Origin of the sequence: Kordia zhangzhouensis (genome assembly GCF_001005305.1) — a bacterium.
Lineage (GTDB): Bacteria > Bacteroidota > Bacteroidia > Flavobacteriales > Flavobacteriaceae > Kordia > Kordia zhangzhouensis.
In genome coordinates this window covers 57672-519044 of record NZ_LBMH01000004.1, presented here as the reverse complement: position 1 = coordinate 519044, position 461373 = coordinate 57672, and the positions used below count along the sequence as shown (strand labels likewise).

At 34.0% G+C, this 461373-nt stretch carries 345 protein-coding genes and 4 tRNA genes (1 of these 349 cut by a window edge); 172 read left to right on the top strand and 177 right to left on the bottom strand.

Annotation, left to right across the window (positions count from 1 at the left end; genetic code table 11):
• Window positions 1–47: 47 nt before the first annotated feature.
• From AA088_RS08510 to AA088_RS08480, 7 genes are read right to left on the bottom strand one after another with little or no spacing between them, the layout of a single operon-like run.
• The gene (locus AA088_RS08510; protein WP_046744521.1) at window positions 48–1571 is read right to left on the bottom strand and encodes a carbon-nitrogen hydrolase family protein; all 1524 of its coding nucleotides are present in this window, start codon (window positions 1569–1571) and stop codon (window positions 48–50) included.
• A 42-nt stretch (window positions 1572–1613) separates the two neighbouring features.
• On the bottom strand, window positions 1614–2030 hold the full coding sequence (locus AA088_RS08505; protein ID WP_046744520.1) for a VOC family protein: 417 nt from the start codon (window positions 2028–2030) through the stop codon (window positions 1614–1616).
• Window positions 1996–2454 (bottom strand): NUDIX hydrolase, encoded by a 459-nt coding sequence (locus AA088_RS08500; protein WP_162199677.1) that lies wholly within the window; start codon window positions 2452–2454, stop codon window positions 1996–1998. The genes AA088_RS08505 and AA088_RS08500 overlap by 35 nt, the downstream gene beginning before the upstream one ends.
• Before the next feature lie 15 nt (window positions 2455–2469).
• Window positions 2470–2784: a hypothetical protein gene (locus tag AA088_RS08495; protein WP_046744518.1), complete on the bottom strand. Its 315-nt coding sequence runs from the start codon at window positions 2782–2784 to the stop codon at window positions 2470–2472.
• A 32-nt stretch (window positions 2785–2816) separates the two neighbouring features.
• On the bottom strand, window positions 2817–3791 hold the full coding sequence (locus AA088_RS08490) for a deoxyhypusine synthase family protein (RefSeq protein WP_046744517.1): 975 nt from the start codon (window positions 3789–3791) through the stop codon (window positions 2817–2819).
• Window positions 3781–4725: an agmatinase gene (gene speB, locus AA088_RS08485; RefSeq protein ID WP_046744516.1), complete on the bottom strand. Its 945-nt coding sequence runs from the start codon at window positions 4723–4725 to the stop codon at window positions 3781–3783. Before speB ends, AA088_RS08490 begins: the two co-directional genes overlap by 11 nt.
• Before the next feature lie 54 nt (window positions 4726–4779).
• On the bottom strand, window positions 4780–6240 hold the full coding sequence (locus tag AA088_RS08480) for an arginine decarboxylase (RefSeq protein WP_046744515.1): 1461 nt from the start codon (window positions 6238–6240) through the stop codon (window positions 4780–4782).
• A 528-nt stretch (window positions 6241–6768) separates the two neighbouring features.
• Between AA088_RS08480 and AA088_RS08475 the strand changes: the two genes are divergently transcribed.
• The 6 genes from AA088_RS08475 (at window position 6769) to AA088_RS08450 (ending at window position 11298) form a co-directional block, all read left to right on the top strand.
• Window positions 6769–6999 (top strand): hypothetical protein, encoded by a 231-nt coding sequence (locus AA088_RS08475; RefSeq protein WP_046744514.1) that lies wholly within the window; start codon window positions 6769–6771, stop codon window positions 6997–6999.
• Between the two features lie 174 nt (window positions 7000–7173).
• On the top strand, window positions 7174–7425 hold the full coding sequence (locus tag AA088_RS08470; RefSeq protein WP_046744513.1) for a hypothetical protein: 252 nt from the start codon (window positions 7174–7176) through the stop codon (window positions 7423–7425).
• Between the two features lie 155 nt (window positions 7426–7580).
• The gene (locus AA088_RS08465; protein ID WP_046744512.1) at window positions 7581–8477 is read left to right on the top strand and encodes a MerR family transcriptional regulator; all 897 of its coding nucleotides are present in this window, start codon (window positions 7581–7583) and stop codon (window positions 8475–8477) included.
• 45 nt (window positions 8478–8522) lie between these two features.
• Window positions 8523–10007: a phytoene desaturase family protein gene (locus AA088_RS08460; protein ID WP_046744511.1), complete on the top strand. Its 1485-nt coding sequence runs from the start codon at window positions 8523–8525 to the stop codon at window positions 10005–10007.
• Window positions 9991–10830, top strand: coding sequence for a phytoene/squalene synthase family protein (locus AA088_RS08455; protein ID WP_046744510.1), 840 nt, complete (start codon window positions 9991–9993; stop codon window positions 10828–10830). The genes AA088_RS08460 and AA088_RS08455 overlap by 17 nt, the downstream gene beginning before the upstream one ends.
• 15 nt (window positions 10831–10845) lie before the next feature.
• Window positions 10846–11298 (top strand): sterol desaturase family protein, encoded by a 453-nt coding sequence (locus AA088_RS08450; protein ID WP_046744509.1) that lies wholly within the window; start codon window positions 10846–10848, stop codon window positions 11296–11298.
• Here the strand turns inward: AA088_RS08450 and AA088_RS08445 are convergent, their stop codons facing one another.
• The 7 genes from AA088_RS08445 to AA088_RS08415 form a co-directional block, all read right to left on the bottom strand.
• Window positions 11299–11877, bottom strand: coding sequence for a TlpA family protein disulfide reductase (locus AA088_RS08445; protein ID WP_046744508.1), 579 nt, complete (start codon window positions 11875–11877; stop codon window positions 11299–11301).
• A gap of 122 nt (window positions 11878–11999) precedes the next feature.
• The gene (locus AA088_RS08440) at window positions 12000–12893 is read right to left on the bottom strand and encodes an anti-sigma factor (RefSeq protein ID WP_046744507.1); all 894 of its coding nucleotides are present in this window, start codon (window positions 12891–12893) and stop codon (window positions 12000–12002) included.
• Between the two features lie 299 nt (window positions 12894–13192).
• The gene (locus AA088_RS08435) at window positions 13193–13855 is read right to left on the bottom strand and encodes a Crp/Fnr family transcriptional regulator (protein ID WP_046744506.1); all 663 of its coding nucleotides are present in this window, start codon (window positions 13853–13855) and stop codon (window positions 13193–13195) included.
• Between the two features lie 143 nt (window positions 13856–13998).
• Window positions 13999–15405 (bottom strand): dihydrolipoyl dehydrogenase, encoded by a 1407-nt coding sequence (gene lpdA, locus AA088_RS08430; RefSeq protein WP_046744505.1) that lies wholly within the window; start codon window positions 15403–15405, stop codon window positions 13999–14001.
• 176 nt (window positions 15406–15581) lie between these two features.
• Complete coding sequence (locus tag AA088_RS17615) at window positions 15582–18218, bottom strand: T9SS type A sorting domain-containing protein (RefSeq protein WP_052752828.1); 2637 nt, start codon at window positions 18216–18218, stop codon at window positions 15582–15584.
• Window positions 18219–18400: 182 nt separating this feature from the next.
• Window positions 18401–19030 (bottom strand): CPBP family intramembrane glutamic endopeptidase, encoded by a 630-nt coding sequence (locus AA088_RS08420; protein ID WP_046744602.1) that lies wholly within the window; start codon window positions 19028–19030, stop codon window positions 18401–18403.
• Window positions 19031–19074: 44 nt separating this feature from the next.
• Window positions 19075–19536, bottom strand: coding sequence for an Lrp/AsnC family transcriptional regulator (locus AA088_RS08415; RefSeq protein WP_046744504.1), 462 nt, complete (start codon window positions 19534–19536; stop codon window positions 19075–19077).
• Window positions 19537–19694: 158 nt separating this feature from the next.
• On the opposite strand from AA088_RS08415, the gene AA088_RS08410 reads away from it, so the two are divergent.
• Both AA088_RS08410 and AA088_RS08405 read left to right on the top strand, forming a co-directional pair.
• On the top strand, window positions 19695–20909 hold the full coding sequence (locus AA088_RS08410; RefSeq protein ID WP_046744503.1) for an aminotransferase class I/II-fold pyridoxal phosphate-dependent enzyme: 1215 nt from the start codon (window positions 19695–19697) through the stop codon (window positions 20907–20909).
• A gap of 198 nt (window positions 20910–21107) precedes the next feature.
• Window positions 21108–21359, top strand: a complete 252-nt coding sequence (locus tag AA088_RS08405; protein WP_046744502.1) for a hypothetical protein — start codon at window positions 21108–21110, stop codon at window positions 21357–21359.
• Here the strand turns inward: AA088_RS08405 and AA088_RS08400 are convergent.
• Complete coding sequence (locus AA088_RS08400; RefSeq protein WP_046744501.1) at window positions 21356–22387, bottom strand: metal-dependent hydrolase; 1032 nt, start codon at window positions 22385–22387, stop codon at window positions 21356–21358. The genes AA088_RS08405 and AA088_RS08400 overlap by 4 nt on opposite strands.
• Window positions 22388–22486: 99 nt before the next feature.
• Here AA088_RS08400 and nhaC point away from each other — a divergent pair, with 99 nt between their 5' ends.
• The 4 genes from nhaC (at window position 22487) to AA088_RS08380 (ending at window position 25421) form a co-directional block, all read left to right on the top strand.
• Window positions 22487–23980: a Na+/H+ antiporter NhaC gene (gene nhaC / locus AA088_RS08395; RefSeq protein ID WP_046744500.1), complete on the top strand. Its 1494-nt coding sequence runs from the start codon at window positions 22487–22489 to the stop codon at window positions 23978–23980.
• A gap of 202 nt (window positions 23981–24182) precedes the next feature.
• A complete protein-coding gene (locus AA088_RS08390) occupies window positions 24183–24827 on the top strand; it encodes a peroxiredoxin (protein WP_046744499.1) in 645 nt (214 codons plus the stop codon).
• A 9-nt stretch (window positions 24828–24836) separates the two neighbouring features.
• Window positions 24837–25145, top strand: a complete 309-nt coding sequence (locus AA088_RS08385) for a thioredoxin family protein (protein ID WP_046744498.1) — start codon at window positions 24837–24839, stop codon at window positions 25143–25145.
• Between the two features lie 18 nt (window positions 25146–25163).
• Complete coding sequence (locus tag AA088_RS08380; protein ID WP_046744497.1) at window positions 25164–25421, top strand: DUF6952 family protein; 258 nt, start codon at window positions 25164–25166, stop codon at window positions 25419–25421.
• Between the two features lie 65 nt (window positions 25422–25486).
• Here AA088_RS08380 and katG read toward each other — a convergent pair whose 3' ends face one another.
• Window positions 25487–27718, bottom strand: a complete 2232-nt coding sequence (gene katG / locus AA088_RS08375) for a catalase/peroxidase HPI (RefSeq protein WP_046744496.1) — start codon at window positions 27716–27718, stop codon at window positions 25487–25489.
• 224 nt (window positions 27719–27942) lie between these two features.
• On the opposite strand from katG, the gene tpx reads away from it, so the two are divergent.
• The 7 genes from tpx (at window position 27943) to ribB (ending at window position 35634) form a co-directional block, all read left to right on the top strand.
• Window positions 27943–28449 carry a thiol peroxidase gene (gene tpx / locus AA088_RS08370; RefSeq protein ID WP_046744601.1) on the top strand — a complete coding sequence of 169 codons (507 nt, stop codon included), beginning with the start codon at window positions 27943–27945 and terminating at the stop codon, window positions 28447–28449.
• The gene (locus AA088_RS08365; protein WP_046744495.1) at window positions 28442–28804 is read left to right on the top strand and encodes a diacylglycerol kinase family protein; all 363 of its coding nucleotides are present in this window, start codon (window positions 28442–28444) and stop codon (window positions 28802–28804) included. The genes tpx and AA088_RS08365 overlap by 8 nt, the downstream gene beginning before the upstream one ends.
• Before the next feature lie 95 nt (window positions 28805–28899).
• Entirely contained in the window at window positions 28900–29079 is a 180-nt protein-coding gene (locus AA088_RS08360) for a hypothetical protein (protein WP_046744494.1), read from the top strand.
• A gap of 188 nt (window positions 29080–29267) precedes the next feature.
• On the top strand, window positions 29268–31733 hold the full coding sequence (locus AA088_RS08355; RefSeq protein ID WP_046744493.1) for a DNA translocase FtsK: 2466 nt from the start codon (window positions 29268–29270) through the stop codon (window positions 31731–31733).
• 5 nt (window positions 31734–31738) lie between these two features.
• Complete coding sequence (locus tag AA088_RS08350; protein WP_046744600.1) at window positions 31739–32380, top strand: LolA family protein; 642 nt, start codon at window positions 31739–31741, stop codon at window positions 32378–32380.
• A 5-nt stretch (window positions 32381–32385) separates the two neighbouring features.
• Window positions 32386–34395, top strand: coding sequence for an LptF/LptG family permease (locus AA088_RS08345; RefSeq protein ID WP_082106627.1), 2010 nt, complete (start codon window positions 32386–32388; stop codon window positions 34393–34395).
• Between the two features lie 90 nt (window positions 34396–34485).
• Window positions 34486–35634, top strand: a complete 1149-nt coding sequence (ribB, locus tag AA088_RS08340; RefSeq protein WP_046744491.1) for a 3,4-dihydroxy-2-butanone-4-phosphate synthase — start codon at window positions 34486–34488, stop codon at window positions 35632–35634.
• Between the two features lie 84 nt (window positions 35635–35718).
• Here the strand turns inward: ribB and AA088_RS08335 are convergent, their stop codons facing one another.
• The 4 genes from AA088_RS08335 to AA088_RS08320 all read right to left on the bottom strand — a co-directional run bounded on the left by AA088_RS08335 (window position 35719) and on the right by AA088_RS08320 (window position 39653).
• The gene (locus AA088_RS08335; RefSeq protein ID WP_046744490.1) at window positions 35719–37026 is read right to left on the bottom strand and encodes an NAD(P)/FAD-dependent oxidoreductase; all 1308 of its coding nucleotides are present in this window, start codon (window positions 37024–37026) and stop codon (window positions 35719–35721) included.
• Between the two features lie 165 nt (window positions 37027–37191).
• Window positions 37192–38388, bottom strand: coding sequence for a DegT/DnrJ/EryC1/StrS family aminotransferase (locus tag AA088_RS08330; RefSeq protein ID WP_046744489.1), 1197 nt, complete (start codon window positions 38386–38388; stop codon window positions 37192–37194).
• Between the two features lie 109 nt (window positions 38389–38497).
• Window positions 38498–38953 carry a thioredoxin family protein gene (locus tag AA088_RS08325; protein WP_046744488.1) on the bottom strand — a complete coding sequence of 152 codons (456 nt, stop codon included), beginning with the start codon at window positions 38951–38953 and terminating at the stop codon, window positions 38498–38500.
• A gap of 70 nt (window positions 38954–39023) precedes the next feature.
• Complete coding sequence (locus AA088_RS08320) at window positions 39024–39653, bottom strand: NAD(P)H-dependent oxidoreductase (RefSeq protein ID WP_046744487.1); 630 nt, start codon at window positions 39651–39653, stop codon at window positions 39024–39026.
• 168 nt (window positions 39654–39821) lie between these two features.
• Between AA088_RS08320 and AA088_RS08315 the strand changes: the two genes are divergently transcribed.
• Window positions 39822–40214 (top strand): acyl-CoA thioesterase, encoded by a 393-nt coding sequence (locus tag AA088_RS08315; protein ID WP_046744486.1) that lies wholly within the window; start codon window positions 39822–39824, stop codon window positions 40212–40214.
• A 49-nt stretch (window positions 40215–40263) separates the two neighbouring features.
• Here the strand turns inward: AA088_RS08315 and AA088_RS08310 are convergent.
• A tRNA-Ser gene (locus AA088_RS08310) sits at window positions 40264–40348 on the bottom strand.
• A gap of 212 nt (window positions 40349–40560) precedes the next feature.
• On the opposite strand from AA088_RS08310, the gene AA088_RS18275 reads away from it, so the two are divergent.
• A complete protein-coding gene (locus AA088_RS18275) occupies window positions 40561–40722 on the top strand; it encodes a hypothetical protein (RefSeq protein ID WP_157547112.1) in 162 nt (53 codons plus the stop codon).
• 30 nt (window positions 40723–40752) lie between these two features.
• On the top strand, window positions 40753–40980 hold the full coding sequence (locus AA088_RS08305; protein ID WP_046744485.1) for a hypothetical protein: 228 nt from the start codon (window positions 40753–40755) through the stop codon (window positions 40978–40980).
• Between the two features lie 93 nt (window positions 40981–41073).
• On the opposite strand, the gene AA088_RS08300 is transcribed toward AA088_RS08305, so the two are convergent.
• The 3 genes from AA088_RS08300 to AA088_RS08290 all read right to left on the bottom strand — a co-directional run bounded on the left by AA088_RS08300 (window position 41074) and on the right by AA088_RS08290 (window position 44013).
• Window positions 41074–42627, bottom strand: coding sequence for a M28 family peptidase (locus AA088_RS08300; protein WP_046744484.1), 1554 nt, complete (start codon window positions 42625–42627; stop codon window positions 41074–41076).
• 222 nt (window positions 42628–42849) lie between these two features.
• Window positions 42850–43206: a hypothetical protein gene (locus AA088_RS18270; RefSeq protein WP_157547111.1), complete on the bottom strand. Its 357-nt coding sequence runs from the start codon at window positions 43204–43206 to the stop codon at window positions 42850–42852.
• 27 nt (window positions 43207–43233) lie between these two features.
• On the bottom strand, window positions 43234–44013 hold the full coding sequence (locus AA088_RS08290; RefSeq protein WP_046744482.1) for a DUF3108 domain-containing protein: 780 nt from the start codon (window positions 44011–44013) through the stop codon (window positions 43234–43236).
• Between the two features lie 134 nt (window positions 44014–44147).
• Here AA088_RS08290 and AA088_RS08285 point away from each other — a divergent pair, with 134 nt between their 5' ends.
• Entirely contained in the window at window positions 44148–44705 is a 558-nt protein-coding gene (locus AA088_RS08285; protein WP_046744481.1) for a hypothetical protein, read from the top strand.
• A 17-nt stretch (window positions 44706–44722) separates the two neighbouring features.
• On the opposite strand, the gene AA088_RS08280 is transcribed toward AA088_RS08285, so the two are convergent.
• The 7 genes from AA088_RS08280 to AA088_RS08250 all read right to left on the bottom strand — a co-directional run bounded on the left by AA088_RS08280 (window position 44723) and on the right by AA088_RS08250 (window position 53429).
• Complete coding sequence (locus AA088_RS08280; protein ID WP_046744480.1) at window positions 44723–45097, bottom strand: DUF423 domain-containing protein; 375 nt, start codon at window positions 45095–45097, stop codon at window positions 44723–44725.
• 19 nt (window positions 45098–45116) lie between these two features.
• The gene (locus AA088_RS08275) at window positions 45117–45521 is read right to left on the bottom strand and encodes a heavy-metal-associated domain-containing protein (RefSeq protein ID WP_046744479.1); all 405 of its coding nucleotides are present in this window, start codon (window positions 45519–45521) and stop codon (window positions 45117–45119) included.
• Window positions 45522–45572: 51 nt separating this feature from the next.
• The gene (locus AA088_RS08270) at window positions 45573–47270 is read right to left on the bottom strand and encodes an efflux RND transporter periplasmic adaptor subunit (RefSeq protein ID WP_046744478.1); all 1698 of its coding nucleotides are present in this window, start codon (window positions 47268–47270) and stop codon (window positions 45573–45575) included.
• A gap of 18 nt (window positions 47271–47288) precedes the next feature.
• Window positions 47289–48014, bottom strand: a complete 726-nt coding sequence (locus AA088_RS08265; protein WP_046744477.1) for a heavy-metal-associated domain-containing protein — start codon at window positions 48012–48014, stop codon at window positions 47289–47291.
• A 6-nt stretch (window positions 48015–48020) separates the two neighbouring features.
• Window positions 48021–49241: a TolC family protein gene (locus tag AA088_RS08260; RefSeq protein WP_046744476.1), complete on the bottom strand. Its 1221-nt coding sequence runs from the start codon at window positions 49239–49241 to the stop codon at window positions 48021–48023.
• Window positions 49231–52923 (bottom strand): efflux RND transporter permease subunit, encoded by a 3693-nt coding sequence (locus AA088_RS08255; protein WP_046744475.1) that lies wholly within the window; start codon window positions 52921–52923, stop codon window positions 49231–49233. The genes AA088_RS08260 and AA088_RS08255 overlap by 11 nt, the downstream gene beginning before the upstream one ends.
• A gap of 95 nt (window positions 52924–53018) precedes the next feature.
• Window positions 53019–53429 carry an HYC_CC_PP family protein gene (locus AA088_RS08250; RefSeq protein ID WP_046744474.1) on the bottom strand — a complete coding sequence of 137 codons (411 nt, stop codon included), beginning with the start codon at window positions 53427–53429 and terminating at the stop codon, window positions 53019–53021.
• A 209-nt stretch (window positions 53430–53638) separates the two neighbouring features.
• Between AA088_RS08250 and AA088_RS08245 the strand changes: the two genes are divergently transcribed.
• On the top strand, window positions 53639–54778 hold the full coding sequence (locus AA088_RS08245; protein ID WP_046744473.1) for a beta-1,3-glucanase family protein: 1140 nt from the start codon (window positions 53639–53641) through the stop codon (window positions 54776–54778).
• 69 nt (window positions 54779–54847) lie between these two features.
• Here the strand turns inward: AA088_RS08245 and AA088_RS18265 are convergent, their stop codons facing one another.
• Window positions 54848–54991 (bottom strand): hypothetical protein, encoded by a 144-nt coding sequence (locus AA088_RS18265; RefSeq protein ID WP_157547110.1) that lies wholly within the window; start codon window positions 54989–54991, stop codon window positions 54848–54850.
• 123 nt (window positions 54992–55114) lie between these two features.
• Window positions 55115–55570 (bottom strand): pyridoxamine 5'-phosphate oxidase family protein, encoded by a 456-nt coding sequence (locus AA088_RS08240; RefSeq protein WP_046744472.1) that lies wholly within the window; start codon window positions 55568–55570, stop codon window positions 55115–55117.
• A 187-nt stretch (window positions 55571–55757) separates the two neighbouring features.
• Between AA088_RS08240 and AA088_RS08235 the strand changes: the two genes are divergently transcribed.
• From AA088_RS08235 to AA088_RS08195, 9 genes are all read left to right on the top strand, one after another.
• Window positions 55758–56981: a PAS domain-containing sensor histidine kinase gene (locus tag AA088_RS08235; protein ID WP_046744471.1), complete on the top strand. Its 1224-nt coding sequence runs from the start codon at window positions 55758–55760 to the stop codon at window positions 56979–56981.
• Window positions 56978–58036, top strand: a complete 1059-nt coding sequence (locus AA088_RS08230; protein ID WP_046744470.1) for a response regulator — start codon at window positions 56978–56980, stop codon at window positions 58034–58036. Before AA088_RS08235 ends, AA088_RS08230 begins: the two co-directional genes overlap by 4 nt.
• A gap of 87 nt (window positions 58037–58123) precedes the next feature.
• Window positions 58124–58906, top strand: a complete 783-nt coding sequence (locus tag AA088_RS08225) for a universal stress protein (RefSeq protein WP_046744469.1) — start codon at window positions 58124–58126, stop codon at window positions 58904–58906.
• Between the two features lie 91 nt (window positions 58907–58997).
• Window positions 58998–59825: a universal stress protein gene (locus tag AA088_RS08220; protein WP_046744468.1), complete on the top strand. Its 828-nt coding sequence runs from the start codon at window positions 58998–59000 to the stop codon at window positions 59823–59825.
• Window positions 59826–59896: 71 nt separating this feature from the next.
• On the top strand, window positions 59897–60745 hold the full coding sequence (locus AA088_RS08215) for a universal stress protein (protein ID WP_046744467.1): 849 nt from the start codon (window positions 59897–59899) through the stop codon (window positions 60743–60745).
• 12 nt (window positions 60746–60757) lie between these two features.
• Window positions 60758–61165 (top strand): hypothetical protein, encoded by a 408-nt coding sequence (locus AA088_RS08210; RefSeq protein ID WP_046744466.1) that lies wholly within the window; start codon window positions 60758–60760, stop codon window positions 61163–61165.
• A 27-nt stretch (window positions 61166–61192) separates the two neighbouring features.
• Window positions 61193–61645, top strand: a complete 453-nt coding sequence (locus AA088_RS08205) for a hypothetical protein (RefSeq protein ID WP_046744465.1) — start codon at window positions 61193–61195, stop codon at window positions 61643–61645.
• A 10-nt stretch (window positions 61646–61655) separates the two neighbouring features.
• Window positions 61656–62330 carry a hypothetical protein gene (locus AA088_RS08200; RefSeq protein WP_046744599.1) on the top strand — a complete coding sequence of 225 codons (675 nt, stop codon included), beginning with the start codon at window positions 61656–61658 and terminating at the stop codon, window positions 62328–62330.
• A 6-nt stretch (window positions 62331–62336) separates the two neighbouring features.
• Window positions 62337–62981, top strand: coding sequence for a hypothetical protein (locus tag AA088_RS08195; RefSeq protein ID WP_157547109.1), 645 nt, complete (start codon window positions 62337–62339; stop codon window positions 62979–62981).
• 141 nt (window positions 62982–63122) lie between these two features.
• On the opposite strand, the gene AA088_RS08190 is transcribed toward AA088_RS08195, so the two are convergent.
• The 32 genes from AA088_RS08190 to AA088_RS17605 all read right to left on the bottom strand — a co-directional run bounded on the left by AA088_RS08190 (window position 63123) and on the right by AA088_RS17605 (window position 143197).
• Window positions 63123–63815: a 4'-phosphopantetheinyl transferase family protein gene (locus AA088_RS08190; RefSeq protein WP_046744598.1), complete on the bottom strand. Its 693-nt coding sequence runs from the start codon at window positions 63813–63815 to the stop codon at window positions 63123–63125.
• Window positions 63816–63822: 7 nt separating this feature from the next.
• Window positions 63823–65217, bottom strand: coding sequence for a hypothetical protein (locus AA088_RS08185; RefSeq protein ID WP_046744463.1), 1395 nt, complete (start codon window positions 65215–65217; stop codon window positions 63823–63825).
• Window positions 65218–65270: 53 nt separating this feature from the next.
• Window positions 65271–66221: a CmcI family methyltransferase gene (locus AA088_RS17990; protein WP_052752826.1), complete on the bottom strand. Its 951-nt coding sequence runs from the start codon at window positions 66219–66221 to the stop codon at window positions 65271–65273.
• A 32-nt stretch (window positions 66222–66253) separates the two neighbouring features.
• On the bottom strand, window positions 66254–67630 hold the full coding sequence (locus AA088_RS08175; protein WP_046744462.1) for a hypothetical protein: 1377 nt from the start codon (window positions 67628–67630) through the stop codon (window positions 66254–66256).
• A gap of 35 nt (window positions 67631–67665) precedes the next feature.
• Window positions 67666–69618, bottom strand: a complete 1953-nt coding sequence (locus tag AA088_RS08170; RefSeq protein ID WP_046744461.1) for an alpha/beta fold hydrolase — start codon at window positions 69616–69618, stop codon at window positions 67666–67668.
• Between the two features lie 30 nt (window positions 69619–69648).
• The gene (locus tag AA088_RS08165; RefSeq protein WP_046744460.1) at window positions 69649–74085 is read right to left on the bottom strand and encodes a non-ribosomal peptide synthetase; all 4437 of its coding nucleotides are present in this window, start codon (window positions 74083–74085) and stop codon (window positions 69649–69651) included.
• A 466-nt stretch (window positions 74086–74551) separates the two neighbouring features.
• Window positions 74552–74686, bottom strand: coding sequence for a hypothetical protein (locus AA088_RS18775; protein ID WP_262494931.1), 135 nt, complete (start codon window positions 74684–74686; stop codon window positions 74552–74554).
• 102 nt (window positions 74687–74788) lie between these two features.
• The gene (locus AA088_RS18260; RefSeq protein WP_157547108.1) at window positions 74789–74971 is read right to left on the bottom strand and encodes a hypothetical protein; all 183 of its coding nucleotides are present in this window, start codon (window positions 74969–74971) and stop codon (window positions 74789–74791) included.
• Between the two features lie 32 nt (window positions 74972–75003).
• A complete protein-coding gene (locus AA088_RS18255; protein ID WP_157547107.1) occupies window positions 75004–75156 on the bottom strand; it encodes a hypothetical protein in 153 nt (50 codons plus the stop codon).
• Between the two features lie 91 nt (window positions 75157–75247).
• Entirely contained in the window at window positions 75248–75424 is a 177-nt protein-coding gene (locus tag AA088_RS18250) for a hypothetical protein (protein ID WP_157547106.1), read from the bottom strand.
• A gap of 31 nt (window positions 75425–75455) precedes the next feature.
• Complete coding sequence (locus tag AA088_RS18245; protein WP_157547105.1) at window positions 75456–75608, bottom strand: hypothetical protein; 153 nt, start codon at window positions 75606–75608, stop codon at window positions 75456–75458.
• A gap of 26 nt (window positions 75609–75634) precedes the next feature.
• A complete protein-coding gene (locus AA088_RS18240; protein ID WP_156168499.1) occupies window positions 75635–75796 on the bottom strand; it encodes a hypothetical protein in 162 nt (53 codons plus the stop codon).
• A 148-nt stretch (window positions 75797–75944) separates the two neighbouring features.
• Window positions 75945–76712 (bottom strand): GIN domain-containing protein, encoded by a 768-nt coding sequence (locus AA088_RS08160; RefSeq protein WP_046744459.1) that lies wholly within the window; start codon window positions 76710–76712, stop codon window positions 75945–75947.
• Window positions 76713–76732: 20 nt separating this feature from the next.
• On the bottom strand, window positions 76733–78364 hold the full coding sequence (locus AA088_RS08155) for a cyclic peptide export ABC transporter (protein ID WP_046744458.1): 1632 nt from the start codon (window positions 78362–78364) through the stop codon (window positions 76733–76735).
• Between the two features lie 35 nt (window positions 78365–78399).
• A complete protein-coding gene (locus AA088_RS08150; protein ID WP_046744457.1) occupies window positions 78400–78777 on the bottom strand; it encodes a hypothetical protein in 378 nt (125 codons plus the stop codon).
• 150 nt (window positions 78778–78927) lie between these two features.
• Window positions 78928–79668, bottom strand: a complete 741-nt coding sequence (locus tag AA088_RS08145) for a thioesterase II family protein (protein ID WP_046744456.1) — start codon at window positions 79666–79668, stop codon at window positions 78928–78930.
• Window positions 79669–79698: 30 nt separating this feature from the next.
• On the bottom strand, window positions 79699–82095 hold the full coding sequence (locus AA088_RS08140) for an outer membrane beta-barrel family protein (protein ID WP_046744455.1): 2397 nt from the start codon (window positions 82093–82095) through the stop codon (window positions 79699–79701).
• Between the two features lie 89 nt (window positions 82096–82184).
• Window positions 82185–86768 carry a non-ribosomal peptide synthetase gene (locus tag AA088_RS08135; protein WP_046744454.1) on the bottom strand — a complete coding sequence of 1528 codons (4584 nt, stop codon included), beginning with the start codon at window positions 86766–86768 and terminating at the stop codon, window positions 82185–82187.
• Between the two features lie 19 nt (window positions 86769–86787).
• Entirely contained in the window at window positions 86788–97932 is an 11145-nt protein-coding gene (locus tag AA088_RS08130; protein WP_046744453.1) for a non-ribosomal peptide synthetase, read from the bottom strand.
• Entirely contained in the window at window positions 97916–101005 is a 3090-nt protein-coding gene (locus tag AA088_RS08125; RefSeq protein WP_046744452.1) for a non-ribosomal peptide synthetase, read from the bottom strand. The genes AA088_RS08130 and AA088_RS08125 overlap by 17 nt, the downstream gene beginning before the upstream one ends.
• A 50-nt stretch (window positions 101006–101055) precedes the next feature.
• Window positions 101056–102018, bottom strand: coding sequence for a TauD/TfdA family dioxygenase (locus AA088_RS08120; protein WP_162199676.1), 963 nt, complete (start codon window positions 102016–102018; stop codon window positions 101056–101058).
• 26 nt (window positions 102019–102044) lie between these two features.
• Window positions 102045–106010 (bottom strand): non-ribosomal peptide synthetase, encoded by a 3966-nt coding sequence (locus tag AA088_RS08115; protein ID WP_046744450.1) that lies wholly within the window; start codon window positions 106008–106010, stop codon window positions 102045–102047.
• A gap of 1 nt (window position 106011) precedes the next feature.
• A complete protein-coding gene (locus AA088_RS08110) occupies window positions 106012–107370 on the bottom strand; it encodes an aminotransferase family protein (protein ID WP_046744449.1) in 1359 nt (452 codons plus the stop codon).
• Window positions 107371–107482: 112 nt separating this feature from the next.
• The gene (locus AA088_RS08105; protein ID WP_046744448.1) at window positions 107483–112213 is read right to left on the bottom strand and encodes a non-ribosomal peptide synthetase; all 4731 of its coding nucleotides are present in this window, start codon (window positions 112211–112213) and stop codon (window positions 107483–107485) included.
• Complete coding sequence (locus AA088_RS08100; protein ID WP_046744447.1) at window positions 112210–120096, bottom strand: non-ribosomal peptide synthetase; 7887 nt, start codon at window positions 120094–120096, stop codon at window positions 112210–112212. The genes AA088_RS08105 and AA088_RS08100 overlap by 4 nt, the downstream gene beginning before the upstream one ends.
• A gap of 4 nt (window positions 120097–120100) precedes the next feature.
• A complete protein-coding gene (locus tag AA088_RS08095) occupies window positions 120101–124513 on the bottom strand; it encodes a type I polyketide synthase (protein WP_046744446.1) in 4413 nt (1470 codons plus the stop codon).
• Window positions 124514–124604: 91 nt separating this feature from the next.
• Window positions 124605–131129, bottom strand: a complete 6525-nt coding sequence (locus AA088_RS08090) for a non-ribosomal peptide synthetase (RefSeq protein WP_046744445.1) — start codon at window positions 131127–131129, stop codon at window positions 124605–124607.
• Between the two features lie 30 nt (window positions 131130–131159).
• Entirely contained in the window at window positions 131160–132758 is a 1599-nt protein-coding gene (locus tag AA088_RS08085) for an MBL fold metallo-hydrolase (RefSeq protein ID WP_046744444.1), read from the bottom strand.
• Between the two features lie 132 nt (window positions 132759–132890).
• A complete protein-coding gene (locus tag AA088_RS08080) occupies window positions 132891–136208 on the bottom strand; it encodes a non-ribosomal peptide synthetase (RefSeq protein WP_156168496.1) in 3318 nt (1105 codons plus the stop codon).
• Window positions 136209–136248: 40 nt separating this feature from the next.
• Window positions 136249–141813 carry a non-ribosomal peptide synthetase gene (locus tag AA088_RS08075; protein WP_046744442.1) on the bottom strand — a complete coding sequence of 1855 codons (5565 nt, stop codon included), beginning with the start codon at window positions 141811–141813 and terminating at the stop codon, window positions 136249–136251.
• 13 nt (window positions 141814–141826) lie between these two features.
• Window positions 141827–142348, bottom strand: coding sequence for a UpxY family transcription antiterminator (locus AA088_RS08070; RefSeq protein ID WP_046744441.1), 522 nt, complete (start codon window positions 142346–142348; stop codon window positions 141827–141829).
• 162 nt (window positions 142349–142510) lie between these two features.
• Window positions 142511–143197, bottom strand: coding sequence for a hypothetical protein (locus AA088_RS17605; protein WP_052752825.1), 687 nt, complete (start codon window positions 143195–143197; stop codon window positions 142511–142513).
• A gap of 694 nt (window positions 143198–143891) precedes the next feature.
• On the opposite strand from AA088_RS17605, the gene AA088_RS08060 reads away from it, so the two are divergent.
• Window positions 143892–144650 (top strand): response regulator transcription factor, encoded by a 759-nt coding sequence (locus AA088_RS08060; RefSeq protein WP_046744440.1) that lies wholly within the window; start codon window positions 143892–143894, stop codon window positions 144648–144650.
• On the opposite strand, the gene AA088_RS08055 is transcribed toward AA088_RS08060, so the two are convergent.
• The 31 genes from AA088_RS08055 to AA088_RS07905 form a co-directional block, all read right to left on the bottom strand.
• On the bottom strand, window positions 144647–145405 hold the full coding sequence (locus AA088_RS08055; protein WP_046744439.1) for a ThiF family adenylyltransferase: 759 nt from the start codon (window positions 145403–145405) through the stop codon (window positions 144647–144649). The two genes, AA088_RS08060 and AA088_RS08055, sit on opposite strands and share 4 nt — an antisense overlap.
• Before the next feature lie 355 nt (window positions 145406–145760).
• Window positions 145761–146402: a 4'-phosphopantetheinyl transferase family protein gene (locus tag AA088_RS08050; protein WP_046744438.1), complete on the bottom strand. Its 642-nt coding sequence runs from the start codon at window positions 146400–146402 to the stop codon at window positions 145761–145763.
• A 19-nt stretch (window positions 146403–146421) separates the two neighbouring features.
• A complete protein-coding gene (locus AA088_RS08045) occupies window positions 146422–147324 on the bottom strand; it encodes an alkaline phosphatase family protein (protein WP_046744437.1) in 903 nt (300 codons plus the stop codon).
• Window positions 147325–147334: 10 nt separating this feature from the next.
• Window positions 147335–148459: an ACP S-malonyltransferase gene (gene fabD, locus AA088_RS08040; RefSeq protein ID WP_046744436.1), complete on the bottom strand. Its 1125-nt coding sequence runs from the start codon at window positions 148457–148459 to the stop codon at window positions 147335–147337.
• A 23-nt stretch (window positions 148460–148482) separates the two neighbouring features.
• Window positions 148483–149760 carry a beta-ketoacyl synthase N-terminal-like domain-containing protein gene (locus AA088_RS08035; RefSeq protein ID WP_046744435.1) on the bottom strand — a complete coding sequence of 426 codons (1278 nt, stop codon included), beginning with the start codon at window positions 149758–149760 and terminating at the stop codon, window positions 148483–148485.
• 21 nt (window positions 149761–149781) lie between these two features.
• Complete coding sequence (locus AA088_RS08030; RefSeq protein ID WP_046744434.1) at window positions 149782–150027, bottom strand: acyl carrier protein; 246 nt, start codon at window positions 150025–150027, stop codon at window positions 149782–149784.
• 47 nt (window positions 150028–150074) lie between these two features.
• Window positions 150075–150782, bottom strand: a complete 708-nt coding sequence (locus tag AA088_RS08025) for an MBL fold metallo-hydrolase (RefSeq protein WP_046744433.1) — start codon at window positions 150780–150782, stop codon at window positions 150075–150077.
• An 18-nt stretch (window positions 150783–150800) separates the two neighbouring features.
• A complete protein-coding gene (locus tag AA088_RS08020) occupies window positions 150801–151760 on the bottom strand; it encodes an acyltransferase domain-containing protein (protein WP_046744432.1) in 960 nt (319 codons plus the stop codon).
• Between the two features lie 23 nt (window positions 151761–151783).
• On the bottom strand, window positions 151784–152530 hold the full coding sequence (locus AA088_RS08015; RefSeq protein ID WP_046744595.1) for a polyketide synthase: 747 nt from the start codon (window positions 152528–152530) through the stop codon (window positions 151784–151786).
• Between the two features lie 11 nt (window positions 152531–152541).
• Window positions 152542–153312 carry an enoyl-CoA hydratase/isomerase gene (locus AA088_RS08010; RefSeq protein WP_046744431.1) on the bottom strand — a complete coding sequence of 257 codons (771 nt, stop codon included), beginning with the start codon at window positions 153310–153312 and terminating at the stop codon, window positions 152542–152544.
• Window positions 153300–154559 (bottom strand): hydroxymethylglutaryl-CoA synthase family protein, encoded by a 1260-nt coding sequence (locus AA088_RS08005; protein WP_046744430.1) that lies wholly within the window; start codon window positions 154557–154559, stop codon window positions 153300–153302. The genes AA088_RS08010 and AA088_RS08005 overlap by 13 nt, the downstream gene beginning before the upstream one ends.
• A gap of 75 nt (window positions 154560–154634) precedes the next feature.
• A complete protein-coding gene (locus tag AA088_RS08000) occupies window positions 154635–158678 on the bottom strand; it encodes an SDR family NAD(P)-dependent oxidoreductase (RefSeq protein ID WP_046744429.1) in 4044 nt (1347 codons plus the stop codon).
• Between the two features lie 38 nt (window positions 158679–158716).
• The gene (locus tag AA088_RS07995; protein ID WP_046744594.1) at window positions 158717–165679 is read right to left on the bottom strand and encodes an SDR family NAD(P)-dependent oxidoreductase; all 6963 of its coding nucleotides are present in this window, start codon (window positions 165677–165679) and stop codon (window positions 158717–158719) included.
• A gap of 46 nt (window positions 165680–165725) precedes the next feature.
• Window positions 165726–171803, bottom strand: a complete 6078-nt coding sequence (locus AA088_RS07990) for an SDR family NAD(P)-dependent oxidoreductase (protein ID WP_052752824.1) — start codon at window positions 171801–171803, stop codon at window positions 165726–165728.
• A 71-nt stretch (window positions 171804–171874) separates the two neighbouring features.
• Window positions 171875–181741: an SDR family NAD(P)-dependent oxidoreductase gene (locus AA088_RS07985; RefSeq protein WP_082106625.1), complete on the bottom strand. Its 9867-nt coding sequence runs from the start codon at window positions 181739–181741 to the stop codon at window positions 171875–171877.
• 7 nt (window positions 181742–181748) lie between these two features.
• Complete coding sequence (locus AA088_RS18235) at window positions 181749–205865, bottom strand: SDR family NAD(P)-dependent oxidoreductase (protein ID WP_046744427.1); 24117 nt, start codon at window positions 205863–205865, stop codon at window positions 181749–181751.
• A gap of 328 nt (window positions 205866–206193) precedes the next feature.
• The gene (locus AA088_RS07975) at window positions 206194–206922 is read right to left on the bottom strand and encodes an START domain-containing protein (RefSeq protein ID WP_046744426.1); all 729 of its coding nucleotides are present in this window, start codon (window positions 206920–206922) and stop codon (window positions 206194–206196) included.
• Window positions 206923–207038: 116 nt separating this feature from the next.
• Window positions 207039–208301: a GMC family oxidoreductase N-terminal domain-containing protein gene (locus AA088_RS07970; RefSeq protein WP_046744425.1), complete on the bottom strand. Its 1263-nt coding sequence runs from the start codon at window positions 208299–208301 to the stop codon at window positions 207039–207041.
• 92 nt (window positions 208302–208393) lie between these two features.
• A complete protein-coding gene (locus AA088_RS07965) occupies window positions 208394–209302 on the bottom strand; it encodes an outer membrane lipoprotein-sorting protein (RefSeq protein WP_046744424.1) in 909 nt (302 codons plus the stop codon).
• Complete coding sequence (locus AA088_RS07960; protein ID WP_082106623.1) at window positions 209289–211883, bottom strand: efflux RND transporter permease subunit; 2595 nt, start codon at window positions 211881–211883, stop codon at window positions 209289–209291. The genes AA088_RS07965 and AA088_RS07960 overlap by 14 nt, the downstream gene beginning before the upstream one ends.
• A 95-nt stretch (window positions 211884–211978) precedes the next feature.
• Window positions 211979–212905, bottom strand: coding sequence for an NAD(P)-dependent alcohol dehydrogenase (locus AA088_RS07955; RefSeq protein ID WP_046744422.1), 927 nt, complete (start codon window positions 212903–212905; stop codon window positions 211979–211981).
• Window positions 212906–212952: 47 nt separating this feature from the next.
• Window positions 212953–216708 carry a beta-ketoacyl synthase N-terminal-like domain-containing protein gene (locus tag AA088_RS07950; protein ID WP_046744421.1) on the bottom strand — a complete coding sequence of 1252 codons (3756 nt, stop codon included), beginning with the start codon at window positions 216706–216708 and terminating at the stop codon, window positions 212953–212955.
• Between the two features lie 18 nt (window positions 216709–216726).
• Window positions 216727–218475 (bottom strand): aspartate aminotransferase family protein, encoded by a 1749-nt coding sequence (locus AA088_RS07945; RefSeq protein ID WP_162199675.1) that lies wholly within the window; start codon window positions 218473–218475, stop codon window positions 216727–216729.
• An 83-nt stretch (window positions 218476–218558) separates the two neighbouring features.
• Entirely contained in the window at window positions 218559–219989 is a 1431-nt protein-coding gene (locus tag AA088_RS07940) for a DUF1302 family protein (RefSeq protein ID WP_046744420.1), read from the bottom strand.
• Window positions 219990–220032: 43 nt separating this feature from the next.
• Window positions 220033–230583: an SDR family NAD(P)-dependent oxidoreductase gene (locus tag AA088_RS07935; RefSeq protein ID WP_046744419.1), complete on the bottom strand. Its 10551-nt coding sequence runs from the start codon at window positions 230581–230583 to the stop codon at window positions 220033–220035.
• Window positions 230584–230742: 159 nt separating this feature from the next.
• On the bottom strand, window positions 230743–231309 hold the full coding sequence (locus AA088_RS07930) for a UpxY family transcription antiterminator (protein WP_046744418.1): 567 nt from the start codon (window positions 231307–231309) through the stop codon (window positions 230743–230745).
• Between the two features lie 692 nt (window positions 231310–232001).
• Window positions 232002–233591, bottom strand: a complete 1590-nt coding sequence (locus AA088_RS07925) for a solute:sodium symporter family transporter (protein WP_046744417.1) — start codon at window positions 233589–233591, stop codon at window positions 232002–232004.
• Window positions 233592–233724: 133 nt separating this feature from the next.
• A complete protein-coding gene (locus AA088_RS07920) occupies window positions 233725–234858 on the bottom strand; it encodes a glycerate kinase (RefSeq protein WP_046744591.1) in 1134 nt (377 codons plus the stop codon).
• A 184-nt stretch (window positions 234859–235042) separates the two neighbouring features.
• Window positions 235043–236695, bottom strand: a complete 1653-nt coding sequence (locus AA088_RS07915) for a sodium:solute symporter family transporter (RefSeq protein ID WP_046744416.1) — start codon at window positions 236693–236695, stop codon at window positions 235043–235045.
• A 12-nt stretch (window positions 236696–236707) separates the two neighbouring features.
• The gene (locus tag AA088_RS07910; protein WP_046744415.1) at window positions 236708–238006 is read right to left on the bottom strand and encodes an amylo-alpha-1,6-glucosidase; all 1299 of its coding nucleotides are present in this window, start codon (window positions 238004–238006) and stop codon (window positions 236708–236710) included.
• Window positions 238007–238149: 143 nt separating this feature from the next.
• The gene (locus AA088_RS07905) at window positions 238150–240744 is read right to left on the bottom strand and encodes a TonB-dependent receptor (protein ID WP_052752822.1); all 2595 of its coding nucleotides are present in this window, start codon (window positions 240742–240744) and stop codon (window positions 238150–238152) included.
• Between the two features lie 169 nt (window positions 240745–240913).
• Between AA088_RS07905 and AA088_RS07900 the strand changes: the two genes are divergently transcribed.
• Entirely contained in the window at window positions 240914–241933 is a 1020-nt protein-coding gene (locus tag AA088_RS07900) for a LacI family DNA-binding transcriptional regulator (RefSeq protein WP_046744414.1), read from the top strand.
• A 149-nt stretch (window positions 241934–242082) separates the two neighbouring features.
• Here the strand turns inward: AA088_RS07900 and AA088_RS07895 are convergent, their stop codons facing one another.
• The 6 genes from AA088_RS07895 to AA088_RS07870 all read right to left on the bottom strand — a co-directional run bounded on the left by AA088_RS07895 (window position 242083) and on the right by AA088_RS07870 (window position 251571).
• A complete protein-coding gene (locus AA088_RS07895; protein WP_082106621.1) occupies window positions 242083–244599 on the bottom strand; it encodes a T9SS type A sorting domain-containing protein in 2517 nt (838 codons plus the stop codon).
• Window positions 244600–245079: 480 nt separating this feature from the next.
• Window positions 245080–246018, bottom strand: a complete 939-nt coding sequence (locus AA088_RS07890) for a carbohydrate kinase family protein (protein ID WP_046744589.1) — start codon at window positions 246016–246018, stop codon at window positions 245080–245082.
• The gene (locus tag AA088_RS07885) at window positions 246018–247193 is read right to left on the bottom strand and encodes a glycoside hydrolase 100 family protein (RefSeq protein WP_046744588.1); all 1176 of its coding nucleotides are present in this window, start codon (window positions 247191–247193) and stop codon (window positions 246018–246020) included. Before AA088_RS07885 ends, AA088_RS07890 begins: the two co-directional genes overlap by 1 nt.
• Window positions 247190–248506: an MFS transporter gene (locus tag AA088_RS07880; RefSeq protein WP_046744412.1), complete on the bottom strand. Its 1317-nt coding sequence runs from the start codon at window positions 248504–248506 to the stop codon at window positions 247190–247192. The genes AA088_RS07885 and AA088_RS07880 overlap by 4 nt, the downstream gene beginning before the upstream one ends.
• A gap of 1 nt (window position 248507) precedes the next feature.
• Window positions 248508–248861, bottom strand: a complete 354-nt coding sequence (locus tag AA088_RS07875; RefSeq protein ID WP_206539840.1) for a glutaredoxin family protein — start codon at window positions 248859–248861, stop codon at window positions 248508–248510.
• A gap of 91 nt (window positions 248862–248952) precedes the next feature.
• Entirely contained in the window at window positions 248953–251571 is a 2619-nt protein-coding gene (locus tag AA088_RS07870; RefSeq protein WP_052752821.1) for a TonB-dependent receptor, read from the bottom strand.
• A 158-nt stretch (window positions 251572–251729) separates the two neighbouring features.
• Here AA088_RS07870 and AA088_RS07865 point away from each other — a divergent pair, with 158 nt between their 5' ends.
• Window positions 251730–252749, top strand: a complete 1020-nt coding sequence (locus AA088_RS07865; protein ID WP_046744410.1) for a LacI family DNA-binding transcriptional regulator — start codon at window positions 251730–251732, stop codon at window positions 252747–252749.
• 132 nt (window positions 252750–252881) lie between these two features.
• Here the strand turns inward: AA088_RS07865 and AA088_RS07860 are convergent.
• The 5 genes from AA088_RS07860 to AA088_RS07840 all read right to left on the bottom strand — a co-directional run bounded on the left by AA088_RS07860 (window position 252882) and on the right by AA088_RS07840 (window position 257533).
• Window positions 252882–252957 (bottom strand) — tRNA-His (locus AA088_RS07860).
• A 325-nt stretch (window positions 252958–253282) separates the two neighbouring features.
• A complete protein-coding gene (gene bshB1, locus AA088_RS07855) occupies window positions 253283–253999 on the bottom strand; it encodes a bacillithiol biosynthesis deacetylase BshB1 (RefSeq protein ID WP_046744409.1) in 717 nt (238 codons plus the stop codon).
• Between the two features lie 145 nt (window positions 254000–254144).
• Window positions 254145–254681: a hypothetical protein gene (locus AA088_RS07850; RefSeq protein WP_046744408.1), complete on the bottom strand. Its 537-nt coding sequence runs from the start codon at window positions 254679–254681 to the stop codon at window positions 254145–254147.
• Window positions 254682–254783: 102 nt separating this feature from the next.
• Window positions 254784–255941 (bottom strand): trans-sulfuration enzyme family protein, encoded by a 1158-nt coding sequence (locus AA088_RS07845; protein WP_046744407.1) that lies wholly within the window; start codon window positions 255939–255941, stop codon window positions 254784–254786.
• Between the two features lie 182 nt (window positions 255942–256123).
• Window positions 256124–257533: an MATE family efflux transporter gene (locus tag AA088_RS07840; RefSeq protein ID WP_046744406.1), complete on the bottom strand. Its 1410-nt coding sequence runs from the start codon at window positions 257531–257533 to the stop codon at window positions 256124–256126.
• 285 nt (window positions 257534–257818) lie between these two features.
• Here AA088_RS07840 and AA088_RS07835 point away from each other — a divergent pair, with 285 nt between their 5' ends.
• A complete protein-coding gene (locus AA088_RS07835; RefSeq protein ID WP_156168493.1) occupies window positions 257819–258232 on the top strand; it encodes an FEKKY domain-containing protein in 414 nt (137 codons plus the stop codon).
• 15 nt (window positions 258233–258247) lie between these two features.
• Here the strand turns inward: AA088_RS07835 and AA088_RS07830 are convergent, their stop codons facing one another.
• On the bottom strand, window positions 258248–258859 hold the full coding sequence (locus AA088_RS07830; RefSeq protein WP_082106617.1) for a glutathione peroxidase: 612 nt from the start codon (window positions 258857–258859) through the stop codon (window positions 258248–258250).
• A 71-nt stretch (window positions 258860–258930) separates the two neighbouring features.
• Here AA088_RS07830 and AA088_RS07825 point away from each other — a divergent pair, with 71 nt between their 5' ends.
• Complete coding sequence (locus AA088_RS07825) at window positions 258931–259515, top strand: CHAP domain-containing protein (RefSeq protein WP_046744404.1); 585 nt, start codon at window positions 258931–258933, stop codon at window positions 259513–259515.
• A gap of 4 nt (window positions 259516–259519) precedes the next feature.
• Here the strand turns inward: AA088_RS07825 and AA088_RS07820 are convergent, their stop codons facing one another.
• Complete coding sequence (locus AA088_RS07820; protein ID WP_046744403.1) at window positions 259520–260344, bottom strand: hypothetical protein; 825 nt, start codon at window positions 260342–260344, stop codon at window positions 259520–259522.
• A 136-nt stretch (window positions 260345–260480) separates the two neighbouring features.
• Between AA088_RS07820 and AA088_RS07815 the strand changes: the two genes are divergently transcribed.
• From AA088_RS07815 to AA088_RS17600, 3 genes are all read left to right on the top strand, one after another.
• Window positions 260481–262850, top strand: coding sequence for an outer membrane beta-barrel protein (locus AA088_RS07815; RefSeq protein WP_046744585.1), 2370 nt, complete (start codon window positions 260481–260483; stop codon window positions 262848–262850).
• Between the two features lie 119 nt (window positions 262851–262969).
• On the top strand, window positions 262970–263983 hold the full coding sequence (locus AA088_RS07810) for a sensor histidine kinase (protein ID WP_046744402.1): 1014 nt from the start codon (window positions 262970–262972) through the stop codon (window positions 263981–263983).
• Window positions 263984–263993: 10 nt separating this feature from the next.
• Window positions 263994–264758 carry a LytR/AlgR family response regulator transcription factor gene (locus AA088_RS17600; RefSeq protein ID WP_052752820.1) on the top strand — a complete coding sequence of 255 codons (765 nt, stop codon included), beginning with the start codon at window positions 263994–263996 and terminating at the stop codon, window positions 264756–264758.
• A gap of 102 nt (window positions 264759–264860) precedes the next feature.
• Here AA088_RS17600 and ccsA read toward each other — a convergent pair whose 3' ends face one another.
• From ccsA to AA088_RS07790, 3 genes are all read right to left on the bottom strand, one after another.
• Window positions 264861–268163, bottom strand: coding sequence for a cytochrome c biogenesis protein CcsA (ccsA, locus tag AA088_RS07800; protein ID WP_046744401.1), 3303 nt, complete (start codon window positions 268161–268163; stop codon window positions 264861–264863).
• A gap of 119 nt (window positions 268164–268282) precedes the next feature.
• Complete coding sequence (locus tag AA088_RS07795; protein ID WP_046744400.1) at window positions 268283–268678, bottom strand: group III truncated hemoglobin; 396 nt, start codon at window positions 268676–268678, stop codon at window positions 268283–268285.
• Between the two features lie 125 nt (window positions 268679–268803).
• Window positions 268804–269088: a hypothetical protein gene (locus tag AA088_RS07790; protein ID WP_046744399.1), complete on the bottom strand. Its 285-nt coding sequence runs from the start codon at window positions 269086–269088 to the stop codon at window positions 268804–268806.
• Window positions 269089–269272: 184 nt separating this feature from the next.
• Here AA088_RS07790 and AA088_RS07785 point away from each other — a divergent pair, with 184 nt between their 5' ends.
• The 5 genes from AA088_RS07785 (at window position 269273) to AA088_RS07765 (ending at window position 272930) form a co-directional block, all read left to right on the top strand.
• Window positions 269273–270037, top strand: coding sequence for a Rossmann-like and DUF2520 domain-containing protein (locus AA088_RS07785; RefSeq protein WP_046744398.1), 765 nt, complete (start codon window positions 269273–269275; stop codon window positions 270035–270037).
• Window positions 270018–270548 (top strand): KdsC family phosphatase, encoded by a 531-nt coding sequence (locus AA088_RS07780; RefSeq protein ID WP_046744397.1) that lies wholly within the window; start codon window positions 270018–270020, stop codon window positions 270546–270548. The genes AA088_RS07785 and AA088_RS07780 overlap by 20 nt, the downstream gene beginning before the upstream one ends.
• Before the next feature lie 12 nt (window positions 270549–270560).
• A complete protein-coding gene (locus tag AA088_RS07775) occupies window positions 270561–271502 on the top strand; it encodes a geranylgeranylglycerol-phosphate geranylgeranyltransferase (RefSeq protein WP_082106613.1) in 942 nt (313 codons plus the stop codon).
• A 6-nt stretch (window positions 271503–271508) separates the two neighbouring features.
• Complete coding sequence (locus tag AA088_RS07770; protein ID WP_046744395.1) at window positions 271509–272102, top strand: Maf family nucleotide pyrophosphatase; 594 nt, start codon at window positions 271509–271511, stop codon at window positions 272100–272102.
• Between the two features lie 63 nt (window positions 272103–272165).
• The gene (locus AA088_RS07765; RefSeq protein WP_046744394.1) at window positions 272166–272930 is read left to right on the top strand and encodes a DUF6090 family protein; all 765 of its coding nucleotides are present in this window, start codon (window positions 272166–272168) and stop codon (window positions 272928–272930) included.
• Window position 272931: 1 nt separating this feature from the next.
• On the opposite strand, the gene AA088_RS07760 is transcribed toward AA088_RS07765, so the two are convergent.
• The gene (locus AA088_RS07760; protein ID WP_046744393.1) at window positions 272932–273672 is read right to left on the bottom strand and encodes a tetratricopeptide repeat protein; all 741 of its coding nucleotides are present in this window, start codon (window positions 273670–273672) and stop codon (window positions 272932–272934) included.
• Window positions 273669–274211, bottom strand: a complete 543-nt coding sequence (locus AA088_RS07755; RefSeq protein WP_046744392.1) for an RNA polymerase sigma factor — start codon at window positions 274209–274211, stop codon at window positions 273669–273671. Before AA088_RS07755 ends, AA088_RS07760 begins: the two co-directional genes overlap by 4 nt.
• Before the next feature lie 173 nt (window positions 274212–274384).
• Here AA088_RS07755 and AA088_RS07750 point away from each other — a divergent pair, with 173 nt between their 5' ends.
• The 7 genes from AA088_RS07750 (at window position 274385) to AA088_RS07720 (ending at window position 281539) form a co-directional block, all read left to right on the top strand.
• A complete protein-coding gene (locus AA088_RS07750; protein WP_046744391.1) occupies window positions 274385–275161 on the top strand; it encodes a DUF4412 domain-containing protein in 777 nt (258 codons plus the stop codon).
• Window positions 275162–275171: 10 nt separating this feature from the next.
• On the top strand, window positions 275172–275723 hold the full coding sequence (locus AA088_RS07745) for a hypothetical protein (protein ID WP_156168490.1): 552 nt from the start codon (window positions 275172–275174) through the stop codon (window positions 275721–275723).
• Window positions 275724–275731: 8 nt separating this feature from the next.
• Complete coding sequence (locus AA088_RS07740; RefSeq protein ID WP_052752819.1) at window positions 275732–277393, top strand: T9SS type A sorting domain-containing protein; 1662 nt, start codon at window positions 275732–275734, stop codon at window positions 277391–277393.
• Between the two features lie 6 nt (window positions 277394–277399).
• A complete protein-coding gene (locus AA088_RS07735) occupies window positions 277400–279577 on the top strand; it encodes a hypothetical protein (RefSeq protein WP_046744389.1) in 2178 nt (725 codons plus the stop codon).
• A 4-nt stretch (window positions 279578–279581) separates the two neighbouring features.
• The gene (locus AA088_RS07730; protein WP_082106611.1) at window positions 279582–280043 is read left to right on the top strand and encodes a T9SS type A sorting domain-containing protein; all 462 of its coding nucleotides are present in this window, start codon (window positions 279582–279584) and stop codon (window positions 280041–280043) included.
• 191 nt (window positions 280044–280234) lie between these two features.
• Window positions 280235–280540, top strand: coding sequence for a hypothetical protein (locus AA088_RS07725; RefSeq protein ID WP_156168486.1), 306 nt, complete (start codon window positions 280235–280237; stop codon window positions 280538–280540).
• A 57-nt stretch (window positions 280541–280597) separates the two neighbouring features.
• On the top strand, window positions 280598–281539 hold the full coding sequence (locus AA088_RS07720; RefSeq protein ID WP_046744386.1) for a hypothetical protein: 942 nt from the start codon (window positions 280598–280600) through the stop codon (window positions 281537–281539).
• Between the two features lie 237 nt (window positions 281540–281776).
• On the opposite strand, the gene AA088_RS07715 is transcribed toward AA088_RS07720, so the two are convergent.
• Complete coding sequence (locus tag AA088_RS07715; protein WP_046744385.1) at window positions 281777–283651, bottom strand: M1 family metallopeptidase; 1875 nt, start codon at window positions 283649–283651, stop codon at window positions 281777–281779.
• A gap of 160 nt (window positions 283652–283811) precedes the next feature.
• Between AA088_RS07715 and AA088_RS07710 the strand changes: the two genes are divergently transcribed.
• From AA088_RS07710 to AA088_RS07690, 5 genes are all read left to right on the top strand, one after another.
• Window positions 283812–284009 (top strand): hypothetical protein, encoded by a 198-nt coding sequence (locus AA088_RS07710; RefSeq protein ID WP_046744384.1) that lies wholly within the window; start codon window positions 283812–283814, stop codon window positions 284007–284009.
• A 24-nt stretch (window positions 284010–284033) separates the two neighbouring features.
• A complete protein-coding gene (locus AA088_RS07705; protein WP_156168483.1) occupies window positions 284034–284297 on the top strand; it encodes a hypothetical protein in 264 nt (87 codons plus the stop codon).
• A gap of 158 nt (window positions 284298–284455) precedes the next feature.
• Window positions 284456–286987 (top strand): PIG-L family deacetylase, encoded by a 2532-nt coding sequence (locus AA088_RS07700; protein WP_046744382.1) that lies wholly within the window; start codon window positions 284456–284458, stop codon window positions 286985–286987.
• 118 nt (window positions 286988–287105) lie between these two features.
• Window positions 287106–288917 carry a sodium:solute symporter gene (locus tag AA088_RS07695; RefSeq protein WP_046744381.1) on the top strand — a complete coding sequence of 604 codons (1812 nt, stop codon included), beginning with the start codon at window positions 287106–287108 and terminating at the stop codon, window positions 288915–288917.
• A gap of 87 nt (window positions 288918–289004) precedes the next feature.
• Window positions 289005–291293 (top strand): leucine-rich repeat domain-containing protein, encoded by a 2289-nt coding sequence (locus AA088_RS07690; protein ID WP_156168480.1) that lies wholly within the window; start codon window positions 289005–289007, stop codon window positions 291291–291293.
• A 76-nt stretch (window positions 291294–291369) separates the two neighbouring features.
• Here AA088_RS07690 and AA088_RS07685 read toward each other — a convergent pair whose 3' ends face one another.
• Together AA088_RS07685 and AA088_RS07680 are read right to left on the bottom strand one after the other, a co-directional pair.
• Window positions 291370–292746 (bottom strand): vanadium-dependent haloperoxidase, encoded by a 1377-nt coding sequence (locus tag AA088_RS07685; protein WP_046744379.1) that lies wholly within the window; start codon window positions 292744–292746, stop codon window positions 291370–291372.
• A 149-nt stretch (window positions 292747–292895) separates the two neighbouring features.
• The gene (locus tag AA088_RS07680; protein WP_046744378.1) at window positions 292896–293738 is read right to left on the bottom strand and encodes a DUF2911 domain-containing protein; all 843 of its coding nucleotides are present in this window, start codon (window positions 293736–293738) and stop codon (window positions 292896–292898) included.
• Between the two features lie 120 nt (window positions 293739–293858).
• On the opposite strand from AA088_RS07680, the gene AA088_RS07675 reads away from it, so the two are divergent.
• The 15 genes from AA088_RS07675 (at window position 293859) to AA088_RS17595 (ending at window position 305602) form a co-directional block, all read left to right on the top strand.
• Window positions 293859–294518 carry an MIP/aquaporin family protein gene (locus AA088_RS07675; protein WP_046744377.1) on the top strand — a complete coding sequence of 220 codons (660 nt, stop codon included), beginning with the start codon at window positions 293859–293861 and terminating at the stop codon, window positions 294516–294518.
• A gap of 143 nt (window positions 294519–294661) precedes the next feature.
• On the top strand, window positions 294662–295321 hold the full coding sequence (locus AA088_RS07670; RefSeq protein WP_046744376.1) for a TetR family transcriptional regulator C-terminal domain-containing protein: 660 nt from the start codon (window positions 294662–294664) through the stop codon (window positions 295319–295321).
• Window positions 295321–296631: an ABC1 kinase family protein gene (locus AA088_RS07665; RefSeq protein ID WP_046744375.1), complete on the top strand. Its 1311-nt coding sequence runs from the start codon at window positions 295321–295323 to the stop codon at window positions 296629–296631. The genes AA088_RS07670 and AA088_RS07665 overlap by 1 nt, the downstream gene beginning before the upstream one ends.
• Window positions 296631–297245: a flavin reductase family protein gene (locus AA088_RS07660; RefSeq protein WP_046744374.1), complete on the top strand. Its 615-nt coding sequence runs from the start codon at window positions 296631–296633 to the stop codon at window positions 297243–297245. The genes AA088_RS07665 and AA088_RS07660 overlap by 1 nt, the downstream gene beginning before the upstream one ends.
• A gap of 6 nt (window positions 297246–297251) precedes the next feature.
• Window positions 297252–298676, top strand: a complete 1425-nt coding sequence (locus AA088_RS07655) for an SDR family oxidoreductase (protein ID WP_046744373.1) — start codon at window positions 297252–297254, stop codon at window positions 298674–298676.
• Between the two features lie 61 nt (window positions 298677–298737).
• A complete protein-coding gene (locus AA088_RS07650) occupies window positions 298738–299244 on the top strand; it encodes a hypothetical protein (protein WP_241483395.1) in 507 nt (168 codons plus the stop codon).
• On the top strand, window positions 299241–299519 hold the full coding sequence (locus tag AA088_RS07645) for a TIGR03643 family protein (RefSeq protein ID WP_046744372.1): 279 nt from the start codon (window positions 299241–299243) through the stop codon (window positions 299517–299519). The genes AA088_RS07650 and AA088_RS07645 overlap by 4 nt, the downstream gene beginning before the upstream one ends.
• Before the next feature lie 101 nt (window positions 299520–299620).
• Window positions 299621–300322: a GTP cyclohydrolase I FolE gene (gene folE / locus AA088_RS07640; RefSeq protein WP_046744371.1), complete on the top strand. Its 702-nt coding sequence runs from the start codon at window positions 299621–299623 to the stop codon at window positions 300320–300322.
• A 4-nt stretch (window positions 300323–300326) separates the two neighbouring features.
• A complete protein-coding gene (locus AA088_RS07635; protein WP_046744370.1) occupies window positions 300327–300530 on the top strand; it encodes a hypothetical protein in 204 nt (67 codons plus the stop codon).
• A gap of 90 nt (window positions 300531–300620) precedes the next feature.
• Window positions 300621–301304, top strand: coding sequence for an SDR family NAD(P)-dependent oxidoreductase (locus AA088_RS07630; RefSeq protein ID WP_046744369.1), 684 nt, complete (start codon window positions 300621–300623; stop codon window positions 301302–301304).
• Between the two features lie 3 nt (window positions 301305–301307).
• Window positions 301308–301769, top strand: a complete 462-nt coding sequence (locus AA088_RS07625; protein WP_046744368.1) for a TspO/MBR family protein — start codon at window positions 301308–301310, stop codon at window positions 301767–301769.
• A gap of 6 nt (window positions 301770–301775) precedes the next feature.
• A complete protein-coding gene (locus AA088_RS07620) occupies window positions 301776–302264 on the top strand; it encodes an SRPBCC family protein (protein WP_046744367.1) in 489 nt (162 codons plus the stop codon).
• Window positions 302254–303555, top strand: coding sequence for a cryptochrome/photolyase family protein (locus AA088_RS07615; RefSeq protein ID WP_046744366.1), 1302 nt, complete (start codon window positions 302254–302256; stop codon window positions 303553–303555). Before AA088_RS07620 ends, AA088_RS07615 begins: the two co-directional genes overlap by 11 nt.
• A 141-nt stretch (window positions 303556–303696) precedes the next feature.
• The gene (locus AA088_RS07610; protein ID WP_046744365.1) at window positions 303697–304659 is read left to right on the top strand and encodes a fasciclin domain-containing protein; all 963 of its coding nucleotides are present in this window, start codon (window positions 303697–303699) and stop codon (window positions 304657–304659) included.
• Window positions 304660–304768: 109 nt separating this feature from the next.
• Entirely contained in the window at window positions 304769–305602 is an 834-nt protein-coding gene (locus AA088_RS17595) for an OmpA family protein (RefSeq protein WP_052752818.1), read from the top strand.
• A 61-nt stretch (window positions 305603–305663) separates the two neighbouring features.
• Here AA088_RS17595 and murA read toward each other — a convergent pair whose 3' ends face one another.
• The 3 genes from murA to AA088_RS07590 form a co-directional block, all read right to left on the bottom strand.
• The gene (murA, locus tag AA088_RS07600; protein WP_046744364.1) at window positions 305664–306971 is read right to left on the bottom strand and encodes a UDP-N-acetylglucosamine 1-carboxyvinyltransferase; all 1308 of its coding nucleotides are present in this window, start codon (window positions 306969–306971) and stop codon (window positions 305664–305666) included.
• Window positions 306972–306990: 19 nt separating this feature from the next.
• On the bottom strand, window positions 306991–307632 hold the full coding sequence (locus AA088_RS07595; RefSeq protein WP_046744363.1) for a DUF4290 domain-containing protein: 642 nt from the start codon (window positions 307630–307632) through the stop codon (window positions 306991–306993).
• A 102-nt stretch (window positions 307633–307734) separates the two neighbouring features.
• Window positions 307735–308025: a DUF493 family protein gene (locus AA088_RS07590; RefSeq protein WP_046744580.1), complete on the bottom strand. Its 291-nt coding sequence runs from the start codon at window positions 308023–308025 to the stop codon at window positions 307735–307737.
• Between the two features lie 97 nt (window positions 308026–308122).
• Here AA088_RS07590 and AA088_RS07585 point away from each other — a divergent pair, with 97 nt between their 5' ends.
• The 5 genes from AA088_RS07585 (at window position 308123) to AA088_RS07565 (ending at window position 312676) form a co-directional block, all read left to right on the top strand.
• Window positions 308123–308662, top strand: coding sequence for an AAA family ATPase (locus AA088_RS07585; protein ID WP_046744362.1), 540 nt, complete (start codon window positions 308123–308125; stop codon window positions 308660–308662).
• The gene (locus AA088_RS07580; protein WP_046744361.1) at window positions 308662–310560 is read left to right on the top strand and encodes a RecQ family ATP-dependent DNA helicase; all 1899 of its coding nucleotides are present in this window, start codon (window positions 308662–308664) and stop codon (window positions 310558–310560) included. The genes AA088_RS07585 and AA088_RS07580 overlap by 1 nt, the downstream gene beginning before the upstream one ends.
• 3 nt (window positions 310561–310563) lie before the next feature.
• Window positions 310564–311511 carry a methionyl-tRNA formyltransferase gene (gene fmt / locus AA088_RS07575; RefSeq protein ID WP_046744360.1) on the top strand — a complete coding sequence of 316 codons (948 nt, stop codon included), beginning with the start codon at window positions 310564–310566 and terminating at the stop codon, window positions 311509–311511.
• A gap of 183 nt (window positions 311512–311694) precedes the next feature.
• A complete protein-coding gene (locus AA088_RS07570; RefSeq protein WP_046744359.1) occupies window positions 311695–311967 on the top strand; it encodes an HU family DNA-binding protein in 273 nt (90 codons plus the stop codon).
• 139 nt (window positions 311968–312106) lie between these two features.
• Window positions 312107–312676 carry a YqgE/AlgH family protein gene (locus tag AA088_RS07565; RefSeq protein ID WP_046744358.1) on the top strand — a complete coding sequence of 190 codons (570 nt, stop codon included), beginning with the start codon at window positions 312107–312109 and terminating at the stop codon, window positions 312674–312676.
• Window position 312677: 1 nt separating this feature from the next.
• On the opposite strand, the gene AA088_RS07560 is transcribed toward AA088_RS07565, so the two are convergent.
• Window positions 312678–313514: an aminotransferase class IV gene (locus tag AA088_RS07560; RefSeq protein WP_046744357.1), complete on the bottom strand. Its 837-nt coding sequence runs from the start codon at window positions 313512–313514 to the stop codon at window positions 312678–312680.
• 54 nt (window positions 313515–313568) lie between these two features.
• On the bottom strand, window positions 313569–313955 hold the full coding sequence (locus AA088_RS07555) for an START-like domain-containing protein (RefSeq protein ID WP_046744356.1): 387 nt from the start codon (window positions 313953–313955) through the stop codon (window positions 313569–313571).
• A 129-nt stretch (window positions 313956–314084) separates the two neighbouring features.
• Between AA088_RS07555 and AA088_RS07550 the strand changes: the two genes are divergently transcribed.
• From AA088_RS07550 to AA088_RS07520, 7 genes are all read left to right on the top strand, one after another.
• Window positions 314085–314158: transfer RNA gene (locus tag AA088_RS07550), tRNA-Met, on the top strand.
• Window positions 314159–314462: 304 nt separating this feature from the next.
• On the top strand, window positions 314463–314876 hold the full coding sequence (locus AA088_RS07545; RefSeq protein WP_206539839.1) for a hypothetical protein: 414 nt from the start codon (window positions 314463–314465) through the stop codon (window positions 314874–314876).
• A 44-nt stretch (window positions 314877–314920) separates the two neighbouring features.
• Window positions 314921–315721, top strand: coding sequence for an RNA polymerase sigma factor (locus tag AA088_RS07540; protein WP_052752817.1), 801 nt, complete (start codon window positions 314921–314923; stop codon window positions 315719–315721).
• A 192-nt stretch (window positions 315722–315913) separates the two neighbouring features.
• Window positions 315914–317137 (top strand): DUF3089 domain-containing protein, encoded by a 1224-nt coding sequence (locus AA088_RS07535; RefSeq protein ID WP_046744355.1) that lies wholly within the window; start codon window positions 315914–315916, stop codon window positions 317135–317137.
• 236 nt (window positions 317138–317373) lie between these two features.
• A complete protein-coding gene (locus AA088_RS07530) occupies window positions 317374–317577 on the top strand; it encodes a hypothetical protein (protein WP_046744354.1) in 204 nt (67 codons plus the stop codon).
• A 3-nt stretch (window positions 317578–317580) separates the two neighbouring features.
• A complete protein-coding gene (locus AA088_RS07525) occupies window positions 317581–320487 on the top strand; it encodes a PEP/pyruvate-binding domain-containing protein (RefSeq protein WP_046744353.1) in 2907 nt (968 codons plus the stop codon).
• 1 nt (window position 320488) lies between these two features.
• Window positions 320489–321814, top strand: coding sequence for a serine hydrolase (locus AA088_RS07520; protein WP_046744352.1), 1326 nt, complete (start codon window positions 320489–320491; stop codon window positions 321812–321814).
• Between the two features lie 122 nt (window positions 321815–321936).
• Here the strand turns inward: AA088_RS07520 and AA088_RS07515 are convergent, their stop codons facing one another.
• The 17 genes from AA088_RS07515 to AA088_RS07440 all read right to left on the bottom strand — a co-directional run bounded on the left by AA088_RS07515 (window position 321937) and on the right by AA088_RS07440 (window position 338105).
• On the bottom strand, window positions 321937–324765 hold the full coding sequence (locus tag AA088_RS07515; RefSeq protein WP_046744351.1) for an Npt1/Npt2 family nucleotide transporter: 2829 nt from the start codon (window positions 324763–324765) through the stop codon (window positions 321937–321939).
• A gap of 22 nt (window positions 324766–324787) precedes the next feature.
• A complete protein-coding gene (locus tag AA088_RS07510) occupies window positions 324788–325654 on the bottom strand; it encodes a serine hydrolase (protein WP_241483394.1) in 867 nt (288 codons plus the stop codon).
• A gap of 177 nt (window positions 325655–325831) precedes the next feature.
• Complete coding sequence (locus AA088_RS07505; protein WP_046744350.1) at window positions 325832–326860, bottom strand: AraC family transcriptional regulator; 1029 nt, start codon at window positions 326858–326860, stop codon at window positions 325832–325834.
• A 187-nt stretch (window positions 326861–327047) separates the two neighbouring features.
• On the bottom strand, window positions 327048–327287 hold the full coding sequence (locus AA088_RS07500; RefSeq protein WP_046744349.1) for a hypothetical protein: 240 nt from the start codon (window positions 327285–327287) through the stop codon (window positions 327048–327050).
• Between the two features lie 22 nt (window positions 327288–327309).
• On the bottom strand, window positions 327310–327657 hold the full coding sequence (locus tag AA088_RS07495) for a hypothetical protein (RefSeq protein WP_046744348.1): 348 nt from the start codon (window positions 327655–327657) through the stop codon (window positions 327310–327312).
• Window positions 327647–328045, bottom strand: coding sequence for a hypothetical protein (locus tag AA088_RS07490; protein ID WP_046744347.1), 399 nt, complete (start codon window positions 328043–328045; stop codon window positions 327647–327649). The genes AA088_RS07495 and AA088_RS07490 overlap by 11 nt, the downstream gene beginning before the upstream one ends.
• A gap of 25 nt (window positions 328046–328070) precedes the next feature.
• On the bottom strand, window positions 328071–328367 hold the full coding sequence (locus AA088_RS07485) for a YtxH domain-containing protein (protein ID WP_046744346.1): 297 nt from the start codon (window positions 328365–328367) through the stop codon (window positions 328071–328073).
• 51 nt (window positions 328368–328418) lie between these two features.
• Complete coding sequence (locus tag AA088_RS18230) at window positions 328419–328571, bottom strand: lmo0937 family membrane protein (RefSeq protein WP_156168478.1); 153 nt, start codon at window positions 328569–328571, stop codon at window positions 328419–328421.
• A gap of 27 nt (window positions 328572–328598) precedes the next feature.
• On the bottom strand, window positions 328599–329177 hold the full coding sequence (locus AA088_RS07480; RefSeq protein WP_156168476.1) for a hypothetical protein: 579 nt from the start codon (window positions 329175–329177) through the stop codon (window positions 328599–328601).
• 189 nt (window positions 329178–329366) lie between these two features.
• Window positions 329367–331160, bottom strand: coding sequence for a sensor histidine kinase (locus AA088_RS07475; protein WP_046744344.1), 1794 nt, complete (start codon window positions 331158–331160; stop codon window positions 329367–329369).
• Between the two features lie 3 nt (window positions 331161–331163).
• Window positions 331164–331610, bottom strand: coding sequence for a response regulator (locus AA088_RS07470; RefSeq protein WP_046744343.1), 447 nt, complete (start codon window positions 331608–331610; stop codon window positions 331164–331166).
• Between the two features lie 9 nt (window positions 331611–331619).
• Complete coding sequence (locus tag AA088_RS07465) at window positions 331620–332177, bottom strand: helix-turn-helix domain-containing protein (RefSeq protein WP_046744342.1); 558 nt, start codon at window positions 332175–332177, stop codon at window positions 331620–331622.
• Between the two features lie 77 nt (window positions 332178–332254).
• On the bottom strand, window positions 332255–333373 hold the full coding sequence (locus AA088_RS07460; RefSeq protein ID WP_046744341.1) for an AI-2E family transporter: 1119 nt from the start codon (window positions 333371–333373) through the stop codon (window positions 332255–332257).
• A 138-nt stretch (window positions 333374–333511) separates the two neighbouring features.
• Window positions 333512–334888, bottom strand: coding sequence for a hypothetical protein (locus AA088_RS07455; RefSeq protein ID WP_046744340.1), 1377 nt, complete (start codon window positions 334886–334888; stop codon window positions 333512–333514).
• A 2-nt stretch (window positions 334889–334890) separates the two neighbouring features.
• Window positions 334891–335118, bottom strand: a complete 228-nt coding sequence (locus AA088_RS07450) for a hypothetical protein (protein ID WP_046744339.1) — start codon at window positions 335116–335118, stop codon at window positions 334891–334893.
• A gap of 112 nt (window positions 335119–335230) precedes the next feature.
• Complete coding sequence (locus AA088_RS07445) at window positions 335231–336379, bottom strand: glycosyl hydrolase family 8 (protein WP_052752816.1); 1149 nt, start codon at window positions 336377–336379, stop codon at window positions 335231–335233.
• 94 nt (window positions 336380–336473) lie between these two features.
• A complete protein-coding gene (locus tag AA088_RS07440) occupies window positions 336474–338105 on the bottom strand; it encodes an ABC-F family ATP-binding cassette domain-containing protein (protein WP_046744338.1) in 1632 nt (543 codons plus the stop codon).
• Between the two features lie 103 nt (window positions 338106–338208).
• Here AA088_RS07440 and AA088_RS07435 point away from each other — a divergent pair, with 103 nt between their 5' ends.
• From AA088_RS07435 to AA088_RS07420, 4 genes are all read left to right on the top strand, one after another.
• Window positions 338209–338667: a hypothetical protein gene (locus AA088_RS07435; RefSeq protein WP_046744337.1), complete on the top strand. Its 459-nt coding sequence runs from the start codon at window positions 338209–338211 to the stop codon at window positions 338665–338667.
• Window positions 338668–338730: 63 nt separating this feature from the next.
• Window positions 338731–339681: a hypothetical protein gene (locus AA088_RS07430; protein ID WP_046744336.1), complete on the top strand. Its 951-nt coding sequence runs from the start codon at window positions 338731–338733 to the stop codon at window positions 339679–339681.
• Between the two features lie 107 nt (window positions 339682–339788).
• Window positions 339789–340376 carry a Crp/Fnr family transcriptional regulator gene (locus AA088_RS07425; protein ID WP_241483393.1) on the top strand — a complete coding sequence of 196 codons (588 nt, stop codon included), beginning with the start codon at window positions 339789–339791 and terminating at the stop codon, window positions 340374–340376.
• A gap of 157 nt (window positions 340377–340533) precedes the next feature.
• Window positions 340534–341214 carry a type 1 glutamine amidotransferase domain-containing protein gene (locus AA088_RS07420; protein ID WP_046744574.1) on the top strand — a complete coding sequence of 227 codons (681 nt, stop codon included), beginning with the start codon at window positions 340534–340536 and terminating at the stop codon, window positions 341212–341214.
• 78 nt (window positions 341215–341292) lie between these two features.
• Here AA088_RS07420 and AA088_RS18630 read toward each other — a convergent pair whose 3' ends face one another.
• Both AA088_RS18630 and AA088_RS07410 read right to left on the bottom strand, forming a co-directional pair.
• The gene (locus AA088_RS18630; RefSeq protein ID WP_046744335.1) at window positions 341293–341457 is read right to left on the bottom strand and encodes a hypothetical protein; all 165 of its coding nucleotides are present in this window, start codon (window positions 341455–341457) and stop codon (window positions 341293–341295) included.
• A gap of 90 nt (window positions 341458–341547) precedes the next feature.
• Window positions 341548–342894: a metallophosphoesterase gene (locus AA088_RS07410; RefSeq protein ID WP_082106607.1), complete on the bottom strand. Its 1347-nt coding sequence runs from the start codon at window positions 342892–342894 to the stop codon at window positions 341548–341550.
• A 205-nt stretch (window positions 342895–343099) separates the two neighbouring features.
• Between AA088_RS07410 and fumC the strand changes: the two genes are divergently transcribed.
• Window positions 343100–344497, top strand: a complete 1398-nt coding sequence (gene fumC / locus AA088_RS07405) for a class II fumarate hydratase (protein ID WP_046744333.1) — start codon at window positions 343100–343102, stop codon at window positions 344495–344497.
• A gap of 87 nt (window positions 344498–344584) precedes the next feature.
• Here the strand turns inward: fumC and AA088_RS07400 are convergent, their stop codons facing one another.
• Entirely contained in the window at window positions 344585–345691 is a 1107-nt protein-coding gene (locus AA088_RS07400) for a bestrophin family protein (protein ID WP_046744332.1), read from the bottom strand.
• A gap of 254 nt (window positions 345692–345945) precedes the next feature.
• Here AA088_RS07400 and purL point away from each other — a divergent pair, with 254 nt between their 5' ends.
• The 18 genes from purL to AA088_RS07310 all read left to right on the top strand — a co-directional run bounded on the left by purL (window position 345946) and on the right by AA088_RS07310 (window position 370860).
• Window positions 345946–349641 carry a phosphoribosylformylglycinamidine synthase gene (gene purL, locus AA088_RS07395; RefSeq protein ID WP_046744331.1) on the top strand — a complete coding sequence of 1232 codons (3696 nt, stop codon included), beginning with the start codon at window positions 345946–345948 and terminating at the stop codon, window positions 349639–349641.
• Window positions 349642–349828: 187 nt separating this feature from the next.
• Window positions 349829–351604, top strand: a complete 1776-nt coding sequence (locus tag AA088_RS07390) for an AMP-dependent synthetase/ligase (RefSeq protein ID WP_046744330.1) — start codon at window positions 349829–349831, stop codon at window positions 351602–351604.
• Between the two features lie 203 nt (window positions 351605–351807).
• Window positions 351808–352269, top strand: a complete 462-nt coding sequence (locus AA088_RS07385) for a MarR family winged helix-turn-helix transcriptional regulator (RefSeq protein ID WP_046744329.1) — start codon at window positions 351808–351810, stop codon at window positions 352267–352269.
• Window positions 352270–352351: 82 nt separating this feature from the next.
• Window positions 352352–354757, top strand: coding sequence for a 3-hydroxyacyl-CoA dehydrogenase/enoyl-CoA hydratase family protein (locus tag AA088_RS07380; protein ID WP_046744328.1), 2406 nt, complete (start codon window positions 352352–352354; stop codon window positions 354755–354757).
• Between the two features lie 104 nt (window positions 354758–354861).
• Window positions 354862–355209, top strand: coding sequence for a four helix bundle protein (locus tag AA088_RS07375; protein ID WP_046744327.1), 348 nt, complete (start codon window positions 354862–354864; stop codon window positions 355207–355209).
• 46 nt (window positions 355210–355255) lie between these two features.
• A complete protein-coding gene (locus AA088_RS07370) occupies window positions 355256–356449 on the top strand; it encodes an acetyl-CoA C-acyltransferase (protein ID WP_046744326.1) in 1194 nt (397 codons plus the stop codon).
• Window positions 356450–356563: 114 nt separating this feature from the next.
• Window positions 356564–358378, top strand: coding sequence for an acyl-CoA dehydrogenase family protein (locus AA088_RS07365; RefSeq protein ID WP_046744325.1), 1815 nt, complete (start codon window positions 356564–356566; stop codon window positions 358376–358378).
• 607 nt (window positions 358379–358985) lie between these two features.
• The gene (locus AA088_RS17590; RefSeq protein WP_052752815.1) at window positions 358986–359663 is read left to right on the top strand and encodes an abortive infection family protein; all 678 of its coding nucleotides are present in this window, start codon (window positions 358986–358988) and stop codon (window positions 359661–359663) included.
• A 256-nt stretch (window positions 359664–359919) separates the two neighbouring features.
• Complete coding sequence (locus AA088_RS07355; protein ID WP_046744324.1) at window positions 359920–361182, top strand: FUSC family protein; 1263 nt, start codon at window positions 359920–359922, stop codon at window positions 361180–361182.
• A 162-nt stretch (window positions 361183–361344) separates the two neighbouring features.
• Complete coding sequence (locus AA088_RS07350) at window positions 361345–362289, top strand: DUF4365 domain-containing protein (RefSeq protein WP_046744323.1); 945 nt, start codon at window positions 361345–361347, stop codon at window positions 362287–362289.
• 164 nt (window positions 362290–362453) lie between these two features.
• Entirely contained in the window at window positions 362454–362858 is a 405-nt protein-coding gene (locus AA088_RS07345; protein ID WP_046744322.1) for a hypothetical protein, read from the top strand.
• 8 nt (window positions 362859–362866) lie between these two features.
• Window positions 362867–364342 (top strand): patatin-like phospholipase family protein, encoded by a 1476-nt coding sequence (locus AA088_RS07340; RefSeq protein WP_046744321.1) that lies wholly within the window; start codon window positions 362867–362869, stop codon window positions 364340–364342.
• A 90-nt stretch (window positions 364343–364432) separates the two neighbouring features.
• A complete protein-coding gene (locus tag AA088_RS07335) occupies window positions 364433–365323 on the top strand; it encodes a radical SAM protein (protein WP_046744320.1) in 891 nt (296 codons plus the stop codon).
• On the top strand, window positions 365320–365679 hold the full coding sequence (locus tag AA088_RS07330; RefSeq protein ID WP_046744319.1) for a DUF6375 family protein: 360 nt from the start codon (window positions 365320–365322) through the stop codon (window positions 365677–365679). The genes AA088_RS07335 and AA088_RS07330 overlap by 4 nt, the downstream gene beginning before the upstream one ends.
• A gap of 159 nt (window positions 365680–365838) precedes the next feature.
• Window positions 365839–366888: a nuclease-related domain-containing protein gene (locus AA088_RS07325; protein ID WP_046744318.1), complete on the top strand. Its 1050-nt coding sequence runs from the start codon at window positions 365839–365841 to the stop codon at window positions 366886–366888.
• A gap of 85 nt (window positions 366889–366973) precedes the next feature.
• Entirely contained in the window at window positions 366974–368218 is a 1245-nt protein-coding gene (locus tag AA088_RS07320; protein ID WP_046744317.1) for a class I SAM-dependent rRNA methyltransferase, read from the top strand.
• A 66-nt stretch (window positions 368219–368284) separates the two neighbouring features.
• On the top strand, window positions 368285–368758 hold the full coding sequence (locus AA088_RS07315) for a hypothetical protein (RefSeq protein WP_156168474.1): 474 nt from the start codon (window positions 368285–368287) through the stop codon (window positions 368756–368758).
• Between the two features lie 122 nt (window positions 368759–368880).
• Window positions 368881–370860 (top strand): heavy metal translocating P-type ATPase, encoded by a 1980-nt coding sequence (locus tag AA088_RS07310; protein WP_046744315.1) that lies wholly within the window; start codon window positions 368881–368883, stop codon window positions 370858–370860.
• A gap of 7 nt (window positions 370861–370867) precedes the next feature.
• On the opposite strand, the gene AA088_RS07305 is transcribed toward AA088_RS07310, so the two are convergent.
• Complete coding sequence (locus tag AA088_RS07305) at window positions 370868–371191, bottom strand: DoxX family protein (RefSeq protein ID WP_241483392.1); 324 nt, start codon at window positions 371189–371191, stop codon at window positions 370868–370870.
• A 178-nt stretch (window positions 371192–371369) separates the two neighbouring features.
• On the opposite strand from AA088_RS07305, the gene AA088_RS07300 reads away from it, so the two are divergent.
• The 4 genes from AA088_RS07300 to AA088_RS07280 all read left to right on the top strand — a co-directional run bounded on the left by AA088_RS07300 (window position 371370) and on the right by AA088_RS07280 (window position 375237).
• Entirely contained in the window at window positions 371370–371840 is a 471-nt protein-coding gene (locus tag AA088_RS07300; protein WP_052752814.1) for a hypothetical protein, read from the top strand.
• 130 nt (window positions 371841–371970) lie between these two features.
• A complete protein-coding gene (locus AA088_RS18715) occupies window positions 371971–373236 on the top strand; it encodes a DUF6265 family protein (protein WP_241483391.1) in 1266 nt (421 codons plus the stop codon).
• A gap of 30 nt (window positions 373237–373266) precedes the next feature.
• Complete coding sequence (locus AA088_RS07285; protein ID WP_046744313.1) at window positions 373267–374604, top strand: M28 family metallopeptidase; 1338 nt, start codon at window positions 373267–373269, stop codon at window positions 374602–374604.
• A 63-nt stretch (window positions 374605–374667) separates the two neighbouring features.
• Window positions 374668–375237: a YdeI/OmpD-associated family protein gene (locus tag AA088_RS07280; RefSeq protein ID WP_046744312.1), complete on the top strand. Its 570-nt coding sequence runs from the start codon at window positions 374668–374670 to the stop codon at window positions 375235–375237.
• Between the two features lie 153 nt (window positions 375238–375390).
• Here AA088_RS07280 and AA088_RS07275 read toward each other — a convergent pair whose 3' ends face one another.
• From AA088_RS07275 to AA088_RS07265, 3 genes are read right to left on the bottom strand one after another with little or no spacing between them, the layout of a single operon-like run.
• Window positions 375391–376443, bottom strand: a complete 1053-nt coding sequence (locus AA088_RS07275) for a hypothetical protein (protein ID WP_046744311.1) — start codon at window positions 376441–376443, stop codon at window positions 375391–375393.
• Between the two features lie 14 nt (window positions 376444–376457).
• The gene (locus AA088_RS17585) at window positions 376458–377411 is read right to left on the bottom strand and encodes a CHAT domain-containing protein (RefSeq protein ID WP_052752813.1); all 954 of its coding nucleotides are present in this window, start codon (window positions 377409–377411) and stop codon (window positions 376458–376460) included.
• 16 nt (window positions 377412–377427) lie between these two features.
• Window positions 377428–378363 (bottom strand): DNA/RNA non-specific endonuclease, encoded by a 936-nt coding sequence (locus tag AA088_RS07265; RefSeq protein ID WP_046744310.1) that lies wholly within the window; start codon window positions 378361–378363, stop codon window positions 377428–377430.
• 447 nt (window positions 378364–378810) lie between these two features.
• Between AA088_RS07265 and AA088_RS07260 the strand changes: the two genes are divergently transcribed.
• From AA088_RS07260 to AA088_RS07240, 5 genes are all read left to right on the top strand, one after another.
• Window positions 378811–382044 carry a WD40/YVTN/BNR-like repeat-containing protein gene (locus AA088_RS07260; protein WP_046744309.1) on the top strand — a complete coding sequence of 1078 codons (3234 nt, stop codon included), beginning with the start codon at window positions 378811–378813 and terminating at the stop codon, window positions 382042–382044.
• 4 nt (window positions 382045–382048) lie between these two features.
• Complete coding sequence (locus AA088_RS07255; protein WP_046744308.1) at window positions 382049–383965, top strand: S9 family peptidase; 1917 nt, start codon at window positions 382049–382051, stop codon at window positions 383963–383965.
• A gap of 83 nt (window positions 383966–384048) precedes the next feature.
• Window positions 384049–384633, top strand: a complete 585-nt coding sequence (locus AA088_RS07250) for a superoxide dismutase family protein (RefSeq protein WP_046744307.1) — start codon at window positions 384049–384051, stop codon at window positions 384631–384633.
• Between the two features lie 77 nt (window positions 384634–384710).
• Window positions 384711–385886, top strand: coding sequence for an LETM1-related biofilm-associated protein (locus AA088_RS07245; protein ID WP_046744306.1), 1176 nt, complete (start codon window positions 384711–384713; stop codon window positions 385884–385886).
• Between the two features lie 116 nt (window positions 385887–386002).
• Window positions 386003–386668, top strand: coding sequence for an outer membrane beta-barrel protein (locus AA088_RS07240; protein WP_052752812.1), 666 nt, complete (start codon window positions 386003–386005; stop codon window positions 386666–386668).
• 54 nt (window positions 386669–386722) lie between these two features.
• Here AA088_RS07240 and AA088_RS07235 read toward each other — a convergent pair whose 3' ends face one another.
• From AA088_RS07235 to AA088_RS07215, 5 genes are all read right to left on the bottom strand, one after another.
• On the bottom strand, window positions 386723–387478 hold the full coding sequence (locus tag AA088_RS07235; protein ID WP_046744305.1) for a LytR/AlgR family response regulator transcription factor: 756 nt from the start codon (window positions 387476–387478) through the stop codon (window positions 386723–386725).
• Between the two features lie 81 nt (window positions 387479–387559).
• Window positions 387560–387919 carry a 2TM domain-containing protein gene (locus tag AA088_RS07230; RefSeq protein WP_046744304.1) on the bottom strand — a complete coding sequence of 120 codons (360 nt, stop codon included), beginning with the start codon at window positions 387917–387919 and terminating at the stop codon, window positions 387560–387562.
• A gap of 47 nt (window positions 387920–387966) precedes the next feature.
• On the bottom strand, window positions 387967–389325 hold the full coding sequence (locus AA088_RS07225; protein WP_046744303.1) for a 2TM domain-containing protein: 1359 nt from the start codon (window positions 389323–389325) through the stop codon (window positions 387967–387969).
• Between the two features lie 56 nt (window positions 389326–389381).
• Complete coding sequence (locus AA088_RS07220; protein WP_046744302.1) at window positions 389382–390008, bottom strand: tetratricopeptide repeat protein; 627 nt, start codon at window positions 390006–390008, stop codon at window positions 389382–389384.
• 336 nt (window positions 390009–390344) lie between these two features.
• On the bottom strand, window positions 390345–391655 hold the full coding sequence (locus AA088_RS07215) for a phosphatidylserine decarboxylase (RefSeq protein WP_046744301.1): 1311 nt from the start codon (window positions 391653–391655) through the stop codon (window positions 390345–390347).
• A gap of 118 nt (window positions 391656–391773) precedes the next feature.
• On the opposite strand from AA088_RS07215, the gene AA088_RS07210 reads away from it, so the two are divergent.
• The 3 genes from AA088_RS07210 to AA088_RS07200 are packed head-to-tail and all read left to right on the top strand — an operon-like array spanning window position 391774 to window position 393458.
• The gene (locus AA088_RS07210) at window positions 391774–392295 is read left to right on the top strand and encodes a GNAT family N-acetyltransferase (RefSeq protein WP_046744300.1); all 522 of its coding nucleotides are present in this window, start codon (window positions 391774–391776) and stop codon (window positions 392293–392295) included.
• Between the two features lie 44 nt (window positions 392296–392339).
• The gene (locus AA088_RS07205) at window positions 392340–392936 is read left to right on the top strand and encodes a hypothetical protein (protein WP_046744299.1); all 597 of its coding nucleotides are present in this window, start codon (window positions 392340–392342) and stop codon (window positions 392934–392936) included.
• A gap of 36 nt (window positions 392937–392972) precedes the next feature.
• Window positions 392973–393458, top strand: a complete 486-nt coding sequence (locus AA088_RS07200) for a DUF1572 domain-containing protein (RefSeq protein WP_206539838.1) — start codon at window positions 392973–392975, stop codon at window positions 393456–393458.
• Between the two features lie 6 nt (window positions 393459–393464).
• Here AA088_RS07200 and AA088_RS07195 read toward each other — a convergent pair whose 3' ends face one another.
• Window positions 393465–395618, bottom strand: coding sequence for a TonB-dependent receptor (locus AA088_RS07195; RefSeq protein WP_046744298.1), 2154 nt, complete (start codon window positions 395616–395618; stop codon window positions 393465–393467).
• Between the two features lie 181 nt (window positions 395619–395799).
• On the opposite strand from AA088_RS07195, the gene AA088_RS07190 reads away from it, so the two are divergent.
• The 4 genes from AA088_RS07190 to AA088_RS07175 are packed head-to-tail and all read left to right on the top strand — an operon-like array spanning window position 395800 to window position 398010.
• Entirely contained in the window at window positions 395800–396057 is a 258-nt protein-coding gene (locus tag AA088_RS07190) for a DUF6576 domain-containing protein (protein WP_046744297.1), read from the top strand.
• Window positions 396057–396605, top strand: coding sequence for a metal-dependent hydrolase (locus AA088_RS07185; protein ID WP_046744296.1), 549 nt, complete (start codon window positions 396057–396059; stop codon window positions 396603–396605). The genes AA088_RS07190 and AA088_RS07185 overlap by 1 nt, the downstream gene beginning before the upstream one ends.
• The gene (locus AA088_RS07180; RefSeq protein ID WP_046744295.1) at window positions 396602–397267 is read left to right on the top strand and encodes a lysoplasmalogenase; all 666 of its coding nucleotides are present in this window, start codon (window positions 396602–396604) and stop codon (window positions 397265–397267) included. The genes AA088_RS07185 and AA088_RS07180 overlap by 4 nt, the downstream gene beginning before the upstream one ends.
• Window positions 397268–397320: 53 nt before the next feature.
• Window positions 397321–398010, top strand: coding sequence for a lysoplasmalogenase (locus AA088_RS07175; protein ID WP_046744294.1), 690 nt, complete (start codon window positions 397321–397323; stop codon window positions 398008–398010).
• 2 nt (window positions 398011–398012) lie between these two features.
• Here the strand turns inward: AA088_RS07175 and AA088_RS07170 are convergent, their stop codons facing one another.
• A complete protein-coding gene (locus tag AA088_RS07170) occupies window positions 398013–399296 on the bottom strand; it encodes an NAD(P)/FAD-dependent oxidoreductase (protein ID WP_046744293.1) in 1284 nt (427 codons plus the stop codon).
• 107 nt (window positions 399297–399403) lie between these two features.
• Here AA088_RS07170 and AA088_RS07165 point away from each other — a divergent pair, with 107 nt between their 5' ends.
• The 3 genes from AA088_RS07165 to AA088_RS07155 are packed head-to-tail and all read left to right on the top strand — an operon-like array spanning window position 399404 to window position 400814.
• A complete protein-coding gene (locus AA088_RS07165) occupies window positions 399404–399898 on the top strand; it encodes an RNA polymerase sigma factor (protein WP_046744292.1) in 495 nt (164 codons plus the stop codon).
• A gap of 3 nt (window positions 399899–399901) precedes the next feature.
• Window positions 399902–400528, top strand: coding sequence for a hypothetical protein (locus AA088_RS07160; RefSeq protein WP_046744291.1), 627 nt, complete (start codon window positions 399902–399904; stop codon window positions 400526–400528).
• A 28-nt stretch (window positions 400529–400556) separates the two neighbouring features.
• Window positions 400557–400814, top strand: coding sequence for a hypothetical protein (locus AA088_RS07155; protein ID WP_046744290.1), 258 nt, complete (start codon window positions 400557–400559; stop codon window positions 400812–400814).
• A 48-nt stretch (window positions 400815–400862) separates the two neighbouring features.
• Here AA088_RS07155 and AA088_RS07150 read toward each other — a convergent pair whose 3' ends face one another.
• Entirely contained in the window at window positions 400863–401666 is an 804-nt protein-coding gene (locus AA088_RS07150) for a lysophospholipid acyltransferase family protein (RefSeq protein ID WP_046744289.1), read from the bottom strand.
• 38 nt (window positions 401667–401704) lie between these two features.
• Window positions 401705–402352 (bottom strand): NUDIX hydrolase, encoded by a 648-nt coding sequence (locus tag AA088_RS07145; RefSeq protein ID WP_046744288.1) that lies wholly within the window; start codon window positions 402350–402352, stop codon window positions 401705–401707.
• Window positions 402353–402354: 2 nt separating this feature from the next.
• On the opposite strand from AA088_RS07145, the gene AA088_RS07140 reads away from it, so the two are divergent.
• Both AA088_RS07140 and AA088_RS07135 read left to right on the top strand, forming a co-directional pair.
• A complete protein-coding gene (locus AA088_RS07140) occupies window positions 402355–403065 on the top strand; it encodes a peptidylprolyl isomerase (protein ID WP_046744287.1) in 711 nt (236 codons plus the stop codon).
• Between the two features lie 95 nt (window positions 403066–403160).
• The gene (locus tag AA088_RS07135) at window positions 403161–404366 is read left to right on the top strand and encodes a porin family protein (protein WP_046744286.1); all 1206 of its coding nucleotides are present in this window, start codon (window positions 403161–403163) and stop codon (window positions 404364–404366) included.
• Between the two features lie 57 nt (window positions 404367–404423).
• Here AA088_RS07135 and AA088_RS07130 read toward each other — a convergent pair whose 3' ends face one another.
• Window positions 404424–405023 carry a trimeric intracellular cation channel family protein gene (locus tag AA088_RS07130; protein WP_046744567.1) on the bottom strand — a complete coding sequence of 200 codons (600 nt, stop codon included), beginning with the start codon at window positions 405021–405023 and terminating at the stop codon, window positions 404424–404426.
• Between the two features lie 2 nt (window positions 405024–405025).
• Window positions 405026–405766 (bottom strand): RDD family protein, encoded by a 741-nt coding sequence (locus AA088_RS07125; protein WP_046744285.1) that lies wholly within the window; start codon window positions 405764–405766, stop codon window positions 405026–405028.
• 24 nt (window positions 405767–405790) lie between these two features.
• Here AA088_RS07125 and AA088_RS07120 point away from each other — a divergent pair, with 24 nt between their 5' ends.
• The 12 genes from AA088_RS07120 to AA088_RS07065 all read left to right on the top strand — a co-directional run bounded on the left by AA088_RS07120 (window position 405791) and on the right by AA088_RS07065 (window position 415371).
• Window positions 405791–406768, top strand: coding sequence for a stage II sporulation protein M (locus tag AA088_RS07120; protein ID WP_046744284.1), 978 nt, complete (start codon window positions 405791–405793; stop codon window positions 406766–406768).
• A complete protein-coding gene (locus AA088_RS07115; protein ID WP_046744283.1) occupies window positions 406752–407702 on the top strand; it encodes a hypothetical protein in 951 nt (316 codons plus the stop codon). The genes AA088_RS07120 and AA088_RS07115 overlap by 17 nt, the downstream gene beginning before the upstream one ends.
• Window positions 407703–407704: 2 nt before the next feature.
• Entirely contained in the window at window positions 407705–408466 is a 762-nt protein-coding gene (locus AA088_RS07110) for a DUF4129 domain-containing protein (RefSeq protein ID WP_156168470.1), read from the top strand.
• On the top strand, window positions 408463–409668 hold the full coding sequence (locus tag AA088_RS07105; RefSeq protein ID WP_046744282.1) for a DUF4350 domain-containing protein: 1206 nt from the start codon (window positions 408463–408465) through the stop codon (window positions 409666–409668). Before AA088_RS07110 ends, AA088_RS07105 begins: the two co-directional genes overlap by 4 nt.
• Before the next feature lie 25 nt (window positions 409669–409693).
• Window positions 409694–410719: an AAA family ATPase gene (locus AA088_RS07100; protein ID WP_046744281.1), complete on the top strand. Its 1026-nt coding sequence runs from the start codon at window positions 409694–409696 to the stop codon at window positions 410717–410719.
• 77 nt (window positions 410720–410796) lie between these two features.
• On the top strand, window positions 410797–412077 hold the full coding sequence (locus AA088_RS07095) for a DUF58 domain-containing protein (protein WP_046744280.1): 1281 nt from the start codon (window positions 410797–410799) through the stop codon (window positions 412075–412077).
• Window positions 412064–412288 carry a hypothetical protein gene (locus tag AA088_RS07090; RefSeq protein ID WP_046744279.1) on the top strand — a complete coding sequence of 75 codons (225 nt, stop codon included), beginning with the start codon at window positions 412064–412066 and terminating at the stop codon, window positions 412286–412288. Before AA088_RS07095 ends, AA088_RS07090 begins: the two co-directional genes overlap by 14 nt.
• A gap of 63 nt (window positions 412289–412351) precedes the next feature.
• Window positions 412352–412930, top strand: coding sequence for a hypothetical protein (locus tag AA088_RS07085; RefSeq protein WP_046744278.1), 579 nt, complete (start codon window positions 412352–412354; stop codon window positions 412928–412930).
• A gap of 58 nt (window positions 412931–412988) precedes the next feature.
• Window positions 412989–413216 (top strand): hypothetical protein, encoded by a 228-nt coding sequence (locus AA088_RS07080; protein ID WP_046744277.1) that lies wholly within the window; start codon window positions 412989–412991, stop codon window positions 413214–413216.
• 211 nt (window positions 413217–413427) lie between these two features.
• Window positions 413428–413919 carry a hypothetical protein gene (locus AA088_RS07075; RefSeq protein ID WP_046744276.1) on the top strand — a complete coding sequence of 164 codons (492 nt, stop codon included), beginning with the start codon at window positions 413428–413430 and terminating at the stop codon, window positions 413917–413919.
• A 72-nt stretch (window positions 413920–413991) separates the two neighbouring features.
• Entirely contained in the window at window positions 413992–414450 is a 459-nt protein-coding gene (locus AA088_RS07070) for a hypothetical protein (protein WP_046744275.1), read from the top strand.
• A 501-nt stretch (window positions 414451–414951) separates the two neighbouring features.
• Entirely contained in the window at window positions 414952–415371 is a 420-nt protein-coding gene (locus tag AA088_RS07065; RefSeq protein ID WP_046744274.1) for a DUF2141 domain-containing protein, read from the top strand.
• 105 nt (window positions 415372–415476) lie between these two features.
• Here the strand turns inward: AA088_RS07065 and AA088_RS07060 are convergent, their stop codons facing one another.
• The gene (locus tag AA088_RS07060) at window positions 415477–415950 is read right to left on the bottom strand and encodes a Dps family protein (protein ID WP_046744565.1); all 474 of its coding nucleotides are present in this window, start codon (window positions 415948–415950) and stop codon (window positions 415477–415479) included.
• Between the two features lie 103 nt (window positions 415951–416053).
• Between AA088_RS07060 and AA088_RS07055 the strand changes: the two genes are divergently transcribed.
• A complete protein-coding gene (locus AA088_RS07055) occupies window positions 416054–416992 on the top strand; it encodes a LysR family transcriptional regulator (protein WP_046744273.1) in 939 nt (312 codons plus the stop codon).
• 36 nt (window positions 416993–417028) lie between these two features.
• On the opposite strand, the gene AA088_RS07050 is transcribed toward AA088_RS07055, so the two are convergent.
• The 3 genes from AA088_RS07050 to AA088_RS07040 all read right to left on the bottom strand — a co-directional run bounded on the left by AA088_RS07050 (window position 417029) and on the right by AA088_RS07040 (window position 418717).
• Window positions 417029–417226, bottom strand: a complete 198-nt coding sequence (locus tag AA088_RS07050) for a hypothetical protein (protein ID WP_046744272.1) — start codon at window positions 417224–417226, stop codon at window positions 417029–417031.
• Between the two features lie 174 nt (window positions 417227–417400).
• On the bottom strand, window positions 417401–418192 hold the full coding sequence (locus AA088_RS07045; protein WP_046744271.1) for a TIGR00266 family protein: 792 nt from the start codon (window positions 418190–418192) through the stop codon (window positions 417401–417403).
• A 57-nt stretch (window positions 418193–418249) separates the two neighbouring features.
• A complete protein-coding gene (locus AA088_RS07040; RefSeq protein WP_046744270.1) occupies window positions 418250–418717 on the bottom strand; it encodes a DUF4442 domain-containing protein in 468 nt (155 codons plus the stop codon).
• A gap of 268 nt (window positions 418718–418985) precedes the next feature.
• On the opposite strand from AA088_RS07040, the gene AA088_RS07035 reads away from it, so the two are divergent.
• The 4 genes from AA088_RS07035 to AA088_RS07020 all read left to right on the top strand — a co-directional run bounded on the left by AA088_RS07035 (window position 418986) and on the right by AA088_RS07020 (window position 422498).
• On the top strand, window positions 418986–419450 hold the full coding sequence (locus tag AA088_RS07035; protein ID WP_046744269.1) for a DUF4870 domain-containing protein: 465 nt from the start codon (window positions 418986–418988) through the stop codon (window positions 419448–419450).
• 90 nt (window positions 419451–419540) lie between these two features.
• On the top strand, window positions 419541–419885 hold the full coding sequence (locus AA088_RS07030; RefSeq protein WP_046744268.1) for a PadR family transcriptional regulator: 345 nt from the start codon (window positions 419541–419543) through the stop codon (window positions 419883–419885).
• The gene (locus AA088_RS07025; RefSeq protein WP_046744267.1) at window positions 419878–421602 is read left to right on the top strand and encodes a PspC domain-containing protein; all 1725 of its coding nucleotides are present in this window, start codon (window positions 419878–419880) and stop codon (window positions 421600–421602) included. The genes AA088_RS07030 and AA088_RS07025 overlap by 8 nt, the downstream gene beginning before the upstream one ends.
• A gap of 173 nt (window positions 421603–421775) precedes the next feature.
• Window positions 421776–422498 (top strand): head GIN domain-containing protein, encoded by a 723-nt coding sequence (locus AA088_RS07020; protein WP_046744564.1) that lies wholly within the window; start codon window positions 421776–421778, stop codon window positions 422496–422498.
• Between the two features lie 124 nt (window positions 422499–422622).
• Here AA088_RS07020 and trxB read toward each other — a convergent pair whose 3' ends face one another.
• The 4 genes from trxB to AA088_RS07000 all read right to left on the bottom strand — a co-directional run bounded on the left by trxB (window position 422623) and on the right by AA088_RS07000 (window position 425436).
• On the bottom strand, window positions 422623–423594 hold the full coding sequence (trxB, locus tag AA088_RS07015; RefSeq protein ID WP_046744266.1) for a thioredoxin-disulfide reductase: 972 nt from the start codon (window positions 423592–423594) through the stop codon (window positions 422623–422625).
• A 154-nt stretch (window positions 423595–423748) separates the two neighbouring features.
• Entirely contained in the window at window positions 423749–424015 is a 267-nt protein-coding gene (locus AA088_RS07010; RefSeq protein WP_046744265.1) for a hypothetical protein, read from the bottom strand.
• 12 nt (window positions 424016–424027) lie between these two features.
• Window positions 424028–424627, bottom strand: a complete 600-nt coding sequence (locus AA088_RS07005; RefSeq protein WP_046744264.1) for a hypothetical protein — start codon at window positions 424625–424627, stop codon at window positions 424028–424030.
• A gap of 11 nt (window positions 424628–424638) precedes the next feature.
• Complete coding sequence (locus tag AA088_RS07000) at window positions 424639–425436, bottom strand: hypothetical protein (RefSeq protein WP_046744263.1); 798 nt, start codon at window positions 425434–425436, stop codon at window positions 424639–424641.
• A 328-nt stretch (window positions 425437–425764) separates the two neighbouring features.
• Between AA088_RS07000 and AA088_RS06995 the strand changes: the two genes are divergently transcribed.
• From AA088_RS06995 to AA088_RS06980, 4 genes are all read left to right on the top strand, one after another.
• Window positions 425765–426520: an SDR family NAD(P)-dependent oxidoreductase gene (locus tag AA088_RS06995; protein ID WP_046744563.1), complete on the top strand. Its 756-nt coding sequence runs from the start codon at window positions 425765–425767 to the stop codon at window positions 426518–426520.
• Between the two features lie 58 nt (window positions 426521–426578).
• A complete protein-coding gene (locus AA088_RS06990; RefSeq protein ID WP_046744262.1) occupies window positions 426579–427160 on the top strand; it encodes a TetR/AcrR family transcriptional regulator in 582 nt (193 codons plus the stop codon).
• A gap of 154 nt (window positions 427161–427314) precedes the next feature.
• A complete protein-coding gene (locus tag AA088_RS06985) occupies window positions 427315–428367 on the top strand; it encodes a helix-turn-helix domain-containing protein (protein WP_046744261.1) in 1053 nt (350 codons plus the stop codon).
• A 111-nt stretch (window positions 428368–428478) separates the two neighbouring features.
• The gene (locus AA088_RS06980) at window positions 428479–430008 is read left to right on the top strand and encodes an ankyrin repeat domain-containing protein (RefSeq protein ID WP_046744260.1); all 1530 of its coding nucleotides are present in this window, start codon (window positions 428479–428481) and stop codon (window positions 430006–430008) included.
• Between the two features lie 32 nt (window positions 430009–430040).
• Here the strand turns inward: AA088_RS06980 and AA088_RS06975 are convergent.
• Window positions 430041–430115 (bottom strand) — tRNA-Pro (locus AA088_RS06975).
• Window positions 430116–430237: 122 nt separating this feature from the next.
• Here AA088_RS06975 and udk point away from each other — a divergent pair.
• Genes udk through scpA form a run of 5 tightly spaced genes read left to right on the top strand, consistent with a single transcriptional unit; the run spans window position 430238 to window position 435316 of the window.
• A complete protein-coding gene (gene udk / locus AA088_RS06970; protein ID WP_046744259.1) occupies window positions 430238–430846 on the top strand; it encodes a uridine kinase in 609 nt (202 codons plus the stop codon).
• 51 nt (window positions 430847–430897) lie between these two features.
• On the top strand, window positions 430898–431206 hold the full coding sequence (locus AA088_RS06965) for an FtsB family cell division protein (RefSeq protein ID WP_046744258.1): 309 nt from the start codon (window positions 430898–430900) through the stop codon (window positions 431204–431206).
• Complete coding sequence (locus AA088_RS06960) at window positions 431199–432560, top strand: methylmalonyl-CoA mutase subunit beta (protein WP_046744257.1); 1362 nt, start codon at window positions 431199–431201, stop codon at window positions 432558–432560. Before AA088_RS06965 ends, AA088_RS06960 begins: the two co-directional genes overlap by 8 nt.
• The gene (locus AA088_RS06955; RefSeq protein ID WP_046744256.1) at window positions 432553–433182 is read left to right on the top strand and encodes a hypothetical protein; all 630 of its coding nucleotides are present in this window, start codon (window positions 432553–432555) and stop codon (window positions 433180–433182) included. Before AA088_RS06960 ends, AA088_RS06955 begins: the two co-directional genes overlap by 8 nt.
• Before the next feature lies 1 nt (window position 433183).
• Window positions 433184–435316, top strand: a complete 2133-nt coding sequence (scpA, locus tag AA088_RS06950; protein WP_046744255.1) for a methylmalonyl-CoA mutase — start codon at window positions 433184–433186, stop codon at window positions 435314–435316.
• 108 nt (window positions 435317–435424) lie between these two features.
• Here the strand turns inward: scpA and AA088_RS06945 are convergent, their stop codons facing one another.
• Both AA088_RS06945 and AA088_RS06940 read right to left on the bottom strand, forming a co-directional pair.
• Window positions 435425–435973: a hypothetical protein gene (locus AA088_RS06945; RefSeq protein WP_046744254.1), complete on the bottom strand. Its 549-nt coding sequence runs from the start codon at window positions 435971–435973 to the stop codon at window positions 435425–435427.
• Between the two features lie 408 nt (window positions 435974–436381).
• Window positions 436382–436939 carry a 1-acyl-sn-glycerol-3-phosphate acyltransferase gene (locus tag AA088_RS06940; protein ID WP_046744253.1) on the bottom strand — a complete coding sequence of 186 codons (558 nt, stop codon included), beginning with the start codon at window positions 436937–436939 and terminating at the stop codon, window positions 436382–436384.
• Window positions 436940–437119: 180 nt separating this feature from the next.
• Here AA088_RS06940 and AA088_RS06935 point away from each other — a divergent pair, with 180 nt between their 5' ends.
• Both AA088_RS06935 and AA088_RS06930 read left to right on the top strand, forming a co-directional pair.
• The gene (locus AA088_RS06935; protein ID WP_046744252.1) at window positions 437120–437482 is read left to right on the top strand and encodes a hypothetical protein; all 363 of its coding nucleotides are present in this window, start codon (window positions 437120–437122) and stop codon (window positions 437480–437482) included.
• Window positions 437483–437535: 53 nt separating this feature from the next.
• Window positions 437536–438756 carry a porin family protein gene (locus AA088_RS06930; protein WP_046744251.1) on the top strand — a complete coding sequence of 407 codons (1221 nt, stop codon included), beginning with the start codon at window positions 437536–437538 and terminating at the stop codon, window positions 438754–438756.
• Window positions 438757–439196: 440 nt separating this feature from the next.
• Here the strand turns inward: AA088_RS06930 and AA088_RS06925 are convergent, their stop codons facing one another.
• The 5 genes from AA088_RS06925 to AA088_RS06905 all read right to left on the bottom strand — a co-directional run bounded on the left by AA088_RS06925 (window position 439197) and on the right by AA088_RS06905 (window position 444260).
• Window positions 439197–440279 (bottom strand): iron-containing alcohol dehydrogenase family protein, encoded by a 1083-nt coding sequence (locus AA088_RS06925; protein ID WP_046744250.1) that lies wholly within the window; start codon window positions 440277–440279, stop codon window positions 439197–439199.
• 92 nt (window positions 440280–440371) lie between these two features.
• On the bottom strand, window positions 440372–441073 hold the full coding sequence (locus tag AA088_RS06920; RefSeq protein ID WP_046744249.1) for an HAD family hydrolase: 702 nt from the start codon (window positions 441071–441073) through the stop codon (window positions 440372–440374).
• Window positions 441064–441777 (bottom strand): 3-deoxy-manno-octulosonate cytidylyltransferase, encoded by a 714-nt coding sequence (gene kdsB, locus AA088_RS06915; protein WP_174442403.1) that lies wholly within the window; start codon window positions 441775–441777, stop codon window positions 441064–441066. The genes AA088_RS06920 and kdsB overlap by 10 nt, the downstream gene beginning before the upstream one ends.
• A gap of 66 nt (window positions 441778–441843) precedes the next feature.
• On the bottom strand, window positions 441844–442737 hold the full coding sequence (locus tag AA088_RS06910) for an MATE family efflux transporter (RefSeq protein ID WP_046744247.1): 894 nt from the start codon (window positions 442735–442737) through the stop codon (window positions 441844–441846).
• A gap of 98 nt (window positions 442738–442835) precedes the next feature.
• Window positions 442836–444260 (bottom strand): ATP-dependent DNA helicase, encoded by a 1425-nt coding sequence (locus tag AA088_RS06905; RefSeq protein ID WP_046744562.1) that lies wholly within the window; start codon window positions 444258–444260, stop codon window positions 442836–442838.
• 191 nt (window positions 444261–444451) lie between these two features.
• On the opposite strand from AA088_RS06905, the gene AA088_RS06900 reads away from it, so the two are divergent.
• From AA088_RS06900 to AA088_RS06890, 3 genes are read left to right on the top strand one after another with little or no spacing between them, the layout of a single operon-like run.
• Window positions 444452–445318, top strand: coding sequence for a hypothetical protein (locus AA088_RS06900; RefSeq protein ID WP_082106599.1), 867 nt, complete (start codon window positions 444452–444454; stop codon window positions 445316–445318).
• Window positions 445299–446132, top strand: a complete 834-nt coding sequence (locus AA088_RS06895; RefSeq protein WP_046744246.1) for a DUF3822 family protein — start codon at window positions 445299–445301, stop codon at window positions 446130–446132. Before AA088_RS06900 ends, AA088_RS06895 begins: the two co-directional genes overlap by 20 nt.
• Window positions 446133–446693, top strand: coding sequence for an RsmD family RNA methyltransferase (locus tag AA088_RS06890; RefSeq protein WP_046744245.1), 561 nt, complete (start codon window positions 446133–446135; stop codon window positions 446691–446693).
• A 112-nt stretch (window positions 446694–446805) separates the two neighbouring features.
• On the opposite strand, the gene ribH is transcribed toward AA088_RS06890, so the two are convergent.
• Both ribH and AA088_RS06880 read right to left on the bottom strand, forming a co-directional pair.
• The gene (ribH, locus tag AA088_RS06885) at window positions 446806–447291 is read right to left on the bottom strand and encodes a 6,7-dimethyl-8-ribityllumazine synthase (RefSeq protein ID WP_046744244.1); all 486 of its coding nucleotides are present in this window, start codon (window positions 447289–447291) and stop codon (window positions 446806–446808) included.
• 5 nt (window positions 447292–447296) lie between these two features.
• Window positions 447297–448109, bottom strand: a complete 813-nt coding sequence (locus AA088_RS06880; protein WP_046744560.1) for a tetratricopeptide repeat protein — start codon at window positions 448107–448109, stop codon at window positions 447297–447299.
• A 111-nt stretch (window positions 448110–448220) separates the two neighbouring features.
• Here AA088_RS06880 and recF point away from each other — a divergent pair, with 111 nt between their 5' ends.
• A complete protein-coding gene (gene recF / locus AA088_RS06875) occupies window positions 448221–449300 on the top strand; it encodes a DNA replication/repair protein RecF (RefSeq protein ID WP_046744559.1) in 1080 nt (359 codons plus the stop codon).
• A 6-nt stretch (window positions 449301–449306) separates the two neighbouring features.
• Window positions 449307–449603: a DUF721 domain-containing protein gene (locus AA088_RS06870; RefSeq protein WP_046744243.1), complete on the top strand. Its 297-nt coding sequence runs from the start codon at window positions 449307–449309 to the stop codon at window positions 449601–449603.
• A 153-nt stretch (window positions 449604–449756) separates the two neighbouring features.
• Here the strand turns inward: AA088_RS06870 and AA088_RS06865 are convergent, their stop codons facing one another.
• A complete protein-coding gene (locus AA088_RS06865; protein ID WP_046744242.1) occupies window positions 449757–450176 on the bottom strand; it encodes a nucleoside-diphosphate kinase in 420 nt (139 codons plus the stop codon).
• A gap of 176 nt (window positions 450177–450352) precedes the next feature.
• Here AA088_RS06865 and AA088_RS06860 point away from each other — a divergent pair, with 176 nt between their 5' ends.
• From AA088_RS06860 to AA088_RS06835, 6 genes are all read left to right on the top strand, one after another.
• Entirely contained in the window at window positions 450353–451366 is a 1014-nt protein-coding gene (locus AA088_RS06860; protein WP_046744241.1) for a DHH family phosphoesterase, read from the top strand.
• 4 nt (window positions 451367–451370) lie between these two features.
• The gene (gene gldI, locus AA088_RS06855; protein WP_046744240.1) at window positions 451371–451934 is read left to right on the top strand and encodes a gliding motility-associated peptidyl-prolyl isomerase GldI; all 564 of its coding nucleotides are present in this window, start codon (window positions 451371–451373) and stop codon (window positions 451932–451934) included.
• 2 nt (window positions 451935–451936) lie between these two features.
• On the top strand, window positions 451937–453145 hold the full coding sequence (locus AA088_RS06850; RefSeq protein ID WP_082106595.1) for a peptidylprolyl isomerase: 1209 nt from the start codon (window positions 451937–451939) through the stop codon (window positions 453143–453145).
• A gap of 204 nt (window positions 453146–453349) precedes the next feature.
• Window positions 453350–453580, top strand: a complete 231-nt coding sequence (locus tag AA088_RS06845; protein WP_046744239.1) for a hypothetical protein — start codon at window positions 453350–453352, stop codon at window positions 453578–453580.
• Between the two features lie 105 nt (window positions 453581–453685).
• A complete protein-coding gene (locus AA088_RS06840) occupies window positions 453686–453877 on the top strand; it encodes a hypothetical protein (RefSeq protein ID WP_046744238.1) in 192 nt (63 codons plus the stop codon).
• Between the two features lie 185 nt (window positions 453878–454062).
• Window positions 454063–454287: a hypothetical protein gene (locus AA088_RS06835; RefSeq protein ID WP_046744237.1), complete on the top strand. Its 225-nt coding sequence runs from the start codon at window positions 454063–454065 to the stop codon at window positions 454285–454287.
• Window positions 454288–454324: 37 nt separating this feature from the next.
• Here AA088_RS06835 and AA088_RS06830 read toward each other — a convergent pair whose 3' ends face one another.
• On the bottom strand, window positions 454325–455788 hold the full coding sequence (locus AA088_RS06830; RefSeq protein WP_046744236.1) for an aminoacyl-histidine dipeptidase: 1464 nt from the start codon (window positions 455786–455788) through the stop codon (window positions 454325–454327).
• Window positions 455789–455983: 195 nt separating this feature from the next.
• Here AA088_RS06830 and AA088_RS06825 point away from each other — a divergent pair, with 195 nt between their 5' ends.
• From AA088_RS06825 to AA088_RS06810, 4 genes are all read left to right on the top strand, one after another.
• Window positions 455984–457057, top strand: a complete 1074-nt coding sequence (locus tag AA088_RS06825; protein WP_046744235.1) for a DUF3810 domain-containing protein — start codon at window positions 455984–455986, stop codon at window positions 457055–457057.
• A 117-nt stretch (window positions 457058–457174) separates the two neighbouring features.
• Window positions 457175–457870, top strand: a complete 696-nt coding sequence (locus tag AA088_RS06820) for a hypothetical protein (RefSeq protein ID WP_156168468.1) — start codon at window positions 457175–457177, stop codon at window positions 457868–457870.
• A 90-nt stretch (window positions 457871–457960) separates the two neighbouring features.
• Window positions 457961–460930, top strand: a complete 2970-nt coding sequence (locus AA088_RS06815) for an amidohydrolase family protein (protein WP_046744234.1) — start codon at window positions 457961–457963, stop codon at window positions 460928–460930.
• 11 nt (window positions 460931–460941) lie between these two features.
• Window positions 460942–461373, top strand: partial view of an amidohydrolase family protein gene (locus AA088_RS06810; RefSeq protein ID WP_046744233.1) — the 5' end (the start) only. The gene runs 870 nt beyond the window's last position; the window shows 432 of its 1302 coding nt (coding positions 1–432); the start codon lies at window positions 460942–460944; its stop codon lies beyond the right edge, outside the window.

The window sequence follows — 461373 nt, the reverse complement described above, 5'->3', positions numbered from 1 at the left end:
TTTTAATAAAAGTAATTTATACTAGAATTACAAAATTGCACGGTTTTTTATTTTCGTCGCACCTCGAATATGTCTTTTCTGCGATCTCTTAAGTTGCGAACTGCTCCAAATTGATTTAGTTCTCGTAACAAGTCAATATCTACATCCGCTATAAGAATCATTTCTGTATTTGGCGTCGCTTCTGCTTTGATACCATTGGTTGGAAATGAAAAATCACATGGTGTAAATACGGTAGATTGCGCAAATTGAATATCCATGTTTTGTACTTTTGGTAAGTTTCCAACACTTCCTGCAATAGCTACATAACATTCGTTTTCTATAGCTCTTGCACGTGCACAATTTCGAACGCGTGCATACCCATTTTGCGTATCTGTGAGAAATGGCACAAATAAGATATCCATTCCTTCATCGGCTAACAAGCGACTCAATTCAGGAAATTCTGAATCATAACAAATTAGTATTCCTATTTTTCCACAATCGGTATCAAACGTGCGCAACGAATGTCCTCCTTGCATTCCCCAAACTTTAGCTTCATCAGGAGTAACATGTATTTTTTCATAACGTTCTACACTACCATCACGCTTGCATAAATACCCTACATTATAAAGTTTTCCGTTTCGCATTTCTGGCATACTTCCAGAAATGATGTTTATATTGTAAGAAATCGAGAATTCAGAAAATTTTTCGACAATGGCATCTGTGTGTTTTGCTAGTTCACGAATGGCTTCTGGTGTAGACATATGATTATTTACCGCCATTAATGGAGCATTGAAAAATTCAGGAAAAACAGCAAAGTCTGAACGATATCCAGCTACTGCATCAATAAAAAATTCTGCTTGCTGTAATAGTTCTTCTAAATCTCTGTAGGGACGCATTTGCCATTGAATTAACCCTAAGCGAACTACTTTTTTGAGTGTGGTCGCTTTTTTGGTGGGTTTTTCATAGTAAATATTGTCCCATTCCATCAAAACAGCAAATTCATTAGAGTCCTTATCACCTTTTAAATATCCTTTTAAGATTTTTGCAGGGTGAAAATCATTTGATATTTGAAAGTTTAATACGGGATCGTTTATTTCCTTCTGCTTTACTTTTTCTATGTATTGTTTGGGACTTAATGTGTCTGCATAATTATGATAGTTTGGAATACGACCTCCAAATACAATCCCTTTTAAATTTAGCTTCTCACATAGTTCTTTTCGGTAATCATACAATCGTCTTCCCAAACGCAATCCTCTAAATTCTGGTTTGATGAAAACATCTATTCCGTATAAAATATCTCCTTGATTAGTATGTGCGTCAAACGATTTTTTGATGATATCTCCATATGTGTGAAATTCTTCAAAAGATTCGTAATCTACAATTATTGATAATGCACAACCTGCCAACTGTCCATTAATCTTAATTACAATTTGCCCCTCTGGGAATTTTGAAATCAATGTTGCTATTTGTGAGGCTTCCCAATACGATCCAGGCATAGAGGCATATGCTTGAATCATTGCTGCTTTTAATTCTTGATAGTCATTTAAACTCAAGAATGTAAGTTCGATATTTTCGATGTTTTTTGCGTTCATTCTAAAAAATTACACTTGCTGTAATTAATTGAAAAAAAAGTACTATTCATTCGTAAAAACTTCTCCTGCTTCTTTAAAGCTTTTAAATTCGACAATATATCCATCTGGATCAGTCACAAAAAAAGAAATATGTTCTCCTGCTTTATTTTCTAAAAAAGTAACTTCGGTAGTAACTTCTAGATTCATAGAAAATAATTTTGTGTACAATTTTCCCCAGGTTTCGGCATCGACAATGATTCCAAAATGAAAGGAAGGTAATATTTGACCACTCAAACGATAATTTTTGAAGTCAAAATTGAACGAACCAGCATTGGTAAACGTTAGTTGATTTCCATAAAAATTTATATCAAGCCATGTATCTGTGAAACGTCCTTGACTTGCGCCTAGTGTATCTACATAGAATTTTTTAGTTTTTTCAATGTCATCACATGGCAATGCGAGGTGGAATGCTGCTTTCATCTCGATATAGTTTTCGTTTCTTCTTTAGTTTACTTTTAAAAAATTTCTTTACTGCTTTTTTGTCTTCTTTATCTAAAAAAGCAATAGCATCTTTCCAATGTGTCCAATACACATCTTTGAACTTTTCAGGTTCTAATACTTTGAACACATTAGTATCAATTGTCAAAGCAAAATGATGTTTTAACACCGTCGTTGCATGTAAAATTCTTGCAGAAGAAATGACATGTGACAACTTGTGCTTGTTTACCATCAATCCTATTTCTTCAAGTGTTTCTCGTTTTAGGCTTTCTTCAAAAGATTCTTTCCGTTTTTTTACACCACCAGGAAATGTTAACTTTTTAGTTTCTCCTACTTTTTCGATAACTAAAAGTTGCTCGCCATTTACAGCTAATAGGCGTGTTTTGTGAATAATCTTTACTTTCAATTTTTGAAACGCCATTTAGAAATCATCATCATCTTCTTCTATCGGGTCTTGAATTGCATCTGGATCGTTGTCGTCAAAATCTTCATAATCATCTTCGTCATAATTTTCCATAGTCATTTCAAGTTTCACGCTGACTTTTACCAAATATTTTGTGTCTCCTGAAACTACTTCTACCGCTTCTACAGATTCTCCTTTGGCATTTTTAAATTTTACGATATGATTTTCATCGTAACCAAATGGATATTTTTCCACTAGGAGTGCCAAAATTTCTGGTGTTAACTTTTTAAAGTCAACGATTACACGTTTTAAGTTGTCTGATTTAGCTTTCACTTTTACTGTGTTTTTATGTGTTTTTAGTAAGATTATAGGTTTAATAAATATGCAAAAATTAAGGGTGCTACAATAGTTGCATCACTTTCAATAATAAATTTTGGTGTATCGATGTCTAATTTTCCCCATGTTATTTTTTCATTAGGAACTGCACCAGAGTATGACCCATAACTTGTAGTTGAGTCACTAATTTGACAGAAGTAATTCCAAAAAGGAGTATCTGTACGTTCCATATCTTGGTAAAGCATTGGTACAACACAGATTGGGAAATCACCAGCAATTCCTCCACCAATTTGGAAGAAACCAATTCCGTTTTCAGAATTTTCAGTATACCAGTCTGCTAAAAACGTCATATACTCTATTCCTGATTTCATAGTACTCGCTTTCAATTCTCCTTTCATCACATAGCTTGCAAAAATGTTCCCCATTGTACTATCTTCCCATCCAGGACATACAATTGGTAAGTTTTTTTCTGCAGCAGCGTACATCCAAGAATCTTTTAAGTCAATTTCATAATATTCTTCCAATACGCCCGAGAGCAACATTTTGTACATATATTCGTGTGGCAAATAGCGTTCGCCATTAGCTTCGGCATCTTTCCATATTTTATAGATATGGCTTTGTAATCGTCGGAATGCTTCTTCTTCTGGAATACAGGTATCCGTTACACGATTGAGTCCTTTTTCTAATAAATCCCATTCATCTTGTGGAGTCAAATCACGATAGTTTGGCACTCGTTTGTAATGTGAATGCGCTACTAGATTCATGATATCTTCTTCCAAATTGGCGCCAGTACAAGAAATGATTTGAACTTTGTCTTGACGAATCATTTCGGCAAATATTTTTCCTAATTCTGCCGTGCTCATAGCACCAGCAAGCGATACTAGCATTTTTGACCCTTGTGCTAAGTTCGCCTCATAAGCTTTCGCTGCGTCTACAACAGACGCAGCATTAAAATGTAAATAATATTTTTCTATAAATTGCGTAACCGCACCTTTAGTCTTCATCTTCTTCTTCGTATTTTAAACGATTGATTTTGTTTTCGTTAGCTTTAGAATATAAGTTTTCATTTTCGTCATCTTCATTTTGCTCAAAGAATTTATAGCTTAACATTTTATAGTATAATTTTGCCGCTAAAAAGTCTGATGATTTGTCATTTGAGTTAGGACATAATTCTACTATATCAAATCCGACAACATTTTTTTCTTCAAATACACGTTTTAAAAACTCCAGTGTTTCATACCAAAATAATCCTCCAGGCTCTGGAGTTCCTGTTGATGGCATGATAGATGAATCAAACGCATCCAAATCAAAAGTAATATATACAGTGTCTGTCATTGCTTCAATAGCATTGTCCATCCAATAATCATCATTGACCATATCGTGAGCAAAAAAGACATTATCTTCATTCATTATAGTGCGCTCAATTGCGTCCATGCTTCGAATACCAACTTGTACTAAGTTTGTATTTTGATTTGCTTCATACAGTGCACATGCGTGATTGTACTTTGATCCTTCATATTCTTTACGCAAATCTGCATGAGCATCTAATTGTAAAACTGTTAAGTTGTCAAAACACTCATTAAATGCACGCATTGCTCCAATAGAGATAGAGTGTTCGCCTCCAAATAGCGTTACAAATTTGTTGCGTTTTATATTTGTTTTAGTAACATCATGAACGGCTTTGACCATTGCTTCTGGTGAAGCATCTTCAGTAATAGTATCTGCCAAGTAAATTCCTTGCTTGTAAACTTCGCTATCGGTTTCGATATCGTATAACTCCATATTTTCAGAAGCGTGTAAAAATGCTTCAGGACCTTTATCTGCTCCTTTTCCCCAAGTACTAGTTCCATCATATGTAACAGGAATTAATACAATCTTTGATTTTTCAAAGCTAGCATACGCTTCAGGAATGCCAGCATACGTTTTTGTGGTTTTCATTGTAATTAAATTGTAATACTACTTTTTTTACGTTGTAATAATGTATTGGTTATATTAATTGAATGTTTTTTCAATATTAATTTCTTCATTTGCTTTTTTTAAAGCATTGTTTATTTCATAATCATATCCTAACAAGGATAGTAATTTTTCAGAAGTTTGTTGCTCCGAAAATACTTCTGTCTCAATTTCACCTGCTTCATTACGATTAATCAGTACATGTTTTGGCTGCGGAATTAAACAGTGTTGCAAACCTCCAAATCCACCAATAGTTTCTTGATATGCGCCTGTATTGAAAAAACCTATATATAGTGGTTTTTCTTTGCTAAATCTTGGCAAATAAATAGCATTCATATGTTGTTCACTATTGTAATAATCGTCGCTATCACAAGTTAATCCTCCAAGTAAAACTCGTTCGTATTCTTTTTGCCATCCATTAATTGGCAACATAATAAATCGCTTGTTAATTGCCCACGTATCAGGCATTGTTGTAATGAATGATGAGTTAATCATATTCCACTTTTCACGATCATTTTGCTGTTTTTGATACAAAACTTCATAGATTGCTCCTCCACTTTCACCGACTGTGTAGCTTCCAAATTCAGTAAAGATATTAGGAACAGACACTCCAGCTTCTTCACAGGTTTGTTGGATTTGTAGAATGATTTCTTCAATCATGTATTCATAATCGTACTCGAACGCCAATGAGTTTTTAATTGGAAAACCTCCTCCAATATTCAAACTATCTAACGACGGACATACTTTTTTTAGATTTACATACACTCTCATACATTTTAGCAATTCGTTCCAGTAATAGGCTGTATCACGAATTCCTGTATTGATAAAGAAGTGTAGCATTTTAAGCGTAACTTTTGGATTGTCCTTAATTTCTTTGTTATAAAAAGGAACTATATTCTTGTAACCAATTCCCAAACGTGACGTATAAAATTCAAACTTTGGTTCTTCTTCGGAAGCAATTCGAATTCCTATATTATAGTTTCCTTTAATTTCTTCACTTAAGAGACTGATTTCTTCATAATTATCTATGATTGGAATACAGTTTTTATGTCCCTTATTAATTAAACGTCCTATATTTTTTACATATTGATCACGTTTAAAGCCGTTGCTAATTACAAAAGTATTGTCTGTAATTTTGCCTTGTGCCTTTAAATTTTCAACAATATCAATATCAAAAGCAGAAGACGTTTCAATATGAATATCATTTGTCAATGCTTCATTTAGTACATGATTAAAGTGAGAACTTTTGGTACAATAGCAATAATGGTATTTTCCGGCATATTTGTGTTTTTCAATAGCAGTATTGAACCAATTTTTAGCATTGGTAATGTTTTCCGAAATCTTTGGCAGATACGTAAATTTAAGTGGTGTACCATATTGTGCTATCAACTTGGAAAGGTCAATACCATGAAATTGTAATTTGTTGTTTTCATCGAGCGTAAATTCTTGTTGAGGAAAATCAAAAGTTTGCTCAATGAGATCAATGTACTTGGTTTTCATTTAGAAAATAAAATGTAATGAGTTAGATTAAAAATAAATAAAAAAAAGGTGCTATGTATATAATAGCATTATATAATATAAAAATCTTTCTCAGATACGAAAAGTTTCCACCGTAATTGGTGTAAAAGTGCGTTGAAGTAAGCACTTGAAAGTATGTTCAATTTCAGAAGTCAGCCTGATAATCCGGCGTCTGATACGTGAGACTGTTTTTGGAGTAGACTTCTTTATTCTCCTGAACCCGAATCTGAAAAAAGTTTTCATTTATGTAGGCAATGCGTTCGATTAGTGAACTCATTTACAAAACAAACATAGTAAAAAAATGAATTAAAAAACTTTTTTTTGTTTTTTTTTCCATAAATAAATTAATTTTCTAACAATCAAACACTTACATACTTACATTCATTACTTCTTTAATTAAAAACTGTGTTTTTTTTTAGTTTTAGCTAATTACAATAACTACGGTTTTAACTTACTTGTATCACACTGATTTTTACTAACTTATCACAATAACCTTATACCTAAATAATCATGAAAAAAAGTAAATTTAAAAAACTAAAACTCAACAAAAGTTCTATTTCTAAATTAGAACAAGCAAAAATTGGAGGTGGTCCTGCTCAAACTTGCGAAAGTCCCTGTATTGGTGGAACAGATTGTTGTGTAGCTACGCCACCTTGTTTTTCTCATAATGGAGCTGCTTCGTGTGGTTGGATATGTGCTTTTGGACCTCACTACACCTATACTTGGTCTAGTCCTGCATAGATTTTTTAAAAGTTCTATATAAAAATTTCTCTGATTAGAGCTGACTAATTATATAGCTAAAAGCTATGAAAAAGTAGTAAATAGGTCGTCATTTATAAAAGACGACCTGTTTTCGTTTTATGTGCAGCATAATCCATGTACTTTTAAAAAAGAAATCATATAAAATATTTAATTATGAAAAAAAGAAAGCTAACCAATTTACACCTTGCAAAGCAAGTTATTTCATCTTTAGAACAACGCATTTTAGGAGGTGAAGATAAAACAGATCCTTTTACAGTAACTTGTGCTCGTCCAGTAAGTGACTGTACGGTAGCACTCACTGTACAACCAGAAGTTTGCAATACATTACCAAGACCTCTTAGCAATTGTACGGTTGCCTATTCTGTACAAGTTTGGTGCAATCAATCTATGGATGTTAAATGCTAACCTTTTTAGTAAAATTTTATAAAAAAAGTCATCGTTTTTTGATGACTTTTTCTATTTAAAATGATTCTTATTAGAGACAATAATAAAAAAAATATAGTGTATATTTCTTTGAAAAGCTTATTTTTGTTTAAGTTATAAAGAAAAAGATTAGACGAATGGATTGCGTTAAGACTAAATTTAGCATTAAAGATTTAGAGAACCTTTCTGGAGTGAAGGCACACACAATACGTATATGGGAGAAACGATATAACTTATTAGCTCCCGACAGAACTGATACAAATATACGTACCTACGATATAAAAAGTCTACAGAAGTTACTAAATATTACACTTTTATACAAAAACGGTTATAAAATATCTAAAATTGCTGAAATTCCTGAAGATCAAATTCATATTCTAGTTCGGGAAATCGCTACAGAAAAAAATATTCACAATCAAGCATTGAATTCTTTTAAGCTTTCAATGTTAAATTTTGATTACAGTCTATTTTACAGTACCTATAACAAATTACTGTCAGAAAAGTCATTTCGAGAAGTTTTTTACGAAACTTTTATCCCATTATTGAATGAATTGGGCGTTTTATGGCATACACAAACCATCAATCCTGCGCATGAGCATTTTATATCAAGCTTAATCAAACAAAAAATCATATTAAATACCGAACGTATTCAGTCTTTAGAAAAAACAAATACTTCCAAAACTTTTGTTTTATACTTGCCTGACAATGAAATTCACGAAATTGGGTTGCTTTATCTTAATTATGAATTGCTATTAAAAGGGTATCACACTATCTATCTTGGGCAAACAATCCCTATTGAAAGCTTGACGAATGTTCATAATTTCTTTTCAGAATTGCATTTTATTTCTTATTTTACAGTAGCACCTACAACAGATAAAATTGAAGATTATTTGCAAGAATTTGATGAATTAATCGGTTTTGATTCCAATCATTTATGGTTACTCGGTTACCAAGCCAAATATGTTAAGAATAAGAAAAATTATAAAAATCTTAAGGTGTTTAAGTCAATTATCGATTTAGTTAAAGAAATCTAAAAACCTTTTTATTTTTGTTTAACTTTTTATTACATTTGTTAAACAATGAAATTAAAAACTATCATCATAGGTTCAGGATTTTCATCCCTATCTGCCGCTTGTTATCTTGCAAAAGCCGGCTATAACGTTACTGTTTTAGAAAAAAATACTACTGTTGGCGGAAGAGCTAGACAATTAAAAAGAGAAGGGTTTACTTTTGATCTTGGCCCTTCATGGTATTGGATGCCTGATGTTTTTGAACGCTTTTTTAGTGATTTTAATACCCATCCTTCCGATTTTTATCGTTTAGAAAAATTAAATCCTGCATACGAAGTATATTTTGGTAAAAACGATTCAATCCGTATTGAAGATACTCTTGAAAAAATATGCATTGCTTTTGAAAAAGAAGAAAGAGGTAGTAGCCAAAAATTGCGAAAGTTTATTGCTAATGCTGAAGATAATTATAATGTAGCTATTAAGGATTTAGTATACAAGCCTGGTGTTTCTCCTCTAGAGTTGGTGAATATGAAAACACTAAAAAAGTTAGGGCAGTTTTTTAGCAATATCAAACGAGATGTTCGAAGAGAATTTAAAAACGACCGATTGGTTAAAATTTTAGAATTCCCAGTACTCTTTTTAGGAGCAAAGCCTAGCGATACGCCTTCCTTTTATAGCTTCATGAATTATGCTGATTTTGGGTTAGGCACTTGGCATCCAGATGGAGGTATGTACAGTATTATTCAAGCCATGGAAACCTTAGCAAAACGTTTAGGAGTTCGCATATGTACCCATGAAAATGTTACCAAAATACATGTAGAAGAAAAGAAAGCGTCTAAAGTTATTACTGAAAATAACGAATACGAGGCAGATATTGTGCTTTCTGGAGCAGATTATCACCACTCAGAAACATTGATTGATAAAAAGTACAGACAGTATTCCGAAAATTATTGGAAAAAGAAGACTTTTGCTCCTTCTTCTTTACTTTTTTACGTCGGATTTGACAAAAAACTTGAAAATGTATCGCATCACACACTTTTTTTTGATGTAGATTTTGATGCGCACGCACAGGTAATTTATGATCAAGCTTCTTGGCCAAAAGAACCATTATTTTATGCTAATTTTCCATCTATGACAGATGCTTCTGTTGCTCCTAAAGGAAAAGAAGCTGGTTTCTTTTTGATTCCAATTGCGCCTGGTTTGGAAGATACTCCTCAACTTCGCGAGCAGTATTTTGACATTATTATGAATAGATTTCAAGAAATTACGCAACAAAATATCGCAAATCATATTATCTTTAAAGAATCCTTCTGTGTAAATGATTTTGTAAAAGAGTACAATTCATATAAAGGAAATGCATACGGAATGGCAAATACGCTCTTACAAACTGCATTTTTACGACCTAATTTGAAAAGTAAAAAAGTGTCAAACTTATATTTTACTGGACAATTAACCGTTCCTGGTCCTGGAGTGCCTCCAGCGTTGATTTCAGGGAAATTGGTAGCCGAATTAATCACCAAACATCAACCGAACACTCATGAAAGCACTATTTGATTCTGTTTCATACAAGTGTAGTACGATTGTTACCAAATCATACAGCACATCTTTTGCATTGGCCACAAAAATGTTGTCTCCTTCTATACGACAAGACATTTATAATATTTATGGATTTGTTCGTTTTGCCGACGAAATTGTCGATTCTTTTCATGACTACGATAAAGAATATTTATTGTATAAATTTCAAGAGGATCTTGACTGTGCTTTAAAAAATAAAATTAGCTTGAATCCTATATTGAATGCCTTCCAATACACTGTTCATAAATATGATATTCAAAAGGATTTGATTGATGCTTTTATGAAAAGTATGCGTCAAGATTTAGATAAAAAAGTGTATTTGACACATGAAGAGTATAAAGAATATATTTATGGCTCTGCAGATGTTGTTGGCTTGATGTGCTTAAAAGTATTTGTAAAAGGAAATGTTGAAAAATATGAAGAATTAAAATCGTCAGCAATGTCATTAGGCTCTGCTTTTCAGAAAGTGAATTTTCTACGTGATTTAAAAGCTGATTTTGAAGAATTGGACCGTACTTATTTTCCTGATGCAGATTTAAAAAACTTAGACGAAGCTTCCAAACAAAAAATTATTACAGAAATTGAACACGACTTTTCACTTGGATTAAAAGGCATTTCAAAACTTCCTATTGAAGCTAAATTTGGTGTATTTACAGCATATAAATATTATTATAAACTATTAAAAAAACTCAAAAAAACGCCTTCTAAAAAAATAAAAAATGCACGAATTCGTGTGCCAAACTATCAAAAAATGGCACTCTTAGCAGGATCGTATGTAAATTATCGTTTAAATTTGATATAAAATTAAAAACAAACCATGACAACCTTACTCTGGATTACTCTATTTTTAGGAACTTTCTGTATGATGGAATTTATGGCTTGGGCTACACACAAATACGTTATGCATGGATTTTTATGGTCGCTCCATAAAGATCACCATCACAAAGATCATGATTCTTGGTTTGAAAGAAACGATGCTTTCTTTATTTTTTATGCTATTGTAAGTATTGGCTGTTTCTTGTTGTGGAAATATGATATTTTCTGGGCCGGATTACCAATCGGAGTTGGAATTTTTGCTTATGGCCTTGCCTATTTTATGGTGCATGACATTTTTATCCACCAACGTTTTAAAATGTTTCGCAATGCCAATAATTGGTATGCCAGAGGAATCAGAAGAGCACATAAAATTCATCACAAACATTTAGGTAAAGACGATGGCGAATGTTTTGGCATGTTATGGGTTCCGATGAAGTATTTTAAGCACAAGTAACTACTCTGCCAACGAAAAAGCAATCAACTCATCAATTTGTTTGCGTACATTTTGACTGTTCCAATTGCTAGACCCGATTTCTTTCATCACTATATTACCTTGATCATCTATTAAAAATGTAGCTGGTATGCTTCGAGAATATAATTCTTTTGGAACTTCACTTTTAGCATAATAAACAGGCAAGTTATATCCATTTTCTTTTAAGAAAGAACTCACTTTTTGAGGTTGGTCATTTGCTACGAATAAAAACTTAATCCTTTTTCCGTAATCTGCATACAACTCTTGCAAACTTGGCATTTCTGCAATACACGGCGGACACCAAGTTGCCCAAAAGTTAACTAGAACAACCTCTCCTTCCATTTGCTGAAAGTTTATCTGTTTTCCTTCATTATCTACCAAATTCCAATTAAAGTTGCTTATAGACTCTCTTTTTGCGATTTCAATTGTAGACGGATTAACAAACCATAATTTTGCTTGATTGAGTTTTACTTTCACATACGTTCCTACAGGCGTAAAAAGTAGTAGCACGAGTACCAACACAAAAAGTAAATTGCTCCATTGTATTCGAATATATTTCATATACATAATTAGAACGGAAAGATACAAATTTGTCAAAAAAAGAACATCTCTAATTCTTACTAAAAAAACACGCTACTACAACTAGCAACGTGTTTTCAACTAACGATCCTTAATCATAAAGATTATCGCACTATTGTACCAGTTGGGAATGATGAAGCATTGAGTGCAAAGTTGTTTGTTGCTGGTGCGGTATCATTTCCTGCAGTTCCTACTAGGGGCTTTAGTAAGAATGGAGCTGGACTGTTGTCAGGGTTTGGTTCAACCGAAATTACAACCGTGCGTCCACGAACATCCAATGGAAATGTAAATCCTGTTGGCGCATTGAGGAAAAAGTCTTCTCCTGGAATTGGCGGTCCTGCATTATTTTCAGTTCCACTAAACCCGTTAGAATCGTCCATCATTTCAAACGCTGTAAATGTTCCTGTTGTCAATGGACCAACTCCATCTACCACAACCCAACCTTCATATTTCCAACCATCGGCTAAAGGAGGCAAGTTCAAACCTGATGTTGGCGGCATTCCTGGCGTACCAAACCAAACACCATATTGATCGTTTCCGTTATTTCCTGTTCCTGGAATTTCATCAGTAGGTGTTCTCAAAAAGAATACTCCAGAAGCATTATCAAAGTTTCCACTACTTGTTACAGGCCCTAAACCTACTGTAGCAGTGTTTCCTGAAAAATCTCCCGCTAATAATTTTGTTGCTGCTGGTGCTGGATCTGGGTCTACTGCGGGTTCGATAGATAGTACAAAAGTTGTCGCTGCAGCTAATTGATCAGCATTGACTGCAAATGAAGTTCTTGATAAGTTTCCTGCATCATTTACCGTAAACGTTCCTGTTGATACTGGACTTCCATTTACAATAATCCAACCTTCATATACAAAGTCAGCTCCTAGGTTTTCTAATCCATTCAGATTTACATTTAAGTTAGCCAATGCAGGAGTAGCATCGTCATCATTACTACATGAGATTGCGAAGAATCCTAACGCCAATCCCAAAAACATTTTTTTTATCATTGCGAATATTTTTTATGATTATGATACAAATGTATTGCTCTAAAATCACGCAAAATGTTAGCTAGCTAACACTTCTAAAAAATATATGCAATTTTTTAAAAAGAACACAACTCAGTTAAGAGTAATTACAGATAAATAAGAAAAACAATTAACTACTAATCAATAGTTTAATCTTATTTATATAAATTAAAAATTTAAAACAAAAATAAACCCGAAAACTGCCATGATGTCATGCTGTTTTCGGGTTTGTTTTTTATATAAATTCTAGTAAAATTACCTTTCGCTAAAGCTCTTCTTTTTTAATTCATAAAACGAATTTCTTTTCGGTTAAAATCGATAACTTTTGCTTCTTTTAATTCATTCATCAAGATGTTTAATGTAGGTCTAGAAGTTCCTATTAAACTAGCAATGTCTTTTTGTGTGTAAGGATGTTTTACAACATGCTCACCTGTTTGTGGACATTCATACCCATATTCATCACACAACTCTCTTAAAAATTCTAGCAAACGTGTTTTGGTATCTTTAAACAATAAGAGTTGTAATCTACGTTCTAGTTTTTTGATACGAAATCCTATGAATTTGTATATTTTTAATGAAAATGTTTGATTGTCTCTCATCAAGTCATACATAGTGTCAACACTTATAGGACATATAGAAGTTGAATTGTCTACAGATTGTGCAAATTCATTTCGCTTTTCTTCTCCTAAAATAGCTTTTTCTCCAAATAATTCTCCTTTAGATAGAATTGATTTTACAACTTCTTCTCCATCATCCGTATAGTACCCTAGTTTTACTTTTCCTTTATCTATTAGGTATACTTTATTCGCAGAATCTTCTTCAAAGTAGATGTAATCCTGTTTTTTATAAGAATTGAACTCGTGCGCTTTTTTATAGTTCTTGAATTTGTGTGGACACAAGATATGGAAGAGATTGACATCATTAAAATACCAAAGCGAATTCATAATTTATATCATTACTTTTTTTAGAAACTGTATCGAAACTATATTTTTTGAAGTCGCATAAAGAAGTGTGTCCTTACAGTAAAGCATAAAAAAAGCTGTTTAAAAAATAAACAGCTTTTTAATATTATGTATCGTATAATGTTTTATACGTGCAGTGCTCTATCATCTGTTGCCGCCAAAGCCGCTTCTTTGATTGCTTCCGCAAATGTAGGGTGTGCATGCGACATACGTGCAATATCTTCCGCCGAAGCTCTGTATTCCATTGCTACTACCGCTTCTGCTATAAGATCTGCAGCTCTCGCCCCAATCATATGTACTCCTAAGATTTCATCTGTAGCTTCATCAGCTAAAATTTTAATAAATCCGTCCAAATCCATACTTGCTCGGCTTCTACCTAACGCACGCATAGGAAATTGCCCTGATTTGTAAGCTACTCCAGCTTCTTTTAGTTGTTCTTCTGTTTTTCCAACAGCGGCAACTTCTGGCCAAGTATATACTACTCCAGGTATTAAATTGTAATCTATATGAGGTTTTTGTCCTGCGATGATTTCTGCCACCATAGAACCTTCTTCTGAAGCTTTGTGAGCTAACATAGCTCCTTTTACAACATCTCCAATAGCATAAATATTTGGGATATTGGTTTGTAAATGATTGTTTACTTCTACGCGACCACGATCGTCTATTTTTACACCCGCAACTTCAGCATTTAATCCATCAGTATATGGACGACGCCCGACAGAAACTAAACAATAATCTCCTCTAAATTCAACTTCTTCTCCTTTTTTATTATCTGCTTTCACCACAACCTCATCACCAACACGTTCAACTGATTTTACTTTGTGAGAAGTATTGATTTTAAATTTTTGCTTTTTCAATACTTTCGTCAACTCTTTAGACAATCCAGCATCCATTCCTGCAATAATTCGATCCATATACTCGATAACCGTTACTTCTGCTCCTAAACGACGGTATACTTGTCCAAGTTCCAAACCGATTACGCCACCACCAATTACCAACATGTGTTTTGGCACTTCTTTTAGTTTTAATGCTTCCGTAGAAGTAATAATACGTTCTTTATCTAAGGTAATAAATGGCAAATTAGATGGCTTGCTTCCTGTTGCAATGATGATATTTTTTGCTTCAATTTCCTCGTTCGTTCCATCATTTTTAGCAATAGTAACATGTGTTGCATCTTTAAAGCTTCCAAGCCCTTCATACACCTCAATATTGTTCTTTTTCATCAAGAAATCAATTCCTCCTGTCGTTTGATCAACAACTGCTTGTTTACGCGCAATCATTTTTTCAAGATTAACTTTTACATCTCCTGAAATTTCAATTCCGTGCTCTTCAAAATGTTTGATTGCATCTTCGTAATGATGTGAAGAATCTAGTAATGCTTTTGACGGAATACATCCTACATTTAAGCAAGTTCCTCCTAATGTACTGTATTTTTCAATGATTGTAGTTTTCATCCCTAGTTGTGCGCAACGAATTGCAGCAACATATCCTCCAGGACCTGAGCCAATTACGGCTACATCGTATGAATTCATATTCTTGTATTTTGAACTTTTTGATTTGTCAATACTACAAAAGTACAACTATTTTAGGGTTCGACAATGCTTTTGTAGTTTCTATCACATTTTCTTAATAAAAGCTTTTAAAATTATATTTTAAATAAAAAAAGACGACATTAAATGCCGTCTTTCCTGTAAAAACTAGGTAATTATTAATTGAGTATGATTCGCTTTGTCGTCACTTTTTGATTTGTTATAAGCTTTAGAATATAGACATTTGGACGTAAATTCCTTAAGTCTACAGGAATCTCTTTCCCTTGAGTAAAAGCTTTTTCATAAACAATTTCTCCAGTATTGATATCTAACACCTGAATCGTTCCTCTTTCAACTATATTTTCCTGTATTTGCACTGTAAATTGCCCATTACTTGGATTTGGAATTAATGAAATTAGGTCGTTTGTTACCGATCTTTCAAAAGGTTCTCCTCTATCTTCATTACCACGTCCATTGAATTCAACATAATAATGACATTCGCTTCCATATTCTTCTTCTGGATTTTCAGAGAAATTTTGAGAAAAGGCAAAATGGTAGTTTGTTTGTTGTTGCACTCCTTCATTCATTCTAAACTCTACACTTAATGGGTAGTATTCACCAGAAGGAATCTCAACTTGTAATAATTGTGCTCTTCTCGGATCTGTGATTACAACTTCTCTTTGTTCTTGATTACGAATTTCAATTCCTTCCGAACGACCTCCGCTACCAAGCCAACGCTCCCATAGTTCTGGACTTAACTGAAATCTAATCTCTCCTAATTCTTGAAATGGAATTTCTGGATTTCCTACTAATGTGAAATTGATATCAAATAACGCATGTTCAAATGTATGATTTCCAACTAAAATACCTCCAAAACCTGTAGAATAACTTCCTCCTAAATTTACCAAACTTGCATTTCTAGTTACAATGTTATTATTATTTCTCACATTTGGCCCAATTGGAGCTCCAGGTCCTGGATTTTCGTTTGCCATAGGATCATTTGGATCAACTATTCTTCCTAAAAAACAAATCATTGCTCCGTTACTTAAACCAAAAATTGCTGGGTCATTTGGTTGCCACTTTGCATCAATTATATATTCTTGACCTGGTGCTAATGGTGGAATTCGGAAACCTTGTCCTGCCACATATGTGTTTGACGCATTAAAACCTGTATATGGATTTGTTAGTTCGCCACCTGCAGGATTTGAATTAATCTGTGTTGTTCCATCCCACGATTCTGGCCAAGTTTCTCCTGTTGATCCAAGTGTCCAATATAATTTTGCATAACTTGTAGATGAAGTTGTAAGACTAACGTTGTGTACTCTGAAGCGCATTACATTGTAATTAGAACCTACATATCCAGGATCTTCATGAGTTAAATTTAATCCTGAGTTTGTTCTTCGGTTCCAAATATCAGGGCTTTGCCAAATACTTTGTCCTGAATTATTAGGCTCTTCTCCACCATCGCGCGAACTGTCGAATCCTGCCAAATCATATCCCGAATCACAACCCATAGTTTTTAATACTTCCACGCCCTTATTTCCACTATCAAGCCAGTTACTAAGTCGTGTCGAATTGGTTCCTCCACCAGTCCATGAACCTGAAAATTTCCCATAATTATTATTGTCTACCAAACTTCCTCCAGAAGAGGTACATCCTATATTTAAGTCTCCATTCATTAATTGTCCTACTATTTGGTGGTTTTGATTGAATAATGGAGAGCCACTTGATCCAGGTTCTACCAAACCGTCATCCCATTGGTTGATTAACCAAGTATTAGTAGTAGATGCTGGATTACTATCAAACGAAATTTTCTTAATATCGCCCCGCGGATGATGGATTCCTGTTACATCAGTAGGTAATGTTCCACTTTTATCCCATCCTGCATAAGTAGCGTTATAAGACGCAGGAATTGAAGAATTGATTTCTACCAGACAAAAGTCAGTAGTAGCATTTCTAGCTCGCAAGGTAGAACCTGACAAAGACTGGGAAGAAGGCGAACTACTCGGATTGGCGCAGGTAGCACTCTGCCAGTTAAATCTAAATACCCAAGCTCCAGGGTTGTTATTATAACAATGGTTTGCAGTAAGCACGTATGGTTTTCTGTCTTGATTGGTATTATTTATTACCGAACCTGAACAAGAACCTCCACCAACAATGATTAACATGCTGGCATCTATTTCACAAGTCCAAGGAGCCCCTACAGAACAGTTTACATTATTATGACACCAACGACCTGCAGCATCTCCAAATCCATAAGGTGTACGGTATCCATGTATAACTTGATTAAGTTCTAAAACACCTTGCCCAATTACTTCTTTTGGTTCTTGATATTCAATGGTTATAAAATCCCCTTGAAGTAATTCGGTTGCAAAAATTCCGTCCTTACTATTGTTTTGGTCTGTAAATGCTCCAAGCGCATGCCCTTCTTTATTGTAAATAAATAGTTTTGCTCCTTTTGGCACTTTGTATTTATTAAATATTAAATTAATACTTAAAGCATTGGGCGACACGATTGATACACTCCAAATACGATCTCCATTAGCAAGTGTTTGCCAGATTCCATCATTGAACCCAATCTCAACTGGAATTTCAACTCCAAAACGAAAAGGCTTAGCTTCTCCCTTTGTAAGTTCATCTTCCCTTTTGTACGATTCAACATCTACCAAAGGCATATCTATCACTGGAATTTTTTCCATTATCGATACATCTTTTCCTTGCTGTGTTAACGCAAAAGGCGTTCCTCCTTCACTAAGTTGCGCACTAAGTTGCCAACATAGCAAAACTAGAAGGTAGGTAAGTAATTTTGTTTTCATGGTTTTGTTGTTTTGGTTATAGATGTTACCACTTTGATAACTAACTAAATATAAACTAATTACTACATGAAAAGCGAGGTTATTAGCATACTTATTTAGGGTTAATTACCTATAAATGAAAAGGCTAAACCTTACTTTTTACAAAAAAAAGTACCGTATTTTATTATGTTTTGGCTTGTAGATTATTCGTTTGGGAATCCTAACATTTCTCCCATTCCAACCGTAAACAACCAGCTTCCATAAATAGCATGTTCTATAGTAACTAATACTGTAGAACGTGTTTTTTGAAATGTTATAGCAAATAAAATCCCTCCTAAAAACGTAAGGATAAGTACCAATGTGTTTTTAAAAAATACATGAGCCAGGCTAAACAGTATTGCGTTTGCTAAAAGAAATAACTGTTTCTGTTTAATTAGTGTATTGTATCGTAAAAAGAAGAATGTTCGATAGATTAACTCTTGTGGATAAACAGAAAATAAACTGTATAAAAAAACTATACATATCCACCAAAGCAGTTTTGTTCTCACAATGACAAACAGTTTAGTAGCATCCGTAAAGTACACATATAGCGACGTCAATACCATGATGATGCCTAATAGAATGAACGTATTTCGCCAAAATTCTTTCCAAGGAAGTGATTTTCCAATAGAAAATTGTTGTTTTTCTATTTTGAGTAGTATCCACACAACATATACAAATCCCAAAAGAACAAATAGTATTTTAAGATATAATGCATAGTTAAATACCAAACTAATAGGTAATAAGATAAAAAGTAGCAATAATTCTGTGAACTTATATATAACACTTTGCATTTTACTTTTTACAATAAAGATACGAAAGGAAAACATACATAGAACTACATCGAAATTGCCGTTGTATGTTTTACTTCGCCTATTACAAAAATACTATGAGTATTTCCTATATTAGGTATTGCAGTAAGTTTGGTAATCATAAAATCGCGATAGGCTTCCATATCGTTTACAACAACTTTAAGAATGTAATCATAATCACCGCTCACATGATAACATTCTAACACTTCCTCTAGTTTAAGAATTTCTTTTTCAAATTTCATGACAAAATCTTTTGAATGTTGTGTGAGTCGTACGTGACAGTGCGCTAGGAAATTTTTAGCGATTCGTTTTTTATCAAGTATAGCCACATAGTTTTTTATAATTCCTTCTTTTTCTAATTTTTTTATACGTTCATATACTGCCGTAACCGAAAGGTGCAACTTATTAGCGAGTTCTTTTGTTGTTTGCTTGCTATCTTTTTGAAGAAACATCAACAATGTTTTGTCTGTTTGATCGAGCTTGGACATGGAAAAAAATCTACAATTTAACATTTTGAATTATAAAACTATGTAAAATATTCATCAATAAACACATATAATAGTTTTATTTTCTATAAATAACAGTATTAGTTGTTCTAAAATCATTTTTTAAAGAATTTTGATGATACTTTAAAAGATGATAAATTATGAAATTTAATCCCGCAAATACTATTCAAGATTTACAATATTTTGGTGAGTTCGGAGGTGTAAACCCTTCTATTTCAGATTCATCAACCTACACATTTCTTTCTGCAAAAACCATGTTTGATACATTTGAAGGAAATGCTGACGGATGCTATTTATATTCTAGACATTCTTCTCCAAGTAATTTATACTTAGGCGAAGCGCTTGCTGCTATGGAAGGTACAGAAACTGCTAATGTTTCAGCTTCTGGAATGGGTGCCATCACACCTGTTTTATTACAATTATGTAAAAGTGGCGATCATATAGTTTCAAGTAGAACAATTTATGGTGGGACATATGCTTTTTTGAAAAACTTTACTCCTCGTTTTCATATTGAAACAACTTTTGTTGATATAACTAAATTAGATGCAGTTGAAGCAGCCATTACTCCAAATACAAAAGTATTATACTGTGAGTCCGTAAGTAATCCTTTACTTGAAGTCGCTGATATTGAAAGCTTGTCAAAAATTGCTAAAAAACATGGACTCAAATTAGTGGTAGATAATACATTTTCGCCATTATCAATTGCCCCTGCCAAACTAGGAGCTGATATTGTGATACATAGTTTAACAAAATTCATCAATGGCTCAAGTGATACTGTTGGCGGAGTAGTATGTGGAACACAAGATTTTATTAATCAATTGCGCAATGTGAATGATGGAGCTAGTATGTTACTTGGATCAACAATGGACAGTCTACGTTCTGCTTCTGTTTTAAAGAACTTACGAACCCTACATATCCGTATGAAACAACATAGCCATAATGCTATGTATTTAGCCAAAAAATTTGAGGCTGACGGACTCAAAACAGTATACCCTGGGTTAGAATCGCATCCTTCACATGAATTATTTAAAAACATGATGAATTTTGAATATGGTTTTGGTGGTATGCTTACTATTGATGTTGGAGATATTGATACAGCAAATCAATTGATGGAATTAATGCAAGAACGCAACTTAGGATACTTAGCTGTTAGTTTAGGTTTTTATAAAACACTTTTTAGCGCACCAGGCACGTCTACTTCTTCTGAAATTCCAGAGGATGAACAACTTGAAATGGGGCTAACGGATGGCTTAATACGTTTTTCTATTGGATTGGATAATGACATTCAACGTACGTATCAAATTATGCGTCAATGTATGGAAGATTTAAAAATACTTGAGCCTGCAATGGTATAATTTGCAATGTTTAGTTTAATTGTAAAAGGAGCTTGTACTAAGCTCCTTTTTTGTTTTTCAGTCATATAGAATAGAAAACCCCTAAGGAGAATACGGAATAACAATAAAATTAAGACCAATTACGGTTTTCCGTAAAGCCTTCCATTACATTTTCAGTATTATTGAACCCCATAAAACCTAAACCATTACATAGACTGTATGAGCAAACATGTTTATATATTAAGAGAGCGGAAAGAAAATGGAGAACTCCACCTATTTGCAGCAAACAAAACAGACGAAAACGAATGTAGATCACAGCAAAAATCTATTTGCGGACAGATGGATATTGAAGAAAACTCACGCACAATATTTGCTTGTCAACCAGAGGACAGAGCCCGAACACAATGTGCTAAAGTAGGTAGAAAAATGTGTGTAAATTGTGTTAGTCACTTGTATATGGATTCTATTTAAATTCCTTTAATACGTTCCCAAAAAACAGCTAGCACTTTTTTCATATCATTTCCGTTTTCAAACTTTGGTTCAAAAGGTTTCATATTGAGTTTTCCTTTTTCATTAAATAATTGGAAACTAAATACTGGCTGCTTACCATTTCCAAGATCGACCAATGGATATCTAAGATCATTGTATAAATAGGTGCCTTTTTCTTGTAAAGATAAGTTATAATAGTCATCACTAAACCATGCAAGTTTTGCCAAATTAGGATTCGTTTTAGGAATCAATTCATGATTTTTTTCTAACGTTTTCCATTCAATAAATACATCTTTGGTGTCAAATAACGAATAAAAACCTATATGATATGCATTTTCTGTTTCTGCAATACCATACCATAAAATATTATTGAACATGGATGGCTCTGTACTGTATCGAGTATACACAATTTTTTCGGCATTCAATGAACGTGTAAAGACAGAATTTATATATAATTTATTACCAACAGTAAATAACATATACATACTACTAATTCCCAAACCAAGAAACAACCATTTTTTTCGTTTGGTATCTTTTCTATGATAAAACATTAAAATAATTAAGCACAACAAAAAAGGAATTGTGTATAAAGGATCTACTACAGCAATGTTACTAAAAGCAACACGATAATCGCTAAACGGTAAAAAGAGTTGCGTTCCGTAACCTGTAAAACAATCTAAAATAGGATGCGTAAATATCGATAGAAAAAACAGCCAAGTCCAATCTTTTTGGATAGTCGTATCTTTTCGTTTTCCTTTATCGTACAATTTATACACGAGCAATCCCAACAAAAGCGAAGCAATAATGGCAAAGGTAATGGAATGCATAAAACCTCTATGAAACAGCATCGCGTCAATATTATTATCATAAATCCAATCGCCAACAAACACATCCAAGTCAGGAATAGTTCCGCCAATAGCACCAAACAATAATGCTTTGTTTCCTATTTTTTTGCCCATTGCGATTTCGCCACAGGCAGCGCCAAGCACAATTTGTGTAAGTGAATCCATATACAATTGATAATAATTATGTAAAGGTACGCAACCAAATTGATTTGCATAGAAGTTAACAAAATCGTAACATTACGCTGGGAAACTAACCACAAAATTATGCAAGAAGAAAATAATATTTCCGAAACTAAAATCGGTAATCAAAAAATCATCAATAATAAAGAATTAAGCATTTGGGAAGCGTTGATTCCTGTAATTGCGCTAGTAGGAATGCTTTTTTACAATGTAAAATTTGCCTTTGGAGATGACGCTTTAAGTGGAAGTAATCAATTTGTGCTTCTCCTTGGAGCTGCAGTAGCTGCAATTGTAGGTTTTTACAATAAAGTTTCATACAAACGAATGATTGAAGAAGTTTCCGAAAATGTAAAATCTACCACAGGTGCATTGCTGATTTTACTTTTTGTAGGTTCGCTTGCAGGAACATGGCTTATTAGTGGTATCATTCCGTCCATGATTTATTATGGTTTACAAATCTTAAATCCAACGATATTTTTACCTGCCTGCGTCATCATTTGTGCAATCATTTCTGTTGCCACTGGAAGTAGCTGGACAACCTCTGCTACCGTTGGTATTGCGTTGATTGGAATTGGAAATGCCTTGGGAATTCACACAGGAATGACAGCTGGAGCCGTTATCTCAGGCGCATATTTTGGAGATAAAATGTCTCCCTTAAGTGATACAACAAACTTAGCTCCTGCAATGGCTGGTGGCGAATTGTTTTCACATATTAAATACATGACATACACAACAATTCCTACAATTATTGTTACCCTAATTATTTTTGTCATCATTAGTTTATCAATTGATGTAACAGGAAATACAGATACGAGCGCAATGCTCGCTGCGATTAAAAGTTCATTCAATATATCTCCTTGGCTATTTTTAGTGCCAGTCGTAGTTATATTCTTGATTATCAAAAAAACACCGCCTTTAGTTGCTTTATTAATCGGAACATTGCTTGGCGGAATTTTTGCAGTAATTTTTCAACCTGAAATTGTTACGAAAATTGGCGGAGGTGAAAGCCTAACCTTCAACAATGCATACAAAGGTATTATGAATGCGATGACTGTTGACACTGCTGTAGAAACCACTAATGCAGACTTAAACGATTTATTTAGTTCAGGCGGAATGAATGGTATGTTGGGTACAATTTGGTTGATTATTTGCGCAATGGTTTTTGGAGGTGTGATGGACGCAATTGGCGCATTATCAAGAATTAGTAGATCTGTTTTAAATTTATTTGATTCTATTTTTGGATTATTTGCCAGTACCGTAATTAGTTGTTTAGGATTGAATGTATTGGCTTCTGATCAATATTTAGCAATTGTAATTCCTGGGAGAATGTATAAAAAAGCGTTTGAAGATAAAGGTTTAGCTCCTGAAAATTTAAGTAGAACTCTAGAAGATTCAGGAACCGTTACTTCGGTTTTAGTTCCTTGGAATACTTGCGGAGCGTATCAATCAAGTGTGTTGGGTGTTGATACTTTATCATACATGGGATATGCCTTTTTCAATTATTTAAGTCCTTTTACAACATTGATTTTTGCGGCATTTAAAATTAAAATCAAACAACTTACGAGCAAAACAGCTTAGTTTTCAATTACATACAAAATCTTTAAAATATGCAATCTATGATTGCATATTTTTTTGCTATAATTCAATCTTATTTTCTAAAAAATACGAGATAAGAATTATCTATTATTCAATAAAAAATTAAAATTTTCTTCACAAAAAACTATCTATGACTTAGCTATATTTGCGACCGAAATAAATAATTCATAAAAACAATATAATTATGGCATTTGTAGGAAAAAAATTTCCGAATTTAAGTGTAGACGCAATGAATGAAATGGGCGATACTTTTAAAGTAAACGTTCTAGAAGAAGCTCAAAAAAACAATAAAAAAGTATTGCTTTTTTGGTATCCAAAAGACTTTACTTTTGTTTGTCCAACAGAATTACATGCTTTCCAAGCTGCTTTAGCTGAGTTTGAAAAAAGAAATACAATCGTTATTGGTGCTTCTTGTGATACTCCTGAAGTTCACTTTGCATGGTTAAATACAGCAAAAGATAACGGAGGAATTGAAGGAGTAACCTATCCTCTATTAGCAGATAGCAACCGTAACTTATCTAGCATCTTAGGAATTTTAGATATAACTAACGAAGTATATGATGAAGAAACCGGAACAGTTCAAGTAGAAGGTGACAATGTTACTTACAGAGCTACTTATTTAATTGATGAGGAAGGAACTGTTTTCCATGAAGGAATCAATCATATGCCTGTTGGTAGAAACGTAAATGAATACCTTCGTTTGATTGATGCGTATACACACGTTCAAGAAAAAGGAGAAGTTTGTCCAGCTAATTGGGAAGAAGGAAAAGACGCAATGAACGCAAATAGAAATGGTGTTGCTGAATATTTAGCAGCACATGTAAATTAATTTTTTACCATGGTTCAAGAATTAAATCAAGACAATTTAACAGAACTTGTAAAAGAAAATGAAACAGTTGTTGTGCAATATTCTGCCACTTGGTGTGGAAATTGTCGCATCATGAAACCAAAAGTAAAAAAGTTAGCAAGTGAGTTAACAAATGTAACTTTTGTGATTGCTGATGCTGAAAAATTTCCAGAGTCAAGAAAATTAGCAACTGTAGATAACTTGCCAACGTTTGCTACTTTCAAAAATGGTTCTTTTGTAAACCAAGTGCAAACAAACAAATTCGATGTATTAAAAGAATTAGTGGAAGAAGTTATTTAATTAATAAAAAGAAAAAATATGAAATTACCTGTAATAAAACATTTAACACAGTTTATCGCCGACAATGACGAAGATTATGTAGTAGAAACTATTGAAACTTTAGAAGCTTTAACAGAAGTTCCTTCTTTGAAAGATGAAGAACTTGATGTTATTGGTGAACTCATCTCTAATATGTACGGAGCTATTGAGGTACATAAGATGGAAAAAGATGGCACACCAAGAAAAGAAGCTCTTAATAGTTTTATGGGACGCGTTATGGGTTCTATTGATAGGTAATTGTTTTTTTTTAACTTTATAAAAAAAGGTCACTTAAATTAAGTGACCTTTTTTAGTTAGTAAAATTATCTGAGATCAAATCTATCAAGATCCATTACTTTGGCCCAAGCAGCAACAAAGTCACGCACAAACTTTTCTTGCGCATCGTTACTTCCGTACACTTCTGCAATAGCTCTTAGCTCTGTATTAGAACCAAAAATAAGATCAGCTCGTGTTCCTGTGAATTTAAGTTCGCCCGTTCTTCGGTTTCTTCCTTCAAAATAACGATCATCCTCAGAAGTAGCTTTCCAAGTATATGTCATATCTAATAAGTTTTTAAAGAAATCATTTGTCAAACTTCCTACGCGATCTGTAAACACTCCGTGTTTTGACCCGTCATAATTAGCTCCTAAAACACGTAAACCTCCTACTAATACAGTCATTTCAGGAACTGTTAAAGTTAATAAGTTAGCTTTATCCACTAATAAGTCTTCTGCTGCAATATCCAAATCAGATTTTATATAATTTCTAAATCCGTCTGCTAAAGGCTTTAAATAATTGAAACCTTCTATATCAGTTTGTTCTTGTGAAGCATCGCCTCTTCCTTGACTAAAAGGAACTGTTATCTCATGTCCTGCATTTTTTGCTGCTTTTTCAACACCAACATTTCCTGCTAAAACAATAAGGTCTGCTATAGAAACTTCGCCATTAAAATCATTTTGAATGCCTTCCAATACATTCAATACTTTTGCCAACTCTGCAGGATTATTTACTTCCCAGCTTTTTTGTGGTTCCAAACGTAAGCGACCACCATTTGCTCCTCCACGCATATCAGAACCTCTATAGGTTGAAGCTGATGCCCACGCTGTAGTAACCAATTGTGAAATGGACAACCCAGTGCTAGAAATCATATGTTTTAAAGTATCAATATCAGCATTACTCAAAGTATAATTTACTTTTGGAATTGGATCTTGCCATAATAATTGTTCTTGTGGTACTTCAGGACCTAAATAACGATCCATTGGTCCCATATCTCTATGAGTTAGTTTATACCACGCACGAGCAAACGCATCTTCAAACGCTTTAGGATTTTCATGAAAATGTTTTGAAATCTTTAAATATTCTGGATCTGTTTTTAGAGCGATATCAGCAGTTGTCATCATCAACGCTTGTTTTCCATTAGGATCTCCTGCCTTTGGCGCCATTCTCGCATTTGATGCTGCTGTTGGCGTCCATTGATGCGCTCCAGCAGGACTCTTAGTTAATTCCCAATCATAATTTAATAATACATCAAAATAATCATGATCCCAACGAGTAGGGTTAGGCGTCCAAGCTCCTTCAATTCCACTGGTAATAGTATCATCTAAAACACCTGTTCCAAAAGAGTTTTTCCATCCCATACTCATTTCTTCTATCGGAGCACCATGAGGCTCTGCTCCTACATATTTATTAGGGTCGGCGGCACCGTGTGCTTTTCCGAATGTATGTCCTCCAGCAACTAATGCTACTGTTTCTTCATCATTCATCGCCATTCTCCCAAAAGTTTCTCTGACATCGGCTGCAGATCCCATCGGGTCAGGATTTCCATTAGGTCCTTCTGGGTTCACATAAATCCAACCCATCATCACTGCTGCAAGTGGATTTTCCAAATCTCCTTCTTTGTAACGATCATCGTTTGCTCCCCATTCAGTTTCACTTCCCCAGTATACATCTTGTTCTGGTTCCCAAACATCTTCACGACCTCCTGCAAATCCAAAGGTTTTAAACCCCATAGATTCTAAGGCACAATTTCCTGCAAGAATCATTAAATCTGCCCACGATATTTTATTTCCATACTTTTGTTTGATTGGCCATAATAACAATCTAGCTTTATCTAAATTTCCATTATCAGGCCAACTATTTAACGGTGCAAATCGTTGTGTTCCTGAACCTGCTCCTCCACGACCATCTCCTACTCTATACGTTCCTGCACTATGCCATGCCATACGAATCATAAATCCACCATAATGTCCATAATCAGCAGGCCACCAATCTTGAGATTCTGTCATTAAGTTAATTACATCTTGTTTTAAAGCTGCAAAGTCTAAACTATTAAAAGCTTCTGCATAATTAAAATCTTCTCCCATAGGATTAGACTTGGCTGTATGTTGCCTTAGAATATTCAATTTTAATTCGTTAGGCCACCAATCGCGGTTTTTCACTCCACTTCCAGCAGTTTTTTTAATAGTACCATTAAAAAATGGGCATTTTGCAGTACTTTCGTTAAGGTCAAAGTTTTTACCTCCTTGAGTACTATTTGAATGAGAATTGTTTTCCATTTCTATATCTTTTTAGTTTTGGATTTCTTAGTTGTACTAAAATTACTTATTAATTTGCGATTTTCAAGGTTAACAAATTGATTGTTACTATTTGATAATAGTTTTTGATTATAAAAACTACCACAAAGTATAATTTAAAATTATTTCATAAAATTTCGCAAACTATATTTTAATAGATATCATTATTGCTTAATTTTACTGAACAAACCAAAAAAAAACAAAAAATGGCAACAGTTACTTTACACGGAACAGCTTTTAAGACCACTGGAAATTTACCTAATATTGGTGAAAAAGCTCCTGATTTTACATTAACTACGACAGATTTAAACACGAAAAAACTAAGCGATTATAAAGGTTCAAAAGTAATAATGAATATTTTCCCTAGCATTGATACGGGTGTATGTGCAACTTCTGTAAGAACTTTCAATGAAGAAGCAAGTGAGTTAGACAATACAAAAGTACTATGTATTTCTCGCGACTTACCTTTTGCACAGTCTCGTTTTTGTGCTGCTGAAGGATTAAAAAATGTAGAAACTTTATCTGATTTTAAAGATGGTAGTTTTGGAAATACGTATGGCGTTGCTATGACAGAAGGTCCGATGGAAACTTTACACTCACGTGCAATTGTTGTTCTTGATGAAAATGGAACGGTAACGTATACTGAACACATCACCGAAATTGCAGAAGAACCTAATTATAAAGCTGCTTTAGAAGCATTAATGGATGATTAAATTCATAACAGGCAGGATACGAGCTATAGGATATGCGTTTAAAGGCGCATATCTACTCATTACTACCGAAGCCAGTGCTAAAGCTCAATTTTTTATTGCCATTTTAGTAACATTTGCTGGTTTCTATTTTGAAATTTCCGTTACGGAATGGTTACTACAAACACTAACTATTGGATTGATTATTGGTTTGGAAGGAATGAATACTGCTGTAGAAAAAATTGCTGATTTTATTCATCCAGAACACCATAAAAAGATTGGCATCATTAAAGATATTGCTGCCGGAGCAGTTTTCATTTTTGCGATTGCAGCCATTATTATTGGTCTTATTATTTACTTGCCCAAAATCATACAATAAAGTACTGTAAAATCTGTAGTTTTTAAAAAAAAGCAAACAATTACATTCATTTTTTTCTTACCTTGTTGTAATTATTAACAACAAAATCAGTAATCATGAAAAAAAGAGCATTAAAAAACTTAGCACTGAACAAAAAATGCATTTCCACCCTTGAAAATAAAGTAGTTGGTGGAGCTATTAAAACTATTGACGGTTGTGCTAACACAGGTTGTGTAGGTCCTGTACAACATACTTGTGGTATTATTAATTGCAATTTAACAAAAGAAGAAAGTTAGTCATAAACAAAGCGGGAAAGATTTCCCGCTTTTTCTTTTTATAGGCATCATAATACCTAATCAACTTCTCCATTTTATCCTTTAAAACAAGGAAAGTATTTTTAGCTAAATCTTTTCGGGGAAAGATTATTTTAAATATCTTGCGGATTAAGCGTAATTTGTATTTTTGCATAAATAGCAATTCCTGAATGGCAAAGAAAAAAACCGTAAAGAAGACTAAAAAAACTCCGAGAGTCCCTAAATTCAAAAAGCCTGACTTTACATTAACTAGACAACATCGTATTGTGTTGGGTAGCTTATTGATGCTTCTTTCTATTGCCTTATTTATAGCGTTTATTTCTTTTTTCTTTACATGGGAGGTTGATCAAAGCGAAGTAGGTCAATTGTCTCGTGACACAGAAACTAAAAATTGGATGCAAATTTTTGGCGCAAACATAAGTCATTTCTTTATATATCAAGGATTTGGAATTGCTTCGCTCCTATTTACAGGATTATTATTCCTTTCTGGACTTCATTTATTTTTGGATACTCAAAAAAACATGTTCCCACAATGGTTTTGGGGAAGCATTATCGTCATCTGGGTTTCTATATTTCTTGGTTTCTTTTTTAGCTCATTTCCCTTACTAGGAGGAACTATAGGTTTTGAGTTGAATTCCTTTCTACATGATTATATTGGAAAAATTGGCATTGGTTTAGTATTGCTTTTTGGATTTATTATTTATGCAGTTGTTCGTTTAAAACTAACTCCAGAAAATGTCGCAGAATATTTCAATAAAAAAGCAAAAGCAGTAAAAGAAGATTTTAATACAGAGGAAACTATTATTGAATCTTCTCTTGATTCTACTGATATTTCTACAGATCCTATTTCTTCTTCTGAAGAATCCCATGAAGAAAACGAAACATCTGAAATAGAAATCAAGACTCAGAAATCTGAATTTGAGCTTTCTGTTGAAAATTTACAACCTACAATTAAAAATTATTCAGACCGAACAATTTCAGAAGATGAAGTTTCTGATATTCCAGACACTTCTTTTGAAGTAGAAATTGCCAAAGATGAAGATGAAACAGAAATTCAAGTAGAAAAAATTATTGAAGAAAAAACCGTTACCGAAAATCTTTCAGACAAATTAGTCCGTGAACATGGAGAGTTTGATCCGCGATTGGAACTCGGCAATTTTCGATTCCCAACTATTGAATTGCTCAAAGATTATACTAATGGAAGTTCGATTACGATTAATCAAGAAGAACTTGAAGAAAATAAAAATCAAATCGTTACGACTCTACGAAATTATAAAATCGAAATTGCTAGCATCAAAGCGACTGTTGGCCCAACAGTTACACTTTATGAAATTATCCCTGAAGCGGGTGTTCGGATTTCAAAAATTAAAAACTTAGAAGATGACATTGCTCTTTCGCTTGCCGCATTAGGCATTCGTATTATCGCTCCTATGCCAGGAAAAGGAACAATCGGTATTGAAGTTCCTAACAAAAAACCGGCAATTGTTTCTATGCGATCGGCAATTGCTTCCAAAAAATTTCAAGAGGCTGAAATGCAATTACCTATTGCGTTTGGAAAAACCATTAGTAACGAAACTTTGGTGGTTGATCTTGCTAAAATGCCTCACTTGTTAATGGCAGGAGCTACAGGACAAGGAAAATCGGTAGGACTAAATTGTATCTTAACCTCAATTTTATACAAGAAGCATCCTTCAGAAGTAAAATTTGTATTGGTAGATCCTAAAAAAGTAGAATTGACTCTTTTTAATAAAATTGAACGTCACTATTTGGCAAAACTACCTGATTCTGAAGATGCAATTATTACTGATAACTCCAAAGTAATCAACACGTTGAACTCACTTTGTATTGAGATGGATCAACGATATGACATGCTTAAAGAAGCAATGTGTCGTAACATTGTTGAATACAATGCAAAGTTTAGAGCTCGTAAATTGAATCCTAACGACGGGCACAAATTTTTGCCATATATTGTCTTAGTGGTAGATGAATTTGCAGATTTGATTATGACTGCTGGAAAAGAAGTAGAAACTCCTATTGCTCGTTTGGCTCAATTAGCACGTGCCATTGGAATTCACTTGATTATTGCCACTCAAAGACCTTCTGTAAATGTAATTACAGGAATGATTAAAGCCAACTTCCCTGCCAGAGTTGCCTTCCGAGTAATGTCTAAAATTGACTCTAGAACAATTTTAGACAATTCAGGAGCCGATCAATTGATTGGTCGTGGAGATATGCTCTACACACAAGGAAATGACTTAATTCGTATTCAATGTGCGTTTGTAGACACTCCAGAAGTTGAAAAAATTACGGATTATATCGGCGCGCAAAAAGCATATCCTGAAGCATTTATTCTGCCAGAATATGTTGGTGAAGAAAGTGGCACAAGTCTTGATATAGATATAGAGGATCGAGATAAACTTTTCCGGCAAGCTGCTGAAGTTATTGTCACAGCACAACAAGGATCGGCATCTTTATTACAACGAAAGTTAAAATTAGGATATAACCGCGCAGGTCGCATTATAGATCAATTAGAAGCTGCAGGAATTGTAGGTCCATTTGAAGGAAGTAAAGCACGCCAAGTGCTTATTCCAGATATTATAGCTTTAGATCAATTATTAGATAACGAAAAACAATGAGTACAATGAAAAAATTAGTTTTAGTGTTGGTATTAGGTGTATTTGCCATTTTTGCAGCAAATGCTCAAAATGCAGATAAGGCAAAAAAACTATTAGATGAAGTTTCTGCAAAAGTAAATAGCTACGACAACATTCAAATTGAATTTAAATATCAATTAAATAATAAAGAAGCAAATACTAAGCAAGAATCTAAAGGAAATGTAACCTTAGAAGGAGACAAATATTTATTGAACTTTTTAGGTTTCACGAAAATATACGATACTAAAAAAGTATATACAATTGTCCCTGCAAATGAAGAAGTGACTATTGCTGATGCTGATGAAGATGAAACTGCATTGTCACCATCAGACATGCTTACATTTTACAAAAAAGGATACTCCTATGCTTGGGATATTTTACAAAATGTACGTGGTAGAAAAATTCAATATGTAAAGTTGACTCCAACCAGTGAGTCTTCAGACATTAAAAGTGTACTATTAGGTATTGATATAAAAACAAAGCACATCTACAATCTTATAGAAACAGGAAAAAATGGTACAATCACGACCTTAACTGTTAATTCTTTTAAAACGAATCAGCCTTTATCAAAAAGCTTATTTATATTTGACGAATCGAAATACGAGGACTATTATATAGATAAAAATTAGGTTGCTTGAAAATACTTGACAGATACATACTTAAGAGTTATCTCTTTACTTTTTTAACGGTTTTTGTAATATTTATGTGCATATTTATATTACAGACCGTTTGGCTTTTTATAGGAGAATTGGCTGGAAAAGGATTGGATGCAGGAATTATTTTTAAATTTCTTTTATATACCACTCCAAAACTAATTCCGCTAGTATTACCATTAAGTATTTTGGTTTCTTCAATTATGACTTTTGGGCGTTTTGCCGAAAGTTATGAGTTTGCAGCTATGAAATCTACTGGAATTTCATTGCAACGTGCCATGCGAAGCTTAATCGTTTTCATTGTTTTGCTCGGAATTGGCACCTTTTTCTTTAATAACAATGTGATTCCGTGGGCTGAATTCAAACAATTTAATCTTCGTAAAAATTTAGCGAAGAAAAAACCTGCATTAGCTATTGGCGAAGGCGTTTTTAATGATATTGGAAATATCAACATTAAAGTTGACAAAAAATATGGTGAGAACGATCAATTGCTAGACAAAGTGATTATTCATCAAAAGTCAAACGATAAAAAGAATCGTATTGTAATGAAATCAAAAAAGGGAGAACTGAAAAGTAGTCCTGACTCTGATATCTTACAAATGGTTTTATTTGATGGAAATCGTTATGAAGATGTAAAATCAAGTGACCCACAAGATTATCTTCGCATGCAACACGCCAAAGTGTCGTTTGAAAAATACATTATGAATGTTGACTTGCGGGAAGTAAATAAGGTTGATTTTAACGACGAGAGCAACGGAACTTACAAAATGTTCAACGTCAGGCAGCTAATTGACACTACTGCCGTTTATGAACGCATGTATACACAAGATAAAGTTGGCTTTGGTGAAAACATGTACAAGCGAACAGGTATCGTAATCATAGAAAGAGATTCTACTCACAAATTTTCCAAAGATTCTGTTGCGGGAAAAGAAAGCATATTGGATATTCTTTCTCTTCAAAATAAAAAACGTGCATTAGACATTTCAATAACCAACATAAAAGGACGACGCACTACACTTGAAAACACTCAAATTCGTTTCAAACGAATGGAAAAAAAGATCAATCACCACAAAATATTTATGCATGACAAATTTGCGGTAGCTATTGCGTGTATTATTCTATTTTTTGTGGGGGCACCTTTAGGAGCTATCATTCGCAAAGGTGGTATTGGATTACCAATGGTTGTCGCTATATGCTTATTCTTAGTGTATCACTTTATTGGAATTTTTGGAAAAAACAGTGCTGAAGATGGCAGTATTCCACCATGGCTTGGCACATGGCTTTCTACTATGATTATGCTCCCTTTGAGTATTTATTTCACACGCAGAGCTACTTCCGATCAAGGGTTATTTAGCTTTGACGGATTCTTCATTACCCTTAAAAATTTATTTGTAAAACCTAGGAATGAAGATGAGTTCGCTTCTACATATGAAAAAGCTGAAATTACAGCAACAGATCGTGAAAGTAGAGAAAAATTCAGTTCTCTCAGCGAGCAACAACTAATTGATGTTGTTCGTAATTATCAAAAATATAATTACACAGAAGGAGAACGTTCTCTTTTAGTAGAAATGCTAGCAGAAAGAGGTGTTAACGAAGAACGTTTGCATATTTTAGGCGCATTTGATGATAAAAAATATCAAACCGCTAAAAAAGATTATGCAGCCTATACTACTTCTTCAAAAGTAGCTTTCTATTACTACATCCCTTTTTTAATTACAGGACTTGCCCTACCTATCTTAAATAATAATATGAAAATGGAATCTTGGATGAAGATAGGGCTCATAACAATGGTAGTACTATTTAGCGCTTTATTTTTATATCACTACATTCGCACCCAAATTTTTTATAAAAATATTACAGACGTTACGGCAAATCAACACACAAATAAGCTTTTTGGTTCTTTATTAGTTATTTTAGGAATTCCAATCTATTTTATAATTTATTTCTTGCAAAAGAACCGTATCAAACAAGAGATTAAACGCATTTTATAAGCGATTCTAGTTACATGTCAATTTGACCTTCATTCATGAATCTTTTTTACATAAGAATCCTTATTTTTGCACTCAAATTGTTCAGACAACATGACTCCAACAACAAAAGTGAAAACGCAAACGCAATTAGATAGTATTCACGAAGCTATTGAAGATATTCGCCAAGGAAAAGTAATTATTGTAGTAGATGATGAAAATCGTGAAAATGAAGGTGATTTTTTAGCTGCTGCTGAAAAAGTTACTCCTGAAATGATCAACTTCATGGCCACTCATGGACGCGGATTAATCTGTGCTCCATTGACTGAAAACCGTTGTAAAGAGCTTCAATTAGGCATGATGGTAAGTAACAATACCGATCCTATGGAAACAGCGTTTACTATTTCTGTAGACTTAAAAGGAAGCGGAGTTACAACAGGAATTTCTGCTTCCGATCGTTCTAAAACCATTCAAGCACTAATTAACAAAAACACAAGACCTTTTGACTTGGCGCGACCAGGACATATTTTCCCATTAAAAGCTAAAGAAGGCGGTGTACTTCGTAGAACAGGTCATACCGAAGCGGCGATTGATTTTGCACGGTTGGCTGGTTTAGAACCTGCAGGTGTTATTGTTGAAATCATGAATGAAGATGGTACGATGGCTCGTTTGCCACAATTACTTGAAGTTGCTAAAAATTTTGACTTAAAAATCGTTTCAATTGAAGATTTGGTGGCTTATCGAATGGAACATGATTCACTAATTGAAAAGAAAGAAGATTTTAACGTACAAACACGTTTTGGAGAATTTCGTATGCGTGCTTATTTACAAACAACAAACAATCAAGTACATATTGCCCTCACAAAAGGAAGCTGGGCAAATAATGAACCCGTAGTAACACGAATCAATTCTACTTTAGTAAATGATGATATTCTTGGAACGTTGACTAATAATGCAGATAAAAAATTAGACGATATGTTCCGTTTAATCAATGATGAAGGAAAAGGGGCAATAGTTTTTATTAATCAAGATAATAGTTCGTTGAACCTTTTGCACCGTATCAAAGAACTAAAAGTTTTGCAAAGTGAAGGCGAATACAAAGCGCCAAAAATTAAAATGGATTCCAAGGATTTTGGAATTGGGGCACAAATCTTACATGATATCAATATTAGCAAAATTCGTTTGGTAACAAATTCTCACCAAGAAAAGCGTGTAGGTATGATAGGCTACGGATTAGAAATTGTAGAGTATGTTACCTACTAAATTTATAACAATAAAAAACTTGCAGTAAAACCGCAAGTTTTTTTGTTGTGCTCATTACCAAACCTATTACACAACTACGTTAAACTAAACATCTTTTCCTTTTAGCATTTTATTCCAATATAAATAAGGAAGCATATATTTTTTGAGCATCCAAAGTCGCCAATGTTCTTTTGAGCTGTCTTGAATGAACAACTGTTTTAATTTAGGGTCGGGAGTGAATTTTTTATCATAATCAAATTCTGCAAGGACCATTTTACCATAATCAGTTACTAATGGACATGAAGAATAGCCATTGTACGATTTTGTTCCAATTTCATCAAATTCTAACATTCTCCCAATATTATCAACGACTACAGGCACTTGTTTTCGTATGGCAGCTCCTGTTTTGGCAGTTGGTAAAGCGGCAACATCACCCAATCCAAAAATATTAGGGTATTTTTTATGCTGCATGGTATGGATATCAACATCTAACCATTTGTCTGCATTGACCAAATTTGATTCTTGTATAAACTTTGGTGCAACTGACGGTGGTGCAGTATGCAACATATCAAAATGAATCCCATAACGGTCTCCTTCTATTGTTACTTGTACGTTTTTGTAATTATGTTGAAAATTTTCATCAAGATCATCTCGGTCATTCTCTTCAGACATCACTACACAACCACTTGCCTTTACATCTTTGGTGAGTTCGTACCATGCAATTTGTTTTTCAGCATCAACCGCCACTAACTTATGAAAGAATCGCAAGTTGATGTCTTTTCTATCCACTACTTCCATTAATGTTTTGGCAATTTCTTTTACCCCAAAAATGACACTTCCTGCAGTAGCAAAAACTACATTTGTATTGGTTCGTACACCATTTTTCCTCCAGTAACTTTCAGCTAAATACATAATTTTTTGAGGCGCACCACCACATTTTATAGGTGTTGCGGGTTGCGTGAATAAAGCTGTTCCTCCTTTAAAATTCTTGACAACATTCCACGTATGGTTGGGATTGGTATAATTACTACACACAACGCCTTTGTCCATTGCTTCCCCTAAGCCTGGCACCAAACTAAAGTCATACGCTAATCCAGGAGCTACTACAAGATAATCATATTTTATAGCACCATTTGATGCCGTTTGCACAGTGTTCATATCTGCATCAAATCCAGTAGCTTTGTCTTTTATCCAAGTAACTCCATCTGGTATTACTGAAGCCATTGGTTTAGCGGTTTTATTGAATGAATAAGTTCCCGCTCCAACCAGTGTCCATGCAGGCTGATAATAATGTGTATCTGCCGGCTCAATGATTGCAATGCTATTAGATTTCTTTTGTTTTAAGAGTTGAGCAGCAGTCATAATTCCTGCAGTTCCACCACCTATAATGAGAATTTGATAATGTTTTGACATGTTTTTAGCTGATTTTAATATGCTAAAAATAAAGGTTTTACAACATAAGAATGTAACTCATGTTACATAGTAAAATTCTTTTATGTCAAAATTGAATCGAATTGGATGATTAAAAAAATCAGAAGTTTTTTAACATCATGCCAAATCACTAAAAATATAGAATTATTAATTTACATTTGTCAAAATCACATCTCGCATTTTCTGTGCTCTAGTATTTACCTCTTCTTCTGTCCATGATAATTTAATTAGACATGAAATGTTTCTCGCAATATAATGATCGGATTGATCAAATGTTTGAGTTTGCAGGTATTGCATGCCTTTTTTTACTTCTTCTGTAATTGGATATAGAGATTTTAGTTCTTTCAAATGCGCCCATTTGCGAACATAATGCCAATTATTGTCATAATAATGAAAGCATGCATCAACTCCATTTTCTTTAAATCCTAGCATTATATTACGTGCTGTTTCTAGGTTTGGCATGAAAAAGTTTAAAAAGGCATAACTTTCTTCTCCTCCTTCGGGTACAGTTCTAAATGTAACTTGTGGAATATCTTCTAATGCATTACGCAAGATTGTATAATGCTTTTTTTGGATTGCTAAAAATTCAGGCAATCGTCGTACTTGTGCCAATCCAACAGCTGCGTTTAGTTCAGAAATACGAAAGTTGTATCCTAAGAAAGGATGAGTTTCAGCTCCTCTGTCATTCCCCATATGATCGTGACCGTGATCGATGTAGTGATCTGCATTCAGTGCATAGTTACTGTTATTCGTAATGATTGCGCCACCTTCACCACAAGTCATCGTTTTTACAAAGTCAAATGAAAAACAACCTACATCACCTATTGTACCCAAAGCTTTTCCTTTGTAGGTTCCTCCAATGGCTTGACAAGCATCTTCTATTAATAATAATTTATGCTCATCACAGAGAGTTTTCAATGCATCAAGATTTGCCATACTGCCACACATGTGAACTGGCATTACAGCTTTTGTTTTTGGTGTAATGGCTTTTTTAACCGCTTCAGGATCTAACGTAAGTGTGTCATCAATATCTACAAGAATAGGAATAGCTCCTAACATCATTATTGCTTCAAAACTTGCCACAAAAGTAAACGTTGGCATGATAACCTCATCACCGGCTCCTACTCCAGCAATCGCCAATGCTACCGAAACAGCTGCAGTTCCGCTAGATACTAATTGTGCATGCTTTACATTTAATTGTTTTTGCAACGCATGCTCAAGTTCCTTAGCTTTCCAATGGCCATTACGCATTCCGTCAAATCCATAACGCATTAGCACGCCACTGGCTAGTACATCATTTACTTCTTTTCGTTCTGCTTCACTAAAAAGTTCAAATCCAGGCATAATTTATTCGTGTCTTTTGATGATTAAAGTTGAGTAGTTATATAAAAACAACACCTCTTTCCTTCTTACAAAAGTATAGAAAAGAGGTGTATCGTTTATGTGAATCGTATTAATAGTTTTTTAATATTTTTTCAAGAAACTTATAATGTCTTGAAGGATCTCGTAACATGTTATAAGAGGTAATATTATCAATTTTTTTTCCTTTATAATCAACAGCTACAATGTTGGGGAATTTATTTTGTGTATTGTATTTTTTTCCGAGTGCAACATTTTCTGCAAATTGCTCTTGGGTTATGATGTCTTGTCTTCTTGGAAAATCAGCCATTACCAATACAAAATCTTTTGATTTTTCCTTGAATTTTTCAGTATAGAAGAAATCTTCTTTCAACATTTTACAAGGAGGACACCAATCACTCCCCGTAAAGTAGATTAGAATTGGCTTGTTTGTTTTTTTAGAAACTTTCTTGGCTTCTTCAAAATCTGTTAGCCAATTGAGCGTTATTTCTTCTTGCGCAATTGCTGAAAGTCCTATACAAAAAACGGCTAAAAAAAGTAGTTTTCTCATCTGTATACACTATTAGGTACTTAACAAATATATAAGTTTCTACTTTTAAAACAATAATCCTGCCAAAATATTACAATTCCAATACACTTTGTGAGGTAGTTTTTCGTACTTTCTTAAAATTAGCAAACATATCGTCTTCCGCTCGGTAACCAACTGGCAATACCAATACAGAAGAAAGTCCATGGGCAGACAAATTTAAAATTTCGTCATATTTTTCTGGTGTAAACCCTTCCATTGGACAAGCATCTATTTGTTCAGCACCACAAACAGTAAGAAGGTTTCCTAAGGCTATATAAGCTTGCTTTGTTGCCCAATTTTTCAACTCTTCATCACTTTTTTTTGAAAATGTTTCAATCATAAAGTCCTTAAATGGAGTCAATATTTCATCTGGAGTATCACGAATGTCTTTAACACGAGTAAAATAGGCTTCTATCGTTTCCTTATTGATTGTCGTATCGACACAAAGAACTAACAAATGAGAAGCATCAACTACTTGTCGCTGATTCCATGAATGTTTTAATAATTGTTCTTGAAGTTCTTTGTTTTTTATAACTACCAAACGTATCGGCTGCAATCCATATGAGGTAGCTGTCAAATTGAATGCCTCTTTTAAAACTTCAATCTTTTCTGTGCTTAAAAAACGGGCTGCATCAAATTTTTTCGTAGCATATCTCCATTTGAGAGCGTCTAATATTTGCATATAGTGTATCTTTGAGATGTTATACTTTATAAGTCAAAAGTACGGAATACGAAAGAAGAAATAATCCTCTTTTGTATAAATTAAATTAATGGCTTGTAAAGTATATTCTATGAAAAACTTCAATCATTTACGATACTATTTATTTATTAAAATTTTCAATTTCCTTTTATGAATACTCAATTACAAACTCGCATAAAAAATTCAGAAACACATATATTTAAAGCTGTTTTTCCTAATACAACCAATCACTACGACACCTTATTTGGTGGAACTGCTTTGCATATGATGGATGAAGCTTCTTTTATTTGTGCAACTAGATTTAGCAGAAAAAAAGTCGTTACTGTTTCTACAGACAAGATTGATTTTACTGAACCTATTCCACAAGGGACATTAGTAGAACTTATTGCTAAAGTTGTAAAAGTAGGCACAACAAGTTGTGTGGTTCAAGTAGATATTTATATGGAAAATATGTATGAGGAAGGGCGAAAAAAAGCTGTAACTGGCTTTTTCACGTTTGTTGCTATTGATGATTCTAAAACACCAATTAAAATTATTGATTAAAAATACTGAAAACAAAAAAGCTTCATCGTACGATGAAGCTTTTTTTTAGCGGAGAAAGAGGGATTCGAACCCCCGGACCTGTTACAGTCAACAGTTTTCAAGACTGCCGCATTCGACCACTCTGCCATTTCTCCAAGTGTCTCCTCAAGGTATTTCCCTGATTGCGGATGCAAATATAGAAACCTTTTTTTATTCTTAAAACAAATTTTACGGTTTTTTTACGACTTTTTTAAGTATCAACAGTAACCTATTGTTTTTGTTGCATTTATAGTATACTTATTTTTTACGGTAAAACCGTACTCTGATCAACTTGTTTCTTTTTAACTTATTTTTTAAATAAATCATTATGAAAAAAAGAAAAATCGACACGCTAATACTTAATAAAAGAGCCATTTCTTCATTCTCTTATGAAAAAATTTCTGGAGGAAATGATACACAGCGTACAGATTGTACTATTTGTTGCTGGATTGATAAAACCTATCCATGTGGTACTTATATGAGTTGTTAATTACTTTATAAAAATCAAAATCTTATAATCATGAAAAAAAAGAGTTTAAAAAGCTTAAGCGTAAAAAAATCAACAATTTCTAATTTGAATAAAGATGAAATCCTAGCAGGATTGGCAATTAGAACGTATTATACAATTTGTGGAACAGGTCCATTGACTATTTATGGATGCCCGACCAACGGATTGGATTGTACTTATAATTCAAGAGAGCGTTGTAAAACTAATGAAGTTGACGGGAATACACTTCCTATTTGCTAAAAAAGCAACCGCTATTAAAAACTAAAAGCGAATCATAATGATTCGCTTTTTTATTTCTACAGAATTTTAATAATTGATATCTTAAAATTCAATCTATTTTGCTACTTTATCAACTGCAATTCGTTGATCTCTATTCGCAAGTTCCCATGCCGTATAGAAAATTAATCGTGTTCTATTTGTAAGCAAATCATAATTGATTTTATCTGGAGTATCTGATGGTCTGTGATAGTCATCATGCGTACCATTAAAATAAAAGATGACAGGGACATTGTTTTTAGCAAAATTGTAATGGTCAGAGCGATAATAATAACGATTAGGATCATTTTCATCATTATAAGTGTAATCTAACTCAATATTGCTGTATTTTTTATTTACCTCTTCAGAGATATTGTGTAATTCGCTACTTAATTTATCCGAACCAATTAAATATACATAATTACGATTGCCTTCTGTTCGTTTAGGATCAATTCGCCCAATCATATCAATATTCAAATCTGCAACTGTGTTCTCTAGAGGAAAAATTGGATTGTCTGTATAGTATTTAGATCCCAATAAGCCTTTCTCTTCTCCAGTTACATGCAAAAATACAACGGAACGTTTAGGACCATTCCCTTCTTCTTGTGCTTTTTTAAAAGCCTCTGCAATTTCTAAAATTGCAACAGTTCCTGAGCCATCATCATCTGCTCCGTTATATATTTCACCATTTTTTATTCCTTCATGATCTAAATGTGCAGAGATAACCACGTATTCTTCTGGTTTTTCAGAACCTTTAATAATTGCCACCACATTTTCAGAATCTACATCATTACTTTTGTCTTTGTTGACTAAAGTTGCATTAACATTTAAGATTCTACTCTCTGCTGTATCTTTAATTGTTGGTAGAATTGCAGTTGCAAGTTTATCATTAATCATATAATAGAAAAAACTTTCACTCTCATCTGCTTTTAACGATATTCTGCTGCTTTTTTTAACAAATTCATATTGCATTTTAAAACGCGGATAGTATTCATCTACATAAAAAAGAATCCCTTTTACATTGTTTTCTTTAGCCGCTGTTAATTTAGCTCCAAATTCTTGACGGATATTTCCTGACCACATACTATTTTCCTCGCTTCCTGTAATCACATAATTTCCTTCTGCATTTTTAGGCTCCCCGACTTTTATTAAAACGATTTTCCCATCTACATCTTTCCCTTGATAATCTGAATATTTTTCATCATCAATCCCATAACCAAGATATACAATCTCATCAATGCTTGTTGTTCCGTTTGTATTGGAAGTAAATGTTACAAAATCTTCAGCAAATGTAAATTCTGTCTCATTTATTGTTAGTTCAGAATGTAAATTGCTTCCTTTTTGTAATGGTACTTTTTGAAAATAGTCTCCATCTTTTTGAGCTGCAGGAATTTGCAAATTTTTATATTCATCTCTAAGATAAGCAACCGCTTTTTTCTGCCCGGCATCTCCTGTGTTTCTGCCTTCAAATTCATCAGAAGCATACGTATATAAGTGTGTTTTAAGTTCTGCTTCTGTAATTGTATTTCCATAAGGAATAGGATCGTAATTAGCCGCTTTGGATTGAGCTGTGTTTTGTTTTGTGCCGCAAGCAGCAAGCGTTAAAAGGGATAAAAGTACAATTTTCTTCATTTGTGGTTGAGTATTTTTATTTGCCTATTTAGTACAGGATATGGTATAATGTATGGTCGTTACGATATCGTGAATTTTCTAAGCGAAACAAAGGTATTGAAATAGCATTCGTATTTTTGTTATAGAATTCTTAAAAAATATAAAATATGTCAATTTATGCGCATAAAAAAGTCTGCTAAATGGTTTTAACAGACTTCTTTAATTTTTCTATAGCAAAAAAGATTATATGCCTTTGAGTTCTTCATCAATGCCTTCTATCTCCTTTTCAAGTTCTTCAATTTCTTTGATGTCTTTTTGCTCTTGTTCCTGTTTTTCTTCAACCGTTTGCTTAACATCTTCTGCCACTTTATTTTCTCCAAATAAATTCATGGTGGTAATGGCTCCTGCCAAAAAAGAAAGCGCAATGATAAGTTTTGGCACACTCTCTCTTAGTCCATTTCTTTTAGATATTGTTAAAGCGACAACTCCTAAAATTAGTCCTGCAACTACAGGAATAAAAGCAAAGCTGTCTAAAAAGAAGGATAGTAAAAAGCCTAATACAGCAGCTATACTTCCTAAAATGATACTTGTGGTTCTCATGTTATGTTTTTTTGATTACGTTTTTAGTTAATTGGCTAATCCTCTAGCATTGGTCAATTGTAAAATTCCACTCCCTACAGGAATGGTAAAACGTGCCAAAACTGGCACTTTGTTTCCATCGGCAGTAAGCCAAAGTGTTCCAGACTTTAAGAAGTCTCCTGAAGTAAGAATTTCAAGTTTGTAGCATTCTTTTTGCCCTAAATTTCCGGCTTCAATTGTTTCTTTACCAACATATTTTACAGTGATAGGAGTTTCTTGTCTGTCAAAAATGATAGAGAAGGTTTTTGAATCACCTACTCGTGCATTCTCAATAGGAAGATTACGCAAGTTATACATGGTAGATACGACATCCATAGCACCATTACTAAATGTGAAGTTTTTATTAACTACCCAATCTGTTCCGTTTGCTCTACGCTTGGTTTGTGTACTTTTTATTATTCTTTTACTTTGATTGTACACATATTTCATTTTTTTCTCATAGTTCCCTTCTTGAATATCTCTACGATATAACACAGGTAATAAAGAGGTTTTACTTACGTAAGACTCATACATATCACGAATTTTAAAGAAAAAATCGAATTTTCTATACGTGTTTGCTCTACACTTAAAATGTAATAATGTGCTTGAAGAAGTTTCTACTTCAGAAGTTTCCATGCTTACTTGTGCAAGTTCTGTCATAAATCCCGACATTTTGTATGAAGCCGTATAGGTAAGTTTTTCACCATCCTTAAACGCTACTCGTTGCTGTGCATTGGCAGTGAAGTGAAACATGTAAGCTACGACTAGTACACATACAATCTTTCTCATAATATCTATTGTTTAATTATTGATTCTTTATTCTTAACGTACAATTAAGCACTTATTGTGCCAAACTATATTTAAATGATAAAGCTTTTTAACCACTTTTTGTAGCTTTGACAAAAATACATTAATATCAATTGGTGAAGAAACTAATATTTCATAAACGCAACTTTTTTAAAAATACGTATTGTATTTTTGATGCTGTTGACGCTTCCTTATTACCTAAAAAAACTCCTGATTATACAAGTCGCTCTGGCAGTCAATACTTTTATACAAACGAAGGTGTATTTCGCATATCCTCACATTGGGGACGTGCAGCTACCTGTCGTTGGCGATTACGTGTAAACATAGAAAGTGCAGAGTACGGGCAGAAAATAGGTTTTGCCAAATGGGCTCAATTTTATACAGACAATGACGTTGAACCTCTGTATTTTATTGATAAAAATCCCTATTCTGAAGCGTACGAATACTTTCATAAAGACGAACCTTTTTTTGAGGAACGTTTCATTCTTCGAACTGCCCCCGAAACACGGAAAATATTACGTCAAATAAAGACTTTATCTACAGAAACAAGTTGGGCAAAATATGTTATTCATAATGATATTGAAGATTTACGGAGCTACTTGATTAATGGGCTCATTACTTCAAAGAAACCTCTTCATGAGTTAAAAAACAGTTACGAAACTTTTCTTGAGTAAAGTATGTAAATATTCGATTAACTAAAAGAAATTCCTAATAATATCCACGCTACCACAAGTAACAAACCTCCTAAAGGTGTGATTGGACCTAAAAAGCGTAGTTTTTTTCCTTTTACACTACTGATACATAATCCATAAATACTAAACGAAAACAAAAAAGTTCCGATAATAAAACACCAAGCAACACTTTTTTGCACGTCTGTTACAAAAGAAAGTTCAAATCCTAAAATAAGCAGTACTATTGCGTGATACAATTGATATTTGACTCCTGTTTCAAAACTTTTTTGTAAATCGTCTGAAAAGATTTTTTTGAGAGCATGTGCTCCAAAAGCACCTACTATAATTCCCGATGCGCCATAAAAAGTAGCTGCAATAAGTACTATTGTTTTCATGACGCAAAGGTAATTAAATCTATAACTCTTGGTTCATTTCCATAGAATTATCATACTGACAGCATTTTGGCAATTTTTTATAAGCTTCTTTGTCACCAGTAGCTTTTTCTGTATCGTACCCTGCTGCTGCAATAGCTTTATGAATTGTTTCTTCATTTACTACGTTTTCATCATATGCTACTTCAATGCTTTTTTTCTTTACGTCCCAAGTTGCTGTAGAAACTCCATTTAGACTTGTAGCGGCTTTTTCAATTGTTGTTTTGCACATACCACAGTTTCCACGTACTCCAAAATTTGCCATCGACAATTCTTTTGATTGTGTAGTAGCTATTGTCGTTGTTTTTTCTTCTTTTTTAGCTTCTCCGTTACAGCTTACAAAAGTAACAGAAGCTATTAGTAATGCGCTTACGATTATTTTTTTCATCGGTTTACATTTTTAAAAATTAATACTTATTTGTTTTGAATTTATTTGTTTTTACTCTAATACTTTGCTGACATTTCCACAAGTTAACATCGCCTCTCCAAAATACGGGTTTCTAATTTCCGCTTCAGTACTCAACCAATATGCTCCTTTGTCATTATTCGCCATAGGGCAGAATTGAACAAAAAATGTCTGCGGATATTTTTCAAACTGTTGCACCAACGCGATGAGATGTGCTGAGATTATTTCAAAGCTTTTGCGTTGTTGCTCTAAAGATGTGCTCTCATTAATACTTTTTGAACTTTTATGCATGGTAAGCCAGTATTCTTCAATTTTTTTTCGGTGCTGTGCCTGCATATTTTCTAAAGCTTTTTGAAGTTTTACATTTTTTTGGAATGCTAAAGAAGTTTCACTTGCTACCAAAGCGTCTTTTAATTCAAAATATGCACTTATTACTGGTTGTAGTGCTTTTTCAACGTTTGTATCTATTTGAATACTATGCGCAAGTGTATTACGTGTTTTATCTGTTGTATTCATCATAGATTTTTTCCCTTGTAATTGTGCCGCAGCATCTACAGTAAAGGTTCCATTTACTACAATTTCGTCAGAAGCTGATACACCAGAAACTACTTCATAACTATCATTCATAATTGCTCCCAATACTACTTCTCTGGCTTCAAATACAGGTAAGGTTGGAGATGTTTTTACATAGACTAACGAACGTTTTCCTGTCCATAAAACAGCCGATTTAGGAATGATTAATACATCTGTTTGCTTTACTTCTTTCGCTAAAACACCTGTAACAAACATACCTGGCTTGAGTTTGTCATTCTTGTTATTTAATACCACTTTTACATCGACTGTACGAGTTTTTGCGTTTAATACTGGATCTATAAAAGTGATTTTTGCAGGTATTTCTTCATTAGGAAACGCATTGACTGTAATCGTAATTTTATCACCTGTTTGTAACTGAGTTAGCTGGTCTTCATACGCATCAAAGCTTGCCCAAACTGTTTGCAAATTAGACACTTTAAATAAGGCTGCTCCTTCCTTTACATGATTTCCTTCTTCAACCATTTTTTCGGTCACAACTCCTGAAACGTTTGCATAAATTGGAAACTGTGTAATAACTTGTTGCGAATTTTCTATTTGCTGAATTTGTGCTTCGCTAAGCTTCCATAACTTTAGCTTGTTGCGAACTGCTTTGTACAATTCTGGCTGTGAAGTTTTCATGCGTGCTGCCGTTAGTAACTCTTGTTGAGTAGTTACTAATTCTGGCGCATAGATGAGTGCCAGTTTTTGTCCGTAGTGCACTTCTTCTCCCGTAAAATTTACAAACAGTTTTTCAATTCGTCCTCCAAAATGAGCCGTTTGTATTGCATTTGTTTTTTCGTTGGCTTCAATTGTACCTGTTAATTTTAACGAAGAATGATTCTTCGCTTCTTCAGAAACTTTAATCGTTTCTATATTAGCTAAAGCCATAGCATTTTCTGTCATTTTAAATTCATTAGCAGCTAATGCTTCTCCATTTTCTTGAGCAGGAATTAAATCCATCCCACAAATAGGACAATCGCCTGGTTCAGGTTGCATAATTTGAGGGTGCATGGAACATGTCCACATTTTCGGTTTTTTAGTTGTTTCTGTAACCTGTTCATGCACATGCGCTTCTTGTTGGCCTCCAAATAGCAACCAACCTATGAGAATACCTATGATAAGTATTCCTATATAAAAAAATATATTAGTTTTTTTCATTTTTTACTCTTTTTCGATTTATATATAGGTTGTAATCATCCAAATTGCCATAATCAACATGATACTGTTTTCAATAAATGTTGCTTTGGTCATTGGTAGTTTGAGTGCTGTACCTAAACAGGCACATTGTATAGCTTTTTTACTAAATAAAGCACGGGTAACGCCTATAGTGGTAATTCCTAAGATGACAATGGTAAGAATAAGAGCCATCAAAAGTTCAAATCGGAATAAAAACAGGAGCCCTAATCCTACTTCTATAAATGGATATACCCAACCATATATTGGAACTCGCTTTGCTAGCGGATCATACATTTGAAATGATTCTGGAAATCCTTTGTAATCTAAGAATTTGAAAAAACTGAAAACTATATAAAAAAGCCCCATGAAATCTAACATAAAGTCAGCCATTGTTCCATTTTTTAATTGTAATAAGATGCTAGCTGTTGTGATATAAAAGAAGATTAGGAATAGAGGAAATAGTTGTTTCAATTCACTTTCTTCTTTTTGATCTGTTGCAACCGATTCAAAAATAGTAGCGGATGTTTTGGGTTGAATGGTGTATTTTTCTGGCAACGCTTTTTGTAAAACACTGATGTCAAGTTTGTTTTCAGACTCCACAATTGCTTCTGAAGTTTCCAAATTTACACTCGCATGCTTTACTTGCGCAAGCGCGTTTAAAGTATCTTCTACACTGGTTCGGCAACCATTACAGGTCATCCCAGTTACTGTATATGTTTGTTTCATTTGATCTTAGTTTTTTAATAAAAATTCGACAATTGCAACATTTGAAAAGTATGCGTGTATGTCCTTTTCCTTTTGCATTTCATACTCTAACTTTAATTGATCGATTGCTAACAATTGTTCAAAATCCATTTTTGCGGTTTGATATGCTGCAAGAATTACCTCTTTGGCTTGATTTGCTTGTGCTATATTTTCTTCTTGCGTTTTTATGCTTTCTTGTGCATTTTTTAGTGTATTTTTTGCATTTTCTAACGCAATCAATAATTGATTTTTAACGGTTGTTTTATTTTGTTGAACAGCTTCTTGCTGAAGTCGCAATTGTTGTTGCTTTGACACATGTTTCTTTGAAAACAACGGAATGGACAGTGTAACCATTGGCATGAGAACATCTTTTCCATTATCTGGCATAGAAATACCCGAACGTTCAGCAACCAATACATAATCCAATCCTACACCTAAGGATGGATTTCCTTCTTTTCGAGCAACAATTTCAGACTGTTGTAAGGCAGTTTCCATATATTCCAATTGTTGCAATTTCGGATTATTATTAATTGTTTCTTGAGATTCAAGAATCACTGTATTTTTTATAGCTAATGAATCTAAAATTACTACTTCTGCTTCTACTGGTTTATTTAATAACAAATTAAATGTTGTTTTTTTAGTGCGTATGCTTTCCTGTATAGTTTGCAATTGCTGTACTAAAGAGTTTTTTTTCATTTTTATCCTTAATACATCTACCATCGTACTGCGATTGTTTTCTAGTTCATTCAATGCGAGTTTTTCATACGTATCTAAAATATCCACATGTGTTTTGGTTATACTTTGTTTTTCTTGTAAAAGATATAATTCGTAGTAAGCTAATTTCACATCTAATGCAAGTTGACGCTTTACAAATTCTACTTCACTCTCTTTAGCATTCGCTAACGATAGTGCATTTTCTTTTCGAGCTTTTAGTATTCCAAACCAAGGAATTTGCTGACTCGCCGAGAAACGCATTCGTTGCGGACCAACTCTAGTTTCTACAGCTTGAGCAAATACGCCAACACCTAGTTGAGTATTAGGAAGACTTCCTACTTCATTTACCTTTTCAATAGCACTTTCGTATTGTAATTGTTTGGCTAGAATTTCCGAACTATTTTGTTCTGCTTCTTGCAAATAATTTTCTAAGGTTTGTCCATTGATTATTGAAAACCAACAGATGCTTACTATGTAAATAATATTATGCTTCATTTGCTTTTCTTTTGAGTTGAATTTCTTGATTCCAACAATATAAAACTGGTACTACAAAGAGTGTGATTAAAGCAATAAGCATTCCCCCAAAGCTTGGAATTGCCATTGGAATCATGATATCACTTCCTCGTCCTGTTGAGGTTAAAATTGGCAATAATGCCAGCAAAGTCGTAGCTGTGGTCATTAAACAAGGACGAATTCTTTTTTTACCAGCTTCTATCACAGCATTTTGAATTGCTTCCTTGTTTTTAGGACGTGTTTTGTTAAAATTCTGAGTAAGATAAGTTGCCATTATCACACCATCATCTGTAGCGATACCAAAAAGAGCAATAAAACCTACCCAAACGGCCACACTTAGATTGACTGTCTCTATTTGAAATAGTTCTCTAAGGTTACTTCCAAAAATGGAAAAATTAAGAAACCACGATTGTCCATATAACCAAATCATGATAAAACCACCTGCAAAAGCTACCGCTATTCCTACAAATATAAAGAGAGAAGTTGCTATGGATTTGAATTGAAAATATAGAATCAGAAATATAATTAAGAATACAATTGGAACGATGATTGACAATGTTTTTTCTGCTCGTACTTGTTGCTCATAAGTTCCTGAAAATTCATAGCTGATTCCTTTTGGCACAACTAAACTACCATCAGCGACACGTTTTTGTAATAGGTTTTGTAATTTTTCTACTAAGGTGACTTCTGCTATATCAGATTGTTTGTTAAACAATACATAACTTACTAGAAACGTATCTTCACTTTTAATCATTTGTGGCCCTTTTTCATAGGAAATATCAACCACTTCTTTAAGTAAGATTTCGGCGCCATTGGCTAGTGGAATATATATATTTTCAAGATCACTTGGATGACCACGCAAGGCTCTTGGGTATCGAACTCGCACATTGTATCGTTCACGACCTTCAATAGTTTGTGACACCACTTTTCCTCCAATGGCTACTTCCAAGGTTTCTTGTACAGCTTTGACCGACAATCCGTAGCGAGCAATTTTTTCACGATTTATTGACATGATTAAATACGGCTTACCAATCAAACGTTCTGCAAAAACAGTTTCTTTTTTTACTTCAGGAACTCCTTGTAGTATGCTTTCTAATTGTAAGCCAAATGCTTCGATTTGAGCAAGATCTTGACCTTTTACTTTAATTCCCATTGGAGAACGCATTCCTGTTTGCAACATAATCAGCCTTGTTTCAATGGGTTGTAATTTTGGCGCAGAGGTTACACTAGGAAGTTTTGTTTTTTGAACTATTTCATTCCAAATATCATCAGGCGATTGAATATGAGAACGCCAATTTCTATACAATGCTCCATTTTCGTCAGGAATTAATTGGTTTGCATCAATCAATTTATCTTCCATAGAAATTTTAGAACCATCTTTTAATACAAATAAACCATCATCTGTTACTTGAAAACGTTTTGGATTACCGCTTTCATCCAAAATATATTCTGATTTGTAATGAATTACATTTTCATACATAGACAACGGTGCAGGATCTAGCGCACTTTCTACACGTCCCGCTTTTCCAACAACCGTTTCAATTTCTGGAATACTAGCTACCGCCATGTCAAGCTTTTGTAGGACTTCTTTATTTTGCTCAATACCCGCATGTGGTAATGACGTTGGCATCAATAAGAAAGAACCTTCATTGAGTGCTGGCATGAATTCTTTTCCTGTTTGTCTCCAAATTTGAATTCCTGTTATGAGAATAAGCAAAGGAATACATAGAAAAAGAATTTTATTTTGTAATGCCCAACGGAGTAATTGCTCGTAAAACTTTATGAACAGTGCAAAGGTTCCTAACACAACAACACATGTGATACTTACAAATATAAAATTCATTGTCATATTATTGGTGTATCCCAATGGTCTCCAGTACACTGTTAAGAGTATAATTAATGTAGCAACAGCTATTATGATATGACCTCGTGTTTTTTGCGCTTGAGAAATTGTTTGTAGGTGGTATAAAAGAGAGATTATACTAAAAATGATTAATACAATCCCTAGATAAATTCCATAAAAAACAGCTAGCAAACCAACGAAAACCAGTATGCTGTACACAATCAAGTTTGTTTGTCTTTTGCTACTTTTCCAGCCAAATAACCACGCGGCTAGCGCAGGAAGTATAAAAAGTGTTACTACAATAGCCGAAGCCAAAGCCATTGTTTTTGTATACGCTAATGGACTAAATAATTTCCCTTCGGCACCAATTAGCATAAATACAGGAATAAAACTTACAATTGTTGTTAATACTGCGGTTAGGATTGCCCCTGAAACTTCTGAAGTTGCATTATATACAATGGTATTGATTGATAGGTTCTCTGTATCTTCTTCTATATGCCGTGTGATATTTTCTATTAGAACAATTCCCATATCGACCATTGTTCCGATTGCGATAGCTATTCCAGAAAGAGCTACAATATTAGCATCTACCTTACCTAATTTCATTGCGATAAAAACCAATAAAACTGCTACAGGTAAAATACTAGCTATAAGAAAAGAGGCTCTAAGGTTTAGAACCATCACTACAATAATAAGTAAAGTAATCAAAATTTCAAGTGACAGTGCTTCTTCTAACGTGTGGATTGTTTCTTGTATGAGTTCTGTACGGTCATAAAAAGGAACAATCGTTAATTGTGATGTACGTCCATCTTGTAACGTTTTTGAAGGAAGTCCACTAGCAATTGTCTGTATTTGTTCTTTTACATTACTAATTACTTGCATCGGATTGGCTCCATAACGAGCTACTACAACTCCTCCCACAACTTCTGCCCCTTCTTTATCTAATATCCCACGACGTTCTGCAGGGCCGAGTGTTACATTAGCAACATCTTTTACTAATACAGGAGTGAAATTTTCAGAAACAATTGAAGTATTTTCTATATCTGAAATTGATTTTACATATCCCAATCCACGTACTACATATTCAGCACGATTAATCTCGATTGTCTTCGCTCCTATTTCTTGATTGGTATTACGAATAGCTTGTACTACTTGAGAAAGCGTCAAATTATACTTTTGTAAAATATCTGGTTGAACATCTATTTGATATTCTTGTACATATCCACCAATGGAAGACACTTCAGAAACATCTGAAGCTCCTGACAACGCTGGTTTGACGTAATAATCTTGAATACTTCGTAATTCTTGTAAATCCCAACCACCTATTACTTGACCATTTTCGTCTCTTCCTTCTAGAGTGTACCAAAATATTTGTCCTAATCCAGTAGCGTCAGGACCTAGCGTTGGCTGCACATTTTCAGGTAATAATGTACTAGGTAAAGCATTTAGTTTTTCTAATATCCTGCTTCTACTCCAGTAAAAATCAATAGCATCATCAAAAATGATATAAATACTGGAAAAACCAAACATGGACGAGCTTCGTACCGTTTTCACTCCTGGAATTCCCATGAGTGTAGTTGTTAGAGGATATGTAATTTGATCTTCAATGTCTTTAGGAGATTGCCCTTTCCACTCTGTAAAGACGATTTGTTGATTTTCTCCAATATCTGGAATAGCATCAACTGCTATTGAACTTTTAGGAAAAGTTCCTAGATTCCAATCAAAAGGGGCATAACTCAGTCCAAAACCTATAATCGTAGCGAGTAATAATACGGAAACTAGTTTGTGTTGTATAAAAAATTGAATGCTTTTATTGAGCATAATTGTTGATATATTTAATGAATGATTTAAATAAAGCTTACAGCGATATGTTTCCTAATGAAAAATTCACAGGAAATCAATTCAAAAAATATATATCAAATGAGGTATGTTTCGTCTAAAACATGAATATCCTTTATCAAAGGCGGTGGCGCATATGGTTTGTATACTGCCTTTTCTTGATCTTCTTTAGGAAGAATATAAATAAAACTATATACAAATGCTTTGATGAACTGTTGTGTAGAAATCAGTTTTTCTTTAGAAGAAGAAAGCTCATCTTGTCCCTGCACAAAAGAAGTTATATCATCACAACATGGCACTTGTTCGAACATGGTTTTATCATGATCGGCTGTAGTCATTTCCATACCGCAGGTGTCTGCTTGTACACCAATTGCATAACTAATCGATTCTCCTCCACAAATATGTTCATTAATTGTAAATGAACATGTAGAGAATAGCACCAAAAGTGCTAACAATAATGACATTGTATGTTTTAATCGATTTTTCATGCAATACAAATGTACAAAAAGTTTGCTCTCAATCTCACTTTGAAAGCCTTACAACTAAATATTTATGATTTTTATAACAATTTTCGCCACTTCTATTAACGTATTTCCACTAAGTATTTTTGCGTGATTTTTAAAGACACGTAATTCAACTGTTAGAACCAATTGTTCAATACTCTATTTTTATGATTCATTAAAAACCCTTCTTAATCATGAGTATACAAGTAAGCATTACTAATAATAGCGGAATTAAATCAAGTGAAGTATATTGGATTTGTTTTGGATTGAATGGTAATCCACAAACAAGTTCTCCAGATTGGTCTTATGTAGATGTAGATAATAAAGGCAACGCTTCTTTAAAAAAATTTACTAAAGGACAAGATTGTGCTTCTCTTTTTAAAACTGTAGATGAGTTAAATTCATTTAAAGGATTGCCTGAAATGTGGTCTGGGCAATTTTTGTTTTCATTTAAAAAACTCCCAAATGTATTTAATATTGTAAAAGGAGCGCAAAACGGACTCGGTGTACAAACACCTCCATATACACCTGGCACTGCAGATGCTGACACGTTATTTGTCGTAGTTGAATTTACCAATATTGGTTCTGAAATTTTTGCCGACTGTACTATTGTTGATTATTTCTCTGCTCCGGTTTCCATTGAAGTTATAGGAAAGTCTGATAGCAAAACGAATGGAATTATGAAATCCACAAGCACAAGAGATTCTATTTTTAATGCCATTGATGCTTTAGGAAAACCATGGAGTAACTTAATCATGAAAGATAGTAATGGAAATAATATTCGTGTTCTAGGTCCGCAACATGGGGTACAAACCACAAATCCCAACTTATTAGCTAACACAATTTATGACTCCTATGTAAATGCTTGTTGGAAAAACTTTAAAACCAATACACTTACCGTACATTGCCCAAAATTTGGAACATATACAGGAAAAGTAAATGCAAATGATGAATTTGTTTTTTCTCAAACGGACAAAGCAGATGTTACAATTCAAAAACCTGGTCCTGGAAAAGCTTTTGATATTTTTGGTTGTGTTGGTACACTTGCTGCGCCAAATGACACTCCATTAGGTGAAATTGCTGCAATATTAGGAGCAGCATTAAATAGAACCACTTTAAGCACTAAGGCAAATGATACACAACCTAATTGTGATCGATCTTCTTTTTATCAAGTGGTAGATGGTGTAACTAATGAATATGCTAAAGCTGTTGTTGACAATTACGAGTCAGGAATTTATGCATTTCCATTTGCAGATGTATGTAGTAAAAATAATCCGTTGATTGATATTACGAATCCTACCAATTTTAATATTACCTTATCTAGCTGGAGCTAGATTCAATTATTTACAATTTACTAATTAAAAAAGCGAACTTGTTTTAGTTCGCTTTTTGTTTTTATACACTTATCTTGGATCGTGACAAGAAATACACAGCGTTACACAATTGGTATGTAATTGTGTATGTCCGCCTCCTTTTATAGAAATTTCTTGTACTTTAGAAATCAATTGTTTGCGAAGTTTCAGCGATTGTAAATTTTGTTTTTTCATGATCTTGAAGATTTTTTGGTTATGTTTTCAAAATACTCAATCTCGCTGAAAATCTATTACGGAATTACCCGCTTTGAAGTACTATAAGAACCATTCTTGAGATACGGGAATCTTTGAGTCAAGTTAGTTTCTTCGCATTCTTCCAGTAACTTCTTCTACGTGAATTAAAAAAACAACTGGAAGATCATCTTTATAAATTTTACTAGAAAATTCGTTTATAAAATCTAGTTTTCGTTGCTCTTTTTGTATAATCAAATCTTTAACACCTAGTGAAAAATCATGCAAATACGCTTTGGCTTCACTTCCATTCAACTCATGAAATTTTCCATGCACTACGACACAATTCCAATGATTAACAGACGTAATCTCTGATACTTCCATAGCAACTTCGTTTTTTTTGCGCATAGCTGTAACTTTATGCCCTTCCGCAGAATATCCAATAATTATATTCCGTTCTTTATCAAAATAATACGTAATAGGCGCTATATAAGGTTCGTCTTTGTAAACATATGCTAAATGCCCTATATAGTTTCGTTCTAAAACTTGTGTGTTTTCTGTACTATCTAATGTTTTGATCATGATATACTAATTTACTTGATGCACACAAGGTAGGTACTGATAAGACAAAAAAACATGACATTCATCAGTTCTAAAACATCTACAAACAAATTCTTAAAAAAGTGTTTTAAATACTCGCTGCTTGACACGTGAAACAGTGATATTTTTTGTAGTTTTATTGCGCCGCATACATAACCGTGATTTTAGAATGTTTCCAAAAGACATAGATATTTTTAATATACTTTTAAATGCTGTTTCCGAAGGTGTTATTATTGTAAATGAACAACAACAAATTGTTGATGCTAATATTTCTGCAGCCAATATGTTTGGCTATGAAAGAGAAGAATTATTAGAAAAACCACTGAATCTTCTTATTCCTAAAAAATATAAAGGAGAACATCATGCGCATGTGTCTGGTTTTATGGAGAAACAAGAAAGCCGTCAAATGGGACACGGTCGTGACTTACATGGTGCGCGAAAAGATGGAAGTACGTTTCCTGTAGAAGCGGGATTGAATCCATTTTCCGTTAAGGAAAATAACTATGTAATGGCTCTTGTAATTGATATTACCATCCGAAAACAACAAGAAGCAAAAATCCAAGAACTTTACGAAGACTTAGAAAAAAAAGTTGTGTTGCGTACTAAAGAGTTAAGTATAACAATTGCAGAACTTGAAGCTGAGAACAAATTAAGAATTCAAGCTGAAAAAGATGCTAAAGCCGCACTTAAAAAAGAACAAGAACTCAATGAATTAAAAACAAAATTTTTATCGTTAGTTTCTCATGAATTCAAAACACCTCTAAGTAGTATTTTAACTTCATCTATGTTGCTTGGAAAATATAAACTCACAGAACAACAAGCCAAACGTGATCGACACATTAAAATCATTTCTGATAAAGTTCATTATTTGAACAACATTCTAAACGATTTCTTATCTGTTGAAAAACTCGAAAAAGGAAAAGTTAATTATAAATTAAGCACGTTCAAAGTGAGTAAGGTTATCAATGAAGTTGTATATAATGCCAATATGCTACTTAAAGACGGGCAGTATATCAATTATCCGGACGATATTGATGGATATTCATTGTATCAAGATGAAAAGATTATTGAATTAGCGCTCTCAAACATTGTCAATAATGCCATAAAATATTCTTCAGAAAATACACAGATAGATATTTTTATTACGCAAAATGACACAATAACAACTTTTCGCATTAAGGATAACGGAATTGGAATCCCGGAAAAAGAGCAAAAAAATATTTTTAATCGCTATTTTAGAGCCGAAAATGCCTTACTGGTACAAGGAACTGGTATTGGACTAAATATTGTGAAGAGTCATTTAGAAAACCTACACGGAAGTATTTCTTTTGAAAGTATAGAAAATGAAGGAACTACTTTTACCATACAAATACCCAATAAAGCCACGATATGAAAAAAGTATTATTGATAGAAGATGATACCATTTTACGAGAGAATACAGCAGAATTATTAGAGTTATCTGACTATGAAGTAGTGACTGCCTCTAATGGCCGATTGGGCGTAAATGCTGCTATTGAACATTCGCCAGACATTATTGTTTGTGATATCATGATGCCTGAACTTGATGGCTATGGTGTGTTGGAAAACCTATCAAAAAACAATCAAACAAAGTATATTCCTTTTATATTTTTATCTGCCAAAACAGAACGTCAAGATGTACGAAAAGGAATGGATTTAGGAGCTGATGATTATATTACCAAACCTTTTGAAGAAGAAGAATTAATCAGTGCCATTGAAAGTCGTATCGCAAAAGCTGCTATTTTAAAAGACGAGCGCGAAGCGAATCAACAGCAACTTACCGAAGATGATGAAGAAAATGAATTGCGAACACTGAATGATTTAAAAAACTTTTTTGATGATAACGGAACTGTTTTTTCATATTCTAAAGATGCTATTATTTATGAAGAAGGACATCCTGCCAACTATATTTATTTAATTGTAAAAGGTGTGGTAAAATGCAACAAGTTGGATGAACAAGGAAAAGAGCTAACAACTGCTTTGCATAAAGAAGATGATTTGTTCGGGTATACTTCGTTTACACAAAATATTCCGTATCAAGAAACGGCAACTGCCATTCAAACCACAGAAGTAGTCGCTCTTTCCAAAAGTGAGTTAACAGCAGTATTGAATAAAAATCACAAAGTAACACTCGAATTGATTCAGTTGCTCACTGACAATATTTCTGGTATTAAAGAACAATTATTACAAATGGCTTATAGTTCGGTGCATCGAAAAACAGCCAACACCATTTTGAAGTTTGCCGAAAAACTTAATCGCAAACCTGAAGATCCAATTAAAATTTCAAGACATGATCTCGCAAGTGTCGCTGGAATTGCTACAGAAACACTTATCAGAACACTTTCTCGATTTAAAAAAGAAGGTATTATTGAAATAGAAGGTAGAAATATCAAAATTGTCGATTACCAACAGTTACAAGAAATGTACTAATTCTAAAGGAGCAACTAGCTAATATGACAAATATCATGTTTTTTATTTGTCATTCATTTTAGATTTGCCTCTATAAGGTATCTCTAGATGAAAAATATATTGTTGCCAACCGATTTCTCTGAAAACTCATGGAACGCCATTGAGTTCGCCATTCGTTTCCTAGAAAATACGAGGTGTCATTTTTATATTTTACATGTCAATACTACTGATGATTGCTCAACTATTAAAGATAAATTTCAACAACTCACTGCTCGTATTTCTCAAACTTTTCCTAAAAATATACTTCATAAGTACATCACACTTACAAACAACTCTTCTTGCATACAAGCTGTACGCCACGAAGTAGAAGATAAGGAAATTGATATGATGATTATTGGTGCCAAAGGCATCTCTGATTCGCAAGCGCATATTGTAGGCAATTTTGCAGAAAATATAATCACAAAAGTGAAATGTAATGTACTTATTATTCCTGAAAATGTAACTTATAAAACCTTTAATGAGGTTGCTTTCCCAACTGATTTTACATTATCGACAGACATTCGTACCCTATCTCCTATTACAACACTTTTACATGACATTACTGCATTACGTGTTTTGTATATTAACAAAGTTTCGCATCAGTTAAACCATCAGCAACAAGCAAACAAAGCATTACTTGAAGATTTTTTAGATAATTACGAGTATAGTTTTCATTTTTTAACTCATCACAATACCGAAAACGCTGTAGAAGATTTTGTTCAAAATAAAGATATTGACCTGATGATTATGGCGGCAAAAAATTTAAATTATTTTAAGAAAATCTTATTCCATTCTAACGTTGCCAACATCAATTACCACACAAAGATTCCTTTCTTAATTATGCATGAATAATTGCTGTAATTAACTCATTTCTAACTGATAAATATCATAGTTTAGTGTCTTTTCTGTCTGTATTTTTAAAATGTAATTAAAAACAGAACACATGACACACATACTTCTTCCAACCGACTTTTCAGAGAATGCTAAAAGTGCTATTTTGTATACACTTGCTTTGTATAGTGAGCAAGAATGTACTTTTTACATTTTAAATTCAAATCAATTAAAAGCTTCAAGAATTTCAAGTTTTTCGAATAAATTGTTGACCACAATGCGAGATAATTCGCTTAGAGATCTTCAAAAATTAAAAGAAGAACTGGAAACCCTAAACGAAAATAGCAAGCATACTTTTGAAACAATTTTAAGCTTAGAAGATTTAGATGATGCAATTGATACAGTTTTAGAAAAATATACTATTGACCTTGTTGTAATGGGAACTAAAGGAGCTACAGGCGCTAAAGAAGTTCTTTTTGGAAGCAACACCACAAAAATGTTTACCAAAGTAAGAAGCTGTCCTGTGCTAGCCATTCCGAATAATTATGAGTTTGTGGTACCTACACAAATTGCTTTTCCAAGTGATTTTAATCGTTTGTGCGACGCTAAAGAATTGCAATATTTAAAAAACTTAGCTGATCTTCACAATTCTAAAATCCGAATTATCCATATCAACGAGGAAAAGAAATTGAGCGAAACGCAAGAGCAAAATATGTCCATATTGCAGCAATATTTAAAAGATTATGACCATTCATTCCATTGGGTTCCAAATTATGCTGACAAGGAAACTGCTATTCATGATTTTATTGAAGAACTCGAAATTGAAATGCTTGCTATGGTTAATTATTCCCACAACTTTATGGAACGCATTTTTAGAGAGCCTGTTATTAAAAAGATTGGATTTCATATAAAAGTTCCTTTTCTAGTAATTCCTGAATAAGCTGATAAATATCATAGTAATTTTATCGTAACTAACTTATTTTTAACACATAAACTTAAAAACCTACTACCATGAAACGTAAAATATTAATCCCCACAGACTTTTCTAAAAATGCTTGGTTTGCCCTCAAATATGCAACACGTTTATACGCAGATGAAGCTTGTGATTTTTATCTATTGAATGTTTTTTCTGCTTCCCAAAACCTAGTAGGTAGTTTGTTTACCATGGTAAAAGGAAGTGAACCATACGAAACAGCCAAGGCAACTTCAGAGAAAAAACTTAACGAGGTAATTGACCTCGTATGTGCTAGTGACACCGAAAATTCGAATCACACATTTCATCCCATAGCCATGTTTAACGACACTATTGAAGCGGTAAAAGAGGTAGTAGATAAAAAAGACATTGAGATTGTTGTGATGGGAACAAAAGGAGAAACCAATAGTCCTGATGCAGTGTATGGAAGCACCGCCATTTATGCTATGGAAAAAGTACGTAATTGTCCTGTATTGGCTGTTCCTGAAAATGCTCCAAGTGAACTCCCTAAAGAAATTGTGTTTCCTACGGACTATCAAACTAGTTTTAAACGAAAAGAATTGGTATATCTCACAGATATCGCAAAAAAATGTGACGCCAATATTGCTGTATTACATGTTTCAAATCATACTCTCAACAAAGAACAACAAGAACAGCAACAACTTCTTAAAGAAATATTTCAAGAAAACGCGTACTCATTACATCAATTACACTCAAGTGCTGTTAATGATTCTATTGGAATTTTTATAGAAAGTAGAAATAGTGATATGATTGCTTTTATCAATACAAAACATTCTTTTTTTGGAAGTGTTTTTACAAATCCGTTAGTAAAAGAAGTGACATTCCTTAATGTGCCTGTACTGGCTTTGCATGATTTACGAAATTAAAAACTTACTCTCATGAAAAAAACAGGTATTTGGCTCGATATGGACAAAGCATGGATTGTTACCCTTGAAAATAATCAAGAAACATTACAAACCATTACTTCAAATGTTGAGCATTTTCATCCAAAAGGTGGTTCTGGAACACGCTTAAAAGGCGGACCACAAGATGTAGTTCAAGATCGAACATTCTTAGAACGAGAAAAACAGCAATTAAAAAAATATTTTACAGAAATAACTTCAGAGATTAAAGATACAGATGCTTTGGTCATTTTTGGTCCAGCTGAAACCAACGAAAAACTAAGCAAAGAATTACAATTACATCATAAAGAGATTAGCGCAAAAATCAGAGCTATTCGCAAAGCTGATAGTATGACAACAAACCAGGCAAAAGCTTGGGTACGAGATTTTTTTAAATCTGAATAAATAAAAATATTCCTCAATCAACAAATTATGAAAACAACACAATCATCTCCAAAATATATTGAATGGATCAGTGCCGAAGATATGCATACTGATTCTACAGAATGGGCTTCACAGCTAGAATTTGCTAAGGATGAACATTTATTTTTTGAACATGTAATTACTACATACACGAGTCAATTACTCGCATTTAAAGATTTTTCAAGTGATAAAGAACTTGTCGATACAATTAACAGGTCTTTTAAAAAAAATCTTCAATTACTTGCCGAAGTAACTGCGCACCAAACTGCACTGCAAATTATGGTTGACGGTATTGATCAACCAAAAGATGAAAAAAAATATAAAGAAACTCATCGAAAATTAGCTGTTGAAGTTGTTGGATTTTTACATGAGTATCACGCTTTAAAAACTCAATTATTTGCAATCATTACAACTATTCGCAAAGAAGAGAAACAACGCTTTTTATTTGACAAAAAACATTAAACCTACCCAAATGAAACGACTTTTTTTATTACTTCCGTTATTATTTCTGTATTCCGCTTGTACTACTACACAACTTATTGATCATTGGAAAAATCCTGACATTGACTATTACGAACCGCAAAAAGTACTTATTGTAGGACTGACTTCAAATATTGAAGCGCGGCAAAAGTTTGAAACACAACTTAAAAAAGAGTTTGAAGCTCGTGGAAGTGTAGCCATGACCAGTTTATCATTATTTGACCCATCGCTGCATCCAGAAAAAATGACAAAAGAAGAACTACAACAAATTGAGAAAAAATTGGTAGATGACGGTTTTGATACAATCTTTTTTACAAAAATTATTGGAGTTGAAGATAAAATCCAATACAAAGAAAACTATCATGAGTACGACGAGACCTACCGAAAATTTGCGGATGAGTATTTAATGTATCAAGATGTTTTTTACAATCCTTCGTACTACGAATCATATACCATTTATCATTGTGAGACTTCTATGTATTGTATTTGTCCTACAAAAGAAAGAGAATTATTATGGAAAGGCTATATTGATGTGGTTGACCCTACTTCGATTAATGAATCGGTAACGGATTACATAAATTTAGCAATTGCTGTGTTAGAACATGAGCAATTAATTTTACCAAAGACAAACCAAATAAAAAAAGAGAAAGACGAATTGGTTAATTAAAATTTCATGAAAAACCTATACCTATTATTGCTCACTATACTAGCAACTAGCTGTTCTTCCATACAACTTCACGAAACCTGGAAAAATCCAGATATTACTGATTTTAATCCTAAAAATGTATTGGTTATTGGAGTAACGCCTGATTTAAAAGCGAGAAGTAATTTTGAATTTGCATTGGTTCGAGAACTAAATGCACGAAATATTAATGCCATACAAAGTAGTGTTGTATTTGAAAAACTGTTTCAAGATCCTACAAAGACGGAAGCCGAAATTGAAGCACAAATTAACAAACTACTTACCAATGGTTTTGAAACTATATTTGTATCAGCAATTAAAGGAGTTTCTAAAAATGAGTCGCGCTCTGGTGCTTCTCCTAAATTTGACTATAAATTGCAGCGCTTTTTAGGAGGTTATTTAGCATCACGTGATGATTATTTTAATCAAAATGATTATAGTAAGTATGAGATTTTTTATGTAGAAACATCTATATACGAAGTAAAAGAAGATCAAGAAAAACACTTAATATGGTTTGCTTCTCATGATATTATAGATCCGAATGACATGAATAAAACAACGGATGAGTTCATTCAAAACATCATCAAGTCTTTAGAAAAAGAGCGTTTGGTTGCTAAAAAAAATAAGAAAAAGTAGAATTTGTAGATATAAAAAAAGTCTCTCAAAAAATGAGAGACTTTCAAATAATAAAAAACTGAGTACAAACTAACAATCTGAGATTTTAAAAACTAAAATTGTTTTTCTTTCTTCCAAAAAACACATAAAGTGTTCTTGTATTTACACCATTGCCACTTTCATCTCTGACGAAATATGTACTTGATTAAGCACTACTTTTTCGTCAAATTGAGGTTGTGTAGCAATGTTTTTTTGCTTTTTTAAAGCGATATAGCAAGTATATTCAGAGTCTAAGAATACCTCTTTCAATACATATGCACTATTTTCAATATTCGCAATTTCTTCTTTGACTTCGAAACTTTTTAACGGAATTGATAAACCTCTTCCATCAGCTTTGATGACTGCTTCTTTTTTTGTCCAATACTTATAAAAAGCATTTTCTTTTTTAGGAGCAGATATTACTTGCTGCCATTCAAAAGGAGTCATATACTCTTTAAAATCATCAATATTGACAGGTGCATTTCCTTCTACATCAATTCCCATATCTGCGCCATCAGATATTACACAAATAGCCATATTTTTTGAATGCGAAATATTGAATTTCAAGTTATTATTCTTAAAGTAAGGCTTTCTATGTGATGTGTATGCTATTTCCATAGAGTCAGCATATTGTGGAAACTTAGTTTTTATACCATGATCCAATAATAAGCGTCCTAATAAGGATAATTGTGCGTCTTTCCAATTGCGAAAACGTAATATTTTTTCACGATAACTTGGTGGTAATACCGGTAAATATTTACACAACAAAGCATTATGATCTTTTTCTGATGTGTATGCGTAAAATATATGTATCATGACTTTTCTATTTTTTAATTTCGTATACAATAGCTTCTACCGCTCCCGTTGCCGAATTGATGACACCAACGTCATTGGCAACTTCAGAGAGTCGTACCCAAACACCTCCATAATGAGGTCCAAATCCAAATGCGCCCCAAATCAATTTATGGTCTGTCCATTCTTGTTGTCCATTAGGCGCTAAAAAATTGATTGATTCGTTGTATTCTTGTGCAATAAAATCAGCCGCAGTTAATGCAATTTTGATGGCTTCTTCCCATTCTTCTTCAGAAGAAAATTTTCCAATAAAAACATCTTTTCCTTGATAGCCTTGAGCTGCTTTTATTACCAACTTGTCTTTATACTTTCGCAGTATGTTTACAATTGATGAGGTTTCTCCTGCATAGCTTACATTTTTGGGTGTTATCTCAGATGACCAAGGAATGTGTTGTAAAATCAATTCATTATCTTCTGCTGAAAAAGCCTGTTGTTCTGCCAATTCTCGCAATAGTCCTAAATTTCTTTTATCTCCGTATATTCCAGTTGCCAAATGATCAGGAAAGTAAACTTGATCCATAATAAATGCTCGAAAAACATCGGCAGGAACTTGCTCATCTTCTTCAACTTTAAACGCTACGACTCCATGCATTACTTCATCTTTATGGTATAGTTTGCTATTTTTAAGTGTTAATGATGCAAATTTTCCCGTATGTGCTTGTCCTTTGAGCCCTCTAGCCGCAAATTCCTTTTTCAATAAACCGCCAAAAAAGTCAATTACATCTTGTTTGATTTTTTCACTTTCAATATGTCCTACACCTACAAAAACATTTATCATTTCATCTGTTGGTTGAACTTGAGCTAAAATTTTGTCAACCAAGAATTTCATATAAATGGCTTGCGAGTTGCGTGACTCGTACGTAGTAGCTGTTACAGGATCTGTTAACTGTGGATGAAAACTTCGAATAATCTTTTCAAAGCTTTGTACTTGCCAACCACCAATTGATGAGCCTACATTGACCTCTAAAATTTTAAAATCATCTTTTGAATATGTTAAATCGAGTCGGCAACCAGTTTCTACATTTTTTTGATGACAAATCATAGCAAATTGCGTGACCATTTCGTTTCCTTTAAAGTAGAAATCGGCAATTCGTTTTTCATCATTTTTAAAATATAATTCAGGGATTGCTTTGATTAATTGGGGAATTCTAACACATAATTGCGCTAGTGTTTCCTGCATTTTTTCTGATATTACTACAGGCCAAGTACTTACCGGATATGCATAATTTTGCATAATTGCTGGTAGTTTATATTGAGTTGGCTCAATTAGCGTCGGAATTTCTTTGATACGATTGCTTTCAAATTGTGCTTCTTTATTTGATAGAATCGAATTTTTTATTGCTGGTTCAAATTGTATTGGTTCCATGATGTTTTTAAATAACTCGTGTGTTGTTGTTTTTTATTTTTTGTGAGAAGTATTTACTTCATCTTACGAAATATTGAATCGTAAGAACAAGTCATATTATGACCAAAGAAGTCACAATATTGCGCATCAACTAGATAGCTTTTATTTGTATCTTTTAAGAAGCGATTGATCTCTTTTTGCTTGTTTTCACTATCTTCTACAATTAGATAATCTCCTTCTTGTAATAAGGGATGAAAATGTTGCAAGACGCCATAAACGTTCACATGTGCATCTTCTATGAGCAACCAAGGTTTTGGCATTTTTTCTAAAATCGCTACTTTCATTATTTGATCTATATGATTACAATCGCCTTGCAAAAAGGTTACATTGTCATATCTAATTTTGGGTGCTATAATGTCAAATGAAATAATTTTGCTTTCTATTCCGTAAGAAGCCATTAGATCTGCCATCCAAACTGCACTTCCTCCAGTTCCCGAACCAATTTCGATGATTGTTTTCGGTTTCAGCTCCCACATGAGCATCTGATAGATGGCTAGATCATAAACGGTCTTAAATAAAATTGTGTCTTTCCATTGCAAACAGTCAAAATAGCCCTGACTCATTGAGAAGGTTGTATCTCTAGCTGATTTTTTGAGAAAATCAATATCTAAACTACTCTGAATCATTTCGTTTGGTTGAACTCGAAGGTCGTACAAAACGTATCTTCCATAGTACCAATTTACCATTTGAGAGATAAACATTTCAATACCTTGTCGAGATGCAAAATGTTCTACGGACAGTATGATATCTTCTAAATCTTTCTCCCAAGGAATGGATTCAATATTCATTGAAAAAAGCGTCAATCCATCTTTTATCACATGATCGTAAAATGTAGGTACATTTCCCTGTGTTTGAAGCTTTTGTGCCCATGCACTTGAAAACTGCTCATAAATTTTACGTAGCATTGTTCCATCTAGCTTTTCCATTACCTTTTCATGCTGTATGTTCATATCTAATGTGTCCATAGTTCGTTATTTTAATGTTGCTAATAGTTTTTTTAGATCATGAGTACATGTGCTTTCGCTTTTGGATGTGACTCATATACGATCGCTTCTACTGCACCAGTGGCTGAGTTAATAACTCCTGAAGTGTTTTTTAAGGCAGACATGCGTACCCAAACGCCTCCATATGTTTTTCCAAATCCGAACGATCCCCATATTAATTTGTGTGGTGACCACTGATTGGTATTATCTGGTGCTAGTAAGTTTATAGAATCACTAAATTCTTGCGCAACAAATTTTTGATGTGCTAATGCTTTTGTGATTGCTTTATCCCATGCTTCATCCGATAGATATCTTCCTATAAAAACATCGTCGCCTTGCATTCCATTAGCTACTTTTATGACAAAGTCATCTTTTCGATATTTAAGCAATGGTACTAATGGTTCTCTTTTTCCTTGATAGGTTACTTCTGTATCTGTTATAATCTCTGTCCAAGGAATGTGATTCAGAATCAGTTTGTTTTCTTCTTCGCTAAATGCTTTTGCTTGTGCCAATTTTCTAAGTATGCCAAGATTTCTTTTGTCTCCCAAGAACATGGTTCCTAAATGATCAGGAAAATATACTTGGTCCATTAATAATGCTCTAAAAAGATCGGGAGACATACTACTAAGTGAATGGTCAAGAATTAGCACAGAATGTATTACAGTGTCTTTATAGTACAATGCATTGTCTTTGTATGTTAATGAAGCAATAGTATCTATATATACTGATCCTTTTTTCCCTTTATTGTTTAATTCTTTTGCTAGTAATTCATTAAAAAACTTCTTTTGAGCTTGTTTGCTTGCTTCATTTTCGTCAGCTCTTCCCGCTAAAAATACATTTACTTGATTTCCCACATTTCCAATTTGTTGTAGTAGGAACTTCATGTAAATATCTTGTGTTTGTTTTGCTTTGAAATTTACTTGCGGTGTTCCCGATAATTCAGAGTGAACATTTTCAATCAGAGGTTCAAAATGTTGGAATTCCATTCCTCCTATAGAAGAGCCTGCATTGACTTCAAGTACTTTAAAACCTTCGGTTGTGTAGCTCAAATCCAATCGGCAACTGATTGGTGTTTGTTTTTGAACACAAAGCATATAAAATTCTGCCATCTGAACATTTCCATCAAAATAGAAATCGGCAATGCGTTTGGCATCATTCTCAAAATATAGTGATGGAATTTTGTTCAGTAATCTTGGAATTTCAACACTCACTTGTTGCAATTCATTGGTAAGTTTTTCTGGTAGTATAATTGGCCAAGAGGATATTGGATATTTGAAATCTCTAAAAAATTCAGATACTAATTCACTATTCGTATTTAAAGCGTATGGAAGTTCTTTTTTTTCAGCGTTTACAAAACTATCATAATGATCAAATAAAATGGTATTTTTCATGGCATTTGGCTGTTGTTAATGTTTACATACGTTTTTTAAAGAGAAATCATTCCCCAGTAAAAGAAATAAGTTGCTATCAGCATATTTGAGAAAAGAACAGAAAATAGGATGCTTCTATCTTTTAGTTTTTTCATACTGATAAAAAAGTACAATGTTGAAATGGCTAGTATGACTACAAAAACCAACATAATGGTAAATAAAAAGTCATATCGTTCAGGTAGTCCAAAAGCAAGAGCAAATGAGTTGCTTCCCGACATGTCCATAATGGCATATAATAATCCGCCAAATGTTATGATTCCTAAAGTAGAAGTAATGACATTCAAAATACGAATCACTTTGTCTGATAGTTTCATTTGACGTTGCTTCATCAATCGTATGCTATGTGCTATGATGAAAGAGATCATGAGTCCAACTGCCAATGCTAGCGGAAGCCATAACATTGGATCCCATTGGCTAAACATAGTTCCCATGTTGGCAACACCTTTGTTTGAAGTGATCCCTTGTACCATAGTTAAACTTGCATCACTTTCAAACATATCAGCTTTTGGTGCTTTTGAAGGATCTTTGATAAAGTTTGCAACAACTTGATCTCCTATGTTTGATAAACTCGGTACGTGTCCATATGCATTAGCTTTTACTTCATATCCATTGGCAAACTTACTTACCGTTGCTTTTCCATTGGATGCTGGTGTAATTGGATCATATGCCCCTGCAAAAACCAATACTGGATAGGCTGCTTCTTTTAAGTTTGAAAGGTCATGTGAACTATATAATGAGTCAACTTTTCCCGTATTCCATTTGTCACATACTGAGAAATCTGATTTGTAAAAAGCCAATCCATTTGCTAGTTTGCCATACTTTGCCACATCTTTTTTGTAAGCGTCTAAACTATTGTTGGGTAATGTTTCCGTACAACTTACACAGTAGTACATTCCATAATCCATAGACAACATACTTGAGAATGATGGTATTAAGTTTCCTAATACTGTTTCATTTCTGTTTTTAAACTCATAGATTAATAATGGCAATACTTCTACAAATTTTTTGTTGTATAACGCTTGTTGAATGGCAATCTTAAAATCTTCTGCATTAAAAGTAAATTGTCCGCTTGCCAATATTTCTTTAGAAACCGGTACTGTTAAAGGTTGTTTTTCTAAATCAGCGATAACTTCATAATACGTTTTTTCAATATCTGGGTATGCTTTGTTACAAGCTTCATCATTTTCGCATGCGCTGAATACTTTGGATAAGCTTTGCATGTAATTGCTTGTATTTTCTGCATAATAAGTTTTGATATCTGATATTGAAGAGTCTAGAATCAATGAATTGATATCTTCAGGAAACATACTTGCATATACTTGTGACATGTATGTACCATAAGAAACGCCATATACATTCCACTTTTGGTAAGGTAATGATTGTTTTAACGCATGAATATCCTTGGCAATAGAGGTGCTATTATAGGCTTCAATATCAATTCCTCGATTGATAAGATCTTCTTTGCATTCTAATACTGCTGCTATTTTTTGTTGTTCATCTTCTGCAGGTGATTGATCTTTTGAGAGAATTTGAAAGAATTCTTCTCCCAGGTTTTTACATAATCTAGGTTTAGATAATCCTGTTCCACGTAAATCAAAAAGCACGATATCATTTGTTTCTCGCAAAGGATGATCTAACCATGACCACAAATTTTCTACACTTTTATCGCCTGGTCCTCCTTGAATAAATACAACAGCGTCTGCTTCTTTTTTTCCTGATTTATTTTTCAAGATTGATACCGCAAGTTGAATTTTTCGTTTTTTAGGAGCATCCCAATTTTCAGGAATGGTTAATACTGCCCAAGTTATATCTTCCTTTTCTAATGACTTCACACCTTCATAGAAAGAGTCTGTGGTTTCAAATGTTACGTCTTGTGCATGCGTAAGCGTAAAGAATGTAGTCATTACAAAAGCACAAAGTATACTGATGATTGTTTTTTTAGTATTCATGATTTTTTATTATTTCAGATGAGTTGTTTGTTAAAAATTAAAGTCAATGTCTACTACTTCTTGTTGTTCGAATTCGAGACTGATGTCGTATTCATGAATTGAAGCGTGCACATTTGTTAGAATTTGTTGTAATAGTTTTTCAAATTTTAGCATTAAAATCTCGATGGTTTCTCTATGATATTTACTGGTGTCATAGAGTACACATCCTTGAATTGCTTCAGTATCAACAGAGAAATCAATAAGCATTGGCAACCTGTTAAATTCTGCAATAGCAGGTTTAGATACTAATTTTAAATCTTCTGTTATGTTGATTTCTTTGTAGTTGAATGTTTGATTTTGCAACACCATAATAGCCTCAAAGCGCAGTGTATTTAATACTTCTTCAGGTACGTCTTGATGTGAATCTACATTCATTAAGTTTTCATGCATTTGCTGTAAGAAACTTGCATACGATGTTTCTGGTTGAATGTGTGTGCGTAGCGGAAGTGTTTTTACAAACATCCCCAAATGTTTGTTTAACTCTGAGAATGTCCTTCCTGAATTGATGGTTCCCACACACAAATCATCTTGTCCATACATTTTATAGAGCAACGTATTGTACGTTCCCATAAGCAAGGTATGTAAAGTCACTTTGTTTTGAACAGCTAGTGTATTTAATGCATCCATGAACTCTCGATCCCACCGAAAGTGGTAAAATTCCCCTTTGTAGTGCGCTTCTGCATATTCTGTATCGTATGGAACTAATTGTTTCCATTGATAATCACTTATATATTCGCTCCAGAATTTTTTATTGATTGCTAAATTGTCTTGCTCTTTTTGGTTTTGCCACACAACAAAGTCTTTAAACTGGAAACTTAACGTTTCTTCTTGGTATGTTTCCCCTGCCAAAATGGTACGATAACGATTTGTTGTTTCTTGAATCATTAATTCTAAAGACCAGCCGTCCATAATGACATGATGTGTTGAAAAAACCAATCTATCTGCCTGACCTTCAATATTGAAAATGGCTATTTTGATTAGTAAATCGTTTGCTAAATCAAATTCTTTGTTTGTATATTTTTTAAGAGTTTCTTCATAGTTTGTTAATGTTGTTTGTACTTCATCAACTTTAAACTGAACATTTTCAAACGCTTTTACTTTTTGATATGCATGTCCGTCATGTTCCACAAAGTTGGTTCGTAATATTTCAAACTTCTTTACCAACCCTTTAAAAGCTGTTTCCATGATATGTTTGTCAATTTTCCCTTGTACTTCATATGCTGAAAACATGTTGTAAGCTATAGACTTTTCTGCTTGCAGTGATGCTAACCAGATAGCGTATTGTGGAAATGTAACCGGATAAAATTCTTGTGTTTCTACCGGAACAATCATCTGTCGTTCATCACATTCTTTACTATCTAGTTGATGTGCTATTGAACGAACATCTGGACGATCAAACATATCTCTTAGCGTTAAACGGCAACCAAATTCATTTTCTATGAGTCCAATCAATCGAACTGCATTAAGCGAATGTCCACCTAACATGAAGAAGCTACTATCAATACTGAAGTCATCATTTATTTTTAGTATTTGTTTAAAAAATTGATAAATTTTCTCTTCAGTTGCTGTCATAGCTTTGTTATCACTTTGTAAAGAGCTTGCTACTTCCAATGATTTTTCAGCCAAAGCTTTACGATTCACTTTTTTATTAGGTGTCAGTGGAAAATCGTCTACAGGAACAATTGCATTAGGAATCATGTATGCAGGAAGCTGATTGCGCAATGCATTTGTAATTGTTTTTGCGTCAAATTCTGCGGAAGCGTCCATCATTACATAACCAACTAACATTGCTTCTTCCTGGATGCTCTTTTTAACAACTACTGCATCTTTTATTCCACTGATAGCATTCAGTTTAGTTTCTATATCACCCAATTCAATGCGGAAACCACGAATTTTTACTTGAAAATCATTTCGTCCTAGGAACTCTATTTCACCTTCTTTTGTCCACTTTCCAAGATCTCCTGTGTTGTATAATCGTGTGTTTGGATTGAATGGATTTTTTATAAAACGTTCTGCAGTTAACTCTTCATTTTTATAATATCCTTTTGCCAATCCATCGCCACCTATATAAATGGCTCCTGCCGCTCCTATAGGTTGCATTTGCATTGCTTCATCAAGAATAAAGAATTCTGTATTGTATATTGGTGTTCCTATATTGGTAGCTTCTGCTGGATTTTGAATGTGTTTAACACTAGACCAAATAGTTGTTTCTGTTGGCCCATACATATTCCACAAACTATCGCACGTGTGTAATAACTTTTCGGCTAAAGCGGTTCCTAACACATCGCCTCCACATAAAATTTTTAACCTTTTATCTCCTGTCCAACCATCATTGAACAACATTTGATAAAAGCTTGGAGTTGCTTGTAGTATTGTAGGCTGCACTTCCTGTATTGCCTTAGCAATTTCTGTTGGATTGCTTAGTGTTTCGTTATTTGCCACATATAAGGTTGCTCCTGCCATTAATGGTGCAAACAATTCCAGAATAGAAATGTCAAATGAAATCGTTGTTACCGAAAATAATGTATCTGTTTGTTTGATTTCTGGACGGTCAATCATACTCGACAAGAAATTGAATAATGATTTGTGCCCTATTTCAACACCTTTAGGATTTCCTGTTGATCCTGATGTGTAAATAATATATGCGCTATCTTCTGGTGTAACTTCTTGAAGTACTTCGCCAGTATTTTTTGCTGTCAATACTTCTTTTGCATCTATAAACGTTGCTCTTGAATTTAATACTCCTTTATATTTTACATCTCCAATAATTCCATGCACTCCGCTATGCTCTATAATATATTCTAATCGTTCTTTTGGAAAAGAAGGATCTAATGGAATGTAAGCACTTCCTGCTTTCATAACTCCTAGTAATACAGCTACCATATCTGCGGAACGATCCATCATGATTGCGATTGGAGTATTGTCTATCGCTATTTGCTGTTTTTGCAGTGCTTGTGCAATTGCATTGGATGTAATTTCTAAGGCATCGTATGTATAAGTCTTCTCGCCATCTTTAACAGCTATTTTATTGGTATAATCTTCCGAATTGTCTGCAAATACATCTAAAAATGTTTTACTTTTTGGTAAAGCAATTTTGGTATCATTAAACGCTGCTAAAGTTTCTTTTTCTTCTTTTGAAAGATACGTGTATGCTGTTAACTTTTTTGTTGGATTGGCAACTATGCTTGTAAGTAGTGTTTCTATGTGATGTACTACTTGCGTAATTTCTTCTTCAGAAAAATAGTTTGTGTTGTAATCAAAATCTATTCGGACATCTTCAGTTTCGTCAAATTCTCTGATATATAGAGCCAAGGCAACACGTTCTGCTCCATGCGTCATTGGGATTACTTCCGTATGCGTATTTGCAAAATGGTCTGCATAATTTTGCTTTTCATACGAAAGGGTAATGTTGAACAAACCTTCTTTTTCATGAAATAGTTCTAATTCTTGTACCAGTTTACCTAAAGGAAAACGTTGATATCGATAATCTTGGCGTAATTGCTGACGAATTTGTTGTACTAGAGTTTCAAAAGAATCTTCAAAGTTTACTTGCATACGTAATGCTGAAATTCCCATGAACAATCCTACCGTTTTCTTGAATTTTGCCGATGATCTATTTAGTACAGGTAACCCAATTACGATATCATTGTTTTGATGTTTTCGTGCAAAGTATACATTCAATGCTGCTAAAATAGTATGTAATGTGGTGGCTTTACATGTTTTGGATACTTCGTTTAAAGTATTGTAAAAAGAACGTGTAAGCACTAAGGTTTTTCGATTGCTCTTGTTTGTTCGAGCTTTCGGATTTTTTCTTTGGAAAAGCGTATTGGGCAAGCTTTTAAATTTATCTGTCCAATATGCTTTATCGTTTTCAAACGCTTCTGATGTTTGGTATGCTTCGTCATCTTTTACAAATTCTTCATAGGTAAATGGGTAGTCAGAAGTAATTTTTCCAAATTCTATCAGTTCGTTATAATTTTTTACCAAACGTTGAAACATTACCGAGGTTCCCCAACCATCTGTAATGATATGATGATATTTGGAATATAAATGATACGAAGTTTCGGTTACTTTGATTAAAACAAATTTGAACAAAACTTTTTCAGAAGTAATATCAAATGCTTCTTTAAAATCGGCTTGCATGAAATTTGCAGCAGCTTTCTCTGGTTGTGGATCCGAAGAAAAATCTACATATTCTAAAGCCGTATTATATGAAGGAAGAATTTCTATTGCTGTGGATAATAGATCTCCTTTTAGAATACTTCTGTAGGCATCATGTTGGTTAATTAGTGCAATGTATGCTTGATTGAGAATATCGTAATTTACCTGTCCGTCAATACGAATATCTGCACCAATATTATATATAGGTTCGTTAGGATATACTAATTGTTCAAAATAGATATCCTGTTGTGGAAGTGTTAGTTTCATAATGCTTTTGTGTTTAAAGACTCTAAGAATTGAGTCTAATTCAGTTGAACATTCCTCAGAAATTACTGCATCTTTTCTGCTTGCTGAAGTATTTGTTGTTTCATAGCTTTTAACGCTATTGAACTCCAACTTCTAATGGTATTCCCTTGTAATTGAGTAAGATCAGCAACAGTAGTTTTACTGAGATGTATATTTGTTGCTATATTATTTTTCATAAGTATTTAGTAACGTATATGTTGTATTGTAGTAGAAAACGCTTCTAAAAAAAGGTTTAAAAAAGGAATGGGTTTAGGATTCTTTATCTTTCATCTCACATTCAAGGCTATAACAAATAGTTGATTCTTGTAAACCAGCTTCTGGAAAATGTGTATGACTCACTCCTCCTATTTTTATAGTCAAACCAGAAATATTTACTTTTCTAATAATTAATTTATGGAATGACTTTTTTTATGATTTCTATTTTTACTTAGTTTTCAAAATTATGTTTGGTTCCTGTAAAGCATGAAAATTCCCAGCTTCGTGCCTTTACTATAAGTTGCGGTTGAAAGTTTGCAATAGTTTGACTTTTAAATGCAAACACTTTACATGACTTGCTTTTCATAATGGTTAATTTTAATGGTTAGTTAAAAAGAGAAATAATTGATTGGAAAACGTTCTCAGAAATGAATTCTGAGAACGCAAAATGAGTAACTATTAAGTTTTTTTATATTTTTTGATCTTGCTGATTTGTTATTTTATCATCAGGGCAAGTTATTTTAGTTTCACAAAGATCAGAATGGCAGTAGCAGTTTGAAACACTACTTTTCAACATCCCTCCATTAACAGTTTTTAAATTTGAGATGGTCGCCTTTTTGAATACCAATTGTTTTAAAGTCCTTTTTTTCATGGTTTCTTTTTTTATATGTTATTGTTTTTTTATTAATACGTATCACATGCAGACATGCTCATGCATGTGGTATTATCTGCTGATTGCCCAGCTCGTAGCGGTTCTTGTAATCCACCTTTACTATTTTTTAAATTGGTAATGGTTACTTTTTTGAAATTGAATTTGTTGAATGATTTTGTTTTCATAACTGTTAAAGTTTTAATGGGTTTGTATTGTGTGTGTTTCTAAAAAGCAGTTTAGTCTTTTTGAGAAAAGAGTACTTTTATGAAATATTTATTACTGTTCTTTACATGCATGGCAATATGTAGCATCAGATAAACATTGCGTTAGATTTGCAGATATATTTGAAGCTACAATTCCTCCAGTAATGGTTTTTTGATTTAATCTTGATACTACATTTTTTTGTAAGTGTAAAGACTTGTTGTTTTGGTTTCTGTTATTGCTTTTTTTCATGTTTTGTGTTTTTTAAATGGTTATACTGTACTTATTCATGTGGTGGTGGACAGAAACCATACCTGCTTGGACAATACATGGTTTCACACATCGTGATTGATTGTGATCCTTCGCCTCCACCTTGCATCTTTTTTAATTGAGAAACGGTTGCTTTTTTTAAAGCAAGTTTTTTTATTGATTTCATTTTGCCTGTTTTTAATGATTTTACACTTATTTCTTTGCGGTTGAGCAATTGTCTGTTTGACAATTGGTATGACACCCTGTTAGGGCCTGATCACTTTGTGTGGCTCTTAATCCGCCAGTAATTTGTTGCATATTTAATGCTGAAATGACTTGCTTTGTGAAAACCATTTTACGAGTTGTTTTTTTCATATGTTACTATTTTTAGATGTTACATATAGACATAGGAATCCCACCTATCTGAGCATGAAAAACAATAAATGCTTTTATGTCAGATAGTTGTGATATTCCGAAATGTTAAGTGGTAACTAGTTTTGGTAATAAAGTTGCGATAGAAGAATTACATGCGCTCAATACGTGAATTGCCCATCACGATTCCTTTAGACACTTTAGCATCTCCTTTATAAAGGATATGCGTATCGCCCATGCTTGTAACCCTAAGTTTTTTGGAAACATTGAGTTTCATTTTACTATTTCCTAATGATTTTACTTCGGTGATTTCGCTTTGCACACCTTCTAAGTTCAATTGATCTTCGCCAAAAGCAGTGATACTTTGATAAGGAACAACTCCTGAACTGACTTCTAAATAATTTTTACCAAATGAAGTAATGTTGAAATTTTCAATTATAGCTTCTTTGATGTGAATTTTTGTTTTTCCAATCAATTTTAAGTTTACATCTTGTGCAGCTATAGTATCTAGGAATGTAAATTCTTCTTCTCCAACTAAAGCTAGTTTCTTTAAACTTTTATAGGTAATCACCACTTTTGCAATGGTACCATTATAAATTGATTGATCTTCCCAGTTTACAGATTGATCATCATCCAAACTTACTTCTGCTTCTGCTTTGTGTAAGTACACTTTTAATACATTGTCAGCTACTTCCACATGCATTTTTTCTGAAGAAATAGTTAGCGCTTCCACGCTTACCGATTCTTGTTCGCCTTGTTTAAAAACAGCCTGAATGTATGGGCTTACCACTACTTTGTCAAAATGATCCACTTTTATTGTTTGAGAAGCTGTAGGCGAATCATTTTTAAAACTAAAAAATAGTATAGAAGGTGCTGTTTTTGAGACTTTATTGAGTGTGTGTGTTTTGTTTTTTTTCATGATTTAATAGTGTTAATGGTTTATATCCAAAGAGTTTCTGTAAGTTCTTGTTTACTCATCACTTTTACATCCTTCACTACTTTACCATAATCAAACTTAATGATTCGGTCTGCACTGTGGAAATATGCATCATCATGAGTTACGGCAACTACTGTTTTACCAGCTTCTCTAAACTTTGGAATAAGTTCTTCGTAGAAGAATTTTCTAAAGTGAGGATCTTGATCTGCTGCCCATTCATCTAAAATCAATAAAGGTTTGTCTTCTAACATTGCAAAGATGAGCGATACACGTTTGCTTTGCCCTTTAGAGAAGTTTCTTCGTACAGATTCTTCTTTATCATCAACAATAACTTTGTCTAGTTGCATGATTTTAAGCCATTCGTTATAAATAGCATTCTCTTCAAGTTTATAGTTATCGTAATTGTGAGTAAAGATGTGATTGTCTGTAAAAACTGCTGATATGAGATTTTGTAATTTTCCTTTTATATTGTCAGAGTCACCATTTAAACAAATTTCTCCTTTCGATGGACTGTAAATTCCAGTAAGCGTGTTGATAAAAGTACTTTTTCCTGAACCATTTCCTCCAACAATAAATACGACTTCTCCTTTTTTGATTTCCAAATTAATTGGTCCTAAGGCAAATGAGTCTGCGTTTGGATCTTCATTGTAGTTAAAATGTACATTGTGAAAGCTTAACGATTCAAAAGTATTTTCTTCGTTCACTTCAAGTTGGTCATAATTATCTAACAATTTAAAATCTCTCAAAAAGTTTTTAATACGAATATTTGCCACCATAAAGCGCGTGTACATTTGTTGTAAGTTGATGAGGTTGTTAATTGGTCCTGAAATGAACATAACAATTACTACATACGAAATCACATCAGCTCTAGGTAATAAGTTAAATGCCGGCAATAAGAATAAAATTACTGCTATTACAAAATATAATCCGTATTGACTTATTAAATTGATTGACAAAAAGATATAGTTAATTTTAAAATCCAAGTCTTTTGCTTTGTCACGGTTAGGAGCTAAAAATTTGTTCATTAAGTTTTCTCGTCTGAAAAAACTAATTTTCAACTCTTTAAACCCATCCATTACATCTCCTACATACTGATAGTAATGCTCATTATACTCGCGTAAAGTTGCTACTTGTTTTGACATAGAGTTTACGACTAAGAAATAACAACCAGCTACGACTAAGATTAAACCGATTACGATTAATGCAGAAGCTGCTGAAAGTGTAAACATGTATACCAAACACAGTACTAACATTAATACAGAATTTACGGTATGTGTTACGGTATATGGCAATGTTGAAAAAGTTCGTAAGTCTTCTACAGCAGTTAAGAAACGTTTGGGTCCGAATTTTTCCAAACTTAGCATTGGAGCTTTTAAAATTTGATTAAAGATTTTTTTCTCATTACTGTAAAGGATGTCAAAAGAGAATTTATTAAGCCATTTTTGAAACACGATATTCAATAAGTACGTGTACACAACCAAGGCCATAAAGACAATACCCATGTATCCTTTGAGAAATGCTGGATTTCCTGAAAGTACATTATTTATAATATATACAATGCTAAAGCTCAATACAGTGTTTGGCAACGCGTAAAGAACGATATAAATAATGTTTTTTGGTTTAATGTTAAACATGTTTTCTAGTTTTTAAAATTGTTCTCGTTTTTTATTTATAGGTAATTTGGAATTGCTGATTTGATCTTATTCTTTTCACTATTTAAAAAGTCAATAAGTCTTTCTACGTGGCTTTCTGAAGTGATAACTCCTAATTCATCTTGAAGGTTTTCAAAAAGATGAACAATACGATCTCTCAATCTGTTTTTCTCACTCAAATCACTCACTTTTTTAGAGACTTCTTCAAATAAGAAGCTTAAACTTCCTAGTGTATATTTAAAGCGCATTGATAAAGATTCTGAAAGTCTCGTATTATCAATAATTACTAACTCTAATTCTTCGTCGTAACACACATTGGTTTTAGTCTCTAATAAATACACATGTGCATTCTTGATTGTGTAAATAGCTTGTGGAATGGTTTTAATATGATTCATAATAGTAACTTTTTTGTTTTGGTTAATGGATAAGTTTCAACACTTTATCTGTAGGATATACACTAGATAAATAGCAGGTCTGTTCCCATCTAATGAAAGATGCGAATGGTATCGATTTTAATACGTACTTCTTGTTTGTTTTTGTGTGGATTAGAGTATGCTTACTCTAGTATGAGCAAGAATGATCTCTGAAAGTTTCTTTGCGTGCTCATGAATAAAAAAATGATTGCCTTTTTCGATTGAATACTGAATTTTTTCTGTAGTAAATCGTTGCCAGTTAGTCACTTGATGTGCTGTTTTTTCTTCTGTCCCCATCAAGGCATGAATGGGTATATTGATTAAAATATCCTTCTCTACGAAATCAGTTCCTTTTTCAAGAATTTCAAAGTCTGCTCTGAGAATGGGTTCAAAAAAATCAAAAATCTCTTTATTATTTAGTACTTCTTCTGGTGCGCCGCCTAGTTCTATTAACTCATTCTTAAAATCGGGCGTACTCATCAAGTAGCGTGTTTTTTTAGGAATTTCATTTCCTTCATTATCGACAGGCAATGTGCCAGGACCCGAATTTCCTGAAACAATCAATGCTTCTGGTGTATCTCCTTTTTGCTGCATTTCGTACGCTACTGATATTCCTAGAGTAGCTCCCATGCTGTGTCCGTAAATTATGTATGGCTGACTGTTTCGTAAGGTTCGTATTTGCTGACAATAATCTTGTATTGCAGCTTCTTTGTCTTTTACAAGTGTTTCTCCAAATCTTTTTCCTCTGCCAGGTAGCTCAAGTGGAATGAATTCCACTTCATATTGCAGATACTCTTTCAAAAAATCGAAAGAGTATCTGCTTCCTCCAGCAAAGTGCAATAGAAACAATTGTACTTTGCGTTTTTGCATCATACCTATTAATTAATTATGAAAAAAAATTGTTTATTGCTGACTTCTACCTTTTTCTTCTTCGTTTCCGAAACCTGGTTTTCTAACATTGATTTCGTCATTTCCGAAGTTATAAGTTAAAGAGAAACGTACAAATCGGCTACTGCTGTTTTCATTATATACTTGTCTAATATTGTTTACTACCGACGTATAATCTCTCAAGAAGTTTGTATTGAATACATCATTAAAAAGAACAGATGCATTTAATTTTTTGTTTAAGAAATTTTGTCGGAATGAAATGTTTAATCCGTGTGTTTGACCAAATTCATACAATCCTCTTTTGTGCTTAGAGCTAAATACGTAGTCAATTTGCATTTTAGTACGTTCTCCCAATGAGAAACTGTTGTTTGATGTTGCATAAAACTGTAACCCATTTTGTGGTTGCGCTGCAATAGAGTTGTCAAAATCACTTTTAGATCCTAATAAGTATACTGAATTTTGACTTTGCCACCACGATGTAATGTTGGTTGAATAACTTTCTCCAATTCCATAGAAATATTCGTCATAGTAATTTTGACGCGTAATGATTTGATTATTGGCAGCTTCATCCGCAGTAAATACAACTCCATAGCCATCAGATAAAATGTTTAAGAAAGCGTATGTTCTCCATTTTCTTTTATACGTATAGCTGAATTCAAAATTATCAGTGAATGAAGGTTGTAAAAAAGGATTCCCTTCAGAATAACTCGTACTATTAATATATGTTCTAAATGGATTCAAATCTGAAAAGCTTGGACGATTGATTCGTTTTCCGTAGTTAAAGTAAAAGGTGTTTTTTTCGTCTTTTACATAACTTAGATAGAATGTTGGGAAAAATTTTGAATAATCATTGTCATTTGTCTGATTTAGCGTTCTAGAAAATCCTGTGGTTTGAGTAGCTTCAAATCGTAATCCGACTTGCATGCTCCATTTTTCACTTAAATTTTTTGCTGCACTAAAATACAATGCTTGGTTATTTTCCTCATATTCAAATACATTCGATTGATTGGTATCGAATATGGGTGTTCCCGAAGTTTCGTCGTAAAACTCAATATCACTATCTGTTTTGATGGTACTATATTTTACCCCATATGATAAGTTGGCAAACTTTGTAGGATGCTCCATATCGGCACGAACACTTACGTTATTGATTTCTTGGTTTGAAATATTTCGAGCCGCTTGGTCAATTCCTGTAAACATTTGCGAAGCTGAAAAATTTTCTGCAACAAATCGGTTGTCTGTACTTGAATCGTAGTTGAAATAATCCACATCAAAAAACAATCTCTTACCAAGAGTATCTAAACTTGATTCCAAGTGTGCGTTTAATGAATGGCTTGCGCGACTTAAATCTGCGTTTCCGTTATTCACTACAAAAGATTCTACATTGTTACTATTGTCAAAAACGGTTGTAATGTTTTGATATTTTCTGTCAGGATCACTTGCACTTCCTTGGTATTGCACACCAACAGTTACACGGTCTGAAATATCATAATCTAACGTTACTCGTCCGCTAACATCATCTTTGTCTTGTTTTTCATCTCCTTTTAGCTTCCATGGACCGTCATCAAAAAAGATGTCTAAGTCTGCTTTGTTACGCATAGCTCCTACTACCCCATTGGCACTTAAAGTAAATCTAAATTTGTTCTTATTATAGAAAAAATTGTTTCGCAATGTGTAAAAGTTAAATGTGTTCTGATCATAACTTAGAGTCGATGAATTTCTCCAAGAATCTCTTTTTCCTTTTTTTAGAATGATATTAATCAATCCTCCTTCACCAGCTGCATCATATTTTGCAGGTGGATTGGTAATTACTTCGATACTTTTGATATCATCTGCCGAAATTGAATTTAGATAATTTACTAATTCAGCTCCTGATAATTCAATTAATCGATCATCAACCATGACACGAGAAGAACCTTTTCCTAACATACTAATATTGTTGTTTTGGATAATGATTCCTGGCGCAACACTTAATGCATTGATGGCATTTCCTCCACTTGTTGAGATGTTGTTTTCAACATTTAGTACCAAACGATCGGGTTTGTAATCGATAAGTTTTTTCTTAGCTACCACGACTACAGTTGCTAGTTTATCAGACTCTAACGTGATTTCGCCCAACGACATGTTTTCTTGTAAGTCAATTTCTTTTGTCCAGTCTTTACTTCCTATAAAACTGACAACGACCACATAGCTTCCCTTTTCTACACTAATTTTGAAAGCGCCATTTTCATCAGAAATTGTTCCAGTAACTAACGTTCCCGAACTATCCTTCAAAACTACGTTCGCAAAAGGCAATGGCCCAGTATCATCTTTTATACTACCTGTTAGTTCTACTTGAGCAAGTAGCGCAAAAGGAAGCATGATAAAGAGCAAAACCCAGTTTATTTTAGTATTAAAAAATATTTTTTTCATGATAATTGTTGTTTGTACGATGTTTAAATTGCCGCCGAAAATAAGTATTATTTTCTTACTTTTCTATCGAGTTATTGATTGCTTTATGATTAAAATTTTAGTATGTGTGCTGGTGTAAGCAAGTCTTCATTTATCTTTCTTGAGATACTTTCAGTGCTTATGAGTTCAACTTGAACACCATTTAGTTTTGCTTTACAGATCATGTCAAAATTTAGTTTTCTATTCATAGTAATTGATTTAGTTTGTATAAATTCATTCTCTAATCTGGTAAATGTACCGGGTAATTGCTGAAAGTTGACTACACTTTTAGGTAGTATATTCATGTCAATTTTGCTTAGATTCAAGAAATCTTCTCGTATAATCTCGTACGGAACTTCTTGATGCTGTCTCGCATTGATATACGTTAATTGCTTGTCTTGACATCGCTTTATAAAAGATAGTTTTGTGCTTGCTTTTACAGGCAGCGGCAATACATTGTTGATTACTCCTAAAACCTTAGTTGCATCAAATTCTTGATTGCTTGTATCACGACCATTGACTAACATGAGTTGCAAAGGAATTTTATGACTAAAAAGTTGTTCCATCACATATTCATGGTATGCCATAAATACTACAGATATTGATACGTTTATTCGCTTTGCAAATTGTTGAATTGCTTCATATTCTTTGCCTATTATACTGTACGTTTGTGATACATATGATGTGGCTTTTTCCGTTGCTTCTACACTTGCTGTTGACAAATGTTCTTTTAAAAAAGTAGTCCAAAAGTTTCTTGATTTTTGTCCTTCTTCACTTTTTAGAAAATGCTGTTGCCATAACGCATAGTGAACACTCGAATAGATTTCTTCTTTTTTAGTGATTACACGTTTGGAAATGTATGTTTGCAATATTTCATGAATAGTTAATGCTGAATGCAAATCAACCAAAACATGACTTATTGCCAAGCAAAACCAAGTTTGATCACTCGTACTGTCTTTTAAGATTTGCAAACGAATTGAAGGTTCATGTAAAATGTCAAATTTTTGAGTTGACATTTCTTCTTGCCAAGTTTCTAGTGTTTCATTAGTGATATTGGCTTCTTTATAGATTGTTTCTACCTGTACATCAGCATGAGTTCTTTGTTGTTGATAGATTGCTCCTTCTTTTTCAATAAAATCAATATTGAGTTCTGGAAAATGGCGCAAAAAAGCTTGTATTTCTTGTGATAGAATTTCATCAACTCCTTGTGGCAACACAAACGGACCAACAATGGCCTGCGATGCTGGATAATTCAACATGTGTTTCTGATTTTCAGAAATGGCTACAAATTCGTTTTCTTTTCCTGTAAATGCCGTAACACTGCAAAATGTATCTGTTTTCGTGTTCGCTTTTGAAATACCTATTTCCGCTAATTTTTGTGCAATTTCTTCAATATCTGTTGCTTTTAAAATTTGTTCAGGGCGAATTTGATAGCCTATTTTTTTGAGCTCATGTAACAGCTGTATTAATTTGATTGAATCACCTCCAAGATCATAAAAACCATCTTTTATACTTATTTTTTCTACATTCAATACTTGTTGTAGAATAGTTACTAGTTGTATTTCCGTTTCCGTTTGTGGTGCTACAAACAAGTTTCCTGTTTGAAGTTCAACTGTAGTCGGATGCGGTAATGCTTTTTTATCAATCTTTCCGTTAGGTGTTAATGGCAATTCATCTAGTACAATAAAATATGACGGAATCATATATTCTTGCAGTTGAGCTTTTAAATATCTACGTAAACTTGGCAGATGAAAACCTTTTTTAGTTTCCAAATATGCTATGAGTAATGTTTCTCCTTCTTGCATTTCTTTGGCTTGGACAACAGCTCGTCGTACACTTTCATATTTTTGTAGCGTACTTTCAATTTCGCCCATTTCAATTCGATATCCTCGAATACTGATTTGATGATCTTTTCTTCCAAGAATCTCCAAGTTTCCATCAGGAAGCCATCTTCCTAAATCGCCAGTTTTATATAATCGTTCCTGTGAGTTGAATGGATTTTTAACAAAGCTTTTAGCCGTTAATTCAGGTTGATTCAAATAGCCTGGGCTTACTCCTAGTCCTGAAGTACACAATTCTCCAACTACTCCTATTGGACAAAGTTCCTGATTTTTATCTAATACGTACATTTTCGTATTTCGAATTGGTTTCCCAATCAGAATTTTTCCTTGCGCTATTTTCGAATTCATTTCATAGTACGTTGTTACATCAGAACATTCAGATTGTCCGTAAGTATTCACAAGTTCTATAGTAGGATGAATGTCAAAAAATTTGTTCACATAGCTTACTGTCAATTTTTCTCCTGTAAGGATGATTTTTCTAAATGCTTTTAATTTTTCTTCTTCCTGAATGGCAAATAAGGCATTCAGTTGCGAAGGAATTACTTCTAGCACTTCAACTTTATTCTGAATAGCAGTATCAATCAATGAAGGAATATTTTGCAATTCATCCATTGTTGAAAGAATTACTTTTCCTCCAAGAAATAACGGTGTCCATAATTGCCAAATTCCGCCAACAAAATACATTTTAGAAGTATGGCAAATAACGGTGTCTGCATGAAGATTTAATAAATCAATCTTACTGTAAATATGATTGACAATTCCTTTGTGTTGTAACATACATCCTTTAGGAACTCCTGTTGATCCCGAAGTATATACTATATACGCTAAGTCTTCTATATTATACGTTTCTGCTAAATTTTCTTTACTGTAGGTTTCTTTCTCACGATTGAATTTTTCTAATTCTTTTTCAGTGATTACATACGTTGTGTTTTGCGTGATGTGCGCTAATTTTTCAATTGGAATATTGACATTAATCGGTGCACAACAAGCTCTTGTTTTTAATACTCCTAACAAGTAAATCATATAATCTGCCGATCGTTCTAAACGAATTCCTGCAATACTCCCTACTGAACTTTGATATTGTTGTTGTAAAAATCTGGCAAATTGATTGCTTTGTTCGTTAAGCTCGTTATATGTGTATTTTGTGTTTTCAAATTCTATCGCTATTGCATGAGGAGTTTTTTGTACTTGCGCTTCAAACGATGTGACTAATGTTCCTAATGAATCTGACTTTTGAGTTGCATTGAATGTTTCTAGTAAAGTGTTCTTTTCTTGTTCAGATACATAATTCAGTGTAGAAATTGAAACCTCAGGCATTTCCAGCGCGGTTGAAAGCAACTCTTTGAAGTGTTTTATAAAGTTTGTAATGGATACATCATCATATACATCTGTATTGTAATTTACCTCCATTGATAAACAATCAGCTACTTCTTGGAATGTAAACAATAAATCGTATTTACAAAATCCTGTTCCAAGCTCTCTAATTTCAGAAGCATTTTCAATAGTTTCAACATTGGTATTCTCTGCAAAGTTTTGCAGTAATAACATCACATCAAATATTGGGTTTCGACTATTGTCCCTTTTCAACTTCAGTTCTTCAACTAGTTGATCAAATGGATACTCTTGATGTTTGTACGCTTCAAATGTTGTGTTGCGAACTTTTGTAAATAACGAACTTAGCGTATCATTGTCTGCTACTTTGTTTCGAAGTGCAATTGTATTTAAATAAAAACCTATTTGATTTTCAAGTTGCAAATGATCTCTTCCCGCAGAAGGACTTCCAATGATAAAATCATCTTGTGAAGTGTATCTAAAAAACATAGCATTCATTGCTGTAATCAAAGCCATAAATAGACTTCCTTCGTGTTGATTGCTAAAACTTTTTAAAGCGGTTGTCGTGGTTGCATCTATATAAGTAGCTACTGTTTTTCCATTCGTAGTTTTAAGTAACGGTCTTTTTTGTTGCGATGGTAAGTCCAACACTGGTAACTCTCCAGCAAATTGCTTTTTCCAATAAGCTGCATGTGCTTTTTGAGCCTCACTTTGCAATCGATTTTGTTGCCAAAAAGCAAAATCCTTGTATTGAATTTCGAGTGGTTCAAGCATAGAAGCGGTGTTGGTTTGCAATGCTTCATAAAAATGAATAACATCATTTGTCAACACATTCATTGACCATCCATCACTAATAATGTGATGCATATTGTAATAAAAGATGCTTTTGCTCTCTGAAACCTTTAGCATTGCTACTCTCAATAATGGTCCATTAGCAAGATCAAAAGGAAGCGCAGCATCATTATTGATATATTGCGCTGCCTTTTGTTCTGCATTTTCTTCGAATGAAAAATCTTTATGAGTTACTTGAAAGTTCAATGCTTCCATACTACATACAAACTGTCGTACTTCTCCTTGTTCATTTTTCTTAAAAACAGTTCGTAAGATCTCATGGCGTTCGATTGTTTGAAAAATAGCCTTCGTAAAATTTTCAAGATGTACATCTTCATAAAATTCACGATGTTGCGGCATATTATACGCAACTGATTCTTCTTCAAACTGACTCAAAATCCACAGACGTCTTTGTGCTGATGATAGTGGATAATCCGCCTGCTTCTCTACAGGTTGAATACGCTCAAAAGTACTCGCACTACTCGCTTTGTGTTCTTTAATGAAATCAATTAGCGCTTGCTTATGAGATTTAATATCTTCAATAAGCGTAGCCGTAAGAGTTCCTTTCGGAGCCTTTACGTCTAAGCGTTCATCGACCACATCAATTTTGACATTGAGTGTTTTTAATGTTTGCAATATTGTTTGAACCATGATGATCGTTTTGGTTGTTTTAGAATGAAAAACTTTCTATGTTTTCTTCGTTTTCCATAAATTGGTTGTTCACCCAAAGAACGTTTTCTAGTTTTTCTTTGAGTGCTTCAATAGTAGGCGTATCGTACAATCCGGCAATTTCAAAGTTGACTTGGTATTCTTTTTGAATTCGTGAAATCAACTGAATTGCTTTCAAACTATTTCCTCCTATTTCGAAGAAAGAATCTTTAATGCCAATACGCTCCTTTTTAAGAATTTCTTGCCATAAGGCTACCAGTTTATGTTCCATTTCGTCTCTCGGTGCTACATATTCTACAGCAGAAAGATCAGTACCTTTGATCTCTGAGAGTTGTTTTTTATCAATTTTACCATTGATTGTTAATGGCATCGTTTCTAATTGAACAAAACCATCTGGAATCATATATGCTGGCAATTTCCCTTGTAACTCAGCTCTTAACTCAGATAGAATTTCTTCTGCGGAAGAGGTAAAATATACAACCAATTGCTTGCTGCCATCTTCGTCGTTAACGACCATAGCAGCTGCCTCATTGATGGATGCTCTTTCTAACAGTCGATATTCTATTTCGCCCAATTCGATTCGGTGACCACGTATTTTGACCTGATCATCTTTTCGCCCGTGGAATTCCAGTAAACCATTAGGTAACCATTTTCCAAGATCTCCTGTTTTATAAAGCAATTCTCCTTCCTTGAAAGGGTTCGGAATGAATTTTTCGTTGGTCAGTTCTGGACGATTTAGATATCCTTTTGCCAATCCTGCTCCACCTATACAAATTTCTCCAATGCTTCCAAGTGGTTGTAAACGATTCAAGTCGTTCAGTAAGTAAATAGATGCGTTTGCAATTGGTTTTCCAATTGATATGTTTCCGCTTTCTAGTTCTTCTACTGAAGTAATTCGGTGCGTTGAACCACAAATACTTACTTCTGTAGGTCCGTACGCATTTACATATTCACCAGTTCCTAAGGCCAAGAATTCTTTTGCATCTTCATAGATTGGTGCTTCTCCCGCAGTAATTAAAGTTTTTAATCCCTGTAATCGCTGTATGTTCATTAGTGTTACATACGCAGGCGGAAGTGTTGCAATGTCTATGTTTTGTTCGTTGATATACGTTTCTAGTGCTGTTGGATCTTTACGTAAGGTATCGTTAATTATAAATAATGTTGATCCAGATAGCAACGCCATAAAGCTTTCCCAGATAGAAGCATCAAACGAGAATGAAGCAAATTGTAATACATTTCGTTGCTCATGTAAATTGAAAGCTTCTACTTGTGCTAAGATTGTATTAAGAATTTTTCCATCTTGAATGACTACTCCTTTTGGCTTCCCTGTTGAACCAGACGTATAAATGATGTATGCTGTGTCATCTGCATGACGCACATGATTCATTTTTTGTTCAGAATAATCAGAACGCTGTTTCATGAATTTTGCGACCAAGTCTTCAGTAATGGTCAAGCGACTGTTACTGTCTTGTTGCATATATTCTACTCTATCCGCAGGATATTCTACATCAATAGGCAAATAGGCAGCTCCCGTTTTTAAGGTTGCTAAAATGGCTATTGGCATCCATTCGCTGCGTTCAAGTTGAATTCCTACGATATCGCCTTTGGCAACGTTATATTGTTGCGACAAGAACTGTGCAAATCCATTTGAAACTTTGTCTAATTGTTCATACGTTATTGATTTTTCTTGAAAAACAACCGCTCTACTGTTTGGCGTTTTTTGTACTTGCGCATCAAAAGTGCTTGTAATTGTAGCTTCTTGATTAAATGCTAGCTGTTTGCCATTAGCATTTTTCATCAATTCGGTACGTTCTTTTTCAGAGAAAATAGCATACGCATTTACATTTTCTTCTCCTCGCTCTAAATAGTTTGCCAAGAAATTTTCGTAATACGTTACAATGTCTTCTAGGCTGTGACCTGATTTAAACGCACGACTTTGAGTCAGTGTTATAGAGATATTTTTAGCAGAACGTTCTGCCGTAAAATCTAAATGTGTATTGGTTCTTTCATAGTTATCAAAAGCAAAATCAGTGACTTCTCGTTTGGATTGTTGCGTTTTAAATTCTTCATTTTCATGCAATTCTTCCAATACATGGAAGTTAATATAGTTGAATAAGATATCAAAGAATGGATTTCCTTGCGAACTTTCTCCTACTAAATCTGCAATTGCATTTAAAGAAAAACGATCTTTTCCTTTGAGTTGATCTAACTGATCATTGATAGTTTGCACATATTCTAACCATGTTTTATCAACCGTGTTTGCTATATCATATCGGAATGGTACCGAGTTTAAGAAACAACCTAGTAGTTTGTCGCCATCTTCTACAAACGGACGTCTATGTGCTACCAAACCAATTGTTGTATCGGTTTCATTTGCTAATAGAGATAATACATATATATATGCACTAAAGAATAATCCTTTTGGAGTGATTTGATCGCGTTCACATTTTTGAAGAATTTGCGTAGTAAATTCTTCTGAATATGTTTTTGATAATTGACGGTCAAAGTGCGTATTTGTCAAAATTTCCAATCGCTTATAACCCGCCATTGTATTTTTCCAAAACGTACTATTTTCTTCTTTGCGTTGCTCTAACAAATCTGATAGTACACTGTCACGAATGCTACATTGTAGTGATTCTGGTTGATAACCATTGTACTTTCCTAGTTTTTCATAAATCTCAAAGAGTTCTACTTTTAAGTTACTTTGTCCCCAACCATCAATCATTGCATGATGAAATTGTAATACGAATATGATATCAGATGGTGCAATTTGAAAAACATTTACTCTCCATACAGGTGCTTGCGTTGTGTCAAACGGACGTTGCGTTCGCTCTTCCACTAGGAAATTATCAATAAAGCTTTCTTTTTCTTCCTTTGATAGATGACTGATGTCTTCATATCCGATATGCACAGGTACTCTTTTATGAATAATTTGAACCTGATAATCGTATTCGTATAAATGATACGAAGTACGCAAGGTTTCATGTTTTTGTACCATAAGTTGCATTGCTCGCGTTAATAACGGAATGTCAACAGTACCTAATTGAAATAAGAATTGATCATGATATACTCCTAATTCGTCTTTTTCTTTACTTAATTGACTTGTAAGCACCATTCCTAACTGTACATCACTGATTGGATATACATTTTCTACGTTTTCTGGTGTTGGATGTTCTGCTAATACAGCTGCTGCAATTTTTGCTATTTCAGCTTCAACTGCTATTTTATCTGTATTTTCTCCTTGCTCTACATTTTCATTTTCAGCAATAAATGCTGCCACACCTTCAATTGTAGGGTTTTCGTAGAATGTTGCTACAGGCAATTCAATATTGAATGTTTTATTGATTACACTGATACAACGAATCATTTTGATGGAATCTCCTCCTAGATTGAAATAATCATCTCGAACACTAATTGTATCTACGTCAAAGTGCTCTTCCCAAATTTTAGCTACCGCTTCTTCAATCTCGTTTTGTGGCGCTACATATTCAGCACCTCCATCAAGTTTGATATCTTTTAGACTTAGTAATTGTTCTTTGTCAATTTTACCATTCACTGTTAGTGGCATACGATCTACAGGAACAAAGTGTGCTGGAATCATGTATCCTGGCAAACGTTCCGAAAGGAATTTACGGATATGCATTGCCGTTTCTTCTTTTCCATTGAACACTAAGTATGCTGCTAATTGTTTGTCGCCATTTTCTAAACTATGTACTAATACTACCGCTTCTTGTATGGTTTCTTTGCTTAGTAATTGTTGCTCAATTTCGCCTAATTCGATTCGATACCCACGAATTTTTACTTGGTCATCTTTTCGTCCTAAATAAGCTAAGTTTCCATCTGCGTTCCATGTGCCAACATCTCCTGTTTTATATAATCTTTCGCCTGTTTTAAATGGATGAGGAATGAATTTTTCTGCGGTTAATTCTGAACGATTTATGTAACCTTTTGCTAATCCTGCTCCTCCTACACAAATCTCCCCTGAAACACCATTAGCTACCAATTGATGATTTCTGTTCAACACATAGATTTCTGTGTTCTGAATTGGTTTTCCAATGCTTATCGTTTCTTCAGAAGTTACTTCAAAAATCATACATCCTACTGTTGCTTCCGTTGGACCGTATTCATTATAAATTTTAATGTCTGGATTAATATTTCGTAATGTACGTACATGATGTGGTAATAGAGCATCACCTCCAACAATGGCTACTTGAACTGTACTTTTTTGAATGTCTAACTCTTTTAGTAGCGTAATGTGTGCTGGCGTTAGTTTGATACAAGTTGCTTCACTTTTGAAATAGTTTGTTAATGTTTGCGATATATCTCCTTGATCATAAATATGTAACGTTCCTCCATTTAAAATTGGCAAAAACACACTAGTAACAGTTAGGTCAAACGATAATGATGTATACAAACCAAAGTCATAGTTTGCTAATTTGTTGCTAGTTAAGTATGCTTTGGTTGCCCACTCTAGATAGTTTGCCAATGCCCCATGTGGAATCATTACTCCTTTTGGCTTTCCAGTAGAACCTGAAGTATAAATCATATACGCTAACGTATCTGCTGTTACCTCTGTAAATTCAAAGTCCTTAGAAAACTCATCTGCTTCAAAATCGATATCAACTGTAAGCATATTACCCTCATAGTCAAACATATCAAACATATAGTTAGACTCAGTAATTAGCAAGCGTAAGTTTGCATCACTTAAAATATGTTCTTCTCTTGAAGAACCATATGCGGGATCAATTGGTACGTAGGCTGCACCTGTTTTTAAGATTCCCAAGATTGAAATCAACATCCAGTTGCTACGATCTAATTTGATACCAACAGCATCTCCTTTTTTGATTCCATGCACATTTACGAGGCAGTTTGCCAATTGATTGGATTGCTCATCTAACTCTTGATAAGTTAGTTGTTCGTCTCTGAATACTGTTGCAATCTGTTCTGGCGTTTTAGCAACTTGCGCTTTGAATGCATCTAACGTAAGTTGTAATACCTCTACAGGTGTCGCATTGTTAACCGTTTTTTGTAAAAATGTAGTTTCTGCTTCACTTAAATATTCTAAATCTGCAATTGTATTGCTTCGAACAATTGTTTCTAATAATGTATCAAAATGACCTTTAATCATAGTGATAATATCAGTAGAGAGTATGTTAGAATTGTATTCAAATTCTACATTCATCCCTGTTTCAGCAACATGTCCAATAGAAATTGTCAATACATAGTTGTTCTGTTGTTTCGTTTCTAAGTTATTGATACTAACATCAGATTCTGCTTCTTCAATAGCGTCTAACGGATAATTTTCAAAGACTAATAAACTATCAAATAATTCTCTAGCAGCATCACTTTGCTTTTGAATATCAACTAATGAAGAAAAACCATATTCTTCTCTTGAGATTGCATAATTTTGCTGAATATCTGTTAACCAGGAAATTACATTAGTATTTTCTTTTACAGATGTACATAAAGGAATTGTATTGATATATAAACCTAAACGTTGTTCAATATTTTTGATTTCGGTAGGTCTACCAGAGATTACCGTACCAAATACAACTGTTTCATTGTTTGTATATTGAGAAAGTAGGTACGCCCAAATTCCCTGAACAATAGTATTGACTGTTAAGCGATTTTTCTTTGCAAATGCTTCTAATGCTACTACATAATCTTTTCCTTTTGATAAAACACTACTAGTGTTTCCGAAAGTTTTATTTAGATTTTTAGTTGTATCAGTAAAAGGAAGCAAGCTCGGTGTGGTTAACTCACTCAACTGTTCTTTCCAGTAACGCACAACTTCTGCGTTATTTTTAGTAGTAATGTACGAGATATAGTCTTTATAATTGTCTGTTTCTCTTGCTACTAATGATTTTCCTTCTGTTAATGCTTTGTAATTTTCTAAGTATTCTCCAAAGATTACTGGCGATGACCAACCATCTGAAATGATGTGATGTGTTGAATATATCAACTTGATACTTTGTTCCGCTTGTTTGATTAAAGTAAGTCTAAATAACGGAGCTTTGTCCATTTCAAATGCGGTATTCGCATCTTCTTGAATGTATGCTGTTACAGCTGTTGCAATTTCATTAGCTGGTTTTGCAGAAAAATCTAATACCGTTAAAGGCAAATCTACATTTTTATGAACACATTGTACAGGTATGTTAAGTCCTTCTAAGTGAAAAGACGTACGAAGTACACTGTGATTTTCAATAATGTTTTCCCATGCTTTACGGAAATATTCTATATTAAATTCTCCTGTTAAATCAAAGCTAATTTGGTTGATATAAGCGTTCGATTGCTTGTTATACATACTGTAAAACAAGATTCCTTCTTGCATAGGACTTAATTGATAGATGTCTTCAATTTCCTGATTGCTCATCGTTGATTTGAATGCATTCAAATCTTTGAAAGAAACCAATCCATTCAATCCATAATCTGCAGGAGTTTTGATTGTTTCCGTTTGTGTTTTACAAAATGCAACAATAGTTTCTAGTGCTTCTTTGTAATTTTCTGCTAGAGTTTCAATGGTCGTTTTTGTAAAACGATTTGCATCAAAATCCCAACGCAAGCTTAAAGTTCCGTTTGTAACGACTCCATTTATGGTTATTTTTCCATTGTACGCATTTGCAGGGTGAATGTCTTCTCCTTTGCCTTCATTTGTAAAATTGAATATCGATGTAGTTTCAGAACTTCCTTGATCTGCCTGACCGAGATAGTTAAAAATTACTTGTTCTATATCTTTTCGCAAACTTTCTTTGATTGCTTCATCTTCTGCTAAATAACGTAACGCGCCATAACCAATACCTTTATTTGGAATACCTTTTAGGTTTTCTTTGGCTTGTACAATGGTTGCTGCTACGTCTCCTTCTATATTTTGAAGAAGTACTGGATATAAAGAGGTAAACCAACCTATTGTTTCAGTTAAGTCAACATCTTCAAAAAGTTCTTCTCTACCATGACCTTCTAAACCAATTACAACATTATTATTTTTTGTCCATTGAGCAAATGACATCGCCAATGCTGCTATTAGTATGTCATTTATCTCAGTAGAAAATGCTTGGTTACTTTCTCTTAATAGACTATTTGTAAGCTCTTTTGAAAATTCAATTGTATGTGAATCTACTTCTTGATAGGTTGTTTTTCCATCAAAGTCAGTGTCTTGAGGTAATGCTTCAACCCTATCTACAATCGATTTCCAGTACGAAGCTTCTTCTTGTAAGACTTCACTGTTTGCAAAGCTTGTTAATCGTTCTTGCCATTGTCTGAATGAAGTTGTTTTTTGATCTACTAAAACAGTTTCTCCTTTGCTTACTTTTTGCAAGTTATTGCTTAAATCTTCTGCTAAAATTCTCCAAGAAACACCATCAATTACTAAGTGATGCGCTACAATAAATAGACGATCGTATGTTTCACTTTCTGGAGTTTGTATGAATACAAATTTTACAACATTTCCTTCTGTTATACTAAGTTTTTCTTGGTATGACGCACAGATAGATGTTACTTCTTCTGAAACATTGTTTGTTGAAATAACCGTTTCTATTGCAACCGTTGGAATTGTTGTTTGATAAGTACCCAAATATTGATCTGCTTCCCAATCAAAACGCATTCGTAGCGCATCGTGTTTTTGATATACACCTACAACAGCTTCTGTAAGTTGTGTATGCGTAATTTGTTTTGGAAGCGTTACTAATAACGACTGATTGTATTGGTCTTGAACTGTATATTCTTTTTCAAAGAAGTATTGTTGTATTGGCACTAATCCAACTGTACCTTCTAAGATACCTTGTTCAGAACTAATTGTTTTTTCGTCTTGAATGTTAGCTGCTAATTCTTCAATAGTTTGAAACTCAAATACATCTTTTACCTTCAGGGAAACCCCCATTTTTTTGGCTCTACTGATAAATTGAATTGCAATAATAGAGTCTCCTCCTAAAGCAAAGAAATTGTCATAAACACCTACTTTTTCAACACCTAATACTTCTTGCCAAATACTTGCAATAATTTCCTCTTGCTCGTTGCGTGGCGCAACATAATTGGTTGTTTCAACATCTGTGATTGCAGGTTTTGGTAATGCCTTACGATTTACTTTTCCGTTGATTGTTAAAGGAATTGTTTCCAACTGCATAAAATCAGCAGGAATCATGTATTCTGGCAATCGTTTTTTCAGTTGTTGTTTGATGGTTTCTTTTTCAATAGTCGTTTCAGAAACCACATATCCAAATAAACGTTTTTTACCAAATGTTTCATCTACAACAACCACTGCTTGTTTGATGGTTTCTACTTGTTCTAATGCATTTGTAACTTCTCCTAATTCAATACGGAATCCGTGAATTTTTACTTGATCATCTTTTCTTCCTAAGAAATCAATTGTACCATTTGGTAACCAACGAACTAAGTCGCCCGTTTTATATACTTTTCCTTCGCCGAAAGGGTTGTTAATGAATTTTTCGTTGGTCAACTCTGGCTTGTTGGCATATCCTTTTGCTACTTGAATTCCAGCAATTAACAATTCACCAACAACTCCAACCGGTTGTTTTTGCAAATCTTCATTTACTATATATAATTGCGTATTGGCTACTGGTTTCCCAATGCTTACACCTTCTTTTACGGTATCAATCGTTGTTAAATCAATTGATGTTACATCAATCGCTGCTTCCGTTGGCCCATATAGATTGTACAGTTTGGTAGTAAGTAGCGTTTGCTTTGTTTTTTCTACTACTGTAGATGATAAAGCTTCTCCACTACATACTATGTGCTGTAAACTTTGTAATTTTTCAGCTTCTGCTACTTCCATAAATACATGTAGCATGGAAGGTACAAAGTGAATTAGTGTTACTTGTTCACTTGCTATGATTTCTTGTAGATATGATGGATCTAAGTGTCCTTCTGGACGTGCAATGATTAATGAACATCCTACAATAAAAGGCATGGTTAATTCCCAAACAGATACATCAAAAACATACGGTGTTTTTTGGAATAGTACTGAATTTGCAGTGATATTTAATTCATCACGCATCCAAAATAAACGGTTTGTAAGTCCTGCATGTGCATTTAATACTCCTTTTGGCTTTCCTGTTGTTCCTGATGTATAGATACAATATGCCAATTGTTCTGAAGAGATAGCTACATCAACAGCAGTTGTTGGATACGATTCGTAATTAAATGTATCTAAATCAATTACTTCAACATTTGCAAAAAATGACGTATACGCAGTGTTTACAAATACAAATGACGCATTGGTATCTTCTAAAATATACTCTATTCTTTCTTGCGGATACGTAGGGTCAACAGGCACATATGCGTTTCCTGATTTTAGAATTCCAAAAATTCCAATCAACATTTCAAATGAACGTTCAACACAGATTGGAATTAGTGTGTTTTGTACATTTTTTGATGTGATATAGTGTGCTATTTGATTAGATCGTTCATCAAGCTCCTGGTAAGAAAGTTGTTTTCCTTCAAATACCAACGCCGTTTTGTTAGGGTTTGCTGTTACTTGTTGAGCAAATAATGCTACTACCGTTGTTGCGTCTTCGTATACTACTTTCGTATCGTTAAAGCTAGCTAATACCCTTTCTTCTTCTTGTGGAAGAATTGGTAATTCAGTTACTTTTTGTTGAGGAGTATTGGCTACGGCTTCTAGTAACGTTTTAAAATGCTTTATGAAGTTTTGAATGGTATCATTTTCATATACATCTTCATTGTAAATTACGGCAATGTATATGTGACCGTCTACTTCCTTAAAGTTAAGTTCTAAATCGAATTTACTTTGTGCAGCACCATAGTCAAAAATCGTATCAATCTCATTTTCATTTACTTGAAGATTTACTGTGCTGTTATCAAAGTTATGCATGGTTACCATTACATCAAAAATGGCACTTCTACTTACATCTCTTTTTAAGTTTAAATCTTGAATAAGTTGATTAAACGGATAATTTTGATGTGAATATGCATTTAGTGTGTTCTTTTTAACCGCAGCAAAAACCTCAGCAAATGACTGGCTAGCAATTACTTGATTTCGCAACGCTAACGTATTTACATAAAACCCTATTTGATTTTCCAAATCTGTATGATCTCTTCCTGCAACTGGCGTTCCTATAATGAAATCATTTTGATTGGTGTATCTATAAAAAAGCACATTTAGTGCAGATACCAATCCCATAAATAAGCTTCCATTTTGTGCTTGGCAATACGCTTTTAATTTTGAAGCTACTTCTTTATTAATATAAGTCGCTAAGTTTTTACCATTTGTAGTTTGAACTGTAGGACGTTTTTTGTTTGTTGGCAAATCCAACGTAGGTAATTCACCCGATAATTGTTCTAACCAATATGATTTAGCCGCTTGAGATGTAGCACTCTCTAATTGAGCCAATTGCCATACAGCATAATCTTTGTATTGAATTCGTAATGATGGTAATACCACTTCTTGTCCACTTTCAATAGCGTTGTATGCCATTATAATGTTTTTGGCTAATACATCCATTGATACACCATCACTGATAATGTGATGCATGTTATAATAGAACACGAATTGATCGTCTGCCGTTTGTAACATTGAAGCACGCAATAATGGCCCATTCTCAAAATCAAACGGTTTCACTGCATCTTCTTGGATGTAAGTCGCTACATTTTCTTGAATTTTTGCGCTATCAATGTTTCTGAAATCTACATGAGAAATGGCAAAGTTTACTTCTTCTGGAGTTAAAATCCATTGTCTAGCTTCTTCATTTTCATCTTCTCTAAAAACTGTGCGTAAAATTTCATGATGTGCAATCGTTGCCTTGATTGCTTTTTCAAAGTTTTCAAGGTGATAAGTTCCATCAAGCGTTGTTTGTCCCGCCATATTGTATGCTACTGCACCTTCATCTACTTTGTGCAATATCCATAATCTTTTTTGAGCAGACGATAACGGATATGAGACACTTTCTGCCACTTTTTCAATAGATTGGTGGGTTTCAGCATCTTGTTGTTCCAAGTATGCAATCAACGCTTCTTTGTTGTCTTTGATTTCTGAAAGTAAATCTTCTGGTAATTTTTTACCATCAAATTTTACTTTCAAGCTCCCGTCGACTACGGAAAGGTGAATGTTATTCGCGATTAATTTTTTTAATAATGTATACATGGTTGGTACTGCTTTATAAGGTGATTTCACTTTCAAATTCTTTATCAGAATTCATTTCTTCTTTGATATTTCGCAACATAATCGAAGCGTCAATTTGCTTAGCAATGTCTGAGATTGTTGCAGATTCAAAGAAGTCTTTTAGCTGTAGTTTTACTTCAAATTGTTGATGAATGTGATTGATTACATTCATCGCTTTTAAACTATTTCCTCCTATAAAGAAGAAATTATCATTTACTCCAATGCGCTCTCTTTTGAGTGTTTCTTCCCAAAGATTCGCAAGTTTATGTTCGGTTTCTGTGCTTGGTGCTTTGTATTCTACGCCACTTGATAAGCTCATACCATACGGTTCTGGTAATGCTTTTCTGTCTACTTTTCCATTGACTGTTAGTGGGAATGTTACTAATTGTACATAGTGTTCAGGAAGCATGTATTCTGGAACTTTTGTAGATAGAAATTCTTGAATCATTCCTGCATTTAATGTTTCTTTAGAGCGCACATAGGCTACCAATTCTTTTTCGGTAGCTTCTTCATTTTCACGTACAACTACTACTGCTTCTTCAATTGCTGGATGTGTAGCTAAATATTTTTCAATTTCACCAAGTTCGATTCGGTACCCACGAATTTTTACTTGATCATCTTTTCTTCCTAAAAATTCAATTTCTCCAGTGGCTGTCCAACGGCCAAGATCGCCTGTTTTATAATAGTTTCCTTTTTTCCCTGCAAGCTCGGCTACAAATTTCTCTGCTGTAAGGTCTTCTCTATTTAGGTATCCTTTACTGATTCCTTTTCCTGAGATAATGATTTCTCCAGTTGCTCCTATTTCACAAGCTTTATTGTCACTATTTACAATAGCTACAGACATGTTTGCAATTGGTTTTCCGATATAGATTTTTTCGTCTACTTTGGCAATTTTAGTAATACATCCTACCGTTCCTTCTGTAGGGCCATATTCATTGAATAACGTTATGTTTTCACTAATTGATTTGACTGTTTGTACTTGATGTGATGTTAACTGCTCACCTCCGCAAATGATAATTTTAACTGCTGTTGTTTCTATGTCTAACTCTGCCAATAACGATAAATGTGCAGGTGTCAATTTGAGCGTATCGATTGCTGGGTTTTCAAAACTCTTTTTAAGCAATTCGACTACATGTCCTTCTTCTTTTTCAATTGTGAGCATTTTTCCTCTTGTCAAACTGGTAAAAATTGCTGTAACACTTAGGTCAAATGATACTGCCGTTAAAAATCCCCAATTTCCTAAAGATTCATCTGTGAAGTAGTATTGATTTGCCCACAACACATAATTGAGTAGGTTTTCATGCGTAATCAAACATCCTTTTGGATTGCCAGTTGAACCACTTGTATAAATACAATACGCTACATCTGAATTTTGCGCAACTGTTTCAAATGTTGTGGATTGAGCTGCAAAGTTTTCTTCTTTTGAAGGATTCAGTACTTGAATTTGAGCTGTTGCTTCAATTTCTTCATCAGTAAGAAGTAGTTTACAAGCTGTATCTTCAATAATGAATTGAATACGTTCTTGCGGATATTCTTTACTAATTGGAACATAATACGCTCCTGCTTTAAGTACACTTAATATGCTAATGATAAACGATTCAGAACGTTCCAACAGAATACAAACGGCATCGCCTTTATTGATTTTATATTCGTTTACGATACAGTTGGCTAACTTGTTTACTTTTTCCTGTAGTTGTTTGTATGTTAATTGTTTTCCATCATATACAATTGCGGTTTCTTCAGGATTTTTTGATGTTTGTATATCAATCAATTCTGTAATTGCTTGATAGGTTTCAAATGTATTTGATGTAGCATTTGCAGTATCAATGATTGATTGTTCAATGGCACTCAATTCACGGGTTGTTTCAAAGCCTTCCGTTATTGTTGAGAACTGTTTTTTTAATTGTGCTTCTATCACATTAATATCGGCTTCTCCATAATACCCTGCATCGTAGTAAAGATCAATTGCAATTGAATTTGCATAAACAATACAACTTAGTTTTACCCTAAATGTGTTTTGAACCGAGTATACATCTGCTGTAGCGCTATTTAAATCTTCTGCAGAAATACATTCAAACGAGTAATTAAAGCATTGTTGAGCATCATCTTTTTTAATTGTATAGTAATCGGACCAATTATTTACTTGTGTTACTTCACGGTTAACAGCTTCAATATCTTTATTTGTAATAATAGATGCTGTATCTAGCACTACAGGTAAGGTTTTGTTGACTAATCCTAAAGTTCCTTGTAGTTCATCATATATACGTCCATTTTGCACATAACCTATGGTTAGTTTTTCATTAGTAAACGTGCTTAAGAATGCTAGGTATTGATATAACAACCCACTAGAAAGTGTACTGTTTTTAGCGTTACAATTTGCTTCTATTTTCTTTTTGGCTTCTGCATTTAACACTGTTATTTGCTTACGCTTTGGTGCAAATGAACTAAGTGTTGCTTTTTGAAAAGGAATAACCGTTTTACTTTTTTCATCGGTGTAGGTTTTCCAAAAAGCTTTGGCATCATCTTCAGGGTTTTTGATTAAATCATTTTGCCATGCTGCATAATTAATATACGGAATAATGTCACTTTCATCCGTTGTATTTGGCGTAGCTTCTAAAAGCGCATTCATTCTTTTGGCCAAAAATAATAACGTATAGGTATCACCCCATAAACTGTATAAACGGATATGAGCCTTTTGTACAAAACCTCCTTGCACTGTAAAGCAAAAACGAATTGCTGCATTTTCAGATGGATCAAATGGTCTTGACAAATATGCATCAACTGTTTTTTGTGCATCTTGGGCATTGCCATCAACTTCTATGTAATCTAAAAATGTTGCATCGTACTGATATTGAACAGGATAATAGTACTGATAGTTGTTATGTGATCTGAATGTGAATATTTCATGTGTTCCTATAATGGTTTGAATACTTTTTACTACTTCTGATAGTGTTTTGTTTGCAGTAACGCTTACTACTAGTTGATTGTAAAATGCATCTAGTTGGTCTTTACCAACATTCCATAATTTTTTCTGGTTATCAGAAAATTCATATCCATCTATATTTTCTGTGACATTTGAAGCCATAATGTAAGTTTTAGTAGTTATTTGTTTTTTGAATGAATGCGAATACTTTTTTAGGACATCGAAACGATGATTTTTCGTTCTCCTTTGTATGAGTTTCTTCCGTGAGAAGCTAACATATTGTCTAAGAACAGTACATCTCCTTTTTCCCAAGGAAACATGATAGTTGCTTTTTCGTATGCGTATTTGATTTCTTCTATTTCCGCTTTTGAAATTGGCGTTCCATCACCAAAGAATGTATTGTTAGGTAGTTGATCATCAGATTCTACTGCATTGAGAATAGATTCAGGCAACATATACTTGTTAAAGAATAAGCTATGATTAAACCATGCCAATTCTCCAGTAACTGGATGTTCCCAAATGGCTTTTTTTGTCCACGTAAGCACTAATTCGTTGTCACTTACCCAAGTATAATTCATTCCATTTTTAATGCATTCAGCTTCTACAGTAGCTTTGTCTTCCGTTTGAAACACTTCTTGCCAACCTAATCCCATGAAACTGTTTAAGTAACGTCTGTATTGCACGCCTTTTTCTGTAAATTTCTGTTTCAACTCATCACTCATGTGATTGAGAATTAACCGATTGTCTGCTATTGGTGTTTGTCCATTTTCTTCAGCAGGAATTATGCAACAAAACACAATACGACTTGGATGAGTTGGTGCATACGAGCTTTCACTGTGCATGTTGATGATTTCATCTTGTGGATAGGTGGTAGAAACATATACATTGTTGGTAATTTCAAATCGTGGAGACGATCTAAACGCATAATCCAATAATTCGTTTGGAAATTTATCCATCAAACTTTGAAATTTCTCTACCGTATCAATTTGGAAACCTCTACATAGAATTCCTCCGTATTTTAAGAGCTTTTGCTCAAAATCAGTTCGGTTGTCAACCATCCATTGTTCAAGAATTACATCACTTCCGTTGGATTCTAACACTAATGGAAAATTCAATCCATTATCTAGAAAAGAGGTTTTCACCACTTCGGCGCTCATAGTTTGTACAGCGCTCATGTTCTTTAATTTTAACAATTGATTTTTCATATCGTGTTGGCTTTTATACTTTTTAGTTTTAAAAGATTGTTCTTTTTGAATTGTTTAATCGACTCTGCTTGATAGCTAATATTTTGTATACTTTCTGTAGGTTTTGAGAGTACTTCTGAGAGTAATTGATCGTAGTTTTTGAGTAAACGTTTCATCATTTCAATCTCAAATAATTCACTATCGTAATTAATCTCCAAGTACAATTGGTCGCCTACTTCCATAGCATTGATTAATAAGTCAATTTTTGCTTTTACGTAGCCTAAATCCATTACTGTATTCCCAATAGATTCATTGGTTGGTTTTTCTCTTTCTTCGATGTTATGGAAAGAAAACATGATATCGTACAACGGATTTCGATTGCGCTCTGTTTGCACGCCTACTGCATCAACAATTGCATCAAAAGGATACATTTGATGATCATAACTTTCAAGCGTATTCTTTTTTACATTTTCGAAAACTGTTTTGAAATCATCATTTGGATCGAGAGTATTTCGAAGCGCTAGTGTATTCATATAGAACCCAATTTGATTTTTCAAGTTCTGATGTTCTCTTCCTACAACTGGTGTTCCTATGATGATATCTGTTACATTCGTGTATTTATGAATTAATATATTCCATGCGGCTAGCATTCCCATGAATAGACTTCCTCCATTTGCATCACAAAATGTTTTAAGTGCTTCCGATCGTTCTGCTGAAAGGTAAATTCCGAGCGCATGACCTTCGTATGTACGTGTTAATGGGCGGTTTTTCTGTTCAGGAAATGTGATGGTTGTTAGTTTTCCAGAAAATTTTTGTGTCCAATATGATTGGTGTTTTTTAAATTTCCCACTAGTAATTTGTTGTTGTTCCCAACTCACATACTCTTTATATTGAATTGGTAGTTCTGGTACTGTTTCAGTCGTTTCTCCTTGAAATAGTTTGTAATAATGTAATACATCATCTACCAATACTTTTGTAGACCAACCATCTCCAATGATATGATGAATATTGTAATAAAACACATAGGAATCATCTGATGTTTGAATTAATGTGGCTCTGAATAGTGGTCCATTTTCAAGATCAAATGTTTGATGTGTATCATGCGAAATATAGTCATCAACAGCTCCATGAACATCTTTTATTTCTCTAAAATCTAATCGTGTGATTGTAAAGTTTAATGCTTCGGGAGCCAGTATAACCTGTCTAAGTTCTCCTTTTTCATTGATTGTAAATACTGTTCGTAATGTTTCATGTCTATCAATTGTAGCAAAGATTGCTTTTTCAAGATTTACTACATTGTAATTTCCATCCAGATATACTTTATAAGGCATATTATAAGCGGAAGAAGCGTTTGGTATTTGACTTACAATCCATAAACGTTTTTGTCCGTTAGAAACTGGGTAACTGTCTGCTTTTGGTATTGGTTTAATTTCTACATAAGTGTCATTTTCAGCGCTGTCAATCAGTTGTGCATGAGCACTTAGTGTTGGATTTTCAAAGAATTCTTTAATCTTAATATTTACAGAGAATTCTTTATGATACTCGTTCTTTAAACGCATCAACTTTAAACTATGCCCTCCAAGTTCAAAAAAGTGATCGTTTAGTCCAACTGTTTCTACATTTAGAATTTCTTGCCAAATCACCGCAATCTTTTTCTCTACTTCAGTTTCTGGTGCTACATAGCTTGCAACGTCTCTTTGTAAATATTGTAAAGGGTCTGGTAATGCTTTTTTATTGATTTTTCCATTGGTGGTCAATGGGAAATTTGTCATATGCACAATAGCAGATGGCAACATATACTTTGGCAATTTTTGTAAGATTGTTTGTTCTATAATAGATTTTTCAATCACTTTATCAGCCAAGTAATACAGTGCTATGAATTGTTTGTCTGTATGTGCTACTGCTTTTGCATTTTTGATTCCTTCTATTCCTGCTGTGATATTTTCAATTGCATCAAGTTCAATTCTGTGTCCAGAAATTTTGACTTGATTGTCATTTCTGCCCACAAATTCCATGGTACCATCTGGCATAAAGCGCCCAAGATCACCTGTTTTGTATACTCGTTCGCAATTGGTAACTCCTTTGATTGGTCCTTTTAAATATGCTTTTTTGGTGCGTTCAGGATCATTAAAATAACCACGTCCTACACAGATTCCTGCCAATAAAATTTCTCCTTGTACTCCAATTGGAACTTTCTTAAAGTTTTCATCAACAATGTGAACTTCAAAATTTTGAATTGGATAGGTCATTACTGGAACGGAGTAACTATCAGGCACTTCTTTCATGATATAGTGTGATGTATCATCTGACACTTCAGTAGCTCCATATGTATTTACAATTGGAATTTTAGGATATAATTGTAACCAACGCTCTACCATTGATTTAGTCAATGTTTCTGCATTGAGAATTAAAATCGTTAACGCCAACTGGCAATTTTTATCTTGTTGTTCAATGTGGTATAACATTTCCAACAAATAGGAAGGCACTAATTCAAGAATTGTAATTTGATCTTCTTCTAGTTTGGCCACAAATTCTTTAATATCGATAATCGTTTCATTATCATAGATTACGCCTGTTGCTCCTATGACAAGCGGTGCGAATAATTGCCAAATGGAAATATCAAAAGTATGTGGTGCATTTTGCGCAACAATACTGTCTTTATGAATATTCATTTCAGTCAACTTTGCCCCAATATGATTTAACATTCCCACATGTTCAATCATCACTCCTTTTGGCTTTCCTGTTGAACCACTTGTATAAATTACATAGGCTAAATCATTATCGTTAATTGATATTGGTAAAGATGTTGTAGCGTATGTTTCAATAATCGAAGTATCTTTTTTCAAATGAATAACAGGTACGTGCTCTGCAACTCTTTTTAGTTGCTGTACTACTGTTTCATCATCTGTAATGATTGCTTTGAATTGTGAATTTTCAATGATTTGTAATAAGTTATCATCTGGAAGTTCTGTTCCTACTGGCACATATGCACTTCCCGCTTTCCATACACCTAAAATTGCTTTAACCATATTGATGGAACGTGGCATCATTACTCCAAAGAGCATGTCTTTTTTAGCTTCGTATCTTTCTACTAAAAATCTAGCTATTTGATTGGATTTTGCTACAAGATTTCCATAAGTAATGGTTTCATTATTGTGTTGTACAGCTACTTTATTCCCATACAAGGTTGCTTGCTCGTCTATACATTCAAGTGTATTTTTTTCTAATGAGAAGTAAGTACGAGGCAGATTAATTTCCTGTAAAATGGCTTGTTCTGTAGAGCTACTGCTTTGCAATTGAGCAAGCGGCTCATAAGTTTTACTCAATACTTCATTTACTAATGTATTGAAGTTTTCTCCAAATAACTCCAGAACTCTTGGAGCATACATTTCTCCGTTTAGTTGAATCTTCAAATACGGATTTTTCTCTGTCAAAACGATTTGAAAAAGCGTATGTACGTGCGCCTCGAGTTCTGTTGCTACTTCTTTGGAATTAACCACAAAACCAAATTGAGAGAGGTTATTCAGTGTACTTTTATCTTCAATTAACGAGTCAATTTCATCCCAAGAAAGTGCATTTGATAGTTGTTGCACAATCTTTGCTTTTTGAGATGAGAACACTTGTTTGAAGTTTTCTTCTGAATTTATTACAGGTTTGATAAAGAAAATCTTATTGCTGTCTTTAAATTGTGGAAATTGACTTAAAGGAGAAAGGAAAAAAGGGACTTCTTTATAATCAATTAATAACTTACTAATAACATTCAAAAAATAGTTATATACTAAGACTTCTGAATGATTGCACAGTTCTTTAACTTTTGCAACGTTTTCACTGTTTAGTTCAATTTTTAAACATGTGTTGCCCTTTTCCTCCTTTAGTTGAATTCCTCCAAAGAAAGAAGACGCATTAAGCGCTGCAATTTCTTGCATATTGTTTAACCAAAACTCTTCTGTTCTAGCCTGCTTTAAAATTCCCTCTCTGTCCATTTTATGCTGTTAATTTTTTAGATTCAGAAACCACTTCTTTCAAGCAGTCTCTCATTACATCTACGATTTCGTCTATTTGTTCTTCATTGATAGTGAGTGGTGGCGTTACCAAAATATGATCGCCATCTACTCCATTTACAGATCCGCTTCCAGGGTATAAAACCACTCCTTTTTGAATTGCTTTTTCACCAATTACTTTAGATAGTTTCATACTTGCTGGGAATGGTGTTTTTGTTATTCTGTCTTGAACGAGTTCTATTCCACATTGCAATCCTACACCGCGTACATCACCTACTATGTCAAACTCGTATAATGATTTTAGTTTTTCCATGAATAATGTACCCATGCGTTTTGATCGAGCAACCAGTTGTTCGCGTTCCATGATTTCTAAGACTTTACTTCCTACTCGTGCTCCCATTGGGTTACAAGCAAATGTATGTCCGCCTAAGAAAGCCGTTTTGGTGTCTACGAGTGGTTGCACCACTTTGTCAGAAGCAATTACAGCTGATAATGGGAAATACCCTCCGCTAATTCCTTTTCCTGCTGCTATAATATCTGGTGTAATCCCGAAGTTGTTGATTCCAAAGTTTTCTCCAGTTCTTCCAAAACCAGAAAGAATTTCATCAGAGATGTACAGAATTCCGTATTTTTCACAGATATACTTGATTCCTTTAAAATAGTTTGGTGGCGGTGGTACTGCTCCCATTGCAGCAGCAATAACTGGTTCTGCAATAAAGGCAGCAACCGTTTCTGGCCCTGTTTTTATGATTGTATTTTCAAACTCTTCTAATAGTTCTTGTACATATTCCGCTTCGTTTAAGTGCGCTGGTCGACGGTAACTGTATGCTGGTGAAATGTGTGGGAAGTTGTGCAACCATTGCTCATATAATCCGCGACGCATTTTCATTCCGCCTACATCTAGTGTAAATACTGAGTTTCCGTGATAAGTATTCCAACGAGAAATGATTTTATAGCGGGTATTATCACCTCGTAATTGATGATATTGTAAGGCTAGTTTGATTGCATTTTCTACAGCTTCTGTTCCACTCATTACAGTCCACGCTTTGGTGAATCCTTCTGGAGCAAAATCTGTCAATTCTTTTAAATAACTTTCTACTACATCGCTATTAAAAGCATGTGTTGGTAATACGGTTACTTTTGATATTTGATCAGCCATAATCTCCACCATTTCTTCTCTACCATGACCAATATTGGACACAGAAGAAGAACCTGAAGAACCGTCTAAATATCGCTTACCTTTGTCGTCATAAAGGTAAATCCCTTTTCCATGTGTAATTTTCGGATATGTTTTCGTCATATCAGGACACACAGCCATCGAATGAATTAATGGTTTAATCATAATGATAAAGCTTTTGTTATTAATTATTAGTTTGTGATTCTTTCTTTTTAGGAAAAGAGAATCCGTGTCATTAGCATAATGACAGTATCAATTTTTAGTAAGTTTTGTTTTTTTAGAAATTTTCTTCTAATGAGGTAAGCAACATGTCCGAAAGATCTATGGTAGGTTCTAAAGTTTCTTCCATTGTTACTTCTGCTAACGTTGTTGTTTGATAATCAGTTGATGATGAGGTTAGCTTTTCAATTATTGTTAAGAATCTATCTTTAAATAGTTCAATGTGTGATTCGTCATATACGGTGTTGTTATATGTTAGTACACACGTAATTTTTTGATCGTTTTCAAAGAACTCTAACGAAAGATCAAATTGACATGGTACATTGTACGTATACTCTGTTTCATTGTAAACTACTTCCGCTTCTGACGTGGCTGAAGTTGTATTTTTACTATGATATTCTACCAATACATTGAACAACCCCGAATAAGAAGCATCATACATATAATTGGCATCTTCAATCACTTTTTCCAACGGATACCATGAATTTGAATTGATAGTTAATACCGTATTTTTTATTTGTTCATAGTATTCTTTGAGTGTATAGCAAGCTTCTGCTTTGGCTACAACTGGCAAATTGTTGATATAGAAACCTATTTGATTACTTAGCTCTTCATGAGTTCGAGTTGAAAATGAAGAACCCACCATAATATTTTGGTTTCCTAAGTATTGATACAGCAATGTATTAACTGCAAATACAAACGAAATATACATACTCCCTTCTTCCGTTTCTGTAATGTTTCGTAAACCATTTGTCAGTTCTCTTGAAATATCAAACTGAATGATGTTTCCATTTGGTTGGAATGTTTCTGGTCTTCTTTTTTCAAATGGAAATTTCACTTTAGGAACTTCATTTTGAAATGCTTGTTTCCAGAATTCTGATACCTCTTTAACAGCATCTGATTCAAACATTTTCAACTGCCATGCTACGTAATCTTTGTATTGAATGCGCAATGGAGCTTCATCAATTTGTTTTCCTTCTTCAATTTGTTCGTAATAATTTGAAATTTCATCTCCTAATATTTCCATAGATGCACCATCATTTATCAAGTGATGCATACAGTAGTATAGAATGAACTTGTTTTCGGCTAATTGCAAGAATCCAACACGAACCAACGGACCATTTTGTATGTCGAAAGGCGTATAAAATTGTTCTTTCAAGTATGTTTCTACGTCTAGTTGTTTGTTTTCTTCTAGTCGTAAATCTTTATAATCAATTTTAAATTTGAATTCTTCTATTGGAATAATCCACTGTTTTACATCACCTTGCTGTTCTTCTTTAAAAATAGTACGCAAGGCTTCATGTTTTTCTAGTACGGACCAAACTGCTTTTTGGAACGTTTCCATGTTCATTTCTCCTTCAAATTCCAACGTGGTTGGCATATTGTAGGCAATAGATGTTTTGTCATCTTGCGAAAGCAACCAAATTCGTTTTTGCTCAAATGATATTGGATAACTTTCTTGCGTTGCTATTTTTTCTATTTGAACAAATTGTTCTTTTTTGGACGATTTGATTAATGATGTATGTGAAGCAATGGTGGAATGACTAAAAATGTCTTTTAGTGATACTTTTACTCCAAATACTTTTTTGTACATATTGACCAAACGAATAGATTTTAAGCTATTTGCTCCCAATAAGAAAAAGTCATCTAGAACACCGATTTTGTCAACTTGCAATATTTCCTGCCATATTCGTACCAACGTTTCTTCCATTTCGTTTCTTGGTGCAATGTATTCTGCTCCATTAGAAATTTGTAAGTTTTCTGGATCAGGAAGATTTTTCCTGTCTACTTTTCCTGTTGCTGTTAATGGAAGTTCTTCTAGTTGCACATAATAGGCAGGCAGCATATAGCTTGGCAATTTTTTACTAAGTTCATTGCGTAATTCTTCAGAGGTAAACTCTGTTGAAGCCGTAAAATATGCTACCAGTTCTTTTTCGGAAGCTTCATTTTCTTTGACAACTACAACATTTGATGAAATAGCTTCTATTTGACTTAAAACGTGTTCAATTTCACCAAGTTCAATACGATATCCTCTTACTTTAACTTGATTGTCTTTTCTACCAATGAATTCAATGGTACCATTGCTATTCCATTTTCCAAGGTCTCCTGTTTTGTATAATTTTTTTCCTGGTTGAAATGGATTGTCTACAAATTTTTCAGCAGTAATTTCAGGAAGATTCAAATAACCTCTAGCCAATACATCTCCACTTATACATATTTCACCAATAATCTCTGCAGGTGTCATATGCATAAATTCGTCTAAAATATAAACTGCATAATTAGGCAACGGTTTTCCGATAGGCATGTTTCCTCGCCTGTTTACCAAATCATCTGTGTAAAATGATTCTATAGCTGTTACTGTGGTTTCTGTAGGACCATATTCGTTGTAAAACTTTACTTTATCACTTGCCCAAGATCTAGCTAGTTCTAGTGAACAATTGTCTCCTCCAGAAATAACTCGCTTAAGTGCTGAGTAATTTTTTCTAGGAATTAACTTTAAAAAGCTTGGAACACTATGAATATGAGTTATTTTATTTCTTTCAATATAAGCTGATAAAGCCTCTGTATCAAGCAACAATGCTTTGCTAGCTATTGTAAGTTTTGCTCCGCTGAGTAAAGCAATGAAAATTTGTTCTACAGAAGCATCAAAAGTTATACTTGATGATTGCAATATGTTTTCCTCGGTAGTAATTCCAAATTCTTGAATTTGTGCAAACGCTAGGTTAATGACCGTTTTATGCTCAATCATCACACCTTTTGGCGTTCCTGTACTTCCAGAAGTATAAATAATGTACGCTAAGTTATTTGCTTGTACTTGCGATACTACTTTTGACGTTGCATACTGCTGTTTTTCAAACGCTGCAAGCAACGATTCGTCTATAATTGCTTTGCATTGAGTATCATTTTTGATGTACTCGATACGTTCTTGTGGATAATCAGGTTGTACCGGAACATATGCTGCTCCCGTTTTTAGCACCGCTAATATGGAAATAATCATCCATTCGCTTCGTTCTTGCTGTATAGAAATAAAATCTTCTGTTTCAATTTCAAATCTATCTAGTAAGAAATGTGCTAACTGATTTGATTTTTCATCTAATTCTTTATAGGTAAGCTGGCGATTTTCAAATACCAAAGCAATGTTGTTGGGTGTTTTCTTGGCTTGTGCCTGAAAAGCATCTACAATGGTTTGATTTGTTGGATATACTGCTTTGTTATTATTAAATTCTTCTGCTAGTATAACTTTTTCTTCTTGAGATAGGTACTCTGCATCAGAGATTGGTAAGGCTGATTGTGTTAATAATGCCTGCAACAATTGTTTGTAGTGTTGCATCATACGTTCAATCATCTCTTTTTCATAAATATCAGAATTGTATTCTAAGTCAAAGAGAATCGTACCATCCATTTCTTCAAAAGTAACCGAAAGATCAAATTTTGCTCTGGTTTGACCAATTTCCAAAACTTTGTCCAACTGCTCGTCGGTAAAGTCCATCTTTATCTGACTTTCTCCATTGTTTTGAAGTACAACCATTACATCAAAAATAGCTCCTCGACTGACATCTTTTTTAATTTTTAAATCGTCAACCAATCGATCAAAAGGATACATTTGATGGTTATAGGCTTCTAATGTATTTTGTTGTACTCGTTGGTGAAACTCGTTAAAACTTTCCGAAGGATTTACCTGGTTTCGCAAAGCCAAAGTGTTTACATAAAAACCAATTTGATCTTGTAAATTTTTATGTTCTCTTCCTGCTACAGGGCTTCCAATAATTATATCTTTTTGATTTGTGTATTTATAAATCAATACTTTGAAAGCTGCTAACAAACTTACAAATAGGCTTCCTCCATTTTTCTGGGCATATTCTTTAACAAGTTTGGTTGTTTTTCGATTAATGAATGTATTAAGTAATAGTCCATTATACGTTTGCACTTTTGGTCTGAGCTTTGTTGTTGGAATATCCAATACTGGTAATTTTCCAGATAAGCTTTGACACCAAAAATCTTTATGCTTGTTATAGTTTGCCGTTTCTAGTTGTTCTAATTGCCACGAAGCATAATCTTTGTATTGAATTGCTAACGAATCTAATGTTGGTGTTTGACCACTTGTAAACGCTTCATAATATGCTAAAATATCACGTTTAATGATTTCCATTGACCAACCATCACTAATGATATGATGCATGTTGTAATAAAACACATATTCTTGCGTATTCGTTTGAATAAGAGTTGCTCGTAACAACGGCCCATTTTCTAAATCAAATTCAACAAAAGAATCATTTGCAATGTATGTTTCAACTGCTTTTGCTTGGTTGGTTTCACTTCTAAAATCTACATATTGAATATCAAAATGGATATCTTCTCTATTTACTACCCATTGTTTGATTTCTCCTTCTGCATCTTCTTTAAAAACCGTACGCAATATTTCGTGACGATCAATGACTGCTACAACTGCTTTTTTGAAGTTTGCAATGTCATAGTTTCCACTCAACGTTACACTTAAGGGAATGTTGTACACTGACGATCCGCCATCAAATTGACTCAACACCCATAATCTGCGTTGTGCATCAGAGATTGGGTAGCTATTGTCTTCCGTTTGAATCGTAGGGATCGAATCTTCTGTAGCAGCACCCAAGCTATGGTCTTGAAGGTATGCAATGATTTCTTCTTTCTTTGCTTTTACCGATTGTAAAATTTCAGGACTGATATCTCCCTCAAAGGAAAGCTTGAGTTTTCCTTCCTTTAAGTGGAGATATATGCCTTGCTCAGAAAGATTTTTTATAAAATCGATCATATTTCTATTTCTTTTAATTCTTTAGAAGTAATTGCTTCTTGTTGTTTTTTGGCAATGTCAATTTGTGCTGCCAATTGTTCAATAGTAGGATACACAAAGATATTCTTGATGGTTACTTCTAATCCGAATACTGTACTGATATCATGGCTCATTTTGATAGCCTTGATACTATGTCCACCAACATCAAAGAAATTGTCTTTAATACCTACTTTATCAAGCTGCAATAAGTTTTTCCAAATAGTAACTAATTGTTTTTCTGTTTCTGTAGAAGCTTCTACATATTCTGTGCGAATCATGTCTGCTTCTTTCAGGTCTGGTAATGATTTGTAATCTACTTTTCCATTAGCATTCAGAGGCATTTCAGTTACTTCTACAAAATGATTAGGAATCATGTAAGCTGGAAGTATTTCTTTAAGTGTATTTTTAAGTACTTCTTTGTCTATGCTCTCATTTTCTGGAAGCACGTACGCCACAATCGCCTTGTCTTTTTCAGCTGTTTTTACAGTAACTGCTACTTGTGTAATTGTATCGAATGTTTCCAATGCTTTTTCAATCTCTCCGAGTTCAATTCGGTGTCCTCTGATTTTAACTTGGTTATCATTTCTACCCATGTAGAGAATGTTTCCATCAGAAAGCCACATTCCTAAATCTCCTGATTTGTAGATACGCTCTCCTTTTTTGTATGGATTTTCGATGAATTTCTCTGCAGTTTTTTCTGGATCATTCAGATATCCTTTTGCCAAACCATCTCCACCTAAGTAAATTTCTCCAACTACGCCAACAGGCTGTAGCTGTTGGTAATCATCCAAAATATACGCTGTACTATTGCTAATAGGCGTTCCTATTGGGATAATATCTGTAACTTCACTAATGTCATAGGTCAATGAGAAAGTTGTATTCTCAGTAGGACCATATCCATTAATGATTTGTAATGCTGGATATTTTGCTCTTAGTTTCTGAATATGTTTTGGAGATAGCTTTTCTCCTCCAAGTAATACTGTTTCTAGTCCGTTGAAAATTTCTATTTGATCATCAATCAGTTGATTTCCCCAACCAGCAGTAAACCACATTACATTGACACCTCTAGTGCTAATTTCTTTTTGCAATGCATCGGTTTGTAATAGTACTTCTTGATCGCAAAGAATAAGCTCTCCTCCATTGAGTAACATTCCCCAATATTCAAAGGTGGTTGCATCAAACGAAAAAGCTCCAGTAGAGATTAATTTGTCAGATGCTTCAAAATTGAAATAGTTGGTTGATTGTACCAAACGTACCACACTTCTGTGTGGAATCATTACTGCTTTTGGCGTTCCTGTAGAACCTGATGTATACATGATATAAGCAACATCATCGGCAGTTGTATGGATTGGTACTTGTATTTCCTCGCTTAGTGATTCTGCATTTAAAAATTCAACAACAACAGCTTCATTTACAGCTACTTTGAAATTACTATCCTTTTGTACAAAAGCAAGTCGTTCTTCAGGATACGAAGGATCTAATGGTAAGTATGTAGCTCCAGCTTTTAACGTTCCTAAAATAACTACTGGTAAGTTTTCACTTCTTTCTAACAGAATTGCAACTACATCTCCTTTGTCAACTTGATAGGTACTTTGCAAGAAGTTTGCAAATTGATTGGACTTTCTCTCTAGTGCTTCATACGTAAGCTGTTTGTCTTGATAAGAAACCGCAATATTAGTTGGTACTACTTTTGCTTGTTCTGTAAACAATGTATTTACCGTAGTATTTGATGGGTATAAGGTTTTAGAATCGTTAAATACTTCTAGAACTACCGTTTCTTCTTCTTTTGTAAGGTAATTGATATTGGTTAATGATTGTGTAGCATTTTCACAAAAAGCTGTTACTGTGTTGGTAAAGTGATTAGCTAATTTTTTAATCAATGCTGTATCGTATTTGGTAGCATTGAATTCAAAATTCACACTTAAAGCTTCTTGCTCAGGTACTACAACTATTTCAAAATCATAATTACTTTGCTCTGATACATCCATTGCTTCTACTTCTAACTGAATTGCAGCCGAGGTAGAACTTTCCAATTCTTCTTTGATTGTATCTTGTAATGGATAGTTTTCAAATACAAGAATATGGTTGATAAAGTTTTCAATTGATGTTTGACGCGCCAATATTTCTGAAAGTCCCACATAATGATGTGCGTTTCCTTCGGCAGCAGCTACTTGAAGCTGTTTTAATAAGGTTTCTGGTGTATCATTTTCAGTGTATTGTACACGAACAGGAATGGTATTGATAAACAATCCAATCATGTTTTCCACTCCAATCAAATCTGTTGGTCTTCCTGAAACAATAGTTCCAAAAATAACATCTTTTGTATTGTTATAGCGTGATAATAAATATCCCCAAACTCCTTGTATAAAGGTGTTTTGCGTAATTTCTAGTTCGCTACAAATTTGTTTTATCTTCTGGAATGTATCGTCTTTAAGTGTTACAATTTCAGCAGTTTTCGCAAACTCTGTTTCGTCTTGTTGTAAACGTTCAAATGGTACTTTTGCAATGTCTGAATAGCCCGCTGTATAGGTATCCCAGTAACTTAATGATTTTTCTTTGTCAACATTTTCTAACCATTTAATGTAATCAGAGTATGGTAATGGTTTTGCCAATGAAACCGATTGGTTGTTTATGATTCCATTTAACAATTGATAGAATTCATTAATCAACATACTTACGCACCAACCATCCATTAAGATGTGATGGAAACTCCAAATAAACTCATAGGTATTATCAGCAAGTTGTAATAATGTTAGGCGCATTTGTGAAGGATTACTAAGATCGAATCCTTTACGAGTATCAGCTTCTTTTGCTTGCTTAACGTATGTTTCTATTTCTTGCGCAGTTGTTGTTTCAAACGATTCAAACTCAAAGACGCCTGTTACTTTTTTATGAACAATTTGTAATAAGGTGTCTCCGTATTTTTCTGTAAAACTTGTGCGAAGAATAGTGTGTCTATCTACCAATTCTTGGTATGCTTTTGCAACTGCTTCAACAGGTAATACATTGGTTTTTAACCTATACGTTAATTGTTCAAAATACTGAGTTGTTGAACTATCAGCTTTCCAGTGATAGTACATTCCTTGTTGTAAAGGCGAAAGTTCGTAAACATCTTCTAAGGTATTTTCACGATTCAATTCTGAAAGGATTTCTCTTGATAATCCTTTGTACGTAACATCAGAAGGCGTTAGGTAGCTTGTATTTTCTTTAGACAATTCATAGATAATTTCAGATAGTTTTGTTTTGAAATTTTTCATGAATAACGCTACTTTTTCTGCTGGTAATGTATCTTCTTGGTAATCTAAAGAAATTTGTAACTGTCCAGCGGCAATCATACCGTACATATTTAGCGGGACATCACTTCCGTTTTCTTTTGCAATACTTGCTCCAATACTTTCTGAGGCTTGACGCAGTTTTTTGTCTTCAAATTTTTCTTGAGTCGCTCCAAAATCTCCTAAATAATTGAATACAATTGATGGTTGTAAACTTGCGGTAAAGTCGTTTGTAAGATATTTTAAAATTCCGTAACCAATTCCTTTGTTTGGAATGTTACGAAGTTCTTCTTTTACTTGTACTATTGCATTTTTATCATCATTACAATTAGATACATTTAATACAAAAGGATATACCGATGTGAACCATCCTACTGTTCGGTTAATATCTATATTGTCAATGATATTTTCTCTACCATGACCTTCCATCTTTACGACTGCCTTGTCAAGCCCGAAAGTATTTTTGATTGCTAGCCCTAATGAGGTTAGTAATACATCATTAATTTCTGTATTGAATACCGTATGGACTTTTGAAAGTAGTAACTCTGTAATGTTTTTATCTAGTTCAAAAGAGACTGTTTTGTTGTAGTTAAAGATTGCTGTTTCTACTTCTTCATTTACTGGAATTGGTGTAATTTCCTGATTGCAAACAGCTTCCCAGTATGCGCGTTCTTTTTGCATTGTATCGCTAACTGCATATACTTGTAATTTTGAACTCCATTGTTGAAATGAATCTGTTTTAAGTGGTAATTCTGGTGTTTGCCCTTGTGAGAATGCTTCAAAAGCTGTTGTAAAGTCTTCTAAAATGATTCTCCAAGAAACTCCATCTACCACTAAGTGATGAATGATAAGTGCAAAACGATCACCATCAGTCAATCTAAAATGTCCTACTCTAAATAAGGGTCCGTTTTCTAAGTCAATTGTAGACTGAATTTCAGAACCAATTCGATGCATTTCATCCAATGCGTTCTCTGTAGAAGTCAGGTCAAAAAATTGAACTTCATACGCATTGTCTGACATTTTATTGTTCGTTTGTTGCCACGTATCTCCTTCTTTTTTGTAAACCATTCGCAAAGCGTCATGATGCGCTACCAATGTTTTGATACAGTTGGAAAGTACATTTGTATTTACAGCCGTTTCACTTTTTAAAACTACTGTTTGATTGAAATGTTCTACAACTGGTATAGAAGGTTCATTAAAGAAAAAGTGTTGAATTGGCGTTAATGCAACTTCTCCAGATACAAGAGATTGATCGACTACTTTTGAGTTGACTTGCACATATTTTGCTAGATCTTCCAATACAGGATTTTTTAGCATGTGTTCTACTCCTAGTTTGTATCCTAATTGATTCAATCGTGAACCTATTTGAATAGACTTAATCGAATCACCTCCTAAATTGTAGAAATTGTCTTTTATACTTATTTTCTCTCTACCTAAAACATCTTGCCATACAGACGCCAATATTTTTTCTTCTTCTGTTGATGGTGCTACGTATGTTTCTTTGATGATATCTTTTTCACTGATCCCTGGCAATTGTGTTACAGCAACTTTACCATTTGATGTCAACGGAATTCTTCCTAATTCAATGAAATAGTTAGGAATCATGTAGAACGGTAATTCTTTACTTAACGCCTCACGTAATGCAACTTTGTCAACTGTTTCTGTTTGAGTGTTTGCTACTACATAAGCTGCAATTACCTGTTCGTCGTTGTAATCTAATACAGTTACTACCGCTTGTTTAATAGCTTCTTTTGCAACAATTTTTGCTTCTATTTCACCAAGTTCAATACGGTATCCTTTGATTTTTACCTGATTGTCAACTCGTCCAATATAATCAATAGAGCCATCATTTTGCCATTTAGCAATATCTCCTGTTTTGTATAGAGTTTTTGTAGGATTGAAAGGACTCTGAACAAACTTTTCTGCGGTTAACGCTGGTCTATTTAAGTATCCTTTTGCCAATCCTTTTCCTCCAATATACATTTCACCCTCAACTCCTTGTGCAACCAAATTTTGGTGCTCGTCTAGAATGTATATTTCTGTATTGGCAATAGGTGATCCGATTAATATTTTTTCATCTACGTCTTTAATTTCACATACTACACATCCTACCGTTGCTTCTGTTGGTCCATATTCATTGTAGATTTTCATTGCAGGATTCAACGAACGTAGAATTTCTACATGATGATTCTGCAATGCTTCTCCACCAACAATTGCCATTTCAACTTGTGTCGTGTCAACATCTAAGTTTTTTAGCAAACTGATGTGAGCTGGTGTCAATTTTACACATGAAATTTTACTGGTAAAATACGTTTTTAATGTATCTAAAATATTACTGCTTTTACTAAAGATATGGACAGTACTTCCTGATACTAATGGTAAAAACATACTAGTAATTGTCAAATCGAATGATATTGACGTAAAGAATCCAAAGTCAAAATTTTGTAACTCTTCTGTTTTATAGTACGATTTTGCCCAATTTAGGTAGTTTACAAATGATTCGTTTGCAATTAATACTCCTTTTGGCTTTCCTGTAGATCCTGAAGTATAGATAGAATATGCAATGTCATTTTTATTTACTGAGGTTTCAAAAGTTTCTGCAAAGTCAGTTGCTGTAAACTCTAAATCAACGATGAATTTATTCCCTTCAAAATAATTTAATTCAAATGCATAATAAGCAGAAGAAAGTAACAATTCCATTCCGGTGTCTTCTGCTATGTGTACTTTGCTTTCTTCTGGTAATTCAGGATTGATTGGTACATAGGTAGCACCTACTTTCAAGATTGCTAATACCGAGTACATTAACCACTCGCTATGATCCATTTGCACACCTACTACATCTCCTTTTTTAACGGCTAAATTGTGTTGTAAACAGTTAGCCAATTGATTAGATTTTACGTCTAATTCTTGATAAGTAATCTCTTTACCTTTAAATGATAAGGCTATATTTTTAGGTGTTTTTTCAACTTGTTGTTGAAACATTTCTATAAATGTTTCTGGCGTATCATAAGCTATCTGTGTCTGATTGAATTTATTAAGTAAAATTGCTTCTTCAGTTCCTGAAATGTATTTAAGTTCATTGATTGCTTGTGTAGGATCTGTTACAATTTCGTTAAGTAACGTTTTGAAGCTTCTCATGAACTTTTCAATCACAGTACTATTGTATACATCTGAATTGTATATAGTTACCATCGATAGCAAATCACCTACTTCTTCAAAAGTGATAGAAATATCTAATTTTGCCATGCATTCTCCAAGATCAACAATTGTTTCAGTATCTACTTTGCTGGCTACTGCTTTTTTTGAACGATCACCAATGTTTTGGTTGGTAATCATAACATCAAATATGACACTTCTAGAAGTATCGCGCATTACATTCAAATCACTTACCAATCTATCAAATGGATACATTTGATGTTTGTAAGCAGTTAACGTAGTCTCTTTTACTTGCTTAAAAAATGTACTGAATGATGCTTTTTCATCTAGTTGATTTCGTAACGCTAATGTATTTACATAAAACCCAATTTGATCTTCTAAATCTGCATGATCACGTCCAGCCGTTGCTGTTCCTAAAATGATATCTTTTTGCCCAGTGTATTTTTGTAGCAACACATTGATTGCTGCTATTAATCCGATAAAAAGACTTCCTTTTTCTTTTTGGGTGTACGCTCTTAATTTCTCAACTATTTCTGCATTGATATATGTGCTCGCACTACGTCCATTAAACGTTTTTACTAGTGGACGCGTTTGATTGCTTGGCAGGTCTAAAACTGGTAAATCACCCGCCAATTGGTTCATCCAATAGGTTTTATCTTCTTGTAAAGATGCTTCTTCCAATTGTGCTAATTGCCAAGCTGCATAGTCTTTGTATTGTATATTGAGTTCTGGTAAATTTGGTGTTGTATTTGCTTTAAATGCTTGGTAATATGCCATTAAATCTTTTGCCAGCACATCCATAGACCAACCATCACTAATAATGTGATGCATGTTGTAATATAAAATCGTATGATTGTCAGCTACTTTAAGTAAACTCACTCTGAATAATGGCCCATTTTCTAAGTCGAATGGTTTGAATGCATCTTTCCCTGAATAGGCAAATGCCGCAGCTTCAGGAGTCTGTTCATTGCTAAAATCTTTTTGATCGATTGTACAATTGATAGCTGACGCAGGTAACACCCATTGTTTGATAGTGTCATTTGCATCTTTTTTGAATACCGTACGCAAAATTTCGTGTCTTTCAACAACGGCTTTCAATGCTTTTTCAAAGCTCTCTATATCGTCAACACGATCAACATGCTTGTATGTTGGCATGTTGTAGGCTGTTGACGCTTCATCGGTTTGACTTAAAATCCACAACCTTTTTTGAGCATCAGATAAGTCGTAGTTTTCAGCTTTTTCTACAGTTTTGATCTCGTTGCTTTCTGAAGTTGTACTATATTTTTTCAAGAATTGAATCAATTCCTGCTTGTTTTCTTTCAACTCTTGCAACAGTTCTTGACTGATCTCAGCTTGATCAAAATGTAATTCCAGATCATTTCCCTTTACTAATACGTCAATATTAGCTTCTTTGAGTTTATTTATAAGCTGTAACATCTTTTTATATTTTTATTACGTTGGTTCTTTTTTCGTTTTCTATGGTTGGTTTGCTGATTTGCAGGGTAATATCAATTTCAGCTGATAGCTCTTGAATTGTTGGTTTTGAGAAAAAGTCTAGTAAACTTATTTCAACATTATAATGCTTGTGAATTCGTTTTATAAGCGTCATTGCTTTTAAGGAATCACCGCCTAATTCAAAGAAATTTTCTGTTATACTGATATGATCGTACCCGAAAAAGTCTTCCCAAATTTTAGCTAAACTTGTTTCCGTTTCCGTTTGAGGAGCTACATAGTTCGCTTTCTTTGCTGCTGTTTTTACGTTACGTTCAATGGTTTCTTCAATTGCCTTCGATTTGAACTGTGCTTCAAGAATTGCGTTTGGATTTTTCATTGACACTACACATTGACGAAGCGATTTGTAATGTACTGTTTGTTCAAATACATCTACAATTTGGTACGTTTCCATAGCTCCTTTTCCAAGTCCGTCCAAATTCACAGCAATCCAGTTTGTACGATCTTGTACAAATGCATCCATAAAACGATTGGCAGTTGCATACGCTCCATAGGATAATCCTCCTAATATTGATGCCAAACTAGACGCTAACCAAACAAAATCTAATGGCTTATTTTCAAATACATTAGCTATATTTTGTGTGGCTTGTATTTTTGGATTAAACTGAGCTTGGATACTTTCATCATCAATATTTTCAATGAATTTGAATGTTTGATTGTCAATATTTCCTGCTGCATGAATGATTCCAGAAATCGCACCAACATTTGTTTCTATTTTTGCAATGGTTTCCGCAAGCGCTTCTTCATTGGTTAAATCAACAGCATAGTAGTGTACTTGTTTTCCTTCTTTTGTTAGCTCTTGGAGTATTCTTACTTTTTTCGCTACTGCAGAGTCATCATTTAGTTCATACGAATCCCATTGTGCCTTTTCTGGCAATTCTTGTCTTCCTGTTAACACTACTTTCGCATCAAACTTTTGCGTTAAATGTGCTGCTAGAGTTCTTCCTAAAAATCCTAAACCGCCTGTAATGAGATAAACATTTTCTGCCTTAATATTTGTAGTTGGCTTTTCTACAATTGGTAGATTTTCATAAAAATCAACCCATCGCTGACCATTTCGATAAGCTACATTGCTTTGAATTTTATTGTAATTAAGCTCATCACAAATAGATTTTAGAAGTTCTGGGCAAGTTTTATCTATATCAACATCAATTGTTTGTGTAACAATATTTGCATTTTCTTGCGCTAATACACTTCCAATTGTTGAGACCGTTGTAGCAATTATGTTTTGTTGTTCAGTTCCAATAACATTGTTTCCAAAATCTGTGACAATGGTCAATTTTTTTCGAACTTCTGGTTGATAGTTAATCAATGCTTTGCAAACATGCAATAACGGTTTGAATCCGTTGGTAATTGCTTCCTGTGATTTTCCTTTGAAGTTCCAATTATACACTATATGCCCGCAAGTAATATTTTGCGCAGCCAAGGTGTTAAAAAGTTGGGTATATTCTGTTTCTTCGTTAGGAAGAATTCCAAATTGTAATTCGTCAAAATTTTCAAAACGCTTGCCTTTGTATACTTCATACACATGTTGTTTTTCTGTGATGAAATTCTTTTTTAAGACATTTGACAGTGCATTTTTTTCGGTAAATAATAATATTCCATCTTTTGCATCAAATTGGTTTTCTGTAGTAAGAACCGATTTTTTCCAACTTTTATGATAAAACCAATCTTTGTAAGGATATACTGTTTTTTCTGAAAACTTTTTTGAGAATATGTCTGAAAAAGGATCTACAGTAAAATCAAAAGCGTAATAATCAAATTGATATGTTGGTATTGAAACTTTACAACGTGTTTCATGCTCATAATAACGTTCCCAATCAATTTGAATACCATTGCACCATAAATTTCCAAGAGCTTTTGTTAGTTCTAATGTATCAGATTGTGTTTCTTTTATATGACGCATCGTACCAACTGTTTCACTATTTCTAGTTCGTTGGTTTTGCTTACAGAACGAGCGCATGGATTTTCCTGGTCCAACCTCCACAAAAATACTTGTTTCTGGTATTTTGATAGCGTTCAAGCCTTCTGCAAATCGTACTGTTTCACGTAAATGTTGTACCCAATAATTTGTTGCTGTTGCTTCTTCTGTTGTAATTTCTTTCCCTGTTAAATTAGAGATGAATGAAATTGTAGGAACTTGCAATGATATTGCTTTTAATTCTGCTTCAAATTCTTCCAACATATCGTCCATCATGTATGAATGAAACGCATGTGATGTTTTGAGTTCAGAGAAAGGAATTTCTCTGTCTTCTAAAATTTCCTTGAAAATGTTAATGTGGTCGTTGTCTCCTGAAACGATGCAAGTATTGCTAGTATTTACCGCAGCTACGTCAATTCCTCGAGTAAGTAAGGATTGGATTTCTTCTACAGAAACACCTATTGCCAACATTGTTCCTTCTTCCAATTGGCTCATCAACAATGCTCTTTTTACTAAGATTTTCAATCCATCTTCAAAAGAAAATACACCTGCAATACAGGCTGCAACATATTCACCTAAACTGTGCCCAATCATTTGCGAAGGTTGCACTCCTAAATGCATTAGATATTTTGCCAAGGCGTATTCTACCAAGAAAAGAATAGGTTGTGTATATTTTGTATTATTGATTAACTCACGATCAGCTCCTTCTTTGTAACCAATTATTTCACGATAATTTTCTCCTGTTAATTGTTGTAAAGTATCTAATCCGTAATCTATTATTTCTTTGATAAAAGGCTCTTTTTCATACACATCTTTGAGCATTCCATAATATTGATTTCCTTGACCAGGAAACATAAATACTGTTGAGGCATCTTCTTTTGCAACTTTAATTTCTTGTAATGCTTCTACCAATGTGCTATCGGTAGTGTTTGCGATTAAGAAAGTTCTGTTTGCAAATCCTTTACGCCCAACCGATTGAGTGTATGCAACATCTGCTATATTTTCCTCTGTTTTTTGTATAAATTCAGTGAGTTCTCTTTGATAATTTTCCAAAGCAGACTCACTTTTGGCAGCAATTGGAAATATTTGAAACTCTTTTTTTGAAATAGCTGTTTTTTCTGGTAAAAATTCTTCAATTACAGCATGTGCATTGGTTCCTCCAATTCCGAAACTGCTTACGCCTGCACGTAATGGTTCTTCGTTGATTCGTTCCCAATTGGTCAATTCAGTATTCACACTAAAAGGTCCTGCACTAAAATCGATTAATGGATTGGGTGAAGTATAGTTTAATGATGCAGGAATTTTTTTGTTCTTTAATGCTAATGAAGCTTTTATTAAACCTGCAACACCAGCAGCAACATCCAAATGTCCCATGTTTGATTTTAAAGAGCCTATCGCACAAGTATGATTTGTATCGTTATTGAAGGCTTTATTTAATGCAGAAATTTCAATTGGATCTCCTAAACGTGTAGCTGTTCCATGTGTTTCAATGTATGAAATTGACTCGTACGGTACACCTCCAAAATTTTGTGCTAGTTTGATACAGTTTGCTTGTCCATCAACACTTGGCGCAGTATATCCTGCTTTTTCTTTTCCATCATTATTGGTAGCCGTTCCACGAATAATTGCATAGATATGATCTTTGTCTCTGATAGCATCTTCCATGCGCTTAAGCACCACAACTCCTCCTCCATTTCCTTTGATACACCCTGAGGCTTCTGCATCGAAAGCACGGCAATGACCATCTTTTGCAACAATCATTCCTTCTTGATATAAATATCCTGTACTTGGTTGCGTCATTAAACTAACACCTCCTGCCAAAGCAACGGAACACTCTCTTAATAATAAACTTCTACATGCAATGTGTGTAGAAACCAACGAACTAGAACACGCAGTCGCCGTATGATAACTCGGTCCTTTTAGGTTTAAGCTGTAAGAAATTAACGAACTGATAAAATCTTTGTTTCTCAATTGTGATAAGAAGAAAGGATTTACATTTTCAGAATTGACCGTCGCTGTATGTGCCAACCAATTGGTATGTTCTGAAGCTGAAAGAAATGCACCAACTTTACCTGTGAAAGTATCCGGATTATATCCTGCATCTTCTAAAGCTGTCCAAACCAATTCGTGCATCATTCGAATTTGTGGATCCATAGCATTTGCTTCATCTTTGGTATATCCAAAAAATGAGTAATCAAAGCTTTCCGCTTTTTCTACTATAGATTCAACAGGTACAAAATCTGGATTGTTTAATGTAGAAGCATCCACTCCTCTTTGTAAGAGCTCTTCTTCATTGAAACGTTTTAATAATTCTTTCCCTTCTGCCAGATTATTCCAGAATTCACGAACATTTTTTGAGTCGTGAAATCTTCCTGCAAATCCAACAATGGCAATATCTTTTTTTCTAATTTCTTTTTTCATGAGTGTTCATACGGTTTAATACAATTCCTGTCGTATGTATTTCAATACGACAAGAATTGTAATAGTTTTGTTTTGTGCTAGTTTGTAGGTTTTATAGTAGATCTATTAATTCATCAACAGCTTCAGCAATATTTTCTTCTTCTTTAGAAATGACTTGCGCTGTTTCTTTTTGTGTATCCAAACTGTTCACAAAACTTTTAATGTTTGGATATTGAAACATAGATACTGGCTTAACAGATAGTTGATATTTTGTGTTGAACGCTTCTAAGATTCGCAATAGTTTCATAGAGTTGATTCCTAAATCAAAGAAATTGTCTTGAATTCCTACAGTACTTTGTTCTTTGTTTAATTCTCCTGCAATCAATGTCGCAAGTGTTTCTTGCATTTCATTGGTTGGCGCTTCGTACGCAGTTGTTACTTGCAAACTATTTTCCATTGGATCTGGCAATGCTCGCTTGTCAATTTTACCATTTACTGTTAGCGGCATTTTTTCTAATTGAACAAATGCTTCAGGTAACATATAGGTTGGTAAATTTGCCGCCAGATGCGCACGAATGTCTGCAATGTTTTCCTGCGTACTAGAAACTACATATGCAACTAGTTGCTTTTCTTCTTTTGTATCAACACATACAGTAACTACAGCTTCTTGAATACTATCCTTTTCCAATAGTTGGCTCTCAATTGCGCCCAATTCGATACGATTTCCTCGAATTTTAACTTGGTTGTCTTTTCTGCCAACGTATTGTAAACGGCCATCAGGCAATTGTTTTACCAAATCACCTGTTTTGTATACAATTCCATCTTCTTGGAAAGGATGTGTTACGAATTTTTCTAACGTAAGTAAGGTTTGATTGTTATATCCTTCAGATACTCCTTTTCCACTAATACACAGTTCTCCCAATACGCCTTGAGGTTGTAATATATTGGCCTCATTCAACACATAAGTTTGTGTATTCCAAATAGATTGTCCAATGGTAATATCGTTTTTGTTAGTTACTTCTTCTACGCAACATCCTACAGTCGTTTCTGTTGGACCATATTCATTGATAATTCGCATGTTCGGATTTAACTTTTGTAACGTTTCCACGTGTTGACCAAGCAACGCATCTCCACCCACAATAGCCAATTGTACATTGGTTTTTTCAATTGATAAACTGTCTAACAAGCTAATGTGTGCTGGTGTAAGTTTGATACATGCTATATTTTGTTCCATGTACGCTTTTAGTGTTTCTGATACTTCCATAGATGCTTCAAAAACAGTAAGTGTGCCTCCTTGTAGCAATGGTACATATATGCTAGTTACCGTTAAATCAAATGATAAAGATGTAAATAATCCAAAATCAGGTTGATATGTTACGTTTTCAGTATAATATGATTTTGACCAATTGAGATAGTTTGCTAGAGATGCATGCGTTATTTTTACTCCTTTTGGATTTCCTGTTGATCCTGAAGTATAAATCATGTATACCAATTTTTCTGGTTTTGCTAACGATTCAAATGTATCTGCATAGGCATCCTTGGCTGCTACAAAATCTGCAATTATATGTTCTGTTACACAGAGTTCATATGCGCTATCTTCTTGAATGAATTTTTTACGTTTTTCTGGATAATTTGTATCTACAGGAACATACGCAGCACCTGTTTTCATGATTCCAAGCATACAAACAATTGTCCAATCACTTCGTTCCAATTCAAACCCTACTAGAGCATTTTCTGTAATCTGATATTGTTGAGTGATGTAATGTGCAAATTTGCTTGAAAGTTGATCCAATTCTCTGTAAGTAAGTTCATTTCCTTTGAAACGAAGTGCTATATTTTCTGGTGTTTTTTCAACTTGTGCAGAAAACATATCTACGAATGTGGTATCACTTACATTTGCAACAATTTCTCCAAAACCATTTTCTAATAGTTGAACTTTTTCAGTATCACTGATAAATTCAATTTCGTTGATTTTTGCATCTGTTGTTGCGATTGCTTTATGTACAAATGTTTTAAAATGCTTGATAAATTGCGCTATTAACTCTTGCTCATAAACATCGGTATTGTATGTAACATGAACTTCAATTGTATCTGTACGCTCTTCTAACGTAAGTGATAAATCAAACTTGGCACGCGTATCTCCTAGTGTTACTATATCATCACTGTTTTCAATAAAGTTTTTGTTTCCTTGAGTAACATCTCCAATATTTTGAACAATCAACATGATGTCAAATATGGCACTTCTAGACGTGTCAATAGTTGTTTCTAAGTCTTCTACCAAACGATCGAACGGATACATTTGATTGTCTAAATCAGTAATTGTATCTGTTTTGATTCGATTGTAAAATGTTAAGAAATCTTCTTCAGCATGAACTTCATTTCGCAATGCTAATGTGTTTACATAAAACCCTATCTGATTTTGCAAATCTGCATGATTTCTTCCTGCTACTGGTGTTCCAATTGTTATATCTTTTTCGCCAGTATATCGATGAATCATTGCATTAAATCCAGCAAGAGCAAACGTAAATAAACTTCCTCCATTAGTCGCAATAAAATCACGAATGGCTTCTGTAGTTTGTGTATTGATCGCTGTTTTTAAAATCTTTCCATTATACGTTTTGATTTGCGGACGCTGTTTTTGAGTTGGCAAATTGATTGCAGGAATTGTTCCCTGTAACTTGTGCGTCCAATATTTTTTCTCTTTTGAAAATGTATCAGTAGCAATCTGATTTAAATGCCATGCTGCATAATCTTTGTATTGAATTGGTAATGCTTTTTCTTCTATTTCTTTTCCATTCAATAGAGTTGTATAATACGTTTGAACATTTTTCATTAATACTTCCATTGACCAACCATCACTAATAATGTGATGCATATTGCAATAGAATACGTATTGTGAATCAGCTACTTTCAACAAGCTAGCTCGCATTAATGGTCCATTTTCAAGATCAAATGGTTCAAATGCATCTTGTGCCATGTATGCTTTTATAGCTTCCGACTGCTCTTTTTTTGATGAAAAATCTATTTCATTGATTTCAAAGTTGAGCGCCTCAACAGGTAATATCCATTGTTTTACTTCTCCATTAGCGTCTTTTTTGAAAACTGTTCGTAAAATTTCGTGTCGTTCAATCGCAGTAAAAATAGCTTGCTTGAACGCTGCTTTGTTTTCTATGTCTAATTCTATTGAAAATGGAATATTGTATGCAACAGAAGCCCCATCAAAACGGCTCAGCACCCATAATCTACGTTGTGCATCTGAAATTTCATAGCTTTCGGCTGCTGCTATTTTTGGAATATTTGTAAAAGTTTCGCTTTGACCATTTTCAATTAGTTTTGCATGAGCTTCAACAGTAGTGTTTTCAAATAATTGCTTTAAACTGATACGTACCTGAAATTCACGCTCATATGTACTGATAAGTGCCGTTGCTTTTAAGCTTTGTCCTCCAAGTAAAAAGAAATCGTCATCTGCACTTACTTTGTCTACTTTTAAACTTTCTGCCCAAATCTCAGCAATCCTCTTTTCTACTTCCGTACGAGGTGCTATAAATTCTTTTTCATCGGTTACTTTGTCAGTTCCTAATTGTAATAGTAGTTTTTTATCAATTTTACCATTTACTGTTAATGGAATTGCCCCAACTTGTATGAAGTGGTTTGGCACCATATATTCTGGCAAACTTTGGAGTAAGTAGTGACGTAATTCGGATACTTTTTGTGGTTGGGTAGCGACGATGTAAGCTGCCAATAGTTTTTCATCTTCAGATTCGTTTACGAGTAATACAACTTCTTCAATATCTTCTTTGGCTTCAAGCTTAGCACTAATTTCACCTAATTCTATACGATGTCCTCTAATTTTTACTTGATCGTCCTTACGACCTTGAAATTCTATAGTTCCGTTAGGCAATACCATTCCTAGATCGCCCGTTTTGTAGAGTTTTTCACCTGTTCTAAATGGATTGTCAATGAATTTTTCTGCAGTAAGTTCTTCTCTATTCAAGTAACCATCTGCCAATCCTAAACCTCCAATACATATTTCTCCTGTAATCCCTGGAGCAACTAGGTTGTTGTTTTCATCCAATACATACATTTGTGCATTTGGAATTGGAAAACCAATAGGAATGGTTTCGTCTGAAATAGTATCAATCGTCATTTTGTATGCCGAACTACATACGCTAGTTTCTGTAGGTCCGTACGCATTGAAAAACATTCCTCCATTAGCCAAAAACTTTTTTACTTGCTCAAATACTGGTGGTTCTCCGGCTGTAATTAGCACTTTGACACTTTTTAGTTTGTCAGTATCCATGAACTTGAAGTACGATGGTGGTAATGTAGCTGTTTCTATAGCATTCTCTTCAATGTATTCTGCAAGAAATTCAGGTGTTTTGCGTTCTTTTTCATCGGCAATGTATAGACTAGAACCCGCTAATAACGCATTGAATATTTCGAATGCAGAAGCATCAAATGAAAACGAAGCAAATTGTAAACTACGTGTACATTCATCCAAATGCATTGCATGAATACTTGCCAATGCTGTGTTTACAATTCCTTTGTGAGGAACTAATACACCTTTGGGTTTTCCAGTAGATCCTGATGTGTAAATGATATACGCAGTATCCGTTGATTGTACATCTACTCCTAACGCTTCCTTACTGAAAGAATCTGCTTCAAATTCTACATCTATTGCCAACATGGTTTCTTCGTAGAAATCCAAGTCAAACATATAGTTTGTACTACTTATAAGTAAAGAGATTCCTGCATCATCAATCATGTACTCTTTGCGATCGTTTGGATATGCAGGGTCAATTGGCACGTATGCTGCTCCTGCTTTTAAAATCGCCAAGATAGATACAAGAAACATTTCACTTCTATCTAAATGAATTCCGACAAAATCACCTTTATTGACTCCATATTCTTCTACTAAACATCTTGCTAATTGATTGGATAAAGCATCCAATTCCTTGTACGTAAGTTTTGTTTGATTGAAAACAACGGCTATAACTTCAGGATTTTCTTCAACTTGTTTATTAAATTCACTTAGTAAAGTTGCCTTACGATCATAGTCGAGAGTAATTGCATTAAAATCATAGACGAGTTGTTTTTGTTCTTCTTCATTTAAGTAGTGTAATTCGTCTATAGGTGTATTCGGATTTTCTAACACATTTGTTATTAACTGCTTAAAATGCTTCATAAACATTGTAAGCGTTTCACTAGTATATAAATCTGAATTGTAATTTACCTTAAATAAGATTACATCTTCTATTTGTTGAAAATGGAATTCAATATCATTTTTACTTACTGTTCCTTTCTTTTCTGTAATTTCATCAACACATGTATTTGTGTCTAACCCATGAATGGTTTCGTGCAATGTGAGAGAAACATCAAAAATTGGAGTTCTACTCATATCGTACGGCACGTTTAGATCTTCTACTAAACGATCAAACGGATACGATTGATGTTTGAAACCTTCAAAAACGGTTTCTTTTACTGCTGAATAGAATGACGCAAAGTTTTGAGAAGGATTTACCTGATTACGCAATGCGATACTGTTCACATAATATCCTATTTGGTTTTGTAATTCTGGATGGTCTCTTCCTGCAATTGGTGAACCAATAATAATATCTTTCTTATTGGTGTATTTATGTAAGAGTACATTTAATGTTGAAAGAATCCCGATAAATAAACTTCCTTGTGAATCTTGATTGTACTGATTGAGTTTTTGTACGATTTCAGCAGATAAATATGTTTGTAAGCTATTTCCATTATTCGTCTTGTATCTAGGACGATTTTTTTGACGAGGCAAATCTAATAGTGTTAGTTCTCCTCCTAACTTTTTTGTCCAATATGATTTATCTTTTGCGTCTGCTCCACTTTGTTGTTTGTCTAATTTCCAAGCACTATAATCTTTGTAATGTATTTTTAATGCTGGTAATGCAGGTACTGAATTTGAAGTAAAACTCGTGTAATAATGTACCACATCATTTGCCAATACATTCAATGACCAACCATCACTAATGATGTGATGCATGTTATAGTAAAAAATGTATTTATTTTCGGCAATTTGGAAAATACTAGCGCGAATTAGCGGTCCATTAGCAAAATCAAAAGGTTTGTACGTATCGTTTTCAATGATTGTTTGTGCTACCGCCGTTGGATTTTCTTCATTTTGCAGTGCATAGTGATCTACTTTAAAGTTCAAAGCATCACGATCCAAAACCCATTGTTTGATTTCTCCATTTTCATCTTCTCTAAAAACGGTACGCAATATTTCATGACGGTCAATTACCGCATCAATTGCTTGTGTAAACAATTCAATGTCATAGTCTCCATCTAGTGGCATTTGCAACGGCATGTTGTATGCTACAGATGAAGACTCTAACTGACACATAATCCACATTCTTTTTTGCGCATCAGATAAACGATAACTTTTGGCTTTGTCTAAAACAGGTATTGAATTCAAATCATCCTTAACATCTGTTTGTTTTAGGTACGAAATGATTTCTTCTTTGTTAGATTTGATAAGATTGATTTGCGCCGGAGTCAATTTGTTATTGTAAGATACAACTTCAATATTATCTCCTTTTAAGACTAATTGTACCTGCTCTTTTTTAAGCTGACGAAGTATTTCTTTTATTTTTTCCATGACGTGTAACTGATGTGCAAATTGTGTTTATTAGTATTCTATTGTTTTTTCTCCGAATAATCGTTCTGCATCGATTCCTCTGCTACGACATTCGTCTACCAATCTGTTTGATTCTACAATTGGTTTTGATTCATCTGTATATTTTAATGAACTGATAAAAACTAACCATGGTTCTAATCCCATAGCATATACAAAGACATTTTTAGGACTAAAAATGTCTACTAAAGCTTCTCCTTGTTTGTAATCGCATCCTGCGAGTCTTCTTGATTGATCCATTTCACGAGGTAGTTTTTCAAACATTAATGGACCATACAACCAACTTAATGGAGCTCCATCACATTCCATTCCTAAGAATAATACATCGATGTCTCCTACCAATTGATGAATGCGCTCGTATACTTTTGGCTCAACATTGCACGAATCGGCAGCGAAAAGCACTCTGAACTTGTTATGAAGCTCTACATGGTAACATAATTTTGAACGGATATCAATATCTGAATGTTCTCCAATGAATGGTAATCCTGTAATGGTACAACGATCTAAAGTGATAGTTTCCATATCGTCTAATTCAATCACATTGTCAAATCCAATTGCGTTGAACATTAATTTTAACGACGGATCTTGTACATCACCTTTTCCTGATGATGGTACTACAATTTGTTTGATGCTATGACGAAGCTGCAATAAGGTTTCAAGTAATACGTGATCTTGATGATTGTGCGTGATTAATACATAATCGATTTCTTCTGGTAAATCATTAATTGTGTAGCGATTTACATCTGTTTCGTATCCATCATAACTAATTACAGGATCCACCAAAATAGAAGTTTCACTCGTTTCTACTAATACACAAGCATGACCAAAGTAACGTGTTCTAATTCCGCTTCCTGTATATCGTTCGTATTTCTTTGGAGCTTCTGTCGTAAAAAAGGATTTGAATAATTCTTCTTGCTCTGGCTTTACGTTCAGCTTTTTCATGATGTCTGTATAGCTTCCTGGCGTTCTTTTCATTCTGAACAATTCATCAATCAATGCATCCTTAAATCGTATATCAAGATGAATTAAATTTTCATCATCCAAACGTGGCGTACTCAATACGAATGAACGTGCATCATCAGCATCAACTAATTGTAATGATACTGATTGTGTAGATTCGTCATAAAACTCGCTATTGTATAGTAAAGATTCGAAAAAGCGGAAATTTGGTCGGTTGTTCAAATCATAATATAATTCAACCATTCCTTGTAATGATTCTGGAACTTCTTTATACAATGGATCCAACGAATATCCGATTGCATTTTTTTGCAACATTGTATTTAATTCGTGGATAGACTCGTATAATTCGAGCATTTTTTTACGCTTTACTATCGTATCTTCATATAAATCTTTAATTTCATCTACTCTTCCACCTTCATAATCAATAAAAGGACCTCCTAACATTTCTGGCCTTTTTACGGCTGCTGCATGCGTTTTTGGGCTTTTAATATACGACTGCATGATTTTTAAGTGTCTTTCTTTGATATTCATCGCTGCAGTTGCAGGAGAAACCAAGTGCGACCATGCATACCATCTGTCAATAAGTGCTTCTAATGCTACATTTAGTTTTAAGTAATAATTTTGCTGTTCCATAAGATTTCTTCTTTATATGAATTAGTTGATCTATCGGATACAAAATCCGATAGATAGGTTTTAAAAAATAATTAGTGAATAAGGTGTATATAAACTGTATTTGTTAGGGATAAATACAGTGTTGATCATTTTTTAGATAGTGACCCTGTCAGAAACCAATTCTTCTTGAATTGCTTGATGTTGCCATGATTTGTCCTCTATTTCCTGAGCTAGCTTTTCAATGGTTGGTTCTAGGAATAAATCTGTTAACTCAATTTGAACCTGAAGTCTTTTTTGTATTTCAGATACAATTTTGATTGCCAATAAACTATGTCCTCCAAGATCAAAGAAATTATCATATATTCCAATAGCTTCACGTTTGAAAATAGTTTCCCAAATTTCAACAAGTGTGTTTTCTAATTCGTTTCTCGGTGCTTGGTACGCTGTTTCTGAAACTACTTGTTCTGGTTGTATTTTTTGTAATTCTTTACGATCTATTTTTCCATTAGCATTTAATGGTAATTGTTCTAGTTGCACATAATGTGAAGGAATCATATAATGTGGCAAAACCGATTTTAAGAAGTCTCTTAATGTACTTGCTTCCAATGATTCACTAGCAACCACATAAGCAACCAATTGTTTTTGAGTTTCAGTAACGTTTAATAAAACTGCTGCATTGTCTACAGAAGGTTCTTTGAGTATTGCACTTTCAATTTCTCCCAACTCTATACGATATCCATTCCACTTGATTTGATCATCCTTTCTTCCTAACAATTCAATATTGCCTCCTTCTATCCAACGGGCAACATCTCCAGTTTTATATAGATATTCATCTTTTTTATATGGATGTGGAATGAATTTTTCTTCCGTAAGTTCTTTATTGTTTAAGTATCCTTGCGCTACGCCATGTCCGCTTATACAAAGCTCTCCAGTAGTCCATTTGGGTTGCAATTGTAATTGATCTGACAAAATGTATATTTCTTCATTAGCCAATGGCTCTCCTACGTGAAGTGAATCAGCCTCATGGATAGAAGCGACCGTACTCCATATTGTCGTTTCTGTTGGTCCATATACATTGAGTACTTTAATGTCCTTGTATTTTTTTCTATTTTCAAATACATTTTTTGAAAAAGGCTCTCCTCCAATTAAAATTGTTTTCAATGCTGGAAAAGTTTTCGCATCTATTTGATCTGCAATTAGACTAAACCGAGAAGGTGTTAATTGCAACACTTCTACTTTTTCAGCATGTAATTTTTCTAAAAATAATTTTGTCGACATTAATTTGTCATAAGAAAACAGCACTAAGGTTCTTCCTGTACACAGTGTTCCAAAGATTTCTAAAACAGAGATGTCAAATACTACATTGGTAGTTGCAGCTACCGTTTTGCTACCAGAAAACCCTAATGCAGTTTCGGTATTTGCTAAGAATGAAGTTACATTTTGGTGCGATAACATTACTCCTTTTGGCTTCCCTGTAGAACCTGAAGTGTATATTACATAACAAGTATCACTTGGCAAAACAACTGATTTTAAAGTAATTGAATCATCTGTATAGCTTCCAAACTGCGCTATTGTATTCGCATCAATTGTCAGTTTACAGTTACTATTTGATAAAATATATTGTTTACGTTCTTCCGGAAAATTTGGATCAACGGGAACATAAGCTGCTCCCGTTTTAAGAATAGCTAATAATGATATTGGTAACCATTCATTTCTTTCCAATTGGATGGCAATACGATCGCCAGTTTGTATCTCAAATTCTTTCAATAGAAAAGTTGCCATACGATCAGATAATTCATCCAATTCCTGATATGTCAAGTTTACATTTCCAGCAACAACTGCAATTTCACGAGATTCATTTTTAACCATATTTTGAAAGAGTGAAACCAACGTTTGTGTTTGGTCGTAAACCAGCTCAGTATTGTTGAATCCTTTCGTCAATTCTAAAGTTTCTTGAGTAGATAGGTAATCAATTGCATAGAGTGGTTGGGTATCATTTGCTATTCCGTTCTGAATAAATTGATCCAAATGTTGAATTAAATTTCGTATAAATTCTTCCGTATAGATGTCTGTATTATAGTTTAAAGCCAATTGCAATTCATTATTTGTCTCAATAAATGAAAATGTAATGTCAAATTGACTGAATTGTGTTTGTTTTTGATAAGGTTTTAGCCGAATATTACCTGCCATTTCAGGAATATTACTAAGTACCGTTTTTTGATTTTGTAGAATGACCATTACATCAAACAAAGCCGAACGCGACAATTCCATTTGTAAATCCAACTGATCTACCAATTCATCAAAAGGATAGGATTGATGTTTGTACGCATCTACTAAAGTAGATTTTTGTTCGTTGACCAAAGCATTAAACCCTTTAGTTGCATTAAATGTAGTTCGAATTGGTAATGTATTGATAAATAAACCTATTTGGTTTTCAACGTCTGGATGTTCCCTTCCTGCAACAGTTGTTCCTAATACAATGTCTGTAGCGTTTGTATAGCGATAAAAAACACCGTTAATTCCTGCCATTAATGTCATGAACAAACTAACTCCTTTTTCGGAACAATAGTTTTGTACCGAAGTTTTGAATTTGGAAGAGAATGTGTAATTTACTGTTGCTCCATGGTACGTTTTGATTGCTGGACGTTTTTTTACTGTTGGCAACTCCAATGTTGGTTGTGATGCTGAAAAACGGTTCAACCAATAGTTTTTTGATTGCAATAATTGCTGCTGTTGTGCTTCTTCTGTTAACCAAACAGCATAATCTTTGTACTGTATTGCTGAACTTTTTGAAGAAACAGTTTCTCCCTTTTTTAGTGCATTGTATGTTTCTACCAACTCTTTTGAAATCAATTCTAATGACCAACCATCGCCAATAATGTGATGCAAATTGAATAGAACTAGGAAATTTATATCAGTAGTTCTTACTACTTGCAACTTAAACAATGGTGCTTGCGATAAGTTGAAATTGTGTTGATAATGTGCTTGAAGAATTTCTTCTTTTCGATCTGGACACTTACGAATATCATGAATTTCCACTACCGTATGAACCGCTTCCTCATCTGTTATATTTTGACGTAATTCGCCAGTGGTAGTTTGGGTAAAGTAAGTACGTAAGCTTTCATGTTTTTTTACAAGCAATTCAAATGCTTTTGAAAACATTGGTACGTCAAGATCTCCTACTAGTTCCAACTCATTTGTGATATTATAAGCTTGATTTCCTCCATCAAAATTGCTCATAATCCACAAACGTTGTTGTGCAGGTGTAACCGGATAATTTTCCTGAAGTGCTGCTTTTGGAATACTTGTATTAGAAGCTACTAATTTGAGTAAGTATTCCTTATTTTCCTTAATTTCTTGAAGTAGGTCATCAGTCAATGCACCTTTTGGCGCATTGACTTTTAACTGACCATTCACAAAATTTAGTTTAACACCACGAAAATTTAATTTATGTAAAAGTGATTTTTTCAAGGTCTTTGGTTTTTAAAGAATTTTTTATTGTTCTTTAGATTTAGAGAATAAATTCGTCTTGATCTACATCTTGGTTGATGATGTCCATATGCTTTTGTTGAATTGAAAATTCAATCAATTCTGCTAAAGCGCGAATGGTTAACGTGTCATACAAATACTCAATCGTTAGGAACGTTTCAAAGAATTTATTTACTTTATTGATTAAGATTACTGCTTGCAAACTGTTTCCGCCTAATTCAAAGAAGTTATCTTCTACGCCAATAACAGCTTCTTTTAGTTGTAAAGTTTCTGCCCATAGCGATACCAATTTTTCTTCGACTTCCGTCGATGGAGCTACATAAGCTGTTGCTTTTACATCCGAGAAACGTAACGATGGAAGTGATTTTCGATCAATTTTTCCTGTCCGCGTTAGAGGAAATTCTTCTACCGCAATGAACACAGAAGGCAACATGTATGCTGGTAATGATTCTTTTAACGCTTTATTAATTTCCTCATTTGTGATATCAAACTCCTTTTGGATATATGCTGTAATGTGCATATTTGCATGCAATTCCTTCAACATTACAATGGCTTTTGAAATTGCAGGAACTTTTTCTAATTGATATTCAATTTCAGACAACTCGATACGAACTCCATTAAGTTTTACTTGTGTATCTTTTCGTTGTAAGAATTCAATTTCTCCGCTTGGTAATAATCTTCCAATATCTCCTGAGCGATACATACGATTTCCTTCTTCATCTGTAATGAATACTTTTTGTGTAAGTTCTTCTCTGTTTAAATATCCTAGTGATAAATAGTTGCTCTTGAAAGTGATTTCTCCTATTCCGTATACTCCTAGTTTCTGATTATTTTCATCTAAAAGAAATACTTCTGTTTCTGTTACGGATGTTCCTAATGGAACATTTTTAGTTGTAATATTAGAATTATGAGAGATAAATTTTTGAGAAACAATGGTTGCTTCAGTCGGACCATAATCATTCACTAAAAATGCATCTTTTGGGAAATGGTTTTTGAATAATTCAATATCTGAAGAATAACATGCTTCTCCTCCCAAGTCTACCAAACGAACCGTAGAAAGTATTGTTTCTCCAAGACTTCTCATGAAATATCTGTACACAGTTGGCACCATATGAATAATGGTTACATTTTGTGTTTTTAACCATTCTGCCAACGATTCTAATCCTTCGGTGGCAACTGCAAACATGCTAACAGTAGCTCCATTTAAAATTGCTCCGTATATATCTTTTACAGAAGCATCAAATGTATAGGTAGAGAATACACTTAAGTTATCTTCTTTAGAAATATGAACATTGTTCGTGTACACACGAATGTAATGCAACACATTTTTATGATTTTGAATAACTCCTTTTGGCTTTCCTGTAGATCCAGAAGTATATAATATATATGCTTCATTTAACGGGTCAATGTTAATCTGTAAGTTTGAGGTATCAACCTGTGTGTTAATAGTTTCACTATTGATTACACATAAATTTGACATTTGCTGTTGAATCTCTAGAGCTTTGGCATACGTTTCATTATTACATACCAACACATTACAACGAGCATCATTTAATATGAATTGAATTCTACTATTTGGATTATTTACATCAATAGGAACATATGCATTGCCTGATTTTAAGGTTGCTAACATTCCTGTCACACAACTTTCATCATGCGTAAGCAATAAACCAACTGCATTTGCCGTATTTTTTTCTAAAATAGCTCTCGCCAAGACATTTGCATGATTATTTAACTCTTGATATGTTGTATCTTTTCCTTTAGCATGAACCGCAATTTTAGCTGGATATTTATCAACTTGAGCTTCAAAACGTGCTACAATTGTTTTGGTAACATCTTCACTTGCAAATACTTCAAAATCATTGGTTGGTTTTTCTTCTTTTACAGAAACTGTAAACGTTTCAAATAGAGAAAGCTGACTGATTTGAATAGCTGTATTTTTAACTGCTTGAGCTATAATACTCGTTAGAGCTTCCATCCAACTTGCAATAGTTGTTTGTGTAAAAAGTTGTTCATTATATACACAATTCATAACAAAACCATTCGCATAACTTTTTAAATAACATTCAAAGTCAAACTTAGGTGGTGTATGTAACATGCCGCTTTTTGGTGTAAAGTCTTCAATAGTTGCTTGATTGTTAGCATCAAAGTCTAACATATTCAAAAACACTGGACTGATTGGAAAACGATCACGTTCTTTAGCAGCTTTAATGTCTTCTAATACATATTCAAATGGATAATTCTGATTGCTTAATGCTTCTGTTAATGTTGTATTTACTTGTAAAAGGAACTCTTCAAAAGTAACATTGGTTTGTAATGTATCTCGTAACATCAATGTGTTTAAGAAACATCCTATCATATCCTTTAATTGGTAATGATTTCTATTGGCTGCAGGTATTCCGATTACCACATCTTCTGTAGCTGTTAAACGATTGATTAATACTTTAAGCGCCGCTGCAAATACAGAAAACGCACTAATCTTATACTGAGAGGTTAGTTTTTTAATGTTTTCTTGCATTGTGGCATCCAAATACACTGTATAAAAAGCAGATTTACTATCAGCCTTCTTCGCTTTTGGTGTAAAATCTGTTGGCAATTGTATATAAGGAATGTCTCCCGCTAGTTTTTCTTCCCAATATTCCTTTTGTGCTTTTAATTCTGGGCTTTCCAATAATTGATTTTGCCAGTTTGCATAATCTTTATAATGTATTGTAATTGGTGTTAAGTTAGGAGCTTTTCCATTTACAATCGCATCATAAATTTCCATGAGCTCCTTCGAAATAATTTCCAATGACCAACCATCTCCAATAATATGGTGCATATTGAAAAACAGATATGTTCCTGTAGCATCTTTTGCTATAGCAATTTCGTACAATGCTCCTTCTTCAAAATCAAAAGCATGATCAAAAACAGCTTCTTTAATTGTTTCAGCATTTGTCACTTCATAAAAAGGAACTACTACTGGTGCAAATGGTTGTATTTGTTGTTTTGGTAATCCATCTACTTCTACAAATGCAGTTCGTAATACTTCATGACGATCAATAAAAATATTGAATGCCTCTTCAAACATAGAATGATCTAAATCATCCTGCATTTTGAACGAGTTATAGATATTAAACTCTTTTGATTTCCCTTGAATTTTTTGCAATAACCAAAAACGTGTTTGTGATGGTGACAAATCATACGCTTCTGCTTGTGGGGCAGCTTCAATTTTAGTAAATGTTTCGTCAAGTAAAGATTGTGATAAACTCTCTACGGTTGGATTGGTATAGAAAATCTTGAATGGAATACGCTTATCCATGTCTTTGTGAACTCTATTAATCATTTGCGAGATCATTAAACTATGTCCTCCCAATTCAAAGAAATGATCTTTGATGCCAATTTCCTGTACACCAAGAATGTCTTCCCAAATTTTCACCAAGGTTTCCTCTGTTTGATTTCTCGGCGCTACATAGTTTTCCTTAACTACTTTAGACGCATCAATTTCTGGTAATGCTTTTCTATCTAACTTCCCGTTTGGCGTTAGAGGAATTTTTGGCAACGCTATAAAATAACTTGGCACCATATAGCCTGGTAATTTTGATGTTAGCGTTGCTCTTAATTCCGCTTTATCAACTTCTTGCGTAGCAGTGTAATAAGCAACCAGTACTTCTTCGTTTAAATGTGTTTTTACGATAGTTACTACTTGCTGAATTGCTTCGGAAGAACGTTGGATTGCCGTTTCTATTTCTTCTAACTCTATTCTAAATCCTCTAAGCTTTACTTGATGATCTTTTCTTCCCAAGAAAGCAATATTTCCATCAGGCATCCATTTCGCCTGATCACCTGTATCATACATACGTTCAGCCGTATTGAACGGATTGATCACGTATTTTTCATCTGTCAATTCTGGTCTTTTCAGGTATCCTTTTGTTACACCTAATCCAGAAAGATATAACCTACCTTCTACTCCAACAGGCACTAATTGGTAGTTTGGATCTAAAATATACGCTTGTGTATTTAATAAAGGTTTTCCAACAGGAATAGTACTGTAATCATTTCCTTTAGATAGTTGATAGTATGTACTATATGTAGTATCTTCTGACGGACCGTACAAGTTGCGGATCTCAGCTGTAGTCGTATCTAAAAGTCTATTGGCAATATCTACTGGAAATGGCTCTCCTGCTAAGTTAATTGCTACTACATTTTGCAAGCTACATTCCTTATCTAACAAGTTACGCATGCTAGAAGGCACTGTATTAATCAAGATATTTTCATCTTTTTCAATGAAGTATGGAATCTCTAATGCATTTTGCAATACACGTATTTTTTTCCCTGTAGCTAACGTGTAGAATATTTCATATACAGAAAGATCAAAACAGTGAGATGTAACCGCATATACAATTTCATGATTGGTATTTGCAAATTCAGCAAAAGCCCAATAAATCATAGCAACCGCATTTCTATGGGTAATCATTACACCTTTTGGATTTCCTGTAGTTCCTGAAGTGTAAATGATATACGCCAATTCATCTGCATCTTTCTCTACACCTATATTTGTATCAGCATATGTTTCTTGTGTATTTTGGAAATATGGTAAGTTTTCATCAATAACCAATCGACAATTACTGTCTTTTTCAATATATTCAATTCGCTCCTGTGGATAGTTCTTATCAATTGGCACATATGCAGCTCCTGTTTTTAATACAGCCAACAAAGAGATTACTAACTTTTCATCTCTTTCTAATTTTACACCGATAAAATCTGCAATATTAATGTTGTATGTTTCAATTAAATAGTGCGCTAATCGATTTGCTTCTTTGTTTACTTCTGCATAAGTAAATGTTCGGTCTCCAACAACAATTGCTGTATTATTAGGTGTTTCTGCTGCTTGTTTTTCAAACAAGTCTACAATTGTTTGATTAAGAGGAAAATCTAAAGCTGTGTCATTAAAACCTTGTACAATTAACTGCTCTTCTTCTTCTGATACAATTGCAATTGCTGCTACTTTAGCAGCAATATTTTTTTCAAGATTAACAATCCATTGTTTTACATTCTGTACAAAATGAGTCGCAATTGCTTCTTTTGTAAAATCTTCTGAAAATGAAACCCAAATTTCTAACCCTTCATTTAGTTTTGCTACGTGAAGCATAAATGGCAAGTTATAAGTCGTTTCACCATAACTAAATCCAAATGCAGTATAGTTTTTGAATTGGTCTTTCAACTTAAAATCAGCTCCAAATTGCGTGTATTTATATGTTTCTTGAATTTCCGTTTTCGTTTCTTGTAAAAGAGTCTTGAAAACTTTATCATTTAAATTTGGTTGTTTGAACAAAAGAGGAGTTTCTTTTTGTCCAAGCTTGGTCGTGAAGATAAAATCAGAAGTTTCAAAATATCGTTGCGTAAGTACACTATACATGGCAAAAAGTATAGTATATTCAGCCATTGGATTTTGAGATGTAATTTTAGCAAAGTATGCTAATTCATCACCAGAAATTTGTACACGACTAGTGGTAGCCGGTACAAATGTTTCTTCTGCAATTGGAGTACTGTTCTTAGTTTTTTGAATCCAGTAATCGGTAGTAAGTTTCTGTTCTATTGTATTCATGGTTTGTACACTGTTATGCTGTTAATGCTTTTTTATCTAAATAATAAGATGGTATAGTGGCAACTAAGTTTTGTTGAAGGGAATCTATTCTAACTAAAATTTTATTGGCATTTTTTGCTTTTAGCACTTCACATTTTAATCCTTCTAAAGCGCCGCAAATAATTCGTCTCTCTTCGCCGACAGCTGGCAATTCTGTACAGGCAGTTAAATCTAATATTTCATCATCTCCCACTAAGAGCTTAATCTGTTCAATTTCGTGATCTCTCACTATAGCATATTCTCTTCCAAATTGCACATACGCGCAAGCTCCGTCAACAGATAATGCTTTATGGAAATCCATAGGCGATTTAACGTTTACAAATACATACGATTTAAACAAAGGCTCTAAAAGAACTTTCTTGCGATCGCTCCAAACTCTCACAGTTTTAGCAAGTGGCAAAAAAGATTCTACACCTGCTTCTTGAATACGTTCGTGAACTTTCTTTTCCCAGCGGTAGTTTACGTAAAGTACATGCCATTTAGAAGTAGTTTTCATAGTGTTAGTTTTTTGATACAGCTTCGCTTCCCTCAGTCCCATGAAGCTTTTTCGTTAGTATTAAATAATTTTGAATTCCTTCGTCAAAATTGACTTTTGAAGGTCTTCGGGTATGCTTTTTAATTGATAATATAAATGTACAAGCTAACGCGCTTGTGGTCGCTACACTAAAGAGTAGTTGTATGTTACTTCTTCTGAAACTACACTTTCAGGTAGGTTTGTAGACACTAAGTTGTTGGTCAGTTTTTCTGGAGCTACTAATGATTTGTTCTTATTGAAGAAATCGATCAATCCTTCGTATGTAAAAGCTACAGGAATTGTCTCAGAACCTAAATATTCAATTGACTCTCCTATAACAGAAGCTTTGATTCCTAAAAGTCTAAGAACACGTAATAATTTGCTATCAATTTCTGCAAATGCAATGTTTCCTTTATTGGCACAAACTGGAGCAATAGCACACACCATTAATTTTTTAAAAAGGTTTACATCTTTTGATCCTTTTTGAATAGCAAATCGTCCAATATGGAAAATTTCGTTTACATCATAGTCTGTAATTGCAAGTAATGGGTTGATTCCGAACATTTTCTGAATTGGCAATATATCAGAATAGTTCCACTTTAATACTCTAATTGCTCCCGTGATGTCATTGTCTTCATTTTTTACAACAAAAATTTGAGAGTTTTCTGCGTATTTAATTTCTTCATCGCGAATTGAATTTACATCATTCGTATAATCCTGTGGCAAAACATTGTCGGAATGATGTTTAAAGTTTTCTGTTACGATAAATTTTGCAAGGTCTAATAATTGACCTTTTTGTAAGTTTTCGAGATAGTTTCTTTCAAGTTTCATGGTTAAAAAGTTTGATTCAAAACTATCTGGCAAGACGCCCTATCTCGTTACACTAAAGTGTAGTAATGTGCTGATATAGTGAAAACTACACAAAAGTGTAGGTAGTTCTCCTGTCAAAAAAAAGCCCTAAAAAGGGCTTAAATAAAAGGTCAAAAAGATGCAGTTTTTAGCAAGGATTTTTAAACGTTAAAAATCTGTTAATAAGCTATTTATGATAATTTTAGCTCTTTTATAAAATGTTTAATTGTTTATCTAAACATCAATGTATATATTTGTGAAAATGAGATTCTTTAGAGAAGTTCTAAGTGAGATGAATGCCTCCGATTTCTCACCTTATTTTTTGGAATTTTGAAGAAGTTGATTAAATGTTTATAACGTGAAGACTATTTGATCTATCATTTTTGTAGAGTATTAACATCTATTGTACCATGAAAAAAAGAATAGATGATACTTAAATAGTATTGCTGGAGTTCATTAACTCCTTGTATTTTATTTTTTAATAACTAAAAACTAGAAGAGACTTAACCTAAAAAAGCGAAACAAATAATTAGGAAACACCCAAAAAAGGGACACAAGGGAAATGATGCTTTAATAATGCATTCAGTTTAATCTATATAGATTGAATTGGAATTATTCTATTTTATGGTTACTGTAAAATAGTGTGCATGTTTAAAGTTGTGTAAAAAACTTTACTATGAGCGATGTTAATGACTTTTTTTCGTTTAGAAATACTGTAAACAATATTTCTAGTAACGATCAGCAGAAAACTGCTAACTATTTAGAACCGATTAGAGCTTTTGCCAGAACTACTTATAAGAGCATCTACATCATTGACTACCAACAAAAAGGTTTTGAATACGTATCTGACAATCCATTATTTTTATGTGGTCACACCGCTGAAGAAGTACAAGAAATGGGGTATGCTTTTTACTTTAAATATGTAATTGAAGCTGACTTGAATTTGTTGTTAAAAATTAATGAAGCGGGCTTTGAGTTTTACGAGCGAATTCCTATTGAAGAACGAAAAAACTACACAATTTCTTATGATTATCATTTAAAAAACCAGGAAGGAAAAACTATCTTGATTAATCAGAAATTGACGCCTATGTTTTTAACTAATGAGGGAAAAATATGGAAAGCATTATGTATTATTTCGCTTTCTGCTGAGCAAAATTCTGGAAATATCGCTATTTATAAAAAAGGAGATAATAAAATATTTAAATACGATTTGGAAGGTGATTTTTGGAAAACAACAGAGCAAATTACCTTAACCAATCGAGAAAAGGAAATTCTTCTCTTCTCTACGAGAGGTTATACCATTAATGAAATCGCCGAATCCATTTTTGTATCACCCGATACTGTAAAGTTTCACCGACGAAAACTTTTCGAAAAGCTGGATGTTGTTAATATTTCGGAAGCGATTGCGTATGCTACGAATAATAAATTAATTTAGTTTAGAATTGTAGATAAATAGAATTCAGGGAATTTTTTATACTCTTTTTCGGTGGCTATATTAAACGCTATGTGCGTACACATTGCGGCAACAGTCCACGAAGCAATTGATAATTGTGGTGGTGGGAGTTGTTCTTTTTCTTCTTTGTATTTTTGAATAATTTCATCAATCCACAAGTGAGGAGTTCCCCAAAACTTTAAATAATTTGAGGCGTATTCTACCATATTCACCTCATTAAAATCTTCGCCTCCATCGGTCTTCTTGATACTGTCCAACAACAACCCTTTTGGTGTGATGACAGTTACTAATCCGCCCCAACCTAGATTATAAGGATGTAATACAGGAATATTATTTTCTTGACATAGTTTATCAAAAATTAAAGGAACTTCCGTTGTAAAATCTAAAGCGTTGATTGCAATTTTGTGACCTTTAATGTAGCTTTCTGCGTTCTCGACTGTTAAAAACGTACTGTGTACCTTTATATTAGCATTTGCATTTATCGCCAATAATCTTTTCTTAATAGCCTCTGTTTTGTCTACACCAATATCATTTTCAGTATAATTTTGGCGATTCAAGTTTGACTTTTCCACTTGATCTCCATCAATGATTGTGATATTTTCAAAACCTAATCGCAAAGCGCATTCAGCAATGGCACTTCCAATACCAGAACCTCCTAAAATTATAGGATATTCTTTGATGATTTTTTGTTCTTCTTGCGTTACGTAGATTCTATTTCTGGAGTATCTATCTTCCATTTTGATGATTTTTATTCAAAATTAATATTGTGTACAGAATGATTCGCTACACAAAAGGGTAGGTTTTACTTTTTCACTAAATTTCCCTTTGAATTTAACATGTAATTCTTTCGTCAGAAGATAGTATTCCATGCCTCTCAAAAATAAAGTTTTTATAGGCCAACTTAAAATAAAGTCATTATTAATTTATCTATAAAATCACAAGTGTTTCTGTTACAAAGTTTTAGGCATTCTATATTTTTCCTAGAATTTGAATTTTCATATATAGCTTATGTCAACCTTCTTTGTTTTCAATTGTTTTCAACTAAAAAAAGCGTACCTCTGGTACGCTTTTATATACATTTTACATAGGTTTTTATTCGTAAAAATTTAGCTCATGTGTTTTGAATGTCGTCAATTTACTCGTAGCAATAGCTGCACTGTATCCTTCGGCAAAATCTAGATTGTTTAAAAACCAGAGTCTGTCTTCAAATTGAACCGTATTGTCTCTTATTTCAAGTTGATCTAACGGAATGTAAAACCCTCTTCCATCTGCTTTGATTACACTTTCTTTGATAGTCCAGTATTTATAAAATGTTCTTATAGGATTGTTAGAGCTTTGAATATCTTTCCACTGTTTTTTTGTCATTACATTATCGAAATGATTGAACCTTCTTGCTCGGTTTTCTTCTATATCAACACCTAATTGGATGTTTTTACTTATTGCACAAATTACATAATCTCCCGAATGCGAAATATTAAAATCATACGTAGGAAGTGTCAAATACGGTCGCTTATGTTTTCCATATGTAATTAAATTCCATATATTGGTATTGATATTATGATGTTTTAAAGCTTCTATCAAAAGTAGTTTTCCAAAGAGATTAGCATGCCTATCTTGCCATCGCATGAATCGAGCGTTGCGCTTCCGTAAATCTTCTGGAAGTAATGACAAAAACTCCGAATACACAGTGTCATCTAAAGGTTCTTTGAAAGATGTGAAAAAGATATCAACCAAACTTATTATGACTTAGAAATTAATTTTTAACATGAAATAGTTTTGAAAATATAGCGTCAAATATCTCGTCTATTCTTGATACATTTTGAAATTGAAGTGCTTGTTTACCAATGACTAACAATGGGACTTCATTCATACTATGACCTCCAAAAGACAGGTCTTCTATATTTCCATGATCGCTGCTTATCAATATATGAATATTATCTTGTTTGTTATACAATATTCCTCGCAAAAATTCATCGAATAGTTCAAAAAACCAGCGTGCTTTTTCCATATCCTTTCGATGACCAATCAAGTCAGGCAAAAAACATTCAAATACAACCAAGTCATAGTCGTCTGTAAGGTTTTTTAAATTGATTCCTGCTTGATAAGGGCTTACTTCTGGTACGCGATTGTTTGGAAGCTCTTGTAATGTACTGTTTGTGATATCCCAATGAACGGCTTTTCCTTTCATTAAGTCATCCATAGTGTTGAATCGATTATTGGCAGCTAGTACACTCCGCGTCGTAACACTATATCTTGAGGTATTGTTTGAATGGAAAAATCCATCGGTATATGAATTAGCGAAAATGTTTGTTAAGCCTTGTTCATTAGCATATTTAAAAATAGACCGCTGTTCAATAATCTGAACCAGTTCATCATTAGGATATGCCATTAAATGATATCCCAAAAATGCCTGTGCATTATAGCCAGTAAATAAACATGTTTGCCCCGTTGCGCTTTGCGGCACACCTTTTACTCCTAGACATGCGTCAATTCCTTTGAGTAGTACATTTTCAGTTAGTACTTCTACATCTCTAATTAGTTTTTTACCTACAATTTGGGATAGTGTAGGCATACTGACTTGTGCCAAAGGATTGGTTGCTACCTCATCACCTAAACCAACCCCATCTAAAAAAATATATATAAGCTTGTTTTGCATGTAACAGCGTTTAGACAGGCGTTACTTCACGTAAATCGAAATATCCGTTGTACCCTTTCATATATACTGCTGCTCGATGACCAAATAGTACCATTGCTTTTGTACGAGTTTCTAATTCAGAATCATAAAAATCTGATTTCACTTTTGTTCCTACTGGATGTGAAGCATTCCACTGCGCAACTAACTCAGACGAATCTTGAGATTTTTTTGTTACGGCTTTATTGGTTGTTTTGGTAGCCTTCGGAGCTTCTTTTTTAGGAGCTTCTTGAACTGCTTTTTCTTTCTTATTGAAATCTCTTTTAATATACCCTGTTAGTTTGGTCAATACCTCACCAACACCAAGTTCTTCAAACTCCATATCGCCTTGTTCCAATAAATACATCATTCCATCGGACCAACGTACACTACTATGTAATTGATCTACCAAATGTTGTGCAGTTTCTTTATGATCGTAAGGTTTTCCAGTAATGTTAGCAATCACTTCTATTTTTGGTTTGTAAAAACGCTTTTTCTTGAGGAATTTTTCAAATTCTTCTGCAGCACCCTTCATATATCGCGAATGAAAAGCACCACTTGTATTAAGAGGAATAAACATGACTCCCGCCTTTTCGAAAAAAGGTTGTGCGTTGTTTACATCTTCTTTTAAGCCAGAAATTACTATTTGTGAAGCTGCATTTAAATTTGCGATATCAATGGTTTCTAGATTAGCATCCTTCAAAATTTCCTGAATTTGCTCTTCAGAAGAATTCAATATTGCTGCCATTCCTCCATTTTTAGCTTGGCTCATCAATTCGCCTCTCTTTTTCACCAGTTTCAATCCGCTTTCAAAACTGAAAACTCCTGCAGCTTGTAAAGCATTGTACTCTCCAAGACTATGTCCAGCCACATAATCTGGCTCTTTTTCCCCATCTTTAAGTTTCTTTTGATAGGATAAAGCATTTACCACATAAAGAGCTGGTTGTGTAAATTGTGTCAGATTTAATTCTTTATTAGGGTCTTCCAAACACAACTCTTTGATAGAGTACCCTAAAATTTTATCGGCTTTCTTAGTCAACTCTGGAAACTCATCAAAAAGTCCTTCTCCCATTCCTCTTTTTTGAGAACCTTGACCTGGAAATAAGTATGTTTTCTTCATTTTTTTATTTTTTAGTTGATTTTTTAGTTGTTGTTTCTCAATGCAATAGACGTATTGATTCCTCCAAAACCGAAAGAATTACTCAACGCTGTATGGATTGTATAGTGCATCGCTGTTTTTCCACAGAATTGTATATCCTTTCGAATTGGAGTTTCTAGATTCATATTGGGATGTAAAAAATTGTGTTGCATTTGTACAACAGTTGCAATAGCTTCAACCATTCCTGCGGTATACAAACAATGCCCTGTAAGTCCTTTCGTTGCATTTAAGTATAGATGTGAAATTTGATTAGAAAAGACATTGTAAATAGCTTCTGCTTCAGTTTTATCTCCTAATGGAGAAGAACTTCCATGCGTATTGATATAATTGATATCTTCAAGAGAAATTGCTGCTTTTTGCAACGCAGCTCTCATGGCTTTTTCTTCTCCTTCTAGGTTGGGATTGGCAGAACTATTTTTATCTAAATTGTATCCATACCCCACAACTTCTGCTAACGAAGCAACATTTCTTTTTTCAATACTTTGCTGGGTTTCTAAGATGATGCTTGCACTGGCTTGTCCGTAGATAAACCCTTCATGTTCTTCATCAAAAGGGCGACATGCTAATGACGGTTGTTGATTGTATTTTTTTCCGCCCATAGCACCAATATTGATGAATCCTTGAATATCCATTGGAGACAAATCAGCAGGCACGCCTACTATTAAACAAGCGTCTACGATGCCTAACTCCAGTAATTGATACCCTTTTATGATTCCTACATTTCCGGTAGCAGAAGCTCCGCCCACAACAACACCTTCTCCTTCAATTTCGAACAATTCACTAAGCACACCTACTTGGTTAGTTTCTAGAAACTCTAGTGCATATCTTGGCGATAGATACTCTGGATCTTCTTTGAATTGAGAAAGTAAGTCGTATTGATACTTTTGTGTACTATTTTGTCCTGCTACCACCAACCCTATTCGCTCAGATGCAAGCTTTTTTTCAAACAAATTTGCAGCAGACCAAGCTTGTAAAGCTGCCAAGATAGTGGATTGAATGACAAATGGGGCACGCTGTCCCAAACGTTTTGCTTTAGCAAGCTTTTCTTCTGGAATGTTTGGTATGTTTTGCAATTTCTCCCTAAAAGAAAAATCGCGAACCTCTGCAGCTATTTGAACTGAAAGTTTCGGTTCTAGTTTAGGATGTGTTGCATGTATTCCTGAGATTCCTTGTTGTAAAGAGTTGGTAAAAGTATTGATAGTATCTCCAATAGCAGAAACAATGCCCATTCCTGTAATGTTGATCGTGCTTTTTTGTAGCATAGTTTAATACTTTTTGGTCATTTAGCTATTTACATTTTCATGTAATACATTTACTAACCCTTCAATATTGTTTACACCAGCAAAGCTCATTAATGGAATTTTTATATTGAGTTCGCGCATAGACATTGTTACGATTTCCATTCTATCAATAGAATTGGCTCCAATATCTTTTAGCTGTTTTTCAATGGCAATGTTCTCTTTTTCTACATCAGGAAGCACATCCATAATAGTTTCTTGTACAACGTTGTATACTTCTTCTTTTGACATAATTTTAAGTTTTAAGTTAGATATTTAAGTTTATTTGATTTATTGTTTTAGTAAAATTCAAAGAATTTTGCATGATTTTGTCCTTTTCGTAAACGATAAGAAGCAAAATCTTCTTTGTTTGAAAATTGTAAGTAAATATTATTCTGCATGACTGTTGAAAATGGTTCTCCAGGAGATCGTGCATATTTGTGTCCTGGAAAAATTCGCGTAGTCGGACGCATGTGTTCTTTTATAAGGTTGAGACTTTTATACATGTTATGCGCTGCTGCTGTATCTGCACACAATCCGCAGCCTTCTATAAATAATGTGTCACCGCTAAATAGATTGTTTCCTATTAAATAACATGTGCTTCCTTCGGTATGTCCTGGTGTTGGTAACGGAACTATTTTTAATGAACCAATCCAAAAAGCTTCTGCGTCAATAGCTCGCAATTGTGGCGCTTCAAATCCAGAAATAGCAATCTCTGTATGCGACATCCATATAGGACATTTATGCTTTTCTGCTAAGGGTTTTGCTAAATTCAGGTGATCAAAGTGTGAATGTGTAATTATTATGCCTTTTAAAGTGGTGTTACTCACTTCAATTGCTTGTTCAATTTTTTCCAAATCCCACGCAGGATCTATAATGACTGATTCGTTATTGATATGATCAATTACTAAATAATTGTAATTAATCACAAACATATTAGATACTCTCAATACGACTACTTGTGGTTCTAATCCTTCCTGCTGAGAATCTAAAGTATTGTTATTCATACGCACATTTCTTTTTCATTAGTGTATCACTGAAAAATTTTCTTTGAATTTTTCTAGTGTTTGCAAATTTTTCCCATATTGATTGATGAGTTGCAATGGAATTGATTTCGTGTTGTCTGCCAAAATATATTTTACCGATGTTGCCAAAGAACCACTTGGTCCAAGATCGATAAATATACACTCATGCATATTGACAAGATTTTTTATTGTATTTTCAAAGTTGACAGAATAGCGTAATACTTCCCAAAAGTCATCGTGAGTTATTTCGTGTTTGATGCGAGTATCTTTTGAAGAAACAATAGGTACTTTTCCTTTGGATATTTGTACTTTTCGAACTCTTTCTTTTAGTTCATCTTCAATTGGATCAAGTAATGGTGTGTGAAACCCATTATTTACTGGCAATAGCTGAGACACGATACTTTCTTTTTGCAATGCTTTTTGCAAATGTTGAATGTCTTCTGGAAATCCGCATACAACAAAGCTTTGTGAAAAATTTGTCGCAATTAGCCAACATTGAGAAAATAAACTAGGATCTTCTACGATTATTTCTTTTCCTGCCATAATGGCCAACATAGCTGCTTTAGGAGTTTTGCTTTCCACCATTTTTGCCATATCAACCGAGAGTTGTAATCCGTCTTCCAAAGAAATCATTTCCGAAGCCATACAAGCTGCAATTTCTCCTAGACTGTAACCAATCATGAAATCAGGTTGTATATTCATATCTTCCATCATTTTAAAGAGACTGTATTGCACACTTAGCAATGTTGGATTTGTATATGATAATTGATCGAATGGCTGTCCTTTTTTGGAAGGGTTGTATAACATTTCTATTAGTGATGTTCCCATTTGCGGAGAAATAATTTCACTACAATGATTCATCCAATGGTTAAATACTGTATGATGCTCATATAGTTCTTTGCCCATTCCGTAGTATTGTGAACCTTGCCCTGAAAAGAGAAATGCATTTTTTGTGTTCATTGTTTTTAAGTTTTTGCTTTTTATTATTCTCCAAAAAGTGTTTTAATACGCTCTCTCACTTCTGGTTGAGCAAAAGTAATTTCGTGCATTTTGACTTCTTGTTGAATAACTTTAGGCAATTCGTTACGCATTTCAGCTACCAAATGATCTTTTAAAGCAACTAATGAAACTCTAGGTTTTTCGGCTAGACTTTTGGCTAATTCGTAGGCATGATTCATCACTTCTTCGCGACGAAGCACAGAAAAAGGAATGCCTCGCATTCTAAGTTCTTCTCCACGATAATTTTTAGCGGTTAGTAGCATTTCTTCTGCTAAAGTGATGCCTATTTTTTTAGGTAAAATATATGTAGCTCCCATACCAGGTGTGAAACCATATTTCATAAAATTAGTAGTATAAATGCTTTCTTTGCTCATTACAACAAAGTCTGCAAATAAACCCATTGCAAATCCACCTCCAATTCCATGACCTTGCATAGCAGCAATTACTGGAATAGGACAATTTAATGACAGACTGTATAAGTCGAAATCTGTAAATTTTGAATTTCCTTCAGATAGTGTCATTAATTGTTCCTGTGTTCCTCCACTTGCAAAATAAGTATCATACCCTGTAAGAATGACTGCCTTGTATTTTTCTTGAGTCCCGATATATTGATACGCTTTAATCAAACTATCTGTCAATGCTGGAGAAAAGGTATTTTTACTTTTCTTATCCTGCATTTTTATTTGAATGATAGCATCGTCAATTTCGGTGAGTTCTACTACGTTTTCCATATTTGATTGTTTTATTCCCACGGAAATTGTCCCGTTGTCACAAATCGTTTGATTTTGTTTACATTTTCTTCATCCGAAAACACTTCGATGTTGGCTTCAATAGCAGCTTCTTTAGATCGTTTTGGCAATGTATCGAGTTTGTTCATGTATTTTTTGTAGCGTGCTACACCAGCTTTGTTCAATCTGCGGAGGCGTAATAAATGCTTTCGTAACAAGTTTTGAGAGTTTTCTTCGCAAGCGTCAACCAGTCCCCATTCAAGTGCTTGACTAGCATCTATTGGTTGTGTCATGATTGTTAAATAGTTTGCTTTGGCAAACCCCATTCTTCTAATGAGAAAAGGTAACACGCAAGCAGGCATCAAACCAAAGAGTAGTTCTGAGAGACTGAAAACTGCTTTTTCTTCACATAAAACGATATCGCAAGCAGCTACAAACCCAACACCACCAGCGTTTGCTTTGCCACGTACGTGTGCAATTGATACGTAAGGACCTGTAGCTAGTTGTAACCAAACATCATACAAAGGCTCTGGGTTTTGTTCTTGATGATTGGTTTTTGTGTTGATAGCTTTAAAATCGGCTCCAAAGCAGAATACTTCTGGAGAGCCTTCAATTACAACGACTTTTGCTTCCGTATTACAAATAGTTAATACTTGTTTAAATTCTTCAATCAAACGATCGTTAATCGTATTGTTCTCTTCAGGACGATGAATCTGAATAAAACAGATTTCGTCTTTAAGTTTTACTTGTAATGTGTCGTAATGTGCTGTATTTAAGATATCCATTCGTATTCTCTATGAAATTCTTTAATTTCTTTTAAAAACAAGGTTTCTTTTCCTAATGCTTTTCTTGCTTGAGGAATAAAGTTTTCGTCTAGTTTTGTATTACGCGTTCCAAACTTTACAGCATTACTGTTTACCAATAACTGCTCATACTCTTCCATAGTCATTTCATAGCGATTGTCTAGTTTTTCTTTAATATTGAATTTTTTCAAACGTTCTTGACCTTCTTTTCGAACAACTCCACTGAAAAATTCTGAGCAGCAACCAGAACCATACGAGAATACACCAATTCGTTTTGGAGTGTCAAAATTTCCATTAGCAATTGTACTTACTAAAGATAATAAAGCTGTAGCTCCCATGATGTTTGCCACACGTTGACAATAATCAAGCCCTGGCATTACTCTTCGTTGAAAATCTTCTTCTATTTCTTTTGATTTGGCTTTGGTTAATTTTCCCATGATATTTCGATGAGCTCCTTTTACCATTCCACCAAAAGGTGCATGAAATGCTAAATAGTCAAAAGTTGTTTGATAATCTGCCCCTTCAACTCTTTTTTGATATTCTAGATATGCATTTTCACAACAATCCAAGTATGATAATAAAGATAAGTCAGAATCACCCGCATCTCCATCTGCCGTAGGGCGGCATGTATCCATTACTTCATACCCGTAATATCCAGTAGCTCCCACATCTATTTGGAAAACATGTGGTTGATCACTCACTAATAAAGCAACACTTCCTGCGCCACCACTTGGTTCTGCAAACGACCAATCTTCCGTTAGTGCATCTCCTCCTTCTTCTACCATAAAGCGAGATACATCTGTTGCTATTACTAGTGCTTTTGCTCCAGGAGAGGTTTGCGATAAAATAAAGTTAACTGCTGTTTGTAAACCTGCTATTCCAGAATAACAAGCATTTTTTAATTCGAATAGGCGACAATTACGATTTAATCCTAAAAGATCATGAAAATAGGTACTCATTGATTTACCAAAATCAAAAGCTGATTCAGTACAAGAGATTACCATTTCAATACGATCACGTTCTTCAGGGCTTAATGCGTCAATTAAAGGTTTGGCTGCATTGACACCATACGTAATTGGATCTTCATACGGTAATGCCACTGTTTTTTCTTTCATTAATAAGTTTTCAAACCTAGTCATGTCTAGATTGCGATGTTCTGCTAATTTTTTTACATCTAAACATGCTGATCCAGCATGTACGTTGATTGCTTCAATTCCAACTAATTTCATGTGTTTAGTATTTAATTTGTTTGAGAAGACCTAGTATAATCTTCTTTTGTTTTTGGTTGTTATTTTTTTGTTGATTTAATTCTGATATAGTATTTCCCAATCGATAGCAGTTCCTTCTGTCCACAGTTTTGCTATTTTTTCGTGTTGATTTTCTTTGACTAATTGTTGAATGTATTCACGTTGAGTTGCATCTACTGATTGAGTATTTTTATTCTTTTTTTGATAGACTGAATTTCTAAATATTTTCCCTGATGATGATACTTCGTGTTCGTTAAGAAATGCATCTATTTGTTGTTCCCAATCTGCAAAAGAATCTGCCACAAAAGCAATACGTTCAGGCATTTCAGCACGTCCTGTTTGTAATGTGTAAGCAATACGTTCTAAAGTTTCAATATTTTGTTCAACAGATTGAATGTATGTTTTGTATTTCGAAACGTATTTTACAAGCCCATCTGAGTCATTAGCAGATACTACAAAAACCATTTTTTGCGGTTTTGTTGTTTCATTTTCTACCGATGCGCTTTTAGGTACTACATATTCTTGTAATACAATATGTGCATTGACACCTCCAAATCCAAAACTACTTACACCTGCTACGCGAGGTTGCGTACTCGAGTGTTCCCAATCGCTTGATTGATGAGCAATTTTGAAAGGAGTCCCTTCTAACTTAATATATGGGTTGATTGCATCACAATGTAGTGTTTTAGCAATTTTTTGGTGTTTCATCTGCAATATGACTTTTAACAATCCTACAACACCAGCGCCATATTCTAAATGTCCTATATTCGATTTAATACTTCCTAGTTTGCACTCCTGTGTATCGTTTGCTGCTTTCGAACGTTCTGCTGCGACCATTTTGAGTCCTTCAATTTCTATTGGATCTCCAAGAGGCGTTCCTGTACCATGGCATTCAACATAGCTCACACGGCTAAAATCCATTTCGGCGTCTTGCAACGCTCTTTTAATTACTGCTGCCTGTGATTTTGGATTAGGTGCTGTGAGCGAATTGGCATGTCCTCCATGATTTTCGGCTGTCCCTTTTACTACAGCATAAATATGATCGCCATCTTTGATTGCATCTTTTAGTTTTTTTACCATTAAAACTCCTATTCCTTCACCACGAACATAACCGTTTGCTTTATCAGAAAAGGTTTTACAACGTCCATCTTCACAAAGCATTCCTGATTTGGAGAAGCTTATGTATACATCAGGTGTAAGTAATGCATTTACTCCACCAATAAACGCTTGGTCACAATGCCCTAAGTTGATTGCTTCCATGGCACGATGTAATGCTACTAAACTACTGCTACATGCTGTATCAATAGGATTACTTGGCCCGTGCCAATCCATAAGAAAACTGATACGGTTAGGTCCTACAGAAGGCACCATTCCTGTGGCTGAGTAAGCTTCTACAGGCATTGAACTTAATAAATGCACATAACTACTTGGTCCGCATCCCATAAATAAACCTGTATTGGTTCCTCTAAGTTCGTCTGGTGCATATCCAGCATCTTCCATACATTCCCACACATATTGTATCATTAAGCGTTGTTCGGGAGACATGTAAATCGCTTCTGCAGGAGATATTCCAAAAAATAATGGATCAAATGCAGCAATATCATCTACAAAAGAGCCCCATTTGCTGATGCCTGGATAATCTTTCCAATCCCAACGATCATGAGGTATTTCACTTATCATGTCTTTTTCTCCGATTAACATTTCCCAAAATTCTTCGGGATTGTTTGCGCCAGCTATTTTACAACTCATTCCTACAATTGCCAGATCTTTATCGCGATAGGAATTCCTGTTCTTATATTTTTGTTTGAAGCTACGCGCAAATGGAGTACTATTAGCATCTTCTTCAGATTCTTCTTTCTCCACAGGTAATTGTGTCTCTTTTTGTTGATTTTCAGACATCGAAGTACTTGAAAAGTAACTAGCATGATTTTCATAGAGGTATTGACTAAATGCGTCAATATTGGTTGCTTCAAATAGAACTGTTGGTAAAAGATTTAAGTTAAATTCTGCATTAAATTTGTTGATAAAACTTGAAAGCAAGATTGAATCGAATCCAAATTCTGACCAATCTGCGGTGGTGTCTAGTTGCTCAATTTTTCGTTTTAAGTGTCCTGCTACTTGTTCTTTTACTTTTTGAGAAATTTCTTGTTGAAGTACGTCAGTTGTAGTTGCTGAAACAGTTGCTTCTGGTTTTACAACTTTTTTCTTCTTTTTAGGTTTGGTAAACAAGTTTTTGACATTTTTCTTACTTCCGTATAAAACGACTACTTGTTGTGCATCACTCTGTAAGATTTGATGCAATGCTATTAATCCCTGCTTTGCAGGTAACGGTTTGATTTTAAAAACTTCTTTCAGATTCCTTTTGGTTTCTTCATCAAGTTGCATTCCGTCACTTTCCCATAATGGCCAATTGACACTAATGCTTTTCCCTGAACATTTTTTAGCTATAGCTCGATTTGCACGATTTGTCATATATGCATCCATATATGCATTGGCAGCAGCATAATCTGCCTGTCCTGCATTTCCTAATGCCCCTGCAATTGACGAAAAAGCTACAAAATAATCAAGAGGTAATGATGAAGTAGCTTTGTCTAGATACTGAATTCCTTGTACTTTTGGAGCTAATACCTCGTCTATTTCTTCAAGTGTTTTTTTCGTGATTAGATTATCCGAATTGCTTCCAGAACAATGAATAACACCTGTAATGTGTGGGTGTTTTTTTATTAAATCGTTTACTTCCTTTTCATTACTAACATCACAAGAAACATAGGTTGTATTGATTCCTTGGGCTTTTAGCGCGTTGATAAATTTTTGTCGGTCGCTATTTAGTGCACTTCTTCCAACAAGTATTAACTCACAAGAATCACTTTTTTCCGCAATATCTTGACATATTAACTTTCCTACACCTCCAAGCGCACCAGTAATCAGTATTGTTTTTTTAGTTCCCCAAGTATAGGTTTCACTTGAAGATAGTTCAGCTTCTGTATATACCGTTTGTATTGGCTTGTTATTAATGGTAAGTTTATATTCTATTTTAGGATACTCTATCGAAGCCGTTTTTAGTAATCCCATAATTCCTTTCCATGAAGGTTGTTCTTTTGGTAATTGAACTTCTATTAAATGATTTGCTGTTTTTTCCTGTATACATTTTTTCACTGTCGAAAATACAGATTTGACCAACTCGCCATAGCTATTTTTTGCCTTTATAACCGTTGTATGTTCGTGTGATTCTTCGTCAGTTTCTTCTACTTCTTCCCAAGTTGCTTTGTAATATACCAATTGTTCTTCTTGTGCAGCAATTTCTATTTCACGTGCTTGAAATCCTTTAATGACCACTTTGACTTCTCCGTGTTCATCAGAAACGGTATAATCCATACCTTCTTCTTTCTTTTCAATATAAGCAACCATTGTATCGGTCAATTCTCCAAAAACAAAAGTATTTTTAACAGCAAATGGTACTACATTAGCTTCCGGATTACTTGCTAAAGCAATTCCTCCTTGTATTATACTGTCTAACATACCTGGATCCATAGCCATATTTCGCTCACTTGATCCTGGTAAAGAAAGAGCAACTAAAGCCGTATTATTTCCAATATGAATGGTTTCAATTCCTTGATGACTTGCTCCTAGAAACACCTCACGTTTTCGCATGTTTTCATAAAATATTGATTTTGAAGGACCTAATTGATTGCATTCTTTTTGCAACTGATCTAGATTCAATACTTCTGGAATGTTATGCTTATTTCTAACTTCGGTTTTGGTTTGTATGAGTGCTTTGGTTTGAAAGTGAACGCCTTGACTTGTTATTACTTCCACTCCAAATTCACCCGTAGCTCCAGGATATACTTTTGCTTGTACTTCACGTTTTTGTGAGACTAATATTGCTTGAACAAAAACACTATCTTCTAATACAATCATTTGATTGTTTGAAAGTGTTATAGAGTTTGCTACAGCAGCTCTGGAAATTTCCAAATATGCCATTCCTGGAAGGATTTTTTGTCCTTGTATGATATGATCTGCTAAGAAAAGTTCGTTTCCTGTGAATTCAGAAGTAAAAACACCTATCGGATACGTTTCGTTAGTGGATTGGTTTGTTGACATGGTTATTGGTATGATATTTTATACTGAATAGTGTTTGGTTACAGAGTTGCAGCTTCGTTTGTAGTTTCAACTGACTGCATAGCTCTTGCGTAAAAATTTTGAATAGCTACTAAGAGTGTTCCTTTTTTGTTGACAATTTTGATATTGAATTTTTTAATATCAGAACGGTTTCTGTTCTCTATATCCGCAAATTCGGCAATTACATAACATGTTGAGGTCAATGGTCGAATCATCTCTATTTCGTCAATTGCAAAAGGTACATGTGCTTCTTTAGAACTTGTATTTGCTAATAATCCAGCAACCGTTTGCATAGCACCATCAAAAATGCTTGGATGTAATAAATAGTGCTCAAAATCTTTTTTTAGTTTTAAGGTAATTTTGAGTTTGGCTACTGCAAAAGTATCACTTACTCGTAACTCTTGAATTGTTTGGAAAGCTTCTCCATATTCAATCCCAGATTGCTTGAACGAATTGTAAAACACTTCACGATTAATAGTTGTATGGCATTCTTTTAGTAACCCATCAATTGATACTTGCTCATTTTCTGCAGAAGTATCTCGATTATTTTCAAATACAATTCTACCTTCAGAATGTGTTAGTAGCTCATTTGATGTACTTAAAGAACGTATTTGATAATACGTAGCTTTTCCTTTCTGTTCTAGATATGTTTGTACAGATTGAGTGTTGTTTTCAAAAGTCAATGGATGCATCCAAACAACTTCTTTGATTTTTCTTGCTTTTCGTTCTCCTGCGATATTTCCACAAACATTTGCCATTTCTATGAAACCTGCTCCTGGAAATACAGGTATTCCATTTATGGTATGATCTTGTGCATAATATTCGTCTGCATCTAATAACGATTCGAAACCAATGCTTCGTAAGGTAGAAATATTGTGAGATACTAAAGGATGCAAATACCCGCCGATTCCTGCATTTTGTTGCGACTGATGCGCTTTTATTTCTGCTCCAATTTCTGTAATCCAATAACTTTCTTGAGTAAATGGATAGGTTGGCAATGAAATTCGCTTGTGCAGTGTATTTGCATGTAGTTTACTCCAATCGACTTCAGCCCCTTCAATCCACATCTTAGCAATTTCAGATAAGCTTTGCTTTCCTAAAAGAAACTCTAAATATTCTTTTTCATCTTTTGAGAATCTTTTTCTAATCGTTCCTGTCTCGTGGTTACTTTCAAAAACATTTCCAGTTGACACTTTATTTCGCCAATTCTTTAATAACTGCATTAGTTCTTTTCGATCTTTTGCTATAAATGCTAAACGTTCGGACATTGCTTCTCTCCCTACTTGAAGTGTATATGCAATGTCTGCTAATTTTTCATTTTTATGCTTCCCTAAAAAGGAAAGTAACTGATTAGCGTATTGCTGAAGACTTTCTTTATTTTTTGCAGACAATACAACCAAATGAGGAGATGTGGCATCTTCTTTCTGTATGGTTTTTTGTTGATTTTCAAATTCTTCTACAACTATACACGAATTTACGCCTCCTGCGCCAAATGAATTGATCAATGCACGTCTTGGTTCTCCATTCACTTTTTCCCAAGGAGTTGTTTGGTGTTGCAAGAAAAATGGTGTTGATTTGAAATTTATATTAGGATTTACCTCTTCAGAATTGATGGTTGGTGCTACTAACTTATGTTTTAATTGCCACAAAATTTTTGTTAACCCTGCAATCCCTGCTGCCGATTCTGAATGTCCAATATTTGCTTTTACGGAACCAATCGCACAAAATTGTTCTTTAGTCGTTTGTTTTCGAAATGCATTGGTCAATGCTAAGATTTCCAAACTGTCCCCTAATTGTGTTCCTGTACCGTGTCCTTCCACATAATTGATATTTTCTGGAGAAACGTTTGCTCTTTGCAATGTTTCTTCTATCAAAGCTGTTTGCGAATTAGGATTTGGTGCAGAATAGCCATTGGAACTTCCACTATGTCCGTAAGCACTTCCTTTTACAATTCCGTATACGTGATCGTTGTCTTCAATTGCTTTACTAAGAGGTTTTAAAAGTACAGAACCCACACCTTCTCCGGGTACAAAACCATCATCACCTGCGCCAAAACTGTAATTTTTATTTCCTTTTGCTACCATTCCTTTGCTACATAAAGAATGGTATTTTGAAGGGTGTAGATATAGGTTCACACCTCCCGCAATAGCAACCTTACATTCTCCTTTTTTAAGACTTTCACTTGCTAAATGAATTGCCACCAATGAAGACGAACATGCTGTATCAATTGGCATGCTTGGTCCTTGAAAATCCATTAGGTATGAAACTCTGTTGGCGATACTCCATGGCAATGCACTAGAGTTGAGATAATTTCCTTCATTCCAAGCGTCTGTTGCAACAATGTTGTAAGTATTTGTAGTCACTCCAACAAACACGCCAACATCTGCTCCTTTTCCTTTTTGATATTTTGTACGCAGACTATTCTTTGTGTATCCAGCATCTTCAATAGTTGCCCAAACAGATTCTAAGAACAAACGTTCTTGAGGATCCATCATTTTGGCTTCTTGTGCTGAAATATTAAAGAATTTTGGGTCAAATTTATCTACGTTTTTAACAAAACCTCCCCATTTACTGTATATTTTTCCTTCAGAAGCTTTTTCAGGATTTTCATCATAATACGCATCGGCATTCCAACGTGTTTTTGGCACTTCTTCTATTAGATTCTTTCCTTTTTTAATGTGTTCCCAGTATGCTTCAATAGTATCAGATTTAGGGTATTTTCCATGAATCCCAATGATTGCAATTGGTTCGTCAACTGTTTGTGTGACTTTTGTAGTTACTGCTTGTGGAACTGCAACCTTTATAGCATCATGTTGTACTTCTGCGGAAGCGTTAGTTACAGCAGACTCCGACATTTTTAAGATAGAAAGGAGTTGTGTTTTGGCTTCTACATGGAGATGCGCTGCTAGCTCTTTGATGGTTGGGTATTCATATAAAAGAGTTTTAGGCAACGGACCTAAATCATTTTCCAAGCTACTATTAATTTGTCCAATGATGATTGAATCAATCCCAAATACATCAAAAGGTTCTTCTATATCTAGTCTTGACACATCAAGTTTGATGATATTTCCGATGAGTTCTTGCAGGTATATTTCGGTTTTTTCTAATAGTAAAGAATCCGTTATTTCTGTAGAATGATTTTTTATGTGTATTCCTTGAACTGTTTCCTTTTGTTGTAAGTATTGCTGAATTTTCGTTTGGTTCCCATATAGTGCAATGGCTTGTGATACATCAGAAGCTAAAATTTCTTCAAAAAACTCGAGTCCAATATGTGTTGGAATTGGATGAATCCCAATATGAATTTTTCCTTGTTCTATATCTGTTTCGGACAGCGAAAATCCTCCATCTTCCCAAAATGGCCAATTAATAGAGAGCGTTTTGCCAAAACGTTTTTCAGATTTTGTAAGTTGGTTACGATGTGTAGCAAAAGCGTCTAAGAAATGATTTGCAAAAGCATAATCAGCCTGACCATAATTTCCTAAAACTCCCGCAATTGAAGAAAACAATACAAATATGTCTAGCTCTTCATTTTTAGTAGCTTTGTCTAAATGAACCGCTCCTAAAATTTTAGGGTTAATTACTTGTTTTATTTCCTGCATTGATTTTTTGAGCAAGAAATTATCCATACTTACACCTGCACTATGAATGATTCCATTAAGAATTGTGTATTGTTTTTTGGTCGTGCGAATTAGTTTTTCTACAGCTTCATAGTTTGTAACATCGGTTTGAACATATGATACTTTTGCTTGATACGAATTGAGCTCTTTTAATTTTTGCTGTTTAGCTTCATCCAATTTAGAACGTCCAAAAAGAATCAATGTACATGCAAAATTCTTAGCCAAATATTCACTAATGATATATCCTAAACCACCAATTCCTCCAGAGATTAAGTATACACCTTGTTGTTTGATTGGCAAGGTCATTATCTTATCAGTAACAGGAGAAAATGATTGTAATGTGTGAGTATATCGTTGAGCGGTTTGTTGTTCAATACTGTATCGAATCTCATTCTGATGCCAATTGCTATCTAAAAATTCATTTGCAAGAAGCACAGGAATTTCATTTACTGAAACTTTAGCATCAAATACAATGGTTTTCCCTTGATATTTTGGGTTTTCAAGTGCTAAGGTTTTGAAAAAGGCACTGAAAGCTTGTTGCAACGGAGTTTCGATACTTTTTTCAGTTGGACTATACGATATGATTTTAACTGTTTGTTGCGTCTTCGATTGTATCAATCCTTTGCAAAGATTGAAAAATGGGTATATTTTATTGTCAAGAATAGAAACGTCAATCGTCTTTTCTTCATCGGTATCTTTATGCAAACTATTGTGAATGATACGAGTAGGAAAAAGGTGTTGATTTTCTAACTCAGATATGAGTTGGGCTATCTCTTCTTCTTTTGTCGGATTGACTGTAAAACTATTTTGTGCTATGATTTGATAGGAACTTGCAAACCCTACTTGAACAACTTGATGCGTATCGTCTATCTTCACTATTTCTTTTTGATACGCTTCAGTAAAAACAGTATCAGTATTAAGGAGTAGCGTAACTTCTCCTTCTTTTTGAATAGAGTTTGTTGTAGATAGTTTTGTCGGTTGCCAAGCTGTAATAAAATGTATTTTGGATATTTTTTCTTCCTGCTGCTCTACTACAGAAAGAGTTTCTGTAGAAACAGACTCTATTTGAGAGCTGCTTTCTGAAATTTCTGGCCAGTAACGTTCTTTTGCAAAAGGATACGTTGGTAATGCAACTCGTTTTGGATGTTCACTTCCGTAGAATCGTTCCCAATTCAATTCAAATCCATTTGCCCAAATTTCTGCTAACTTAGCAAAGGTTTTTTCTTTTATCCATGTATCTACTAAAGTGCTAAGCGTTTCGTTATTTTCAAAAATATTAAGTGCGTCATTACTTTTTCCTTTTTGCTTTGTAAATACATTTGGTATATTTTGTTCTCCAATTATATACGCTTCCAGTGTACTACAAAGCTCTTTCGTAGAAGTCACTACAATTGCTATTCTCTCTCGAAGTTCTTCTCTACCTACTTGTAACGTGTATGCAATGTCATTGATGTGTAACATCGGTTTTTTAGTGACTAATGCCGAATGTAATTCGGTAACTTTTTGCAATAACTGATCTTTTGTTCTTGCAGAAATAGGGACGATGACACCATCAGAATTAGTTTCTGAGTGATTAGTTACTATGGCAGTATTTTGTGGATATTCTTCAATGACTAAATGTGCATTTGTGCCACTAAATCCAAATGAACTAATTGCAGCTCTCCTTGGCTGTGTTTGTACATCTTCAGAAACTGTCCAAGGTTTTTCTTCTTTAGAGATGTAAAAAGGAGAGTTTTTGAAATCAAAAATATTGTTTTCCTTTTCTATGTTTAAGCTAGGCACTAATGTTTTGTGCTGCATGCTTAAGAGCACTTTGTGAATACTTGCTACACCAGCCGCTCCAGAGGTATGCCCTAGGTTGGTTTTTACAGAACCAATTCCGCAGAAATTTTGCTTATCTGTTTTTTCCTTGAATACTGTCGACAAGGCTTCTAGTTCAATTGGGTCACCTAATTTAGTACCTGTACCGTGTGCTTCTACATAACTAATACTCGCTGGATCTATATTGTAACGCTTATAAATTTCGCGCTCCAATTCAATCTGACTATTTACACTAGGTGCAGTAATTCCGTTCGTTTTACCATCTTGATTAATTCCAGAGCCAATGATAACTCCATAAATATGATCGTTGTCACGCTCAGCGTCTTTTAATCGTTTTAGCACCAGTGTTCCAACACCTTCTCCTGGTACAAATCCGTTAGCTGAATCGTCAAAGGTTTTGCATTGCCCATCTGGTGACAACATGCCCGCTTGGCACATTCCTACATACGATTCTGGTATTAAATACAAACTTACTCCGCCCGCAAGAGCCATATCAATTTCGTTGTTCAGTAATCCTTGACACGCTACATGAGTAGCCACTAGTGAAGATGAACAAGCAGTATCAAATGGAATTGCTGGTCCTTTGAGATTTAAGAAGTAAGAGATTCGCGCAGAACCGATTGCAAAGCTATTCGCTGTTGTATTAATGGAATTTGAGCTTCCTTTTGCCATTAAATGTGCATATTCATTACTCATAATTCCCATATACACTCCACATTTTTTATCGCTCAGATTGTTCCTAGAATAACCTGCATCTTCAAACGCTTTGTAACTTTCTTCCAAAAATAAACGATGTTGCGGATCCATTGATTCTGCTTCGGCTGGAGAAATTTGGAAAAATAGTGGATCAAAGCAATCCACGTCGTCTAGCATCCCTAACCACTTACAGTATATTTTTCCTGGCTTTGTAGGATCTGGATCATAGTATTTACTAGTATCCCAACGCGAAGTCGGAATTTCTTTAATCGAATTTTTTCCTGCTTTTAGGTTTTCCCAATATTGATCTAAATTTTGTGCATCCGGATATCTTCCCGAAATTCCTACAATCGCAATTTTTTCATCTTCAAAACCTGCACCTACTTTTTCAACTTGTTTTTTACGTTCTTTTTTAGTTAATGTAGGGAAAGCAGTCAACGCACTTAGAGAAATACTCGATGAAGATGTAGAATTTTCAGAAATTACTTCTTGTGCTTGAGGTATTTCTTGAATGTTAATAGGCGCTACTAATGGTGTTACTTCTACTTTAGGAGCGACTTTCTCTTCTTTTTCTTCCTTTAGTATAGCACTATTTGGTTTTTTTGCCAATTCATCTGCAACATATCCTGCCAATTGCTTTACCGTTGAGTAATCGTAAACTTTTGTTGATGAAAGTTCTAAATCAAATTCCTTGTTAATCGTTTTGATCCATTCAACACCAACAATTGAATCTAAACCTAAATCTGTAAACGATTTGTCGGCATCAATTTCAGAAGGCTCTAAATAGAGTGCATCTGCCAAACTTATGATAAGACGGTTTTGTATTCGTGTTTTGGTTGCACTGTTCATGTGGTATATTTTTTTGAGAGAGACTCTTTGTTTTGTATATTCTTGGTTACGATGTTGCATCAACAGACGACTGTTGATTTTCTAGTTCTTTGCGTATATAATTGCTAAGCGCATTGATGGTTGCGTAATCGTATATTTTTGTGGACGATAATTCCATAGTTAGCTTTTTGTTGATGGTTTTGATCCATTCAACACCTACTATAGAATCTAATCCAATATCAATAAATGACTTTTCTGCATCAATTTCATGTGGTTCTAAATACAATGCATCTGCTAATGTTGTAATGAGCATTTGTTTGAGTTGTTCTTTTGAATACTCTTGCGGAACATCTTTCGGAGCCGTTGTAATTGATGCGGCTTCTTCTTTGACTGTTTCAATAGTTGCCAAATCAATTTGTTTGATTGTAGGAGCAACTTGTTTTTCTACTCTTGCAGATACATTAATATCGTCTAAATGAATCTTTTTGATGGTTGGTGATTCATGGGTAACTGTGGTCGTTTGCTGCGTATTACTTAAACTTATATTGGTCGGTTTTGCAGCAATTGCTTCTTTTTTGATTGTAAGTTGTGACGAGAGTGAACGTAGTTGAATGTCTGAAGGTTTTTGTGAAATGGATTCAGAAAATACTAATGGTTCTAAATCGATTGTGATTTTTTTACTTGTTTTTACCGTTCTATCCAACGCTATTTGTTGTAACTGCAATCCTTTGATTTGGGCGCAAACTATACCGTTTTCATCACAAATATCTGCAGTAAGATATACCTCAGAAGAAGTTTTCTTTTCAGCAAACTGAACTAATACATACATTTTTTCAGCAAATGCTTTTGTACTAGTAAGTGTAGCTGCAGCTACAGGTATAAACATATAGTTTTCAGACAGTTTTAAATCTGTAAGTAAACAGATTGAAGCCTGCACTACACTATCCAATATGCTAGGATGTAGTATAAAATCTGTTATTGAATTTTCGATTGATTGTGGCAAGCGAACTTCTGCTAAAAGAGCATTTTTACTCATGTATACTTTATGTATCACTTGATTAGAAACACCATAGTGTAAGCCCATAATACTGAAAGCTTGATATATTTCTTGAGCGTTTCTCGTATGATTTTGTAATTGTTCTTTAAGCTTTTGAACTTCAAATCGAATGGCTTGTTGACTCGTTTTATAACGTGCGTATCCTTGTGCATGGATTACTTCGGTTTGTTCATTTTGGCTTGCAATTTCAAAGTATACTTCATCGGTTGTTTCTTTTAGTAGTACAATGTCTAATTGTGTATTGGTGCTTAAAATGAATGGTTTTCCCCAAGAAATTTTATTGAGTTCTACATAAGGATATGCATTTGTATCTGGGTTGCTTTGCTGTACAGCTGCAAGAGCCATTTCCAAACTTGCTAGTGCAGGCAACGCCTTTTGCGCTCCCGTACCATTAAGTCTCAATTGATAATCTTTAATAAAAAATTCTTTTCCAGTAAATGTGCTACTAAAACGTACTTGATCTAGATTGGATGTATTGGTATGTACTAACGGATGTAAAATAGCAGTGCTTTGTGTTTGCGGTAGTACTTTTCCTCTCAGTTCAGGTGCATTCCAATATGTCTCTTTTGCAAAAGGATAGGTAGGTAAGCTGATTAATTGTATTTTTTCACTTCCGTAGAATGTGTTCCAGTCAAGATTTAATCCTTTTGCCCATAAATCAATGATTTTTGCGTATTTTTTCTGTACAATCCATTTGTGAATTGTTTCCTGAAAGTCAGCATCAGCATTGAAAAGCGAAATCGTTTCTTTATTTTGCTGTACTTGTCCTCGATAAATGTCTTGTTCTTCGGTATTTCCGTCTATAAATGCACGCAGTTTTTCCATCAACTCTTCTACAGTAGTGACTAAAAAACCAACTCGTTCATCCATCGCTTCTCTACCTATTTGTAATGTATAAGCCAGTTCAATTAGATCAACTTTATTCTCATTTTTTTGAAGGTATCCTAAAAGATCAAGAGCTCTTTGCGTCAATTGATTAATCGTTCTTGCTGATAATGGCACTATAATTTCAGTTGAATCAATTGAGTAGTTTACCTGTTTTACAGGCTCATATTCTTGTAAAATGATATGTGCGTTTGATCCACCTGCGCCAAAGGAAGATAGTCCTGCCAAACGCGGAATGGTTTTTCCATCAACAACTGGTTGATTCCAATTGACTAAATCTTGATTGATTTCAAAAGGTGTTTTGTCAAAGTCAATATTAGGATTTAAACGTTTTGAATGCAAAGAAGGTACTATTTGCTGATGCTTCATTTGCAGTAATACTTTGGTAAATCCAGCAATTCCTGCTGCAGATTCACAATGTCCAATGTTAGACTTAGAAGAACCTACTAAACAATGACTGTTTTCTGGCGAAATTTGATATGCTTTTGTCAGTGCTGCAATTTCGATAGGATCTCCAAGTTTTGTTCCAGTTCCATGTGCTTCTACATAACTGATGTGTTTTGGATCTGTGTTAGATTCTCGTAATGCTCTTGAAATTGCTGCTGCTTGTGCATTAGGATTCGGAACTGTGTATCCGTTTGTTTTTCCCCCATGATTTAATGCTGAACCTTTAATAATTCCATAGATATGATTTTTATCGCGTTCAGCATCTGATAAACGTTTTAAGATTACTGCGCCAACGCCTTCACCTGGAATGTATCCATCGCCTCCTTCACCAAAACTTTGACAATGCCCATCACTCGAAATAAATTGTCCTGCACTTAACATGCTGTATTTATTTGAATCAATACTTACATTCACACCTCCAGCAATAGCCATGTTTGTTCGTCCTAATTTAATATCTTGACATGCTAAATGAATTGCTGTCAGTGAAGAAGAACACATAGTATCAAGCGTCATACTAGGCCCATGAAGGTTTAAAAAGTAGGATACACGATTGGCTATGCTGGCCAAGCTTCCTGATAAATTGTATTCACCATACATGACACCTACATAAACGCCAATTTGTGCAGGTTGGTCATTTTCTGTTGGAATTTGCAAGCTTTGTCGAGTGTATCCCGCATCTTCAACTGCCATCCAAGCATGTTGTAAAAAGAGTCGCTCTTGCGGATCAATATAACTGGCTTCTCTAGGCGAAATATTAAAGAACCGTGGATCAAATTCATCTACACCTTCTATAAATCCGCCCCATTTGCTTGTATGCTCTCCAGGATTGGATGCGTCATCACTATAAAAATCTCGCCAATCCCAACGTTGTGCAGGGATTTCCGTTACACAATCTTTTCCATTTTTTAGATTGTCCCAAAATGCTTCTACATTTACAGATGCTGGATAACGTCCGCTTAATCCAACAATAGCAATTGGTTCATTTATAAACGTTTCAGCGGTTTTTGAATTGGAACGTTGCACACCTGAAAAGCGTTTGAATGTTCTTCTATCAGAACGCGCTTTTTTAGGCAGTTCAGTTTTTGGTGTTGGTGTCACAGCTGCTACTGGCTTTGCTGTATCTTTTATTGCTGATTTTTCAATTGAAAATAATTCTGATAGCTTTTCTTGAAAGTTTGCAGCTATATACTCACTTAGATCATCAATAGTTTGATATTCAAAGAAAAGTGTTTTTGATAACGTTCCAAAGGTTTTTTCTAGCTTTCCAGTAAGATTCATCGCTACTACAGAATCAATCCCGTAACGTTCTAAAGCGGCACTGGTATCTATTTTATGCACTGATATTTTTAAAACAGACGAAAATTCTTTTCGCAGATACGCTTTTGTTTTATCTATTAAATTATCGGTTGCTACGGGTAACGATTCTTTTTCAACTACTTTTTCTTCAACAGAAACTACTTGCGCTATCGCTGGTTTTTCAAATAAAAGTGTTTCTAGTTTTTTTCGTTCACCTTCAATAACCAAAATAGAAGACGATTCTAACGAAAGTGCTTGGTAAAAAGCTGTTTTTCCTGTAGATGTTTGTAATGGATATACTCCTGTTTCGTGTTGCATTTTTTCAAGCATTTCCGCCTGAAGTCCCATACCTCCATCTTTCCAAAGTGGCCAATTGATTGAAATGTATTTGGTATGCTTTTGATGATGATTTTGATAGTGAGCCAATTGATCTAAAAATCCATTTGCGGCTGCATAATCAGCTTGTCCTGGATTTCCTAAAACCGCCACTCCTGAAGAAAATAAAGCGATAAAATCGATATCCTTGTATTCTGTAGCTTTCGCTAAATGATAGGTTCCTTGAACTTTAGGCTGTAATACAGATTTTACTTCTTCTTTTGTTTTTTTGAGAATGTAATTGTCCGCAGTCATTCCAGCCGCATGAATGATTCCTGTAAGTTGTTGAAATTCCTTTTCTATTTCATGGATGAAAGTAGTTACTTGAGATTCATCCAAAAGATTCAATGTACGATAAACAACATTTGCTGCATTGTTATAGAGTTTGGCAAATTTCGTTTCTTTTTCAGGTGTTAATTCTGAACGACCTGTCAAAATAATCGTTGCATTGTTGGTTTGTGCTAGTATTTCTTTTGCGAAAAGTGTTCCCAAACCTCCAAAACCACCTGTAATGAGGTATACTCCATTTTCTTTGAAGCTAATATTTGGCTCAGAAGCCTGTGCCGTAATTGCCTCTAATTCGTATACAAAACGGGTGGATTCTTCATGTTTAACAACGGTATCGGTATAGTTTGTGCGATTGCTACGCAACTGCTCAATGAGTTGTTTGGAATCATTCGGATTGGTAAAGATAAGTTGTCCTACTAATTTTGGATTTTCTAATGTAGCCGTTTTTAATAAACCGGCAATACCTGTAAAAATTCTATTTTCTGCTGTGTTTGCACAAACAATTTGTAACAGATTGTCTCCTTTAGGCTTGCTCTGAATAATTGTTTGTACTTTTTCAAACACATGTAATGATAGTTGCTCATAACGTTTGGCAATACTTTCATCAGTAGTAAGTGCTATTGAAGCAACTTCTGCATTTGCGAATGTTTGTTGTATATCTTTTAGATGAATATCTGTTAGGTCACAAAGGAGAATTGCATGTTGCTCAAATTCAACATTATAGCTTTCTCCTACACTCTCTTTCCACGTTTGCTGCGCATATATTACTGACGTTTCAGTGACTTGTTTAAGTTGTGTATTGGTAAATGTTTTTGAGGTGAATCCTTGGAGTTGAGCACAAATTATTCCTTCCGTATTACAAATATCTATATGCAATTTTGTAATTGAATCGCCAGCTTTGCTTCCTTCAGCATATCGAATCCAAGCGTACATTGTTTCTGAACAGGCATCTAATACACGAATGTTTTTCAAGGCAAAAGGCATCATTGGACTTCCTGAAAGATCTGATAGTTGATTGATAAGACCAATACTAGCTTGCAATGCGCCATCCAACATTCCGTGATGCAATGTGTATGCTTTTTGACTAGCGCTAGACGTATTTGCCATTTCTAGCTTAGCAATTAATTCGTTGCTTCCTTGATGAATTGTAGTAACAGTTTGATGTGAAGCACCATATTTTAGTCCTAACTTATTATAGGTTTCATAGATTTCTTTTGCATTGAGCTGTCCTCGCTGCATTCTTGTAATTAGTTCATTTACAGGTAAGGATTGGTTTTCTGCTTTTTCAGAATAGGCAATATCACCTTCACAGTGAATAATTTCATTGTATTCATCTTTGTTTTCTCCTTCTATACTGTAGATTTCAAAGTGAATATTTTCATCACTGTTTGCATCAAGTGATATATGAAGTTCTTTGGCTTCTGTTACAAAAAATGGTTGTAACCAAACGATGTTTTGCAACTCCATTACATTAGATTCTTCTATACCGGGCAATGCATTTTTAATTGCCGCCAATGCCATTTCTAAATACGCAACACCTGGTAAAATCTTTTTATATGCATCCGTAGTGATTTTCACTTGATGATCTGCCAAAAAAGGTTCTGTTCCGTTAAAAATAGAACGATAGCTTTGTTGGTAAAAATCAGACGTATTGGTATGTAGTAACGGGTGAATTGCTTCACCTGTACCATTTTTGTTTGTATGTTGAGAAAACTGTTTTATCAGTGATAATGCATTTCCTTTAGAGAGTCTCTTTTGTTTTAATTCTGAAACTACGTATTCAATAAAATCTATCATTTGATGTTTTCTTTTGGTCTTTTATACTGATGGAAATTTCACGTTTTAAAGCTGATTTATTCTGTAAAGAATTACAGCAAATCTTTTAGCATGAGTACCGCTTCATCGGTGTCTAAAAGCTCACCGTCTATACGTTCAATAACATCTTCAATAGAATCTAAGTTTTTAAACACTAACTCTGATTTATTAGATGTTTCTACCGTTTTTGGTGCTGGTTCTGGCCAACATTTTTCTTGATCGAATGGGTATGTTGGTAAATTGATACGAGTAATTTTTCTACCCTTAGTCTTTGCAGAAGTTGCTTCGTTTTCACTAGAAGCTTCTGTAAATCCTTGTGCTTTTAAGTTGGCTGTATTTGCATGTAATAATGGATGCAATTTTGGGGCTTTTTCTTCTTGCGCACCTTCTTGATAACTGATCGCAGTTGGTTCAAGCCAATAACGTTCTTTTGCAAATGGGTATATTGGCAAACGTACACGTTTTGGCTTTTGGTTTCCGTAAAGAATATTCCAATCAAAATCCAACCCTTTGGTCCACAAATCCAACAACTTGTTCAGTTTTTTGTCTGAAATCCATTTTTGAATGATCAGCTCTTTCATTTCTTGATCGCCACTTACTAATTTGAGACCTTCTTTGTTTTCTTTGATATGTCCTTGATAGCAATCTTTAATAAAATCTTCTTTATTCGTATAGGCTTCTAATTTTGCTATAAGCTCATCTACTGAAGTAACCATAAAACCAACACGTGCTTCCATAGCTTCTCGACCAACTTGTAATGTATAAGCCATTTCTACTACATCAATTTCTTGCGCATATGTGGTAGCAAATTCAAGGATGTTTCTTACTTGTGTGTCTAATTGTTCTTCATTTCTAGCCGAGATTGGTACTAGATATTTTTGGCTTTGTGTAATAACTTTTACCTGTGATGAGTCAACCGATTGTGGAATGTATTCACCTACTACTAAGTGTGCATTGGTTCCACTAAAACCGAAAGCACTAATAGCCGCATGGCGAATTTCTGAGTTTGCTACTTCCCAATCATGCAATTGATTATTTACATAAAAAGGACTTCCTTGAAGTGAAATATGTTCATTTAATTGGTTGTAGTGAATTGTTGGTGGCAATTTTTTGTGTTCCATTGCCTTCAATACTTTGATAAATCCTGCCACACCAGCAGCTGTCAAGCAATGACCAATATTACTTTTTACCGAGCCAATTGCACAATAATTTTCTTTATTCGTATACTTTTTGAATGATTTTTTAAGTGCAGCAACTTCGATTGGATCACCTAATTTTGTGCCTGTTCCATGTGCTTCTATGAGTTGAATTTGCTCTGGGTTAATTTCATATTTGTCGTATACTTCTTGCTCCAGAGCCGTTTGAGATGCGGCATTTGGTGCTGTGATACCATTAGTTCGCCCATCTTGGTTCACGCCCCATCCTTTAATGACTCCATAAATAGTATCTCCGTCTCGTTCTGCATCTTCCAAACGTTTTAACATTACAACACCTACACCTTCACCTGGCACAAAACCATTTGCTTCTTGATCGAATGTATGACATTTACCATCTTGTGATAACATTCCTGATTGTGCTGTTTTTACATGCATTTCTGGACCAGTCATTACATACACGCCACCTGCTAAAGCTGTATCACTCGCACCAGTAATTAAGCTATCACAAGCGTTTGCAATTGCTACCAACGATGCTGAACAAGCTGTGTCTAAGGCAATACATGGCCCTTGTAGGTTTAAGAAATACGAAATTCTAGCTGCTAATATAGATGATGTTCCTCCTGTAAATCCTTGCGCACTTAATTGTTGATCACGTGATGGCAATTGATAATCGCCAGTAGCACAACCTACAAATACACCGCATTTAGTTCCTGAAAGTGATTGCGGATTGTACCCTGCATCTTCAATACTATGCCAGCACGATTGTAAAAACAAGCGCTGTTGCGGATCCATACTTTCTGCTTCAATAGGTGAAATGGTAAAGAATAATGGATCAAATTGGTCGTATCCTTCTAAGCTTCCTAGCCATTTGCTATTTGTTTTTCCTGGTATTGGCGTCCCTTCATTGTAGTATTCGTCAATGTCCCAACGTTCTTTTGAAACTTCAGTAATACAGTTTTCTCCATTTGCTATATTATTCCAAAATTCATCAATATTGGCTGCCTTAGGAAATTGTCCTGCCATTCCTACAACAGCAATAGGTTGTATTGCAAATGGTTGAGACTTATGCACTTGCTTTTTAATTCCTTTTTTACCTCGAAGTGATGTTAGTTTTCGCTCTATAAAATCAACTGTTTTTACTCTTTTCTCCAAGGTTTCCTTAGTTACAGGAGCTTTGACAATTGTTTTTTTATTGACTGTGCTATGTTGGGCAATAAGTCCTAGTCTTTCAAGTTCTTCTTTGATGAATTCCCCTAATTTGTTTAAACTTGGGTACGTGTAAATTTGTGTCGCTTCAATATTGGTTTTGAAATGATTGTTGATTTTTCGAATCCAAGTAACTCCTGTAATTGAGTCTAAACCTATATCAACAAATTGCGCAGTTTCATCTATTTCATTTTCTTCTAAGTGTAATTCTTGTGCTAAGAAACTTTTGATTGTTCCTACAATGTCTAACGCCTCATCAATCGTATTTTCTTCTATTATTTCATGAGCTTTTTCTTCTTCGATATTATAGATTGCAGCCGTAGTGTTTTGTTCTTGGGTTAAGATTTCTGTTCCTTGCAATTCTTCTTGAATGTGAGTGCCCAGCTGTTGTAATGTCGTGTAGGTATATATTTGTGTCGCTTCTAGCGATAGTGTAAAATGATCATTAATTTTTCGAATCCAAGTAACTCCTGTAATAGAATCTAAACCTATATCAACAAATTGCGCTTCTTCTTCAATTTCATTTTCATGTAAATGAAGCTCATTTGCTAAGAATTTTTTGATTGTTTCGATAATATCTGAAAGTGCAAACCTTTCTTGTATTGTTGAAACGTCTTTATTTGCATCTGATACAGTATTGGTCATTTGCTTATGCGCAAAGTTTTCCTGAATTTGTTTCAGGGTTGCTGCATCACCTACAAATGTTTGGTCGTGCATTGTTAATTCTAGCTCCTTCGTTTCTTCTGCTTGCAAAATATAATTCTGCGTCAGTTGTTTTTTGAAAGCCACTAATGCATCTCTAGAATTCTCTGCAATCTTTTTTGCCAATTCCATTGCTTCCAATACTACACGGTCTTTTTCAAATACAGAAAGGTGTATGCTTTTATCTTTGAGTTCTTGTCCGCTATATTCATTGGCTGTAAATAGTGTTTCTCGAGCCAAATCGTATCCCATTACTTTAGGGAAAATATAAGTTGCTCCAGCTCCTGGCGTAAATCCGTAGTTCATATATGGACTTCGGTATTTACGTTCTTTACTAAATAGTGTAAAATCAGCATACATTCCCATTGCCCAACCTGCACCAATTGCATGACCTTGCATGGCAGCTATGACAGGAATATTACATTCCATAGCCAGTTGGAAAATTTTTGTGTCTGTAAATTTACTTTTCCCTTCTTGGATAGCCACTAAGCCTTCTTTAGTACCACCAGAAGCAAAATAGTTGTCGTAGCCTGTGAGAATAACAACTTTATAGTGTGGAGTGTTTTCTATGTGTTCAAAAATTTCGTTTACGCCTGCCATGAAATCGTCTGTAAACATATTTTTGAAGCCACGTTCTTCCATACGCACTTCTAAGACTCCTGTTTCATGTGCTATTGCTTTAATTACAGAAGATTGTAGTTGAACAACTCCTGCAGAAAGTGTTTGCGCTTTCTTGTTGTTTTCAATATTCCATACAGGGAGTTGTTTTCGCTTTTCTTTAAGTTCTTTTGAAGTCGCTGCCTTCTGTGCTTTTCTAATATTTGTAGCTACTGCCGACCAAGATGCTGCAATTTTTAAAACTTCCGATAAGACTTTTGTTTGCGGAACCGTTTGAATTGAAGGAAAATGTTTTTGTAATTCTTTTCCACTGTATGTATTTCCAAGTAATAGAATTTCTTTACTTGCCGAATCTCCATAACGATGAGAAAACATCAGAGTAGCTCTTTGAGCTAGTGTCTTGTTTGTCAATATACCTTTGCCCGTGTAATGTGCTGTTTCACTGTAAATTATTTCATCAGCATGTAAACTTATAAACCAAGCTTCTGCTTGAATCGTATTCTCTAAAGTAATGATGATTGGATATTTACAATTCAATAGTATTTCTGAAAAGCTCAGTACTTCACTTTCATTGATTGTTTTTGGGACAAAGTTTGCATGTTCACTTTGTAGTACAAGTGTCGGATGATTGTTCGTTTTATTGACTTCTGCTATGAACTCTTCCAATTCTTTTACTAATTGGATAGCTTTGGTTTTTGTGTTTTTAATTGTTAAGATACAAGCCTCTTCTTTTTCATAGTGTACTTTGATTGTTTTTAGGTTTGGTACATCTACCGTTTCAAAGATTTGGGCATCATTAAAGTATTCAATTGCCTGAAGTTGAGAAACTTTTGTAGTAATATGACGTGCCAAGTGTTGTTTTAGCAGTCGTAACGAAATTTGTGATTTTTGTACAAGATTTTTTGTGATATCTTCAACTATTGCTGATACTTTTTCAATGGCAATTACAGGCATTGTAAACCCTCTTTCTTTGAGTTGTTTCCCTGTAAAATTATTGTTGGGTTGCATGAAATATTGTACTAAAACATTTCCAAAACGTTCATCAAGTAAATGTTTGAGTGTTTCATTTGTATGAATAGTTTTGTACACCGATTGTTCACTACATATCATAAAATCACACAACGAACCTAGTAAAAATCCTGTCCCAGAAGCATTTCCTTGCATGTTGGCAATGATAGGATATGGAAACGAAATCATTTCTTTGAAAAGTCCTTGATGTAGTGCTTCATTGAATGTTTTAGTATCACCATGCAGAAACTCTTTTTTTGCACTTTCAATCACTAATATCTTGATGTTTTCTTGTTTTTGTGCTGTTTGTAACGCACTAACAAACTGTACAATCATTGAGTGTGTAAGTACTGAATTTTCAAGTTGAAGCGTATAGATTCCGTTGCTATTATCAAATAAACGTATACTTTGTTGCTCAGTTTCTGACATGGACATCGAATTCCCTTCAGAAAGTTGTACTCGTATTTTTTTCAAGGACGTTTCTGTCGTGGTATTTCTTATCGCTGCTTCAGGTTTTACTAATTTGATTCCTGATGGTTTTTCTAAAGGAGCTTTTTCAACCGTAGTTGTTGGACTTAGTATCGTTTTGCGAGTTGTTCTCCAAGAGAAAAATATTTCTTTTGGGGCTACAGTTGTAGGTGCTACTTGTTTTTTTGATTGTACAATTGCAGTATCAGCAACTGTAATTACATTGGTTTGTTTAGGCGTACTTTCTACGGAAGTGTGTAACAGCATCCCAATGAATTCTACACAACAATTTCCGTCTGTATCGTATAGATGAATATCAACTTTTATTTGATTGCTATCAGATATGTAATTTTCGTTGTAATGAATCCAAGCGAACATTTCACTTGTACAAGATGCATGAATGTCTACTGTTTCAATTGATATTGGTATTATTACCGTTGAAGCAATTTCTTCAGTATTGGAAACTATCCCAACAACTGATTTTACTGTGCTTTCCAAAATACTTGGATGCAATACATAGTGTTTTACATCTGTAATAGCTTCAGAAGGCAGTTGTAAATGTGCCAAGGCTTGATTTTTTCCAACATGAAGAGTTTTGACTGCTTGATATGTTGCTCCATATTGAATCGTTCCTGTAGTGTATAAAGCTGCGCCTGAAATTACTGTTTCTGACATTTGTTGACGAAGCGATATGATATTTTGCTTCTGCGTATTTTTTTCTGTATAGCTTGCATATCCTTGTGCATGAATGATGGTTTCTTCTTCGTGTTGACTATAAATTTCATAATCAGCAGACGATTCATTTTTAGGAAGTAACGCAATATGAACTGGTTGTGCCTCTTTCGCTCGTATCCATGATCCGAATTCTACATTTGTTAAAGAAAGCGTGTGTGTTTCTCCTTGTGTAGGAAGTGCTTGATGAATAGCTTCTCGTGCCATTTCAAGACTTGCGATGAATGGAAGTACCTGAAATGATGTTCCTTCTTTATGAATAGTGACATCTTTTACAAAAGCTTCTTTTCCAGTAAATGTTGAACTGAATCTAGTTTCAGTAATGTCTGATGTGTTTTGATGTACTAATGGATGGATTGTTGCTACAGACGCTTCTTGTACGATGGCTCTACCTCTTTCTGCTGGAGTTAATCTATAAGATTCTTTTGCAAATGGATACGTTGGTAAACTGATTCTTTTTGGTGTATAGCCACTATACAATTCGTTCCATGAAACTTCCAACCCTTTTGTCCACCATGCTAATAATTTTTCATAATCCTTTTCTTCTAACCAAGTGGAAATTGTGTCTTCAAATTGTATTTCCGATCGAAGATCTAAAACTGCATTTTTATAATCTTTCACACATGCTTGATGGTACTTTGTAGCATCTAACCTGCTTGAAATATATGCTTGTAATACTTTTACCAATTCATTTACAGAAGAAACAGCGACAGCAAAGCGCTCATCCATCGCTTCTCTTCCAATTTGTAATGTATAAGCGATTGCCGCTAAATCTAGCGGTTTTTCTTCATTTTCTATAAAATAGATTAAATCTTGAATTTTTTGCTCTAATTGAGATTTTGTTCTCGCCGAAAGTATGATAGCTACAGGTGTATTCGTTACTGAAGAAACACTATTTTTTTCTGTGGTATTGTATTCTTCTATAATGACATGTGCATTAGCTCCACCAGCACCAAACGAAGAAACTCCTGCAATTCGAGGAATAAGTTGTCCGTTAATTATTGGATTATCCCATACACGTAACGTTTGGTTTACGACAAACGGTGTGTGCTCAAAATCAATATGCGGATTGAGTTTTTCAGAGTGTAAAGAAGGAACTATTTGTTGATGTTGTAATTGCAATAATACTTTAGTGATTCCTGCAATTCCTGCCGCAGATTCACAATGTCCAATATTTGATTTTGCAGAACCTAATTGACAGAAGTGATTTTCCTGTTCAATTCCAAAAGCTTTATTGAGTGCTGTAATTTCGATAGGATCGCCAAGTTTGGTTCCTGTTCCATGTGCTTCAATATAACTTACATGGCGTGGATTTGTATTTGATTCACGTAAAGCACGACTAATTACACTTGCTTGTGCACGCGGATTTGGCACACTATATCCATTGGTTTTTCCTCCATGATTGAGAGCACTTCCTTTGATAATTCCGTAAATATGATCGCCGTCTTTTTCTGCATCCGATAAGCGTTTAAGCATTACAACACCAACTCCTTCTCCTGGAATATACCCATCTCCTCCTTCTCCAAAGCTTTGACAATGTCCATCACTAGAGATGAATTGTCCAGTACTTAACATTTGGTATTTGTTCGGATCAATACTAACGTTTACGCCTCCTGCAAAAGCCATATTGGTACGTCCAGACCTAAGATCTTGACATGCTAAATGAACAGAACTTAACGAGGAAGAACACATGGTATCCAATGTGATACTTGGTCCATGCACATTGAGAACGTATGAAACTCGATTGGCTATACTCGCCAAACTTCCTGAAAGGTTGTACTCACCATACATGACACCTACATATATTCCTACTTGTCCAGGTAAGTCATTTTTTGAAGGAACTTGTAAACTATCGCGAGTATATCCAGCATCTTCCATTGCCATCCAAGCGTGTTGTAAAAATAATCGTTCTTGCGGATCAATATTTTTAGCTTCTCTTGGAGAAATATTGAAAAAGCGAGGATCAAACTCGTCTACACCTGCTATAAAACCGCCCCATTTACTGTAATGACGATTCGGTTCGGTACGATCTGTACTGTAATGTTTTTCCCAATCCCAACGATCTTTAGGAACTTCTATGATACAATCTTTTCCTTGTTGCAGATTTTTCCAAAATGCCTGAATGTTTTCAGATTCAGGATAGCGTCCACTTAATCCGATAACTGCAATAGGCTCGTTTTGATTGATTTGATGTGAATCTAATTGATATTCAATTTGAGGTTCACGAGAAATTTTACGTTTTTTCTTTTGATTGTTTCTTGGAATGGAATGAGTATGTGTAGCTACTTTTTCATTGTTTGATACGATTGAAGAATGGGTTGCATCTGGTGAAAATTTAGCGGTCAATACAGATGCAAAGTTCTTAGTAAAATACGCGCTAAGTTCATCAATAGTATGGTATTCAAAGAATAATGTTTTGGAAAGTTTTCCAAAAGTTTTTTCTAATTGGCTTGTTAAATTCATTGCCAAAATAGAGTCAATCCCATATTTTTCTAAAGCGAGATGAGTTTCTATTTCACGTGCAGGCAATTTGATAATCTTAGAAAATTCGTCACGAAGAAATCCTGTTGTTTTTACACTAAGCTCATTTGCATCTAGAGGCTTTATGGTTTTTAGTTCTTCTTTTTGAACACTTGTAACTTTGGTAAATAGTGTTTCTTTTATTTTTTTGATATTTCCTTTTACACCAAGTATTTGAGTTTGATCTGTTTGTAAAGCATATTGAAAAATTGTATTTCCTGTATGCGTATCTAGAGGGATAAACCCCGTTTGTTCAAATAGTTTTGCTTTGATTTCTTCATCAATTTCCATACCGCCTTCTTCCCAAAGAGGCCAATTGATAGTCAATGTTTTACCGCTTCGCTTCCCTTTTTTGACCAATGCATTTCGATACTCGGCATATTCATCCATAAATGCATTAGCAACTGCATAGTCTGCTTGTCCTGGATTTCCAAACCAAGAAGCAATGGACGAACAAAGCATGATGAAATCTAAATCAATTTCTTTAGTTACTTCATCAATATTGTATGCGCCTGAGACTTTTGCTTGGAGTACTTCTTTGAATTCAGCGATTGATTTTTTGAGAATAAAATTGTCTTTATTGATTCCAGCTGCATGAATAATTCCGTGCAATTTTTTATAATCATGAAGAATCGTTTCTATTACTTTTCGCGTCTGATTTTTGTCCGCTACATTTAATGAGATGTATTGAACTTTTTTATGTTCTGATGAAAGTTGTTCCAGTAGTTGTTTCTTCTCTGCTGTAAGCTGAGAGCGTCCAGTTAAGACTATATTTACCTTTGTTAATTGTTGTAATATTTTTTTGGCAAAAGCAATTCCAAGTCCGCCAAATCCTCCCGTAATAAGGTATACTCCATTTTCTCTGAAGTTACTATGAGTTTGGATTGAATTATCGTGAATTTCTACTAATTGTTTTACATGTCTTTTTCCTCCTTCGTATCGTATAAGCGCATCTGTTGATTGTTTTAGTTCTGACGTTAGTTGTTGAACTATTTCTTTAACCGAGTTCTGTTCTTCCGTTACTATTAACTGCCCTATTAGGTTATGATTTTCAAGTGTGGCTGTTTTTAATAATGCTGCTAGTCCTTGATATAATTTTTCTTCTACGGAAGTGCCTACAACAATTTGCACATAAGTTGTTCCTTGAAGCTTATTAGTCAACAAATTTTGTATGATTTTAAAACAGGATAACGCAATTTCAGTGTAGTTTTCTGCTAGAGTTTCTTTTGAACTTGTTATGGTATGTTGCGTGACTTGCGGTAGCTGTTCTGAGATTTTTTGTTGATTTTTAGATGTTGCATGTAACCAAATCAAATGATGCTGGGCAATTTTTGATTGATTGTTTTGCGGATTTTCTGCGAGCTTCCATGTTGGACTTGCGTAGAGCGTATTGACATCACTGCTTTTTTGTGCTGCTTTGATTGCTCTTATTTTTTCTAAAGCTTCAGCCTCAGAAAGTTTTTTACTCGATAAGTCTAAAAATATGGTTCTTAGTTGTTCTTTCATCATGATTATGCTATACGAGTTCTAAAATATCATCCAGTGACACTTCGTTGTTTAGGTAACTCTTTATTAGATTTTTATGATAGGTTTCGTCAAACGAAAGACCATTTTGTTTTCCGTTTTTTGCTGTCGTAGTTGTTACTACATAGTTTGAAGTATTTGATGTTTGCAACGGTCGTGAAATCAATCCTTGTACTTGTATACAAATATTTCCTTCGGAATCGCACAAATCAATATCTACTTTAATTGTTTGTTCATTTCCATTAAAGTTGGACGATTTGCGCACCCAAGCGTACATGACTTCTGTACATTTAGAGTAAACTGTTACAGTTTCAACTAAAAATGGTAACAATGCTTTTTGAGGAAGTTTTCCAGCATCAATCATGAGTCCAATAGTCGCTTGGAAAGCACTATCCATTATACTAGGATGTAGTACAAATAAATTGTTCTCATTTTGAAGTATTTCTGGCAAGTGTACTTTTGCCAGTGCCTGATTTTTTCCTATATGTAATGATTGTATTCCTTGGTGTGCTTCACCATATTGCAATCCTGAGTTTGTAAACAAAGTGTACAATTCAGTGCTTTCTATTGTTTTTTGATTCATTTGTGAGGCAAGAGAATCAATAGAAAGTTGAGGTGCTTTTGGTGCTATTTTATATCCTGCTTGTCCTTTACAGTGAATGATTTCTTGTTGTGTATCTGCATCTGTCGAAATGAAACTTCTGATTTCAAAATCAATTTGTTCATTTTCTTCATTTTCAAATAATACAACCGTTACTTGTTTTGACTCTTGTATGGCTATTGGATGCATCCACATGATGTCTTTCAATTCGATAATTGCATCTGAATCATCCGCTGATAGTGATAAAGAAACTGCAGTACGCGCCATTTCTAAATAAGCAACACCTGGCAATACTTTTTGCAATGTGTCATTTAGTTTGACTTGATGATCTCGCAAGAAGAATTCTTCCCCTACAAACACACTACTGAATTGCTGTTGTGAAAAGTCGGATGTGTTGGTATGCACAAGAGGATGCAGTTGTTGTGTTGTGGTAGCAGACTGTATTGTAGTGTTAGTATACGCTTCTGTAGTTTCTATCCAATATCGTTTTTGTGCAAATGGGTAGCCTGGTAAACCAATTCGCTTTGGTTTGTGTTCTCCATACAATACATTCCAATTAAAATTCAATCCTTTTACCCATAATTCTAACAGCTTCGATAGTTTGTTTTCTTTAATCCATTTATGAACTACAGTTTCTTTAAGGTCTTCATCTTGAGCAAAAAGGCGTAATTCGTCTTTGTTTTCATTTGTATCGCCCACATACATCCCTTTTACAAAACTGTTACCTTTTACAAAGTCTTTCAGCTGTGTTAAAAGTTCTTCTATACTGTTTGTATAGAAACCTACACGTGTTTCCATTGGCTCTCTGCCCACTTGTAATGTGTATGCTAATTCTTGTAACTTTAAGCTATGCATATCACTTTCTACAGAGGTAATCAAATCTTGTACTTTTTGTATTAACTGCGCTTTATTTTTAGCCGCCAACGGAATCGCAAATCCATGTACTTTGTACTGTACATTTTTTTGCTGAAACTGTTCCTGTGGTTGATATTCTGCCACTACTAAGTGTGCGTTTGTTCCGCTAAAACCAAAGGAACTAATTGCCGCTTGTCGCTTCTCACTTGAGCTTATGTTCCAATTTTTTAACTTGTCATTTACATAGAAAGGACTGTTGTGTAAATTGATATGTTCATTGAGTTTGGTAAAATTGATGGTAGGTGGTAATTGCTGATTTTTTAAAGAAAGAATTACTTTGATAAATCCTGAAATTCCCGCTGCCCACATGGTATGACCAATATTACTTTTTACTGAGCCTAATGCACAATATGATTTGTTATCAGTATATTTTTTGAACGATTGTTTGAGCGCATCAACTTCGATAGGATCTCCTAATTTGGTGCCTGTTCCGTGTGCTTCTATTAACTGAATTTGTGCAGGATCAATATTAAATTTTTCATATACATCTGTTTCTAAACCTGCTTGCGACTCAGCATTTGGAGCTGTGATACCATTGGTTTTTCCGTCTTGATTCACGCCCCAACCTTCTATAACACCATAAATTCGGTCATTGTCACGTTCTGCATCTTCTAGGCGTTTTAACATTACAACACCGACTGCTTCTCCAGGTACAAACCCATTTGCATTTTGGTCAAATGTATGGCATTTACCATCTTGTGATAGCATTCCTGCCTGTGAAGTCATAATATGCATTGCTGGTGTTGACATAATTCCAACTCCTCCTGCTAAAGCTACATTACAATTTCCTGAAACTAGATTGTCACAAGCTGTTGCCAATGCTACTAACGATGAAGAACAAGCCGTATCAATTGATAAGCACGGACCTTGTAAGTCTAATAAATATGAAATACGTGCGGCTAGGATTGATGAAGAACCACCCGTAAAACCTTGTGCACTTAATCGATGTTCTTTGGATAATTGATGATAATCACTTGCGCCGCAACCTACAAAGACTCCACATTTGGTTCCTGATAAGGAATCGGTATTGTAACCTGCATCTTCAATAGTATGCCAACATGATTGCAAGAATAAACGTTGTTGTGGATCCATACTTTCGGCTTCCACTGGAGATATATTGAAGAATAATGGATCAAATTGATCGTAATTTTCCAATGCTCCCATCCATTTGCTATTGGTTTTTCCTGGCGCAGGATTTCCCGGTTGATAATATTTAGTGTTGTCCCACCTGTTTGGTGTAATCTCACTGATACAGTTTTTACCTGTGGTTAGATTCTCCCAAAATTCTGCTACATTTTTAGCCTTTGGAAATTGTCCTGCAATTCCTATTACCGCAATACGATAATCGTTTTTGGTGGAAGAGGTTATTTTTTGAGTTGAAGCAGCTTTTTGAGTTGTTTTTCCTTGCCATGTAGTCAGCCCATTACGATTGAAAACAGAGCGTTTTGGCAGTGTTTTCTTTGCTTGCACAGGTTTTTGCTCTACTTTCCGTTGTACTTTTTTGACCACTTTTGTCGGCACTGTACGTTTTTCAATTTCTTGCTTTACATATGTACTTAACTCTGTTAAAGTAGGATAACTATACACTTTTGTCGCTTCTATTGAAGTATCAAATTTTGTATTGATTTTACGTACCCAAGTAACTCCTGTAATCGAATCCATCCCTAAATCAACAAATTGAGTATGTTCGTCAACATCTTGCACTTCCATATGCAATTCTTCTGCTAGGAATGTTTTGATTGCTTGTAGTACTTCGCCTTGATTAATCGTATTGATCACTACTTCTTCCACATATTCTTCTACAAATTCCTCTGTAGGACTAACTATATGATTTACAACTTGTGTTGGATTTGGTTTTTCTGTAAAAGTTATCGTATCTATTTGTTCTTTGATGTATTTACTAAAAGAATTTAATGTAGGATAACTATATACTTTGGTTGCTTCAATAGACGTTTGGAATTGATTGTTAATTTTTCGCACCCACGTAACACCTGTAATCGAATCCATCCCTAAGTCTACAAATTGTGTTTCTTCATCAATCAGATTGGTTTCCATATGCAACTCTTCTGCAAGGAACTTTTTGATGGTTTGTAAAACTTCTTTACTCTCTATCGTTTGATTACTTTGTGATTTCTTTTGTTCTTTATCCATAGTTTCAGAAGATTTTTCGGTGGCAACCGTTGTGCCACTTTTGTGAATAAAGTTTTTCTCTATTTGTTGTAATGCATTGTTAGCTCCGACAAATGTTTGTTCGTGCATCGCTAATTCCAACGCATATATGTTCTCAATTTTGCCAAGCTTTTTTGCCACTAATTGATTTTTAAAAGCGATTAGTGTTTCTCTAGAATTTTTTACCAATTGTTTTGCCAATTGCATCGCTTCTTGAACCACAGTATCTTTGCTTGACACCACGAATGGTATTCCTTTTGCTTTTAGTTCGCTACCTGAAAATTCATTGGCTGTTAATAATGTTTCACGAGCCAAATCATATCCTAAAGTTTCAGGGAAAATAAAAGTAGCTCCAGCTCCTGGAGTAAATCCGTAGTTCATATACGGACTCAGGTATTTGCGTTCTTTACTGAAAAAGATAAAGTCGGCAAACATTCCGAATGACCAACCGCCTCCAATAGCATGACCTTGCATCGCTGCAATGACAGGAATATTACATTCCATTGCTAATTGATAGATTTTTGTATCTGTAAATTTGCTTTTCCCTTCTTGAATGGCAACTAATCCTTCTTTAGTTCCTCCTGATGCAAAATAGTTATCATATCCTGTTAGAAGTACAGCTTTGTATTGAGAAGTATTTTTAATATACTCAAATACTTCTATGACACCAGAAACAAAGTCGTTTGTAAACATGTTCTTAGATTCACGTTCTTCCAACCGAACTTCTAAGATTCCTCCTTCATGGGAAATAGCTTTGACTACTTGCGATTGTAATGAAATTTGTCCTTTTTTCGAACCTTCTCCTTTGCGAACTTCTTCAATTTTCCAAGTTGGAAGTTCTTTTAGCTGACTTGTAAAGTTTTTTTGAATTTGATTTTTCCATGTTTCGATGACTACTCTAGGAAATTCAGACCATGACATAGCAGTTTCTTCAGCCGTTGTCATAACATTTTTGACTGCCGTAGATTGAACCATCGGAATTAACGTCTGCAATTCATTTGCAGTATAGGTTTTTTCTAGTAAAAGAAGTTCTTTGCTAGTCAACTCTCCAAAACGATTTGTGAAAATGCGTATTGCTAATTGGGCTAATGTTTCTTTTGCAAGTATTCCATTGGCGGATAAGCTTGCTTTTTCACTATAAACTACCTCATCTCCAAATAAACTTATCAGCCACGATTCTGCCGTAGGATTGTTTTCTAATACTGTAATTATTGGATATTTACACGTACGTATTTGTTCGAGAAGAGCATACAAATCTTCCTCTTTAGCTTTTTCTGGAATAAAGGTTTCATAATCACTTTTTAGAATGATTGGCACATGATTTTGAGTGGTAGTAATCTTTTCAAAGAATGATACAATTTCCTTAACTAAACTCTGAACACCAACTTGCTTGGTTTTCTTGATTGTTATCGTACAGAATTGATTGTCTTTATAGTCAATTTTAAGACTTTTTGAATTTGAGATTTCTACGGTTTCAAAAGTTTTTTTGTCATTATTTTTTGTGATTGTGGTAAGTTGTGATGCTTTTTCAGCGATGTGACGTGCTAAATGTTGCTTGAGTAAGCGCAATGATTTTTGTGATTTCTTAGCCAAATCTTGTACTAAACTTTCTACTGTAGGTAAAACTTTAGAGGACGTAACGATTGGAAACGTCCATCCTTTTTCTATGAGTTGTTTTCCTGTAAAACGTTTGTTTGTAGGGTTTAAAAATTCAATGCTTACTGTTTGTCCAAAACGTTCGTTGAATAGTTCAAAAAGTGCTGTATTAGCAAACAAATGCTCACTAGTATTCGTAAATTGATAGTTACTTTCCTGACTACCAATCATAAAGTCACACAAAGAAGCTACGATGAATCCTACGCCGCTGGTGTTTCCTTGTATGTTTGCTACAATTGGATACGGAAACGAACTGATTTTCTTATACAATTCAAATTGTAGCGCTTCTTCATGTATTGGGTTTCCTCCATGTAAAAACTCTTTTTCAGAACCTTCTATAAGTAATACTTTGATGTCTTTCTGTTTTTGAGCTGTTTGTAATCCATTAACAAGTTGGACTATCATAGACTCAGTAAGTTCAGAATCTAACAATTGTAATTTATAGATTCCGTTGTGGTGATTGACTAAACGGACACTTTTCGATACTGTTTGTATGATGGGTTGCGTATTTTCTGTGGAAAGGTGAACCCGTACTTTTTGTAACGAAGTTTCACTAGTTGCCTGCAACATCATTGCATTAGGTGCTACTAGTTTGATACTAGATGGTTTTTCCAGAGAAGCCGTTTTTATGGTATCGAACGCGGTATCTGTTAGTGAGATTTTATGAGTTGTTATATTTTCAATAAACACTTCTTGTGGAGTCTCTATATTCGTTTCCTCTATTTCTTTTGATGTAGTAACTTCAAGTATTTTTGTGTTTGTTTCTTCTGGTTTGCCTTCTACGGAAGTGGTAAGTGTAAGTCCTATAAGTTCTACACAGCTATTTCCTTCTACATCACAAATATCAATATCTATTTTTATGTCACTTGCATTTAAAATGGTATTGCTACTGAAGCGAATCCAAGCTATTACTTCTTTTTGTAATGGTGATATACAGCGAATTGTATCAATTGAAACTGGAATTAGACTATCAATTGTTAATGGTAATTGATCTACAAGTAACATCAAACTCGCTTGTAAAGCTCCTTCCAGCAAACTTGGATGCATTTCGAATTTGTTAGTTTCTTGTTCAAATTCAGTAGGAATTTGCAATTCGGCTAGTATTTGTTGGTCTCCAACAACTATTTTTTGAACTGATTGATAATACGAACCATATGCAATTACTTTTGGTAGAATTTCATTGTATAATTGATTTCCTTCCAATACATGTGTCATTTGTGCATACAGACTTTCTAAATCTATTGATACTGTTTCTGTTATTTCTATACTTCGAGCAATACCTTGCGCATGAATTTTTGCTTTTTGAGTGTTTTCAGAAGATAGTTCGTAAGCAACTGTCGTATCATCAATAGCAAATAAAGCTGTTTTTGTATGTTGCTCTTTATGAATTTCTATTAATGAGCCAAAATGATGTTCCGTCAGTTCTACCAAATGATTTTCTTCTTTTTCAACTCCTAATGATAATGCCGCAGTAATCATTTCAACACTTGCCATGAATGGTAAAGCATGCACAATACTTGTTTCTTTTTGTAAAGAATAATTTTTGATAAATGTTTCTTCTCCAGAAAAAGTTGTGTTGAATTTTGTTTGATTCACACTCGACACATTTTGATGAATCATTGGATGCAACATTGCTTCGATTGTGACTGAACTTTGATGCTTGTTAGGTGTTACCCAATATCGTTCTTTTGCGAAAGGATACGTTGGTAAACTGATTCGTCGTGGTTTCTTTCCTTCGTATAAAACACTCCAATTAACAGCAACTCCTTTGGTCCACCAAACTAGCAATTCAGAATATTTTTTGCTTTGTATCCAAGCATTCCATTTTTCCTCAAAATGTACGTCAGATTTAAATTCTAAAACTGCTTCTTTATGTTCTCTTATTTGATGTTGACTATATTTTTTGGTATTGATAGCATCTCCCAAATAGGATTCTAACACCTCTGTAAGTTCATGTAAAGATTTTACCGTAAATGCCAGACGTTCGTCCATAGCTTCTCGTCCTAACTGCAACGTGTAAGCAATAGATAATAAATCTATGGTGTTTTCATTTTTATGAATAAAATCTACTAAATCTGCGGCTTTTTCTTTGAGTTGTGATTGATTTCGAGCCGATAAAACAATTGCTACTTCTGTATTAGGTGAATGCTTTGCAAAACTTTCTTTTACTGATTCATATTCTGCCACAATTATATGAGCATTAGCTCCTCCTGCTCCAAAAGATGAAATTCCGGCCATTCGTGGCATATATTCTATCGTTCCATGTATTGTACGCGTTGGTTTATGCCATGTCTGTGTAGCTTTTTGTAGTTTGAATGGTGTTTTTTCAAAATCAATTTCAGGATTCAAAACATCTGCATGTAACGAAGGAACTAACTGTTGGTGCTTAAGTTGTAACAAAATTTTAGTTAGTCCTGCTATTCCTGCGGCTGATTCACAGTGACCTATATTTGATTTTACAGAGCCAATCGCACATTTTTGTGTATTATTTTCTGTGTGTAAAGCACGAGATAGAGCAGCAACTTCTATTGGATCTCCTAAAGCTGTTCCTGTTCCGTGTGCTTCAATATAGCTGATTTCTTCCTTGCTAACTTTAGCATTTTCTAATGCTTTTGTGATTACTGCAGATTGTGCTTTTGGATTTGGAACTGTGTATCCATTGGTCTTCCCTCCTGCATTGATTGCACTTCCTTTAAGAACACCATAAATATGGTCGCCATCTTCTTCTGCTTTGTGTAACGGTTTAAGGATGATGGCTCCAACACCTTCCGCATCAACAAATCCATCAGCATTTTTACCAAATGCTTTGTTTTGATTCCCCGAAGACAACATTGTCATAGCAGATAACTGTACGTAATGTTCTGAATCTATGATAATGTTTACGCCTCCAGCAATGGCACATTCGCTAGTACCATTATAAATACTCTCCAATGCCAAATGAATTGCTGTAAGAGATGATGAGCACGCCGTGTCAACTGCCATAGATGGTCCTTGGAAGTTAAATGTGTATGATACTCTATTGGCTACTGAATAATGGAGTGATTGCGGTGTGTATCGCGAATTCATAATTCCTGCAAAAACTCCTATTTTATCATTGCTCCCTATAGTTTTTGGTGTATATCCAGCATCTTCTATAGCATGATAACAGGTTTGCAAAAACAATCGTTCTTGCGGATCCATTTTTTTAGCATCTTTAGGTGCAATTTTGAAGAATAGCGGATCAAATTTATCTACATCCGTTAAAAATCCTCCCCATTTGGTGTACATTTTTCCTGCTTTCCCTTTTTCAGGATCGTAGTATTCTTCCCAATTCCAGCGATCTTTTGGAATCTCAGTGATACAGTTTTCACCGTTACTTAAATTGTTCCAGAAAGCATCTATGTTTTCTGCTTTAGGATAACGACCACTTACTCCAATAATGGCTACATCTAGTTGAGAACGCGTATTTGGTTGACTCGATTCGTCTTTACGGATAGTTTTAGGAGTCTTTCTGAGAATTTCAAAAGGTCTTTTAACATCTGCAGTGATTGCTGTTTCAACAACAGACGAATTTGTTTCTTCTTCCGTTTCATCAGTAGCGACTAATGCTGTCAGCGCTTCTTTTTTGTGTTCTATAAAGTAGTTTACCAAACCATCAATTGTATTTTCTTCAAAGAATAAAGTACTGGTAATCTCTGGAAATACTTTACGGAATTGATTGGTTAACTGAACCACCATAATCGAATCTAAACCGTAATTTTCGAGTGGTTGTGTAGCTTCGATTTGCTGAGGTTTCATCTTGAGCGACTTTGCGACTAATTCTGTAATGAAAGTAGTTGCTTGTTGTTGTAAGTTTCCTTTAGAAGACACTGATTTTATTGTTCTTTTAGTAGTCTGAGCCTTTGAAACCACTTTTGTTGGTATAGAAACTTTTTTCGGCTTTTGTTGCACTTTTTGTATCACTTTCCCATTGCTTACTGCAGCAATAACTTGTTGTCCATATAGATGCGCTTTTTCTACAGGGAATAGTGTTTGACTGAATCCTTCTTCTTTTAGTATTTTCTCCCAATTTTCTGGGGCAATACCAGGACTTCCTTCTACTCTGATTGCATCATCCTCGTACAACCACCAACCTTCAAGTAATCCAAAAATTAGATGCGTAAATAGCGTCCATGTACTCATTTCATTAATCAATACAATACCTTGATTTTTGAGTACAGCTTTCGTATTACGCATTGTTTGTCGCATGTTTGGTGTAGCATGTAAAACGTTGGTTGCAATAACAATGTCGTAGTAATTACTTTCTACAGTTTGTCCAGCAATAGGTTTGGATACATCTAGAATAGAAGTTGTTAGATTAGGAAATTGAGGTAAATAGTTTTCTTCTGCATGAAGCAAGAAAGCTTTTGACAGGTCGGTGTAGCGATATTCGCTTACTACGGTACCAAATTCTTTTAAAACTGGAAGAACTTTGACAGTCGTTCCTCCAGTTCCTGCGCCAATTTCTAGAATTCTTAGTTGTTTGTTAGGATTGGTTTTTATGAATTCTTGAACGCATACTCGTAGTGTATTACACAATACATCGTTGTAATAATCTACTTGATAGCTTCCTTTGTACACACCTTCTACTAAGTGCAAAGATGAGTTTGGAAATATGACATCTGTTGATTTTATTTCTCCTTTTAAAATGGCTGGTAATGCTCTTAAACAGGTTTCTAATAAGGTAACTTGCTTTTCCCAATTCGGATTTGCATTCCATTTTATTTTCGCTTGCTCCCATTGTTCCCAAACAACTTCGAGTGTTTTGGCATTTTTCTTTAGTTGAGCATTCGCTGTTAGTATGTTTTCTTTTTGTAAATATGAGATGGTAGCAGCTAACCAGCGTTCGAAAAATGATTCTGGTGATTTTTGTAAAGATACATCTGAAATACGTCTTTTTCCTTCTTTTAGCAATCCAACAGATACAAGACTTGAAACGACAATTTCTGTCGCCAATGTATTCATCTGTTCTGGAATTTGAACCGCATTTAATGCCGCTATTTTTTCTTCTGCATCTTGTACTGGTAGTTTTTCTTCTATAGATGCTAAATGAACTGTATTTTCTTTTTCATAAACATATAGTTGTTCTGTAATCGCAAGGTTTGCATTTTTAATTCCATCTTCATGGAGAATTTTATGCAAAGCCATTTGTGCAAAATCTGAACTCATCAAAATTTCTAGAGCTTCCATGCCTTCTTTTGGTTCTATCGAACCTATTCCTTGTTGTGCCATTCGTTCTTTATAAAACGAGTCTGCAACAATTCCTACATTGCCCCAATAACTCCAATTAATGGTTTTTACAGGGTAGTTTTTTTGTTGATCCAAATACTGCGCAAAACTGTCTTTGAAAGTACATCCTGCGGCATAGTTTGATTGTCCTGGCGCTTTAACAAAAGAGGTTAATGAGGAGAAGAATAACATGAAATCAAGATCTAGTTGACCAAACACATGTTCCATATTGATACTGATATCTACTTTGGCTGCCAAACTTTGCTTGAAACGCTCTTCTTCCATAGCTTGTAAACTCTGATCTTTTAAGACAATCGCAGAGTGTACAATTCCGTTGATATTTTGATGTTTTTTTGAAATTTGTTGATATGCATGTTCTAGAGATGCTCTATTCGTTGCGTCTGCTGAAATATAGATTGGCGCTTTTCCTTTGTTTCCTAAAGAATCAATTTTTTGCTGAATTTCCTCATTACATTCTTTCCTACCTATCCAAATTGTTTGCGCATTATAATTTTCAATCATGTATTCTGACCAAATTTCACCAAGTCCGCCTGCACCACCAATTACTACATATACACCATTTTCTTTATATGTTGTAGGATGAGCTATATTACTAGCTATATAAGCAAACTCTTGTTGGAACCATTCCCCTTGACGATATGCCCAAACGTTTCCTTGTTCATTCCACGGAAGTGATAAAGTTGTTACCGCAGAGAGAGAAGATATTGTATCTACATCTAACAATCGGATACTCCAATTTGGATATTCTTTTGCTAGTGATCCTACTAGACCTATTACGCTTGCATGCGTAAATTGTATATGATCTGTATGTTTTACTTTTTGCGTGTTTTGTGTGATGAATGTCCAACGCAAATGAGCATCTGCATAGTTTATTTTTAATAGCGCTTTGACTGCACGATATATTGCTAAGCAGCCTGTTTGTTGTGCTTCTATTGCATTTCCTTCAACTTGTTGGTTTCTTGTTTCAGTTGCCATCCAAACCAATTGATCAAAATTGATGTTTTGAAGTTGGTTGGCAATACTTTCAACCGTTGAGTTTGAAGATATTTTCAAAAAGTCAACATTCGAAAACGCTGTCTTTAACCAATGACTTTGCGATTTTTCAGTACCTATTACAAGTATTTTATCCTCCTGATTAATTTTTTCTGTAGCAGGTAAAGTTGCTAAGTTCCATATTGGCGCAAGGTATTTTAATCCTTTCGCTTCTATACTTTGTTCAAGTTTGGTTTCTTTTGTATCACTTTCATTCAAAAATCTTGCTGAAAATCCTTTGATTTCCACACAAATAACACCTTCACTGTCAGTGAGCGTAATGTCTATCTTTTTGACCGTATCATTTACAGTAGAGCCCTCTGCCAATCGAACATACGCACACATTTTTTGTGTAGTTGATGAAAAGATTTGAACTTTTTCAACAGCGTACGGCAATAATGCTTCATTAGCAGATTCGTCTAAGTTTATTAATAACGCAACACAACTTTGTAACGCACTGTCTAGTATGCTTGGGTGCAATCCAAATACTTCATCGGTATACTGAATTTCTTTCGGTAGTGATAAAGTAGCTATTAATTCATTTGTGTCTGAATAACACGTATTAATTCCCTGAAATGCATTTCCATAAACTACTCCTGTGTTTTCAAAATATGTATAGAATTGAGAAGCTTCCGTTTGAGTAGAAAGTTGATTGTATAGCTGCTGTATATCTATACTTTCTCTTGAAGTTTTAGGTATATATATAGCTTCTCCTTGACAATTTGTAATTGTTTCTTGAGTTGTTTTTGAAATAATTTCAAAGGAGATTAAATCACTTTCTGATGGTGTAATCAAAATTTCTACATCAGTGACATCTGCTACTTCTAATGGGCGTATCCAAAAAATATTTTGTAGCTCCACATCATGTGACTCTTTTAAGCTTGGAATTGATTTTTCCATTGCTACACGAATCATTTCTAGGTAGGCAACTCCTGGGAGAATTGCTTTTCCATGTACTAAATGTTCTTTTAGGAAAAATTCGTCTCCTGTAAATGTTGAGGAAAAACTTTGCTTGCTTAAATCTGATGTGTTTTGTTGTACCAACGGATGCATCGCATAAGATACTTGAGCTCCATTATTTGCAACTTTAGATTCGTGCTGTTCTACCCAATAGCGTTCTTTTGCGAAAGGATAGGTTGGCAAACTTACTCGTTTTGGTTTTTTATCGGTGTAAAATTTATTCCATTCAATTGTTAATCCGTTAACCCAAAGTTTTACTAGTTTTTCGAGCTTTCCGTTTACAATCCAATTTCCTACGGCTTCTTGAAGGTCGGTATCTGTGCTAAATAATGAAAGAGTGTCGTTTTGTGCTGTTGCTGTACCTTCATATATTTCGCTTTTGGTCGCTTCGTTATTGAGATATGCTTGTAGTTTATTTTCTAATTGGTCAATCGAGTTTACTACGAATCCTAAACGTACTTTCATTGCATCTCTTCCTACTTGCAAAGTATAAGCTATCGCTTCAAGGTCTAGATGATGAATGATTGTTCCTTCTACAGTTTCTGTTTTATTATTTTCCTTAATAAAGTTTAATAGGTCTAGCGCTTTTTCTTTGAGTTGGACAGCTGTTTTAGCTGATAAAGGAATGATTACAGATCGAGACTCGTTCGTATGTGAATTGGAAAGTTTTGGGTATTCTTCAATAACCAAGTGAGAATTTGTTCCACTAAAACCAAATGAACTTACACTCGCACGACGTAAAGTATGCGGATTCGTTTTCCATTCTCTCTTTTCAGTATTGACATAAAAAGGAGAATTGTTAAAGTCAAAATGAGCGTTTTCTTTTGTTACATGTAAACTTGGTGGTAAAGTTTGATGTTGTAATGATAACAACACTTTATGAACTCCTGCAATTCCTGCTGCTGCTGTTGTATGTCCGATGTTGCTTTTTACAGAACCTAATGCACAGTAGTTTTTCTTATCTGCACTGTCTCCAAAAACAGTTGCTAATGCTTGTAATTCTATCGGATCACCTAATTTTGTTCCTGTTCCATGAGTTTCTACATAACTAATGGTACTCGGGTCAATATTGTTTTTGGCGTATACTTCTCTTTCAAGAGCAATTTGACTTTTTACACTAGGAGCAGTTATTCCGTTGGTTTTTCCATCTTGATTAATTCCTGACCCTAAAATGACTCCTAGAATATTATCATTGTCTGCTTCTGCATCTTTTAAACGCTTTAAAACTAATGTTCCAACTCCTTCTCCTGGCACAAAACCATTAGCACTATCATCAAATGTTTTGCATTTTCCATCTGGCGAAAGCATTCTTGCCTGACACATACCCATATACGTTTCAGGACCTAACCAAAGACGTACACCTCCTGTAAGTGCCATATCAATTTCGTTATTCAATAACGATTTGCAAGCAATATGCATTGCTACTAATGATGATGAACACGCAGTATCAATTGTAATTGCTGGCCCTTTTAAGTTTAAGAAATAAGCAATTCTTGCAGCTGCAATTGCAGCGTTATTACTTGTTATGTTTGGCGAGATGGCATTGTTTTGCTTGATATGCCATGAATATTCACTTTGTTCTAAGCCGAGATAGACTCCACATTTAATTTCTTTTAGAGATTCTCCTGAGTATCCTGCATCTTCAAATGCTTTGTAACTTTCTTGTAAGAATAAACGATGCTCTGGATCCATATACATTGCTTCCTGCGGAGATATTTTGAAGAATAATGGATCAAATACATCTACATCATTCAACATTCCCATCCATTTACAGTATATTTTTCCTTCTTTTTCTGGATCAGGATCGTAATATGAATCAATATTCCAACGACTGTTAGGAATTTCCGAAACTGCATCTACTCCATTTTCAAGATTTTCCCAATACTGCTGTAAATTGTCTGCTTTTGGATATTTTCCAGACATCCCAATGATTGCTATTTTATCTTCTTCTGTATGCTTGTGTGAGGTAGAAGCATTGGTCAGTGCATAGCCGTTTTTAAGAACGTTGGCATGAATTGTCGCTCTTCTTCTGGACAAAACTGGATATTTTGTCCCAAAGTTTGAGGTGGTTTTTTGATCAATTCTTGCAACTGCTTTTATTTCTTTCGTAACATTTGCTATTGATTTTTTAACTGGTTTGGTATGCTTTTTTAAGTGCGAACTAACATATCCTGCTAGTTCTTTAATGTTTGGATAATCGTATACAATAACATTAGAAATCGCTGTACCAAATGTGTTATTAATTGCAATCGCCAATTCTACGCCTAGAATAGAATTCAGTCCCATATCTACAAATGTTTGCTCTATGGATACTTCTGTAGACTTGATATCTAGAATTTCTTTTAAGATTTGTTGAAGTTCTTCTTGAACACTTTCTAGCGAATATTGTGGTATTTCTTGTTCTAAATGTGAATTTTCGGAGATTGAAACAGCCGCATCTTTTGTACTTTTTTCATTTAATACATGTGACTTGATAATTTCAGAAATACCTTCTACTACTAGACTCTGACTACAGTTGGTTGTTAAGCTCGTGTAAAACGCGTCCAGTCCTGTTTGTGTTTCCAAGCTCTGCATTCCGATGGTTTGTCTTACCATTTGTTCGGTGGCTTCATCAATTCCCATACCGCCATCTTTCCAAAGTGGCCAGTTGATGGAAAGTGTTTTACCTTTTCTTTGTCCTTTTTGGACTAAATCATTTCTATAATATGCAAATTGATCCATAAAACTGTTGGCAGCAGCATAATCTGCCTGTCCTACAAACCCAATTGCTGCAGCTATTGACGAGAAAAACACTATAAAGTCTATGTCAATCTCTGCTGTAGCTTTGTCAATGTATATTGTTCCGTCTACTTTTGGAGTGAGTACTTTGGAGTATTCTTCTGCAGATTTTTCGACGATAAAGTTATCGGCTATCATTCCTGCGCAGTGTAATATTCCATTGAGTTGAGTGTACTCTTGTATAATTTCGATAAAGAAATTTTGTACTTCTTCTTCTTTGGATAAGTCTAATTGTTTATACTGTACTGTTCCTTGAAACTGATTTAGTTTTCTAAGTATTTCTTTTTTGGAATTGGAAAGCTCTGAACGTCCTGTAAGTATGATGGTAGCATTTTGTGTTTTTTGCAAGATTTCTTTACAGAAAATTGTTCCCAAACCTCCTAATCCACCAGTAATTACATATACTCCTTGATCTTTATATACGACTTCGTTTGTAGTCGCTTTTAGTGGCTGTTCTTCCCATTGAAACGTGTATCTTTTTTTATGCTCATATTTTATGACTAAGTCGTCATTTTGTACTGTCTGATCTTTTAATAATTGAAGAATTTCATTTTCAGTTGCTTCAGGAGACACTAACAAAATTTGCCCTGTTATTTGTGTATTTTCTAACATGGCAGTTCGCATCAAACCATAAATTCCTGCATAAAGAACATGTGATTCTTTCATTGGAATTACAAACCAAATGTGTTGTGCTCCAGTTGGCTTTTTTTTCTGAATACTTTTGATTAAATCAAAACATTGTAATGCATATTGATGGTAGTGTTCATGCAAACTTTCTTTTGTCAATTCAATATGTGTACAGTGATGATGTGCAATTGCTGCTTCAAGAGACTCTTTTTTTACCTGAGGAAAATCTAATAAAACGGTATGATACTGTGCTACATTTCGCTTTTGAGTTCCTTTTATTGGGTTTTCTTTCCAAGTAGGTGTAAAAAATAATTTTTGAATAGCTTGTTTATGAGGTTCTGTTTCAACAGATGATAGTTGTTTTCCAAAAGAAAAGTTAATGAATCGGACACATACATTTCCTAAAGTATCACATATATCAATCTGTAATGTGAATATATTTTCTTCCAGTACTAATGTATCATTCAAAGAGATAACTATGCATACTTCTTTTTCTAATGGCTGAATTACTTGTATTTCATCACAACCTATAGCGTACGATTCGTGAGTACTACTTTCTATTTCTGTGAGGACATTGCGTATGTATTCTATAAGTTTTGGATGTAGTATCAACTCTTCTTGATACTGCAAAATATTTTCAGGAAGATCAATCATCGCCATTAGTTTATGGGATGACGCATATAACTCGTTAAGACCATTGGAATGATTTCGAATTGTTTGCGCTTCCAAGTCCGTAAGTAACTGTTGAATGTTTTGCTTGTGTGGTAACACTTGGTCACTAAACGTGACTTTTCCCTGGCAGTGTACTATTTCTTCCTCATTTTCTTCACTAAAGATATCAAAATGTAAAGCTACGGTTTCATCTTTAGTTGGTAATGCCGCCGTAAAAGCTACGGATATATTTTTATCATCTGCCAATATAAATGGTGTAGACCAAATTACATTGTGTAAAATGAGTTGTTCTTCTTCATGTATTGCATTGGTAGCATGTATTGCTCCTACTCGTGCCATTTCCAAACAACTGAAAGCCGGTAATATTTTCTTCGTGTGTTTTTCTTCGGAATTGTAGTGTGCTTTGAGGAAAAATTCATCTCCTTTGAAATGAGAACTATACCGTTGTTCAAAAATAGTAGATGTATTTTGGTGCAGTAAGCTATTTATTTTTTCTGCCTCTCCTGCAGAATTTCCAACACCTTTTTCCTCGTTTTCTGTTTGTATCCAGTATTCTTCTTTTGCAAAAGGATACGTAGGCAGATTGATACGTGCTATTTTTTCTTCACTATTGTAGAATTTATACCAATCTAAATCCAATCCATTTACCCATAGCATGAGTAAATTTGTAAGTTTTTTATCAGTAATCCAACGTTCGATTGTTTGTTGAAATTCTGCCTCTTTTTTTAGAAGATTAAATGTTTTGTCTGGATAGTTTTTGTTTCCTTGATCAAAAGCTTCAATTTCTTGCTCATCGTTGATGTATTGTAGTAATTTTTCTTCCAATTCTTCTAAAGAACTTACCACAAAACCAAGTCGCTCATTCATCGCTTCTCTACCAACTTGGAGTGTATACGCTAAAGACGTCAAGTTAAAATTTGAATCATTTGTACTTTTTCGTACTGCATCAAGCAATGCAATAGTTCTTTGCTTGAGTTGCTCTTTATTGCGTGCTGATAAAGGGATAAGTACTTTGCCTTCTCCTCTTCCTAGTGAGTTCTCGTTATCAGTTTTTACTGTATCAGGTATGTATTCTTGAAGAATGATATGAGCATTGGAACCACCTGCCCCAAAAGACGAAATTCCCGCAATTCGAGGTTTCTCTTTATCATTTACAAAAGGGCGTTCCCAACTATGTTCGTGCGTGGCAACTTGAAAGGCTGTTCGTTCAAAGTTAATATTCGGATTCAGGTTCTCGGCATGTAAACTCGGTACAATTGTACCATGTTTCATTTGCAGTAATACTTTGGTAAGTCCTGAAATTCCTGCAGCAGCTTCTAAATGTCCAATGTTTGATTTGACAGATCCAATAGCACAATAGTTCTTTTCATTTGTATAGGCTTCAAAAGCTTTTTTCAAACCATCAACTTCAATAGGATCTCCTAACTCAGTACCTGTTCCATGTGCTTCAATATAACTAATGTCGCGCGCATGAATTCCTGCTTTTTGTATCGCTGTTTTTATAAGTTCGGATTGTGAAGCTGGACTTGGTACTGTATATCCATTGGTTTTTCCACCATGATTTACATGTGTAGATAAGATAACTCCATGAATAACGTCTTTGTCTTTCACTGCTTCTGAAAGCGGCTTCAACAATACCACGCCAACGCCTTCTCCTGGTACAAATCCATTTCCTCCTAAACCGAAACTTTTACATTGTCCGTCAATAGAGAGCATGTGTTGTGAAGACAAGTAACTATAGGTTGAAGGATGCAAATATAAATTTACACCACCAGCAAAAGCAATACTACATTCGCCTCTATGAATGTGTTCACACGCTTCATGAATTGCCGTAAGTGATGACGAACACATGGTATCTATTGGCATACTAGGTCCTTTAATATCTAGTACGTACGACAATCTATTTGCTACCGAACTAAAAGAAGATCTTGGCTGAAATTTTTGATTGGAGGTTCTGTAAAAAGGAGCTTTGAGCTCAAAACCATTTTTAGTTACACCTGCAAAAACACCTACTTTTTGATGATATTTTTCTTTAAGATCATTTTTTGTGTAACCTGAAGCTTCTAAAGCTCGCCATGATTCTTGCAAAAACAAGCGTTCGTGCGGATCTATGTTTAGTGCTTCTCTTGGAGAAATTCCAAAAAATAATGGATCGAATTGTGAAAATTCATCTATAAATCCACCCCATTTTGAATAACTTTTTCCTTCTTGAACTGCTTTTTGTACATCTGGTTCGTAAAAGTCTTCTAAACTCCAACGAGTTGACGGAATTTCGGTTATGCTATTTTTTCCTTCCTTAAGGTTTTCCCAAAACTCATCTATATTTTTTGCTTCTGGATAAATTCCACTAATTCCAATAATGGCAATAGGTTCTTTATGATGTGAACTTTTTTGCGAATTTCTAGAAGCATTTTCCTCTTCATTCTTACTACTATTAACAGCAGTATAGTGTGTTTTATTTTCTGCAATAGTCGAGAACTCGTCTAAAGCAATATTTGTCCACTTTGCACATGTTTCAGTAAATTCAGTAACCAAATATGTGGTTATATCATGAAGTGTTTGATATTCAAAAAAGATTGTTTTGGAAATTGTATCAAAGGTTTTTGATAATTTTTGGTTGAGTTGATTGATAAAAATAGAATCAATTCCGTATGCAGAAAATGATTCGTGTTCATCTACTTTATCAACGGCAAAACCTAATACTTCTCCAAAAAGTTCTTTTGTTTTATGGAGTGTTTTTTGAAAGATGGTTTCACGATCTGTTTCTGTGTAATGTTGTGATTGATCTACATTTGTATTGGAAGGTTTTAAGCCTTCTAGCGTCGCTAATAACTTATCTTTTTCCCCTTCCATAACCAATAGCTGACTATGTTTTTGTGTCAATCCATGATAAAAAGCCGCAATCCCTGTTTTGGTTTCCATAGGAACCATTCCGGTTTCTTCTTCAATAATGTCTAAACTAGATTGATGAATTTCCATACCTCCATCTTTCCAAAATGGCCAATTAATTGACAAAGTATGTCCTGAACGTTCTTCTTGATTGACCAATGCATTTCGTGTTGCAGCAAATTGATCCATGAATCCATTTGCTGTTGCATAATCTACTTGTCCAACATTACCAACCACACTAAAAATTGAAGAGAACAGCACAAAGAAATCTAATTTCTCATCTTTGGTTGCGCGGTCTAGATGTATAGTTCCAATTACTTTAGGAGTCAAAACTTGTTCAAATTCTTCTGTCGATTTCTTGATGATGAAATTGTCTTGAACCATTCCCGCACAGTGAATAATTCCGTCCAACTTTCCATGAGTTTCAGTAATAAAAGTTATCAGGTTTTTTACCTCATCGTACGTTTCTAGTGTATTTTTTTGATAGTGAATGTTTTTCTTTTCTCCTGCTAGCTCCGCTATTTTATTCTTTTTTTCTAGTGTCAATTCAGATCTACCAGTTACTATAATCGTTGCACTAGAAGTCTGTTTATTGATTTCTTCTATAAAGATTGTTCCTAATCCACCAAGTCCACCAGTTAATAGGTATATACCTTTTTCTTTAAAAGCTATTTCTTCCTCTTTTGTAGGATTTACAATGGTGTCCCAACGCCAAACTTTGCGTTCGTTTTCTTCATATTTCACAAAAAGTTCTGAAGGTTGTGACTGGTTTTCAATTAATTGATTGGATAATTGTGAAAGTTTTATTCTTGGATCTACACAAATAATTTGTCCATAAATAGATGGATATTCTGTGTGTAATGTTCGCAACATTCCAGATACTCCGAAACTTAAAGAGTTGCTACTTGATGTAGGTACAACAACTTGAATAAGTAGTTTTTCTGCTGATTTTTCCTTGACTATTTTTTGAATGTTTTCAAAACATCCAATGGCAATTTCAGTATAAATTTTAGCTACATCTTTCTTTTTGGAAGAAATGATTGAAAAATTCGTAGCGGGTAAAGCTCGTTTTAAACGTTTTCCTACAGAAGAAGGAAATCCGCAAAGCAACATGTATTTTTCTGAAAAATAATTTTCGTCGTTCGTGCTTCTTCCTTTAGATTTGATGGCTTTCCATTGAGGAGTTCCGTATATAGTTGATTTTTCCTTTATAGGTTCAAGAACTCTGGCTGAAGTAGTTGTCTCATCAATCCAATAGTATTCTTTAGCAAACGGGTATGTTGGTAAACTGATTAATTTAGGTTTTTCAGAAGTTTTATAATACTTCTCCCAATTTACAACGTGCCCAGATGTCCAATATTCCGCTAATGATGAAATTGTATGTTGTGTAATTTCTGTTGGAAGGTTTTTTTGTTGGTTTGATACTGTTTTTAAGCTATCCCAAGTGGTTTTATCAGCAACTTTGTGTATCCATTTGTTTAGTTTTTCTTGAAGTTCTTCAAAAGTGGCTGCTTGTATCGCTAAACGATGCTTCATTGCCGTTCTCCCTACTTGCCAACTATAAATAGCATCTGTATAATGAACTGTAGAAGCATAAGTATTTATCCAAGTAAGAACTTTTTCTGCATATGCACGCAACCGTTTTTCGTTTTTTGCCGATAAAACAAATAGGTTTGGATGTTTACCTGTATTTATTTTTGACTGTTCTTCAGAAATAAACTCTTCTATAACCACATGCGCATTGGTTCCTCCTGAACCAAAACTACTTACACCTGCAATGAAAGGATGCTTTGCATCCCACGATTTTAAAGTGTTTTGAATGTGTATCGGCGAGTTTTCTATGTGTATTTTTGGGTTGAGTTCTGAAAAATGAATGCTTGCAGGTAGTTGTTTATGCTTCATTGCCAAGATAACTTTTAGCATTCCTGTCATTCCTGCAGCCGATTCTAAATGGCCCACATTACTTTTTATAGAACCAATTGAACATTGTTTCGGTAAGGCTGAAGACTGATAATTTTCAAAAGCATTTTTTATTCCTTGAACTTCAATAGGATCTCCTAAAGAAGTTCCTGTACCATGTGCTTCAAGATATGAAATGTCTTTACTAGAAATTCCTGCATTCTTCCATGCGCTCATCAGTAATTCACTTTGCTTTTTAGGATTAGGAACTGTTAATCCTGCTGCCAATCCACCATGATTGATAGCACTTCCTTTAAGTACTGCATGAATTTGATCTTGATCTTTTATTGCATTGGCTAAAGGTTTTAAAAGCATCACAACAGCTCCTTCTGAACGAACATAGCCATTGGCTTCTTTATCAAACACTTTGCATTTTGCTTCTGGAGATAACATTCCTGCTTTGTGATAAGCAATTGATAAGTCGGGATGGCATATTAGGTTGACACCTCCAACTAACGCCGTTTCACATTCGCCTGCATGAAGTGATTGTAAAGCCGTATGTATTGCTACTAATGATGATGAGCATGCGGTATCAATTAGCAAACTCGGTCCAGACAAGTCAAAGTAATATGACAGTCTATTTGCTAATATGGCTAACGAGCTGCCTACAGCATGATGTGCTTCTACTTCTAGTTTTGCGTCTTGTACTTTTCTGCTGTAATCCGCATTACTTGCTCCTACAAACACACCTGTTTGAGAGCCTACTAATTTTTCTGGAGTGATTCCTGCATCTTCCAAACAAGCCCAAGCCAATTCAAGAAGTATACGTTGTTGCGGATCAGTAATTTGAGCTTCTTTAGGAGAAATTCTGAAGAAAGCCGCATCAAAAGCCGCAGCATCTTCCATAAAACCTCCTTGGTCTATTCCTGTAAATTCAGAACTTTTTGGCCAAGATCCTCTTTGTTTTGGATATGATCCAATTACACTTTTTTCTGCTTTTAAAACGTTCCACAAATCTTCTACGGAAGTAATATTACCTGGCAATTTACAGGACATACCAATAATTGCTACATCTGTATCTGTTATATTATTTTTTACTTGCGAAGATGATGATTGGTTTGTCGTTTCATTAGCTGGATTGATTTTTTGAGTTACATCTAGTGCTAATTTTTTTCCGACATAGTCGAGAACTTTAGAAACAGTATTGTATTCAAAGAAAAAGCCTGCTTCTAATCGTTGCTCAATTCTTTTTTCAATTTGTCGTTGTAACATTTGAAGATCAACAGAGTTTAATCCCATCTCCATTAATGGTTGTGTTGTATCAACATTTGTTGTATCTACAGCAAGAAGATGGGCAACTGTTTCAAGGATAAAAGTTTGAATGGAAGATTCATTTGATACTTCTTTAAAGTTTATTGCCTCCTTTTTGCTTGCATGTACTCGCTCGTTCAAGTTTGTATATTGTACCAATACTCCATTTCCTTCATTGATGATGTCTCTTTCGCGATAGTTGGCTAAGCTCTTAACAATTTTAGCTCCGTGGTTTTGATGAAAAGCCATGATTGGATCTTGGTTTTCTCCTTGTAATTGTATGTATTCGTCAAAAGAATAACCATCGCCTTTATTGTAATTTTTACAGATAGAAACTGCTACAATTTCCTCAATACCAGCCAATAGACTACATCTTTGCAACATAAACTCTAGCAACTGATCTCCGTAATTGAAAACCTGAACATTGGGATGAATGTTTACCGCTAAGAGTTGCATCACGTTGCCATTAGTGTTGTGCAATTGATGCACAGTATCCATAGTTGCTTTTTCCAACTGTGCTTTGTCTGCAATTTGTTGACTGTATATTACACCAACCACAGTTTCTTGTTTTTCTAATACAAATTGTCCCTGAGGGAATGTGTGTACTCGCTGTTCAATAGCTTCTTTTGAAGCACGTATATGTGATTGCCAGCAAAGTTTTTCAAGTGTATCTAACGCCTCTAAATCATTTACAGAAGCTGCACGAATTATATATTCTCTTTTGGTTATGTGATGAAAAGTAATTTCTTTTCCGTTTTTTGAATCTTGATAACGCTTAGATAGTTTTTCTGTAAAAAGTCCCACAGCAGCAGCACATGTAATAAATTCTTCTGTATTAATAGTGCTTGTAGTATGTTCGTTTAAGAAAAGTAGTTGGCCGTTATGCATTTGATCGGCATATACACCTAAGTATTTTTCCCAAGTAGCTTTATCGCTATTGTTTTTTGGAAATGTTTTCGGATTAACAAAAGAATGAATGTATACTACTTTTTGATCTTTGTCGATTTCAAGTGCTTGTAATGCTTTCTTCAATCCTTCTACTTGATGAATATCTCCTTGAAAAAATCGTGCATTGACCTTTTTTGTATCTATTTTCTTAACAATTGCATTGATTGCGTTTTGAGAAGAATCGACCCCATAAAAATACAACGGATTATCCTTGAGATGTTTACCGCGTAACGTGTTACTTGAAATCGTTTGATAGATTTCTTGAAGCAGCATGCCTTCGGCACAACCTACATTCACTATGTGCTGTGGTTGTTGGTCTAAAGATTGATTAAATATTTCTGTAATTGCAGAACGCAAGTCATTTAAATATTTTTCACTAATCATTACTTCTGTTATTGTTTGGTTGGTGTATGGTTAAATATGTTTTACGTTTAAAGTGTAGGCACATATTAAGGCCTCCTTACTGGAAGAATATGATTGCTAAAACTTCACGAAAATGAATATCTCGACAGGATGTGTTTAATATATGTCTTAAACACTCCTGCAAAGGATTTTGTGAAATTTTCTAGCAATCGCCAGATACTATTTAAAATTGAATGATGTAAGGTTTCAAGCTTTGTATATCTAAAAGAATCAATATACATTTTGAGGGTTATCGGGACATTGCAAGCTTGAATCAGGATATTACTTTAAGTAATATCCTGTTATAATTTTATTGTTCTTCAATGAAAGGGAATGAAGCGTTTTTGTATTTTTCTTTTTGTAAGAATTTAGGAAGTTCTTTTTGCATGAACTCAAAGTTTGCATCTTTCCCAGCCATGTTCATTAAGAATTGTGGAAAAAATCCTCCAAGTGAAATATCTTGTGTAAGTTGACATTGTACCACTCCATTTCCAAGCGGTGTAAATTGCCACACATTGTGCATACGTTCTACACGAATTTTACCTTCATTATGCTCAACAGCATTAGGAACGCTTGTTACATCAATAGTAACTACTTTATTTTCGTCTTGCGTTACTGATGTATTAATTAATAATTCTCTTGGTTGAAATGGTGATGGAAACTCTAATGTCCATAACGATATATCATAATGACGAATAGAATCCCAAGGTTGAATAATTTTACAACCTACACAATTTTCAAACCATTCTTTACAAGTTTCAAGATTGTGATCTAATAAATGAGGAGCTGCTAACTGGCTGAGTGTATAGTTTCCTTTGATGATACTTCTATACTTTACAACATTATCTCCTGGAACTTTTAAGGAATATACTTGTACTCCATCTTCATCTCTTTCAAGTTCCCATTGATTTGAACCAGAGTTTACCCAATACCAATTATAAAGATATAATATAGCAATTAATGAGATAAGACCAATTCCAATGCGTTTTAAAACTCTTTTCCATTTTTTGGGCTTTGCAGGTTTGTTTTCGTTTTCCATGTTAGTTGATAATTTTGATTAGTTATTGTTTTATTTTATTGATTGTAAGCTGTAAAGCTTTAAAATTTTTGGTGTAATTTATTTTTGGTAAACTTTTTTTATGAAATGAATTTGAATTATGCCCACAGTTTATCGGATAAATATTTTGCCATACAAACAAGTGTTAGTGTAGGTGGTTTTCTGAACGTATCAGGCAAAACAGAACGATCACATACATATAAATTTTTAAACTGTGTTTCTAAATTGCTATTTACATGTTCATTGATTTTTAATAGTCCGCCTGTACTTGTAACATTCACAGGGCTTTTTACAATATGTTTAGCTCCGGCATTTTGTAAAATCTTGATTGCTTCTTTTCCTCCTTTATCTAGTTTGGCAAGAACATCTTCTGAGATTTTTTTACGATATTGTCCATCTTCAGAAACACTTCCGCTCATCGGATCATGTACTTTTACACCGATTCCTATACTTTTTGAAAAAGAAAAAAGATGCCTAAACTTCAACATCGAAATCATTAATAATTGATAAAATAGCTTTGGAACATTGGCGTCTCCTAAGAAGATATCATCTTCTAACTTTGTTTCCATAGCTCCAACAAAATTATTGGTGGATCCTAATTTGGGAATCAATCCGAAGTACACTCTATTAGGATCTACATAAAATCCATGATTTCCTACGTTTTTCATACCACTTTTTTGAAGAATTACAGGCGACGCTAAAATTCCTGCTGCTAGTATGATTTTTTCCCCATACACTTTATGTATGTTTGACTTCTTTTTTTCCTTATACGCAACGCCTACTGCTTTATTATTTTCAAAAATGACGTTCGTAACTTCTACTTTTTCAAGTAATGTAGCTCCGTTTTCTACCGCTTCTTCTACAAAACTTTTTGCCTTCCATTTGGCTTCATACGAATATCCAGAGGTACATTTGTCAAGATCTACCAACATGGGTTGTTTTTCCCAATCATGGCCAAGATCTAAAGCACTTTCTCTAAGTTTGAGTGATTGCGGACCAAAATATTCATCTGGTAGATAGTTAATAGGTAATTCATTTTGAACTTCTTTGTATGCTTTAGAAAGATCCATACCTAACGACGAAAATGTTTCTAATGGTGGTGTTGCCGCTACTCCAAAATAGAAAGCTGTTGTTCCACCTGTCGTAATCGCACGCATATCCTTTAACTTTTCTGTAACCTTTACTTCGTTCAGTAATGGAGCTATTCCTGGTAAAGTTTCTTTTAAAGGCACTGTTGCTCCTTTTTCCAGAATTAATACCTTTTTTTGTTGTTTGGCTAACTCTCTAGCTAGTGTAGCACCACACGTTCCTGAGCCTACGATGATAGCATCATAGTATGTTTCTGAATGTAGTTGGGTCATGGTCGGTTTGTAAAGAAGTTATGATAAGCACATTATTTATTGATATAATCATCATTTATAACGTGCTTATCTAAAAAGTAAGTTTTGCAAAATTATTTATTGCCCGAATCGATATCTTTAAGTGATGTACGATATTCATTCATTTTCTTTTCTCTATAAGCAAAATCAGTCATAGCTCTTTGCGTAAAGAATTCATCATCAATTTCTAAGTTAAAATCGATTGACAATACATCATAATTTGTGATTCTTCGCGATAGTAAATTAATCATAGAAGATTTAGTAACTATCCAAACTCCATCAATTCGATCTACTTTTTTAGTAATTAATTGCTTGAATAGTTTCCCTGTTCGATTGTATAATTCATCCTTTAAAATCACATAACGTTCTTTATCTACATAACTTATTACTTTGCTATAGAACGTTTTCTTAGAGCGTGCTTCTGTAGGTGTTGATTCAATTATCCAAACTGGTCGATTGTTGAATGTATCTTCCCCAAGTAACTTGTATGTATAGTCTTTTATTTTTCTAGGAGATACATCTTCAATAGAGAATTCGGTTCCAAAAACGCTTCCTGTTTCTCCTCCTTCATTACTAGAAGCTATTCGCTTTACTTTTCCTAATGCTGGCAAGTATAACCAGAAATCATTATCGTCTTGATCTGCTTTTTTCCATACCAACATATTAGTTCCTTTATCGGCAATTGGAGAAATAATCATATCTAACGATTTGGCATCTTTCTTTTTTGGTCCTACCAAATAGTCTTTGTGAATATTTTCTACTACCACTTGACGCGGTTTCGTTTTACAACGTAATTTTCCACCAGAAATATCATATCTACACGATGTAAATTGAAATTTACGAATAGACGAATTGTACGTGAAATTTTCAACACTATCTACTTTTACCATAATCTCTTTAGGACTTTGCGCATTGGCATTTCCTATAAAGAAAAGAGACGATACTAGTAAAATAAGTTGAATACTTTTTTTAAACGGCTTCATGAATTTGTTCTTTTAAATTAGTTACTGTTTCTTCTTTGTCGTCTGGTGATTGTTTGTTGGCGCCAAAGTTTAGTTTGAAAACAATGATTAAAGCTGGTAAAAAGAATAAGTCACACATTAATCCTGCCATGATTGCGATGAATCCAAATCTTCCCATGTTGGAAGTTCCTGCTGCTGCGGCAACAGACATGATTCCGAAACCAAGTCCTAAGACTAATGACGTGAATAATAAGGCTTGTCCTGCTTCTTTCATAGTGTAACGTAAGGCTCTTTTTATATTTCCATCTTTTATTACTTCATGACGATACTGCGTAATAAACGTTACTGTATCATCAACAGATATACCAATTATGATTGGAGCGAGCATCATTGTGTAAAAATCTAGCGGAATTCCAAGTATACCAAGCAATCCGAAAGTTAAAATTGCTGGTAATAAATTTGGAAACATTGCTGCAGCACCCACTTTTGCCGATCCAAAAACTATTAAAAGAATCAAACAAATAGCAACTAATGCGATTCCGAAACTGTTTACTTCGTTTTTGGTTAAGTAATCTGCGGTTTGCATTGCTAAAGCAAAGATTCCTGTAATTGATACAGTTGCTTCACTGTAGTTTTGTTTTAAGTTGTTTACCATTGTTGCAATGTCTGATTGCATATTTTCAAATACCTTGCTGTATTCGTATGATCCGTAATTGTGTAGTGAAATTTTTATGTTTGCTTTTTGATAATTGTCTCCCACTAATCTTTTACGATCTTCTGGACTTGCATTGTTAAACATGAACAAGGTTTGTGAAAGTACTTGCGGATCTTCTGGAATGATGTAGTTTTCATCTTTTCCTTCATTTAGTTTTTTATAAGCATCTTTGGCTACATCTGCCAATGAAGAAGTCATTACTACGTATTTTTCATATTTTTCCTCAAACTTACGTTGTAATTCATCCATAGATTTTAACACTTTAGGATCTTTAAAAGCATTTTCTTTTCCTAAATCTAAAAAGACTACCATACTATAAGCTCCCATCATTTTGTTATCTGCAATCTCAACATTTTCTCTAAACTTAGAATCCTCCGGATATTGATCTAACATGTTAGAGTTTACTGTAACCATCGTTGCTCCGTAAATACAAAAAGCGATGATTCCGAAGAAAATTACTAAGATTGGAACTGGTCTTTTTTCTACCAAAGGAACCACCTTGTCTAAAATGCGTTGCATAATCACTGCAAAATTTGGGAATATACGCGATAACAAACTTCCAGATGATTTATCTGACTCGTCTCCTTTTTTCCAAGGTTTCCATATGTCCATTAATATTGGTAATAGGAAAATTGTAAATAAGAACGCTAACGAAATTCCTAGAGTAGACATGATAGCAAAGGTCTGAATTGGCACCACAGGTGTAATATTTAACGCAATGATACCTACCATATTTGTGGTAGCCGTTAGTAATAATGCTGTACCCACAGTTCCATAAATCGTTTTTAAGGATGTTTTGTGATCAACGTTTGTATTTCGTAAAAATGAATATCCTGACATGATATGTACGGAATCCGCAATACCAACCGTAAGTATTAATAAAATCGTAAGTATTAAGAATCCTGTAATAGTTAGTCCTAATAATGCAGAAATTCCTAAGGTCCAAATGGTACTAAGAATTACAATTGTTAACGACCATGTAACTGCTGAAAATCTTCGGAAGAAATACCATAACAATACAATCATGATTAATAATGCAGCCATGTACAAATTCCCCATTTCATCAACCATCAACAAGTCATATTCAGCTGCTGGAGTATTTCCTACAGCATAGTATTCGAAATGCTCAGCGTATTCTGGCTTGCTTAAAATTTCATTGATTGCCTCGTTAAGTTTTAAGTAATCTGCCTGATCTGTTGGCTTAAAACGTGGTGTTGCTGTATCAGTTACAGTTTCTTCAAGCGTTAAATCAGTATCTGTATCTAATACTAAATCGTCTACTTTTACCTCTTCTTCATCTAATGGAATTGCACCAAAATTGGTTTCAATGTAAATTCCACCATACTTCATATCTTCTGAGAAGTACTGTAATGGAAATTGTTTTTCTCCTTTCGCTATTTCTCTTAATTCGTTTCGTTCTGCTTGACTTTCAGGAACATGTTCTCCCACTAACGGACGTGCATACAAAAAGTCATTTTCGGCTGTTAATACACGTGCATTTACAACAGTATTGACTTTTACAATGTGATCTAATGCAGATTTCTGACCTATTCTCAGAGTTTCTTTGTAGTTGAGTAGATCTTCTTGAATTGACTTTACCGTTTGTAGTGATTTTTCAGAAAAAACATCACCATCTTTAGGTTTGTAAACAATATATACTCCATCTTCACTTCCAAATTGAGCATGATATTCATTGAACGCAATTTTTGTTGGATCATCATCTTGAATCCATCCTTCAATGGTCATGTCCATTTTTAAATTGCCAAGATTCATAATCAGGAAAACGGTCGCTGCTATGAAAAATCCTAAGTAAAGCCACTTTCTTTTTAAGACTTTTTCTGGAATTTTACTAATGAAGCGCGATACGGGATTAAGTATATTCTTCATAAAATTGGTTTTAGTAGATTATTGATTTTTGATTAGTTACTATTGGTTATTTGTGTCAGCATTTACATAAGTATACATTACACTGACATTACTATTTACTTGTGTATTTGTATGATGACATTTCCTTTTTTTCGCTCTGTATCAAGGTATTTATGAGCTTCTACTACATTGTCAATAGTATAGGTTCTGTCTATAATTGGTTTGAGTTCGTTTTTTTCTATTAATGCATGAATGGTTTCCATATCAGATTGTTTAATACTAGAAAGCCAATAGTTATTAAGATAGATTCCTTTCGGTTTTAATATTTTTTTGCACTTAAAGCGTGTAGATTTCATTACGGCATCATATACTACATCATATTTTTTCCCTGTTTGGGTAAAGTCCTCTTGCGTATAATCAATAACATGATCTGCTCCGATAGATCGAACCAATGCTTCATTTTTACCACTACACACAGCCGTTACTTCTGCCCCATAGTATTTTGCTAGTTGAATTGCATACGTTCCTAAACTTCCAGAACCTCCATTGATGAGAATGCTAGTTCCTTTTTGTACTTTTCCTTTTTGTAGATTTTTCAAAGCAGTCAGTGCTCCAGAAGCTACAACCGATGATTCATCTAGCGTTAAGTTATTGGGTATTTTTTTGATGATTCCTTTACGTTCTTGCGTACCATCTTTTACTTTTTCACGTATACAGCAATATTCAGCATATGCTCCTAATCGCAATCCCGTAAGTCCAAAAACTTCATCTCCTTTTTTGAAATGTGTCACTTTTGATCCTACTTCTTCAATAATTCCCGAAAGTTCTATTCCTGGTATAAGATTTTTTTTAGGTTTCAAAAAGCCAAATAATAAGCGAACTACAATAAAAGGACTCGATCTACGAATACGAGAATCACCCGCATGAGCAGTCGTTGCATGTACTTTAATTAATACTTCATCTGCTTTTGGTGTTGGTTTTTCAATGTTTTTAATCTGTAGAACTTCTGGCGGACCGTACTCCGTAATAACTACTGCTTTCATAAATGAATTTTGCGTGTTTTTGAATGATAATTAATTCTACTTATCACTTATGAATTCACTTTTTTGGGTGTCGCTTTTTTTAGCACTTCATTGATTTTTTTTGCGATGATTGCACTTGATGATTCATCAGTAATAGAAAAATGATCTGCCTTTATAGATTCAATAGTTACTGGTTTTGCTAGAAGTGCATTCCAACCATAGTCTTCAGAAAGATTTTCATACCCTTCCATATAACCATCAGTCGCTCTAAAGAGTACTGTATTAACTGTATTTGTTAGCTTCTCTGGATGATATGCTCTACAACTCATATCCATAGCACGAGCTATTTTGTATGTTGTTTCAAATTGAGCTTTTGGAATGGTAAATCCTTGTTTTGTAATTACTTCATAGAGATAATCAAAACGATCTTCTTCAGACATCGCTTTTAGTTTTTCAACATCTATTGCTAATTTTTCATCAGAATTAGCCGCAAATTTTCCATTGAAAACACCAACAATTTCATCAACCATATCAATTAACTTTTGTGAAGGTGAAAAGCAATCTAAGAAACCTAGCAATTCTACTTTTTCTCCTTTTTGAGTGAGTATCTTAACTATTTCAAAAGCAATCATTCCTCCATTAGAAAGTCCCATAATACGATACGGTCCTTTTGGCTGTACTTCTTGAATTTCTGCGACATTTGCTTGAGCAATTTTTTCAATAGAAATCTCTTCTGGTAATGCTTCCGTACTCATTACTAGCTCTAATCCGTAAAACGGCTGACTCGTTCCTAAGGCTTGAACCAAATGTTGAAATGATAGTGTTGTTCCGTTTCCGCCTGGTGAAACTGCAAAAATTGGGCGTTTTTTTCCTTTAGTTTGTAAAGGAATTAGGGCTTTTGCTTCAACTTGCTCTACGGTAGTTTCTGAAGCATTTGTGATTGCTAATTTTTCATCACTAGTCACTTGAACTTTTTGTACTTTTTGAGGAAATATATCACATAAATATCTAGCCAAGCTATTCACTTCAGGGTTATTAAAAATAATAGCTGGAGACATTGTTACCCCTAAAAGGTTCATTGTATTGGAAACAAACGTTCCTATATCTATAGAGTTTAATCCTAACTCTAAGAAGTTTTTTGATTTGTCTACCTCTGTGATAGAAATATTTAATAACAATGCTATTTCCTGCTGTAGATAGAGTTCCATTTTTTCAATAGCTGTCAAAGAATATTCTTTATGTTCTTCTTCAGAAATGTAAAAGAACTTCTCTTGAGCTATTTTTTCGGTAGCATCTTGTAAAGTTGGTTTTGCGTCTGTAGTTTTTTCAACCTTTTTTGTTATTGATAAAGCCACAGGTGTTACTTCTCCTGTTACTTCAGCCCAATATCTAGTTTGGTAAAACGGATAAGACGGCAAAGATATAGGCTGCATATTTTTTTCTTCCCAAAGTGATTTCCAAGGCACATCAAAACCTGCAATCCACAAGTTTGCTAATTTTTGCAAGTGATCTTTTTGAGCACCATCACGAATAAGCATTTTGGTCATATCATCTGTAAAGATTCCCATTAATGGATTGTTTTCTGCTTGCTTTACAGCTCCATAATAGATACTCTTTTTTTCTAATTGAGTTTTGTCTTTTGGAAAACCACTTTTAACCGTATTTAACTTACTTAACAAATCTTGAGGCGAATTCGCTACGATTGCCAAACGTTCTTCCATAGCTTCACGTCCCGTTTGTAATGTGTATATCATATTGGTAAACATGATATCTTCCGTATTTGATAAATACGAAATGTAATGTTGAACGCTTTCTATTAGTTTATCTTGATCTTTCGCAGATATTACAAATAATTGTGGTTCGGTTGAATGCGAAGCTAAGTTTCTATAAGATTTTGTGTATTCTTCTAATAAGATGTGCACATTCACTCCTGTATCAGCAAATGAATTGATTCCTGCTCTGATAATTGCATCGTCTTCATTACGAATGGACTCAAATGGAATTTCTTTATCTGCTATATAAAGCGGATGCTTAGGATTATTGATATCTATAAAAGAATTTACCGTATTTTTTGTAATTGTTGCTGGGAATTTTTTATGATGTAATGAAAGTGCAAGCTTAATTAAACTTGCTAATCCATTTACCGATTCCAAGTTTCCTATATTTCCTTTTAAACTTCCTAAAGCACAACTCTTTTTATTGATTTGAGCATTTTCAAATACCTTTTTAATTCCCTCATACTCAAATGAATCTGCCCATTTTGTTGCATATCCATCAACTTCAATGTAGTGAACACCTGTTGGGTCAATGGCTGCATTTTCAAAACAATTGCTAATTACATTTGTAATAGATTCGGTATCAATTTCTTGTAAAAATCGAGCGTTTCCACGATTGTTTTGGTGACAACTTTTGATAACCCCATAAATCTTATTTTGGTCTCTTTCTGCATCTGAAAGTCGTTTTAATACTACTGACGCTGCTCCTTCTCCACGTGTAAATCCATTTGCTTTATCATCAAAGACAGCACAAGTACCATCTGGGGAGAGCATGTCATATTTTGATAGTGCTATATAATCATCCGCAAAAAGATTTAGTGAAACGCCACCTACAATTGCTACATCACTTTCTCCATTTTGTAAAGATTGATACGCTCTGTTTATAGCTACAGCCGAACCAGCACAGTTTACATTGAAAGTTTCACTCGGCCCATGAAAATCGAATAGAAAAGAAAGTCTATTAGACAAATAATACGTTGGGCTAGACGACGAAAAGAAAGGTTTGTTGGCAACTTTTAACTTGTCAACATTATTTCGCAAGTAATGTTCGTACTCTGAATATTCATAACTAGTATAGATGCCTGTTTTACTTCCTTTAAGCTCTTTCGGATTGATTCCTGCATCTTGAAATGATTTATACACTTCTTGAAGTAATAAACGTTCTTGCGGATCCATCAATTTGGCTTCTTCATCATCAATGTTGAAGAATTTAGCATCAAAACAATCGTGGTGATCAATTAACGCTGCCCATTTGGAATTTGTTTTTCCTTCTTGTTTTGTGGCTGAGTAATGTGTTTTCCAATCCCAACGATCTTCAGGAATTTCTTTGATACTATTTTTTTGTTCAATCAAATTTTCCCAGTATTGTTGTGCATTAGGCGCTTCTGGAAAGTTACAACTTACTCCTACAATGGCAATGTCATCGAAAGCTATTTTGCCCTGCGAATAGTTTGTTTCTTCAACATATACTTCTTCTTCGTACGAAGAATCATCAATTATTTCATCTACTAAATTGTAATGTGCTAATAGTTCATCTAAATGACTATTAATCAATGTATCTGCGATATCTTCAATGGTATTGAATTTGCGGTAACTAAGATCAATTGCAAATTCTTGTTGAATTTTATCCAATACATTTTTATGTGGAATGTCTATACGGTTAGAAGACTCATTTTTTCGAGCAACTACTGGTCGTTGTTGTCTACGAATTTTTCTTACAGGCTCTTGAGGTGTTGATTGTTTTTCAACTCGAGGAGTTGCTACTTCTTTACTAATTTCAGGAGTTTCTATCTCTGAAACCGTAGTGCTTTCATTAGTCAACTCTTCAATAGCTTCTGCAAGTTCTTTGATGGTATTTACCTCTGTAAATTGTGCAGGCGTAATAGATATATTCATGCCTTTTGAAAGGTTTGACATCAATTCCATTGCAATAATGGAATCTATCCCGAAACTATCAAAGTCTGCATCAACATCTAGTTTTTCTAGAGAAATCTTAAGCGTTTTAGAAACTATATTTTTTACCTGTGTAAGTACGTTTGATTCTGCCACTTTGTTGGTGTATTTTGTTTATTGATTGAATCTTTTTAAATCTCTAACTAAAAGATCTTTTAGTTTTTGCATTTGTGAATCGGTAGTCTGATCTATTTTTGAAATGCTTTTGTTTTCTACTGGCTTAGGTGTTTCTACAAAGACCGCTTCTTCTTTTTTAGCTTCCACTGGTGCTTCATAAAAGAATCCTTCATCCATAAGTGTTTGTAAACTCTTTTTTACCGCATTGATAACATTTCGAATATCTTCGTCTGTGTGTGCTGTGGTTAAGAAACAGTTTCCTTGAATATTTGTTTCAACTCCATTCATTCGCATTAAAATGAACATTAATGCCTCAGTAATTCCCCAGTAACTATCTATGTATCTGAAACGGAATAATGAACCAAAAAAATCAATAGTTATAGGCAAATTATGCTCTACAAAATATTGATTTAGTTCCTCCACCATTCGCATGGTGCGTGTATTGAGCTTGCAGTACAAACACTCGCATGTATGTGAATAGTAGTTACAGTTATCTCTTTTTTCCAAACGCTTTTTAATTTCTTTCATTGTTGCGTAAGAAGAGGCTACTTTTAATGGATTTTGTGAATGTGTTCCTCCCATTCCAACTCTTTTCGATTTTGGCATCGAATCATCATTGAATTCCCAAGTTCCACCATCAATTAAATCCATATATTTTTGAGAACCAGCCACTAATCCTGTAGGCAATCCACCTCCTGGAATTTTTCCATATGTAGAAATGTCTGGTGTTATATTGAAGATTCCTTGAGCTCCTTTTGGACTTACTCGGAATCCTGTAATCATTTCGTCAAAAATCAGAGGAATGTCTTTTTCAATAGTAATATTGCGTAGTTCTTTTAAAAATTCAACCGGTTTGTTATATATGTGTCTCGATTGTACTGGCTCAACTAAAACACCAGCTATTTCATCTGCTCTTGCTTCAATGATATCTAATGATTCTTCGTCTCCATATTTCAATACAATAATTTGATCTGCAAATTCTTGTAACATTCCTGGTCCAGCTGCCAAACTATTGCCTTGCATATCGCGCATTGCCATTACAACATCGGAAAGTCCGTGGTAAGCTCCTTCAAATAACGCAATCTTTTTTCGGTTCGTTGCTGCTCTCGCAATTCGTGTAGCAACCATTACCGCTTCTGTCCCTGATTGTGTGTACAGCACACGATCATGCCCAGTTAATTCACTAATAATTTGAGTTGCGTTATGGATTGTTTCAGAGTATCCTGCTAGTGGAATTCCACGATCAAGTGCTGCTTTCACGGCATCAACAATCATTGGTGCTTTATGACCGAAGATATTTACTCCCATATCACCCGAAATGTCTATGTATTTATTTCCATCAATATCATATACATAAGCTCCTTCTGCTTTTTCGTAAGTAACTTGGAAATGCAGTTGTTTGATTTCTTTGATTAAATGGAAATTACGACGCTGATCTACAAAATGAAAGTGATGTTTCGGTACGTTCGCTTTTGATTTTGGAACAAATTTTTCGTATTTCTCAGTCAGTTTTTGAATAAATTCTCTATGATGATCTTCTAGATCTCTTTGATCTAAAGGTTTTAATCTTTTTGATGAAGAAAAATTTCCATTAGTTACATCTGTAATGCCTGTCAATGATTTTATCTGCGAAATAAGTTGTTGCTTTTCCGTTTCTGACAAACCATCAAAGATGCGCATGGCTTCTTTCTTCTCAATCTTTTTCGAGATAATTTTCTCTGCTATTTCAGTGTCAAGTGTTTGCATATTCATTGTATTTAATGGATTTCATCACTAACACAGCATGTACTGCAAGTGTAGAAATTGGTTAGTTTTATTGGTTGATTTTTTTAAAACAAAAATTGAGCTTTGAAAGCTAAATGTTGTTGTTCTCTAAATTGGTAAAATGCACTTTGCTCATCATTTGTAATCGGAATAATCGCATCAAGAGAAAGTGTTATGTTATCATTTAATTTGTATGCTGCTGATAAAAGATTGAAAAATGTAGTATTAGGACCATTATACATTGTTATATAATTCAGTGAAAGATCATTTTTCATCAATTCTTTTACCACTACAAAAAACGCCGTAAAATCGTTTCTAGGAATCCCTACTATTTCATTTGTCCAATTGATGACATGATTGTTTACTAATTCAAGCGTAAATGTGGTCGTGCTGTTAGGACCGTATTCAAAACCTAACGAAGTATCAAATGCATTTCGTTCAATAATTCCTAAAGAAGCTGTATTGTATGCTCTAGGAAATTTGATTGCATTTTCTCCTCTAATCAATAGATTCCCGATAGCATAATTAAAGCTCATTCCAACAGTGGTGAATCTTTTTTCATGTAATTGTACCAAGTTTGGATTTACTTGTTCTCTTACAAGATTGTTATCAATCAAACTGGTTACAATTATGCTTACATCACTTTTCTTAAAAGCTTTTTTCCAACGGAATCCATATTCAATAGAATTTTTTCCATTATCTACTTCTTGAGTTACAATATTTGTTCCTGCAAAAGAATCTTCAAAAAATCGAGTCCCTTCTTTTGGAAATAGATTGAATCGTGCATTCGGTACAAAAAAGGTATTAAAGTTTCCGATAGAGGTGTAAAAATTAAGCCCAATCATAAATTGTCCAACTCGCAACTCATCAATGTTCAAATTAAGTGGATCTCTAAAATCAAACGGATTGATTTCATCTGTAATAGCGGCAAAATCTGATTCTCCCCAAGCCAATGTTTGTAATCCAACTTTGATGCTACTTTGCTTATAACTATACTGTACAAAAGCATTTCGTGTGATAGACCCAAAAGCGAGGTCTGCTTCTTCAAAATCGTCATTATTGTAGTAGCTTAAACGTCTGCTTCGGCTATCGCCATCCATAAAGACAAACGATTTTGTATCTAACTGGACAAAAAGATTGTTGAATAGAAATTTTGAATATTCTAAACGAAATGCAAACCTGTTTTTAATAACTTCTGTCGGATCAGTAAAATTGTACGTAAACTCATAGCTAATCCCTAGTCGTGAAGGGCTAAATATGTATTCGTTCCAAAATGATTTTTTAGTTTCTGTATCGCCTTCTATTGTCTCTGTTATGGTGTCTCGTTCGGTTCCTGTATCGAACATGTCACCATCTAACATATCTAATTTGATACCTCCTTGAGATTTTTTTTGTGAAAGGGTATCTTTTTCCTTTTCAGGTTGTTGTGTTTGACTAAAACTTATGTGTGCAAATAGTAAGAAACACACTGTTAGTGAGAAGAATGATTTAATCATTGTATACTCTTTTGTGATTTTTAGGAAATCTTTTTTGTGATTCTTACGAAAGTTTATCGAAATCCTTTCCTAATAGTTTTTTGAATTCTTCTGTCATGTCTTCTGTAGATTTCTTTGCAGAACCATTGGAAGTAATGTTATAGAAAGATTCTAAATATTTTTCAAATTCAAGTGATTCTGGAGTATTATAAAGCGTGTATTCTTCATTGGCAAAAATTAATGATTTGAGTGATACACATATTTCGCCTTGCGCATTCAGTAAATAGATATCCAATCCTATTTCATCTTCGTTGAATTTACTATTTCTTGCTTGACGAATCCAGATAAACATTTCTTCTTCACAAGGAGATAAAACTGTTAATTGATCAAGTTTCATTGGTTGTGGAGCGCTTTCTGTATAATAATCTGGTTGAATCATATACCCAGAAGCATGTAACGCAACTTCTATCATCGCTGGATGAATTACATAGCGAGACGCATCTTTTTTCAAATCTTCAGATAAACTTACTTTAAGTACCAATTGTTTATGCCCAGTGTACATTTTCTGAATATCAGGATATGCATACCCGTTGAATCCTTTTTGAGCAAATGCTTCGAAGAAATTTATCTCTTTAATAGCTACTTCACTAAGCTGTTTTTGCAACAGTTCAATATCAATTTGCTTTGACTTGGTCATTATTTCTAACCTTGCAGTACCTTCAAAGTGAACACTTTCTTCATTATTTTGATTGCTGTAGGCTTCAAACGTTACCGTATGAGAATTTTCTTCTCGTACAGCCAATGTTATCGCCGTTTCAGTATTGGCAATAAAGGAATGATACCACTGTATGTTTCTAAATTCTATCGCTTTAAAGTCTAATGTAGCAGTAGATGCATGAGTAATTGCTGTGTTTGCCATTTCTAAAAATGCACCTGCCGATAATGTTTTTTCACCTGTTTCTTCTTCTAATAAGAAAAATTCATTTTTATGAAACGTAGAACTGTATGCCTGTTGTCTTAATACAGAGGTATTGGTATGCAATAATGGATGCATCGCTTTTGCAATTGTATGTCCCTTTGCATTGTTTTCATCATAATCAAACCAATAGCTTTCTCTGGCAAAAGGATATGTTGGAATGTTTGCGCGCTTAGGTTTATCGTGTCCATAAAGTGTATTCCAATCAATTTCAGCTCCTTGCACCCAAGCTTTTAATACCTCTTCATGGTTATAAGCTTCTATATAAGAATTGATTTCTGCATTGCTAGGAAGCACGACTTCTTTGTTCTTTTTATTTACTTTTCCAACGTGTAAGTTTTCTAACTCTTCTCCGTTGATATAATCTTTCAATAACTGAGTAAGTTCTTCTTTGGAGTTGACAGCAATTCCCAAGCGTTCTTTCATTTCGTCTCTTCCAACTTGTAACGTGTATGTAAGATTAAGCAAGTCTATTTCTTGATTTTCAACAAATTGTAATATTGACTCTGCATAAGCTTTTAATCTATCTTCATTTTTTGCAGATAAGACAAATAAGAATGGTTTATTAAATTCTATTGGTTTTTCTTCCTTGGAAGGAATGTATTCTTCAATAACAACGTGTGCATTTGCTCCTCCAAATCCAAAAGAGCTGATTCCTGCACGTCTTGGAGCTTCTTTTCCATCTGCACCAATCATTCGTTCCCAAGGCTGGGTTTTATCGACCACATAAAATGGAGTTCCTGCAAAACTGATATGAGGATTGAGTTCTTCAAAGTGTAGAGAAGCCGGAATTTGCTTGTATTTCATTGCTAATACTGCTTTTAAAAAACTAGAAATTCCCGCAGCCGTTTCCAAGTGACCTATATTGGTTTTTACTGAACTTAAACCAATGTGAGGTGTTTGTGGAATTGGTTTGTTATGCTTGTCATATAATTCTTTGAATGATTTTGCCAACGCTCTAATTTCAATTGGATCTCCCAAACTTGTTCCTGTTCCATGGCATTCTATATATCCTACCGTTGCAGGATCAATTTGCCCTTTTTCATATGCTTCAACTAATAATTCTGCTTGCGCATGTGGATTAGGAGCTGTTAGCATTGTTGCTTTCCCTCCATGATTTTCGGAAGTTGCTTTGATGACAGCATATATTTGATCATTGTCTGCTTCCGCTTGAGCTAAGGTTTTTAAGAAAATAGCTCCAGAGCCTTCTCCTCTAACATATCCATTAGCGCTTTTATCAAATGTCTTACATTTTCCATCACTACTCAACATTCCAGCCATTCCGAAAGAAATGTGTGCTGCTGGTGTCATCATTAACTGAACTCCTCCCACAATAGCCATATCACTACTTCCTGTATGAATAGATTCTATGGCTCGATGAATAGCGATTAGCGAACTAGAACATGCCGTATCAATTGGAGCACTAGGACCACGTAAATTTAGTAAGAATGAAATACGATTTGCTAGGATGCAGTGTGAATTTCCAGAAGCAGTATAGCCATCAAGTTCTACATTGAGTCCATTCATCAAGTCACTGTAATCGTGTACTGCAACACCAACAAATAAACCAGTTTTAGTACCTGAAAGATCGGAAACTTTATAACCAGAATCTTCAATAGTATTCCAAACAGTTTCTAAAAACACGCGCTGTTGTGGATCCATCATTTCTGCTTCTCTTGGTGAAATTCCGAAGAATAATGGATCAAATTTGTCAGCATCATCAATGAATCCGCCGTATTTTGAATTTGTTTTGTTTTTTTCTGTAATCGGATCTCCATCATAGTCTTCCCAAATCCAGCGATCTCTTGGTACTACTGAAATCATGTTCTCTTCATTTTTCAGGTTTTCCCAATATTCTTGCATGTTTTTGGATTTAGGCATTACTCCACCAATTCCAACAATTGCAATAGGACAATCTACAAAACGAGAGTCTGCAGATATTCCTGATCCTTGCGAGGTTTTATTGGCTGCAATTGTTTGAGAAGTGCTTGGATTCCAACCTTTATTGATTCCTGTAAATGAAGGAGTTTCTGCTTTAGCTTCTTTTACCGCTGTGTTGCTTTGTTTTGAAGTTTCTTGTACTGTTGAGCTATTATTAGCTGCTAAATTGTATGTGTTAACAACAGCTGCATTATGTTCATTAATTAGATATTTTGTAATCTCATTAATTGACGGATATTCAAAGAATAATACTGGTGTAATGACATCCAAACCGTATTTTTCATTCAATGCGTTTGCATAGGAAGCCAGTCCAATAGAATCAAAACCTATGTCTAATAGAATTTTATCAACTGCAACATCATCTTCTTCTAGTTTTAAGAAGTCCATTGCAATTTGAATAAGCTCTTTTTGAACTAAAGTCGCTACTTCTCCATTCGCCTCATCTGAAATGGATGGGCTAGTCTCACTACCCGTGTTTACAGTTGTTGAGTGATCTTCTTCTTTTTCTCGAATTCCCCAAGCAATTTCCATGCGCTCTTGCATTCCTTCAACAACCACAATTTGTGTTTCTTCAGCAAATAAACCGCTTGTAAAAGTACCTATACCCGTTTCCGTTTTTAACGGTCTGATTCCTAAACTATTTTTAAAGAACGCTTCCATTTGCGCATCTAACTTCATTCCTCCATTTGCCCAAATAGACCAGTTCAAACTAAGTGATTTTCCTGAACGTTCTCCTTGTTGTTGTAGTGCTTCTCTTCTTTGAATATATGTATCCATGAAGTGGTTGGCATAGGAATAATCACTTTGTCCCATGTTTCCTCCAACAGCTGCCATGGAAGAGAATGTTACGAAAAAGTCTAATGCATCATTTTTTGTCAAAATATCTAGATAGAATGCTCCGTAAATTTTTGGGGCAAATACCGCTTGCATTTCTTCAATTGTTTTATTGCGAATGTTAGAATCGCGAAGAACACCTGCGCTATGAATAATTCCATCAATAGTCCCAAACTTCTTTTTTGTTTCAACTATGACTTTATTGACATCATCCCATTTGGATATATCTGAAGCAATGTACAATACTTCTGCCCCTAGTTTTTCTAGCTCTTGAATTTTAGTCGATTTTTCTTCTGAAAGTACAGAACGTCCTGTTAGCACTAATCTTGCTTTGCATTCTTTTGCTAAGTATTCTGCAAAAATGAATCCTAATCCGCCAGCACCACCTGTGATAAGATATACTCCTTTTTCTTTTAATCCTTGATTCGTTGCCGATGAGCGATTGCTATTCCAACGTTCCAGATTTTGTAGTTTTCTAACAAATCGTTGATCTTTTTCATAACGAACCGCTAATTGTTCAATAGTATCTAATTGTAATTCAGCTACTACTATTTCAGATAGTTGATCAGGATTTACTTGTTGACTAATTTCTATGGTTTTACAACGAATATTAGATTGTTCTAAGTGTAAGCTTTTTATAAAACCATTAATTGCTTCGTTTTGTGGTTGTGCCGTATTTTCTGAACCATGATATATATATGCTATTGAAATTTTATCATCAGACTTCAACTGCATTAATCCTTGACAAACATATAAGAATGCATATACACCCTTTGTTAAGGCATTGGTTAATGATTCTTCATTTTCAGTAAATGTTTCTTTTGACCAGCCAAAATAGATTTTATCTAATACAATTCCTTGCTTTTGTAATTCGGCAAATAGTTGTCCAAATTCTTCTTTATTTTCAGGATTGATTGTGAATTGATTATCAGAATTTTTTTGATACTTTTTCCCTGGTTGTATGAGAATGACTGGTGTTTTTGTTTGTTTTTGATAGCTTTTAAATGTAGCATCATCTGTATCAAACAATAGAATACTTTTACTGACGTTAAGCTCTTCTATATTTTTTGTTAGAGAAACAGCTTCCCAAATGTGAGTATAATATAAATCTAAAAATTCATCTACCTCCGTTGTATTTGCAGTTTTTGGAACTTCTGCAGGTTTTTCGTGAATGTCCGTTAGCGGAATCCCAACAGATTCATTGATTTTTACTAATATTTTTCCATTCTCATCCGTAATAATCAAATTTGCCTTTGACAGATTTGAGTTCGGTTCATTTACTTTTTGAATATAACTATAGCAGTTCTCCGTAAGCGGATGTAAAATTTCTACTTCACCAAATGAGTAAGGTACAAATAACCCTTCTGAAGATTCTTCACTTTGCGACAACAAGTGCGCTGCCATAACGGTTTGTCCTGTTCCATCTAGTAATGAAGGATGCAGTAAATAGTCTTTAAATTCATTTTCACATACATCAGGGACTTTCATAATCCCTAGCATTTCATCGTCGTTTTTAAAGACTTCTTGAAGCACTTGAAAACTTGGACCTAAACCTAAACCTAGTTTTTTAAATTCAGGATAGGCGTCTTTTCCATCAGCTACTTTTGTACAACGTTCTTGGATTCCTTTTACATCAATGAATTCTGTAATTGCTTCTTCTTCATCAGTTACATAGGTTAATTTTCCTTGTGAATGTAATTGCTTGTCGCCTGCTTCATTTTTGCTGAATACTTCAAATTTGACAACCTGTCCAGCTTGTGGAATGAGTTCTATCCACACATCTGTTGGTTGAGAATTATTTACTGTAATTGGATTCAGCCAAATAATGTTTTTGATTGCTTTTACTTTTTTTCCAGCTGCTAATTCACCTGCTTTTCGGGCAAAATCCAAATAGGCAACTCCTGGTAATGTAGGAATATCAGATACTAAGTGATCGTAAATGAAAAATTCTTGATCGTGAAAAGTTTTCTTAAATAATTGACGTTCAAAGGTTGATTCGTTTGCATCAATCATTGGGTGCATTGCTGATGCTGTACCTATTATTGCTTCATTGTCGGTTCTTTCAACCCAATGACGTTTGTCTGCAAAAGGATACGTTGGCAATGAAATTCGTTTTCCATCATTTGTATTGGCAATAGCTTGCCAATCATTAATAATTCCTTCAATCCATAATTGTCCAACTTTATGAAGGTCTCCACTTTCAGCAATTAGCTCAATAAATGCTTTTTTCTCGCTTTTGTTGAGTAATTTGGCAATGTTTCCAACTTTTTCAACTACGCCTTTTAGTATGTTATGATCTTTTTGATCTTCAATAAATAGAGTAAGTTTTTCTATTAACTCCTCTTTTGTAGCGGCAATGATAATAAGCCTGTGTTCAAAAGATTTTCTACCGACACGAAGAGTATGCCCTATATCTTGTATGCGTATATGTTGATTTGCTTCATTTTGTAAGAACTTCAGTAGACGTTCGGCAGTAGCTTTGAGTCTATCTTTTTTTACAGCAGATAACGGAAAAATTTGGTATGCCCCTTCCTCTTCAGGTAATTGGGCATGCTCATAAGATTCTATAATTACGTGTGCATTTGCGCCTCCAGCACCAAAAGAACTTATTCCTGCACGTAGCGGAAATTCCTCTCCATCAACTATTTTAGGCTTCCAATCTTCAACTTCTTGCTCTACATAAAATGGAGAATTTTTAAAATCAATAAATTCATTAAGTTCAGTAGAATGCAAAGAAGGCACTAATTTTTTGTGCTTCATTTGCAGCAAAACTTTATGAATTCCCACAACACCTGCTGCGGCTTCTAGGTGGCCTATATTGGTTTTTACTGAACCAACTGCACATGTTTGATTTGCGACTTCATATTTATCAAATGCTCTTTTAAGACCTGAAATTTCAATAGGATCACCTAATTCCGTTCCTGTTCCATGCGCTTCTATATATCCTACACTACGTGCGTCTATATTGGCTTTTTCTAAGGCAGTTACAACTAGACTTGCCTGAGCTTTTGGATCAGGCACCATATAACCACTAGTTCGTCCACCATGATTTACAGATACACTTTTGATGACACCATAAATATGATCTCCATCTTTTTCGGCTTGTGCTAATGGTTTGATGAAAATAGTTCCTACTCCTTCTCCAGCCACATAACCATTTGCTCCTTTACCAAAGGTTCTACAAACACCGTCTGGAGATAATGCGCCTCCAAAAGAGTTGATATCAAATTTACTTTGATGTAAATCCAAGTTGACACCACCTACGATTGCTCCAGCACATTCTCCATTATAAATTGATTCACACGCTAAATATAAAGCTGTCATACTTGAAGAACACGCTGTATCGACTGACATACTTGGTCCTGAAAGATTTAAACAGTATGAAATTCTGTTTGCAACACTCCATAAAAACGAGTTTGGATTGGTATCATGTCCAACTAATTTTTCTTCCGCACCAATCATTTGATACATTGTCCATACAGCACCAACAAAAACTCCAATGTTTTTTGGTGTATTTTCTGGCGTGAGGATTTCTGGATAATAGCCCGCATCTTCAATAGATTCCCACGCAGTTTCTAGAAGCAATCGCTCTTGCGGATCGAACATTTCTGCAACAGCTGGTGGAATATTGAAAAACATGGAGTCGAATTTATCAACATCTTCTAAAAATCCTCCTCTATATTTTTTTGTAAATCGTGTGTTTTTTCTTTGCTTAAGTCGTTCTTCAGGAATTACCTCAACACAATCTCTTCCTGCCAATAAATTTTCCCAAAGTTCGTCTAAGTTTTTAGCTTTTGGATATCTTCCTGACATTCCTACAATAGCAATGTCTTGATGTTTATAGTTTGTATTTTTATTAGGCTGCGCTTCCGAAGAATTTGTTGCTTGTATAGTTGTTTCGGTAGAAACATTTGAAGATAACTTATTTCCTGAACTTGCCACATTTACGTCAGTAATTGAGACAATTGAGTTGGTTGCATTATGAAATTTTCGCAAGTGATATTTTGCTCCAATCGTTCCAAAAGTTTCTGGCGCTCCTTTTGCCTCTACTTCAGGAATGTTTTCCATACAATCAAATAACTGAGTTAGTTTTTGACTGATTTCGTTAGCCTCTTTTGGCTCCATCCCTACATGAATTGCCAAACGCAATACTCCATTAATTGCGGTATTACTTTGCATTCCTGTATTATGAACGCTTCCTCTGATTCCACTATTGAGGTACAACCAAGCAGCAAATGATTCTACAGGATTTTTAAAGTTTTTGAATTGAGGAACTTGCTTTACATCAATAAGTATACAATGACTTCCTGCTGGTTTTATTACGGGAATACCATGAGAAGAAAGTGCTTCATGAATTATTTTTACACAGGCTATTCGATTGTGAATACGCTTTTCAATTACAGGTTTATTTTCAAAAGAAGCTGCAATTAGTTTTTTGTCAATGATATCTAGCCCAACACCTTCATCTTCAATAGCATCTTGAATTTTATTGAAAAGAGTTTCGTCATTCGTAGCTACGATTCCACCTTTGTTTACACAAAAGTCTTTTGGCAGACTCGCCCAAACTACATCAGCAAATGAATAGATTTTTTTGGCTACTTCCCAGATATTTTGGTTAGCATATTCCTTTTCATTTTCTATTATACACTTGGCATTTTCCAACACTCGCGTGCCATCCATAACGAAAGGAATATTGTGCGCTTTGAGTAGTTCTTTTATTTTTTTAAGTTGCTCAATTGATATTGGTGTTCCACCTCCAGCATTATTAGAAATTTCTATTGCTACAAAGGCAAGTGATTCTTGTTCTTTTTCTACAAGAGCAACTAATTGTTCCCAATGAAGATCGCCTTTGAACAGTTTTTCAGAATTCAAATTGAATACTTCAGGGTTAGGTATTTCTTTAGGAGAAAAACCATATTGAATTTCGCTATAAATTGCAGTAGGGAATAATAAATTTTGTAGAACTATTCCTTTTTTCTCCCATGCTTGGAAAAACACCTTTTCAGCATTTCGTCCAGAAGATGTCAAAGCTACATTTGAGAACGGAAATACTGTTTGTAAACTCTTTTCTATGTGAGTTGATTTGTATAGTTGAGAATACAAGAAATTGAGTTGCGCATCGATTACAGGAGAGTCAAGTTGTGCCCAAGAGTCAGTTTTAAGATCATGAGCGACTTCTGTATTTGAAATATTTAATGGGTTATAACCATTTACGGCTAATACCTGTGAATATTTGATTCCTTCAATTATTACAAGTTCATCTTCAACAACTACAGAAGTTTCTGTTTTTTGCACGGGTACTTCTTTTGTATTTTCTACAGTAGTATATGAATTGTCTGAGACTGTCATTTGAACTGTAAGCTCTTCATATGAACTTTTACCTTGCGTTTCCGTTTCTGCTTTAGAAGGATCGGCAATCATCATAATAATATCTGTAACATTGTCTGCATTACTTACAGCTACAGGTCTGCAAATAAAGATTGTTTGATGTTTTGGGCGGAATTTATTTTTGAATTGTAGATTTCCTTCATCATTAAATATTTTGCTTTCACGAAGAAAATTAAGCGTTTTTTCTAGTTCGGGATCAGCATTATTGGATTCTTCAATTTTACAACCATATGTTCCTCCCAGACTTAGCATGTTAGCACCTTCTGCTGCTAATGCTTCCATCATTTTCACAATTCCATATTCCAATCCTCCAAGCGGCATCTCTTTTGGATAAAATTCCAAATCCATTAAATATCCGTTCAGTTCGTTTGATAATTTTGAAATCAGAATTGCATTTTGAAGTGTATTGTCTAGATAAGTTAAGAATAGCCTATGTTCTTTGTTAAGCTTTCCGTTTAAGATTTCTTCTTTCACAATAGGAATCAACGGATTAACCATTGTTCTTGCGGCTGACCATTCATCAATTAAACGTACAATTTCTTTGTCCGTTTTTTTGTCAGTTCCGTTTACATACTCTACTGTTTTACAATCTCCCGCTTTTTCAAATTTTGAAACTTGGTATCGAAGACGACGCATTTTACTTCCGTTAAGCGAAAATTTCTGCATGTTTTCAATTCTTGAAATTACACCAAACGGAGTTGCGTAAAATGGTGTTTCATTGATAGATTCTATGGCATGGTCAGACAAAATCGTAATTTCATATCCATTGTCTTCGCTATACTTTGTGATTTCTTCTGCAATAGTAGATAAATAGGTTCTTGGACCTGTATAAGCATACACTAAAATGAGGTTTCCACTTTTGCTGTAATTGAGATATCCTTTTCGCTCACTTCCTATAAATAGCAAAGGAGCAATATTACGAGTCCCTCTCGAAGTAGAACTTTCATTTTTATATTGATTAAAAATTTCAACGTACCAATTATTCAATTCTTTATGTTTTCCAATCTCTTTTTCAGAGATGATAATTGGTCGTCTTATTTCTAATTTTGTAGATGTTGTTTGTTTTTTTGCAGTTTGAACTACATTTTCTTGAACAGTTACTGTTTTTTGTTGCTTACTAACTTCTTTTTCGGCAGTTGTTTCTTTAGTCTCCTTTTCAACTTTAGATTGTTTAGTCGTTGGTTTCGCAATAGCTCCTGTATGAGAAAATTTCTTTGTTAATATGGATTCATAGGTTTCAACAAAGTGGTTGCTTAAGTCACTAATATTAAAGTTTTCGAACAACAATGTTTTTGGCAATGTACCAAAGTCTTCTTCTAATTTCTTTATGATTTGTAATACACGAAATGAATCAATTCCTAATTCTAAAAAAGGAGTTGATGCATCATTCGTCGTGATTGGCAATTCTGCCACTTCAGAAATTAGCGAACACAAATATGTTTCTGTAGTTTCAAGTAATTTTTCTTTTGGATTCATTTTTTTCAAATTGTGAATAAATGATTTTTGTATTCAAAACTTTGCATTAGCAACCATAAGCAATCAATTTCCACAAGAAAACATTACCATCGAGAACAGCTCGATTGTTATTATTTTTTTGATAAAATAGGTTGGATTGGATGGTTACAGTAGTTTCTTTTAGAATTTTTCTAATACACTTGTGCATATTTCGATGGAAGCCACCTGATTGATTTCTTTGAGATGGATACCGAACTTTGTTTTTGATTTTTGTTGAACCAACACGCCATTATACCCTGCTAATGGCCCTTCAACGATACGAACAGATTCCCCTTCTATGAATTCATTGCCTACTGAAATTTCTTGATTCAAGCTGAGCATGCATTTTATTGCTTCAATACATTCTGGTGCAACTTTACTCGGTTTGCCTCCGCAATGTATGTACGTAGCAATTTTATTGATTCTGCAAATTTCAGCCAGATATCGTTCATTGGTACGAACAAATATATAGCTTGGAAAGATTACAGTATCAATCAGCTTCTTTTGACGGTTCTTCCAAATGCGTGTTGATTTTGTCATAGGGAGAAACACCTCATATCCTCGCAATTCAAGTTCTAGCTTTGCTTTTTTTTCAGCTCTAGGAGCTGTATAAAAAACATACCAATTTTGATTTCTTGGAGATGTAGTCAACTTTCTTTTGACTGTTTTTGTGTTTTCTTTAATCCCTGTACTTTGAGAAAAAGACATTGTTTTTATTGTTAAGATTCGTTATTTGATTTACTCAATAATCTAATTTTAACTGGGGAAAACGGAGGAAGTAATATAATAAAGGTTATTTGTGTTTTCGACACAGCTTCGCTTGGTCACTTAGCAACTTTTATTACTAATTAACGGCTAAAACAGTCATTTTAACGGGTTAAAAGTATGAAAGTAGCTATGATATAAATTATTGTTTTCCTGTAAAACATTTACGGTTTTTAACCAGGCTTTGCAAGAAACTAATTTTTCATATGGTAAAAATCATAGTTTTTCAACAATGATTGCCATTTTTTACATTAACTTTTTTTTAACTTTTTTTAAGGTTTTTGTGAACAAAAAATAAAGAATAGGTAAACCTGTTTTTGTAACCTCTTTTGTGTGAAGATTTTAAAAGTTATTAATAGCGTTTTTTTAGTAAATCGTTTTTTTCTGTGTTTGTAAGTACACTTCCAATTAAATTCGTTTCTGGATTAATTTTGACTTATATGTCGTTATTAATTTACAAAGATTACATTTTTCATTTTTTTTACTTCTACTAATGATTTTGCTAAAAAAATACCAATCAAACATAGAATATATTTAAAAATAATTTCACTTGTTCAAAAAACTAGCTTTTCCTGTTATTGGAATATCATTTTTTTAGGTAAAACCTTATATTAACTTAATCGGACAGGAATAGGCTATGAAAAGTAGATAAATGTACTTATTACTATTAAAATAATAAGAACTCCTATGGGTTTTGCTAGTTTCCAAGGAGTGATGTCAACTTCATTTGTGCACCTTTGTTCATAAGCAATTTTCCGTGGAGCACTTTTTCCTATGAGTAGCATTATAATAATATTGATTATAAACAGTATTGCCATAATATGCAAAAAATGAGGGTAATTATCTTTCCCAAACACATAAGGTTTTAAGATAAATTGACTTATAATATATAAAATAGCTCCTAGAATAATAGCAATGTTTGCTGCTTTTGAAGGTACTCTTTTGGTAAGATATCCAACAATAATAATCGTAAGGATAGGAATACTATAACATCCATTGACTTCTTGCAAGTAACCAAATAATCCATCAGGTGCATAGGCTATAAATGGAGCTACAATCATAGCTAATATTGCTAAAAGTACACCAAAGTATTTCCCTGCAGTTACAATTTGAGTTTCTGTAGCCTTTTTATTGATGAACTCTTTATATATATCAACTCCAAATAAGGTCACTGAACTGTTCAACGCACTATTAAAAGAGCTCAATATAGCTCCGAATAGAACTGCTGCAAAAAAACCAACCAAAGAAGCAGGTAATACTTTAATAACCAATTGTGCATAGGCTTCATCTTGATTTGATAAACTTCCTTGAAATATGTGATATGCAATAATTCCTGGAACAACCACAAGTAACGGCCCTATAATTTTTACCATAGAAGCAATCAATAATCCTTTTTGACCTTCTTTGAGGTTTTTAGCTCCTAATGCACGCTGAATAATTGCTTGATTTGTTCCCCAGTAAAATAGTTGAACCAACATCATTCCTGTAAATATTGTTGCAAAAGGAATTGAGGATTCATTACTACCTATTGCATTAAATTTTTCAGGATTTTCATTAATCAATACCGAAATACCGTTAAGTAGATCTCCTTTTCCAATGTAGGTTAGTCCAAAGTACGGAATCATTAATCCTCCTATTAGCAATCCTATTGCATTGATTGTATCTGATACTGCGACTGCTTTTAACCCTCCAAAAATTGCGTAGATTGAACCAACAATTCCTATCGCAAAAACAGATACCCATAATGCTGCTGTTTTAGAAACTCCTAATAATGTAGGAACGTCAAACATGCTGTTGATTGCTAATGCACCAGAGTATAGTACTATAGGCAATAACACTACAACATATCCCGTAAGAAACAATCCTGAAGTTAAAGCTTTGGTTGTTTTATTATACCGTCTTTCTAGAAACGTTGGAATGGTAGCAATTCCTCCTTTGAGGTATCTAGGCAATAAAAAAATAGCTGTTATAACCATGGCAATAGCAGCCAAGGTTTCCCAAGCCATTACTAAAATACCTTCTTTGTACGCAGAACCATTCAACCCTACAATTTGTTCTGTTGAAAGATTTGTGAGCAATAAAGAGCCCGCAATGACAACTCCTGTAAGACTTCTTCCTCCTAAAAAATAGCCTTCAGAAGAGTTTTCATCGGTAGCACGTGTGGCAACATATGAAATTATAGCTACTAAGGCTGTAAAACCAACAAAAGAGAGTATTCCTATCATAGAAAGAGATTGTTTTTGTAACAAGCATGGTACTTTTCTATATACTCGTACCAGTTCATGTATTTCTCAAATCTACAAAATTTGTGTATATCTATCTGAATTGCAATTAAATGTGAATTAGACAGCTGTACATTTAGCTATGATGAGATACCACTTTTATAAAGTTATACACTGCATATACCAAATTTTTATAGCTATGCTTCATTGCATAAGGTAAGTCACACGGAACTGTTGGAATAGCATTCACATAACTTACTCCTAATTTTTCTTGTGTTGCGATATCTATATCAGTTGCACCACAAAATACCGCCACAGGAATATTTTGTTTTTCGGCAGCTTCTACAATACCTGCAATTGTTTTTCCCGAAAAAGTTTGATTGTCTAACTTTCCTTCTCCTGTAATAATCCAATCTGCATTTTGTATGCGTTGATCAAAATGAAGTAGGTTTTTTACTAATTCTATACCTGAAGTTAGTGTTGCTTTTAAAAAAACAATTGTTCCTGCTCCCATACCACCAGCAGCTCCACTCCCTTCAATAGTTTGCACATCTATATTAAATTGCTTTTGAATTACTGTTGCTATATGATTTAGTCCTCTATCCAGAAGTTCAACATCTTGTTTTGTAGCTCCTTTTTGTGGCCCATATACATGTGCAGCTCCATTTATACCATATAATGGATTTTTTACATCACAGGCTATTTGAATTTGTATTGAAGCTAATTTGGGAGTTACCTTACTTGTATCTATGTACTGAATATCCTTTAAATTTTCTCCTATAGGTTTCACTTCGTTTCCATGTGTATCTAAAAAAGTGTATCCTAAAGCCTTCGCCATTCCTATGCCGCAATCATTGGTAGCACTACCGCCAATTCCTAAAATAATGGTTTCGGCTCCTTTTTCAATAGCTTTTAGAATGAGTTCTCCTGTTCCATATGTAGTTGTTTTTCGGCAATTGTGTTCTTCGGGTTTTAGTAATTTCATTCCTGAAGCTTCTGCCATTTCTATAAAAGCTGTTTTTTTGGCTTCTATCCACAAGTAAGTCGCTTCTACTGGTTGAAACAAAGGATTGCTAACGGTAACTTTAATCAGTTCGCCTTGCAAATGATTGGCTAGTATTTCAATAGTTCCATCGCCTCCATCTGCCAAAGGCAAACGTACAATTTCTGCCATGGGCATTACCTTTTGAATTGCTTCTGTAGCAGCATCACAGAATTCATTTCCCGTTAATGCTCCTTTAAATTTGTCTGGAGCGAGTACTATTTTCACACGATTGAATTTTCTAATTTTAATACTAAAGGTAATAAGTGCATGACAGATGTTCACTATTTCACTTAGAATTAACACTTAAGAGTAAACGCTTTTCATCATATTTTTAAGAAAAATACCTTCTGACAATATTGATCTAAAATAATTATCATGAACCTTTATCGCTTGCCATGCACTTGTTGAATTAAAAACTATTTAAGAGAGTTGGTATGTAGTAGCTGATGATGAGAATCAGCACAAAAAAAGCAACCAATATGTACACTTCTTTTGTAAAAAAATCTTCTTTTTTAACAGTCATTTCTAAATTTTCAACTGTTTTTATATGCGTTGTTTTTGTTAAGTAACTTACGACATATGAAACCACTAATGCGATGCAAACTCCGGTAACATTTAACCAAATCCAAAAAATTTCAACGCCAAGATTGATTCCAAAAATTTCTTGCATCGTTTTTGAAAATATTAGGTTGATTACTACTGCTGAAATAATTCCTGCATTCATTCCTATATGATTGACTTTTTTAGAAAAGAAAGCCAAAATAAAGGTAACTAAGACCGGGCCATAAAATACCGATCCAATTGCATTGATGATTTCAATGACAGCACTTTTACTTCCTCCAAATAAAAATGCGCTAGCAATACAAACTATTCCCCAAAAAACAACTGATATTTTAGAAATAGTCATATATTTTTTGTTATCTAATTTTTTTGTTCCTCTGTTAAAAAAGTCTTCCACAGTAACGGCTGATAGAGAATTTATGGTTGAACTCAATGACGACATTGCGGCAGATAATATACCAACCATTAAGATGCCGATTAATCCATGTGGCAAATAGTTCATGATGAATACAGGCAACATTAAATCTGCTTTGATTCCATTTTTTGCAAATTCTTCTGGGAAATGTTGTTGAGTGGTTGTCGCTATTTCTTGTAAAAAGTCTGGAGCAATGGTAATAAATCCTCCTATAATTAGTCCCATTAAACAATAGACCAACACCACAGGAAAACGAAACAATCCATTCACTAACAACAAATTACGCACTGTTTTTTCGTCTTTACTCGATAATAAACGTTGTGCTTGCGTTTGATCGCATCCGTAATAAGAAGCATATAAAAAGAATCCTCCAAAAATCATTGGTAAAATACCATATTCATTGTCTTTTCCTATGCCCAAATTAAAATCGATTACTTGTAATCGATTCGGGTCAAAACCATTTGGCAACCCTCCATTTTCGTGTAGTAAATTCCAGCCATAATACAAACAGATTAGTAATCCTCCAAAAAGTATAATCATTTGTATTGCATCTCCCCAAACGACAGCTTTCATACCTCCTTGCCAAGAATAAACAATAGTTATAACACTAATAATCAATATTGTGTATGCAAAATCAATATGTAATACAGCTTGTAATATTATCGCTATTGTATATACCATTACACCTGTTCCTAGCGCACGACTAATTTGAAATACAATACTTAACACTAAACGGGTAGATGTACTGAATCGTCTTTCAACAAATTCATAAATACTAACAACTCCTGATCGAAATAATGGTGGCACAATAACAATCATAATAAAAATCATCGCTAAAGGCACTGCAAATTCAAATGTGAGCCATTTCATTCCTCCATTCAATTTTAGTCCGACAAAAGCTGGTGCCGATATAAAACTAATGGCCGATAATTGTGTCGCCATTGTGGAAAGGCTCAACGGAAACCATCCTAAGCTTTTTCCTCCAAGAAAATAATCTTTAGAATCTTTATTTTCCTTAAAGAAGTATCCCATTCCAAGGAAGAAGATAATATATGCTATGATGATTGTATAGTCAAGCCAGTTCATGTATTTGGAGTGTTAGTGGTTGTTCAACATGTCAATTAATAAAGCGGCTGTCCACGAGAAATTATTTCCGCCATAACCTGTTGTTTCTTCATTTTTTCGTGCATCAAAATACTCATAGAATCCATATTTTTCAACTAATGCTAATGAATCATTTTTAACTCTTTCTGCAACTACTGAAAATCCGTACTTTTTTAAGCCATTGTAAATAATCCAATTTACATTAATCCAAACAGGTCCTCGCCAATATTTTTTCGGATTATAACGTTCGCTTGTCGGATCAAAAGAAGCGCAAAGGTACTGGTGGTCATTTCCAAACTTCTCTATCATTGTTTTTAGTAAAATTAGAGCTCTTTCTTTGCTTGGAATACCTGCATATAATGGTGTAAATGATGAAGATGAAATATGATTTAATGGTGTATTATTCCTTAAATCATAATGAATGTAAGCACCTAATTCTTCATTAAATAATTTTTTATTGAATGACTGAATACTTTTTTGTTGCCAAGTTTCCAATTGTTGAATTTTTTCTTCATTATTTCCTAAAATCTTATACATTTTAATCAAACTTTCGTTTGATTTTATTAGCATCGTATTAAATAATGGATCTTGAACTAAAAATGGAGATAACTCCGCTATTTTTTCGTCACTATAATTGTGCTCTTTTGCTATTTCTATGATATTTAAGTAATGATCATATTCTTTCTTCGAAGGACGTTGCGATGCATCTACATGGGTTGTGTCTCTTCGCTCAAAAGTAAATTCAGGCGATTGCATCGTACTAAAAATATCATCCCATAAAGGAGAGTTGTCTGTACCCGATTCCCAGTTATGATAAATATATACCAATCCCTCATTATGAATATCTCGATGATTGTAAAAATATTGATGGTTTTTATAGACTTTATCAAGCAATGGTGCTATTTTCAACAGTGTATTTTTTGAGTCCTTGCTTATTGTATATAATTTGTGTAATGCAAATCCTGCTACTGGTGGTTGCGTCATTCCAGTAGATTTATATTTTTTTGACGCTGATGGATGCAAGTGAGAACAATGAAAATCAGCTCCCGGAAAATAAGAATCTGTTTCTGTATGAAATATAATGTGAGGAATAAAACCGTTTTCCCATTGCGCGTCTAGCAATGTTTCCATTTCTTGAATTGCTTTTTCCATGTCTACATGTGCCAGTCCTATAGCTATAAAGCCTGAATCCCAATTCCATTGAAATGGATATAATCCTTCACAGGGAATGCTGAAACCATTTTTCCAGTTTTTTTCTAGCACTTTCACCGCTTTTTCTTGTAATTCTTTCAAACGTAATGATATTTAGTATAATAAATAATTTAGGTTGTAATAGTTAGATGGCTTTACTCATTTTCCATTAGGAAAACCCACCACAATACATATGTAAAGCTTGTGGTGAGTTGTTCGTAAATAAAGCTAATCAATATGTATTATTAGAAGTTGAATGTAGCATTAAAGAATACTCTTGTTGGCAATACTGGCCTTCCAACAAAAAATTCTTCTTCTGTTTGATTGTTGTTCAAACGTGGAGAACCTTCCGTAATTCCATCAGAATTGAACAAGTTAAAAACCTGTGTTCCAAGGCGCATTGTTTCTCCATTTTCTCCTAAATCAAATGTATACCCTAAATTCAAGTTTGCAAGTCCAATAGCGTCAAGCTCAATAGAATTGGCATCATTTGAGAATTTTTTACCAGTATAATTGTAGATAATTCCTGCGTCAAACTTTGAATTGTCGTAATTTAGAGAAAGGGTACTTAAAATATTAGGTTGTCTTCTTAATTCGTTTCCTTCAAATTCTGGATTGCTTTCAGATTTAGTGATTTCATGACTTTGATATGTTAATGAACCCGCAAAATCAAAATCTTTGGCAAATGCCCAACTCCAAGTTCCTTCAAATCCAAATGTACTCGTGTCTTGTGTGTCCACTTCTTCAATAAATCCACCTCCTGGTGCATTTACGAAACTTATTGAGCGACGGTCTTTTAAACTTACTGAGTATAAAGCAGCAGTTCCTGAAAATTTATTTTTTGAATATTTTACTCCAAGTTCTCCCTGAGTAATTTTTTCAGTTTCGTACGATGAAGGATTTCCAAAACCATCAAAACGTGTCCCTCTTAGTTCTGGAAAGAAATATCCTCTTGAGAAGTTTCCATACGCACTCAAATCATCTGTCACTTTATACAAAGCTGCCAAAGCTACTGCAAAATCGTCTGCTGCAACATGTCCTCTTGTAAAACTACCATTTCCCCATACCACATTATCCAAATTGCTAATTCCAGTATTGTCTACTTGAAAAGTATCTGTTCCTTCCACTTCAATATCGCCCGAAGCTCTTTCATAACGAACTCCAATATCTAAATTCCAGCGATCTAACTTGATCTCATCTGTTAAGAACACAGCTATTTTATTACTAGAAATATTTCTATTAGTATAAGCCGTTCCTCTATTGGTAACTCCATTAATAGTATATCCTGAAACATTTACCAAGCGTGGTCTGTCGTTGAATTCTCCTAAATAGTTTGTAATTACATTAAAATCTCCAGCTTGCGATCTAGACATGAATGTTCCCAGTGTAATACTATGGTTTCCTGCTTTTTTGGTGAATTTAATATCTGCCATTAATTCTTCCAAAGGTCTATTTCTATCTAAAATTCTATTTTCAAATAACAATGCGTTTGCTGCCAAAGGCTGTCCATTTAAGTAGGTAAACGTTCCAGAAGTTAATCCACGAGCATCCAAATATTCTTGTTGAGTTTCTACTACTTTAGCACCACTCACGCCACTACCATCAAGGAATAAATTGAACTGATGCTTGTAACGAGAGTATCTTAGTTTTGCGTCTAATTTTAGGTCATCAGAAAAACGATGCTTAAAGTTTGTTAAGAAATAACCTCCTTTGGTTGCTACTCCATCTTCAATAGGTGAGCGATAAATTCCATCTGGTGTCATATATGCTATATCTGCTGCTGCTGCAGTTTGCAATGTTCTAATTTCTTCCCCATCATTTCCTGTAGGGCGATTACGCGATCCTCCTTCTAAAGGATATGGTAAAAAGAATTGTACCGTGTCATCAATCCATTGTCCTGAAAATGTAATAGATCCGTTATCTGTTACGTGTTTGATGTTTCCGCGCAATTGAAAACCTTCTGTAGCCAATCCAGTTTTTAATGGTCCTTCATCATAACGATAAAAACCTGATAGTGCATAGAACGTTTTTGAATTTTCTCCTCCCAGTGGCCCACTTGTCACAAAGTCAGCTTTATATCTTGAATTAGAAGCCAATTCTGTACGAATGGTTGTTTTTTGTTGACTTCCTCCCGTGATACTTGTATAATTAATAATTCCTGCAACAGAACCTACTCCATATAAAATTGAAGAACCTCCGCGAACAAATTCTAAGCTTTTAATTCCAATATCATTTCTAAAATACACATCATGAGCAGAAGAATTTAATCCAAAAGTACTTAATACAGGCATGCCATCAATTTGTAAAGGATTAAATTGATATTGTCCTCCGGAAGGCAATCCTCTTACAAAAATATTGGAAGCAACTTCTCCACCACCACCTTCTGCGGTAATTCCTGGAACACTTCTTAAAACATCTGCTTGGCTACTCGTATTTAGTTTTGAAAGTTCTTTTACCCCAAAAGAAGTAATGGATAATGGTGTTTCTTTTTGAGAACGCGTTGTAGAAGTTGCTGTAAGCAATACTGCCGATAGCGCATTTCCTCCTTGTTTAAGAATAATATCTAACTTAATAGCAGCTCCACTTAACTCTATTTGTTTTTGAAAAGTTTCATATCCAACATATGAAACTAAAATAGTTTGTTTTCCTGTTAAATTTGAAGTGAATGAAAAATTTCCATCAAAGTTAGTTGCTGCTCCTGATGAGCCTCCTTTTATAGAAACGTTCGCACCTGGGATTGGAGTTCCGGTTTCATCTTTCACACTACCAGAAATCTCAGTTTGCGCCATTCCCGTAAAGAATGTTAATACACAAAGAAGAGTAAAAATAGTTTTTCCCATATTTTGTTGATTTAATAATTAATAGTTGATTATACTGCAATATTAACATAAGTATAACCTCATTTTTACGAAAATGTTAAACGAAAGTTATGCAAACGTTCCCGGGAACGTTTGCAATTTGCAATTTAAAAATTTACATTTGAGTAATTAAGTTACTTTATCATTTTTTATGAAGAAAAAAAGCAGTGCTACTCTAAAAGATATTGCCAAACGCTTAGGGTTATCCACTTCAACAGTTTCTAGAGCTCTTAACAACCATTCAGACATCAATCCAGAAACCAAGAAGAACGTACAAAAAATTGCCAAGGAGCTACATTATCAACCTAATATATTTGCAAAAGGTTTTCGCAGTCATCGCACACGTATTATTGGTGTAGTAGTTCCTAAAATTTCACATTATTACACCTCAACAATTTTAGAAGGAATTTTAGAAACTGCCGAACTTCATGGATATAGAGTTATTATTTCCGAATCGAAAAACAATTTTGAGAAACAAAATGAAATGCTTAACACCATGATTCAGTTTGGTGTTGAAGGAATTTTACTATGTTTAACACGAAGAACCAAAGATGTGAAAGATATTTTAAACGTTTTGGATCGTATTCCTTTGGTATTATTTGACAAAGTATCTAACAAAATTCCTTGTACACAAGTTATTATAAATGATAAACAAGCTGCTTATAATGCCGTTGAGCATTTAATCAATTTAGGAAAAAAACGCATTGCTATTTTTAAAGAAACCGAAAATTCGTTCAACTCTGAAAAACGTTTTGAAGGGTATTTACAAGCTTTAAAAGACAATGCCATTCCTATTGATGAAAAGTTAATCTTGAGTACAGAAGATATTTCCTTAGAACAAGGAAAACGATTGACAAATATCATCCTGACATTGCAACAAAAACCTGATGCCATTTTTGCCATTACAGATAGTTGTGCTATTGGTGTAATTAAGGTACTTAAAAAATTCAACATAAAAATTCCAGAAGAAATTGCTGTTGTAGGCTTTAGCAATTCTGTTAATTCCACGATTATTGAACCAAACTTAACTACAATTGATCAACCTGGTAATAAGATGGGAAAAACAGCTGTAAAATACTTAATTGAAGAAATTGAAAGTGATAGTTTGTCGTATAAAACAATAGAACTACGTACAAATTTGATTGTTAGACAATCAACATTTAGAGTTTGATTGTAGGAAACAATCTAAGTTTAGCTCCAAAAATTAATCTCTGACAAAAATAGATTGAAACAATTTTCAAACCTGATTTAGTCAAATTTATTCATCATAAAAGCAGTGATATCAAAATACCACTGCCTTTTATAAGAAAATGTTTTTAATTAATTTTTTAGTATTTTTTTAGTGTAGGTTTCTCCTTCAATATAGACTCTTACAAAATACACTCCTGATTTAGCCTTAGAAATATTTACTTGACTAGGCTTACCTCCCGAAACAGTTCCTCTAAAAACACTATTCCCCGATAAATCCAAGATTTCTAAAGCTCCTTCTTTCTCATTATTTGACATAGAAACGGTAAACTCGCCTTGAGTTGGGTTGGGTGACACAACCATTTCTCTTTTGGCATCACAGTCATACCAAAACAAAATATATTCATCATCCCAATTGGGTCCTACTGCAAATTGTATCATGTAATAGGTTTGATTGGTAAATGTTATATTAAACGGTGGCTGCGTTAAATCTATGTAATTAGGAGCTTGTCCTTGCGTCCATCCTTGATAAATAGGATTGGGACTTACTGCTGGATCATCAGTCCAAGAAACGGGATCAAATGCAGCAATAGAAATAAAATATCCATCTTCACAAGTGCTCAATGAACCATCTAGAACAACTCTTTCGCACATTGATGGAATTTCCATGGGTCCGTACTTAGTATCTGACACATAGTGAAAATTATTATTCGGATTTTGTAAGCTAACGTTTGCTTGCGATCCGATAATGTCACAACAGTACGCTTCTTTGTAATCGTAGTGGATAAAGTGATGACATTCTTCTCCATTTGGGAACGTAAAAATTATTCCAAAGGAATACACTCCTTCCTGTGTTGGTTGATACGTAGTACTATTTGAATTTGGAAGTGTTTGGAAATCATAATCCCAAAACATAGTGTTGATGGTGATATTACTTGGTAAGTTTTGTACTTCTAACAGTCCTGTTTCGCAATTCATGACAATTTCTAAATCATCTGGGCAGCAATATATTTCAATAGTATCAGAGCCTGGCTCACAATCGTCGACAGCTACGGTTACAGTTACTTCTCCTTGTTCAATAGACATCATCAATGTTTCGCCACCTACTTGTACAATTTGTCCGTTATGATACCAAGTAATGGTATAATCAGGATTGTCAAAATCTTGGTTGAGTATGTTGATATTGCCAAATGGCGCTTGCTCACAATCTACAATTCCCAAATCGGGTTGTGGTATGGTGTCTGTTATGTTGATTGTATGACTGGCTGTACAACCATTTTCGTCGGTAATTATTAAAGAATAATTTCCAGTTTGTGTAGGTGTAAAACACATTTCTTCTCCTAATAATAGAATTTCTGTTGGATCATGACCAGGACCATACCATTCATAGGAGAATGAATTATTATTTGATGAATTTGGACCACAAATTTCCTCAAATGAGTCACAAACAAATATTGTAGAAGGTAGCTCAATTTGAATGCTAGTTAGCTCTGGAGCAAAAATTGGTAATCCTATTTTTGAACCTGTACCTGGTGCTAACTCTAAGCCATAATGATTGTATACACCTCCATTATCAATATCGCTAATAATTCCTAAATAGTTATCAACTCTAGCAACATAAATATTCCCGTCTGGTGCAATCTGCAACGCTCTGTAATAGTGTACTCCTGAATTAGAAATTTTAATAGACGGAACAGAAGGCGTGGCTATATTATAACTAAAAACACCTCTCCCAATAACACCAAATTGATCAACATCTGTTGTATAATACAAGTATTGATTATTTGATGAAAATTCAACACCATAAGATTCTCCTACTGGAATACCTCCAACAATAATAGAGTTAACAATATTTTCTTTTAATGTAATTATACCTGAAGTCTTATCAAAATCATATAGTTCTACACCTCTTAAGTTTATTGCAGAAGCAATCATTGTCCCATCGCTTGAGGCCTTTAATTGTCCAATACTGGTAGCATTGACAGGATTTGAAAAAATTACAGGCTCAGAATAATTCATTCCAGTCTCTGAAATAACCGGGCTTGAAATTCCAGAACTCGAAATCTTATAGGCTTTAAATCTATTGTTACCGTATTCATGAGTGATTAGCCAGTAATCAATCCCATTACAATCCCCTATAACTAATATTTTTTCGCAATCATTATTTAAAAAATTCATTGCGTTAGGCAAGTTCGTATTGATGTTTGTTACAGTTCCATTATTTACATTCATATCAACAATTGAGTATTTAACTTTTTCTGTTGCAAGTTCTGCAATTGTAAACACATAATACTTAGATGTTATATCTCCAATAAAGTTACCTGGAACAGGAACAATTAATGCGCTTTGCGTAGAAGAATAATTACCAGACATAAAGTAATTTGTATTATTTGCAGCATCACTCATTATTTGCCCATCTGGTTTATAGATTTTCACTCCATCAGTATAAAATAAAAGATTTCCGAAGCTGTCCGATATTGCGGAAGTGCCTTCATGAGTATCTATATTACTTACGCCAACAGTTGGAGGTGATGTATTAAAGTTTATTGAAGAATTGTTGCCAAAGTGCCACCAATTGTTTTGTGAACCTTGTGAAAACATCAATAAACTAACTAAGTTAAAACTAATAATTAGAAATATTTTTTTCATGACTTGCGATTTTTAATACAGAATAATTTTAATAATTATGGTTGAAACTTCTTCCGACTATGATTGAACTTTACTTATTTTAAATTTTCGAATTAACTGTTAGCATCACAAAAACAATCTGTATGTCTCATAGATCTGCACTGTACAGGATTATTTGTTTCACAATATACCCAGTAGGAAGTCCAAGAAGGTTCCTTACCTCCAGTGTTCATTTCTGATTGCATGTTAGAAATTGATTTCTTGTTCAGCTTTAAAGATTTTAAATTTTGTTTTTTCATAATCGTAAAGTTTTTGATTTAATATTAACCCAAAGAAAATGGAAGGACACTGATAAACAAAGGAATATACTTGACCCTTTATAAAACATCAATTCCGTTTTTATAAAGCATCAAATAAGTATCCACCTTTGTTTCAACCCTGTAAATCAGAATATTAACAAAGAATAAATCTAAAAACAGTCGATTTTGATATGCGTATGCGCTATTTTTTAAGAAGTTCAGAGAGGATATTAATATTAGTAGGCAATCTACCTACATTTTGAAGTTTTAATGCAGCCAATTGCAAGGCAATCTGTAAGCAGTTTTCAATGGAGCTTTCTTTGAGATACGCAAATAAAAATCCTGACCAAAACGCATCTCCTGCACCTGTAGCATCCATGACTTTGTTGATTTTGATAGCAGGCATGACAATGAGTTCTTTATCTTTTTGAGATAATTTTACACCGTTTTTCCCCAGTGTCAAACACACAATGTCAACACCTAATTTGTGGAAAAAATCAAATACTTGGTCATGTGAAGTTTCTGCACCAAACAAACGTGCAATATCGTCTTCGCTGATTTTCACCAAAGGATTGTAACTGCAATATTTTTGAATGATTTCGAGCGCATTTGCTTTATCGCTCCAAATTTTTTCTGAATAATTGATGTCAATACTCAATTTACAACCCAACGCAAATGCTTCTTTGGCTTTTTGAATAATAGTTGTTTGTGCGGGATTTTTACTCAACGCAAAACACGTAGTATGAAATATGCTTGCTCGCTGCAGCAATTCGGATGGAAGTTGGTCTTCAGTGATTAGAAAATCGGCACTTCTGTACGGAATGAAATCAGGTGTATCTTTGGAACGCGACACAAATATCACCGAAGTAGGATGCGCTGTTGTTTGTTTGATATGTGTTGCATCGATATTAATTTCGTTCAATCGCTCTACAATATAACTTCCCAAACCGTCATTTCCGATGGTTGCCACTAACGTAGATTGCAAGCCTAAACGCGCTGTATTCATGGCAACATTGGTAGGCGAACCTCCTAAATATCGGTGATAATCGCGTGTATCGCTAATAAGCACACCATCTTGATGTCCGATGAAATCGACCAATGCTTCGCCAACGCAAAGTATATCTATTTGTTTCTTTGTAATCACACTACTAATCTTTTTCCGTTTATATATTGTGTTAGCAATACTTCGCCAGCGGCACTCCACGTACATTGTGGAACTCCGATGGCTTTTCCTGTGTTGGTGTTGAAATTTTCGTAAAATCCGTAGTCTTCTTTTGCGTTCAATTGTTGAATTGCGGCAAGTACTTGCTTCGGATTTTCCACATAGTTTTGACACACCAAACTCATTCCATAAAAACCATTCACCATTTGCCACGTTCCGCCATTGTGAAACTCATAAGGAAAATTTCTAAATTCATATTTACAATTATTTACGAGCAATTTCCAGTCGTCATCGGTTTCTTCAATAGGTTTCCAAAACGCAGGTACTAACTTTAAAGGTAAGCTTTCTCGTAAGGTTTCTGCATATCGTGTGAGCCTTTTTTGAAATGTAGCATCACCCAACTGTAACAATTGTGCAATGGAATTTCCAAACGCATCAAACATGGTTTGGTAGCCTGACGGATTTACCGAAGCCATCCAATACGACATATCGTCTAATTGATGGTAAGCTTTGGGATGAAACGGTGTTTGATAATTGGTTTTTCTATAATTTCCATTCAATTTTTCAGTAATTCGCTCAATTTTTGACGCTAGTTTTGCTGACGGACGTAATTTTTGCACGCATCGCAACGCCCATAATCGCAAGACTTGATCGTAAAAGGTATGTCCTTCCGTAATGTATTCATCTGCCCAATTTCCTGAACGCGGTACGTATAGCAAATCATTATTGTTGAATTCCCAAGCTTCCAACAGTGTTACTCCTTTTTCTATGTTTGGAAATACTTCCGATAAAAACTCCTCATCATCCGTCATCGACACATAATTACAAACTCCAATAATGAACCAAGAAATGGTATCGACTCTTCCTGCCAATCCTCCAAAACTCAATTCAACTTCATTCGTTGCTTTAAAATAGACATTGGAAGGAATTTGTCCCAACTCGTGTTGATGTTTTGCTAGTGTTTGCAAGGTATTTTTAAATGTTTGAATAAGTTCTGCATCACCATCTAACAACGCGGCAAGTCCACAAATAACTCCATCGCGCGCCCAAATACGTTTGTAATTGGTAATATTTTCAGCACTTGCTAAAAACCCTTTTTCCGAACGCGCCTTCAAGAGCAATTCTTTTGCTTTTATGTAGGATGAATGCATCATGTCGTGGCGACTTTTTTTGTTGTTTTCGATTTGATAAGTAATGTACATACGACGCTAATCAATAGCAAAACTCCTGCAAAGGTAATGGCGTTTCGCGGATCGTTTCCTAAAAAGTGTTCTAATACATAACCAAAAGATACAGTTTGAAGAATCATCGGGATGACAATCATCATGTTAATGATGCCCATGTACACACCATAACGCTCTTTTGGAATATCGTGAACGACCATTAAATACGGAATTCCCATGATACTTGCCCAACCAATTCCAAATCCTGTAATGGCGAAAAATAGTAGATTTTTATCTTCTATGTGTGGAAAAGCTAAAAATCCGATAGCCGCGAGTAATAAACAACCTGCGTGTACCATTTTGGGACTGTATTTTTTGGCGAAACCCACTAAGGCAAAGGCGACTAAAAAGGTAACTGCATTGTACCAACCGTTTACCAAACCTGTCCAACTTGCTGCTTGCTCATAGGCTTCTGGATTGCTTTTTGGCGTAGCATTCCAAACCGAAAGCGCTACACTTTTTGACGAATTTTGCCAATAACAAAACAGCGCATACCATTGAAATAGATACACCAATGCCAATTGCCACATGACTTTTGGCATATCGCCAATAGCTTCATAAATTTCAATAAACGGTTGAAACACACTGCGCTTTTCACTTCGTAAAGCTTCTAGTTCTTCGGGCGTTGGTGGAATTTCAGGAGTTGTTTTCATTGTCCATAAAATAGAACCGATAGAACACAACGCGCCTAAAAAGAAAGAAGCATACACCCACGTTGGCAATGAACCTGTCATTCCAATAAAAATCATCGGAAAGATAAAGAGTGAAACGTTGGATAATACTTGTCCCAAGCCTGTAAAAAAGCTTTGCATTTGAAAGCCTAGTGGTTGCTGTTCTTTGTCAAGTTTGTCCGCAATAAACGCACGATACGGTTCCATCGCTGTATTGTTTCCAACGTCTAAGATCCAAAGTAATCCTGCTGCCATCCACAACGAACTGCTGAAAGGAAATGCTAACAAACATACACTGCAAATTAACGCGCCGACAAAGAAATACGGTTTTCTTCTTCCAAGTTTTGGATGCCATGTTTTGTCACTCAACGCGCCAATGATAGGTTGTACCAACAAGCCTGTCACTGGTCCAGCTAAGTGTAGAATAGGGATTTCAGAAGGTTCAGCGCCTAAAAAATCATAAATTGGCGTCACCGCACTTTGTTGCAATCCGAAGCTGTATTGAATTCCGAAAAAGCCAATATTCATGTTCCAAATTTGCCAAAAACTTAGCTTGGGTTTCTTGAATTTCATGCTATTCTAGTATTTTGTTGAGAAACTCCTCAAAAGGTTCGCTGTTGGTAAAAATTTCTCCGTCTTTATCAATCACAGGCAAACTCAAATTGGACGTTGCTATCTTAGCCTTTCGCAATTTAAACAACATTTCCTTGAGTTTTTCTTCGTTCACATCTACATCATAATACACAAACGTAACCTTTTTATCTTTTAGAAATTGTTTCGTATCCACACAAAAATGACAGGTATCACTTCCATATACAATAATATTTTCTGCGTTTTCTCGCGATTGTTTTTCTCCCGAAGAAGATATCTGAATGCTACTCATAGTAACAAAAGAGAAGCAATATACGGCAAGTAAGAGTTGTTTCATGTGGTTGTTTTTATGAGAAAAAGAGCCAATATCAATATTGACATTAGCTCTTTTAAACTAATTAAAAAACTTATGGTATTCAAATAAATAATTAAAACTGGTATTGTAATGTAAGAGAGATTGATCTTCCTGGAAGTGGTCTTGCTCTTACGATATTTGTTTGTCCTTCTACAATACTTCCTTCTTCCGACTCTGTAATTCCTAAAGAGTCAAAAATGTTATTTGCCGCTAAGTTTACGTTTAACGATTTTGTAATTCCTACGTTGATGAAACTGTTTACAATTAAAAATCCTGGCATTACCAATTCATTGTTGTCTTGTGCAAATGCTTTGGATTGTCCGATAAAGCTCAACCCTACCGAATTTTGTCGTTCTTTTCCAAAGTCATATGCTGGAATTAGGTTATAGATGAAATCTGGTTGTCTTCTTGGCGTGTTTCCTTCGTTTGCTCCTGAATCAACTTCCGCATCTGTCCATGTTACCGCACCGCGCAAACTGAAATCATTGAATCTGTAGAAACCTTCTACTTCAATACCTAACGATTTGTAATCATTTTCGATGATACTGTTGGTTGAAGCTTCAAATCCGCCTTCTTCTTCTGTTTTTGCGTAGAATGCTGTTGCGTAAATTGCTCCGTTTTCAAAACCGCGCTTATACCCTATTTCTGCCTGATTGATAAAGTCTAAAGCATTGATTCTGTCACCATTTAAATAATCCAATCCTGAGAATAAGATACGATCTGCTTTGGCAGAAGCACCGCGACTGTAACGTCCAAAAATGGCTTGTGTATCGTTTAATTTATAGTTTAAACCTAATGAGTATGATACATAGTCATAGTCGTAATCAACTGCGGTTGGATTTGCATTATCAATAGTGGAAACGCTTTGTTCTGGTGCAGAAATTACACCGTCATTATTTACATCAAATACCGTTTGCACGCTGTTGGTAAACGAACCTGAAACGCGTCCTTTGTCGTAACGCAAACTCGCGTCAATGGTAAAGTTTTCGTTCGCTTCTAGCGTTACGTTCATGTATGGCGCTGATACATTGTATTGTGTGTCGTAGTTACGCTGACAGCAATTTCCCCAAAAAGGAACACCGTACGCGTACAATCCGTTTTCGCTTAATGGCGCATTCGTAGCATCAAATACGTCGATTAAACGTGCATTGTCGTCATTTACTTCTTGTAGATATGAATTCCACAACCACGACATTGAAATATCTTGAATCGATTTAAAGTAACCTACTGTCACATCAACATTGTCGAATGATTTTGACAGTTTTAAGTCGTTCATAAAGTTGTTGAAGTTGTCCAATTCTACATCAAACATGTGTACTCTGGCAACTAAACTGCTTCCTGCAACAGCAGTTCCGTCAGTAAATTGCAACGTAGAACCTGTTCCGAAAGAATCTGCAATAGCAGATGCTGACGCAACTTCTGCTGGAAATGGTGATACAAACGAACCACGATTGGATGAGAAACGTCCGTTATTGCTAACTTTCCAATCGTCTCCTAAGTCAAAATTTGCCTGAATTCCCACTGAAGTTGATATTGGATTCATTCCGTTTGTTACATCGCCGCGACGACGTTGTCCATCAGCTCCTAAGCTTAAGGTTTGTGTTAAGTTTGCGCTGTGCAATGAACCTCTTGTAGTATCAAAATTTGGCGCATCGCTCCAATCTGGATCGCTGTTGGTTCCTGTTACTTGAATTGGCATAGGCAAATACGCCGCAGCTCTATCGTTTAAATATTTTGCATATACACGAACTGAACCACTTTCAAACTCTTTTGTGAGACTCAATTTTAATTGTCCTCCGTTGTTTGCAGTGAATCCTGTTTCTCTGATTCCTTCTCCCGCACGGTAAAATCCTCCCGCATGAAAATACAATCCGTCACCTATTTTTGAACCATAATCGAAATCTGTTCGGAATGAATTGAAATCTACACCAAACGTAGTACCAATTGCGCCGCCTTCATTTTTTCCTGTTTTACTGATGATATTGATGATACCTCCAGGTCCGTTAGACGTTAAGGTAGAGGCAGAACCTCCACGAATGGCTTCTATGCGTTTTACATTGTAATCGAATCGTGTAAAAATATCTGCCGTTCCGAAAGCAATATCACCAAATAGTAATACTGGCAAACCATCTTCTTGTAGTTGTACATATTTAGATCCACCTGAAGAAATTGGCACACCACGTACCGCAATATTGGCATTACCTTCACCACCAGAAGATTCTGAACGAATTCCTGGAATGGTTCTAAAAATTTCCGCCGTGGTTCTCGGTGCTGATTGTTTAATTGTTGCAGGTTGCATGCTCGTTACCGAAATACTCGATTCTATTTTTGAACGCGGATTTACCACACCTGTAATAATTACTTGGTCTAGTGATTCTGTATCTTCCGCCAAGATAATTTTTAAAACAATATCGCTTCCTGCTGCGGTAATTGATTGTGTGTACGTTGCATATCCGATAGAAGATGCTTTTAGCGTGTACGTTCCATCGTCTACAGTATCGATAGAAAATTTTCCATCAAAATCGGTTACGGCTCCTTTTGTTGTACCGTCCAATACCACATTAACACCAGGAATTGGCATTCCTTTTTGGTCATTAACAGTACCTGAAACCTTGGTTTGAGCAAATGACATTGTTGCTGCTAAAAAAAGCAACCATGTACAAAGTCTCTTTAAGTTCGTATAGTTTTTCATTATATTATTAATAGTTTTTGGGATTAATTTTTCACTAAATTATATTTCTCGGTATATGATTTTACATTTTTTTCATCGAAAACGTTTTCGATTTTACCGAAAACGTTTTCGATTTTGTATTTTGCGGTGTTAGAATATGAAAAATTAGCTTCATTTTTATGAAACCTGTCACTTTAAAAGATATCGCGGAGCACTTGGGAATTTCGGTTACTACGGTTTCCAAAGCATTAAAAGATTATCCCGATGTGAGTAAAAAGACCAGAGCATTGGTAAAGGAATTGGCGCAGACGTTAAATTACAAACCGAATGCATTTGCGGTTAATTTGCGCACAGAAACGTCGAATACTATTGGGTTGATTATTCCTGAGATTGTACATCATTTTTTTTCGAGTGTGATTAAAGGGATTATCAGTCAGGCCGAAAAGAAAGGATATTTGGTTATTATTTTGCAATCCAACGAATCGTATGAACTCGAAAAGAAGCAAATTGATTTGTTGTTGAGCAAACGTGTGGATGGTATTTTAATTTCGCTAGCCAATGGTACAGCAGATTTTAAACATTTGAACGATGTGATTGAGCAAGGAAAACCGCTCGTAATGTTTGATAAGATTGCCAAACTTGTAAACTGTTCTAAAGTGATTATTGACGACAGAAAAGCGGCGTATATGGCTACTCAGCATTTAATTGATACTGGCTGCAAGCGCATAGCTCATTTTCGAGGTCCGTTGTTGCCTCAAAACGCCATTGACCGTTTTTTGGGTTATAAAAAAGCCTTGGAAGACAATGGAATGACTTATGATCCTTCGTTGGTGTATATTTTTGACCACATGACCTTTGAAGTCGGAGAAATGTTTGCCAGAAAGATTTTAAGAGAACATCCTGATGTTGATGGAATTTTTGTGAATACAGATTTGGTTGCTATTGGCGCTATTACGGAGTTTAATAAAAATGGCGTTAAAATTCCGGAAGATATTTCTATTGTTGGTTTTAGCAATTGGTTTATGTCTTCTGCCATAACGCCATCGTTGACAACTATTGACCAACCAGGATTTGAGATGGGCAAAATGGCGTTTAAGCAGTTATTCAAAGAACTAAAAGCCAAAAAGAAGAAGAAACCCATTGTACCAAAAATCATTGAATTGGAGACTAGTTTGGTAAAGAGGGACTCTACTAAATAATTTGAATAATTATATTGAAAAGATGAAAAAATATTAATAAAACAGGGGGTTGATTTAACTTTAAACTGTTTGAACTATTTCATCCAGAGATCTAAAAACAAAAAAAGTCGCTCAAAATGAGCGACTTATAAAGGGTGAAAGACCGGGTTCGAACCGGCGACCTCTGGAACCACAATCCAGCGCTCTAACCAGCTGAGCTACAATCACCATTTGTTTTGCGGATGCAAATATACACTATTTAAATTGCTACACAAAGTATTTTTTTAGATTATTTAATTCAATTTAATATATGATTGATTTTTAATTTATTACAAATATTATTTTTTATTAAAAGTACCATAAACTCAATAAGTAGAACATGATAATTATTGAAAAATATAGTTTATAATAATAAACTTAGCATGAGCATAGTTGAAGGTATAAACAACATCAAGAATCATCATTACTTTTATATACTTAGAAATGCATACATATTTAATTCATGTTGAGGTTATAACAAGCTAATTATAAAGAATTTCCTTGTATATTTCACTTTAAATTAAATCGCTAAAAGAATTAACTGCTACATAACGTTCTACTGTAAATCCTTCTGCATACTCTACTCCAATTAACCTTCCTAAGTCTCGAGCACGATAATGAATACTATCTATAAAGTTTTTACTTGTAATTGGCGTTTCAGCTTCTTTACTAGTAGGATCGTAAAACTGTGAACTATATGCCATTACAGCTTCATGCTTTTTTTCAATAAAACCAGTAACATCAACTACAAAGTCTGGTTCAATATTTTTCCATTGAATGTAATGATATACATGTTTTGGTCGCCATTTTTCCTGCAGTTTTCCTTCTAGTTTAGTTTCAATTTTCAGTAACCCACTTAAAAAGCAGGCGTCACTTACTAGCTGACTTCCTTTTCCATGATCTATATGACGATCGTCGATAGCATTACATAACACTATTTCTGGCTGATATTTTCTTAGGATTTTAATAATCGCTAGTTGATGTTCTTTATTATTTATGAAGAATCCATCTGCAAATGCTAGGTTTTCTCGTACTTTTACTCCTAATATTTTAGCAGCATTTGCTGCTTCTATATCTCGTAAATCTGCAGAGCCACGTGTTCCCAATTCACCTCTTGTCAAATCGAGAATGCCTACTTTTTTACCATTATTAATTTCTTTAGCTAATGTAGCTCCACACCCTAATTCTACATCGTCAGGATGTGCCCCGATTGCTAATATGTCTAACTTCATTTATTAATCTTTTATCCAACAAATTTACATTATTTTTATTCAAGCTACTTTGTATTACGTCAACCTCTTTTCTCAATAGCACGTACATTTTCGATATCTTTTTAAAAATAAAATATACTGTTAGGTCTATCTATGATGACTTTTACTAATTCAACTGCTTTTTCACAGTCTTCTCAATTTGTTTAAGGATGCTAATCAATTTTTCTAAATGCTCTACATCATAAATTCCATATGCTGGTGTAAGCACAACTCTACTGGTTTTTTTATGTATTATACGGATGTAAATCATTTCAAAAAGAATATCTTCTACAAAAGTCTTACTATTAGCTAATTCCTTAAAAATCTTTGGGTTTCCGCTAAAATAGAACTGTTTTCGTACTTTTTGGGGAATATAAGTTACTCGCTTAGGAAAAAAAAGGTCTTTTATCTTGCCCCACCAGCTCTTAGGAAACATTTCAAAATCAATATCATATAAGCGATCGAAATACAAAATAATCCGAAAAGGTTCAGTAGTTCTTACAGCATCAGAAACTTCAGTAAAATTGACACTAATCTTTGTACCATCAACTACTATCTCTCCGTCTTGGCACGAATATTTTTTGCCAATTACATAGAAACTCTTTTTAGGGTTTTGCAAAAATTTTCCTTGATGCTTTTCTATAAACTCCTCTATAATATTCATAGATAAATCTGTAAGATGGTTTTAGGAAAATATTAAAACTTCTTTTTCATAAAAACCCTCAGTCAATTATAATTGAGGGTATACATTCCTGCTAAATATATATTACTTCTTTTTTGCTTTTTTAATTGCTTGTTTAAGATCCGAAATGATATCTTTCCGGTCTTCAATTCCAACGGAAAAACGAATCAATCCATCTGCAATTCCTTGTTTTTTGCGTTCTTCGGGTGTCAATAATGCATGCGAGGTTTGTGTAGGACTTAAAACTGTACTTTCCACACCTGCCAAACTCATAGAAGGTTTAATAAGTTTCAGTGATTTGAAAAATATAGAAACGTCATAGTCAGCTTTCAGTTCAAATGACATCATACCGCCAAAACCAGACATTTGTGATTTTGCTAGTTCGTAATCTTCATGCGAACGTAGACCAGGGTAATATACTTTTTCGACAGCTTGGTGTTTTTCTAGATAATTTGCAATTTTCAATGCATTCTTATTTTGTTCTTTTACGCGCAACCCTAACGTTTTCATACTTCGTTCCAACATCCAAACTGTAAAATCACTTAAACTTCCGCCTAAGTTTTTTCCTAATTGAAATATTTGATTGATATGCTCTGCGGAAGCGGCAACAGCTCCTGCCAAAATATCACTATGCCCACCAAAGTATTTTGTAGCACTATGAATCACAATGTCAATTCCTAACTCTGCAGGCAATTGATTCACAGGGCTAGCAAACGTATTGTCAATCATTGAAATTAAGTTATGCTTCTTAGCTAATTTTGCTACTTTACGAATATCTGTAATCTTTAGCAACGGATTTGAAGGCGTTTCTATATAAATGACTTTTGTATTTTTTTGAATAACTTTTTTGAAATCTTTACATGCTAAACTTTCTGTAAAAGTATATTCGATACCATATTTATCAAATTCTTCTAACACTAAGTTCATCGTACCTCCGTACAATGCATTTTGCAACACTATATGATCGCCTTTTTGCAAAAATGCCAACAAACTTGTACTTATGGCTGCCATTCCACTACCAAAAATTAATGCAGCTTCAGTATGTTCTAAAGCAGCTACTTTTTTACAAAGAGCTTGTTGATTTGGTGTATTAAAATAACGTGGGTAACGTTTTTCATCAATATCTTGAAACGCATATGAGCTACTCAAATATATTGGGGAAACTGCGCCTTTAAATTGTGTATCTTTTACTTCTCCCGTATGGGTACAAACAGTATTTAGTCCTAAGTTTTTCTTTTTCATAAAGATTGTTTTCGTCATGTCTAAATTACAAAAGTGCTATTGATAAACCTAACTTAACTTTGCTAATAAGTTAAGTTGAATAAGGTATTCGCTTCTTCCTTAAAGACTTGTATAAAGAAATAAGTTTTATGTTTTTTAATTTCATTACTTTGTCCTTCTAGTGAAGATATTCAATTAAACATCTACACTTGTACTGCTTTCCATTTTCCTTTTTTGAAGACAATCATACCTACAATGGCAATACATACTTGTGCTGCTGTAATTGCCCAAAATACCCCTTTAGGTCCAAGGTCAAAGTAAATTGCTAATAGATATGCTAGTGGTAATTGAAATAACCAAAAGCAAAAAAAGTTTATAGTGGTAGGTGTTTGTGTATCTCCTGCTCCGTTGAATGATTGAATAACTACCATTCCGTAACCATAAAACACATAGCCTGCTGCAATAATTTGTAAACAAAGTGCTCCGTTTTTAACTACTATAGGTACGTCTGTAAACAGAAGAATGATTTCTTTCGCAAAAAATAGATAGAGTACTGAAACAATTCCCATAAACCACGCATTGTATTTACCTGTTTTCCATACAGACGTTTCTGCTCTTTCTGGTTTTTTGGCTCCTAAGTTCTGCCCTACCAATGTAGCAGCTGCATTGCTCATTCCCCAACAAGGTAATAGCGTAAACATAACTACTCGAATAGCTATGGTATATCCTGCCAATACATCACTTCCAAATGTAGCCATGATGCGCATTAATATGATCCAACTAGATGTTCCAATAATAAATTGTCCAATACCTCCTAGCGAAATTCGTAATAAATTAAGCATAATATCAGTACGTAAAACCAAGTCGTTCCACTTAATTTTTATAACACTCCAACCATAAAAAAGTATGCTTAGTTGAAATAGAACTGCTGTTCCACGACCAATAGTAGTTGCAATAGCTGCTCCTTCCACTCCAAAAGCAGGAATTGGTCCAAAACCAAAAATGAATAGAGGATCTAATATTATATTTAATCCATTGGAGAGAATTAACGCTTTCATTGCGACAGACGCATTTCCTGCTCCTCGGAATATGGCATTAATTAAAAATAAGAGCATGATGGTTACGTTTCCTCCTAAAAGAATTTGTGTATACCCATAACCTTCTTCAATAAGATCAGCTTCACCTCCCATCATTTCTAGTATTTCTTTCGGAAAAATAATTCCTATCACGCTCACAATACTAGCAATAATCACTCCTAGAAAAATAGCTTGCACAGCAACTTTAGAAGCTCCTTCTGGATCTTTTTCTCCAATACGTCTGGCAACCATGGCTGTTGCTGCCATACTTACGCCAATAGCCACAGCATATACTAATGTAATGACTGATTCTGTTAAACCAATGGTAGCGACCGCATTTGTACTTACTTGTGAAACAAAAGCAATGTCTACGATGGCAAAAATAGACTCCATTAACATTTCGAGAATCATAGGAATAGAAAGCATAAAAATTGCTTTGCGAATACTACCTGTAGTAAAATCGTTTTGAGTTCCTTTTAGAGCATTGGTAAAATGCAAAAATAGTTGTTTAACCGTTAGTTTTTGGTGTTCTGACATGATGTAAAATTAAGAAATGAATACTGTGCAACCGAAAGAAGTTTGGGTTGCATTGTGGTGTTGAAAGTACTCAACAAAAATCCGAAGGTGTATAACTTACAGTTCCATAAGGGTACAAATATCGCCCTTTTTTTGAATTGTGCAAATCATACATGTCCATATATTTTCATTACAAGTGCCAAAACAAAGCTATTGCTTACTTTGTATTGTAGAACGATTTGAATATTTTTAGTAAATATACCCACTAATTACATGCACTTTAAACAGTATAAATTACAAACGACTATGAGATACTTCTTATTTACCTTGATTCTAATTAGCTTTCGGTTGAATGCACAATCAAAAAATGATACTAATTACTACAAATTAGAAATTCCAAAATCATTTTCTGTACAATTACAGTCTAAATATAATCCTGAAGGAGCCAAAAAGGACATTGAAAATAATAGTGTAAAAATTTTATTCTCAGGAGGTTTTGGAGGGATGCCTAGTTTCAACAATAAAAAGGATATATCGTTCCAAAAAAAATATTCGGTTCAATTTTATAGTCAAGGATGTGTAAGAATGGGAGAAAATGAAAACGAAGAAGGATATAACCTAACTATATTCAATTTTTTAGATAAAAAATTTGGGACTTGTTGGCGCAAAGATATCCGAACAGATGCAATAGGATTAAAGCTATTCCTTAAAAAAATGTAATCCTTAAAATGCTACTCAATTATTTTCAATCCACGAAATAATTGTTTCATCATTAGGTAAAGTTCTTGGTGAAATTACTTTTTCTAACTCGCCATTTTCATTTATTAAATATTTTTGAAAGTTCCAAGCAACTTCTGAGTCTTCCAATCCGTTTTGTGATTTCTGTGTAAGGAATTGGTATAGTTCATGCATATCGTTTCCTTTTACCGAAATTTTACTCATCATTGGAAACGCAACACCATAATTTGCTTTACAAAATTTTGCGATTTGTTGATTACTTCCAGGTTCTTGCGCACCAAAGTTATTAGCAGGAAAACCAACAATTGTAAAATTTTGATCTTTATAAGCCTCATATATTTCTTGCAATTGTTCATATTGTGGTGTCAATCCACACTCTGAAGCTGTGTTTACTACCATTATTTTTTTACCTTTTAAATCGGCAAAATTAAAATTATTTCCTGCAATATCTTTTACTGTAAATTGATGAATAGAGCCTTTTTCCATAGTTTTTTCGATCTTTTTTTGAATTGTTGTTTCGTTTATTTGTGATGTTTCTTTTTCTTTCTCTTTAGGTTGAGATGTACAACTTATTATACATACCACTACCAATAACGTGAATAGTCTCATTCGGCTGTTAGTTTTATGTAAAAATACGAAAGTATTTAGCTTATCGCGGAAAGGTTTTTTATATTTAACACATGAAGCGACTTTCCGTTTTTATACTCAGTCTTGGAATCCTCATAGGGTTATTAATTGCTTCAAAATACATCAACTTTAATCCTTTTAGAACCGTTGGTGAACCAATAGATACTTTTCATAATGTAACAGTATATTACAACGGAGCTGTGAACCATGTAACGAAACGAAACACAGCAAAAGACGGTTATAATTTAGGATTACAATACCAATGTGTCGAATTTGTAAAACGGTATTATTATGAATATTTTAATCATAAAATGCCCGATAGTTACGGACATGCTAAAGATTTTTTTGATTCAAATGTAAAAGATGGTTCTCGAAACCTGCAACGCAACCTTATACAGTATACTAATGGTAGTAGTTCCAAACCTAAAGTACACGATATTATAGTTTTTCGAGCTTCTTGGTACAATTCGTTTGGTCATGTTGCCATTGTTTGTAATGTTTCAGAAAATCAACTAACAATCATTCAACAAAATGCAGGTCCATTTTCAAGTACACGTGTTACTTATGATTTGGAAGAGGAACATAATCACTGGAAAGTAAAAGATAATTACATAATAGGCTGGTTACGAAAAGAATAATTACCTACAATTGTACATGGATATGATCGTCATGCCGTACAGCATGACAACCGTGAAATCGTATTTTGGGACTAGTGAGTTGCATTCGCGATTGTAAATGTGGTTTAATAAATAGCTTTTTGATACTTGGAGAAGCGGTTAAAATTTCTATCAATTTTTTAGTGCGTTTAGCATCAAAATGATACGTTTCCTTTTTGTATTGTGGCACTATTTTTTCCAACATACTGTATTGAAAGAAACCTTGTTCCTTACAAAATGTTGGCATGTCCTTATCTCCTGCTTTAGGTGATTCGCATACACCATAACCTAACCATGACGGACTTCCGTTTTTGTAGATTCCCGTTTCTGAATCTTTGTAATAAAAAGCAAGATCTACCTTTCGACCATCATTATGACTCCAATGTGGCAATAATGGAAATTTTGCTCCCAATGGAAAACAGGCGTCTAAAAAATATGTAGTAGTTTCTGGATACGTGAGTTGCATTGTTTCTGCAGAGTTGACCAATACTTCATACAATTCTTCATCAACATAATGTCGATTCATTAAAAAAGTGTACATCCGTAACGGTTGCAATGCAGAATTCGTTATAGGCAATGCTTTTCTATTATACAATTTGTAAGCTACTGTTGGTACAATCGCAAAAGAACAGATACTGTAAAGCAATACAAATAGCCCAATATTTAGTACTCTTCTCTTCCAGCCTATGAACGAATGTTTTTGCTTTATCCATAAATATAACAAATAAACTAACCCACCAACTTGAGTAAGAATAGTGAGCATGATTACTATGAAAACACGTAAAACTAAATATAAAAATCGCTTTTTCATTGCTGTAAATTTAACCCTAAAAAATTCCATATTCACCTTTTTTTTATCCCGATTCGGCAGAAACATCTTTTCCTTGTATAGTTTCTAAAGCATATTTGTGCATCAAAAAAAACGAACAGTAAAAAAACGAATAGTTATGTTTAAAACTTTATTCAACATCATTTTAGTATTGACAAGTACTTCCATGCTTGCTCAAAGTACCATTACAGGAAAAGTAACAGATGAATCAAAAGAAATTGTATCATTTGCAAATATTGTGTTATACGAAAGTGAAAGTAATACGCCAATAAAAGCTATTATTGTAGAAGACAATGGCAGCTACACATTTACCAATGTTTCTAATGGAAACTATTATGTAGAGGCTTCTTTTTTTGGTTATAAGACGCAGCAATCTGTCATACTGAAAATTGATACCTCAAAAACCCTGACAGTCGATTTTGTTTTACAAGAAGACATTCCTGAAAATTTAGACGAAGTCGTTGTAATTGCTAAAAAACCTGTCATTACACAAAGTGCGGAAAAATTGGTTGTTAATTTAGAAAACTCAGAAATGGTCAATACCAATGTACGCGATGTAATGAAAAAGATTCCTGGCGTATTGGTTACTAACAACAATATAAGCTATGCTGGACAAAACAATGTACGCATACTCATTAATGGAAAACAAACCAACTACATGGACATGCAAACATTACTTCGTGAAATGCCTGCTGATCATATTGCAAAAATTGAACTTGTACAACAACCTGGTGCTGAATATGATGCCGATGGTACAGGAGCTTTGATTAATATTGTTTTAAAGAAAAATGTAAAATTAGGAACTTACGGAACTCTAAAAAGTATGGTTGGTTACGCAGAAGATTTTACTTTCAGAAAAAGTGCTTCTATTGCTAGTTTTAAAAACAAGATTAACTGGCAGGCAAGTGTAAGTTATTCACGTGGCTCATGGCGCGATGATCTTCGATTGATTCGAAAAGTAGGAAATGATACGTACGATCAATTTTCACGCTCTCCGTATGATCCAAATACCTTGCGTTTGAGTGCTGGTTTGGATTATTATATAAACGACAAACATACTACAGGCATTAGCGTGCAACGTACAAGCAGTTCTTCTAATCGAGTCACAGACAACATTACAAATATTACCCGCAACGGAATTATGGAATCATTGGAAACAGATAATCGTTTTGAACGTGATTGGACTTTATGTGTACTGAATCCGTATTATGAATATAGTGATGAAGTAAATAAAGTTTCTGTAGACTTCAACTTTGTGGATTACAGCTCAACAAATGAAAACAATTTGTTCCAAGTTGGACAAAGTACTGTTGCGTATGACAATCAACGGTATTTCCAAAATGCAGATTATCACATTTATACGTACCAAGCAGATTATAAACGTGTTTTAAGTAACATAGCATCTTTAAGTGCTGGATTCAAATATTCGAATGTCGATTCTGATAGTGATCTTAAATCGCTGGTTCAAAATGATATGGGCGAATTTGTAAACAATCCAAATCAAACAAATCGCTTTTTGATTGATGAAGATATTATTGCCGCATATGCAAAGTTGAACGTTACTTTGGACAAATGGTCTTTTTCGGGCGGATTGCGTTGGGAACAAAGCGAAACTGTAGGAACTTCGCAAAACCTAAATACTTCACTAGATAGAACTATCGCAAAATTCTTTCCAAGTGTAAGTGTTTCAAGAAATATTACTGAAGAAATTGCCGCAAATGTTGCGTATAGTTATCGCATTCAAAGACCATCATACGAAACATTAAATCCGTTTGTATACTATTATGATCCGTTTACTTTTGAAGAAGGAAACCCTACATTACAACCAGCATTAACCAATAGTTTTCGTTTCAACTTAACATATGAAAATCAACCTTTTTTTAGCGCAAGCTACAGTAAAACGAATGATGCATTATTCCAAATCGTGGCGCAAAATGATACTACTTCAGAGACATCTCGATCTACAATTAACTTAGCTAATAATGAGAATTGGAGCTTTAGTTTGTTTGCACCACTAAATTTTATAAAAGGACTAGATGGATATACTGGTGTTATTGTGAATTATAATAAATATATGTCGGAAGAGTTAACACCTGCATTGAATAATTCATTGTGGAGTATGACTTGGTATACAAGTGCCGAATATAAATTGCCTTGGAACATACAATCGGAGATTTCTGGATATTATACTTCTGGCGGATTAGACGGGCAAATAGAGTTTGATTGGGTTGCAGGAATTGACATTGCTTTCAGTAAAAAGTTTTTAAACGATCAATTGAAAGTGAGTGTTGAACTAGAAGAAATTCTTGACAGAAAATTCTATGGAGCAATTAATTATAGCAATGTAAATGCAGATATCATTAGTGATTGGCCGCGTAGAAATGTGTTTTTACAGGTAAGTTATTCTTTTGGAAAAAAATACAACAAATCAAAAAGTAGAAAGAACGGAGCAAACGACGAAGTAGATCGTATTAAAACCCAACAATAGGTTTGAAAAACATAGAATTTGCTTCACTAAATACAGGATAGAAAACATACTATTTAGCCTCTAATTTTTAAAGAAATCTATTAAAAGACATTAAAATACGCTAATTTTAAGGACTGATTATGAATGTAAAACTGAATAAATCGGATTATATACTCCTCGCAATTTATTATGGCATTTCTGTCCTAATGGCGATATATGAGTATATTGCCACAAATGCTGACACCATTGAATATTTACTTGACATACCTTCATTTGTGATTGTTGATATTACCGTAATTTGTTTGTTCTTGTACTGGTTACTTCCTGATTATGTGATTAATAATAAAAAATATTTTCACTTCACATTTTGGGGATTACTTATATTGATTTTAGCTGGTTTTTGGGAAAATTTGGTAGGTTATTATAGTGGTGGGCACGATTGGGCTAAATTCAAATACGGTTTTCAACAAGTAATTAATTATATTTCAAATACTGCACAAAGTATAGGATTGCCTTTTGGTTTGTTGTTGACAAAAAAGTATTATGAAGAACAAATGATGATTTCTTCCATTAAAGAAAAACAAAAAGAAAACGAGTTAAAACTACTGCGTTCACAAATCAGTCCTCACTTTTTATTTAATAACTTGAATACGCTGGATGCACTGATTGATAGCGATACCGATAAAGCTAAAGAATACATCAACCGACTATCGCTCATATATCGCTATTTAATCCAAACAAAAGATGCAGAAGTGATGGAACTCACAGAAGAAATGAACTTTGCCGAAAATTATATGTTTTTAATTAAAACACGTTTCGGGAATGATTACGAGTTTACAATTACTAAAAATGTACCTCTCACAGGTAAATTTGTACCAACAGGTGCCATTCAAACTTTGCTTGAAAATGTAGCAAAGCACAATCGAGCACAACATGGAAAAACGATTAAAGCCCATGTAACAATTGATGAAGACTGGCTAACAATCATAAATACCAAAAGTATTATTAAAAACGATCAAGAATCACTTGGCACTGGTTTAAAAAACCTTGAATATCGTTATACATTACTGTCTGATAAAAAACCTATCATTCAAAATACCGCTGAAAGTTTTATGGTGAAAATTCCAATCATTCAATTAAGTAACGAATCTTAAAGTCATTTCTATGCACATATTAATTTTAGAAGATGAAATTCCTGCTTACGAAAAACTCTTGACGCATTTGGAATTCTATTTTGAAGAAGATTTTACTCATAATTGGGCTCGTTCAAATGAAAAAGCACGTTCATTTTTAGCAAATGAACGTTATGATTTTATTCTTTCAGATATTCAACTACTAGATGGAATCTCATTTGATGTGTTTAATAGTGTAAAAATAGAGTGTCCTATTATTTTTTGCTCGGCGCATGACGAATACTTGTTTGAAGCGTTTCGCACCAACGGAATAGCCTATATATTAAAACCTTACACAAAAGAAGACATCAAGCAAGCATTGGATAAATTTCAATCGTTTTTTAAAACCGAAAGCTATCAACCTATTCAAAACGATACAATCGATTTGTTAAAATCAGCATTACAGCAAGAACAGGCGCTTTATAAAAAGCGTTTTGTAATTAAAAAGTCAAAAGGTATTCAATTGTTAAATGTGAGTGATATCAGCTTGATTGAAGCTTCAGGTGATTTTTGTATGGCAGTAGATTATAAAGGCAAAAAGCACCCTATTTCTCATAACTTAGGAACAATTCATGAAATGCTGAATCCTATGAAATTTTTTCGCATCAATAGAAGTCAAATTGCACATATTGATTTTATTGAAAACATAGAAAGCCACTTTAAAAATCGTTTGCTCATCCAATTGACAGGTATTAAAGAGAAGGTAATGACAAGTTCTTCAACTACTTCCGATTTTAGAAAATGGTTAGAACATTAAAAATATTGCGTTTTAAAATCACATCCAATAATATACATCTTAAACTAAGATAGTTTGATGCTTTTAGTAGTGAATCCCGCAAAATTTATTTTTTAGAAAAACTTACTTCTTTTTATAATGTACTTTGTATCTCCAGTAACTTAAAGCTCCATAGGCTAGCCAAACTACTGTTGCTATAATCACAAACTTAGGCCCTAATACAGCATCTCCTGTAGCATACGAGTGCAATCCGCTCAATACAAAATTAACACCAAAATAGGTAAATAATATAGACCCAAACGCCGCTATCGCCATCCAATTGAATAACCAACGTCCACGTAATCCAGGTACTAAACGCATATGAATCACAAAGGCATATACCATAATACTTATTAACGCCCATGTTTCTTTAGGATCCCAACCCCAATAACGTCCCCAACTTTCATTTGCCCACATTCCGCCAAGAAAGTTTCCAATGGTAAGCATCACAAGTCCCACGGTCATCGCCATCTCGTTGATTACAGTGATTTCTTTGAGATTTAAATCCATGCGTTTTTTATTCTTCTTATTCGTAAGAATCATCAGTAATAAGGCTACAATCCCTAAAATCATTGCTAGGGCAAATGGTCCATAACTCGCTACAATTACGGCAACGTGAATCAATAACCAATAGCTATCTAATACAGGTTGTAGGTTGGCAATATTAGGATCTAACCAGTTCATATGTGCGCCCCATAAAATCATTGCGACTACAAAGGTGGTTGCTGCAATAGTTAGATCGGATTTTCTTCCAAAAAGCAACCCGAACAACATAGTAGCCCAAGCAACATAAATCATGGATTCGTAGGCGTCACTCCAAGGTGCGTGTCCTGAAAGATACCATCGAACAATTAAACCTACGGTATGTAACACAAACAGTAAGATAACACCAATCTTAAATATGAAAATGCTTTTTTGGATGAAATTATTGTCTTTAAATATTTGATAAACAATAAAGAAAAACATTAACGCACCAACCAATAAATAGTATATCATTAATTGTTCAAAAACATTGACTTTATTATAAATAATTTCTGTTTCTATTTTTTTATCTGAAGGCAAAACAGTACTTCCAAACTCTTTTTGTCGCTTGCGTAAACTCTCTACCATTTTATCTGCTTGCGAATAATCTCCTGATTTATTGGCCCCATTCAGCATCAAGGTATAGACTTTCATTGCATTTTTCACATAGCGCTCGTACAAAGAATCTTTAGGTTGAAATCCTTTCCCTGGATTTAAATCATAATCAGAATCTGATATCCACTTATTGTTAGGATGTTCTGGTAGCGGAAACACTCGTACAATATCTCCTCGCAAAGCACGATTTAGCAAAGCAAGCTTTAAATCGAACTCTTTGATTGCTTTTTGATACTGATTCGGTTTATTGGTTGCGTATGCATCTTCCGTATATGGATTGAGTTTGTATTGATTTTCTTTTGTAAAAAAATCTAATAAACTGGCGTACATATCACTTTTTTCAATGCCAATAATATTACGAATACTATCATGCTTTTGTCGTTTTACACTGATAATTTTTGCGTCGTACCACAATTGAGGATATTGAATCATAGACACCATTACTTGATCGGCACTAAGTCCTTTGTACGTACTGGTTTTACTTAGTTTGCGAAGTAATTCACGTGCGTATGTATGCGCAGGTTTCATACGTCCGTCATCATCTTGAATTACCAATCGAGCAAATTTGTCTGCATGTTCTTGAGGTACAGCATTCGCAACGATAATTGAATCAATTTGTTCGCTTGTATACGATTTCATTACAACTTCATGTTCATGTCCATCATCATCGGTATGAACATGACCTTCCTGCGTAGTTTCTTTTTTTGAAGCAGTTTCTTGCTTCACTAATGTATCAACTTTTACTTGAGTAGTATCAGCTTCTTGAGCAAATATTCCAACACTAAAAAAGAATAAAGCAATTACTGTCAATGTTGATTTTTTCTTCTTTATTTTTTCAAGTTGATTCTTGAGATCTCCAAAACGTGTATTCTTATCAAATAAAATTGCCATCAGTGCCAAATAGAGTAAAAAGTATCCTAAATAGGTAATATTAGTTCCCCACCAATCATGACTTACCGAGAGAATTGTTCCTTTTTCATCTCTATCAAATTGTGCTTGAAAGAAACGATATCCGCCATGATCTAGTACGTGATTCATATAAATATCATAATCAAAAGAGGTTTGATCATTAACCGTTACTTTACTCATAAATGATTTGTAACCTCCTTGACCAACCGTCCCTGGATATCGTTCAGCAATGAAGTCATTAAGCTTGATACTAAAGGGAAGTTGAAGTTGATCTGCTCCATACTGTAGCCAAAAATCTAATCCTCCAAGTGTAACTTTTACAGGAGCATTGAATCGTCCTTTTCCGCCAATTACACGTACTTCTTCCGTTTCGTCATTTGTAGATACTTGTAAAATGATTGCGTCTGCTTGATCTTTTAAGCCTTCGGCTGTTTCCACAACTCCAATTTTTCCTTCTACGGCAGGTTCAGGAATTACAAATTGCAACCCTGCTAAACTGTAAAGCGAACGCAATTGAAATTGTTGCACACTGTCTTTATATACTTTTCCCTTTTGCTGTGCAGCCATAATCATGTACTCACCTTCAAACGGACTCTTAATTGTATAGTTTCCGTAATCATCACTCATGATGTTGATGGCTCCATCAATTGGATTATTATAAGAAACCAGAATATTGTGAATACTTTGTGCTTTTTCGCCAGACTTCAAGAAATGGTTGTGACGATTACCTCCACCAGACTCAACAATCTTTAGATATCGTTCGCCCGTTTTAGCAGGTACAATTCCTTCTTCTGCACCTTGAATAAAGCCTTTATACTCAATCGTAAAATCTTGCCCATTAAAATCCCTTTTCCATGGAAATCTTTCTCCTATCCATGTAGTTGGTGCAATTCCTTCTGGAGAAATTAAATAATCGCCTTTCAGTATGCGTCGTCTTGGCTCTCCATTAATTTCACCATCTACCCAAGCAGTAATGTATGTTTTTTCAGATAAGAATGTATTTTCAGTGGCCCCTTCACGAATAGGCATTACACCTTCATAACTAATATATCGAGTGATAAATGCTCCTAAAATGATGAAAAAGAATGATAAGTGAATTAATAGAGTTGCCCATTTTTCTTTACGTAATAGACGATATCTAAATATATTTCCAAAGAAATTAATCATAAACAATAGCATGATTAATTCAAACCACCAAGCGTTGTAAATATATATTTTGGAAGTTGTTGTACTGTATTCACTTTCAACAAAAGTTCCTATTCCCATGGCCAAAGCAAATACAAAAAAAAGGACAGCCATTAATCGTGTAGAGAAAAGAATATTCTTAAGGAGATTACCCATTGCGTAATATTATCTTTTAGATCAAATTTTCAGAATGCAAAAATACGGTATTTTAGCCAATTTCATGGCTATTTAACATTCAATTTACGCATATTTGAGAATATTCTGCCAGATAAAAATTAGTTCTTTGAACGTGCTTCAAATAATTTGAGATAAATGAACGTTCCCATTTTACGTGCCCTATTTTTAGCAATATTAACTTTTTCTCCTTCAAAAAGCTCATCTAATGTTTGTATCCAGTAATTAAGCCAAATTCCGAAATGATGTTCATTAATACTGTTCTGCATCGAATTATCAACCTCAACATGTTTTTCAAGCGGATTTCCTCGGTAGGTATTTACAAAGAATAAGCTACTTTCCCAAAAATCCGTCAAATGCTCTAAATGAGCATCCCAGTGAGTTATTTTATTATTAAAAATAGGCCCCAACACCTTGTCTTTTCTAATTTTTGCATAAAATGTTGTTACCAATAGATGTACATCTACTCTATTTTCAATATCTTTTTTTGTTTCCATAAGCTCTTTTCATTTGCACACCACAAGGTGTCTTTTATTTATAAAAATAGCTGAACGTTATCATAGTTTTGATAAAGTTCAGCTTTTTTCTGCTTGCAGCAGTGAATAAAACGTGTTATTAAAATTTAAAAGGAATTTACAACAATAAAAACAACATTCAATAATAAACTGATTAACAACATATTGAACACCCATTTATCTCGTAATTGTGCTAGTATCGCAGCATTATAAAATGAAGTCACTAACACGCAGATAAATAATTGAACTAAGCTAGAAATAGTGTCCAATCCGTTAATCAAAATGTACATTGCCGCAATAGCACCTACACAACTCTGAAGGATAATGGTAAGCGGAATATACATAGTATACTTATCGTGAAACTCGTTGTAATATTGCGTATATAAAGTCATGATTGTAAAGGTTTTATTTGATTATTCATTAGTACAAATGTCCGTCCTTTTTAAGTCTTAAAACATGATAAATATCATATTTCCTATAAAGAATAGCTGTTTCTTTTCTTAAGATATTTTCAAAGCCATAGAAAAGTATCTCTTGAAAGTTTTAAAAAAGATAAAGTGTCCCTATTTTTGCAACATGACACGATTGGTAATTTTAGGAGCTGGCAATGTAGCACAACACTTGTATAAAGTGTTGCAAGCTACCACAACATTAAATGTTGTTCAAGTATACAATCGGTCTTCAAAAGCACTTTCGTTTTTTAAAGAAGCTAAAACCACGACAGACTTTAAACAGCTTGCTGAAGCAGATGTTTATATTATCGCCGTTGCTGATGATGCCATTGCTAGCATTTCAAATAAACTTCCTTTTTCCAATCGGTTGGTTGTTCATACTTCTGGAAGTGCAGGCATGCATGTGTTGAATAAAAAGAATCGCCGAGGTGTTTTATACCCACTACAAACTTTTACCAAAGGAACTACTGTTGATTTTACAACGATTCCTTTTTGTCTAGAAGCAAAAGAAAAAAGTGATTTTGCTTTACTAAAATCTATCACAACAGCCATAGGTAGTACTTCCTATAAAATAAGCTCTGAACAACGCCGCGCGTTGCATGTTTCTGCCGTATTTGTGAATAATTTCAGCAATCACATGTATCGAATTGCACATGAAATTTGTGAAGCAAACAATGTGCCTTTTGAAATTTTAAAACCACTGATTTTAGAAACTGCCAAAAAAATAGAAAACGTAACACCATATATGGCACAAACAGGTCCTGCCAAGCGTGGCGACCATAAAACCATTCAAGCTCATTTAGAAAAATTAGACAAAGATATTCACAAAGAAATTTATACATTGCTTACGCAATCAATTGCAAAAACATATGGAAGAGAAAAGCTATAAAGAATATTTGAATCATATTACCACTTTTATTTTTGATGTTGATGGTGTACTAACTGATGGAACCGTTACCATCACTACCTCAGGAGAAATGTTACGACGTATGAATATTAAAGATGGATATGCACTTAAAGCCGCTGTAAATAAGGGATATAATGTTTGTATTATTTCTGGAGGAACAAATGAAGGTGTTCGAAAGCGTTTAGAAGGTTTAGGTATTACCGATATATTTTTAGGTGCGCACCAAAAAATTGAACAATTAAACGAATACATTACTCAAAAAAATATCAACCTAGAAAATGTATTGTATATGGGCGACGATATTCCTGATATCCCTATATTGAAACGCGTTGGTTTGTCATGCTGTCCACAAGATGCCGCTTATGAAGTTTTAGAAATTTGCAAATACATTTCTCATGTAGATGGTGGAAAAGGTGCTGCTCGTGATGTAATTACGCAAGTAATGCGAGTGCAAGGCACATGGGACAAGGATTTTGATGCACAATATGACTAAATAGCAAGTTCCATGACAAAGTTTTTACAGCTCATTAGGTTTCCTAACTTGGTCATGATGGCGCTGACACAATTGTTATTTTATTACTATTGGATTGTTCCTTTTGACAATTGTTATATAAAAGAGAAGTTGTTTTTTTGTGTCGTCTTAGCAACTGTTTTGATTGCTGCTGGCGGAAATATCATCAATGATATTTTTGATGTAAAAACTGACCGAATCAACAAGCCGCACAAAGTTTTTATTGATACATTTATTTCTCAAAAAAACGCGTATGCGCTTTATTTTTTATGCACTTTCGTAGGAATCGGACTCGGAAGTTATGTTAGTTTTACGATTGACCGCTGGTGGATTTCATTGATTTTTATAGGAATTGCGTTGTTGTTATTTTTATACAGCTCACACTTCAAAAGCATTCCGTTAGTTGGAAACATAATTGTTTCTACTCTCGTGGCTAGTAGTTTATTAATCCTCATTTTGTTTGAATACAAATACAACAGTAGTAAAAAACATATTCACTTTTTTGACGCAGTTTCGGTTGTAGCAATTTATGTGTATGCAATTTTTGCGTTTCTAATCAATTTTATGCGCGAAATGGTTAAAGATATTGAAGATATTAATGGTGATTATAATGCAAACATTACAACATTACCAATTATTTTAGGAAGAAACCGCGTCAATAAAATTGTAGCTTTTTTTGCAGGTTTACTAATCTGTTTTCTCTTATATGCTACAAGTATGTATTTGAAAGGAAAAACAGTGACAACCATTTATGCATTGTTTACCTTGTTACTGCCACTACTCTATTTCATAATTAAAATTTGGCAAGCAGACACCAAACGCGAATACAAAATGTTATCATTATTATTAAAATTGATTATGTTATTCGGGATTTTATCTACCGTAGTGCTTTATTATTTTGATCCAATAGACAAACTCTCACTTGTATTATTTTAAAAAATTATGTTAGCTAAAATTTCAGAAAAATACCATATCATTCTCGCTTCAGGTTCTCCCCGCAGACAACAATTTTTCAGAGACCTCGGACTAGATTTTGAAGTACGTCTAAAGCCTCTAGAAGAAGTGTATCCTGAACAGTTACAACACCATGAAATTTCAGATTATTTAGCACAATTAAAAGCATCTGTATTTACTAACGAATTAAAAGATAAGGACGTTTTAATCACATCAGATACAGTAGTTTGGCACGAAGGTGTTTCGTTGGCAAAACCACAAGATGCACAAGAAGCATTTGATATGATTGCCACCATGCGTGGAAAAAGTCACGAAGTCATTACATCTGTATGCTTTACTACTGTAAACGCTCAAAAAGTAGTTCATGAAATTACAAAAGTATATTTTGAAGAGATGACCGATGACGAAATTTGGTTTTATGTCAACAATTTTAAACCTTTTGATAAAGCAGGCGCATACGGTATTCAAGAATGGATTGGATATACAAAAGTTTCCCGTATTGAAGGTTCATATGCTAACGTAGTAGGTTTACCAACACATTTGGTATATAAAATGTTTTCTGAGATTTCTACTTTATTTTGATATAAAGCACAATAGTAATACCTTTAGTTTTTCAGGAAAATGAACTAACTATAAACCTACATTATGGCACGCTTTTTTAGAAAATTTAGACTGAACTCTATCACAAAAAGCAAAATAGGAAAGTATATTATCTATGCCGTCGGTGAAATTGTATTGGTTGTTATAGGAATTTTAATTGCCGTTGCTATTAACAATAGTAGAGAACAAAGTATTCTTCAACAAAAAGAACAAACGTATCTGAAAGGCTTGAAAGATGAGTTTGAAACGAGTAAACACAAGTTAATTGAACTCATAGACGTAAACAAGCAAAACTATCTTGGTGCACAACGGATTTTAATGTTAAAATCAAATCCCAAAGATACCATTACAGAAAAAGAACTCTCAGAATTATTGTCTCGTTCATTGTCCTATGATGTTTATTTTTATGCAAACACCTCATTATTAGATGAAATGATTAATTCGGGAAGCTTGAAAGATATTTCAAATGACACCTTACGAAAGCTACTTACCAATTGGGAAGCTATCTTAAAAGATATTTCGAAACAAGAAGATGAACTCGGTGAACAACGAAATAGAGTGTTAGATATGTTTAGAACAAATAACAATAGCCTCAAAACTATTTTTCAATTATCGCCTCCAATTCCAGAAACAGCTTTTTTACAAAAAGACAACTACCTTAGTAATTTGAATTTGTTAGATTCTGTAGCTTTTGAAAATAATATATTAATGTTCTATTTGGTAAGTTACTCAACTTCAGAAACACATTACAAACCTTTGCTCAAAGAATTAAATTCAATTCTGTCCCTTATCACAAAAGAAATAGAGTAATTTATTGTAATTCTGCTTTTAATACTTCTCGAGCAGCTTTTTTATATGTTGTATTGATTGAATCCATATATTGTAAGGCTTTCAGCGCTTTTTCATTCTCTTTAAACTTTACATGAAGTAACGCTCCATACCAATAAATTTGTGGCGTAAATCGTGTCTCGCTGTGCTTAATTGTCCGTAATGCATCCAAAGCTTCACTATCTTTACCTGCATTTAATAAACTCATGGCTTTGTAAAACCAGATTTCAACATCTGGTTGGTTTTGTTTTGCTAAAATCGCTTCAAATTGTGTTATAGCTTTTTCAAAATCTTTAGCCTCATAGGAGCGAATCGCTGCGGTAAGTTCTGAGGCATTTGTTTCACTTCTAGTGACAGGTAACAATGCATTTGGATAGGGTTCAAAATATGTTGCATATAGCGTTTCATGTCTGTTAGATTGTTGTACAATATAATTTCCTAACAGTCCAAAGAAAAGAATTAAAACAACTGCAATTGCAAGTTTTTTATAATTTCTAGAAGGTTTTGATTCATTGGCTTCAAGAGTTGCTGTCGCTTCTATATTTTGAAGATGAGACTTCAATTTCTGTTTCTCTTCAAATTTGATTGCTTTATGAATATTTTCGTATTCTGCAACTGCTTGAGCAAAGTTCGTGTCCTGTTGCAACAAATTTGAAAACAATTGTTGTTCTTCCTCATTTAAGGTTTCTTGCACATATTTTTGGATCAATTCTTCGTGCTTCATTTGTTGTCTTTTATAAGTGCGATTAACTTTTTTAAACAGCGTGATTTATGGCTTTTTACCGTATTTTGATCTTTATAATGCGTGCTTTCTACAATTTCTTGAACTGTAAGATTACGATAATAATATAAACGTAAAATTTCCTGACAGCTTTTCCCTAAATGGCGAAAATGTTTCTGCAAAAGCGTCTGTTCTTCAGACAGAACCAACTCTTCTTGTTTTATCTCTTCATACGAATCTTCCGCATCAACTTTAGTCACAAATTGTTTTTGCTCACGCAATCGATCGTATATTTTGTATTTCCCAATACTAAATACATACGTTTTTAAAGAACTATTGTCAATGTGCTTTTGCTGAATTACAAAATTTTGATAAACGGCTATCACTGTATCTTGATACACATCAATCACATCTTCTTTGTCTAAATTAAAGCGCAAACCATAATTTACAAACGCTTCCTTATAGGTAAGATACACTTCCTCTAACGCATTTTTATCGTCATTTCGAAGTCGTGCTTGTAAATCTGGTGACTGCTCTTTCATTTAGTAGAAGTTCAAAACAAATGGTTAACCAATTTGCAAAATTATTTTTTGATAATGAAGGCATATTCAGCTATTTAAAGATTGCTTCTACAACTTTTTACCAAAAATAACCTCACTCCATGTTAACCTTTTTCTCTGTAAATATATAAAGAGGAAACGAAACGTAATACATCATGAAAACAATTTTTAAAATCTGTACTTGTGTATGCTGTCTTCTTGCAACACATGTTACGCATTCGCAACTCTTAAAGCGAATTCAAAATAAAGTTGAAAATCGCGTCGAAGAAAAAGTAGAACAAAAAGCTATAGAAGAAGCTGAAAAAGCAGCAGATAACATGCTTGACAAGATGCTTGGAAACAAAAAAGTACAACAAAGTAAGGACACAACTGTAAAATCGTATCATTTTAATCAAAGCGTAACCATCCAAATGCAAACCGAAGGAAATGAATCTGCTACACTCGATTTTCTATTTGACAGCAATGACCCAAATGTGATTTGTATGAAACTTGACAATGCTGGTGACAATAGCGGCGGACAAGTTTATGCCGTAATCACGCCAACAGAAAGTACTATGTTTATGAACATGCCAGGCATGAAAATTAAAAAGAAAGTGACTAATGATCAATTAGGACAATTGGATTATTCTTCCAAAATTCCTCAAAACAATGAGCTCTCCAAAACAGGACGCACCAAAACAATCTTAGGATATACTTGTGAAGAATATACATATGAAAATGATGGAGGAAAAGTCTATGCATGGGTAGCTAATAGTTTTCCTATCAAAGGAAAATTTGTACCAATACTCGCTATGAAAAAGGAAGGCCCTTTTGAAGGTTTTGTAATGGAACTAAAGTATGAAGCTTCTCAAGATAGTGGCAGCGTAAAAGTAATCAAAGTTGATACGAATGCTGATATAAAAATTGATACAAACGCATACAAATCAATGTAAAAAGAAAGCTATGAAACTACTATTTATACTATTCACTATGTGTTCTGCTATTGCATTTTCGCAAAACAAAAAACACTTTATTACTGTAACATTTAGTGATGGTCCACTAAAAGGCACACACACATTTTATCCTGAAAAAGGAAATTACATGAGTCAAGCAAATTTGGAAGTGTTTGAAGGTGCGAGCAATGTAAATGCTTCCAAATTAACCTCTGAGAACGGATTGCAAATTCACTACATAAATCGACACTTTCAAGGAGAACCAACCACAGGTTCTCATACGCCTAAAAAAAGCACCTCAGGCTGCGGAAGTTTTAATTTTATTGATCTCAACAACTCTCAAACATATCAACGGATAGATGGAGATTTTACGGGTTGTACCCAAACTACAATTACCCATGTGACTCCTTGGAAAGAAGGAGTTGTAAAAAAACGTAGGATTATCTCAGGACAGTTTGAAGACACACTAACCTTGAAAATTCGTATGGATGATGGTAGCGAACAAACCATTCAAACGAATGTAACTGTAATTTTTTCTGTAAACGAATCACGAATGAAATAATTGGAAAAATGAAAAAAATACTATTAGGAATTATAGCTTTTATAACCACTCAAGCACATGCGCAATATGTTTTTGATCAAATTGATATTTGGGCAGGAAGTAATGGAAGCTCTCCCAGATATATTACGGAATTTAATGGAGAACTTTATTTCCAAGCTATAGACATTACACCTTCTTTTAAAAAACTCTACAGAAGTAATGGAACTAGTGCCGGCACGCAAATTGTTGCTGGAAATTTAAACGGAGGAGCTGGGTATTCTCCTGAATCATTATACGTACTGAATGGTGAGTTATATTTTACAGCCTTTGTATCTGGCATTGGCACAGAACTCTATAAAACTGACGGAACTGACGCAGGAACAATTTTACTAAAAGATGTTCGACCTGGTTCGTCAAGCGGTTTAGATTTTAATTCTAATGACGACAATCAACTATTTGTTGAATACAATAACGAATTATATTTCCGAGGAAGTACAAACTCTTCTATTGAACTGTGGAAAACCAATGGAACAGTTGCAGGAACTGTCTCTGTGAAAAATTTTGAAGACACAACCAATGGTGCGCCTGCGTATATAGAAAAATCAGGCAAAAATATTTTAGGAGTCGTATATAACGGATTTTTATTCTTTGCTGTAAATCGGGGAAGCAACAGCGAACTCTGGAAAACGGATGGAACTACCGCCAATACAACGATTGTACGAAGTGGATTGAAAAACATTGACGACATGATTATTTTTAATAATGAACTGTATTTTGTTTCCGGCGATGATAGTGTTCCTGAAGGGCGTGAACTATGGTCTTCAGATGGAACTTCCGCAGGAACAACAATCAAACATGATATTTTTCCCAACAATTTAAATCCTGCTTTTGGCTTTGGAAGCAATCCGTCAAATCTTATTATATATAATAATGAACTCTTTTTTAAAGCACGCAGTTACAATGGAACTTCTGGAGAAATTATCGGTTCTGAATTGTGGAAAACGGATGGAACTCTCTCGAGTCTAGTGAAAGACATTAATACAGATAATTTAGCTAGCGGACTCAATATTCCAAATTTTACTCTTTACAACAATGAATTATATTTTGTGGCTTCAGACAATACTACTTCAGATTACGAACTATGGAAAACGGATGGCACTGAAACAGGAACTGTAAAAGTTGTGACTTCGTCTGATACTGGAGAATCTATTCAATTTCTCAAAGCAACTGTATATGCTAACAAACTTTTCTATTTTGATTCTCAACAGTTATGGGTAACAGATGGGACTCCTACAGGAACTGAAGTATTAACAGGTAATTCTGAAGAAATTATTTTGATTTCTTCATTTTCATTACTTGAATACCAAGGAAAACTTTGGTTTCCAGGAAACAAAAGTGGAAACGGAATGGAACTGACCAGCTTGCTTGACAATAGCACACTAAGCTATAATAGTTTTGAAACGACACATTTTCAAATGTATCCTAACCCTGCAAAAAACACGATTCATTTTACTAAAATCCTAGCAAATAGTGATTATAAAATCTATTCTCTTCTTGGGAAATTAGTGCAACATGGACATATCAAAAGTATCAACCCATCTATAGATATTTCGGCACTTACCGCAGGTTTATACTTGATTGAAGTAAACACAAATTCAAAAATTTCCAATTTTAAATTATTGAAAAACTAACCCATTATGAAATTCAAATACATTGTATGCATACTTAGCTTTTTCTATTTAGGAATAAGCTTTTCTCAAGTGCGAAGTATTAATTATAAAGCACTTATTTCAGACAACACTGGAAGCCCTCTTACTAATCAAGTTGTGACCCTTCAATTTACCATTTTAAAAGGAAACATGGCAGCAACTGAAGTGTATAAAGAAACGCACTCAGCAACTACAGATACCAACGGAATAGTAATTGTTAATATTGGGGAAGGAACGTTGCTTGCAGGAAGTTATCAAACGATTAATTGGGGAAATGATGTTTATTTTTTAAAAACGGAAATAGATTCTGGAAGTGGTTTAAACGATTTTGGCACAACAGAATTCAAAACGGTTCCATATGCATTATATGCAGAAACTGCCGGCGTATCGAGTCCATTTTCAGAATCTACACCCAATCTAATCTCTGCCGCCAATACCAATGCTGATTTCATTGTAGGAAGTACTAGTACAGAAGATCAAAATGATATCAACTCAGATAGCCGCATGTTTTATGACAAAACGAAAGTAGCCTTTAGAGCTGGGACTGTTGATGGGACACAATGGGACGACTCAAATCGTGGGCTGTATTCTTTTGCAGGAGGAAGAAACAATACTGCCGATGGAATTTCTTCTACTGCATTTGGAGAAAACAATCAAGTTTCTGGGTATGGAGCTACTTCTTTAGGACGTCAAAATGTTGCCAACGGCTCCAATTCATTAGTCGCAGGTTTTGGAAATATATCTAGTAATATGATCAATGCGCAAACTGTATTAGGAAAATGGAATGAGGTAGATACAGATGCCCTACTCATCGTTGGAAATGGAGCCGACAATATTACACGTAAAAACATTTTAAGTGTAAAATCGGATGGAAATATTATAGCAAACGATTTAAGTATAGCTGAAATTACACAAAGCAATGCATTAGTAACCAAAGCTTATGTTGATGCCAATATAGGAACACCAAGTACCGGTTTAGAGGCACTTGATGAAGGTAACGGAAATGGTTGGCGATTGATTGGGCGTAACCCAAGCAACTATGGAAATATAGGTTTTAATGCTATTGATCTATCGGCAAGCACTACTAGCTCAACACGTGGTGCATTAGGAAATTACTCATTAGCTACTGGTCTTTATACTATAGCTAATGGAACTTACAGCTTTGCTGGTGGAAATGGCGCTATTGCACAAGCAGATTATTCCTTTGCATTTGGTAGTGCTAATACAACACTAGGCACACACAGCGTTGCTTTTGGAGAAATTTCTTCTGCTCGTGGTAATTTTAGCTTTGCTGCTGGTTATAATACAACCGCTTTAGGAGAAGCTTCAATCGCTTTAGGTACTAATGTTGTAGCATCTGGAAACTATTCATTTGCTGCAGGATTAAACTCAAATGCAAGTGGTGATTATTCATTAGCTACTGGATCAAATACGACTGCTTCAGGATCATTCGCTACGGCATTGGGATGGAATACAATAGCCTCTGATTTAGGTTCAATGGCAGTAGGTAGATATAATGTAGATGACATTAATGCTATTTTTAGTGTGGGTAATGGCGACTCTTTTAATGGCAGAAAAACTGCTTTTAAAGTCTCAAATTCTGGAATAGTAAACATTGATAATTTATCAGGAATGGGAACAAGAAACGTTAGTGTGGATGCTAATGGAAATCTTTTAGCTACTTCTACGCAACAAAATGACATTTTAGTCATTACTCCTTTTGATTTTGTCAAAGACACCAATAATGGTATTAATTTTACCAAATCAGGTTTAAATGGTGCTTATATTGCTACGCCAGGTGATAATTCGGTCATCTACGCTCCTATTCAATTACCGGAAAACGTACGAATTACCCAAGTAGAATATGTATACAGAGATACTTCTGTCCAAGCTAATGAAGCTCTAGAGTTTAAAATACGATTTCAACAATTTGAAAATAATGGAAGTAACAATTTACAAGTTTTCTCAGTTGCGGGAACTATTTTAAATACCAATAGCTATCCTTCAACCAATAGGGTGGCAACAGCTAATATCAGTTTTCCTATTTCGTCAAGCGCAACTACATACAGGGCATATTTTGTAACTGTTGAACCAGTAAGTGGCGGACAATGGTCTGGAACGCAGGACACTGCTATTTTACAAGTTAGAGTACATTACACATACTAAAAAAATGATGATGAAATTTATTAGTCTTTTTGTCTTTTTATGGAGCTGCTTGAGTTTTTCCCAACAATTAGTAAATCAATCAATTGATAGTGGCGGCGAAACCGTTTCCGTTTCAAACCTTCAGATTATTTATACTGTTGGAGAAGTAAATATTCAGGAGTTTCAAGGAGGTTTTCAAGTCTCAGAAGGTTTTATTAATCCATTAGTATTAGAAACCCTATCTGTTGTAAATTCTATACTTTCTTCTAATGCTATTGTTCTATTTCCCAACCCAGCAACAACGAATATATTTATTAAAGGTTTGGAAAAAAAAACAAAGTATATCGTATATGATACATCAGGCAAAAAAATCCTTGAAGGAGTTTTATTTTTAGCGAATTCACAAGTAGATATATCCCATTTACAAAGTGGTTATTATCTAGTGAAATTGGACAATCAAATAACAATTCCTTTTATTAAAAAATAGCAATGTCGGTTTTTACGTTTCGAATTGTTATATATATGAACGGTTGTGAGTCAAGCAAATACGATTTCACGTACCGTTCATATAAAATTTAAGACCATTCACACACTAATAACGTGTTCTTGCAAAGTAATTTTACTTTTCTTAATAAGATTTACGTAAATTTAGGTGTGATTCCCTAAAATACTCAATCAGTGAAAAAAATTATACGCTGTATTATTATTTCTTTCCTATTCGTTGCGCAGTGGTCTATGCATGCCCAAAAAACTTCGCAAACTGTGGCTAGTGTTTCTGAAACTTCTGATCATACAGATTTTTTTGACAGGGCCAATCTTGAAGTATCTGAAAATAATGAGGTTTCTTTCCAAACAGACTTTACTCTGCCTCCAAAAGAAGAAACTTCTACGATTTTCGTCATTGTTATTGGACTGATTTTATGCACAATTATCGCCTTCATTATTCGTTCTCGTATCAAAACGAATACACTAAAATTGTATTAAGACTCTGTTAAGTTACACAATCAATCTTCGTTTTTTAATTATCTTTATAGAAAAACGATGAAATTTATATCCCAAATTTTTCTAGTATTCTTTTTGATTGTAATTGCTATAATTACAGGATGTTCAAACACAACTGATAAACCATCTGAAACTCTCTCAACGCCTCTATCTAAAGAAACATCACAACCTACACAACCAACTTCAGAAGCATTTAACAACTATTGGTATGCGGGAACTGCCGAAATTACTTCGTATCAACTCGAACAAGCGCGTTACGGAGAAATTCACAAAGGAAAAGCTGTCATGATTTATGTCACTGAAGATTTTAATCCTACAAAACAAGTAAAAGCCGACACACAACGTTCAGATAACGTATCTGTCCTCAAGCTAAATGCTACGAAAAAGTTCAATACCGGAATATATCCTTATTCCGTTATGACAAGTACTTTTTATCCTGTAACCAATCAGCAACACGCTATAAAGGTAACTTCTTCAATGCAAGAATGGTGCGGACATGTATTTATGCAATTAAATAATAGAGAAAAATTTAAAGTACAATCTTATTCTTACTTTGAAAGTGAGTCTGACCAGAAATTAGATCTTGAAAAATCTATCATAGAGGATGAATTGTGGGCGCAATTACGAATTTCCCCCAATACTTTGCCTACAGGAACACATCAAATTATTCCTTCTTTTGAAATGATTCGTATGCGACATGTTCCTTTAAAAAGCTACAAAGCAGAATTAAAGTTAGACACGTCAGACAGTTTGACTACTTACACAATTTCGTATCCTGAGTTAAAAAGAACGGTTGCTATTCACTTTAATTCTTACTTTCCTCACGATATTTTGAGTTGGACGGAAACCACACAAACTGGTTATGGAAATGCAGCGAAAATCTTGACAACTAAAGCTACGAAAATCAAGCAAATAAAGAGTGCTTACTGGTCTAAGAACAGTGTAAAAGATAGTATTTTGAGAAAAGAATTAGGATTATAAATCTTACAAAAAATCTAAGATCGTAATAGCAAACAAATAGTGGGTATATGGTAAAACCGTAACCGTAAGTTTTAAAAAAACACGATATTTACAATGATAATCTGATAAATGATTTCCTAAGCGTATTTAAGTTATAATTCCACGCTTGACCTACAAAGCTTAGATATCATCTCATTAAAAAAGGATAAAATGTGCCCTCATTTTATCCTTTCTTTTTTAATATCCTTTTTGATAGAATTAATACGAAACTCCTAGCATTTCATCAATAGTGTTTACCGTAACTGAGTGATAGTTTGGGCGCGCTTTCGCATAGATTTTTTTCGCTTCTTCCAATCGATTATTTCTTTTTAGTGCTTTGTAAATGGTAGAAACATACCAACGACGTCCCACATTCATTAAGAAATTTTCAATTTGCTCATCTACATTATTTCCATGATAATCATGATTAATCGCTTGTTCAAACCAAACCATTGCGATGTATGAATTGGTTGCGTGCGTATAATTACACGCAGCATCTAACTTTTCAAAGAGTCCATCATACAAATCCTCGGGGATATTTCTAATAAAGTGTATTTTTTGTTGAATGTTCCAATCTTGTGCACAGACTTCTGATGCTTCTATCGTTTTATAACGCCAATCAGCAAGTACTTTGTCTACTTTTTCAAATTTGTCCGATTGTATTTTTACAGCATTCCCAGGAATTCCTGCTTTGTAAATCCACTTATCATAATTAAAAGCGATATTATTTTTCAACAACAATTCTTCATTCATATAATTTACAAAACGTTCGGTAGTCATTGTTGAAAAAGCATGTTCAGTAAAGTATTGCTTTAAGAAAGCATCCATCTTTTCTCTTCCTACATGTTCTTCCAAGGCACGTAAAAACAAGTATCCTTTATCATAAGCAATACTGTTCATTCCATCATCCGGATTTTTACCTTTTAGGTCTAACTTTAAGCGTGTAGCTTCTGCTTGATCATGAAAATTTTCTATTTCTTCAGCAAGGTCTTGCCTGCTAATAGATGCCAACATATTGGCATATTCTTTTCCATACAATGCTTCCATGATACGCATTTCAAAATACACCGTAAAGCCTTCATTTAACCAGAAATCATTCCAAGTAGCATTTGTTACTAGATTTCCAGACCATGAATGTGCCAATTCATGGGCAACCAAACTTGTTAAACTTCTATCTCCCGCAATTACGGTTGGCGTGGCAAATGTTAACCTTGGATTTTCCATACCTCCAAACGGAAAACTTGGAGGCAATACGACCACATCAAATTGTTCCCAGGCATATTCCCCATACAAACCTTCGGCTGCTTTTACCATTTTTTCCATATCGGCAAATTCATAATGAACCTTCTCTATCATTGATTTTTCAGCATACACACCTGTCCTGGGACTAATTTCTTTGTACACTAAATCTCCTACAGCTAGAGCAATTAAGTATGGTGAGATTGGTTGTTTCATTTCAAATGAATATATCCCGCTATCATTTTTTTCTTTTGGATTCTCAGCACTCATAATCGCAAGTAACTCTTTGGGTACTTTTACATGAGCAGTATACGTTAATCGCAATTGCGGACTGTCTTGAATCGGGATCCAAGTGCGTGTTAAAATTGCCTGTCCTTGTGTAAGTAAAAAAGGATGGGTTTTATCAGCTGTTTGTTGCGGATTTAAAAACTGTAACGCTTCTGTTTGAGCAGTTGTTTCATAGGTTATCGCAACTTCTTTAGAATCTTTTTTTACAGGAACAGTTAAAGATTGGCCTAAAATAGGGTTCTCTTCTCCTAATTTGAAAGTTACTTCTTTCCCATCAACAACAACTCTGTTAATTTTTAAATTCTTAACATCAAACACAATCGATGATGCGTTTTCATGTTCAATTGTATAAGTGGCGGAGCCCGTAATAATTTTTTGATCAAAATTTACTTCAATATCTAACAATAAATGTTTCGCTACGGCTTCATTTGGTTTTGCGTACGAATGCGAATCTTCGGCATAGTCATTTGTTTTAATCATTTCTTCATTCGTTTCTTTCTTTTCAGTAACACAACTCACCATAAAGAAAATACATAATGTGTAAACTATACTTTTAAAATTAATCATAGATTAAAAAATAAATTTGTTTCGATTTCCTCAAAACTACGGAAATTCTCAAAAACTATATTCTAATTAATGTTTTAGAAATCACAAGTACGGTAATTCCGTAATCTGCTTTCACTTAGTTTCCTTATTTTGAAAATGTTAACCACAAAAAAAAGTAATCATGTTAAAACACATTTCAAATCTAAAAGGAACTAGGGTTCTTTCTAAACAAACACAAAAAAACTTATATGGAAAAGGTCCAAGACCATCTAGAGGGCCTTGTGGAGAAACTGGAGGAATGCCAATCAGCTGGTCACAAGACCGTTGTTTTGGTTATGGAATTGTATGGTACAATGGACAATGCTACGCATGTTATTAATGTATAACTATATTTAATTATTTAATGATGAAGAAAAAAAATTTAAAAACACTAAGACTCAATAAAAAGTCTATTTCTAATTTAGAAAAAACAGCAGTAAAAGGAGGATATGAGTCTGAACAAGGTTCTTGCTATTGGCAAGACTGTCCATCCAATGATCCTGATTTCATGAGCGATTGCTACTGTCCATATCCTGGTGGAGGTGGTGGAACTAATACCAATAATTGTCAGACACAAGTCAATTGTGGTTCAACCAATTCTTGCTATTGGGAAGATTGTCCAGCGTAGAAAGTACAGCAATCAATATTTTTGACAGAATATTCTAAAAGCGAACTTCGGTTCGCTTTTTTAGTGAATACTTTGAATGAAAGTTAAAGAACGTTAAAAAGATGCACTAAAAGATGAACTTTTCTATTTTTGAAAATAACTGAACCAAATAGCTCCTAATGAGAACATATACCTTGTTTATTATAGCAATTGTAACTAGTATATTGCAAAGTGCAGCGCAACAACCCAACAAACTTTCTTCAAATCAGATTTACGAAAAAATACAAAAACTGAATTTCTTAGGTTCTGCTCTTTATATAGCCGCACATCCTGACGATGAAAACACTCGATTGATTGCGTATTTATCAAATAATGTAAAAGCTCGTACTGCTTATTTATCATTGACACGCGGCGATGGCGGACAAAATTTAATTGGTCCAGAAATTAGAGAACAGCTAGGTGTGATTCGTACACAGGAACTGCTAGCAGCTCGCCGTGTAGATGGTGGACAACAATTGTTTACACGTGCCAACGATTTTGGATACTCTAAGCATCCTGATGAGACTCTTTCTATTTGGAATAAAGAAGAAGTATTAAGCGATGTTGTTTGGGCAATACGAAAGTTTAAACCAGATGTAATTATCAATCGTTTTGATCACAGAACGCCAGGCAGAACTCACGGACACCATACAACCTCAGCAATGTTGAGTATGGAAGCTTTTGATCTTGCTGGCGACAAAACAAAATACGCTTCTCAACTTGAAACGTATGACGCTTGGCAGCCTAAACGCTTATTTTTTAATACTTCTTGGTGGTTTTATGGAAGTGAAGAAAATTTTGAAAAAGCTGACAAAAGCAATATGCTAAACTTTGATATTGGTGTCTATTACCCGTTAAAAGGGTTATCTAACAACGAACTAGCTTCTATTGCTAGCAGTCAGCACTTATGTCAAGGATTTGGCCGATTAACTACTCGTGGAACACAACAAGAATATGTAGAGTTTTTGAAAGGTGATTTCCCTGAAGATAAAAACAATATTTTTTCTGGAATTGACACTTCATGGAACCGTGTACAAGGTGGAAAAGCAATTGGAGAAATACTTTATAAAATTGAGCAAAACTTTAATTTTGTCAATCCTGCTTCACATATTCCTGCGTTAATGCAAGCGTATGGTTTCATACAAAACTTAGAAGACGAACACTGGAAAACAATCAAATTAGCTGAAATTGAAACTATTATTGAAGCATGTGCAGGTTTATACATAGAAGCTTCTGCGGCAACACCTAGTACAACTCCAAAATCTACTGTACAAATAAATATTGAAGCGCTTAACAGAAGTAATGCTCCTATAAAGCTTACTTCTATTACCTCTACCACTGATAATACAACTTCTTCAAAAGGAATCTTACTTTTACCTAATACAAAAGAAAACTTTTCTACAACTATCAATATCGCTACTGATCAATTTTCTGCTCCGTATTGGCTAACTGAAAAAGGAACTTTAGGAATGTACAATGTTCCAAATCAACAATTACGAGGGTTGCCAGAAACACCGCGACCTGCTAACATTGTTTTTAATTTAGAAATTGAAGGAAAACCAATACGTATTACAAAACCTGTAGTGTACCGATACTCCAAACCTGACAAAGGTGAATTGTACCAGCCTTTTGAGGTTTTGCCTGCTGTTACTGCTGATTTTAAAGATAAAGTACTTATTTTTTCAAACAAAGAAGCTAAGGAAATTCCGGTAACAATCAAAGCAGGAAAAGACAATATTGAAGGCTACGTTTCTATAAAGCATCCATATAGTTGGAAAGTATTTCCTGCCAAACAAAAACTTTACATAGAACAAAAAGGTGATGAAGTTACCATGATGTTTACCGTCATTCCTCCTGCAACTCAAAGTGAAGGGGTTTTAGTCCCAGAAGTATATATCAATGATAAAAAATATACACAGGCACTAAGTGAAATTGAATACGATCACATTCCAAAACAATCGGTTTTACTTCCTTCTGAAACTAAAGTTGTTCGCTTAAATATCCAAAAAGGAGGACAATATATAGGGTATATTCAAGGAGCAGGTGATGCAATTCCAGAAAGTTTACGTCAAATTGGGTATGATGTTGAAATTATTGATCCAAAAACTATTGATGCAGAATCACTACAAAAATATGATGCCGTAGTTGTTGGTATTCGTGCCTACAATACCGTCGATGAGCTTAAATTTAAACAAAAATATATCTTAGAATATGTAAAAAATGGTGGAAATGTAATTGTTCAATACAATACAAACCGAAGCATTAAAGTAGATGCCCATGAGTTAGCTCCTTATAACTTACAACTTTCAAGAGATCGTGTAACTGATGAAAATGCTACTGTAGAAATTTTAGCAAAAGAACATTCTATCGTTAATTTTCCTAACAAAATTGAGGAAAAAGACTTTGAAGGTTGGGTGCAAGAGCGCGGATTGTATTTTCCTAGTAATTGGTCTTCAGAGTTTACTCCTATTCTATCAATGCATGACAAAGGAGAAACAGCCAAAGAAGGAAGCTTATTGGTTGCAAAATATGGTAAAGGAAACTACATCTACACAGGTTTAAGTTTTTTCCGTGAATTGCCGGCAGGTGTCCCTGGAGCATACAAACTGTTTACAAATATGATTTCCCTAGGGAAATCTCAAATTATCACTAAATCCGAACTTAAAAACTAATCTATGGACTCTGAAAAATTTGTTTGGAAAAAAATGTACTCGGTAATTTTGCTCGCAAACATCGCTTACATTCTCTTTTTTTATATCATCATGAAAATTTTCTCTTAACTTATTGCACATGCTTACATTAGATTGGATTGTATTAATCGGAACCTTACTTGCTATTGTTGGTTACGGAACATGGAAAACCCGCGGAAGCAAGAATTCGGAAGATTATATAAAAGGAGGAAATAGTTCCAAATGGTGGACTATTGGCTTATCTGTAATGGCTACTCAAGCAAGTGCTATTACTTTCTTATCAACCACAGGACAAGCATATAGCGACGGAATGGGATTTGTACAATTCTATTTTGGAGTTCCCATTGCAATGGTAATTATTTGCATGGTATTTATTCCTTTATATCATAAACTCAAAGTATATACCGCCTACGAATTTTTAGAAAATCGCTTTGATCTAAAAACACGTGTGTTAGCTGCTGCTCTATTTTTAGTACAACGTGGATTAGCTGCAGGAATCACTATTTTTGCTCCTGCAATCATATTATCCATTGTTTTGGGATGGAACTTAATTACGTTAAATATCATTATCGGTATCTTAGTAATTATTTACACTGTTTCAGGAGGAACTAAAGCTGTCAGTGTGACACAAAAACAACAAATGTTTGTAATCTTTGCTGGAATGTTTGCGGCATTCTTTATTACTTTAAACTTAATTCCTGAAGACATTTCCTTTACCAACGCTCTTAGTATTGCTGGAGCAAGTGAACGCATGAATGTATTGGACTTTTCTTTTGATTTGGAAAATCGATACACCGTTTGGACAGGAATCATTGGTGGAAGTTTCCTCGCTCTCTCCTACTTTGGTACAGATCAAAGTCAAGTGCAACGCTATTTATCAGGAAAATCAGTAAAAGAAATGCGTTGGGGAATGATGTTCAATGGTTTGCTTAAAGTCCCTATGCAATTTTTTATTTTGCTTGTTGGAATTATGGTGTTTGTTTTTTATCAATTCAACCAAGCTCCTTTAAACTTTATTGACGCTTCTACAGAAAAAGTATTAGCTTCTGAATACAGTGACCAATACAAAACATTGCAAGAGAAACAAACAAATCTGTTTGACAAGAAAAAAGTAGTCAGTTTGCAATTTGCAAAAACATCTCACGAAAGTGACAAAAAAGAATTACTTCGTTTAGATAGTATTGAAAAATCATACCGAGCAGAGTCCAAATATTTAATCAAACGTACGATTGATCCCGAATACGGAAAAAAATATGATGAACTTGCTGAAGAACTAGCCAAACTTGAAGCAACTCCTGAAAGTGAAGCATACAAAGAAAAGAAAGCAGAACTAAAAACTTGGTATAAAGAAGCTGCCAAAGACAGTGAAACAAATGACCGAGACTATATGTTTATTTCATTCATACTAAAGTATTTACCACACGGACTCATAGGTTTATTACTTGCAGTAATCCTATCTGCCGCTATGTCGTCTACAGCTTCAGAAATTAATGCTCTAGCAACTATCACTTCTATTGATTTGTATAAACGAAGTAGAGAAAATACAACTTCTATTCATCCTTCTAAAGATGATGCTCATTATGTAAAAATGACTAAATTATTCACTTTAGGCTGGGGAATTCTTGCCATCATCATTGCTTGTTTTGCAAGTTTAGCAGAAAACTTAATTCAGCTAGTAAATATCATTGGTTCTATATTTTACGGAAATGTATTAGGAATTTTTCTATTAGCATTCTTCTTTAAAAAAGTAAAAGGAAATGCCGTCTTTACTGCTGCAATTATCACACAAATTATTGTAATTATTGTTTGGTGGATTGATCTCATGCCGTATTTATGGTTGAATTTATTTGGCTGTGTATTGGTAATGATGTTAGCTTTTTTAGCACAATCTTTACAAAGAAAAGTTGACTAAAATTAGTATCGCTGTAGGAAAAATTTGGTTGCATACGCAACCTTTTATCGTTTTGAACATCTGTGATATACAACCAAAAAAAAAGTAATGAACAAACTTTCCCAACTTTGTATTGCAATTTTATGTCTAGTGTGTTTTCAAAATTGCGATTCAGACGATTTTGATACCAGAGCAATTCCAAATCCACAAACACAAGAAGATATTTTACGTGATGAAATGTTCATCGCTGAAAACTTTGGTGCACTCACTACGGGCAATTTCTTCGGAACTGTAGAAGATCAATATGGCGTTAAACTTACTAATGTAAACATAACCATAGGAAATACAACTTCTTTAACAGATCGTAACGGTATTTTTTCAATAAAAAATGCAACTGTCTATGAAAAATTTGCATACATCAAAGCTTCCAAAGAAGGCTATATAGACGGCTCTAGAACAGTCATTCCAAATGGTGAAACAAACAGAGTCAAAATCATATTATTTAAAAAAGAAATCATTGCTTCTGTCAATTCAGGTGAATTTTCAACAGTTTCACTGCCTAACGGAACCAAAGTGAACTTTACAGGCGGGTTTGTGAGACAAGACGGTACAACTTACAACGGACAAGTAGATGTTGTGTTACATCACATTGGTCAAAATCCTATACAAACATTCGATCAAATGCCCGGAAGTTTGTTTGGACAAACTGAAGAGAACCAAGCAGTTGGTTTGGAAACGTACGGAATGATGTCTGTTAATTTATTTTCTCCTTCCGGAGAACGCATCAATATCAATGAATTAAACAGAGCTACCCTTGAATTTCCTATAATGAATGACAATGCGCCAGATTTTATTCCTTTGTGGTATTTTGATGAAGAACGCGGTTATTGGAAAGAAGAAGGGCAAGCTGTAAAATTTGGAAACATATATGTTGGAGAAGTAGCTCACTTTACATGGTGGAACATAGATATTGATTTTGAATCTGTAGAATTTTGCTTTACGTTGGCTTCTGGAAATACTACGAATAACGCACCTTATTATGTGCTTATTCAACCAGCAAATTCAAATGCAATGGTCTATGCCGGATTGAATACTTCCTACATCCAAGAATGTGCGCAAATTCCAATAAATGAAGAGATTAGAGTTTCTGTATTTGGTGGCATTGACTCAGAAGCATGCAATACAGCCTTAATTCACGAAGAAATATTGGGAGGTTTTGGTTCAGATACGTCTGTAACAATTGCGTTTCAAGAACAATTCACCACAACTTCCATCTCAGGAATGGCAACCAATTGCAATGGCAATCCGATTACGAACGGTTACATTTACCTGAACAACACCAATACATTTAGTATTACCAATGGAATGATTGATATTGATGTACTTACATGTGCAACAATTATTGAAAATTTAGACATTCAACTATACGATTTAGATACAGGGCAATGGACCATTTTAGAAAATATTCAAATGGATGGAAATCCTATACATATTGGCAACCTGAGTACTTGTACAGATTCTGGAGGCGTTTTTAATGGAGATTTGATTCTTTCTAGCCAGAGTGAAGTGGACAACTTTAGCGCAATTCAGTTTTCTTCCATTAGTGGAAACCTTATTATTGGAGACCCAAATGTAAATCCCGACGCAGCAACGACTACTGATATTACTGATATTAGTGGTTTATCAAGCATACAAAATATTTCAGGCAGACTTGAAATTAAATTCAACAATAACTTACAAAACTTACAAGGTTTAGAACAAATTACGGAAGTGACCAACCTTATTATCCGAGAGAATACCTCAATCACTTCTTTAAATGGATTGAACGGCTTAACAAGTATTCAATACCTTGAAATTTCTGGAAATGACCAGTTAAGCTCTATTTCTCAATTAGGCAATCTGTCTTCGCTTGGCAACACGAGGATTATCAATAATCCTGTATTAGCTTCTTTGAACGGACTTGAGAATATAACCTCTTTAGGAGGAATTATTTTGGGAAATAATCCTATGATAAATGGTTTGCAGCCTTTAAGCAACTTGACCGAGTTGGTAGAATTACACATCAACAACTGTCATGCAATTACTTCTCTCCAAGGAATGGAACAAATTACTGAAATAAGATATCTATTTATTTACAATAATAACGGATTGACAAGCTTAAATGGCTTACAAAATTTAACAAATTTGTTGCCTACTTCGCTTCCTTCTATCGTCATTGGTTCAAGACTCACAGATGTTGGCTCGTATGTTCCAAGTCCAAATAGTAACTTGAGCGATTTTTGTGCATTGCAAAACGTGTTTATAAATGGAAACGGAACGAGTGCCGATGTTCATATTGAGAACAACGCCTATAATCCAACACCACAAGATATTACTGCCGGAAATTGTAGTCAATAACAAAATGTATTTCTCAATAAAAAAGCCTTTCTACAAGTATATAGAAAGGCTTTTTTTATATTTTCTATGTTGAAATTTACTGTGAAAGATCAAAATTATTTACTGCATCCGATATTTCATACCCCAAACGCAGTCCTTCGGTACAATCCATACGCATGTGAACACCTAATGGCAATCGTGAAAAAGCATTCTCTTCTGCCATTTCTGAAAACGTACTGTAAGTTCTAGGAGTTCCTCTAAACTCTGTTCTTCCCTCATGAGAACGATCGGTAAAATCAGTAGCATCTCCAAAATGATGAATAAAAATGCCCGCTGCTGCCGAAGCAAACGAAGAGTGTCCTGACGGATAACTTGGAAACGTAGGATTTGGCCATGAAATATATGGGTATAAATTTGTTTGAAAATTGGGATCAATAAACTCTTGAATGTAAACGCTAGGTCGCATTACCATATATTGATACTTATCTGCCCAAGTAGAAACAGCAGCATCATTCAACGAAAACCCTAGCTTCAACAATAAAACAAGTGCATTTTGATGTGTAACATCGTATTGTTTAATCAATTGGTTGGCAATAGAAATTTGTCTACCTGGTGGACTCATCATGAGTCCTTCAACATCATTTGACCAAAACTCAGCTACCCATAAATCGTCATTTTCTGTTAGCCTAGCCGTTTCACTAGATGTATATACTTCTTCCATCGCCGCGTAATAATTACTAGAAGAATCTTCACTATACAATAATGGTGGCGCAATTGTAGACGTTTCATTTGAAGAAATTACAAAGGTTCGTACCGATGACCAATAGGGAAATAATCCTCTTTCTGCTTCGTGACTATACGTCCAATATCCTTCTCCTACAGGAGGCTCATATGACGTAGGTTGCGGACTTAAAATTTGCGTTTCTGCCTCTATATCTGTCTGACTATATGCAATAACTTGCGCAGCTACATAATTTCCCCATTCTTGAGAGTTTAGTACTACTTCATTACTAATTCCTGAAATAAGCTCATCTTCTTTTTCTTGACGCAAAATTTCAATTTTACTATCAATATCAGGTCTTACATTAATCATAAAATGATCCATTACTGTGGCATAACAACTATTGAGAGCAATGGCTACATTGACATCGGGTTGCCTTTGGGTAAAATCAATTATCAATTCAGCATATCTATCTTTATTAGAAGAATATCCTACCATATCGGTCACACAAACTTCAAAAGCTGCTAAATGTATATATGCTAGTGCACGTGTTGTTGCATTTGGTCGCATTCCTGTTGCATGACGATCTAACTCACACCAAAGCTGATTCCAATCAAGGATAACTTGAGTGGTGACATCTGTTGTTATAGGTGTAATAGGTTGCAATTCGTTATCAATTTGTTCATCTGAACAAGAAACAAACGTAACTATTGCTATAAGTAGAAAAAATAGTTTCCGCAATGGTAGATTCATGTTAGTTAGTTTAATTACCGCATGAAATTAATCTATTTTTAAAAAAATCACTCAAAAACGACGAATAATTTTCAAGTCACATATTTATAAAAAAAGCCTTTCCAAAACAAGTTGAAAAGGCTTTACAAGTTGTAAAAGTATATTTTCAATTACTTAGACCATTCATTGATTGAATCTCTGTTCATTTTTACATAGTCTTTATTTCCAGCATCTTCAGCTAATTTCAATGACTGTTTTGCAATAGAAATCGCTTCAGTTTTGTTCCCCATTTTAGCATAAATCAACGATTTTAAACGTAAATACCAAAAACGTGGTTGGTCACTAGTCATCTCAGTTGCTTTATCAATCCACATTTTTGCTTTTGACATATCTTTTTCTTCTTGCAAATAATATCTTGCTGCTGAAAAATAATCGTTTGCTTGTGGTCCTGCCATCATTTTTTCAATACTAGCTGTTGCTTTTCTATCTGTTGGTACTGCAAAAGGAACAATAACCAACACTTTATCCCAACTAAATTCAATATCTGCTCCTCTGTTTGACAAATTCCCAATGTTGATTGTAAAAGATTCTGTAGCATACGGCATCATATTAACCTGTACTGTTGTTTTTGCTACCACTTTAGAATCATCCCATTCACTAGGTGTTCCCCAATTTGAAGTATCACTATACAATAATACTTCCCAGCTTTTTGCCATTGGTTTAGTGAAAATAGCATACGTTCCCGCTTTTACTGATTTTCCTCCAATAGTTACGTCATCACTGAATGTAATTTTAGTATTTGCATTTGCTCCTGTTCTCCATAACTCTCCATAAGGCACTAAATCTCCAAAGATTTTTCTTCCACGCATAGAAGGTCTTGAGTATTCAACAGTTACATCTGTTAATCCAACTGTTTGCTCAATTTTAGCACTTGGACTTGGTTGAGGCGTTTCTATTTGTGCTTGAACACTAATTCCTGCTGCTAAGAAACATGCCAAAAGTAGTTTTTTCATTCTATTTCGTTATTTAAAGTTTTTGTGGTACGAATTTACGCAGAAACCACATGTGCAAATGTTAACAAATACTTAAAATAAGAAACCGTACTTTTGAATAATGCTGAAATTTTTAGAATAATGAAAAATTACATTGCCGAATTTATAGGAACTTTTTCTATGGTTTTTTGTGGAACAGCTGCTATGGTTGTCAACGACATCACAGGTGTCATAACGCATCCTGGTGTTGCCATTACTTGGGGATTAATTGTAATGGGAATGATTTACGCATTCGCTGAAATTTCAGGAGCTCATTTTAACCCAGCTGTCACAATTGCATTTTCGTACGCAAAAAAATTTCCCACTAAAGAAGTCCCTAAATATATTTTAGCTCAAAGTTTAGGAGCTATTGTAGCCAGTGTATTCGTATTTATATTATGGCCGCAAAGTGAAACGCTAGGAGCTACAATTCCTTCCATTGTTGCATGGAAAGCGTTCATTTTAGAATTTTTATTAACTTTTTTCCTAATGGTTGTTATTATCAATGTATCTACAGGAAGTAAAGAAACAGGAACTATGGCAGGAATTGCTGTAGGTGGAGTTGTATTATTAGAAGCTATGTTTGCGGGGCCTATGACCAAAGCTTCTATGAATCCGGCGCGTTCTCTTGGCCCTGCTTTAATCTCTGGTCAATTAACAGATTTATGGCTTTATATACTAGCTCCTATTTTGGGAGCCCTTGTTGCCGTAGTAAGTTGTAAATTAGTCAAAGACGATCAATGCTGTGATGCAAACTGTTAATTATTAAAATTCAATTTTTTCTCTTCATTGTATACTTTTCTACAAAGAAAAGCTCGCCTTCAATTTTAAGAAAACTTTTTGTTTAATTTTAATTAAAAAAAGTTAAACATTTTGTATTTTTACATAGTTTTAAAATATACATCATGGCGAAGAAAAAAAATATAACTACCGATTTTATAATCACTGCATATATGGATTATGTTCTTGAACACGGAGAACAGCCTAAAAATGTGTATACCTTTGCTAAAGAAAATAATTTTGAAGAAGGAAAATTTTATGCGTTTTATACATCTTTTCAAACTTTAGAAGAAAACATTTTTACCACATTTGGAACCAATACAATAGCGCTTTTATCCAAAAGCGATGAGTTTCTATTATTTGATGCACGAAATAAACTCTTAAGTTTTTACTATACATTCTTTGAACAACTGACTGCCAATAGAAGCTATGTAGTATATAGCCTCACGGCAGAAAAAAAGCCACTACAATCACTTAAATTATTGAAAGGATTAAAACAAGTATTTCAAGATTTCATAAAAAGTTTAGATCTTAAAACGCTAGACCTTAATCAAGAACGATTCGAGAAAATTCAAAATAAGGCCATCGAAGAGTCTGCTTGGATACAATTTTTACTCACACTGAAATTCTGGTTAGATGATTCGTCTCCAAGCTTTGACAAAACAGATCAGTATATTGAAAAATCAGTCAACGCCAGCTTTGATTTAATTGACAATACACCTTTGAAAAGCCTGTTTGATTTTGGCAAATTCATTTTTAAAGAAAAATTTGACATCAAATCCTAATGAAAACAATTGACAAGATTCCTATTGGTAAAATTCAACGCGCAAGCAAATTAGTTGCTACAGGTGCTAAAGTGGGTGTTAATTATCTCAAATATTATGGTGATAAACTCATTAATTCTGAAGAAGAAGCTAAAGAACGTTTAAATGAATCCAACGCAGAAGATATTTATGATGGACTTAAAAGCCTAAAAGGAAGTGCCTTAAAAGTAGCACAAATGCTCAGCATGGAAAAAAACATTCTACCAAGAGCGTATGTAGAGAAGTTTTCATTATCACAATTTTCGGTTCCTCCTTTATCACCTCCATTAGTTATCAAAACATTTAAAAAATATTTTGGCAAAGCGCCAAGTGAGATTTTTGATTCATTCAATTCTACTTCTCTAAATGCCGCTAGCATAGGTCAAGTTCATTTGGCTGAGAAAAACGGGAAAAAACTTGCTGTGAAAATTCAATATCCTGGAGTTGCTGAAAGCATCTCTACCGACTTAGCTCTAGTGAAACCCATTGCTATGCGAATGTTTAACATTACAGGAAAAGGTTCTGACAAATATTTTAAAGAAGTAGAAGAAAAACTCACTGAAGAAACTAATTATTTACTTGAAATAAAACAAAGTAAAGAAGTTTCTGATGCATGTAGACATTTGCCAAATATATTATTTCCAACTTATTATGATTCGCTCTCATCAGAGCGAATCATAACGATGGATTGGATGCAAGGAGAGCATCTTTCTGAGTTTACCGCCAGAAATACCGATCTAAAAACAGCAAACCTATTAGGACAAACTCTTTGGGATTTTTACATGTTCCAAATTCATGAATATCGAAAAGTACATGCCGATCCGCATCCAGGAAACTTCCTAGTTTCGGATGATGGAAAATTGATTGTGCTTGATTTTGGTTGTATGAAAGCCATTCCAGAAGATTTTTACATCCCCTATTTCGAATTGGCAAACAAAGAAACGTTGAATGATTCCAAAATGTTCATGCAAAAATTATATGAATTAGAAATTCTCCGAGAAGATGATTCCGAAGAAGAAATAAGCTTCTTTTCCGAAATGTTTCATGAATTATTAGGACTCTTTACAACACCTTTTAATGTAGATACATTTGATTTTTCAGACGAAGTATTTTTTGGAAAAATAGCAGCTATTGGTGAACGCTATGCCAAAAACACGCAATTGAGAAGCATGAATGGAAATAGAGGTTCAAAACACTTTATATACATGAATAGAACATTTTTTGGACTTTATAATTTGCTTCATGACCTTAAGGCTACAGAGGTAAAAATTAACAATTTTAAAAATTTATAATGCCCCAAATTACACGCAGTGATATTGATCAAATGGACAAATTATATCGAATCAACTTAATAAACAGTTGTGCGGGATATAAATCGGCAAATCTCATCAGCACACAATCAGTTGATGGTTTGACCAATGTCGCTGTGTTTAGTTCTGTAACACATTTAGGCTCTAATCCTCCATTATTAGGATTCATTACCAGACCAGCCGTTGTTCCTCGAAATACTTACGAAAACATCAAAGAAACTGGAAAATATACAATCAATCATATCCATCATAAAATTACCAAAGAAGCACATCATACATCTGCAAAATACCCTAAAGAAATATCTGAATTTGATAAAACGAATTTAGAACGAGAATACAAAGATAATTTTGCAGCACCTTATGTTAAAGGCTGCCCTGTACAAATAGGCATGCAATTCGTAAGCGAATATTTAATTAGAGAAAATGATACAATCTTAATAGTAGGACAAATTGAGCATTTGTATATTCATGATGAACTACTTGAAAATGATGGTTTTATCAATTTGATTAAAGCAGAAACGGCTACAATTAACGGATTGGATGGATATGCTATCCCCAAAAAACACAATCGTTATTCATACCAACGTCCCAAATAAAGCAATATGCGAATTCTACTTACAGGAGCTACAGGATATATAGGCAAACGACTCATTCCTATTCTGCTAGAAATGGGACATTATTTGGTGTGCTGTGTAAGAGATACGCAACGTGTCCCAGAAGAAATCTCAGAACATGGTTCGATAGAACTAATTGAAGTTGATTTTTTAAATGCTGAAAGTTTACGCAACATTCCAACGAATATAGACATTGCCTATTATTTAATTCACTCGATGTCGTCTTCAACACAGTTTGAAAAAATGGAACGTGATTGCGCAATCCATTTTAAAACCTACATGCAAAAGACCAAAGTGCAGCAAGTCATTTATCTTAGTGGAATTGTAAACGACCAACAACTTTCAAAACATTTACAATCACGCAAAAATGTTGAAACACTATTAGCTTCTAACTCGTATGCTTTAACAACATTTAGAGCAGGAATTATTGTTGGAAGCGGAAGTGCCTCTTTTGAGATTATTCGTGATCTTACTGAAAAACTTCCTATCATGATTGCGCCAAAATGGATTAAAACTAAATCGCAACCTATTGCAATTCGAAATGTCTTGGAATATTTGACCAAAGCAATTGGCAACAATCAAGTATATAATCAATCGTACGATATTTTTGGTCCTGATACACTTACGTACAAAGAAATGATTGCACAATTTGCAGAAGTTCGTGGATTACAACGTACCATTATTTCTGTTCCTGTGATGACTCCTAAATTGTCTTCTTATTGGTTGTACTTTATCACCACAACTTCATACAAGTTGGCTAAAAACTTGGTTGATAGTATGAAAGTTGAAGTAATTGGAAAGCCGAGCAATATCAATAAAATATTAGATATTCAACCGATGTCCTACAAAAAAGCGGTTAAAAAGGCTTTTATAAAAATCGAGCAAAATAGTGTAATCTCTAGTTGGAAAGATTCTCTAATTAGCGGTCGTTTTCGTGAAAAAATTTCTCGTTACATTAAAGTACCTGAGTATGGATGTTTTAAAGACATCAAAAAAAGAAAGATTATTGACGAGGAGCAAACTCTTGATAAAATCTGGGCAATTGGAGGAAACAATGGATGGTATTATGCTACTTTTTTATGGAAAATACGAGGCTATCTTGATAAAATGGTTGGTGGTATAGGTTTACGTCGTGGTCGGACGCATCAAACGAAGCTTAGTGCTGGCGATCCTTTAGATTTTTGGCGCGTATTGTATGCCAGCAGAGAAGAAAAACGCTTACTACTGTTTGCAGAAATGCGCCTTCCTGGAGAAGCTTGGCTTGAATTTAAAATAGAGAAAAACTATCTGTGGCAACGTGCTATTTTTAGACCTAAAGGAATTTGGGGGCGAGTATACTGGTATGCAGTATTCCCTTTTCACGGATTTATATTTAGAGGAATGATTAATAAACTTGTTCAAAAAGATGCATAAAAATGAACTCTAAAGGAACAGTAAAAATCAATATCATGCTTTAGACGCAATTCCCGTCTGCATGATAATAAAGCGCATTTTCAATGTGATAGCTTCTGGTAGAAAAACATACAACAACCAATCGAAAAAGAACTTCCTAATGATTGTTAATACCACATATACAAATAAAGAAACCGAAAAATCAATCGATTTATATATTGGAAAACAATTTTCGTGGAGACAACGTATCATGCTTAAAGGTATTGGGTCAAAAAGAATGATTATCAGAGAAATTAGCCCAAAGATGCTACAATGTTTACAAACAACGGCCGATTTAAATTATGGAAGTATTGAATTACGTCCAAAAGGGATTGTGGTTCATATTCACAAAAAACTTACTAGTTATTCTTGGGCTATTCCTTACTATAAATTACATATATATAATACTTCATTTTTTAGCATACATGCAGAAGGCAACTTTGTTCGCTTTGAAAAAAACAAATTATACGCTGAAAACAAATCATTTATCCAAAAATTGAAAACACAAAAAAATACAGTTCTCAACACAACAGAGTATTACGCAGAATGAAACAGCACTTAAATTCAAGACAACTCGATAGAATTATTGAAATGGCATGGGAAGACCGTACTACATTTGATGCTATCGAATTTCAGTTTGGGCTTAAAGAACAAGAAGTAATTGAGTTGATGCGAACCCATATAAAACGTTCGAGCTTTAAACTATGGAGAAAACGTGTTTCAGGACGAAAAACCAAACATCAAAAGAAACGCGCTTTCATTCCTGGTCGTTTTAAATGTTCTCGACAACGCTCCATTAGCAATAATAAAATTTCCAAAAGGTAACTCATCGAATATTTGTTTAATATTTTGTTAAAAAACATAAACAAGTATAATTTCTCATTCTTTTTTGTTTAAATTTATATAAAATTAATTAAACAAAAAATATGAAAACTGCTGACGTTCTAAACCACCTACATGAAAGTCCAATTTCTCTAAATGGATTTCATCATGATGAGATTGGTGACGAACATTTACTCACTGGTATGGAAACACCAATGCGTTCAGATGCTTTCGACCTGTCCGATGATGAAAAGAAAGAAAAAATTGCATACCACTTTTCTAAAATTATGGAAATTCTCGGACTAGATTTAACTGACGATTCATTAAAAGGCACTCCTTCTAGAGTTGCTAAAATGTATATTGAAGAGATTTTTTCTGGTTTAGATCCCAAAAACAAACCAAAAGTAGCACTCTTTGACAACAAATATCAATACAATCAAATGCTGATTGAAAAGAATATTCAATTTTACTCGAATTGTGAACATCACTTTGTGCCTATTATTGGAAAAGCACATGTGGCATACATCTCTTCTGGGAAAGTAATTGGATTATCGAAACTTAACAGAATTGTACAATATTACGCCAAACGCCCACAAGTACAAGAGCGATTAACCAATCAAATTGCAAAAGATTTAAGCGAAATATTACAAACTGATGACATTGCCGTGATCATAGATGCCAAACACTTATGTGTATCTTCTCGAGGAGTAAAAGACGACTCCTCTACTACGATCACTTCTTACTACGGTGGCACCTTCAACACACCAGAAAAAATTCTAGAATTACAAAACTTTTTAAACAATTAACATTATGGTACCTATTTTTTCCGAGGTTATGGACTTTGAAAAAAGGAAGTTCATATCTAGAAGCGACAAAATTACTGCAACACGAGAAGCAAAACGTTTGATTTTAAGTCTTAATGAAATTTATAAACAAAAAAAAGATCCTGCCATCATGGATATCATGAAACGATTGACTGCAATCAAACGCAAATATGAAAAACGTTTAAAATAACACATCCCAAAAATGTTTTTTTACAATGCTAATGGTCTTATACTATTAGCATTGTAATGTATTCATAGATACCCTAAAATAACTCAATAAATGAAAAATATAGTAATTATTGGTGGTAGCAAAGGAATTGGAGCCGCCATTCTTAAATCTCAATTACAAGAAAATAAAGTACATAACATCAGCCGCACTGCTCCAAAAATAGAGTCTTCAAATTTAATACATCATTCATGTGACGTACTCACTGAAGAACTTCCAAACATTGACAATGTAGACACTCTTGTATATTGTCCTGGTAGTATCAATTTGAAACCTATGGGGCGTTTAACAATAAACGATTTTAAAAGCGATTATGAAATTAATGTGATTGGAGCTGTAAAAGCTATTCAAAAATATACTGCTTCTTTAAAAAAAGGAACAGACCCTAATATTTTGCTTTTTAGTACGGTTGCTACACAATTAGGAATGCCTTTTCACGCAAGTATAGCGGCAGCAAAAAGTGCTGTGGAAGGACTAACCAAAACTTTGGCTGCTGAATACGCTCCTTCAATTCGTGTGAATGCCATAGCGCCAACAGTAACCAATACAGAACTTGCTTCTAAACTACTGCGTAATGACAAGATGATTGAAAATATTAAAGAACGACATCCTTTGAAAAAATTTCTAGATTCAACTGAAGTAGCTGATATGGCAAACTTCATTATTTCTGAAAAAGCGCGGTCTACTTCTGGGCAAATTTTTACGATTGACTGTGGAATTGTAAGTGTTAAATTATAGTTTATGAAATATTATTTGCGATTACTCATCTTTCTTATCATCAATTTCGGAGCTTTAGGTATTGGGACTCTCCTTATGAATAATGGCCCTACATCCGAATGGTACATAAAAATAAGCAAAGCTCCTTGGACTCCTCCAGGCTGGGTATTTGGATTTGCTTGGACAACTATTATGATCTGTTTTTCCTTTTATATGACTAAGCTTACTCTTATAAAAAACTCAAAAACCGTTATCATACTTTTTGTTATACAATTCATTCTTAATGTGAGCTGGAACTACCTATTTTTTAATCAACACTTGGTATCTTTAGGCATGATTACTCTTGTGTTATTGCTAATGATTATTACACTATTCACTATTAGATATACAGCTTCTATGAAAAGAGACACAATCCTTATACTTCCCTATTTGTTATGGTTACTTGTTGCCTGTTCGTTAAATGGTTATATTCTCATAAATAATTAAAAAAGTATGCTCACATTCTCCACAAAAGGAATTGTATATCGTCTTCATGCCAAACAAAATATTCCCATTTCTTTGCAAGAAGCATGGGATTTTTTATCAGATCCTAAAAATCTAAAAACAATTACACCTGATTATATGGGGTTTCACATTTTAACTGAAAAGTTAGATAAAATGTATGCTGGACAAATTATTCAATACATTGTAACACCCGTTTTAAATATAAAAACCCACTGGGTTACCGAAATTACACATGTAAAAGACAAACATTATTTTGTTGATGAACAACGCTTTGGCCCCTATTCCATGTGGCATCACAAACACTTTATCAAAGAAATCCCTGGCGGTATAGAAATGGAAGACATCATAGATTATAAAGTTCCTTTTGGTTTTCTAGGAAGGCTTATTCACCCTATCTTGGTACAACCCAAACTGAAAGAAATATTTGAATATCGTACACAAAAACTAACTGAATTATTTGGCACTTATGAAAAATAAATATACCATTTTTTGGCATAGAAGAGACTTACGGATAGAAGACAATATAGGCCTATATCACGCCTTAAATTCAGGCAAAAAAGTAATCTCACTATTTATATTTGATACCGAAATTTTAGAAAAACTTCCTGAAAACGATGCTCGAGTAACCTTTATTCATCAAGAACTAACAAAAATAAATAGTACGTTGCAAGAATATGGTTCTTCTCTATTAGTAAAACAAGGAAAACCAAAAAAAGTATTTAAAGAATTGATTGATACGTTTAATCTCGCTGCTGTGTACACGAATCATGATTATGAACCGTATGCAACGCAGAGAGACAAAGAAGTAAAGGCATTTCTTGAAGAAAATAATATCAAATTTAACACTTTTAAGGATCAAGTTATTTTTGAAAAAGATGAGATTGTAAAAAATGATGGAGATCCATATGTAGTATATACGCCCTATTCAAAAAAATGGTTAGCCACTCTATCAAAAGAAAATTATAAAAGTGTCAACTGTGCAGCCCTTTATGATAATTTTGCAAAAGAATCGTTTCCTCCTCTAACACTTAAAGATATTGGATTCAAAGAGTCTCAAATCAAAGTAGCCCCATACTCTATTAGTGAAGATATGATTGACGAGTATGAAAACACACGAAATTATCCTGCTATTGAAGGCACTTCAAAACTGAGTCCGCATTTGCGCTTTGGTACTATAAGTATTCGTAAATGTGTTAAAAAAGGACTAGATTCAGACAATCAAACTTTCTTAAAAGAACTAATTTGGCGTGAATTCTTTATGCAGATTTTATGGCATTATCCAGAAACAGTAACTAACAATTTCAAGTCAAAATATGATGGTATAAAATGGCGTAATAATGAAGAAGAATTTAAAGCATGGTGCAACGGAAAAACTGGGTATCCCATAGTAGATGCAGGTATGCGTGAACTTAATGAATCTGGCTACATGCACAACCGAGTTCGTATGATAACTGCTAGTTTTTTATGTAAACATTTGCTAATCGATTGGCGCTGGGGCGAATCGTACTTTGCTAAAAAATTACTGGATTTTGATTTGGCGCAAAATGTTGGAAATTGGCAATGGGTAGCTGGTACAGGATGTGATGCGGCTCCCTATTTTAGAATTTTCAATCCAACATCACAAATTAAAAAATATGATGAATCCTATAAATACATAGAAAAATGGGTACCAGAGTACCAAAAAGATTCCTATCCAAATAAAATTGTAGCACACAAATTTGCACGTGAGCGATGTTTAGAAACCTATAAAGAAGGAATTGATAATTAATTAGTGTGCTACCAAAACCTTCAACTGATTTTTAACAAAGAATTAACTAGAAATGTTTAACATTTAATTAAAAATATTAAACAAAATAAATATCTTTGTATAGACTGTTATATATCAATTAATTAAAAGCAATAAATTGTTATGAAAAAGAAAACAACTTCCATCCTTATGGTTCTATTTATTGCATTATGTGCGTTCACTTCATGTAGTGATGATGATACTAATGTAGTAATTGAAAGCAACACAATTGCTGACTTTGTAGCAGCAAATCCAGATTACAGTTCTTTAGGAGCTGCACTCGAAAGAGCCAATCTAACAGCCGTATTATCAGGTACCACAAACTATACCGTTTTTGCTCCAAATAATGCGGCATTTAGTTCGTATTTACAAGCAAATGGATATGCTAGCTTGGATGACGTTCCAGTTGACACTTTAACCCAAGTTCTTTTAAACCACGTAATTAGTGGAGTTAACACCTCATCTGATTTAGCAACAGGATATATTGAAACGTTGGCAGAAGAAGCAACGACTGGTAACAAAATTAACATGCATGTAAATACTAGCAATGGAGTCATTTTAAATGGTACTTCTGCTGTAACTACAGCCAATGTTCCTGTAGACAATGGTATTATTCACGCTGTAAACGCAGTCATTGATTTGCCTACAGTTGTTACTTTTGCAACTGCAGATGCAACTTTCAATGTATTAGTTCAAGCGTTAACTAGAGAAGAATCGTTTACGTATGTTGAAACATTAAGTACGAAAACTGCTCCTGCTCCTTTTACCGTATTTGCCCCTACCAATCAAGCATTTACAAATTTATTAGCTGAACTAGAGTTGAATGCGCTAGCAGATATTCCTACAGCAACCTTGGAAGCTACTTTAAATACTCACGTGGTTGCTGGAGCAAATGTGGTATCTACAACACTTACTGATGGAATGATGGTTAATACATTAGGAGCAAACTTTACTATAAATACAAATGGCGGTGTAACTTTTACCGACCAAAACAATAGAACCGGTGACATTATTGTAACCGATGTTCAGGCAGTGAATGGTGTAATTCATGTTGTTAATAAGGTTATTTTACCGAATCTAAATTAGGTGTATTAGATTCACAAAACCATTTTAAGACTGGTAAAGGCAACTATGTGTATAGTTGCCTTTATGTTTTCACAGAATTTTGTACCTTTTTACTCTGAAAAAGGAACTCATGAAACGTCTGCTTCTTATTTTTCTGGGTAGTATTCATTTTTGTTTAGCACAAGAAGTTGAATTCGACATTTTTTTTGACTTAGGAAAATACACCTTGTCTTCCAAACATGAAAAAAAAATTGATGCACAGTTAGCAAACTTAGACACTACAACTACTTATAACTTTGTCATCAAAGGGTATACTGATTTTGTAGATACAGAAACATTCAATCTTAAACTGTCTCAAGATCGTGCTGATGCTGTTACTACCTATCTTCAAAAACAATACGAATCAATCATAAATTCTATTGAAAAAGAAGCCAAAGGTGAACTCCCTAATGAAACTTCTCAAAAAAACGAACAAATTGGTATACAGCAACATAGAAAAGTATCAATTACAATTTCTAAGAACGATCATAAACCAAAAATAACAGAGCGAAAAGAAAATATTTATGTTGTTCCCACTAATGAACTTAAAGTGGGCAGTTCTTATTCTTTAGGAAAAATTAACTTTAAAACAGGAAGAGTTACACTTATCAAATCTTCTAAAAAAGAACTGGAAAAATTAGTTCGCTTTTTACGCAAAAACAGAAACATTCATATTGAAGTTCAAGGTCATGTATGTTGCGGTGGCGATGATGATTCTGATGCTTTAAATAGTGACACAGGCACATATACACTTTCTGTTGATCGGGCTCGCTTTATTTATAACTATCTAATCAATCGAGGTATTGATAAAGATCGTCTCAGCTATAAAGGATATGCTTTTAAAACTCCTTTACACTTTCCCGAAAAAGGAAATCGTGACCGCAGTGCCAATCGACGTGTAGAAATTAAAATCACTAAAAATTAAAAAAGAGCTATTACATCATACGCAATAGCTCTTTTTTAATTTATCGATTATGATGATTCGATTATAAACGAACAATCTTTGCGCCAATTGCGCGTAAACGCTCATCAATATTTTCATATCCACGATCAATCTGTTCAATATTGTGAATTGTAGAGGTTCCTTTTGCTGATAAAGCAGCAATCAATAATGAAATTCCTGCTCTAATATCTGGAGAAACCATGGTAGTTGCTTTAAGTTGCGACTTAAAATCATGTCCAATGACACTAGCTCTGTGTGGATCACATAATATAATTTTTGCTCCCATATCAATCAATTTATCGACAAAAAACAAGCGACTTTCAAACATCTTTTGGTGTATTAATACACTTCCACGAGCTTGTGTAGCGACCACTAATACAATACTCAACAAATCTGGTGTAAACCCAGGCCAAGGTGCATCTGAAATCGTTAAAATAGAGCCGTCAATATAGTTTTGAATTTCATATCCATCTTTATGTGCTGGCACATAAATATCTTCTCCTTTGTGTTCAACCGTTATACCAAGTTTTCTAAATACATCAGGAATTTGCCCGAGGTCATCCCAGCTTACATTTTTGATTGTCAGTTCACTTTTTGTCATTGCTGCCAAACCAATCCAACTTCCTATTTCAATCATATCAGGCAACATTCGATGGTTTGTTCCTCCCAATTCCTCTACACCTTCAATGCGTAATAAATTTGAACCAACGCCACTAATTTTTGCGCCCATTCTATTAAGCATTTTACACAATTGTTGCAAGTATGGCTCACAAGCTGCGTTGTAAATTGTAGTGATTCCTTCTGCTAAAACAGCTGCCATAACAATATTGGCAGTTCCTGTAACAGAAGCTTCATCCAACAGCATGTATGTTCCTTGAAGTTTTTTGGCTTCTACACCATAAAAATAGTCTTCACGATTATATCTAAATTTGGCTCCAAGCTTTATAAAACCTTCAAAATGTGTGTCTAAACGTCTACGCCCAATTTTATCGCCTCCAGGTTTTGGGATATATCCTTTTCCAAAACGTGCTAATAAAGGGCCTACAATCATAATAGAACCTCTCAAACCACGTCCTTCTTCTTTAAATTGCTCTGATTCTAAATAACTTAAGTTAACATCATCTGATTGAAACGTGTACGAACCCGGACCGTTTTTTTGAATTTTCACACCTAAGTTTCCTAAAAGTGCTATCAGTTTATTAACATCAACAATATCTGGTATATTACTGATTGTAACTTTTTCAGATGTTAACAATACAGCACAAAGAATTTGTAGTGCTTCATTTTTGGCGCCTTGCGGTTGAATACTTCCTTTGAGCTGATGACCACCTTCAATCTTAAAAGTCCCCATAAAATAGTAGTGTGATTATTTAGTAACGCTTTCTGTTATTGCGATTTTTATTATTACGTTGTTGATTTTTATTATTAGAAAACTTTTTTCGTTGCTTCATTAAGTTTGAAGCATCAGATAAGTCTTCATCATTGGAAGCAAGATCAATTTTCCCGCCACTTAATTTGTATAAATGCTTGAAGATTACTTCGTCTTCAACTGTATCTTTGTTCCAATTGAGGTAACACTTTTTCATGTGATTTGCAATTGCATATTCTAGTGCTTCCTTCATATCTCCATCATCCCAACTATTTGCCACATCAATCATCCGTTTGATATTATTTCCATAGAAACGATACTTAGGGAAGTTTTGCGGATAATCCAATCGGTCAGGTCGTTCTTGCAGTAATTCACGTGATGGTTTTGGAAAAGGTGAATCTACATCAAGCTTAAAATCAGACATAATAAATAACTGATCCCATAATTTATGCTGAAAATCAGGCACATCGCGTAAATGCGGCTGTAAATTTCCCATTACCCCAATAATGGCTTTGGCTTGTTGGTTTCGCTCTTCGGCATCTTCGGTAGCGACTGCCTCATTAATCATCTTTTGTATATGTCGTCCATACTCAGGAATAATTAATCGTTGTCGCTCTGTATTATACTCTAACTGCTCAATCAAAATGTAATATATTTGTAAGGTAAATATTGAAGTAAAATAAAGTTCTAGAGAAGATTATTTTGTGATTGCAAAATAGTAAAAAAAAACTAGATACCGTAACTCCTATAAAGAAATTATCCCTTCCACTACGCTTACTTCCTTGTATTTAGCAATTATCGCATCAGCACTTTCCATGTTGACTGTAATGGTAACACTAGTATAGGTTCCTTTTGAAGATTGCTTGGTATCAATAACCGCCCCCATGTTATCAAATACTTTGTGTACTTGTTGAATTTTACTTTCACTTGAAGGCACAATAAATTTGTACATATACAACGTTGGAAATTGCGTTGTTTCTTCTAATTGAGTTTTTAATTTCGCATAAAACGCTTGCGAATCGTTTTTTGTACTCATTCTCTCTTTTTTCTTAGTGAGCTGCAAAGATACAGCTTCTTTCAAAACTTTCATATTCCTTTCAATTTGCGTAATTTTACCACATAAATTAGTTAGATTGAATACAAAGAGAATACTGATTATAGGCGGACCTGGTACAGGAAAATCAACATTAATCTCCGCTTTAGAAGAAAATGGACATACCTGTTTTCATGAAATTTCACGTGAAGTGACTGCTGCTGCTCAAAAAAAAGGAATTGAGCAGCTATTTTTAACACAACCTTTATTATTTAGTGAACTGCTACTCAAAGGCAGAATTCAGCAATTTCAAGATGCCGAACAACTGAGAGTTCCCTTTGCTTTCTACGATCGTGGAATTCCTGATGTAGCTGCCTATATGGATTATACTGGAGATACATATCCTGATTTGTTTCGTGATGCCTGTAAATCTCATAAATACGACGTTGCTTTTATGCTTGCTCCATGGAAAGAAATTTATGAACAAGATAATGAACGTTACGAAAGTTTTGAACAGGCTCTGAAAATTCAGCAGTACTTAATTGCTGCTTATGAAAATTATGGTTATCAATTAATTGATGTACCTTTTGGAACTGTTGACGAACGCATTTCATTTATTCTTAATACGCTTACTCAATAATGTCAAACTCGCTTGCACTATTAGAAAAATATTGGGGACACACATCTTTTCGCCCTTTGCAAGCAGAAATCATTGCCTCTGTTCTTCAGCAACAAGACACTTTAGCTCTTTTGCCAACTGGTGGCGGAAAATCAATTTGTTTCCAAATTCCTGCCTTACAAATGGATGGTATTTGTATTGTTATTTCTCCTTTGGTTGCGCTTATTCAAGATCAAGTAGCCAATTTAAAAGCCAACGGAATCAAAGCAATTGCCATTACTGGTGGCTTAAAAAGTAATGAAATTAGTGCGTTATTAGACAATTGTGTGTATGGAAATTATAAGTTTTTATATATCTCTCCAGAACGATTGCAACAAGAAATTATTCAGGAACGTATTCGTCAAATGCACGTTAATTTAATCGCTGTTGATGAAGCTCACTGTATTTCGCAATGGGGAAATGATTTTAGACCGGCTTATAAAAACATTCATACCCTACGAGCGTTTTTACCTAGCATTCCTTGTATTGCACTAACTGCCACGGCAACTCCTACCGTTGTAGATGACATTATACATAGTTTACATTTAAAAAATGTACATAAATTTCAGCAATCGTTTTCACGCAAAAACATTTCGTATAATGTGTATGAAACAGAGCATAAAATAACAACTATAGAAAAAACGCTTCGTAAGTATCCTCAGTCATGTATTATATACACTCGAAATCGCAAAAGTACAACAACTATTCATGAAGCACTTCTTCGAAAAGGACTTACAAGTATATTTTTTCACGGAGGTCTTTCTTCTGAAGAAAAAAAAGAAAGTTTACAAAAATGGTTGAGCGGTAGCGTACAAACTATTGTTGCTACCAATGCTTTCGGTATGGGAATCGATAAAGCTGATGTAAAAAATGTGATTCACGTACAGTTGCCTGATTGCTTGGAAAATTATTATCAAGAAGCTGGACGTGCGGGCAGAAATGGAGATTCTGCAAATGCAATCATTTTAACAGATGAAGATGACATTCGTGTGCTACAACAACAGTTTATTCAAAACGTACCTGATGTAGAATTTTTAAAATTAGTGTTTAGAAAATTATGCAATTTTTTTCAGATTGCCTACGGAGAAGGATATGATACTAAACATGCTTTTGCGTTTTATGAATTTTGCAAAGCATATCAATTTCCTTCACAAAAAACGTATGCAGCTTTACAGTTATTGGACAGACACAGCATTGTGCAATTGTCTCAAAATTTCTTTAAAAAGACAACACTGCAATTTATTGTAGATCAACACAATCTTTTAGAATATTTAGAGACTAATTCTAGCCTAAACCTCATCTCACAAGCCATTTTACGTATGTATGGCGGTGCCTTTGAGCAAAAAATAAATATCAACACAGCATTTATTTCTCAGAAATTAGGATTACCCAAAGAAAAAATCATTGCTGTTATTCGTCAATTGGCAAAAGATGAAATCATTTCTTTAGAAGAAATAAAGACGGATGCCGAAATTACATTCCTAGTAGCTCGTGAAGATGACAAAACCATTCATAGAATTGCTAAAGAAGTAAACGTACAAAACGAACTAAAGAAAACACGTGTTCAGGCAGTTATTGATTACATAAAAAATCGTGAAACTTGTAAAAACATACAACTTCTCTCCTATTTTGGTGAGGAAGAAAAAAAGCCATGTGGCATTTGCTCTGTCTGTAAAACACAAAAAATAACAAGACCTTCTAATGAATTGCAAATCGTTATTAAAGATGATATACTAAAATGTCTTCAAAAAAAGGAAATGAATTCAAATGAGCTTTGTAGTGTATTACCGTATCGAGAAGAATTGATTTTAGCGATTATTCAATTACTTTTGGAATCTAATCAAATCAAATTAACAAAAACACAAACCTATACCTTATAATATATGAGAGACCTAAGAATTGTTTTTATGGGAACTCCTGATTTTGCGGTTGCTACTTTACAAGCCTTATTAAATGCTCAATACAATGTAGTTGGAGTAATAACAGCTCCTGATAAGCCTGCTGGACGTGGAAGAAAAATGAACCAATCGGCTGTAAAAAAGTTTGCTCTTGCAAACAATTTACATGTAATGCAACCAACCAATCTAAAAAGAGAATCGTTTATAGAAGAATTAAAATCGTTACAAGCCAATTTACAAATCGTAGTAGCCTTTAGAATGCTACCCAAAGTAGTATGGCAAATGCCAGCATACGGAACGTTTAATTTACATGCTTCGTTGCTTCCTGATTATCGTGGAGCAGCACCAATTAATTGGGCAATCATCAACGGAGAAACCAAAACTGGCGTTACTACTTTCTTTATTGATGAAAAAATTGATACTGGAGCAATGATATTTCAAGAAGAAGTACCAATTGATCCTACCGAAAACGCTGGTTCTCTACATGACAAGCTTATGAATGTAGGAAGTAAATTAGTGGTCAAAACTGTTCAACACATCGCAGAAGATAATATTTCTACAACAATTCAACCGCAGACAGACGATATTAAAACAGCGTACAAGATTCACAGAGATACTTGTAAAATTGATTGGAATGATTCCATAGACACGATTTACAATAAAATTCGTGGTTTAAGTCCTTACCCTGCTGCTTGGGCTACTTTACATAATGGAACAGATGAACTATCTGTCAAATTATACGAAGTTGAAAAGGAGAAAACAATACATTCATATACTGTTGGTGAAGTAATTAGTAATAAAAAAGAAGCTAAAATTGCTGTCAAAGAAGGGTATATTCATCTTAAAGTAGTACAGCTTCCAGGAAAACGTTCTATGGATATTGTCGCTTTACTAAACGGATTTCATTTTGAAAAAGACGCAAAATTCTCGTAGCCCTTATATTTACTGACATCAGAGAAAAACAACAAAAAACAGCCATGTTTATTAACAATCACATGAAGTTATCAACAAAAACGCGGTTTTCCCGCGTCATTACTTGCATGGGAAAGAAATCCGTATAAATTTGTACTGCTTTTAAAAAATAATGTTTAACCAACAATTAATAATTAAACGATTATGAACAAAACAGAATTAATCGATGCAATGGCTGCTGACGCAGGAATTTCTAAAGCTGCAGCTAAAAAAGCATTAGAATCATTTTTATCAAATGTAGAAGGAGCTTTAAAAAAAGGAGATAGAGTTTCTTTAGTAGGATTTGGTTCTTGGTCAGTTTCTGAAAGAGCTGCAAGAGAAGGAAGAAACCCACAAACTGGAAAAACTATCAAAATCGCTGCTAAGAAAGTTGTTAAATTTAAAGCTGGATCTGATTTAGGAAAAGCAGTTAACTAATTGTAGTTTACTATATAAATTAGACAAAAGCGTTCAATATTGAACGCTTTTTTTTATGTTTAAAAATGGTCTATTGGAGTGTATTTGATTATTCCATTTTTTTTTAATAGATTTAAGTAACCTAAAAATAACATAACAGATGATTGCCTTAAATCCTGACAAAGGACGTCTTTTAATCGCTGAACCATCCATCATCGGAGACGTATCTTTTAACAGGTCAGTAGTTTTACTAGCAGACCACACAGATGAAGGATCTATAGGTTTTATCTTGAATAAGCCGCTCAATGTAACCCTCGCTGACCTAATTCCGCAGTTTTCACATATAAAGACCAATTTTAAGATTTTTAATGGCGGACCTGTAGAACAAGATAACTTATACTTTATTCATAAAATCCCGCATTTAGTTCCCAATAGTATTGAAATTTCCTTAGGAATTTATTGGGGCGGTGATTTTTCATCCATTTCGAAATTATTAGATGAAGACAAGTTAGAAAAAGATGATATCAAGTTCTTCTTGGGGTATTCAGGTTGGCATGCAAACCAATTGAGTGAAGAATTAAATTCAAATTCATGGATAATTGTTGAAAATGAATTTAAAAAAGAAATTATATCTAAATCTTGCAAATCAATATGGCGTAATAAAATGATGGAATTTGGAGGAGAGTATTTGATTTGGTCAAACGCTCCAGAAGATCCTAGTCATAATTAAATTACCCCAAACGTATTTTAAGATTTAATTTCCCTAATAAATCTCTAGCTACAGATGACTCAAATTGTTTTTTTCTGTATTTAGTAATAGGTACTATACCTTGAATCACGTTTGTAATAAAAAATTCGTCAGCTTTCTGAATTTCGAAAGGAGATATACTTTCTTCTTTTAGCTCATAATTAGGCGCTTTTTCTAAAATTTCAAGTAATTGCTTTCTTAGAATTCCTTTAAGGCAGCCGTCTTCAATTGATGGTGTTTTGATTGTATTTCCTTTTACTAAAAAAATATTTCCATTCAACGCCTCTATTACATTTTTATCTTCATTTACAAGCAAACAATTATCCAGTCCATTTTCCTTAGCATAGATACTTCCTAGTACATTGATAATTTTATTATTTGTTTTTAACGTAGATAGCAAGCCTTTATTTACATAAAAATCTTTGTAAAGATCAACCTCATTCGTGCTTTCTGGAAGTAGATAAAATGGTGAAGAAAGTTCACTTGCTGTAATTATATAGGCAATATCATTAGTATTGGGAAGATACAATCCGCCATTTCCACGATATATGGTACATCGAACACGTGCATTAGACAGGTTCATTGTCTTTAATGTTTTCAAGACTTCTTCTTCAAGAAACTCCATGGTAAAATTCATAGGAATTTCCATTCGCAAGATGCGCATGGATTCCATTAAACGAAAATAATGATCTTCCCAGAAAAGGATTTTATTTCCTACAACACGTAATGTTTCAAAAAGAGCATCACCATATTTTAACCCTCTATTTTCAATATCTATTTGTGTTGTATCTTTACTAATAGTTCCATTAAAATTAACCATAAAAAAGCCTTGATTTTTATCAAGGCAAATATACTTTATATATTAGTGATTTTCTTAGCGAGAGCCTAAAACTTGCTTTAAACTTCCTATTTGATTCTCCCACAGCATTTTAGCTTCTTCCAACTCATCTTCTTCAGTGTGATCTGTAACAATCAAGGAAACATCTTTTGTAATTTCATCAACCACAATTTTCATTTCAAAATAATAGGAAGTGTCTTCATCATCCTCCCATTGAAAACGGATACGTTCATTACTTTTTTTACCTAAAAGCTTGGCTATTTCTTCACTTCCGTCCCAAATAAAGGTAAATAACTCTCCTCTTGAGTTTACATTATCGGCAAACCATTCGGACATTCCTGAAGGCGTTGAAATATATTGAAATAACAGTTGTGGCGAAGATTGTATAGGGAATTCTATTTCGTATTTAACTTTATCTGACATGCTTTATTAATTATGTTGTCGACAATATATACATTAATTGATAAGTTTAAAAGAAAAGAACAAAAAAAATAATTTTTGTGGATTGTTTGCTCAAAAAAAAAATGTTACTATATTTGCAGCCGCAATCAAGGCGAGGTAGCTCAGTTGGTTAGAGCGTCGGATTCATAACCCGGAGGTCACGAGTTCAACTCTCGTCCTCGCTACTAAGATAAAATAGACTCAAAGTCAGTATTTATACGGTTTTCCAAAAGTGGAAAACCGTTTTTTTTATGACTAAATTACATCTCCTTTTAACAAACGCATATATTAACGCATATACTTGAGTAAGAATCTGTACACAGAACCTAAGATTTATGATGCTGATGGAGACCTTTCCAAACGTTGGTATGTCTACTTCTACTACCGCAATCTTCTGCCAAAAAAATAAAGAAAAAAAATCACACTTAACATTTTTACCTGTCTAACATATTGTAATCAAAATTCATTGAGTACATAAAAGATAAAAAAATGAATAAAATTAAAAATTTCGATGTGCAAAGTGTAAGCATTCAAACATCAAAAAACAAAGCATTTGAATATATTTCTAATCCTTCAAATCTTTCGGAGTGGACAAATGCATTTAAAGAAGCTGACGAAAAATCAGCATTATTAATAACACCAAATGGTGAAATGAAAATTGGTCTAGAAATCAAAACCAACAAAGAGTTAGGAACAATTGACTGGTATATGACAATGCCAGACGGAAGTGTTGGAGTTGCATATTCAAGAGTGGTGATTGGATCAGACAATAATGCTATTTACTCTTTTATTTTAATAGCTCCTCCAGTTCCATTGGAACAAATTGAAGGCACTTTATCTGAACAAATAGTTCAATTGAAAGAAGAATTACAAAAATTACAAGCTATCTTAGTAGAATACTAAAAAGTAGAAATGGGTTGGTTAAATTCCAACCCATTATTTTCAAAATGGAAGAAAAAGAACTAATAAAATCCTGTCTAGAAGGCAATAAAAAAAGTCTGGAAAAATTAATTAATTCCATTCAAAGTTTGGTATTTAATATATCTCTACGATTTTTATGGAATAGAATGGATGCAGAAGATGCTACACAAGAAATTTTAATAAAAATAATTACGAATTTAAGTAAGTATAATGGACAAAGTAAATTTTCAACCTGGACATACCGGGTTGCAACAAATTATTTAATCAATCTAAAAAAAACTACACTTGAAAAGACTTTCACTTCTTTTGATGTCTTTTCCGCTGACCTATATTCAATAAAGGAACCTGTAAGTTATGAGCAACCAGATAAAAATATTTTAGAAAAAGAAATGAAAACTGGTTGCACTTTGGCAATGCTACAGTGTTTGAATAGGGATTTGAGAATTGCCTTTATACTTGGAAGTGTTTTGAAGATAAAGAGTAATGTTGCTTCATATATTACGGAAACAACACCCGAGAATTTTAGAAAACGACTCCAATTGTCAAGAAAGTTAATCGGTGGATTTTTAGATGCCCATTGCGGTGTTTATAATCAAAACAACAGTTGTCGATGTAACAAAAGAATAAATACGGCAATTTCTTGTGGGAGAATTACAAGAGAGAATCTATTGTTTGCTGACAAAGTAGAAACTTACAATAATGAAATGGAAGAACTAAATTCGATGGCAGGGATTTATCAGAATCATGGAAAATTCATTAGTCAATCCGATTTTATTAAGCAATTAAACAAAATACTTACCACAAAAAAGATATTAAATTTTGATTAGAAAAATCAAACAAAAAAATTGATAATCATATATTTAGACTAATTCAATTACGTCTAAATTCGATTGAAATTATTAAAATCTGTACGTAATCATAAAAACAAACAATTATAATCCACTGCTTACAGTTATAAAGAATCGTTGCAGACTAACTGAATTAAACTCTCTCGATAAAAAATAGTCTAAAAAAAGTAAATGAAAGAATTAATGAGAAAAAACATCTTATTATATGTTGTCTTATTTATCGTATCTTGTTCAAAAGATAAAAACCCAGATCTACAAGACGATCCTTTGGTTTTGACTATCGAACTACCTAATTCAATAGTTGATTACACATCAATGACTAATTGGGCTTTTCATCCAAATAAAACGACTATTTTATCAAACTATAATTTAGACATAGAGATCATTGATGAAAATTTACAAGTTCAACAGACAGTACAAATTGACAATAATTCAAACATCAACACAGGAATAGATGTTTTCTTTGTTCATCCAACTGTTCTTTCCCAAAATTCCATTCCAGAAAATATTGACATTGAGAATCAGTCTTCCTTTTTAATTAACAGTACTATTATTGCTCAAGGCGGTTTACTTTCAAAGTATGGCAGAATGTTCGCTCCTAGATACAGGCAATCAACAGGAGTAACATTTAAAGATTATGTCGATAAAGAACTACAAGCAAATATCATAGCCACTTCATTCAGTGATGTTAAAGCTGCATTTCTTACTTATCTTAACAACTATAATAATGGTAATAAAATTATTCTTGCAGGACACTCACAAGGCTCCTACTTACTTTCAATGTTATTAAGAGATTTATTTGATCATGATGAAAATTTAAGGGCACAACTTGTGACTGCAGCTCTTGGTGGTATGGGGTATGTTTATGCAAATCAAGGATTATATCAAAACGGTTGGTGGCAAAATATTCCTCTATGCACAACAGCTGCTCAATGTGAATGTATTAATAATTGGACCACTTATGACGAGAATCAGTCTATCCCAGAAATTAATTATGGACTTCCTGAATTTAATCCTTACTTAATTAATAGCGGTCTTGTTTATAGAGCATTTAATGAAAATGAAGATTGGTTTGTACAAGATTTTAGTTTTTACAACGAAACAACATCTTCATTAACAAATTATATTACACCTAATTCTTACAATCTTGGAACTGGTGTAAATTTTATTGCATTTAATGGACTTTATAATATTAGACACCGAAGGGAGAACTCACAAAAAGTAGTTTTGAGTATTGAATATAATCCCGTTATCAACGACCAACGACCAAATGATTTAGAGAACGAGCAAAACCACCCGAATTATCCAAATTGGGGATATCACATTAAAGATTACCATATTTACCTTTGGGCTTTAATACAACAAATAGACGAAAAGATTAATAATTGCTCATAAATCTTTGAAATTGAAGATTCAATGCAAATGTTTTGCTCGCTTTTTGCACTTTTATATGAGTAATCACAAACTACTGTTAACTATAAAGAAAATAACTCTACTTCTTACTCAAACCTTGATTCCTTTCTTTTTTAGAATAAACTTATTTTTAAGCAAAAGATTCTTGTAAATGAGTTAACTTGCTATGTATAATTACAACATCTTTGTAACTATATAATAACCTAATACACAACATCATGAATAAAACAATTAAATTAGTATTACTTATTGCTGGAATTTTATTGATTGGGTACGGAGTATATACTATTATTATTCCTGAGGCCTCTTTCAGTTTTGGTCCGCTTAATGCTGAAGTACAAGACAATAATAATGCATATATCACAATTGGATTAGGCGTTATAGCCTTGTTAGTTGGTTTGGTTGTAGGAAAAAAAGTCTAGTGAATGTATAAAAAAATTCTTCTATTTATTTGTGCTCTTTCTTTTTCTATAGTCTCAGTAGCTCAAGAAAAATCAACAGAGTATATCAAAAACTTAATCGAACAATACAAAAAAGATATACGTGGTCCCTACAATGCTATTAAATGGTTTTGTAAAGATGGAAGCATTCGAGAAGCCAAAGATCCGTGTCCAGATGATATTGGTGGTGGTATCCAACATGCTGCTTTTAAAAATAGTGCAATCGATCTTAGAAAGACAAACCATTTATTTTTTGGTGAGATTCTAGCTTCACTGTCATTTCAGGAGTTTTTGGATGCCAAAAATAATTTTAGTCGATTAAAACAATATCAAATTGGTAAATATCTTTCCAGTATTGATAATGGTTGGATTTTAAGACGTGCTCAATATTATCGTGGCGCACTTCAAAGTGAAGATGAAGAAGCTTGGGGAAAAGAATTTTTTGAGATTCTCTTTATAGATGATGATTTCCTATATTCAAATTACTTTTTAGCAAGACAAGCTCTCAAAGATATTCCTCACAATGGAGATAGCAATTTAGCTCAAGACATGCGAAGTGAATCTAAATTATTAGCAGAAGACATTCCATCATTTATGGATGTTCGTATTAAAATTCATGGACAACCTGAAGCTACAGATATTGCTTTAGTTGAAAAATTTATCCAAAAACACAAGTCTAAACTTACGGATAAACAGCGACAAGACTTTTCTAAGCTATTACAAACTATGCGTAATTACTATGCGCCAATTAATTTTGATAAACTACTTAGTGATGTAAATTCTATCTCTCAAACACACACATTAACAACACAACTTATTTCTTTTTTAAAATCAAATTCAAGTGAAACTCCTTCAAAAGTATTAGTGACAGACATCTCAAAGCTTTTGTACGACATTCGTTTGAATGTGAATTCGTTCAAAAAAAACACAGATCGTTTAAAATTATTAGATATTTCAAACGAATTAGAACATATTCTTTTAAAAGAAGTACAAAATTGGCACGTAAAAACGCTTGAAGATAACTTAGATAAAATTAATACGCTTACATGTGCTGCAGCAGGAACAGGACTCATTGAAGTCTGGGAATATAGTGCTATCGATACGCAATTGAACGAAGTACTAACTAAAGATGAAGTTGACATTGAAACTCTAAATACAATTTTACACTACGGAAGAAGTATGGTAGAATGGAGTACCTCAATGGTGAAAGCAAATTATCAAAAAGATGTTGATATTTATTCAAAATTCGAGCCGACAACCTATAGCTTTATTGACGACCGTGTGCGTAGTAGTGTTGCTTTAAGTCTTGGTGAAACCGTAAGTAATTTGGGTGTTTTTGTTTCCAACTTATCCAATATCGACAATCAAGTTATGAATATTGATCATCAAAGTGCTATGCGTGGATTGAATCCTGGATATGCTTTTGGCGAATTGGTCGTAATTGATGGAAACCCTGATCATGTTGAAGTAAGTACCGATAAAATTTACATTTTTGAAAAACCTCCTCACGATTTAAAGCCTGTAGCAGGAATTATGACTGTTTCTGAAGGAAACTTAGTATCACACGTTCAATTATTAGCTAGAAACCTCGGAATTCCGAATGCTGTTTTATCGTATGACAACTTAAAATCACTCAAAAAATATAACGGGCAAAAAGTTTTTTATGCAGTTTCTAATAAAGGAAATATTGTATTGAAAACCGAAAGCAATATGACTGCAAATGAAATAGAGTTGTTTCAGAAAAAAGAGCGTAGTAAAAACATTATTGAAGTTCCTATAAAAGATATCAAACTAGACGTTACTAAAGTGATTACTATGCGTGAAGTTGACGCTAGTGATTCTGGTAAATTATGTGGGCCAAAAGCGGCTAATTTAGGAGAACTTAAAAAACTATTTCCCAATCACGTGGTAGAAGGTTTGATTATTCCATTTGGACTTTTCCGTTCACATATGGATCAAATCATGCCTAGTGAAAATATAAGCTATTGGAAGTATTTAAACAATACTTTTGCGGATGCTAATCGTATGCGAAAAGAAAATGTATCTGAAACAAAAGTAGAAGCATTTTTACTTGCGAATTTAAAAAAACTGCACGAAGCTATCATTGAAATTCCTCTTGATGAAACATTTAAAAATGACCTCTACAAAAGCTTCAAAAAGACTTTTGGAGACAAAATTGGCAATGTCCCAGTATTTTTGCGAAGTGACACTAATATGGAGGACTTGAAAGAGTTTACTGGAGCTGGGTTGAATTTAACACTTTTTAATATTAAAGATGAAGATGAAATAATTAAAGGGATTAAACGTGTATGGGCTTCTGCCTATACGGAACGAAGTTTTAAGTGGCGACAAAAGTATTTATCGAACCCTGAGAATGTTTTCCCTTCTATTTTAATCATCCCAAGTGTAGATGTAGATTATTCAGGTGTAATGATTACTAAAGGAATTAATTCGGGTAATGATAATGATCTTACAGTTGCCTTTAGTCGCGGTGCTGGCGGTGCTGTTGATGGGCAATCAGCTGAAACTCGATTAATCACAGCAAAAACAGATTTATTACTAGCACCTGCAAGACAACCTAATTACATTCGATTGCCTGAATACGGAGGAACAAAAGAGTATTTTACCACTTTTGAATCTCCAATCTTGAATCAAAAAAACATTAAAGATATTCGCAGCATAGCGACAAGAGTTCGAGAAAAGATGTCAGAACACACTGCTTCCAAAAATCAAGCATACGACGTAGAATTTGGTTTTAAAAATGATAAATTATGGCTCTTCCAAATTCGTCCTTTCGTTGAAAATAAAAAAGCCAAGAGTTCTGAGTATTTAATGTCTATTACACCAAAAATAGATACGAATCAAACAGTATCTATAAAAACAATACTATAACATGAAAAAACTTTTATATATAATTGTAGGGTGTTGTATCCTCATTTCTTTTGGGTTTATCTCCTATCCTATTGATGGTTATCAACGTACCGGAATCAAACGTTTATATCAATTACACAAAATGCAGCTCGACAGCATTCCGTATAATCGTATTCCGCCAGGAGCATATAAAAAGTTGGAGGAAATCAAGCTAAACTTGAGCAATAGAAAGGAAGATAGTATCAATCAAATCCTCATTGATGATGATGAATTTATGCGAAAAATTAAACGCTTAATTCCACAAGGTAATTACTCTGTTGCTGTATTAGATATGACTAATCCAGAAAATCTAAAATATGCTTCACACAGAGAAAATGTAGGATATCAGCCAGGTAGTGTTGGGAAAATTGCAGTATTGAATGCTATTTTTACACAAATGGCTAAAATTTGCCCAAATTCTTTTGAAGAACGCATTGCTTATTTGAAAGGGATTCAAGTTTCTGCGCGTTATTGGGGAACTGGCGATCATCATACCGTTCCGATTTATGATATAGAAAATGACAAACTCACCAAAAGACAAGTCCGTGCCACAGATACATTTTCATTATTTGAATGGTTAGATCATATGGTTTCTGTGAGTAATAATGGTGCAGCGAGTGTATTGTATAGAGAAGCGATGCTCATGGCTGCATTTGAAGAAAATTATGTAAACTTGACTGAAGAACAAGCCGAACAATATTTTAAAGATACTCCTAGAGATTCTTTGACCAATTTAGCAAATGCAGTTGTTAACGAACCTTTACGAAAGTTAGGCATTTCTGAAGACGACTGGCGATTAGGCGGAATGTTTACTAGACCCGCAGGGAAATACGTTGGTCGAAAAGGAGGTAGTATTGGAACTCCTAGAGGTTTAATGAAGTTTTTGGTACAATTGGAACAAGGAAAGGTCGTAGATCCTGAATCAAGTTTGGAAATGAAACGTTTATTGTATTTGACCGATAGACGGATTCGCTACGCACGTTCGCCCAAATTAGATAGTGCTGCTGTGTATTTTAAATCAGGGAGTTATTACAAATGTGATCGAGAAAAAAATCCTAATTGTGCTAAGTATGCGGGGAATGTTTTCAATTATATGAACTCCGTAATTATTGTTGAACATCCTAATGGCGCAAAATATATTGTTTGTTTAATGAGTAATGTGCTAAATAAAAATTCTGCTGGTGCACATATGTACTTAGCTAGTAAAATTGACAATCTCATTACCAAAAATAATGAAACAGAAGAACTAAAAATTGACGAAAATTATAATGATCCAGAAGATGATAGTGGTAATGGCGATGGAAACTAGCAATCCATAGTCAACTATATTACTATTCAAAAAACACGTTCATCTATGTAACGTGTTTTTTTTATTCTTTACAAAATTGAATAAATAACATCTTTAATTATTTATAAATTATATACATATACTTAACGGCGATATAGTTTTTCTAAAGTCTGTTTTGCCGCATATTTAACTTCTATATTTTTATGCTTTTTTAAAGGTTTTACCAAAGCTACATATCGCCTGTCTTTCAGCAAGTTGATTAATGACAACACCAAAAGCTTGATACGTTTCCCTCTTGTTTTCACTAAGAGAGTCAAACAGTCTTTTTCATCTTCAATTACAGGTTTTGTTATTGATTTATGTACAGATTCAGCATCAACAATATTCATTTCTAACAAAGTGATGAGCTGAAATTTCAACTGTCCTTTAAGCAAATTATCTAAAAACTCCAATGCATTTACCCTAGCATTTTTCACATCGCTTAACAATCCTGAATACGTAATTTTTATATCGTCTGCATTATAAATGATTGCAAGTAATTTAAAAATTGTACGCAAACTTGTATCCATTTGTTCATCCAATACATTTACAATTTCTTGACGTGCTTTATCAATTTCAGAAAGATGTACGTGTTCATTCTCTGCATTAACAGTTGCGCCAATCAATTGACTTAAAAATAATTTAGCTTTCAATGCATGTCTGTAATGCTTAGTTTCTTTCAAAATTAAACTCTTAACTACACGCACATGAAATGTTAGATTGCCTTTTCGAGTGTGTAGCTTTAAGAGCGAACGTGCTGCTTCATATCGAATGATAAAATCGCGGCTCTTCATCAATCGCATTAAAATATTGACCGCATTTTGAGTTTCAAATGATTCTATAATTCTGGGTACAAAACGTTTATCTTTTGCCTTTAGTTTTTCTGATTCTTCTAGATAAATAATTGTATTCGTAATTTCTGTACCGTAATTTTTTAATGCATTAATTGCTTTTTTTCGATATTTTTTATCTTCTAAACAATCAAACAAAGGCTGAATAAATTGTATTGATTTTATAATACCTGCCGCTTTAATGGCATGTGTTTTCAAGTAATTTTGATTGCTTTCGAAGTACTTTTCTACGAAGAAATAATGCTCAGGCATTCGAGCATGCGCAATGGTAATTAACAATTCAGCTATGGATTCTTGACGAATGTCAACTTCAGCTCCTTTTAAATCATTAATCTTCTCAGTAATACGGTTATTTAACTCAAATTTTGACGCTACGTCTTTATTATTTGATGTTTCCTTTGCCAAACACAGTAAAGCAGCATTGGCAATATAATCGTTCGAATGATTCAGATAAGTTTCAAAGAATTCTGTTTCTGATGTTGAGTGAAATAATATATAATCCAACGCAGCATAAACCAATTTGTCATCTTTTTGATGGATTAGAGTTTTGACCTTTTCTACAGCAGTGGCGTCAGCATATGCATGCAATTCTTCAATAGCAGCCACTTTTACTTCATTGGACGCATGATTTAATAACTGCACTACATCATTTTTGAGCGAACGTAATTTGTAAGTGTTTAATTTTTGTAAAAGATTTAAAATAGCCTTTTCATCGTTTCCGTTTAAGATGCGTCTTGCTGCCGCAACAGTGGTTTCTATTTTTTGTTTAGCATTTGAAGTATCTTCTTCTTTGTAAAGCGTATTTTCGATGTTTTTGCGAAATGAATTGTAATATGCTTCGCGAAGTTTATAAATAAGGAGAATCCAAATAAGTACAAATAGTAAAATAATCACCGTAATGTATGTTGTTGCTACATTTAGTTTTTTTACTAAAAAAATTAAAATAAACCCAGATAATCCTGTGGCAATACTATCTACCACAACATCGATGTACGATTTGGCTTGATTTTTTATATTGAGAGGAATAGGCATTACAGAAAGTTCAAAAGCTGCTTTGTTGAGTGATTGTTTAAAACTTCCATCAATTCCTTTAATTAATACCAATACCCATAATTCTGGAAAGGTAATAAATAAGAGACTTCCTAAGGCAATTCCTAGAGGAAGAATTAGTAAAGTACTTGACACACCTAGTTTACTTAATACACGATTTGTAAAAAACAATTGTAGCACTAAAGCCAACACATTGAATGTTGAAAACCAGAACCCAAAAAATGCAGCTAACTCTTCCGAGTTGCCAATAGCTTTGTTTGCAAAGTCACTGAATTGAAAATCGACCAGTTTAGCAACAATTACACTAATCCCTACTATCAGTGCCAAATATGTAAGATGTTTGGATCTAGAGATAATTTTCAATGAAGGCTCACTCGTTTCTGTTTCATTAAACTTTCGTTGGTTTCGAACATATGTGTTCATGACTCGCAAACGCAAATTCCATACTTTTTGTAATATTGGAATACAACACAGTATAAGTAGTGCTGCCAATAATACAACTGTTTTATTTCCGAAAGCAGAAACTACAATGCTTGTTAAATACCCTCCAAAAATTCCTCCTGCAATAGCACCTGCACCTATAAATCCAAATAATCGTTTGGCTTCTCTAGAATTGTAAACAATATTTGCTAAAATCCAAAATTGAGAAGTCGTGATAACAGCAAATAGTGAAACTCCTAGATAATAAATATATAAAATCCAGTTGTTCAGCATTGAAAAATATAACAATGCACTAAGTCCAATAAATCCTAAACTGAAAAAAACCAACGAAAACACGATCACTTTTATCAAGGATAGTCTTCTGATGGCTTTATTATAAAAATAAGCAGTAACTACAGCTGTTACTGCAACGAGTAAATATCCATAAGGTAGCTGTTCTGACCCTAGTTTTGATAAGAATAATGCATTTACCGTAGGCTTTACAATTAACAAGACAGTTATAATTAAAAAGATATATAACTGCATTAAAAAAGAGATGTATATTTCGCCATCTCTTAATCCAAATGTTTTGTGCAAAAAGCCTTTCAGCATTATTTAGTACGTTTCCTTTCTGTTATTTTTTTGTTCTCCTAAGAATTCGGTCTAAAGGTTTTACTAGCTTTCTCATAATTTGTTCTCCAGTTCCGTCTTCAACTAAAGCAACTATAATATAACGACGATTAGGTCCCCATACCATTGCAGAGTCAGAATGGTAATTTTGCCAAGAACCTGATTTTCTATACACAGTGGCTTTTGGTGCAATACTGTCTAACACATTCACAAATTTGTGATGCAACGCTGGATCTTTCATAATTTCCAACATTTCTTTAGAACGTTGCGTTGACACTAAGTTTCCAAGAGCAAGCTGATAGTAAAAACTACATACTTGTTGGGTAGTTGCAGCATGGCTCAATCCTTTTAAAGGATCTGGATAACGTTCTCCTCCAGCAGCATATCGTTTTCCTACCCACAAACCTCCTCCAACTTCTTCATCGTATAACCTGGTTCTTGGAGCTCTCAAAACGGCTTCAATTTTTTCATATCCTAATCGATCAATCATTCTTGTAGAAGCTTGATTGTTGGATTTACTAATCATTAAACGCAAATCTCTCCGTACTTCTTGCGTATCTTTTAATTCTCCATTTTCAATTGCGTCCATTGCTGCTAGTAAAATTGCAATTTTAGGCAAGCTTGCAGCATACATCATTTCTTTGTCATTGATACCTGCATATTTAATATCTGTCACATCACTTAGATCAACAATTCCAACAGAAAGTTTTTTGCGTGCTGCGAGTCCTCTCCATTTCGGATTATTATTAATCTGTTTTTCCAATAACTGCTGAAGTTCTACATCTTTCAATTCTCCAATAGGAGCAATTTCTTCATTTGAGTTAATCGGTAATTTTGGCTGTTGCGAGAAAGCTAAAAAGCTTAATAGCATACAAATTTTTGTAATAAAAATTGTCTTTTTCAAATACATAAAATTGTTACGTGTTTTCATACTACATATTGTGCAATTCGCGTACCACAATATGCTAAACTATAACAAATTAATGTATTATTCACAAAAATTTTTATTAATATTTTCAGGGCCTAATTTTTCTTAAAATGAATGATTTTATGCAGTCATTCTTGGCAGTGAATTTCTGTCTTGATATTCCTTAGGACTACAGTTATATTTTTCTTTAAAAATCTTAGAAAAATAACTTCTACTACTGAATCCGATAGTGTAAACAATTTCAGAAATACTCAAGTCTGAAGTCTTAATCAGTCTTTCTGCTAATTCTACACGAACGTTTTTAATAAAATTTGATACAGTTCTACCAAATAATGCTTTGAAACCTTCTTGAAGTTTTGCCGGTGTTAATCCAGATTTTCTACTGATATAATTTAAATCAAATTGCTGATCTGGGTAATTTTTGATGAATTCGCTCATCTCTTTAACTGTTTGAATTTCCGTTCTTGACAAACCGTGTACATTTTCTTCACTGCGTTTTACATCTTCAAAATATTGATTAACAATCATTGATAACGATACTTGCAACATTCCTTTACGAAGTAATTCACTAGCAATATCGTCTGTTGAGACAGTTTCAATTTGATTCAATTTTTCACGAATCTTTAAGTTATATGAACTTACATAATTGAAAACACCATCAACTTCTTTTGATTGAAATAATTGTAAGAGTTGACCTGTAAATTCATCTGTTGATTCTGAAATTGGTTTTGTTGCTAAAAAACTAATCATCGTAAACTTTTGACATGTATCTTTTTCAATAAAGATGTGGTTTGCATTTCCTTCAGAATTGGAAAAAATAGCCGTTTGCATGCTTGAAAATGTAACATTGTCAGTAGAGTTCTTGAAATGATGCTTCAGTTGACCTTCTGAGCAGTAAAAATAATTAAGTGCTTGTTTATTTGTATCCTGATCAAAAATCAAGAGTGTATTTTCAGTAAACTTCACATCATACGAAATGTATGAAATATTGGTATTAAAATTAAATCCTTTTATAATTCCAGATCCAATCTCGTTATTAAATTCAAGCACTCTTTCGGTTGTAGTTTCTGTCTTATTCCCTAAACATTCTTTCTCTAAACTACTAAAAATCGATCTGATAGTACTGATGTTGATTTTAATCTTTTTCATAAAGTAAGGCTTTTAATTAATAAGTTGATTTTTTAGCTTTTTTTCTACATTACAAATATCCAACATGCAAGCAGGTTTTGTGTTACAAGATTTTTTCAAACTGTTATATAATTTTAAATATGTACTAAACAAAAAAGCTATTTGATTTCTCAAATAGCTTATAATCAAACTAATAATTAATTGAAAATTACTTATTCTCTTCCACTTTTATTTTAGATTCTTCTCCTTCTTCTTTTTTAATTTTTACTGATTTTTCTTCAGTTTCCATTTTGATTTTAGTTTCATCTCCCTCACTTTTTATTTTCACTTCTGCTCCATCTTCTTCCATTTGTTCAATCAATTTTTCTTCTTTTGTTTTCTCTTCACAAGATGTTAATGTTGCGAAGGTAAAAATTGATGCAATTGCTAATACGAATATCTTTTTCATTGTGTATACTTTTTAATTATTATTATTTATTGTTATTATGATTGTTTGTTTCGGTTATGATTTGATTTGAAACAATTTTAGTAGCTCCAATTTGTACAAGGTATCCCATAATAGATTTTAAGAATGTATTGGATTTACCTACAATTAATCGTTTTGATACATATCCAACAGCTAAGCTTGTCAATGCTTGCAACGTATTATTCTTTAACTTGGGTTCTTCTTTAAGATCTACAAATATTCTATTGGCTATACTTGAAGGTTTAAATGCTTCATATGCTTTTGACATATCAGATTTTAATGCTTCAAGATTTCTTGCCTTTTGCGCTCTCAGTTTCAAAATTTCTTGTTCTAATTCTATACTATTTTTCATTTGTATTTACATTATTATTTTTAGACATTAGAACTTCTTCTTTATTGGCACTTGTTAATTTAGAAATTACAAAGTTTGTAATTGGTTTAGTAATGAGGTCTTTATTAAAAATGTATACGCAAATACCTACTATTAGATAAAAGAGTGACACAATTAAAAAACCTAAATAGGTAGCTCCTAACAGTTGCCCAATATAAAAGCTGATACCTATGTTTACAAATAATAGAAACAACACACCAATGGAGCCAAAAACTAGCCATGATACTAATGACGAAGCAACATCTGCTGCTTTATCAACAGCATTGAGTTTGTATAATGCAATGCTAGTTTCAGTATAGGCCTTTGCCTTTTTGTAAATTGACTCTATATGTGATGCGGTTGATTCCATTAATTATTTTCTATATTGCTTTGGTTTAAACTAATTCTTCTTTAGCTTCTTTTTTAGCATCGTTTGCAATTCTTGAAGCAGTGTTGATTTTTTCTTTTCCTTTCGCAATTAATTCCTTCCCTTCTTCTTTTAAAGAATTGAATTTATTAGAGACCTCATTCATTACTTGATCTACATTATCTTTTACAGAGTTTGCCAAGTCTCTAGTTCCGTCAGCAATTTCTTTTCTTGTTTCAGAACCTTTTTTGGGTGCAAATAATACTCCTAATGCAGCGCCTACAACAACGCCACCTAATACTAATACTGTGTTGTTAACTTTCATATCTTTTTGTTTTTAAATTAATAATTGATTTAGGTAATCTTGTAAAGTAGATTAGACTCTTCTGCCTCCAATTAGTCTTAATAGAATGGCAATTACGGCGATTACTAATAAAACGTGAATCAATTGCCCGGCACTATATACAAAGAATCCTAATGCCCAACCTATGACTAAAATAACGGCTATGATGTAAAGTAAACTTCTCATGTTGATTGAATTTATTGTTATTATTGGTTATGTATCTTTTTCTAATTCTTGTAAAGTTTCGTTTGTCTTTTTAAGACTATTTCTGAGCGATTCACTAGCGTAATCTGCTAATGTTTTGAATGATGAATTGTCAGTTGTATCAGAAAGTCTCTTAATTAGGTCTCGTTGATGGTAAATTTTAGAATTCATTAAATTCAAATATGCTTTTAAATCTTCATCAGTACTCACATCTCCTTCAACAGTAGTTGCTAGTTCAGAAAATCTAGGCAGAGTAATGATATTGTTTGAAGCAACTTCTTTGTATTTTTCAAAAATTTTTTCTTGTTCGTTTTGAATCCCATTCAACATTTCTCTGATAGAATCTTCCTTGGTTTCTCTTTTAATGATTTCGCATAATTCGATTACATCCAAATTATATTCTGATGCTTGTACCAAAATTTTTGCTTCATTCATGTTGGTAACCACTTCTTCTTTCTGATGTTCCTTCTCTATTTTAGCTTTGTTATTTTCAGTAATATAATCGCATGAAATCAGGTTAGAAAACACTACGATTGTCAATATTAAAAGGGAAAATGTGAATACTCTTCTATTTAATTTTAACTTCATATTGTTTGTTTTTTCTTATCATCAGTCTTTCTTCATTTGTACACTACAAAGATATAGCCCACACGGTTTTGACGTGTTACACGATTTCCACACTTTGTTATAGGATTTCAATTTTGATGTATTTTTTATATAAAAAAAGCTCAAAACCGGCGGTTTTGAGCTTTTCTCTATATTTCTTGATATCCTATTTTATGTGATTGGAAGATAAATTGTAAATGTAGCTCCTACACCTTCTTCTCCACTTGCAAAAATATATCCTCTATGATTTTGAACAATTTTTTTGCAGATAGACAAACCTATTCCTGTTCCTGAATATTCATTCCTATTGTGAAGTCTATGAAATAGAATAAATATTTTTTCTGCAAATTCATTATCAAAACCTATCCCATTGTCTTTGTACGTTATTTTATGGTAGTTTTCATGAGAAGTTTTACTCAGTAATGACTCGCCTTCTGCCGATACTTTTTCATAGTTAATTGTAATTTTGGGAGCGCGATCTTCTGCCTTATATTTTAAAGAATTCCCTACCAGATTTATAAAAAGTTGTTGTATTTGAAAAGGAATTACATACATTTTCGGAAAACTATCTGCATGTATTGTAGCTTCCTTTTCATGAATTTTTTCTGCTAAATCTTCCATTGCTTCTTCAAAGAGCACATTTATATCTGAAATTTCAAATATTTTATCTGCTTTGTTGGTTCGTGAAAATTGCAACAAATCGTCAATCAGCAATCGCATTCGAGTAGCCGCATTCTTTATCCGAGACATGTATTTGACTCCCGTAGCTGATAAATTTTCTTCTTCTTTTTCTTCCAATCGCGACAGGAATGTTTGTATTTTACGCAATGGTTCTTGTAAATCATGACTTGCCACATGATTAAAAGCAGATAACTCTCTATTGTTCCTTTCCAATTCTATATTTCGCTCTTCTAGTGCTTTGAAATTTGCTATTTCATCTGTAATATCGGTAGTTGTCCCAAGAAGGTTTTGTTTTCCCCACTTGTTCGTAACAGTTCGTCCGTAGGCTTTTAAATGACGTATATTTCCGTTTTTATGAACTACTCTATAAAAGATGAATGGTAAATCTTTTTCTTCGCGCATTTGAGTAACTTGCTCAGCCACTTTTTCTACATCATCTGGATGAACATATTTCAAGAAATTTTCTACTGTCGGTGGAAACGAGTGTGGCTCTTCTCCCAAAAGTCTATATAAATTGTCTGAAAACTCAAAAGAATCATCTTCAATATCCCATTTCCATCTACCATGTTTGCTAATAATTTCAGAAAGATTAGCAGATTCTCTAAAGAGCTCTAATTGCTCATTTTTTATTTTAAACATTCGCACATCATTCATAATTTTTCGATATGCAATTACCATAATAACGAGTGTTAATAGTATTATTATGTATAAAAATATTGGGGTAAGTTTTAAGTTGTTCTTGTATTCTTTTTGTTTTTCATGCAATTGTAAACTTTCTAAATCCGTCATTTCTTTTATTTTTTGACGAATTTCATCCATCAACACTTTTCCTTTAGAAAATATAGGAATGAATTTTGGGCTTTCAATATCATTATTTTTTTGAACAAGAAAACGTTGAGCTTCTTGGAAGTTTGCCAAACGCTCATCAATAAGTTCTGTAAGTTCTCGTAATGATTTTTTTTGGGTAGGATTGTCCTGCAACAGTTGTTTGAGTGCTGCCAAACTGTTATTTATATTTTCTCTTCCTGAAAAGTATGGATCAAGATATACAGAATCTTTTGTAATAATAAATCCTCGTTGCCCTGTTTCAGCGTCTTTCAAATAGGACATTGCCATTTCCAATTGTATTCCAATTTCATACCTATGCTCAACCAACTCGGACGATTCTGACAAGTCACTCATATTTTTATAGGTAACTCCAGCCACAAAAAATATCACAAAGAAACATATAATAAAAGATGCTTTTACAAACCAAGACGCTCTATATAATGTTCTTAATGGCATAGCTTAAAGTCTGAGTAAAAAATTATCCTTATTTAAACCACTTGTATGGTATTGCCAGTTGATGGTTACTACTTCTGCCAATGCTTTTTTTAATTTCTTAAAACTGTCTGGCTTTTTGATATAAATATTTGCTCCTTGAATAAATGTATTTTCTATGTCTTCTTCAGAAGCAGACGTAGAATAGATTGCGATAGCAATATCATTAAATTTCGGATTGGCTTTGATTTCTTTTAAACATTCCATTCCTGTTTTTCTAGGCATGTTTAAGTCTAAGAAAAGTACATTGGGAAGAAGTGCATCTTCACTATTCAAATAGTCCATTAAGTAAACACCATCATTGTAGGTAGTGACTCTTGTTTGAATTTTCAATTCATCAAAAGCATCTGTAAAAAACAAACGATCATCTTCGTCATCATCTGCCAATGCTATGTTTATATAATCTTGATTCATGTGGTAAGGTTATTTTTTTTGAATTGCTCTTCGTTTTGCAATAATCCGTTGAAACGCACTTGGTGTGATTCCTGTGGTATTTTTAAATTGTGTACTTAGGTGTGCTACACTCGAATAGTTGAGTTTGAAAGCAATTTCTGTTAAACTTAAGTTTCCTTCAATTATCAACTGTTTGGTATATTCTATTTTTTGTAATATGATAAAGTTTTCAATAGACGTATAGGTAACTTCAGAAAATAGATTAGAAAGATATCCATAACTGTGTCCTAAGGCATCGGCTAAATATGCAGAGGTTTTAACATTGATATTTGCATCTTCATTAAAAACCATATCTACGATGGTATCTTTGATTTTTTGTACCAAAATACTTTTTTGGTTTTCAACAATTTCAATGTGATAATTGTCCAAACTCTGCACAAAGGTATCGTACTTCTGTGAAGAAAGTTTTTCCAAAAACTCAACTTCTCCAAAACCTAAAATTTTATACTTAACGTCTAGTTCGTCGAGCTTTTCGCTTAGTATTTTTGCACAAACTGCGTTAAAATCAAATTTTACAAATACCTTCATTTTTATGTTTAATAAATTTTATATAAAGATAGACAAGAATTTAAAATGAATTGGAGAATTATAAAAAAGTTAGGATTTTATTGAGCCTTTTCCTTCCTCATATTTTTCCACTTTTTAAGTCGTTGCCTAGCCTTACTTTGCAATAATGCATCTACTGGTTCGCCCATTACAAAACCATAAGCTTGATAGCCTGGTGTGTGATCAAAAATAATTTTAAGTGTCGCCATAATAGGAAGAGCTACTATCATTCCTGAAATTCCCCACAACATTGCAAAAGCAATTAATGACAATATGGCTATAAAAGAGTTTAGACTTACTTTAGATCCTGTTATTTTTGGTGTAATAAAGTTTCCTTCTATAAATTGTATGAACCCAAAAATACCTATAACACCTACCGAATACCAAATAGAATCTTTGGTGGCAAGTGCAACTACTGCTGGCAACATCGCCCCAATAATAACTCCGATGTAAGGTATAAGCAATAAGACTGCTGCAAAGAATCCAAAAAAGATTGCATTTTCTATTCCTAATAAGAGTAAAGCTATAGTGTTTAGTATCCCTACTATAGACATTACTTTGAGCAATCCTGCTAAGTAATCTTTTTGTACTCTGTATATTTTATTAATCATTTTGTTTACAAATGATTGACTCTTATTGTGAAATAACTTATAGGCAAATACGCGGAAAAATCGTCTGTAATACAGGAAAAAAAACAAATAAATAGGGACTAAAACTAAATCGCTCATAAATGAACCAGATTTAGAGATAAATGTGGTGATTTTCCCTAAGTTTCCTTTTAAAAGTTTCCCTAATTCTAAGTCCTTTTCGTTCATAAGCCTGCTATTACTTATGTTGAAAGCATCTTTTAAATATATCATTAGATTTTCATAAGTATCAGACAATTTTGTTGTGTAGTTATCACTATTACTAATAAAATCTTGAAGATTGATATAAATAAGGAAGAATAGTAAAGCCGTTACCGAGAATATGATTAGAATAGAAAATAATGTGGCAAAAAGTCTATTACAACGCCACTTTTTTTCAAAGAACCGCTGTACTGGAAAAACCATTACACCTAAGATTACTGCAAAAAGCAAAGGCATAATCAAAGGTTTGAGTACATATAAAGTAAAAACTATCGCAATAACGAATAAAAGTCCAAATACAGGGTGTGATAATACTTGGTTGGTTGACATTAAATAGGATAGTTTACATATTTGTACTACAAATGTACAACCTGTCGTTGTAGAAATTTTACATGATTTTCGTACTGTATTACATAATTTACACCCTATAAAAAAAGTACTGAGGTATTTTCAGTACTTTTTTGTATTTTAAGGAATGTTGGCACATCCTCCAAGAGATGCCACTTTATCATCTAAGCGTTGCCAGAGATTTTGTGCTTCTAATTGCGACACAGTATAGTTTCTACTAAACGTTTGAAACACTTCACTATTGGCATGGCTTTTATTTGATGCTTTGTCTCTACAATGTAATTCCAATAAATAATTGGGTAAAAATTCTAGAGCTAATTCGCGAGGTTGTCTACCTACATTATTACTATGATCTGCTCCTGCTCCAAACCAACTATTCCATGTTGTATGATCAATTAATAATCTTGATACAGGAATCTCTGTTGCTTCCTTAAATAATCGGTTATACGGATCGTCTCCATGAGTTAAATATCGTCTTACAGACAAAAAGTTAACTAATGCATGGTTGGCTTTACGCTCTAGCTTTACTGGAATATTCAGGGTACGCAGACACATTCGCACTAAGCCTGTTGTTCCCCAACAACCGCCAGTACGTTTTTTTATTCCTGCATTAGGTCTACTCAAGTCTACTGTTCCATTGATTACTCTTTCTACAGGCGGATACCCATTGTACTGCCACTGGTTGTACACATTGTTTGCGTCCCAACCTCCGGAAAAGTGTGTCAATCCACGACACCAATCAACCAAACGAATTATTGTTTGTAAATGATTGTATCCTACTAAGTTATTTGACGTTAAAAATTGATATATTTTGAAAGGATCACCAGGAGATACTACGCCAAGATCAAAAGGAATATGATAGGCATTTTTCTCATTACTCCAAAAAAACATGCTTTTACTATCAAAAAGCAACCTTTTTTCTTCATCATCTAGCGATTGTACTGACCACTGTACACGCTGATCAGCTTCAACTACTAACGATTGTGCTATAAATGCTAGATAATAGTTCCAAGCTGTTTCACGGCTCATGCGCGTTTCTGTTCGTTGTTCGCCAGTTGGAATAAATGTTAATTGTGCTGTCGCTGAAACTCCCGTATTTCTATTTCGCAATACTTTATAATAATAGTTTTTTAGCTCATTCTTTTCTGATGATGTCCAGTTTCTATAATTATAGGTTGTTCCATTAGGCAATTCGAAATTAATAAAGTCTCGAATATATGTTCTTTGATTCAGCCAACTATCCAAGCTAAATATAGGCTCTAAAAAGCCACCTTCTTCCTCTCCAACAGGTTCAAATCCCCAAGTAGAAAGCCGTTTTAGATCATGATCATACGACATTGGGGTTTCTTTTCTTAACAAATCCGTAATGTATTTGCTTTCTTTTACAGACAAATTAGGAATTGTATGAGAGCCTCCAGACTCATAATAAACATTTATTGCTGTTGTTCCATCTGTATTCTGAAAAACAGCATATTTGTTAATTTTTTTCCGTGCCATAACTATTCATTTTCTCCAACGGGCTCTAGACTTAATGTAGATAATCGTTTTCGATCATGATCGTACGACATAGGTTTTTCATTCCGTAAGAGGTCAATTACATGGCCTGCTTCTTCAATGGAAAGATTGCTTATTGTGTTTGCGCCACCTCCTTGATAATAAACATTCACAGAAGTAGCACCTCCTATGTTATGAAATACTGCATAGTGAGTCACTCGTTTACGTGCCATAATTTTATGTGTTTTGGTTATCACACAAAATTGTAGCTAATTGGAAAGATATAAAAGATGTAAAACACCTTTCAATCATAGGATTATTCCCCTAATTTTAAGTTATTTAAGCCTAGGATTCGTATTTAATAAACATTCCGTGTTGCATTTGTAAAGTTAACAAACGAAGAATGTCATTAAAGTATGTATTATTAAACGTGTTTATATTTTCTTTGTACGCATCATTTATAAAGTCTTGATCATATGATGCCATTGTAGCTACTGCAAAGCAACCAACAAAAGCACTTGTTTTATCTTTCCTAAATGTATTTCCCTCTAAATCGTATCCATCTGTTATCTTAGAAATTCCTACTTTTTTCACAAAACCATTAATGGCTTGACAATAAGCTTCTGCTCTTTCATCTCCATACCAAAGGTAATCCTTCGTAATACGCCATGGAGTTCTTGCAGCATCGTAATAATATCTTGTTCCGTTATACTTTGCCCATTCAACTCCATCTGCCGGTGTAGTTCCATCAGCTTTACACCAATCAGGGACTAAACCTGTTTCTGAGTTGTAACTTTTAAAAAGGATTTCATAGCACTTATCACTTACTTTTAACCAACTTTCATCTTCCGTAACTTCAGCAAATACTTTAAAGTACGCTGGTGCAAAATAGGATGGATTGGTTGTCTGACTTCCTCCCCATACATCGCCAGGTTTTAACACATATGTATCTTTCTCTACCATGTGATTTTTAATCCTACTGATGATTTTTTTAGCTTCTTCTAAGTAGTTATTTCCTCCAATTAATTTGTGAGCTAGCAAAAGTGCGTAAGCTACATCTAAATCAGCATCCGTAGCTGCATTTTCACCTGCAATTCCTCCTTTAGCGTCAATTTTCCAATTCATGAGTCCATTATCGTCCAAATGCGTTTTATAATATCGGTGAAGAGCTTCAAATGTTTCGACATCTCTCATCATTGCGGAAGCTAGCATTCCGTAACCAATACCTTCGCTCACCGTATGCGACATATCATCAAACAAGACACGTTTTGCCCCTTCAGAACAGCCCTCAGAAGTCACATATTTTTCTTTCCAAATTGCATACGTTTTATCTATAATTGATATATCTAGCCCGCTTGGCACATTTCCATTGGCATAGGCAATTGTTTGTTCTGTTTTATTTGTTTCTTCTGTTTTAGGAGTCTCTTTCTTTTCTTTAGCACAACTTGCCAAGAAAAAGATTGGAATGGTTAGGGTTAGTAGTAATTTTTTCATCTGCTAAAAATAGTATAAAATTTAGAATGATACATTTTTTTGAGAGGCAAATACGAATCGTGTAAATGGCTTATTTTTTTATTAGAAATAGAACCTATAGATTAATTTCTTGAATACTTTTTATACGATTCCGTTCTAAGAATGCATCAATTGTTTCAAAGTGTTCAATGACACGTTGATCTTTGAATTCAAATACTTTTTGAGACAATCCCTGCAAGAAATCACGATCATGCGAAACCAATATTAATGTACCATCAAAAGCTTTGAGAGCATCTTTTAACACGTCTTTTGAACGCAAATCAAGATGATTGGTAGGTTCATCCAGAATCAATAAGTTTACTGGTTCTAATAATAATTTCACCATTGCCAAACGTGTTTTTTCCCCTCCAGAAAGCACGCCTACTTTTTTATCAATATCATCTCCTTTAAACATGAATTGACCTAAAATATTTTTAATCTGTGTACGAATGTCGCCTTTGGCCACTTCATCAACCGTTTGAAAAATAGTCAAGTTTGGATCAAGCAAAGATGCTTGATTTTGCGCAAAATACCCCACTTTTACATTATGCCCTAGCGTACACGTGCCTTCGTGTTCTATTTCTCCCAAAATAGATTTAATCATAGTTGACTTTCCTTCTCCATTTCGTCCAACAAATGATACTTTTTCGCCGCGCGCAATCGAAAAACTTGCATTTTTAAAGATTACTTTATCATCATATCTTTTCGAAAGCTCTTCCACAATGACAGGATAGTCTCCCGAACGTGGCGCTGGTGGAAATTTAAGTTTTAACGATGAATTATCAACCTCATCAATTTCTATAATTTCAAGCTTTTCAAGCATGCGAACACGTGAAGCTACCTGATTTGTTTTAGAGAATGTTCCTTTGAAACGTTCTATAAATGCTTGATTGTCGGCAATGAATTTTTGTTGTTCATTATATGCCTTAATTTGATGTGCTCTACGATCGGCACGCAATTCTAGATAATGTGAATAGTTTGCTTTGTAATCATAAATGCGCCCCATAGTTACCTCAATTGTCCGATTTGTAATGTTATCAATAAACGCTCGATCATGCGAAATAACCATTACTGCATTGGCTTTATGTACCAAGAAATCTTCCAACCAAATTACCGATTCTATATCAATGTGATTCGTTGGCTCATCAAGCAAGATTAAATCTGGTTTTTGTAGTAAAATTTTAGCCAATTCAATACGCATACGCCAACCACCACTGAATTCGCTCGTCATGCGTTGAAAGTCTGTTTGCTTAAAACCTAATCCTTTCAGTGCTTTTTCAACTTCTGCATCATAATTAATTTCTTCAAGCGCATAGAAGCGTTCTCCCAATTCAGAGACCTCTTCAATAATTTTCATATAGGCTTCACTTTCATAATCGGTACGAGTTTCTAGCTGTTTGTTGAGCTCATCCATTCGGTCTCGCATTTTAAAAATATGCTGAAATGCTTTAGAAGCTTCTTCAAAAACGGTACACTTGTCTTCTGTCAATAAGTGCTGAGGCAAATATGCAATTACAGTGTCTTTGGGACAACTTACTTTTCCTCGTGTAGCATTTTGTACGCCTGCAATAATTTTCATCATTGTAGACTTCCCAGCTCCATTTTTCCCCATTAAGGCAATTTTATCATTTTCATTGATGACAAAACTTACATCACTAAAAAGCGTTGTTCCACTAAATTCTACGGCAATAGTATCAACTGTAATCATCTGTATATTTTTGAGGTTGCGAAATTAGAAAATCTTATAGAATTTTTTGTGTATTTTATGCTTTTGTGTAACAATCATTCAAAAAAGTAACTTATCATATTATATGAAAGCAGCTATCATCAACACTAACTATTTTAAAGAAACCAAATGGTATAGGATTTGGCGGCTGATTGTTATTGTAGGTTTTGTTCTTTTTGCTTTAGACCGCTTAGCTGAACAATTTTATGAAACCTACCAAACGCCTACATACTTTTCATTTATAGATATAACTTTTGTTATTGTGTTTATTATTGGATTTATTCTCGAATACACACTATTTATAAGAGTTGGTATGCTTAAACTCGTAGGTAATGTTTTAATTATAGATCAAGAGGAGAATGAGCAGCATATCAATCTCACGCAAGTAAAAAAAGTAAAAATTCAAAAGACACACCATGGATTTTACATTTTTGAAATAGACAATGTATCATTGACCGTAGAACTTACGAAGGAAGAATTAAACAACTTGAAAGCTATTTTTCAAAAGTACCGTATTAGTGTAAGTCATCGAAGGTTTTTGTAAGGTTTATATGTATTTTTAGTATCTTTAAGGGAAACGTATCATTTGTGATTCAAATTCTTTACTATGTACAGGTATCAAAATAGTATAGCCCAAAAAAAACAGGAGTCAGTAGTTCCCAAAAGAGCTTCTGAAATGTATTTGACAGATAATAGAGCTAAAAATGTAGTGCAGCGAGTACAGCAGACTTCCATTGATAATCGCGGCGTAATTCAATTGGGGAAATTCAAAAAAGTGACAGACAGGCCATCATTTACGGCAGATTCTAAGAAAAGTGCCATTTTACATCACAATACTTCCCGTCATCAAACTTTTAAAATTAATCTTAAAAAACCAGGACTGGATAAACTCAATGCCGCACAACCACATCGTTTGTCTTGGAAAGATATTCGCGAAAACACCATGAAATATCACAACAATATTTCAACAAGTGGTTTTGATAGTTTCACTGCTATTTTTATCAAAAGCGGAAATTCTCGCATCCGTCGAATTAACCGAAGACTTCAAAGAGCCATTTTACAAAAGAGTTCCAGCACAAGAATTGCTGCTTTGACCGAGTTATTAAAACGTGCCAAAGGATCTCAAACAAATTTTGAACAAGCACTTACAGACTATAAGAGCAAAAAAAATGATAGTACGCTAAAGGAGTTTTTAAGACAAGCGAATAGTTTTCATGCCAATGTCCCTGATTATGGGCCTCATATGGGTGTCAACAATCCTGTTAGAGCTGCCATTCACTTAAACCTAAGAAAAAGTCGAAAAACTCGACATAGAGATGGTAGCAAAGATAGAGCACGTTCTCCAAGTCCAATGAGCAGACGCTTATTAAAAGGAATGGCTGCAAAACACTTATCTGATGGTATTCCTGTAGATCACAAGGGACGAATTATCACAACTTCAGGAGAAACAGTGCGTATTTCTTCTTTGAGTAAAAAGATGCAAAAACAAGTGGGTAAGATTAAAAAGAAGCATATTGATTCTTTTCAAAAAAATGCTCAATTTGGCCCTTCTTCTTAAGTAGTTTAGACCAAGTGCTGAATAATTTTATTGAAAATATATTCGTTTGATTCTTTACCTCTAGATTACTTTGTATCTTTAATGAGCTAACATTTCTTTAAAAAAAAGTGATCTCTATTGCACGTGAAATATTTGACCATAACCAACTGAAACTTACAAATGACGAAGTAAGTTTTATAGAAGCTCGTTATAAAAAAGTGTACTTTCAAAAAGGAACTATTGTCCTTGATGTAAACCAACAAATAGATTATCAATATTATGTACACGATGGTTGTTTACGTACGTATTTGATTTCTGATTCTGGAAAAGAACACACCATACAATTTGCGATTAAAGGCTGGTGGATTAGCGATTATATTGGGTATTTTTTAGATCAAAAATCTATTTTATGTATTGAGTGCCTAGAAGATGCTATTTTATATAAAATTTCGAAAGAAAAGGCAGAAGAAATTTTTGACAACATCCCAAAAACTGAACGTTTTATTCGACACAAACTTGAACGCTCATTTGCAAGTTTTCAAAAACGAATTTTAGCTAATTTGTCTTTACCTGCTAAAAAAAGATATCTCAATTTTATACACGACTATCCTACTATTGAAAAATCTGTAAAAAATTACCACATTGCTTCATATTTAGGCATTACTACAGAAAGTCTAAGCCGAATTCGCAAGGAAATTGCACATCGCATTTCTTAACATACATCAATTTTTTCTCGATTTCAAATAGCTAATTTTATATAAAATTCCATTGACTATGAAATCAGTAATGAATATACTCGTTATCGTTATCACAATGGTAGCGTGCGAAACAGATAAAAGTTCAACAAAACAAACTATAAAAAAAGAAGACTCTATGAAAAAAGTTCTATTTGTCTTAACAAGTCATAGTAAATTAGGTGATACTGGTGAAAAAACTGGTTTCTGGGTAGAAGAATTTGCCGCTCCTTACTACTTCTTAAAAGACAAAGGTGTCGTTATTACGTTGGCTTCTCCCGAAGGAGGACAACCGCCTATAGATCCAAAAAGTAAAGATGAAAGTGCACAAACACCTGCTACAAAACGATTCATTCAAGATGAAGAAACACAAAAACTTCTAGCTAATACTATGCCTTTAGCAAAGGTTGATCAGGCTGATTATGATGCTGTATTTTATCCTGGTGGGCATGGCCCTTTATGGGATTTATCTGAAAATCCTAATTCTATCAAATTAATAGAATCCTTTTATAACAATAACAAACCTGTGGCAGCCGTATGTCATGCGCCTGCTATATTTAAAAGTACAAAAAACACCGATGGTACACCTTTGGTAAACGGTAAAAAAGTAACTGGTTTTTCTAATACCGAAGAAGAAGCTGTTGGCTTGACTGATGTAGTTCCTTTTTTAGTAGAAAATATGCTAAAGGATAATGGCGGAATTTATAGCAAAGCGGATGATTGGAATTCGTATGCCATTAAAGATGGACTATTAATTACAGGGCAAAACCCTGCTTCTTCAGAAAAAGTTGCAGCATTATTACTAGAAGAGTTAAAATAGAAGAAATACAACTTTGTTAAATTAAAAAAGGGAACTTACAATTGAGTAAGTTCCCTTTATTCTTTGTCCTTTTTGTATTTAAGAGTCCTTTTTAGCTGCTCTCCACTCGTCATAACGTTCTTTTAAAGCTCCACCTACCCAATAAGGAACGATGAAAGTCAATAAAAGAATCATTAACCAAAATCCAATGGTTAAGATGGTAAGGAAAGCTAAGAATCCTAAATATTGATCAAATTCAAACATATTTTCCGGAATTTATCGAATTCCCTACAAAGATATTGGTTTATATTCAATATTCATACTGAAACGAGTATAATTATTAACAATACAACGTTAATTTTTATACACATTAACGGCTTCTGGGTGGTGTAATACAACCTTTTTATCATACTGTGAATGTGCTCCCAGAGTTTCGTTTACATGACTTACTATTTCTGTATCTGACTGATTTTCTAGTGTTTTATAAATTGGCGTAGGCATATGTTTTACCTGATAAACTTCACTAAATGTATAGCTAGAATCCTTCATAAATTTAAAATCTCCTTTAGGTGAAATCATTTTTGTTGGAGAAGCAAAAAAAGTTTCAAAATCTAATAAGTCAAACGTTTTACTATCATAAGTAAACAATTTAAAAGCTGGGTTATTATCATGATTTACAGCAATTCCTGGAGTTGAAATCGAAAACGAAATCATATCTCTTTTTTTATCTGATTGATGTGACTTGTATATCCGACGCAATCCATCTGTATGTGTATGTCCATTCAATACACCTGTAATATTTGATTGATATTTTTCTAACAAATCAATAAAACCATTTTGCAACTTATGTGTAACTCCTGCTTGATCTTTAAAAGTTAAACTTTGTTTCCACATATAATCACCTCCATATCCATCTTTACCAATCGGAATATGCATCATAAGCATAACACGATTAGTAGGCTTTAACTTTTGCAAAGTTGTCTCAAACCATGTCATTTGTTTTTGTGTTGCCTCTTGTTGAGACACTCCATCATCTCCAACATACGGATGTGTTTTATTATTAGAAAAGATTACGGTGTTTAAAGCTATCACTTTCAGTACATTTCCATTATCTACCAAATCCACTGAATAATATCCAAACTCTGTATTAAAATCTAAATTAAATGGGCGAATTGTTGTTGAATTACTGTTAATAATAGGCCATGGATTGGACACATCTGTATCTTCTGACAGCACCGTTTCTTTTTCATCATTTGTAAAAGAATGATAATCGCCTTCCAGCGAATCATTATTTCCCGGTAAATACAAGATTGGAATTCCTATTTCTAAATTTCTCAAATTTTCAAGCATTACATGCGAATTTTGAGCTCTTGTTGCATCAATATAAGCAGGCAAATCACCTAAATACACCATAAATTTAGGTTCTTCTTCTTTTACAACAGCTTCAATTTTCGCCTTGGTTCTACTCCATAATTGAGTTCCTGTAACATTTCCATAATAGGTTTCTATCATATCTTCATTTATATGAACATCTGATAATGACAAAAATGTATGAGTCACCGTTGGTGTCACTACTTTTATTTCATGTGACGCTGCGTGGAAATTGGCACATTCAGGACATTTTGGGCATTTGGATGTATTATGTTTGCAACTCAACAATGCAAAACATAAAAACACCGTGTATGTGAATACGGTTTTCATTGTATTATCTCTTTTATAGGTTAATTAGCGAACACAAGGTACTAAAAGACACATAAGTAGGTTCGCGTATTTTTACGCAATTTTCTTCGTTTAAAGCTTCCCTAAAAAAAGAACTTTTATAATTAATTTCATTGTAAAAAGATTAAAAAAATGTTCTACAACATTCAAAAATGGTTAATTTTGCACTGCAAAAAAACTAATCCACATGGAATATAGAATTGAAAAAGATACCATGGGCGAAGTGAAAGTACCCGCTGATAAAATTTGGGGTGCACAAACCGAACGCTCAAGAAATAATTTTAAGATTGGTGCTCCTGCTAGCATGCCACTTGAAGTTGTATATGGATTTGCTTACTTAAAGAAGGCTGCTGCATTTACCAACTGTGAGTTAGGTGTATTACCAATCGAAAAAAGAGATTTAATCGCTGCTGTGTGCGATGAAATCTTGGCAGGAAAACATGACGATCAATTCCCTCTAGTTATTTGGCAAACAGGCTCTGGAACACAATCCAATATGAATGTAAATGAAGTGATTGCCAACAGAGCGCATCAATTGGCCGGAAAAAAAATTGGGGAAGGCGAAAAAACAATACAGCCCAATGATGATGTAAATAAATCACAATCGTCCAACGATACATTCCCAACAGGAATGCATATTGCAGCTTACAAGAAAATTGTTGAAACAACTATTCCAGGTGTAAAACAACTTCGTGACACGCTAAAGAAAAAATCAGAAGAATTTAGGGAAGTCGTAAAGATTGGTAGAACACACTTAATGGATGCTACTCCGCTTACTCTAGGACAAGAATTTTCTGGATATGTTTCCCAATTAAACCACGGACTAAAAGCATTAGAAAATACATTACCTCATTTGAGCGAATTGGCTCTTGGAGGAACAGCTGTAGGGACAGGACTAAACACTCCTAAAGGATATGCGAAGCGTGTTTCTGAATTTATTGCTCGTTTTACAGAGCTTCCATTTGTGACTGCTGAAAATAAATTTGAAGCCTTGGCTGCACACGATGCTATTGTAGAAACGCATGGAGCTTTAAAACAATTGGCGGTTTCCTTAAATAAAATCGCAAATGACATTCGCCTAATGGCTTCTGGTCCTCGTTCTGGAATTGGAGAAATTATCATTCCTGCCAATGAGCCTGGAAGTTCTATCATGCCTGGAAAAGTAAATCCAACACAATGTGAAGCACTAACCATGGTTTGCGCTCAAGTTATGGGGAATGACGTTGCTGTAACTGTTGGAGGTACGCAAGGACACTACGAACTGAATGTGTTCAAACCTATGATGATTGCAAACTTACTACAATCTGCACAACTCATTGGAGATGCTTGTGTAAGTTTTGAAAAACATTGTGCTTCAGGAATTCAACCTAATCACACTCGTATTAAAGAATTATTAAACAACTCTTTAATGTTGGTAACAGCGCTAAATACCAAAATTGGATACTACAAAGCTGCTGAAATTGCGAATACCGCACATCAAAACGGAACAACATTACGAGAAGAAGCTATCAATTTAGGATATGTAACTCCTGAAGAATATGACCAATGGGTAAAACCAGAAGATATGGTTGGAGCAATGAAATAATTTGTTAGAGAACATTTTAAATATAAAAAAGACCGAACTTTTAATAAATTCGGTCTTTTTTAATTAATAATAAGTGAGCAGTATGCACTACATCACAATATGGTTTCTCCATTGATACGGATCTGGAATATCTGTATCGTCTATAAGCTGCCTGATATCAATCTCTATACCACGTGTCATATCGGTAATTGGCACATCATTAGGACCGCCTTCAAACGGATTCTCTGTATTTTCTCCTATAGCTTCCATTGTATGGAAAACCCACGAAAGCAACACACTGAACGGAATAGACAACCAAACAAAATGATCTGAAAAGAATTTTTCGAGGTCTACAAATATATTCATCGTATGCAAATGTTTGGTTTCCATTAGCGCTTGAATATTAGCTCCAATGGTTTCAAAGCCATCAATCATTCCAAAAGGGAGTAAAATAATAAATATCCACACAAAAATGTAATTCAATGTCGCAAACTGTCGTGGATACGGAAAATTTTTAATCCGTTCACTTTTACCTTGCAATGTGTACAATTCAGTCAGCATTTCTTGCATTTTCATATGACGAAAATCATCTATCAATCCTTCAGTACGTAGCTCTTTTAGTCGTCTTGACTGAATTCCCACAAGTTGTGATGCTTGATTCCCTTTCGCAAAAATTTCTTCCATTTCTTGTGAACTGATGTATGGACTCACCGCAGACTCAACAGGAATTTCATCTTCACAAACCAAATAATAATTGGCTCTAAATTCACGATTCGATTTCGACTTTTTCAAATGTGTTTCCCACGGCTTGTCTTTTCGTAATTGATAGCGGAGTGCCGTCAACCAAGCAATATGCCTATGCACCAACTCACGGTGAATCGTTTTAATTTCTGCATCTGCCAAAGAATTTGTTGCAAATTGATTCGTAACAAAATCCTTTACCATGAGCGTCCACGAACGAGAAGCGTTCACAATTCCTCCCCAAATTTTCCGTGCTTCCCACAATCGATCATAGGAAGCATTGTTTTTAAAACTGACAATAAAAGCCACTGCAGTACCCAAAACACCCAAAGGTAACCAAGGAACACGCAACCATCGTATACCTATAAATTCATAAAAAATAACAGGGATGATTGCCAAAATTATGAAAATATAAATGTGACGTCGCGTCCATTTCAGCATTCCCTTGATAGGAAAAATTCGTCTTGTGTACATAGAATTGGTGTAAGTTTGTGAAAGAAAGATACAAAAAACGAAATCAATTTAGATCAATCTTAAGAAAAGTATACCCGAAATAAAGAACCTTGAATCCTTGAATTTTTAAATTCATGAATTAAAGCTAGTGAATCTAAAAAAAGTGTTCAAAAACTCGTGAATAACTCAAAAATTATAGCGTAACTTTTAAGTTAAAATACTAGAAAATGTAGTAAATTTGGCTTTTTTAAAACACAACACACAAAAACTACATAATGATTCATTTCTTTGGAAACGTACGCAGCAAAGTATTTGCTGTACAAACAGCAGAAGAATTATCAACAGAAAACGTTGCAAAACTAAACTGGCTTTTTGGGAACGCAGCAAAAATAGAACAAGCATCTTTAGATGCTTTTTTTGTTGGTCCTCGAGCAGCAATGATTACACCTTGGAGCACAAATGCTGTTGAAATAACTCAAAACATGGGAATTCAAGGCATCATTCGTATTGAAGAATTTCTAGCAGTAGCTGAAGACTTCTCTGAATATGACCCGATGATTTTTCAAAAATATAAAGGGTTACATCAAAATACGTTTACTATTGATATTGAACCAGAAGCCATCCAAGAAATTGAAAATATTGCACATTACAATGAGCAAGAAGGACTGGCTTTAAGTGATGAAGAAATTGAATACTTGAACAACCTTTCAAAAAAACTAGGAAGAAAATTAACTGATTCTGAAGTATTTGGTTTTTCTCAGGTAAATTCAGAACACTGTCGCCATAAAATATTTAACGGAACATTTGTGATTGATGGAGAAGAAAAATCAACTTCTCTCTTCAAACTAATCAAAGAAACCTCTAAGCAACATCCTAACGATATTGTTTCAGCATACAAAGACAATGTGGCTTTTATCAAAGGGCCAAAAGTGCAACAATTTGCACCAAAAACAGCTGATAAACCTGATTTTTACGAAACAAAAGAGTTTGACTCTGTAATATCGCTTAAAGCGGAAACACACAATTTCCCAACTACTGTAGAACCTTTTAATGGTGCTGCTACAGGTTCTGGAGGAGAAATTCGTGACAGACTTGCTGGTGGAAAAGGTTCTATTCCTCTAGCAGGAACTGCTGTATACATGACTTCCTATTCAAGATTGGAAAACTCTCAAAACAAACCTTGGGAACATGCAATGCCTGCGCGTGACTGGTTATACCAAACGCCAATTGACATTTTAATCAAAGCTTCCAATGGAGCTTCTGATTTTGGAAACAAGTTCGGACAACCCTTAATATGTGGCTCTGTACTCACCTTTGAACATGATGAAAATACCGACAACTTAAACACTACTGCTCGAAAGTTAGGATATGACAAAGTCATCATGCAAGCAGGAGGAATTGGGTATGGGAAAGCTTCGCAAGCAATCAAAGACACACCAAAAGCAGGTGATAAAGTGGTCATTCTCGGTGGTGAAAACTATCGCATCGGAATGGGTGGAGCAGCTGTTTCATCCGCAGATACTGGTGAATTTTCTACTGGAATTGAGCTGAATGCAGTGCAACGTTCAAACCCAGAAATGCAAAAACGTGCTGCAAATGCTATTCGTGGTATGGTAGAAAGTGATGAAAATCATATTGTTTCTATTCACGATCACGGAGCAGGCGGTCATTTAAACTGTTTATCTGAATTGGTAGAAGAAACTGGTGGTAAAATTGATCTTGACAAATTGCCTGTAGGAGACCCTACATTATCTGCCAAAGAAATTATTGGAAATGAATCTCAAGAACGTATGGGACTCGTAATTTCCAATGAACACATCAAAACGTTAGAAAGAATTGCCGAACGAGAGCGCTCTCCTATGTATACTGTTGGAAACGTAACCAATGATGATCGCTTTACATTTGAATCAGCTACCAATGGAGACAAACCAATGGATTTGGCATTAAGTGATATGTTTGGAAGTTCTCCAAAAACAATTATGACAGACCATACAGTACAACGTTCTTACAGTGCTCTTCATTATGAAAAAAATAACTTTGAACACTATCTCTCACAAGTATTACAATTAGAAGCTGTAGCCTGTAAAGATTGGTTAACAAACAAAGTTGATCGTTGCGTGGGTGGAAAAGTAGCCAAGCAACAATGTGCTGGTCCGCTACAACTTCCATTGAATAACGTAGGCGTAATGGCGCTGGATTATGTTGGAAAAGAAGGCATCGCTACATCTGTAGGACATGCCCCAATATCTGGATTAATTAATCCTTCTGCTGGAAGTCGTAACGCAATTGCGGAAGCATTAAGCAACATTATTTGGGCTCCTTTAAAAGATGGTCTGCAAAGTGTATCTCTATCTGCCAACTGGATGTGGCCTTGCAAAAACGAAGGAGAAGATGCGCGTTTATACGAAGCAGTTGCTGCCATTTCAGAATTTGCAATTGATTTAGGAATCAACGTTCCAACAGGAAAAGATTCTCTATCGATGAAGCAAAAATATCCAAATGAAGAGGTCATCTCTCCTGGTACTGTGGTTATTTCTGCAGCAGCAAACTGTACTAATATTACAAAAGTAGTAGAACCTGTTTTTCAAAAAAATGCAGGACCTATATATTACATTAACTTATCTCAAGATCAATTCAAATTAGGAGGTAGTTCTTTTGCACAAACATTACATAAAATAGGAAACGAAACACCTACTATTGTAGATGCTACACTATACAAAAAAGCATTCAATACCATACAACAACTTATTCAAAATGATAAAATTGTAGCAGGACATGATGTGGCATCTGGCGGATTAATCACAACGTTGCTAGAACTTTGTTTTGCTGATGTCAATTTAGGTGCCAATTTGAACTTTGATGCCCTTGACGAAAAAGACACTATCAAATTGTTATTTGCAGAAAATAACGGAATCGTATTCCAACCTGTAGACACATCTGTAGAAAGTGTATTGACAAAAGCGGGTATTCCTTTCTTTACCATTGGAACTGTAACTGAAAGTGATCGTTTAAACCTAAAAAATCACGAAGAAAAATTCAGTTTAAGTGTTGCTGAGTACAGAGATGTTTGGTACAAAACCTCTTTCCTACTCGATCAAAAACAAACGGCAAACGGATTGGCAAAAGCACGATACGAAAACTACAAACATCAACCTCTAACGTATACATTTCCAACCCATTTTACAGGACTTCTCGACTCAGCTCGTAGTACTGCAAAACGTCCATTAGCGGCTATTATTAGAGAAAAAGGAAGCAACAGCGAACGTGAAATGGCGAATGCGATGTATTTAGCAGGTTTTGACGTAAAAGATGTTCATATGACCGATTTAATTTCTGGTCGTGAAACTTTGGAAGACATCCAATTCATCGGTGCAGTAGGAGGATTTTCTAACTCAGATGTATTAGGTTCTGCCAAAGGTTGGGCAGGCGCATTTCTATACAACGAAAAAGCAAACACTGCTTTAAAAAACTTCTTTAAACGAGAAGATACACTTTCAGTAGGTATATGTAATGGTTGTCAACTATTCATGGAACTTGAAGTCATCAATCCAGATCATGATGAACACGGAAAAATGACGTATAACGATTCACAAAAACACGAAAGTGCGTTTACATCGGTTACAATTCAAGAAAACAACTCCGTAATGTTATCTAGCTTAGCAGGAACAACTTTGGGTGTTTGGATTAGTCATGGAGAAGGAAAATTCAAACTTCCTTATGGAGAAGACAAATACAATATCGTGGCAAAATATGGGTATGACGCTTATCCTTCCAATCCTAATGGTTCCGACTTCAATACAGCGATGATGTGTGATGCTTCGGGAAGACACTTAGTAACAATGCCGCATATTGAACGCTCTACCTTTCAATGGAATTGGGCTCACTATCCGCAAGGAAGAAAAGACGAAGTATCTCCTTGGTTAGAAGCTTTCGTAAATGCGCGCTTATGGATTGAAGAAAAAAATAAATAACGCATACACAACACATAACAATTCATAAAAAAGACCTGTATTTGCTACAGGTCTTTTTACATATATGTTTGACAAACAGATCTCTTGTTGTCAATTTATTAGAAAAAGGTATACTTTTTTAAACATTCCCTTTGAAAATGGTTAACAAATTTCATATTTTGCACTTTCAAAAAAACCAAATCAGAGAATGACGAATGTAAAGAGACTTTTTGACTTTCCTTACTATCAATTGGCTAACTACCCACTAGCAAAATCCTTAACTTCTTTTAGCAACGGACAATGGGTTTCAACTTCAACGCAAGAATACATTGATCAAGCAAATGCGATTAGTAGAGGTTTGTTACGTTTGGGTGTACAGCCCAATGATAAGATAGCGGTAATATCTACTAACAACAGAACAGAGTGGAATATTATGGACATCGGTATATTACAAACTGGTGCACAAAACGTTCCTATCTATCCAACAATTGCAAAAGAAGATTATGAGTATATCCTAAACCACTCAGAATCTATATACTGCTTTGTTTCTGATGTAGAAATTATTGAAAAACTAAATCAAATTAAAGGAAATACCAAACTAAAAGGTGTCTATACATTTGATGAAGTAGCTGGTGAACAACATTGGTCTGAAGTATTAAAATTAGGAGAAGACACCAGCAATGATGATGAATTACAAACTCGTAAAGATGCCGTAAAGTCTAATGATTTAGCAACCTTAATCTATACTTCAGGAACTACGGGAAAACCTAAAGGTGTAATGCTTTCTCATAACAACTTAGTCTCAAATGTATTGGACAGTCAAAAACGTGTTCCTTTGCACAACGGACAAGCAAGAGCTTTAAGTTTTCTACCTGTATGTCACGTTTTTGAGAGAATGATTCTCTATTTATACCAATACTGTGGAATTGAAATATTCTTTGCCGAATCTATTGAAAAAATTAGTGACAACTTAAAAGAAGTAAAACCAAACGTAATGACAGCTGTCCCACGTTTGTATGAAAAAGTATACGATAAAATTTATGCCAAAGGAGCCGACTTAACCGGAATTAAAAAGAAATTATTCTTTTGGGCTATTGAACTTGGGTTGCAATACGAACCTTACGGTAAAAATGGTTGGTGGTATGAATTTAGATTAAAAATAGCTCGTAAGCTCATTTTTAGCAAATGGCAAGAAGGTTTAGGTGGTAACTTAGAACTAATGGTTTCAGGAAGCGCCCCATTACAAGCACGATTAACACGTGTATTTGCGGCTGCTGGAATTCCTATCATGGAAGGATATGGATTAACAGAGACTTCTCCTGTTATATCTGTAAATGATCAACGCAATGGCGGATTCCGAATTGGTACCGTAGGACGCATAATTGATAACGTGGAAGTAAAAATTGCTGAAGATGGAGAAATCCTTGTTAAAGGTCCTAATGTAATGCAAGGTTATTATAAAGACCCTGAAAAAACAGCAAGTGTAATGTCTGGCGAATACTTCCATACTGGAGATATTGGTGAAGTAAGTGCCGATGGTTTCTTAAAAATCACAGATCGTAAAAAAGACATGTTCAAAACCTCTGGAGGAAAATATGTCATCCCTGCATTACTTGAAAACCGTTTCAAACAATCGCGTTTCATTGAACAAATTATGGTAATCGGAGAAGGCGAGAAAATGCCAGCAGCATTAATTCAGCCAAACTTCGAATTCATCAAAGATTGGATCAAAAAGAAAGGAAAAAACATCGGGACTTCAGAAAAAGAAATCTGTAGCTCAGAAGAAATTATTGCTCGCATTCAAAAAGAAGTAGATGAAGCAAATAGCAGTTTCGGAAAGTGGGAACAAATCAAACGTTTTGAACTCATTCCTGTTGTATGGTCTATTGATGGTGGCGAATTGACACCGACCATGAAAATGAAACGAAAAGTCATCAAAGAAATCTATAAAGACTATTGCGATAAAATTTATGATCGCGCATAAAACCAATAAACCGTTCACCTCAATTGAACGGTTTTTTTTATCTTTAAACTTCAGTATTAATTGTGAAGAATTAAATTTTAATACGCAAAAGCTGTCATTCTCCTATTTCATCTATTAAAATTTTCACAAATTCCTAAAAATATTTTTTATTTTACTATGCATGCATAGTATTTTTTTTATATATTTGAAGACCAAACAACTGTATGAAAGAAAAAACTATAGATCATGTAATGAGAGCTACATGGCAAGCCATTTCCAAAATGTATAATGAGGAAGCTGGAAAATATGGCAGCACAATGGCTACAGGTTTCACATTACTGAGCATTGATCAAGAAGAAGGAACTCCCTCAACCACGCTAGGCCCAAAAATGGGCATGGAAGCCACTAGCCTATCCCGTACACTAAAAAGTATGGAAGAAAAAGGACTTATTTATCGAAAAAAAAATCCAAAGGACGGACGCAGTGTTCTTATTTGCTTGACTGACTTTGGAAGAGAAATGCGCGATGTTTCTAAAACAACCGTACTACGATTCAATGACGCAATTCGCGCCAATATAGATCAAGAAAAACTTAAACACTTTTATGAAGTTACAGAAGTCATTTTAGAACTCATTAGTAATAAGAAAATTTATAACTCCTCTGTGGAAGTTAGTGCTGAAAAATAAATTGAAACATAATTAAAATACTAAAATCTACTTAATTCATTACCAAGTAAATTTTAACTAACAATTAAAAATTGAAAAAAAGATGAAACGACCAATTAACAAAATAGCAGTGATTGGTTCTGGAATTATGGGTTCTGGAATTGCCTGTCATTTTGCCAATATCGGAGTTGAAGTATTACTCCTTGATATTGTTCCTCGCGAACTTACAGATAAAGAAAAAGCGCTAGGATTGACACTTGAAGATAAAGTAGTTCGCAATAGAATGGTTAATGAAAACCTACAAACGGCACTTAAATCTAAGCCCTCTCCTATTTACTCACAACAATTTGCCAATAGAATTGCTACTGGAAATTTAGAAGACGACTTACATAAAGTAAAAGATGTCGATTGGATTATTGAAGTGGTTGTTGAACGCTTAGATATCAAACAAAAAGTATTTGAACAAGTTGAAAAACACAGAAAACCAGGTACTTTAATTACTTCAAACACGTCTGGAATTCCAATTCAATTTATGAATGAAGGCCGTAGTGAAGACTTTAGACAACATTTTGCTGTAACGCATTTCTTCAATCCGCCACGCTACCTAAAACTATTTGAAGTAGTTCCTGGACCTGATTGCAAACAGGAAGTAACGGACTTCTTGATGATGTACGGAGAAAAATTTTTAGGAAAAACATCTGTATTAGCAAAAGATACTCCAGCATTTATAGGAAACAGAATCGGTATATTTGGTATTCAAAGTCTCTTTCATCAAGTAAAAGAACTAGGATTAACAATTGAAGAAGTTGATAAACTTACAGGACCGGTAATTGGTCGTCCAAAATCAGCAACTTTCCGTACTGTCGATGTTGTAGGATTGGATACTTTAGTACATGTGGCTAATGGAATTTACCAAAACTGCCCTGAAGATGAAGCGCATGACTTATTCAAGTTGCCTGACTTCATTGAAAAAATGATGGAAAATAAATGGCTAGGTAGTAAAACTGGACAAGGTTTCTACAAAAAGACAGTTACTCCAGAAGGTAAAAAAGAAATTCTTTCGTTGGACTTAGACACGATGGAATATCGCCCAAATAAAAGAGCCAAGTTTGCAACGCTTGAACTTACAAAAACCATCGACAAGCCAATTGATCGCTTTAAAGTATTAGTGGGCGGAAAAGACAAAGCAGGTGAATTTTACCGTAAAAACTTCGCAGCGATGTTTGCGTATGTACAAAACAGAATTCCTGAAATCTCTGATGAGCTCTACCGAATTGACGACGCAATGAAAGCTGGTTTTGGTTGGGAAAACGGACCGTTTGAAATTTGGGATGCTGTCGGCATCGAAAAAGGTATTGAACTCATGAAAGCAGAAGGTTTAGAACCAGCTGCTTGGGTTACAGAAATGGTTACCGCTGGCGAAAAAAGTTTCTACACCGTAAAAGATGGGGCTACCTATTATTATGACATTCCTGCGAAAGCACAAGTAAAAAAACCTGGGCAAGACGCTTTTATCATCTTAGACAATATCCGCAAGTCGAACGAAGTTTGGAAAAACAGTGAAGCGGTGATTGAAGACTTAGGTGACGGAATTTTAAACTTAGAATTCCAATCTAAAATGAACACCATTGGTGGTGGTGTACTACAAGGAATCAATAAAGCAATTGATTTAGCAGAAAAAGATTTCCAAGGATTAGTCATTGGAAATCAAGCAGCCAACTTCTCCGTTGGAGCAAATATCGGAATGATTTTTATGATGGCAGTTGAGCAAGAATATGACGAATTGAACATGGCGATCAAAATGTTCCAAAACACGATGATGCGTGCGCGCTACTCTTCTATTCCTGTAGTCGTAGCACCTCACGGAATGACACTTGGTGGTGGATGTGAACTTTCGATGCATGCTGATAAAGTGGTTGCGGCTGCAGAAACATACATTGGGCTAGTTGAATTTGGTGTTGGAGTGATTCCTGGTGGTGGTGGATCCAAAGAAATGGCACTACGTGCTTCAGACACCTTCCGCAAAGGAGATGTAGAGTTAAACGTACTGCAAGAATACTTCCTAACTATTGGAATGGCTAAAGTAGCTACGTCAGCATACGAAGCGTTTGATATGGGCGTATTGCAAAAAGGAAAAGACATTGTAGTCGTAAACAAAGATCGTCAAATCGCAACGGCGAAAGCACATGCGAAACTCATGGCAGAATCTGGTTACACGCAACCAATCCGCAGAAAAGATGTAAAAGTTCTTGGAAAACAAGCTTTGGGAATGTTCTTAGTAGGAACCGATTCGATGGAAGCCAGCAATTACATCAGTGAACACGATCAAAAGATCGCCAACAAACTGGCGTACGTAATGGCTGGTGGTGATTTATCAGAACCAACATTGGTAAGCGAAGACTATTTATTAGACCTAGAACGTGAAGCTTTCTTAAGTCTATGTACAGAGCGTAAAACACTTGAGCGTATTCAGCATATGTTAAAGACGGGCAAGCCCTTGAGAAACTAAGATCTGAGAAGTTAGTAGTGAGTATTGAGACAAATTCTTAAAAACCCTCAATATCAAAATCTCAATACTAACATCTCAATACTAACATCTCAATACTAATAATCATGCATAAAGTAGAAAACTTAAAAATATGGAAGAAGTCAATAGAATTGACAAAAGCTGTATACCTACTGATTGCTGATTTACCGAAAGACGAAAAATTTGGGCTAACCACTCAAATTAAAAGAAGTGCTGTTTCAGTCCCTTCAAATATAGCGGAAGGTGCTGGAAGAAACTCTAATAAAGAGTTCAAGCATTTCCTAAGTATTGCTAATGGTTCTAATTATGAATTACACACGCAATTGTTATTATTAATAGAATTAAGTCTAATAAACAAAGAAAAAGTACAACCAGTAATTGAGCAGTGTATTGAAATACAGAAAATGAACTATTCATTTCAACAAAAACTTTAAAATCTCAATACTCACCACTCAATACTCAATACTCAATACTAGAAAAATGAACAAAACCGCATACATAGTAAAAGCATATAGAACCGCCGTTGGAAAAGCGCCAAAAGGTGTGTTCAGATTTAAAAGAACGGACGAACTCGCAGCCGAAACCATCGAATATATGATGAAAGAGTTACCAGATTTTGACAAAACACGCATCGATGATGTGATTGTGGGAAACGCGATGCCAGAAGGTTCACAAGGACTCAACATGGCACGTTTGATCTCATTGATGGGATTAGATATTGTTGACGTACCAGGAGTAACTGTCAATCGTTTCTGCTCGTCAGGTTTAGAAACCATCGGAATGGCAGTTGCGAAAATCCAATCTGGAATGGCAGACTGTATTATTGCAGGTGGTGCAGAAAGTATGAGTTCTGTTCCAATGACTGGGTTTAAAACCGAATTAAACTACGATATCGTAAAATCTGGTCACGAAGACTATTATTGGGGAATGGGAAATACGGCAGAAGCAGTTGCCAACCAATTCAAGGTTTCTCGTGAAGATCAAGATGAATTTGCATACAATTCACACATGAAAGCATTGCGTGCGCAAGCAGAAAATCGCTTTCAAGATCAAATCGTTCCTATTACAGTTGATCAAACCTATATTGACGAAAACGCCAAAAGAGCAACTAAGAGTTATACTGTAACCAAAGATGAAGGGCCGCGTAAAGGAACTAATGTTGCTACACTAAACAAATTACGCCCCGTATTTGCGCAAGGCGGAAGTGTAACTGCAGGAAACTCATCACAAATGAGTGATGGAGCTGCATTTGTATTGGTGATGAGTGAAGACATGGTCAAAGAATTAAACCTTGAGCCAATTGCACGATTGGTAAGCTATGCGGCGGCTGGTGTAGAACCACGCATTATGGGAATAGGTCCTGTAAAAGCTATTCCTAAAGCATTAAAACAAGCAGGTTTACAACAAAACGATGTAGAACTAATCGAGTTGAACGAAGCCTTTGCTTCTCAATCGCTTGCTGTGATTCGCGAATTAGGTCTTAATCAAGAAATAGTAAACGTAAATGGAGGAGCTATTGCTCTTGGGCATCCACTAGGCTGTACAGGTGCAAAACTATCTGTTCAACTATTTGACGAAATGCGTAAGCGCGACATGAAAGGCAAATACGGTATGGTTACCATGTGTGTAGGAACCGGACAAGGCGCTGCAGGAATTTTTGAATTTCTAAATTAGAATTGAGATATCAGTATTGAGTAGTGAGTTTTCGCTATTCATTTATAATAAAAACAAAAACATGAGTAGTAGTATCTCAATACTCACTACTAAGTACTAAAATCTACTATAACAATGAGCACAGAAGCAATCAACAAAGACATCTTACGCGGCGGACAGTTCCTCGTGAAAGAAACCAAATGCGAAGACGTATTTACTCCAGAAGATTTTACGGAGGAACAACAAATGATGAAAGAATCGGTAAAAGAATTTATCGATCGTGAAGTATGGCCGCATAAAGAGCGTTTTGAAAAAAAGGATTATGCCTTTACTGAAGAAATAATGCGTAAAGCTGGTGAGCTAGGATTCTTAGGTATTGCAGTACCAGAAGCATATGACGGACTTGGAATGGGATTTGTTTCAACCATGTTAGTTTGCGATTATATCTCGGGAGCAACAGGTTCAGTAGCAACTGCATTTGGAGCACATACAGGAATTGGAACAATGCCTATCACTTTATATGGAACAGAAGAACAAAAGCAAAAATACGTTCCTAAACTTGCTACAGGCGAATGGTTTGGCTCTTACTGTTTAACAGAACCTGGAGCTGGATCGGATGCAAATTCAGGAAAAACTAAAGCAGTTTTAACCGACGATGGAAAGCATTACTTAATTTCTGGACAGAAAATGTGGATTTCAAATGCTGGTTTCTGTAACTTGATGATTGTTTTTGCTCGTATTGAAGACGATAAAAATATTACAGGTTTTATTGTAGAATATGATAAAAACAATCCAAACGGAATTACCTTAGGAGAAGAAGAACACAAACTAGGAATTCACTCCTCTTCTACCCGTCAAGTATTTTTTAATGAAACAAAAGTTCCTGTTGAAAACATGCTTTCAGAAAGAGGAAATGGTTTCAAAATTGCAATGAATGCATTAAATGTTGGGCGTATTAAATTGGCTGCTGCCTGTTTGGATGCACAACGTAGAGTAATCACTGAAGCAACCAAATACGCAAACGAACGTGTACAATTTAAAACACCTATTGCAAACTTTGGTGCTATCAAGGCAAAATTAGCCGAAATGGCAACGGCTTGTTACGTAGGAGAGTCTGCTTCTTATAGAGCTGCTAAAAACATTGAAGACCGCATTGCAATTCGTGAATCAGAAGGAAACACACATCAAGAAGCAGAACTAAAAGGTGTAGAAGAATATGCCATTGAATGTTCTATCTTAAAAGTTAAAATCTCTGAAGATGTGCAAAAATGTACGGATGAAGGAATCCAGATTTTTGGAGGGATGGGATTCTCTGCAGATACACCTATGGAATCGGCATGGAGAGATGCGCGTATTTCACGTATCTACGAAGGAACCAACGAAATCAACCGTATGCTCGCTGTAGGTATGTTAGTAAAAAAAGCGATGAAAGGACACGTAAACCTTTTAGAGCCTGCAATGAAAGTTGCTGATGAATTGATGGGAATTCCTTCATTTGACATTCCAGATTACTCTGAACTATTCTCAGAAGAAAAAGAATTGCTAGGAAAACTGAAAAAGGTATTCCTAATGGTTGCGGGTTCTGCGGTTCAAAAATTTGGTCCAGACTTAGAAAAACACCAACAATTATTAATGGCTGCTGCAGATATCTTAATTGAAATCTACATGGTAGAATCATCAATATTAAGAACAGAAAAGAATGCAAAACGTTTCGGAGAAGATTCGCAAGAAATACAAATTGCGATGACAAAACTCAATCTTTTCAATGCGGTAGAAAAAATCACGACCAAAGCAAAAGAAGGAATCATTTCCTTTGCAGAAGGTGATGAGCAACGCATGATGTTGATGGGATTAAAGCGTTTCACCAAATACGCGAACATGCCAAACGTAGTAGCTTTACGAAATAAAATTGCAGAAAAAATGACTGCAGAAAACGAATATTGTTTCTAACTAATAGAAACTAAAAATAGTTCTAGACTTACTATAGGTTTTTAGAATTTAGTTGTTTGTTAAAAGCCATCGCATTTGCGGTGGCTTTTTTGTTGGCGCTAGTAGAGCGTCATGCTGAACTTGATTCAGCATCTCATTTTAGGGAGATTCCATGATCCTTGCTACAAATACAGGAATCTATATGAAACGTCATTACGAAGGAAGTATGACTGAAGTAATCTGCTTACAAAGCAACTCATAAATTATTGAAAATAAACACTTTACTACTTTCTTAAAAAACCACCGCATCTTTCACAAAAAACCTCCTGTACTTTTACCCAAAACCTCAGCACCTTTTCACTAAAACCTCATGAGGTTTTAATAGTCCCTTTTTGGTGTAAGATTTTGGTTGATTTCAACGTTTTTGAATATAGGAAAAAGAAGATTTTTTAGTCAATTACGGGAAACCACATTGTATATATGTAATCTTTATTTTACATTTATAAAAAATAACAGGAAGTTGTATTGAAAAAAGTTCCTGTTATTTACCCTATTTAGTACAAAAACAGGAATTCCTGTTATACATACGTTAGCTGCAACTCAAAAAACATCGTGCTGAAAATAATAAATGAGTGAACTTAAAGGACATATTTTCGATTGGTTAATCGAATTAGAAGAAGAAAAAGCCGCAAATCTTCTAAATGAATGTGAAATTGACCAAGTCTATATCGACACACTTTTCAGAATGGATAGTGACGTTGAAACTTATATGTACGAGGTAACTGTTAGCGTTCCTCTAAAGATACATCGCAAAATTGAAGAATATGCGAAAGAAACTTCAGCTATCGAATCAGCAATTACTGAAGCAGGACAAGCGGACGGAATTTATGTGAAAGACATTAGTTGGAGACCATATTTAAAAAGTGAGCATAAAAAACAAAATGACAAAAAAGCGGAAAAAATAACCGAACTGCTAACTCAAGAATACGTAAATAAGCAAATAAGGCTTATGAATAAGTCAATCGAAAATAACCCTCATTTGGCTTTAGGTATTTCAAAAGAGTTAATAGAAACTTGTTGTAAACACATTTTAAAAGAGGCAGGAAAAGAAATTAATAAAGATTGGGATGTTGCAAAATTGGTTAAAGAGACTAACAAACAAATTGATTTAATGCCATTTGAGGTTGAGAATATTGAATTGGCTAAATCCTCAATCGCAAAAATTTTAGGTGGATTTTCAACCATTACTCACGGAATAACTGAATTGCGAAATTCTTACGGAACTGGACACGGACATTGCACCTGAATTCAAAACATTAGACGGAATTTATGTAAAACTTGCTGTTTCTGCGTCAAGCGAATTAGCTGTGTTTTATTTAAGTTTAGAACAATTAAAAAAAGAAAAGAGCAGCAGCTAACATTGGCTATAAATAATTGCTATTACAGGCTTATCCTGAAAATTCCTGTGGAATTTTCAGCTTGTCGTGTAATAGCAAAAATCCGTACTAACACACGCAACTGTTCATAGCCGAGACCGTTAGCGATTATGCAAAAATAGAAATATGGAAGATACATACTCAATCTTAAAAGAACATATGGGCGATATGATTTCAGAAAGTTCTATGGCAGAAAAGTTAATCCAAGGACTGGAAGCAAGACAAAAAGCTACATTGGACAATTTGCCAAAGTATGGGAAATGGTCTATAATAATTGGAATAGCAATTTTAGTCATTGGTATAACTATTCAAATATTAACTGGAACCTTACCAAACGAACAATTTCAATTAATAAATTCTTTAAAAACTCCTACTATTGGAGGAATATTGACTTTCTTTTTTACAATTATTGCTTTTATTATTAATGCTGTTTTTGCTGTTTGGGCGGTAAGTTTTATTCCCTATTTTGCTTATAAATCGTACAAAGCATCTAGACAAATTAAAATTCCTTTGAGAACTAATTCATCAAAGTGGATTCAACTTTTTGCTTCTGTATTCTTACCGATAATTGCATTTTCAATATTTGCTTCGAATGTTCCTACAACTAACAGTTCGTTTCTCATAAATTTATCTTTTCAAGATTTTCTTACAATACTAATTGGTGCTTTAGTTACTTGGGGAATTCTTTATGTCACAGTAAAATTTATACCACTAAAATATATTGTAGTTCATTTAACAATATACTCTTTACTATTGTACGCAGTCATTTTCTTTGCTTACATTTTAGGATTTGGAACAATAACATATGGAGCGGTTTTAGGTATGATGCTATTCCTGATGTTTTCCTCAAATAAACTGGGCGAAATTACAAGGAGAATTTCGATTTATGACATTGACTCAAATATTGCTGACAAACTTACTGCGGTATCAAATAGAGAAAACACAATTAAAGTCAAAGAAGCTGAAGCAGACGTTGGAAAGTTAGATAGAGAGCTGGGAAATAGAGTTGAGAATCTCAAGAATGAAGAAGAAATTTCAAAACAACTTCAGCAGATAAAAACAAGTCAATTGGAGATTAATTCGAAAGTTGGTAAAACCAAATTAGATATTTTTAATAAAAAACTTGATTTATACAATCGACTTTTTACAATAATTTCAGAAGAATATGAAGTAAAAGTAAATGAAGAGTTACCAGATTTATTAGGAACATTTAAGGAGAATGTGAAAAATATGTCCGCTAAAGAATTAGGAGAAAGAATGGATGCAATTATTAATCAGGTAAATAGTAGTTTAGATTCTATTCCCAAAGGTCTTGACAATTTGAGATTGGAGATGAAAAAAGCAACAAAGGAACTGAAAGATGCAACACAAGAATTAAAAAATGAATAAAGCACAAATCGCTAACAATGTATATAAAAAATAGGCAAAATAGCAGTAAAATCAACGGATTTGGCTTGTATCAAACTTTGTTCTTAACCGAAAGTTTAGTGCTTCGAAATCGCCTACTTTTCATATACTAACCGTTGCCAGCAATTAAAACAGAAACGCTAAATGAGTAAATTTTCGCCAACAGAGAGAATTGGTGTTTCAAAAATTGAAACCATTTTTTTAAAAGAATTTGAATGGATACCAAGAACAATCCTTGCGACAGATGTTGGAATAGATATGACTGTGGAAATTTCAGAAAAAGGAGAACCTTCAGGCGAACTTTTTGCTATTCAAATAAAAACTGGCGAAAGCTATTTTAACGAAGAGAGTAATAACAAAATAGTATTCAGAGGAAAAGAAAAGCACCTGAATTATTGGCTCAACTACAGCTTACCTGTTATAATTATACTTCACAATCCTGAAAATGATTTAACTATTTGGCAAGAAATCACCGAAAGCAATATTTCTAAAACCAAAAAGAGTTGGAAAATTGAGATTCCAAAACATCAAATATTATCTAAATCATTCTATGACAAGCTAAAAGACTTAAACAGATACCCAAAAGAAATACAAAGATTTCAGAAACTACTAGCTGATAAAAAGCTTATGCGTCTGATTGCAGAGGGAAAAGATATAATCCTTGAAATTGAGGAATGGATAAACAAAACAGATGGTCGAGTTTCTTTAACCATAAAAGAAAATGTTAGCGAAGATATTGACATTGAAATAAGTACAGTAAAATATATTAATTTTTATGACATAAAACAGAGTTTACAAGTTGTATTTCCTTGGGCAGAATTTGAAATTGACGAACCATTTTATGAAATCTATGAAAGTGATAACTTTATGGCAGAATATGGGATTTGGGATTCAGAGGACAAACAATACATCGGAACTTCAATTGATGCTTCTGAATATTATGATTCTTTGCCTGAAATTAGACCATATAAAGATGCAAGTGGCGAAGTCGAATATTATAGACTTATTTTTAAACTAAATGATTTAGGAAAGTCAATTTTAAATGTAATTGAATTTGCCGATAATGGAAAGCAATTAAAACTGATTTAAAAATAACTGCTGGCAACAATGTATAACCGCAATTACGGCAGATTCGACTACGTCCGAATCCACTCGGAATTGCTAACGTCAGTGCTAAACCGAAAATAAACGCATATTAACCCGTAACTGACGGTTATACGAACCGTTAGCTGTAAGTGTAAAAAACTAGAAGAATGGCAGAAACTGTTCAAATTGAGGTAAAATTTAATCCAAAGAACTTAGAAAGCGTTTTTGGCTTACCATACAGGATTGAAGTTGAAAAAGGTGATACAATTGAGTGGATCATAAAAGATCCTCTCATATTTAAAGAAATATTCTTTTCGTCAAAAAAAAGGATATATGGAGTAAAGTTCACATTGTATTTTGAAGATACAACTCCGTTCCAATGGAAGACGGAATCGCTAAGAATATTAGGTAGATTTCCACCTTTTTATCCTGATAGGTTTCCAATTAAAATAGCAACTGGAATAGCTGACAAAAAAGGCGATCACAAATATGGCTTAAAGTTGGTTTCATTGGAGAATGAAAACAAGGGAGAACCTGATTTTGATGACGATCCATATTTAAGAGTTTATTAGTCATCATTATGGCATTTAATATTGAAATATTAGCTACAAACGAAAATCTGTATTCAGACATTGAGCAGGCAATAACTACATTAAATCAAGTTCAAAGTGATTTTATCTTTCAAATTACAAGTTCAACTTATCAGGACTTTTTGTTTTTACACAAAGCGGGGGACTACAAATCAGAGGATGTTTTTTCTTGGATAATTGATTTCAAGGAAAAAGCGAAAGGCCATCGCCCTTTTGTTATTGTGGTAGTGGATGGATTTCTTCAATCAAAAAGACTGAGCAATATATTCGGTACTGTTTCCGCTAAAAATGGTTTTGCTGTTTTTACAACTCATGATTTTGAACACTTTGTATACGATCGAATTAGATATTTGAGATATTACTTTGTCCGATATGCGTTAAGCTTTCTTGAACCATCAATTAAATCTCATAACGATCCTAATAGAAAAACTTGCATCTTTCACAAGAAAATGAATAAACTTGAAATAAGAGATTCATTGAATTCAGGTGAAATTTGCAGTGAATGTTTTAACCAACTTAAACCAAAACTTACACTCGAAATAAAGAATTCAATAAATTCCCTTTTACAAATAGTCAGTAATCAGTTCCCGTATTCACTAGTTGTCAAAGGTGGAGGTGTCAAGGGATTGGCCTTTGCTGGTGCTTTACTTGAACTAGAAAAACATTTTTCTTTTGACACATTTGCTGGTACTTCAGCAGGCGCAATTGCTTCAGTTCTATTAGGCGCAGGTTATAAACCTAACGAACTTATTGAAATTCTTAGTAATAAGAATTTTAGCGACTTCAAAGATGCAAAAGGTTTAAAAATCATTTTAAATTTTATCATAACTAAAGGGCTATACCCTGGTAATGAAATTGAAAAATGGATCAATGAATTATTAAAATCGAAATATCCTAATAAGTTATCTAAAGTTAAGCTAAAAGAACTTGAACACCAGACAATAGTTTATTCCTCAAGAATTAAAGACGGTACTTTGACATTTGATTCAAAAGGAGAGCGTATGGACAATCATGCAGCCTTTGCTGCCAGATGCTCAATGTCAATTCCCTATTATTTCAGTCCGAAATATGTGGATGGCATAAGAGTCTATGATGGTGGGTTAAGGAGTAATTTTCCTTTGAAAACATTTACTGAGAGATATCCTAACAAACCTTTTATTGGAATGTTTTTAGTATCAGATTCTAAAGAAGGTGGACTTGTTATTGGAGAATTAATGAATATCGCGATTGAAGGAGAAGAAATCCAAACGGTAGAAAAATATATTAATCAAGTGGTTGTCATCGATTCCAGACCAATTAAAACAACTGACTTTAATCTGACAGAAGCTAAAAAGGATTATTTAATCTGTGCAGGAAGGATTGGTGCATTGAAATATATATTGAGAGCACACCCGGATATTCGAATTAACGAAGATGAATTAAACTCATTGGAATTAAGAATAAAAGAATTACAAAAAGAACTATAGCCTACAGCTAACAATGTATAACAAATCATAGCCGTCTTTCGGCAGGCTACGCTTGTTATATTAAACGTTAGCCACAAGGCAAGAAAACAAATGAAATTAAGAAAAGAGATAAGCGGACTTCACTACTTTGATAGAAAATCAGGGATTCATATTTTAATGGATGAAGTGACTTTAAATGAAAATGAAATTTCAAATTCACCTCGCATAGTTAGTATTGCATTAACCAATATATGTGACTTAAAATGTCATTTTTGTTATGCACCAAAGAACAAAGAAACTTTAAGTTTCGAAAGTCTAAAGAAAATCACTAAAAAACTTGACGAAATAGGAGTTCTGGAATTAACTTTTGGTGGTGGCGAACCAACTCTATTCCCAAACTTTACCGAACTATGTGATTGGATATGGAATAATACATCATTGGGAATAAGTTTTACAACTCACGGACATAAAATGAAAAAAGAGTTTGTAGAGCAACTAATCGGTAATGTCTCAATGATTCGTTTTTCAATCGATGGTGTTGAACCACGATACTCAGAAATTAGAGGTAAAAAATTATCAGACTTACTAAAGAAAATTGAGTTTGTTAAAGGTAAAATTCCATTTGGAATAAACTGTGTTGTTAGTAAAAATGGAATTAGAGAATTAGAAAAAGTAATTGAATTAGCAATAAGTATTTCATCAGAAAATGTGTTAATAATTCCTGAACATCTCAATGGTGTTTTTCAATTAACTGAAAATGATTGGGTAGAATTAGACAAAATAATAGAGAAATATGACAGCGAAATCGAGTTGTTAGTAACTCACGAAGCTGCAAATTTTATTAAATCAAAAACTCTTGAGATTTCTAACCCAAACGAATTTCTTTTTTCTCATATTTCTGCTAACAATAAGCTAAAAATCAATTCTTACGATAAAGAAGGAATTGAAATTGATAACATAAACGAAATCGAAAAATATTTCAAACAAATAAATAAAATATGAAAGTATGGAAATCATTTGCTGGAGAGCACTCAGCAAAATTAAGAATTATAGGAACCTTTAAAACAGCCGAAGATGCTCAAAAAGCTGCTGATTTTTACAATGATTTAATCGATGTCGAAGATAAATCAGATGGAGGTAACGATTACTTTTCAGATGAACTAATGGAACTTTTTAGGAAACATAACTTTAGTTCATTTAATGAAAATGATGCTGAACAAGCTGATTATTTCTACAAGTTTGAACCTGAAGGAAATCAAATAGAAGTTTTAACGGATGAGCTTGATGTTCAATCTATAATTAAAACTTTTATTCGTTGGGGAGCAAAAGTTGAATTATACAGTCGTCACGATTATTAAAAAGCCCAGTGGCTAACAATGGCTATAAGTAATTGCTTGGTCTTGCCTACTTCTGAAAATCCTCGCGGATTTTCAGCTTGGTCATAATTTTAGAGTCAAGTACTAGTCTTTGTGACTATTCATATCTGAGACTGTCAATCTTAATCTAAAAAATCATTAATGGCAAGAATATATGGAACTATAGAATCACTAAAATCCTTGAAATCTGAATTAGAAGATAAAGGAGTTTCTAGATTTAGTTCTGTAAGAGAAATTAATGATTTTTTGTCAAATTATGAATCCGAAAGACTATCGATTCTTGATGAAACATCGAACAAGTTAGAAAAAGAATATTCAGAAACTTGTAAAAATCTTGAACTGAAAATAAAGAAAAAGTCTGAAATCATCCATTTTGAAGAAGAAAAGATAAACAATAAAGTTTCTGAATTACGAATAAAAATTGATTCAGTTCAGCATAAAAAAAAAGGAAACTTATTAAAGAACATAATTTCAAATATTAATCTTTACTTTCTAAAAAAACAATTCAATCGCTATCTAAAAAATAAAACTGAATTCATAAATTCATCTGTAAAAGAAATATCTACACATATTAAAAATGATGAACTTTTCATCGAAAAATATAAAACGGAAAAACAAAACATAATTGAAAGAAGGGCTAAATCTAAAATTGATAAATTGGAATATATTCAAAATGTAATACGAAATTCTAAAAATCTGATTTCAGGAGCCATTGGAGAAAATTTAGTCGTTAAGGAAATAAAAAAATTATCCGATGATTATGTTTTAATTAATGATTTTAATTTAAATTTTTCTAGCCCCATTTTTTATAAAAAGCATCATCAAAAAATCTATTCCATACAAATTGACCATCTTTTAATATCTAAAGCTGGTATTTTTATAATTGAAACAAAAAACTGGAGTAAATCATCGATAGAATCAATTAGTTTAAGGTCACCGATAGAACAAATTGAAAGGGCAAATTTTGCTCTTTACATATATATCTCAGAAAATATAACTTTAAATGAACATCACTGGGGAGAACAAAAAATTCCAATACGAAATCTTATCGTGATGATTAACAATAAACCTAAAGGCGAGTTCAAATATGTAAAAATAAAGCTCTTGAAAGAAATGAATGATTACATTAACTATTTTGAACCTGTATTAACAGAAAAACAAGTAAACAAAATAACTGACATTTTAATTTAGCAAAAAGCTGTAGACAATTAAAGCAACCAAAATTCTCAATTCTAATAGCTCAATTCTAACATCTAAAACCCAAAAAACCATACCTTTGCCAAAACAAACACGCAAAACAAAAAACTTGACTCAAATTCCCAACATCCCAACAAACAAAATCGCCATCAAACTGAAACCAAAAGCGGAAACCTTGGTGAAGAAAGGACATCCATGGGTGTTTGAAAGTAGTATCGTAAAACAAAATAAAGAAGGAAACAGTGGTGATTTGGCAGTAATCTTTGACCAGCGGAAGAATCAATTTTTAGCCTGTGGCTTTTACGACCCGAATTCTCCCATTCGTATCAAAATCTTGCAAGCCAACAAACCTGCAACCATCAATGCAGAATGGTTTAGGAATAAAATACAAGAAGCCTATAACAAACGATTGCCATTACTACAAACCGACACAAATAGCTATCGTTTAATTTATGGCGAAAATGACAGTTTGCCTTCATTGATAGCCGATGTGTATGATAGTGTTCTTGTTGTAAAATTGTATGCATCGTTTTGGTTTTATCATTTGGCAACTATTTTACCAGCGTTGATTGAAGTCAGCAAGGCAAAAACAACAGTATTACGACTCAGTCGAAATGTGCAAAAAGAAAACAATGAATTTGATTTTACGGACGGACAAATTTTAGACGGCGAACTCAAAAACGAAATCATCATTTTTAAAGAACATGGTGTTAACTTCTCTGCCAACGTGATTCACGGACACAAAACAGGTTATTTTTTAGACCACAGAGCCAACAGGAAAAAAGTAGGCGAACTTTCTAAAAACAAGACGGTTTTAGACGTGTTTTCGTATGCTGGCGGATTTTCCGTACATGCCTTGGTTGGCGGTGCCAAAGAAGTCACAAGTTTAGATATCAGTGCACCCGCATTGGAAATTGCCAAAAGCAACGCAAAATTGAATCCGTTTTCAGGAAAACATAAGGTCATTGCTGGCGATGCATTTGAAGAAATGGCCCTTCTGGCGAAAGCCAACAAAAAATTTGACCTTGTGGTGATTGATCCGCCATCGTTTGCCAAAAGCGCGACGGAAGTTCCCAAAGCACTGGCTAGTTATAGAAAGTTGACGCAACTAGGGCTGAAATTAATTCATAAAAAAGGAATGTTAGTGTTGGCATCATGCAGTTCGCGCGTCACAGCCGAGGAGTTTTTTGAATTGGTAGAAGAAACGTTGCAACTGAACAATACCAATTACGAAATCTTAGAAATAACTCAACATGACAGCGATCATCCAATCAGCTTTCCAGAAGGCGCGTATTTGAAGTGTATGTACATCAAAATACAATGACGTTTTCATTTCTGCGGCTTGTACTGAACTTGTCCAAGTAAGGTAAACTTTACGTATCTTTAGTACATGAAAAAATACCTACTTACTGTATGCTTTAGTTGTATTGCGTTGATGACTTTTGCACAGACAAAAGTATATCTCGGAAATTCTACTTTCACCACAAACTTGATTTGTACAGTTGAGAATGGAACCATTTACAAAGGCAATTCGAAGTTCAATCTAGATATTTTATTCAACGTACAAGATTCAAAGATTTATCAAGGGCGATTTACTTTTTTAAAAGATATAGTTGCCACAGTTCGAAATGGAAAAGTGTATAAGGGAAATTCTTTCTTTCAAGGCGATATTCTTTTCAACATACAAAACAATACAATCTATCAAGGAAATTCCATCTCTTCTTTTGATATTATTGCCTACATTGAAGATGGGAAGGTGTACCTAGAAAATAATCGCACTCTCAACACCATCCTTTTTACTTTTGAAGGCGAACTAACTTTGGAGGAATTTGTAGCCGTATGGTTATTGGTTCGTTCCATATAGTTTTTTCTGTACATTTTTCTAAATTGAAAAAATGTTTCCTATAATAAATTAATCATTTGTGAAACTGCTCGTCACATAACAACTTATTTTTAATATCTTGTATCTTTAACCATGCAACCTACATGACACCACAAAAACACACAAATCACGATCAGCATACACACGATCATCATGGTATATTTGGAGAAAAAACAGAGCTTTACTTTGCCATTCTCAGTGGTTTATTTTTCTTTATAGGACTTATTCTCAAAAAACTCATTGCTGCTCCAGAGTGGACTTACTTAACTAGTTACCTACTAGCCTATTTCTTTGGCGGTTTTTACACCACTATTGAAGCATATGAAAAGATAAAAAAAGGAGAGTTTGAAATTGATTTCTTAATGATTGCAGCCGCTATTGGTGCTGCTTATATTGGAAGTTGGGGAGAAGGTGCTTTGCTCCTATTTCTATTTAGTCTTGGGCATGCATTAGAAAGTTATGCCATGAGTAGAGCCAAAAAATCGATAGAAGCCCTCGGTAGTTTATCTCCTAAGACTGCCTTAGTTAAAAAGGGACAAGAGCTTATAGAAGTTCCTGTTGAAAAGTTACAATTACATGATATCATCGTGGTCAAACCCAATGCAAAAATATCTGCAGATGGTGTTATAATAAATGGACATAGTAGTATAAATCAAGCTTCTATAACTGGAGAAAGTATTCCAGTAGATAAAACAGCTATTAAAAATAGTTCCAATCTTCCAAATTTTGATGAAATAGACAAACAGCATGTGGTATACACAGGAACAATTAATGGAGATAACGCCATAGAAGTTTTAGTCTTAAAACTCAATGAAGACAGTACGATTTCGCGACTGATTCAAATGGTAAGTGAAGCTGAAACTCAAAAATCGCCTACACAATTACAAACTAAAAAATTTGAAAAATGGTTTGTTCCTATCGTAATCTTTTTAGTAGTTGTTTTATGCTTTGCTCATTTAGTTATTGATGAAACAATTAATGAAAGTCTTTACAGAGCCATTAGTGTACTTATAGCCGCAAGTCCATGTGCGTTGGCCATCTCTACACCAAGTGCCGTATTAAGTGGTATTGCTTGTGCAGCAAAAAATGGAGTCCTAATAAAAGGAGGACGTGCATTAGAAGACCTCGGTAGCCTCACCACTATTGCTTTTGACAAAACTGGAACCTTAACAGAAGGAAAACCGAAACTAACCAATGCCATACCTTTAAATGATTTTGATGAAAAACAATTTTTAAAAGTTGTTGTAGAAGTAGAAAGTTTGAGTAATCATCCTTTGGCCAGAGCCATATCAAAAGACATAAAAACTACATATTCTATTGAAACTAATAATGAGGCATCAGACATTCAAGCCATTCAAGGAAAAGGAATCAAAGCCATTTACAAAAATGAATGGGTTTATATAGGAAATACTAGGCTCATGCTTGATAATGGAATTGCCGTAACCTCACATGTAGAAACCACAATGAAGGAGTTACTAGAAAATGGTCATACAGTCATGTTAGTTGCTTATCAAGCACAACTCATTGGCTTATTGAGCGTAATGGACGTGCCAAGAGCTACCGCAAAAGATACTCTTCAAAAATTAAAAGATATAGGCATTAAAAAAATGATTATGCTTACGGGCGATCATCAAAATGTAGGAGATTCCATTGCAAGACAAATTGGATTAACTGAAGCCAAAGGAAATTTACTACCAGAAGACAAAGTAAAAGCCATTCAACAACTCAAACAACGTGATGCCAAAGTAGCCATGATTGGCGATGGTGTAAATGATGCTCCTGCAATGGCAAATAGTACCGTTGGCGTGGCTATGGGAGCAGCGGGAAGTGATGTAGCGCTCGAAACTGCGGATGTAGCTTTAATGTCTGATAAAATAGATAAACTTCCTTTTGTTATTGGATTGAGTAGAAAATCCAAATATATCATCAAGCAAAACTTATGGATTAGCTTAGGTGTAGTTGCCTTTTTAGTACCGATTACCATTATGGGATTAACAAACATTGGTAGTGCTGTGGCTATACACGAAGGCTCTACGCTTTTAGTGGTGCTCAATGCTTTACGTTTATTAAGATTTAAAGTATAAAAAAGGGCTATACAAAAGTATATGCCCAATACAATAGTAAAAGTTGTATTGGCAAACGAATCATCGTAACAATTACCATCTTTCCTTTACGCTTGGCTTTTTGATAGTGGTATACATTGGCAGGAAATACGAAAATCAATAAAATTATAATTCCTATGGCTGCGTAGCTACGTGTTGTTTCCCACAGCAATGCTAATCCCAAAAGTACCTCAGCTATACCAACTGCTATATTTACAAATGCGGGTATAGGAACCCATTTTGGCGTAATACTTAAAAAAAATTTAGGCTTCCAAAAATGACACATTCCAGCAATAAGATAAATTGCTGACATTGTGTATAGTGAAATGTAAGATAACAAAGTCATAAGGTAAAAGTATGCTTTTTATGCGCTATAAAAAATTTCTTTTGAGTCACTAAACTCAAAAACAGACCGAACAACCGATAAAATTTGTTTTTTAAGGTGAAAACTATAGTTTAGAATATTGCATTAACACGCTAAAACTGAACGTATGAGAAAAATAGTATTCATCTTTTTGATGACAGGATTTGTAATTGCTTGTGGAAGTAAAAAATCTACTGTAGCAAAAACAACTTCTATCAAAAAAGCAACCGACAAAAATTATAAACAAACACTGAAAGATCAGTACACTTTTGTAATCAACGAAATAGCTACAGATACTACATATGGATATTCTCCAAAAAATGCTGTAGAAGTTGGCGGTGTTAAAGATGGTGAAGGTCCTATAAATGAACGACGTTATTTAAATGCATTAACTGGCCCTAATGGTGAAGTTGTTTCGTATTACCGAGCAGGAAGCTGCTGTGCAGTAAAAAGTAACAATTCTCCCTATGGTGAGTTTGCCCTTTTAGATAATTACAGAGTTACTTGGGAAGGCTCAAAAGATACCGTTTCAATCTATATCAACATGTACGATTCTAGTCCTCTAAAAGCACCTAAAGGATTTGGATTGCGGAAGTAATAAAAAAATTAAAAAAATAAGCTTTTTTAAAACCCTAAACTTCTGAGCTTATTTTGTTAAAAATCAATGCAGAGTAAAAGCATATTTCTAAAAATGCGTAACTTTCTAAACCAACTAACAAATCAACCTGATGAAAAGATTGTTACAATTTCTAGGAATTGTGTGTCCGCTTGCTCTGTATGCACAAACCAACACAGAAATCTATTTATTTGATCTTACTACAGAAGAAGGGCAAATTAAGATTTCTAATGGAAAAAATATTTCCAATAATGAAGGGTATGACAATCAGCCTTCGTTTCAATACAGTAATAAAATTCTTTTTGCCTCTACGCGAAACGGACAAACGGATATCTGCGCTTACCATACCAATACTGGAAAAAAAGAATGGCTTTCGTCTACAAAACAAGGAAGTGAATATTCACCTACCTCCATCCCTACTACAAAAGATATTTCTGCCATTCGCTTAGATACTACAGGCTTACAACGTTTGTATCATTACCGAAGTGGCAAAAGTAAAAGCATCATCAGTGACAAAGTAATCGGCTACTATGTGTGGCATGATAAAAATACTGTTGTATCATTTGTATTAGGAGAGCCGAATGAATTGGTGATTTCTACTCTTAGAAATAATACCAATCGTACGGTAGACACTAATATTGGACGCTCTTTACACAATATTCCTAATACGAATCTAGTAAGTTACATCAGTAAAAAGAATGAGCATTGGGAAATTCGTTCATTAGATCTTAAAACAGGGGAAACTAAAAAAATTATTCATACAATTCCTAAAGTAGAAGACATGTGCTGGCTACTTGACGGTTCTATTTTAATGGGAAAAGGAAAAGTATTGTATCATTTTGATCCTAAAAAAGATACAGATTGGAAAATTGTTACTTTATTTGATCATGAAAAATTTGATAATATCACACGAATAACTGTCAACAAAGCCAACAACAAACTAGCGTTAGTTGCAGAACCCGAAACAACATTAGCTCCTACATTAGAAAACCTTCGTTGGATTGCTGGAAATTGGAAAGGAGAAGCTTTTGGAGGAATTACTGAAGAAAATTGGAGCGAACCATCAGGCGGTTCTATGATGGCAACCTTCAAATTGATTGTTGACAATGAAGTGCAGTTCTACGAAATTGAGACAATTGTGGAAGAAAATAACAGTTTGCTCTTACGATTAAAACATTTCAATAACGATTTGAAAGGCTGGGAAACAAAAGATCAAACCGTAGATTTTCCCCTAATTCGCATAACAGAGAACAAAGCCATTTTTGAAGGAATGACTTTTGAGAAAATTGACGAACATACTATGATTATTTATGTAGCAATTGGTCAAAAAAATGGTTCTGTTGAAATTGTTCCGTTTACCTACACTAAAAAAAACTAACCAAATTCTATAAAAATAGTTCTCCCTATTATGAAAAAAATATATACTATCATTCTACTATGCACCGCTACCATTGCGTTTTCTCAAACAGATTCTCGGCTATATACGATTATTGATGCGGTTTCTGCTGATAGAATTGAAAATGATATTAAAACGTTGGCAAACTTTGGAACACGAAATACGTTTAGCGACACAGTTTCTGAAACACGAGGTATTGGCGCTGCCAGACGTTGGATTAAAAAAGAATTTGAAAAAATCTCTGCCAACTGTAATAACTGTCTAAACGTATTTTATCAGAAAGATTTTGTAACCAAAGAAGGAAATAGTCGTGTCCCAAAAGACGCTTGGGTGGTAAATGTAGTCGCAATTCAAAAAGGAACCAAATACCCTAATCGCTATGTTATTATGAGTGGTGATATTGATTCGCGAGCAAGCGACACTATGGATTTTACCACAGACGCTCCTGGCGCAAACGACAATGCTTCTGGAATGGCAGGAACTATTGAAGCGGCTAGAGTGCTTTCAAAATATAGTTTTGAAAATAGTATTATTTACGTTGGATTGTCGGGCGAAGAGCAAGGACTTTTTGGCGGACAAGGATTAGCCAACTATGCCAAAGAACAAGGTTGGGATATTATTGGCGTGTTAAACAATGATATGATTGGCAATATTGAAGGAGTTGATGGCGTTATCGATAATCGTTCGTTTCGTATTTTTTCCGAACCTGTTCCTGCTAATGAAACTGAACGTGAACGCAGATCTCGTCGTTTTTATGGTGGTGAAGTAGATGGAATTTCTCGTCAATTAGCTCGTTATATTCATAAAAAAGTACAAACCTATATGCCCGAAATGAATCCTATGATGATATATCGTTTGGACCGTTTTGGTCGAGGTGGTCATCATAGACCATTTAATGATTTGGGATTTGCCGGAGTTCGAATCATGGAAGCTCATGAAAATTACAATCGTCAACACCAAAACATTCGTGAGGAAAATGGTATTAAATACGGAGATGTAATTGAAGGGGTTAATTTTGACTACGCAAAAAAACTTACTGCTGTCAATGCAATTAATCTGGCGAGTTTGGCATGGTCTCCTCTTCCACCAAAAGAAGTTGAAATTGGAGGAGTTGTTGAACCAAGTGTAAAATTTCGCTGGAAAAAATCAGACGATAGTAATGTGATAGGTTATAAAATTTACTGGAGAGATACCACCGCTCCACAATGGCAATACTCCCGATTTGTTGGCAATGTTACTGAATTTACCTTAAAAGGCATCGTTATTGACAATTATTACTTTGGTATTGCTACCGTTGGAAAGAACGGACATGAGAGTTTGATTGTATTTCCCGCAAAAGTGTTTAGATAACATCTCAAAAATATTTTATTTGGTTTCTATTGGATACGATTAAAATATAGAACGATACTAGCAATGAAAAAACACGAAGAGCTTTATTTTAAAAACGATACGGAATGGCGTGAATGGTTAGAAGAAAATCATGACTCATCATCTGGTATATATTTGATTTTTTATAAAGTAAGTTCTGAAAAAGACAGCATGCGTTGGGAAGAAGCTGTAAAAGTAGCATTATGTTTTGGTTGGATTGATAGCACCGTTAAAAGACTTGATAACGAACGTAGACGGCAATACTTTTGTCCAAGAAAACCAAAAAGTGTATGGAGCAAATTAAACAAAACATACATTGTTGAGTTGACAGCTACTGGGCTAATGCATAGAAGCGGAACTGAAAAAATGATTGCTGCTATGAAAGATGGTTCATGGACTGCTTTAGATGACGTTGAAAACGGAATCATTCCGAAAGAGTTGCAAATAGCTTTTAATCAACACCCTACAGCATTTGAAAACTATCAAAATTTCAGTCCTTCGTATCAAAAAAGCTATTTATATTGGCTTCATCAAGCAAAGCGTACAGCTACTCGTGAAAAACGCGTCAAAGAGATTATTTACTTATGTGAGAATAATATCAAAAGTAGAAATTAGAGATACTATATAAAGAATTTATGATTGCAATGATAGCCTTTACTTGTATAACATTATTCTGAAAGTCCCTCATCTGTATACATTGCTCTAGGTATTAGTATTATATGCTTTTTATTAGAATATCTCTACAAAAAGATAGAACAAACCAAGTAACTATTGCAAATAATGTACAATAAAAGTATTATCTAATTCACTTTTACTAATTCCATAACCGTTTCCGCGTTGAACTGTAAAGCGCAATTTTCTATTAGCTTGATTAAGCTTGTTTGCCAACTCTTCTGCTTCGGCTTTGCTTTGTTCACTATAATAAAAAACGGTTGGCGAACTAGAAAAGAAACTTGGTTTTTCTTTCCAATCTGGATATACTTTCAAATTATAATTTTGTCGTTTAATAAACTGCGTCAATGATTGTTTAATCTTTGCATCTGGATTGAACGAATAAAAGCGTACATAATAGTCACTATTATTGTTTTTTGTCACATAACGTGTAAGGTCGGCACTGGTAATACTTTTAGTAATTGTTGTTGGCTCGTAACCTATTTCTATGGCTTCACTTTTCCATTCTTTAGTACTAGGGTTATCAAACTCCTTAATTGTTTTTATATCAATTCCTATTTGGAGTAAAGCACTAACCAAATTACGCACCTCTTCTTTATCTACATCTGTTCCATACCAAACCGTATTTACACGATAACGCCCATTGTCATCGGCTACTTGTTTTAAGTTTAAGTTGAATTGTGGGTCTTTCATTGACTGAATTAATCGCTCAATACGATTCCCGTCTGCTTTACGTTTATAATAACGTACAATCGTATTGTCAGTCACATTATTAGTAATTCGGTTCAATTTCTCTTGCGCCAAATTCACAGTATTCATAACAACCATTTTGTCAGCATCCAAGATGGTGTTGGTCTCTAGTTTTCTTTCAATCATTTCTAATTCTTTTCTAAGAGTTTTGACCAATTGTGTAATGGAGTCTGTACGCAGTGAATCTTGAATTTTTAAACGCTTATTTTCAATCAATTCCAACTCATATTTTGCAATCAATTCCTCATTTGCACGATTGCGTTTGTCTTGTGCATAAATAATCAAAGAAGCAATAATCGCTATCATCAAAATAATGATAATTAAGATGACATAGTTGTAGCGTTTGTCCTTTTTTTGAACTTCTGCAATTGTCTCTTCAATGGATTTATAGTATTTCATTTTCTTCTTCTTTTTTAAATAATAATCAATCGCATGAATTCTTCGTTCAACTCTTTTCGCTCATGAACTGAAAGATGTGACAATGCATTTAACAATCGTTTTCGCTTCAACTCAAAAACTTGTATCAATGTGATTCTATTTTTCTTTTTTTGAATTTCTAAAAAAGGATAACTACTAAAAGCACTTGGAATTAATCCCAACATAGACGAAGCAATGTCTTGATCGTTTGTGACGAATAGAAAAACGACTAATCCTAAACTAAGTGCAATTGCCACATAAATCAATCGGTAATGAAAACGTACACTTTTTTGATATCCATTTTTAGCAACTTCTATTTCTTCTTCAGAAACAATTGTGCTCACAAGTTCTTCCTCATTTTCCTTTTGGTCTTTCTCTTTAGTATACTTAATTGCTTCAGTATTTACAATCAGTTTCGGAATATGTTCATCTCCTTGATCGTTGAGAGCAATCGTTGCCAGCGAAATCTTAAATGCATCTTTAATGCTTCTACCGTTGAATAACACATTGTAAAAATTACGAGAAAAATCAATGGCAACATCATCTGGAATTTCATTATTCATTCCGATGATATAAGGAATTCCTTTGTTAAAATCATCGATACCTGACAAACTGTGGCAAGTGTTTAAAAAAACACAGTCTATGTGATCTAAAAACCCAGACAAAACATCAGATAATTTCTGTATAGACACTTCTTTTGAGTAACCTTCAACATCTTCTAACAACAACTGCTCATCTGAATTTCCGTGTCCTGAAATGTGTAAAATGTTCGGTTTGATTTTTAGTAAATGATCAATCAATAAATCCTTAGTTACAGCACCTCTCGCCTGAAAGTTGAAATGATCTCTAAGTTCACTTCCATCTAGCACATCACGTATAGCGTTTTCTTCCACATCTAAGCGTAGAGCATCGCTATCGACAGGATTGGCTTTAATAAATAATATTTTCACTACTTCTGAAATAATCTTATAGTATTAAGTTCATATTTGCTACAACTTCTTCTAATGACACGCTTTGAGCATTGGCTCGAACATTGACACGAGATAGAATGATTTGTTCTGGACTACTTTTTTGATACAATTCATTTGCTTTTTCAAAAGATAATCCACTCATTTTTTCAATAAAAGAAACCTGAACTTGATAGGTTTCTGCATCTTTAAACTTGTTAAAATGGGTATTAAGTTGTACGCCTGTACTTCTTGTAACTGGTTTAACGATACGCTTTTTTTTCATTTGCCGCAGCTGACTCGTTAAAAAACCTGCTCGATGCAATTTATCATTCACTACATAATACACCACTTTCCAAAACAAGTATGGTAATTGTACTTGTTCCTCATTGACTGTTTTAATAAAAACTGGGTCATCATCTCGAAAAACAGGTCCTGAAAACAAACAAATTTTCATATTGTTTTTAATCACTTCATGATGTAGTATATAATTCTCTATTTGTTTCCAAACACCGCGATTTAATTTGCTTACCTGCGGCATGGCATTGGTATAAAAAAAAGTAGAACGAGCAGCTAATCGTGCTTCCTCCCTATTTATCCCCCATTGTACATCTTCTCGTTTTGCCAAATGCCCTTTGTCAAAATCATATTTTTCAGCATCATATAATGCATTTCCCCATTGTGTATCGTGTGGAATTCTTTTATCCTTTGCCCAACGTTCACTTCCTTCAAAAATTGAATCCCTACTAAGTTTATAAAAATGTTTTCCATCAATATTCACTGCCGAATAGTATGGAAACTTACGAAATGGATTTTGTAATACACTAAAATTTTGATAAGGCAAAAAATAATCTGAAACCTCTAATTTTGCTTTTGAAAACTTTTGTTTTTCTTCTGCCGAAATAGATGGTTTTTCTACCAAATGCGTTTCAAAAAAGTTCGGTTGATATCCCAATATCCTCTGTATTATGTTATTAAAAATATCAAATTCTATAAGTTTTTACAACATATTTCTTTGACTTTTCTGTCGTTACAGTCATATTAATTAAATTAAACAATAAGGAGTATAGCTACTTATACATTGAATGAATATTAAAAAATCCGAACCCCTTTTAAAGCAAATAGTTTGCTTATTGAGTTAGCACAAGTATTATTCGTTTTTCAATCTTAGCAAGCTTCCTAAAGCAATTGGTTTTAAAATTAGCTGCTTTTGCAAAAGTTTCCAAGGGTAAAAACACCCTAAAGTCACTAACTTTTTTTCCCTTTTACTAGTCCTTTTTTAAGAGATTAGACCGACACCTTAACACACTTTTAAGAAATATTAACAGTAGATTGGCTATTTTAGAAAACTAAATAAAACCTAATAACACAAACCAAAAACAATTAAAATAACCACCTACAAATGAAAAAACTTTTTCTACTCTTACTTACATTTTCTGTATGGAATCTTTCATCGCAAGAGTTTACCATGGAAACTGTAAAAAACATGAAACCTCGCAACATTGGTCCAGGCGGAATGAGTGGTCGTGTTACGGCCATCGACGTTGTCGTATCTAATCCTGATGTCATGTACGTTGGTACTGCCTCAGGCGGGCTTTGGAAATCTACTTCTGGAGGAATTAAATGGGAGCCTATTTTCGACAAAGAAGTCACAGCTTCCGTTGGAGCAGTTGCTATCCAGCAATCCAATCCAAGTGTAATTTGGGTAGGAACAGGAGAAGGAAATCCACGAAATAGTTTGAATGGTGGCTATGGTATATATAAATCTTTGGACGGAGGCAAAAACTGGAAATTAATGGGACTGGAAAAAACACGTCACATTCACCGTGTAATTATTGACCCTACCAATCCTGACGTTGTATATGTTGCGGCAATTGGCTCGCCTTGGGGCGAACATCCTGAACGTGGTGTGTACAAAACTATTGATGGAGGAAACACTTGGAAACAAATTTTATTTGCCAACAACAAAACTGGAGCTGCCGATTTAGTAATGGATCCTACAAATCCAAACAAGTTAATCGCTGCAATGTGGGAACATAAACGAGATCCATGGTTTTTTAAATCTGGAGGAGAAGGCTCTGGATTACATATTACGCATGACGGTGGAAACACTTGGAAAAAATTGACAGACAAAGAAGGACTACCTAAAGGAGAACTAGGACGTATTGGAGTAGCTATTGCTCCTAGTAGCCCAAATATTATATATGCACTGATTGAGGCTAAAAAAAATGCACTGTATAAAAGTACTGATGGAGGTTTTAATTGGACAAAGGTTAATGATAAATCTGGAATTGGAAACCGTCCATTCTATTACTCTGAGATTTATGTAGATCCACAAAATGAAAACCGTTTGTATACAATTTTTACGTATGTAAATGTATCTGAAGATGGTGGTAAAAGTTTTCGACAATTGATGCCTGCCTATGGCGTTAGCAATGGAGTACATCCTGACCATCATGCTTGGTGGATACACCCTACCAATGGAAAGTTTATGATTGATGGAAATGATGGAGGTATGAATATTACCAAAGACCGTGGAGAAACGTGGCGCTTCATAGGAAACTTGCCAGTAGCACAATTTTACCATATCAACGTAGACAACGAATTCCCTTATAATGTGTATGGTGGAATGCAAGACAATGGTTCTTGGCGCGGACCTGCATATGTATGGCGTGATCAAGGAATTCGCAACTCGTATTGGCAAGAAATTTCGTTTGGTGATGGTTTTGATGTAGTGCCTGATAAAGACAACTCTCGTTACGGTTGGTCAATGAGCCAACAAGGATTTGTATCTCGTTACGACTGGAAAACAGGAAATAATTACACAGTAAAACCAACACATCCAGATCCTGAGGTTCAATTACGTTTTAACTGGAATTCTGCCATCAATATTGATCCTTTTGACAATAGTACAATCTATTTTGGAAGTCAATTTGTACATAAAAGTACTGACAAAGGTTTAACATGGACTATTATCTCTCCTGATTTATCCACCAATGATCCTGAAAAGCTAAAACAAGCCGAAAGTGGCGGATTAACAATGGATGCCACAGGGGCAGAAAATCATTGTACCGTTTTAGTTATTGAACCTTCTCCTTTGGAGCGAAATATGTTATGGGCTGCAACTGATGACGGGCGTGTTCACATTACTCGTAACGGCGGGCAAGACTGGACAGAGGTTACTAAAAATATCAAAGGATTACCAGCAGGAAGCTGGATTGTACAAGTAAAAGCCTCAAACAAAAAACAAGGAGAAGCATTATTGGTAGCAAATGATTACAGACGTTTTAACTATGAACCGTACGCGTATAGAACTACTGACTACGGAAAAACATGGAAACGTATTGTAGATGCTTCAGATGTAGAAAGCTATGCGCTTTCTATTGTAGAAGATCCTTTAAATAAAAATTTACTTTTTCTAGGTACCGATGACGGGCTATATGTTTCTCTCGATGCTGGAAACAAATGGCAAAAATGGACTGCAGGTTTTCCTACAGTTTCAACAAAAGATTTGGTAATTCATCCACGTGAACACGATCTTGTTATTGGTACATTTGGTAGAGCAGCTTGGGTATTGGATGACATTCGTCCGTTGCGTGCAATTGCAAAAGACAAAGCTGTATTAACCAAAAACATTGCGTTATTTGAACCTCCAACTGCTTATCAAGCTGCATATCAACAACCTACCGGAAGTCGTTTTGGTGCTGATGCTATGTACCATGGTGAAAATAAACGTTCTGGCGCAATGATTTCTTATTATTTCAATAAAAAAGAAACAGCTTCATCAGATAAGGAAGAAACGAAAGAAGAAGTAAAAGAAGATAATGAAGATAATGAAGATAATGAAGCAAGCGAACTTGATGAAAAGAAGATACAGTGGGATTCTCTTACATTAGAAATTTACGATAACGGAAAACTTATTCGAACTTTAAAAAATAAAGCTCCTAAAGAAAATGGAATACACCGAATGTATTGGGGAATGGACGAAAAAGGGGTAGACAGACCTTCACGTACTATTCGTACACGCAGACGTGAGTCAGGAGGTGTTTCAGTAAAACCTGGAACTTACCAATTAAAACTTACGTACGGAGACCAAACATCCGAAACTACAATTAAAGTTGCTAGCGATCCTCGTTTACAAATCTCACAACAAAATATTAATGAGACCTATACTGCTGGTAAAGAAATTGAACAAATGACCCAAACGGCTGCTGATGCTGTGAAGCAATTAGTAGAAAGTAAAAATATTGCAAAAAACTACCAATCTACTTTAACAGAGCTAGATAAAGAGAAGCACAAAGATGCCATCAAAGAGTCCAAAAATATCATTAAACGAATTGATGAAGTCATCGCTATATATTTAGGAAAAGAAGATAAACGTCAAGGTATTACCCGCAATCCTGAAGTAAATGTCATGCAACGCATAGGTGCTGCAAATTGGTATGCGAGTTCACGCCAAACAGGATTAACAGAAACAGAACGCCAATTAATGCAACAAGCAGAAAATGCCCTGAAAGAGGCACTTCAAAAAACCAATGCATTTTTCAATGACGAATGGAAAAGCTATCGTTCTGCAATGGAACAAATTGATTTAAAACCATTTAAAGACACTAAAATATTCGAACTAAAAAACTAATCCAATGAAGAAAATCAGTGCAGTTTGTATGTTGATATTGCTGTTTTTTTCTTGTAAAAACGAAACAAAGCAATCCCACGCAAAAAATACTGCTCAAAGTGTAAAACAGTACACTATTGAGCAAATTATGGATAATGAACGTGTTTTTGGCGGAAGTTTTTCTCCAGATAAATCCAAATTGCTCATTACAAGCAATCGTTCAGGAATTTATAACATGTATACAATTCCAACAACTGGAGGCGAATACATCCCCGTAACCGAATCGGATAGTATTTCTATTTACGGAATCTCTTTTTTCCCTGAAGATGAACGTATTTTATATCGTATGGATAATAATGGAGACGAGATTTTTCATTTATTCGTAAAAAACCTTGATGGCAGTTCTAAAGAATTAACAACGCAAGAAGGCGCTAGAGCTATCTTTTTTGGATGGGCTAAAGACAAAAAAAGTTTTTTCTATCAATCCAATGAGCGTGACAAGCGTTATATGGATTTGTATGAAATGGATTTGGAAACATTTTCCCCAAAACGAATTTATACTGATGAAAAAGGGTATGGAATTAGTGCAATATCAGACAATAAGCAGTTTCTAGCTCTTAGTAAAAACATCAATACCAACGATAGCGATTTGTTTGTTTATGAAATACCTTCCAAAAAACTCACCAAGATAAACACTACTCTTAGTGGAAATAGTGCACAAGAGTTTTCAAGTGATCATTCTGCATTATTTTACACCACCGATGCTGATGGCGAATTTGCATCTTTAATGAAGTATAATTTAACTGATGGCACTCATGAAAAAGTACTTTCAAGATCGTGGGACATTAACGGAAGTTATATCACAGACAAAGGTACGTATCGCGTTACGTACATCAATGAAGATGCAAAAAACGTAATTGAAATTACGGAAGTTGCTACTGGCAACAAATTAGATTTGCCTGATTTTGACAATCAAAGTATTACAAGCGTTGGATTTTCAAGCGATGAAACCTTGATGCGCTTATATGTGGGCGGCTCAAACACGCCTTCAAATTTGTATGTTTACGATTTGAATACTAAAAAACTCACCCAATTGACCAATACATTAAATAAAGATGTAAAATTGGAAGATATGGTTTCTGCCAAAGTTATTCGCTACAAGTCTTTTGATGGTACAGAAATTCCAGCAATATATTATCTTCCAAAACAAGCTTCTGAAACAAACAAAGTCCCTGCAATGGTATGGGTTCACGGAGGTCCAGGAGGACAATCTACACAGTCATTTAGACCTTTAATTCAATACTTAGTTAATCATGGATATGCAGTATTGGCTGTAAACAATCGAGGAAGCAGTGGTTATGGCAAAACTTTCTACAAAATGGACGACCAAAACCATGGAGAAGGTGATTTACAAGACTGTGTAGAAGGAAAAAATTGGCTGGCAATGCAACCCGAAATTGATAGTGACAAAATTGGAATCATGGGTGGTTCTTATGGTGGTTACATGACTATGGCTGCCTTGACATATGCGCCCGAAGAATTTGATGTTGGTGTCAATATTTATGGCGTTACCAATTGGATTCGTACTCTAAAAAGTATTCCGCCTTGGTGGGAATCGTTCAAAGATGCATTGTATTTAGAATTAGGAAATCCGCATACTACAGATTCTGTTCGCTTAAAACGAATTTCACCATTATTTCATACTGATAAAGTGACCAAACCTTTAATGGTTCTTCAAGGCGCAAAAGATCCTAGGGTATTACAGGTAGAATCTGATGAAATTGTAGCTGGTGTGAAAAAAAATGGCGTTCCTGTAGAGTATGTTTTATTTGACGATGAAGGACACGGTTTTGTAAAAAAAGAAAACCAAATTGAAGCAAATAGTAGAATTCTTCAGTTCCTAGATAAACATTTAAAAGGAAAAGAACCTTTTAAAGATTAGCAACTATAATTGTTTGTTTTTGATTGAATATCTGCTTACCTTGTTAAACAGAATTCATACACTAACACTAAAAAACCAAAATAATGAAAAAAGGAATTGCATTAATAGCTGCTGGCATATTGCTTATTTCTGTAAGTTGTAAAAACGATAAGAAGAAAGAAACGCCAAAAGCAGAAGATACTCAAGAAACGATTACTACTACTCAAAATACGGGTGTAAAAAAGATTACATTTGCTTTAGAACCTAAGAGTGAAAGTAATGTGTCTGGAAAAGTTGTCTTTAAAGAAGAAGATGGAAAAGTAACCATGACAGCCATCATGGAAGGACTATCGGAAGGAATACACGCCATACACATCCATGAAAAAGCAGATTGTTCTTCAGCAGATGGAAAATCTACAGGTGGACACTGGAATCCAACAGCTGAACCACATGGAAAATGGGGTGCAGAAGAAGGATACCATAAAGGTGATATAGGAAACTTTGAAGTAAAAGCCGATGGCTTTGGAACGATCACATTTTCTACAGATGAATGGTGTATTGGTTGTGGCGACAAAAACAAAGATGTTATTGGAAAAGCAATCATTGTTCATGAAGGAACAGACGATTTTACATCTCAACCTTCTGGAGCTGCTGGAGCTCGTGTAAGTTGCGGTGGTATTATTCAGTAAAAAATAAAAAATAGTATATTTATATAAGCTACTTTAACTAAAGTAGCTTTATTTTTGGTGTAAAATTTAAACAAAACATGAACCCATCTGCTAAAGGTTGGATAAAAAAATTATTTGCCGATTACAAAACTAAACCGTTTTCAAAACACTATTCATTAGATGATTTATATAACGAATTGAAATCGAGTGGTTTTGTATATGGCACCAACTTTAAGATTATTTTCAATCAAATTGAGGTTGCCGATTTGACACAAGAAGAATTGTGTAAGGTCAATATGCTATTAGCGTTTCGATTTGTTTATGAATACTATGGAGACGATGAAAAGTTTGTAGACTCTGTTACTGAGTTTTATAATATTATTGATGACCATAAGCGCTCTTTTTTTCAAGAACTATTTCTGGGTAAAAAGAAATCGTATGATTTGCTTGAAAGTATGATTAATAAACGCATTGCCATAGATGATAATGTAATTACTAAAAATTTCAGTTATTTTATTACCAATACTTTATTATTTGTAGATGTACTAGCGTACGAGAAATATATACAAGATGGTCAAATTACAGACACTTATTTACGAGAGTTAGAAGCTTCTATAGAAACCATCATATTTGCTGCGTTGGATGTAAAAAAAGAGAAAACAAAATATGATGAAAGCCTAATTAGGCTTTTTGAGGCATCGTTTCGCTATCACGATCGCGAACGATTGCAATACGAGCATGTAGCTAAAAATATTACCAATCTCCTCACAAAATATTACATCATCGATTTGGTATGCATGACCTTTTGGACCGATAAAGTTATTGACGAAGAAGAACATATTTTCTTAAAACACTTAGGTACTGACCTCAACATGTCTTCGGAGGTTTTAGAGAAAGCTACTGATGATATTTTTGCTTTTTACACAGCGCATAAAGATGAAATTGCATTGTTAAAATCGCGCAACATGGTACAAAGTTTTTATGAAAACTCTAGTAATATGGTTAAAAAACTCATCAACCGAAACAAAAAACGTTTGGCTACCGAATTGTACGAGAGCAAAGAGCTAATGATTTTATTAACGCAATCCACCACTCGATCATTAACCGAAGAAGAACAAAAACGAGTAAAAGAACAATTGCTAGATATTTTTAAAAGCATCCCAAGCTTGGCTATTTTTATGCTTCCAGGAGGAATGTTATTACTTCCTTTTGTAATTAAGTACATCCCAAAAATACTGCCATCAGGCTTTGACGACAATCGAGTTGACGAATAAAATACTTCTATTAAAACCAGCTATATTTCCATGTATTTATAAATTACGAGTCCCTTTTTTTAAATAAGTAAGTTATTCTGAGTAGTTTCATCATATAATTCAAACATTATAATTTTATGAACAAACAAAATTTCATTTTACTTGCTAGCATACTATGTGCTCTTAATTTTTTGACAGCCCAAAACGATAACAATGACAAAGGGTATTTTGACGATTATCAATTATCTGATTCACGTTTTAGCATCATTGGTTACGGAGGAGTTGGTTATGCTGTTATTGACAATAATAATCAACCTAATTACAATCTTAATGCAACTACTTTTGATATTTTATTGGATTATCGCATAGGTAGTCGTTGGGGAATTGCCACTGGACTAGGTTTTAATCAGCTTTCAGGAACAGGGTTTAATAATAGTGGGCAAAATTTTTATCATGAACGTGGTACACTAAAAATTCCTCTTTTATTAAGTGGTAACTATGCGATATCTCCTAGAATGCGAATGGTAGTAAACGCTGGATTTTACGCACAAACTATTTTAAAAGACGATTTTAGTTATGTAAATAATACCACTATCGGAGATATTTACGAAGGCTGGAATTTTGGAGTACAAACAGGAATCGGTATGTCCTATCATATTGATGATAGATTTAGCCTTGGAATCATGTTCAATACACAAGGAGATTTGAGTCGTTTTGACAACACTCTTACCACTACTCCAAATGACCAACAAAAGATTAAAAGTGTTAATACAGTAGGTTTATTATTTACTTACCAACTGTAATATTTATGTTTTGGTAAGCTAAATAGCAGCCGTTTAATTACGAGTATACCACTGTTAGTTTAACCAATTTTTAAAATCTTTAACTCGTTCGCGACTAACAATGATTTCTTGTTCTTCAAAGTGATACAATTTGATTTGGAGTCGCGAATTGGTATAACTTATAATATCTTTAATTGCATTTATATTTACATAAAACTTTCTACTCACCCTATAAAATAATTCAGGAGACAGTTCATCTTCAAGGTTTTCCAAAGACGTTTCTAGCAGATAGTTTCTACCTTCTATAGTATAAGCATACGTTCCTTTATTTTCACTATAAAAACATTCAATTTCATCAATTGGAATCATTTTTAAATGCTGACCAACTTTTACAGTGTATCGTTTCTTATACGTTCGTTCTATTGGATTGACTAATAGTTTTTTGATATCATCAAAATTCAACTGTACGTTTTGCGTTTTTGGGGCACGTATTTTGTATTTTTCTACAGCAGTAACCAATTCATCTTCATCAATAGGTTTTAGTAAATAATCAATGCTATTAAGCTTGAAAGCTTGCAATGCATATTCATCAAAAGCTGTAGTAAAAATAATGGCAGAGTTAATGTCTATTTCTTCAAAGATTTCAAAAGATAACCCATCAGACAATTGGATATCTAAAAATATTAAATCAGGATGTGTATTGTGTTGAAACCAATTGATAGATTCTGCTACAGAATGCAGCATAACTTCTACCTCAATTCCTTCATTTGCCAACATTCTATTTAATCTTCTAGCAGATGGTTTTTCGTCTTCAATGATGATTACTTTCATTTTTCTAGTTTTGGATTCCAGATTTTTATTGCTTCTTAAACACTCTTGTATAAGTATTTAACAAACTACCTCACTAATCTATTATTCCCAATTTTGTTTTTGATTAGACATATACTCTTTGATTTTGCGTTCTTCCCAGTTTTTACCAAAAAACAAGTCGGGACCAAATACACCTAAAGCGTGAAACGCAAGCCCAATTCCCCAGAAAAAAGCTGTAAAAAAATGTTCAAATTTCCAAAAATGCTCACCTTCGTCCATATTGAAGGCAATTAATACTAAGATAAAAATATTGATGACAACATAGCTTGCCAAGTGTCCGTAAAACCCTTTAAGGCTTTCTACTTTTTTTCGAGCACGCATGTAACGCTCTTCTTCTTCGTAACTCCTAAACTCTTTGGGAGCGTCATATGTTGTTTTATTTGAGGAGGGTAATCGTTCCATAATATGTTGTTTTTTGATGATTTATTTTTGAATTAATAGCCAACCTGTTAGTTCCAGCGTTTTCGTTCTTCTTGCTCCATATATTCTCGTATTTTGCGCTCTTCCCAGTTTTTACCAAAACGCCCATCTTCAATATATACACCCATTGCATGAAATGCGAGTCCAATTCCCCAACCAAACATTGGAAACCAAAACCATTGAAACTCCCAACTAGTACGCCAGTTAATGAATATTAAAAATGGAATAACTAAACAGTAGGATGCCAAATTATAGTAAAACTCTTTTAGCTTTTCTACATGTTTTCTTGCCTTAATATATTGATCGTCCAAGCCTCTTTCTCCTGAACTTATTGCTTTTTGTCTCATAATTTCTCTTTGTTTTGTTAGCATCGGAATCGCAACTCGAAAATCTGATGCTGTTTTGTTAATATGTACTTTTCGTTGTGTTAACAAATCGTATCGTTGTTTGATATTATTCAACCCTACTCCACTACTCTTTTTTACAATCTGTTTTTCCTGTAGGTTATTTTGAATGACTAAATTGCCTCCTTCTTCATAAATTTTGATATGCAACGGTTTGGAAGGTGTTACCATATTATGTTTCACCGCATTTTCCAATACCAATTGTAATGATAAGGGTACGACTTTGCTTTCTGGATTGCTAGCCTCTGTTGGTGCTTCAAAAACTATACTATCTTCAAAACGCATTTTTAACAAACTCATATAGGTTTGTGCAAATTTCAATTCTTCATCAACAGTAACCAATTCTTTATTTTTTTGTTCTAATACATATCGATATACTTTTGAAAGTCCTGACGTGAATTTTTGTGCTTGACGAGGATTTTCATCTATTAAAGAACTCAGTACATTCAAGCTATTGAATAAAAAATGGGGATCTAGTTGGTTTTTCAAAGCATCAAATTGTGCCGATGCTGTACCTGCAATGATTTTTTGTTCTTTTACTTTGTTTTTTTGCAGTTCTTTATAAAAATATATTGCATGAAAAAAAACTGAAAACACCACCGTAATAATTAATGCATTGAAATAAAATTCCAACTCCTTAGCATTGAATAATTCTTGATACGATTCACCTGCGATAAAGATTCTATGTACTATTCTCGCTAAAAAAACTGTAAAAATGGTAAGTATAATTGAACCGATGATACCTACAATTAATCTATATTTACGGATATAGTGACTGAATTTGTTAGGCGAATTGATATAATCAAAAAAATAAGAGTTTACAACGCTAATTGGTACTGAGTAAAGACAATAGTATCCAAAAATAATTGACAGACTATTAAATCCTGGAAGATTCCCTGAAATAGATCTAAAAACTACATGTATTGCAAATAGAATGCCTGCAATAATAATCCCGATTAATATGACTTTAGTAAACTCTTTCATTATTCGCTATATACATTGATGTTTCTCAAAGATACTAATGATTTTACAACACACTTTTATTTTTTACATTCGTCTACCAATTGTATAACTCGCTCTTTTCCCCAACTTGGAGTAAAATCCTGTTGTTTTGCTTCTGTTTCAAAAAGTGTTTGAGCACGTTCTAGTTCTTTACAAAAAGGAGCTGTATCTTGTCCAAAATAGCGAGCACTTCCCATATCCCATTCTGCTTTACAAAGCACTACTCGTGGATTGTTATGATCAATTGCCAACGCTTTTGCGTAAATTTCACTCACCTTTGGAGCGTACTTCATCCCATACGTAGCTCCATCATACGCCACCCAAACAGTGTACAACATGGCTTGCATGACCATAATTTCTGGATTATTAGGCGATAAACTCTTTGCTTTGTCCAATTGTGCTTGAGCTTTTTCTAACTGTTGCGTTAATTTACTTTTATCTTTTATAGTAAAACCGTTTAAAATGTTGATTTGTGCTGCATAGTATAACGGCAACCATTCATTGGGTGTCGCTGAAGAAATACGTTCAAATAAATTGGCAGCTTCAATACTTTTGTTTTCTTTCCAAAGAGAAAAAGCTTTTAGCATCCCTTTTTCATATTGAGTTTGTGCAGAAGCGATTGTTCCAACACCGACAAATAGTAGAATTAATACGATTTTTTTCATTTTGTTGTTTTTTGATGATTTGACTTTTGTTTGATGGTAATTCAGAAAACTGAAATGACATACTTGACGATAAAAATGGCGATACTGATCATTTTTTGATGAATGAATTTGTTTTTGATTGACAGGTCAAATATCCAACAAAGTAAAAGGGAGAAAAAAAAGAATCTACTGAATTGTAGTTTTTTCAGGATGAATTGTGGTACATCTATATAAACGTACTCTTACTTTATAAAACTTATGTCTTTTGACATAAAAACAATGAAACATAAAAACGATGCAATTGCCTAAATATTGGGCATTGCATCGTTTAATCGTATACACTAAAAAAACACTAAATTATTTCACATATATTGCAGTTTGCCCGTACTGAAAATGAATTGGCACATGTCCTGGATCTCTTTTGAATAGGTACAAATCACTTACTGGTTTTTCAAACAACATGATGATATCTGAACCGCCAAAACAGAATTTTCCAAATTCACGTCCTTTCACTACTTCTTGTCCTTCGTTAATTACCATTTCTTTTGTGATTCCGTTTTTCTCATCTTCTTCCGTATACATCAATACTCCAGAAACTTGCGCCATTCCTATAGGAAGAATTGCCACTTTTCCTACTTCTTCTCCAGCATCTACAATAATTAAACCGCGCGCTTGGTTGAATTCGTATCCATCTCCAGAGCCATCTGGTGCATCAAATTCACCATCATCTGTCATCTCTACATTTAAGTATACTTTTCCTTGAATATCCTTTATTTCCAATACTTTTCCACTCACAGGTGTGTGAAAACGATGGTAATCGTATGGTCCTAAAAAGTAATGTACAAACGTTCCGCCATAAAAATCACTTGCATATGTACTTCCATCAAGCAATTCTTCCACAGTTCCTATGGTATGTGTGTGCTTCAAACGATTTTGTGTAATTTGACCATCTTTCCCTAGCACATTTCCTTCTGCATCAATTTTATAATCTTCTTTATAAGTACAATCGGCAGGTGCTACGATTGTTGTATTATCAGTAGGTGCTGCAATTGGTCGCAATGGCGAAATTCCGGTAACAGCATCTGCATGATTGAATTCTCTATAAAAAAATTGATTGAACGTTGTCCAAGTACTAGTATTATCCGCATAAAGTGGATAATTATACATTGGATTATGCTTGAAAGAATATAAACTTTCTTTCGTTAACGAGTCAGTTGTATTGAGGAAACTTCCCCACGCTTGTGCAAACTTAACTAGCCAATCAGAAAACTCTGGGAAGCTTTGCATTGATAAGTTACTATCAGGAACTTTTTGGTCAACTAACCAATAAAATTGGCATAATAAATCAAAAACTTTCTGGTTATATCCATTAGAAGTATCTGTACTTTTCCATGCATTTGGATAATTTGGATCATCACTTTCATCTGGTACTAAACGCACATACATATCTAAATAGTCGTAATAGTTTTCAATGGTAATTGGCCACGCATTTCCGTTAAACACATCATTGTAAGCATTATACAAATCTGAATTGAGTTTGGTTTCTGCAGAAATTCTCGCTGCAATTAATGAAGCTTCTAAAGCAACTTTCATAGGTGGATTGGCTGTAAGCAATGTTTGTAATTCTTGTACTACTTCGCTATGCGCATGAACTGAGGTATTTTTCATGGTGTAAGGTTTAATTGATTATATACCAAAAGTATTGTCAATCAAACAATAGTTATAGCGTACATCATTCCTATTTCAAAAGCAGGTATATTTGCTTATTTTAGAATAAATTTTTTAAATGATTCAAATTCGAAAGGCAACAAGTCATGATATTGAAGAAATTTCTGCTCTAGGAAAAAGTACATTTTTGGAAACGTATTTGCCAAATACTCCTAGAGAAGCTGTAGAAGAGTATGCCTCACGTGCTTTTCAACAAACGACATTGCAAACTGAATTTGACAACGATACAATTCACTATTTTCTCATCTTTTTTAACAAAGAAGCAATCGGTTATGGTAAAATTCAACTCAATGTTAGGAATGAACACATTGAAACTGTTGCGCTGACCAAATTGGATCGTTTGTATGTTGCAAAATCCTTTCATGGACAACAACTAGGACAACAGTTATTAGATTACCTTATTACTTTTTCAAAAAAATCTAAGCAACACGGTATGTGGTTGTATGTACTGATTAAAAATGAACGTGCAGTACGCTTTTACCAACGAAACCATTTTAAAGTGGTTGGCGAGTATGATTTTAAAGTATCTGAAACACGCTATAACCCAAATTATGTGATGTATTTGTCATATTCGTATTAATAGCAAACTGGTTTTTCATGTATTTTTAGACAAATCAATTATGAATGAAAAACTGTATACTATTAATCGTCGTTAACGTTCTTCTTTTTAGTTGTTCCCCAAAAACAGCAACCCAATTTATCCTATTTGATGAAGAATTTACATTCACATATCAAGACGCACTGACTTCTTCCCCGAGCAAATCTCACTATTATGTTACCCATAACAAACTGTTTCCTAATGTGCCTAAAGATTGGACATACCCAATTGATTATAGAAACGGGAGTGTTCATATTCGTATAGAAGTTATTGAAAAACCAATTGGAAACGCACCGACCAAATGGACACTTTGTTATATTCCAAATTTTAGAAAAAACAATGAATATGGTTGCACGAGTACTGATTTATTTACAACGACAGGCGTTTTTGAAAAAGATGTTTCTATGAACGAATTTTGGGAAAACGAGTCCATTATTTGGTCAAAAGGTATTCAACAAATGGATTTGATTATTAAAGATGATAGTGGCGGACAAGGTCATGCTCATAAACGTCCTGACTATGAAAAGTTTTTCCCCACAAAAGTTCGAATTACCATGATTCAAGTAGCAAAAGATGAAACCTACAATCCAAAACAATTTCAACATATTTTTGATTCTGAATAAATTTTAAGTAGTTTTCCTACTGTAATCATATTGATTGTGAAACCAACCACCACCAACATATCGCTCACTCTTGGAAATCGCTTGCGCGAAATATTAACCGAAGGAACGTGGGTTACAGGAACCAACGTGCTCAACGAAATTTCCTCTCTTATATGGAAAGATGCGACACAAAAAGTACACAATTTGAATACGATTGCTGATTTGACTTTTCATTTACATTATTACATTGCTGGTGTTGCAGATGTTTTTGAAGGCGGTCATTTAAACATTCGAGATCAATTCAGTTTTGATGCGCCGCCAATCACTTCACAGGAAGATTGGCAGCAACGCATAGACCTTTTTAAAAACGATTCCAAACGGTTTATTTTGTTGGTTGAAAACATGTCAGAAACCACTCTTTTTGGCAGTTTTGTCGATAAAAAATACGGAAGCAATTATCGTAATATAGATGTCATAATTGAGCATACATATTATCATTTGGGACAGATCGTATTGATTAAAAAATTACTTCAACAATCGTAAGCTTTTTTACAAAGTATCTAATTGATTACTTTTCTTATCATCACTGATTGTCCAAAAGAACCCTACAAAGAAAAATTGATCTGCTGCTGGGCGTTGTACCATTCGCTGAAATGTTCCATTTACATCTGGTTGATTTGCGTACTCATAGCCAAACACGTTTCGAAAACCTAATGCATTCGATACCGAAAAGTACAAGATTTTTTGTGGGGAAATTAAATAAGCCCAATTCATACTTAAGCTATGATAATCTTTTGTTTTTTCACCTAAAAACAAGTTGGTATTTGGGTTAGTATATGTTCTTCCAGTAGAAAAATTATAACTAAACCCAATTTGACTTTTTAATGATTCTACCCAGTGTTTGGTTACTAACGAAAAATTGTGCGTAGTCGCAAAATTTGGTGTTGCTTCTACAGGAAAATTTTCAAACTTTCGCTTGGTATCCAAGTAAGAATAAGATACCCAATAATCTACATTTTTAATGCTTTTATTATCTCTCCAAAAAATATCCAATCCTGTGGCATGACCAAATCCATCATTAGCGAAATGTGTATTTGGTTGTACAAAGTCTCCTGAAAAAGTAATTAAATCAGTATATGTTTTGTGGTAGGCTTCCGCTCGAAATGTTTTTCCATCATATACATATTGATAGTTCAAAATATAGTGCGTTGCATTTTCTGGCTTGAAATCTGTGTGAAACTTTAGGTAATTTGCATTCGGATTTTGATAAAATTGTCCAAAAGCAACTGATACTTGATCTTTTTCTGAGGTTTTATAAGCAACTGATATTCGTGGTGATATGACTGTCTCTTTTAAAAGATCTGCATGGTCTAACCGAATTCCCGCTTTTAATGCAAAATTTTTAGAGAAAAAAACGTCTGTTTCTGCAAAAGCCCCTACTAAATTGCTTTTAAACCCATAGTCAACTTGAGAAACCGTTGGACTTTCATAATCTTCTGTAAAATCAGTTGTAAAATATTCAGCACCAAAACTCAGTTTGATCCGATTATTGAAATTCTTTTTTAGTTTGGTTTTAAAGTGAAACGAGTTTTCATTGCTTTGGATTCGATCGTCAATCACACGAATTTTAGAACGATCACGCGTGTAACTTAATCCGCTTGCAATTGACCATTTTTCGCCTAAAGTTCCTTTGTATGAACCATTCATATATAGATTAGTATTGCTTAATTTGAAGCGAACCAATTCGTCAAAATTGATACTTTCTTGATCTAGTTCAAAGTTTGTGATATCAAATGCTGTATAAAATTTTAGTGTTCCATTGGTGAAATGATGTCGAAAAACAGTTTCTCCTTGTCCGCCTTGAAATGGTTTGATCCATTCGTTACGATCGGGAAAAACTTCTAAATACGGAGCTAAATTGATATATGAGGTGCTAAAGCTTACCGATCCCTTTTCCCATTTTTCAGTATGTCCTAATGCACCTCCAACTGTCATCACCGAAATGTCTGTTTTTTCTTGATCAGGTTCATTGATTGTGTTTAGTTCTAATACACCCGACAAAGCTTGACCGAATTCTGCTGAATAGCCTCCTGTAGAAAACGTAATTCCTTTAAATAAAAATGGGGAATAACGTCCACGTGCAGGAATATTATTAGTCGTATTACTATAAGGTGTAAATACACGTATTCCATCAATAAAAATCTGAGTTTCTTCAGCGCGACCTCCACGTACAAATAAGCGACCATCTTCGGCCACTGTGCTTGTTCCTGGTAAGGTTTGCAAAGCGCCAACAAAATCACCTAAAGCACTTGCCGTAGTTACAATGTCTAAAGGTTTGAGTGCGGTAACTTTGGCATTTTCTCCCGCTTCAAATGATCCTGCACTTAAAATCACGGCATTCAGAGCATCGACATTTTCTCTTAGTTTTATTGTTATTCCTTGCATTTGTGAAACGTGTAAAGCAAGCTCTTTTGTTTCAAACGATAAAAAAGAAACCACTAGAATCTGCGTACCAGTGGTGTCAGTAGTAAATGTATAAGCTCCTTGTTCATTGGTAGATGCGCCATCATAAGTTCCTTTCAAATATACATTGGCACCAAAAATAGGTGTGCCTGATTCGTCAGTAACTGTACCCGACACTGTTGTTTGTCCTACTAAAATCGCATTCGTAAATAAAAAAAGAAGTGCCAATATTTTTTTCATGATTGATGAGTTATTTTTTGTTTGATGATGGCACAAATTTCTTGTGAATTGAAAAAAAACTAAAAAAGAAACTACTCAATTGTCGTAAATTTAGGATGAATTGTATTTCGAAGTACATTGTGTAAAAAATAGAATTATTGTACTTTTGAAACACACATTCCAATTGTAAATAGTAGTTTTTATGAGCATCATGCCATTTATTTCTATAGCTGTAATTGCTATTTTTATCTATCTTATATTCAAGTCAAAAAAAGAAACATCTTCCTTTTCTAAAACTTCTTCGCAGGGATATCAGACTATTGATGACAAGTTTAATGCAGAACGAAAGCAAAAGCAGGAACGTATTAATCGTATTTTGGAGAAAATAAATGACAAAGGCGTTGAAAGTTTAACTTCTCATGAAAAAGCAATATTGGACGAATATTCAAACTCCAACTAATGGCTTCTATTTTTGGACATGCTCTTGTTGCTTTTACCATTGGAAAAGTTGGAAACCCAAAATTGAATGCAAGAAAGCTTTCACTACTTCTTATTTTTTGCGCTGTTATTCCAGATGCAGATGTAATTATGTTTTATTTTGGATTTCCGTATTTGCATCCTTTGGGGCATCGTGGTTTTACACATAGTATTTTATTTGCAATCATCTTAGCTTTTAGTATGAAAGCTATTTGTTACAGAAAAATTCCTTACATTTCTAAAACAGGTATGCTTCTTTTTGTTTTATTTATGATTGCTACTCTTTCTCATAGCTTGCTAGACGCATGCACTAATGGTGGTCGCGGTGTAGGTTTTTTTATTCCTTTTGACAATACTCGTTATTTTTTTCCATGGCGTCCTATATTGGTTTCTCCATTAGGAGCAAGCAATTTTTTTAGTGAATGGGGATGGCGTGTCATTCAAAATGAGGTTTTATTTATTGGAGTTCCTGCTATTTTTATAGTATTATTGAATAACTTTTTTTCGAAAAAAAATCACTTCCCATCATGAAAACTAAACTTTTTACCTTCTTTTTTACCATTATTGTTCTTTTGGAACTCTTTTTTGGAAGTTTTGAAACATATATCACTTGGCATTACATAACAAAACCTGCAATTGTTATTTCTCTACTTTTATTTTTCATCTCCAATGCGGCTCACATAAAACCTGCTATTCGAGTGACAACTATTTTAGCTTTATTGTGCTCTCTGTGTGGTGATGTGTTGTTGATGTTAGTAACTCGATCAGAAAGTTTTTTTATTGCAGGATTAGTTTCCTTTTTACTCGCACATGTAATGTATATTATTACTTTTTTAAAAGATCGAAACAACCAGCGAAATAGTACTCTTTTTATACTCTTTCTTTTGCTATACGCTTCTGGCCTTTTTTGGTTTATTAAAGATGGATTAGGAAATTTGTTGATTCCTGTTGTAGTGTATATGACTATTATTTTAGGAATGGCAACCTCTGCCTACTTGCGAAAAGGTAACGTTTTAGATAATGGTTATTTTCTTGTTTTTATAGGTGCTTTATTTTTCATGATTTCAGATAGTCTTTTGGCAATCAATAAATTTTATTCCCCGCTTCCTTTTTCGCATATTGGTATTATGCTGACCTATGCTATTGCACAATTTTTAATTGTTTTAGGTATACTGAAGAGTTACAAGAGCTAACGTGTATATTTTTTTCACTAAATTGCATTGCTTTTTAGGGAGTTAGCATTAATATGAAGTTTTTCAGAGTCTTTATTATTCTTTTTTTGATCAATTTGTCTTTAGATATTTACTTTAATAATGCTAAAGAATTTTATGAATTACGTTTACTAACCAAGCCTTTGATAACTATTCTATTGGGTATATTTTTCTACCTCAATAGTACGAAAATGCTATTAGTACACAGAGCCTCAGTATTGGGCGCTTTATTTTTTCTTTGCGTAGGAGATATTGTTTTATTAGAAGACACTTCTTTTTATTCTTTCATGGGAGGTTTATTATCGTTTTTGATAGCATTGCTTTTTTACTCTTTTTATTTTTACAGACAAACAGTATATGACGTAGATCGATTGATTCCTTTTTTGGCTATTTCGCTTCTTATCGCATTATTTTTAATGTACTTCATGTTTGATGGCTTAAACAACATGCTCATTCCTGTAATGATTTATATTGCTACTGTTTTAAACTTTACGAAGATTGCTTTTTTGCGCTATAAAAATGTTAATAAAAAGAGTTACCATTTAGTGCTTATTGGAGCATTGCTATTCTCAATTACACAAACAATCGTTGGATTGAATGCTTTCTATCGAGCTATCCCGCACAAAGACATATGTATTATGCTTTTTTATGGAATGTCACAACTATGCATTATCCTTGGTATTTTATATTTAAAACCGTTCAATGAAAACGTGCCGAACTCATAAACCTAGCGTCTTTTGGTGTTTTTAAATGGTCTAATAATTAATCTAGCTTCGCGATCAAAACGCACATAATTATACACCCAATTGATAAAAACAACCAATCGATTGCGGAAACCTATCAAAAAGAAAAGGTGGACAAACATCCAAACAAACCATGCAAAGAATCCTTGAAACTTAAATCTAGGTAAATCAACCACTGCTTTATTTCTACCAATAGTTGCCATTGATCCTTTGTCGTAATATTGAAATGGTTTCATTTCTTTTCCATTAATCTTACGAACGATATTCTTTCCTAAATGCTTTCCTTGTTGAATTGCTGGTTGTGCCATCATTGGATGCCCATCTGGATATACTTCACTTTGCATACAAGCAATATCTCCTACGGCATACACATCATCAAGCCCTTTAATTTGATTAAATTCGTTAACTGATATCCTATTTCCCCTAGTCGTAAATTCTTTTCCATCCACGCCTGGTATGGTAGCCCCTTTTACACCTGCAGACCATATCAGTGTTGCTGTTCTAAAAATTGGTTTTCCATTGGTTTTGGCCCATTCACCATCGTAAGTTGTAACTCGCAAATTCTTCCAAACATCAACACCAAGACTTTGTAAGTAATCTTCAGCCTTTTCAGAAGCTTCTTCACTCATTGCAGGCAACACACGTGAAGCACCTTGTACCAAATTGATTTTAACTTGACGTGTATCAAGATCTGGGTAATCTTTAGGTAAAATCCCTTTTTTTATCTCTGCCAAAGCACCAGCTAATTCCACACCCGTAGGTCCGGCTCCAACAATCACAAAGTTCATTAGTGCGTTGCGTTCTTCAAGATCGGATGTTAAAATTGCTTGTTCAAAATTTTCTAAAATTAAACTACGGAGATTTAACGATTGTGGAATCGTTTTCATGACCATACTGTTCTTTTCTATTTCGTCATTTCCAAAAAAATTGGTTTCAGAGCCCGTAGCTATAATCAAATAATCATAGCTCAAATCACCAATATCAGTACGCACATTTTTTTGTTCCGCATCAATAGATTCTACATTGGCTAATCGGAAGTAGAAATTAGGATAATCTTTTACAATTTTACGAATAGGATATGCAATCGAATCGGGTTCTAATCCGCCTGTAGACACTTGATAAAGTAACGGTTGAAATGTATGATAATTATGTCGATCAATTAATACAGCTTGCACTTCCTGTTTTCCTAATTGTTTTGCTATAGAAATTCCTGCAAATCCGCCACCAATAATGACAACTCTTGGAAAACTCGTTGTTGGTATGTTCATAAAAAAGTTCCTTAACTCAACAAAAGTACGGCTTTCTAATTTTTTTTTGAAAAATATGTAACATATTTGTGTATTGAAACACATATAGGCAAACAACCATCAAAAAATTGAACAACAACCTCGAACATAATTTTGTTACCGAATTAGAACGCCATCAGAATATCGTTCATAAAGTATGTAGAATTTATACATCCAATAGAGATCAGCACAATGACCTTTTTCAGGAAATTACCATACAATTATGGAAAGCATATCCTAAATTCAGAGGCGATTCAAAATTTAGTACTTGGATGTATCGTGTAGCTCTCAATACAGCAATTACATTGTATAGAAAGTCTAAACGAAATGTAAAAACGCAGGATTATGAAACTGTTGTCTTTAAGATAGCATCTGATGATTATGATGATACAGAGGAAGAGCAATTGAAAATTATGTACAAAGCAATAAAGCAGTTATCTGATATTGAAAAAGCCTTGATTTTTTTGTACTTAGAAGATAAAAATTATAAAGAAATAGCCGAAACAATTGGTATTACAGAAGTAAATGCTCGTGTGAAGATGAACCGAATTAAAACCAAATTGAAAAAGATTTTAAATCCATAAATTATGGAAGAATTAGACTTACTAAAAAAAGATTGGAAGAAGCAAGAGGCACAACAGCCAAAGCTATCTTTCGAAGATATTGATAAAATGACTCATAAAAAATCTTCATCATTAGTGAAATGGATTTTTTATGTAAGTTTATTTGAGCTAGGCTTCGGTTTTATTGTCGCTGCCTTATTATTTATTTTTCAACCTGAAGCCATGGAAGAACCTGCTACTCCAGGGTGGTTCAATTGGTTTTATTACTTGTCATTTCTTGTTGTTTTTTACTTTATCTACAAATTCTTTATTAATTATAAAAAAATCTCTACGACAAGTTCAGTTAAAGAATTGATGCAAAACATCATGACAACTCGAAAAACTGTTAAATATTATATTATATATAGTTTAAGTGCTATCGCTGTTTCTGTTTGTGTAGCAGTTCCTACTGGTTTTATTCAAGGAGCAGGCGGTATAGAGCAATTTAAAGCTGAAGCCACACTAAGTAGTTATTTAATGCTCGCTTTGGTTACTATTTTATTAGCATGTATTATCGTTTTAATTTTTTATGCAATATACTATCTCTTATATGGGTTGTTAACTAAAAAATTACAACGCAATTACAAAGAGCTAAAACAATTAAAATCTTAGCATTTACCATCAAAAAAATCATATTGTCATGAAAAAAGCATTTTTTTTAATTTTATTTTTTGCAATTAGTCTCTCACTAAGTGCACACCCTGATACGAAGCGTTTTCAAAAACAATCAACAGATTATGTGCTCACAAATTCATCTTATAGTTCCGTATATATTACTAGTAACGGTGGGTTGATTCAATTGATTTATACTATGTTTACCAAAGTTGGACAAGTAATTTATACTTCTACTCACAATCAAAATACGAATGTTAAACAAGAAGATATACTATCAAAATAATAGATAAAAAAAAAGACTCTGTATTAGAGTCTTTTTTTTATCTATTTTCTAATATTCCCACTTTCGTTTTTTATTCAATTCTTCCATCGCTTCGAGTTCTTCTTGAGAAATCACCTTTAAGAATGATGGATGTTGCTCTATTGCATATTCAATTTTTTCAATAATATCAGCAACACTTTCATTTTCATAGTCAATCGCTAATGGTTCTTTAATCTCCATAGACTGAAGAATGCCTTTCTTTTTAATTCGTAGCCCTTTACGATCAAATGAACGTCTAAAACCATCTATTACAATTGGTACTACTATAGGCTTGTACTTTTTAATGATATGAGCTGTTCCTTTACGAATTGGTTTCCAAGGGCGAGTAGTTCCTTGAGGAAATGTAATAACCCAACCATCGTTTAGAGCAACTCCTATATTAGAAATATCGCTCATTTTTACCTGTCGATTCACATTTTCTCCATTAGCTCTCCATGTGCGTTCAATGCTAACAGAACCTGCATAAGCCAAAATTTTAGGTAGCAACCCTGATTTCATGGTTTCTTTTGCAGCTACATAGTAAAGGTTTAGCTTAGGATTCCACAAATACCCTACATTTTTAATAGAATCTTCACGTCCTTTCAAACTCGCATTAAATACGTGAAACATTGCAACTACATCAGCAAAATACGTTTGGTGGTTAGAAACGAACAAGACTTTTTTATCTGGTAATGAACGTAATACTTCTGAGCCTTCAATTTTAAGTTCATTAAAACCTCGATAACGTCGATGTGTTAACATTCCTGCAATTCTGATAAGCCATCTTTTTAAAAAAAGTATATGTCCGAAAGGATTCCTCTTGAATAATCCCATGTATTTTTAATTTTAAGCGAATGACAAATTTACGAAAACTAATTTGAAATGGCTTCAGAAATGACGTCTTTAACTTCACTTAACATCATCGCAGTTGCTCCCCAAACCACATATTTATTGAGATAAAACGAAGGAACTTTAATTTTTTTAGCATATGAAGTGGAAAGTTCTTTTTCGATAATAGTTTCTTCTGATAATAAATCTTTTAGAGAAACTTCAATAATTTCTTCAACTTCAGAAGCTTGTGGAACAAATTGAGGAGTATCCTCCAAAATTCCAAGAAAAGGTTGTACTGTAAAATTACTTGGTGGAATATAAGTTGCTGTTAGCTCTTTTACAATTGTTATAGCGGTTCTATCCACTCCTACCTCTTCTTCTGTTTCTCGTAAAGCTGTCGCGATATAATCCTCATCTTCCGGATCTACTTGTCCACCTGGAAATCCAACTTGATTAGAGTGCACACCTTTATACGTTTTTCTTAAAATCAACACGAGTGTTGTTTCATAATATGCATTGGGATAAAACAAAGCCATAACCGCTGATTTTCTTGAATTCTTCATTTGTTTTTCCATACTCCTTATTTCTTCTTGGCGAATTGCAGGCGCCATTTTAAGCTGTGAATCAACTCCTGGAAGTTGGATTTTTGCTATTTTTGGAAGGATTTTTTTAAAATGATTAAAATTCATCTATGAGAAAAATTTGCTTTTTACTATGGACGATCTGTGTAATTTTAGGCTGTGAAGATACTAAAACTTCTACACCTTCTTCACAAGAAGTGCAAAAAACTGACACAATCAAAACTGTGAAAGAAATAGCAAAAAAGAAACCCAAAAAGAAGGAAAAAAACATTTTAATTACTAGCGAGAATGTACTTGATTACATGATTGCATACGGAAAAGAAAATCCGGAGAAAAAAGTACGTATTGTGACCGACTTTGGTAATATTGATGTTGAGCTTTATGAAGAAACTCCTTATCATAGAGCCAATTTTATTATGCTGGCAAAACGAGATTATTTTTCAGGAACACAATTTCATAGAGTTGTAAAAGACTTTGTCATTCAAGGAGGAAACTCAGATGGTTGGGATATTGCTAAAAAGCGTAGAAAAATCGGCAATTATTTACTTCCACCTGATACTAGAAAAGGGTTTAAACATGATCGTGGTGTTATTTCAATGCCTAGTGGCGATATAGACCGAGCGTACAAATATGCTTCTCCTTATGAGTTTTTTATAGTGCAAAAAGAAGGAGGTACACATCATTTGAATAAAGAATATACTGCTTTTGGAAAAGTGATTTCAGGAATGGATGTCGTTGATGAAATCGCCAATCAGGAAACAGATAAAGGTGAATGGCCCAAAAAGAATATTATGATTCATCGTGTAGAAGTCTTAGATTAAATAAGTCCCTATACGCCATATTTTTTTGAGTGTGAAGCCTACTATCTTATTTAATATAGTTAGTTTTGCGCTTTTTATAATTAACACTCATAAACATGAAAAACGTTTGCTTATCTCTTTTTGTCTTTTTCCTATTTTCCTCTAAAATTTTCGCTCAGATTACCTTTGAAAAAGGATATTATATCAATCAAAGCAACCAAAAGATTGAATGTTTTATCAAAAATGAAGACTGGATTAATACGCCTTCAAAATTTGAATATAAACTTTCTACTGATGGCGAAGTAAAAATATTACGAAAAAATGGTTTCAAAACACTTGTCATTAATGATGCTTTTAAGTTTGAAACACATACCGTTCCATTTGATGCCTCAAGTAAAGCTATAGCCAACCTAACCTACGAACGAAGTCCAAACTTAAAAGACACTTTACTGATTCTCAATGTACTTATAGAAGGAAAAGCTACTTTATATGAGTTTTCAGATGGTGACAAAAGAGCTTTCTTTTATAAAAAAGAAACGAATGAAATGAAGCCATTAATCTACAACGTTTATACTAATGAAAATCGAGATATCTTATACAATAATAGATATCAACAACAGCTCATGACCGAATTATCTTGTGGAAACGTTAATGAGAAAAGAGTGTCTCGTATTGATTATAAAGCAGGCGATTTGAAATCATTCTTTTTAGATTATAATACCTGTGAAGGAGGAACTAGCGTAGAGTTTAAGAAAAATAAAAAAGCAATATTTCATCTTAAAGCCTTTGCTGGTGTTTACAATGGTAGCGCAGTTACTGATCTTTCTGCAATTACCTTTTTTAGAGGTGGCATTGAATCTGAAGTGACTTGGTCACCTACTTTTGGTTTTGAAGTGGAGTATGTTTTTCCTTTTAACAAGAATAAATGGTCAATGTTTATTGCGCCAAATTATAGTTCTTACAAAGGTGATAGTCAATTTTATGATTTATCCATTAACAGAAAATATACATTAGAATACAGTGCAATTCAAGTTCCTTTAGGATTTAAACACTATATGTTTTTAAATGATACTTCCAAACTATTTCTAAGCGGAGCAGTTGTGATGGATTTCTTATTAGATGCAAAAGGAAGTGGAAACTATACTATTGCTAAAGACCGTTTTTCTACGTCTGCTGGCGTAGCATTAGGAATTGGTTACAGTTATGATGCATATTCTATTGAGGCAAGATATATTCCTAACAGAGAATTATTAGAAAACGCTTCGCAATCAAGTGTAAAACTGCAACAGTTTTCTATAACAATAGGATATACAATTTTTTAAAAAACAGACTTAATTATTGATGAGAAGGAACTTACTAAGCGGGTTAAGTTCCTTTTTTTATTGATATAATTTTGGCAACTGAATTTTAAATTTTACTACTAGCAAACGTATGGTAATAACCATAGATGCTGTAGAAATATAAATCACATTTTCATCAAGTTTAAAATACTGAAGTACAAAAAATGTAACACCTCCTAAAACACAAGCTATTGCATAAATTTCTTTGCGAAAAATTACTGGAATTTCATTGCATAAAATATCTCTGATTACTCCGCCAAAACTAGCACTCATTGTTCCTAAGGCTATACAAATAAATGGATGTAATTGCTGCGAAATTCCAATTTCAACACCTATAATCGTAAATACACCCAAACCGATTGTATCAAATAAAAACAGTGACTTTCGTAGCTTATTCAATCGTTTCTTAAAAAGAATAGAAAAAATAACGGCAAGTGTAATGGCGTATCCATAGTTCAAATCGTTCATCCAGCCAACAGGTGTTTTTCCAATCAAAACATCTCGCAATGTTCCACCTCCAACAGCTGTAACAAATGCAATAATAAAAATACCAAATGCATCCATACGTTTTTGCATAGCCACTAAAACTCCTGAAATGGCGAATGCGAAAGTTCCAATAATATCTAATACGTAAATTATCATTACATGTTTTGCGTGTAAAAATTGTAATCTTTGATAATGATGTCAATAAAAGAAGTTGTTTTTTCAGAAGATTTAGTATCTATCACTTCTTCAATTTTAGCTCTCAATTTGTTGAGTGTATCAAAATCCTTTCCTTTTTTGGCTATCAAATAAGTTTCTTTGATAATGCGCATATCGTTGTCTGATAATTTAATTACAGACGGATACTGCGGTTTATAATTATCTCCTATTTCTTCCAAAATGGTATGTGAGATACGTATTTTATTTTTTAAAGAAATCACAGAAGTTCCAGCAGTCATATCACCCAAACGTTGCCCTTTTTCACTTACAATTACAGTAATCATTGCAATAAAACCACTCAGTATATTCAAATCAATGATACGAAAAAACCACCGAATCAAGTAATCAATAAATGAAGCTTGATACCCATCAATTTTTACAACTCGTATTTTTAATGCTTTCTTTCCAAGCGTTTGTCCTTCAAACAACGATTCTAAAATTAAGGTGTAAAAAATTGCTGGAAAAAGTAATAAAACCCACACAGAAATCACTGACCATTGATCCCAATCTTGCATAAACCCACTATCATAGTAAAGTGACGACATTACCCACCAAACAATGGTTCCATACGAAACTTTAATAAGCATATCTATCAAGTGTGCTACAATTCGTTCTCCCACTGATGCTAATGTAAAATCGATATTTACATTTTGCGTAGTATTAATTTGTATCTCTGACATATAATGTTTTATTTTAGCATACTTATGAGAGAAGTTGCATTCATCAAGCAAAATAAAGAAAAATGGTTAAACTTTGAAAAAACCATTTACAATAATCAATTCAAAAATCCAGATACACTTTCATCATTATACATACAATTGATGAATGATTTGGCGTATGCACAAACGTATTACCCTAAAAGTAAAACGATTGGTTATTTGAATCAACTTGCGGCGGCAGCTTTTCAACGTATTTACAGAACCAAGCGAGAAAAAAGCAATCGTTTTATTTCTTTTTGGAAAACCGAAGTTCCTTTAATCATGTACCAATTTCGTCGCTATGTATTATATGCTTTTTTAATCTTTGGCGTGTTTGTAACAATAGGAGCTGTTTCTGCTGCTTATGACGATTCGTTTGTTCGGCTTATTTTAGGTGATAATTATGTAAACACAACTCTTGAAAACATTGAAAATGGAGATCCTGTAGCCATATACAAAAGCGGTAGTAACTGGGGAAGTTTTATCGGAATTACGCTGAACAATTTATATGTAGGTATTCAATCCTTTTTATATGGTGTATTTGGCGGTTTTGGTACAGGATATATTTTAATGGTGAATGGTATTATGCTTGGTTCATTTCAATACTTTTTTCACGAACAAGGAGTTTTATGGGAAAGTGTTCGAGGAATTTGGATTCATGGTGCTATGGAAATCTTTGCAATTGTGATTGAAGGAGCTGCTGGATTGCTTCTCGGTGCTAGTATCCTGTTTCCTAAAACATACTCACGGATGACTTCTTTTAAAATGGGACTTAAAAACGGTATAAAAATATTAATCAGTACATTTCCTTTTACCTTTGCTGCGGGCTTTTTGGAAGGTTTTGTAACTAGGTATTCCAACAGTATGCCTAATTGGCTTTCTGTCGGAATCATACTTGTAACATTAAGTATCATTTCATATTATTATTTGATTTACCCACATATCATACACAAAAAATTAAGAGCGAATGTTTCAACTTTATAAAGCAAGAAATTTTAGTGCGTATTTTAAAGATACGTTTGACTTTTTACGATTACATGGAAAACACTTCTTTAGGAACTACATCATTGTAAATGGTGTATTTTTATTGATTCTCATAGCCATGTCAATTATCTTTATACAAGTATATAGTGATATTTTTGTGCAAGATTTCGTACTAAACAGAAATCCTGAAGCGCTCACAAATTATTTAAATCAACATTCTGCCTCAATTATTACCTATGCTATTATTTTTATAATTGTAGGGTTAATTGTAGGTATTTTAAATTATGCTTTCATTCCTATTTACTTTAAGCTTTATCAAAAACATAGTGGAGCAAATTTTATGGTCAATGAAATAGTAACTGAATTAAAAGCCAATATTGGAAAGCTTTTCAAATATATTTTAGCGGCCATTGTAGTGTCTATTCCTGCCATTATAGTAGCAGGAATTATTTCATTAATCTTGTCTATAACAATCATCGGAATCCCATTCATACTTTTTGTAGTTGCGTTGATTACTTTATTTTATCATTCTGCTTTAATGGAATACATTCTATCAAACAATAAGAAAGTATTTGATTGTTTCAGCTATAGCTTGAATTTATGCTTTCAAAAGTTTTTTCCTGCTATTGGAACTGTAGCTGTTTTTATGCTTATGTCAATTATATTTCAATCAATTTTTGGCATGATTGAGTTTGTAATCTCGATGATTTTAGGTGTCACTTCTTTAGAAGAACCGACAAACATTTATGATCTTGATAGATGGTCTTTTACATTTATCTTCATCTTTACCATACAAATCATTTCATATCTGGTTAACTATCTGGTTTCTGCCGTTTTACAAATCAATCAAGCTATCATTTATTTCGGTCTCAAAGAAGAAAGAGAAAATATAAATACACAAAGTACAATTGATCAAATAGGTTCTGATGACTAAGAATGCGTAGCTTTATTCGATACATACATGCATGTGGACTACTAGTCACTATTACAGTTCCTTCTTTTTTGATGGGGATGAATACTAATATGCCTAAAACACAATCACAGCAAACTGTTATAGAAGACACCAGCAACGTTTCTCCTCAAAAATTTGATGAAAATTTTAAAGATCGCTATACCAGTAGTGATTATAAATACGAACAAGAAAAGTCAGAAGGCTGGCTGGGAAATTTTATCGATTGGCTAGAAAAATCTGTTCAAGACTTATTTAATTTAGGTTCACGTCAAGAAGCTTCCAACTTTATAGATGATATGATTAACATTTTCTATGTATTAGTTGTTATCCTCGTTGTTTTTTTCATTGTAAAAGCACTTATGAATGGTGAAGGACGTTGGGTTTTTGGTAAACGTTCAGATAAAAAAGGTATTCGTCATGAAGATATTGCAACAGATATTCATGTTACCAACTTTCAAAAATTGATTGAGGATGCTGTAAATGAAGGGAACTATCGCTATGCAATTCGTTATCACTACTTGGATATGCTAAAAAAAATGAGTACCGCCGGTATCATTTCGTATGATCCTGATAAAACAAATTTTGACTATGCTTCTGAAATAACTGACTCGTTCATAAATGAACATTTTCTGTATACTTCCTACTTGTACAATTATATTTGGTATGGTGAGTTTACTATTGATCAGCAACAATATGAAAAAGCTGCTTCATCGTTCACATTTCTTCTTAAAAATATGGCCGCATGAATCGTACGCTAAAAATATATTTAGGAGTTTTAATCTTCATTATCATTGCAGCAATGTTTTTTGAAGTATCAAGTCCGGCTACGATTGATTGGCGTGAAACTTATAACGAACGACAAACAAAACCTTTTGATTTAGAAGTATTTCACAAAGAATTGGCTAATGTTATTGATGAAGGAAAAATCAAAAACATTTACCGAACTCCATACGAATTTTTCAATGCAAATTATGATTGGGACATGTATAAGTTCAAAATTAATGGTACATACCTGAACATTAATCCTGACTCTTATATGGACGAACCTTCATTAAAAGAATTGCTAGACTTTGCATATGAAGGTAATACAGTATTCATCTCCTCTCGGGAAATTCCAGATTTTTTGAAAGACTCGCTCAACTTTACTACAGAATATAAGTTTGAAAAATCGACCAAAGCTGACTTGTCGTTTGCAAACTATACACTAAAATATAATAACATTACTGCTACTAAAGGGATAAAGAATATTTACTTTTCAAGTATTGATACGACATATACCATTCCTTTAGGTTTTCATAAGTTTGAAAAAGATAGCACTCGCACAAATTTTATCAAGATTCCATTTGGAGATGGAGCACTTCTATTACACACTCAACCAGCTGTGTTTACAAACTTTCATTTGCTCAAAGATGACCGTCATAAATATGTAGAAGCCGTTTTGGGATACATTCCTAAAAAAGATATTTTCTTTGACTCTCCCAACAAAATACAAAATGGAGAAGGCATCAGTAAATCAAGGTTGCGATTCATCTTGCAACAACCTGCCTTACGTTGGGCATGGTACATCGCATTGCTTTTTTTAATCATTTTTATTGTTTTTAATGCCAAACGAAAACAACGCATCGTAAAAGTAATAAACCCTCTTCCGAATACTACGGTCGATTTTACCAAAACTATTGGAAACCTCTTTTACGAAACCAAAGATCACGAGAATGTCGTACAAAAGAAAATTACCTATTTCTTAGAACATTTACGAACTGAATACTTAATGGACACACAGGTACTAGACGAAAAGTTCTGTACACGATTGTCCCAAAAAACAGGAAAACCGAAAGAAGAAATTGAACGATTGGTCAAACTCATACAAATCCTTCAAAAGAAGCTTTTTTATGATGAAAATGATGTATTGAACATCACAAAAGCCATCGAAGATTTTAAAAAGAGATAAACTCACAATATAATACATTCATTATATGGATTTTACAGAAGAAAACAATGAATTACAAGCTAGTAACGAACAAGAAACGCCTTTATCGTTTACCAATCGTATAGACTTGACCGAATTACAAGAAGGAATTCAACAAATACGCACAGAACTTTCCAAAGTAATTGTAGGGCAAAAAGGAATGATTGATATGCTTATTACTGCACTACTCGCCAAAGGTCACGTATTGATAGAAGGTGTGCCTGGCGTTGCCAAAACAATCACAGCAAAGTTGTTGGCAAAGTCTCTAACAGTAGATTTTGGCCGTATTCAGTTTACTCCAGACCTAATGCCAAGTGATATTTTAGGAACGTCTATCTTCGATATGAAAAAATCTGAATTTGAATTCAAAAAAGGACCTGTATTTACCAATATGTTATTGATTGATGAAATCAATCGTGCGCCGGCAAAAACTCAAGCAGCTTTATTTGAAGTAATGGAAGAGCGTCAAATTACTATGGATGGTACCAAGTATAGTTTGGAAGCACCTTTTATGGTTTTAGCAACACAAAACCCAATAGAACAAGAAGGAACCTATCGTTTGCCTGAAGCGCAATTGGATCGTTTTCTCTTTAAAATTAATGTTGACTATCCTTCTTTAGAAGAAGAAGTTGAAATTATTGTACGTGAACATGACCTTAAAGAAGCTAATAAAATAGATAAAGTACATTCTTTTTTAACCAAAGAGCAAATTACCAAATACCAAACTCTCGTAAATGATGTTGTGGTAGAACCGCATTTACTTAAGTATATAGCAGAAATTATTATTAACACACGTAGCAATCAGTTTTTATATATTGGAGCTTCTCCAAGAGCTTCTATTGCTATCCTCAAAGCATCTAAAGCATTTGCTGCTATCAACGGACGTGATTTTGTGACTCCTGAAGATATAAAGACTGTGGCTGTACCTGTGTTGCAACATCGTATCATTGTAACTCCTGAACGAGAAATGGAAGGTGTTACTTCGAAACAAATTATTCAACAGATTATTCAAACCATTGAAATTCCTCGATAAATAAAGACTTGCTCGTGCCAAAATTAAAAAGCTTTTTCTCATCATTATACCTCCAAAACCGTTTCTTTTACGGTTGTATGGCTGTTATTTTCTGTTTCATTATTAGCTTTTTATTTCCGAGACTTTTCTTTGCTTCAAAACTAATTTTTCTGATTTTTTGTACAGTTACCTTATTAGATATTCTTATTCTATACATGACAAAAACAGGAATATATGCCAAACGCAGAACTCCTGAAAAATTCTCCAATGGCGATGAGAATGAAATGTATATTCAAGTAGAAAACTACTATACATTTCCTATCTATATTGATATTATTGATGAAATTCCTGAACAGTTTCAAGTCCGTGATTTTTCCATAGAAAAAAAGATGAAAGCCTCAAGTTCGTTAGAACTGAAATATATGCTACGTCCTACAGAACGTGGCGAATATACCTTTGGAAAATTAAACATATTTGTAAAATCTGTATTAGGATTGGCTTCTCGACGTTTTTATTTTGACAACCAAGCTATGGTGCCTACCTATCCTGCTTTTATGCAATTAAAAAAATACGAGTTATTGGCTATCAGTAACCACTTAACTATGTATGGGATTAAAAAAATTCGTCGTATTGGACATACAATGGAATTTGAGCAAATTAAGGAATACGTACAAGGTGACGATTTGCGAACAATCAACTGGAAGGCAACTGCCAAGCAAAATCAATTGATGGTAAATCAGTATCAAGATGAAAAATCGCAACCAGTATATTCGGTCATCGATAAAGGACGTGTGATGAAAATGCCGTTCAATGAATTGAGTTTATTAGATTACGCTATCAATGCAACACTTGTTATGAGTAATGTAATCTTAAAGAAGCAAGACAAAGCAGGTATGTTTACCTTTTCTAAAAAAGTAGAAAACATCGTTGTTGCCGAAAAACGAAGTTCGCAAATGAGCATGATTTTAGAGTCATTATATAATATCTCTACAGATTTTTACGAATCGGATTACGGACGCTTGTATGCAGACATTAAGCGAAATTTAAAGCATCGCAGCCTCATCTTACTGTATACGAACTTTGAAACCATGGATGCATTGAATCGTCAATTGCCGTATTTAAAAGGAATTGCAAAGAATCATTTGTTAGTCGTAATCTTCTTTAAAAATACGGAGTTGAACGACTTAATTGAAAATGAAGCTACAACCATTCAAGAAGCATACGACAAAGTGATTGCAGAAAAGTTCTCTTTTGAAAAACGTTTGATTGTCAACGAACTCAAAAAATACGGCATCTACTCTATTCTCACCACGCCCGAAAACCTCACTATTGATGCTATTAATAAATATTTGGAAATGAAAGCACGTGGGATGGTGTAGGAAAGAAAAATTAATTATATTAGAAATATTAGATCAAAATCCTAACCTTGGAAGAAGTAAATTTGACCGAATTTATTATTCTAAAATAGATTACGATACAAATTGGGTAGCTATTTTAAAAGAATTAAGAAAAGAAAAATTAGTGGAAGAAAATCAATTGCTAATAACTTCAAAGGGGAAAGATTATTTAAAAAACAATTCACAATCGTAGTGTTCGGAACTTTAAATTATTTACTTCAATAAGTAATATAAAGTTTAGTGATACTTATTCACAATGATTAAATTAGATTTAGAGTTTTTTTATTATCCAGTAAAACAAATCCTTGATGCAAAGGATGAAGAGTATATAGCCTTATGGCCAATGATTGATGATTTCAAAAAGTTTATCAATACAACTTCTATCCCAGAAGTTTGTAAGCTTATAACAATAACATATAAGGAACAATATGCGCAACAGAAGTATTGGTATAGAAACCTTTTAAATAAAAATTCCTTCGAAATAGATTATGAATATCCTGAAGGAATAGATGACGAAATTGATAGATATGCTCCTAAGAATGTCTTACAAAGAAAAGATTTTGAATATATACTCATGCGGCAATTTGATGATTTTGAAAAAAATTGTTATTACCTAAAAGAATTTGAGATAAAGTTTTCAACTCCTCAGAATTTAGGTGAGCTTCAATATGCAATAGAAAACGGTCTAGAAGAAAAGGAATTTACAAAATCTGATACAGTTGATGAAGTATATTATATGGTTACAGATTCTCCTATTTCAAGAATAGAAATTAGTACAACAAAATTTTTAATGCGTATTAATCCTGAAAAGTGGGTTTGGTTCCCTGATTCTTAGATTTCGAGAAGATTAGAAGAAAAAATATGAAACTATCAGATATCAATTTAGGCTTTTTATGGGAAAAACAATTAGTTTAGAAAAAAAGAAAAATGTAAATAGTGTGTTGCCAGTCTTAAAAGCACTAAGTATATATGAAAGTGAAATAACTTCGTCTGAAGATGTAATCAATATATATGAAAAATATAAAAATGAGGGAACGATAAAAATTAAATTTAAAGAAGATTGTTTAGGCAGAATAATAGCACTTTGCAATGATTTAGAGTTAATGTATTCAATTAGTTAGAAATCGATTCCTAGTTTTTCAGTTGATATGAACTATAAATTTATAATAGAAACTAAAAAAAATATTTTACTTGTGACTCTTGTCAACGGGAACTGCTAATTTTAAAAAGGTTTTGTGTAATCAAAAGGAAAAATGATGAAACTCTTGATTTATGGTGGTGAAAATATAAAATACAGGTAATCAATTATACAAGAGTCTAAAAAACTAAACTGTGGAGATACAATATTTAAAAAAATACTTTCATGTAAAAGACACATTAAAAAATTATCCCACAAATAAGTGGAATCCAGAAGGTCTATCTTTAAAAGATATCGAAAATCTTGAACACATATTAAATGAAGGAAGTTCTTTTCCCAGAGCATTTAGAGAGTTTTTACATATAGGTGGTAAATATGATGGCTTGGGAATTAATGGTCCTATTGATGGACTCTACGATAGAATGACTAAAGGAGGTAAATTACGCATTCAAGGAAGGGGAATACAAATACACAGACCTTTTTTAACCTATCATAGTTTTGAAGGCAACGTTTTTTCTTTTATATATTTAGATGAAGGCGATGATCCTCAGCCTTGGAATATATCTATTGATGAAGCTTATGATACTGATGAAGGTGAAAATTTATGGAAGACGCCATTTACTATATTTAACGAAATGATACATTACCTCGTTGACAATGCTTTGAAAGGCTTACAACCTTGGTAAATTTAGTTATAAACTATTCTTAATAGAAACGACACACAAGACCCATTTGGCAAAGTAAAATAACACAATCCAATGGAAATAGAATACATGCAACAAATGGTAAAAAACCCTAAGCTATATGGTTTTGTTAATGAAGGAATGAACCTTGAGGAAATAAAACATTTAGAATCAGTATACAATTATGAAAATAGGTTTCCCAAAGCTTTTAGAGAGTATCTATATTTAGGAGGTAATTTTAGCAATATTCCTTTTGACGACTGGGGAAAAGGGTTTGAAGCGATGCAAAAAAGAATGCTAAAAGATCTAGCCGACGAAAATCAAAGTACTGAACGTCCTTTCTTTGCCTTTGATAATACGGCAGATTGTTACTTATTTATCTACTTGGATGAAGAAGTAGAAGATCCGAATGTCTATGTGTTTATTCCTTTTGCAGAAACTTTTGACATGGAATTTATAAAACCTAACGGATATACGTTTTCAGAATTCGTAAATGAAACGATTCATCGTATAAAAAACGATATTCCTATGTAACATGGAAAATTGTCCCCGCTTGTACAGCAAGAGCTTCTACCAATGCTACGGCATTACCGTAGCGAATTGGTCATAAAATGCCTTATCTTATTGACATTATTAACCTTAAAAACCAATATCCATGTTAAAAAGTATTACCAACCTTTCGGGGAGTACCATTATTGAGAAATCTGCACAGCGAAATATTCTTGGCGGCTACACAGGACGTTGTAAGAAAGACAGTGATTGTCCAGGTGGAAGATGTATCGGTGGCATCCGATGTGCTTACTAAGTACCATCACTAATCTATTTTGTAAAAGCTGTATAAAAGCTAGAAGTGTAGTACTATACTTTTTCTCACTGTTTATACAGCTTTTTACAATTCATCCTACAAAAATTACAATCGAGTATCTTTTTTTGGATAAGCTGTGTTTTTCTATAGACTTTTGAATCATCAAACAACACTTTGGCTCTGCTACATGTTGCTAAAAATGAATCATTAATCAATAAACAATCACACACATGAAAAATTTACTTTTAATCGCAGTACTATTCACAAGTTATTTTACCACTGCTCAAACAGCTCCTGAAGGGCAAACTATCACGGTAACCGTTGCTAATATTAAAAATAATGAAGGAAAAGTGTTATTTGCTTTGCATACGGAAGAAACTTTTATGAAAGCAAAACCAATCCAAGCAACGGGAAGCACCATTAAAGATAATAAAGTAGCAATTACTTTTACCAACGTGCCTGCTGGCGAATATGCAATTACCTGCGTACATGATGAAAATGATAATGGTCGTATGGACTTTGAAGATAGCGGAATGCCAAAAGAAGATTACGGAATGTCTAACAATCCGATGAGCTATGGCCCGCCACAATTTGAACCTTCTAAGTTTACAGTAAAGGATAAAGATATTAGTTTAAAAATTGTATTCTAATCAGCACTATTTTTATCAATCCTACAGTAAAAAAAGCGGTTTGCCATCTTAAGTGATTGTCAAACCGCTACTTGTTTTCCTAACATCAGTTATGTTACCCAATTATTATTTATGCAACCATGCATTCATCATCCAAACCGTTTTTTCTTGTTCAGAAATTAAATCGCTCATCATTGCATTAGTTCCTTCATCGTTGGCATCGCCCGCTTTTTCTAAAAGAGATCGCTCAAGTTTTAACAGTTCAGAAATTGAAGCCACAATTAATTCAACTGCTTTTACATCTTTTGAAATATGTTTTCCAACAGGAACTTTTGCGTGGTTCATGTAATCTTCAAAAGTGTGTAGCGGTTCTCCTCCAAGTGTCAATACTCGTTCTGCAATCTCGTCAATCTTCATTTGTGAATCATTATACAACTCTTCAAACTTAGCATGTAATTCAAAAAATCCTTTACCTTTAATATTCCAGTGAATTCCGCGTAAGTTTTGATAATATACTTGAAAATTGGCTAGCAACACATTTAAATCATTTACTAATACTTTTGTCTTTTGGACATCGAGTCCGATAATATTTAATGCCATTTTGTTTCTATTTTTTATTAAGTCAAATGTAGGTGAGATTTTATTCGTTTTAATATAAGTTTTATTGATAGTTTTTATATTTTTATCACTCAAATTTATATCAATGACCATCACTCAATTACAATATGTTTTGGCAGTTGCCGAACATCAAAACTTTACCCTAGCAGCACAAAAATCATTCGTTACACAACCTACGCTAAGTATGCAAATACAAAAGCTTGAAGACGAATTGGAAATACAGATTTTTGACAGAAGTAAAAAGCCAATCCAACTAACAGAGATTGGAAAGAAAATAGTAGATCAGGCACGAAATATTGTGAATGAATCTGGAAGAATGCAAGATATTGTAGATCAACAAAAAGGATTTATAGGAGGCGAATTTAAACTTGGAATTATTCCCACCATTATGCCTACTTTACTTCCTATGTTCTTAAAAACATTCATTAAAAAGTATCCAAAAGTCAACTTAAAAATAGAAGAATTAAATACAGAATCTATTATTAATAAACTAATGGAAGGGCATTTGGATGCTGCAATTGCTGCAACACCTTTAGGCAATGAACATATCAAAGAACGTGTGTTATATTATGAACCCTTTGTAGGATATACTACAGAAAATCATCGTTTATTTTCAAAAAAAGAATTAGAAACTAGCGACTTGGATATTGATGATATTTTATTGTTAGAAGACGGACACTGTTTTAGAGATGGAGTCATTAATTTATGTAAAGTTCCCAAGGCAGTAGTGAATGATCATTTTCAACTTGAAAGTGGAAGTTTTGAAACGTTGATTAAGCTTTCCAATGAAAACTTAGGAATGACGCTACTCCCCTTTTTGCATACTTTAGATCTTAAAGAATCTGAACGTAAATATTTACGCCATTTTAAAGAACCAAGTCCCGCAAGAGAAGTAAGCTTAATTTTTCATAAAAGCGAATTAAAAATGCAAATTATTGAAGCACTGCGCAATGTAATTATGGGAATCGTTAGAGGCGCTATTGCTTTTCATAATGTAGAAATCATTAGCCCTGTACAAAAATAGTAATATTAAAAAAGCCGCGACGTATCGCGGCTTTTTTTATGGTTTTAAATAGATTAAACATTGGTCTAACTGTGGATTTGCTGTCACAAGCGAACTGATCCAAATTTTCAATTCTTCTATCTCGTGAGGGAGCAATCGTTGCAAAGCTTTTTGTAATTCTTTACAAAATAATGATGGATCAAAACTAACTTTTTTAAGTATAGTCTTCGTGTAATCAAACATTGCTCTTGCCATATTTAACGAAAGGTTTTAGGTTAAAAATTTTAAAGAGTAGTTTTTGTCGATAAGCGTAATTTTTAAGTTCTTATAAATTTAAGAAAAAAAAGTATACGTTTATCTTTTTATAGCGAAACTTTAACAAATGTAAGAAGATTAATAACTCTTGATTTTCTTTCTTCTTTTCTACTTTTAGAAGCTATTATCTCCATCCAAAAGATCACCAATACTTCCTAACACACTACCTTCTCCTTTTCCTCTTGGCACAGAAGCCAATACACGTCCTGCTAAACGGCTAAACGGTAAAGATTGGATATACACAACTCCTGGTCCTTTAAGCGTGGCAAAAAACATACCTTCTCCTCCAAAGAGCGTATTTTTTATTCCTCCTACAAATTCTATATCATAGTCAACATCTTGTGTAAAACCTACTATACAACCTGTATCAACTCGAAGTATTTCTCCAGGAGCTAATTGTTTACGTGCCATTGTTCCGCCTGCATGGACAAATGCCATTCCGTCTCCTTCTAGTTTTTGCATAATGAACCCTTCTCCTCCAAATAGACCACGGCCTAGTTTTTTGGAAAACTCAATTCCTACAGTTACGCCTTTCGCTGCGCAAAGAAAAGCATCTTTTTGACAAATAAATTTTCCTCGAAACTCAGTCAAATCAATTGGAATAATCTTTCCTGGATATGGAGATGCAAAACTGATTTTACGAACACCAAATGAAGCATTGTTTAAAAAAGAAGTCATAAATAAACTTTCCCCAGTAAGAATTCGTTTTCCTGCCGAGAAAAGCTTTCCTAAAATTCCTTTTTCTTGATTGGAACCATCTCCAAAAATGGTATTCATCGTTATACCATCATCCATCATCATGAAACTTCCTGCTTCTGCGACTACAGCTTCTTGCGGATCTAGTTCAATTTCTACGTATTGCATTTCTTCTCCGAAGATTTCGTAATCAATTTCGTGTGCTGTCATATTATTTTAGTTTTTTGATTGTAGCCTATTAGAGTCCTGTTGCTCTTATTTGTTACACTATGATTTCTTTTTTAGCTTAATTCCCCATTCATATTCAAAATGAGAGACACTTTCTCCTGTTTCGTCAAAACCTTCCGCATATACCATCAAGCTTTGTCCTTCCTCAGTTGCAATCGCTTTATCAATCGCTTCTTTTACCTTTAGTCCGTCATTACAAACAAAGCGTATTTTCCCCGTAGCTTTTTTGGTAAATGTTCCTTTTTGCGAACGCACGAGCATGGATATTTTTTGACCAGACGCTTCAATTTCCTGAATAACCAATACGCCCGTTGCCAATTCAGAAGCCATTCCTTGTGTAGCCCAATACAACGATTTAAAAGGGTTTTGATTAATCCAACGATGTTTAACGGTAACCGTAGCAGTTTCTCTAGTAATTTCTTTAAGTCGCACACCCGAAAAAAAAGCAGAAGGAAGTTTGAACAATAAAAAGGTATTTATTTTGGAAGGAGTTAATTTTTTTGCCATAATTCTATACAATCACATTTCATTTATGTAGCCAAAATACAAAAAATTAAAAAATTCATATACAAAGTTAAATTTTGCTTTTCTTTCTCTTAAGCATCTACAAAAGACTTGCTTTACAAACTTAAAATATTAATTTTCAGATATATACATAAAGTTTTATAAGTAAACTATAAAAAATTACAAATGTTAATAATATGTTAAATTTAGGTACTATGTTTTGCATAATACCTTTTTTTAGATATATATTTGCATAAGAAAATAATAGGTAATGGAATCAATCATAACAAAACACCATAAAAATGTAGCCACTGTTTTACATGCTTCAGCATTTAGTAGTTACTTTATCCCGTTTGGAAATTTTATAGTTCCTTTCATTTTATGGAATGTCTATAAAAAGGAAACTGAGTTCATTGATCTTCACGGGAAAGAGGTTTTAAATTTTCAGTTAAGCTTATTTTGCTACAAATTTGCAGCAATGATACTAACGGTTCCTTTTTTTGTATTCTTTGGGTTAAAAAATCATCATGTATGGGATACAATACATTTTAACAGCATTTCAATTCATTGGAATGACGGATTCAGTTTTTATAATCTTACCTTGGTAAGCATTATAGTATGCATTGTACAACTCTTATTTTTTGCAATAAATATTACGTATACCATTGTGGCAGCAATGAAAGCGAATGAAGGTGAAAAGTATCGCTATCCGTTAACGATTCGTTTCATCAAATAATATCAATCATCATCATCAATCATCATCATCAATCATCAAACCAATCATCAATCAAAAAACGAACAGTATCATTAAAAGACACATGAAAACATGAAGATCGAAAACACAAAAGCTCAAATGCGTAAAGGTGTGTTGGAATATTGCATCTTGTCTATCTTAAAGGATAAAGATGCCTATGTAGCCGAAATACTTGACACCCTAAAAGACGCAAAAATGCTTGTCGTAGAAGGAACTATTTATCCTCTTTTGACAAGATTGAAAAATGCAGGATTATTAAGTTATCGTTGGGAAGAATCTACTTCTGGACCTCCAAGAAAATATTATGGACTCACAGAAACAGGACAATTATTCCTCAAAGAACTTAACACTACTTGGAACAATTTACAAAATGCCGTATCACTCGTAACACGCCAAAAAAGCACGACCAATGAATAAGACTATCAATATAAATTTAGCAAATATGTTTTTTCATATTGATGAAGATGCATATAACAGTTTACAGCGCTATTTGAATGCTATTAAACGCTCTTTTACGGACTCGCAAGGAAGAGATGAAATTCTTGCGGATATTGAAGCAAGAGTTGCTGAACTTTTTTCAGAACGCTTAAAAAGCGAGCGACAAGTAATTAGTATGAAAGAAGTTCAGGAGGTTATTGACATTATGGGACAACCTGAAGATTACTTGGTCGATGACGAAATTTTTGAAGATGCTCCAAGAAGTGCATATACCAGAACTACCTCTAGTACCCATCGTAAATTATATAGAGATTATGATAACAAATTTATAGGAGGTGTTTGTGCTGGGTTTGCACAGTATTTTGGAATTGACGCTTTGTGGATACGTATCATTGCTTTGATCTTTTTGTTTGCGTTAGTGGGCTCTCCTATTTTAGTATATATTATACTTTGGATCATAATTCCGAAAGCTAATACTACAAGTGAAAAACTAGCAATGGCGGGAAAGCCAGCGAACATCTCCAACATTGAACAAAAAATCAAGGAAGGACTGGACGATGTTCAAGAACGAATTAATGATGTAGACTTTCAGCAAGTAGGACAAAAAGCGAAAAGTGGTGCATCATCCTTCTTTGACTCTTTAGGAAACCTCATCATGGTGTTTTTAAAGATTTTCGCAAAGTTTTTTGGAGTAATCTTTATTATTACTGCAGGTGCAATCCTAATTAGTGTAATTATGGGGGCTATTAACCTTAGTTTTTTAGACCTAAATGTTTTTACTGGTGAAGAATTTTTAATCTATGAAGATTTAGGAATTATTCATTCAACACCTAGATGGGTTTTAGGACTGTTACTATTATGTGCATTTGGAATTCCTGCTGTAGTGTTGTTTATTTTAGGCATAAGAATCTTAGTGAAAAATTCAAAATCTATTGGATTAACAGCTAAAATTGTTTTGTCTGTACTATGGATAGGCTCTTGTATAGGAATAGCATTTATTGCCTCTAGTGCTGCTTTACACAAAAATATAGAAGCTTCTGTATCAACCAAAACAGAATTGCCTATTGTTGCGAATGACACTATCAAAGTAAAAATGGTAAAAAATGAAGAGTATGGATATAATTATTATAGAAATTATGGATACGAAGTTGAATATTTAGATAATGGAGATGTAGTGTTATTTTCTAGTGCAGTACGCTTAATTGTAAAACCTACAGATAGTAATAACGCGCGAATTCGTATCAATCAATCTGCGAGCGGTGTTACTTACAATGCTGCTAGAGAACGTGCACAAGCTATTAATTACAACTTTGCATTTGAAAATAATACACTGAAATTAGATAGTTTCTTTTTTGTAAATCCTGATGATAAGTTCAATCAACAAGAAATAGAAGTTATCTTATACTTACCTGAAGGTGCTATAATTTATGCAGATGAGAACACGAAAAATTTCCACAGTAATTCTATAGGTTCTGGAGATATTTTAGGGACAGGTGAAGAAGAACATTATTACCAAGTCATTGACGATGACCTTAAATGTTTGGACTGCGATAATTCAGCAATCAAGCAATTGAAAAAAGACAAAAAAGAAATTACAATTAATTCTGACAAAGTAGATATCAACATTAAAAACAATGACAAAAATGTACGAGTAAATGTTCAACGTGACAGTGTAACTACTCAAACAGATCAGTAAAAATCATCAATCAAAAATGAACCATTTTACAATCCAATCAAGCACTACTAAAATTGTTTCTTGTACGGTTTTAGTAGTTGGGTTGTAAAGTAAAAGAAATCGAATTTGAGTTCTTCTTACAAGAATTTACATCAAAAAAACATCATCAATCAATAATTAAAACACTAACTACTATGATTACTTTAGCACGAATTATCGCCATTGCCATTTTAAGCATTTTACTTACTTCTTGCGATTTTAACTTTAACAATGGAATTGCAGGCAATAGAAATGTTGTTACAGAAGAACGTGAAGCAGACGAGCCATTTACTACAATCAAAGCTTCAGAAGGATTAGACGTATATATTACACAAGCCTCGAGCCCTTCTATTGAGGTTGAAGCAGATGAAAATGTTATTTCATTAATTGCAACTGATATTGATAATGGAATTTTACGAATTCACACCGAAAAAAATATAGGTCGTTGCAAGTCAAAAAAAGTACATGTACGTATGCCTTCTATTGAGAAGATTATAGGTACTAGTGGTGCTGATGTATTTTCAACATCAACTATCGTTTCGGACGATCTTGAAGTAAAAAGTACAAGTGGTGCCGATGTAAAAATTGAAGTAGAGGCAGAAAATGTATTTTGTTCGTCATCTAGCGGTGCAGATATTAAAATTTCAGGAACAGCTCAATCACTCGTTGCCAAAGCTAGTAGCGGAAGTGATATTGCTGCAAAAGACCTTGAAGTAAAAAGTTGTGACGCGTCTGCTAGTAGTGGTGCAGATGTTACCGTAACTGTTTCTGAGAAATTGGTTGCTAATAGTTCAAGTGGTGGAGACATTAGCTATTATGGTAATCCTAATAGCGTTTCCAAAAATAAATCTGTTTCTGGAAGCGTTCATAAAAAATAAATTAGTCATTAAATTTATTCGATATAAACAAAAAACGCACAAGTTGAAATCTTGTGCGTTTTTTTATGTTTTAGTATTTAGAATGAACGTTTACACTTGATAATTTAAAAATCGTCCTATTACTTTAGGCTTCAATCATATCTTCTACAGAAGCTAAATATCGTTCTGCATCCAATGCAGCCATACATCCTGTTCCGGCAGCTGTAATTGCTTGACGGTATTCTTTATCTTGTACATCTCCTGCAGCGAAAACCCCTGGAATATTTGTTTTTGTTGATTTTGCAGCGGTTATCAAATATCCTGTCTCGTCCATGTTTAAAATTCCTTTAAACATATCTGTATTTGGTTTGTGTCCAATGGCAATAAAAACTCCTGTAACAGGAATTTCATGCTTTTCTTGTGTTTGATTGTTTACCACACGAACACCTTCAACTACCATATTACCTAATACTTCGTCTAGTTCGGTATGATACAATACTTCTAGATTTTCGGTATTGTTTACACGGTGTTGCATTGCTTTACTTGCTCGCATTTCGTCACGACGAACTAGCATTGTCACTTTTCTACATAGTTTAGCCAAATACGTTGCTTCTTCGGCAGCCGTATCACCACCTCCTACAACAATTACATCTTGCCCTTTGTAGAAAAAACCATCACAAGTAGCACATGCTGAAACTCCTCCTCCTTTTAGGCGTTCTTCACTTTCTAACCCAAGGTACTTTGCCGAAGCTCCTGTTGAAATGATTACTGTTTTTGCAGAGATTTCTTTCTCTTCTGCTCCATCATTTACATATACTTTGTGTATGCCTCCTACTTCTTTTGAAAAATCCACACGAGTTGCTATCCCAAAACGTACTTCTGTTCCAAAACGTGTTGCCTGATTTTTCAAATCTTCCATCATAGCTGTTCCGTCAGTTCCGTTTGGATAACCTGGAAAGTTATCAACTTCTGTCGTTGTCGTTAATTGTCCGCCTGGCTCCATTCCAGTGTACATTACTGGATTCATATCTGCTCTTGCTGCATAAATAGCTGCTGTATATCCTGCGGGACCACTTCCTATAATTAAACAATCAAGTGTTGTATTTGTATCTGACATATCTTTTTTTTTCTAAAATTCTATAACAAAAGTAGCTTTTTCTATGAATTCCTTACACATATTTTATCAACAAAAATGATACAACTGTTTGATTTATTTATCATACACAAAAGCTAAAAAGTAATAAATATGTTATTACTTTATCAAAATCTGGTTATACAATTCTATGTGCCAAACTCACTAAAAAGTTTACTCCATTGTCTATATTAGCTATGGCATCTGCTTTGGCTGTATTTGATGCAGCAGCATCATTAATTTCTTTTAAAACCTTGATTGCATTAGCATTAGTAATTTGACTCTCTTTGATGAATTGATCAATTTCTGTGATGCTCATTCGTGTGAGACTTGCAATTGTGGTTTGAAATTCTGCATCCGTTTGCGAAGCCGCTTGGTTGGCTAAATCGTCCCAATTTATACTCATAAGTTTATATTTTTAGTTTCCTTTAAGTTCTGAAGCTACATTTAATAATTTATCAAAACCGTTTCCTGTTTTGATTAATAAACTATCCAAATGATTTTCTATTTTGTTAACATTCAGATTTGTTTTGGTCAAACTTTCAATTTGTGCCAAGGTATTGGCTTCCGATTGTTTTAGTTTAACTGCCGAAGTAATCAAGTTTTGTAAAGTACCACTAGCTCGTTGATAATTTGAATAGCTATCATTTAATGAAGTTAAGATTTGATTGCGTTGATTGTCAAGCAATGTGTGTAGAGAATCTCGTTTTCTACTGATAACAGGCATTACACTTTTTAAAATGTTAGGAAGTTCTGCTTTCACATCTACATTTGGTGGAATTTTAGCTTCAAAATTCTTCACAAATGTCGGAATGTATTGATTGTTGATAAAATCATTCACTTTATCTTTTCGCTCATCAAATAGTTGATTGATTAATGCTATGTTTAATTTGTGCATCTCAGCTGCTTCTGAAATTACTTCCTCAGACAAAGTTGCTGTTGAAGCAGGAATGGAAGCACATGAACTAATGATTATGCCAATGATTATGACAATAAAACTTTTAACGATTAATTTCATATTTCTTTAAATTAATTTGGACTGTTTACAGAAAAAATAGATTTAATTTTGTTGATAATGCCTTGTAAAATGCTAAAAATAGCATCTGAAGAAAATCCTCCAATGAGAGCTAACACAGCATTATTGAAAATACTTAGATCTTTACCTTGATCATACGATGATACAATTTCTGAAAGAATTAAACCAGAAATTAATCCTAATACAATCAGTGCTACATAGTATATAGATTGCTCTGGTTTTAAAGTTGCTTGCTGCACTCCCTCACTTACACTTTTAAGCAAGTAAAAAACAACACCCAAACCAGAAATAGAGCATAAAAATGAAATATTGAGCAACAACGATAATCCACTATTACTCAAAACTCCTTCCGATAAAGATTGTGTATTTACCTCACTTGACAAAGAGGTTCCAATAAAAATAATCAAAAATAGGACTGCTAAAATCACTAAATTTCGAATAATCGGTAATCGCTGAAAAATCGATTTCTTGTCATCGTCTTTGCATAGAAGCTTTAAATATCGGATTGATTTTGGAGTAGCTGGAGCCACATTCTTTGACAAAATATTATGCGCATTGATGAGATCGTCTAAATTATTACTTTCTATCAACGGATTCAGTTCTGTATTAATTATTTTTCCGTGATTAATCGCATATAACAACATGGTCTCCAAATCTTCTTTAAGTTGAATCATTGTTGTATCCGAGATACCTTTGGAGATTCCCTTAGGAGGTACATTTGCTGTTTCTGAAGCCGTAGTGGCCGATGAAGCCGACGGTGATGAAGTCGGCGTAGGATTAGAGGTAGACATATGGTTTTATTTTGGTCAGTTCATATCAAACTTACAATTTAAAAAGCGTATTTAAAAGTAAGATGAACTCTCAACACAAAATCAAGGGTTTCTACGTAGCGCTACATTTGTATTTGGAGATAAGGAAAATCAATCGATACTTCAACTTGCAATAAAAATTGTTTGTAAAATTTGTCATACAACACAAACCCAACCACCCCTAACCAACTAATTATCAATAACAATCATAATTATTATACTTTTATTTGGAATGACCGTTCTAATATTCATATATTTGTATTTGGAATGATTGTTCCGAAATAAAATTAATATACAAAACCAAAAAATTATGAGTAGTTTACAAGGAAAAATAGCCGTAGTAACAGGTGGAAATAGCGGAATTGGATATGCTTCTGCAGAAAAATTAAAAGCACAAGGTGCTGAAGTCATTATTACTGGACGATCTGAAGAACGTGTACAAAATGCCGCTTCTGAATTAGGTGTCAAAGGAATTGTGGCTGATGTAACTTCGCTAGAAGCCATCGACAGTTTAGTAGAAGAAGTAAAAAATTTACATGGCAATGTAGATGTTTTGTTTGTCAATGCTGGAATATTTAAGCCTGCGCCTGTCGGACAAATTACAGAAGAAGTGTACGATTCTCAGTTTGGAATCAATTTTAAAGGAGCTGTTTTCACAATTGAAAAGTTTTTACCAATTTTAAGTGAGGGCGCATCAATCATCAACTTATCTTCTATTAATGCCTATACAGGAATGCCAAATACGGCAATTTATGCAGCAACAAAAGCTGCGTTGAATTCGTTTACACGTACGGCTGCAACAGAACTCGCACCAAGAAAAATTCGTGTAAATGCAGTAAATCCAGGTCCTGTTGAAACCCCTATTTTTAACAAAACAGGTTTACCTGAAGAACAATTGCAAGGGTTTGCGGAAGCTATGCAGGAGCGCATTCCACTGAAACGATTTGGAAAACCTGAAGATGTAGCAAATTTAGTTGCGTTTCTTGCATCTGATGAAGCATCTTTTATTACGGGTGGCGAATACAATGTGGATGGAGGAATGAACATCAATCCGCTGTTGACCTAATTAAAGATTATATGTATTTTTGTAGAGATAGTGACTGCTATCTCTACAATTTATAAGTATGCCAAGAGTAAAAAAATTTAATGAAGAAGAAACGCTGAATAAAGCGATGTGTTTATTTTGGAAAAATGGTTTTCACGCCACTTCCATGCAAGATTTGGTAGCCTATTTGGGTATCAATCGTGCAAGCATTTACGACACGTATGGCGGAAAGAAGGAATTATTCGACAAAGCATTTGCGCATTACAGAAACAAAAATCGTATACAACTCACCTCTTTTTTTAAACAACAAAAAAGTGTCAAAGAAGGATTTCGAAAACTTTTTGAACAAGGAATCTCAGAAGCAGTTTGTGATTCTGAACACAAAGGTTGTTTTGTAATCAATGTTGCCACAGAATTAGTCCCGAATGATGAAGAAATGCTCTCGGTAATTCAAGAAAACAAAGCTTTTATGTTGGCTACTTTTAAAGATTTTCTTCAATCTGGCGTCGACTCTGGGGAAATTTCACCCATAAAAGATCTTACAAATTTAGCTTCTGTGTTACATACGTTTTTTAACGGTATTAAGGTAGTTTCTAAAACAGATCCGCAAGAAAAAGAACTCATCACTTCAGTGGATACGGTATTAACGTTGTTAGATTAGTTCTTAAATATAGATTTTCAATTACGACAACTTACTTCTTGCTAATTGAAGATTTTATTTTCGATATAATATCTTACTCCTTCAATTTTCTGTAGCATGCAGTTGCATGATTTCAAATCAAAACTGTACTTTTAAATACCAAAAATGATAAGATTTGTATTTATTTCTATTTTTTGAAGCACTATTCACATTATGTATTGCTGGTGGTTTGTTTTTTTATGCTAATGATATAAAAAATCGTTCGCTAGCTTTTTATACTTTACTCTTTGCACTAGAAATTTTATACTTCATATATGGAACTACCGAAATTGCGCATATGGTTCCACAAATTTATGGTTTTTATTATCACTCGGTTGGCGTGTTATACGGCCCTTTACTATGGATTCATTATAAAGCGACAATTCAACCAGAATATACCTTTCAAAAAAAAGAAGTATTGCATCTCATTCCGCTTATCATCATCAATATCATGTTGATTGATTACACCATAGCTCCTTATAATGAAAAAGTATTGCTTAGCACAAACCCGCAATTTTTCTTATATCGTATTATGCCTGCTAATTATTTTAGAGCAGCGCATCAATTGATATATGCATTATTTTTAATGTTGTTAGTTCGCAAAAATAAAGCACAATTGACTAGCGACGTATTTTTTTATCTTTCGGGCATAAGCATCATTTTCATCTCAGCAAATATTGTAATTTCTCTATTCACACTATTCGCAAACAGTTGGCTAGACTTTAAATGGTATTATATTTTCTCTAATTTGTTCATTTTTACAATTGCTTTTGTCTTATATCGAAATCCGCAATTTTTCAAAACACTAAAAGCTAAATACCAAAGTTCTTCATTGAGTACAACGGAAATGAAAAGCATTCAGAGAAAATTAGAACAACTGTTTTCTACAGAAAACTGTTATCTACAAAATAACCTTACCCTTGATATACTAGCCGAAAAACTAGATACCAAATCTCAATATATATCTAGAACATTTTCTGAATGCATTCGGGAAAATTTCAACGATTATGTTAATCGTCATCGCGTTCTTTTTGCACAAAAACTTCTTAAAAACGAAGCATATCAGCACTATAAAATTGAAGCTATTGCTGAAGAAGCAGGTTTTAATAATAAAGTTACGTTTTACAAAGCATTCTCTAAGTTTACAAACACAACTCCTTCTAAGTTTAGAAAAGAACAGAAAGTGTAAACAATAATTAATCTTAACAGATTCTTTCTTCTAATATTTAGATTTTTCATTAAATGATTTGACATTTGACTATCATGATGCGCCAGTATTGTGCTTATCTAATTGTCTTACATGAAAACTATTCTCAACTTAAAACTTATGACTAAACAAACCTTTTTCCTAATACTTAGCTTAATTACATATTATACTTCCATTTCTCAGGAAACAATCAATATATATGATGAAAATGGTAAAACTCCATTGTTGAATGCCATTAGCAAAAATAATATTACCAAAACAATACAACTTCTAGAAAAAGGAGCAGATGCAAACATGGCAGAAGCAAAAGGATTGCATGGTACTCCACTAATGTATGCTGCTTCATTAGGAAATATAAAAATATGTGAATTACTTTTAGAACAAGGCGCTAAGGTCAATGCCCTCGACAAAAACGGAGATCATGCGCTCAATTGGGCTGCCTTTTCGGGAAAAGTTTCTACTATTAGACTTCTTCTAAAAAACGATGCTGATGTAATGCTAAAAAGTAAACACGGTACAGCAGCAGATGTTGCTTTAAGATTATGGCATCACGATTCTGTTGCCAATCTATTTAGACATACAAAAATAGCCTCTTCGCTTTCAACTAAAGAAGAAAAACTAGTTAATGCCATTTTACAAAACGATTACAAATCGGTCAAAAAATCATTGCAAAAAACATCTGCAAATACAAAAGACCAACTCGGAACACCTAGTTTACAATTGGCAGTTCAACAAGGAAACTATGAACTTGTAAACCTTTTACTTGCCCATGGAGCTGATGTAAACCTCATGAATCGTGTTGGTCAAACACCATTGGCTTGGGCAGCTAGATTTGGCCATGTTGCTATTGTAGCTATGTTGATTGCCAACGGAGCTAATGCAAATATATGTGACAAAACGTATCAACTCACTCCTCTTATGGGAGCTGCTGTGAATGGTGAGGTTGCTATTGGAATGCTATTGCTAAAAAATGGTGCTATGATAGACACTAAAGATATTATAAATCAAGCTTCAGCTTTACACTGGGCATTATGGTATCAAAATACAGATTTTGCAAAATGGCTATTACAAAATAATGCCGATTACCGCTATAAAGCTCTTAATAATACTTACAGTGCATACGATGTTGCAAAACTATATGATTTACAAGATATTATTCGATTCATAAAAAATGACCAAAAAAAGCAAAATATCTTACTAGGTTCTTGGAAAGTACAAGAAATTCAATACATCTATGCGGACACTACCTACATTCGAAAGGAAAAAGACTATGGGCGTTTTATCTTTTCTAACACAAATTATGCGCTGATGTACAATCCGCAAATGTTACAACGTATCTCTTTTGAGGAATTATCGAATCCTTCCGAAAAAGAAATTACCAAAGCATTTCAAACTATTGTTTTTAATAGTGGAAATTATCAAATAATAGAAAATACACTGGTAACAACAGCTGATATTGCAAAAGTTCCTGGTTTTGAAAATGGTCACCAATTCTATAAAATACACATTCAAAATAACCAATTAGAACTTGTGATGTTTGACGAAACATATCCTAGTGGCAAAAAACCGACATGGTTTGGCAAACTTACCGTTAAATTTATCTTACAAAAAGAAGACCTATAAAAAAAGGTCTTGCAATTGCAAGACCTTTTTTGTCGGGGTGGCAGGATTCGAACCTGCGACCTCCGCGTCCCAAACGCGGCGCGATAACCGGGCTACGCTACACCCCGAAAAGTGGATTGCAAATATAATGCTTTTCTTGAAACTCAAAAGCAAAAACAATTTATTTTTTAAAAATAATTTCCAGCAATAATTTACGTAATTTTGTGGTAGACTAAAAAACATTATTTATATGCTCATTATTGGTATTGGCGGAGGAACTGGAAGTGGAAAAACAACCGTTGTCAACGAAATTATCAAGCAACTTCCTGAAAATGAAGTAGGAATTATTTCTCAAGATTCTTATTACAACGATACTTCTCATTTAAGTTACGAACAGCGTACTAAAATTAATTTTGATCACCCCAGATCAATCGATTTTGACTTGCTTTGTGAACATTTACAAGAATTAAAAAAAGGAAACGCTATTGACCAACCTGTGTATTCGTTTGTAAAACACAATCGTACAGGTGACACCATACACACTTTACCTAGAAAAGTAATGATTGTAGAAGGAATTTTAATCTTGACCAATCCTGAGCTTCGAAAAATGTTTGATATCAATATTTTTGTACATGCAGATTCTGACGAACGTCTTATTCGAAGAATTAAGCGTGATATTTCTCAGCGAGGACGTGATATTGATGAAGTGCTGACTAGATACCAAACTACTCTCAAACCTATGCATCAACAGTTCATTGAACCTACTAAAGAATATGCAGACATCATTATTCCAAACAATCGTTACAATACAGTCGCCGTTGATATTGTTCGCACCATAATTAATGAGCGATTATCCTAATATTTAGTACATTTACACGACAAGATTACAAAAGGCAAAACTGAACCTCGCATGAAACTGGAAAAGTTTAAGAATATTTACATCATTATTTCTGCCATATTTATTATATGGATGCTTTTCTTAGATGCCAACTCTTACTTTTCAACCCATGCAGAACTCAACAAGCAAATTGATTTATTAGAAAGACAAAAAGCAAATTTACAACGTGAAATTGCCAGAGATAAAAAAAGTATTAAAAAATTCTCTAGTATGGATGAGCTCGAAAAATTTGCACGTGAGCGCTATTTCATGAAAAAAGAAAATGAAGAAATCTATATAATTGAGTATGCTGATAGCCTAAACTTAGAAGACAATGAGTAACTTATTTGAAGAATTTGACAATGTTTCTGCTGCACAATGGAAACAAAAAATACAAGTAGATTTAAAAGGTGCCGATTACAATAATACGTTGGTATCAGCTACTCTTGAAGGAATTGACATTAAACCGTTTTATCACCGAGAAACATATGGTTCTACAACTCCTTTAAGAACAAAATCTTCCGAATGGAAAATTATGCAACGTATCGTTGTTACCAATGCTCAAGAAACGAATACTCGCATAAAAGAAGTTCTTGCTCGTGGAGCTGAAAGTATTTTTCTTGTAATCACAAACGAAAATATTTCTATCGCAGAAATACTCTCAGGAATAGATGTAAAAGATACACCTATTCATATTGAGATGCACTTTTTGTCAGATGCTTACTGTGCTAGTATTGATGATTTCACAAAAACAACTCAAACCCATATTACAATTGGTATCGATTTAATTGGAAATTTAGCTTCCTCAGGAAATTGGTTTCACAATCTAACGAAAGACCATGAAATACTGGAAAATATTTTAACATTAAATCATTTTAATAGCACGCTTACCATACATACAGATGTGTATCAAAACGCAGGTGCAACAATGGTGCAACAATTAGCCTATGCCCTTGCCCACGCGAATGAGTATTTGAATCATTACGGTTCAAAATTTAGCAATCAGATTATCTTTCAAGTTGCGGTAGGTTCCCATTATTTCTTTGAAATTGCAAAATTAAGAGCATTGCGTCAACTATGGCATATACTTGCAAAAGAGTATCAAGTGCCTGAAGAGTGTATCATTATAGCTACACCTTCACAACGTAACAAAACACTATACGATTACAATGTGAATATGTTACGTACTACCACCGAATGTATGAGTGCTGTGCTTGGTGGAGCTGATTTTGTGTATAATTTACCGTATGATACTTTATATCACCATGAAAACGAATTTGGAGACCGTATTGCACGTAATCAGTTGCGAATCTTAAAAGATGAAAGTTATTTTGACAAAACAAACAATCCAACTGAAGGAGCATATTTTATTGAAAGTATCACGCATCAATTAGCTGATAAAGCATTACATCTTTTTAAAGATATAGAAGCCAATGGAGGATTTTTACATCAACTTAAAGCAGGCACTATTCAACGTAAAATAAAAGAAAGTGCTCAAAAAGAGCAATCGCTATTTGATGAAGGGAAAGAAATTCTATTAGGAACTAATAAATATCCAAATCCGGAAGATCGCATGAAGAACGATTTGGAAAAAGATCCGTTCCTCAAAAAAGAAGTTCGCAAAGTATTGCTACAACCCATTTTACCTAAACGATTGGCTGAAAAATTAGAACAGGAACGACTCGCAAATGAATAGAGTTTTTTACATATTATTCCTAAGTATATTCTTTATTCAATGTGAAGAAGCCAGTACAGACAAAGCCGTTCCAATACGGAACGTTCAAGGGAAATACATGCATATTGAAGAAGAAAACATATACCTGTTTGTTCCTGAAAATACAGAACGATTTACCACATATGAATATGCTGCCTTGATTGATAGTATTCCTAATGAAGAACTCAGACGTAGACAGCGCAATAAATTACTTAATCTGAAATACGGAACAGGTGGCGGATTGCATCTTTTTGCCAGTAAAGATTTTTCCACAGAAATTACCTTTAAAAAAGTTCCACACATCACAATAAATCAAGAAACTGCACAAATCGTTTTAAAATTATTAAATCGAGAACATGAAAGTCTTGGCAACTTAATTGGTCTAGAAAGTAGATTTAAAAAAGCTGGTATCATCAGAAAAGAAAACGACCGTTTTTTTAGAGCTATTTTCTCATTTGAAGAATTTGATCCAAGTTCTGGTGTTTTGCTTACTTTTCACACATATTATTATTGGGTAAACAGACAAGGAAAATCATTCATACTAACATTCAACACAGATAGAGGCTACGACTTTGATTCCTATGTTCAAAAAATAAGATTATAACATGACTCGAAAAAATCTTCAACATATCACTCTAGATACTTTCGCTAAAACCACAGAAAATACTCCAAAAGGAAGTTCATTTACGACTGCAGAAGATATTGATATACACTCCTCATACGCTGAAGAAGATATGAAAAATGTACATCATTTAGATTTTGTTGCTGGAATTGCACCAAACCTACGTGGCCCCTATTCTACCATGTATGTTCGCAGACCATGGACGATTCGTCAGTACGCCGGATTTTCTACTGCAGAGGAAAGTAATGCCTTTTACCGAAGAAATTTAGCGGCAGGTCAAAAAGGGTTATCCGTTGCCTTTGATTTGGCGACACATCGTGGCTACGATAGTGATCATGAACGTGTAGTAGGTGACGTTGGAAAAGCAGGAGTTGCTATTGATTCTGTTGAAGACATGAAAATTCTTTTTAATCAAATTCCATTAGATAAAATGTCGGTTTCCATGACTATGAATGGTGCTGTATTACCTATTATGGCTTTTTATATTGTGGCTGCAGAAGAGCAAGGTGTACAACCTGCTCAACTTGCCGGAACGATTCAAAATGATATTCTAAAAGAATTTATGGTGCGAAATACTTATATCTATCCACCAACGCCATCTATGAAAATTATCTCTGATATTTTTGAATACACCTCGCAACACATGCCAAAATTCAACAGTATTAGTATTTCAGGCTATCATATGCAAGAAGCTGGTGCTACATGTGATATTGAATTGGCATACACCCTTGCAGACGGTTTAGAATACATTCGCAAAGGACTCGCTGCTGGAATGGATATTGACACTTTTGCGCCTCGCCTCTCTTTTTTCTGGGCAATCGGAATGAATCATTTTATGGAAATTGCCAAAATGCGCGCAGCTCGTATGCTATGGGCAAAATTAGTGAAGCAATTCAATCCCAAAAATTCAAAATCCTTATCGTTAAGAACACATTGCCAAACCAGCGGTTGGAGTTTAACTGAACAAGATCCTTTTAACAATGTCGCAAGAACGTGTATCGAAGCAGCCGCAGCGGCTTTTGGTGGTACGCAAAGTTTACACACCAATGCCTTAGATGAAGCCATTGCACTACCAACAGACTTTTCGGCACGAATTGCTCGAAATACACAAATATACCTTCAAGAAGAAACCAAAATTACCAAAACGGTAGATCCTTGGGCAGGAAGTTATTATGTAGAAAAATTAACAGATGAAATAGCTCAAAAAGCGATGCAATTGATTGAAGAAGTAGAAGAATTGGGCGGAATGACCAAAGCAATCGAAGCTGGTATTCCAAAAATGCGCATCGAAGAAGCCGCAGCACGAAAACAAGCTCGGATTGACTCTGGACAAGATGTAATTGTAGGTGTGAATAAATATCGTTTGGAAAAAGAAGATCCTTTACATATTTTAGAAGTAGATAATCAAACTGTCCGAAATGCACAATTAGTGCGATTAAAAACGCTCAAAGAGAATAGAAATACCGCTGAGGTCTCAAAAGCATTAGAAAAACTAACAGAAGCTGCCAAATCTGGAAAAGAAAATCTTTTAGCATTAGCAGTTGATGCTGCCAGAAAACGAGCAACACTAGGTGAAATATCAGATGCATTAGAAGCAGTTTACGGAAGATACAAAGCTCAAATTAAATCTTTTTCAGGCGTGTATAGTAAAGAAATCAAAGAAGATAGTTCATTTCAAAAAGCCAAAGAACTCGCTGCTAAATTTGCAGAAATGGAAGGTCGCCAACCACGAATCATGATTGCAAAAATGGGACAGGATGGACATGATCGTGGCGCTAAAGTAGTGGCAACAGGTTATGCTGATGTAGGCTTTGATGTAGATATTGGTCCATTATTCCAAACACCTGCAGAAGCTGCCAAACAAGCCATGGAGAATGATGTCCATATTTTAGGAGTTTCGTCTTTAGCCGCAGGACATAAAACTCTGGTTCCGCAAGTCATTGAAGAATTAAAAAAATACGGACGTGAAGATATTATGGTAATTGTTGGTGGTGTAATTCCACATCAAGATTATCAATTCTTATTTGATGCCGGAGCAGTTGCTGTTTTTGGCCCTGGAACAAAGATCAGTGAAGCAGCAATTCAGTTGTTGGAAATTTTGATTGATGATGAGTAGATGTTAGGTGTGTATTATTAGAAAAACTAAACTTATAGCATAAAAAGTACAAAGCGTAGTAAAGAAAAACTTTAACTACGCTTTTTTATTTTTTATAGAATGAAAACGCTAAAACAACGCGACATCGCTACTGATGGCAGTTTTTGTGCATTTCCCTCCATTAGAACATGGCGAACAATATGGCAAACCAGTGTCGTCATTATCATATTTAACTGCACAACCTGTTGGTTCTGATGAACAATCGGAAGTTGTACACGTAATTCTTGGACCTGCAACCAATGTCGCATCTACAGTAGAAGAAACTTTAGACGAAATTGCAGCTACGTAGAAGGTCGATCGGTAATTTTTACCTTCGAAAAGTAAGTTATAATCATCTTCAAAGTTAACAACGTACATGTCGGTGTACACTTCATCGATTCCTGCGTATTTTTTCATGTTAGCACTGAGTCTTGCAAGTGCTTTTTCTTTATCTATTGTCAATACAATAGTTCCGTCTTTAATATATCCAATCTCTTTCCAGTCATTCCCAATTACTGGCACTTTAGATTTTTCGTTTGCATCGGTTGTTCTTGTGGTTTCTTGGTCGCCCGAACAGCTACTTACGAGTAACGCAAGTACTACGACCATCATTGGTAGAATTTTAATAAACTTTTTCATGGGTTGGTTATGTGTTTTTCTTGGTAAAAGAAAGATTGCTATTCAACTCACTACGCAATTTCAGAATACAATTAAAGCTCGGAATTTATTTTAGATTACATGGTATAACATTCGTTTCTACCATTGTTCATACTTGTGAGCTGTCAACACACGTTTCTTATGACGATTGTGACGATTTAAGAAGTGATACAATAAGAGTTTTTTGATTGTAACTAATGATGCATCAACCAAAAAAGGACTATTTAACTACTTTTAAAGCTACAAAAAATATACTAATAATCAAATACTTACGTAAGAATTTATGGATAATTTATAAAGTTGTTCGTGTTGTATTTTAACTACACTACATATGACAGCTTTTTGAAAAGAGTAAACTCAGAGACTTTTCAACTTATAACTTCAAAATACTTATTCTCTATATTGAAAGCTATTTTCTGGGACTTTGCCTACAATACCTTCATAAAACTTGTAAATGTACTCAAAGTCTGCTTCCATATCGTCAGTTGGATAAAAAGGTTGGTCAATAATAACTTGTTTGTTACCAAAATCGAAGGCTACTAAAATAATTGGGACATTCGCTTCTTTGGCTATATAGTAAAACCCTGTACGCAACTCATCCACACGTTTACGAGTGCCTTCTGGAGCAAGTGTCAGACGAAATTCTTCTTTACCTTCAAATACTTTAGCAATGGCTTGTACTTTATTTTGTCCTGGCGTACGATCAATTGGCGCACCACCTGTCCAACGAAAATACCATCCAAATGGCGGTTTAAATAACTCTTTCTTGGCAATATAATTGATTTTCATCTTTGAAATACTACGAACCATTAACCCAATAAAAAAGTCATGCCAACTTGTATGTGGCACTACGGCAACGACACATTTTTTTATTTCTTCAGGAAAGCTTCCTTTAAGTTTCCAACCCAAAAGTTTAAAATAGATAAATTTGTAAATGGCACGTAGCATTGGGGAATTATTTTTAGATTTAATAGCTAAAGGTACGGAAGTTTCAAAAATTGAACTAGTGAGGTTTATTATTTATTTTCTCTATTTAGATTTCTCTTGAAGTTAGTTTTAAAAATTCCAATTTTGTATAGTACTGTCCATTTTATTTGCTCTACATTTGCGACAAATTTAAATAAACTCATGAAGCATAATATACTTTTACTGTGTTTGACATTCTTTTTTTTACAAAGTTGTTATACCTACCAAACTGCTACCATTAATTCGCTGGAAACAAAAAAAAATTATGTTGTTCAACTGAAACGTGGAGGAAAAGACATGGAAGGAAAATACATTTCTCAAACTACGGAGATAGTCACTTTTAGGGTAAATAAAACGAATATTGAAGTGCCAAAGAGCGAGATTACAAGCATCCGTAGAAAAAAAGTATCTGCACTGATGATTGCTGGTACGGCCGCTACAATAACTGTTGGTACTATCCTTTTGATAGATAGTTCAAACGACAATAAAAGTGAAATTGACGCAATTCCATCTCCTAATAATTAAAAATTTAACCATTTAATATACACTTATTGCTGCACATCCTCTTTAATATTCATATGAAAAAATTAGTACTTACTTCACTATTATATTGTTTTTGTTTATCTGCTTTTGCACAAATTTCTTTTGAAAAAGGCTATTATATCGATGCTTCAGACGTTAAAATTGAAGGATTCATCAAAAATATAGATTGGAAAAATAATCCTACTGAGTTTGAATTTAAAGCCACAGAAACTTCCGAAAAAAAAACACTGAGCATTGAAACCGTAAAGGTTTTTGAGATTTATGGAGCGGCCAAATATGAAAGACATTCTGTACAGCTTGATATATCAGACCAGAACTTAACTAATCTCGGAAATTCTGACCAGCCAAAATGGATAATTACAGAGCTATTTCTCAAAGTACTAATAGAAGGCGACACCACATTATATATGTATGTAGATGGCAACTTACGAAAATATTTTTACCGTATAAAAAACACTGAAGTAGCACAATTAGTATACAAGAAATACATGGCTACAGAAACGCGAATTGGGGAAAACAATCAGTTTAGGAGACAATTGTGGGAAGCTTTTAAATGTGGAGACATCCAAAAAAAAGTAAAAAATACCTCCTACACCAAGAATAGTTTGTCAAAAATTTTCAAGCAATATAATACATGTGTATCGTCTGACATTGTTGATTATGAAGCAAGAGTGAACAGACAGCAATTTCACCTCTCTGTAAAGCCTGGTGTCAATTTCTCATCCGTAGAAATAGGTAATTCAGGAATCCCAAATTACAACTTCGACTTTGAAAATAAAGTTGGCTTCCAATTGGGTATAGAAGCGGAATTCATATTGAATTTTAATCAAAATAAATGGGGAATCTTAGTAGAACCAACCTATATTTCGTATGCTGCTGAACAGGAATTTACCTATTTACAAACTTCCTCTGGTGATCGTACTACGAATGTTTTTATTGATTATGCAGCGATTGAAGTACCACTTGGTATTCGCTATTATTCTTTCCTATCTGATAATTCTAAATTGTTTTTCAATGCATTTTATATGTTCAATATTACGATGAAAGACGAATTGTATGCAGAACGCAGAGAATTGCTACAAGCTAAAATTACACCCAAAGGAAACTTTGCCATCGGCATTGGCTATAAGTACGCAAATAAATTTAGCGTAGAATTTAGATATAAAACTCCACGACAGTTATTTCCAGCAAATTCTATTTGGGGAACCTATGACTATAATAGTGTTGCAGTTATTTTTGGATACACATTATTCTAGCAGTTATTTAAATATATTTTAAGACTTGTATCTCCTCTCTACCTAGTTATATATAACTTCGTTACAGTTGCATGTAGACTCTTTTCGGTTCCTATAGTTATTCTTTTAGGTTGATTATAGATATAATAGGTCATATATAGAATAATCGGTTACGGAGTCACTTCGAATGGGTTCTGAACCCCAAATATTCGCTTATTTACCGACTTTTCCCTACAAACAACCGCTTATAATCACTCCTTAAAGGACTCGCACCCTTTAAATAACCGCAATGAATGATTAATGAACCGCCTTTACTGATGGCAGAACCAATTTTGGAGATTTTTTTGTGTGTTGGGATTCGTTTTTTGTGGATTTGAGAAATTTTACGATTGAATACTGCGCATGAAAAAGACATTTGCTTTTATACTTCAAACGTAGCATTTAAGACTTAACATTTCCAGTTACATCTTCATATACATATTTCTTAGCTTTTCACGAGTAATAATTTCTTGCCAATTCTTACCTAAAGCATTTTCCCATAAAGGAACAAGCATTAATGCAATATCAATCATTTTGTCCAATTGTCTATCTGAAAGATCTGCACAGATACCTGTTGGAATGTCAATGTCATGCTTTCGAACCATTTTCTTAAACTCAGAAACACCTTGCGGATAAAATTCTTCCAAGTGATTAAACACAATACAGTTTCCAATACCGTGCTTCGTTCCTAATAAATACGAAAGTCCATAACTCATGGCATGTGCTACACCAACTTGCGAATAGGCAATACTCATACCGCCATGCCAAGAAGCCATCATCAGTTTATCTTCTGAATCTTCATCACGTACATTTTTTTCTAGGAATACATTGCGACAAAGTTCCAAAGCTTTTTCTCCATAACTTTGACTAAATGCGTTTAAATACGTTCCCGTTAACGATTCAATACAGTGAATATAACAATCCATTCCGGTGTAAAACCACTGATTTTGAGGTACGCCACGGGTTAATTCAGGATCTAACACTACTTGATCAAAAGGTGTAAAATCTGAGTTAATTCCTAATTTTTTTTCTGGACCTGTCAATACTGTTGTACGTGATACTTCTGCACCAGTTCCTGAGATTGTAGGAATACCTACATGATATACTGCTTCAGTACTTACCAAATCCCACCCTTGATAATCTGCCGCACTTCCCTCATTGGTCAACATGATTGCAACTGCTTTTGCCATATCAAGTAATGTTCCGCCTCCAATTCCAATAATACCTGATGGAATTTGTGTAAAACGTGCTTTCAACTCATCAACTAATGCGTCTACTTGCGATGTTTTAGGTTCTTCATCAGCAGAAATAAAGATAATCTGATCTAAAAAACGTAACGGAATTCTATCAATCAACCAAGGGTTATGTTCAAAAACATCATCAACCAAAAATATAAATGGCGCCTTGGTACCTTTACGTTTTGGTGCAAGAATTTCTTGTATTTGGTTAAAACTTCCTCTTCCGAAGATCACTCTAGGAACCATTGGAAAGTTTTTATATTGCATAGCTTCTTAATTTATTCCTGTAAATATACATTTTTACAGAAGGTTATTTCCTGTTTCAATTTTTCTTAATTGAAACTTTATTTTTGCAATCGTTACACATATTGTAACACTTCTGAGATGTTTTTTACGACATCATATTCGTCCGATTCTTCATGAGGAGAAACCGTTTCGTGTTGCCATGTTGTGTGAAATGGTACATGAATCGCCTTTCCTCCTATATTGATGATTGGCAATACGTCCGAACGTAGCGAATTTCCAATCATTAAAAATTCGTTGACATCAATTTCTAAATGTGCTAACAAATCTTTGTAATTTTTTTCTTTTTTATCACTCATCACTTCAACATGATGAAAATACTTACTGAGACCTGATTTTTCTAGCTTCCGTTCTTGATCCAGTAAATCTCCTTTGGTCAACACCAAGAGTCTGTATTTTTTACTTAATTTTTCTAATACTTCTTCTATCCCATCTAATAATTCTACTGGCTTTTCAATCATATCTTTTCCTAAACCAATAATTTCGGAAAGCACTTGATTGGAAATTTTTCCATTAGACAGTTCGATGGCACTTTCAATCATAGATAAAACAAAACCTTTGATTCCATATCCATAGATGGATAGATTTTTCATTTCCATCTTAAAGAGTTCTTGATCAATTGTATTCTCCGTTTCATACGCCGAGAGTAATTGGGCAAATTTGTGCTCAACATCTCTAAAGTAGGTTTCATTTACCCAAAGCGTATCATCTGCATCAAAAGCAATGACTTTTATATGATTGTACGCCATTATTTCCATATTTTTTTAGCGCGTTCAAGATCTTCTGGCGTATCAATTTCAACACCTTCTACGGAAGTTTCTACCATTTTGATTTTTTTTCCATACTCTAAATAACGAATACATTCTATTTTTTCGGTAGCTTCTAACATTTGCATCGGTAAAGCTGTAAAATCTAACAATGCTTGTTTGCGAAATGCATAAATTCCTTTGTGTTTGTAATACTTGGCTCCAGCATTTTTATCTCTAGGGAATGGAATGGGCGAACGGGAAAAGTACAGTGCAAAATTCCGTTGGTCTACAATAACTTTTACCGTATTTGGATTGCTAATTTCGTCCCACTCGTGAATTTCAACCATCAGTGACGCAAGATCAATTTCATGATTGGGATCATCATGAAAAACATTGATTACTTTTTCCAGACTTGCCTTTTCTGTAAAAGGCTCATCACCCTGTACATTGATTACAATATCAGCCGTTACGTTTTGTACAGCTTCAGCAATACGATCACTTCCAGATTCATGTGTTTTTTGACTCATGATAACATTTCCACCATGACGACTGATTTCCTCTCGAATGATTTCACTATCTGTTACTACATATACTTCTTCAAAAAGTCCTGTAGCTATAGTTGCTTCATACGTACGTGTAATGACCGTTTTTCCGTGAAGGTCTTGCATGAGTTTTCCAGGAAATCTGGAAGCTGCATAACGTGCCGGAATCATTGCTATTATTTTCAAAAGGCTTTTGTTTTATATTTTCAAAAATACAATTTTTACACTGATCGCGCACTATTCTTCAATAGTATTCACAATAGGTTGTGTTGCAATCTTTGCAAACAATTGTTGTCCAGTATCTTTACTGATATGAATAAAGTTGACAATCTGTTTTTCATCAAAAGTTAACTTGCCGTCTTTATCTGTTTTTTCAATCATATTTTTAACAGTCGCATAAAATTCTTTTGATTGTCCTTTATGCTTACCATGATATACTTGTATAATTGCATGTGCTCCTTGTCCGCCATTTTCAGCAGGAGGAATTGCAAGTAAGCCAGAATAATTTTTAGATTCTAATTGCTGTTTAAGTTGTCCTGTATCTTGTATAAATTCAAAAGGCCCAATAGGTGTCGATTCTGCCCAATCATCTTCATTTTCCAGATAAGGCTCGCCTGCTTTTGAGTAAGCAAAAAATACTGGAAAACCAATTATTGCAATCAATTCAATTACCCAAATTACAGTTAAAAATGTTCCGTCAACAGCGCCGCCACTTCTTCCTATTCCCCATGTTCCTTGTTTATTGATTTCCCAAATAAAGTCCCATGTAATACGAGGTTGTGTAATTAAATCCATAAAAGATACTTCTACGAATGCTGATTGATTGGCATAATAATGTAACCATACAAGCCAACTTATATACAATCCTGCAATTCCTACAATGAGACCAAAAACAAGTGCTAGCATTTTATTGCGTACTTTTCCCATACCGACCACAAAATTTGCTACAAACCCCAAACCAATGGCTATTCCTGCCAAACAAAGAAAATTGAGATATATAATGGGAATATAGAGAATTGCATACGAATAGATAAAGCCTAAAATTGGCACTGCTATACATACAGCTACTAAAAGATACAAAATGCTAATAGGGTTCGTTTTACCCGAAGGTTTGTAATACAAATCATTCATGCGATACAGATATTATTAGTTATTTTTTTGGTTGTTGATTTTTTAAAAGTAATGAAAAAATATGAGGTAACTGAATCAGAATGATTTAGGAAGTTTATTTACTCTGTGAAGAAATCATCTGAAAAACCAATCAAGTATAGTTTTTCCTGTGCGCGAGTGATTGCCGTGTATAACCAACGCATGTATTCTTTTCCGACGCCATTGGGTAAATAAGGCTGCTCTATAAAAACCGTTTTCCACTGTCCTCCTTGAGATTTATGACACGTGATAGCATAACTAAATTTAACTTGTAAAGCGTTGAAATATTTATTCGCTTTGACCTTTAAAAACTTGCGATATTTTGAAGTTTCATTCATATAATCGTTCATAACCTCTTGATACAAACGATTTCCATCTTCATAGGAAAGTGCGGGGGTTTCTGCATGAATCGTGTCCATTAGCAAAACTGTTTCAAAAGGTTTCTGATTGGGGTAGTCAACCATTCTCACATTTACTTCTGCGAATTTGAACCCATATAGTTCTTTAATAGCAAATATTTCTAAAACTTCGATAATATCACCATTTGCTATAAATCCAGCTTCAGAAGTAGCGGGCAGCCAAAAATAATTGTTTTTAACTACCATTAAATAATCACCAGCAGATAATTCGTTCTCATTAAACAAGATACGACTCCGTATTTGTTGATTGTATATGTTTGCTCTTTTATTAGAACGAACAATGATTGCCATTTCTTCTTTTCCGTTGACAGCATACGAATCACTAATTGCTTCTTGTATTTCATACCCATCAACCAAGCGTATAATGTCAGGGAAGTTTCCTAATTGAAACTTATATTCCTCATAAAACTCTTCATGTAATTGCTCTCGTAAGTTGGTAGCATTCATCAAAATTCCAGAATCTGAATCTTGCCTTACCACTTCGTCGAGCTCAATCATGGTAATATTTTTATTGTAATTAAGTTCTAAGGTGCGTTCATCTAACGCTGGGCTCAAATCAAGTTTTACCGGTGGTAATTGCGCCGTATCTCCAATTAAAATTAACTTGCATCGATGTCCTGAGTACACATACATCATCAAATCGTCCAACAAAGAACCATTTTCAAATAATTTAGAGTCACTAGGCGCATCAGGAATCATTGAAGCCTCGTCAACTATAAATAGTGTATCACGATGTTTATTAGGCTGTAATACAAAACGAACGCCGCCACCTTTTTCTTTTTTGGGAAAATATATTTTTCGGTGAATAGTTTGTGCATCGCGTTTGGAATAGTTGCTTATCACTTTTGCAGCACGTCCTGTAGGTGCAAGCAATACCGATTTTTTTTTAGTATGCCAGAGATGTGTTACCAAAGTTCCAATAGTCGTTGTTTTCCCCGTTCCGGCATACCCTTTCAGTAAAAATAAAGCATCAGAATCTGTGTCATATATAAATTCGGAAAGCTTCTGCAAAACCACATCTTGTTTTAAAGTAACTTCATGTGGGAATTTACTTTTCAACAATTTATAGAATGTAGGAGCGTCCATTTGCATCATTCAGAATCTTTGGTTTTGTGATATTTTAAGGCGAAAATAGAAAAGTAAATCGAATGATTCTATATCATTTGTTTTTTTGTGATTATAACATGCTTTTTTTGGGGAAATACTTTTACGATTAAAAAAAAATTGTAGATTTGCGTATATTGATGTTCTTATAACAAAACTATTCTAACATAGAGATGAAACACGTAAAACAAAAATTCAATTTAATTTTATCATTCGTAACGGCTTTCTTACTTTTTCCAGCATTAACCATTGCTCAAGAAAGTGCTAAAGTTGTTGAAAAAGGTTCGTTCGAAACATTAAAGACGCCAATTATTTTAGTTGTTGCTCTTATCGTAGCAATTGGTCTTTTATTTTTAATTGAAAAAGTAGTTCCTAGAAAAGTTAGACCTATCTTTTCAATCCTATTTTTATGTGCATCTGTATTTTTTGGCTATAAGATCTACACGTCTATCATGGCTCCTGTAGAATTCAAGCAAGAGAAGGTTAAGCGTTACACAGCTGTTATCAAAAAATTAAAAGATATCCGCGATGCGCAATTAGCTCACAAAACAATTACGGGAAAATATGCTAATAATTTCGATGCTCTAGAAAACTTCATCGAAACCGCTAAATTCCCAATCATTGAAAAGAGAGATACTAGTTATACCGTGTATGACAAGGTTTATAAAATTGACAAATTAAAAGAAGAAGTAATTCTTGACACATTGAGCTTCCGTCCTGTGAAAGATTCATTGTTCAAAAATGATACACGTTACAAGAAAATGAAATTTGTACCGTATGCTAAAAACGAAAACGAGACTTTCAACATGAAAGTTGACTCTGTAATCGTTAATGGATATACAGCGCCTGTTTTCAGGGTTTCTGTAAAGAAAGAAATTATATTGCACGATCAAAATAAAGACTTACTAAGACAAGAAAAAAGAATTGTTTCTGTTGACGAAGTGGATGGTGAAGAAATTTTTGTTGGATCACTTGAAAAAGTAAGTGATAGTGGAAACTGGCCAACAAGCTACGAGATCGATGAAAGTAAGAAAAAATAAAGAACATAATCATTCAGATTTTCAAAAGTTGTCCATTCAGGTTTCTCTGAATGGACTTTCTTTTTGTGTATTGGATTCACTTGAAAACACACTCATCGAACTCAAACATTACGAGTTTGCCGATTGCACGAATCCATTACAGTTGGAAAAAGAAATTATTGAAGTGGTAGAAGCTAATGACACTATTTTCAACACCCGTTTTGAAGCTGTACATGTAAGTCATATCAACACGCTTTCTAGCTTTGTACCCAAACCATTATTTTCAGACAAAAATCTAGCTGATTATCTAAAGTACAACAACAAGATTTTACCAAACGATTATATGACGTTTGACGTAATTTCTAATAATGACATGGTAAATGTGTACATTCCTTATGTAAACATTAACAATTATTTCTTTGAAAAGTACGGCGCATTTCAATACAAGCATTTTGCCACTATCTTACTTGAAAACATCTTTCAATTACCACAACAGTCCGATGAAGCGATTGTGTATGTACATGTGCAAAAACAACAGTTTGAAATTGTAATTATTCAACAAAAAAAACTAGTATTCTATAATTCTTTTGAATATTTTTCTTCAGAAGATTTTATTTATTACCTGTTATTCACATTAGAACAATTACAACTAAACCCAAATTCCATTCCGCTATATTTTCTAGGCGATATTGATAAAAGTGATGTTTTATATTCTGTTACGTATACCTATGTTCGTCATGTACATTTTCTTGAAAAGAGCACGCCTTACCATTTTCATGAAAGCATTGACCAAACTGCCAGTCATCGTGATTTCACCTTATTAAACAATTTTTAAATGCGAATTATTTCTGGCACACATAAAGGACGAAGGCTCACAGCCCCAAAAAAATTGCCTGTTCGACCAACAACTGATCTTGCAAAAGAATCACTATTCAACATCTTGAATAATCATTTTTACTTTCATGAAATCAGCGTATTAGATTTATTTGCTGGAACTGGAAATATAAGTTATGAATTTGCTTCTCGCGGCACAGATACTATCACTTCCGTAGATGGAGATTATGGCTGTGTAAGTTTTATTAAAAAAACTGCCGCAATGCTCAACCTCAACATTACTGCAATAAAGAGTGATGTTTATAAGTTTTTAGAACGGACACACCTACAATCTGATATTATTTTTGCTGATCCACCGTATGCATTTACTAACGAGCAATTTGAACGCATAGTAACGATTGTTTTTGAACGTAATTTATTAGCAGAAGATGGTTTTTTAATTCTTGAACACGCAAAAGAAACCAATCTTGAACACGTCATCAACTTTAGCTTTTCAAAAAGTTATGGCGGCTCTGTATTTAGTTTTTTTGAACTTCCAGAAATATCTAATGAGGAAGAATAATTCCTAAATTCTAAAAATAATCAATCGTACAACAATTTAAAAAGTAAAACCGTTGCAGTTAACACTACAACGGTTTTTATTTCTTTATTACTAGTAAGCAATGTAATTTTACTTAAAAGGTTCGCAATTCAGCCATTTTAATAGCAGCTACAGCAGCCTCTATACCTTTGTTCCCATGCTTCCCTCCTGATCTATCTATTGCTTGTTGCAACGTATTATCAGTTAACACACAAAAAATCACAGGAATATCAGACTGTACATTCAAATCTTTAATTCCTTGTGCTGTGGCACTACAAACAAAATCAAAGTGTTTTGTTTCTCCTTGAATCACGCTTCCTATAGCGATAATTGCATCTACCTTTTGTGTTTGTTGCATATGTTTGGCACCAAACACTAACTCATAACTGCCAGGAACATTCCAACGGATAATATTCTCATCGAGTACTCCATTTTCCTTCAGTGCAGCAATTGCACCTTGACACAACCCTTCTGTAATGTTTTCATTCCATTCAGAAACAACAATCCCAAATCGAAAGTTCTTCGCATTTGGGATTGTTGCCTTATCGTATGTAGATAAATTTTTATTCTCTGTTGCCATAAATATTATTTCAACACTTGAGCTTTACCGATATATGCATCTAGCATTTTTCCGTCATCTGTATTTTTAAAGCTAGCGTATTCACTTTCAATTCTATTAAAATATTCCAAAGCTTTTGAACCTTGCTTCAACTCTAAAGCTGTAATACCTGCTTTCAACAAATATATAGGAGTCGTAGCATCATTTTGACTGTGCTTGAATGCTTTCTCGTAAAATTCTAATGCTTCTTCTGGCTGATTTAATTGTGCAAATGCATCTCCAATAGCACCTTTAGCTTTTGCTCCTATAATAATATCGTCAGATGTAAAATCTTGTAAATGTTTGATTGCCAATTGATATTTTCCTAAATTCAAATATGCGATACCTGCATTGTAGTTTGCTAAGTTTGCTGCACTAGTTCCTTTATATTCAGAGATGATATTCAAATAACCAAACTTTCCTTCTCCTCCGTTCAATGCCAATGTAAATAATGAATCTCTAGTCGCCAATCCATTAACCATGTTTTCATTTAAATTAATGTTCACAGCTTGATTGAAGTAGGAATTAGCCTGAAATACTTCGTTTGCCGCTTCTGCTTCTTTAGGAGCTGCAAATACTTTGCTATATAATAGATAGCCTAAAAGAACAACTGCGATTGCTCCAATTCCGAAAAAGATATATTTTTGATTCCCAGCAACCCATTCTTCTGTTTTAGAAGCGGTTTCATCTAAAGTATTAAAAACTTCTGCTGTTGTACTTTCCAATTCTTCAGCAGGAACTTCTTTTTCCTTTTCTACTTTGGTCTTAACTTTATATCCTCTTTTCTTGTAAGTTGCCATATATTGAATATTAATGTGCGCAAAAATAAAATTTTTAAGTAGAATTAAAAGCGTATTTATTTGATATTTTTCAATAATTTGCAATTTTATTGTAATGACGCTTCATTTTTCATGTTCCTAAAGAAATTATCACTTATAAATTACAAGAATTTCGATTCGAATTCTTTCGATTTTAACCCAAAAATAAATTGCCTCGTCGGAAATAATGGTGTTGGAAAAACCAATGTTTTAGATGCTATTTATCACTTGTCATTCGGAAAAAGTTATTTTAATCCTGTGGCAACACAAAATATTAAGCACGGAGAGGATTTTTTTGTTATTGAAGGTTTATATGAAAAGACGGAACGTGAAGAAAGCATCATTTGTTCGTTAAAAAAGGGACAAAAAAAAGTAGTAAAACGTAATGGAAAAGCATATGATAAGCTTTCTGAACATATTGGTTTTTTGCCTTTAGTCATTATTTCGCCAGCAGATCGTGACTTGATTATTGAAGGTAGCGATACACGACGAAAATTCATGGACAGTGTAATTTCACAATCCAATAAAAAATATTTACAAAATTTAATCAATTATAACAAAGTGCTTTCGCAGCGCAATTCTTTGTTAAAATATTTTGCCTTAAATGCTACTTTTGATGGGGACACCTTGTCTATTTACAACGAACAGTTATCACAAATAGGTTCTGAAATTTATGACGAACGAAAAAAATTTTTAGAGGCATTTGTTCCAATCTTCATGAAACGTTACAATGCTATTTCGAATCAAAAAGAAGTTGTAACTATTGTGTATAAATCGCAGTTACATGAGCATGGTTTTAAATTTTTATTAGAGGAAAACTTTGCAAAAGACAAAGTTCTTCAATATACTAGTGTCGGAATACATAAAGATGATCTTTCATTTACAATTGCGTCACATCCTATAAAAAAGTTTGGAAGTCAAGGACAACAAAAATCATTTTTAACAGCATTAAAATTGGCCCAGTTCGACTTTATTAAAGAGGTATCAAAAGTAACGCCTATATTATTATTAGACGATATTTTCGACAAATTAGATGAACAACGAGTAGCTAGTATTGTTTCTTTGGTAAATAATGACGATTTTGGGCAAATATTTATTAGTGATACACATGTAGATAGAACCGAAGCAATCGTGAAAGAGATTCATCAATCTTATGAAATTTTTAAACTTTAATTCATTTTGAAACAACGACATACTGAACATAGAAGCTTAGGAGAAGTTTTAAAAGATTTTGTTACCGAACACCATTTAGAAGATGGTTTGGATAAAATTGATGCTCGTGATGCGTGGCAAAAACTGATGGGAAATGGAATCAATACGTATACTACCAACGTGGTTTTAAAAAATGATACATTATATGTTTCTCTTTCATCTGCTGCCTACAGAGAAGAGTTGAGTTATGGAAAGGAAAAAATAATCAAAATGTTAAACGAAAGTCTTGGAAAAGAGTTAATTAAAAATTTAGTCTTAAGATAATTTTGAGTCCTAATTAACATTTGTGTGACACACAAAAACTGTAAAAGTAAAAATTAACAACTCCAAATAGTTTTCAATCTAAACTCCTTTAAAAACAAAAAAGCTTCAATCAAACTGACCGAAGCTTCTTTTGTATGATAAAGTATTTTTTCCTTAGAAAATTTCTCTTCCTGCAAAATGGAAAGCACCTTCAATAGCAGCGTTTTCGTCACTATCAGAACCGTGTACAGCGTTTTCTCCGATAGAAGTTGCATATAAATTTCTGATTGTTCCTTCTGCTGCCTCCGCAGGATTCGTTGCACCAATTAAAGTTCTAAAATCGCTAACTGCATTTTCTTTTTCTAAAATTGCAGCTACAATTGGACCTCTTGTCATAAATTCAACCAATTCCCCAAAAAATGGACGCTCTTTGTGAATTGCATAAAATTCTTCTGCATCACGTTTGCTCAATTGAGTTAATTTCATTGCAACAATATTAAATCCTGAAGCAGTAATCTTTTCTAAAATAGCTCCGATGTGTCCATTTTCAACAGCATCTGGCTTAATCATGGTAAAAGTTCTTTTTCCAGCCATTACGGTATGTATAAATTTATTATAAGTTCTTATTTTACAAAAATCCTTATCGATTTTCGGTGCAAAAGTACACAAATACAATTTATATACAACTCTATTTTACTATATTAGCCGGCTATGAAATTGGAAGTGTTGAAAATAAGCTCCTTTTTTAGTGTGAAACAAACATAATATTCATGAATAAAGCTGATATAGAAAGCGTTCAAAAATTACTAGAAACACCAAAGAATATTGTTATTATTCCTCATAAAAATCCTGATGGCGACGCTATTGGATCAACGCTTGCTCTCTGGCATTACTTGAAAAAGCAAGCTCATCAAGCTGTAATTATTTCGCCTAACGATTATCCTGATTTCTTAAAATGGATGCCTGGAGAAAGTACTATTATAAAGTTTGAATCAGAAACTGAAAAAGCTACAGAAATACTGAAAGATACTAATGTTATCTTTACGTTAGATTTTAATGATTTAAGTCGAATTGGCGACATGGAAGCTGCTGTTTCCGAAAGTGAAGCTACTTTTGTAATGATAGATCATCATCAACAACCAGCTTCTTATGCTAAAATTATGTACTCAGATACCGAAATGAGTTCTACTTGCGAAATGGTATATAATTTTATTGCCTTTTTAGGAGATGAAGTATTAATTGATAGCGAAATTGCCTCGTGTTTGTATACAGGAATTATGACCGACACAGGCTCTTTTCGTTTTCCTTCCACCACAAGTACAACTCACCGAATCATTGCTAACTTAATAGACAAAGGAGCTAAAAATGCAATGATTCACAATGCTATATATGACACCAATAACCTGAGTCGCTTACAACTTTTAGGATGTGCTTTAAAAAATTTGACTGTACTTGAAGAATATAGTACTGTATATATTACATTGAGTAAAGACGAACTTTCTCTCTACAATTTCAAAAAAGGAGATACCGAAGGTTTTGTAAATTATGGATTATCACTAAAAGGCATTAAATTTGCTGTGATTTTTATTGAAAATATGCAAGAGCCTTATATAAAAATCTCATTGCGCTCTAAAGGTGATTTTTCTGTAAATGAATTTGCTCGTGCTCATTATGATGGTGGCGGACATACAAATGCTGCTGGCGGAAGAAGTGATGCTACAATGGAGGAAACGGTTACACGATTCAAACAACTTTTAGAAACTTACAAAGAAGAATTAAATTAGTTTTATGTTACGAAAAATTGCTCTTTTTAGTTTGTTATCCTTAGGGATTATTTCCTGTGCTCAGAAAGAAGCTAGAAGACCCGTAAGTGTTCGTTCTGGTACTTTTTTAAAAGAATCTGCTGAACGAAACAAAGCGTTAATCGCTCAAGAAGAAGCAATGATTCAAAATTATATTTCGAATGACTCTGTAAACACTTACCTAGCATCTCAGAATGGTTTTTGGTACTTTTACAACGAAAAATCTTCGCAAGAAAACTATATACCACAACCTGGTGACACACTTAGTTATTCTTTATCAATTTCTAAAATAGAAGGGAATTCTATTTACGAAAAAGAAGAATTAGGCATTCAAGAATATGTAGTAGATAAGCAACAAACGATTGCTGGTTTACGCTACGGATTACAGTTAATGAAAAAAGGGGAAACAGTTACATTTCTTTTTCCTTCTCACATAGCATACGGATATCACGGCGATAACAAACGTATAGGAACTAATGTTCCAATTCGATCAACAATCACTTTATTAGATATTAAAAAAGATAACTCAAACTTAGAAACAGACAATTAATCATGAAAGGATTATTTACAAAAATGACTATGCTTGTTGCTATTATTGCAACAACCTTTATTTCCTGCACAAGCGCACAAGACTCCAAATTAGAAAATGGATTGTATGCTGAAATTAAGACTAGCAAAGGAACGATGCTTGCCAAGCTATTTTACAAAGAAGTTCCGGTTACTGTAGCTAACTTTGTCGCTCTAGCTGAAGGAACACACCCTAAACTAGCCGACTCATTGAAAGGAAAACCGTATTATAATGGTGTTATATTCCATAGAGTCATGGACAAATTTATGATTCAAACAGGTGATCAAACAGGAACTGGACGTGGAAACCCTGGTTTCCGCTTTATGAGTGAGTTTGATGTAAACTTACTACATGACAAGCCAGGTGTATTATCGATGGCAAATTCTGGTGGATTGGGCACGAATGGAAGTCAGTTCTTTATTACGGAAGTTCCGTATCCGAGTTTGGATGCTTTTGACGCAAATGGAAATATAAAACCTTGTGAACAACCACGAGGTGTGAGTTGTCACTCTGTTTTTGGGCAATTGGTAGAAGGAATCAATATTCAAGATAGTATTTCGAACGTAAAAGTTGGTATGGGAAACAAACCTGAAGAAGATGTGATTTTACAAGAAGTAAACATCATCCGTAAAGGAAAAGATGCCAAAGCATTTGACGCTGTGAAAGTATTTGAAGAATTAGAGCCAAAATTAGCCGAAAGACACCAGTCAATCATCGACAAACAATTGGAAGAGAAGAAAGAGCAAGCAAAACTTTCTGCAAAAGAGTTTAAAGAAAAGAACAAAGATTTAGGAGATGATTTTTATGAATCACCAACAGGAATGGTCATGATTACAACCAAAAAAGGTTCTGGTGTTACCCCAAAATCAACTGATCGTGTAAATATTTCCTGCGCAGGTTATTTGGAAAACGGAAAACTTTTTTACACTAATATCAAAGAAGTTGCACAAGAAGGAGAAATATATAATGAAGTAGCTGATCATCGTGGCGCATACAAGCCTTTCGCTTCTGTGTACAACACAAGCGCGCAATTAGTTCCTGGTTTTAAAGAAGCCGTATTACGCATGGAAGTTGGTGAAAAAGCAAGAGTTTTTATCCCTTCATTCTTAGGGTATGGCTCAAGACCTAATGGCCCAATTCCTCCAAATTCTAACTTAATCTTCGATTTAGAAATTGTAGATATTGCTGAATAACATAATGCATGTACTTATAAGTATAAAGCCCTTCTCTGAAAGGGCTTTATTTTTATCAATATCTTTGTAATGTATTATATCATGATTGTTAGTACTGTTTAACCTTATCTCTTTTCAGGAAAAACACGGAATAAATAACGTATTTCGCCTCTTTTCTATTTCAGAACCTCTTCTGATATTTGAGTATAACCAAAATTTAATGTCATGAAAAAACAAAAGATTTCATTACAACTTCGAAAACAAAAAATTTCTTCTCTTTCAGAAAAACAAGTTCAAGGTGGAGCTATAACAACTCTCACAATTCCGATTGTTACCATTCGTCCAACGTGTATCTCTGTTCAGGTTAATTGTGAATCAATTATTATTGATTGTCCTATAATTACAGCCGCTTCTGTATGCTGTCCAACAACTCAACCTCCAACATATATTTGTTAAATATGTTTATTTTCAGGAAAAACACGCTGATAGTTACATATTTTTTCCTGTTTTGAGATGTTGTACTCTGAATGATATTTGCATTGAAACAAAAAATATCATTTTATGAAAAAACAAATCAAAAAATTAAACTTGAACAAAATCAATTTAGTAAAGTTTGAAAACGAAAACGGAGTAAAAGGTGGAGCAGATTCAGCTTATTGTTGGACGAAACCTTTCAACATGTGTATTTTATCCAAAAAAGATCTGGATTGCAAACCACAAGAACCTATCAAACTAACACTAAGAAGTTGTTAAAAATTAAAAAAGCTGTCCAACATATTGGACAGCCTTTTTTTTATAAATTTTCTTTAAATAGATTCTGGTGAATATGCTTTGTAAAATTTCTTAAGGAAAAACACGGTTACTTTCTTATTTCTTTTCCTGTTTTAAGGTTTCATTGACTGCTTCATCTTTGCAATGAAACAAAAAATACATATCTCATGAAAAAACAACGTAAAACGTTAGGTTTAAAAAAACAAACAATTTCTGCTTTAGAAGCTAAATTAGTACATGGAGGCGCACCAACTACACTCACAATGGTGACAATGGATAAAGGTTGTATCAGTCAGCAAGGCTGTGACCCAATCCCTCCTCAACAACCAGACACTACAAATTTATCATATTCTAATTGTGGTGACTGCGGCGGAAGTTGGCTAAACTGTTAATAAAAAAAGCTCCCAAAAAGGGAGCTTTTTAGTTTTATTATTTCTTTGGAATGTTCTTTAAAATTTCCAGCACGTATTTCCAATATTTTTGGGTAGAAGAAATACTAGCACGTTCATCTGGTGAGTGTGCTCCTCGAATATTTGGCCCAAAGCTAATCATTTCCATATCTGGATAATTAGTTCCTAAAATACCACATTCTAAGCCTGCATGACAAGCTGCTACATGAGGTTCTTCTCCATTATTTAATTCCTTATATAAATTTACCATTACTGGTAAAATTGAAGCATTCATGTTTGGAGCCCAACCAGGATACGAACCAGAAAACTCTACTTCACAGCCCGAAAGTTCGAATGCTGCTCTTAATTTAGTAGCTAAATCCATTTTTCCTGTTTCTATTGAAGAACGAGTTAAACAACCTACTTTTATTTGACCATCTTTGATACGTACTCGTGCAATATTGTTAGATGTTTCTACCAACTCTTCAATATCTGGACTCATGCGATATACTCCATTATGAGCGGCGTATAACGAACGTGTAATTCCTTCTTGAACCCCTAATTCCATTACTCCTTTTGGCATTGTAGTTTCCTCTACTTTTATTTCCAATTCTTCTTCAATGGAAACATACTCTTTCTTTATAGCATCAATCAATGTTTGCGTTTCAAATTCAAAAGCTTCTTGATGCACTTTATCTACCACTACTGTAGCTATACTTTCTCTTGGAATTGCATTTCGGAGACTTCCTCCATCAATTTCTGCAATTCGCAATCCAAAATTTTCAAAACCATCAAATAACAAACGATTCATGAGTACATTGGCATTTCCAAATCCTTTATGAATATCCATACCACTATGTCCTCCTTGTAATCCACTGATTTTTATAGAATATGCAATTACACTTTCTGGCAAATCTTCTACAAGGTACGAACGTGTAGCTGTTACATCTATTCCTCCAGCACAACCGATTCCAATTTCATCATCCTCTTCCGTATCTAAATTCAACAAAATCTCTCCTGAAAGTAGTCCTCCTTTTAAGCCCATTGCTCCTGTCATGCCTGTTTCTTCATCTATCGTAAATAATGCTTCTAGCGCAGGATGAGGAATGTCATCACTTTCTAAAATCGCCATGATTGTAGCAACACCAAGTCCGTTATCTGCTCCTAATGTTGTTCCTTTTGCTTTTACCCAATCTCCATCCACAAACATATCGATTCCTTGCTTGTCAAAATCGAATTCAGTATCTGCATTTTTTTGATGTACCATATCCAAGTGTGATTGCATCACAATTGGTTTGCGATTTTCCATTCCTGCTGTGGCTGGCTTTTTAATGATTACATTTCCAATTTCATCAACAACAGTTTCTAACCCAAGATTTTCTCCAAAATTTTTCATAAAAGCGATAACACGCTCTTCTTTTTTTGAAGGTCTAGGCACTGCATTCAGATTAGCAAAATTATTCCAAAGCTTTGTAGGTTCTAGCGTTCGTATGTCTTGACTCATTCTTTAGTATTTATGATTGTGTTTTTAGAGTCACAAAGGTAAATGTTTGATTCCAAATTGCCTATTTTACTAGAGAGAGGTTTTTCAATAGGCATCTTTATGTCAAAAATATCACGTTCAATCTACATTGTGACATAGTTTTTTTTATATTAGCTACGTATCATTTACCCGAATGATGAACAAATGTATTGCTTTATGACCAAGAGGACGAAACTACTAATTGCTTTATCTTTCCCTGTTCAATTTATTTTGATAAAGATATTGTCTTACTATCCCGAATTTATAGAAACATATTATAGTAATGGAATTTATCCCTACATTTCAAAAACATTTCGGATTGTTTTTGGTTGGATTCCTTTTTCGATTGGCGACATTTTTTATACCATTGCTGGAATTTTGATTATTCGGTATATCTATAAAAATTATCGCTTGTTCCGCAAAGAGTGGAAACGAATAGCGCTGGATACATACATTGTCATCACTATTGTATATTTTGCTTTTCATTTATTATGGGGCATGAATTATTATCGTTTGCCTTTATACAAATCGTTAGAGTTAGATAGAAAATATACAACCGAAGAACTGGTTAGCTTTACAGAAAAAGTCATTGCTAAAGCCAATACTGTACAACTTCAAATTACTCAAAATGACACAACTAAGGTTGAAATTCCTTATAAAACGAGTGAAATTTTTACCAAAACCCAAGCAGGATATACCAATTTAAGTGAGCAACAACCTCAATTTACATTTACACATCCAAGTTTAAAAACCTCTTTGTATAGTCGTTTTTTAACCATAATGGGATTTAGCGGATATTTAAATCCTTTTACAAATGAAGCACAGATTAATAGAAAAATTCCTGTGTATAAATTTCCCGTTACAGCTTGTCATGAACAGGCGCATCAAATAGGATATTCTGCTGAAAATGAAGCCAATTTTATTGGGTGCATGGCTGCTTTATATAATGAAGATATTTATTTTCAATACGGAGCATATAACTTTATGGTTTGGCATTGTTTAAAAGAAGTGCACAACAGAGATTCTAAAGAATATGAGCGTTTACAAAAAACACTTAATTTAGGAATTCAAAAAAATTATGATGAAGTGCGTGCCTTTTGGAATGCACATAAAAATCCGTTGAAACCTTTGTTTAAATATACGTTTGATCAGTTTTTAAAGGCAAATAATCAATCAAAAGGAATTTTAAGTTACAGCTATGTGGTTTCTCTTTTAGTGAATTATGATAAAAAATATCCTATAATTCCTTAAATACCAAAGCGTATTTTTTTTCGTTTTCTTTTTATGTACAGACTTCTTCTTTTTGTATGTTTTATATGTTTCGCTTGTGCGGAAAAAACCGAAAATCGTACAAAAGTCGCGGTAAAAATGACTGTTACTCAAAAAGAGACAGCCCTTATTTCCGATTCCAACACGATAGATTCTACCAATTTAGGAATAAACTTTACAGCAAAAGGAGATTATAATAGCATCAAACAATCTATACAAATTGATCGTGTTTACTTTCTACGGAAGTATCAACAAAACAAAGAAAAAGCAATCGATTCTGCTTCACAGTATGTATACCACAAACTTCTAAATGATATTATTCCTCATTGGTATGGAACTCCTTGGGATTTTAATGGACACACACATATTCCAAATACTGGAGAAATTGCGTGCGGCTATTTCGTATCAACCACGTTAAAACATGTTGGTTTTCAACTAAACCGCTATAAAATGGCTCAGGAAGGAGGCATGAACGAAGCTATTACATTACAAACTAGTTCAAAACTAAAAATATATCGAAACATTTCTGCAGAAACACTCAACGAAGAATTAAATAAAGTATACAACGACGGATTATATTTTGTAGGATTAAGCAATCATGTGGGATATCTAGTCATTCGCAACAAAGAAATTTACTTTTTGCACTCTAGTTATTGCGACAACAAAGTATTAATAGAAAAAGCTCTTACTTCTAGTTGTTTTCAAAGTGATATCTATGTAATTGCAGAAATTTCTTCCAATAAAAAGCTTATTGAAAAATGGATTACAAATACTGAGATTCCAATTCATAAATAAACGTTAAAAAAATCTAAAAACCTCTTACTTAGTGCATTCATAGCGTATCTTTAAACGTTTAACTAATCTAATTAATCTAATCATAAAACAATGAACAAACCTTACTTGTTGCTGTTTGTCATTCTGTGTAGTTTCTCCGCCTTCGCTCAAGAATATTTTCCGAAGAATGATGGAGTCAAAACTGATACAAAGACCATAACAGCATTTACCAATGCAAAAATTTATGTAACACCTTCGCAAATAATTGACAACGGAACACTTGTCATTAAAGATGGAAAAGTGCTACAAGTAGGAACCAATATCTCTGTTCCAAAAGGAGCTGTTGTTATGAATCTTAACGGAAAAACAATTTACCCTTCATTTATTGATCCGTTTTCAGATTTCGGGATTGAAAAACCAAAAAGAAACAGAAATTGGAGAGAAGCCCCACAATACGATGCTGGTCGAGAAGGCTATTATTGGAATGATCATATTCGACCAGAAACGAATCCTTTGGAAGAATTTACTTTTGACAATAAAAAAGCTAATGAACTTCTCAAAGCAGGATTTGGAACTGTAAACACTCATAAACATGACGGAATTGTTCGTGGAAACGGAATTTTAGTCGCCCTGAATACTTCGGGAGATAATAGCACGCGAATTTTAGATGATCGTTCTGCTCAATATCTATCGTACGAAAAAAGTGCAGCTTCAAGGCAATCCTATCCAACATCTTTAATGGGCGCAATGGCATTAATACGCCAAATGTACCATGACGCAGATTGGTATGCTAAAGGAAATGCAAATCGTACAGACCTAGCATTAGAAGCTTTAGTAGCAAATAAAAATTTGGTTCAAATCTTTCATTCAGGAAGCAAACATAATAGTATCAAAACGGATGCGATTGGCGATGACTTCGGAATTCAATACGTTCTAGTTGGTGATGGAAGTGAATATGAAAATATTGATGCGATGAAAGCTACAAATGCATCATTTATAATTCCTGTAAATTTCCCTAATGCTTATGATGTTTCAGATCCGTATGCATCAACTGTGTTAGAATTGGAAGATATGAAACATTGGAATCAAGCACCTGCTAATCCAAAAATGCTCTCTGACAAAGGAATTACATTTAGCTTTACCCTACACGATTCTAAATCTGGAAAAGAATTTATGAGTAATATTCATAAAGCAATCGCTTATGGTTTGGATAAAACTAAAGCTTTGGAAGCATTGACAACGATTCCTGCTCGCATTCTAAAACAAGAAGATAAAATTGGAAGTTTACAAAACGGCCGCCAAGCCAATTTTATAATAACCTCTGGAGATCTTTTTGATAAAGAAACTGTAATCTATGAAAATTGGGTACAAGGAAATCAAAATATCTTTAGTGACAAATCTTTGGTTGATCTTCGCGGAAAGTACGACCTCAACATAGCTGGAAAAACATACCAACTTGCCATTACTGGAACACCTGAAAAGTTAAAATCTGATGTCATTATAGATTCATTACAATTAGGATCAAAACTTTCGTTTTCTGATGGCTGGCTACAGTTGCAATTTACCACACCTGACACTACAAATACTGGTTTTATTAGACTGACAGCTTCGGTGAAAAATCCAACCTATATTTCAGGAAAAGCAGTATTAGATACAGGATATGAAACCACCTTCAATGCAACGCAAAAAGCAACCTCTTCATCAGAAGAAAAAGACAAAAAAGAAAAGCAAGAGGAAACTCCTGAAATGCTTCCTATTTCTTATCCTAATGGTGCGTATGGATCAACAACATTACCTCGTCAAGAAACCATTTTATTCAAAAATGCAACTGTTTGGACCAATGAAAAAGAAGGAATTCTTCAAAATACAGATGTTTTAGTGAAAGATGGTAAAATAGCACGAATCGGCAAAAATATCAGTGCTAGTAATGCTAAAATTATTGATGCCACAGGAAAACATCTAACTGCGGGAATTATCGACGAACATTCGCACATTGCCGCTTTTGCAATCAACGAAGCAGGACATAACTCCACTGCAGAAGTAAATATGGCAGATGTTGTAGATCCTGAAGACGTTGATATCTATAGAAACCTTGCAGGAGGTGTAACTACAATCCAGTTGTTACATGGTTCTGCCAATCCAATTGGTGGTCGTTCTGCTATTTTAAGTTTAAAATGGGGACGCTCAGCAGATGAAATGTTGTTTAAAGATGCCGATGGATTCATCAAATTTGCATTGGGAGAAAATGTTAAGCAAAGTAATTGGGGTGATACAGAAACCACTCGTTTCCCACAAACTCGTATGGGTGTTGAACAAGTTTTCACAGACTACTTTCAACGTGCCAAAGAATATGAAGCAAAAAAGAAATCAGGAAATTATCGCTATGATATTGAAATGGAAACGATTTCAGAAATTTTAAATAGCAAACGCTTTGTATCATGCCACTCCTACGTTCAAAGTGAAATCAACATGTTAATGAAAGTTGCAGAAAAATTTGGTTTCAATATCAATACTTTTACACACATTCTAGAAGGATACAAAGTAGCCGATAAAATGAAAGAACACGGCGTAGGTGGTTCTACTTTTTCTGATTGGTGGGCATACAAATACGAAGTAAACGACGCAATTCCATATAATGGAGCAATCATGCATAATCAAGGAGTTCTTGTTGCTTTTAACTCTGACGATGCAGAAATGTCTCGTAGATTGAATCAGGAAGCCGCAAAAGCTGTTAAATATGGAGGTGTATCCGAAGAAGATGCATGGAAATTTGTAACATTGAATCCTGCTAAATTGTTACATATTGATGACAAAGTAGGGAGTATAAAAACAGGCAAACAAGCAGATTTAGTGTTGTGGACAGATCATCCAATGTCAATTTACACAAAAGCACAAACAACCATGATTGAAGGAACGATTTACTTTGATTTAGAACGCGATACTCAATTACGTAGAAACATTCAGAATGATCGTGCCAAACTCATCAATATGATGCTTCAGGAAAAAGGAAAAGGCATGAAAACACAGCCTGTAAAAAAGAAAGAAAAAATACACAATCATTGTGACACTGGACAACTTTAATCTATTTTGTGATGAAAAAATATCTATTCATATATTCAATTTGCATAAGCTTATGTATAAGTTTTACAGGGCTTGCACAGCAAACACCAGCTCCTAAACAAGCACAAGCCATTTCAATTGTTGGAGCCACAGCACACATCGGAAACGGAACTGTCATTGAAAATGCGACCATTGTTTTTGAAAATGGGAAAATAGTTCGAATCGGATCAGCTGCATCCACTCGAACAGATGGAAAAATTATTGATGCCAAAGGAAAACACATTTATCCTGGATTTATTGCGCCAAATTCTACGCTAGGCTTGGTAGAAGTAGATGCCGTAAGAGCAACTCGCGACCAAGACGAAACAGGTAGTTTTAATCCGCATATACGAAGTCTAATCGCATATAATACAGAATCAAAAGTTGTGGAAAGTTGTCGCCCTAATGGAATTTTAATAGCACAG

What these genes read in the sequence shown, in the direction of transcription:
- AA088_RS08510 (WP_046744521.1), bottom strand. Translation starts at nt 1,571, where the DNA reads ATGAACGCAAAAAACATCGAAAATATCGAACTTACATTCTTGAGTTTA.
- AA088_RS08505 (WP_046744520.1), bottom strand. Translation starts at nt 2,030, where the DNA reads ATGAAAGCAGCATTCCACCTCGCATTGCCATGTGATGACATTGAAAAA.
- AA088_RS08490 (WP_046744517.1), bottom strand. Translation starts at nt 3,791, where the DNA reads ATGAAGACTAAAGGTGCGGTTACGCAATTTATAGAAAAATATTATTTA.
- speB (WP_046744516.1), bottom strand. Translation starts at nt 4,725, where the DNA reads ATGAAAACCACAAAAACGTATGCTGGCATTCCTGAAGCGTATGCTAGC.
- AA088_RS08480 (WP_046744515.1), bottom strand. Translation starts at nt 6,240, where the DNA reads ATGAAAACCAAGTACATTGATCTCATTGAGCAAACTTTTGATTTTCCT.
- AA088_RS08475 (WP_046744514.1), top strand. Translation starts at nt 6,769, where the DNA reads ATGAAAAAAAGTAAATTTAAAAAACTAAAACTCAACAAAAGTTCTATT.
- AA088_RS08470 (WP_046744513.1), top strand. Translation starts at nt 7,174, where the DNA reads ATGAAAAAAAGAAAGCTAACCAATTTACACCTTGCAAAGCAAGTTATT.
- AA088_RS08465 (WP_046744512.1), top strand. Translation starts at nt 7,581, where the DNA reads ATGGATTGCGTTAAGACTAAATTTAGCATTAAAGATTTAGAGAACCTT.
- AA088_RS08460 (WP_046744511.1), top strand. Translation starts at nt 8,523, where the DNA reads ATGAAATTAAAAACTATCATCATAGGTTCAGGATTTTCATCCCTATCT.
- AA088_RS08455 (WP_046744510.1), top strand. Translation starts at nt 9,991, where the DNA reads ATGAAAGCACTATTTGATTCTGTTTCATACAAGTGTAGTACGATTGTT.
- AA088_RS08450 (WP_046744509.1), top strand. Translation starts at nt 10,846, where the DNA reads ATGACAACCTTACTCTGGATTACTCTATTTTTAGGAACTTTCTGTATG.
- AA088_RS08445 (WP_046744508.1), bottom strand. Translation starts at nt 11,877, where the DNA reads ATGAAATATATTCGAATACAATGGAGCAATTTACTTTTTGTGTTGGTA.
- AA088_RS08440 (WP_046744507.1), bottom strand. Translation starts at nt 12,893, where the DNA reads ATGATAAAAAAAATGTTTTTGGGATTGGCGTTAGGATTCTTCGCAATC.
- AA088_RS08435 (WP_046744506.1), bottom strand. Translation starts at nt 13,855, where the DNA reads ATGAATTCGCTTTGGTATTTTAATGATGTCAATCTCTTCCATATCTTG.
- lpdA (WP_046744505.1), bottom strand. Translation starts at nt 15,405, where the DNA reads ATGAATTCATACGATGTAGCCGTAATTGGCTCAGGTCCTGGAGGATAT.
- AA088_RS17615 (WP_052752828.1), bottom strand. Translation starts at nt 18,218, where the DNA reads ATGAAAACAAAATTACTTACCTACCTTCTAGTTTTGCTATGTTGGCAA.
- AA088_RS08420 (WP_046744602.1), bottom strand. Translation starts at nt 19,030, where the DNA reads ATGCAAAGTGTTATATATAAGTTCACAGAATTATTGCTACTTTTTATC.
- AA088_RS08415 (WP_046744504.1), bottom strand. Translation starts at nt 19,536, where the DNA reads ATGTCCAAGCTCGATCAAACAGACAAAACATTGTTGATGTTTCTTCAA.
- AA088_RS08410 (WP_046744503.1), top strand. Translation starts at nt 19,695, where the DNA reads ATGAAATTTAATCCCGCAAATACTATTCAAGATTTACAATATTTTGGT.
- AA088_RS08405 (WP_046744502.1), top strand. Translation starts at nt 21,108, where the DNA reads ATGAGCAAACATGTTTATATATTAAGAGAGCGGAAAGAAAATGGAGAA.
- AA088_RS08400 (WP_046744501.1), bottom strand. Translation starts at nt 22,387, where the DNA reads ATGGATTCACTTACACAAATTGTGCTTGGCGCTGCCTGTGGCGAAATC.
- nhaC (WP_046744500.1), top strand. Translation starts at nt 22,487, where the DNA reads ATGCAAGAAGAAAATAATATTTCCGAAACTAAAATCGGTAATCAAAAA.
- AA088_RS08390 (WP_046744499.1), top strand. Translation starts at nt 24,183, where the DNA reads ATGGCATTTGTAGGAAAAAAATTTCCGAATTTAAGTGTAGACGCAATG.
- AA088_RS08385 (WP_046744498.1), top strand. Translation starts at nt 24,837, where the DNA reads ATGGTTCAAGAATTAAATCAAGACAATTTAACAGAACTTGTAAAAGAA.
- AA088_RS08380 (WP_046744497.1), top strand. Translation starts at nt 25,164, where the DNA reads ATGAAATTACCTGTAATAAAACATTTAACACAGTTTATCGCCGACAAT.
- katG (WP_046744496.1), bottom strand. Translation starts at nt 27,718, where the DNA reads ATGGAAAACAATTCTCATTCAAATAGTACTCAAGGAGGTAAAAACTTT.
- tpx (WP_046744601.1), top strand. Translation starts at nt 27,943, where the DNA reads ATGGCAACAGTTACTTTACACGGAACAGCTTTTAAGACCACTGGAAAT.
- AA088_RS08365 (WP_046744495.1), top strand. Translation starts at nt 28,442, where the DNA reads ATGATTAAATTCATAACAGGCAGGATACGAGCTATAGGATATGCGTTT.
- AA088_RS08360 (WP_046744494.1), top strand. Translation starts at nt 28,900, where the DNA reads ATGAAAAAAAGAGCATTAAAAAACTTAGCACTGAACAAAAAATGCATT.
- AA088_RS08355 (WP_046744493.1), top strand. Translation starts at nt 29,268, where the DNA reads ATGGCAAAGAAAAAAACCGTAAAGAAGACTAAAAAAACTCCGAGAGTC.
- AA088_RS08350 (WP_046744600.1), top strand. Translation starts at nt 31,739, where the DNA reads ATGAAAAAATTAGTTTTAGTGTTGGTATTAGGTGTATTTGCCATTTTT.
- ribB (WP_046744491.1), top strand. Translation starts at nt 34,486, where the DNA reads ATGACTCCAACAACAAAAGTGAAAACGCAAACGCAATTAGATAGTATT.
- AA088_RS08335 (WP_046744490.1), bottom strand. Translation starts at nt 37,026, where the DNA reads ATGTCAAAACATTATCAAATTCTCATTATAGGTGGTGGAACTGCAGGA.
- AA088_RS08330 (WP_046744489.1), bottom strand. Translation starts at nt 38,388, where the DNA reads ATGCCTGGATTTGAACTTTTTAGTGAAGCAGAACGAAAAGAAGTAAAT.
- AA088_RS08325 (WP_046744488.1), bottom strand. Translation starts at nt 38,953, where the DNA reads ATGAGAAAACTACTTTTTTTAGCCGTTTTTTGTATAGGACTTTCAGCA.
- AA088_RS08320 (WP_046744487.1), bottom strand. Translation starts at nt 39,653, where the DNA reads ATGCAAATATTAGACGCTCTCAAATGGAGATATGCTACGAAAAAATTT.
- AA088_RS08315 (WP_046744486.1), top strand. Translation starts at nt 39,822, where the DNA reads ATGAATACTCAATTACAAACTCGCATAAAAAATTCAGAAACACATATA.
- AA088_RS18275 (WP_157547112.1), top strand. Translation starts at nt 40,561, where the DNA reads ATGAAAAAAAGAAAAATCGACACGCTAATACTTAATAAAAGAGCCATT.
- AA088_RS08305 (WP_046744485.1), top strand. Translation starts at nt 40,753, where the DNA reads ATGAAAAAAAAGAGTTTAAAAAGCTTAAGCGTAAAAAAATCAACAATT.
- AA088_RS08300 (WP_046744484.1), bottom strand. Translation starts at nt 42,627, where the DNA reads ATGAAGAAAATTGTACTTTTATCCCTTTTAACGCTTGCTGCTTGCGGC.
- AA088_RS18270 (WP_157547111.1), bottom strand. Translation starts at nt 43,206, where the DNA reads ATGAGAACCACAAGTATCATTTTAGGAAGTATAGCTGCTGTATTAGGC.
- AA088_RS08290 (WP_046744482.1), bottom strand. Translation starts at nt 44,013, where the DNA reads ATGAGAAAGATTGTATGTGTACTAGTCGTAGCTTACATGTTTCACTTC.
- AA088_RS08280 (WP_046744480.1), bottom strand. Translation starts at nt 45,097, where the DNA reads ATGAAAACAATAGTACTTATTGCAGCTACTTTTTATGGCGCATCGGGA.
- AA088_RS08275 (WP_046744479.1), bottom strand. Translation starts at nt 45,521, where the DNA reads ATGAAAAAAATAATCGTAAGCGCATTACTAATAGCTTCTGTTACTTTT.
- AA088_RS08270 (WP_046744478.1), bottom strand. Translation starts at nt 47,270, where the DNA reads ATGAAAAAAACTAATATATTTTTTTATATAGGAATACTTATCATAGGT.
- AA088_RS08265 (WP_046744477.1), bottom strand. Translation starts at nt 48,014, where the DNA reads ATGAAACAAACATATACAGTAACTGGGATGACCTGTAATGGTTGCCGA.
- AA088_RS08260 (WP_046744476.1), bottom strand. Translation starts at nt 49,241, where the DNA reads ATGAAGCATAATATTATTTACATAGTAAGCATCTGTTGGTTTTCAATA.
- AA088_RS08255 (WP_046744475.1), bottom strand. Translation starts at nt 52,923, where the DNA reads ATGCTCAATAAAAGCATTCAATTTTTTATACAACACAAACTAGTTTCC.
- AA088_RS08250 (WP_046744474.1), bottom strand. Translation starts at nt 53,429, where the DNA reads ATGAAAAATCGATTAAAACATACAATGTCATTATTGTTAGCACTTTTG.
- AA088_RS08245 (WP_046744473.1), top strand. Translation starts at nt 53,639, where the DNA reads ATGAGTATACAAGTAAGCATTACTAATAATAGCGGAATTAAATCAAGT.
- AA088_RS18265 (WP_157547110.1), bottom strand. Translation starts at nt 54,991, where the DNA reads ATGAAAAAACAAAATTTACAATCGCTGAAACTTCGCAAACAATTGATT.
- AA088_RS08240 (WP_046744472.1), bottom strand. Translation starts at nt 55,570, where the DNA reads ATGATCAAAACATTAGATAGTACAGAAAACACACAAGTTTTAGAACGA.
- AA088_RS08235 (WP_046744471.1), top strand. Translation starts at nt 55,758, where the DNA reads ATGTTTCCAAAAGACATAGATATTTTTAATATACTTTTAAATGCTGTT.
- AA088_RS08230 (WP_046744470.1), top strand. Translation starts at nt 56,978, where the DNA reads ATGAAAAAAGTATTATTGATAGAAGATGATACCATTTTACGAGAGAAT.
- AA088_RS08225 (WP_046744469.1), top strand. Translation starts at nt 58,124, where the DNA reads ATGAAAAATATATTGTTGCCAACCGATTTCTCTGAAAACTCATGGAAC.
- AA088_RS08220 (WP_046744468.1), top strand. Translation starts at nt 58,998, where the DNA reads ATGACACACATACTTCTTCCAACCGACTTTTCAGAGAATGCTAAAAGT.
- AA088_RS08215 (WP_046744467.1), top strand. Translation starts at nt 59,897, where the DNA reads ATGAAACGTAAAATATTAATCCCCACAGACTTTTCTAAAAATGCTTGG.
- AA088_RS08210 (WP_046744466.1), top strand. Translation starts at nt 60,758, where the DNA reads ATGAAAAAAACAGGTATTTGGCTCGATATGGACAAAGCATGGATTGTT.
- AA088_RS08205 (WP_046744465.1), top strand. Translation starts at nt 61,193, where the DNA reads ATGAAAACAACACAATCATCTCCAAAATATATTGAATGGATCAGTGCC.
- AA088_RS08200 (WP_046744599.1), top strand. Translation starts at nt 61,656, where the DNA reads ATGAAACGACTTTTTTTATTACTTCCGTTATTATTTCTGTATTCCGCT.
- AA088_RS08195 (WP_157547109.1), top strand. Translation starts at nt 62,337, where the DNA reads ATGAAAAACCTATACCTATTATTGCTCACTATACTAGCAACTAGCTGT.
- AA088_RS08190 (WP_046744598.1), bottom strand. Translation starts at nt 63,815, where the DNA reads ATGATACATATATTTTACGCATACACATCAGAAAAAGATCATAATGCT.
- AA088_RS08185 (WP_046744463.1), bottom strand. Translation starts at nt 65,217, where the DNA reads ATGGAACCAATACAATTTGAACCAGCAATAAAAAATTCGATTCTATCA.
- AA088_RS17990 (WP_052752826.1), bottom strand. Translation starts at nt 66,221, where the DNA reads ATGGACACATTAGATATGAACATACAGCATGAAAAGGTAATGGAAAAG.
- AA088_RS08175 (WP_046744462.1), bottom strand. Translation starts at nt 67,630, where the DNA reads ATGAAAAATACCATTTTATTTGATCATTATGATAGTTTTGTAAACGCT.
- AA088_RS08170 (WP_046744461.1), bottom strand. Translation starts at nt 69,618, where the DNA reads ATGAATACTAAAAAAACAATCATCAGTATACTTTGTGCTTTTGTAATG.
- AA088_RS08165 (WP_046744460.1), bottom strand. Translation starts at nt 74,085, where the DNA reads ATGAAACTAACACTTCCACAACAGGATATCTATTTTGAACAATTAGTA.
- AA088_RS18775 (WP_262494931.1), bottom strand. Translation starts at nt 74,686, where the DNA reads ATGAAAAGCAAGTCATGTAAAGTGTTTGCATTTAAAAGTCAAACTATT.
- AA088_RS18260 (WP_157547108.1), bottom strand. Translation starts at nt 74,971, where the DNA reads ATGAAAAAAAGGACTTTAAAACAATTGGTATTCAAAAAGGCGACCATC.
- AA088_RS18255 (WP_157547107.1), bottom strand. Translation starts at nt 75,156, where the DNA reads ATGAAAACAAAATCATTCAACAAATTCAATTTCAAAAAAGTAACCATT.
- AA088_RS18250 (WP_157547106.1), bottom strand. Translation starts at nt 75,424, where the DNA reads ATGAAAAAAAGCAATAACAGAAACCAAAACAACAAGTCTTTACACTTA.
- AA088_RS18245 (WP_157547105.1), bottom strand. Translation starts at nt 75,608, where the DNA reads ATGAAATCAATAAAAAAACTTGCTTTAAAAAAAGCAACCGTTTCTCAA.
- AA088_RS18240 (WP_156168499.1), bottom strand. Translation starts at nt 75,796, where the DNA reads ATGAAAAAAACAACTCGTAAAATGGTTTTCACAAAGCAAGTCATTTCA.
- AA088_RS08160 (WP_046744459.1), bottom strand. Translation starts at nt 76,712, where the DNA reads ATGAAAAAAAACAAAACACACACACTCAATAAAGTCTCAAAAACAGCA.
- AA088_RS08155 (WP_046744458.1), bottom strand. Translation starts at nt 78,364, where the DNA reads ATGTTTAACATTAAACCAAAAAACATTATTTATATCGTTCTTTACGCG.
- AA088_RS08150 (WP_046744457.1), bottom strand. Translation starts at nt 78,777, where the DNA reads ATGAATCATATTAAAACCATTCCACAAGCTATTTACACAATCAAGAAT.
- AA088_RS08145 (WP_046744456.1), bottom strand. Translation starts at nt 79,668, where the DNA reads ATGATGCAAAAACGCAAAGTACAATTGTTTCTATTGCACTTTGCTGGA.
- AA088_RS08140 (WP_046744455.1), bottom strand. Translation starts at nt 82,095, where the DNA reads ATGAAAAAAATATTTTTTAATACTAAAATAAACTGGGTTTTGCTCTTT.
- AA088_RS08135 (WP_046744454.1), bottom strand. Translation starts at nt 86,768, where the DNA reads ATGGTTCAAACAATATTGCAAACATTAAAAACACTCAATGTCAAAATT.
- AA088_RS08125 (WP_046744452.1), bottom strand. Translation starts at nt 101,005, where the DNA reads ATGGCTTCAAATGTCACAGAAAATATAGATGGATATGAATTTTCTGAT.
- AA088_RS08120 (WP_162199676.1), bottom strand. Translation starts at nt 102,018, where the DNA reads ATGAGCGCTGTACAAACTATGAGCGCCGAAGTGGTGAAAACCTCTTTT.
- AA088_RS08115 (WP_046744450.1), bottom strand. Translation starts at nt 106,010, where the DNA reads ATGGACAGAGAGGGAATTTTAAAGCAGGCTAGAACAGAAGAGTTTTGG.
- AA088_RS08110 (WP_046744449.1), bottom strand. Translation starts at nt 107,370, where the DNA reads ATGATTAAACCATTAATTCATTCGATGGCTGTGTGTCCTGATATGACG.
- AA088_RS08105 (WP_046744448.1), bottom strand. Translation starts at nt 112,213, where the DNA reads ATGATCGATTTTATAAAAAATCTTTCTGAGCAAGGCATATATCTCCAC.
- AA088_RS08100 (WP_046744447.1), bottom strand. Translation starts at nt 120,096, where the DNA reads ATGTTACAGCTTATAAATAAACTCAAAGAAGCTAATATTGACGTATTA.
- AA088_RS08095 (WP_046744446.1), bottom strand. Translation starts at nt 124,513, where the DNA reads ATGAAAAAAGAAATTAGAAAAAAAGATATTGCCATTGTTGGATTTGCA.
- AA088_RS08090 (WP_046744445.1), bottom strand. Translation starts at nt 131,129, where the DNA reads ATGGAAAAAATAAAAGAAATACTTCGTCAGCTTAAAAAAGAGCAGGTA.
- AA088_RS08085 (WP_046744444.1), bottom strand. Translation starts at nt 132,758, where the DNA reads ATGGAACAGCAAAATTATTACTTAAAACTAAATGTAGCATTAGAAGCA.
- AA088_RS08075 (WP_046744442.1), bottom strand. Translation starts at nt 141,813, where the DNA reads ATGAATACAATAGAACAGAAACTTACTACCGATTACTGGATTCAAAAA.
- AA088_RS08070 (WP_046744441.1), bottom strand. Translation starts at nt 142,348, where the DNA reads ATGAAAACTACTTCTAAATGGCATGTACTTTACGTAAACTACCGCTGG.
- AA088_RS17605 (WP_052752825.1), bottom strand. Translation starts at nt 143,197, where the DNA reads ATGAAACTTGAAAGAAACTATCTCGAAAACTTACAAAAAGGTCAATTA.
- AA088_RS08060 (WP_046744440.1), top strand. Translation starts at nt 143,892, where the DNA reads ATGAGCGATGTTAATGACTTTTTTTCGTTTAGAAATACTGTAAACAAT.
- AA088_RS08055 (WP_046744439.1), bottom strand. Translation starts at nt 145,405, where the DNA reads ATGGAAGATAGATACTCCAGAAATAGAATCTACGTAACGCAAGAAGAA.
- AA088_RS08045 (WP_046744437.1), bottom strand. Translation starts at nt 147,324, where the DNA reads ATGCAAAACAAGCTTATATATATTTTTTTAGATGGGGTTGGTTTAGGT.
- fabD (WP_046744436.1), bottom strand. Translation starts at nt 148,459, where the DNA reads ATGAAGAAAACATACTTATTTCCAGGTCAAGGTTCTCAAAAAAGAGGA.
- AA088_RS08035 (WP_046744435.1), bottom strand. Translation starts at nt 149,760, where the DNA reads ATGCTACAAAAAAGCACGATCAACATTACAGGAATGGGCATTGTTTCT.
- AA088_RS08030 (WP_046744434.1), bottom strand. Translation starts at nt 150,027, where the DNA reads ATGTCAAAAGAAGAAGTATACAACGTTGTACAAGAAACTATTATGGAT.
- AA088_RS08025 (WP_046744433.1), bottom strand. Translation starts at nt 150,782, where the DNA reads ATGAATAACAATACTTTAGATTCTCAGCAGGAAGGATTAGAACCACAA.
- AA088_RS08020 (WP_046744432.1), bottom strand. Translation starts at nt 151,760, where the DNA reads ATGAACACAAAAAATGCATTTCTCTTTTCAGGGCAAGGTTCACAATAC.
- AA088_RS08015 (WP_046744595.1), bottom strand. Translation starts at nt 152,530, where the DNA reads ATGGAAAACGTAGTAGAACTCACCGAAATTGACGATGCTATCATTCAA.
- AA088_RS08010 (WP_046744431.1), bottom strand. Translation starts at nt 153,312, where the DNA reads ATGGATATCTTAAATACAGCACATTACGACACATTACAAGTAAAACTT.
- AA088_RS08005 (WP_046744430.1), bottom strand. Translation starts at nt 154,559, where the DNA reads ATGAAATTAGTTGGAATTGAAGCAATCAACGTACATGCTGGATCAGCA.
- AA088_RS08000 (WP_046744429.1), bottom strand. Translation starts at nt 158,678, where the DNA reads ATGTCAACAAACCAATCCACTAACGAAACGTATCCGATAGGTGTTTTT.
- AA088_RS07995 (WP_046744594.1), bottom strand. Translation starts at nt 165,679, where the DNA reads ATGAACAGTGCAACCAAAACACGAATACAAAACCGTCTTATCATAAGT.
- AA088_RS07990 (WP_052752824.1), bottom strand. Translation starts at nt 171,803, where the DNA reads ATGATAGATTTTATTGAATACGTAGTTTCAGAATTAAAACAAAAGAGA.
- AA088_RS07985 (WP_082106625.1), bottom strand. Translation starts at nt 181,741, where the DNA reads ATGATGAAAGAACAACTAAGAACCATATTTTTAGACTTATCGAGTAAA.
- AA088_RS18235 (WP_046744427.1), bottom strand. Translation starts at nt 205,865, where the DNA reads ATGATTAGTGAAAAATATTTAAATGACTTGCGTTCTGCAATTACAGAA.
- AA088_RS07975 (WP_046744426.1), bottom strand. Translation starts at nt 206,922, where the DNA reads ATGGAAAACGAAAACAAACCTGCAAAGCCCAAAAAATGGAAAAGAGTT.
- AA088_RS07970 (WP_046744425.1), bottom strand. Translation starts at nt 208,301, where the DNA reads ATGACCCAACTACATTCAGAAACATACTATGATGCTATCATCGTAGGC.
- AA088_RS07965 (WP_046744424.1), bottom strand. Translation starts at nt 209,302, where the DNA reads ATGAAGCCGTTTAAAAAAAGTATTCAACTTATTTTACTAGTATCGTCT.
- AA088_RS07960 (WP_082106623.1), bottom strand. Translation starts at nt 211,883, where the DNA reads ATGAAGAATATACTTAATCCCGTATCGCGCTTCATTAGTAAAATTCCA.
- AA088_RS07955 (WP_046744422.1), bottom strand. Translation starts at nt 212,905, where the DNA reads ATGAAAGCAGTAGTTATTACGGAGTACGGTCCGCCAGAAGTTCTACAG.
- AA088_RS07945 (WP_162199675.1), bottom strand. Translation starts at nt 218,475, where the DNA reads ATGCAAACACTTGACACTGAAATAGCAGAGAAAATTATCTCGAAAAAG.
- AA088_RS07940 (WP_046744420.1), bottom strand. Translation starts at nt 219,989, where the DNA reads ATGATTAAATCATTCTTCTCACTAACAGTGTGTTTCTTACTATTTGCA.
- AA088_RS07935 (WP_046744419.1), bottom strand. Translation starts at nt 230,583, where the DNA reads ATGAATCCAAAAGAAAAATTACTTGAAACTACAGAAACATATTTGTGT.
- AA088_RS07930 (WP_046744418.1), bottom strand. Translation starts at nt 231,309, where the DNA reads ATGTCTTTTTCTCAAAGTACAGGGATTAAAGAAAACACAAAAACAGTC.
- AA088_RS07925 (WP_046744417.1), bottom strand. Translation starts at nt 233,591, where the DNA reads ATGATAGGAATACTCTCTTTTGTTGGTTTTACAGCCTTAGTAGCTATA.
- AA088_RS07915 (WP_046744416.1), bottom strand. Translation starts at nt 236,695, where the DNA reads ATGAACTGGCTTGACTATACAATCATCATAGCATATATTATCTTCTTC.
- AA088_RS07905 (WP_052752822.1), bottom strand. Translation starts at nt 240,744, where the DNA reads ATGGGAAAAACTATTTTTACTCTTCTTTGTGTATTAACATTCTTTACG.
- AA088_RS07900 (WP_046744414.1), top strand. Translation starts at nt 240,914, where the DNA reads ATGAAGAAAAAAAGCAGTGCTACTCTAAAAGATATTGCCAAACGCTTA.
- AA088_RS07895 (WP_082106621.1), bottom strand. Translation starts at nt 244,599, where the DNA reads ATGAAAAAAATATTTCTAATTATTAGTTTTAACTTAGTTAGTTTATTG.
- AA088_RS07885 (WP_046744588.1), bottom strand. Translation starts at nt 247,193, where the DNA reads ATGATGCATTCATCCTACATAAAAGCAAAAGAATTGCTCTTGAAGGCG.
- AA088_RS07880 (WP_046744412.1), bottom strand. Translation starts at nt 248,506, where the DNA reads ATGAAATTCAAGAAACCCAAGCTAAGTTTTTGGCAAATTTGGAACATG.
- AA088_RS07875 (WP_206539840.1), bottom strand. Translation starts at nt 248,861, where the DNA reads ATGAAACAACTCTTACTTGCCGTATATTGCTTCTCTTTTGTTACTATG.
- AA088_RS07870 (WP_052752821.1), bottom strand. Translation starts at nt 251,571, where the DNA reads ATGAAAAACTATACGAACTTAAAGAGACTTTGTACATGGTTGCTTTTT.
- AA088_RS07865 (WP_046744410.1), top strand. Translation starts at nt 251,730, where the DNA reads ATGAAACCTGTCACTTTAAAAGATATCGCGGAGCACTTGGGAATTTCG.
- bshB1 (WP_046744409.1), bottom strand. Translation starts at nt 253,999, where the DNA reads ATGAAGTTAGACATATTAGCAATCGGGGCACATCCTGACGATGTAGAA.
- AA088_RS07850 (WP_046744408.1), bottom strand. Translation starts at nt 254,681, where the DNA reads ATGAATATTATAGAGGAGTTTATAGAAAAGCATCAAGGAAAATTTTTG.
- AA088_RS07845 (WP_046744407.1), bottom strand. Translation starts at nt 255,941, where the DNA reads ATGAAAAAGAAAAACTTAGGACTAAATACTGTTTGTACCCATACGGGA.
- AA088_RS07840 (WP_046744406.1), bottom strand. Translation starts at nt 257,533, where the DNA reads ATGTCAGAACACCAAAAACTAACGGTTAAACAACTATTTTTGCATTTT.
- AA088_RS07835 (WP_156168493.1), top strand. Translation starts at nt 257,819, where the DNA reads ATGAGATACTTCTTATTTACCTTGATTCTAATTAGCTTTCGGTTGAAT.
- AA088_RS07830 (WP_082106617.1), bottom strand. Translation starts at nt 258,859, where the DNA reads ATGAGACTATTCACGTTATTGGTAGTGGTATGTATAATAAGTTGTACA.
- AA088_RS07825 (WP_046744404.1), top strand. Translation starts at nt 258,931, where the DNA reads ATGAAGCGACTTTCCGTTTTTATACTCAGTCTTGGAATCCTCATAGGG.
- AA088_RS07820 (WP_046744403.1), bottom strand. Translation starts at nt 260,344, where the DNA reads ATGAAAAAGCGATTTTTATATTTAGTTTTACGTGTTTTCATAGTAATC.
- AA088_RS07815 (WP_046744585.1), top strand. Translation starts at nt 260,481, where the DNA reads ATGTTTAAAACTTTATTCAACATCATTTTAGTATTGACAAGTACTTCC.
- AA088_RS07810 (WP_046744402.1), top strand. Translation starts at nt 262,970, where the DNA reads ATGAATGTAAAACTGAATAAATCGGATTATATACTCCTCGCAATTTAT.
- AA088_RS17600 (WP_052752820.1), top strand. Translation starts at nt 263,994, where the DNA reads ATGCACATATTAATTTTAGAAGATGAAATTCCTGCTTACGAAAAACTC.
- ccsA (WP_046744401.1), bottom strand. Translation starts at nt 268,163, where the DNA reads ATGGGTAATCTCCTTAAGAATATTCTTTTCTCTACACGATTAATGGCT.
- AA088_RS07795 (WP_046744400.1), bottom strand. Translation starts at nt 268,678, where the DNA reads ATGGAAACAAAAAAAGATATTGAAAATAGAGTAGATGTACATCTATTG.
- AA088_RS07790 (WP_046744399.1), bottom strand. Translation starts at nt 269,088, where the DNA reads ATGACTTTATATACGCAATATTACAACGAGTTTCACGATAAGTATACT.
- AA088_RS07785 (WP_046744398.1), top strand. Translation starts at nt 269,273, where the DNA reads ATGACACGATTGGTAATTTTAGGAGCTGGCAATGTAGCACAACACTTG.
- AA088_RS07780 (WP_046744397.1), top strand. Translation starts at nt 270,018, where the DNA reads ATGGAAGAGAAAAGCTATAAAGAATATTTGAATCATATTACCACTTTT.
- AA088_RS07775 (WP_082106613.1), top strand. Translation starts at nt 270,561, where the DNA reads ATGACAAAGTTTTTACAGCTCATTAGGTTTCCTAACTTGGTCATGATG.
- AA088_RS07770 (WP_046744395.1), top strand. Translation starts at nt 271,509, where the DNA reads ATGTTAGCTAAAATTTCAGAAAAATACCATATCATTCTCGCTTCAGGT.
- AA088_RS07765 (WP_046744394.1), top strand. Translation starts at nt 272,166, where the DNA reads ATGGCACGCTTTTTTAGAAAATTTAGACTGAACTCTATCACAAAAAGC.
- AA088_RS07760 (WP_046744393.1), bottom strand. Translation starts at nt 273,672, where the DNA reads ATGAAGCACGAAGAATTGATCCAAAAATATGTGCAAGAAACCTTAAAT.
- AA088_RS07755 (WP_046744392.1), bottom strand. Translation starts at nt 274,211, where the DNA reads ATGAAAGAGCAGTCACCAGATTTACAAGCACGACTTCGAAATGACGAT.
- AA088_RS07750 (WP_046744391.1), top strand. Translation starts at nt 274,385, where the DNA reads ATGAAAACAATTTTTAAAATCTGTACTTGTGTATGCTGTCTTCTTGCA.
- AA088_RS07745 (WP_156168490.1), top strand. Translation starts at nt 275,172, where the DNA reads ATGAAACTACTATTTATACTATTCACTATGTGTTCTGCTATTGCATTT.
- AA088_RS07740 (WP_052752819.1), top strand. Translation starts at nt 275,732, where the DNA reads ATGAAAAAAATACTATTAGGAATTATAGCTTTTATAACCACTCAAGCA.
- AA088_RS07735 (WP_046744389.1), top strand. Translation starts at nt 277,400, where the DNA reads ATGAAATTCAAATACATTGTATGCATACTTAGCTTTTTCTATTTAGGA.
- AA088_RS07730 (WP_082106611.1), top strand. Translation starts at nt 279,582, where the DNA reads ATGATGATGAAATTTATTAGTCTTTTTGTCTTTTTATGGAGCTGCTTG.
- AA088_RS07720 (WP_046744386.1), top strand. Translation starts at nt 280,598, where the DNA reads ATGAAATTTATATCCCAAATTTTTCTAGTATTCTTTTTGATTGTAATT.
- AA088_RS07715 (WP_046744385.1), bottom strand. Translation starts at nt 283,651, where the DNA reads ATGATTAATTTTAAAAGTATAGTTTACACATTATGTATTTTCTTTATG.
- AA088_RS07710 (WP_046744384.1), top strand. Translation starts at nt 283,812, where the DNA reads ATGTTAAAACACATTTCAAATCTAAAAGGAACTAGGGTTCTTTCTAAA.
- AA088_RS07705 (WP_156168483.1), top strand. Translation starts at nt 284,034, where the DNA reads ATGATGAAGAAAAAAAATTTAAAAACACTAAGACTCAATAAAAAGTCT.
- AA088_RS07700 (WP_046744382.1), top strand. Translation starts at nt 284,456, where the DNA reads ATGAGAACATATACCTTGTTTATTATAGCAATTGTAACTAGTATATTG.
- AA088_RS07695 (WP_046744381.1), top strand. Translation starts at nt 287,106, where the DNA reads ATGCTTACATTAGATTGGATTGTATTAATCGGAACCTTACTTGCTATT.
- AA088_RS07690 (WP_156168480.1), top strand. Translation starts at nt 289,005, where the DNA reads ATGAACAAACTTTCCCAACTTTGTATTGCAATTTTATGTCTAGTGTGT.
- AA088_RS07685 (WP_046744379.1), bottom strand. Translation starts at nt 292,746, where the DNA reads ATGAATCTACCATTGCGGAAACTATTTTTTCTACTTATAGCAATAGTT.
- AA088_RS07680 (WP_046744378.1), bottom strand. Translation starts at nt 293,738, where the DNA reads ATGAAAAAACTACTTTTGGCATGTTTCTTAGCAGCAGGAATTAGTGTT.
- AA088_RS07675 (WP_046744377.1), top strand. Translation starts at nt 293,859, where the DNA reads ATGAAAAATTACATTGCCGAATTTATAGGAACTTTTTCTATGGTTTTT.
- AA088_RS07670 (WP_046744376.1), top strand. Translation starts at nt 294,662, where the DNA reads ATGGCGAAGAAAAAAAATATAACTACCGATTTTATAATCACTGCATAT.
- AA088_RS07665 (WP_046744375.1), top strand. Translation starts at nt 295,321, where the DNA reads ATGAAAACAATTGACAAGATTCCTATTGGTAAAATTCAACGCGCAAGC.
- AA088_RS07660 (WP_046744374.1), top strand. Translation starts at nt 296,631, where the DNA reads ATGCCCCAAATTACACGCAGTGATATTGATCAAATGGACAAATTATAT.
- AA088_RS07655 (WP_046744373.1), top strand. Translation starts at nt 297,252, where the DNA reads ATGCGAATTCTACTTACAGGAGCTACAGGATATATAGGCAAACGACTC.
- AA088_RS07650 (WP_241483395.1), top strand. Translation starts at nt 298,738, where the DNA reads ATGATAATAAAGCGCATTTTCAATGTGATAGCTTCTGGTAGAAAAACA.
- AA088_RS07645 (WP_046744372.1), top strand. Translation starts at nt 299,241, where the DNA reads ATGAAACAGCACTTAAATTCAAGACAACTCGATAGAATTATTGAAATG.
- folE (WP_046744371.1), top strand. Translation starts at nt 299,621, where the DNA reads ATGAAAACTGCTGACGTTCTAAACCACCTACATGAAAGTCCAATTTCT.
- AA088_RS07635 (WP_046744370.1), top strand. Translation starts at nt 300,327, where the DNA reads ATGGTACCTATTTTTTCCGAGGTTATGGACTTTGAAAAAAGGAAGTTC.
- AA088_RS07630 (WP_046744369.1), top strand. Translation starts at nt 300,621, where the DNA reads ATGAAAAATATAGTAATTATTGGTGGTAGCAAAGGAATTGGAGCCGCC.
- AA088_RS07625 (WP_046744368.1), top strand. Translation starts at nt 301,308, where the DNA reads ATGAAATATTATTTGCGATTACTCATCTTTCTTATCATCAATTTCGGA.
- AA088_RS07620 (WP_046744367.1), top strand. Translation starts at nt 301,776, where the DNA reads ATGCTCACATTCTCCACAAAAGGAATTGTATATCGTCTTCATGCCAAA.
- AA088_RS07615 (WP_046744366.1), top strand. Translation starts at nt 302,254, where the DNA reads ATGAAAAATAAATATACCATTTTTTGGCATAGAAGAGACTTACGGATA.
- AA088_RS07610 (WP_046744365.1), top strand. Translation starts at nt 303,697, where the DNA reads ATGAAAAAGAAAACAACTTCCATCCTTATGGTTCTATTTATTGCATTA.
- AA088_RS17595 (WP_052752818.1), top strand. Translation starts at nt 304,769, where the DNA reads ATGAAACGTCTGCTTCTTATTTTTCTGGGTAGTATTCATTTTTGTTTA.
- murA (WP_046744364.1), bottom strand. Translation starts at nt 306,971, where the DNA reads ATGGGGACTTTTAAGATTGAAGGTGGTCATCAGCTCAAAGGAAGTATT.
- AA088_RS07590 (WP_046744580.1), bottom strand. Translation starts at nt 308,025, where the DNA reads ATGAGTACAAAAAACGATTCGCAAGCGTTTTATGCGAAATTAAAAACT.
- AA088_RS07580 (WP_046744361.1), top strand. Translation starts at nt 308,662, where the DNA reads ATGTCAAACTCGCTTGCACTATTAGAAAAATATTGGGGACACACATCT.
- fmt (WP_046744360.1), top strand. Translation starts at nt 310,564, where the DNA reads ATGAGAGACCTAAGAATTGTTTTTATGGGAACTCCTGATTTTGCGGTT.
- AA088_RS07570 (WP_046744359.1), top strand. Translation starts at nt 311,695, where the DNA reads ATGAACAAAACAGAATTAATCGATGCAATGGCTGCTGACGCAGGAATT.
- AA088_RS07565 (WP_046744358.1), top strand. Translation starts at nt 312,107, where the DNA reads ATGATTGCCTTAAATCCTGACAAAGGACGTCTTTTAATCGCTGAACCA.
- AA088_RS07560 (WP_046744357.1), bottom strand. Translation starts at nt 313,514, where the DNA reads ATGGTTAATTTTAATGGAACTATTAGTAAAGATACAACACAAATAGAT.
- AA088_RS07555 (WP_046744356.1), bottom strand. Translation starts at nt 313,955, where the DNA reads ATGTCAGATAAAGTTAAATACGAAATAGAATTCCCTATACAATCTTCG.
- AA088_RS07545 (WP_206539839.1), top strand. Translation starts at nt 314,463, where the DNA reads ATGAATAAAATTAAAAATTTCGATGTGCAAAGTGTAAGCATTCAAACA.
- AA088_RS07540 (WP_052752817.1), top strand. Translation starts at nt 314,921, where the DNA reads ATGGAAGAAAAAGAACTAATAAAATCCTGTCTAGAAGGCAATAAAAAA.
- AA088_RS07535 (WP_046744355.1), top strand. Translation starts at nt 315,914, where the DNA reads ATGAAAGAATTAATGAGAAAAAACATCTTATTATATGTTGTCTTATTT.
- AA088_RS07530 (WP_046744354.1), top strand. Translation starts at nt 317,374, where the DNA reads ATGAATAAAACAATTAAATTAGTATTACTTATTGCTGGAATTTTATTG.
- AA088_RS07525 (WP_046744353.1), top strand. Translation starts at nt 317,581, where the DNA reads ATGTATAAAAAAATTCTTCTATTTATTTGTGCTCTTTCTTTTTCTATA.
- AA088_RS07520 (WP_046744352.1), top strand. Translation starts at nt 320,489, where the DNA reads ATGAAAAAACTTTTATATATAATTGTAGGGTGTTGTATCCTCATTTCT.
- AA088_RS07515 (WP_046744351.1), bottom strand. Translation starts at nt 324,765, where the DNA reads ATGCTGAAAGGCTTTTTGCACAAAACATTTGGATTAAGAGATGGCGAA.
- AA088_RS07510 (WP_241483394.1), bottom strand. Translation starts at nt 325,654, where the DNA reads ATGCTATTAAGCTTTTTAGCTTTCTCGCAACAGCCAAAATTACCGATT.
- AA088_RS07505 (WP_046744350.1), bottom strand. Translation starts at nt 326,860, where the DNA reads ATGAAAAAGATTAAAATCAACATCAGTACTATCAGATCGATTTTTAGT.
- AA088_RS07500 (WP_046744349.1), bottom strand. Translation starts at nt 327,287, where the DNA reads ATGAAAAAGATATTCGTATTAGCAATTGCATCAATTTTTACCTTCGCA.
- AA088_RS07495 (WP_046744348.1), bottom strand. Translation starts at nt 327,657, where the DNA reads ATGAAAAATAGTATAGAATTAGAACAAGAAATTTTGAAACTGAGAGCG.
- AA088_RS07490 (WP_046744347.1), bottom strand. Translation starts at nt 328,045, where the DNA reads ATGGAATCAACCGCATCACATATAGAGTCAATTTACAAAAAGGCAAAG.
- AA088_RS07485 (WP_046744346.1), bottom strand. Translation starts at nt 328,367, where the DNA reads ATGAAAGTTAACAACACAGTATTAGTATTAGGTGGCGTTGTTGTAGGC.
- AA088_RS18230 (WP_156168478.1), bottom strand. Translation starts at nt 328,571, where the DNA reads ATGAGAAGTTTACTTTACATCATAGCCGTTATTTTAGTCATAGGTTGG.
- AA088_RS07480 (WP_156168476.1), bottom strand. Translation starts at nt 329,177, where the DNA reads ATGAAGTTAAAATTAAATAGAAGAGTATTCACATTTTCCCTTTTAATA.
- AA088_RS07475 (WP_046744344.1), bottom strand. Translation starts at nt 331,160, where the DNA reads ATGCCATTAAGAACATTATATAGAGCGTCTTGGTTTGTAAAAGCATCT.
- AA088_RS07470 (WP_046744343.1), bottom strand. Translation starts at nt 331,610, where the DNA reads ATGAATCAAGATTATATAAACATAGCATTGGCAGATGATGACGAAGAT.
- AA088_RS07465 (WP_046744342.1), bottom strand. Translation starts at nt 332,177, where the DNA reads ATGAAGGTATTTGTAAAATTTGATTTTAACGCAGTTTGTGCAAAAATA.
- AA088_RS07460 (WP_046744341.1), bottom strand. Translation starts at nt 333,373, where the DNA reads ATGTCAACCAACCAAGTATTATCACACCCTGTATTTGGACTTTTATTC.
- AA088_RS07455 (WP_046744340.1), bottom strand. Translation starts at nt 334,888, where the DNA reads ATGGCACGGAAAAAAATTAACAAATATGCTGTTTTTCAGAATACAGAT.
- AA088_RS07450 (WP_046744339.1), bottom strand. Translation starts at nt 335,118, where the DNA reads ATGGCACGTAAACGAGTGACTCACTATGCAGTATTTCATAACATAGGA.
- AA088_RS07445 (WP_052752816.1), bottom strand. Translation starts at nt 336,379, where the DNA reads ATGAAAAAATTACTACTAACCCTAACCATTCCAATCTTTTTCTTGGCA.
- AA088_RS07440 (WP_046744338.1), bottom strand. Translation starts at nt 338,105, where the DNA reads ATGATTACAGTTGATACTATTGCCGTAGAATTTAGTGGAACAACGCTT.
- AA088_RS07435 (WP_046744337.1), top strand. Translation starts at nt 338,209, where the DNA reads ATGAAAGCAGCTATCATCAACACTAACTATTTTAAAGAAACCAAATGG.
- AA088_RS07430 (WP_046744336.1), top strand. Translation starts at nt 338,731, where the DNA reads ATGTACAGGTATCAAAATAGTATAGCCCAAAAAAAACAGGAGTCAGTA.
- AA088_RS07420 (WP_046744574.1), top strand. Translation starts at nt 340,534, where the DNA reads ATGAAAAAAGTTCTATTTGTCTTAACAAGTCATAGTAAATTAGGTGAT.
- AA088_RS18630 (WP_046744335.1), bottom strand. Translation starts at nt 341,457, where the DNA reads ATGTTTGAATTTGATCAATATTTAGGATTCTTAGCTTTCCTTACCATC.
- AA088_RS07410 (WP_082106607.1), bottom strand. Translation starts at nt 342,894, where the DNA reads ATGAAAACCGTATTCACATACACGGTGTTTTTATGTTTTGCATTGTTG.
- fumC (WP_046744333.1), top strand. Translation starts at nt 343,100, where the DNA reads ATGGAATATAGAATTGAAAAAGATACCATGGGCGAAGTGAAAGTACCC.
- AA088_RS07400 (WP_046744332.1), bottom strand. Translation starts at nt 345,691, where the DNA reads ATGTACACAAGACGAATTTTTCCTATCAAGGGAATGCTGAAATGGACG.
- purL (WP_046744331.1), top strand. Translation starts at nt 345,946, where the DNA reads ATGATTCATTTCTTTGGAAACGTACGCAGCAAAGTATTTGCTGTACAA.
- AA088_RS07390 (WP_046744330.1), top strand. Translation starts at nt 349,829, where the DNA reads ATGACGAATGTAAAGAGACTTTTTGACTTTCCTTACTATCAATTGGCT.
- AA088_RS07385 (WP_046744329.1), top strand. Translation starts at nt 351,808, where the DNA reads ATGAAAGAAAAAACTATAGATCATGTAATGAGAGCTACATGGCAAGCC.
- AA088_RS07380 (WP_046744328.1), top strand. Translation starts at nt 352,352, where the DNA reads ATGAAACGACCAATTAACAAAATAGCAGTGATTGGTTCTGGAATTATG.
- AA088_RS07375 (WP_046744327.1), top strand. Translation starts at nt 354,862, where the DNA reads ATGCATAAAGTAGAAAACTTAAAAATATGGAAGAAGTCAATAGAATTG.
- AA088_RS07370 (WP_046744326.1), top strand. Translation starts at nt 355,256, where the DNA reads ATGAACAAAACCGCATACATAGTAAAAGCATATAGAACCGCCGTTGGA.
- AA088_RS07365 (WP_046744325.1), top strand. Translation starts at nt 356,564, where the DNA reads ATGAGCACAGAAGCAATCAACAAAGACATCTTACGCGGCGGACAGTTC.
- AA088_RS17590 (WP_052752815.1), top strand. Translation starts at nt 358,986, where the DNA reads ATGAGTGAACTTAAAGGACATATTTTCGATTGGTTAATCGAATTAGAA.
- AA088_RS07355 (WP_046744324.1), top strand. Translation starts at nt 359,920, where the DNA reads ATGGAAGATACATACTCAATCTTAAAAGAACATATGGGCGATATGATT.
- AA088_RS07350 (WP_046744323.1), top strand. Translation starts at nt 361,345, where the DNA reads ATGAGTAAATTTTCGCCAACAGAGAGAATTGGTGTTTCAAAAATTGAA.
- AA088_RS07345 (WP_046744322.1), top strand. Translation starts at nt 362,454, where the DNA reads ATGGCAGAAACTGTTCAAATTGAGGTAAAATTTAATCCAAAGAACTTA.
- AA088_RS07340 (WP_046744321.1), top strand. Translation starts at nt 362,867, where the DNA reads ATGGCATTTAATATTGAAATATTAGCTACAAACGAAAATCTGTATTCA.
- AA088_RS07335 (WP_046744320.1), top strand. Translation starts at nt 364,433, where the DNA reads ATGAAATTAAGAAAAGAGATAAGCGGACTTCACTACTTTGATAGAAAA.
- AA088_RS07330 (WP_046744319.1), top strand. Translation starts at nt 365,320, where the DNA reads ATGAAAGTATGGAAATCATTTGCTGGAGAGCACTCAGCAAAATTAAGA.
- AA088_RS07325 (WP_046744318.1), top strand. Translation starts at nt 365,839, where the DNA reads ATGGCAAGAATATATGGAACTATAGAATCACTAAAATCCTTGAAATCT.
- AA088_RS07315 (WP_156168474.1), top strand. Translation starts at nt 368,285, where the DNA reads ATGAAAAAATACCTACTTACTGTATGCTTTAGTTGTATTGCGTTGATG.
- AA088_RS07310 (WP_046744315.1), top strand. Translation starts at nt 368,881, where the DNA reads ATGACACCACAAAAACACACAAATCACGATCAGCATACACACGATCAT.
- AA088_RS07305 (WP_241483392.1), bottom strand. Translation starts at nt 371,191, where the DNA reads ATGTCAGCAATTTATCTTATTGCTGGAATGTGTCATTTTTGGAAGCCT.
- AA088_RS07300 (WP_052752814.1), top strand. Translation starts at nt 371,370, where the DNA reads ATGAGAAAAATAGTATTCATCTTTTTGATGACAGGATTTGTAATTGCT.
- AA088_RS18715 (WP_241483391.1), top strand. Translation starts at nt 371,971, where the DNA reads ATGAAAAGATTGTTACAATTTCTAGGAATTGTGTGTCCGCTTGCTCTG.
- AA088_RS07285 (WP_046744313.1), top strand. Translation starts at nt 373,267, where the DNA reads ATGAAAAAAATATATACTATCATTCTACTATGCACCGCTACCATTGCG.
- AA088_RS07280 (WP_046744312.1), top strand. Translation starts at nt 374,668, where the DNA reads ATGAAAAAACACGAAGAGCTTTATTTTAAAAACGATACGGAATGGCGT.
- AA088_RS07275 (WP_046744311.1), bottom strand. Translation starts at nt 376,443, where the DNA reads ATGAAATACTATAAATCCATTGAAGAGACAATTGCAGAAGTTCAAAAA.
- AA088_RS07260 (WP_046744309.1), top strand. Translation starts at nt 378,811, where the DNA reads ATGAAAAAACTTTTTCTACTCTTACTTACATTTTCTGTATGGAATCTT.
- AA088_RS07255 (WP_046744308.1), top strand. Translation starts at nt 382,049, where the DNA reads ATGAAGAAAATCAGTGCAGTTTGTATGTTGATATTGCTGTTTTTTTCT.
- AA088_RS07250 (WP_046744307.1), top strand. Translation starts at nt 384,049, where the DNA reads ATGAAAAAAGGAATTGCATTAATAGCTGCTGGCATATTGCTTATTTCT.
- AA088_RS07245 (WP_046744306.1), top strand. Translation starts at nt 384,711, where the DNA reads ATGAACCCATCTGCTAAAGGTTGGATAAAAAAATTATTTGCCGATTAC.
- AA088_RS07240 (WP_052752812.1), top strand. Translation starts at nt 386,003, where the DNA reads ATGAACAAACAAAATTTCATTTTACTTGCTAGCATACTATGTGCTCTT.
- AA088_RS07235 (WP_046744305.1), bottom strand. Translation starts at nt 387,478, where the DNA reads ATGAAAGTAATCATCATTGAAGACGAAAAACCATCTGCTAGAAGATTA.
- AA088_RS07230 (WP_046744304.1), bottom strand. Translation starts at nt 387,919, where the DNA reads ATGGAACGATTACCCTCCTCAAATAAAACAACATATGACGCTCCCAAA.
- AA088_RS07225 (WP_046744303.1), bottom strand. Translation starts at nt 389,325, where the DNA reads ATGAAAGAGTTTACTAAAGTCATATTAATCGGGATTATTATTGCAGGC.
- AA088_RS07220 (WP_046744302.1), bottom strand. Translation starts at nt 390,008, where the DNA reads ATGAAAAAAATCGTATTAATTCTACTATTTGTCGGTGTTGGAACAATC.
- AA088_RS07215 (WP_046744301.1), bottom strand. Translation starts at nt 391,655, where the DNA reads ATGAAAAATACCTCAGTTCATGCGCATAGCGAAGTAGTACAAGAATTA.
- AA088_RS07210 (WP_046744300.1), top strand. Translation starts at nt 391,774, where the DNA reads ATGATTCAAATTCGAAAGGCAACAAGTCATGATATTGAAGAAATTTCT.
- AA088_RS07205 (WP_046744299.1), top strand. Translation starts at nt 392,340, where the DNA reads ATGAAAAACTGTATACTATTAATCGTCGTTAACGTTCTTCTTTTTAGT.
- AA088_RS07195 (WP_046744298.1), bottom strand. Translation starts at nt 395,618, where the DNA reads ATGAAAAAAATATTGGCACTTCTTTTTTTATTTACGAATGCGATTTTA.
- AA088_RS07190 (WP_046744297.1), top strand. Translation starts at nt 395,800, where the DNA reads ATGAGCATCATGCCATTTATTTCTATAGCTGTAATTGCTATTTTTATC.
- AA088_RS07185 (WP_046744296.1), top strand. Translation starts at nt 396,057, where the DNA reads ATGGCTTCTATTTTTGGACATGCTCTTGTTGCTTTTACCATTGGAAAA.
- AA088_RS07180 (WP_046744295.1), top strand. Translation starts at nt 396,602, where the DNA reads ATGAAAACTAAACTTTTTACCTTCTTTTTTACCATTATTGTTCTTTTG.
- AA088_RS07175 (WP_046744294.1), top strand. Translation starts at nt 397,321, where the DNA reads ATGAAGTTTTTCAGAGTCTTTATTATTCTTTTTTTGATCAATTTGTCT.
- AA088_RS07170 (WP_046744293.1), bottom strand. Translation starts at nt 399,296, where the DNA reads ATGAACATACCAACAACGAGTTTTCCAAGAGTTGTCATTATTGGTGGC.
- AA088_RS07160 (WP_046744291.1), top strand. Translation starts at nt 399,902, where the DNA reads ATGGAAGAATTAGACTTACTAAAAAAAGATTGGAAGAAGCAAGAGGCA.
- AA088_RS07155 (WP_046744290.1), top strand. Translation starts at nt 400,557, where the DNA reads ATGAAAAAAGCATTTTTTTTAATTTTATTTTTTGCAATTAGTCTCTCA.
- AA088_RS07150 (WP_046744289.1), bottom strand. Translation starts at nt 401,666, where the DNA reads ATGGGATTATTCAAGAGGAATCCTTTCGGACATATACTTTTTTTAAAA.
- AA088_RS07145 (WP_046744288.1), bottom strand. Translation starts at nt 402,352, where the DNA reads ATGAATTTTAATCATTTTAAAAAAATCCTTCCAAAAATAGCAAAAATC.
- AA088_RS07140 (WP_046744287.1), top strand. Translation starts at nt 402,355, where the DNA reads ATGAGAAAAATTTGCTTTTTACTATGGACGATCTGTGTAATTTTAGGC.
- AA088_RS07135 (WP_046744286.1), top strand. Translation starts at nt 403,161, where the DNA reads ATGAAAAACGTTTGCTTATCTCTTTTTGTCTTTTTCCTATTTTCCTCT.
- AA088_RS07125 (WP_046744285.1), bottom strand. Translation starts at nt 405,766, where the DNA reads ATGTCAGAGATACAAATTAATACTACGCAAAATGTAAATATCGATTTT.
- AA088_RS07120 (WP_046744284.1), top strand. Translation starts at nt 405,791, where the DNA reads ATGAGAGAAGTTGCATTCATCAAGCAAAATAAAGAAAAATGGTTAAAC.
- AA088_RS07115 (WP_046744283.1), top strand. Translation starts at nt 406,752, where the DNA reads ATGTTTCAACTTTATAAAGCAAGAAATTTTAGTGCGTATTTTAAAGAT.
- AA088_RS07110 (WP_156168470.1), top strand. Translation starts at nt 407,705, where the DNA reads ATGCGTAGCTTTATTCGATACATACATGCATGTGGACTACTAGTCACT.
- AA088_RS07105 (WP_046744282.1), top strand. Translation starts at nt 408,463, where the DNA reads ATGAATCGTACGCTAAAAATATATTTAGGAGTTTTAATCTTCATTATC.
- AA088_RS07100 (WP_046744281.1), top strand. Translation starts at nt 409,694, where the DNA reads ATGGATTTTACAGAAGAAAACAATGAATTACAAGCTAGTAACGAACAA.
- AA088_RS07095 (WP_046744280.1), top strand. Translation starts at nt 410,797, where the DNA reads ATGGCTGTTATTTTCTGTTTCATTATTAGCTTTTTATTTCCGAGACTT.
- AA088_RS07085 (WP_046744278.1), top strand. Translation starts at nt 412,352, where the DNA reads ATGATTAAATTAGATTTAGAGTTTTTTTATTATCCAGTAAAACAAATC.
- AA088_RS07080 (WP_046744277.1), top strand. Translation starts at nt 412,989, where the DNA reads ATGGGAAAAACAATTAGTTTAGAAAAAAAGAAAAATGTAAATAGTGTG.
- AA088_RS07070 (WP_046744275.1), top strand. Translation starts at nt 413,992, where the DNA reads ATGGAAATAGAATACATGCAACAAATGGTAAAAAACCCTAAGCTATAT.
- AA088_RS07065 (WP_046744274.1), top strand. Translation starts at nt 414,952, where the DNA reads ATGAAAAATTTACTTTTAATCGCAGTACTATTCACAAGTTATTTTACC.
- AA088_RS07060 (WP_046744565.1), bottom strand. Translation starts at nt 415,950, where the DNA reads ATGGCATTAAATATTATCGGACTCGATGTCCAAAAGACAAAAGTATTA.
- AA088_RS07055 (WP_046744273.1), top strand. Translation starts at nt 416,054, where the DNA reads ATGACCATCACTCAATTACAATATGTTTTGGCAGTTGCCGAACATCAA.
- AA088_RS07050 (WP_046744272.1), bottom strand. Translation starts at nt 417,226, where the DNA reads ATGGCAAGAGCAATGTTTGATTACACGAAGACTATACTTAAAAAAGTT.
- AA088_RS07045 (WP_046744271.1), bottom strand. Translation starts at nt 418,192, where the DNA reads ATGACAGCACACGAAATTGATTACGAAATCTTCGGAGAAGAAATGCAA.
- AA088_RS07040 (WP_046744270.1), bottom strand. Translation starts at nt 418,717, where the DNA reads ATGGCAAAAAAATTAACTCCTTCCAAAATAAATACCTTTTTATTGTTC.
- AA088_RS07035 (WP_046744269.1), top strand. Translation starts at nt 418,986, where the DNA reads ATGGAATCAATCATAACAAAACACCATAAAAATGTAGCCACTGTTTTA.
- AA088_RS07030 (WP_046744268.1), top strand. Translation starts at nt 419,541, where the DNA reads ATGAAGATCGAAAACACAAAAGCTCAAATGCGTAAAGGTGTGTTGGAA.
- AA088_RS07025 (WP_046744267.1), top strand. Translation starts at nt 419,878, where the DNA reads ATGAATAAGACTATCAATATAAATTTAGCAAATATGTTTTTTCATATT.
- AA088_RS07020 (WP_046744564.1), top strand. Translation starts at nt 421,776, where the DNA reads ATGATTACTTTAGCACGAATTATCGCCATTGCCATTTTAAGCATTTTA.
- trxB (WP_046744266.1), bottom strand. Translation starts at nt 423,594, where the DNA reads ATGTCAGATACAAATACAACACTTGATTGTTTAATTATAGGAAGTGGT.
- AA088_RS07010 (WP_046744265.1), bottom strand. Translation starts at nt 424,015, where the DNA reads ATGAGTATAAATTGGGACGATTTAGCCAACCAAGCGGCTTCGCAAACG.
- AA088_RS07005 (WP_046744264.1), bottom strand. Translation starts at nt 424,627, where the DNA reads ATGAAATTAATCGTTAAAAGTTTTATTGTCATAATCATTGGCATAATC.
- AA088_RS07000 (WP_046744263.1), bottom strand. Translation starts at nt 425,436, where the DNA reads ATGTCTACCTCTAATCCTACGCCGACTTCATCACCGTCGGCTTCATCG.
- AA088_RS06995 (WP_046744563.1), top strand. Translation starts at nt 425,765, where the DNA reads ATGAGTAGTTTACAAGGAAAAATAGCCGTAGTAACAGGTGGAAATAGC.
- AA088_RS06990 (WP_046744262.1), top strand. Translation starts at nt 426,579, where the DNA reads ATGCCAAGAGTAAAAAAATTTAATGAAGAAGAAACGCTGAATAAAGCG.
- AA088_RS06980 (WP_046744260.1), top strand. Translation starts at nt 428,479, where the DNA reads ATGAAAACTATTCTCAACTTAAAACTTATGACTAAACAAACCTTTTTC.
- udk (WP_046744259.1), top strand. Translation starts at nt 430,238, where the DNA reads ATGCTCATTATTGGTATTGGCGGAGGAACTGGAAGTGGAAAAACAACC.
- AA088_RS06965 (WP_046744258.1), top strand. Translation starts at nt 430,898, where the DNA reads ATGAAACTGGAAAAGTTTAAGAATATTTACATCATTATTTCTGCCATA.
- AA088_RS06960 (WP_046744257.1), top strand. Translation starts at nt 431,199, where the DNA reads ATGAGTAACTTATTTGAAGAATTTGACAATGTTTCTGCTGCACAATGG.
- AA088_RS06955 (WP_046744256.1), top strand. Translation starts at nt 432,553, where the DNA reads ATGAATAGAGTTTTTTACATATTATTCCTAAGTATATTCTTTATTCAA.
- scpA (WP_046744255.1), top strand. Translation starts at nt 433,184, where the DNA reads ATGACTCGAAAAAATCTTCAACATATCACTCTAGATACTTTCGCTAAA.
- AA088_RS06945 (WP_046744254.1), bottom strand. Translation starts at nt 435,973, where the DNA reads ATGAAAAAGTTTATTAAAATTCTACCAATGATGGTCGTAGTACTTGCG.
- AA088_RS06940 (WP_046744253.1), bottom strand. Translation starts at nt 436,939, where the DNA reads ATGCTACGTGCCATTTACAAATTTATCTATTTTAAACTTTTGGGTTGG.
- AA088_RS06935 (WP_046744252.1), top strand. Translation starts at nt 437,120, where the DNA reads ATGAAGCATAATATACTTTTACTGTGTTTGACATTCTTTTTTTTACAA.
- AA088_RS06930 (WP_046744251.1), top strand. Translation starts at nt 437,536, where the DNA reads ATGAAAAAATTAGTACTTACTTCACTATTATATTGTTTTTGTTTATCT.
- AA088_RS06925 (WP_046744250.1), bottom strand. Translation starts at nt 440,279, where the DNA reads ATGCAATATAAAAACTTTCCAATGGTTCCTAGAGTGATCTTCGGAAGA.
- AA088_RS06920 (WP_046744249.1), bottom strand. Translation starts at nt 441,073, where the DNA reads ATGGAAATAATGGCGTACAATCATATAAAAGTCATTGCTTTTGATGCA.
- kdsB (WP_174442403.1), bottom strand. Translation starts at nt 441,777, where the DNA reads ATGATTCCGGCACGTTATGCAGCTTCCAGATTTCCTGGAAAACTCATG.
- AA088_RS06910 (WP_046744247.1), bottom strand. Translation starts at nt 442,737, where the DNA reads ATGAATGATTTGTATTACAAACCTTCGGGTAAAACGAACCCTATTAGC.
- AA088_RS06905 (WP_046744562.1), bottom strand. Translation starts at nt 444,260, where the DNA reads ATGGACGCTCCTACATTCTATAAATTGTTGAAAAGTAAATTCCCACAT.
- AA088_RS06900 (WP_082106599.1), top strand. Translation starts at nt 444,452, where the DNA reads ATGAAACACGTAAAACAAAAATTCAATTTAATTTTATCATTCGTAACG.
- AA088_RS06895 (WP_046744246.1), top strand. Translation starts at nt 445,299, where the DNA reads ATGAAAGTAAGAAAAAATAAAGAACATAATCATTCAGATTTTCAAAAG.
- AA088_RS06890 (WP_046744245.1), top strand. Translation starts at nt 446,133, where the DNA reads ATGCGAATTATTTCTGGCACACATAAAGGACGAAGGCTCACAGCCCCA.
- ribH (WP_046744244.1), bottom strand. Translation starts at nt 447,291, where the DNA reads ATGGCAACAGAGAATAAAAATTTATCTACATACGATAAGGCAACAATC.
- AA088_RS06880 (WP_046744560.1), bottom strand. Translation starts at nt 448,109, where the DNA reads ATGGCAACTTACAAGAAAAGAGGATATAAAGTTAAGACCAAAGTAGAA.
- recF (WP_046744559.1), top strand. Translation starts at nt 448,221, where the DNA reads ATGTTCCTAAAGAAATTATCACTTATAAATTACAAGAATTTCGATTCG.
- AA088_RS06865 (WP_046744242.1), bottom strand. Translation starts at nt 450,176, where the DNA reads ATGGCTGGAAAAAGAACTTTTACCATGATTAAGCCAGATGCTGTTGAA.
- AA088_RS06860 (WP_046744241.1), top strand. Translation starts at nt 450,353, where the DNA reads ATGAATAAAGCTGATATAGAAAGCGTTCAAAAATTACTAGAAACACCA.
- gldI (WP_046744240.1), top strand. Translation starts at nt 451,371, where the DNA reads ATGTTACGAAAAATTGCTCTTTTTAGTTTGTTATCCTTAGGGATTATT.
- AA088_RS06850 (WP_082106595.1), top strand. Translation starts at nt 451,937, where the DNA reads ATGAAAGGATTATTTACAAAAATGACTATGCTTGTTGCTATTATTGCA.
- AA088_RS06845 (WP_046744239.1), top strand. Translation starts at nt 453,350, where the DNA reads ATGAAAAAACAAAAGATTTCATTACAACTTCGAAAACAAAAAATTTCT.
- AA088_RS06840 (WP_046744238.1), top strand. Translation starts at nt 453,686, where the DNA reads ATGAAAAAACAAATCAAAAAATTAAACTTGAACAAAATCAATTTAGTA.
- AA088_RS06835 (WP_046744237.1), top strand. Translation starts at nt 454,063, where the DNA reads ATGAAAAAACAACGTAAAACGTTAGGTTTAAAAAAACAAACAATTTCT.
- AA088_RS06830 (WP_046744236.1), bottom strand. Translation starts at nt 455,788, where the DNA reads ATGAGTCAAGACATACGAACGCTAGAACCTACAAAGCTTTGGAATAAT.
- AA088_RS06825 (WP_046744235.1), top strand. Translation starts at nt 455,984, where the DNA reads ATGACCAAGAGGACGAAACTACTAATTGCTTTATCTTTCCCTGTTCAA.
- AA088_RS06820 (WP_156168468.1), top strand. Translation starts at nt 457,175, where the DNA reads ATGACTGTTACTCAAAAAGAGACAGCCCTTATTTCCGATTCCAACACG.
- AA088_RS06815 (WP_046744234.1), top strand. Translation starts at nt 457,961, where the DNA reads ATGAACAAACCTTACTTGTTGCTGTTTGTCATTCTGTGTAGTTTCTCC.